This is a genomic window from Aureibaculum sp. 2308TA14-22 (assembly GCF_040538665.1).
Taxonomy (GTDB): domain Bacteria; phylum Bacteroidota; class Bacteroidia; order Flavobacteriales; family Flavobacteriaceae; genus Aureibaculum.
On sequence record NZ_JBEWXT010000001.1, the window covers coordinates 3,024,020 to 3,485,392 of the forward strand.

394 protein-coding genes, 3 tRNA genes, 1 other RNA gene and 1 pseudogene (2 of these 399 only partly in view) are annotated in these 461,373 nt (G+C 33.5%); 196 read left to right on the forward strand and 203 right to left on the reverse strand.

The features are described 5' to 3' along the window. Both U5A88_RS13560 and rlmN read left to right on the forward strand, forming a co-directional pair. Nucleotides 1-1,689, forward strand: partial view of a T9SS type A sorting domain-containing protein gene (locus U5A88_RS13560; RefSeq protein ID WP_354207302.1) — the 3' portion only. It extends 6 nt beyond the left edge of the window; the window shows 1,689 of its 1,695 coding nt (coding positions 7-1,695); its start codon lies off the left edge, out of view; the stop codon is at nt 1,687-1,689. Beyond that, nucleotides 1,686-2,723 carry a 23S rRNA (adenine(2503)-C(2))-methyltransferase RlmN gene (gene rlmN, locus U5A88_RS13565; RefSeq protein ID WP_354207304.1) on the forward strand — a complete coding sequence of 346 codons (1,038 nt, stop codon included), beginning with the start codon at nt 1,686-1,688 and terminating at the stop codon, nt 2,721-2,723. The genes U5A88_RS13560 and rlmN overlap by 4 nt, the downstream gene beginning before the upstream one ends. Before the next feature lie 115 nt (nt 2,724-2,838). On the opposite strand, the gene U5A88_RS13570 is transcribed toward rlmN, so the two are convergent. After that, the gene (locus U5A88_RS13570) at nt 2,839-5,271 is read right to left on the reverse strand and encodes a TonB-dependent receptor (protein WP_354207305.1); all 2,433 of its coding nucleotides are present in this window, start codon (nt 5,269-5,271) and stop codon (nt 2,839-2,841) included. A gap of 552 nt (nt 5,272-5,823) precedes the next feature. Here U5A88_RS13570 and U5A88_RS13575 point away from each other — a divergent pair. From U5A88_RS13575 to U5A88_RS13590, 4 genes are all read left to right on the forward strand, one after another. After that, nucleotides 5,824-8,367, forward strand: coding sequence for a TonB-dependent receptor (locus tag U5A88_RS13575; protein ID WP_354207307.1), 2,544 nt, complete (start codon nt 5,824-5,826; stop codon nt 8,365-8,367). An 11-nt stretch (nt 8,368-8,378) separates the two neighbouring features. Then, nucleotides 8,379-9,446 carry a hypothetical protein gene (locus tag U5A88_RS13580; RefSeq protein ID WP_354207309.1) on the forward strand — a complete coding sequence of 356 codons (1,068 nt, stop codon included), beginning with the start codon at nt 8,379-8,381 and terminating at the stop codon, nt 9,444-9,446. 69 nt (nt 9,447-9,515) lie between these two features. Continuing rightward, the gene (locus tag U5A88_RS13585) at nt 9,516-10,865 is read left to right on the forward strand and encodes an endonuclease (protein WP_354207311.1); all 1,350 of its coding nucleotides are present in this window, start codon (nt 9,516-9,518) and stop codon (nt 10,863-10,865) included. Between the two features lie 40 nt (nt 10,866-10,905). After that, the gene (locus tag U5A88_RS13590) at nt 10,906-11,334 is read left to right on the forward strand and encodes a hypothetical protein (RefSeq protein ID WP_354208192.1); all 429 of its coding nucleotides are present in this window, start codon (nt 10,906-10,908) and stop codon (nt 11,332-11,334) included. Here the strand turns inward: U5A88_RS13590 and U5A88_RS13595 are convergent. Genes U5A88_RS13595 through U5A88_RS13605 form a run of 3 tightly spaced genes read right to left on the reverse strand, consistent with a single transcriptional unit; the run spans nt 11,331 to nt 13,851 of the window. Beyond that, nucleotides 11,331-12,113 (reverse strand): amidohydrolase, encoded by a 783-nt coding sequence (locus tag U5A88_RS13595; RefSeq protein ID WP_354207313.1) that lies wholly within the window; start codon nt 12,111-12,113, stop codon nt 11,331-11,333. The two genes, U5A88_RS13590 and U5A88_RS13595, sit on opposite strands and share 4 nt — an antisense overlap. A 13-nt stretch (nt 12,114-12,126) precedes the next feature. Continuing rightward, complete coding sequence (locus tag U5A88_RS13600) at nt 12,127-12,654, reverse strand: hypothetical protein (RefSeq protein WP_354207314.1); 528 nt, start codon at nt 12,652-12,654, stop codon at nt 12,127-12,129. A 54-nt stretch (nt 12,655-12,708) separates the two neighbouring features. Further along, on the reverse strand, nt 12,709-13,851 hold the full coding sequence (locus U5A88_RS13605; protein ID WP_354207316.1) for a methionine aminotransferase: 1,143 nt from the start codon (nt 13,849-13,851) through the stop codon (nt 12,709-12,711). 130 nt (nt 13,852-13,981) lie between these two features. Between U5A88_RS13605 and U5A88_RS13610 the strand changes: the two genes are divergently transcribed. Further along, nucleotides 13,982-15,106, forward strand: a complete 1,125-nt coding sequence (locus U5A88_RS13610) for a leucine-rich repeat domain-containing protein (protein WP_354207318.1) — start codon at nt 13,982-13,984, stop codon at nt 15,104-15,106. Here the strand turns inward: U5A88_RS13610 and U5A88_RS13615 are convergent, their stop codons facing one another. Genes U5A88_RS13615 through U5A88_RS13630 form a run of 4 tightly spaced genes read right to left on the reverse strand, consistent with a single transcriptional unit; the run spans nt 15,107 to nt 19,509 of the window. Continuing rightward, nucleotides 15,107-16,054: a M28 family peptidase gene (locus tag U5A88_RS13615; RefSeq protein WP_354207320.1), complete on the reverse strand. Its 948-nt coding sequence runs from the start codon at nt 16,052-16,054 to the stop codon at nt 15,107-15,109. It lies immediately after the preceding gene. Between the two features lie 4 nt (nt 16,055-16,058). Further along, nucleotides 16,059-16,805 carry a succinate dehydrogenase/fumarate reductase iron-sulfur subunit gene (locus U5A88_RS13620; RefSeq protein ID WP_354207322.1) on the reverse strand — a complete coding sequence of 249 codons (747 nt, stop codon included), beginning with the start codon at nt 16,803-16,805 and terminating at the stop codon, nt 16,059-16,061. Between the two features lie 8 nt (nt 16,806-16,813). Further along, nucleotides 16,814-18,817 carry a fumarate reductase/succinate dehydrogenase flavoprotein subunit gene (locus U5A88_RS13625; protein WP_354207324.1) on the reverse strand — a complete coding sequence of 668 codons (2,004 nt, stop codon included), beginning with the start codon at nt 18,815-18,817 and terminating at the stop codon, nt 16,814-16,816. 14 nt (nt 18,818-18,831) lie between these two features. Next, nucleotides 18,832-19,509 (reverse strand): succinate dehydrogenase cytochrome b subunit, encoded by a 678-nt coding sequence (locus U5A88_RS13630; protein ID WP_354207326.1) that lies wholly within the window; start codon nt 19,507-19,509, stop codon nt 18,832-18,834. Nucleotides 19,510-19,657: 148 nt separating this feature from the next. On the opposite strand from U5A88_RS13630, the gene U5A88_RS13635 reads away from it, so the two are divergent. The 6 genes from U5A88_RS13635 to U5A88_RS13660 all read left to right on the forward strand — a co-directional run bounded on the left by U5A88_RS13635 (nt 19,658) and on the right by U5A88_RS13660 (nt 24,309). Then, nucleotides 19,658-20,866 carry a bifunctional alpha/beta hydrolase/OsmC family protein gene (locus U5A88_RS13635; RefSeq protein WP_354207328.1) on the forward strand — a complete coding sequence of 403 codons (1,209 nt, stop codon included), beginning with the start codon at nt 19,658-19,660 and terminating at the stop codon, nt 20,864-20,866. A gap of 9 nt (nt 20,867-20,875) precedes the next feature. Continuing rightward, entirely contained in the window at nt 20,876-21,790 is a 915-nt protein-coding gene (locus tag U5A88_RS13640; protein WP_354207330.1) for a RimK family alpha-L-glutamate ligase, read from the forward strand. Then, on the forward strand, nt 21,744-22,706 hold the full coding sequence (locus tag U5A88_RS13645; RefSeq protein ID WP_354207332.1) for a succinylglutamate desuccinylase/aspartoacylase family protein: 963 nt from the start codon (nt 21,744-21,746) through the stop codon (nt 22,704-22,706). Before U5A88_RS13640 ends, U5A88_RS13645 begins: the two co-directional genes overlap by 47 nt. 29 nt (nt 22,707-22,735) lie before the next feature. Next, nucleotides 22,736-23,305 (forward strand): sigma-70 family RNA polymerase sigma factor, encoded by a 570-nt coding sequence (locus U5A88_RS13650; RefSeq protein ID WP_354207333.1) that lies wholly within the window; start codon nt 22,736-22,738, stop codon nt 23,303-23,305. Between the two features lie 6 nt (nt 23,306-23,311). Beyond that, complete coding sequence (locus U5A88_RS13655; protein WP_354207335.1) at nt 23,312-23,581, forward strand: hypothetical protein; 270 nt, start codon at nt 23,312-23,314, stop codon at nt 23,579-23,581. Between the two features lie 86 nt (nt 23,582-23,667). Continuing rightward, on the forward strand, nt 23,668-24,309 hold the full coding sequence (locus U5A88_RS13660) for an O-methyltransferase (RefSeq protein ID WP_354207337.1): 642 nt from the start codon (nt 23,668-23,670) through the stop codon (nt 24,307-24,309). 1 nt (nt 24,310) lies between these two features. Here U5A88_RS13660 and U5A88_RS13665 read toward each other — a convergent pair whose 3' ends face one another. After that, the gene (locus tag U5A88_RS13665; protein WP_354207338.1) at nt 24,311-24,874 is read right to left on the reverse strand and encodes a phosphatase PAP2 family protein; all 564 of its coding nucleotides are present in this window, start codon (nt 24,872-24,874) and stop codon (nt 24,311-24,313) included. 10 nt (nt 24,875-24,884) lie between these two features. Continuing rightward, complete coding sequence (locus U5A88_RS13670; RefSeq protein WP_354207340.1) at nt 24,885-25,172, reverse strand: Sec-independent protein translocase subunit TatA/TatB; 288 nt, start codon at nt 25,170-25,172, stop codon at nt 24,885-24,887. Between the two features lie 87 nt (nt 25,173-25,259). Between U5A88_RS13670 and U5A88_RS13675 the strand changes: the two genes are divergently transcribed. After that, a complete protein-coding gene (locus tag U5A88_RS13675; RefSeq protein WP_354207342.1) occupies nt 25,260-25,715 on the forward strand; it encodes a GNAT family N-acetyltransferase in 456 nt (151 codons plus the stop codon). Between the two features lie 327 nt (nt 25,716-26,042). Here the strand turns inward: U5A88_RS13675 and mutS are convergent, their stop codons facing one another. Continuing rightward, nucleotides 26,043-28,649, reverse strand: coding sequence for a DNA mismatch repair protein MutS (mutS, locus tag U5A88_RS13680; protein ID WP_354207344.1), 2,607 nt, complete (start codon nt 28,647-28,649; stop codon nt 26,043-26,045). 62 nt (nt 28,650-28,711) lie between these two features. Here mutS and U5A88_RS13685 point away from each other — a divergent pair, with 62 nt between their 5' ends. Continuing rightward, nucleotides 28,712-29,236, forward strand: a complete 525-nt coding sequence (locus U5A88_RS13685; protein WP_354207345.1) for an RNA methyltransferase — start codon at nt 28,712-28,714, stop codon at nt 29,234-29,236. Between the two features lie 11 nt (nt 29,237-29,247). On the opposite strand, the gene U5A88_RS13690 is transcribed toward U5A88_RS13685, so the two are convergent. Continuing rightward, entirely contained in the window at nt 29,248-31,821 is a 2,574-nt protein-coding gene (locus U5A88_RS13690; protein WP_354207347.1) for a carboxylesterase family protein, read from the reverse strand. 183 nt (nt 31,822-32,004) lie between these two features. Between U5A88_RS13690 and aspS the strand changes: the two genes are divergently transcribed. Both aspS and U5A88_RS13700 read left to right on the forward strand, forming a co-directional pair. After that, nucleotides 32,005-33,753 (forward strand): aspartate--tRNA ligase, encoded by a 1,749-nt coding sequence (aspS, locus tag U5A88_RS13695; RefSeq protein ID WP_354207349.1) that lies wholly within the window; start codon nt 32,005-32,007, stop codon nt 33,751-33,753. 27 nt (nt 33,754-33,780) lie between these two features. Continuing rightward, on the forward strand, nt 33,781-35,586 hold the full coding sequence (locus U5A88_RS13700) for a chloride channel protein (RefSeq protein ID WP_354207351.1): 1,806 nt from the start codon (nt 33,781-33,783) through the stop codon (nt 35,584-35,586). Nucleotides 35,587-35,655: 69 nt separating this feature from the next. On the opposite strand, the gene U5A88_RS13705 is transcribed toward U5A88_RS13700, so the two are convergent. Together U5A88_RS13705 and U5A88_RS13710 are read right to left on the reverse strand one after the other, a co-directional pair. Further along, nucleotides 35,656-37,788 (reverse strand): carboxy terminal-processing peptidase, encoded by a 2,133-nt coding sequence (locus U5A88_RS13705; protein ID WP_354207353.1) that lies wholly within the window; start codon nt 37,786-37,788, stop codon nt 35,656-35,658. Between the two features lie 40 nt (nt 37,789-37,828). After that, the gene (locus U5A88_RS13710) at nt 37,829-38,356 is read right to left on the reverse strand and encodes a hypothetical protein (protein ID WP_354207355.1); all 528 of its coding nucleotides are present in this window, start codon (nt 38,354-38,356) and stop codon (nt 37,829-37,831) included. Nucleotides 38,357-38,487: 131 nt separating this feature from the next. Here U5A88_RS13710 and surE point away from each other — a divergent pair, with 131 nt between their 5' ends. Beyond that, nucleotides 38,488-39,258 (forward strand): 5'/3'-nucleotidase SurE, encoded by a 771-nt coding sequence (surE, locus tag U5A88_RS13715; protein ID WP_354207356.1) that lies wholly within the window; start codon nt 38,488-38,490, stop codon nt 39,256-39,258. 90 nt (nt 39,259-39,348) lie between these two features. Next, the gene (locus U5A88_RS13720) at nt 39,349-39,627 is read left to right on the forward strand and encodes a hypothetical protein (RefSeq protein ID WP_354207358.1); all 279 of its coding nucleotides are present in this window, start codon (nt 39,349-39,351) and stop codon (nt 39,625-39,627) included. Between the two features lie 113 nt (nt 39,628-39,740). Here U5A88_RS13720 and U5A88_RS13725 read toward each other — a convergent pair whose 3' ends face one another. The 6 genes from U5A88_RS13725 to U5A88_RS13750 form a co-directional block, all read right to left on the reverse strand. Next, on the reverse strand, nt 39,741-41,624 hold the full coding sequence (locus tag U5A88_RS13725) for a hypothetical protein (RefSeq protein WP_354207360.1): 1,884 nt from the start codon (nt 41,622-41,624) through the stop codon (nt 39,741-39,743). A 104-nt stretch (nt 41,625-41,728) separates the two neighbouring features. Continuing rightward, nucleotides 41,729-42,133: an alternative ribosome rescue aminoacyl-tRNA hydrolase ArfB gene (arfB, locus tag U5A88_RS13730; protein WP_354207361.1), complete on the reverse strand. Its 405-nt coding sequence runs from the start codon at nt 42,131-42,133 to the stop codon at nt 41,729-41,731. Between the two features lie 73 nt (nt 42,134-42,206). Further along, a complete protein-coding gene (locus U5A88_RS13735) occupies nt 42,207-42,866 on the reverse strand; it encodes an ATP-binding protein (protein ID WP_354207362.1) in 660 nt (219 codons plus the stop codon). Next, nucleotides 42,824-43,534 (reverse strand): nicotinamide riboside transporter PnuC, encoded by a 711-nt coding sequence (pnuC, locus tag U5A88_RS13740; RefSeq protein WP_354207363.1) that lies wholly within the window; start codon nt 43,532-43,534, stop codon nt 42,824-42,826. Before pnuC ends, U5A88_RS13735 begins: the two co-directional genes overlap by 43 nt. 3 nt (nt 43,535-43,537) lie before the next feature. After that, nucleotides 43,538-44,251 carry a geranylgeranylglyceryl/heptaprenylglyceryl phosphate synthase gene (locus U5A88_RS13745; protein ID WP_354207364.1) on the reverse strand — a complete coding sequence of 238 codons (714 nt, stop codon included), beginning with the start codon at nt 44,249-44,251 and terminating at the stop codon, nt 43,538-43,540. A gap of 36 nt (nt 44,252-44,287) precedes the next feature. Then, nucleotides 44,288-44,935, reverse strand: a complete 648-nt coding sequence (locus U5A88_RS13750) for a 4'-phosphopantetheinyl transferase family protein (protein ID WP_354207365.1) — start codon at nt 44,933-44,935, stop codon at nt 44,288-44,290. A 66-nt stretch (nt 44,936-45,001) separates the two neighbouring features. Between U5A88_RS13750 and ahcY the strand changes: the two genes are divergently transcribed. From ahcY to pckA, 5 genes are all read left to right on the forward strand, one after another. Then, nucleotides 45,002-46,318 (forward strand): adenosylhomocysteinase, encoded by a 1,317-nt coding sequence (ahcY, locus tag U5A88_RS13755; protein WP_354207366.1) that lies wholly within the window; start codon nt 45,002-45,004, stop codon nt 46,316-46,318. A gap of 45 nt (nt 46,319-46,363) precedes the next feature. After that, entirely contained in the window at nt 46,364-47,149 is a 786-nt protein-coding gene (locus U5A88_RS13760; protein WP_354207367.1) for a universal stress protein, read from the forward strand. 8 nt (nt 47,150-47,157) lie between these two features. Next, a tRNA-Ala gene (locus U5A88_RS13765) sits at nt 47,158-47,231 on the forward strand. A gap of 407 nt (nt 47,232-47,638) precedes the next feature. Then, a complete protein-coding gene (locus tag U5A88_RS13770; RefSeq protein ID WP_354207368.1) occupies nt 47,639-48,352 on the forward strand; it encodes an SDR family oxidoreductase in 714 nt (237 codons plus the stop codon). A 198-nt stretch (nt 48,353-48,550) separates the two neighbouring features. Next, entirely contained in the window at nt 48,551-50,149 is a 1,599-nt protein-coding gene (pckA, locus tag U5A88_RS13775) for a phosphoenolpyruvate carboxykinase (ATP) (RefSeq protein WP_354207369.1), read from the forward strand. Between the two features lie 188 nt (nt 50,150-50,337). Here the strand turns inward: pckA and U5A88_RS13780 are convergent, their stop codons facing one another. The 12 genes from U5A88_RS13780 to U5A88_RS13835 form a co-directional block, all read right to left on the reverse strand. Beyond that, nucleotides 50,338-52,227, reverse strand: a complete 1,890-nt coding sequence (locus U5A88_RS13780; protein ID WP_354207370.1) for an SLC13 family permease — start codon at nt 52,225-52,227, stop codon at nt 50,338-50,340. Between the two features lie 77 nt (nt 52,228-52,304). Next, on the reverse strand, nt 52,305-53,147 hold the full coding sequence (locus U5A88_RS13785) for an alpha/beta hydrolase family protein (protein ID WP_354207371.1): 843 nt from the start codon (nt 53,145-53,147) through the stop codon (nt 52,305-52,307). Then, nucleotides 53,144-55,876, reverse strand: a complete 2,733-nt coding sequence (locus U5A88_RS13790; protein WP_354207372.1) for a PD-(D/E)XK nuclease family protein — start codon at nt 55,874-55,876, stop codon at nt 53,144-53,146. Before U5A88_RS13790 ends, U5A88_RS13785 begins: the two co-directional genes overlap by 4 nt. Before the next feature lie 92 nt (nt 55,877-55,968). After that, nucleotides 55,969-57,327, reverse strand: a complete 1,359-nt coding sequence (locus U5A88_RS13795) for an OmpA family protein (RefSeq protein WP_354207373.1) — start codon at nt 57,325-57,327, stop codon at nt 55,969-55,971. 137 nt (nt 57,328-57,464) lie between these two features. Beyond that, complete coding sequence (locus tag U5A88_RS13800; RefSeq protein WP_354207374.1) at nt 57,465-59,603, reverse strand: peptidylprolyl isomerase; 2,139 nt, start codon at nt 59,601-59,603, stop codon at nt 57,465-57,467. Nucleotides 59,604-59,756: 153 nt separating this feature from the next. Next, the gene (locus U5A88_RS13805; protein ID WP_354207376.1) at nt 59,757-61,016 is read right to left on the reverse strand and encodes a hemolysin family protein; all 1,260 of its coding nucleotides are present in this window, start codon (nt 61,014-61,016) and stop codon (nt 59,757-59,759) included. Between the two features lie 8 nt (nt 61,017-61,024). Next, nucleotides 61,025-62,353, reverse strand: coding sequence for a M24 family metallopeptidase (locus tag U5A88_RS13810; RefSeq protein ID WP_354207378.1), 1,329 nt, complete (start codon nt 62,351-62,353; stop codon nt 61,025-61,027). Then, nucleotides 62,346-62,570, reverse strand: a complete 225-nt coding sequence (locus U5A88_RS13815; RefSeq protein ID WP_354207380.1) for a hypothetical protein — start codon at nt 62,568-62,570, stop codon at nt 62,346-62,348. Before U5A88_RS13815 ends, U5A88_RS13810 begins: the two co-directional genes overlap by 8 nt. Nucleotides 62,571-62,572: 2 nt before the next feature. After that, nucleotides 62,573-63,169, reverse strand: coding sequence for an LPS export ABC transporter periplasmic protein LptC (lptC, locus tag U5A88_RS13820; RefSeq protein ID WP_354207382.1), 597 nt, complete (start codon nt 63,167-63,169; stop codon nt 62,573-62,575). Between the two features lie 9 nt (nt 63,170-63,178). Next, nucleotides 63,179-64,543 (reverse strand): hypothetical protein, encoded by a 1,365-nt coding sequence (locus U5A88_RS13825; RefSeq protein WP_354207384.1) that lies wholly within the window; start codon nt 64,541-64,543, stop codon nt 63,179-63,181. 45 nt (nt 64,544-64,588) lie between these two features. Next, nucleotides 64,589-65,857 (reverse strand): hypothetical protein, encoded by a 1,269-nt coding sequence (locus U5A88_RS13830; RefSeq protein WP_354207386.1) that lies wholly within the window; start codon nt 65,855-65,857, stop codon nt 64,589-64,591. After that, a complete protein-coding gene (locus U5A88_RS13835) occupies nt 65,854-66,573 on the reverse strand; it encodes a type III pantothenate kinase (RefSeq protein ID WP_354207388.1) in 720 nt (239 codons plus the stop codon). Before U5A88_RS13835 ends, U5A88_RS13830 begins: the two co-directional genes overlap by 4 nt. A gap of 102 nt (nt 66,574-66,675) precedes the next feature. Here U5A88_RS13835 and U5A88_RS13840 point away from each other — a divergent pair. Together U5A88_RS13840 and U5A88_RS13845 are read left to right on the forward strand one after the other, a co-directional pair. Further along, nucleotides 66,676-66,748, forward strand: a tRNA-Phe gene (locus U5A88_RS13840). 145 nt (nt 66,749-66,893) lie between these two features. Next, nucleotides 66,894-68,231 (forward strand): deoxyguanosinetriphosphate triphosphohydrolase, encoded by a 1,338-nt coding sequence (locus U5A88_RS13845; RefSeq protein ID WP_354207390.1) that lies wholly within the window; start codon nt 66,894-66,896, stop codon nt 68,229-68,231. A gap of 120 nt (nt 68,232-68,351) precedes the next feature. Here the strand turns inward: U5A88_RS13845 and U5A88_RS13850 are convergent, their stop codons facing one another. Continuing rightward, nucleotides 68,352-69,731: a DUF3078 domain-containing protein gene (locus U5A88_RS13850; protein WP_354207392.1), complete on the reverse strand. Its 1,380-nt coding sequence runs from the start codon at nt 69,729-69,731 to the stop codon at nt 68,352-68,354. Nucleotides 69,732-69,778: 47 nt separating this feature from the next. Beyond that, nucleotides 69,779-71,554: a 1-deoxy-D-xylulose-5-phosphate synthase gene (locus U5A88_RS13855; RefSeq protein ID WP_354207394.1), complete on the reverse strand. Its 1,776-nt coding sequence runs from the start codon at nt 71,552-71,554 to the stop codon at nt 69,779-69,781. Nucleotides 71,555-71,632: 78 nt separating this feature from the next. Here U5A88_RS13855 and U5A88_RS13860 point away from each other — a divergent pair, with 78 nt between their 5' ends. Continuing rightward, on the forward strand, nt 71,633-72,082 hold the full coding sequence (locus U5A88_RS13860) for a nucleoside deaminase (RefSeq protein ID WP_354207395.1): 450 nt from the start codon (nt 71,633-71,635) through the stop codon (nt 72,080-72,082). A 50-nt stretch (nt 72,083-72,132) separates the two neighbouring features. Here U5A88_RS13860 and U5A88_RS13865 read toward each other — a convergent pair whose 3' ends face one another. Genes U5A88_RS13865 through U5A88_RS13880 form a run of 4 tightly spaced genes read right to left on the reverse strand, consistent with a single transcriptional unit; the run spans nt 72,133 to nt 76,152 of the window. Further along, nucleotides 72,133-72,378 carry a hypothetical protein gene (locus tag U5A88_RS13865; RefSeq protein ID WP_354207397.1) on the reverse strand — a complete coding sequence of 82 codons (246 nt, stop codon included), beginning with the start codon at nt 72,376-72,378 and terminating at the stop codon, nt 72,133-72,135. Nucleotides 72,379-72,402: 24 nt separating this feature from the next. Continuing rightward, the gene (locus tag U5A88_RS13870) at nt 72,403-73,017 is read right to left on the reverse strand and encodes a deoxynucleoside kinase (protein WP_354207399.1); all 615 of its coding nucleotides are present in this window, start codon (nt 73,015-73,017) and stop codon (nt 72,403-72,405) included. 40 nt (nt 73,018-73,057) lie between these two features. Then, nucleotides 73,058-73,852 (reverse strand): hypothetical protein, encoded by a 795-nt coding sequence (locus U5A88_RS13875; protein ID WP_354207400.1) that lies wholly within the window; start codon nt 73,850-73,852, stop codon nt 73,058-73,060. A gap of 44 nt (nt 73,853-73,896) precedes the next feature. Continuing rightward, nucleotides 73,897-76,152: a SulP family inorganic anion transporter gene (locus U5A88_RS13880; RefSeq protein ID WP_354207402.1), complete on the reverse strand. Its 2,256-nt coding sequence runs from the start codon at nt 76,150-76,152 to the stop codon at nt 73,897-73,899. Between the two features lie 141 nt (nt 76,153-76,293). Here U5A88_RS13880 and U5A88_RS13885 point away from each other — a divergent pair, with 141 nt between their 5' ends. Continuing rightward, the gene (locus U5A88_RS13885; protein WP_354207404.1) at nt 76,294-78,117 is read left to right on the forward strand and encodes a cation:proton antiporter; all 1,824 of its coding nucleotides are present in this window, start codon (nt 76,294-76,296) and stop codon (nt 78,115-78,117) included. A gap of 9 nt (nt 78,118-78,126) precedes the next feature. On the opposite strand, the gene U5A88_RS13890 is transcribed toward U5A88_RS13885, so the two are convergent. The 6 genes from U5A88_RS13890 to U5A88_RS13915 form a co-directional block, all read right to left on the reverse strand. Then, the gene (locus tag U5A88_RS13890) at nt 78,127-78,477 is read right to left on the reverse strand and encodes a 2Fe-2S iron-sulfur cluster-binding protein (RefSeq protein ID WP_354207406.1); all 351 of its coding nucleotides are present in this window, start codon (nt 78,475-78,477) and stop codon (nt 78,127-78,129) included. Between the two features lie 80 nt (nt 78,478-78,557). Next, the gene (locus U5A88_RS13895) at nt 78,558-79,613 is read right to left on the reverse strand and encodes an NAD(P)/FAD-dependent oxidoreductase (protein ID WP_354207408.1); all 1,056 of its coding nucleotides are present in this window, start codon (nt 79,611-79,613) and stop codon (nt 78,558-78,560) included. 79 nt (nt 79,614-79,692) lie between these two features. Continuing rightward, nucleotides 79,693-82,095: a glycoside hydrolase family 31 protein gene (locus U5A88_RS13900; protein WP_354207410.1), complete on the reverse strand. Its 2,403-nt coding sequence runs from the start codon at nt 82,093-82,095 to the stop codon at nt 79,693-79,695. Between the two features lie 163 nt (nt 82,096-82,258). Further along, complete coding sequence (gene glgB / locus U5A88_RS13905) at nt 82,259-84,166, reverse strand: 1,4-alpha-glucan branching protein GlgB (RefSeq protein WP_354207411.1); 1,908 nt, start codon at nt 84,164-84,166, stop codon at nt 82,259-82,261. Between the two features lie 52 nt (nt 84,167-84,218). Further along, nucleotides 84,219-85,487: a glucose-1-phosphate adenylyltransferase gene (locus U5A88_RS13910; protein ID WP_354207413.1), complete on the reverse strand. Its 1,269-nt coding sequence runs from the start codon at nt 85,485-85,487 to the stop codon at nt 84,219-84,221. 2 nt (nt 85,488-85,489) lie between these two features. After that, complete coding sequence (locus U5A88_RS13915; RefSeq protein ID WP_354207415.1) at nt 85,490-86,896, reverse strand: glycogen synthase; 1,407 nt, start codon at nt 86,894-86,896, stop codon at nt 85,490-85,492. A 133-nt stretch (nt 86,897-87,029) separates the two neighbouring features. Between U5A88_RS13915 and U5A88_RS13920 the strand changes: the two genes are divergently transcribed. Beyond that, entirely contained in the window at nt 87,030-89,534 is a 2,505-nt protein-coding gene (locus U5A88_RS13920) for a T9SS type B sorting domain-containing protein (protein WP_354207417.1), read from the forward strand. 1 nt (nt 89,535) lies between these two features. On the opposite strand, the gene U5A88_RS13925 is transcribed toward U5A88_RS13920, so the two are convergent. Both U5A88_RS13925 and U5A88_RS13930 read right to left on the reverse strand, forming a co-directional pair. Further along, on the reverse strand, nt 89,536-90,108 hold the full coding sequence (locus U5A88_RS13925) for a uracil-DNA glycosylase family protein (protein ID WP_354207418.1): 573 nt from the start codon (nt 90,106-90,108) through the stop codon (nt 89,536-89,538). A 1-nt stretch (nt 90,109) separates the two neighbouring features. Continuing rightward, the gene (locus U5A88_RS13930) at nt 90,110-91,234 is read right to left on the reverse strand and encodes a DUF819 family protein (protein WP_354207420.1); all 1,125 of its coding nucleotides are present in this window, start codon (nt 91,232-91,234) and stop codon (nt 90,110-90,112) included. A 363-nt stretch (nt 91,235-91,597) separates the two neighbouring features. On the opposite strand from U5A88_RS13930, the gene U5A88_RS13935 reads away from it, so the two are divergent. Continuing rightward, nucleotides 91,598-91,789 carry a hypothetical protein gene (locus U5A88_RS13935; protein WP_354207421.1) on the forward strand — a complete coding sequence of 64 codons (192 nt, stop codon included), beginning with the start codon at nt 91,598-91,600 and terminating at the stop codon, nt 91,787-91,789. Between the two features lie 39 nt (nt 91,790-91,828). On the opposite strand, the gene U5A88_RS13940 is transcribed toward U5A88_RS13935, so the two are convergent. Together U5A88_RS13940 and rsmI are read right to left on the reverse strand one after the other, a co-directional pair. Continuing rightward, nucleotides 91,829-92,854 carry a peptide-N-glycosidase F-related protein gene (locus U5A88_RS13940; RefSeq protein WP_354207423.1) on the reverse strand — a complete coding sequence of 342 codons (1,026 nt, stop codon included), beginning with the start codon at nt 92,852-92,854 and terminating at the stop codon, nt 91,829-91,831. Nucleotides 92,855-92,864: 10 nt separating this feature from the next. Then, on the reverse strand, nt 92,865-93,542 hold the full coding sequence (rsmI, locus tag U5A88_RS13945; protein WP_354208194.1) for a 16S rRNA (cytidine(1402)-2'-O)-methyltransferase: 678 nt from the start codon (nt 93,540-93,542) through the stop codon (nt 92,865-92,867). A gap of 85 nt (nt 93,543-93,627) precedes the next feature. On the opposite strand from rsmI, the gene U5A88_RS13950 reads away from it, so the two are divergent. The 3 genes from U5A88_RS13950 to U5A88_RS13960 all read left to right on the forward strand — a co-directional run bounded on the left by U5A88_RS13950 (nt 93,628) and on the right by U5A88_RS13960 (nt 96,288). After that, the gene (locus U5A88_RS13950) at nt 93,628-94,209 is read left to right on the forward strand and encodes a HupE/UreJ family protein (RefSeq protein ID WP_354207424.1); all 582 of its coding nucleotides are present in this window, start codon (nt 93,628-93,630) and stop codon (nt 94,207-94,209) included. Between the two features lie 64 nt (nt 94,210-94,273). Beyond that, entirely contained in the window at nt 94,274-94,693 is a 420-nt protein-coding gene (locus U5A88_RS13955; RefSeq protein WP_354207426.1) for a deoxycytidylate deaminase, read from the forward strand. Between the two features lie 5 nt (nt 94,694-94,698). After that, the gene (locus U5A88_RS13960; protein ID WP_354207428.1) at nt 94,699-96,288 is read left to right on the forward strand and encodes a S41 family peptidase; all 1,590 of its coding nucleotides are present in this window, start codon (nt 94,699-94,701) and stop codon (nt 96,286-96,288) included. Between the two features lie 31 nt (nt 96,289-96,319). On the opposite strand, the gene U5A88_RS13965 is transcribed toward U5A88_RS13960, so the two are convergent. Both U5A88_RS13965 and U5A88_RS13970 read right to left on the reverse strand, forming a co-directional pair. Next, complete coding sequence (locus tag U5A88_RS13965) at nt 96,320-96,931, reverse strand: FAD-dependent oxidoreductase (protein WP_354207430.1); 612 nt, start codon at nt 96,929-96,931, stop codon at nt 96,320-96,322. Nucleotides 96,932-96,935: 4 nt separating this feature from the next. Continuing rightward, on the reverse strand, nt 96,936-97,514 hold the full coding sequence (locus tag U5A88_RS13970) for a MarC family protein (RefSeq protein ID WP_354207432.1): 579 nt from the start codon (nt 97,512-97,514) through the stop codon (nt 96,936-96,938). 108 nt (nt 97,515-97,622) lie between these two features. Here U5A88_RS13970 and U5A88_RS13975 point away from each other — a divergent pair, with 108 nt between their 5' ends. From U5A88_RS13975 to U5A88_RS13995, 5 genes are all read left to right on the forward strand, one after another. Beyond that, complete coding sequence (locus tag U5A88_RS13975; protein ID WP_354207433.1) at nt 97,623-98,192, forward strand: DUF3109 family protein; 570 nt, start codon at nt 97,623-97,625, stop codon at nt 98,190-98,192. Nucleotides 98,193-98,275: 83 nt separating this feature from the next. After that, nucleotides 98,276-98,791, forward strand: coding sequence for an outer membrane beta-barrel protein (locus tag U5A88_RS13980; RefSeq protein WP_354207435.1), 516 nt, complete (start codon nt 98,276-98,278; stop codon nt 98,789-98,791). 316 nt (nt 98,792-99,107) lie between these two features. Further along, nucleotides 99,108-100,079 carry a ribonucleotide-diphosphate reductase subunit beta gene (locus U5A88_RS13985; RefSeq protein ID WP_354207437.1) on the forward strand — a complete coding sequence of 324 codons (972 nt, stop codon included), beginning with the start codon at nt 99,108-99,110 and terminating at the stop codon, nt 100,077-100,079. Nucleotides 100,080-100,124: 45 nt separating this feature from the next. Beyond that, complete coding sequence (locus U5A88_RS13990) at nt 100,125-102,587, forward strand: ribonucleoside-diphosphate reductase subunit alpha (protein ID WP_354207439.1); 2,463 nt, start codon at nt 100,125-100,127, stop codon at nt 102,585-102,587. 270 nt (nt 102,588-102,857) lie between these two features. Continuing rightward, entirely contained in the window at nt 102,858-104,621 is a 1,764-nt protein-coding gene (locus tag U5A88_RS13995) for a Na/Pi cotransporter family protein (RefSeq protein WP_354207440.1), read from the forward strand. A 42-nt stretch (nt 104,622-104,663) separates the two neighbouring features. Here U5A88_RS13995 and U5A88_RS14000 read toward each other — a convergent pair whose 3' ends face one another. The 18 genes from U5A88_RS14000 to U5A88_RS14085 all read right to left on the reverse strand — a co-directional run bounded on the left by U5A88_RS14000 (nt 104,664) and on the right by U5A88_RS14085 (nt 129,909). Continuing rightward, nucleotides 104,664-106,979, reverse strand: a complete 2,316-nt coding sequence (locus tag U5A88_RS14000) for an inorganic phosphate transporter (protein ID WP_354207441.1) — start codon at nt 106,977-106,979, stop codon at nt 104,664-104,666. A gap of 150 nt (nt 106,980-107,129) precedes the next feature. Next, on the reverse strand, nt 107,130-107,795 hold the full coding sequence (gene phoU, locus U5A88_RS14005) for a phosphate signaling complex protein PhoU (protein WP_354207443.1): 666 nt from the start codon (nt 107,793-107,795) through the stop codon (nt 107,130-107,132). 12 nt (nt 107,796-107,807) lie between these two features. After that, nucleotides 107,808-108,650, reverse strand: coding sequence for a phosphate ABC transporter ATP-binding protein PstB (gene pstB / locus U5A88_RS14010; RefSeq protein WP_354207444.1), 843 nt, complete (start codon nt 108,648-108,650; stop codon nt 107,808-107,810). After that, the gene (gene pstA, locus U5A88_RS14015) at nt 108,629-109,483 is read right to left on the reverse strand and encodes a phosphate ABC transporter permease PstA (protein ID WP_354207446.1); all 855 of its coding nucleotides are present in this window, start codon (nt 109,481-109,483) and stop codon (nt 108,629-108,631) included. The genes pstB and pstA overlap by 22 nt, the downstream gene beginning before the upstream one ends. Next, entirely contained in the window at nt 109,476-110,354 is an 879-nt protein-coding gene (gene pstC, locus U5A88_RS14020) for a phosphate ABC transporter permease subunit PstC (protein ID WP_354207448.1), read from the reverse strand. Before pstC ends, pstA begins: the two co-directional genes overlap by 8 nt. A 65-nt stretch (nt 110,355-110,419) precedes the next feature. Continuing rightward, a complete protein-coding gene (locus U5A88_RS14025; protein ID WP_354207450.1) occupies nt 110,420-111,373 on the reverse strand; it encodes a PstS family phosphate ABC transporter substrate-binding protein in 954 nt (317 codons plus the stop codon). A gap of 226 nt (nt 111,374-111,599) precedes the next feature. Further along, the gene (locus U5A88_RS14030) at nt 111,600-112,805 is read right to left on the reverse strand and encodes a porin (RefSeq protein ID WP_354207452.1); all 1,206 of its coding nucleotides are present in this window, start codon (nt 112,803-112,805) and stop codon (nt 111,600-111,602) included. A gap of 177 nt (nt 112,806-112,982) precedes the next feature. Beyond that, on the reverse strand, nt 112,983-114,551 hold the full coding sequence (gene pgi / locus U5A88_RS14035) for a glucose-6-phosphate isomerase (RefSeq protein ID WP_354207453.1): 1,569 nt from the start codon (nt 114,549-114,551) through the stop codon (nt 112,983-112,985). A 111-nt stretch (nt 114,552-114,662) separates the two neighbouring features. Beyond that, a complete protein-coding gene (locus U5A88_RS14040; RefSeq protein WP_354207455.1) occupies nt 114,663-115,892 on the reverse strand; it encodes a M23 family metallopeptidase in 1,230 nt (409 codons plus the stop codon). Between the two features lie 106 nt (nt 115,893-115,998). Further along, nucleotides 115,999-116,775: a DUF3108 domain-containing protein gene (locus tag U5A88_RS14045; protein ID WP_354207456.1), complete on the reverse strand. Its 777-nt coding sequence runs from the start codon at nt 116,773-116,775 to the stop codon at nt 115,999-116,001. An 85-nt stretch (nt 116,776-116,860) separates the two neighbouring features. After that, a complete protein-coding gene (locus tag U5A88_RS14050; RefSeq protein ID WP_354207458.1) occupies nt 116,861-117,802 on the reverse strand; it encodes a tryptophan 2,3-dioxygenase family protein in 942 nt (313 codons plus the stop codon). A gap of 34 nt (nt 117,803-117,836) precedes the next feature. After that, nucleotides 117,837-119,159: a tRNA lysidine(34) synthetase TilS gene (tilS, locus tag U5A88_RS14055; protein ID WP_354207460.1), complete on the reverse strand. Its 1,323-nt coding sequence runs from the start codon at nt 119,157-119,159 to the stop codon at nt 117,837-117,839. An 80-nt stretch (nt 119,160-119,239) separates the two neighbouring features. After that, entirely contained in the window at nt 119,240-121,603 is a 2,364-nt protein-coding gene (locus U5A88_RS14060; protein WP_354207462.1) for a sodium-translocating pyrophosphatase, read from the reverse strand. 452 nt (nt 121,604-122,055) lie between these two features. Continuing rightward, the gene (locus U5A88_RS14065; protein ID WP_354207463.1) at nt 122,056-122,583 is read right to left on the reverse strand and encodes an inorganic diphosphatase; all 528 of its coding nucleotides are present in this window, start codon (nt 122,581-122,583) and stop codon (nt 122,056-122,058) included. A 70-nt stretch (nt 122,584-122,653) separates the two neighbouring features. Then, on the reverse strand, nt 122,654-123,892 hold the full coding sequence (locus tag U5A88_RS14070) for a T9SS type A sorting domain-containing protein (RefSeq protein WP_354207465.1): 1,239 nt from the start codon (nt 123,890-123,892) through the stop codon (nt 122,654-122,656). A 69-nt stretch (nt 123,893-123,961) separates the two neighbouring features. Continuing rightward, nucleotides 123,962-125,377 carry a SusD/RagB family nutrient-binding outer membrane lipoprotein gene (locus U5A88_RS14075; protein WP_354207467.1) on the reverse strand — a complete coding sequence of 472 codons (1,416 nt, stop codon included), beginning with the start codon at nt 125,375-125,377 and terminating at the stop codon, nt 123,962-123,964. Nucleotides 125,378-125,397: 20 nt separating this feature from the next. Continuing rightward, a complete protein-coding gene (locus U5A88_RS14080; RefSeq protein WP_354207469.1) occupies nt 125,398-128,634 on the reverse strand; it encodes a SusC/RagA family TonB-linked outer membrane protein in 3,237 nt (1,078 codons plus the stop codon). A 45-nt stretch (nt 128,635-128,679) separates the two neighbouring features. Then, entirely contained in the window at nt 128,680-129,909 is a 1,230-nt protein-coding gene (locus U5A88_RS14085; protein ID WP_354207471.1) for a M14 family metallopeptidase, read from the reverse strand. Nucleotides 129,910-130,170: 261 nt separating this feature from the next. Between U5A88_RS14085 and U5A88_RS14090 the strand changes: the two genes are divergently transcribed. Together U5A88_RS14090 and U5A88_RS14095 are read left to right on the forward strand one after the other, a co-directional pair. Continuing rightward, on the forward strand, nt 130,171-132,666 hold the full coding sequence (locus tag U5A88_RS14090) for a glycoside hydrolase family 9 protein (RefSeq protein WP_354207472.1): 2,496 nt from the start codon (nt 130,171-130,173) through the stop codon (nt 132,664-132,666). A gap of 6 nt (nt 132,667-132,672) precedes the next feature. Beyond that, nucleotides 132,673-133,863, forward strand: coding sequence for a DUF5009 domain-containing protein (locus U5A88_RS14095; protein ID WP_354207474.1), 1,191 nt, complete (start codon nt 132,673-132,675; stop codon nt 133,861-133,863). A 2-nt stretch (nt 133,864-133,865) separates the two neighbouring features. Here the strand turns inward: U5A88_RS14095 and U5A88_RS14100 are convergent, their stop codons facing one another. Further along, on the reverse strand, nt 133,866-135,488 hold the full coding sequence (locus U5A88_RS14100) for an N-acyl-D-amino-acid deacylase family protein (RefSeq protein WP_354207476.1): 1,623 nt from the start codon (nt 135,486-135,488) through the stop codon (nt 133,866-133,868). A gap of 105 nt (nt 135,489-135,593) precedes the next feature. Between U5A88_RS14100 and U5A88_RS14105 the strand changes: the two genes are divergently transcribed. From U5A88_RS14105 to pth, 4 genes are all read left to right on the forward strand, one after another. Then, nucleotides 135,594-135,675, forward strand: a tRNA-Leu gene (locus tag U5A88_RS14105). Between the two features lie 41 nt (nt 135,676-135,716). Further along, the gene (locus U5A88_RS14110) at nt 135,717-136,658 is read left to right on the forward strand and encodes a ribose-phosphate pyrophosphokinase (protein ID WP_354207478.1); all 942 of its coding nucleotides are present in this window, start codon (nt 135,717-135,719) and stop codon (nt 136,656-136,658) included. Nucleotides 136,659-136,695: 37 nt separating this feature from the next. Continuing rightward, nucleotides 136,696-137,367, forward strand: a complete 672-nt coding sequence (locus tag U5A88_RS14115) for a 50S ribosomal protein L25/general stress protein Ctc (RefSeq protein ID WP_354207479.1) — start codon at nt 136,696-136,698, stop codon at nt 137,365-137,367. A gap of 136 nt (nt 137,368-137,503) precedes the next feature. Continuing rightward, nucleotides 137,504-138,070: an aminoacyl-tRNA hydrolase gene (gene pth, locus U5A88_RS14120; RefSeq protein WP_354207481.1), complete on the forward strand. Its 567-nt coding sequence runs from the start codon at nt 137,504-137,506 to the stop codon at nt 138,068-138,070. Between the two features lie 57 nt (nt 138,071-138,127). Here pth and glmS read toward each other — a convergent pair whose 3' ends face one another. From glmS to U5A88_RS14135, 3 genes are read right to left on the reverse strand one after another with little or no spacing between them, the layout of a single operon-like run. Further along, on the reverse strand, nt 138,128-139,972 hold the full coding sequence (gene glmS / locus U5A88_RS14125; RefSeq protein WP_354207483.1) for a glutamine--fructose-6-phosphate transaminase (isomerizing): 1,845 nt from the start codon (nt 139,970-139,972) through the stop codon (nt 138,128-138,130). 14 nt (nt 139,973-139,986) lie between these two features. Continuing rightward, nucleotides 139,987-141,564, reverse strand: coding sequence for a DUF4270 domain-containing protein (locus U5A88_RS14130; protein WP_354207484.1), 1,578 nt, complete (start codon nt 141,562-141,564; stop codon nt 139,987-139,989). A gap of 30 nt (nt 141,565-141,594) precedes the next feature. Next, the gene (locus U5A88_RS14135; RefSeq protein WP_354207486.1) at nt 141,595-142,401 is read right to left on the reverse strand and encodes a glycogen/starch synthase; all 807 of its coding nucleotides are present in this window, start codon (nt 142,399-142,401) and stop codon (nt 141,595-141,597) included. 196 nt (nt 142,402-142,597) lie between these two features. Between U5A88_RS14135 and panC the strand changes: the two genes are divergently transcribed. From panC to U5A88_RS14160, 5 genes are read left to right on the forward strand one after another with little or no spacing between them, the layout of a single operon-like run. Then, the gene (panC, locus tag U5A88_RS14140) at nt 142,598-143,437 is read left to right on the forward strand and encodes a pantoate--beta-alanine ligase (RefSeq protein ID WP_354207488.1); all 840 of its coding nucleotides are present in this window, start codon (nt 142,598-142,600) and stop codon (nt 143,435-143,437) included. 47 nt (nt 143,438-143,484) lie between these two features. Beyond that, nucleotides 143,485-143,838 (forward strand): aspartate 1-decarboxylase, encoded by a 354-nt coding sequence (gene panD, locus U5A88_RS14145; protein WP_354207489.1) that lies wholly within the window; start codon nt 143,485-143,487, stop codon nt 143,836-143,838. 10 nt (nt 143,839-143,848) lie between these two features. Continuing rightward, the gene (locus tag U5A88_RS14150; RefSeq protein WP_354207491.1) at nt 143,849-144,817 is read left to right on the forward strand and encodes a lysylphosphatidylglycerol synthase transmembrane domain-containing protein; all 969 of its coding nucleotides are present in this window, start codon (nt 143,849-143,851) and stop codon (nt 144,815-144,817) included. Next, entirely contained in the window at nt 144,817-145,746 is a 930-nt protein-coding gene (locus tag U5A88_RS14155) for a GYDIA family GHMP kinase (RefSeq protein ID WP_354207493.1), read from the forward strand. The genes U5A88_RS14150 and U5A88_RS14155 overlap by 1 nt, the downstream gene beginning before the upstream one ends. Next, nucleotides 145,743-146,966, forward strand: coding sequence for a BaiN/RdsA family NAD(P)/FAD-dependent oxidoreductase (locus tag U5A88_RS14160; protein ID WP_354207495.1), 1,224 nt, complete (start codon nt 145,743-145,745; stop codon nt 146,964-146,966). Before U5A88_RS14155 ends, U5A88_RS14160 begins: the two co-directional genes overlap by 4 nt. Here the strand turns inward: U5A88_RS14160 and U5A88_RS14165 are convergent. From U5A88_RS14165 to U5A88_RS14185, 5 genes are all read right to left on the reverse strand, one after another. Then, the gene (locus tag U5A88_RS14165) at nt 146,953-147,522 is read right to left on the reverse strand and encodes a hypothetical protein (protein ID WP_354207497.1); all 570 of its coding nucleotides are present in this window, start codon (nt 147,520-147,522) and stop codon (nt 146,953-146,955) included. The genes U5A88_RS14160 and U5A88_RS14165 overlap by 14 nt on opposite strands. Nucleotides 147,523-147,694: 172 nt before the next feature. After that, nucleotides 147,695-148,330 (reverse strand): low molecular weight phosphatase family protein, encoded by a 636-nt coding sequence (locus U5A88_RS14170; RefSeq protein ID WP_354207499.1) that lies wholly within the window; start codon nt 148,328-148,330, stop codon nt 147,695-147,697. Nucleotides 148,331-148,346: 16 nt separating this feature from the next. After that, a complete protein-coding gene (locus U5A88_RS14175) occupies nt 148,347-148,838 on the reverse strand; it encodes a DUF6428 family protein (RefSeq protein ID WP_354207501.1) in 492 nt (163 codons plus the stop codon). 12 nt (nt 148,839-148,850) lie between these two features. After that, the gene (locus U5A88_RS14180) at nt 148,851-149,366 is read right to left on the reverse strand and encodes a GNAT family N-acetyltransferase (protein ID WP_354207503.1); all 516 of its coding nucleotides are present in this window, start codon (nt 149,364-149,366) and stop codon (nt 148,851-148,853) included. Further along, a complete protein-coding gene (locus tag U5A88_RS14185) occupies nt 149,357-149,689 on the reverse strand; it encodes an ArsR/SmtB family transcription factor (protein ID WP_354207505.1) in 333 nt (110 codons plus the stop codon). The genes U5A88_RS14180 and U5A88_RS14185 overlap by 10 nt, the downstream gene beginning before the upstream one ends. Nucleotides 149,690-149,765: 76 nt before the next feature. Between U5A88_RS14185 and U5A88_RS14190 the strand changes: the two genes are divergently transcribed. Continuing rightward, the gene (locus tag U5A88_RS14190) at nt 149,766-150,374 is read left to right on the forward strand and encodes an alpha-ketoglutarate-dependent dioxygenase AlkB family protein (protein ID WP_354207507.1); all 609 of its coding nucleotides are present in this window, start codon (nt 149,766-149,768) and stop codon (nt 150,372-150,374) included. Between the two features lie 46 nt (nt 150,375-150,420). Here the strand turns inward: U5A88_RS14190 and U5A88_RS14195 are convergent, their stop codons facing one another. From U5A88_RS14195 to U5A88_RS14205, 3 genes are read right to left on the reverse strand one after another with little or no spacing between them, the layout of a single operon-like run. Next, nucleotides 150,421-150,657: a hypothetical protein gene (locus U5A88_RS14195; protein ID WP_354207509.1), complete on the reverse strand. Its 237-nt coding sequence runs from the start codon at nt 150,655-150,657 to the stop codon at nt 150,421-150,423. 30 nt (nt 150,658-150,687) lie between these two features. Continuing rightward, nucleotides 150,688-152,007, reverse strand: a complete 1,320-nt coding sequence (locus tag U5A88_RS14200; RefSeq protein WP_354207511.1) for a serine hydrolase domain-containing protein — start codon at nt 152,005-152,007, stop codon at nt 150,688-150,690. 3 nt (nt 152,008-152,010) lie between these two features. Next, nucleotides 152,011-152,355: a MotA/TolQ/ExbB proton channel family protein gene (locus tag U5A88_RS14205; RefSeq protein ID WP_354207513.1), complete on the reverse strand. Its 345-nt coding sequence runs from the start codon at nt 152,353-152,355 to the stop codon at nt 152,011-152,013. Nucleotides 152,356-152,579: 224 nt separating this feature from the next. On the opposite strand from U5A88_RS14205, the gene U5A88_RS14210 reads away from it, so the two are divergent. The 10 genes from U5A88_RS14210 (at nt 152,580) to lpxB (ending at nt 162,292) form a co-directional block, all read left to right on the forward strand. Then, the gene (locus tag U5A88_RS14210) at nt 152,580-153,635 is read left to right on the forward strand and encodes a sensor histidine kinase (RefSeq protein WP_354207515.1); all 1,056 of its coding nucleotides are present in this window, start codon (nt 152,580-152,582) and stop codon (nt 153,633-153,635) included. Further along, entirely contained in the window at nt 153,632-154,336 is a 705-nt protein-coding gene (locus U5A88_RS14215) for a LytR/AlgR family response regulator transcription factor (RefSeq protein WP_354207517.1), read from the forward strand. Before U5A88_RS14210 ends, U5A88_RS14215 begins: the two co-directional genes overlap by 4 nt. A gap of 70 nt (nt 154,337-154,406) precedes the next feature. Beyond that, nucleotides 154,407-155,324: a DMT family transporter gene (locus U5A88_RS14220; protein WP_354207519.1), complete on the forward strand. Its 918-nt coding sequence runs from the start codon at nt 154,407-154,409 to the stop codon at nt 155,322-155,324. A gap of 11 nt (nt 155,325-155,335) precedes the next feature. After that, a complete protein-coding gene (locus tag U5A88_RS14225) occupies nt 155,336-156,499 on the forward strand; it encodes a diphosphomevalonate/mevalonate 3,5-bisphosphate decarboxylase family protein (RefSeq protein ID WP_354207521.1) in 1,164 nt (387 codons plus the stop codon). A gap of 154 nt (nt 156,500-156,653) precedes the next feature. Beyond that, nucleotides 156,654-157,226 carry a toxin-antitoxin system YwqK family antitoxin gene (locus U5A88_RS14230; RefSeq protein ID WP_354207522.1) on the forward strand — a complete coding sequence of 191 codons (573 nt, stop codon included), beginning with the start codon at nt 156,654-156,656 and terminating at the stop codon, nt 157,224-157,226. A gap of 103 nt (nt 157,227-157,329) precedes the next feature. Continuing rightward, on the forward strand, nt 157,330-158,256 hold the full coding sequence (locus tag U5A88_RS14235; protein ID WP_354207524.1) for a mevalonate kinase family protein: 927 nt from the start codon (nt 157,330-157,332) through the stop codon (nt 158,254-158,256). Nucleotides 158,257-158,265: 9 nt separating this feature from the next. Further along, a complete protein-coding gene (locus tag U5A88_RS14240; RefSeq protein WP_354207526.1) occupies nt 158,266-159,204 on the forward strand; it encodes a geranylgeranylglycerol-phosphate geranylgeranyltransferase in 939 nt (312 codons plus the stop codon). Then, the gene (locus U5A88_RS14245; RefSeq protein WP_354207528.1) at nt 159,201-160,154 is read left to right on the forward strand and encodes a carbon-nitrogen hydrolase family protein; all 954 of its coding nucleotides are present in this window, start codon (nt 159,201-159,203) and stop codon (nt 160,152-160,154) included. The genes U5A88_RS14240 and U5A88_RS14245 overlap by 4 nt, the downstream gene beginning before the upstream one ends. Nucleotides 160,155-160,226: 72 nt before the next feature. Beyond that, nucleotides 160,227-161,117 (forward strand): pseudouridine synthase, encoded by an 891-nt coding sequence (locus U5A88_RS14250; RefSeq protein ID WP_354207530.1) that lies wholly within the window; start codon nt 160,227-160,229, stop codon nt 161,115-161,117. A 65-nt stretch (nt 161,118-161,182) separates the two neighbouring features. Beyond that, nucleotides 161,183-162,292: a lipid-A-disaccharide synthase gene (lpxB, locus tag U5A88_RS14255; protein WP_354207532.1), complete on the forward strand. Its 1,110-nt coding sequence runs from the start codon at nt 161,183-161,185 to the stop codon at nt 162,290-162,292. On the opposite strand, the gene U5A88_RS14260 is transcribed toward lpxB, so the two are convergent. Further along, nucleotides 162,282-163,619: an MATE family efflux transporter gene (locus U5A88_RS14260; protein ID WP_354207533.1), complete on the reverse strand. Its 1,338-nt coding sequence runs from the start codon at nt 163,617-163,619 to the stop codon at nt 162,282-162,284. The two genes, lpxB and U5A88_RS14260, sit on opposite strands and share 11 nt — an antisense overlap. Before the next feature lie 366 nt (nt 163,620-163,985). Between U5A88_RS14260 and U5A88_RS14265 the strand changes: the two genes are divergently transcribed. The 5 genes from U5A88_RS14265 to U5A88_RS14285 all read left to right on the forward strand — a co-directional run bounded on the left by U5A88_RS14265 (nt 163,986) and on the right by U5A88_RS14285 (nt 170,129). After that, nucleotides 163,986-166,013: a ComEC/Rec2 family competence protein gene (locus U5A88_RS14265; RefSeq protein ID WP_354207535.1), complete on the forward strand. Its 2,028-nt coding sequence runs from the start codon at nt 163,986-163,988 to the stop codon at nt 166,011-166,013. A gap of 46 nt (nt 166,014-166,059) precedes the next feature. Beyond that, entirely contained in the window at nt 166,060-167,067 is a 1,008-nt protein-coding gene (locus U5A88_RS14270; protein WP_354207537.1) for a sugar phosphate nucleotidyltransferase, read from the forward strand. Between the two features lie 44 nt (nt 167,068-167,111). Next, on the forward strand, nt 167,112-168,071 hold the full coding sequence (locus U5A88_RS14275; RefSeq protein WP_354207538.1) for a tetratricopeptide repeat protein: 960 nt from the start codon (nt 167,112-167,114) through the stop codon (nt 168,069-168,071). A 1-nt stretch (nt 168,072) separates the two neighbouring features. Continuing rightward, nucleotides 168,073-168,846: a DUF4292 domain-containing protein gene (locus U5A88_RS14280; RefSeq protein WP_354207540.1), complete on the forward strand. Its 774-nt coding sequence runs from the start codon at nt 168,073-168,075 to the stop codon at nt 168,844-168,846. 71 nt (nt 168,847-168,917) lie between these two features. Further along, nucleotides 168,918-170,129 (forward strand): murein hydrolase activator EnvC family protein, encoded by a 1,212-nt coding sequence (locus U5A88_RS14285; RefSeq protein ID WP_354207542.1) that lies wholly within the window; start codon nt 168,918-168,920, stop codon nt 170,127-170,129. A gap of 3 nt (nt 170,130-170,132) precedes the next feature. Here U5A88_RS14285 and U5A88_RS14290 read toward each other — a convergent pair whose 3' ends face one another. From U5A88_RS14290 to U5A88_RS14300, 3 genes and pseudogenes are all read right to left on the reverse strand, one after another. After that, a complete protein-coding gene (locus tag U5A88_RS14290; protein WP_354207543.1) occupies nt 170,133-170,645 on the reverse strand; it encodes an acyl-CoA thioesterase in 513 nt (170 codons plus the stop codon). Nucleotides 170,646-170,756: 111 nt separating this feature from the next. Continuing rightward, complete coding sequence (locus U5A88_RS14295) at nt 170,757-171,512, reverse strand: SPOR domain-containing protein (protein ID WP_354207545.1); 756 nt, start codon at nt 171,510-171,512, stop codon at nt 170,757-170,759. A gap of 18 nt (nt 171,513-171,530) precedes the next feature. After that, a pseudogene (locus tag U5A88_RS14300) lies at nt 171,531-171,692 on the reverse strand (HU domain-containing protein); the annotation flags it as partial. Nucleotides 171,693-171,816: 124 nt separating this feature from the next. Between U5A88_RS14300 and dprA the strand changes: the two are divergent. Beyond that, a complete protein-coding gene (gene dprA / locus U5A88_RS14305) occupies nt 171,817-172,920 on the forward strand; it encodes a DNA-processing protein DprA (RefSeq protein ID WP_354207547.1) in 1,104 nt (367 codons plus the stop codon). 11 nt (nt 172,921-172,931) lie between these two features. On the opposite strand, the gene U5A88_RS14310 is transcribed toward dprA, so the two are convergent. The 7 genes from U5A88_RS14310 to U5A88_RS14340 all read right to left on the reverse strand — a co-directional run bounded on the left by U5A88_RS14310 (nt 172,932) and on the right by U5A88_RS14340 (nt 178,454). Next, complete coding sequence (locus tag U5A88_RS14310) at nt 172,932-173,285, reverse strand: hypothetical protein (RefSeq protein WP_354207549.1); 354 nt, start codon at nt 173,283-173,285, stop codon at nt 172,932-172,934. Nucleotides 173,286-173,358: 73 nt separating this feature from the next. Beyond that, a complete protein-coding gene (locus U5A88_RS14315) occupies nt 173,359-175,233 on the reverse strand; it encodes a SulP family inorganic anion transporter (RefSeq protein ID WP_354207551.1) in 1,875 nt (624 codons plus the stop codon). Nucleotides 175,234-175,319: 86 nt separating this feature from the next. After that, nucleotides 175,320-175,949, reverse strand: coding sequence for a carbonic anhydrase family protein (locus U5A88_RS14320; RefSeq protein ID WP_354207553.1), 630 nt, complete (start codon nt 175,947-175,949; stop codon nt 175,320-175,322). 134 nt (nt 175,950-176,083) lie between these two features. Next, entirely contained in the window at nt 176,084-176,377 is a 294-nt protein-coding gene (locus tag U5A88_RS14325) for a hypothetical protein (protein WP_354207555.1), read from the reverse strand. A gap of 178 nt (nt 176,378-176,555) precedes the next feature. Next, on the reverse strand, nt 176,556-177,302 hold the full coding sequence (locus tag U5A88_RS14330) for a carbonic anhydrase family protein (protein WP_354207557.1): 747 nt from the start codon (nt 177,300-177,302) through the stop codon (nt 176,556-176,558). Between the two features lie 11 nt (nt 177,303-177,313). Further along, nucleotides 177,314-177,970, reverse strand: a complete 657-nt coding sequence (locus tag U5A88_RS14335) for a DUF2490 domain-containing protein (protein WP_354207558.1) — start codon at nt 177,968-177,970, stop codon at nt 177,314-177,316. A gap of 187 nt (nt 177,971-178,157) precedes the next feature. Continuing rightward, nucleotides 178,158-178,454: a hypothetical protein gene (locus U5A88_RS14340; RefSeq protein WP_354207560.1), complete on the reverse strand. Its 297-nt coding sequence runs from the start codon at nt 178,452-178,454 to the stop codon at nt 178,158-178,160. A gap of 128 nt (nt 178,455-178,582) precedes the next feature. Here U5A88_RS14340 and kbl point away from each other — a divergent pair, with 128 nt between their 5' ends. From kbl to radA, 4 genes are read left to right on the forward strand one after another with little or no spacing between them, the layout of a single operon-like run. Beyond that, on the forward strand, nt 178,583-179,776 hold the full coding sequence (kbl, locus tag U5A88_RS14345) for a glycine C-acetyltransferase (protein ID WP_354207562.1): 1,194 nt from the start codon (nt 178,583-178,585) through the stop codon (nt 179,774-179,776). A 17-nt stretch (nt 179,777-179,793) separates the two neighbouring features. Further along, the gene (locus U5A88_RS14350; protein ID WP_354207564.1) at nt 179,794-180,246 is read left to right on the forward strand and encodes a 6-pyruvoyl trahydropterin synthase family protein; all 453 of its coding nucleotides are present in this window, start codon (nt 179,794-179,796) and stop codon (nt 180,244-180,246) included. 60 nt (nt 180,247-180,306) lie between these two features. Then, nucleotides 180,307-181,071 carry a UDP-2,3-diacylglucosamine diphosphatase gene (locus U5A88_RS14355; protein ID WP_354207566.1) on the forward strand — a complete coding sequence of 255 codons (765 nt, stop codon included), beginning with the start codon at nt 180,307-180,309 and terminating at the stop codon, nt 181,069-181,071. After that, the gene (gene radA / locus U5A88_RS14360; RefSeq protein WP_354207568.1) at nt 181,071-182,426 is read left to right on the forward strand and encodes a DNA repair protein RadA; all 1,356 of its coding nucleotides are present in this window, start codon (nt 181,071-181,073) and stop codon (nt 182,424-182,426) included. Before U5A88_RS14355 ends, radA begins: the two co-directional genes overlap by 1 nt. 134 nt (nt 182,427-182,560) lie before the next feature. Here radA and U5A88_RS14365 read toward each other — a convergent pair whose 3' ends face one another. Continuing rightward, nucleotides 182,561-183,370 (reverse strand): DUF695 domain-containing protein, encoded by an 810-nt coding sequence (locus U5A88_RS14365; RefSeq protein WP_354207570.1) that lies wholly within the window; start codon nt 183,368-183,370, stop codon nt 182,561-182,563. A 112-nt stretch (nt 183,371-183,482) separates the two neighbouring features. Further along, nucleotides 183,483-184,400: a DUF6845 domain-containing protein gene (locus tag U5A88_RS14370; protein ID WP_354207572.1), complete on the reverse strand. Its 918-nt coding sequence runs from the start codon at nt 184,398-184,400 to the stop codon at nt 183,483-183,485. Between the two features lie 131 nt (nt 184,401-184,531). Between U5A88_RS14370 and U5A88_RS14375 the strand changes: the two genes are divergently transcribed. From U5A88_RS14375 to U5A88_RS14390, 4 genes are all read left to right on the forward strand, one after another. Continuing rightward, a complete protein-coding gene (locus U5A88_RS14375; RefSeq protein WP_354207574.1) occupies nt 184,532-187,264 on the forward strand; it encodes a TonB-dependent receptor in 2,733 nt (910 codons plus the stop codon). Continuing rightward, nucleotides 187,251-189,257 (forward strand): DUF5689 domain-containing protein, encoded by a 2,007-nt coding sequence (locus U5A88_RS14380; RefSeq protein ID WP_354207576.1) that lies wholly within the window; start codon nt 187,251-187,253, stop codon nt 189,255-189,257. The genes U5A88_RS14375 and U5A88_RS14380 overlap by 14 nt, the downstream gene beginning before the upstream one ends. Nucleotides 189,258-189,372: 115 nt before the next feature. Further along, nucleotides 189,373-189,858, forward strand: a complete 486-nt coding sequence (locus tag U5A88_RS14385; RefSeq protein WP_354207578.1) for a GyrI-like domain-containing protein — start codon at nt 189,373-189,375, stop codon at nt 189,856-189,858. Beyond that, the gene (locus U5A88_RS14390) at nt 189,858-192,023 is read left to right on the forward strand and encodes a sulfatase-like hydrolase/transferase (protein WP_354207579.1); all 2,166 of its coding nucleotides are present in this window, start codon (nt 189,858-189,860) and stop codon (nt 192,021-192,023) included. The genes U5A88_RS14385 and U5A88_RS14390 overlap by 1 nt, the downstream gene beginning before the upstream one ends. Here U5A88_RS14390 and U5A88_RS14395 read toward each other — a convergent pair. Further along, on the reverse strand, nt 192,017-192,970 hold the full coding sequence (locus U5A88_RS14395) for an endonuclease/exonuclease/phosphatase family protein (protein ID WP_354207581.1): 954 nt from the start codon (nt 192,968-192,970) through the stop codon (nt 192,017-192,019). The two genes, U5A88_RS14390 and U5A88_RS14395, sit on opposite strands and share 7 nt — an antisense overlap. A gap of 72 nt (nt 192,971-193,042) precedes the next feature. Here U5A88_RS14395 and hflX point away from each other — a divergent pair, with 72 nt between their 5' ends. Then, a complete protein-coding gene (gene hflX, locus U5A88_RS14400; protein WP_354207583.1) occupies nt 193,043-194,254 on the forward strand; it encodes a GTPase HflX in 1,212 nt (403 codons plus the stop codon). On the opposite strand, the gene U5A88_RS14405 is transcribed toward hflX, so the two are convergent. The 5 genes from U5A88_RS14405 to U5A88_RS14425 form a co-directional block, all read right to left on the reverse strand. Continuing rightward, nucleotides 194,251-195,324, reverse strand: a complete 1,074-nt coding sequence (locus U5A88_RS14405) for a hemolysin family protein (protein ID WP_354207585.1) — start codon at nt 195,322-195,324, stop codon at nt 194,251-194,253. The genes hflX and U5A88_RS14405 overlap by 4 nt on opposite strands. A gap of 103 nt (nt 195,325-195,427) precedes the next feature. Then, entirely contained in the window at nt 195,428-196,366 is a 939-nt protein-coding gene (locus tag U5A88_RS14410) for a DUF3078 domain-containing protein (RefSeq protein ID WP_354207587.1), read from the reverse strand. An 84-nt stretch (nt 196,367-196,450) separates the two neighbouring features. Next, on the reverse strand, nt 196,451-196,960 hold the full coding sequence (locus U5A88_RS14415; RefSeq protein ID WP_354207589.1) for a DUF2480 family protein: 510 nt from the start codon (nt 196,958-196,960) through the stop codon (nt 196,451-196,453). Then, nucleotides 196,961-197,281, reverse strand: coding sequence for an iron-sulfur cluster assembly protein (locus U5A88_RS14420; RefSeq protein WP_354207591.1), 321 nt, complete (start codon nt 197,279-197,281; stop codon nt 196,961-196,963). Nucleotides 197,282-197,313: 32 nt separating this feature from the next. Beyond that, the gene (locus U5A88_RS14425; protein WP_354207593.1) at nt 197,314-197,739 is read right to left on the reverse strand and encodes a SufE family protein; all 426 of its coding nucleotides are present in this window, start codon (nt 197,737-197,739) and stop codon (nt 197,314-197,316) included. Between the two features lie 96 nt (nt 197,740-197,835). Between U5A88_RS14425 and U5A88_RS14430 the strand changes: the two genes are divergently transcribed. From U5A88_RS14430 to U5A88_RS14450, 5 genes are all read left to right on the forward strand, one after another. Beyond that, nucleotides 197,836-198,762, forward strand: coding sequence for a PfkB family carbohydrate kinase (locus U5A88_RS14430; RefSeq protein WP_354207595.1), 927 nt, complete (start codon nt 197,836-197,838; stop codon nt 198,760-198,762). A 45-nt stretch (nt 198,763-198,807) separates the two neighbouring features. Then, nucleotides 198,808-200,706 carry an amidophosphoribosyltransferase gene (locus U5A88_RS14435; RefSeq protein WP_354207596.1) on the forward strand — a complete coding sequence of 633 codons (1,899 nt, stop codon included), beginning with the start codon at nt 198,808-198,810 and terminating at the stop codon, nt 200,704-200,706. Between the two features lie 51 nt (nt 200,707-200,757). Further along, the gene (locus tag U5A88_RS14440; RefSeq protein WP_354207598.1) at nt 200,758-201,240 is read left to right on the forward strand and encodes a hypothetical protein; all 483 of its coding nucleotides are present in this window, start codon (nt 200,758-200,760) and stop codon (nt 201,238-201,240) included. A gap of 147 nt (nt 201,241-201,387) precedes the next feature. Next, on the forward strand, nt 201,388-202,308 hold the full coding sequence (locus U5A88_RS14445) for a hypothetical protein (RefSeq protein WP_354207600.1): 921 nt from the start codon (nt 201,388-201,390) through the stop codon (nt 202,306-202,308). A 197-nt stretch (nt 202,309-202,505) separates the two neighbouring features. Further along, nucleotides 202,506-203,642 carry an ATP-binding protein gene (locus U5A88_RS14450; RefSeq protein WP_354207602.1) on the forward strand — a complete coding sequence of 379 codons (1,137 nt, stop codon included), beginning with the start codon at nt 202,506-202,508 and terminating at the stop codon, nt 203,640-203,642. A 6-nt stretch (nt 203,643-203,648) separates the two neighbouring features. Here U5A88_RS14450 and U5A88_RS14455 read toward each other — a convergent pair whose 3' ends face one another. Further along, complete coding sequence (locus U5A88_RS14455) at nt 203,649-204,047, reverse strand: c-type cytochrome (protein ID WP_354207603.1); 399 nt, start codon at nt 204,045-204,047, stop codon at nt 203,649-203,651. 249 nt (nt 204,048-204,296) lie between these two features. On the opposite strand from U5A88_RS14455, the gene U5A88_RS14460 reads away from it, so the two are divergent. The 6 genes from U5A88_RS14460 (at nt 204,297) to U5A88_RS14485 (ending at nt 208,941) form a co-directional block, all read left to right on the forward strand. After that, entirely contained in the window at nt 204,297-205,052 is a 756-nt protein-coding gene (locus tag U5A88_RS14460) for an SDR family NAD(P)-dependent oxidoreductase (RefSeq protein ID WP_354207604.1), read from the forward strand. A 54-nt stretch (nt 205,053-205,106) separates the two neighbouring features. After that, nucleotides 205,107-205,781: a hypothetical protein gene (locus tag U5A88_RS14465; protein ID WP_354207606.1), complete on the forward strand. Its 675-nt coding sequence runs from the start codon at nt 205,107-205,109 to the stop codon at nt 205,779-205,781. 359 nt (nt 205,782-206,140) lie between these two features. Next, a complete protein-coding gene (locus tag U5A88_RS14470; RefSeq protein WP_354207607.1) occupies nt 206,141-206,689 on the forward strand; it encodes an RNA polymerase sigma factor in 549 nt (182 codons plus the stop codon). Continuing rightward, the gene (locus U5A88_RS14475; RefSeq protein WP_354207609.1) at nt 206,673-207,206 is read left to right on the forward strand and encodes a hypothetical protein; all 534 of its coding nucleotides are present in this window, start codon (nt 206,673-206,675) and stop codon (nt 207,204-207,206) included. Before U5A88_RS14470 ends, U5A88_RS14475 begins: the two co-directional genes overlap by 17 nt. Then, on the forward strand, nt 207,187-208,320 hold the full coding sequence (locus U5A88_RS14480) for a hypothetical protein (RefSeq protein ID WP_354207611.1): 1,134 nt from the start codon (nt 207,187-207,189) through the stop codon (nt 208,318-208,320). Before U5A88_RS14475 ends, U5A88_RS14480 begins: the two co-directional genes overlap by 20 nt. Nucleotides 208,321-208,326: 6 nt before the next feature. After that, entirely contained in the window at nt 208,327-208,941 is a 615-nt protein-coding gene (locus tag U5A88_RS14485) for a hypothetical protein (RefSeq protein ID WP_354207613.1), read from the forward strand. A 43-nt stretch (nt 208,942-208,984) separates the two neighbouring features. Here the strand turns inward: U5A88_RS14485 and amaB are convergent, their stop codons facing one another. From amaB to U5A88_RS14505, 4 genes are all read right to left on the reverse strand, one after another. Further along, entirely contained in the window at nt 208,985-210,538 is a 1,554-nt protein-coding gene (gene amaB, locus U5A88_RS14490) for an L-piperidine-6-carboxylate dehydrogenase (protein ID WP_354207615.1), read from the reverse strand. 112 nt (nt 210,539-210,650) lie between these two features. Continuing rightward, entirely contained in the window at nt 210,651-212,060 is a 1,410-nt protein-coding gene (locus U5A88_RS14495; RefSeq protein ID WP_354207617.1) for a hypothetical protein, read from the reverse strand. 2 nt (nt 212,061-212,062) lie between these two features. After that, the gene (locus tag U5A88_RS14500; protein ID WP_354207618.1) at nt 212,063-212,605 is read right to left on the reverse strand and encodes an RNA polymerase sigma factor; all 543 of its coding nucleotides are present in this window, start codon (nt 212,603-212,605) and stop codon (nt 212,063-212,065) included. 14 nt (nt 212,606-212,619) lie between these two features. After that, on the reverse strand, nt 212,620-213,033 hold the full coding sequence (locus U5A88_RS14505; RefSeq protein ID WP_354207620.1) for a hypothetical protein: 414 nt from the start codon (nt 213,031-213,033) through the stop codon (nt 212,620-212,622). Nucleotides 213,034-213,124: 91 nt separating this feature from the next. On the opposite strand from U5A88_RS14505, the gene U5A88_RS14510 reads away from it, so the two are divergent. Continuing rightward, on the forward strand, nt 213,125-214,105 hold the full coding sequence (locus tag U5A88_RS14510) for a LuxE/PaaK family acyltransferase (protein WP_354207621.1): 981 nt from the start codon (nt 213,125-213,127) through the stop codon (nt 214,103-214,105). 96 nt (nt 214,106-214,201) lie between these two features. On the opposite strand, the gene U5A88_RS14515 is transcribed toward U5A88_RS14510, so the two are convergent. Beyond that, nucleotides 214,202-214,852: a TetR/AcrR family transcriptional regulator gene (locus U5A88_RS14515; protein WP_354207623.1), complete on the reverse strand. Its 651-nt coding sequence runs from the start codon at nt 214,850-214,852 to the stop codon at nt 214,202-214,204. 262 nt (nt 214,853-215,114) lie between these two features. Between U5A88_RS14515 and U5A88_RS14520 the strand changes: the two genes are divergently transcribed. The 3 genes from U5A88_RS14520 to U5A88_RS14530 all read left to right on the forward strand — a co-directional run bounded on the left by U5A88_RS14520 (nt 215,115) and on the right by U5A88_RS14530 (nt 217,722). After that, on the forward strand, nt 215,115-216,689 hold the full coding sequence (locus U5A88_RS14520; protein ID WP_354207625.1) for a serine hydrolase: 1,575 nt from the start codon (nt 215,115-215,117) through the stop codon (nt 216,687-216,689). Between the two features lie 72 nt (nt 216,690-216,761). Continuing rightward, nucleotides 216,762-217,202 (forward strand): hypothetical protein, encoded by a 441-nt coding sequence (locus U5A88_RS14525; RefSeq protein WP_354207626.1) that lies wholly within the window; start codon nt 216,762-216,764, stop codon nt 217,200-217,202. A gap of 55 nt (nt 217,203-217,257) precedes the next feature. Continuing rightward, the gene (locus tag U5A88_RS14530; protein WP_354207628.1) at nt 217,258-217,722 is read left to right on the forward strand and encodes a hypothetical protein; all 465 of its coding nucleotides are present in this window, start codon (nt 217,258-217,260) and stop codon (nt 217,720-217,722) included. Between the two features lie 14 nt (nt 217,723-217,736). Here U5A88_RS14530 and tyrS read toward each other — a convergent pair whose 3' ends face one another. Next, complete coding sequence (tyrS, locus tag U5A88_RS14535; RefSeq protein WP_354207630.1) at nt 217,737-219,032, reverse strand: tyrosine--tRNA ligase; 1,296 nt, start codon at nt 219,030-219,032, stop codon at nt 217,737-217,739. A 212-nt stretch (nt 219,033-219,244) separates the two neighbouring features. On the opposite strand from tyrS, the gene U5A88_RS14540 reads away from it, so the two are divergent. After that, on the forward strand, nt 219,245-220,258 hold the full coding sequence (locus U5A88_RS14540) for an NAD-dependent epimerase/dehydratase family protein (RefSeq protein ID WP_354207632.1): 1,014 nt from the start codon (nt 219,245-219,247) through the stop codon (nt 220,256-220,258). Between the two features lie 9 nt (nt 220,259-220,267). Here the strand turns inward: U5A88_RS14540 and U5A88_RS14545 are convergent, their stop codons facing one another. From U5A88_RS14545 to U5A88_RS14555, 3 genes are read right to left on the reverse strand one after another with little or no spacing between them, the layout of a single operon-like run. Further along, on the reverse strand, nt 220,268-220,660 hold the full coding sequence (locus U5A88_RS14545) for a DUF4296 domain-containing protein (RefSeq protein ID WP_354207634.1): 393 nt from the start codon (nt 220,658-220,660) through the stop codon (nt 220,268-220,270). Continuing rightward, nucleotides 220,661-221,998: a dihydroorotase gene (locus U5A88_RS14550; protein ID WP_354207636.1), complete on the reverse strand. Its 1,338-nt coding sequence runs from the start codon at nt 221,996-221,998 to the stop codon at nt 220,661-220,663. Then, a complete protein-coding gene (locus U5A88_RS14555) occupies nt 221,995-222,717 on the reverse strand; it encodes a polyprenol monophosphomannose synthase (protein ID WP_354207638.1) in 723 nt (240 codons plus the stop codon). Before U5A88_RS14555 ends, U5A88_RS14550 begins: the two co-directional genes overlap by 4 nt. Before the next feature lie 76 nt (nt 222,718-222,793). Here U5A88_RS14555 and U5A88_RS14560 point away from each other — a divergent pair, with 76 nt between their 5' ends. Then, nucleotides 222,794-223,450 (forward strand): DUF4271 domain-containing protein, encoded by a 657-nt coding sequence (locus tag U5A88_RS14560; protein WP_354207639.1) that lies wholly within the window; start codon nt 222,794-222,796, stop codon nt 223,448-223,450. Nucleotides 223,451-223,564: 114 nt separating this feature from the next. Beyond that, nucleotides 223,565-224,308, forward strand: a complete 744-nt coding sequence (locus tag U5A88_RS14565) for a uroporphyrinogen-III synthase (RefSeq protein ID WP_354207641.1) — start codon at nt 223,565-223,567, stop codon at nt 224,306-224,308. A gap of 112 nt (nt 224,309-224,420) precedes the next feature. Here U5A88_RS14565 and recA read toward each other — a convergent pair whose 3' ends face one another. Further along, nucleotides 224,421-225,425 carry a recombinase RecA gene (gene recA / locus U5A88_RS14570; protein WP_354207642.1) on the reverse strand — a complete coding sequence of 335 codons (1,005 nt, stop codon included), beginning with the start codon at nt 225,423-225,425 and terminating at the stop codon, nt 224,421-224,423. Between the two features lie 106 nt (nt 225,426-225,531). On the opposite strand from recA, the gene U5A88_RS14575 reads away from it, so the two are divergent. Further along, complete coding sequence (locus tag U5A88_RS14575) at nt 225,532-227,049, forward strand: M20/M25/M40 family metallo-hydrolase (protein WP_354207644.1); 1,518 nt, start codon at nt 225,532-225,534, stop codon at nt 227,047-227,049. 13 nt (nt 227,050-227,062) lie between these two features. On the opposite strand, the gene U5A88_RS14580 is transcribed toward U5A88_RS14575, so the two are convergent. Genes U5A88_RS14580 through rpiB form a run of 3 tightly spaced genes read right to left on the reverse strand, consistent with a single transcriptional unit; the run spans nt 227,063 to nt 228,520 of the window. Beyond that, nucleotides 227,063-227,647 carry an NUDIX domain-containing protein gene (locus U5A88_RS14580; RefSeq protein ID WP_354207646.1) on the reverse strand — a complete coding sequence of 195 codons (585 nt, stop codon included), beginning with the start codon at nt 227,645-227,647 and terminating at the stop codon, nt 227,063-227,065. After that, the gene (locus tag U5A88_RS14585; RefSeq protein WP_354207648.1) at nt 227,644-228,087 is read right to left on the reverse strand and encodes a GNAT family N-acetyltransferase; all 444 of its coding nucleotides are present in this window, start codon (nt 228,085-228,087) and stop codon (nt 227,644-227,646) included. The genes U5A88_RS14580 and U5A88_RS14585 overlap by 4 nt, the downstream gene beginning before the upstream one ends. A gap of 1 nt (nt 228,088) precedes the next feature. Continuing rightward, complete coding sequence (gene rpiB, locus U5A88_RS14590) at nt 228,089-228,520, reverse strand: ribose 5-phosphate isomerase B (RefSeq protein WP_354207650.1); 432 nt, start codon at nt 228,518-228,520, stop codon at nt 228,089-228,091. A gap of 695 nt (nt 228,521-229,215) precedes the next feature. On the opposite strand from rpiB, the gene U5A88_RS14595 reads away from it, so the two are divergent. The 3 genes from U5A88_RS14595 (at nt 229,216) to tatA (ending at nt 233,070) form a co-directional block, all read left to right on the forward strand. Further along, nucleotides 229,216-230,517: an NHL domain-containing protein gene (locus U5A88_RS14595; protein WP_354207652.1), complete on the forward strand. Its 1,302-nt coding sequence runs from the start codon at nt 229,216-229,218 to the stop codon at nt 230,515-230,517. A gap of 77 nt (nt 230,518-230,594) precedes the next feature. Next, the gene (gene rnr / locus U5A88_RS14600) at nt 230,595-232,802 is read left to right on the forward strand and encodes a ribonuclease R (protein WP_354207654.1); all 2,208 of its coding nucleotides are present in this window, start codon (nt 230,595-230,597) and stop codon (nt 232,800-232,802) included. Nucleotides 232,803-232,875: 73 nt separating this feature from the next. Further along, complete coding sequence (gene tatA, locus U5A88_RS14605) at nt 232,876-233,070, forward strand: twin-arginine translocase TatA/TatE family subunit (protein ID WP_354207655.1); 195 nt, start codon at nt 232,876-232,878, stop codon at nt 233,068-233,070. Nucleotides 233,071-233,136: 66 nt separating this feature from the next. On the opposite strand, the gene U5A88_RS14610 is transcribed toward tatA, so the two are convergent. Further along, nucleotides 233,137-234,084: an SPFH domain-containing protein gene (locus tag U5A88_RS14610; protein WP_354207657.1), complete on the reverse strand. Its 948-nt coding sequence runs from the start codon at nt 234,082-234,084 to the stop codon at nt 233,137-233,139. A 111-nt stretch (nt 234,085-234,195) separates the two neighbouring features. On the opposite strand from U5A88_RS14610, the gene U5A88_RS14615 reads away from it, so the two are divergent. Beyond that, nucleotides 234,196-235,419 (forward strand): cytochrome-c peroxidase, encoded by a 1,224-nt coding sequence (locus U5A88_RS14615; RefSeq protein ID WP_354207659.1) that lies wholly within the window; start codon nt 234,196-234,198, stop codon nt 235,417-235,419. Nucleotides 235,420-235,460: 41 nt separating this feature from the next. After that, the gene (locus U5A88_RS14620; RefSeq protein ID WP_354207661.1) at nt 235,461-235,814 is read left to right on the forward strand and encodes a 6-phosphogluconate dehydrogenase; all 354 of its coding nucleotides are present in this window, start codon (nt 235,461-235,463) and stop codon (nt 235,812-235,814) included. Between the two features lie 7 nt (nt 235,815-235,821). Here U5A88_RS14620 and U5A88_RS14625 read toward each other — a convergent pair whose 3' ends face one another. Together U5A88_RS14625 and gltX are read right to left on the reverse strand one after the other, a co-directional pair. Then, the gene (locus U5A88_RS14625) at nt 235,822-236,727 is read right to left on the reverse strand and encodes a spondin domain-containing protein (RefSeq protein WP_354207663.1); all 906 of its coding nucleotides are present in this window, start codon (nt 236,725-236,727) and stop codon (nt 235,822-235,824) included. A 134-nt stretch (nt 236,728-236,861) separates the two neighbouring features. Next, the gene (gene gltX, locus U5A88_RS14630; protein ID WP_354207665.1) at nt 236,862-238,421 is read right to left on the reverse strand and encodes a glutamate--tRNA ligase; all 1,560 of its coding nucleotides are present in this window, start codon (nt 238,419-238,421) and stop codon (nt 236,862-236,864) included. An 87-nt stretch (nt 238,422-238,508) separates the two neighbouring features. On the opposite strand from gltX, the gene U5A88_RS14635 reads away from it, so the two are divergent. The 7 genes from U5A88_RS14635 (at nt 238,509) to U5A88_RS14665 (ending at nt 249,433) form a co-directional block, all read left to right on the forward strand. Further along, nucleotides 238,509-241,856: a DUF4175 family protein gene (locus U5A88_RS14635; RefSeq protein WP_354207667.1), complete on the forward strand. Its 3,348-nt coding sequence runs from the start codon at nt 238,509-238,511 to the stop codon at nt 241,854-241,856. Next, entirely contained in the window at nt 241,853-242,266 is a 414-nt protein-coding gene (gene ybeY, locus U5A88_RS14640; protein ID WP_354207669.1) for an rRNA maturation RNase YbeY, read from the forward strand. Before U5A88_RS14635 ends, ybeY begins: the two co-directional genes overlap by 4 nt. 109 nt (nt 242,267-242,375) lie before the next feature. Further along, nucleotides 242,376-244,247, forward strand: a complete 1,872-nt coding sequence (gene mnmG, locus U5A88_RS14645; protein WP_354208196.1) for a tRNA uridine-5-carboxymethylaminomethyl(34) synthesis enzyme MnmG — start codon at nt 242,376-242,378, stop codon at nt 244,245-244,247. 30 nt (nt 244,248-244,277) lie between these two features. Continuing rightward, entirely contained in the window at nt 244,278-244,754 is a 477-nt protein-coding gene (locus U5A88_RS14650; RefSeq protein WP_354207671.1) for a hypothetical protein, read from the forward strand. 6 nt (nt 244,755-244,760) lie between these two features. Next, on the forward strand, nt 244,761-245,645 hold the full coding sequence (locus U5A88_RS14655; RefSeq protein ID WP_354207672.1) for a class I SAM-dependent methyltransferase: 885 nt from the start codon (nt 244,761-244,763) through the stop codon (nt 245,643-245,645). A 223-nt stretch (nt 245,646-245,868) separates the two neighbouring features. Then, nucleotides 245,869-246,390 (forward strand): OmpH family outer membrane protein, encoded by a 522-nt coding sequence (locus tag U5A88_RS14660; protein WP_354207673.1) that lies wholly within the window; start codon nt 245,869-245,871, stop codon nt 246,388-246,390. A 142-nt stretch (nt 246,391-246,532) separates the two neighbouring features. Beyond that, nucleotides 246,533-249,433, forward strand: coding sequence for an OmpA family protein (locus U5A88_RS14665; protein WP_354207675.1), 2,901 nt, complete (start codon nt 246,533-246,535; stop codon nt 249,431-249,433). On the opposite strand, the gene U5A88_RS14670 is transcribed toward U5A88_RS14665, so the two are convergent. Further along, entirely contained in the window at nt 249,425-249,832 is a 408-nt protein-coding gene (locus tag U5A88_RS14670; RefSeq protein ID WP_354207677.1) for a DoxX family protein, read from the reverse strand. The two genes, U5A88_RS14665 and U5A88_RS14670, sit on opposite strands and share 9 nt — an antisense overlap. Before the next feature lie 187 nt (nt 249,833-250,019). On the opposite strand from U5A88_RS14670, the gene U5A88_RS14675 reads away from it, so the two are divergent. The 13 genes from U5A88_RS14675 (at nt 250,020) to U5A88_RS14735 (ending at nt 272,366) form a co-directional block, all read left to right on the forward strand. Beyond that, nucleotides 250,020-251,435: a hypothetical protein gene (locus tag U5A88_RS14675; protein ID WP_354207679.1), complete on the forward strand. Its 1,416-nt coding sequence runs from the start codon at nt 250,020-250,022 to the stop codon at nt 251,433-251,435. A 1-nt stretch (nt 251,436) separates the two neighbouring features. Further along, nucleotides 251,437-251,874, forward strand: coding sequence for a hypothetical protein (locus U5A88_RS14680; RefSeq protein WP_354207681.1), 438 nt, complete (start codon nt 251,437-251,439; stop codon nt 251,872-251,874). Nucleotides 251,875-251,954: 80 nt separating this feature from the next. After that, nucleotides 251,955-252,179, forward strand: a complete 225-nt coding sequence (locus tag U5A88_RS14685; protein ID WP_354207683.1) for a hypothetical protein — start codon at nt 251,955-251,957, stop codon at nt 252,177-252,179. Nucleotides 252,180-252,751: 572 nt separating this feature from the next. Then, on the forward strand, nt 252,752-253,387 hold the full coding sequence (locus U5A88_RS14690; RefSeq protein WP_354207685.1) for a hypothetical protein: 636 nt from the start codon (nt 252,752-252,754) through the stop codon (nt 253,385-253,387). 159 nt (nt 253,388-253,546) lie between these two features. Beyond that, nucleotides 253,547-259,123 carry an MG2 domain-containing protein gene (locus U5A88_RS14695; protein WP_354207687.1) on the forward strand — a complete coding sequence of 1,859 codons (5,577 nt, stop codon included), beginning with the start codon at nt 253,547-253,549 and terminating at the stop codon, nt 259,121-259,123. 50 nt (nt 259,124-259,173) lie between these two features. Continuing rightward, nucleotides 259,174-261,525 (forward strand): penicillin-binding protein 1C, encoded by a 2,352-nt coding sequence (gene pbpC, locus U5A88_RS14700; RefSeq protein WP_354207689.1) that lies wholly within the window; start codon nt 259,174-259,176, stop codon nt 261,523-261,525. 65 nt (nt 261,526-261,590) lie between these two features. Next, nucleotides 261,591-262,322, forward strand: a complete 732-nt coding sequence (locus U5A88_RS14705; RefSeq protein WP_354207690.1) for a LytR/AlgR family response regulator transcription factor — start codon at nt 261,591-261,593, stop codon at nt 262,320-262,322. Between the two features lie 54 nt (nt 262,323-262,376). Then, on the forward strand, nt 262,377-263,711 hold the full coding sequence (locus tag U5A88_RS14710; protein WP_354207692.1) for a sensor histidine kinase: 1,335 nt from the start codon (nt 262,377-262,379) through the stop codon (nt 263,709-263,711). Nucleotides 263,712-263,882: 171 nt separating this feature from the next. Then, nucleotides 263,883-264,143 (forward strand): hypothetical protein, encoded by a 261-nt coding sequence (locus U5A88_RS14715; RefSeq protein WP_354207694.1) that lies wholly within the window; start codon nt 263,883-263,885, stop codon nt 264,141-264,143. A 172-nt stretch (nt 264,144-264,315) separates the two neighbouring features. Further along, nucleotides 264,316-266,652 carry a type IX secretion system anionic LPS delivery protein PorZ gene (gene porZ, locus U5A88_RS14720; protein WP_354207695.1) on the forward strand — a complete coding sequence of 779 codons (2,337 nt, stop codon included), beginning with the start codon at nt 264,316-264,318 and terminating at the stop codon, nt 266,650-266,652. 1 nt (nt 266,653) lies between these two features. Further along, complete coding sequence (gene recO, locus U5A88_RS14725; RefSeq protein WP_354207697.1) at nt 266,654-267,367, forward strand: DNA repair protein RecO; 714 nt, start codon at nt 266,654-266,656, stop codon at nt 267,365-267,367. A gap of 72 nt (nt 267,368-267,439) precedes the next feature. Further along, nucleotides 267,440-269,887: a TonB-dependent receptor gene (locus U5A88_RS14730; protein WP_354207699.1), complete on the forward strand. Its 2,448-nt coding sequence runs from the start codon at nt 267,440-267,442 to the stop codon at nt 269,885-269,887. A 4-nt stretch (nt 269,888-269,891) separates the two neighbouring features. Further along, entirely contained in the window at nt 269,892-272,366 is a 2,475-nt protein-coding gene (locus U5A88_RS14735; protein ID WP_354207701.1) for a TonB-dependent receptor plug domain-containing protein, read from the forward strand. A gap of 150 nt (nt 272,367-272,516) precedes the next feature. Here the strand turns inward: U5A88_RS14735 and U5A88_RS14740 are convergent, their stop codons facing one another. Together U5A88_RS14740 and U5A88_RS14745 are read right to left on the reverse strand one after the other, a co-directional pair. Next, nucleotides 272,517-274,253 carry a TonB-dependent receptor gene (locus U5A88_RS14740; protein ID WP_354207703.1) on the reverse strand — a complete coding sequence of 579 codons (1,737 nt, stop codon included), beginning with the start codon at nt 274,251-274,253 and terminating at the stop codon, nt 272,517-272,519. Between the two features lie 24 nt (nt 274,254-274,277). Further along, nucleotides 274,278-277,301, reverse strand: a complete 3,024-nt coding sequence (locus U5A88_RS14745; protein ID WP_354207705.1) for a tetratricopeptide repeat protein — start codon at nt 277,299-277,301, stop codon at nt 274,278-274,280. 280 nt (nt 277,302-277,581) lie between these two features. Between U5A88_RS14745 and U5A88_RS14750 the strand changes: the two genes are divergently transcribed. Next, on the forward strand, nt 277,582-278,259 hold the full coding sequence (locus tag U5A88_RS14750; RefSeq protein WP_354207707.1) for a cell division ATP-binding protein FtsE: 678 nt from the start codon (nt 277,582-277,584) through the stop codon (nt 278,257-278,259). 48 nt (nt 278,260-278,307) lie between these two features. Beyond that, the gene (locus tag U5A88_RS14755) at nt 278,308-279,030 is read left to right on the forward strand and encodes a glycosyltransferase family 2 protein (RefSeq protein ID WP_354208198.1); all 723 of its coding nucleotides are present in this window, start codon (nt 278,308-278,310) and stop codon (nt 279,028-279,030) included. 2 nt (nt 279,031-279,032) lie between these two features. Here U5A88_RS14755 and U5A88_RS14760 read toward each other — a convergent pair whose 3' ends face one another. The 3 genes from U5A88_RS14760 to U5A88_RS14770 all read right to left on the reverse strand — a co-directional run bounded on the left by U5A88_RS14760 (nt 279,033) and on the right by U5A88_RS14770 (nt 281,634). Then, a complete protein-coding gene (locus U5A88_RS14760) occupies nt 279,033-280,145 on the reverse strand; it encodes a glycosyltransferase (RefSeq protein ID WP_354207709.1) in 1,113 nt (370 codons plus the stop codon). A gap of 129 nt (nt 280,146-280,274) precedes the next feature. Next, the gene (locus tag U5A88_RS14765; protein WP_354207711.1) at nt 280,275-280,802 is read right to left on the reverse strand and encodes an MORN repeat-containing protein; all 528 of its coding nucleotides are present in this window, start codon (nt 280,800-280,802) and stop codon (nt 280,275-280,277) included. Nucleotides 280,803-280,878: 76 nt separating this feature from the next. Beyond that, nucleotides 280,879-281,634: a DeoR/GlpR family DNA-binding transcription regulator gene (locus tag U5A88_RS14770; protein WP_354207713.1), complete on the reverse strand. Its 756-nt coding sequence runs from the start codon at nt 281,632-281,634 to the stop codon at nt 280,879-280,881. 186 nt (nt 281,635-281,820) lie between these two features. On the opposite strand from U5A88_RS14770, the gene U5A88_RS14775 reads away from it, so the two are divergent. The 8 genes from U5A88_RS14775 (at nt 281,821) to U5A88_RS14810 (ending at nt 294,618) form a co-directional block, all read left to right on the forward strand. Then, entirely contained in the window at nt 281,821-283,431 is a 1,611-nt protein-coding gene (locus U5A88_RS14775) for a glycerol-3-phosphate dehydrogenase/oxidase (RefSeq protein WP_354207714.1), read from the forward strand. A gap of 18 nt (nt 283,432-283,449) precedes the next feature. Beyond that, complete coding sequence (gene glpK / locus U5A88_RS14780; protein ID WP_354207716.1) at nt 283,450-284,943, forward strand: glycerol kinase GlpK; 1,494 nt, start codon at nt 283,450-283,452, stop codon at nt 284,941-284,943. 18 nt (nt 284,944-284,961) lie between these two features. Continuing rightward, nucleotides 284,962-285,702, forward strand: a complete 741-nt coding sequence (locus U5A88_RS14785; RefSeq protein ID WP_354207718.1) for an MIP/aquaporin family protein — start codon at nt 284,962-284,964, stop codon at nt 285,700-285,702. Nucleotides 285,703-285,866: 164 nt separating this feature from the next. After that, nucleotides 285,867-288,917: a SusC/RagA family TonB-linked outer membrane protein gene (locus tag U5A88_RS14790; RefSeq protein WP_354207720.1), complete on the forward strand. Its 3,051-nt coding sequence runs from the start codon at nt 285,867-285,869 to the stop codon at nt 288,915-288,917. Between the two features lie 14 nt (nt 288,918-288,931). Further along, nucleotides 288,932-290,563: a RagB/SusD family nutrient uptake outer membrane protein gene (locus tag U5A88_RS14795; protein WP_354207722.1), complete on the forward strand. Its 1,632-nt coding sequence runs from the start codon at nt 288,932-288,934 to the stop codon at nt 290,561-290,563. Nucleotides 290,564-290,705: 142 nt separating this feature from the next. Continuing rightward, on the forward strand, nt 290,706-292,286 hold the full coding sequence (locus U5A88_RS14800; RefSeq protein ID WP_354207724.1) for a glycerophosphodiester phosphodiesterase family protein: 1,581 nt from the start codon (nt 290,706-290,708) through the stop codon (nt 292,284-292,286). A 10-nt stretch (nt 292,287-292,296) separates the two neighbouring features. Continuing rightward, nucleotides 292,297-293,130, forward strand: coding sequence for an endonuclease/exonuclease/phosphatase family protein (locus U5A88_RS14805; protein WP_354207726.1), 834 nt, complete (start codon nt 292,297-292,299; stop codon nt 293,128-293,130). A gap of 6 nt (nt 293,131-293,136) precedes the next feature. Then, complete coding sequence (locus tag U5A88_RS14810) at nt 293,137-294,618, forward strand: sulfatase family protein (RefSeq protein WP_354207728.1); 1,482 nt, start codon at nt 293,137-293,139, stop codon at nt 294,616-294,618. Between the two features lie 146 nt (nt 294,619-294,764). On the opposite strand, the gene ssrA is transcribed toward U5A88_RS14810, so the two are convergent. Then, nucleotides 294,765-295,174, reverse strand: a transfer-messenger RNA (tmRNA) gene (gene ssrA, locus U5A88_RS14815). Between the two features lie 107 nt (nt 295,175-295,281). Between ssrA and U5A88_RS14820 the strand changes: the two genes are divergently transcribed. The 3 genes from U5A88_RS14820 (at nt 295,282) to U5A88_RS14830 (ending at nt 297,296) form a co-directional block, all read left to right on the forward strand. Continuing rightward, nucleotides 295,282-296,487, forward strand: a complete 1,206-nt coding sequence (locus U5A88_RS14820) for an NAD(P)-dependent oxidoreductase (protein WP_354207730.1) — start codon at nt 295,282-295,284, stop codon at nt 296,485-296,487. Nucleotides 296,488-296,613: 126 nt separating this feature from the next. After that, complete coding sequence (locus U5A88_RS14825; protein ID WP_354207732.1) at nt 296,614-296,835, forward strand: DUF3820 family protein; 222 nt, start codon at nt 296,614-296,616, stop codon at nt 296,833-296,835. 98 nt (nt 296,836-296,933) lie between these two features. Then, the gene (locus U5A88_RS14830) at nt 296,934-297,296 is read left to right on the forward strand and encodes a nuclear transport factor 2 family protein (protein WP_354207733.1); all 363 of its coding nucleotides are present in this window, start codon (nt 296,934-296,936) and stop codon (nt 297,294-297,296) included. A gap of 37 nt (nt 297,297-297,333) precedes the next feature. Here U5A88_RS14830 and U5A88_RS14835 read toward each other — a convergent pair whose 3' ends face one another. From U5A88_RS14835 to U5A88_RS14855, 5 genes are read right to left on the reverse strand one after another with little or no spacing between them, the layout of a single operon-like run. Then, the gene (locus U5A88_RS14835; RefSeq protein ID WP_354207735.1) at nt 297,334-298,002 is read right to left on the reverse strand and encodes a DUF1361 domain-containing protein; all 669 of its coding nucleotides are present in this window, start codon (nt 298,000-298,002) and stop codon (nt 297,334-297,336) included. Continuing rightward, nucleotides 297,999-298,388: a hypothetical protein gene (locus tag U5A88_RS14840; RefSeq protein WP_354207736.1), complete on the reverse strand. Its 390-nt coding sequence runs from the start codon at nt 298,386-298,388 to the stop codon at nt 297,999-298,001. The genes U5A88_RS14835 and U5A88_RS14840 overlap by 4 nt, the downstream gene beginning before the upstream one ends. Further along, entirely contained in the window at nt 298,385-299,782 is a 1,398-nt protein-coding gene (locus U5A88_RS14845; protein WP_354207738.1) for a DUF4153 domain-containing protein, read from the reverse strand. Before U5A88_RS14845 ends, U5A88_RS14840 begins: the two co-directional genes overlap by 4 nt. A 51-nt stretch (nt 299,783-299,833) precedes the next feature. Next, complete coding sequence (locus U5A88_RS14850; RefSeq protein ID WP_354207740.1) at nt 299,834-300,133, reverse strand: winged helix-turn-helix domain-containing protein; 300 nt, start codon at nt 300,131-300,133, stop codon at nt 299,834-299,836. Nucleotides 300,134-300,141: 8 nt separating this feature from the next. Next, nucleotides 300,142-300,780 carry a hypothetical protein gene (locus tag U5A88_RS14855; protein WP_354207742.1) on the reverse strand — a complete coding sequence of 213 codons (639 nt, stop codon included), beginning with the start codon at nt 300,778-300,780 and terminating at the stop codon, nt 300,142-300,144. A gap of 114 nt (nt 300,781-300,894) precedes the next feature. Here U5A88_RS14855 and U5A88_RS14860 point away from each other — a divergent pair, with 114 nt between their 5' ends. Next, nucleotides 300,895-301,260, forward strand: coding sequence for a DUF1801 domain-containing protein (locus tag U5A88_RS14860; RefSeq protein ID WP_354207744.1), 366 nt, complete (start codon nt 300,895-300,897; stop codon nt 301,258-301,260). Between the two features lie 173 nt (nt 301,261-301,433). Next, complete coding sequence (locus U5A88_RS14865; protein WP_354207746.1) at nt 301,434-303,986, forward strand: adenosylcobalamin-dependent ribonucleoside-diphosphate reductase; 2,553 nt, start codon at nt 301,434-301,436, stop codon at nt 303,984-303,986. 32 nt (nt 303,987-304,018) lie between these two features. Here the strand turns inward: U5A88_RS14865 and U5A88_RS14870 are convergent, their stop codons facing one another. Then, a complete protein-coding gene (locus tag U5A88_RS14870; RefSeq protein WP_354207748.1) occupies nt 304,019-305,056 on the reverse strand; it encodes a transglutaminase domain-containing protein in 1,038 nt (345 codons plus the stop codon). A gap of 158 nt (nt 305,057-305,214) precedes the next feature. On the opposite strand from U5A88_RS14870, the gene U5A88_RS14875 reads away from it, so the two are divergent. After that, nucleotides 305,215-307,836 (forward strand): AsmA-like C-terminal region-containing protein, encoded by a 2,622-nt coding sequence (locus tag U5A88_RS14875; RefSeq protein ID WP_354207750.1) that lies wholly within the window; start codon nt 305,215-305,217, stop codon nt 307,834-307,836. Between the two features lie 44 nt (nt 307,837-307,880). Here U5A88_RS14875 and gldA read toward each other — a convergent pair whose 3' ends face one another. Next, on the reverse strand, nt 307,881-308,774 hold the full coding sequence (gene gldA / locus U5A88_RS14880; protein WP_354207752.1) for a gliding motility-associated ABC transporter ATP-binding subunit GldA: 894 nt from the start codon (nt 308,772-308,774) through the stop codon (nt 307,881-307,883). Nucleotides 308,775-308,847: 73 nt separating this feature from the next. Further along, nucleotides 308,848-310,374 carry a ComEC/Rec2 family competence protein gene (locus tag U5A88_RS14885; RefSeq protein WP_354207754.1) on the reverse strand — a complete coding sequence of 509 codons (1,527 nt, stop codon included), beginning with the start codon at nt 310,372-310,374 and terminating at the stop codon, nt 308,848-308,850. Nucleotides 310,375-310,537: 163 nt separating this feature from the next. On the opposite strand from U5A88_RS14885, the gene U5A88_RS14890 reads away from it, so the two are divergent. Continuing rightward, nucleotides 310,538-312,277: an ABC transporter ATP-binding protein gene (locus tag U5A88_RS14890; protein ID WP_354207755.1), complete on the forward strand. Its 1,740-nt coding sequence runs from the start codon at nt 310,538-310,540 to the stop codon at nt 312,275-312,277. Between the two features lie 50 nt (nt 312,278-312,327). On the opposite strand, the gene U5A88_RS14895 is transcribed toward U5A88_RS14890, so the two are convergent. The 12 genes from U5A88_RS14895 to U5A88_RS14950 form a co-directional block, all read right to left on the reverse strand. Further along, nucleotides 312,328-313,761, reverse strand: a complete 1,434-nt coding sequence (locus U5A88_RS14895; RefSeq protein WP_354207757.1) for an MFS transporter — start codon at nt 313,759-313,761, stop codon at nt 312,328-312,330. Between the two features lie 16 nt (nt 313,762-313,777). Continuing rightward, entirely contained in the window at nt 313,778-315,268 is a 1,491-nt protein-coding gene (locus U5A88_RS14900; RefSeq protein ID WP_354207759.1) for a glycoside hydrolase family 30 protein, read from the reverse strand. A gap of 10 nt (nt 315,269-315,278) precedes the next feature. Next, nucleotides 315,279-316,295 (reverse strand): glycoside hydrolase family 2 TIM barrel-domain containing protein, encoded by a 1,017-nt coding sequence (locus U5A88_RS14905; RefSeq protein ID WP_354207761.1) that lies wholly within the window; start codon nt 316,293-316,295, stop codon nt 315,279-315,281. A 20-nt stretch (nt 316,296-316,315) separates the two neighbouring features. Further along, nucleotides 316,316-317,605, reverse strand: a complete 1,290-nt coding sequence (locus U5A88_RS14910) for a glycoside hydrolase family 17 protein (RefSeq protein WP_354207763.1) — start codon at nt 317,603-317,605, stop codon at nt 316,316-316,318. Between the two features lies 1 nt (nt 317,606). Further along, nucleotides 317,607-321,068: a hypothetical protein gene (locus tag U5A88_RS14915; RefSeq protein ID WP_354207765.1), complete on the reverse strand. Its 3,462-nt coding sequence runs from the start codon at nt 321,066-321,068 to the stop codon at nt 317,607-317,609. 90 nt (nt 321,069-321,158) lie between these two features. After that, complete coding sequence (locus tag U5A88_RS14920; protein WP_354207767.1) at nt 321,159-322,232, reverse strand: glycoside hydrolase family 16 protein; 1,074 nt, start codon at nt 322,230-322,232, stop codon at nt 321,159-321,161. A gap of 82 nt (nt 322,233-322,314) precedes the next feature. Continuing rightward, nucleotides 322,315-323,196: a glucan endo-1,3-beta-D-glucosidase gene (locus U5A88_RS14925; RefSeq protein ID WP_354207768.1), complete on the reverse strand. Its 882-nt coding sequence runs from the start codon at nt 323,194-323,196 to the stop codon at nt 322,315-322,317. Nucleotides 323,197-323,213: 17 nt separating this feature from the next. Continuing rightward, complete coding sequence (locus U5A88_RS14930; RefSeq protein ID WP_354207770.1) at nt 323,214-325,226, reverse strand: hypothetical protein; 2,013 nt, start codon at nt 325,224-325,226, stop codon at nt 323,214-323,216. Between the two features lie 11 nt (nt 325,227-325,237). Continuing rightward, nucleotides 325,238-326,701, reverse strand: coding sequence for a RagB/SusD family nutrient uptake outer membrane protein (locus tag U5A88_RS14935; protein ID WP_354207772.1), 1,464 nt, complete (start codon nt 326,699-326,701; stop codon nt 325,238-325,240). Nucleotides 326,702-326,705: 4 nt separating this feature from the next. Further along, nucleotides 326,706-329,714, reverse strand: a complete 3,009-nt coding sequence (locus U5A88_RS14940; protein WP_354207774.1) for a SusC/RagA family TonB-linked outer membrane protein — start codon at nt 329,712-329,714, stop codon at nt 326,706-326,708. A 275-nt stretch (nt 329,715-329,989) separates the two neighbouring features. Beyond that, complete coding sequence (locus U5A88_RS14945) at nt 329,990-332,779, reverse strand: triple tyrosine motif-containing protein (protein WP_354207775.1); 2,790 nt, start codon at nt 332,777-332,779, stop codon at nt 329,990-329,992. Nucleotides 332,780-332,847: 68 nt separating this feature from the next. After that, a complete protein-coding gene (locus U5A88_RS14950) occupies nt 332,848-335,268 on the reverse strand; it encodes an alpha/beta hydrolase family protein (RefSeq protein ID WP_354207777.1) in 2,421 nt (806 codons plus the stop codon). A gap of 216 nt (nt 335,269-335,484) precedes the next feature. On the opposite strand from U5A88_RS14950, the gene U5A88_RS14955 reads away from it, so the two are divergent. From U5A88_RS14955 to U5A88_RS14965, 3 genes are all read left to right on the forward strand, one after another. Continuing rightward, on the forward strand, nt 335,485-338,736 hold the full coding sequence (locus tag U5A88_RS14955; RefSeq protein WP_354207779.1) for a SusC/RagA family TonB-linked outer membrane protein: 3,252 nt from the start codon (nt 335,485-335,487) through the stop codon (nt 338,734-338,736). Nucleotides 338,737-338,747: 11 nt separating this feature from the next. Further along, a complete protein-coding gene (locus U5A88_RS14960; RefSeq protein WP_354207781.1) occupies nt 338,748-340,241 on the forward strand; it encodes a RagB/SusD family nutrient uptake outer membrane protein in 1,494 nt (497 codons plus the stop codon). Between the two features lie 120 nt (nt 340,242-340,361). Further along, on the forward strand, nt 340,362-341,300 hold the full coding sequence (locus U5A88_RS14965; RefSeq protein ID WP_354207783.1) for a dihydrodipicolinate synthase family protein: 939 nt from the start codon (nt 340,362-340,364) through the stop codon (nt 341,298-341,300). 33 nt (nt 341,301-341,333) lie between these two features. Here U5A88_RS14965 and U5A88_RS14970 read toward each other — a convergent pair whose 3' ends face one another. Next, nucleotides 341,334-342,062, reverse strand: coding sequence for a FadR/GntR family transcriptional regulator (locus U5A88_RS14970; protein ID WP_354207785.1), 729 nt, complete (start codon nt 342,060-342,062; stop codon nt 341,334-341,336). 88 nt (nt 342,063-342,150) lie between these two features. Here U5A88_RS14970 and U5A88_RS14975 point away from each other — a divergent pair, with 88 nt between their 5' ends. The 6 genes from U5A88_RS14975 to U5A88_RS15000 are packed head-to-tail and all read left to right on the forward strand — an operon-like array spanning nt 342,151 to nt 350,850. After that, the gene (locus tag U5A88_RS14975; protein WP_354207787.1) at nt 342,151-343,317 is read left to right on the forward strand and encodes an AGE family epimerase/isomerase; all 1,167 of its coding nucleotides are present in this window, start codon (nt 342,151-342,153) and stop codon (nt 343,315-343,317) included. A 5-nt stretch (nt 343,318-343,322) separates the two neighbouring features. Continuing rightward, entirely contained in the window at nt 343,323-344,096 is a 774-nt protein-coding gene (locus tag U5A88_RS14980; protein ID WP_354207789.1) for a creatininase family protein, read from the forward strand. Nucleotides 344,097-344,106: 10 nt separating this feature from the next. Then, entirely contained in the window at nt 344,107-344,985 is an 879-nt protein-coding gene (locus tag U5A88_RS14985) for a phytanoyl-CoA dioxygenase family protein (RefSeq protein WP_354207791.1), read from the forward strand. An 11-nt stretch (nt 344,986-344,996) separates the two neighbouring features. After that, the gene (locus U5A88_RS14990; RefSeq protein WP_354207792.1) at nt 344,997-347,075 is read left to right on the forward strand and encodes a GDSL-type esterase/lipase family protein; all 2,079 of its coding nucleotides are present in this window, start codon (nt 344,997-344,999) and stop codon (nt 347,073-347,075) included. Further along, the gene (locus U5A88_RS14995) at nt 347,075-349,699 is read left to right on the forward strand and encodes a family 20 glycosylhydrolase (protein ID WP_354207793.1); all 2,625 of its coding nucleotides are present in this window, start codon (nt 347,075-347,077) and stop codon (nt 349,697-349,699) included. The genes U5A88_RS14990 and U5A88_RS14995 overlap by 1 nt, the downstream gene beginning before the upstream one ends. 11 nt (nt 349,700-349,710) lie before the next feature. After that, nucleotides 349,711-350,850: a sialidase family protein gene (locus U5A88_RS15000; RefSeq protein WP_354207794.1), complete on the forward strand. Its 1,140-nt coding sequence runs from the start codon at nt 349,711-349,713 to the stop codon at nt 350,848-350,850. A gap of 97 nt (nt 350,851-350,947) precedes the next feature. On the opposite strand, the gene U5A88_RS15005 is transcribed toward U5A88_RS15000, so the two are convergent. Both U5A88_RS15005 and U5A88_RS15010 read right to left on the reverse strand, forming a co-directional pair. After that, nucleotides 350,948-353,545: a sodium:solute symporter family transporter gene (locus U5A88_RS15005; protein WP_354207796.1), complete on the reverse strand. Its 2,598-nt coding sequence runs from the start codon at nt 353,543-353,545 to the stop codon at nt 350,948-350,950. A 106-nt stretch (nt 353,546-353,651) separates the two neighbouring features. Next, a complete protein-coding gene (locus U5A88_RS15010; RefSeq protein ID WP_354207798.1) occupies nt 353,652-355,250 on the reverse strand; it encodes a sulfatase family protein in 1,599 nt (532 codons plus the stop codon). Between the two features lie 298 nt (nt 355,251-355,548). On the opposite strand from U5A88_RS15010, the gene U5A88_RS15015 reads away from it, so the two are divergent. The 8 genes from U5A88_RS15015 to U5A88_RS15050 all read left to right on the forward strand — a co-directional run bounded on the left by U5A88_RS15015 (nt 355,549) and on the right by U5A88_RS15050 (nt 363,117). Beyond that, nucleotides 355,549-356,385 carry a prephenate dehydratase gene (locus tag U5A88_RS15015; RefSeq protein WP_354207800.1) on the forward strand — a complete coding sequence of 279 codons (837 nt, stop codon included), beginning with the start codon at nt 355,549-355,551 and terminating at the stop codon, nt 356,383-356,385. Continuing rightward, nucleotides 356,375-357,532 carry a pyridoxal phosphate-dependent aminotransferase gene (locus tag U5A88_RS15020; RefSeq protein WP_354207802.1) on the forward strand — a complete coding sequence of 386 codons (1,158 nt, stop codon included), beginning with the start codon at nt 356,375-356,377 and terminating at the stop codon, nt 357,530-357,532. Before U5A88_RS15015 ends, U5A88_RS15020 begins: the two co-directional genes overlap by 11 nt. Beyond that, nucleotides 357,532-358,383 carry a prephenate dehydrogenase gene (locus U5A88_RS15025; RefSeq protein ID WP_354207803.1) on the forward strand — a complete coding sequence of 284 codons (852 nt, stop codon included), beginning with the start codon at nt 357,532-357,534 and terminating at the stop codon, nt 358,381-358,383. Before U5A88_RS15020 ends, U5A88_RS15025 begins: the two co-directional genes overlap by 1 nt. 83 nt (nt 358,384-358,466) lie before the next feature. Continuing rightward, on the forward strand, nt 358,467-359,546 hold the full coding sequence (locus U5A88_RS15030; protein ID WP_354207805.1) for a bifunctional 3-deoxy-7-phosphoheptulonate synthase/chorismate mutase type II: 1,080 nt from the start codon (nt 358,467-358,469) through the stop codon (nt 359,544-359,546). A 167-nt stretch (nt 359,547-359,713) separates the two neighbouring features. Continuing rightward, nucleotides 359,714-360,568: a DUF4846 domain-containing protein gene (locus U5A88_RS15035; protein ID WP_354207807.1), complete on the forward strand. Its 855-nt coding sequence runs from the start codon at nt 359,714-359,716 to the stop codon at nt 360,566-360,568. A 77-nt stretch (nt 360,569-360,645) separates the two neighbouring features. Further along, nucleotides 360,646-361,209, forward strand: a complete 564-nt coding sequence (locus U5A88_RS15040; protein WP_354207808.1) for an RNA polymerase sigma factor — start codon at nt 360,646-360,648, stop codon at nt 361,207-361,209. Next, nucleotides 361,196-361,957 carry a hypothetical protein gene (locus U5A88_RS15045; protein ID WP_354207810.1) on the forward strand — a complete coding sequence of 254 codons (762 nt, stop codon included), beginning with the start codon at nt 361,196-361,198 and terminating at the stop codon, nt 361,955-361,957. The genes U5A88_RS15040 and U5A88_RS15045 overlap by 14 nt, the downstream gene beginning before the upstream one ends. A gap of 77 nt (nt 361,958-362,034) precedes the next feature. Beyond that, nucleotides 362,035-363,117, forward strand: a complete 1,083-nt coding sequence (locus U5A88_RS15050; RefSeq protein ID WP_354207811.1) for a coiled-coil domain-containing protein — start codon at nt 362,035-362,037, stop codon at nt 363,115-363,117. A 63-nt stretch (nt 363,118-363,180) separates the two neighbouring features. Here U5A88_RS15050 and lysM read toward each other — a convergent pair whose 3' ends face one another. Next, nucleotides 363,181-363,666 (reverse strand): peptidoglycan-binding protein LysM, encoded by a 486-nt coding sequence (lysM, locus tag U5A88_RS15055; protein WP_354207813.1) that lies wholly within the window; start codon nt 363,664-363,666, stop codon nt 363,181-363,183. 130 nt (nt 363,667-363,796) lie between these two features. On the opposite strand from lysM, the gene upp reads away from it, so the two are divergent. Continuing rightward, entirely contained in the window at nt 363,797-364,450 is a 654-nt protein-coding gene (gene upp / locus U5A88_RS15060) for a uracil phosphoribosyltransferase (RefSeq protein ID WP_354207815.1), read from the forward strand. On the opposite strand, the gene U5A88_RS15065 is transcribed toward upp, so the two are convergent. Further along, nucleotides 364,445-365,362 (reverse strand): DUF6427 family protein, encoded by a 918-nt coding sequence (locus tag U5A88_RS15065; protein ID WP_354207817.1) that lies wholly within the window; start codon nt 365,360-365,362, stop codon nt 364,445-364,447. The two genes, upp and U5A88_RS15065, sit on opposite strands and share 6 nt — an antisense overlap. A gap of 42 nt (nt 365,363-365,404) precedes the next feature. On the opposite strand from U5A88_RS15065, the gene U5A88_RS15070 reads away from it, so the two are divergent. From U5A88_RS15070 to U5A88_RS15085, 4 genes are all read left to right on the forward strand, one after another. Then, a complete protein-coding gene (locus U5A88_RS15070) occupies nt 365,405-365,602 on the forward strand; it encodes a DUF6341 family protein (protein WP_354207819.1) in 198 nt (65 codons plus the stop codon). Between the two features lie 12 nt (nt 365,603-365,614). Beyond that, on the forward strand, nt 365,615-366,286 hold the full coding sequence (gene trmB / locus U5A88_RS15075; RefSeq protein WP_354207821.1) for a tRNA (guanosine(46)-N7)-methyltransferase TrmB: 672 nt from the start codon (nt 365,615-365,617) through the stop codon (nt 366,284-366,286). 32 nt (nt 366,287-366,318) lie between these two features. Beyond that, the gene (locus U5A88_RS15080; RefSeq protein ID WP_354207822.1) at nt 366,319-366,639 is read left to right on the forward strand and encodes an MGMT family protein; all 321 of its coding nucleotides are present in this window, start codon (nt 366,319-366,321) and stop codon (nt 366,637-366,639) included. Between the two features lie 106 nt (nt 366,640-366,745). After that, nucleotides 366,746-367,543, forward strand: a complete 798-nt coding sequence (locus U5A88_RS15085) for a THC0290_0291 family protein (protein ID WP_354207824.1) — start codon at nt 366,746-366,748, stop codon at nt 367,541-367,543. Here U5A88_RS15085 and U5A88_RS15090 read toward each other — a convergent pair. Both U5A88_RS15090 and U5A88_RS15095 read right to left on the reverse strand, forming a co-directional pair. Next, nucleotides 367,540-368,685 (reverse strand): cystathionine gamma-synthase, encoded by a 1,146-nt coding sequence (locus U5A88_RS15090; protein WP_354207825.1) that lies wholly within the window; start codon nt 368,683-368,685, stop codon nt 367,540-367,542. The genes U5A88_RS15085 and U5A88_RS15090 overlap by 4 nt on opposite strands. A gap of 43 nt (nt 368,686-368,728) precedes the next feature. After that, nucleotides 368,729-369,184, reverse strand: a complete 456-nt coding sequence (locus U5A88_RS15095; RefSeq protein WP_354207827.1) for a DinB family protein — start codon at nt 369,182-369,184, stop codon at nt 368,729-368,731. Nucleotides 369,185-369,235: 51 nt separating this feature from the next. Between U5A88_RS15095 and U5A88_RS15100 the strand changes: the two genes are divergently transcribed. Then, entirely contained in the window at nt 369,236-369,583 is a 348-nt protein-coding gene (locus U5A88_RS15100) for an arsenate reductase family protein (RefSeq protein ID WP_354207829.1), read from the forward strand. A gap of 26 nt (nt 369,584-369,609) precedes the next feature. Here the strand turns inward: U5A88_RS15100 and U5A88_RS15105 are convergent, their stop codons facing one another. Further along, nucleotides 369,610-370,317: a hypothetical protein gene (locus U5A88_RS15105; protein ID WP_354207830.1), complete on the reverse strand. Its 708-nt coding sequence runs from the start codon at nt 370,315-370,317 to the stop codon at nt 369,610-369,612. Nucleotides 370,318-370,421: 104 nt separating this feature from the next. Between U5A88_RS15105 and U5A88_RS15110 the strand changes: the two genes are divergently transcribed. Genes U5A88_RS15110 through mscL form a run of 3 tightly spaced genes read left to right on the forward strand, consistent with a single transcriptional unit; the run spans nt 370,422 to nt 372,613 of the window. After that, complete coding sequence (locus tag U5A88_RS15110) at nt 370,422-371,057, forward strand: thymidine kinase (RefSeq protein ID WP_354207831.1); 636 nt, start codon at nt 370,422-370,424, stop codon at nt 371,055-371,057. Between the two features lie 3 nt (nt 371,058-371,060). Further along, nucleotides 371,061-372,164 carry an alanine racemase gene (gene alr / locus U5A88_RS15115; RefSeq protein ID WP_354207832.1) on the forward strand — a complete coding sequence of 368 codons (1,104 nt, stop codon included), beginning with the start codon at nt 371,061-371,063 and terminating at the stop codon, nt 372,162-372,164. A 50-nt stretch (nt 372,165-372,214) separates the two neighbouring features. Next, entirely contained in the window at nt 372,215-372,613 is a 399-nt protein-coding gene (gene mscL, locus U5A88_RS15120) for a large conductance mechanosensitive channel protein MscL (protein WP_354207833.1), read from the forward strand. A gap of 68 nt (nt 372,614-372,681) precedes the next feature. Here mscL and U5A88_RS15125 read toward each other — a convergent pair whose 3' ends face one another. From U5A88_RS15125 to U5A88_RS15170, 10 genes are all read right to left on the reverse strand, one after another. Beyond that, nucleotides 372,682-372,903: a hypothetical protein gene (locus U5A88_RS15125; protein ID WP_354207835.1), complete on the reverse strand. Its 222-nt coding sequence runs from the start codon at nt 372,901-372,903 to the stop codon at nt 372,682-372,684. A gap of 59 nt (nt 372,904-372,962) precedes the next feature. Beyond that, nucleotides 372,963-373,508 carry an MOSC domain-containing protein gene (locus tag U5A88_RS15130; protein WP_354207837.1) on the reverse strand — a complete coding sequence of 182 codons (546 nt, stop codon included), beginning with the start codon at nt 373,506-373,508 and terminating at the stop codon, nt 372,963-372,965. Continuing rightward, the gene (locus U5A88_RS15135) at nt 373,505-375,001 is read right to left on the reverse strand and encodes a GH3 auxin-responsive promoter family protein (RefSeq protein ID WP_354208200.1); all 1,497 of its coding nucleotides are present in this window, start codon (nt 374,999-375,001) and stop codon (nt 373,505-373,507) included. Before U5A88_RS15135 ends, U5A88_RS15130 begins: the two co-directional genes overlap by 4 nt. Continuing rightward, nucleotides 375,001-375,870, reverse strand: coding sequence for a M23 family metallopeptidase (locus U5A88_RS15140; protein WP_354207839.1), 870 nt, complete (start codon nt 375,868-375,870; stop codon nt 375,001-375,003). The genes U5A88_RS15135 and U5A88_RS15140 overlap by 1 nt, the downstream gene beginning before the upstream one ends. Before the next feature lie 76 nt (nt 375,871-375,946). Next, nucleotides 375,947-376,528: a nicotinate (nicotinamide) nucleotide adenylyltransferase gene (nadD, locus tag U5A88_RS15145; protein ID WP_354207841.1), complete on the reverse strand. Its 582-nt coding sequence runs from the start codon at nt 376,526-376,528 to the stop codon at nt 375,947-375,949. Then, entirely contained in the window at nt 376,525-377,136 is a 612-nt protein-coding gene (gene gmk / locus U5A88_RS15150) for a guanylate kinase (RefSeq protein ID WP_354207843.1), read from the reverse strand. Before gmk ends, nadD begins: the two co-directional genes overlap by 4 nt. 126 nt (nt 377,137-377,262) lie before the next feature. Continuing rightward, a complete protein-coding gene (locus tag U5A88_RS15155) occupies nt 377,263-378,120 on the reverse strand; it encodes a YicC/YloC family endoribonuclease (protein WP_354207845.1) in 858 nt (285 codons plus the stop codon). Nucleotides 378,121-378,157: 37 nt separating this feature from the next. Continuing rightward, a complete protein-coding gene (locus U5A88_RS15160; RefSeq protein WP_354207847.1) occupies nt 378,158-379,054 on the reverse strand; it encodes a DMT family transporter in 897 nt (298 codons plus the stop codon). 103 nt (nt 379,055-379,157) lie between these two features. Further along, nucleotides 379,158-379,766, reverse strand: coding sequence for a superoxide dismutase (locus U5A88_RS15165; protein WP_354207849.1), 609 nt, complete (start codon nt 379,764-379,766; stop codon nt 379,158-379,160). 123 nt (nt 379,767-379,889) lie between these two features. Next, the gene (locus U5A88_RS15170; protein WP_354207851.1) at nt 379,890-381,158 is read right to left on the reverse strand and encodes a hydroxymethylglutaryl-CoA reductase, degradative; all 1,269 of its coding nucleotides are present in this window, start codon (nt 381,156-381,158) and stop codon (nt 379,890-379,892) included. Between the two features lie 151 nt (nt 381,159-381,309). Between U5A88_RS15170 and U5A88_RS15175 the strand changes: the two genes are divergently transcribed. The 3 genes from U5A88_RS15175 (at nt 381,310) to U5A88_RS15185 (ending at nt 385,430) form a co-directional block, all read left to right on the forward strand. Beyond that, nucleotides 381,310-382,815 (forward strand): peptide MFS transporter, encoded by a 1,506-nt coding sequence (locus U5A88_RS15175; RefSeq protein WP_354207853.1) that lies wholly within the window; start codon nt 381,310-381,312, stop codon nt 382,813-382,815. A 126-nt stretch (nt 382,816-382,941) separates the two neighbouring features. After that, nucleotides 382,942-383,496 carry a thioredoxin family protein gene (locus U5A88_RS15180; RefSeq protein ID WP_354207855.1) on the forward strand — a complete coding sequence of 185 codons (555 nt, stop codon included), beginning with the start codon at nt 382,942-382,944 and terminating at the stop codon, nt 383,494-383,496. A gap of 68 nt (nt 383,497-383,564) precedes the next feature. Further along, on the forward strand, nt 383,565-385,430 hold the full coding sequence (locus U5A88_RS15185) for an ABC-F family ATP-binding cassette domain-containing protein (protein ID WP_354207857.1): 1,866 nt from the start codon (nt 383,565-383,567) through the stop codon (nt 385,428-385,430). Here U5A88_RS15185 and U5A88_RS15190 read toward each other — a convergent pair. Next, nucleotides 385,414-386,136 carry a 3'-5' exonuclease gene (locus tag U5A88_RS15190; protein WP_354207859.1) on the reverse strand — a complete coding sequence of 241 codons (723 nt, stop codon included), beginning with the start codon at nt 386,134-386,136 and terminating at the stop codon, nt 385,414-385,416. The genes U5A88_RS15185 and U5A88_RS15190 overlap by 17 nt on opposite strands. Before the next feature lie 99 nt (nt 386,137-386,235). Then, on the reverse strand, nt 386,236-386,577 hold the full coding sequence (locus U5A88_RS15195) for a T9SS type A sorting domain-containing protein (protein ID WP_354207860.1): 342 nt from the start codon (nt 386,575-386,577) through the stop codon (nt 386,236-386,238). 284 nt (nt 386,578-386,861) lie between these two features. Here U5A88_RS15195 and U5A88_RS15200 point away from each other — a divergent pair, with 284 nt between their 5' ends. Continuing rightward, nucleotides 386,862-387,551 carry a response regulator transcription factor gene (locus U5A88_RS15200; RefSeq protein WP_354207862.1) on the forward strand — a complete coding sequence of 230 codons (690 nt, stop codon included), beginning with the start codon at nt 386,862-386,864 and terminating at the stop codon, nt 387,549-387,551. Next, entirely contained in the window at nt 387,548-388,588 is a 1,041-nt protein-coding gene (locus U5A88_RS15205) for a sensor histidine kinase (protein ID WP_354207864.1), read from the forward strand. Before U5A88_RS15200 ends, U5A88_RS15205 begins: the two co-directional genes overlap by 4 nt. Here the strand turns inward: U5A88_RS15205 and U5A88_RS15210 are convergent. The 14 genes from U5A88_RS15210 to rnpA all read right to left on the reverse strand — a co-directional run bounded on the left by U5A88_RS15210 (nt 388,571) and on the right by rnpA (nt 404,598). Further along, a complete protein-coding gene (locus tag U5A88_RS15210; protein WP_354207866.1) occupies nt 388,571-389,620 on the reverse strand; it encodes a glycosyltransferase in 1,050 nt (349 codons plus the stop codon). The two genes, U5A88_RS15205 and U5A88_RS15210, sit on opposite strands and share 18 nt — an antisense overlap. 47 nt (nt 389,621-389,667) lie before the next feature. Further along, nucleotides 389,668-390,942, reverse strand: coding sequence for a phosphoribosylamine--glycine ligase (gene purD / locus U5A88_RS15215; RefSeq protein WP_354207867.1), 1,275 nt, complete (start codon nt 390,940-390,942; stop codon nt 389,668-389,670). Continuing rightward, nucleotides 390,939-391,733 (reverse strand): glycosyltransferase family 2 protein, encoded by a 795-nt coding sequence (locus U5A88_RS15220; protein WP_354207869.1) that lies wholly within the window; start codon nt 391,731-391,733, stop codon nt 390,939-390,941. Before U5A88_RS15220 ends, purD begins: the two co-directional genes overlap by 4 nt. A 10-nt stretch (nt 391,734-391,743) precedes the next feature. Then, entirely contained in the window at nt 391,744-393,102 is a 1,359-nt protein-coding gene (locus tag U5A88_RS15225; RefSeq protein WP_354207871.1) for an undecaprenyl-phosphate glucose phosphotransferase, read from the reverse strand. A gap of 4 nt (nt 393,103-393,106) precedes the next feature. Next, nucleotides 393,107-394,345: an O-antigen ligase family protein gene (locus U5A88_RS15230; protein WP_354207873.1), complete on the reverse strand. Its 1,239-nt coding sequence runs from the start codon at nt 394,343-394,345 to the stop codon at nt 393,107-393,109. Next, nucleotides 394,346-395,572: a WcaI family glycosyltransferase gene (locus U5A88_RS15235; protein WP_354207875.1), complete on the reverse strand. Its 1,227-nt coding sequence runs from the start codon at nt 395,570-395,572 to the stop codon at nt 394,346-394,348. Then, on the reverse strand, nt 395,565-396,107 hold the full coding sequence (locus U5A88_RS15240) for a putative colanic acid biosynthesis acetyltransferase (protein WP_354207876.1): 543 nt from the start codon (nt 396,105-396,107) through the stop codon (nt 395,565-395,567). The genes U5A88_RS15235 and U5A88_RS15240 overlap by 8 nt, the downstream gene beginning before the upstream one ends. A 5-nt stretch (nt 396,108-396,112) precedes the next feature. Beyond that, complete coding sequence (locus U5A88_RS15245; RefSeq protein ID WP_354207878.1) at nt 396,113-397,201, reverse strand: glycosyltransferase family 4 protein; 1,089 nt, start codon at nt 397,199-397,201, stop codon at nt 396,113-396,115. Then, nucleotides 397,194-398,450 carry a hypothetical protein gene (locus U5A88_RS15250; protein WP_354207880.1) on the reverse strand — a complete coding sequence of 419 codons (1,257 nt, stop codon included), beginning with the start codon at nt 398,448-398,450 and terminating at the stop codon, nt 397,194-397,196. Before U5A88_RS15250 ends, U5A88_RS15245 begins: the two co-directional genes overlap by 8 nt. A gap of 6 nt (nt 398,451-398,456) precedes the next feature. After that, nucleotides 398,457-399,719, reverse strand: a complete 1,263-nt coding sequence (locus U5A88_RS15255; RefSeq protein WP_354207882.1) for an oligosaccharide flippase family protein — start codon at nt 399,717-399,719, stop codon at nt 398,457-398,459. 82 nt (nt 399,720-399,801) lie between these two features. Further along, nucleotides 399,802-400,845 carry a hypothetical protein gene (locus U5A88_RS15260; protein ID WP_354207883.1) on the reverse strand — a complete coding sequence of 348 codons (1,044 nt, stop codon included), beginning with the start codon at nt 400,843-400,845 and terminating at the stop codon, nt 399,802-399,804. Between the two features lie 11 nt (nt 400,846-400,856). Next, nucleotides 400,857-402,542, reverse strand: coding sequence for a DUF6909 family protein (locus U5A88_RS15265; protein ID WP_354207884.1), 1,686 nt, complete (start codon nt 402,540-402,542; stop codon nt 400,857-400,859). A gap of 42 nt (nt 402,543-402,584) precedes the next feature. Further along, nucleotides 402,585-404,219 (reverse strand): S41 family peptidase, encoded by a 1,635-nt coding sequence (locus U5A88_RS15270; RefSeq protein ID WP_354207886.1) that lies wholly within the window; start codon nt 404,217-404,219, stop codon nt 402,585-402,587. Between the two features lie 4 nt (nt 404,220-404,223). After that, nucleotides 404,224-404,598 carry a ribonuclease P protein component gene (gene rnpA, locus U5A88_RS15275; protein WP_354207888.1) on the reverse strand — a complete coding sequence of 125 codons (375 nt, stop codon included), beginning with the start codon at nt 404,596-404,598 and terminating at the stop codon, nt 404,224-404,226. Nucleotides 404,599-404,685: 87 nt separating this feature from the next. Between rnpA and U5A88_RS15280 the strand changes: the two genes are divergently transcribed. Together U5A88_RS15280 and U5A88_RS15285 are read left to right on the forward strand one after the other, a co-directional pair. After that, nucleotides 404,686-405,864 carry an acyl-CoA dehydrogenase family protein gene (locus U5A88_RS15280; RefSeq protein ID WP_354207890.1) on the forward strand — a complete coding sequence of 393 codons (1,179 nt, stop codon included), beginning with the start codon at nt 404,686-404,688 and terminating at the stop codon, nt 405,862-405,864. Between the two features lie 20 nt (nt 405,865-405,884). Beyond that, nucleotides 405,885-406,268 (forward strand): hypothetical protein, encoded by a 384-nt coding sequence (locus tag U5A88_RS15285; RefSeq protein WP_354207892.1) that lies wholly within the window; start codon nt 405,885-405,887, stop codon nt 406,266-406,268. A 12-nt stretch (nt 406,269-406,280) separates the two neighbouring features. Here U5A88_RS15285 and rfbB read toward each other — a convergent pair whose 3' ends face one another. The 4 genes from rfbB to U5A88_RS15305 are packed head-to-tail and all read right to left on the reverse strand — an operon-like array spanning nt 406,281 to nt 410,844. Then, a complete protein-coding gene (gene rfbB / locus U5A88_RS15290; RefSeq protein WP_354207894.1) occupies nt 406,281-407,327 on the reverse strand; it encodes a dTDP-glucose 4,6-dehydratase in 1,047 nt (348 codons plus the stop codon). Between the two features lie 48 nt (nt 407,328-407,375). Continuing rightward, entirely contained in the window at nt 407,376-408,389 is a 1,014-nt protein-coding gene (gene galE / locus U5A88_RS15295; protein ID WP_354207896.1) for a UDP-glucose 4-epimerase GalE, read from the reverse strand. Between the two features lie 8 nt (nt 408,390-408,397). Continuing rightward, entirely contained in the window at nt 408,398-409,711 is a 1,314-nt protein-coding gene (locus U5A88_RS15300) for a UDP-glucose dehydrogenase family protein (RefSeq protein WP_354207898.1), read from the reverse strand. Nucleotides 409,712-409,713: 2 nt separating this feature from the next. Then, nucleotides 409,714-410,844, reverse strand: coding sequence for a DegT/DnrJ/EryC1/StrS family aminotransferase (locus tag U5A88_RS15305; protein WP_354207900.1), 1,131 nt, complete (start codon nt 410,842-410,844; stop codon nt 409,714-409,716). 335 nt (nt 410,845-411,179) lie between these two features. Here U5A88_RS15305 and U5A88_RS15310 point away from each other — a divergent pair, with 335 nt between their 5' ends. From U5A88_RS15310 to U5A88_RS15370, 13 genes are all read left to right on the forward strand, one after another. Beyond that, entirely contained in the window at nt 411,180-412,088 is a 909-nt protein-coding gene (locus U5A88_RS15310; RefSeq protein ID WP_354207902.1) for an ATP-grasp fold amidoligase family protein, read from the forward strand. A 43-nt stretch (nt 412,089-412,131) separates the two neighbouring features. Next, nucleotides 412,132-413,091: a stealth family protein gene (locus U5A88_RS15315; RefSeq protein WP_354207904.1), complete on the forward strand. Its 960-nt coding sequence runs from the start codon at nt 412,132-412,134 to the stop codon at nt 413,089-413,091. Between the two features lie 82 nt (nt 413,092-413,173). Next, a complete protein-coding gene (locus tag U5A88_RS15320; protein ID WP_354207906.1) occupies nt 413,174-414,166 on the forward strand; it encodes a Stealth CR1 domain-containing protein in 993 nt (330 codons plus the stop codon). Nucleotides 414,167-414,302: 136 nt separating this feature from the next. Beyond that, on the forward strand, nt 414,303-414,950 hold the full coding sequence (locus U5A88_RS15325; protein ID WP_354207908.1) for a Crp/Fnr family transcriptional regulator: 648 nt from the start codon (nt 414,303-414,305) through the stop codon (nt 414,948-414,950). Nucleotides 414,951-414,955: 5 nt separating this feature from the next. Continuing rightward, the gene (locus U5A88_RS15330; RefSeq protein WP_354208201.1) at nt 414,956-415,513 is read left to right on the forward strand and encodes a YeeE/YedE family protein; all 558 of its coding nucleotides are present in this window, start codon (nt 414,956-414,958) and stop codon (nt 415,511-415,513) included. A gap of 92 nt (nt 415,514-415,605) precedes the next feature. Then, the gene (locus U5A88_RS15335) at nt 415,606-416,019 is read left to right on the forward strand and encodes a DUF6691 family protein (RefSeq protein WP_354207909.1); all 414 of its coding nucleotides are present in this window, start codon (nt 415,606-415,608) and stop codon (nt 416,017-416,019) included. Between the two features lie 47 nt (nt 416,020-416,066). Then, entirely contained in the window at nt 416,067-417,050 is a 984-nt protein-coding gene (gene moaA, locus U5A88_RS15340; RefSeq protein ID WP_354207911.1) for a GTP 3',8-cyclase MoaA, read from the forward strand. 5 nt (nt 417,051-417,055) lie between these two features. Continuing rightward, complete coding sequence (locus U5A88_RS15345) at nt 417,056-418,297, forward strand: molybdopterin molybdotransferase MoeA (protein ID WP_354207913.1); 1,242 nt, start codon at nt 417,056-417,058, stop codon at nt 418,295-418,297. Nucleotides 418,298-418,720: 423 nt separating this feature from the next. Further along, on the forward strand, nt 418,721-419,197 hold the full coding sequence (moaC, locus tag U5A88_RS15350) for a cyclic pyranopterin monophosphate synthase MoaC (RefSeq protein ID WP_354207915.1): 477 nt from the start codon (nt 418,721-418,723) through the stop codon (nt 419,195-419,197). Nucleotides 419,198-419,201: 4 nt separating this feature from the next. Next, nucleotides 419,202-420,317: an NTP transferase domain-containing protein gene (locus U5A88_RS15355; RefSeq protein ID WP_354207917.1), complete on the forward strand. Its 1,116-nt coding sequence runs from the start codon at nt 419,202-419,204 to the stop codon at nt 420,315-420,317. After that, nucleotides 420,310-421,146 carry a DUF1835 domain-containing protein gene (locus U5A88_RS15360; protein ID WP_354207918.1) on the forward strand — a complete coding sequence of 279 codons (837 nt, stop codon included), beginning with the start codon at nt 420,310-420,312 and terminating at the stop codon, nt 421,144-421,146. The genes U5A88_RS15355 and U5A88_RS15360 overlap by 8 nt, the downstream gene beginning before the upstream one ends. Before the next feature lie 138 nt (nt 421,147-421,284). Then, entirely contained in the window at nt 421,285-422,397 is a 1,113-nt protein-coding gene (locus U5A88_RS15365; RefSeq protein WP_354207920.1) for a HesA/MoeB/ThiF family protein, read from the forward strand. Beyond that, the gene (locus U5A88_RS15370) at nt 422,398-424,167 is read left to right on the forward strand and encodes a MutS-related protein (protein WP_354207922.1); all 1,770 of its coding nucleotides are present in this window, start codon (nt 422,398-422,400) and stop codon (nt 424,165-424,167) included. A gap of 29 nt (nt 424,168-424,196) precedes the next feature. On the opposite strand, the gene U5A88_RS15375 is transcribed toward U5A88_RS15370, so the two are convergent. Together U5A88_RS15375 and U5A88_RS15380 are read right to left on the reverse strand one after the other, a co-directional pair. Further along, nucleotides 424,197-424,835, reverse strand: coding sequence for a murein L,D-transpeptidase catalytic domain-containing protein (locus U5A88_RS15375; RefSeq protein WP_354207924.1), 639 nt, complete (start codon nt 424,833-424,835; stop codon nt 424,197-424,199). Between the two features lie 137 nt (nt 424,836-424,972). Next, the gene (locus U5A88_RS15380) at nt 424,973-425,395 is read right to left on the reverse strand and encodes a molybdenum cofactor biosynthesis protein MoaE (protein ID WP_354207927.1); all 423 of its coding nucleotides are present in this window, start codon (nt 425,393-425,395) and stop codon (nt 424,973-424,975) included. A 67-nt stretch (nt 425,396-425,462) separates the two neighbouring features. On the opposite strand from U5A88_RS15380, the gene U5A88_RS15385 reads away from it, so the two are divergent. Then, nucleotides 425,463-425,744 (forward strand): DUF3817 domain-containing protein, encoded by a 282-nt coding sequence (locus U5A88_RS15385; RefSeq protein ID WP_354207929.1) that lies wholly within the window; start codon nt 425,463-425,465, stop codon nt 425,742-425,744. Between the two features lie 89 nt (nt 425,745-425,833). Here U5A88_RS15385 and U5A88_RS15390 read toward each other — a convergent pair whose 3' ends face one another. Further along, nucleotides 425,834-426,076 (reverse strand): MoaD/ThiS family protein, encoded by a 243-nt coding sequence (locus U5A88_RS15390; RefSeq protein ID WP_354207931.1) that lies wholly within the window; start codon nt 426,074-426,076, stop codon nt 425,834-425,836. A gap of 52 nt (nt 426,077-426,128) precedes the next feature. Here U5A88_RS15390 and U5A88_RS15395 point away from each other — a divergent pair, with 52 nt between their 5' ends. From U5A88_RS15395 to U5A88_RS15425, 7 genes are all read left to right on the forward strand, one after another. Continuing rightward, entirely contained in the window at nt 426,129-427,856 is a 1,728-nt protein-coding gene (locus tag U5A88_RS15395; RefSeq protein ID WP_354207932.1) for a SulP family inorganic anion transporter, read from the forward strand. Nucleotides 427,857-427,961: 105 nt separating this feature from the next. Further along, the gene (locus U5A88_RS15400) at nt 427,962-428,339 is read left to right on the forward strand and encodes a VOC family protein (RefSeq protein WP_354207934.1); all 378 of its coding nucleotides are present in this window, start codon (nt 427,962-427,964) and stop codon (nt 428,337-428,339) included. Between the two features lie 124 nt (nt 428,340-428,463). Then, on the forward strand, nt 428,464-429,153 hold the full coding sequence (locus tag U5A88_RS15405) for a helix-turn-helix transcriptional regulator (protein ID WP_354207936.1): 690 nt from the start codon (nt 428,464-428,466) through the stop codon (nt 429,151-429,153). Between the two features lie 147 nt (nt 429,154-429,300). Continuing rightward, a complete protein-coding gene (locus tag U5A88_RS15410; RefSeq protein ID WP_354207937.1) occupies nt 429,301-430,707 on the forward strand; it encodes an MBL fold metallo-hydrolase in 1,407 nt (468 codons plus the stop codon). Between the two features lie 13 nt (nt 430,708-430,720). Continuing rightward, the gene (locus tag U5A88_RS15415; protein WP_354207938.1) at nt 430,721-431,170 is read left to right on the forward strand and encodes a rhodanese-like domain-containing protein; all 450 of its coding nucleotides are present in this window, start codon (nt 430,721-430,723) and stop codon (nt 431,168-431,170) included. Nucleotides 431,171-431,178: 8 nt separating this feature from the next. Then, nucleotides 431,179-431,451, forward strand: coding sequence for a heavy-metal-associated domain-containing protein (locus U5A88_RS15420; RefSeq protein ID WP_354207939.1), 273 nt, complete (start codon nt 431,179-431,181; stop codon nt 431,449-431,451). A gap of 46 nt (nt 431,452-431,497) precedes the next feature. Then, complete coding sequence (locus U5A88_RS15425) at nt 431,498-431,704, forward strand: YgaP family membrane protein (protein ID WP_354207940.1); 207 nt, start codon at nt 431,498-431,500, stop codon at nt 431,702-431,704. Nucleotides 431,705-431,740: 36 nt separating this feature from the next. Here U5A88_RS15425 and U5A88_RS15430 read toward each other — a convergent pair whose 3' ends face one another. From U5A88_RS15430 to U5A88_RS15460, 7 genes are all read right to left on the reverse strand, one after another. Beyond that, nucleotides 431,741-432,409: an ATP-binding cassette domain-containing protein gene (locus U5A88_RS15430; protein ID WP_354207941.1), complete on the reverse strand. Its 669-nt coding sequence runs from the start codon at nt 432,407-432,409 to the stop codon at nt 431,741-431,743. A gap of 283 nt (nt 432,410-432,692) precedes the next feature. Next, complete coding sequence (locus U5A88_RS15435) at nt 432,693-433,643, reverse strand: OmpA/MotB family protein (RefSeq protein WP_354207942.1); 951 nt, start codon at nt 433,641-433,643, stop codon at nt 432,693-432,695. A 134-nt stretch (nt 433,644-433,777) separates the two neighbouring features. Further along, a complete protein-coding gene (locus U5A88_RS15440; RefSeq protein ID WP_354207943.1) occupies nt 433,778-434,536 on the reverse strand; it encodes an exodeoxyribonuclease III in 759 nt (252 codons plus the stop codon). Nucleotides 434,537-434,597: 61 nt separating this feature from the next. Continuing rightward, on the reverse strand, nt 434,598-436,409 hold the full coding sequence (locus U5A88_RS15445; RefSeq protein ID WP_354207944.1) for an AMP-binding protein: 1,812 nt from the start codon (nt 436,407-436,409) through the stop codon (nt 434,598-434,600). An 11-nt stretch (nt 436,410-436,420) separates the two neighbouring features. Continuing rightward, a complete protein-coding gene (locus tag U5A88_RS15450) occupies nt 436,421-438,718 on the reverse strand; it encodes a transglycosylase domain-containing protein (RefSeq protein ID WP_354207945.1) in 2,298 nt (765 codons plus the stop codon). After that, entirely contained in the window at nt 438,711-439,202 is a 492-nt protein-coding gene (locus U5A88_RS15455) for a gliding motility lipoprotein GldH (protein WP_354207947.1), read from the reverse strand. Before U5A88_RS15455 ends, U5A88_RS15450 begins: the two co-directional genes overlap by 8 nt. Next, nucleotides 439,195-440,367 carry a PSP1 domain-containing protein gene (locus tag U5A88_RS15460; protein WP_354207949.1) on the reverse strand — a complete coding sequence of 391 codons (1,173 nt, stop codon included), beginning with the start codon at nt 440,365-440,367 and terminating at the stop codon, nt 439,195-439,197. Before U5A88_RS15460 ends, U5A88_RS15455 begins: the two co-directional genes overlap by 8 nt. 199 nt (nt 440,368-440,566) lie before the next feature. On the opposite strand from U5A88_RS15460, the gene U5A88_RS15465 reads away from it, so the two are divergent. Next, a complete protein-coding gene (locus tag U5A88_RS15465) occupies nt 440,567-441,943 on the forward strand; it encodes a peptidoglycan DD-metalloendopeptidase family protein (RefSeq protein ID WP_354207950.1) in 1,377 nt (458 codons plus the stop codon). After that, nucleotides 441,944-443,101: a DNA polymerase III subunit gene (locus U5A88_RS15470; RefSeq protein WP_354207952.1), complete on the forward strand. Its 1,158-nt coding sequence runs from the start codon at nt 441,944-441,946 to the stop codon at nt 443,099-443,101. A 74-nt stretch (nt 443,102-443,175) separates the two neighbouring features. On the opposite strand, the gene trhA is transcribed toward U5A88_RS15470, so the two are convergent. Beyond that, on the reverse strand, nt 443,176-443,823 hold the full coding sequence (trhA, locus tag U5A88_RS15475) for a PAQR family membrane homeostasis protein TrhA (protein ID WP_354207954.1): 648 nt from the start codon (nt 443,821-443,823) through the stop codon (nt 443,176-443,178). Further along, entirely contained in the window at nt 443,813-444,559 is a 747-nt protein-coding gene (locus U5A88_RS15480) for a lysophospholipid acyltransferase family protein (protein WP_354207955.1), read from the reverse strand. Before U5A88_RS15480 ends, trhA begins: the two co-directional genes overlap by 11 nt. A gap of 203 nt (nt 444,560-444,762) precedes the next feature. Between U5A88_RS15480 and trpS the strand changes: the two genes are divergently transcribed. Further along, nucleotides 444,763-445,731, forward strand: coding sequence for a tryptophan--tRNA ligase (trpS, locus tag U5A88_RS15485; protein WP_354207957.1), 969 nt, complete (start codon nt 444,763-444,765; stop codon nt 445,729-445,731). A gap of 94 nt (nt 445,732-445,825) precedes the next feature. On the opposite strand, the gene U5A88_RS15490 is transcribed toward trpS, so the two are convergent. The 4 genes from U5A88_RS15490 to U5A88_RS15505 form a co-directional block, all read right to left on the reverse strand. Next, on the reverse strand, nt 445,826-446,866 hold the full coding sequence (locus U5A88_RS15490) for an NADP(H)-dependent aldo-keto reductase (protein WP_354207959.1): 1,041 nt from the start codon (nt 446,864-446,866) through the stop codon (nt 445,826-445,828). Continuing rightward, complete coding sequence (locus U5A88_RS15495) at nt 446,863-447,657, reverse strand: DUF4349 domain-containing protein (RefSeq protein ID WP_354207961.1); 795 nt, start codon at nt 447,655-447,657, stop codon at nt 446,863-446,865. Before U5A88_RS15495 ends, U5A88_RS15490 begins: the two co-directional genes overlap by 4 nt. A 133-nt stretch (nt 447,658-447,790) precedes the next feature. Further along, complete coding sequence (locus tag U5A88_RS15500) at nt 447,791-448,972, reverse strand: phosphoglycerate kinase (protein WP_354207963.1); 1,182 nt, start codon at nt 448,970-448,972, stop codon at nt 447,791-447,793. Between the two features lie 51 nt (nt 448,973-449,023). After that, nucleotides 449,024-451,327, reverse strand: coding sequence for a M28 family peptidase (locus tag U5A88_RS15505; protein WP_354207965.1), 2,304 nt, complete (start codon nt 451,325-451,327; stop codon nt 449,024-449,026). A gap of 96 nt (nt 451,328-451,423) precedes the next feature. Here U5A88_RS15505 and U5A88_RS15510 point away from each other — a divergent pair, with 96 nt between their 5' ends. Next, on the forward strand, nt 451,424-451,888 hold the full coding sequence (locus tag U5A88_RS15510) for a CBS domain-containing protein (RefSeq protein ID WP_354207967.1): 465 nt from the start codon (nt 451,424-451,426) through the stop codon (nt 451,886-451,888). Nucleotides 451,889-452,674: 786 nt separating this feature from the next. Here the strand turns inward: U5A88_RS15510 and U5A88_RS15515 are convergent. The 5 genes from U5A88_RS15515 to U5A88_RS15535 all read right to left on the reverse strand — a co-directional run bounded on the left by U5A88_RS15515 (nt 452,675) and on the right by U5A88_RS15535 (nt 456,948). Then, on the reverse strand, nt 452,675-453,022 hold the full coding sequence (locus U5A88_RS15515) for a hypothetical protein (protein WP_354207969.1): 348 nt from the start codon (nt 453,020-453,022) through the stop codon (nt 452,675-452,677). 53 nt (nt 453,023-453,075) lie between these two features. Next, complete coding sequence (locus U5A88_RS15520; RefSeq protein WP_354207971.1) at nt 453,076-453,714, reverse strand: spermidine synthase; 639 nt, start codon at nt 453,712-453,714, stop codon at nt 453,076-453,078. Nucleotides 453,715-453,784: 70 nt separating this feature from the next. Further along, nucleotides 453,785-454,234 (reverse strand): DoxX family membrane protein, encoded by a 450-nt coding sequence (locus tag U5A88_RS15525; RefSeq protein WP_354207972.1) that lies wholly within the window; start codon nt 454,232-454,234, stop codon nt 453,785-453,787. A gap of 1 nt (nt 454,235) precedes the next feature. Next, nucleotides 454,236-454,844, reverse strand: a complete 609-nt coding sequence (locus U5A88_RS15530; protein ID WP_354207974.1) for an HmuY family protein — start codon at nt 454,842-454,844, stop codon at nt 454,236-454,238. Between the two features lie 19 nt (nt 454,845-454,863). After that, the gene (locus U5A88_RS15535; RefSeq protein WP_354207976.1) at nt 454,864-456,948 is read right to left on the reverse strand and encodes a TonB-dependent receptor plug domain-containing protein; all 2,085 of its coding nucleotides are present in this window, start codon (nt 456,946-456,948) and stop codon (nt 454,864-454,866) included. Nucleotides 456,949-457,051: 103 nt separating this feature from the next. Between U5A88_RS15535 and U5A88_RS15540 the strand changes: the two genes are divergently transcribed. Further along, entirely contained in the window at nt 457,052-457,960 is a 909-nt protein-coding gene (locus U5A88_RS15540; protein ID WP_354207978.1) for a DUF6607 family protein, read from the forward strand. 508 nt (nt 457,961-458,468) lie between these two features. Further along, nucleotides 458,469-461,051, forward strand: coding sequence for a phosphoenolpyruvate carboxylase (locus tag U5A88_RS15545; protein WP_354207980.1), 2,583 nt, complete (start codon nt 458,469-458,471; stop codon nt 461,049-461,051). 1 nt (nt 461,052) lies between these two features. Here U5A88_RS15545 and U5A88_RS15550 read toward each other — a convergent pair whose 3' ends face one another. Next, nucleotides 461,053-461,373: the final stretch of a Tex family protein gene (locus U5A88_RS15550; RefSeq protein ID WP_354207983.1), read on the reverse strand. 1,797 nt of this gene lie beyond the right edge of the window; only the last 321 of its 2,118 coding nucleotides appear in the window; its start codon lies beyond the right edge, outside the window; the stop codon is at nt 461,053-461,055.

Sequence of the window (461,373 nt, forward strand, 5' to 3'; positions counted from 1 at the left end):
AAAAAATTACTTTTTATTTTTCTAATTTCCCCATTGTTAATAGCTGCTCAGGTTACTAATGAAGGGCAACCTTTAAGTTGGGGCTTAACCAATACCAAAGCAGTCATAAAACCCATACTTTTGTCTCAATCTAACCTAAAACAACTCAGGACTGAAGATGTTAAAAGTGATAAAACAAAAACTAAACCCTACAGAATCGGTGTTTCTAAAAAAGTTAATTATGGATTGCAAAATGCTGGTTTTTGGACAGATTTATCTAACGGTGACCGTATTTGGAGAATTTCATTTGTGTCAACAGACGCTCTTCATTTAAGTGTTAACTTTAATAATTTTTATCTGCCTGAGGGTAGTAACATTTATTTGTATAATAATGAAAAAACGGACTTGTTAGGTGCAATTACGTCTGCGGCCAATAATGAGAAAAATGAGTTAGGTACTTGGTTTGTAAAAGGAGATAGAATATGGATAGAATATTATGAGCCTTCAGCAGTAAAGGGTCAAGGTAAATTAAATATTGGTTCGGTTATTCATGGTTATAGACTTGGAAACACTACTCAAAAAGGATATGATGATAAATCAATTTTAAAAATAAATAACTCGGGTGATTGTAATCATGATGTTGATTGTGCTATAGGAGCTGATTTTGAAGCCAATAGAGACGAATTAAAAAAATCTGTTGCTTTTTTAAATATGGGAGATGGTTTTATTTGCTCAGGAGCTTTAATAAACAACACTGCTCAAGATAAAAAACCTTACTTTTTATCGGCTGAACATTGTTTAGAAAGAGATTCTGGAAATCCGGCAGCAAATCCTTCAATTTTTTCCATGCGTTTTAATTGGATTAGTCCAAATCCAGTTTGTGCTGCAATTAATGGTAGTACTGATTCTCCTGAAGAGTTTACAATGATGGGGTCTTCTATAAAAGCTCAATATTCTGATGCCGATATGCTATTGTTAGAGTTAAACAACCCTATTCCTAATGATTGGGATGTTACTTTTGCAGGATGGGACAGAACGGATTTTGATCCAACTTTTGAGGTTAGTATTCATCATCCTGAAGGCGATATTATGAAAATTAGTCGAGATGATACTGGAGCCAAAAAAGCAACTTCAGATGGGAAGCAAATCTGGTTAATTGGTGGTTTAAATGATGGTATTGGTGATGGAAATGGATGGGAACTCGGTGTAACCGAAGGTGGCTCTTCAGGTTCGCCTTTATTTAATCAGAATGGGCACATTATAGGGCAATTATATGGCGGAAATGCTCTTTGTACAGGCACATCAGATAACGACGATTTTGATTTGTACGGTCGTTTTGCAATAGCATGGAACAGCGGATCAACGTCAGCTACGAGATTAAGAGATTGGTTAGATCCTCAATCAAATAATGTAAGTACTCTAGACGCTTTGTCAAATACACTAAAAGTAGATGATGGTCATTTTGGGAATAATATCACGTTGTACCCAAATCCTTCAAAAGGAATTGTTAAAATAAAATTGCATGAAATGACAAATGATTTAACTTACGAAGTATATAATTTACTGGGGCAAACTTTAGTTCGTAACACTCCTATTGACAATAATACTATTGACTTAAATAATTTTTCTGATAACATTTACTTTATAAGAATAACCGAAATCGGAACTGGAAATAGTTTGGTTAAAAAGATTATTTTAGGTAAAAAATGACAAAAAAACAAGATATTAGAGCCTTAACGAAAGAGCAACTACGCGACTTTTTTGCTGAAAATAATGATAAAGCTTTTCGTGGTAACCAAGTTTATGAATGGTTATGGAGTAAGGCTACCTATTCTTTTGATGATATGACCAATATCTCAAAAGAAACAAGAACAATGTTGGAGAATAATTTTGTAATTAACCACATAGAAGTTGACCAAATGCAACGTTCTAATGATGGCACTATAAAAAATGCCATAAAGTTGCATGATAATATGATCGTCGAGTCCGTTTTAATTCCAACTGAAACCAGAACAACTGCCTGTGTTTCAAGTCAAGTTGGGTGTAGTTTAGATTGTAATTTTTGTGCTACTGCTCGCTTAAAGCGAATGCGTAATCTTAATCCTGACGAAATTTACGATCAAGTTGTAGCCATTGACAAACAAAGCCGTCTGTACCACAACCGTAAGCTATCGAATATTGTTTTTATGGGTATGGGCGAACCATTGTTAAATTATAAAAATGTATTGGCCTCAATTGAAAAAATTACGTCTGATGAGGGCCTGGGCATGTCACCAAAACGGATTACACTATCTACCGTTGGTATTCCGAAAATGATAAAAAAATTAGCAGATGATGCCGTTAAATTCAATTTAGCAGTTTCTTTACACTCAGCTATTGACGAAGTTCGGTCTAAAATGATGCCCATTAACGAAAAAAGTAATTTAGCAGAATTGTTGGAATCACTTCAATATTGGTATGCCAAAACCAAACAAAAAATAACTTTTGAATACGTAGTTTGGAAAGGTATTAACGACACCCAAAAAGATGCCAATGCCTTGGTAGATTATTGTAAAAAAGTGCCTTCAAAAGTAAATTTGATAGAATATAATGCCATTGACGATGGTGAATTTCAACAAGCCGATGATGATGCTATTGATATGTATGTAAAAATTTTAGAAGCTAACCGTATTGTTGTAAATGTTCGCCGAAGTCGAGGAAAAGATATTGATGCTGCTTGTGGACAGTTAGCTAACAAAACGTAAAAAAGTCTTCAGTCATCAGTAGGCAGTCAGTCTTACCGAGTTGAATTTTACAGATTAACCATTTCATTCCAGTTGTATCCTCTTCTCTCTGGGAAGGTTTAGGGATGGGCTTCTTTTAAAATTTCAAGGTCAATCCCACCAAAAAATTTGTTGTTGCCTGCGGATAGTATCCTGCCCCTTCAATAGTTGTTGTTTGATTTGGTACTGACCATGTATCGTCATAGGTATAATAATATCCGTTAGAAATATACTTTTTATTAAAGATATTATTTACCAAAGCTGAAACAACAATAGATTTGAATATGCTTTTAGGTTTAATCTCATAAAATAGGTTGAAATCACTCACAAAATAGGCCTCAAGTTTTGATCGTTCAGAATCTGTATTGCCCATAAATTGTTCGCCTACGTATTTACTCAAAAAAGAAAATTGCAAATTAGTAATAGGTCTATAGACTATAGCATTTGAAGCCACAATTTCTGGTGAAAAAGAAATATTGGTTTTTCCTAAATTAACCAATTGTCCATCTAATTGAGTTTTATACGCTATATTTTTATTAGAACTAAATGCAATTGCAGGTTGTATTGCAAATTGATTGTTTAGTTGTAATTGAGCATCTAACTCTAATCCTAATCGGTAACTTTCACCGCTGTTAGCTCTAATCGGCGAACCGACATCGTCTAATGCTCCGGTTAAAACTAATTGCTCATTATAGAGCATATAGTACAAATTGCTGTTAATCTTTAGGTTTCCATTACTGTATCGCCAGCCCAGTTCAAAATCGTTCAATTGTTCTGGTTTTACGTCGGCATTGGCCTCAAAATCATCTTTATTTGGTTCTCTGTTGGCTCTAGCATAAGAAAAATACAAATTATTGTTTGGGTTTAATGTATAAGTAATTCCAGCTTTTGGATTAAAAAAACTATATTTTTTGTCAAGTATTAAAGGTGTTCTATCCGAGTTTATCCCTGTGGTTTTATAGTTGAGTAATCGCAATTGCAGATCACCAAAAAGGCTAATCTTATCATTCAATTTATAAGTAGCCTTCGAAAAAAAACTTAAATCTGTTTTTTTACCATTACCATCATAATAACGTTCTCTGATGTTGTTATTTCCAGAAAACTGAGCCCAAATTATTTCTCCGAAATGATCACCATCATAATTACTATAAGATACCCCCGTGTTACTGTTAAGCCTATTGTCCTTGTAATTTACCGAGGCGTTGGCAACATAAAAATCATTATCAAGCCACTTTCGTCGTATTAAGTCGGTTTCATTTATAACAGTATTATCAATCGTGATTTCCGCTAAACCATAATCACTAAAGTTTTCATCCTCCTTGTATTGCTCGTAATAACCACGGCCTTGTGTATAATTAAGTCCAATATTTGTTGACCAATTGTTGGTTATTTGCTCGTTCCAATGCAATTGATAATGATCTTGTTTATAGTTATCAATTTCATTATCGTAAAATTGGGTTTCTCCATCAGCATCGGTATATTCTCCTGACGGATTATACGTTCTGTTGTTTTCCAAAATATCTAAATCCTCAATGCCGTTCCAAGCCAAATAGGTGTTTTCATGACCACCAAATACTACCGCTTTTATTAAAGTATTATCATCTTTGTATGCCCCTTGTAAAAAATAGGATTTAAGGTTCGCTCTGGCTCTATCCACATATCCGTCTGATTTTATCTGAGATAACCGCCCCGCTATTTCTATATGATCGTTCAACAGCCCAGTACTGAATTTTAGTGTATGCTTACGGGTATTAAAACTGCCAAAGGAATTTGAAATTTCGCCAAAGGCAGTATCCGAAACCGCGTCCGTCAGTACATTAATACTAGCCCCGAAAGCACCGGAACCGTTGGTAGATGTACCCACGCCACGTTGTAATTGCAAATTTTCTACAGACGAAGAAAAATCAGGCAAATTAACCCAAAATGTTCCCAATGATTCTTGATCGTTAAACGGAATTCCGTTGATAGTAATGTTGGTAGATTGGGCACTGACTCCTCTAACTCTAATACCCGTATAACCGATACCTGCACCAGCATCACTGGTGGTTACAACTGATGGCATGTAATTCATTAAAATAGGAATATCCTGACCTAAATTGCGTTTTGTGATTTCTTCCTTTTCAAGATTAGAATGGGTAATAGGTGATGTAGCTTCAACTCTTACTGCTTTTACTAAAACCTCGTCTAATAATTCTGGTTCTTGTCCAATTTGTATGTTCAATGTTTTGTCTGCATAGAGAAAAAATGTTCTTTCAATCGGTTGCCCCATAAAACTGAATACCAAGGTGTATTGTCCTCTTTCTAGTCTTAACTGATAAAATCCGTTAAAATCTGTTGTTGTCCCTTTTTCTGTTCCTTTAATTAAAACTGTTGTCCCTGGCATGGGCTGACTGTTTTCATCAAGAACTTTACCTGAAACCGTAAATTCTTGAGCAAAAGTAAAAAATGAAGCAAAAAGTAAAAGTAGAGCTAAACGATTATGAAGTCTTCGCAAATGGTGATATGGCAAATAATTGAATAAAATTTTCATACGATTAAGTATAGTTTTTAACTAATTAATCGAATAAAAAGAGGTAATTATTCTTTGTTATGGTAAAAATGTTATGGCAGTAAAGATTTATGTTTTTGCCACCTCGCCATCTGACACCTTCGCTAAATATGTCCACCGGACATATTTTAACGCTCGGTTCCCTAAACAGCATTACCTGTTCTAGGTTCAATGGGTATAATCTCAGCCGATATTTTGGCACCCCTTTATTGAGATGCTGCAAAGATATAATAGAATTACGAATTACAACTAGTGTTTTAAAGTTTTTTAATTAAACGTTAAAGAAATATAAATGAATTAAAAAATTATTGAATAAAAAATTAATTGATTAGTCTTAAATATATTAACCATTTATGAGAATAATACAATTATTAAACCTCTGAATATTATAATTCCAATAAATATTAACCTCTTGTTAGACATTTATCAACATAACCCTAAAAACAGTTAAAAAGTTAATGTTATCTTAAAGATATAATAATTTTTAAATTATTACTTTTGCGTGGTAAAATTTTAAACTAATTCAATTTACACATGAAAAAAATTACTCAATTATGTTTGGTGGTATTATTTTTTGTAATATCATCAGCAATGTATGCACAAACCATTACGGGTACAATTAATGATGAATCAGGACCATTACCTGGAGCCAATATTTTGGAAAAAGGCACCACAAATGGTACTACTACAGATTTTGACGGAAAGTTTTCGTTAAACGTTAATGCTGGTTCAGGTTCAATTGTTGTGTCATTTATTGGTTTTACCAATAAAACGGTAAGTTTTACTGTAGCCTCTGGCGAAACAAAAGATTTAGGAACAATTACATTGGCTTCTGACAACACATTAGATGAGATTGTGGTTACCGCTGTTTCTTTTGCAGTAGACAGAGAAACTCCTGTTGCAGTTTCAACTATTAAAGCTCAAGAGATTGAAGCAAAACTAGGTACACAAGAATTTCCTGAAATTTTAAAATCTACTCCAGGGGTATATGCTACCAAGTCTGGTGGTGGTTTTGGTGATGGTAGATTAAACTTAAGAGGTTTTAATTCTGAGAATGTTGCCGTAATGATTAACGGAGTTCCTGTTAATGACATGGAAAATGGCAGAGTATATTGGTCTAACTGGGCCGGTCTAGCTGATGTTACAAGTGCTATGCAAGTTCAAAGAGGTTTAGGTGCTTCTAAAGTAGCTGTTCCTTCAATTGGTGGTACAGTTAATATCTTATCGAAAACCACGGACGTAGAAACTGGAGGAAGTATTGGTGTAGGTGTTGGTAATGATGGGTATCAAAAATACGGAGCTACTATTTCTACTGGATTATTAGATAGTGGATGGGCTGTTACCGTTTCTGGTGCAAAAACAAAAGGTAACGGTTATATTGACGGTACTGAATTTGAAGGATACAATTACTTTTTAAATGTTTCTAAGCAATTAAATGATAATCACAAAATCTCATTGACTTCTTTTGGTGCACCTCAACGTCACGGACAAAGACAAAACAGAAGTACTATTGCTACCTATAGAAATGCTGAAAGTGGTACTCGATTTAACCCAGATTGGGGTTTAAGAGGTGGTAAAGTTGTACATATTGAAGATAATTTTTATCACAAATCTCAAACATCTTTAAACCATTATTGGACTATGGGTGAAAAATCTAGTTTATCAACAGCATTCTATGCCTCTTGGGGTACTGGTGGTGGTGGTGGTACTGCTGGTTCTAATACAGATTTATTCAATACTAGATTAGGAGGTAGTGACCAGCCCGTTGATATCGATAACATTATAGAAATTAATAGAGCTAATGGTTTACAAGGCTTAGGTTCTGAAGCTTTTTTAAGAGCGTCTAGAAACGACCATAGCTGGTATGGAGTACTATCAACATTTAAAACTGACTTAAGTGATAATTTGGCATTTGTAGCTGGTCTTGATTTACGAACCTATACTGGTAAACATTTTAGGGAGGTTACCGATTTATTAGGAGGTTCTTATGCATTTGATGATAGTGATGCTAATAATCCTAATAGAGCATTAACTGTTGGAGATAAGTTTTCTTACAATAACGATGGTGAAGTAGGTTGGCAAGGGCTGTTTACACAATTAGAATATAATAATGATGTAATTGCAGGGTTTGTTTCTATTACAGCTTCAAACACATCTTATAGAAGAATAGATTATTTTAATTATCTTGACAATGACCCTTTGCAAGAAACTGATAAATACAATTTTGGAGGTTATGGTATAAAAGGTGGTGCTAACTATAATTTAAATGAAAATCACAACATTTTTGTTAATGTAGGTTATTTTGAAAAAGCACCAATATTTGATGCCGTTTTCTTAAACTTTAATAACGAAACAATTAATGAAGAAGCTGATAATGAAAAAATACTTTCTTTTGAACTAGGATATGGATTTAGAGGTGAAAAATTTGCAGCCAACTTGAATGTATATCATACAAAATGGAATGATAGATCATATACGGATAGATTCCAAGAAAATGGAGAACAGTTTTTTGTAAACCTTTTGGGTGTAAATGCTATTCATCAAGGTATAGAATTTGATTTTAACTATAGACCTTCAACTAAATTAACATTGACAGGTATGTTATCTTTAGGAGATTGGAAATGGGACAATGATGTTTTAGGTGTGCAAGTTTTTGATGAAGAGAACAATCCAGTAGGAGATCCAATAGATTTATATATCGAAGGTTTAAAAGTATCTGATGCCGCACAAACAACTGCTGCTTTAGGTTTAAATTGGGAAATAATGGATAAAACTTATTTTTCAGTTGATTATAACTATTTTGGTAATTATTACGCAGATTATGATCCTAACGATAGAACATCTCAAGGCATACCACAATCATGGAAAGCACCAGATTACAGTACTTTTGATGCTAGTGTGAGGTATGGTTTTGATTTTGGTCCTTTCGACGCTACTTTAACTGCAAGAATGAACAACGTTTTTGACACAGAATATATTGCTGATGCAATAGATGGAACAAACCATGATGCAGCTTCAGCTTTGGTATGGTACGGTTTTGGTAGAACTTTTAACTTTAGTGCAAAACTTAATTTTTAAACAAAAAAATAATGAAAAAAATATTTTATTTAGTGCTAATTGTAGGTGTAGCTTTAACAAGTTGCGACCCTATGGACGACATTCATACTGAGATTGATGCTCAGCAAAAAGTAATAACAGGTGAAATTGATTATACATTATCTGATGATGATTATGATGATTTAGATTTAAACTTTGGCAACTTCAATTCAATTGATGATGCAAAATCAATGATTCCTGGATTGTTAATTGATAAATATCCTGTTTGGGGAGATGGTTCTTTAGCTACTGTTACTTTTAAATGGTATAATAAAAAGGAAACCTATAGCAAAAATATTTATGAATTATCTAGTGCAGAGCATAACGAAGTAACAGGTAATACTTATGGGAATTTTGACAGAGATTACCATGCAACTAATTTTTTAGAGGATAAATATCCTGATGCTGAAGATGGAGATTTCCACTCACTAAGATATAAGTTTTATAACGGTGGCGAAACCGAATTAACCGATGGTTTTTACTTCATGGATGGTGAATGGAATAAAATTGCAGGTTTCACTCCTGATCAATATAATGCTATGGGAGAAGGTTTTCCTAATTTCTCAAGTCATGACGAAGCTGAAGCTAAAACACCAATAGCCTTGTTGGATGTTTATAAATACAATCCTAAAAGTGCAGGTGATATTGTAGCCACTATGTATGAGTTATATAAAGGTGGTGGCATTACCAAAAGTTACACAGCTAACTATGTATTTGATGGTTCAGCATGGTCCAAGTATAACAATGTTGCTAACGAAACCATAAAATTCGGTCATGATGGTACTACATGGGTGCCAGATAATACAATCAAATATACCTTAACGGGAGCTGATTACACTTTAGTTGGTAATGGTCAATACGGGAATTTTGATGTTAGAGCTGGTAAAGCCGAAGAGTCTGAAGAAGCTAGGTTAGCAAAAATAAACACTATTTTATTAAATAACTTCCCTAATATGGCAGAAGGACAAAAATTTGCTGTTACTTATAATATCTATAATGGAGCAAATGGAATTTGGGAAATGAAAGTGATATTACAAGGAGGCGTTTACGTACTTCAATAAATAATAAATTTAACTTTTTAAAACCTCTTATGCGATAATTGTATAAGAGGTTTTTTTATATTTGTAACTATGAGAAAGTCCTTTTATTTAATACTATTTATTCTACTTTTTTCAAACTGTGGAAGCGATAGTGGTGGTACTGTTAAACCGCCTGAACCAGAAATAAAAAAACCCGTTGCAATAAATGATGCTTTTAATGCTGTTGAAGATGAAGCTTTAATTATTTCAACTTTATTATCAAACGATAAAGATTTGGGTAATGCAAGGATAACTACTTTTGATGCTACAAGCACTAACGGTGGTACTATTGAAGATAACAGAAATGGGAATTATACATATGTTCCAGCTAAAAGTTATGTGGGCACTGATACTTTTAAATATACTATTTGTGATTCTAGAACTCCAAAAAATTGTTCCACGGCAACGGTGACAATAACTATTTCTGACGAAGGAACTCCCATTGCTGTTGATGATAATTACAACAGCACAAAGAACACCTCAAGAACATTTGCAGATATTTTAGATAATGATGATTTGGCAGATGATGCCACTATAAATTCGGTTGATAATTCAAATTCAACTGGGACGGTTACATTAAATGACGATGGAAGTATAACTTATGTGCCTCAAACTGATTTTACCGGTGAAGACACTTTTACCTATTCTATTTGTGATGATGATACACCAACGGCTGCATGTGCAACAGCTACAGTTAAAGTTACCATACTAGAGTCAATAGCATTTAATATTCCAACAGATTTAGTTGCTTATTATGAAAACCTAGGCTTAACATCTGATGCTGAATTGAACAAGACTTTGCTAAGTGATTTTACAACAACCCAACATACTACAATTCTATCGTATGGGCAGCGACATAATTTTCTATACAATGCTGATGAAGATGATGCTAATAAAGATAACGTAATTTTGATGTATTCTGGAGAAAGTCGTTATTGGGAAGAATATACCTCTGGCACAAATTCTTATAGTCCACAAACATTTAATACGGAGCATGTCTATCCACAATCTTTATTAGATGCTAACGATGCAGTAACCGATTTACATCATTTAAGATCATGTGATGCATCTGTTAACTCCGATAGAAGCAATCATCCTTTTATGGATGGCAGCGGAAGTTATAAGTCTGAAAACAACAAATGGTTTCCTGGTGATGATTGGCGAGGTGATGTAGCTAGAATGATAATGTATTTGAATATCCGCTATGGTGAAACTTTTGAAAAAGTGGGTACATTGGAGCTGTTTTTAGAATGGAACATTGCCGATCCTGTTTCAGATTTTGAAATTCAGAGAAACAATATTATTGAAAGTGCACAAGGAAATAGAAACCCCTTTATTGACAATCCTTATATAGCTACGCTTATTTGGGGAGGCAATGCTGCTGAAAACAAATGGCAATAATTTTAGTACTTTTGTTTAAAATCAAAATCTATACATTATGATGAAAATGATACATTCCTATTGGGCTTATTTAGTTTTGGCACTATTGATAATCGCCACCATAAATTCTATTATCGGCTTAACGCAAAGTAAAGAATTCAAGGACAAAGACCTTCGAATTTCTTTATTTACGCTTATCGTTACACATATACAATTATTAATCGGATTGGGCTGGTATTTTATGTCTCCATCGTATAAAGCATTAAAGGAAGTAGGTATGGGTGAAGCTATGGGCAATTCTGGCTTACGTTTATTAAGCGTAGAACATCCTTTAATGATGTTAATTGCTATTATTTTTATTACCATTGGTTGGTCCAAACACAAAAAGAAAACTACAGATAAAGGCAAATTTAAAGCTATTGCTGTTTTTTATGGATTAGGATTATTATTTGTTCTGAGTAGAATTCCTTGGGGGCAGTGGTTTTCTTAAAGGTTAAGAGTAAAGTTATCTCTATCTTCTAAAAACTTGAATTTTTCTCGGATTTTTTTTAGGTTTTCTTTTGAAAGGGTTATTATTTCAGTAGCATCTTGATAGGGTTGTATGTCGGAAATCTGTCTCCCTAACCCATCAAACGCAATGGAATTACCGGTAAATTCATAGCCATTTTTGTCTGAACCTATTCGGTTTACACCAACACAATATGACATGTTTTCTATTGCCCTAGCTTTTAGTAATGTATGCCAAGCCTCAATTCTAAGCTTAGGCCAGTTAGCTACGTAAATCAAAAAATCATAATCTTCAGTATTCCTTGACCAAACAGGAAACCGAAGATCGTAACACACCATTGGACAAATTTTCCAACCCTTAAAATTTACTATTACTTTTTTAGTACCAGATGTGTATAGTTTGTTCTCGCCAGCTAAGGTGAAGGTGTGTCGCTTATCGTAGTTTTCTATTTTACCATTAGGAAAAATAAACACAAAACGATTGTAATAATTATCATTTTCTTCAATAACTAAACTCCCTGCAATAGCTGTCTTTTTTTTAGCAGCCAATTCTTTAAGCCAATAGATAGATGTTCCATCCATTTTTTCGGCAACATTTTTAGGTTGCATAGTAAAACCTGTAGTAAACATTTCAGGCAAAATGATTAAATCAACATCAGCTGAAATGTTTTCAATTTTTTTCGAAAAATTTCTCCGATTTTCTTCAGGATTTTCCCAAACCAAGTCAGTTTGGATAATAGCTATTTTCAGCTTGTTTTGCATCAGTTTAAAAAGCTTACATTCTTCTTAGCTTTTTCTCCGCTTTTTCAATTTTCTCTCTTTGCTTTTCTAACTTTTTAAGCCATTTTTCCTCATCTTCTGGAGATAATTTTCCCTTTGCCTTTAACTTTTCATATTTTGTAGTATCCTTTTTATATTTTTTTTGACTCTTTTCAAAGTTACTTTGGGCTTTTTCCCTTTTTTTAACTTCTTTTTCAGCCTTTTTTTGCTTTTTCTCCGCTTGCTTCTGCTTTTTCTCCGCTTTTTTCTGTTCTTTTTCAGCTTTTTCTAAAGCTATTTGACGCTTTAATGCATCTTTTATAGCTGTCTGTTCAGATACAGTTAAATTTGGAGTAACATCAACACCATCTAAAAAAATCAAATCTTTTTTTACTTTATACTCTTTTCCTTGATATTCTACTTTTTGTGCTTGCACTAGTATTGTTGCTAATAACAACACCATTGAGGCCAATAGTTTTATATTTTTACTCACAAAACCTCTATTTTTTTTATCGTGTTCGTGATTTTTCTTTGAAAAATTCATAATCTTAGTTTTTAAATTTTAGTTTAAACAAAGTTAATTAAAATAGTAATGCATTTAAATTTTATTTAAGATGTTAGCGGCTTCTATTAATGTTTCATCTTTTTTAGCAAAACAAAACCGAACTATCTTTTGGTCAAGATTATTGGTGTTAAAAACAGAAACTGGTATTGCAGCTATTTTATATTCTTCAACTAATCTTTTAGCAAAATCAATATCGTTTTCATCGCTTATATTGCTGTAATCTAGCAATTGGAAATAAGTACCATTTGAAGGTATAAATTTAAATCTAGAACCTTTAACAGCATCCAAAAAAAGATCACGCTTTTTCTGATAAAACAAATTCAATTTCAAATAACTATTTTCTTCCTTTAAATATTTAGCAAAAGCTATTTGCATGGGATGGTTAACACAAAACACATTAAACTGGTGTACTTTTCTAAATTCATGCATCAATTCTGCAGGTGCTGCACAATATCCCATTTTCCAACCTGTATTGTGAAATGTTTTACCAAATGATGCTACAACAAAACTTCGTTCTTTTAAATGTGGAAACAAACATACACTTTGGTGCTGCAAACCATCAAAAACAATATGTTCGTAAACCTCATCGCTCAGCACCATAATATTGGTGTCTTTTACCAAACCTTCAAGTGCTAACATATCTTCTTTACTCCAAATCGTTCCACATGGATTATGTGGTGTATTAATGATAATCATCTTGGTTTCAGTGGTAATTTTTTCTTTTACCTCTTGCCAATTTACTTTATATTTTGGAGCTTCTAATTGGATAAAAACAGGTTTCCCTTTATTTAATTGTATTGCGGGTTCATAACAATCGTATGCAGGTTTGAAGATAATTACTTCATCGTTCTTTTTTATAAACGTACTTATAATGGTAAAAATAGCTTGAGTTGCACCTGAAGTAATTGTTATTTCAGATTCAGGATGATAATCAACATCATATAAATTATTAAATTTATTGGCAATTTGTTCTCTTAATGCTAAAACTCCAGGCATGGGAGCATATTGATTATAGCCATTATGCATGGCTTTGGTAACCAATTCAATTAGTTTTGAATCAGAATCAAAATCAGGAAAACCTTGTGAAAGATTAATAGCATTGTTTTCTTTTGCCAACCTGTTCATTATCGTAAAAATAGTGGTTTTAATAGTCGGCAACTTAGAATGAATCTGCATATCATTTATTTTAAGGCATAATATAGTAAAATGACTAATTAATAACCCTCTTTTTTTTATCTTTGAAAGAAATAAAAAAATTGATTAAAGTAAGGTTCTTAAACCACTAAAAATTACCAACAAATAAAAGATGACGCTTACCAAAGTAACAAAACTATCTACAATTGTATTTCTTTTGGTTGCGTTTCATTCTTTTGCTCAAACAACAAATATACCTGATAGTAATTTTGAACAAGCCTTAATAGATTTAAACTATGATACGGGCATTGTAGATGGTACTGTACCAACGATAAATATTGCTAATGTTACTACTTTGAACATTGCTAACAAGGAGATTTTAGACTTAACAGGTATTGAAGATTTTGCAGCCCTTGAAACTCTTATATGTCACTCTAACAAATTGACCAATTTAGATTTAAGTCAAAACATTAATTTAATAAGCCTGTTCTGTCACCAGAATAGACTTGTGAATTTAAATGTAAGTCAGAATGTTCTTTTGACAACATTACAATGTTACAGGAATCAATTGACAAGTCTTGATGTAAGCCAAAATACTGCATTGGTAATTTTATTTTGTGCCAACAATAAACTTGCAAATTTAGATGTGAGCAACAATATTGCTCTGAGAAATTTATATTGCTATTACAATCAATTAACCACCTTAGATGTAAGTCAGAATACTGCACTTATACGATTAGATTGTTTTAGAAATGAACTCACTGAGTTAGATGTAAGTCAAAACTTAAATTTAGAGCATTTATATTGTTATAACAATCAACTTACAGGTTTAGATTTAACTGAAAATACAGCCTTAAGAATGTTTAATTGTTCGAATAATGAACTAACAATTTTAAATCTCAATAATGGAAATAATGGAAATATTGATCGTTTCTTTGCCAGAAACAATGCTGATTTAACTTGTATTACCGTTGACGACCCTAGTTATTCCATTTCTAATTGGACCAATGTTGACGCTCATGCAACTTTTAGTTTAGATTGCAACCCGTTAAGTACCGATGAATTTGAAGTGAACGGATTGTCCATATACCCTAATCCGTTTCAAAATGAGTTAAATATTACAATATTAGATGATGCATATTATAGATTGTTTAACGCAAAGGGGCAAATTGTTTCTAGTGGAACTTTAGAGATCGGTGACACCAAAGTAAATCTTTCTAGATTAACAGGTGGGCTCTACTATCTTATTATAAAAACAGAAACAGGAGAAGTTTCAAAAAAAGTAATAAAGTACTAATTACTTTAAACTTCCATCCAAGCCTTCAAAAACAGAAATAATAACACTAACCGCTTTAGCATAAAATTCAGGATGAATATTTTCAAATTCATCTGTTTCTTTGTGATAATCTTTATGGTCTTCTACACCAAAATATAAAAAAGGAATCTGTTTTTTATGAAACGACCCATGGTCAGATGAGTTTGTCCAATTCTGCTTGTCATCAGAACCATCGTGGCCAATTAATAATCCAAAGTTTTCTGGAAGTTTAACAGCAGTAATTACTGGTTTTAAATGTTCATAAAACCGAGTTCCAACAACATAAAGTTCATTTTTATCGCTTCTACTAATCATATCCATATTAAGGTTTACTAAAATGTTCTCCTTTCCTATTATCGGATTATCTACATAATATTTTGACCCTTGCAACCCCATTTCTTCAGCATCAAAAGCAGCTAAAACAACCGAATGCTTAGGTGGGTTTTTCTTGAAATATTCAGCAAAACTAAATAATGCACTAGTTCCTGAGGCATCATCATCAGCACCATTATAAATAGCACCATCTTTAACCCCTAAATGATCATAATGTGCAGAAATAACAATGTACTTATCTGGATTTTGTGTTCCCTTAATAACGCCTAAAACGTTTATTCCGTTATAGTTTTTCTTATCCCTTCTGCCTGTAAAAGAAAAAGGTTGATGATATGTTTTTGACAAAGGTAAAACGCCAAATTGTTTAAACTTTGAGGTAATATAATTTCTTGCTTTCAGAGAGCCTTCGGTTCCTGTTCTACGTCCTTCAAATGCATCAGAAGATAAAACTTTTATATGATGTAATAATGAATCTTTAGAAAACCCAATTGATGATACATAACTATTCTCTGAATTATCAGAGGTTGTTGATTGCGTTTTGCATCCGGATAAAATAAGTAGAAATATTACTACATAAATAAAATTGCCTCCCTTCATAAACTTATCCTTTTAAACTAGCAGCTAAATACTCTCTATTCATTCTAGCAATATTTTCCAACGAAATTCCCTTAGGGCATTCCACTTCACAAGCTCCAGTATTTGTACAATTACCAAAACCTTCTTCGTCCATTTGTTTAACCATATTTAAAACGCGTTCAGTTGCTTCTACTCTCCCCTGTGGTAACAAAGCAAATTGAGATACCTTTGCTCCAACAAACAACATAGCACTAGAATTTTTACAACTAGCTACACATGCACCGCAACCAATACAAGCTGCAGCATCCATAGATAAATCAGCATCATGTTTAGGAATAGGAATGCTATTGGCATCTTGCGTATTACCCGATGTATTTACGGAAATATATCCTCCCGCTTGCTGAATACGCTCAAAAGCGGTTCTATCAACTACCAAATCTTTAATTACTGGAAAAGCTTTTGCTCTCCAAGGTTCAATGGTAATGGTTTCTCCATCCTTGAACATACGCATATGCAACTGGCACGTGGTAATACCTCTATCTGGTCCGTGAGCTTCTCCGTTAATATGTAAAGAACACATACCACAGATACCTTCACGACAATCGTGATCAAAAGCTATAGGTTCTTCGTTTTTATTTACAAGTTGCTCGTTCAATACATCCATCATTTCTAAAAACGACATATGTTCTGAAATATCGGTAACTTTGTATTCGACCATTTGACCCTTAGTTTTTGAGTCTTTTTGTCTCCAGATTTTTAACGTTAAATTCATAATGTATTTTATTTGTATGACCTCGTCTTCAATTCAATATCCTTAAATTCTAATTCTTCTTTATGCAAAATTGCCTCACTTGGCTTCCCAGTATACTCCCAAGTGGATACATAGGCAAAATTCTTGTCATCACGTAAGGCCTCACCATCTTCGGTTACATATTCTTCACGGAAATGTCCTCCACATGATTCGTTTCTTTCCAAGGCATCTTTAGCAAATAATTCTCCTAATTCCAAAAAGTCCGCAACTCTTCCTGCCTTTTCTAATTCTTGATTAAATTCTTCGTTTTTGCCTGGTACTTTTACATTTTTCCAAAAATCCTCTCTAATTTCTTGAATTTCCTTAATGGCTTCTTTTAGACCTTTTTCATTACGTGCCATACCTACTTTGTTCCACATTACCAATCCTAATTTTTTATGATAATAGTCAACAGAATGTGTTCCCTCATTATTGATAAAGAAATCTATTTTATCTTTTACTTCTTTTTCTGCAGCATCAAATTCTGGTGTGTCCGTTGGAATTTCTCCTGTACGGATGTCATCAGCTAAATAATCACCAATAGTATATGGTAATACAAAATAACCATCTGCTAAACCTTGCATTAAAGCAGAAGCTCCTAGACGGTTAGCCCCGTGGTCGGAAAAATTGGCTTCTCCGATACAGTACAATCCCGGAACGGTAGTCATCAAGTTGTAATCCACCCAAACACCGCCCATGGTGTAGTGGGTTGCAGGATAGATCATCATTGGTGTTTTATACGGGTTTTCATCTATTATTTTCTCATACATTTGAAAAAGGTTTCCGTATTTCGCTTCTATTATACCCTCACCTAATTCAATAATTCTTTCTTTTGATGGATTATGAACACCATGAATTTTAGCTTGTTCTGAACCATAACGCTCAATGGCAGCTGCAAAATCCAGATATACGGCTTCTCCGGTAGCGTTTACGCCAAAACCAGCATCACATCTTTCTTTGGCTGCTCTTGACGCTACATCACGTGGTACCAAGTTACCAAATGCAGGGTAACGTCTTTCTAAAAAGTAATCCCTGTTTTCTTCGGCAATCTGCGTTGGTTTTAGTTTGCCTTCTTGTATAGCTTTGGCATCTTCAATGTTTTTTGGCACCCAAATTCTACCATCGTTACGCAACGATTCCGACATCAAGGTCAATTTTGATTGGTAATCGCCCGAACGTGGAATACAAGTTGGATGAATTTGTGTAAAGCAAGGATTTGCAAAATAAGCTCCTTTTTTATGGATTTTCCAAGCTGCAGTTGCATTGGAACCCATGGCATTCGTCGATAAAAAATAAACATTTCCATAACCGCCAGAAGCTATAACTACTGCATGTGCTGAATGGCGTTCTATCTCACCATTAACAAGGTTACGTGTAATAATGCCTCTTGCTTTTCCGTCAACTTTTACAACATCCAACATTTCATGACGGTTGTACATTTCAATTTTACCACGAGCAATTTGACGGTTCATTGCCGAATAAGCACCCAATAATAATTGTTGCCCTGTTTGTCCTTTGGCATAAAAAGTTCTAGAAACCAAAACGCCCCCAAAAGAACGGTTGTCCAATAACCCGCCATATTCACGGGCAAAAGGTACCCCTTGGGCCACACATTGGTCAATGATATTTCCTGAAACTTCTGCCAGACGATATACGTTTGCTTCACGCGAACGGTAATCTCCACCCTTAACGGTATCATAGAACAAGCGGTAATTGGAATCACCATCGCCTTGATAATTTTTAGCGGCATTTATCCCGCCCTGAGCGGCAATGGAATGTGCCCTACGCGGTGAATCTTGGTAACAAAACGCTTTTACGTTATAGCCAAGCTCGGCCAAAGTAGCTGCAGCAGAACCACCAGCAAGTCCGGTTCCTACAACAATAACGTCTATATTTCGTTTATTGGCCGGGTTTACCAGATCAATATTATCTTTATAATTCGTCCATTTATCTTTTATTGGACCTTTGGGCACTTTTGAATTTAAAGTCGTCATAATACAGTATAAGATTAATGGTTAAAATGATGGAACAGAGCAATGAAAATAAATCCGGCCGGAATCAGAATGGAATACCATTTCCCGGCAGCTTTCACAAAACTGTTGTATTTATTGTTAAAGCCGATAGATTGAAAAGCCGATTGAAAACCGTGCAATAAATGTAACGCTAACAAAACAAATGAAACAACATATGCACCAACTCGCAACGGACTCACAAACTTATGCTGCAATTCTTCAAAGTAACGGTATCCTTCGCCATCAGCCAGCAAACCGGACATATCCCCTTTAATATATTTGGTATTTATTTCCGGAATCCAAAAATCAATAAAATGCAATACAAAAAATGCCAGCACTACAAGCCCGCTATAGATCATGTTTCTACTCATCCATGTAGAGTTGGCAGATCCTTTAAAATTATAATACTTAACATTTCTAGCACTTTTATTCTTTAATTCCAAGACAAAACCCATTACAAAATGAAATACAACACCAAAAATCAACACGGGTTGTAAAGCAAATTGAACCAATGGGTTTGTACCCATAAAATGGGACAGTTCGTTAAATAAATTCTCACTGAATACCGAGGTAATATTAACGGCCAAATGAATAATCAGGAAAAAAATAAGAAAGAGTGCGGACAGTGCCATGGCAAACTTTCGAGCAATTGATGAAGATAAAAATCCGCTCATTTTGATTAGTTTTTCGTATGTAACACAAAGATACTATTTACATTGTTTTAAAGCCAATTACTTTATGTGTTTTTTTCTTATTTAGAATGATTATAAAAACATTATATTTAGCTGTTCTAATTTAGCATTTCAATACGATATAAAGTTTATGTACTCCAAAAATGTCCAATTTAAAAACAAACAAGGTATAATACTTGATGGCAATATTGATTTCCCAATTGATAAAAAACCTTTGAGCTATGCTTTATTTGCTCACTTTTTTACGGGTTCTAAAAATTTTACCGCTGTCAGAAACATTTCAAAAGCCTTAACGCATAACAGAATAGCCGTAATGCGTTTTGACTTTACTGGGCTAGGTAATAGTGAAGGTAAATTCGAAGATTCCAATTTTTCTACCAATATTGACGACCTAATTTCGGCAGCAACATATTTAAAAGAGAATTATAAATCTCCTAAAATAATTATAGGTCATTCTTTAGGTGGTGCAGCTGGGGTTTTTGCCGCCAATGAAATCGATTCCATCCAAGCCATAGTTACCATTGGGGCACCTTCTAACCCATCACACGTTGAGCATTTATTTGAAGATCATATAGAAGATATTAATCTAGAAGGCGAAGCTACTTTTGAGATTTCAGGGCGTTCGTTTACCATAAAAAAACATTTTTTAGAAGATTTAAGTTCTAAAAACATGACTAAATTATTACAAAAATCCAGAAAGCCTATTTTAGTACTACATTCACCACAAGATAAAATTGTCGAAATTGCTAATGCCAAAGAGATTTATAATGCCGCTCATCATCCTAAAAGTTTCGTCTCGCTTGATGGTGCCAATCATTTATTGACCAACAAGGCAGATTCTTTCTATGTGGGCGAGGTATTAGCTAGTTGGGCAAAACGTTATGTTTTATTTAATGAAGAACCTGAACTGAATACCGATAAACAAACAGTAGTTAGAATTGGTAAAACAAAGTACAGTACAGAAATTGTAGCAAGAAACCATTCCATATTAGCAGATGAGCCAAAGAAATTCGGCGGTAAAGATTCTGGGCTAACACCTTATGAACTTTTGCTGGCAAGTTTGGGCTCTTGTACCGCCATTACCTTGCGAATGTACGCAGACAGAAAAAAATGGGATTTAGATGAGGTTTTGGTTCACTTAGAACATTTTAAACAACATGCTGAAGACTGTAATTCTTGTGAAGATCCTTCGTCCAAAATTGACAAATTTATACGAACTGTTGAGTTAGTGGGCGACCTTACTTTTGATCAACGAAAAAGATTGTTGCAGATTGCCAACAGATGCCCTGTCCATAAAACATTAGAAAATAAAATAGAAATAGAAACCGTTTTACGCTAAATTATAATAATGAACATATTTATACTTTCCGTTGGCGAAACTATCTACTCTACGCAAAGATTGGTGCAGGAAGCTGAAAATTTAGGACATACGGTTCGAGTTATTAATCATACACAATGTTCGGTTAAACTAGGCAAGGGCAAACCTCAGATTATTTTTGAAGGTGAAAATATTATTGATGTACCTAATGTAATTATTCCCAGAATAGGTGCATCTGTAAGTAGGCATGGTGCCGCTATTGTTAAAGAATTTGAAATGAATGGTGTGTTCAGCACTGCACGTTCTTTAGGCATTTTAAGGGCTCAAAATAAAGTGCGTACCTTACAGATAATGAACAGGAAAAATATTCCTATTCCGCAAACGGTTTTTTCCATAAATCCTAAAAATATTGATGAACAAATTGAATTATTAGGTGGTCCGCCCGTAATTATTAAATTACAAGAAGGCACTCAAGGTATGGGTGTTATTTTAGCAGAATCCAAAAAATCGGCAAAGTCCATTATGGATACTTTTTACAACATGAAGACCAGTTTTTTATTACAAGAATTTATTGAAGAATCTAATGGAGAAGATATTAGAACAATTGTAGTGGGCAATAAAGTTGTAGCTTCTATGAAACGAAAAGGTGAAGTGGGCGAGTTTAGATCAAACATCCATAGGGGTGGTACTGGTGAGATAGCTCAATTGACAAATGTAGAAAGAAAAATGGCTTTACGAGCCACCAAATATTTAAGTTTGCCTGTGGCCGGAGTAGATATAATCAGATCTAAAAAAGGCTCGTTGTTATTAGAAGTAAATGCCTCGCCTGGTTTACAAGGAATTGAAGCCTATACACAAATAAACGTAGCTTATCATATCATAAAATATTTAGAAAATAATGTTCGACAAAAATTTCAAAAACGAACCCATAGAAATAAAAGGTGAAAAGGTCGATTTAGGAGAGCACAAACTCATTAAATTCGAAATTGACAGATTGGCCACTGGAACAAAAATTGAGATTCCAACTTATGTCTTTAACGGAAAAAAGCCTGGGCCAACGGTTTTAATTCAGGCGGGGCTGCACGGTGATGAGTTAAATGGAGTTGAAATAATACGTAAAATGCTCACCAAAAATTATTTTAATGTGGAAAGAGGATGTGCTATTGTAGTTCCATTATTAAATGTTTTTGGATTTTTACATTTTTCTAGAGATGTTAATGATAAAGATGTAAACCGAAGTTTCCCAGGGTCAAAAACAGGGTCGTTGGCAAGTAGAATTGCGTACTTTCACCTTAGAGAAATAACCAAAAATGTTGATTTTGGTATTGATATTCACACTGGTGGTAAACAACGCAATAATTACCCTCAAATTAGATATACTCCTAGTTCTGAAGAGGGTAAACGGTTGGCATCTATTTTTAATGCACCTTATCAATTTGGGTCAAATCTGATAGCTAAATCGTTTAGAAAAGCTGCTCATAATCATAATATTCCAATAATTGTATATGAAGGTGGTGAGTCTTTACGGTTCGACAAGTTTGCCATACGAAAAGGTAAAGAAGGCATCCTAAACATTTTAGAACATTTTGAGATGATTCCGAAAACTAAGAGTAAAAAGAATGAACCAACTATAGAAATATCAAGTCGAAAATGGATAAGAGCCAAAATTGCTGGCATGTTAAATTTACGGATTAAAAATGGTGAACATGTTACTAACGGGCAAACATTGGGTTATATAACAGATACCTATGGGGAGTCGATTATAAGCATAAAAGCACCTTACAGCGGATATATTATTGCTGTTAATAATTTTCCTGTAGTTAATAGAGGAGATGCGATTTTTCATATTGGAAAAAAATAAAATATTATATTTACTTTTTTAAAATTTTAATGTCAACTTCAACCAAACATAGTTTAGAACCAAATAACTGGGTAAAAGAATATTCAGATTATTTGTACAACTATACCATTACACGAATTGATAATCATGAGCAGGCTAAAGACATTGTTCAAGAAACTTTTTTCTCAGCATTAAAAGCAGCTAAAAATTATAGAGGTCAGGCCTCTGAACGCACTTGGTTAATAGCTATCCTTAAACGTAAAATAATAGATTATTACAGGAAAATAAACTCTCGTAAAGGGAAAGCTGAAATAAGAGTAAACTTTTACGAAGATGGTGATAAAAAAGGAAGTTGGTTAGAAGAACGTGTGCCACAATTATGGGATAATGGGGCTGAAAAAGAAATTGAAAATGCCGAACTTAAAAATGTACTGGATGGTTGTATAGATCATTTGCCCGAAAAATATAGATTGGTATTTAACTTGAAAAACGTTGAGCATTACGAAACGGAAGAAATATGTAATGAACTAGGTATCACGCCGTCTAACCTGTGGGTTATCATCCATAGGGCCAGACATCAGCTAAGAAAGTGTTTAGAAGATAATTGGTTTGCAAAATAGTATTTTATGAGTATGAAAATTTTTATTAGCTGTGATGAAGCTACAACCATTTGTAACAAGAGCCAATACAAAGAAGCTTCTTTTTGGGAGATAATAAAGTTAAAAATTCATGTTTTTAGCTGTAAAATATGTGGACGCTATTCTAAACAAAATGCGACATTAACTAAAGTTTGTGACAAGCATTTGAACAAAACCGAAAGCGAACGCAAACTCTGTGAAGAAGAAAAAGAAGCAATTCAAACAGAGGTAGTAAAAAAAATAAATTCTAATCCTTAAATAACTAATAGATTTCAATATTAAAACTCCAAATTTCAAAGCTAGTTTTTGAAATTTGGAGTTTTAAATTTGATTAATTTTGTACTATGGATTTCCTACCTCAAAAAATTGAAGATTACGTAAACGCCCATACCGAAGATGAACCTGAATTATTACAACAACTTAATCGGGAAACTTGGCAAAAAGTATTGGTCCCGAGAATGTTAAGCGGCCATTTTCAAGGACGAGTTTTAGCTATGTTATCAAAATTATTACGACCTAAATCAATTTTAGAGATTGGCACATATACGGGTTATTCTGCATTATGTCTGGCTGAAGGATTAACACAAAATGGGACACTGCATACTATTGACCATAATGAAGAGTTATTGTCTTTACAAAAAAAGTACTTCGATAAATCTGATTATAAGGACCAAATTAAGCAATACACAGGTAATGCTTTGGAAGTAATTCCTACTATAGCTTCAACTTTCGATTTAACTTTTATTGATGCCGATAAAAGCAATTACAGCAACTATTTTAATCTGATTATTGATAAAATGAACAAAGGCGGTGTCATCTTATCGGATAATGTACTATGGAGCGGAAAAGTAACCGAAAAACCAGACCCAAAAGATGAAGATACAAAAGCTCTTATTGCCTATAATAAATTGCTTAAACAAGACAAACGGGTTGAAACAGTATTGCTACCTATTAGAGATGGCCTAACCATTACAAGAGTAAAATAGTTTATTTTACTTTCTTTAAAAAAAACAAACTCAGTTTGTAAAAAAGGAAGCCAATTACAATACCCACCAACATACCCATAAAAATATCAATCGGGAAATGTACTCCAACATATATTCTACTGTATGCAAATAATATAGGCCAAATTAATAGTAAAAAAGTGTATTTGTAATACTTTTTTAAGGTTAATATCATATAAGTTGTTACTGCAAAAGATGTGGTGGAGTGACCCGAGACAAAGCTAAAGTCTTTTGAGCGTTTTAAAATCCTTATAATTTTATTTATCGTTGGATCGTTATTGGGGCGTAAGCGTTCAAAAGTATCTTTTATAAAATTAACAAACTGATCTGAAAAAGTAACTAATGCCGCGGCCACTAAAACCAAAACCAATCCTTTCTTCCAGCCATAGGCTTTAAAAATAAAGTAAAAAAGCAATAAAAATAAAGGGATCCAACTGAATTGATTGGTGACGAACACCCAAAAATTATCCCAAGGTTCTGATCCAAAACTATTTAAAAAAATAAATAATTCTTTATCGTATTCAATAATTTGATCTAAAAAATCCAATTGAACTGATTTACAAATTACGTTTTATTGGACCTGTAACATCGTCAATATTACTCTTGACATTATCCTTTATGGACTTTACATCATTTTTTAGCTCTTTGGCCAAATCAGTATCTATACCTTGTTTTTCAGCAGTTTCGGTAATCTCTCTTTTAATATCGTTTGTGGCATCTTTTAATTGACGCATACCTTTACCCAGCCCCTTGGCAATACCCGGAATTTTATCCGCTCCAAAAAGCATCAGTACAATAACAAGTACTACAAGAATTTCGCCACCACTAATAAATAAAAAGTTCATAGTCTCGATTAATTGATGCAAAGATAAGGGAATTTATATACCTTTAATAATATTATTTATTTTAGCATTTCCTCAAAAAATTTAAAAATGAATTTCAGAATAGCGACAAAAAATGACGTTCCTTGTATTATAAAAATGATTGCGAACGATAAGTTAGGTAAATTAAGAGAGAATTACCAAGATCCTTTACCCGATAGCTACTATAATGCTTTTGAAAATATTGATGCTGACCCAAATCAGGAATTAATGGTTATTGAAAATGATACTTCTGAAGTTATTGGTACATTGCAATTAAGTTTTATTCAGTATTTAACCTATAAAGGTGGCACAAGGGCTCAGATTGAGGCTGTACGCATTAGAGAAGATTTTAGAGGAAAAGGTATTGGAAAACTGATGTTTGAATGGGCCATTAATAGAGCCAAAGAACGTAACGCTCATGTTTTGCAGCTTACCACTGATAAAAAACGACCTGATGCACTTGCTTTTTATAAAAGTTTAGGGTTTGTAAATAGTCATGAAGGGATGAAGTTGCATTTAAATTGAAATATTTTAGGATTAATCATGATAAGAAAGTTTTCTCGTTCAGATAAAAAGAAAAAAAATTCAATTATTATCTTAGTTCTTGTTATCCTCTGGTTTGTAATAGCTAAGACAACTTCACCATTCAGGTATTCAAATTTTAGATGGATTTATTTATCTGGAGTAGTTATTATTTATTTAATTGCTTTAATAACAATTTTCCTTTCGTTTTTTAATTCAATAAGCTTTTTCTTAAATTATAAAACATTAACTTTTAAAGATATTTTTTGGATAATCCTAAGTATGTTTCCATTTCTGTTTTTTTTCTACAATATTATTAAATGAATGAAATTATTTCTTTACCAACATCCGCTTAATCTCATTCAATTTCATTAATGCTTCAATAGGGGTTAATGCATCAATATTAGTAGACAGAATTTCTTCTTTTATATCTTCAAGTAAAGGGTCATCCAATTTAAAAAAGCTAAGTTGCACATCTTCATCTACTACTTGTTTGAGCTTGTCTTTTATATCTTCAGAGCTATGGCTTGTTTCTAATTTTTTAAGCATTTTATTGGCTCTGTGAATTACGGAAGTGGGCATTCCAGCTAATTTGGCTACATGAATTCCGAAGCTGTGCTCACTACCGCCTGGCACCAATTTTCTAAGAAAAATAACATTGTCTTTGAGTTCTTTTATAGAAACGTTGAAGTTCTTTACACGTTCAAAAGTTTCAGTCATGTCATTTAATTCGTGATAGTGTGTGGCGAATAATGTTTTTGCTTTTGAAGGATGTTCATGCAAATATTCCGCTATTGCCCAGGCGATTGAAATTCCGTCATAAGTACTTGTGCCACGTCCAATTTCGTCTAACAAGACTAAACTACGTTCTGAAATATTATTGAGAATATTGGCGGTTTCATTCATTTCTACCATAAACGTAGATTCTCCCATAGAAATATTATCGCTAGCTCCTACTCTCGTAAATATTTTATCAACTACACCAATTCTTGCCTGTTGTGCAGGTACATAACTACCCATTTGAGCTAGTAAAACAATCAAAGCTGTTTGTCGTAAAATAGCGGACTTACCACTCATATTTGGCCCTGTAATCATGATAATCTGTTGCTGATTTCGGTTCAGCACCACATCATTAGCAATATATTCTTCACCAATGGGCAATTGTTTTTCAATTACAGGATGGCGGCCATTTTTAATTTCCAAATCGGTGCTTTCATCCAATTGCGGACGCACATAATTATGGTCTTTAGCGGTCTTGGCAAACGAGCATAAGCAATCTAATTTTGCAATGCATTGAGCATTTTCTTGTACTTGTTGAATATGAACCGTCATAAATTGCAGTAAATCAGCAAAAATTTGTTGTTCTAAAATGGCAATTTTTTCCTCTGCACCTAAAATTTTAGTCTCGTATTCTTTAAGTTCTTCGGTAATGTAACGCTCTGCATTTACCAAGGTTTGTTTTCTGATCCACTCTTCGGGCACTTTATCTTTGTGTGTGTTTCTGACCTCAATGTAGTATCCAAAAACATTATTGGAGGCAATTTTTAAACTGGGAATATTGGTGCGTTCCGTTTCACGTGCCAGCATATCGTCAAGATACGTTTTGGCATTGGTGGAAATCCCACGTAATTCGTCCAATTCTTTTGAGACATCACTCGCAATAGTGTTTCCTTTATTTATATTTACAGGAGCATCATCTCTTATGGTATTTGAGATATTTTCAATTAAATCCGTGCAGTTGTGCAATTGTTTACCCAACTGCTTCAAAGCCTTGTTTTTACTCTTTTCAGCATTTGTTTTTATCGGTAAAATGGCTTTTAGTGAATCCTTTAACAGCACTACTTCACGTGGATTTATCTTCCCCGTAGCTACTTTAGAGATTAACCTTTCAATGTCAGAAATTTGTTTGATTTGATATGTAATTCCATTGTAAAACTCATCATTATCGATAAGATATTTTACAATTTCGTGACGTTGTTGAATTTGTTTTAAATCCTTCAATGGCAATGCCAACCAACGCTTTAAAAGTCTCCCACCCATCGGCGAAATGGTCCTATCGATAACATCCAATAATGTAACTGCTTCAGGTTGATTTGAAAAGTATAACTCTAAATTTCGAACTGTAAATCGATCCATCCAAACATAATGGTCTTCTTCCACTCGTTTAATTGTTGATATATGCTCCAGCTTTTTATGCTGGGTTTCTGACAAATAATATAAAATAGCACCAGCGGAAACAATACCGTGCTGTAAATCGTCAATTCCGAAACCTTTGAGTGATTTTATCTTAAAATGTTCTGTTAGTTGTTCGTTAGCATAATCGTCTTGAAAAATCCAATCGTCTAAATAGAACGTATAATAACGCTCACCAAAAACTTCTTTGAACTTGATTTTGTGCTGTTTTTGCACCAAAACCTCGCTCGGACTAAAATTTTGAAGCAGTTTATCAATATATTCATCATTGCCTTCAGCCACTAAAAACTCGCCTGTAGAAATATCTAAAAATGATATTCCCAATTTTCTTTTACCAAAATGGATTGCCGCCAAAAAGTTGTTGGCTTTAGATTGCAACACCTCGTCATTTAACGCCACACCAGGTGTGATCAACTCTGTTACACCACGTTTTACAATGGTTTTGGTCATTTTTGGGTCTTCCAACTGATCACAAATAGCAACTCGCATTCCCGCTTTTACCAATTTTGGCAAATAGGTATTTAAGGAATGATGTGGGAAACCCGCCAAGGCAGTTTCGCTTTCACTACCTGCACCACGTTTGGTCAAAACAATGCCTAAAACACCTGCAGCCTTAACAGCATCTTCTCCAAATGTTTCGTAAAAATCGCCCACACGGAACAACAACATTGCATCAGGATATTTCACCTTAATAGCATTGTATTGTTTCATTAAAGGAGTGACTTTTTTTGTTTTGGCAGCCAATTATTACAATTTTGAATTAGTTTTGCGAAGTTAATTATTCAAAACGAAAGATAGGAAATTTTATGAGGAAATTGAAAAACAGTGAACTGGATAGATTGAATACCGATGAATTTAAATCCGCTAAAAAAACACCTTTGATTGTTATTTTAGACAATATAAGGAGTTTGAATAATATTGGCTCGGTTTTTAGAACATCTGATGCTTTTCTAATTGAAAAAATTTACCTCTGTGGAATTACAGCACAACCACCACATAAGGACATCCATAAAACTGCTTTAGGAGCCACCGAAACCGTGGATTGGGGGTATATGGAAGACACACTAACACTCGTTGAAAAGTTAAAAACAGAAAATATAGAAATAGCTTCCATTGAGCAAACTGAAAACAGTATTGAACTCCAAAATTTTAAGCCCGCAAAAGGTAAAAAGTTAGCTGTTATATTCGGCAATGAGGTAAAAGGCGTACAACAAAACGTTGTTTCGGCTTCCAATTACTGCATTGAAATTCCACAATACGGTACTAAGCATTCCTTAAATATTTCAGTAAGCTGCGGAGTTGTTTTGTGGGATTTGTTTAATAAAATTTAATCTATTAGATTTTACCTCCACTCAAAATCTCCATTTTTAACAGACCAATCGTTACCAAAAAAACCTGCACATTTTACGGCGTCCGTACCTTGGTTTAAAATTTCACTATCAAAAAGTACAACATCAGGAAAAGTGGTGCCATTGACCATATAATGATTTGCATAAGCAGCTTTCATTCCTTCAGTTCCAGTGGCAGTGACCACACCAACACTTGCAATATCACTATCTTTTCTGGCTATTGTAAAATACATTCCCCATTGGTTTCCTGAGAGTTTTTTACCATCAAAATCAACTTCATTATTCTTAACCTGAATAGAGCTGTCTTTTAGTAATAATTTCCAAGCGGCATTATTGTCTTTGTTTCCATAGATAATAACATTTCTATCCGCATACTTTTTCAGCGAGAAATCCGTGTCTTTTATCATCTCAACATTTCCGTTGGCACGATAATAAAACTTTTCCGCATCAAAAAGAGCTTTATGGTAATACCATCCATTTTCTTCAGTAGATCCTTTCGTAGCATATACAAAAACCATATTGTTACGGAAAGCATCTTTGAATCCGCCATTTCTGTGAGGTCCTTTTTCGCTTAATGATGGTTTTGATGTTATTGCCCATTTGTCGTTATCCTTTTTAAAGAACAACTTGTTTTTAGCGGTAATATCTAACTTCGTATCATCAAGAGTAATTGAATTGATAGTATCAGGCAACTTTGAAAAATCAACTTCCAGCACGGCAACATTATCCGTCGTGATATTAAAACCGTTTTCCATGGAAAAATCAAAAGAACTAACCTCAAAAGATTTTTCTTGCTGATGGATGGTCATAAAATGCGATTTTGCAGAAACCCCAGGAGAACCCGTAAAAAATTCTAACTTTTTAACTTCCTCATTCTTTTTGATTGTGCGTTGTTTAAAAAAATCGAAAATTGGAGGCCAGTCCACACTATGGTTTCCGTACCAATGTGTACCATCAGGATATTCGTAGTAGGTAAAATCGTTATGGAATTTACCTAAACGTTCTCGCATTTGCCTCGCAATAGCAGTAGGTACCACATTGTCCTTTTCGCCATGTAGCACATAAACACCACTTTGCAAATAGTTACGTTCTAATTTTAAGGTTCTGCTTGGAGTACCCGCTCTTTCAATGATGTTCTCCAATGGTGTATTTACGGATTGTAGCTTCATGCGTTCTAAAACTTTTGGCGACATTCCAAAACGCTTCAACTGTTCAGGCGTCATTTCTAACATTCGTTTCATAAAACCATCTCTATAACTCAACAAATCAGGGTAACCCGCGGCCGGGGCAATTGCCGCAAATTTATCAGGGTATGTTGCTCCGAGATACCAAGTGCCATGCCCACCCATGGAATGACCAGTTAAATAAATTTTGCTTGGATCTGGTTTGTAAATATTTTTAGCATCAGCCAAAACCTCCAACGCATCTAATCTGCCCCAATCTTCCCAAGCAAATCCGAATGGACGGCGGTTGGTGGGAGCTACCAAAGTCCCCCAATCTTTTTGTTTGTAGGCATTAGCTTGATTTACCGCTTCAACTGATGCACCGTGTACCGATAAAAACAACGCTTGTGAATCATCTTTGGAGGTAGACGGAGCAACACTGTAATATTGTACACTTTTGTCTATGTTACTTAGAAAAGTCTTTTTATGGTGCTTGTATTTTGATTTTACTTGCAAGGGAACTTCTTGTTTATCCAAAAGAACACCTCTATCACTCTTTAGTTGCAGCTCCAATTTCACATTCTCTTTTGACGCATCAACTGAATTTGAGCTGAATGAAAAGGGTACTTTTTGAACCGATAATGGTGGAACAGCGGAAATACTATTTATGGCAATATTACCTGCTAAATTCGCGTCAATTTTTGCATATTTTATCCAATTATCAGTAGCATTTACAATCCTGATTGCTCCATTATATTCCATGTTTTCTTCTTGTTGAATATCGGGCATGGTCATATCTCTGGTTGTAAATTGTACTCCTTTAGAAGGTGAAATTAGTCTTGCTCTAATCCTTGGAAAACGTCCTACTTTTAATACAAAAGTATTCTCTCCTTTTTTTAATTTAATAGGGATTAAGCTATAGCCAAAATCGTAATGATCGCCCTCATGCGGAAAACCGTTTATCAAACCAACGGTATGCCCGGAAGCTTCAAAAAGTACAATTCTTTCTGTGTTGGACTTATACGTTAAATACACATAGGCGGATCGTAGACTACGATCTGAAAAACTACTGGTACTATCAGTTTTAATAGTTTTCCATTGCATCGGTTTACCTAAAAAGTCAATATCAAAAGTTGAACCTTTAACTGCTTCGTAACTTTTATCCATCAAGAACCGTTCAAAAACAGGGTCGTTCGGAAAAGAAGAAGATTCAAAACCAAAACGTGGCATTTGTAGTGCCAATCCTGTTTTGAAAATATGTAAGACGTTGCCTTCACTAACTTCATTAACTTTCTCCTTACCAAAGTATTCAACAATGTTACCTGTTTTTTGGGCATAAGAAGCACTTAGTGCAAAAGTGAAAATTAAAATAACAACTAATTTTATATAACGTAACGTTTTCATTTTTATATGGATTAATTTCAAAACCCTAAATTATGAATAATTTTAATCTTATTATTCTATTTTAGACCAAAGACAGCTTATCTAGGTTAAAAGAAATTTTTAATTAAGCTCAGCTTAAAAAAAATTAGAAATCCTTTAAACCCAATAGTAAATCACTAAATTTGCACATCAATTTTTTTTACAATGTATAGAAGCCATAATTGCGGTGAATTAAACGCATCTAGTATAAATAATGAAGTAATCCTTTCGGGATGGGTACAAAAAGTTCGTGATAAAGGGTTTATGATTTGGATAGACTTACGTGATAGATATGGAATTACCCAACTTATTTTTGATGAAGAGCGTACTTCAAAAGATATTTTGGAACAAGCCCAAAAATTGGGTCGTGAATTTGTTATCCAAGTAAAAGGGAAAGTAATTGAGCGGACATCTAAAAACCCAAATATTCCAACAGGAGAAATTGAAGTATTAGTGTCTGAATTGACAATTTTGAATGAAGCTTTATTACCCCCGTTTACGATAGAAGATGAAACTGATGGAGGTGAAGAACTGCGAATGAAATACCGTTATTTGGACATTAGAAGAAATCCGGTAAAAGAGAATTTAATATTCCGTTCCAAAGTAACGCAAGAGGTTAGAAACTATTTATCTAATCATGATTTTATTGAAGTGGAAACGCCATATTTGATTAAATCGACACCAGAAGGTGCCCGTGATTTTGTAGTGCCTTCTAGGATGAACGAAGGTCAATTTTATGCACTACCACAGAGTCCACAAACATTTAAGCAATTGTTGATGGTGGGTGGTTTGGATAAATATTTTCAAATCGTAAAATGCTTTCGCGATGAAGATCTACGTGCGGATAGACAGCCAGAGTTTACTCAAATAGACTGCGAAATGGCATTTGTGGAGCAAGAAGACATTTTAGATGCTTTTGAAGGCTTAACACGACATTTACTAAAAGAAATTAATGGCGTTGAGGTGGAAAAATTCCCAAGAATGACTTTCGCTGAAGCCATAAAAAAATATGGTAATGACAAACCCGATATTCGTTTTGGAATGGAGTTTGGTGAATTGAACGAGGTTGCCCAACATAAAGATTTTAATGTTTTTAATCAAGCAGAACTGGTGGTAGGAATTGCCGTTCCTGGAGGAAACACTCATACTAGAAAAGAAATTGATAAACTAACCGATTGGGTTAAACGTCCTCAAGTTGGTGCATTGGGAATGGTTTACGTCCGTTGTAATGACGATGGCACTTATAAATCATCTGTAGATAAGTTTTATGACCAAGAAGATTTAGCAAAATGGGCAGACAAAACTGGAGCGAAGCCGGGAGATTTAATTTGTGTCCTTTCTGGACAAACCAATAAAGTGAGAGCTCAATTGAGTGCCTTAAGAATGGAATTGGCTGAACGTTTAGGTCTACGAAATCCAAACGAATTTGCACCCTTATGGGTTGTTGATTTTCCTTTGTTGGAATGGGATGAAGAAACAGAACGCTTCCATGCCATGCACCATCCATTTACATCACCAAAGCCAGAAGATGTAAAGTTATTGAATTCTGACCCAGCAAAAGTGAGAGCCAATGCTTATGATTTAGTTTTAAATGGTAACGAGATTGGAGGTGGTTCTATTAGAATACACGATAAAAGCACTCAATCCTTAATGTTTGACCATTTAGGATTCACTAAAGAGGAAGCCAAAGCACAATTCGGGTTTTTAATGAATGCTTTTGAATACGGTGCACCTCCTCATGGTGGTATTGCTTTTGGGTTGGATAGATTAGTCGCCATTTTAGGTGGACAAGAAACCATCAGGGACTTTATTGCCTTCCCAAAAAACAATTCGGGCAGGGATGTAATGATTGATGCCCCCGCCGCAATAGATGAAGATCAATTGAAAGAGCTACATTTGAAAGTAACTTTGTAACACGCAACAATACCTCATGATTTAACCATGTCCTATTATAAAACCATAATTCGGAAGGTAAACATATGGAGGTATAAATATCTTTCTCAAAAAAAGTTTATTATCTCGGCAAGTGCTACAGTTGGTTTTTTGACGGGCTTGGCTGCTGTTACCTTAAAAAACATAACTTTTACCATTGAAAAGGTATTGGAACAAGGTATTGTATTTTCTCAAAATCAGCTTTATTTTATTTTACCAGTAATTGGGTTACTTTTGGTGTATTTATTAAGAAAATACATCTTCAAAAAACGTGTATTCCCACAAACGCCAGTATATATTAAAAGAGCAATTCCTTCAGTTTTATATGCACTTTTAAGGCAAAATGGACGCATATCTCATAAACGGATTTATTTTAATTTGTTTGCGGCTCCATTGACCGTTGGGTTTGGGGGCTCTGTTGGGTTATTAGGGCCAACAATTACAGTAGGTTCTGCAATTAGTTCAACTTTTAGTAGAATACTTTTAATTGATAAAAAAACACGAACCTTATTAATTGCCTGTGCAACTTCTGGTGCAGTAGCTACTATTTTTAAATCGCCCATAGCGGCCTTGGTTTTTGCTATTGAAATATTTAGTTTAGACCTTACGTTTACGGCTTTAGTCCCGCTATTAATAGCATCAATTTCTTCCGTACTAACCTCATACTTTTTCATGGGTCAAGAAGTGCTCTTCAACTTTGACGTTGTGGATAAGTTTTCCTTACGAGACACTCCTTTTTACATTGTTTTGGGTATTGGTACAGGTGTGGCATCCTTATATTTTACTAAGATTTATTTTGCCATTTATGCCTTTTTTGATCGGTTTAACAGTCGTTTTGTAAAGCTATTAGTAGGTGGTTTTATTATTGGTATTTTGTTATACTTTATTCCGCCGTTATATGGTGAGGGGCTAGAGTTTACCAACAATTTATTACATGGTGAAACACTGGCTGCAATAGGTACAACCCCTTTTGATAGTTTTTTAGATAACATTTGGATAGTTATTGGTCTTTTAATTGGAATAACTATTTTTAAAGCCGTTGCCATGACCATTACTTTTGCGGCTGGTGGTGTTGGTGGTGTTATTATTCCTTCTTTGGTGATGGGCAGTACATTGGGCAATGTGGTAGCCAAAATTATCAATAATCTAGGATTAGGCTTTAACGTTTCCGAAGCCAATTTTACGTTAATTGGTATGGCAGGATTAATTGCAGGTGTTATCCAAGCACCGTTAACCGCTATTTTTCTAATTGCGGAAATTACTGGTGGTTATGAGCTATTTATTCCGCTGATGATTGCAGTTGCAATTTCTTATATGATTACAAAAAAATATATGGGTCATACTATATATACTAAAGAACTAGCGGAACGAGGTGATTTAGTAACACACGATAGGGATCAAAATGTATTGATTTCAATGAAAATGGATGAAGTGATTGAGCAGGATTTTATAATATTAAATCCAAATATGACATTGGGTGAAATGTTGCACAATGGGGTTTCAAAATCAACACGGAATTTGTTTCCAGTGGTAAATAAAAACAAAACGCTAGTTGGTGTAGTATTGGTTGATGACATTAGAGAATGTATGTTTAATCAAACCCTTTACGATACTACAACGGTACGCGATTATATGCACCAATCTCCAGACCAAATTATCTATGATAAAGACTCTATGCAAGTAGTTATGGAAAAGTTCCAAAAAACAGGGGCTTGGAATTTACCTGTTATAAAAAATGATAACTACCTTGGTTTTATATCTAAATCTAAACTCTTAACGGCTTATAGAAGTAAACTCATAGAGGAAACTGCATAAAACAAAATTCCTCTGAACAACAATTGTGTCCAGTGGAATTATAACTTTTCTAATAAATAGGTTGGAGTATTAGTTTTTAACCAACGTTTTTTCCTTATTGATTTTTAACTCAGCAACAATATTTAAAGCTTCTTCGACATAAATATCTCTACTTAAATTTTTATGCCAAATTTCACGTTTTTTGGCCAAAATAGAATCTTGCTCTAAAAGCGGTAGTTCGTACTTAGGCGATGTAAAACTTAGCTCGTTTTTATATTCATAAAGTGCCTTATACTTTTCACCTTCTTCCTCTCTACTTTTCAAATCTTCTTTATATTTATCGTAATTCAGATAAACTGTGGTGTCGTCTTGACCTTTCTTTAACCATTTGGCATGATCATCAATCAACCTAAACTGTTCATTGGTTGCAACACGTTTTTTACTATTATTTACCACGTTATCAAAATTTGAATAACCTTTCCAAACTTTATAGTTGGCACTTTCAATTTTATCCCATTGTAATGAATTTTCCTCATCACGTTCCCCAATATTCATATAAGCATATCTATCTGGAAGAGCAACATCGGAAACCACGCCTTTAAGCTGGGTTGATCCACCATTTATCCTATAAAATTTTTGAATCGTTAATTTTAGAGCTCCTAAGTCTTTCTTATAATCAAAATACCTATTCAGTGCCATATAATTTTGTACAGTCCCTTTGCCGTACGTTTGTTTGCTACCAATAACTACAGCTCTATTATAGTCTTGCATAGCAGCAGCAAAAATCTCAGAAGCGGAAGCTGATATTTCATTAACAATAATTACCAAAGGTTTATTCCACTGAATTTTAAAATCTTTATCAGAGCGTATTTTTGGTTTACCATCTTTATATTTTACCTGTACAACTGGACCTTCCTCTATAAACAATCCAGCAATATCTATCGCCGTATCTAAAGAACCTCCGCCATTATTACGTAAATCAATAACTAAACCTTCAACATTCTCTTTTTTTAATCTTTCAACTTCTAGAGCCATATCTGAAGCGGAATTTCTAAAATTTCTCTCGCTAAAATCTATATAAAACTTAGGCAAATCAATAACTCCAAATTTTCTGTCATCTTTTTTTACGATACTGGTTTTAGCAAACGTTTCTTCAATTTCTACAACGTCTCTAACAATAGGAATTACCTCGGTAGAACCGTCCAGTTTCTTTACGGTTAGTCTTACTTCTGTACCTTTTTTACCTTTAATAAATTCAATGGCGTCATCTAAACGCATACCAACAATATCTAAAGGTTCACCATCCGCTTGAGCCACTTTTGTAATAATGTCGCCCACTTCTAGGTTTCCGTCTCTCCAAGCTGGTCCACCTGAAATAAGCTCATCAACCCGAGTATATTCTCCTTTTCGTTGCAATCTGGCACCAATACCTTCAATTTTACCCGTCATGTCAATATCAAATTTCTTTTTTGTTCTTGGTGCAAAGTAGGTTGTATGCGGATCGAACTCCGTAGAAATACTATTGATAAAAATAGAATACCAATCTTCATCATCTTCATCATCTTTATAATCAAAAAATTCTTCCATACTTTTCAACGTAGCCTCTCTTGCCTCAACTTCAAGCTCAGCAAAAGTTTTTACTTCAGCATTAGCATCCTCTTTTTGCTTATCTTCTTGTGCTTGAATTTTACTGTGCAAACGTGATAAGGTTGTTAATTTGAACTGTTTTTGCCAATTAATAATTAGTTCCACTTCATTTTTAGGAAACTCTTTTTCTTCATAATCTACGTCAAAAACTTCATCTTTATTGAAGTCAAAAGGATGTTTTAAAATTTCTCTATAAAAGCCTTTAGCTTCTTGAACGCGTTGCAAGTATTTTGATGTTACTAAGCGGTAAAAAGACAGGTTTTCCGCTTTAATTTGGTCATCTATTTGTAGTTTGTATTTTTGAAATTCTTTCAGGTCTTCTTGAGTAAAAAAGCGTTTAGCAGGGTCTAGACCTTCAATAAAATTAGTGTAAACCGCAGTTGAAAATTCATCATCAATTTGGTGTGGTTGATAATGCCCTTGAGTCAATGCAGATCTTATTAATCCTAATAATATTTTCTCTTTTTCTGGGTCTGGGTTTTGCTTAATATTAAAACTTAATAATATTACAGCCAATAAAATTATTGGGAGTATAATTTTATAATTCGATTTCATAAATGTTATTATTTTTTTCATTTAATATGTACAACTAATCTACTAAAATAGTGCCAATAATTCAATTTTTAAAGGTTTTAACAGATTTTTTGTATTTGCCTCTAAACAATTCTTTGGTCTTTATCCCTTTTTCATTAAAAACATCCCAAATTTGAGTTACTGTTCCATCATCATTTTTAACCCATGTAATCTGGTTATAAAAATTACCATTTTCACTTTTTTGCAACTCACTTTTTAGAATCATTTTTCCGTCCGAATAATTCCCTTTTAACACTAATGTAAACCCTGAGTTATCTATCCAAACTTGATTCCAGCTACTATCATTTTTATCGTAATAATTATAACTAGTACCTCTATTATTAGTCGATGAATTCCATTTTTCTTGCAAAACACAACCATCGTATAGTTTATCTATAGTATTGGTTCCAATTACTTTATCGTTTACATCATATACTGTCCAATTTCCTATCCAAAAATCGAATAATTTGTACGACTCACTACAACATGGACAATTTTCTGATTGTGGGTTTTGTGAAATTATATTTTGTGTAAAAAATATCGCTACTAAAAGGATGATTATTTTTTTCATTGTTTTGAGTTTATGTCAAATCAATATTAAAAATAATAATCTGGTTCCATCATAATAAAATGTTAAACAATTATTCAACTTCTTAACGTAAAAAAATGGTAGTTTTGTATAAAACAGAATAACAAATATTTATGAGTGAAAAACCTTTAATTTTAGTTTGTAATGACGATGGTATTACAGCACCAGGTATAAGAACCTTAATTTCTGTACTAAATGAAATAGGAGATGTGGTAGTTGTTGCACCCGACAATCCGCAAAGCGGTATGGGACACGCAATAACCGTAAATACTACATTACGATGCAATCCGATAACTGTTGATGATGGTCCTCAATTAGAGTACAGTTGTTCTGGTACGCCAGCAGATTGTGTTAAAATGGCAGTTAATGAAATTTTAAATAAAAAACCAGACATTTGTGTTTCTGGAATTAATCATGGCTCTAATGCTTCTTTAAATGTAATTTATTCGGGTACTATGAGTGCCGCCGTAGAAGCAGGCATAGAAGGGATTCCCGCTGTTGGATTTTCATTAATGGATTACAATTGGGACGCAAATTTTGATGCTTGCAAAACTTTTGTAAAAACAATAACTGAAAACATTTTGGAAAATGGTTTGCCTGAAGGTGTAGTGCTTAATGTGAATATTCCAGATTTGAAAAAGGAAGAAATTAAAGGAATTAAAGTTTGCCGACAAGCCCATGGTAATTGGAAAGAGGTCTTTGAAAAACGTGTCAGCCCTCAGGGTGAAGATTATTATTGGTTAACAGGAGAGTTTGTAAACCTAGACAAAGGTGAAGATACCGACATGTGGGCACTAGAAAATGGTTATGTTTCTCTGGTACCTGTTCAGTTTGATATGACGGCTCATCACTATATTAAAAATTTGAACACATGGGAACTATGAAAGCCCATAATGGGCATTTGACAAATAATGCCAACGCCAATAAAAGCAATTAAATTAACGACAAACAGTTTACTACATAAATTATTATAAATGAAAAAGGAAATATTAATTGGTTTTTTGGTTGGTATTGCCGCTACAGCCGCAGGATTTTATCTCTATGTTGAATATGCCTTAGAAGGCACATTTGAAGAGTCACTGGCTGTATTAAAAGAGAATAGCCTGTACGGGCAGGTATTAAGTATAGCAGCAATACCAAATCTTATTGCCTTTTTTATTTTTATAAAAAAGAAACAAGATTATAGAGCAAGAGGTGTGCTAATTGCTACTTTAGTAATTGCTTTTTTGATATTGATTGCTCAGTTTGTTTAACTCCTCCGCCTCCCCTTTAACAAGGGTAGGAACTCCGATTTTCTATTCAATTCACTTAACCTAAGAAATGAATATTGATGTATTGAGGCGACAATATAAAATGGTTCTATTTTCTAATCATTACAATTTTCGCAATAGGTTTTTCTTAAATACTCATCTTCCAGCAGCTGAAAAGTTACACCTCCATCGCTTATTGGATTAAACAATTTGCAAAATCGTTGCTGATTCATATTAATGGCATTAAGCATAATGGTTCTGTAATTGGAAGATGCCGTTATATAAGGTTTTATTAAGGTTAAATTTAGATAATAAAACAGTAAATCTTCATCAACCGTAACACTTCTTACTTTTTCGTCTAATAGATCGACCGCTTTATCATGATTAGAGTAATATGTTAAAAACTGGGCAAGGCTTAAATAATCATAATCTGAAAGTGGAAATTTTTTGTAGTTTTTTTCAATATAAGCTACTGATTTATCCTTGTTGGCATAATCCCTTTTACGCATATATTTTTCTGCTTTTATTATGTGAAAATTCACCATCATCCTATCAATTAAAATTTGTTTAATACCATAGTTTTTTAGTTGATAGATTTGTCTTTTAAATTTTTCAGGATCAACAGGTTGGGCATTATGTCTATACATTACCATTTTTAAGGCTGCCAAATTATATTTTACTTCTTTATCTCTGGGTACCAATTTTTCAAGTTTTAACAGTTCGTTATAGCCAATTAGCAAATAACTTTGTTTTAGCAAAAACTTGTTTACACTGTTTTTATTGATAAAACGTGCATATTTTTTCTGCTGTGGCACGTTCATTTTATTAAGAATGTCTGGCGAAGATTGACTTTCCTTTAGTTTTTCAAAAATAGAATTTTGTATGTCATTTGCAATTTCTACATCATTGGCTTCCAAAACCTGATTAAATAAGGTAATCAATTGCTCTAAAGATTTCTCTTTATAAAGATCTTTCTTTTCCAGTTCTAACGTAATTACCGCTTTTCGATGGTTTTTTAAATAGGGTTCTAATTCTTTGGCAAGATTGCCGACCAATTTACTTTTTATAGCCGTTTTACTTAAACTTTTCAAATTCGCGTGTTTTGTATTGGAAACATCATTTAAAAATTCGACCCAATTTTCAGAAGAATTTACCTCAGTTGTTATGGTAGGTTCTTGAAAAGTCTGCAAAGCTTCAGCAATACTATTAGCACGCTGTTCCTGTAATTCAATATTGCGTTCTAAACTGCCTTCAACAGAAGAATATGCCCTGATATTAATTGTCTTAATGTTAAAGTCAGTTAGGCGTAACGAATCGTACATGGGTTTTATATCTTCTTTTGAATAGGTAGCCTTATTCTTTTCAAAAGGAACTTCAAACTTAAACGTCTTATATTTTGTTACAAAACTCTCTTTATCTGCTGGTTTTATTTTTTTAGTTTGGTACGTCAAAGAATCAAGGTACATGCCCATATCCAATAAATCCCAAGGATAACGTTCAATGTCATAAGTACTTTGATACCTACACATATTTTTGTTATTGAGAAAGAGCATGTTAAACTCTAATTCGTCCGAAATCAATGCTTCAGGCAATGTACCCACCAATACCCTGAATTTACCGTTTCCAAAGGGTTTTAAGCCCTGTTTCAATTTTTGCATATACACAGGCTTCAATAACATTCCCCTAATTTGGGTTTTCGGAACTTCTGTCTCCGCACAATCATATAAGCTTTTTGGCACAACATCTATAGCAATGCCATCGCCTACTTTTTTAAAAAGCTGCTGAAAGAATTGTTTATCATTAATCTGAAAATAAAGTTTTTCCTTTTCTTGTTGTACTGAGAAACCAACTTCTTTTGGCTTTTGATTAAACAACTGGTTATAATATTGACATTTTTGCTCTCTATCCGCTTGTGGGAAAACAATATCGTAAGTGTTTTGGCTAAAAATTGTAGGTGTATAGAAAAGCAATAACAGGATTGTTAGGTAATATTTTTTCATAGATTGGCTGCTTAGCGTTTTTTAATTTTTGTAGTAAAGTGTAAAATTAAAAAAAAATTGTTTAAAAAGTGATTCAATTTTTGATTGAAATTTGAAAAAAAATGTCACTCCAAATCAGGCTTCTGTCGATTTACTTTCTTTTCAGAAAGTTTCTTTTTAGTTTTTAATCGTTTTCTAATGGCAGCTTTAGAGGGTTTTGTTTTTTTTCTGAGTTTGGGCTTTTTAAGTCCATTTTTTATGAGTTCTAAAAAACGCTTAATGGCGATTTCTTTGTTTTTATGTTGACTTCGACTTTCATCACAAAAAAGTATGAATACCTTCTCTTTAGTTAATCTATTAGCTAAATTTTTTAACAGTAATTGTTTCTGCTCATCAGTAAGTTCGTTAGAGTTTTCCAAGTCAAAAGTCAATTCAATTTTAGAGGAAACTTTATTAACATGCTGACCACCAGCACCACTACTTCTAATAGCTTTAAAGGAAAGTTCTTTTACTAAATTTTCGGTATTCATTATCTTTTATTGTCTGGTCGAGCGGAGTCGAGACCTTGATAAACCTCTCGACTCCGCTCGAGGAGACAATCATTTACAGGTTATAATTAGTACTTGTATCGCTATTCTGATGCAAAAAATGCATATCTAAATCTTCTAAATTTTTTGAAAAACTATCTAAGTTAGTCCGTTCTTCCAAAATACTGTCAATTGCTTTTGTAGCAGTTTTAAGTCGAGTCTGTTTGTTTCCTTTTAACAAAAGATATGGCCTATCATATTTTTTTAAAGCATTTTCAAAGGCATTAAACATTTCTAATCTTAAATCGGGTTTGTCACGTAAATCATCAGCTTCCCAAGGTGTGTCAATGTAAGTTAATAAGTATAAATCATACCTATTTGCAATTGCAGCTTTGTCTAATTTCGGATTTACAAATCCACCATAATATTCTTCTGAATACACTTTCGTTTCCAACAAGTCGGTATCACAAATCAAAACTTTATCGGCTTTTTTGGCCAATTTGTTTTCTAATTTCATCTGGCCTTGAGCAATTGGTAATAAATCAGAATTTTCACAGGTTTTACGGGTATTGTTCCATTTATCTTGAAGGTACTCACGGGCATATTCTGGCACCCAAACCGTATTGTAATATCGTGCCAATTGTTCTGAAAGCGTTGTTTTTCCTGTAGATTCAGGACCGAACAATACTACCTTTACAATATTTGCGTCTGTGGTTTGTCTAAGCTTTTTTTCCATGCTATATACCCTTGAAATGCTAAAATTAAGAAAATTGTATATTGAATACCAGTAAAACCATACCCTTTTATAAAATAAAGTGGAATGGAAACAATGTTTCCTGCAATCCAAAAAGTCCAATTCTCTATTTTCTTATTGGCCATTAACCACATGGCAGCAAAAAATATTCCAGTGGTAAACGTATCCAAAAAAGGTGTTATTTTTCTAAAATCTTCCAAATTCCCTGAGGTCATATTTGATATTGCATAATTACAGCTTTCGGTAAACCCCAAATTATTGGGCATCACATTATAATAGCGATAGACTACAATAACAAAAACCGATGTAAACAAAAAGATACCCAACGTTTTTAATTTATCCTTTTCATTAGTTCTGGAAATGGTAATATGTTCGTTCGTTTTTGTAATTCTAGACCACATGAACCATCCATAAATACTCATCAAGGTATAGTAAATATTTATGATTAAGTCGCCATATAAATTCCATTGAGACAATAAATACACATAAATAGCAGTACTTATTATGCCTGTTGGAAAAACTAGAATATTTTCTTTTTTAGCGTAAAAAACACTTATCACTCCAAATAAAGCAGCAATAAACTCCAAGATTATATTTAGGGTTGTAGCTTCTTGATATGGTTCTAAAAAAAAATCAAATAGTGTTTCCATTCATTAAATAGTATCAAACCATAAATTATTCTCCTCAAAAGCTGTACCAACAACCACTAAATCAGCACCAGAATCATAAGCATTTTTTAATTGCTGTTGGGTACGGATACCGCCACCAACGATAAGCGGGATTCTCAACTCCTTTTTTACCTTTTTGATAATTGCGGGGTTTACACTGTTTTCTGCCCCAGATCCCGCTTCAAGATAAATAAGTTTTTTTCCCGCATATTGTCCTGCTAAAGCTGTATCGACTATTTTTCTAGTATCGTTTTGGGAAATTGGAGTGGTTTTGCTCACTTTTTGAACTGAAGTTTCAACGCCACCGTCAATTAAAATATACCCTGTCGGAATTATTTCTAGCGATGAATTTTTAAGTTTTGATACAGATTTAACTTGTTGATAAATTAAGTATTCAGGGTTGTCACCAGAAAGCAAAGACAAAAATAAAATGGCATCTGCTTTATCGGTAATTTGGGTGTAATCACCCGGAAAAATTACAATTGGCAATTGTGTATGTTTTTTTAATGCCTCGACCAGTTTTTCCGTTGCCCCTACATTAACAGTACTTCCACCAACAAATATAAAATCGGCTTTTTCATTAATCTTTTCTGAAATTAATGCAATGTTTTGCAATTGTATTTTATCAGGGTCCAATAAAATTGCCAGCAATTTTTTACTTTGATAAATGGAATCAGTTATGTGTTCGAGTATGTTCAAGTGATGTTATAAGACTTCAAATATACGTATAGAAATTTAGCTGTCAGTGATTACTTCATCTAATGCATAAGTACACATAAAACCCTCAAATTCTAAAAAGTAAATACGATAGGTGCTCTTTTTCTTTTCATACGTAATAGTTGCCGTAGTTTCAGTATCGGTAAGTGCAAAATCATCTACATAAATATGTTGTAAAAAACTCAGTCCCTCTTGTTCGTAAATTTTATACAGCGATTCTTTGGCACCCCATACTATGGTTAGTTTCCTTACCAGTTCATGTTCTGTTTTTATGTTTTTATAATCATCTACAGTAGTAAATTTATGGGCTATTCTAACAATTTTATCACGCTGTTTTTCAATATCAATACCTACTTGTTTTGTTTTACTTAAAATTATTCCTGTAAAGGTAAAAGAGTGCGTTATGGAAATAAAGTTCCCGTCCTTTAAGTGCGGTTTCCCTAGATCATCATAATACAAATCGGCATCAACATAATCTAATTCTGCCAACAAATGTCTTATGCTCATAAAACCTCTTTTGTGCAGTTCGGATTTCATCCCATCCACACGGCGTTGGCATTTTTTGGTCAGGGTAATTCCCTCATTTAAGGTTTCAAGTGACTCATCAATTTTCCAAATTAATACTTTGGTATTTTCATTAACCTTTAGAGTTTTGTAAAGCGGCATATACTTATGAAGTTATTTTGTAACTTTGCAGTCCGAAATTTTAATTATAAAAAAATTACTAAAAATATGAGTACTAAAACAGCAACATATACACCTTACAAAGTTAAGGATATTTCTTTAGCAGATTGGGGTAGAAAAGAAATTGAATTGGCAGAAGCAGAAATGCCTGGGTTGATGAGCTTACGCGAAGAATATAAAGATGAACAGCCCCTAAAGGGAGCTCGTATTGCTGGCTGTTTACACATGACCATTCAAACAGCTGTGCTTATTGAAACATTAACTGCTTTAGGTGCAGAAGTTACTTGGAGTTCTTGTAATATTTTTTCTACGCAAGATCAAGCCGCCGCCGCCATTGCCGCAACGGGAGTACAAGTTTATGCATGGAAAGGCATGACTGAGGAGGAATTCAATTGGTGCATCGAACAAACCTTATTTTTCGGTGAAGATAAAAAACCATTGAATATGATTTTAGATGATGGTGGGGATTTAACCAATATGGTGTTGGATGAGCACCCTGAATTAGTTGCTGAAATTAAAGGGTTGTCTGAAGAAACTACCACTGGTGTTCATAGGTTATATGATAGAATGAAAGAAGGCACATTAACAATGCCGGCTATAAATGTAAATGATTCGGTTACTAAATCTAAATTTGATAATAAATACGGATGTAGAGAAAGTGCCGTAGATGCCATAAGAAGGGCTACAGATGTTATGCTAGCTGGTAAGAGAGTGGTTGTTTGTGGTTACGGTGATGTGGGTAAAGGTACCGCAGCTTCTTTTAAGGGAGCCGGTTCTATTGTTACGATAACTGAAATAGATCCTATTTGTGCATTACAAGCAGCTATGGATGGTTTTGAAGTTAAAAAATTAGAAACGGTTGTAGAAAAAGCAGATATTGTTATTACCACTACTGGTAATAAGGATATTGTTACGGGAGAGCATTTCTCGAAAATGAAAGATAAGACTATTGTTTGTAATATTGGTCATTTTGATAATGAAATTGCCGTAGAATGGCTGAACACCAATTATGGAAACACTAAAGTAGAAATCAAACCACAAGTTGATAAATATACCATTGACGGTAAAGACATTATATTATTAGCTGAAGGCCGTTTGGTAAATTTAGGTTGTGCAACAGGTCACCCTAGTTTTGTGATGAGTAATTCATTTACCAACCAAACGTTGGCTCAAATAGAATTGTGGAAAAACCACGATAATTACGAAAACAAAGTGTACATGCTACCTAAATACTTAGACGAAAAAGTAGCACGTTTACATTTAGAAAAAATTGGTGTTGAGCTAGAAACATTGAGAGAAGATCAAGCAAAATATATAGGTGTAGAAGTAGAAGGTCCTTATAAGCCAGATTATTACAGATATTAATGTAATTATAAGATTTTTAATTAGCCATACCAAAAACACAACATTATGAATACGATTTTAGTTCCCGTAGGTTCGCCCAGAAAGGCTTTGAACACCTTACAGTATGCAATAGACCTTGTTGAAGGTACACAGGCAAAAATTTATTTAGTGAAAGCTTATGGTGTTACTAAAGTGGCAGGGAGTTTAAAGAATATGGACGATTTTTTAGAAACCGAAGCAAATCTAGATTTGGAGAATGTTGTCAGTCATGTTAATAAAAAGGGGATAGAAGTTATTTCTAAATCTATTAGTGGAAATGCGAAGGATATAATTAAGCGTACAGCAAAACAATTAAAAATTGATCTAATAGTAGCTGGGTCTAGAAGTGATAGTAAGGTATTCATTAACAAAACACCAGGCTATCTAATCAAAAATACAGATTTACCAGTTTTGTTTGTCCCCAGAAATTACCGATTTGAAAAAGTAAATAAGGTTTTACTGGCAATTAAATCGGGCGTTATATCTTCGCCAGACGTTCTAATTCCTTTGGAAAAGGTGTTAAATAAATTTAATGCTCGATTAAATATTTTGCGAGTTGTAACCCCTGATGTCCAAGAAGGAGATGACGTTATTAGCAAAGAATTAACATCATTGGAACACAATTTTATAACTTCTGAAAATACAACGGTTTTTAAAGGTCTTTTGGAGAATATAGGGAACATAAACCCAGATTTATTATGTGTTATCAGGAGAAAAAGAGGTTTTTTTAAACGGCTTTGGGAAAAAGATAAGGTTTATAAAAAGGACTTTGAAAGTAATTTGCCTTTATTGGTTTTAAAAGGTTCTGAGTAAGCAATTTTGGGGCATTAGCTCAGTTGGCTAGAGCACTACGCTGGCAGCGTAGGGGTCATCGGTTCGAATCCGATATGCTCCACAAATAAAACCTTAAAAAGGTAAACTTTGTGAAGAGAGAAAATAACAAGCTCGCTTGATTATTTTTGATTGAACGAAGTTTTTTTAAGGTTTTTCAGAATGGGATTTTTGAGGAAAAAGCGTAAGCTAATCCGATATGCTCCACATCAAGCAGAAAAGCCACACGACAGTGTGGTTTTTTGTTTTATGAGAAATTAAGAAAGCTTGCTTTTTTTAATTTTGAGTGAAACAAAAATCATCATCCGACAGGATGGTGGCTTTTTCTATTTGCAAATGCGGAGTTGTTTCGAATCAACGAAGTTAATCCAAAATATTTCATGCCTTAAAATAGAGATTGTTAACTATAACCGCTTTTGTTTTTTTCCATTATCTTTCCTATATTAAAATTCATTTTTATATAAACAAACAATGAACGCACTCAACAACAAAGTAGCATACATAACAGGAGGTACAAAAGGAATAGGATATGGCGTAGCAAAATGCTTATTAAATGCAGGAATGAGAGTTGCCATTAGTGGACGGAATTTAGCATCGGCAGAAAAAGCCGCTGCTGCATTAGGCAACAAAGACCAAGTATTGGCACTGAAATCCGATGTGACCAACTTAGAAAACGAAAAAGAGGCTATCACTAAAATAATCGAAAAGTGGGGACAATTAAATCTTGTATTGGCTAATGCAGGTATCGGTAAATTTGCCCCGATTGACGAACTTTCTCCATCAGATTGGAACGCTATGATAGACACTAACCTTACTGGTGTTTTTCATACCTTAAAGGGTTCAGTTGAAGCCTTAAAAAAATCAAAAGGGTATTTTATTACCCTAGCAAGTTTGGCAGGCACCAATTTCTTTGGTCAAGGTGCTGGATATAACGCCTCCAAATTCGGATTAGTGGGATTTACACAAGCGACAATGCTGGATTTACGGCCTTATGACATTAAAGTATCTACAATAATGCCAGGTTCTGTAGCTACATATTTTAATGATAATAAACCTGATGAAAGCGATGCATGGAAAATACAGCCTGAAGACATCGGCAAACTGGTATTGGATTTATTGACCATGCATCCACGAACGTTGCCAAGTAAAATTGAGGTTAGACCTACAAGACCAGATTTGAAATAAATTACTAATAAAAGAACAAAATTGAGCTATTATTTTTAAAATATAAATAGGTTCAACAGTCACATTATCAACAATATATAATCTTGAAAACGTTATAGTAGATAATTAGATTAACTGATAAATGTCATAATATTTTATTGCCTATTATGATAAATTTGTACAGAGATTAAAGTTAAGTATTAAACTAAAATTATAAAGATGAAGAATATCAAAGTTATTCAGGAGTTACACGATCTAGGAATTACGGGATACCATGAGGTTGTTTACAATCCTACTTATCAGGAATTGTACGACGCAGAAGTGTCTTATGCAAGAAAGGGTTTTGAAAAAGGGGCAGATACTTCTACGGGTGCTGTTGCCGTTAAGACTGGAGTTTTTACAGGACGCTCTCCTAAAGATAGATATATAGTAAAAGACGATATTACTAAAGATACTATTGACTGGAATAAGGTTAATGTACCAACTTCTAATGAAATATATCAGGATTTAAAAGGACTGGTTTTAGAACAACTTTCAACATCACCTAAATTGTATGTAGTAGATGCATTTTGTGGTACCAACGTTGACACACGATTAAAAGTGCGTTTTGTGATGGAGGTAGCATGGCAAGCACATTTTGTTACTAACATGTTTATTAGACCTTCAATTTACGAATTAGAAAATTTTGGTGAACCAGATTTTGTTGTGATGAATGGTTCAAAAACTGTGAACCCTAACTGGAAAGAACAAGGATTAAATTCTGAGAACTTTGTAGTGTTTAATTTGACAGAAAAAATCCAAATTATTGGTGGTACATGGTACGGAGGTGAAATGAAAAAAGGAATGTTCGCCATGATGAATTATTACTTACCATTGAAAGGAATGGCTTCAATGCACTGTTCCGCTAATGTTGGAGAAGACGGTGATGTAGCAGTATTTTTTGGTTTATCGGGAACTGGTAAAACTACCCTATCTGCAGATCCAAAACGTTACTTAATTGGTGATGACGAACATGGATGGGATGACAATGGTGTATTTAACTTTGAAGGTGGTTGTTATGCAAAAGTTATTGACTTAAGCGAAAAAAACGAACCAGATATTTGGAGGGCTATTAAAAGAGATGCACTATTAGAAAACGTTGTTGTTGATGAATATGGAGAAGTAGATTACTACGATCATTCAATTACACAAAATTCAAGAGTTTCATACCCAATTTACAATATCAATAAAATTGTATTGCCATCAAAAGCGGGTCATGCTAGTAAAATCATTTATCTATCTGCTGATGCATTTGGGGTATTACCTCCAGTTTCAGTTTTAGATGATGCACAAGCTCAGTACCATTTCTTATGTGGGTTTACATCTAAATTAGCGGGAACAGAAAGAGGAATTACAGAACCTCAACCATCATTCTCCCCTGCATTTGGTGAAGCATTTTTAACGTTGAAACCAACAATGTATTCTTCTACATTGGTTGCTAAAATGAAAGAACACAACGCAAAAGCGTATTTAGTAAATACGGGTTGGAACGGAACTGGAAAGAGAATATCGTTAAAAGATACACGTGCAATTATTGATGCCATATTAGATGGTTCAATTGATAAAGCTGAAACTGTTGACATTCCTTTCTTAAACTTAACAGCTCCAAAAGAATTACCAGGAGTAAGTGATATTTTAGATCCAAGGGATACCTATAAAGATGTTTCTGAATGGGAAGTGAAAGCTAAAAAATTAGCTGGTCTTTACATCAAAAACTTTGAAAAATATTGTGATACTGAAGAAGGGCGTGCTTTAGTAAAAGCTGGACCACAGTTATAAGAAGATTCATTTTTTAATTGTATTAAGGTTAGAACTTTAATCTTATTTTAATAAAAGAGCCTCATTTTAAAAATGAGGCTCTTTTTTGGTTTACTTAGTTGGTAATAAGTAGTAATTTTTCAAGGATAGGTTATCATATCAACTCATTTAACGCGATAATCCATTTTCCCTAATCTTCTAATTTTGTTTTAAAAAGGCCATATAACAGGCACAAGTAGCAAGGTTATTATAAAAAATAGTAAGAGTAATGGAGCACCTACTTTTAAATAGTCTATAAATTTATAACCCCCAGCAGTCATAACCATTGCATTTGTTGTTGTACCTACTGGTGTTAAAAAGGCAGTTGAGGCACTAATTGCAACTGCTATCATAAAAGGTTCTGGTGATATTTGTAAAGAGCCGGCTGCTAAAATTGCAATCGGTGCCATTAATACGGCAGTTGCACTGTTATTAATTACTTGACTGAAGGTTGTGGTGAGTAAAAAAATGCCTCCTAACAATAATATCGGGTGAACTGAACCCAAATAAGTAACCAAATTACTTGCTATTAGTTGTGCTGTACCTGTTTTTTGCAAAGCGATACCCATAGGAATCATTGCAGCGATCATTACCACGCTTGTCCAACTAATACCTTTATAAGCTTTTGAAATAGGTACACATCCTGTAAGCATTACAACACCTGCACTAATTAAGGCAGCAATAGATCCAGGTACTATCTTAAAAACTAGTAAAACAACCATTAAGACTAAAGCCCCTAAGGCTATATAAGATTTGAAAGTTAAGTTGTCTATATTCTTTGCCATTCTTTCTGGACTGCCACAAATTACTATATTTTCGTGCTGTTGCTTTAAAGCTTCAATATCTTCCCATGCACCTCTTATTAAAAAGGCATCACCAGCTTTTACAACATTTTCTTTATCTATAATTGGTTTGCTATTACGAGAACCTGCAAGTAATTGTATGTTAAATCGTTGAAAATATTGACCTAATTTGCGTTTTCCAACCAAAATTGATTGTGGTGTTACAATAATTTCTGTCATACCAACTTCTTGGTTTAATAGGTTATTTTTTAGTTCCTCTTTAATAGATTCTAGCGGTAGCAACCCCAATCTAAATTTTATCATTAAATTATTGATGGCTTCAGTATCACCTTTTACTGTTAGGATATCGTGATATCTCATTTCTGTATCAGGTGTAGGAAATTCAATAAAAGGCTCTACTCTTTTTAATACACTTGGATGTCTTCTTTTTAATCGGATAATAGAAATATGAAAATCATTTCCGAAATTCCAATCCTCAATTTTAGTATTTATTAGTGGTGAAACAGATCGTATCCGTAACCTATAATAATCACCTTCAATTTTATAAGACTCTATCCATTTGTGTAAAGTTGACTCAATATTTACAGGTTTGTTATTTGTTTTATTTTTAGGCAACAATTTATAGCCTATATATCTAAAATAAAGTATTGCAATAATCAGTAAGGGCAAACCAATCAAAGCAAATTCAAAAAAAGAAAACCCCTCAAAACCAGCTTCGATAAGAGCATTGCTCGTTATAATATTTGGTGGTGTACCTGTTAATGTCAACAACCCACCAGTATTGGATCCAAAAGCAACGGGCATTAGTATTTTTGATGGCATTGTACCTATGCTCCAAGCCGAAGAAATAGTCATTGGCATTAATGTTGCCACGGTACCAGTATTGCTGACAAAGCCAGACAAAACACCACCTCCCAGTGTTACCAAGACAAGTAATTTAGGTGCACTTTTACCAGCCCACTCTACAAACTTTTTACCCGCCAATGCAGTCCAACCAGTTTGCGAAAGTCCCTCTCCTATTATAAAAAGAGCTGCAATCATTATAACGGTAGGATTACTAAAACCGCTTAATGTTTCAGTAGCATCTAATATACCTGTTAAAAACAGGCTTATCATGGAGATTAACGCTACAATATCTGGTGGAAATTTACCCCAAACAAATAAGGCAATAGTGATAGTTAAAATGGTCAACATTAAATAAATCATAACTCTAATTATAGTTAATACTTTTTTATCAACAGCTTCTAATAAAACCATTAATTTCGGCAACAAATGTATAATGATAGCTCATAAAGAAGTATGATAAATATCATGGGTTGAACATCTGTTATATGCTAAAACCCTACAAAAACGCCTGATTTTTCAACGATTTCGAAAAGGTGCGGTGGTAACTTTTTTTCTTCCCAAGGATGTTTCCCTCCAAAAGTGTGATTTGCATTTTTTATGGTATAAAGTTCACTGCTTTTAGACCAAAAATGCAAATTTTTTGCTTCATTCAATTTCACAGTTTCATCATCTGTACCATGAATTATCAAATAGGGAATTTTCAAGTTTTCTACGGCAGTTTTAATATGCAATCTGTTCTTATTTGCTACAAAATTTTCATAGAACTGATAATAATGTGGTAGTTGTTGCTTGGTTCTGGAATTCTCAATATACGAAACACCATGTTTTTTCCACAATTTCAAAATTTCACCTTGTGGGAATCTAGCTCCATAATCAGAAACACCAGCCCAGGTAATAACTTTACTTATGCGGTTGTCTTCGCTGGCTTTGATAGTAACAATGCCTCCACCTCTAGAATGACCTATTAAGGTAATGTTTGTTGAGTCAACTTCATTTTTATATTCGCTTCCTTCCGAAATCCAATCAATAATAGCTTCTAAATCATCAAGTTCTTTTATAAAATTATTTTGTCCAAAAGCTTCCAAATCGGGAAAATCAATCGGTTGTTTTACAGTACCTCCATTATGCGAAAAATTAAACTTGATAAAGAAAATACCATTTTTGGCGAAATTTTCTGCCACCAAATCCCAACAGCCCCAATCTTTAAAACCTTTATAACCGTGTGCAAAAATTACAACAGGTTTGGGTTGGTTATTTTCAATATAAAACACATCTGTTAAAATGGGTTTTTGGTGTTTCCCTTGTAGTTGAATGTTTCGTTTAATTATCATGTTGTAAATGGTGATTCTTTTTCTAGTATTGGAATAGTTGGGTCAAATATTTCTACTAATAATTGTTTTAATTCGGTCTTAAAAAAGTCAATATCTTCTTGAGTTACTGTAGCTTTATTTATTTTTAAAAACCCTACTTTTAAATTTTTGAATGATACAATTCCGCTTTCTAAAGGTTGTTTATCTATGTTTAACCCTAATGATTCTGAAAACAACAGAGCATAAAAAAGCACTTGAAAACTTTTATTGTGCTTTTTATAATCTTTTGTTATTAAAGACCAATCTTTAATATTCAATTCTTTTTGCTCCACTTTTCCTGTTTTGTAATCTATGATTCTGGTTGTTCCGTTAAGTTCGTCAATCCTATCTGCTTCACCAACCAGTTGAACTGGAAAGTTTAAACTCTCAACTTTAATTTTTAAAGTTAATTTCTTTTCTAAAGCTAAAATTTTCAAGACATTCCCATCTTTAATCAATCTTAATTCTTGATTTAAAAAATTAGTTACAAATTGTTGTGCCACATTATACACCAATAAGTTTTTACCTTTAGAAATATTACCGCTGTTATACACTTCTTTAAACCATTTGCGAACCTCTGAAGAAACTTTAGACTTCATTTGAAGCAATGTGTCTTCGGTTAAAATTTCATTAATATAAGGCTCGTAGAGAGCTTCTAATGTTTTATGAATAATAGTTCCCAATGTATTTGCAGCTATAGTCTCTTCAACCTCTTCAATTTCTCTGATTTTAAGAATTTTTTGGTTGTAGAATTCTAATGGATTTAGAATATATTTAGTAAGTGTTGATGCTGAAAATCCTTTTTCAGCCAAGCCTTTTAATTCTTTATCGACAAATTCTTTTTTTGAAATTTCTTTAAAATCAATATTGGTTTTAACCACATTTGGGCTTACCACAATCTTTTCAACTTCATTTTTTTTTAAGATTTCCAATTGTGTTAAAAAGCGGCTTTGCTCACCCGAACCATAACTATCTGCTTCAGTGTTATAAATAACATATATATTTTCCGCACGTTGAATCAATCTAAAAAAGTGATAGGCAAAAATGGCGTCTTTTTCTTTGTAAGTAGGCAATCCCACCTCTCTTTTAATATCAAAAGGAATAAAAGAATTATCTGATTTCCCAGCAGGTAAAATCCCTTCGTTTACTGATGTGATGATTATATTTTTAAAATCAAGTACACGGGTTTCCAACACTCCCATAATTTGCAAACCTGATAAAGGTTCTCCTTTAAAGGATAATTTTTCCATTTTAAGCATCTGGTTATAAAACACACTAAGCGTTTTAATATCTGTAATATGTCCAAACTTTTGGTTAAGGTTTAGCAATTGCTGAAAAATGGTGTAAAAACGAAACAGGTATTCTCTTTCAAGTTTGTTAAGATTTCTTTTTTTCTTTACAAGTTCAATATATTTAATGCAGTTTTTTATAGCAGTATTAGCGTTATTTTCCCAGTTGTCGAATAAAAAAGAAAGCTTGTTGAACTCTGAATTATTATCAGCCAACCTTATTAAACTCGATTTGGTTAGGTAAGTAAAATTATTAGCAGCAATTTTATATAGTAAATCATCAATAATTGCTGGGTTATTAAAAAAAGATTTTACCTGCGGATGATTTAATAATGCCAATACTTCTTTATAATAAAATGCTCCTTTTTTATGATGCATTTGAAGTTTAAGCAGATACTCAAAAACAGTACTCAAAGGAATATTTTTAAGCTCATACCCCATGGTAATATTAACACGCTCTACATCTGTTGGTAATGAATTTAAAGAAGCTCCGAGCATGGACTCTTCTGCCAAAACCAAAGCTGTATCTGAAAAATTAGTAGTTGTATTGGCAATTTCTTTTAAAATTTCGCCAGCATATTTTATTTGCGAAATATCTTTTGGCGTGCCAATAATCTTAATCTTCTTTTTTGATGTAAACTCATCAGAAAACCAGTTGAAACCGTTTGTTATAAAATAATTCCATTTGGTCTTATATTTATCTATAAAATTAGAGACTTGCGGGTTATTTTCTACAAAAAACTTATCTATGTCCCAATAGATTGTAGCTAAGTTATTATCTAGTAAACTCTTGAAAATGGTTTCTTCGGCTTTATTTAAAGCATTAAAACCAACCAAAACTATCTTATCGGGTGTGTTGTTAATGTACCATTCTATGTTTTCAACAGCTTCTCTGTATTGTAAGCCTTGATATCCTACCTTTTTTTCGAGTAAATAACCATAAAGTGTATTATAATAGCTTTCAAAATTTTCGTAAAACTTTACTTGATTTAAAATTAAATCTGTCTTTTGCTCTCCTTTTAATAATGTTTCTAATCTTTTAATGTCCGTGAGGTAAGAGAATAGATAATTAGCGTCAACTAAATGTCTATCAATCTCATTAAAATCTTGAAGTAATAATGGAGCCCATTTGACAAAGTTTTCAAAGCTTTCAGCTTTGTCCTTTTCTATTACTTTTTTATAAATAGTATAAAATTCAAATAACAAGTTTGTGTTGTCAATTGAATTAACTCTAGACAGCTCCTCAATAAACTCCTCAATACTTATTATTTTCGGCAGTATTGTAGTTTTTTTTAATTTAGATTTTAGCGTGTTTTTTAAAAATATTCCCGCTCTTTTACTGGGCAATACAAAAGTAAGTTCTGTACTGTTGCTATTCTTAGAAAGTACATCGGTTACAACCCGATTTAAAAAGCTTTGCATTAGCTGAATATTTAATAACAAATTTACAAAATGAGTTCAATAAAAAAAGCCACGCTTAAAAGCGTGGCTTTAACATTTATTATTTAATTAACTTAGTTCTTCAAGTTAATTTCAACTCTTCTGTTTTGAGCTCTACCTTTGCTTGTTCTGTTGTTAGCAATAGGATTAGCTTCACCAAAACCTTTAGAACTTAATCTTGTAGAAGATATACCTTTTCCTACTAAGTAGTCTAATACCGCTTTTGCTCTTTCTTCAGATAATTTTTGGTTTATTTTATCAGAACCTGAGCTATCAGTATGACCGTCAACGCTGAAGTCAGAATCTTTGAATTCTTTCATAATATCAGCAATTAAATCTAATTTTTCAGCAACACCAGGTCTGAAAGAAGATTTTCCTGTGTTAAAGTAGATAGCTTTTGCAAACTCATCTAATTTAGCTTTAGCTTCAACAGTAATAACTTTTTCAGGACAACCTTGGTTAGAAGCAGGACCTGCTTCGTTTACACAGTTATCATCTTTATCAAATACACCATCACCGTCAGTATCTGGCCAAGGACAACCTTTGTTTTCTTTTGGACCAGCTACATCTTTACACTCATCGTCTTTGTCATATACGCCATCACCGTCTGCATCTGGACAACCATTGTTTGCAGCAGTACCAGCATCATTTGGACATTGATCGTCTTTATCAGCAACACCATCACCATCAGCATCTGGACAACCGTTTAAAGCGGCTAAACCAGCAACTTCTGGACAAGCATCATCGGCATCCTTAATACCATCTCCATCTGTATCTGGACAACCATTGAAAGCTTCTAAACCAAATACTTCTGGACACTCATCATCCTTGTCATAAACACCATCACCATCAGTATCTTTTCCGCCAAATCTAATAGTTAAACCAGCAGCATGTTGGAAATGAGGTGCTACGTTATCTTCATCAAATGAATGTTTATAAGCGGTTTGTATATTAAGACCGATAAAGTCATTAAACCAAAAATTAGCACCAAGACCACCGTTAACAGTACCTGCACTGTTATCATCTATGAACTGGTAACCACCACCGATATGAACATAAGGGTCAAACCATTTGCCATTGACAAATGCATATCTAATGTCTAAATCTGCACCAATGTAAGATAAATCGTTCGCAGACATATCTCCCATTTTTTCAATTTTGTTTAACGAACCTGCTAAACCTAAAGAAAAACCATTACCTAAATATCTACCAACTCTAAGTCTAGAAATAGATGGAATGATGTTGTAATGATCATCAACATTAATAAAATCGCTAAACCATCCTCCTGTTCCTGGTAAACCAGAGTTTGTAGGATAAAAATCTACCGCGTTAGCACCAAAGTCAATAGACCAAGGGTTGTTTTCGTCTTGTGCATTCATGCTGAAACCAGCAAAAAGTGCAACTACGAATAAAACTTTTCTTAAGTGTTTCATTTTAATTAATTTAAATTATAGTTTCTGTTTTTAAATTTGTTGCAAATATACGAAATATAGTATATATCTAACTTTTTCTTGTTGTTTTTTTAATAATTGAGATATGTAACGTTAACTATTTGCTAATATTGTAACGCTTAGTAAAAAGTGGCTCTATTGTCTTCTATATCTGCAAACTTCTTTAAAATACTGTAAACTTTAGTACTTTTAGCTCTGTTAGCATTTTTAACAGCTGTAATTGATCCTGCATAATTTTCTAACGGTTGCGGACTGTCTTTTTTTGTGATTTTAGCCGCAAAAACACCATTTTTGGTATCAATATCGGTATAAAGTATGTTTTCTTTTAGTACTACTAACGTTGACACAATCTCCTCTGCTCTTCCAATTCCTGGTAATGTTGGGCTACCCAATGATACTGCTTTAGAAGATTGAACATTGGTATTAAATGTTTTTGCAATATCTTGTAGATTATCGCCTTTCATTTGTTCTTTTATCAAATTGCTCTTTTTTTCATTAAGTAATTTGGTTCTAAGTGTTGCTTTAGCAGCACCAATATTTAATCCTTTTTTATGCTTTGTAGTTAATTTAGCTACTACATAACCACCTTCAACATCAAAACGTTTTATTTCATTAACTTCACTTTCTGGATCAAAAGCCCAAGTAATAATTTGTCTTTGATTATTCAGGTTTGAAACCCTCTCATCCATAGCTTTTAAACCAACAACTGGTTGCACGGCCAAACCTTGTTCTTTAGCTAACTCTTCCATGTCTTTTCCGTCTGTTACAGCCGAAGCAAAAGTTTCCGCCTTTTGGTACACTGCACTTTCCGTTTCGTCAGAAGCAAGAATCTCTCTAGCAAATGTTGCTAGTTTTACATTTTTTTGAAGGTTTTTTTGTTCTTGAATTTCAATAATATGAAAACCATATTGCGATTTTACCACACCCATTTCTCCAACATTATTTTCAAAAGTAAAATCTCTAAACACTGGTACCATAGTTTGATATACAAACCAATCTAAATCGCCACCTTTTGCTCCACTAACTTTGTCAGAAGATAATGTTTTGGCCAAGTCTGCAAATTTAGACTTATCTCTTTTAACAATAGTCAATAAACTATCAGCAGTTGCTTTGGCCTGAGCTTCAGTCTCGGTAATAGCCGGATCATTAGTAGCACCAACAAAAGGAATTAAAATATGACGTGCTCTAACCGAATCTGGCATTTGTTTTACTGCTACTAATTTGGTTACTTTAAAAAAGTTACCATCTTTATAAGGACCGTAAACATCACCAATGTTCAATTTAAAAACAGTATCTTTTAAAACTGGAGGAACTTTAGTTTTGGTATAAAAATTATTATCCAATGGAATATCAGAAGAGTTATTTCTAAAAAACTCTTCTACATTTTGGGTAGTAGCTAAACCTTCAATTTTCACATTCGTTTTAGCCGCTGAGCTATATTCCTCTCTGTCATTAATTATTTTTTCAACCTCAGCCTTAACCGCAGCTTCGTCTTCTGCCGAAGGTTTTGTGTCAAATTTTACAAAACTAATATCGCGAGAAGCTTCAGCCTTATAATCATTAGGGTGATTTTTTACATATTGCTCTATTTCATTATCCGTAACCGTAACCGCACTATCGGCAATATAAGTATAGGGCACATATACATATTCTAAATCAAGCTTAGTATTGTTAGCCATGTAGTGACGTTCGCCTTCTTTAAAAGTAGCACCTAATCCAGCAGAAACTAGGTTATTATATGTTCTTAACTCTAAATTATTCTTAATATTTCTTTCATAATCTAACCAACTTAACCAAGCTTGTCTGCTCTGTGCATCATCGTCTTTAGCATCGTTTAAGGTAGCAATGTGTTCTTTGAATTTGTCTTCGTCAAAAAGTCCTGCCTCATTTTTAAATTGAGGGCCATCTTTAACCCAAGACTGTTTTAATATTTCATCCCAAACATCTTTTTCACCAACAGCAACACCAGATTTTTCTAATTGGGCTTTGTAAATTTTTTCACGAATCAAACCTTCCCAAGCCATATTCACATTCTGCATATTGCTGCCTCTTCCGCCAGATAACGCTTTTTGTTGCTCAACCATTTGAGCAAATTCTTCCCTGCTAATATTTTCTCCGTTTATTTCTCCTATTGAGTTTGACTGAGCTCCAAAGCCTCCTCTGGTAAATACATCACCAATCACAAAGGAAAATAATGCTAATGCAATAATGATAATTAAGAATAATGAACGCTCTCTAATTTTAGATAAAATTGCCATGTTAATTATGTATATATTTTATTTACTATTTTTATTACTTAAAGTGCTGAATTTAAAAGAACAAAGCTTAGTTTAAATTCAGTCCGCGAAAATACAAAAAAATTAAAAGATTGGAGAAGTAAAAAGCTAAATTATTTAGTGTAAGTAAGATCACTAATCTTCTTTAGAGAGCACCTTAAGGTAAACTTGTTCTATTTTAGACGAAGAAACCTCAAGAATAGTGAATTGAAAATTATCAATTGCTATAATTTCCTCTTTCTGTGGAATATTTTCTGTCGCATCGACAATTAAGCCACCAAGGGTTTCGTAGGCATCTCCTTCAGGCAAGGTCAAATTATATGTTTCGTTTACGTAATCCACCTCTAAACGAGCCGAAAGCTCAAACTCCCTATCGTTAATTTTTTCCTCTAAAAGTTCTACAGAATCATGTTCGTCTTCAATATCGCCAAAAAGTTCTTCAATAATATCTTCAATGGTTATCAGCCCAGAAGTACCACCATATTCATCTAAAACAATAGCTACACTTTTTTGCTTTTTGGTAAGATCGTTAAGAATATCGTTTATCATCATTGTTTCGGGCATAGTTTCTATGGGAAGCAATAATGAACGTATCGTTTTTGGGTTTTTAAACAATTCAAAAGCATGTATATAGCCAATAACATCATCTAAAGATTCCTTATAAACAATTATTTTTGATAATCCTGTTTCTACAAAAAGGGTTTTTAAATTTTTAACGGTATCGGTTACATCAATGGCAATTATATCCGTTCTAGGTATCATTGCATCTCTAGCTCTTACATTATGAAAATCTAAGGCATTCTGAAAAATCTGTATTTCAGAATCTACCTCTTCATCAGAAATTTCCAGCTGTTCATTAATATAGTCACCCAGTTCAGATTTTGTAAATGCCAATTGCACATCATCCTCTTTAGTGTTGAAGAATATACGAAGTACAAAATCAGAAATAATCATTATAAAACTAGATATAAAATAAAATAGCAAAAAGAAAATATAAGTCGGTATGGCAAATATTTTTAGTGTTTCGTTGGAATAAACCCTAAAAATGGCTTTTGGCAAAAACTCTGCCGTGACCAATATAATTAGTGTTGAAATTAGGGTTTGAACCAGTAAAATTACAAAGGCATTGTATAAATAAGGTTCTAAATAAGGCATTAACAGTTCGCCCATAAAATACCCATAAACTACTAGGGCAATGTTGTTGCCCACCAACATGGTAGTAATAAATTTTGAAGGGTTTTCAGTTAATTTTGTCAACACCCTTGAAAGAAAGGTGTCTTTCTTTTTTTCTAACTCAATATGCATTTTATTGGCAGAAACAAAGGCAATTTCCATCCCTGAAAAGAAAGCTGATAATAAAATTGAAATAATTATTATGATAATTTGTCCTTCCAAATTTTAATTTAGTTAGTGTTAATGATATGAATGCTTTCTTGTCTAGGGTCTATATATCTAAATCCGTCTTTACCAAAAAACCCAGGTTCTTCAAGCATAATTCTTACATCTCTAGCCCATTCCTTAATATAAACCGTAGTGTTCAATTCTATGGCAAAGGCAGTATTTTCAAATAACGGGTAATCTCCCTTAACAGGAACTCCTCCTTGTGCATCCCACATGCCTATTGTTGGACCAGCCGAATGTCCATAAGTCCCTAACGGATGGGTATAAATGGAAGGACGCAAACCTACTTCTTTTGCTTCTTTTAAGGATTTTAATAATATTTCGTTACCTGTTTTGCCAGCAATAAAATTAGTAGTAAAAATATCCTGTAATTGATTCCCTTTTTTAAAAGCATTAACTAAAAAATATGGAACTTCAGTTTCATCATCTTCTAAAACATAAGCATGTTGTTGGCAGTCGGTATTTAATCTTAAATAGGTAATACCAAAATCACAGTGCAGCAAATCTCCTTTTTGAATGGTATTTTCAGAAGGGCGTTTAGAAAAAGAAGTAATATGACTACCCAACTTTTCGTTATTGCGTTGAATATCTACTGTAGGGTGAAACCAAGTTTTTAAGCCTAAATCATTTACTTTTTGACGTAAGAACCAAACCACATCATCCGTTGTGGTTTTGCCTGGAGTAATTACTTTGGACGAAAACGTCTCAGCAATAACATCATGCGTAAGTTTAGATAAAAACTCAAACACTTTCATTTCTTTTTTGGTACGTATTTCTATCCAAGCAATAGCCAATTTTTCTGCCGAAACAATTTTTTCCTTATATGTTTTAGGTAATGCTTTTGTAAACCAATCGTAATCCGTTTTAACCAAGCCATCTGCAATTCCAAAATGAGTTGACATGTTTAAACCGATTTTAGCTGGGTTTCTATCTTTTATAAGTTGAAAAAGGGCTTTCCATTGATCTGGCTGTTCTTCTTTATTCCAGGCCGATTTAATATTTTCGCCAACATTATAACGTGCAACTGCCAATTTTTCAATGGTGTTTTTTTCTTTATCGCGATAAAAAACCAGTACTGTTCTCCTTCTGGCATTTAACCAAGTAGAAGGCAGCATGGTTCGCATTACAGGGTCTTCGTTATATTCTCTTGAAATGAGAATCCACATATCAATTCCCGTTTTATCCATTAACGAAGGCAACAAATTATCAAACCTATCTTTTAAAATTTCATCTACTGCATTGGCTCTATCGCGTAAAGGCAAAATTTGAGCTTCTGAAGTACATAAAAAACTCAGATTAATAAACAGAAACATTACAATTATTCTATTCATTGGTTTCATTTTTATTTTTTTTATAATGACCCGCTTCAATCTTTCTTCTAAAATGCCGTTTGAAAAAATACATAAACACGGCTAACACAGCAAATGCCAATAAAAAATAGGAATTATTGCGTTCTCCCGGCTGATTGAACCTATAAATACCATCTACTAATAAAATGACCCCAATGACCAAATATCCATATTCAAAAAAGCGTCTTAAATTTTTCATTTTTATTTTTTTATCGTATCTGTTTTTATCTCATTATCTTCCTTTACATAAACAACCCCGCTTGGATTGCTAGTAATAACTTTAGTTAAATCTTCATTTGATTCAAAGCCCGAACCCTTTAAAGTATCTAACTTTCTGTACAATCTAAAGGCTTTTTCTGTATAAATATAGTGTGTATTCTGATCCCAAAAAAGCTGATCGGTATATAATCTACTTTTGTCTTTATGATTTATCACAACCACATCTCCTTTTACTTCTGATATTTTAGTTTTGGTATAGGTTTTTGCATAATTGCCCATCAACGTAACAGAATCTCCTAATTGATCGTAATTAGTAACTTCTATACCTTCTGGAAATTCTTGATAGGGATGTTCGGTTCTGTTGCCAAAATCGTACATTAAAGGTGTTATCAATTTTGTTTTTACCCGCCCGGAATCGGTATGAATTAAATATACATCATTGGCTACACCAATAGGCAAGTTTTTTTCGGCCAAAAAATCTTGTACCTCTTTAATATCGTTACCGCACGAAAAAAGTAGTGCTGCTAAAAAAATAGCAGCACTAAAAATTTTAATTTTATGAAAATCTGATTTTAACATCAGTAAAATTTACGGAATTCTAACCGTAGTCCCAATCCAGCAACCAACCCTATGAGAGTCTCCAGATTTTTTACCTTCATTAAAAATCAATTTTTTTGAAGGGGCGTTTTTTAAATAAGACCTGATTGATCTACTCGCTTTAGTGGCAATTCCAGGATCAACTGCTTTTGCTTTAGATGCCATGTTTGCAGCGGCTACATAAACCATTCTTTTTTCAAATTCCGATTGTCCACAGCTATTAGCACTACTACTGTACAGACTTGCAATCAATAAATAAGCGTTACCCAAACTTGGTCTTACTTTTAAAGCTCTATACGCATAGTCTCTGGCAGTAGATTTACTCCTATTTCTATATTGATAAGCTATACCTAACAAATAATTTGCTTTTTTAAACGGATCTGTTTCCAGATCTATAGCCTTATTCTTATATTCTAAAGACTTTTTTGTCTCGCCACGCTCCTCTAAAATACCTGCATAAAATATATATGCTTTAGAAGATGGCTCTATTGTTACCCAAGCTTCAACCATTTTAGGATATAAATCATCTTCTGTACATTCTTTAGCAAACATTCTAGATACTGCTCTTTTTAACCATTTAGGATCTGTCTTGTTTGCGTCAAAACTCTTCTTGTATAAAGGTATTAACCTGTCGCAGGTTGCAACTTCACCAAGAGTTTGATCTAATATTGGCTCTACTTGACCTAATCCTCTTAAATTAATAGCGTTATTTTTTTGCTTTAATTTTTCTTTCTTTGTTAAGTTACTTGTTAAAGAATCTTTTAAGTTCAACTTGTCCAACTCTTCAGTTAGTTTATCCATTTTATCGTTAACACCATCTAAAACATCATCATAGGTATCAAACACTTTTTGAGCATCGGTATCCTTGTTTCGTTCAGTTACCATTTTAAAATATTCCGCTATGTTTTTAATGCTCATCTCGGTTGGGTCTTCCTTAAAGGCAGCCTCCAATTTTTCAAATATTGCGTCTTCGGATGCGTTGCGTTCTTTTAACGAAATGGCCCAATCACTATATACTTTACCTAAATTTTTAGGAAAGATCTTAATACGCTTTGCATAAATTTCATCAATTAATTTACTTGCAGCACTTTTATCCGAACCGTTTTTATACATGTTTTCGGCTATCTTTAAGCCATCTGCATAAATGTACTGAGAAGCTTTTGGACAGTTATCGTAACACCATTTCCAGTTTTCATAAGCTCCGTCATAATTGCCCGCCTTAACACTTTCATGAAATAGCGATAAATTTTGTTTACATTTATCGGGTTCAGCCCCATACTTATCTTGTCCATAAACATTGCTTACCCCTGTTACCAGTAATAAACCTAAAACCAAATTTGTAATTATTCTTTTCATTTTAAAAGGTATTAATTAATCTTACATTCCACTTTAAGGCTTTAACTATTGTATAGTTCTCTTAACAAACCATCTATCATTTAGTGTTAAACCGAGGCGAAAGTTAAAATAATTTTCTTTAATAAGCGAATTTTTTGTTTCTCCTCTTTTACCAAACTCAAAACCGAGGTTTAAATTTGACAATTGTTTGCCTATGGGTAATCCTACTCCAAAAGACATGCCAAGATCGTTAACCTTATCATTATTTACCATTAAACCAGTTTGTTTGTAACTAAAACCAGCTCTGTAAGTAATTCGTTGCCAGTAACTTGAAATAGAGTTTATTTTAGGAATATAAAAACCGCCAACCGATACTCTATTTGTTTTGTCGTAGCTTACTCTTGTGTTATTTGCCAACACACCATCGGTAAAATCAATTGCGTTTTGAAAACTATATTCTAAACCAGCATACCACCTGTTTTCTTCACCCAGACCAACACTTAAAATAGTATTTAAGGGTTTTTTTACCTCACCGCTAAAAGATTTATTAACCAATGTGTCTCTAGGGCTAATTGATCCATTGTTTGTATTTACTAATGTAAACAAGACTTCATCACCATCATTAGAGAGGCTGTTTTTTAAATGAAAAACTGCTCCGCTTTTTAACATCAGTTTGTCTGAAACTTTAGTATTGTACTGTAACCCCGCTTTAGCCGTAAACCCATTTAACCTAGAATTCGATTTATGCATTGTTGCTAATTGTACGCCATCCCTTCTGTTGAGCAATGTATTCTCGATACTTCCGAAAACATAAGCCGCTTCTAAACCAAGGCTGAAATTTTTATGTAAACTGTAACCAAACCCCAGAAAAACCCTGTTTGTACCGCCTTTACCGTTAAAAGCATTTATCTCGGTTAATTCACCTTCAGCATCTTTAAATTCTTCAGTTAACGAATAGCCAACGGTAGTATTTGGCTGTAAACCAAAAGAAAAACCTGCTTTGGTTCCAAGGGGTATACCCAATGCAAAATAAGACAACGATGCCGTTGATGCCGAACCTTTATTTGTACCATCGTTTATTTGAATTGACTTGTTTTGTCCTGCAATAGTGTAGTTAGTTAATTGTAAATACGCCAATGCTGCAGGGTTAGTAAAGGTCAATTGGTAATAACTATTAAACGCTGCACCAATTTGCCCCATACTCATTTCTTCAACAGTTTTTTGAGCATTTTCTTCTCCAATACCAAAAAAAGAATAAGGTGAAGCATTGTTTTTTTGAGCAAAGCCCTGAATAGATAAAAGGACAAGTAATAATCCTATAAGTTTCTTAATCATTCGTCTAGATTGTAAATCAATATGCTGTTAAGTCCTTCCAATAAAAAATTTGGAGTGGCAAATATGCTACTTTTTAGCTTTTTAGCCAAGAAATTTGTGTCTCCTCCTGTTAAAACTACTGTTAAATTTGAGTATTTACGGTTATATTGCTCTATAACTCCATCTATTTCTTGAATAAATCCATTCAAAACCCCAGAATGAATGGAGCTTTCTGTATCATTCCCGATTAATTCATAATCAGCTTGTTTTAACAATGGTAAATTAGCAGTAAATTCATTGAGTGATTTGTACCTTATATTTATCCCTGGCGAAATTGCACCGCCTAAATATTCATTTTTAGCATTTATAAAATCGTAAGTGATACAGGTGCCAGCATCTATTATTAAAACATTTTTTTTAGGATATTGGTAAGCTGCTGCACTTGCTAATGCAATTCGGTCCACACCTAAAGTTTTGGGTGTTTTGTATTTATTTATAAATGGAACTTTGGTTTGATAGTTTAATTCAACATAGGTGTCAAACTTATTAAGATCTAAGTCTAACAACGTATTGGATACAGAAGCATTAATAACATTTTTTATTGGATATTCCTTTACTAATTTTTTAATGTTGGAGTTTATATTGTTATACTCTGAAATTAAACTCCGCACCCTATTATCTCCATCAAAAACAGCTATTTTAGTTCTGGTATTGCCTATATCGATTATTAAATTCATATCTTATTATAAAGGCTTGTAAAAGTACGAATAGATTTTTTACGATTTTGTTTTGATTAGTAATAAATTAAAATTTATATTTGCAACCGCTTTAAAAGCAATGGTGCCTTAGCTCAGTTGGTAGAGCAATGGACTGAAAATCCATGTGTCCCTGGTTCGATCCCTGGAGGCACCACAAAAAACCCGAACTTAGTTCGGGTTTTTTGTTTTTAAGACTTTTGACCGTTTAATTAAAATATATCATCCTGTATTCTTATCAAAAAGATTCAATTAGACTTAAAAAATGTAACTTGCACAACATATAAATCAGATATAATAATATGAATTGGGAACAACTACTCTCATTAAAAAAATATGGCGATACAAAGCCACGAGAACGCAAAACACAGAACGAAACCAGAATAGGTTTTGAGGTTGATTACGATCGTATTATTTTCTCTGATTCTTTCCGAAGTTTACAGGATAAAACACAAGTAATACCCCTTTCTAAAACCGATTTTGTACATACTCGATTAACACATAGTTTAGAAGTTTCGGTTGTTGGGCGTTCTTTAGGGAGAATAGTTGGCAAGGCTCTATTGGAAAAATATCCAAACTTAAAAGCACTAGGCTATCAAATAAACGATTTTGGAGCCATTGTGGCAAGTGCTTGTTTGGCACACGACATTGGCAACCCGCCTTTTGGGCATAGTGGCGAAAAAGCAATTGGGGAGTATTTTAAATCTGGTAACGGTTTAAAATATAAAAGCGAACTATCCGACAAAGAATGGCAAGATTTGATTGATTTTGAAGGCAATGCCAATGGTTTCAAAATCTTAACAGAGTCAAGAAAAGGTGTTGAGGGAGGTTTGCGATTATCATATGCTACGCTAGGTGCTTTTATGAAATACCCCAAAGAATCGCTGCCAAAAAAACCTACAACCAATATTGTGGATAAAAAATATGGCTTTTTTCAATCAGATAGAGCTACTTTTTTAGATGTTGTAAAAAGTCTAAACTTAAAACAAAACAGAAAGGAAGACATTTCTTATTTAAGACATCCTTTGGCTTTTTTAGTTGAAGCTGCTGATGATATTTGTTATACAATTATTGATTTTGAAGACGGCATCAATTTAGGGTGGATAGAAGAAGAGTTTGCTCTAGAGTATTTGATAAAATTGGTAAAAGATACCATTAATACCGAAAAATATCACCAATTAACTACAAAACAAGACAGAATAAGTTATTTACGTGCGTTGACGATTGGCAATTTAATCAATGAAGCTGCTACTGTTTTTTTAGAGAATGAAGCGGAAATACTCGCAGGAGAGTATCAAATTTCTTTACTAGAAAAATGTAAGTACCAGGCTCAAATCAATGATATTATTAACATTAGTGTAAAAAATGTATATCAACGTAAAGAAGTTATTGAAAAAGAGATTTCTGGCTATAAAGTATTGGCAGACTTATTAGATGTTTTTATTACTGCCATAAACAACTCTTTTAATCAACAACCAAGCAGTTATGATAAGTTGATACTAAATTTAGTACCTGAAAAGCATCAAAGCACTAACAACAATACTTATGATAGAATACTTTCTGTTTGTGGCTTTATTGCGGGCATGTCAGATGGGGCTGCTATTTTATTACATAAAAAAATAAAAGGTGTGGAAATATAAAAAAGCCCATCCTAACCTTCCCAAAGGGAAGGAATATTGGGTCGCACATTGGATATTAAAAAGCAAATGATCTTATTCTTTTTGTAGCATTAATCCTCGCTCCTTCAGGGAAGGGCTTCCTTAAAACCTATACATAACACCAATGCCTAAAAACTGTTTAAGTTGCACTCTGGCACCCAACGTTTCTAGTGTACCGTCATTATTTATATCTTCTTTATATTTTACATCATCATCATAAATTAAATGACCGCCAATACTAGCCCTCATGTATTTGTTGATTCTTAACGCAAAGTTAAGCTCCCAATCAACATCAATATTCCCAAACTTATTCAAATAATCGGAGTATAAGCTCAATTTATTGGTCATCAACACATTTTTAACAATCTCTTTGTTCCATAAACTTTCAACTAAAAACCCAAACTCATTTCTTGATCGTTGCCCAGGAGTAACACCAAAAGCTCCGCTATCAGATAAGTCTTTATCGAAAACCAAAGTAGATTTTAAAGTTATAGGCGATAAGTATAGCGAGAATTTTTGCTGCTTGATCTCATAATGCGATCCTGCTCCCAAAAACACATATGCAGGGGCAAACATTCTAGAAATAGGATTATCGGTATTAGGATATTTATATCCGTTGGTGAATTGTGTTTTAAAGTTAAATTTCATGGAATAAAACCAATTGGAAACCGTGTCTCTTCTATATCCAAAAATAGATTTAAACTCAAATCTATCTTCAGTTTTTCTTAATTCTCTATCTTCTTGTGAGTTAAGCCCGTAACGCATGTACAATTCATTGTTCCAAAGTAAGTGTACTTTTTTATAAAGTCTAACCAAATCAACCTTGAGTAGTCCAGAAACCGAATTGTTACCACCTGCATTCCAATTGACAAAGGCAGCTTCATTTAAATCTAAACCAATACTGTTACGCCTCTCCCACCAAACGGGTTCATCTGCATATTTGGTAGTGTCAATTTCTGCTATTTTTATTGGATTTATAACCTTTAATGTGTCAATTACTAAGTTTTTTATTGGAGCAATATAACTTTTCTCTTTGGGTAGGGGAATGTAAGTAGTATCGCTGGTAAGTTCGTTTATGGTCATTCTATAACGTTCACTAAAGGTATATTCATTACTTAATGAATCATATTCTATGGTATAAAATGGCTTCAGTAGCGATTCCATTTTAATCTTTAATGAATCCATTTTTGTTAACCTTCTAACCGAATCTATTTTTATATAATTACCTACTGAATCCAATTGAATAACAACATCTAATGTATCGTTTAGCTGAAATCTTTTTATGGTATCTCTAGGTTTTACGGGGCTTATGGTGTCAGACATAAACATGTCTAGTACTTTTTTTACAGTACCAGAGTTTCGCAAAGAATCGGTGTTGCTAATGGTTTCTATTACATTAACCTTTGTACTATCAATTGTTTGAGCGAAAGCACTTGTAGCGAAGAGAAATACAATTATTGAGAAGATAACCTTATTTTTCACTGTTCTAATTTTATATGATAAAATTATTTGGTTTAGTTGAATGAAAATTAAGTCCGCAAATATAGTGCTTTTTTTATAGTTGCCACAGTCAAGCCGATACTGTTAAATAATTCTTCTGTTTTACCATGCTCAATAAATTTATCAGGAATGCCCAGAATTTCAATGTTTTTATTTTTATATCCTTGTTGTTGAGCAAATTCTAATATTGCAGTCCCAAAACCACCTACAATCGTACCGTCCTCAACAGTAATAATGGTATCGAATTTTTTAAGAATAGTATGCAGTAGCTTCTCGTCCAATGGCTTTACAAAACGCATATTATAATAGGCAATTTCATCTTTATTGGGAATATGAGTATATGCCTCTATAACCCTATTCCCGATAGTTCCAATGCTCAACACAGCAATTTTAGAACCTTCTTTTAGTATTTGTCCCTTACCGATTTCTAATTTGGAAAATGGTTGTTTCCAATCTAACATCGTGCCTCTTCCTCTTGGGTATCTGATGGCAATCGGGGCATCAAGACCCAATTGTGCAGTAAACATAATGTTTCTTAATTCTAGTTCGTTTAAAGGAGCAAATACTATTAAATTAGGGATACAACGTAAATATGCCAAATCAAAAACTCCATGATGGGTAGCACCATCCTCACCAACCAACCCAGCTCTATCTAAACAAAAAATAACTGGCAATTTTTGCAAAGCAACATCGTGTATTACCTGATCGTAAGCACGTTGTAAAAATGTGGAGTAAATATTACAAAAAGGTATTAACCCTTGTGTTGCCATACCAGCCGCTAAGGTTACCGCATGCTGTTCAGCAATACCAACATCAAAAGCCCTTTCGGGAATTTCATCTAACATAAATTTAAGTGAACTCCCTGTTGGCATCGCTGGTGTTATACCTACTATTTTCTCATTCTTTTTGGCTAATTCAACTAAAGTCAATCCAAAAACATCTTGATATTTTGGAAGTTCTTTTAAGTCCGTTTTGGCAACTAGTTCTCCAGTTTTAGCATCGAATTTTCCAGGAGCATGGTATTTTACTTGGTTTTCTTCCGCTTGTTGTAAACCTTTCCCTTTGGTAGTGATTATATGTAAAAACTTAGGGCCTTTTACGGTTTTTAAACGCTCTAGTTCTGACAATAATTTAGGTAAGTTATGACCGTCAATTGGGCCTGAATAGTCGATATTAAAAGCTTCAATAATATTGTGTTTTCTATCTCTTTTGTTGTTTTTAATATTGGTCAAATAATTTTTTAAAGCACCAACACTTGGGTCAATACCCATTGCATTATCATTTAAAATAATTAAAATATTTGCTTTACTAACACCGACATGGTTTAGTGCTTCAAACGCCATACCACTTGCAATACTGGCATCACCAATAACCGCAATATGTTGTTTACTTATTTCTCCTTTTAATTGAGAAGCGATTGCCATTCCCAAAACTGCAGAAATAGATGTAGAAGAATGGCCTACACCAAAAGCATCATATTCACTTTCACTTCTTTTAGGGAAGCCAGAAATGCCTCCTAATTGCCTGTTGGTTTCAAATACTTCCTTTCTACCTGTTAAAATTTTATGTCCGTATGCCTGATGGCCGACATCCCAAACCAATAAATCGTTTGGTGTATCAAAAACATAATGTAAGGCAATCGTTAACTCTGTTACACCTAAGCTGGCTCCCAAATGCCCTTCTTTTGTAGCTACAATATTGATGATAAACTCACGTAGCTCTTTTGCCAATTGAGGTAGTTCTTCTTTGGGCAATTTGCGTAAATCTTTGGGGTTTATAATATGTTGTAACAAGTCATTTGACATAATACAAATGTACGAGTTGCTTTTGATATTAAAATATTTACGATATGAAATTGTATTTTTACCAAAATATTTAAATCAATGCTCAATCCTTTTGACGATACGTATTTTATGAAACGTGCTTTACAAGAAGCCGAAACTGCTTTTGATAAGAACGAAGTACCTATTGGAGCGGTTATTGTAATTAAAAACCAAATTATAGCAAGAGCACACAATTTAACGGAAACACTAAACGATGTTACTGCACATGCCGAAATGCAGGCCTTTACCGCCGCAGCTGATTATTTGGGTGGAAAATATTTAAAAGATTGTACGTTGTATGTTACTTTAGAACCTTGCCAAATGTGTGCGGGTGCAAGCTATTGGACTCAAATAGGTAAAATAGTGTATGGTGCAAAAGATGAGCAACGCGGTTTTGAACATTACAATACACAACTGCATCCTAAAACAAAAGTAATTGGAGGCATCTTAGAAACTGAATGTAGCGACCTAATTAAACGGTTTTTTATTGAAAAGCGTAATTTGAATTGACGCTAGCCTCACTTTGTTCTTGCTGTTATCGGGATTATTTCAGTGTATTATTATTCCTTTAAATCTTCTTTATCAATCTTAAAAGGGTTCTTACTATTAGGATCTAATACATATTTTTTATACTTGCCATTTCTAAAACGATAAAAAATAAATAAAGGCATTAAAATAAAAGATAAAAATAAAATGGATAATCCAATAACTACTTCTCCTTTTGGGTGGTTCTGGTATTTTAAATAGCCACCAATAATCATAGACATCAGAAAAATAATAAAGAAAATTTTTAAAAGGAGCCTCATTAATCTAAAATTTCAAGTCCACATCTAAAACAATCCGTGCAGTTGAGCATCAATTTTATCTACAATAACACCTAAATCTTCAGGTTTATCGACAATATTTAAATTGTCAATATCTACGATCAATAATTTACCTTTAGTATATGTGCTAATCCAAGCTTCATAACGTTCGTTCAATCGACTTAAATAATCAATGCTTATGGAGTTTTCATATTCTCTACCGCGATTATGAATCTGTCCGACTAAGGTCTGAATGCTTGCTCGTAAGTAAATTAATAAATCTGGTGGAGATACTAATTTTTCCATCAATTGAAACAGTGTGGAATAATTAGTAAAGTCGCGATTGGTCATTAAGCCCATAGCGTGCAAGTTCGGGGCAAAAATATGGGCATCTTCGTAAATAGTTCTGTCCTGAATAATATTTTTTCCACTTTCGTGAATTTCTAATATTTGACTGAATCTGCTGTTCAAAAAGTAAATTTGCAAGTTAAAAGACCATCTTTCCATTTCAGAGTAAAAATCATCTAAATAGGGATTCTCTTCTACCGATTCAAAATGTGGTGTCCATTTGTAATGTTTTGCTAATAATTTGGTAAGTGTTGTTTTTCCTGCTCCTATATTTCCTGCAATGGCAACGTGCATGCTGTTGGTTTTAGTTTAATAAAAAAGTGCTTAAAGATACTTAAATTTTTAAGAATGAAAACACAAAAATAGTTGTACCATCAAAGATATATATCTCATTCTTATTTATATAAAAACTTTCGATAGAAATTTCTTTTTCTAATGCAATGGATGTAACTTTATCATTATTCAGTCTGTGTAAATTATTATCTTTTAAATAAATAAGGTTCTCCTTAAATAATTTAACATCTATAACATCAGAAACCTCTATCTCGTTCAAAGAAGTACCATACTCATTAAATTGTAGGATACTATTTTTTCCAATTAGCCAACAATTTTTATAGGAACTCACTAATTTTTTAGCCTTAAAATCTGCTGTACTGAATGAAAGTGACTGACTGGTAAACGTAACTTTTTTAGTATTATAATTATAGGTTTGTAGCGTATTATCATCTAAACTATAAATCCATAAATTATTATTGGATGAACCTGCTACCAATGAAATATTTTTAGAAAGTAGAGCTTCGTTAAAATCAATTCGATTTGATAATTCGTTTAACTTATTGTCCAGTAAAATAACGGTATTAAAATCGTTATAAAAAAGTATAATTTTTAAAGGGTTTTTAATGTCAATCGATGTTATTTTGCCTAATTGGGTATTGCTGTAAGATAAAGTCTTTTTATCATCCTTTTTATAGAATGTATTGTTCTTTATATAATAGATATTATCAAATTCATCAACACCTATAAACTCATCTGCAGTAAGTTCAAACTGATTCATGAACTTTATTTCTATTTCTTGTGCATAAACAAAAAATAAATTAAAAAGTAAAAAACCAGAAATCAAATATTTCATAGATAACAAAAGTAATAAATATAAATTTTCAATTATTCTTTAATCTATTTTCTAATTGGTATTTTTAGGAAATGCCTTTTTAAATTCATATGCTTCAATAAATTGTGCGAAAAGGTTAACATATTCTGTACTTCATCAGTACGGGCAATATGAAGGTATTTAAATATCATCAAAGCCTCTCCATTACTTTCTATATGGTGAGTTTCGTTTTGTTCTAAGAAACTTATAAGGTCGTCTGTAAAAAAAGCTCTGATCGCCTCTTCATCTTCTCCGCTTAATTGAAATTTACCCGAAAAACCTGCGTACTTAACAAAATTAATATCTCCTCTTGCACCAGAAAAAACTTTTACCCGATCAAAAATTTTATCAAAAAGGCCTTCCTTATCAATTATAAATCTCGGAATTGGGGAAGGCAATCGAACAATCTGTACTGTAGTTTGATATACCTCCAAAGCTAGCAATGCTCCTTCGTCAAAAACAATATCAGCAATTTCCCATTGGGCATTATTCTCAACATCTAAACCCTGTAAAGAATTACTCTTCATTTCTATTGGGCGAGAATCGAAGAAATGAAAATTTCTAAGATAAGAAGTGTTCCAATCAACTTCACGCTGAAAAGACCAACCATTTCTATTAGCCACTTTTTGTAAACGAATTTGACGTTTGGTAATTCGTTTTTTAACACGACCTGTTATAATTTTCAATGCTCTATTATGGCTCGTAGAGGCAACATGATTATCTAACCCGATGAGTTTAACGTCTCCACCATTGTTATCATGAATTCGCTTAAAATCAATTAAATTTTCCATTATTGTAAGATCTACGAGGCGTGTTTGAGCCATGTCAATCCGTACAGTTGATCCTTCAGGAATTTCTTCTAACAATTTATCCAATTGCAGAGCATATAAAAAATTTGCTACTCCTTTTAACTTAACATCATAAGAACCATTTTCTAATTTGTAAACTTTTGAGCCTGATTTATAAATCTTTTTAAAGAATGATATAAAGCCAACTTTAGCCAATAATATGTGCAAAATTAATGTAACTAGAATACCACCGATAATTCCATAAAGTAAGTCGGTAAATAAAGTAATTATAAGTGTAGAAGATAGAAATAACAACTGTTCAACACCCTGGTCATAAGCGTGCTTGAATACTTTTGGTGAGGCTAATTTAAAACCTGTATGCACTAAGATTGCCGCTAGAGCCGCCAAGGGTACACTTCTTAAAACTGGTGCTAAGATTAGCACAAAAAGTATGAGAAAAATGCCATGATAAAAATTAGACCATTTAGTTTTGGCATTACTATTTACATTAACCGTACTACGAACAATTACATTTATTATTGGAAGTCCGCCCAATGCCCCTGATACCATCGTACTTAAACCTACACCTATTAAGTCTTTGTTAAGGTTTGTCGTTCTCTTGTAAGGATCTAATTTATCTACCGCTCTAGCACTTGCCAAGGTAATCACCGACGCAATTGTGGTTATAGATGAAACAGTGAGCCAAAAAGCAAATGTGCCTATCATTGCAAAATCGGGATGCATAATACTGTCTAAGGGATTATCAGGAATATCAATTAATAAATTGGGACCCACAGTATATGTTTTTCCTAAAAAGGGTATGCTATGTTCAGTAAAAAAATCAAACCCAAATACTATCGGTAATGCTAATAGTAAAACCCACATCGGAGCTGGTATTGCACGAATAAATTTATTATTAATGTTTTTATAAAAAACGAGTACCAAAATACCTACTAATGCAATCGAAAAAACAAAAGGGTTTATTTCAGGAATTTTGTGGAAAGCGTCAGTTAGCGTACCTATTATATTTTTAGCATCGGAGGTGGTTCCTAAAGCAAAATGAATTTGTTTTGCAAAAATAATAACTCCAATTGCCGCTAAAATACCATGTAATACTGAAGATGGTAACAATTTTGCAAACCTTCCCATTTTTAAGAACCCCAATAAAGCTTGAATAGCTCCAGATACCACAATTGCCGCCAAAACGTAATTGATATTACCATCTAAAACAGCTAGACCTCCTAAAACAGCGGCAATTAAGCCCGCCCCGGGGCCATTAATTGTTAAATTGCCTCCTCGAAAAAAGGTAGTAACTACTCCTGCAATAATTGAAGATAGTACACCCGACATTGGAGATACATTAGATGCTACTGCAATCCCTAATGCTAAAGGTAATGCCACTAATGATACCGTTAATGCTGCTGAAACATCATTCCTCCAATTCTCTCTAAGTCCTTTAAACCCTTTTGAAGGAACTATGTTACTCGTATTCATTAATTTAAAAAGGTTAATTATTTTAAGGTTAAGTCAAAACGTGAAAGATACTTCTTTTTAAGCAGACTCAAAATGCTTTTCTCTACCTAAAAAATAATTGCTAAAACTATTTTATTTAGTATTTTCACAAAAAATTAACCAATGATTGAATTAGCAGGAATAATAATTTTAGGTATACTGGCACAATGGGTGGCTTGGAAATTTAAAATACCTGCTATTTTACCTTTAATTTTAATTGGTCTATTAGTTGGGCCAATTGCGGCAGAATTTTTGTCAGATGACGGTACAAAATGGATAGAACCCATTTGGAATGGTGAAAAAGGTTTATTTCCAGGTGAAGGTTTGTACTACTTTGTTTCGTTAGCCATCAGTATTATTTTATTTGAGGGTGGGTTAACACTAAAAAGAAACGAGATTAAATCCGTGGGTCCTGCAATTACTAAATTAATTACATTAGGAGCGGCTATAACTTTTTTTGGGGCGGCCATTGTGGCTCATTATCTCTTTAACTTGAGTTGGGAATTATGTTTTTTGTTTTCGGGCTTAATCATTGTTACTGGACCTACTGTAATAACACCGATTCTAAGGAATATTCCACTAAAAAAAGACGTTTCTACAGTATTAAAATGGGAAGGGATTTTAATTGACCCTATAGGAGCTTTAGTTGCTGTATTGGTTTTTGAATTCATCAGTGTAGGCGGTGATAGTGGTTTTACAAAAACAGCATTGTTAGAGTTTGGCAAAATTCTACTTTTCGGAACTACTTTTGGATTTACTTTTGCCCATGCTCTAGCATTTGCTATTAATAAAAACTTAATACCTCATTATTTATTAAATGTAGTTTCACTCTCAACGGTACTTTTGGTGTACGTAGAGTCCGACCTTTTTGCACATGAATCTGGGTTATTAGCAGTTGTTGTAATGGGAATGGTTTTAGGTAACAATAAGTTAGATAATATTAAAGAACTGTTATATTTTAAGGAATCTTTAAGTGTACTGCTCATCTCAATACTATTTATTTTGCTGGCAGCTAACATGAATATTGACGACCTTATGCTGCTCTATAACTGGAACACCCTAATTTTATTTCTAATTGTAGTGTTTTTAATTAGGCCATTAGGTGTGTTTTTAAGTACAACTGGCTCCAAGTTAAAATTTAATGAAAAGTTATTTATAAGTTGGGTTGGGCCACGTGGTATAGTAGCTGCAGGTATTGCCTCATTATTTGGTAGCAAACTTTTAAGAAATGGTGTGGAAGGGGCTGAATATATTACGCCCTTGGTATTTATGATTGTATTAGGTACCGTATTGTTCAATGCCACCACAGCAAGGATGTTTGCAAAAGTTGTAGGTGTGTTTTTAACAAAATCAGAAGGAATTGTAATTGTTGGTGCATCGAAAATATCTCGCTTAATTGGTCAGTATTTATTGAACAATGGAAGGCATATAGTTCTAATTGATAGTAATCAATCTAATCTTGATAATGCCAAAGAATTAGGTTTAGAAACTATGAATGCAAATGTTTATTCTGATACGTTGACCGATAATATAGAATTAAATGATGTAGGTTATCTAATGGCATTAACCGCTAATTCTGACATTAATAAGTACGTAATTAATAAATTCAAAGATTCCTTTGGTGAAAATGGAACATTTAGATTAGTAACTACTACCGAAATGAACGATGCTCAAAACAATCCAAAAGAAGGGTTATTCTCACATACCGATGATTTTTATTCATTAAATGAAGTTGCTCGTAATCATCCTAATATACATGAGATTGATTTAGATTCTAAAGAGCATTATAATCAGTTAATTGAAATTACCGAAAAGGACAATGATATTGTTCCTATTTTTATCAAAAACAAAACAGGTATTTTAGAGATTATACCGGCATATAATAAGAATGTTAAAATAGAAGAGGGTTCACAACTAGTGTATCTAGGTAAGGAAATTAAAAAATAATATTTTTATTTATTCACTTATTTCAGATTCTGGTGCCAATTCAACTTTTAATCCATCCAATTCATCTTTTAAATAAATTTGACAACCCAAGCGACTATTCTCTTTAACATAAAAAGCTTGATCGAGCATATCTTCTTCTTCCATGCTCATCTCAGGCAGTTCCAGTTCCGGTGTTTCCACATAACATTGACAAGAAGCACACATAGCCATACCGCCACAAATACCAATAGTTCCTTCGGGAGCAAGTTCATAAGCCCTGACCAGTTCCATAACGTTCATATTCATATCCGTAGGGGCATCCAGTTTATGGGTTTTACCTTCACGGTCAGTAATGGTAACTTTTATTGTGTTTTCTTTCATATTTAATGAAAAACTTAATTGCTCAATTAGTTCTCGATATACCACGCAAAAAGGCGTAGCACTTGAACTGACAAAGTTTATTAAATCTTTGTCGTAACCGCTTTTTGCTGTTCTTTCTTTACACCATCAAAACCTGTAATACCCGAAACTGTCGTGTACTTCATAACCAATTTTTTGGCATCAGGATTGATAATTTTGTAAGCCGATTGCACCATAATCGTAGCCTCATGAAATCCGCAAAGAATCAATTTCAGCTTTCCAGGATAGGTATTTACATCACCAATGGCAAAAATACCTGGAATATTGGTGCTATAATCAGTAGCGTTATCAACAACTATGGCATTTTTCTCTATTTCCAGCCCCCAATTGGCAATTGGTCCCAATTTTGGTGATAGCCCAAAAAGTGGAATAAAATGGTCTACTTCAAGGGTTTTGTTACCTTCTTGGGTATGCTTTATTGTAACGGATTCTACTTTGTCCTGTCCGTGTATTTCAACAACTTCCGATTCTGTCAATAAGTTTATCTTTCCCTTCTTTACCAGTTCCTTTACTTTCTCTACCGAGTCCAAAGCACCTCTAAATTCCGTTCTTCGATGAACCAAGGTTACTTCTTTGGCAATACTGGTCAAAAAAATAGACCAGTCCAAGGCAGAATCTCCTCCCCCGGCAATAATTATTTTTTTGTCTTTGTAGAAATTCGGTTCTCTAATAATATACTCAACACCTTTGTCTTCGTAATCCACAATTTCCTTAATAGGTGGTTTTCTGGGTTCAAACGAGCCTAAGCCTCCAGCAATGGCAACAACTGGAGCGTGGTGTTCAGTACCTTTATTAGTAGTAACCACAAAACTACCATCATCTAATTTTTTTATTGTTTCTGCACGTTCGCCTAAGGTATATGTAGGTTGAAACGGTGCAATTTGCTCTTCCAAATTCGTAATGAGTTCTCCTGCCAAAACGGACGGATAACCAGGAATATCGTAAATCGGTTTTTTGGGATAAATTTCGGCCAATTGTCCACCGGGAATGGGCAGAGCATCAATCAAATGACAGCGTAACTTCAATAATCCCGCCTCAAATACCGTAAAAAGCCCTACAGGACCTGCACCAATTATAAGTATATCCGTTTTAATCATTATATTTTTGATTTTATGCAAAAATAGAAACTAAATTTATATAGAAATGTAATAATTATCACATTAAATCCTTGTGCTTTTAACCAATTATATGCAATTCATTAAAGTCTTTATCGACTTTAAGTATATTGTCACCGTTCGGTTTTACTTTTTTCAGGTCTATTTCTTCATTATCTACCTCTATTTTTGAAATTTTGAACGGTAATCCGTGCAAATGAATCTTAAACGTTTTGTACTCGGCATCAAATCTACCCGATTTGTGCTGTTGAAGAATCAGTTGTTTTTCTTTACCACTTAGTTTAAATGTTCTAAAACTATACTTTCCTTTTCTATAATCATTTCCATCATGCGAATCATCAAACAAGAAAGATTTTTCTTTACCTAATTTATAGTACAGGTCTAATTTAATCTGATCCATCTGCTTTTCATCTACGTACTGTTGTATAGGATACTTAGGGATGATAGCCCCAGCTTTTATAAATATTGGCATGGTGTCCATATCACTGTTTACCCAAAGTTCTTTGCCTCCGGTAATCAGTTCATCGTTCCAAAAATTGTACCAATCGCCTTTAGGGATGTACATTCTTCTCCCTTTGGAGTTAGGCTCGAGGATGGGACAGACCAGCATTTTATCACCAAAGATAAATTCATCGGTTCTAAAATGCGTTTGAATATCCGCTTGATCAAACATTACCAATGACTTTAAGATAGGCGTTCCGTCTGAGTAATACTTCCAAAAGGCAGTATAAAGGTATGGTAACAACTGATATCGCATTTCTATGAATTTTCTTACGATATCCGTTACCTCGTCACCAAAGGCCCAAGGTTCTTGGTCACCATGATCTCCTGAGGAATGTACACGGCAAAACGGGTGAAAAATACCTAGTTGAATCCATCTTGCAAACAATTCACCATCAGGCTGTTCAGCAAACCCACCGATATCGCTTCCTGCAAAGGAAAATCCGGACATAGACATACGTTGGGCTTGTATATTAGCTATCCAAAGATGTTCCCAAGTAGCTACATTATCCCCTGTCCAAGAACTTGTATAGCGTTGAGTACCAGAATACGCAGATCGGGTAATAACGAACGGCCTTTTTGGGTAGGCAAACTTTTTTAAGCCTTTATACGTGGCACGTGCCATTTGCATTCCGTAAATGTTGTGTGCTTTGCGGTGGCTACAAGGATTACCGTCATAATCGTGACGTACATCGTCTGGAAAGGTCTTGTTAGGTACTTCCATTACAGCGGGTTCGTTCATATCGTTCCAAACACCTCGTACACCAATATCCTCAATCAGCTCTTTGAACAAGCCTGACCACCATTCCCTAACCTCGGGATTGGTATAATCCGGAAAATAACATTGCCCAGGCCACACTTTACCTTTCATATAAGGCCCATCGGCACGTTTACAGAAATAATCGTTCTCCAGACCTTCCTTAAAGACATCGTACTCCATATCTATTTTAATGCCCGGATCTATAATTGCCACGGTTTTGAATCCATCATCCGAGAGTTCTTTTACCATCCGCTTCGGATCTGGGAAATACTCCTTGTTCCAAGTAAAACATCTAAATCCTTCCATATAATCGATATCTAAGTAAATAGCATCACAGGGAATTTGTAGTTTTCTAAACGTAGAGGTTACCTCTTTTACCTTACTTTCAGGGTAGTAGCTCCATTTACATTGATGAAAACCCAAAGACCACATAGGTGGCATTTGGTGCGGCTTACCCGTAAGATCGGTATAATTGGCAATAACATCATTCATTTCAGGACCATAGATGAAATAGTAGTTCATCTCGCCACCTTGAGCCCAAAAGCTCATTACATCTTTACGTTCTTGAGCAAAATCAAAATAAGATCTAAAGGTGTTGTCAAAGAAAATACCGTAGGATTTTCCGTTGCTCAGTCCTGTAAAAAACGGGATAGCCTTGTATATAGGGTCAGTATCCTTTCCATAAGCGTACGAATCGGTTACCCAATTTTGAAAACGCTTACCCTTAAGATTCAGATGCGTAGGTTTATCGCCCAAGCCATAGTAGCTTTCGCCCTTTACAGATACCTTGCTCATTTTCACAATGTTACCACCGTGTTGATAGCTTTCTTCCCAATGGAAACCGATTTCGTCTTTATTGATAAGTGCCTTGTCGTTGGCATCGTACAGAGCAACTTTTGCATCGGCTTTGTTGATGCAGCATATTAATTTTTCGGTTGTAATACGATATTCCGTTTTGGTTTCCTCAATGTCTAGAATGTCATATCCTTTGTTGGCATACTTGGTTATGGCATAAGAAAAGTCCTTGTCAAAAACGCCAGTAGTGGTATATCTAAAACGAATAACGCTATCACGGATTACCGTTACCTGGAGAGTTACACCATTGGCTGTAAAAAAATGAAAGGTATCTACATTTTTTTCGTATGCGATTATATTTGATGGAAACTGATTCCCTTTAATTTCTAGTTCCGTATTTGTAATCATAAATTGGGTATTGTAAAACAGTTGGCAAAAGTACTAAATTTTGCCACTATAAGGCCTGTCAAATAACTAAAAAATAGAGTGGAATATTGTAAATAAGGTAAAAATAAAAAACCTCAACACGTTTTAATATACGTTGAGGTTTTAAAAATTAGATAAAACTTCCTTACATCATCTTAAACACAATTACCCCTAATGGTGGAATTTTAATCGTTGCTGAATAAGGCTTATTATGTAGTTTTTTCTTTTTTGCAGTAATTTGTCGGGTGTTTGAAAGTCCGCTACCACCATATTTTTTGGCGTCGCTATTAAATATCTCTTTAATCTTGACCTTTCGTGGTAAGCCAATATCATATTTTTCAATAGTTTTGGGCGTAAAGTTACAGACCACAACTCTATCGTTTTCTTTATCATGTCCTTTTCGGATGTAGGCTAAAATGGAATTTTTGCTATCATCTAAACTTATCCATTCAAAACCTTCGTGACTGAACGCTTTTTCATATAAAGCTGGTGTATCACGATAAAATTGATTGAGATCCTTAAAAAATGTTTGTGTATTCTTGTGCAGTTCAAATTCCAACAAGTTCCATTGTAAGCTGGTTTTAAAATTCCATTCATCGTATTGCCCAAACTCACCACCCATAAAAACCAGATTAGTACCTGGATGTGTAAACATATAGCCGTAAAGCAATCTCAAATTGGCAAAGCGTTGCCATTCATCGCCAGGCATTCGTCCTAAAATAGATCTTTTCCCATACACCACTTCGTCGTGCGATAGAGGCAACATAAAATGCTCCGAAAAAGCATAGGCCAAACTGAACGTAATATCATTTTGATGATGCTGTCTGTAAATGGGGTCTTTACCAAAATAATCTAAGGTATCATGCATCCAACCCATCATCCATTTCATACCGAATCCCAATCCGTCATGTTCAACCGCACGAGTAACACCTGGAAAAGCAGTAGATTCCTCGGCAATGGTGATTACACCCTCAAAATTATCCTGAACAGCCTGATTGAATTCTTTTAATAATGAAACAGCGGCCAAATTTTCTCTTTCACCATAAATATTTGGTTCCCATTCACCATCATCACGTGAATAATCCAAGTATAGCATTGACGCTACGGCATCTACACGCAGGCAATCTATATTGTACTTTTCTAACCAAAATAAGGCGTTACTAATCAGAAAAGAACGTACTTCGTTTCTGTCATAATTAAAAATAAGGCTTTTCCAATCTTGATGATAGCCTTTCCTGCGGTCGGGATGTTCATATAAATGCGAACCATCAAAAAAGCCCAATCCGTGATCGTCCGACGGAAAATGTGACGGCACCCAATCTAAAATTACACCAATATCATTTTGGTGAAACTGATCTACCAAATACATAAAATCTTGAGGTGTTCCAAAACGTGAAGTAGGAGCAAAGTAGCCTGTTAACTGATAACCCCAAGAAGGATCATAGGGGTATTCCATAATGGGCATCAACTCAATATGGGTAAAGTTCATTTCCTTAACGTACTGGACCAATTTTTTTGCCAATTGCTTATAGGTCAATCGCTCATTGGCATCGGTTTTCATCCATGAATCCAGATGTACTTCGTAAACGGAATAGGGTTTATCCAGTCCGTTTTTATCCTTTCTATAGCCCATCCATTTTTTGTCCTTCCATTTATAATCATCAATATCCCAGACAATGGAGGCCGTTTTAGGCGGATGTTCGCACCGTCTCGCATATGGATCTGCTTTTTCGGTAATTACGTCGTTATGGTTGCTATGGATTTTGTATTTATACAAACTGCCTTTCCCTACATCGGGAATAAAACCTTCCCAGATTCCAGAGGCGTCCCAACGCACATTTAATGGATGGTTGTGTGCTGACCAGTGGTTAAAATCACCAATGACGGAAACCAGTTTTGCCGAAGGTGCCCAAACGGCAAAATAGGTGCCTTTGATACCATCTACTGTGGTGATATGCGAACCGAATTTTTCGTACAGTTTAAAATGTTTGCCTGATTTGAAAAGGTCAATGTCAAAATCAGTAAATAGGCTATAAGTTGTAACTTTGGTCATAAATTATGGTACGGGGTAATATAAAACAATAGTGAAATAAACAGTTTAAGCATTAAATAACATATCCTTTGGGAATTATAGCGTTCTTTTTAATAACTACAATACCGTCTTTAATTACATAATCATCAGTTTCTTTATCTTTTAAATGTTTCCCTCCATTAATTCTTACATCATCACCAATTCTACAATTTTTATCAATGATGGCATTTTTTATAAAACATCTTTCTCCAATTCCCATTAAAATCGGTGTTTTCTTTCTGTTTATTTCTTCCAAAGATTCGTAATAATCACATCCCATCATGTAGGTGTTAATTACAGTTGATTCTTTTCCTATTCTTGATCTAATACCAATAACTGAGGTTTCAATTTTTGCTGCTTGGACTATACAACCTTCCGCAATTACAGCTTTATCTAAAACCGTTCCTGATACTTTTGAGGTTGGTAATATTCTTGCTCTGGTATAAACTCTTTGATCCTTATCATAAAGATTGAACTTCGGAATATTATCGGTTAAGCCCAAGTTGGCTTCAAAGAAAGAATCTATATTACCAATATCAGTCCAATATCCTTCAAACTGATAACTCAGCGTTTTGTGATCTTTTATAGCATGCGGAATAATTTCTTTACCAAAATCATTAGTATCTGGATTGCTCATTAAATCAATTAACAGCTGTCTGTTAAAAATATAAATACCCATTGAAGCTAAGTAATTTCTACCTTCTTTTTTCATGTCTTTACTAACTTCAGATGTCCAATCTGGTAATAACTCAGCATCAGGCTTTTCAACGAAAGAAGTTATCACATTGTCCTCATCTGCTTTTAAAATACCGAATGAAGTTGCGTCTTTAGCATTAACTGGAATAGTGGCAATAGATATTTCAGCATCTTTTTTAATATGTTCTTGCAACATCAAATCATAATCCATTTGATATAATTGATCTCCAGATAAAATTAGAGCATATTTAAAATCGTGACGTAAAAAATGATGCATACTTTGCCTTACAGCATCAGCCGTCCCCTGAAACCAAGACTGACTATGAATTGTCTGTTCAGCAGCTAAAACATCTACAAAAGCAGAGCTGAAAAAACTAAAGTGATACGTATTTTTAATATGCCTGTTTAATGATGCAGAATTAAACTGTGTTAATACATAAATCCTTTTAATATCACTATTAATACAATTAGAGATAGGAATATCAACCAACCTATATTTACCAGCAATAGGTACAGCCGGTTTAGATCTTGATTCTGTTAATGGGTAAAGTCTTGATCCTTGCCCTCCTCCTAATATAATAGATAATACATCATTGGTAATATTCATAATTATTTTTTTAAAGATTTATATAAATTAATATACGCTTGTGCCGAAGAATCCCACGAATGGTCAATTTCCATGATTAAATTACGGATTTTTTTGAACTTTTTCAAATCTTTGTACAATAGCGTTGCTCTTTGCATTGTATTTACCACTTCTTCGACCGAAAGTTGGTGGTGCACAAAACCAAATCCGCCGCTTTCAACATCAATAACCGTATCTTTTAGTCCACCAATACTATTTACTATTGGTATGGTGCCGTAACGCAGAGCGTACATCTGGTTGAGGCCACAGGGTTCTACCCGCGATGGCATCAACAGAAAATCTGCACCAGCGTAGATAATATGTGCCAGTTTTTCGTCGTAGCCGATGTAGGCATTGTAATTGTCCTTATGCTTATAAGTAAGTACTTGTAGGGCATTCTCAATATCTTTTTGCCCTGAGCCTAACAATAAAATATTAATGTCCAAATGAGTTAGGGCAGCATCAAAAATTTGCGGAAAAAGATCAGCTCCTTTCTCTCCTACTAATCTACCTATAAATGAAAATAAGGGTTTCTTCGGGTCTAGCCCAAACTCTTTACAGAGAAACTCCTTATTGACTTTTCTTCCGCCATTAACTGTTTTTTGCGTGTACTTTTTTACAATATAACTGTCCGTACGCGGATTCCACACATTGGCATCTATTCCATTTAAAATACCTACACACTTGCCGCTTTCATGATTAAGAAGATTCTCCAGTCCGTTGGCATTGTTTTTTAGTTCTTCCATGTAACTTGGTGATACCGTAGTCACTTTCCATGCACTTTTAATGGCAGCAGCCAAGGGGTTTATCATTTGGTCCCAATCAATCAAACCTACTTGATCAAAATCAAATTCGGGGATCATATATACCTTATCATGCGAAAACCATCCTTGGTATTGGGCATTATGAATAGTAACAATAGTTGGAATACTATTAAGTTGCTGGTATTTATACGATTGTCCCATCATAAAAGGGATTAGCCCTGTATGATGATCGTGGCAATGCACCACATTTGGCTTTTTCTTTCTTAGCATAACCCAATCTAATACAGCTATCTGAAATGCTAAAAAACGTTCCGTATCTTCTGAAGAATACACGTAGTTTTTATATAATAAGGTAGGAATATCTACAAAATAAAGGTCGTAGCCTAAATCATTGTCCTCCAAGGTCAATATGTTGACGTCAAGGTCAAAAACCCCTAACTTTACTTTAGAGCTAGCTATTGTGTTAAAAGTATGTGATTGCGTAAAAGCATTATCATAGAAAGGCATAATTGCCTCACTGGTTACACCCAGTTTATTTTGATACTTAGGCAATGAACCAACTACATCTGCCAAACCGCCAACCTTGGCAATAGGGTAACACTCCGCACTGACATGTAAAATATTCATTTAGGTAAGGTTTGAGAAAATTAAATTTACAAAATGTTTTTATAATACTACTAAAAAATCATCTTTTTTCTTTAAAATTTAGGTTAATAGAATTGACTACTTTTACCTAATTAAAATTGATTCATTAGTTGTTTTGAAAAAACCCTTACTTTATTTTTGTGCTTCTTTCCTATTATTTTTCAACTTTAGTTGGTCTCAAAATAACATCCCTCCGACAATTAATGCCGTTGGAAATGAAATATATTGTCCATTATCTGAAATTAATATTGTTGCCCATTTTGATATTGTAGACCCTGACGATACCACAATTAAAGCATTATATATTCAAATTTCTGAAGGGTATGTTAATAGTGACGATTTATTAAAGTTGGATAACGCTTCAAATCATCCAAATATAGCTACTGAATGGAGTTTGCCGGAAGGAAAGCTGACTTTGCAAAGTACAAATGCTACAGAAGTCAATTATACAGATTTAATTGCTGCGGTTAAAGATGTTATTTTTACAAATAGTTCAACAACCGTTTCAGGGACTCGTTCTTTTTCATTTAACATAGGTTCTGCTAACTATTTACCCTCAACAGATCATTATTACGAGTATGTTTCGGATATTGGAATTACTTGGACAGCTGCCAAAGCAGCAGCAGCAAGCAGAACTTATTTTGGCCTACAAGGCTATTTGGTTACCTTAACTTCCGCAGAAGAGGCAAAATTAGCAGGAGAACAAGCCAAAGGTACAGGCTGGATTGGCGGTAGCGATGCCGAAAAAGAAGGAGAATGGAAATGGGAAACCGGACCAGAAAAAGGTACTGTCTTTTGGAATGGACTTGCTAATGGCACTACACCAAATTTTGCTTTTTGGAACACCAATGAACCTAACGATTTAAACGGAGAGGACTATGCACATATTACTGCTCCAACTATTGGAATTTCTGGTTCTTGGAACGATTTAAGTAATACCGGAAATACTTCTGGTAATTATCAACCCAAAGGTTACATTGTTGAATATGGTGGCATGCCGGGCGATCCTATTGTTAATATTTCAGCAAGTACTAATATGTACATTCCTGCAATCACTTCAACAGTCCCAGCAACTAGATGTGGGCCTGGTGAAGTTACGCTAATTGCAACATCAGATGTTGGAAATGTGGTTTGGCATGATACTCCAACTGGAGGAACTACATTATTCATTGGCGAAAATTTCACACCTAACGTTGCAAACAGCACCACTTTTTATGCTTCCGTTGTAGGAGCAGGATGCGATGAAAGTATTAGAATACCCATAGTAGCTACCGTTAAAGAATTGCCAGATATTAAATCGGTATTAAGCTTTAAAAATTGTGATGTTGATGGGGTTGTCGATGGGTTTACTGATTTCAACCTAAATGAAGCAACTGAAATTATTACAAAAGGCAATAGCGAATTGGCCGTAAGTTATCATTTATCATCTGATGATGCCGAGGATAAAATCAATATTATTGATTCCAATTCCTTTAATAATCAAAATGCAACTACTATTTACGCCAGAGTAGAAAACCCCAATGCCTGTTTTTTGATTTCTACGTTAAATTTAGAAGTTTCAACTACAACTTTTCCTGAAAATTATACTTACAATTTAGAAACTTGTGATTATTTAGATACCAACGATGGGATTGCAAATTTTGACCTTACACTAGCGTATAATCACATGATTGACCAATTTCCAACGGGTCAAAATTTAAAGGTGACTTATTTCAAAAACCTTAACGACGCACAACTGGAAAGAAATGAAATAACCAATCAGATAAATTATATTAATGAAACGCCTTACGCCGAAACACTTTTTGTTCGTGTAGAAAGTGCTGATAATGGGGCTTGTTTTGGTATTGGCCCAAATTTAGTGTTAACTGTGAATCCAAGTCCTGAGTTTGAAGTAAATTCAGATGCTGCTTTATGTTTAAATATTGGTACGCTAACGTTGGAAACTTATAACGCAAATGGCAATTATAGTTATGAATGGAAGAATGAAAATAACGAAATAATCAGTACTGAACCCACAACAACTGTAACTTCTAAAGGCATTTATACGGTTACGGCAACATCCAACTTAAACTGTACTTCTACTCCAAAAACAATTACCGTAAAAGAATCCGATTTAGCCAATATTACTTTAGCCGATATACTTATTAAGGATGATTCAGAAAATAATACCATAACTATAAATACCGTAAACCTTGGTATTGGTGATTATGAATTTGTGTTGGATGATGAGTATGGTGTTTATCAAACAGAGCCTTTTCTCCAAAATGTAGCTGCCGGAATTCACACATTATATATTAGAGAGCAAAATAATTGCGGAATTATAAGTATTGAAGTTTTTGTTATTGGATTTCCCAAATTCTTTACACCAAACAACGACGGGTTTAATGATTATTGGCAAATTAAAGGAATTAACGTAGACACTTACCAAATGTCAACCATTTATATTTATGACAGATATGGGAAACTATTAGCTAAAAAAGATGTGAATGATTTAGGTTGGGATGGCAATTTCAAAGGTAAACCAATGCCTGCCAATGATTATTGGTTTAAAGTACAACTTAGAGATAAAAATGGAAATGTACGAAACAGAAAAGGGCATTTTAGTTTGATAAGGAGATAAATTAGGATAAAACTTCGCTCACTTTCTCTTTTAAAACAGGCAACACATCTTGCTCAAACCACAGGTTTTTTGTCAACCAAAAACGATTTCTAGGTGAAGGGTGCGGCAATACAAAATAGTTGGGTAAGTATTCGTGATAGTTTTTAACAGTTTCAGTCAATGTTGTTTTAGCTTTATCCTTTAAATAATACTTTTGAGCATACATTCCAATTAGAATAATCAGTTCAACATTCGGCATTTTTTCTAAAATTTGTTGATGCCATAACGGTGCACATTCGGGTCTTGGAGGTAAATCACCTGACTTCCCTTTGCCAGGATAGCAAAAGCCCATCGGTATTATGGCATTTTTCCTTACATCATAAAAAGTTTCGTCAGAAATAGCTAGCCATTTTCGCAATTGTTTTCCGCTTGGGTCATCCCAAGGTATTCCTGTTTTATGGACTTTTGTTCCTGGGGCTTGACCGATAATTATAATCTTAGATTCAATACTCGCCCTAAAAACCGGTCTCGGCCCTAAAGCTAAATGTGATTTGCAGACCTCACACTTTCTGATATCGCTTAATAAATCTTTCATGCTATACAACAAGCCATTTAAACAAATAGATAGTTAACATTCCCCAAAAAGTACCTGTTGCCATGCTTAAAATAGCCAAAATAATGGCATGTGGCATCCATTTTTTTTCATATGCAGCAGTAACAGCTGGTGCAGTTGCAATGCCTCCGACATTGGCCATACTGGCAATTGGTACCCAGGCTGTATTTATATTTAAAACTTTAGCGACAATCAACATAATTATAAAATGGCTTACCAACCAAATAATTAAAAACCCTAAGAAACCCCATTCAAATTGAACCAAACTAAATTTTAGTTTTAAACCTAGAACAGCCATTACAATTAGAATTAAAATTCCACCTAGTTTTAGCACAAACTTAAAATTCCATTTGGGAATGAAATTGCTGAATAATAATCCTAATATGGATAATACAATAATTTTTACCACGAAACTTTCCACAAACATATTGGTTGCCAATACCGTAAAAAGCAATAATATAAAACACAAAACGGGTTTGATAAATTCCGTATTTAGGCTTTTGATTTCATCAGGCATTGCCAAATTAGTTATCTTAAGTTTTCTGTTTAGAAATCCACTTTTTTTAATCGTTTGGAACATTAAAATTGTCCAAATATTGACCAAAATATTGTCCAATACCAAAACAGTCAGAAATATGTTTTCTGGACATTCCACTAATTCTTTTAAAACGAGTTGGCTTGTGCTACCGCCAATCCAGCTACCAACTATTGGCGGAATTCCTTTCCAATACTCTTGATTTACAAAAGTTTGAGTTATCAGTTCTGTATCTAAGAAAATATAAGCTAAGGTTACAGGAAAAATAGCGATCCACATAGAGCCCAGAGCGAACAATAAAATAGGTTTCCATCCAATAGCTTTTAATTGACCTATGGACAAACTACTCATTACGGCAACAATAGCAAGTGGAATAAAATAGGTTTTACTGTAATCGTGAATGCCATCCGCAGAAAAGTCTTGCCCTAATAATGCAGAAATTCCAGCAGGTATTAAATAGGCCAACAAAATAGCAGGCACCCAATCAAATAAAGATTTAATGTGTTTATTTTCCCATTTATCGAGATAAAAAACAGCTACAACTGTAAAAATTGTGATAAGCCAAGGGGTCATGGGTTAGTTGTTGAGAATTATACTGTTGAAAGATACTCTTTTTTAAATATCTAATTTCTTTATTTTGAAACGTGGCGAAATGGCAAGGTTTTTTGTTTTAAACTTGATTACATGAACACATCACTTGGAACGAAAGCGATCAAATACACCAAAAAGTACCATACTAAACAAACTTAAATCCTACAAATAAGTTAAAACAAACTCATTTTTGCTGATAATTGAGTTTGCAAAAATAAGTTTTGATACGATTACTGTACATAAAACTATTCTTGATATCATCAAGTTATGTCCTTTTTTTCTAGAATAAAAAACACATTTTTACAAACATAGAGAAGAAATCTCCTTTTATTTAAAAAAAGTATTATGAAATTATATTTAATATTGGTTGGTATAGCATTAATTTTCAACTCATTAAGCTTAGGCAAGCTCTTTAGGTTAATCTTACTCAGAATTTTATACCCAAAAGCGACTATTAAGCAAATAGAAAGTTTTGAAAAAAATACAAAAAAGCATGATTTTACAAATTGGTTTAAAAAGGGTGCTAAAAGTGATTGATTATTACCTTCATAACTACTACAAACTCATCTTCTCATTTCAATTCACAACTGGTTTTTCAATCGGTGTATCGCTTTCAACAACCAAATATGTTGAAATTGAATAATAGGCTTTACCATTACCATCATCATTTGACCAATCTTCAAAACTATAATCAAAATTTAGAGTTTGTCCTGACAATGCCGTTGGCAATTCATTTATTCGCAAAGGAACTTCTTGACCAGGACACCAACCTGCTCTATCACCTTGCCAATTACCGTTTTGCGGACTTACAGGGTTTGAGGCACATCCTATTGGGTCTAGGCTATATTTAATATCATTTTCTCCGATAGCCAAAGTGTGTATTCTAAAGCACCATTCCGCACAACCTCTTCCACCATTGTCATTTGGTGTTGCATGTCCCCAACCAGAAACAATAGTTCTTAATTTTGTGTTTGAGGCATTTTCTGGAATTACCACATTACCTTTTAGCTTAATGGTCGCAAGCAATTCTTCACCATAGGGAATCTGTTGAGAATTGGCAGTATAATCAACCAAAGGCACAATGGCCGAGTATTTATATTTTGGCTTTCCTTCTTTAACTTTAAAATCAACGGTTAACAACCAGCCTTCTTTAGTCCACACTTCAACAAACGATTTGAGTTGTACAGCTCCTTTTAAAATGGACTTAAAATCAGTAACATCAAAGACAAAGCCTAGAGTTCGTTGTGAATTATCTACACCATAAGGGGTAATATATCTGCCCAGTTCATACCAAATATTTGTTTTTGAATCTTTTACCTTAATATTGGCAAATACATCCCAAGCACCGCAGCCACCTGTTGGACAATCTAATTTAACATACATTAAAATTTCTTCAACATTATCACTGTTTTCGGGAAAATCAAATGTTTGTTCTACACTTTGTTTTAAATCAGCACTGAAACCTAAATGCGTCTTGTTAAACGTATTGACTGTAATTGTTTCAAACACTTCTTCTTCAGGATCTGAATCACTTTTGCATCCAATAGCTACAACTATTAGTAGTATTAAACAGCAAAGTTTTGATATTTTACTTGTTATCATTTCTTGTTATTTATTTTTTATTATTTCCTGCTACAATTAATACAAACTCTCCTTTCGGCGGTTTATTCTCAAAATGTATGAGCACTTCTTTCAATGTTCCTCTAATAGTTTCTTCATAAAGCTTGGTCAACTCCCGCGAAACGGAAATTCTTCTATCCTCACCAAAGTATTTAGCAAATTGTGTCAATGTTTTTATCAATTTGTGGGGCGACTCATAAAAAATCATAGTTCTAGATTCTTCAGCTAAGATTTCCAATCGGGTTTGCCTTCCCTTTTTTATAGGTAAAAACCCTTCAAACACAAATTTATCATTAGGTAATCCACTATTAACTAAAGCAGGAACAAAAGCAGTTGCACCTGGTAAACATTCTACTTCAATATTATTTTCTATACAAGCTCGGGCTAATAAAAATCCAGGATCAGAAATTGCCGGTGTGCCTGCATCAGAAATTAAGGCAATTGATTCTCCTGATTTTAAACGTTCAACAAGTCGCGTAACCATTTTATGCTCGTTATGCATATGATGACTTTGCATGGGTGTACCGATATCAAAATGTTTTAATAATTTGCCTGAAGTACGAGTGTCTTCTGCCAAAATAGTATCTACTTCTTTCAAAACCTTTATAGCCCTAAAAGTCATATCTTCTAAATTACCTATTGGAGTAGGTACAATATATAGTTTTGAAATCACTTTAAAAATTTGGAGTGCAATTTAACAAAGTTTGTGTTAATAGTATTTCTATTTTCTTTTTAAGAATTTGTATTTTTATCCCATGGAAGATTTTATCTTATACTTGAAATTAGGCTTATACCATGTGTTGGATTGGGAGGCTTACGATCATATATGGTTTTTGGTGGCCTTAGCGGTAATCTACAATTTTAATAATTTGAAAAAAGTAATTTGGCTAGTAACGCTTTTTACCATTGGCCACACGCTTACATTAGCCTTGGCGGCTTACAAAGTGATAAGCATAGATATTGCCATTGTTGAGTTTTTAATTCCCGTAACTATTTTTATTACAGCGGTTGTTAATATTCTTACCGTTAAAAAAGAATTGCAAAAAAGTTCTAATATAAATTTGGTTTTCGCCTTAGTCTTTGGATTAATACACGGGCTAGGCTTTTCTAATTATTTTAGAATGCTTATGGACGAAAGCGAGGCCAAATTAGTGCCTTTACTGGAATTTGCCCTAGGTATAGAAATTGCCCAAGTAATTATAGTAATGGCAATTTTAACATCGGGTTATGTGGCACAGTACTTTTTCAAGGTTTCAAAAAGAGATTGGGTACTGGTACTCTCTTCTATAGTTATTGGTGTAGTAATACCTATGCTATCAGAACGTATATTTTGGTAAAAATTTAACAAAAAACCCATTATTTTATCAGTACTTTGCCGACTAATATTTCGTTATATTTAGAATGACACCCGAAAAACAACTCAAATACGATGTTGCCTATTTAAAAATGGCAAAAGAATGGGCAAAATTATCTTACTGCAAACGCCGTCAAGTGGGTGCGTTAATCGTTAAAGGTAAAATGATAATTTCTGACGGTTATAACGGCACACCAACTGGTTTTGAAAATGTATGTGAAGATGACGAAAATTATACCAAATGGTACGTGCTACACGCCGAGGCCAATGCCATTTTAAAAGTAGCTTCATCAACACAAAGTTGCAAAGGTGCTACACTTTATATAACCATGTCGCCCTGCAAAGAATGTAGCAAACTAATCCATCAATCAGGTATAAAAAGGGTGGTTTATGCCGATGCTTATAAAGATGATTCAGGATTGAAATTTTTGGAAAAAGCGGGTGTAGAATTAGTTTATATTAATTAGAAGTAATGAAAAACAACAAAATATATTATCCTCTGTTTTTAGCTATGGCAGTAGCCTTAGGTATTTTTATTGGCAGTATGTTAGATTATCCTCAAAAAAATGCTGCGTTACTATTTAATACCAATCCTCAAGAAGCAAAAATTAAGCGATTAATAAATTATATTCAATACGATTACGTCGACAAAATAAATACCGATAGTTTATTAGACGGTACCATCAGAAATATCTTGGATAAATTAGATCCGCATTCGGTATATATTCCAGCTAGCGAACATGATGCTATTGCCGATGAAATGAACGGAGAATTTGTAGGTGTGGGCATTCGCTTTTTTATGTATAACGATTCTTTAACCGTTACCAATGTGGTAAAAGACGGGCCAAGTGATAAAGCAGGTATTGAAGCAGGAGATAGAATTTTAATTGCCGATAATGATACTTTGTTTGGAAAACAGTTAAACAGTAGTTATATAATTAAAAAACTTAAAGGCGAACCCAAAACAAAAGTTAAGGTAAAAGTATACAGAAAATATAAAGATACTTTGTTAAATTTTACCTTAAAAAGGGGTACAATTCCGTTAGAGAGTGTACCAAGTTATTATATGCTAACCGATACTTTGGGTTATATAAAAATAGACAAATTTGCCAATACTACTTACGATGAGTTTAAAACTGCTTTAAACACATTGCAGAAAAAAAACATGAAACGTTTGGTTTTGGATTTAAGAGGAAACCCTGGAGGGTATTTAGAAATTGCAAATCAAATTATTGACGAATTTTTGGAAGACGATAAATTGATTGTTTTTACAAAAAACAAAGGTGGTAAAATTGAAAAAAGTTTTGCCACTTCAAAAGGCGATTTCGAGAACGGTCAAATATATGTGCTTATTGATGAGGTTTCGGCTTCTGCCAGTGAAATTGTAGCGGGTGCCCTGCAAGATAATGACAAAGGTGTTATTGTAGGCCGTCGCTCTTTTGGAAAAGGTTTGGTACAACAAGAAATGGAATTGGGCGATGGTTCGGCCGTAAGGTTAACCGTTTCGCGGTATTATACTCCAACCGGTAGATCTATCCAAAAACCCTATAATACAGAAAGTGGAGAAAGTTATTATAATGACAGATTAGCTAGATATCATAATGGAGAACTGACTAATGGCGATAGTATTAAGGTCGTCGATTCCTTAAAGTTTGTTACACCAAAAGGTAAAAGCGTTTACGGTGGTGGCGGTATTGTTCCAGACGTTTTTGTGAGTATAGATACCACTGCTTATTTTGGCAGGTTTCATTTTAGAGCCATTCAAGATTTTGTTTTTAATTATATGGATAATCATCGTGAAACAATGAATAAATGGGAAATTACTGACTTTAAACAAAACTTTGATAGTGATGATGAAATTTTAAAAGAATATCTTTCTGGTTTTGATGACCAAAGTAAAATTGCCGCTCAAAGTATGCCCTACATAAAGCGTTACTTAAAAGCACTTTTTGCAAGAAATTTATATGGTGAGAACATTTTTTATCAAGTATTAAATCAAAATGATGAAATGCTAAAAAAAGTAAAGGAGCTAGAAATGCAGATAGATTATATTAAGCATTAAATTTATTTTATTGTTTTATTATGATGTCAACTTACTTTATCTTATCATGCACTTTGGTATTCTCTCCATTATTCCATTTAGTTAAAATATCCGTAGCTACGGATGCTCCACTACCGCAAGCAATAGCAAATTGACTTCGCCATCCTGCCAAAGTACCAGCAACGTAAATTCCATTGTCAACCAAATGATCGTTGTTTTTTAGTTGAATCCTGTTCTTTTCAGGCTTTGTTTTTTGATGAGGTTCTACAAATTGTTCTAATCCTTTTATAAAGAAAGTATTAGTATAGCCAACGGCAATTACAATTTCTTTGGCGTTGTAGACAGACTTGTTAGTATAGACAGCATAACCATTGTCTAAATGCATAACCTCAATTACTTTTTCCTTTTCAATTTGCTCAATATGTGGATATAACGCTGAGAGTTGATTTTTCCCATTTTCAAGAATATGACGACCAGTAGTACCTGCGTCTAACCCCAACACATTATTAAACAAGGCATCTTGCAGATGAGAAGCCTTTTGATGAGTTACTATTCCCACGTTTTTGTCCTTAACAAAATCCTTTTCTTTCGCTGAACCTAAAATTAATGCACAAGACATTCCCGCTGCACCACCTCCAATTATTAAAACATCAAAATTTTTCATTTATCTAATGATTAAACAAGTCTTGAATATTAGCTGCAAATAACTTTACGGCAATGGCCAGTAAAATTACACCAAATATTTTTCTAACTACGTCTATCCCTCCTTTACCCAATAAACGTTCAATTTTTTTAGATGACTTTAATACTACATATACAAAAACAATATTAATTACAATGGCAATAATAACACTAATTAGTTGAAATTCAGCACGTAAAGAAAGTATGGTGGTCATAGTACCCGCACCTGCAATTAAAGGGAATGCCAATGGCACAACACTAGCGGTTTCTGGGGCATCATGTTTGTACAACTCTATACCTAATACCATTTCTAATGCTAAAAAGAAGATTACAAATGCACCCGCCACAGCAAATGAATTGACATCAACTCCTATTAGTTTTAAAATTTCTTCTCCAACAAACAGAAAAGCAATCATAAGTATAACCGCAACAATTGATGCTTTTTCTGATTGAATATGTCCTACTTTTTGACGTAAATCTATTATTATAGGTATGCTACCCACTATATCTATAACAGCAAATAAGACCATAGTTGCCGTCAATATTTCTCTAAAATCTAACTGCATTTTCTTTGTTTTTACAATTTTCGGCAAAAGTATAAATCTAAACGGATTAAACTAATAAAAAGCAAAGATTTTTTATGTGTATTTTTGTCCTGAAAATTTAGAAGAAAAATGTTTCAATTAGGTAAAACCATCGTTTCTGAAGAAATTATTGAAAACGACTTTGTTTGTAATCTTTTTGCTTGTAAAGGAACATGTTGTGTGGATGGTGAAGCCGGGGCACCACTTGAGGAAGAAGAGTTAAAAACATTGATGGATATTTATCCAAAAGTAAAATCTTATTTAACGAAAGAAGGTATTGATGCCATTGAAAATCAGGGGTTATTTATTACTGTTGACGGAGAATATGAAACGCCATTAATACCCAGTGACGACAGTTGTGCTTTTATCAATTATGACGACAAAGGCATTGCTCAATGCGGCATCGAAGAGGCCTATAACCAAGGAGAAATTGATTTTAAAAAGCCTATTTCTTGTCATTTGTACCCTGTTAGAGTAAGTAATTATTCAGAATTTGCAGCAGTTAATTACCATAAATGGGAAATTTGTGATGATGCTTGCACACTAGGCAAGGAGCTACAAGTTCCGGTGTACAAATTTGTAAAACAAGCATTGATTAGAAAGTTTGGAGAAGATTGGTATATGGAGTTGGAGAAAGTTGCACTAAAAATAAAAAAGTAGCTGTAATCTTTTTATCAATTTTTTAAGACCCTTACTAAGGTAAATTTATATATTTGCAATACAAAACAGTTAAATTTTAAACTATGAAAATTATTAAAAAATTAGTGTTTGCAATTGTTTTAATTGCTAGTGCATCTTCAATTAATGCTCAATTCGCTATTGGTGGAGGTTTAGGTTATAATGATAAAATTAATGCTCCAGGTCTAGTTGTTAAAGCTGAATTTGAAATTATGGAAAATATTGCCATTTCACCGAGTGTATCCTATTTTTCAGGATCAGAAGCTAGGTTAGTAGATAATACTTACAAAAATAACTTATTTGCGGTGGATGTTAACGGACATTATAAAATTGAAGTGATGATGGATGAATTGGATGTTTACCCTCTAGCAGGCTTAAATTATTCTAGTTATAAGAATGGAGGATTTAGATTTGGAGATGATGGAATAAGACAAAATGAAGGAAATGCCTTAGGGCTGAATCTTGGTGGCGGAGGTAGATGGTCTTTTTCTGATAATTTAAGTGCTTTTGCCGAAGTAAAATATACGATTAGTGATTTTAGCCAAGTTGTAATTGCTGCTGGAGTCTTATTTGAGTTGTAATTCAAGTAAATCAATTTTATTGAAAAAAGAGCCAAATAAAATTGGCTCTTTTTTTGTTTTTAAGCAGAACTTCGCAACCCTAGTAAACGTAATGGTTCACTAAATAAACCTATTTTTATTCTACTGATAACCAGTACTTTATTCTTATTTATTTTTCTAAGTAATAAACAATTTTTAACGTGTTTGTTAAAAACTTCACGTGTTTTGTGAATAATTATGGCTTTGATTCTTCGCCAAAAAAATCAATCTTTGTGAACTCGGTTTTATCAAAAAATCCAGCAACTATTTTTTCTAACTTTTTTAAACTAATTGTAATATGTCGCAAGTAGAGCCAATTTTACAGCCCAATGATAACAGATTCGTAATTTTCCCTATCCAACATCCAGATTTATGGGAATGGTATAAATTACAACAAGCTAGTATTTGGACCGCTGAAGAAATTGATTTAGAAAAAGATGTTACGGATTGGAATAACAAATTAACTGACGACGAAAAATACTTTATAAAACACGTACTAGCATTTTTCGCAGCTTCTGACGGCATTGTTAATGAAAATTTAGCAGAGAATTTTGTGTCAGAAGTACAATATACTGAGGCGAAGTTCTTTTACGGGTTTCAGATTATGATGGAAAACATTCACTCTGAAGTATATTCTTTACTCATAGATACTTATGTAAAGGACGAAAAGGAAAAAGACCAGCTATTTAGAGCCATTGAGGTTTTTCCTGCTATTAGAGACAAAGCACAATGGGCATTAAAATGGATTGATAGCCCTAGTTTTGCAGAACGTCTGATTGCTTTTGCTGCCGTTGAAGGTATTTTCTTTTCTGGAAGTTTCTGCTCTATATTTTGGCTAAAGAAAAGAGGCCTTTTACCTGGACTTACATTCTCAAATGAGTTAATTTCTAGAGACGAAGGCATGCACTGCGATTTTGCCGTGCACCTACATAACAATCACATGGTAAATAAGGTGCCGAAGGCTCGAATTACAGAAATACTTTGTGATGCCCTTGATATAGAAAGAAGTTTTATAACAGAATCGCTTCCTGTCAGTCTTATTGGCATGAATGCCAAATTAATGACTGAATACTTAGAGTTTGTAACTGACAGGCTTTTAGTAGAATTTGGCTGCGAAAAAGTATATAATTCAGCCAACCCTTTCGACTTTATGGAAATGATTTCTTTAGAAGGTAAAACTAATTTCTTTGAGAAAAAAGTTTCTGAATACCAAAAAGCTGGTGTAAAATCTGGTGGGACAGGTAGCATTAGTTTTGATGCTGATTTTTAAAATACCCTAACTAAACTTTAATAACTTTAATAACCAACAATAACTATGTATGTACTAAAAAGAGACGGAAAGAGAGAGCCAGTAATGTTTGACAAAATTACCTCTAGGGTAAGAAAAATGTGTTACGGATTAAACAAACTGGTCGATCCTGTAAAAGTTGCCATGCGTGTTATTGAAGGGCTTTACGATGGTGTTTCAACTTCTGAATTGGATAGTTTAGCTGCTGAGATTGCCGCTACTATGACCGTTCAACATCCTGATTATGCTAAATTAGCTGCTAGGATTGCCGTTTCTAACTTACATAAAAACACCAAAAAATCATTCTCAGATACAATGACGGACTTGTACCAATACGTAAATCCACGTACTGGTAAAAAAGGACCAATGATTGCTGATGATGTTTATAAAATTATTCAAAAGAATGCTGAAAAATTAGATTCTACCATAATTTATAATCGTGATTTTAATTATGACTTTTTTGGCTTTAAAACTTTAGAACGATCATATTTATTAAGAATAAACGGAAACATAGTTGAGCGTCCTCAACATATGTTAATGCGTGTGTCTATCGGTATTCATTTAGATGATATTGATGCGGCAATTGAGACATATGAGTTAATGAGTAAAAAATATTTTACTCATGCCACTCCTACTTTGTTTAATGCAGGTACACCAAAACCACAAATGTCATCTTGTTTTTTATTGCAAATGCAAGAAGATAGTATAGATGGTATTTACGATACGCTAAAACAAACCGCAAGAATTTCTCAATCTGCTGGCGGTATTGGCTTGTCTTTGCATAATATTAGGGCTACAGGTTCATACATTAGAGGTACTAATGGTACTTCAAACGGTATTGTACCTATGTTACGTGTTTTTAACGATACTGCACGTTATGTAGATCAAGGTGGTGGTAAACGTAAAGGTTCTTTTGCTATGTATTTAGAGCCTTGGCATGCTGATATTTTCGACTTTTTAGATTTAAAAAAGAATCACGGTAAAGAAGAAATGCGTGCTCGCGATTTATTTTATGCCATGTGGATTCCTGATTTATTTATGAAACGCGTACAAGAAGACGGTGAATGGACGTTGATGTGCCCTAACGAGTGTCCGCATTTATTTGATACCTATGGTGACGAATTTGAAAAATTATATGAAGGTTATGAAAAAGTAGGAAAAGGAAGAAAAACCATCCAAGCTCGTGAGTTATGGGAGAAAATATTAGAATCTCAAATTGAAACGGGTACACCTTACATGTTGTATAAAGATTCGGTAAACAGAAAATCGAATCAGAAGAATTTAGGTACAATCCGTTCTTCAAATTTATGTACCGAAATTATGGAATATACGGCAAAAGACGAAGTTGCTGTATGTAATCTGGCTTCTATTGCAATGCCTATGTTTATTAGTGAAGATGCTGAAGGTAAAAAATATTTTAACCATAAAAAGTTGTTTGACGTTACAAAAAAAGCAACTCGTAATTTAGACACGGTAATTGATAGAAATTATTATCCTGTAAAAGAAGCTGAAAATTCTAATTTCCGTCATAGACCAATTGGGTTAGGTATTCAAGGACTAGCAGACGCATTTATTATGTTACGTTTACCGTTTACCTCTGACGAAGCCAAAAAACTAAATCAAGATATTTTTGAAACACTTTATTTTGCTGCAGTAACCTCGTCTATGGAAATTGCTAAAGCAAAAGGAGCCTATTCTACATTTAAAGGTTCTCCAATGTCAGAAGGCGAATTCCAATTTAATATGTGGAATGTTTCTGAAGATGATCTTAGTGGAAATTGGGACTGGAAAAAATTGCGTAAAAATGTAATGAAACATGGTGTGCGTAATTCGTTATTAGTTGCACCAATGCCAACAGCATCTACTTCTCAGATTTTAGGAAACAACGAAGCTTTTGAGCCTTATACTTCAAATATTTATACTCGAAGAGTACTTTCGGGAGAGTTTATTGTGGTTAACAAGCATTTGTTAGAAGATTTAGTAGAGCTTAATCTTTGGGACAATACAATGAAAGAAAGTATTATGCGTGCAAATGGTTCTATTCAACATATCGAGGAAATTCCACAAGAATTAAAAGACTTGTATAAAACAGTTTGGGAATTGAGCATGAAAGATATCATAGATATGGCTCGTCAAAGAGGATATTTTATCGATCAATCTCAGTCGTTGAACTTATTCTTAAAAGATCCTGATTATGGTAAACTGACTTCAATGCATTATTACGCTTGGAAATCTGGCTTAAAAACTGGTATGTATTATCTAAGAACTAAATCAGCAGTAAATGCTACTCAATTTACCTTAACTAACACAAAGAAAGAAGAAATTAAGAAGCCAGAAGCTGTGGCACTTGAAACACAAGTGAATGTTGAAAAATCTTCAACTCCCGTAATTTCAGATGATACTTCAATGACACCAGAAGAGTATAAAGCAATGATTGCCTTGGCTAAAGAAAGTCAAGGTGATGATGATTGTTTAATGTGTGGATCTTAGTTTAGATTCAAAAAAAATTAGTTCTGTTTAATTTAAAAAATCTCGAAGCTAAATTGGTTTCGAGATTTTTTATTTTTCAAAACAATAAATATTACTCTTCATTTTAATTCTGAACATTGTTTGAAATATAATAGATTGAAGTATTAAACTATATAAATTTTGGGATAGTTTCTAAATTCTAAATAGAATTAATAATCTTAATTATTTATATTTACATTCAGTTAACGTTAATTTTACATTAAATTAACATTGTAATAACTGAACTATAACATGATTAGAAAAGCATTCTTTTTTGTTCTATTAGTTGTTTTGGGTATTATTTTATACTTCAGTCCAAACTTTAAAACTATAGCAGCTGGTGTTGCCATATTGCTTTTTGGCATGATAATGCTTGAGGAAGGCTTCAAAGTATTTACCAAGGGGCCATTACAAAATATCTTAAAAAAAGCTACCGATAGGCTTTATAAAAGTATAAGCCTAGGAGCATTAGTAACAGCATTTATTCAATCAAGCTCTTTAGTTTCAGTAATTACCATTTCATTCATTAGTGCTGGGCTAATTAGTTTAGCAGGAGGCATAGGGTTAATTTTTGGAGCCAATATTGGAACTACAGCTACAGCTTGGCTAGTGGCTGGTTTTGGTCTAAAAATTAAAATATCTGCATTAGCTATGCCTATGTTGGTTTTTGGAATTATATTTTCTCTCCAAAAAAAGATTTCATTAAAAGGTATAGGAAACGTATTAGCAGGATTAGGGTTTTTCTTTCTTGGTATTCACTATATGAAAGAAGGGTTTGATGTATTTAAGGAGTATATAGATTTAACTCAATATGCCGTTTCTGGGGTTTTAGGAGTTATTATTTATACCGGATTGGGCATTGTTATTACTACCATATTACAATCTAGCAGTGCAACATTGGCATTAATTTTAACAGCGTTGGCTGCTGGACAAATTGAATATGAAAATGCTTTAGCATTGGCTATAGGAGCCAATATAGGAACTACCATTACTGCAGTTTTAGGCTCTTTAAGTTCAAATATTGCTGGTAAAAGACTAGCAGGAGCCCACTTAATTTTTAATGTAGTTACTGGCATTGTAGCTTTAGCATTGATTTTCCCTTTGGCCAATTTGGTAGATTATTTATCTGAAGCTTTTGGTATCTCAGCGACTGATTACACTTTAAAATTAGCTCTATTTCATACTATATTTAATATTTTAGGAGTCCTTTTAATGATTCCTTTTATTAAAAGATTAGAACGATTTTTATTACGGTTTTTTAAAGAAAAAACAGATAAAGATATTGACGAACCTAAATACTTAAATGAAGCCGTTTTAGAGTTTCCTGGCTCAGCTATATCTGCTTTAATTAATGAATCTAAGTATTTATATAAAAATGCCATTTTTGAAATTGTTGCACATGGTTTGAATATACACAGAGGGGATATTAAATCAAACGAAAAGCCTAAAGATATCGTTAAAAAGACTGTAGAAGTTATGGAGGTTGATGTAGAAGAATTATACTATAAAAAAGTAAAATCTATTTATGGTGAAATAATTAGATATGCTTCAACTGCACAAAACAACTTAAAACTAAACCAAAGACAAACTGAAAAAATAAATGAGATTAAAATTGCCAATCGTAAAATGGTCGAAATCATTAAAGATGTGCGGGAATTAAATAAAAATATAAATTTTTCTGCCAATATTGATAATAAGCATTTACAAGATGAATATGACTATTTCAGAAAAAAAATAATAAAAGTATTACGAGTTATTTATTTGTTTAGAAAGGCGGATAATCCTGAAGAATATGCTGAAAAATTAACTCGATTAAAGAAGGATGCCAAAGAAAATAATAGAAAAAGTCATAAATCTATTGACAAGTTAATTAGAAAGAATTTGATTACTCCTGAAATGGCATCTTCATTATTTAATGATTATAGCAACGTAAATGATACTATAAAGAAACTGATTGAAGTAGCAGAGCTTCTTTATGGTGGTAAGGATTCGTTGTTAGAAAATGGTGATACTTGATTTAAAAAACACCTCATTAATGAGGTGTTTTTTAAATTTATTCTATTCCTCAACCTCAATATCTAAAATCTCATTTGATCTACGGTGCTCATCATAATACAAATTTAAAATGTTCATATTTGCCTTAATTAAATCTTGAGTTTCTAATAAAATACTGAAATATAATGTAGTGTTTTTAGGGCTAGATTCTTCTGTTCTAGTCCGTTCAACTTGTTTTTGTATTGATTGTTGAACATCATCTAATAAGATTTGTTTTTGCTCTATGATACCTGGAACTATTTCATCAAACTTTCTTGAATCAAATACTCCCCGAATTTGATCAAAAAGGTGTATTAATTTCCTATCTATATTAAGCAACTCTTCGGCTTGTTTTTTCTTTAGCGATTTGTGATTATTATTGACATGTTTGTGGCTAACTTTTGCAATTAAACTAGATGACTGTGCTACATCTTGTATACTCCCAATAACATCAATATAAAATTTACTGGCACCTAAATAAGAATCATCCAAATCCTTTATAAAATAAAAAATGTCATTTTGAAGATTCTCAATTTCAGATTCTAATTTTAAAACCGTATTCTTTGCCTTTTTCAGAGCAGTCAAATCTTGATTAATTAAACCATCAATTGTTATATGGTTAATTTTGCTTACTCTTTTTAAAGCCTTGGAAATATTATCTGCACTTTCTTCAATTACCCCATGAATGGAATTGCTTTCGGCTTTGTTTAAGCTATCTTCAACTTTAATCTCTCTATTCTTTTTTACATGACCTACATAATTTCTAGCTAATAACAAAATGGCCAGTAATAATAATACTGCAATCATTGTTGGTCCACCTAAATGGATAAGATAAGCAACAGTACCAGCTGCAATAAAAGCAATTAAAGCTGTACCAAACCATCCGCCAATAACATTAAGTACACCTGCAACTCTATAAACGGCACTTTCACTGCCCCAAGCTCTATCGGCCAATGAAGTACCCATTGCTACCATAAATGTAACATAAGTTGTTGATAGTGGTAATTTATAAGAAGTAGCAATAGATATTAACACTCCAGCAACCATTAAGTTAACAGCAGCCCTAACCATATCAAAAGCTGGTAGTTCGTGGTCTTTACCTTTTGTTAGCTTAATAACAGGCTTTTTAAACTGTTTTTCTATATGATTTTGAACTGAATTTGGTACTACTGATGCCGTATATTTGCTAATTAACATTGAAGCTCTTACCAAGCTCCTAGATATAAAATTAGGATTAAAACGTTCTTGAGTTTCTCCTTGACTAGAAAGGTCTATAGACGTCTTTAAAACACTTTTTGCCTTACTAGAAAACCATAAGGTCAATACCATTATCATTCCTGCAACAAACAACAATAATGTTGGCGTTGGAACTTTCTTACCTAAAATACCCATTGCAAATTCATTTGCAGCTAATCCGTCAACATTAACTAACGGATCCATAAATGCCTGATACGATTGCCAGGCAGCAATTGGCACACCAATAAAGTTTACTAAATCATTCCCAGCAAAAGCCAATGCTAAAGCAAAAGTGCCTACTATAATGATTAACTTATAAATATTAGTTTTTAAATAGGCAACAAATACATAAGAGAGTAGTGACCAAATAATAAAGCTAACTGAAATGATAGGCAATACATTGTTTTCTAAAAAATCCTTAATAGTAGCACCGCCAATTATATCAAAACTCTGATTAGCAATATCTGCACCCTTAATCCCTTTCATTAATATAAAATAAACCATTGCCGTTAATGCCACCCCACCAAATAATGCACCTACCCATTTTGCTTTCTTCTCAAAATCAAAAGATAATAATAGACGAGAAATATATTGAACAAGAGCACCTACAGAAAATGCAATTACAACAGAACCTAAAATTCCAAGTATTATTTCCGTAGCCTTAGCTGTATTAATATAATTAGTTAGCTCAGAAAAGGAACCACTATCAGCACTAATTTTAATGAGAGCCATTGCAACCGCTGCACCAAGTAATTCAAATACAATCGATACGGTAGTTGAAGTTGGCATCCCTAAGGTATTAAAAAAATCGAGTAATAAAATATCGGTTATCATAACCGCCATGAAGATAATCATGATTTCATTAAAGTAGAATTCACCTGGCACAAAAATACCTTTACGGGCAACCTCCATCATACCACTAGAAAAAACAGCTCCACAAGCTATTCCCAAACTGGCAACTATCATAATGGTTTTAAAGGATACTGCTTTTGAACCTACTGCGGAGTTTAAAAAATTAACGGCATCATTACTAACGCCAACTACTAGGTCTGCAATTGCGAGGATAGCAAGTGCAACCACCATCAAAATGTAAATATTTTCCATAAACTTTAGGTTGAAAGTAACAGTGCAAACGTAATTTAAAAAAAAACATCTAATGTTAACATAGTGTTAACAATTAACATAATAAAGATAAATGTATTTACCCTTTGGTTACTTTCTCCAAAGTATAAGGCAGGCATAATGTTATAAAATCTATTTTTTCTTTTTGTGCTTTACAACCTCGGCATCTACATAAAATATTATTTCTTCAGCAATATTTTTAATAAGATCGCCAATGCGTTCTAACTTCTTAACCACAGAAAGTAGTAATAATCCTTGATGTATAATAGTATTGTTTTTCTTTATTTCTTCTTCAAGAGTTTTAAAAGAGTTACTATTTATTTTGTCTAAAATCTTGTCTTTTTTAAAGACTTTCCTTGCAATTTTCACATCATTCTCAGTATAGGCGAAAGTAATATAATCCATCATAGAGTCTATGGTTTCGTACATCTTCTCAAATTCCAATACTTTCAATAAATGAGGTGCAACTTTTTTATCTTCTTCTACAACATATTTTGAGATATTATAGGCGTGGTCTGCTATCCGCTCTAATTCATAATTAATTTTAAGAACTGCCATGATAAATCTTAAATCCGATGCCACAGGATTATACAAAGCCAAAAATCGTTCACAATCTTTGACAATTTTCAAATCTAAAGAGTTAACACGTTTTTCGGTATTAATTACTTCTTCTGCCAGATCAGTATCGTTATTAACTAGGGCTTCTCTTGCCTTTGCTAATTGTGATTTGCATAAGATCAGCATTTCATAACCCGTTTCATTTAGTGCTACACGATGTTGTTCTGCATTTTCTACCATAATAATATTGTTTTATCCGAAACGTCCTGTTATGTAATTTTCGGTTTGTTGTTTTTGAGGGTTGGTAAATATTTTTTTTGTTTTATCGTACTCAATTAAATCACCCATATAGAAAAAAGCCGTGTAATCGCTAATTCTACTTGCTTGTTGCATATTGTGCGTCACAATTATAATGGTATATTTTTCCTTTAGATTAAAAATAAGATCCTCAATTTTAGAAGTTGAAATAGGGTCAAGCGAAGCTGTAGGTTCATCCATCAAAATGATGGAAGGTTCAACCGCTAGTGTCCTGGCTATGCACAAACGTTGTTGCTGTCCTCCTGATAAAGCTAGAGCTGATTTTTTCAAATTATCTTTAACCTCTTCCCAGAGATCCGCTTGCCTCAATGATTTTTCTACTCTTTCGTTGATAAATTTTTTATCTTTTATTCCCTGTATTTTAAGCCCATATGCAACATTTTCAAAAATGGATTTAGGAAACGGATTCGGCTTTTGAAAAACCATGCCAATTTCTTTACGTAACTCCTCTACATTTACTTTTTTCTTGTAAATATTATCCCCATTTATTTTTATTTTTCCCGACATTTTAAACACATCAATATAATCGTTCATGCGATTAAAAAGTCTTAAAAATGTAGATTTACCGCAACCTGATGGCCCTATGAATGCAGTTACGGTATTGGGTTTAATACTAATGGTTACGCCTTTTATGGCCTCAAAATCACCATACCAAACTTTAACATCTTTAGCTTCAATTCTTGACCTTGACGCTGTTTGGTCAGTTAAATCTTTATTTTTATCTTTTTTTGTATTTAATACTATTTCTTCCATAGTTATTTTAATTTCTTTTGCCATTTATTTCTAAAATATACAGCTATGCCATTCATAATAAAAGTAATTAACAATAATATGATAATGGCAGCGGCGGCATTCTCGATAAACCCATGTTGCGGTCTGGAAATCCAGTTGAATATTTGAATTGGCAAAACAGAAAATTCATCCATCGGATTTTGCGGTGCAAAAGGTACATAAGCTAAAGCCCCAACTACGATTAACGGAGCGGTTTCTCCAACGGCTCTTGATAATGCCAGAATGACTCCTGTTAAAATCCCTCCTACTGATGCAGGTAATGTTTGATGCCAAATGGTTTGCCATCTTGAAGCTCCTAAAGCATAAGACGCATCTTTTATAGAAGAAGGAACAGCTTTTATTGCTTCTCTGGTTGCAACAATAATGATAGGTAATATTAAGAGCGATAATGTTAAACTACCGGCTAGTACACTTGCACCCAAACCCATAATTCTAACAAAAACTTCTAGTCCCAATAATCCATAAATTATAGAAGGAACTCCCGCCAGGTTAGAAATATTGACTTCCAATAATCCTGCAAATCTATTTTTATGTCCATACTCCTCTAAATAAATACCAGCTGCCACACCTAGAGGAAAGGCTATGAGAGTCGTTAAAATCAGAATCCATATACTTCCCATTAAAGCCGTGAAAATGCCTGACTTTTCTGCTTTTCTAGAAGGCAAATTAGTTATAAAAGACCAATCTATCCTGCCTAATCCGTCAATTAAAATATCTCCAATAAATACGGTAAGCAATATCAGACCAATTAAAGTGCAAAATATACCCCAAAACTTAAAAAGTTTGTCTTTTATCTTATTCTTTTGAAGGTTATTCATACTTTTCATGATATTTTTTTCTTATTCTATAACTAATACTATTTAATAAGAAAGTAAAAACAAATAGTGTAATACCAGCAGCAAAAATTGTTCTGTATTCTATAGAGTTATGTTGCACATCTCCTAAGCTAACTTGCACTATATAAGCCGTAATGGTTTCTACTGGAACAGTTGGGTCTAGAGTTAATCTTGGTTGTTGTCCCGCAGCAATAGCAACGATCATTGTCTCACCTATAGCTCTTGAAACTGCTAATATTACTGAAACTACTATACCTGATGAAGCAGCTGGCACAACAACTTTAAAAGCTGTTTGTAATTTTGTAGCTCCCATACCATATGAGGCTTCTCTAAGTGAGCTTGGAACCGCATACAAGGCATCCTCACTTAAAGAAGATACAAAAGGAATAATCATTATGCCCATTACAATACCCGCAGATAACGAGTTAAATCCAGACAAATCAGGGTAAATTTGCTGTAAAAATGGAGTTACAACTACTAGAGCAAAAAAACCATAAACTACAGTTGGAACTGCAGCCAGTAATTCTAATAATGGTTTTATAGTCTTTCTAAAACTTCTTGGGGCATATTCGCTTAAGTAAATGCTAATAGACAAACCTACAGGTAATGCAACGGCAATAGCAATAAAAGAGGTTAATAACGTTCCCGACAGTAGTGCTGAAATTCCATAATGTTTGTCAGTAAATAAGGGAGTCCATTGCGTATCAGTAAAAAAGTCAATAATAGAAACTTCGCTAAAAAATTGAAAAGCTTCAAAAGCTAAAACTAAAACAATACCAACAGTAACAGCAATAGTAATTAAAGCACTTGAAAACAAGGATTTTTCAATAATTAATTCCTTTATTTTACGCATATACTATTTATTTAATATAAGAAATCAGGTGACAGAAGCACCTGATTCCTCAGTAAAACCTCTGTTTATTTGTTACTTTCAACAAAAGTTTTGAAATTTTCAGTTTGCTTAATATAATTTTCTATAGGTAGTGGAATATAACCGACATCCTTAGACAAATTTCCTGCATTATCTATATAAAAATTAACAAATTCTACCACTTCAGGCTGCTTTATTGAAGTACTGTTTACATAAATAAATAAAGGTCTTGATAATGGTCTATAGCTACCATTACTAACTGTTTCTAATGTTGGCTTTACAACCTCAGTCCCATTATGTACTCCAATTAATTTCAATTTATCTTTATTTTCAGTATAGTAGGCTAGTCCGAAAAATCCCAACGAATATTTATCTCCAGCAATACCTTTTACCAATACGTGGTCATCCTCACTTGCGGTAAAGTCTCCACGACTAGAACCGCTTTTACCAACAATTGCTTCAGTAAAATAGTCATATGTACCAGAAGCAACACCTGGTCCAAATAGATGAATTTCTTCATTTGGCCATTCAGGACGAATTTGATTCCATTTCATGATTTTACCTTGAGCTGCAGGTTCCCAAATTTTCTTCAGCTCTTCAACATTAAAACTATCAACCCAATCATTTTCAGGATGTACCAAAACCGCTAAGCCATCATAAGCTACCTCAAGCTCTAAATAATTGATGTTGTTTTCAGCACATGCCGCTTTTTCTTTGTCTTTAATTGGACGTGAAGCATTAGAAATGTTTGTTTCTCCTCTTGAGAATTTTTTAAAGCCTCCTCCTGTACCCGAGACACCAATGGTGACTTTTACCTTTGGTTGTTCAGATCTGAATTCTTCGGCAACAGCTTCCGTAACCGGAAATACGGTGCTTGAACCATCCACTTTAATAGTTCCAGCTAATTCCTTAGTTCCGTTTTGACTATTTACTTTTTCTTTTTTCTCGCCACAAGCACCCATTAATAATGCTAAGGACAATACAATTACTAATTTCTTCATCTTTTAGTTTTAGTTGTTTTATTATACAAAGAAACAATGCAAATATTAAGTAAAGGTTAAGGGAAAATCAAAAAAGTGTTATGGTTAAGTTATCTTAATGTTATAAGAATTAATCTAAAAAAGGTCTTGAAGATAATAAGGTCAAAAAAAGAGGGCCGCAGCCCTCTTTTAATCAGTAAAACATAATCGTCAAGTAAATTCCTAAACTAACTAGTTTATAAATTTCCTAAAAATGTATATCAAATTGCAGTCTGTACATTAATTCGTTGTTACTACCATCTATTGATAGGTAACTGATATCAGATTGTAATTTTAACTTATGTCCAACTATATATTTAGAAATACCCAAAGTGTATTGGGTTTCTGGGTTTTTTCCCGTTATATTTTTATCTAATTCAATATTTGTATAGCGACCAGAAAGTTCCCAATTACTTTTAAATAAATAACCAGCTTGGAAATTTAAACCTTTACCAACCTGCACTTCGTCACCAGTTAAGGTACCATCAGAATTTTTGGCAAGAGGATCATCAGCATCTCTATCTGCATATTCAGCCATTAGTGAAAATCCATTATATTTAAACATGGCATCAATAAATAATGTATTGATGTTAGTCTGGTAAAAACCATCGTCTGTAACCATATAAGACCCTTGATTGCTTCGGTTTTTAACTGCATTATTATTGTGGTCATAAGTTACAGCAAGCATTAATTTTGGTTTTTCTTCACGTTTTAAATCACTGCCAGAATAATCTCCCTTACTTTTGAACTCGCCCATTGGAAGGAACTCCAAACGTCCTGTGTACTGATGACCACCTAGGTTACCAGAAGTTATGTTTCGTCCCTCACCTTGAGCTATAGAGAATTTTTCTCTCATAACAAACGTTTTAGACAACTTAGTTTTGTGACGCAGTTGTATTCCCAAATCACGGTCAATATTAAAGCGACTGTTTAATAGTGAACGATCAACTTGCTGCAAATTACCTGAAGAAATTACACGTTCTATGTTACCTGGTAATTTCGTTTGACCAAACCATAATTCAAAATTTTCGTAAAAATTCCATTTTATTAAGGCGTCCAATATATATCTCGGGGCATTGCTTGTGAACTGAGAAGCCCCTGAAATATCTCTATTTGACAAACCCAGTTCAATCTTATATTTTAATCTAGGACTAAAAGCAAAACCATCAAATTTTAAACGGGCACGTCTAACTAAAAAGTTACTTTCTGGATTGATATAACTACCATCTTCGCGTTCCCAATTAGCAATAGCTAAAAACTGCATACGGGTGGCAATTTTCATTGACCACGTACTGTCTTGTCCGACTAAATTAAAAAGTCCTTTCCCAAATTTCGGAGCATTGGTGTCTTGGGCAAAAGACACAGTAAAAGTCAATAGTAGTGCAATTGATAGAATGTTTTTTAAATTTTTCATTTTTTTTAAGATTGAATGATAATGCAAATAAACAAAGGTATAGGCAACCAAATGTTAAGATAATGTTATCTAATAAATAATTTATTGATAGCATAATCCGTATTTTGATGTTCAATCCATTAAAAAATAAGTTTTAAAACCTATCTTAATTATTTGAAAACATTAAGAATTTAAAAATTAGGTTAAAAACTTTTTTGCCAATTCTTTTCCTAATTCTACACCAAACTGATCAAAACTATAGATGTTCCAAATATAGCCTTGCACAAAAGTCTTGTGCTCATAAGTTGCTATGAGTTTACCTAAGTTTTTTGGAGTAAGCTTATCCATCAACAAGGTATTAGAAGGTCTGTTACCTTGAAATACTTTAAACGGCAGTAACTTGGTTATTTGATCTTGTTTACCGGCTGTTTTTAATTCTAGATGGACATCCTCTTTTGTTTTACCTAAATACAAAGCTTCGGCTTGGGCGTAAAAATTGGCCATCAGCTTATTATGATGGTCAGAATTTCCGTATAACGATTCTGAAAACCCGATAAAGTCAACCGGAATTAATTTTGTGCCCTGATGCACCAATTGCATAAAAGCATGTTGCACGTTTGTTCCTGTATTTCCCCAAATAATATTACCTGTTTGATAATCGATAGGGTTACCATTACGGTCAACCGATTTGCCATTACTTTCCATAGACCCTTGTTGCAGATAGGGTACAAACTGTGTCAAATATTGAGAATAAGGAATAACTACTTCTGAATCTGTCTTGAAAAAATTATTGTACCATATGCTAATTAGTGCCAATGTTACAGGAATATTTTTATCAAATGGAGCTGTCTTAAAATGCTCATCCATTTCATTAGCACCGGTCAATAATTGGTCAAAGTTATTATAACCTAAAGCAAGGCTAATAGACAATCCTACGGCACTCCACAATGAATATCGACCGCCAACCCAATCCCACATGGTAAAAATATTATCCGTTGCGATACCAAAATCTGAGACTTTTTCCAAATTGGTAGAAACCGCTACAAAATTATGCTGTATATCGAATTGTGTTGCTCCTTTTGATAAAAACCATTTTTTGACAGTCTCTGCATTAGTCAGTGTTTCTTGAGTAGTAAAGGTTTTGGAAACAATTACAAAAAGTGTCGTCTCAGGGTTCAGTTCCTTGATGGTTTCCATAACATGATCACCATCTATATTGGATATAAAATGTGTCTTTAAATGATTTTTATAGTATTGCAACGCATCAACGACCATTCTTGGCCCAAGATCTGAACCACCTATGCCGATATTCACCACATCGGTTATAGCCTTGCCGGTATATCCTTTGTGTTTGCCAGAGATTACGCTTTTAGAAAATGCTTTTATCTTTTTTAAGGTAGCGTTTACTTCACGCATTACATTTTTACCGTCAACGGTAACGGCACCGCCCGATTTGTTCCGTAAAGCGGTGTGCAGTACAGCTCTGTTTTCGGTTTCATTGATAACATCTCCTGCAAACATTTTATCGATTCCATCTTGTAAATCAACCTCATTAGCCAAAGCAACCAAAGATGTTAAAACATTGTCATTGATTCTATTTTTTGAAAAATCAACGGTAAAACCGTCGTGTTTCAAGGTGTATTTTTCTTTTCTATCCACATCTTGTAAAAAGAATTTTTTCATATCAATATCCTTAATCTCTTGATATGATTCTTGTAAACTCTTCCAAGCAATGGTTTTAGTTGGGTTTTGATTTTTTAACGCCATTTTAAATCTTTATTTGAATAACTACAAATTTAATGAAATAACAAATGTACCTAGATACAAATTATATTAATTATTCGATTATAAATAACGGCGGATTAAGTATTTCGAAATTTAATCGAGAATTAAACCGTCAAGTTGCTGTCTGTAGGGTTGTATAAAGCTTAAGTAATTTACTTTTAGACTATCTGCAATAGGTTCAGCCGATGGCAATTTTTGTTTTAGAGGGTCTACCTGTACACCATTTTTCCAAAAACGATAACAAACATGTGGACCTGAAGTGTTTCCGGTCATTCCAACATAACCAATTATATCGCCCTGTTTAACAAAATCTCCTCTTTTTACTGCACGCTTACTCATATGCAAATATTGTGTGGAGTACACTGAATTGTGCTTAATTTTAACGTAATTTCCATTCCCTCCTCTACGCCTAGATTCAGTTACTGTACCATTTGCCGTACTCATAATTGGAGTACCAACGCCCGCGGCAAAATCGGTACCTCTATGTGGTTTTACCCTACCATAATATCTTATAAACCGTTTTAAATTGTATCGAGAAGATATTCTACTAAACTTTAAAGGTGCTTTTAAAAATTGCCTTCGTAATGAATTGGCTGATTCATCATAATAATCGGAAACATTTTTGGTTGAATCTGTGGTAAAGTTAAAAGCATAAAAAGGTTGGTTTTTATGCTCAAAATATGCTGCTTTTATTTCTCCTAACCCTGCATAAATGGTGTCCTCAATAAATTTCTCTTCGTAAATAACTTTAAACTTATCTCCTTTTTGAAGATGGAAAAAATCAACTGTCCAAGCATAAATATCTGCCATTTCATTTACCAAAGCATAATCCAAACCTTTATCTTGCATAACCAAAGAAAGGGCATAGAGGCTGTCAGTAATAGCTCCTGAGGCCTCTTTAACAACTGTTTTTATTTCTTTTTTATGGAATTCGTAAAAAATAGAATCTGTAAAATCTATAACCACATATTCAGTAATTCTAGGTTGATATACAAATACTTGAGCTTTTTCCGTAGTATCCTTTTTTGCCAGAATAACATAAGGTTTGCCAACCTGTAATTTAGCAACGTTAAAAGAATCTTTGACTGATTCTACTATATTATAAACTTCGGTGTGATTTACATGATGTCTATCTAATATTTCTCCAAAACTATCACCGTTTCTGATAGTGTCTTCAACAACTTTATAATCATTTAAAGTATAACCAAATTTTTGAATCAGTTCGGGAATTTCAATTTTTGAGGAGATCGGTTCTTCATCAATTTTATCACTTTTACAGGAAAAGAGGAATACTATTATGAGGAGAAAAATAACTTTTTTCACTTTATTTTGAAGGTCTTTTTTAAAGAATAGCACAAAACTACTATTTTAAAGACAATCCATAAAGTTAAAGTTATTAAATTTTGTTTACACTTTTTAATGTGTTTCCCTAATCAAAAATCATAGGAAACGGGTTTGCCAGCCCTTTATATACGTCTAAATCGGCTCTCAACGAACCCACAGCTAAATCAGCCTTAATACGAAGTGGAATTTTATTGTCATCATTACTAACCCAAACTGTAATGCTCTCCTTAGCTTTAAAAACACGGCCAGCTTGTACTAAAGGTCTGAATTTGGCACTAGCTACTTTACCAAATTTTGTTTTAATGGTCTCATGCCCTAGAAAACGCAGCTTGAAAGGATAATTTTTTTCATCAAAAAACATAGTTAACGTAACTTCGTCACCAGCTTTCATTTTAGAAATGTCCTGACTTCTTAAATAATACAAGGTTGAAAGCATATCATGTACATTACTATGGGTACTATACATTTTCTCTGTATTCTTTTCATGGTCTTTTACGGTTGCCTTATTACTATTTTGATGAAAATGTATTTCTTTATCTTTAGTATAACCGCCCTCATCAATTTTTCTTATAAATTTATAGGGAAGCAAATTGTTTTTGTAAAAATAGGTTTGGTAATCATCCCTTACCTTAAAAAACCAACTTGTTACACCAGTGGTTTTTCCTTTACCCACAATATGAAAAGAAGCCTTACCATTATTTGAGCTTTCCTTTATTTCCAACGTAGCATTACCTGCATTAAACCAATTGCTGTAACTGATTCGGTATTTTAAAAGCTCGCCTTTTTTAAACGCAGGCTTAGTCTTTTGTGCTTGTATAACAAAAGAAGAAAAAAGAAGAAAAAATAGTATCTTTTTATACATGTTTAATTGATTTGTAAGGTAAAATACAAATACTGTTCCAAAAAAAATATAACATCATTATTCTGATAATTATCAAACGATAAAATCAAGTCAATATTTTGTAATTTTCTAAATTGGTTATCCCCCAATTTTCAAACTCTTCCTTAGTCCATAAGTCTGGGAAAAAGATGCGTTTTTGATATTTTGGGTGCATGTATTTACGCCATTCACTACCTCCAGTAGCTTCATCTTCTGAACCGATATATTTTCCTGCCGTGTTATAATGCGACATTACCCATTGTATATTAATAGTGTAATCTAAATGTCGCATAGCATTAACCAAATCAATATCTTCTTGATCTTTTTTGGGCAACGATTTAAACTTAGACCATAGGTTAATAGTGTTATATTCTTTCATAACATCAAGAAATTCTTTCTTATACTTTTCTTCAAATTGGTCAAGTAAAAATGATTTTTCTCCAGTTTTATAATCTTTTCCCGCTGCTTGCCAGTATAAATGTTCAAAAGCATGCTCAAAGGGTGTGTCTCTGTTAATTTTAGCTCTAAATCTATAATCAATCAAGTTGATTAGTTCAGTACTCCCGAATTCTATTAACCTGTACTGGGCACTTTGAAAACCGCTTGCAGGAGTTAAAGTGTCTCTAAATTTTGCATACTGCTCACGTTCCATTCCATCTCCCATAATATCAAAAGAGGCGGTAAGCATATCAAAATAACGGCTAATACGCATTAACCTGTCTGTAAAAAATTTAGTTGTTAAATTATTATGATGAGCAATTTGGTCTATTTCCCAACGTATCATTTTAAAAATAAGCTCATTAATCTGGTGGTACATAATAAATACCATTTCGTCTTTAAAACCGGTACGCTGTATTTGTAAATTCAATAGGGCATCGGTCTGGATATAATCCCAGTAGGTAATGGGCTTGCTGTACAATAAGCCATCCAGTTGCGTTTCTAGGTCTTGATCGATGGCGTTGTACTTCTCTTTTAAAAGTTGTATTCTCTTTTCAATATTATTGTCCATTTCTCTCTCCATTTTATGATACAAATATAACTTTTTAACAAGGTTTATATTCAAATTTTAAGATTGATTTTGTGTTATCCGTCACTCTAAATCTATTATCTAGTCTGCTATTAATTACCCATACAGTTTTATCCTCCGAAATTAATACCCAAGTATTTTCTTTGTCCAGTAATGAGTGTTTTTCGTCTTTAAAATACTTGCTTAATTTCTTCTTGCCTTGCATTCCGAATGGGTAAAAATAATCACCTTGTTGCCATTTTCTGATAGTTAGTGGGAATTTAATCTTGTCCGCATCTACAAAAGCAAAATTTGAATGTATTATAGGATAGTATTGATTTGCTTTCGAAATTTCTAATTCAAATGATTCTGTGTGGATACTATTTTGAAAATTGTCTATAGTATAGATTTCATTTTTTGATTCGGATTCAATTGACGATACAATTAAAACATCTCTATCCTTTAATACACGATGCGTATTGCTCAGTACAAATTTACCTGATTGTGCTTCTAATAAATCATAAATATCGTTCCAAGCGGTGAAATCATAATCCTTAAGCAGTTCATAAAGGTATGCTTTTGTGTGTTTTAATTTTTGAAGTTTTTTTATATCCAATTTAATAATCCCATCTTCATTAAAATGGATCACTTTTTGCCTAGCACTTCCTATCGTCTCTTCAACAAGTTGCTGTGTTTCTTTTAAGTGCTGAATTGTTTTAGAAAAAGATTCTAAAAACTGTGGATTAGTATTTTTTAAAGCCGGAACTACCTCATGTCTCAACTTATTTCTGAGATATTTAGTTTCTGCATTAGAAGCATCTTCACACCAATCTAAATTATGCTCTTGGACATATTGCATAATTTGCTTTCTGCTAAAAGGCAATAAAGGCCTGATTATATTTTCGTTTTGTTCAGGGATACCCGTTAATCCATCTAAACCTGTACCTCTGCTTAAATTAATTAAAAAAGTTTCTAGATTATCATCGGCATGGTGGGCAGTTAAAATATAATCTAAGCTGTATTCCTTTATGAGTGTGTAGAACCAGTCATATCTTAATTCTCTAGCCGCCACCTGAATGGATAGCTTTTCATTTTTGGCATAGGCCTTTGTATCGAATTTTTTTGTAAAAACCGAAACACCCAATCTGTTTGCTAAGGCGTTGACAAAAATCTCATCTTGATCTGAATCTATATCACGTAGTTGAAAATTACAATGAGCTAAAGAGATATTATATTCTAATTTGTGCAAAAGTTCAGTTAGCACTACACTGTCCAATCCACCAGAAATGGCAATGAGCAGACTTTTATCCTTTAACTCAGGAAAATTTGTGGCGATATGTTCAGAAAATTGTGCAAGCAAAACGGTGTAAAGATAATAGTTCTAAAACAAAAAAACCGCCTCAGAACTGAGGCGGTTTTACAAAATTATTTATCGAATTTTTATTCTTCGTGGTTTGCTACTAACAAATCAACTTCATCACCTTCAACAGTTTTAACGGTTACTTCTTTTTTACCGTCAACTTCGGTTGTTGTAATTACAGTAGCATTTTTCTCACCATTTTCTTTTTTTACCAATACTTTCATCTCCTTATTTTCATCATCAGCTACAACTACTGTTTCTTGTTGAGCTGGATTGTTTTCGTTGTTATATGCGGAAACCATATCTGAATCTATATAAATACTTGGTGCAATAACCAATGCCACAACTGACATTAACTTTAACAAGATGTTCAATGAAGGTCCAGAAGTATCTTTAAAAGGGTCACCAACGGTATCACCAACAACAGCAGCTTTATGAGCATCTGTTCCTTTGCGTCCCTCTTCTTCTATTGTTTTCTTAGCATTATCCCAAGCACCACCAGCGTTTGATTGGAAAATTGCCATCAAAACACCACAAGTAGTTACACCAGCCAATAATCCCCCAAGCATTTCAGCACCTCCAATAAAACCAACCGCAACAGGTACAGCTATAGCTAATAAACCTGGAAGTACCATTTCTTTTAAAGAAGCTTTTGTAGAGATATCTATACACTTGCTATAATCAGCTACACCGTCAGCAGCATCGAATATTTTTCTATCTGCTTCAGAAGCTTTTGACATATCGGAATCGTACTTACGCATAATGCCCAATGCCGCTTTTAGTTCCGGAATATCTTTAAACTGACGTCGGACTTCTTCGATCATTGCCATAGCTGCACGACCTACAGCATTCATAGATAGTGCAGAGAATACAAATGGTAACATACCACCAATTAATAATCCCGCCATGATATCTGGTCTAGATACATCAATAGAAGTAACATTTGCAGTTTTCATAAACGCGGCAAATAGAGCCAATGCCGTTAGAGCGGCAGAAGCAATTGCAAAGCCTTTACCGATAGCGGCAGTTGTATTACCAACGGCATCTAATTTATCTGTACGTTCGCGAACTTCGCTTGGTAATTCTGCCATTTCAGCAATTCCACCAGCGTTATCACAAATAGGGCCATAAGCATCAACCGCTAATTGGATTCCCGTATTTGCTAACATACCAACGGCAGCAATTGCAATACCGTAAAGACCCGCTTGGCTATGTGAAACTATAATCGCCGCAGCAATCAATAAAATCGGAATAGCTGTTGACATCATACCCACACCTAAACCTGCAATAATATTTGTAGCCGAGCCTGTTTCAGATTGCTTAACGATTGACAATACCGGTTTTTTACCTGTTGCCGTATAATATTCTGTTACTTTACCTACTAACAATCCGGCTACCAAACCTGCAATCGTTGCTAAGAAAACTCCCATGGAAGTATAAGTTCTACCATCGGCCACCCAAGATTCAGGCAACATTTGATTGATTATAAAATAAGAAGCCACCAACATTAAACCTGCTGAACCAAATTCACCAATATTTAATGCCGTTTGTGGGTTTCCACCATCCCTAACACGAACAAAGAATGTACCTAGAATAGACATTATAATACCAACAGCAGCAAGTACCAATGGTAAATAAACCGCTCCTAATCCGTCAAATGCTCCTTGAAATTCAGGTAATGTTGCATAAATAGCACCCAATACCATTGTACCTATAATTGAACCAACATACGATTCGAATAAATCTGCACCCATACCTGCAACGTCACCAACATTATCACCAACATTATCTGCAATTGTAGCAGGGTTTAATGGATGATCTTCTGGAATACCAGCTTCTACTTTTCCAACAAGGTCAGCACCAACATCAGCAGCTTTAGTATAAATACCTCCACCAACACGAGCAAAAAGTGCAATTGAAGATGCACCTAATGAAAACCCTGATAATACATTTAAAACTTCACCTAATTCCCATCCTTGACCACTATATATCATAAAAAGTCCACTAAGACCTAAAACACCTAAGCCAACAACACCTAAGCCCATTACAGCACCACCAGCAAAGGCAACTTCCAATGCTTTCCCCAAAGATGTTCTAGCGGCTTGCGTAGTTCTAACATTTGCTTTGGTAGCTACACGCATACCGATAAAGCCTGCTAAGGCAGAACAGATAGCACCTACTATAAACGATACCGCTACCATACCGTTAGAACCAACTTCGTTGTTTCCTTTAAAGAACAATAATACGGCTACTGCGGCAACAAAAACAGCCAATACTTTATATTCAGCTTTTAAAAACGACATTGCACCAACAGCAATATTTTTAGCGATTTTAGTCATTTTTGCATCACCAGCATCTTGTTTTGATACCCACACATTTTTAATGAGCACGAACAATAACGCCAAAACACCAAAAGCTGGTAAATAATTTACAATATATTCCATAGAATTTAAAATTAGGTTAGTTTATATTTCAAACGTTTGCAAAAGTAATAAAAAATATCTTGAAATAGACCAACTTTTATACAGACTGAAAAGGAACATTACTTATATCAAGATTGGGCTACTGATTGCAGTCTGAAATTTTTTATTTTGCCTTACCCAGAACTGTTTTAATTTAAACTGTATATATATAAAAAACTACGTTATAAAATAACGTAGTTTAATGAAAAAGACCTCTCCCTGACCACAATGTCATTTAGTTAAGGTCGAAACTGTCCATTCGAGCGGAGTCGAGAATTTTCTATTCGTATGAATCAATAGGTTCGACTAAGCCTGTCTTGAGCCTGACGAAAGGCTCAACCTGACATCCCTGATGAAATAATCTCTTAACTAAATGACATTGCCCCTAGCCTTTCCGAAGGAGGGAAATAATTGGGTTGCTTTTAACCTATTTTTTAAATAGTAAAAGTTCTATTTTTTTTATGATCGCTTTTTTCGTACCGCTCTACACATTTGTGATAAATTTCAACCGCCTTTTCGGCATTTCCCCAACCGCCTACATCTACTTTTTTCTTTTCTAGGTCTTTATATACTTGGAAAAAGTGTTCAATCTCCTTTAGTCTATGTGGAGTTAAATCGAAAATATCGGTGCTATCATTCCATAAAGGGTCAGAAACTGGAACACAAATCAATTTTTCATCAGGACCCTTTTCATCTGTCATATGAAAAACGCCAATGGGTCTTACTTCCATAACCACCATTGGATAAGTAGGTTCTGTACCTAAAACCAAAACATCTAACGGATCTTTGTCTAACGCCAAAGTTTCTGGAATAAAACCATAATCACCAGGATACATCATTGAGGAGAATAACATTCTATCAAATCGTATTTTATTTAATACAAAATCGTATTCGTATTTATTTCTACTTCCTTTGGGTATTTCTATCAATACATCAAATGTGATGTTCTTTTTTGAACTCATTTTTTCTTTTTTTAAAATTTCGGGCAAAAGTAAGAAAATTGCCTCGCCCTACCTCAAAAAAAATTAAAGATTATAAATAGATTATTTTTTTTGAAGCTATACCAGAAGTTGAATTAATTTTTAGGTGATAAATGCCTTTTGAAAATGGCTTTAAATCAATTTTTAATGTTGGGGCATTGGAAGAATTTTTTAAAAGTTCAATCTGCTGCCCTAACGTGTTATAAATTTCTATAGAATTAATATCCGTTCCTTTGATAGTAATACCACTTTTAGTTGGGTTGGGGTATACAGAAATTTGATGATCTAAATTATAGTTGTCAGTACTTAAGGTTGATTCAAATACAGATGCCAGAGCGTTGCTCATTTTATTCCAGCCCGCTTCATTATTCCTTAGTTTAGATTTTTCTTGTTCAATATGGACAAATCTCCCCGAAGTTGTTGAGGCAGAAGTTAAGCAGAAATCTGCTGAATTGTTAATGAGTCTTCCTTGGGTATTTGTAAACCCAATTAAGCGTGTCCAATCTGTATCTATATGAGCTAATTTAAAAGTTAAAGAACTGTCTTCAACCAACAGGGCATCTTTAATTTGAGTTGCATAATCCGTTGCAGGTGTTTCTCGGGTTCCATTACTCATAATAACATAAGGATCTGTAGTTTTTTTACCAAAACCATGTAATTGTATAAAAACAGAATTAGAAATTGCAATAAATAAATTTTCTGTAGTTTTTTGAAAAACCGAATGTACATTATGAGCCAAATCCGATTTTCGATACGAATCGCTACTACCACAAACACTTGTAGTACCCGAACATGAGGAAAAATCATCACTATTACAACGGTGTGTACCATTTATGAATAAAGCCTTTGCAACAGTGTTTTTAAAACAATAAACTGCCTGTTTACCCGTATTGGTATCATATTTTGAATGTGGTGCTTGGATAATTAAATTGTTACGGGTTGAGGTTTTACTAAATACATAGGTGCCCCAATACTTTGATTGCGGAGATTTCTCTTCCAAAACATAAAAAACTTGATTTGGAGTAATAGAGGTGTCCGTAAATTCTGTTATCTGATAATTAAGTCCATTTACTGTAGATCTCGCACTAGTTAAATTATCCGTTAGTAAATAGTCGATGGTAGTATTCCAAGTAGTCAATTGCGATAAACTTGGTTCTGAATAATCATCACCTAAATTACCAGGGGCATTGTCAATAATAGCACCGATGTAATCTTCTATATCTCCATTAGTAGTCTGAGCAATTAAATGCGAGGCAAATAATAAAAGTAATATTATGAGTTTAAGCTTCATAAGTTAAAATAAAAGAGCTTGTTCAAAAGGTTTAGAACAAGCTCTTTTTTCATTGAAAAAATTAGATTTTTATTGATTTACAGGTGTTGGGGTAAATATATCTGGTATTGGATTAGGAATATTCTCATTACCATTAATTTCATCCTGCGGATATAAAAGTCTTTGTGGGTTCTGTGTTGCAGAAGCCGTGTTTAAAGGAAAAGGTACAATTACATCACTATCTGATGCTCGCAATCTACGCACATCATTAAAGGGCATAAATGTTGTGAAACCTGTAACATAACGTTCTTCAATAATTTCTCTTAATACCGCTCTATCAACATCAATACCGTCAGTATTTTCCATACCTCCATTTTCAAAATCAGCCATTTCATATGCCTCATACTTGTAAGTATCAGTTGCATTAATAATATTAAAAGCGTTACCAGAATTTAAGTGTGCTCTTAGCTCATTTAATTTATCAATAGCATCTTGCGTATTACCACCTCTTAATAAACATTCTGCCCAAATTAGTAAATTTTCTTCGTAACTTACCAATTTCATTGGCGTTGTAGGATCATCGATACCGCCTGCTTGTTCTCCATCACCATTAACGTAAGAGTACTGTCTGCGAGCGGTCTCATCTGTCTTAGCATTATTTCTGCCGTTAGCATTGGCTGGGTCAATTAAATCTCTATAAAAAGAACCTTCTCCGGTCATATCTCCAGCACGACTACTATTAACAAAGTTGTAAAGTATGTTACTGTTGCCATCAACTTCTCCTATTGGATTGTAAGCCATTGTACCTGAAGCACTATTTATACCATCAGCCACATAATTTAATGCTTGTGCATACTGTTTGGTTTGTAAATAGTAGCGGGCTTTTAACGTATTTGCTGCAGCTCTCCATTTAGATTTACTTCCATTAAAATAGTTATCCTCATCGCCTACTGATGTAGTAGAATTATCTATTTTAGTTATCGCATTATCCAATAAAGTCTGCATAGCAGCATAAACATCTGCTTGTGCATCAAAAGTCGGGTCAGGTGAATTCAAACTTGGATCATCGGGTACAGCTGTAGAATAAGGCACATCTCCAAACAATGAAGCAGCAGTACCTACTGCCAATGCCTCATTAATATCTATTATTGCCATAAGCATATCTAGATTAGGAGAAACTCTTCTTATTTCTTTGTTTTGAACTAAAATACCATTATAAATATGTCCCCAAGTTCCGTTAGTATCTCCTGGAGTATAGTCATAATTATAAATAGTTTGTTGCACTAAATTTAAGCCGATTAAGCCTCCTGTGTAATAACCTGACACTCTGGATAAATGACCTTGCTGTACTTGAGCATTTGCCAGTAAAGTTCCTTTTAATAGAAGCGTACCTGTAGGCACTTCTACTAACTGATTTGGATTATCATTTACATCTAAATAATCATCGCATGCGGTTGCGGAGAATAGAAAAACAAATGATAATAAAATTCTATATGTTGTCTTCATGATTTCTTTTTTAAATTTTATTAATAGTTAAACTTAATACCGAACGCATAAGTTCTGGCACCTGGATTAGAGAAATAATCTAATCCTTTTCCTCTACCTACACCAAATTGGTTAACGTCAGGATCTATACCTACCACATCTGTCCAAATTACTAAATTTCTACCAGAAGCAGTGAACTCAATAGATTGGAAACCTGTTGCTTTTTTAAAGCTCTCAGAATTTAACGTATAAGACAAAGAAAGTTCTCTAAAACGTGTCCAACTAGCATCATCAACAGCAAATTCATTTAATTTACCATCCCCAAAACCATAGAGCGTCCTGTAATAGTTCTCGTCCAATAGTACATTACCACCACCAAAATTACCTACATTACCCCTAACAGTAGTTCCAGCTGTGACTATGTCACCATCATGATTTACTAAATCTTCAGTTAGCGTAATTGTATTCCCAACATCGGCATGTGTACCAAAATATGATGTAATAAATCGAGTACGTTGTGCCATGTCATTACCTTGACTGGTATCAAATAAAGCAGATAAACTTATATTTTTGTATGACAAGTCAAATTGTATGCCGCCTCTCCAATCAGGGTTTGGATCACCAACTATAAGGTCACCACTTGTATCAACTTGAGGGAAACCATTGGCATCTAAAATCATATCTCCATTGGCATCACGAAGAGCACCTTGAGTCATTAAAATTCCTAATGGCTCTCCTTCTTTAGCTACTGAAATTATTGAACTTCCTGATGTGAAGTTGATAACGCCACCACCCTCTAGTTTGGAAACAACATTTTCATTTGTACTAAAATTTGCACTAATTGATGCATTCCAATCTTCATTTTTTAAGAAGTTATACCTTGCCTCTACTTCAAAACCTTTATTTTCTATAGTTGCACCATTACCATAAATATTATCAAAACCTAAAGAAGGCGGAATTGCTATAGTCAATAAAACATCTTCAGTCTTATTTGTGTAATAAGTGGTTGATAATGATACTCTATTTTTGAACAAACGGAAATCAAGACCAACTTCATATTCTGTTTTAATTTCGGGTTTTAAATTTGCATTACCCAAACGTTCATCAAACTGAAATCCTCCTCCAAAATCTTCTAGGGCAATCCCGTCAGAAAATGTAGAAAAAGAACCTACTTCAAAAACTGTTTGCTCTCTGTGTGCAATAGGTACATTTGCTACTTGTCCGTAAGCTAAACGCAACTTACCAAACGAAAGAGCGTCAGACTTTCCTATTGCATTGCTAAAGGTCCAGCCCAATTCAGCACTAGGATAAAAGAATCCGTTATTATCTTTTGGTAATGTAGAATGCTTTTCAAAAGCTCCACCTAATTGTAAAATCAATTGATTTGCATAATCAAAATTAGCTGTTCCGTAAAAACGAATGTTTCTTCTTAATGTTCTTGTCGTTTCTGAAGAAATATTTTCTTTAGGAGCAATTTCTGCAGGATCTAAAGGGCTTCTAAAATTAGCAATAAAATTATCTGCAGTAGAATAGTTACGCTTACGTCTTCTATCGTTTAAACCAAAACCTAATACAATATTTGTATTTAACTTTTCTGTCAATTCATAATTAAAATTGGTCAATAAGTCACCATTAAATTCTTGATTGTTGATAGTTTCATCGTCAATTAATCCATATCTACGGGCAGAACCTGCTGTGTACCATGGAAAGAAATATACCCTGCTATCTACATAAAAATCTACACCTCCTCTTAAAATAGTAGTGATATTATCGTTCCATTGATATTTCATCTCTCCTGTACCCACTAGTCTATTTACGTTTGCTGAACTTTCCTGTTCATTTATGGTCCAAAGCGGATTATTATAAATAGCGTTATCACTATTTCCTAAATATCTTCTATAAGAACGATGACGGAAAGGAGTAACGGAACCTGAACTACTCACATAATTACCTTTATAATCCGTTATATCAAAGTCAGGAGCCGTTCTCAATAACCCTAAATACAAACCTGCAGTATTAGAGCCTTGTTGTGTTCTATTTGAGCCTGTATGGATATAGTTTGCCTTAATATTGGTCGTTAACTTTTTAGTTAAATTTGAAGTAGCATTTACAGTAAAGTTTGTCTTTTTATAATAACTACTTTTCACAATACCTTCTTGGCTTACATGTCCACCACTTAAAAAGAAAGTTCCTTTTTCATTACCACTACTCACCGTAAATCGGTTATCATAAGTTATTCCTTGTTGAAATACTTTATCAAAGTTTCTATCGGTATAAACCTCTGTTGAATTTTTATCATCAATAGGATAAATAATATTGTCGGTAACCAAAGATTCAAAGTATTGACCACCTGTATCTACAACATCAGCTGCTCCACTTCTATCCGCAATCCTATCACCCCAAGAAAATGCTGAAGTTGGGCTATAATTTCCGTTTGTACCTTGCCCAAACGTTTTTTGTAACGGATGCTTATAAGCAATTTCATCAATAGAAATACCTGAAGAAAAAGTTACGTTTAAGCGACCTGCCTTACCTTTTTTGGTAGTAATTACAATTACACCATTTAAGGCTCTTGAACCATATAATGCTCCGGCAGAAGCTCCTTTAAATACTTGAAAAGACTCAATATCATCTGGGTTTAAGTCATTTAAACGTGATTGTTGCGAAACTCCCGCAGAAGCATCACTATCACCAGAACCTGAAATATTATCATTATTTAACGGTACACCATCAACAACAATTAAAGGTTGACTTGATCCGCCTAAAGAGCTAGTACCTCTAATTTGAATGTTAGATCCAGCACCTGGGTCACCAGAAGTTGCATTAATACTTACACCTGCAGCTTTACCAGCAATACCATCAATAATTTTATTTTCGACGGGTTGTACTAATTTATCTGCTTCAATTTTAGAATACGTAGAAGCCATTTTATCTCGTTGTTCTACGAAACCAAGGGCAGTAACTACTACTTCATCCAAAGCTTGTGAATCTTCTTCCAATGTTACTGTAATAGAAGATTGATTGGCACTTACTGCAACTTCCTTTGTAACATACCCTAGAAAGCTAATTACTAGTGTAGCATTACCTTCAGGCACATCAACAGAAAAGTTTCCGTCAAAGTCAGTTGTAGTTCCGGTGGTTGTACCTTTAATAATAACGCTAGCACCTGGCAACGGGCCAGAAGCATCGTTTACGGTACCCGTTACGGTACGCTGTGCATACACAAAACTACTAGTTATCAGTATGGCAAACACAGAAAAAATCAATTTACGAATCATGTTTAATCGAGTTTAGTTAATAATTATTTTTGTTAGTTGTTTTATTTACTTTTTGTTAATTAATATTTTCATCATTTCTTTGGCTGAAACTTTACCTTTCATTTCAATAAATTTTCTTGGAGTATCATCTCCTATTTCATAAGTTATCCCTACTGCATTTTGTCCATTTAAAAACCATCCTTTTGAAGTTGGTCTGTTGCTGTTAGCAGATGCTTCATTTACTTTATAGTTAGGTATTTTTTCTTCTAAAGCACTAAACCACTTTTCTTCAAAATTTGGAAGATTGGTACTCTCCCTTATAGTGTTAGTGTAAAAAACATCATACCAAGTAGAGTGGAAATCTAACCCTAATATTAATTTTGATTTATTCTTTTTAAGCGTTTTATTAATATGACTTACTACTTGTTTTATTTCGGGCTGATTATAAACGCCCCAATCCCTGTTCAAGTCAACACCACCCATATTATGCCTCCAATGCCCCATGTCCACACCATCAGGATTCATAATTGGAAAGGCTAAAATATGATATTTATTTAAAAACTCTTCAGACAGCTCATTTTTTTCTAAAAGTGTCGTCAAAAAACTTTGAAAAGCTAAATAACCTGTAACTTCAGGCGGATGTTGTCTGGTAATCAACACAATAAGATCTTTATTCTTGGTTTCTCCTTTTGAAATTTCCAATACGGGTAAATTTCTATTTAGTCTTGATTTTCCTGCACTTTTAACCCTTACAAAATCTTCCTTCCCTTTCACAAGGTTAGTGTACCAATTTTTTACATCTGTAGAGGTATTGATTTCTTGAGCTGCAACTATCACAGGGCTTGTGGTTAAATTTAATTTTATAGTTATTATAGTGTCTTGTTTAAAAACAGCAGTAGAATCTATAATATCCCAAGTATTATTTATTTTTAATTTAGGAATATACCTGTGTTTATATCCTTTTGGGTATTTAAATTTAAAATAGAAAGGTTTAGAAGTAGTTGACCATGTTTTAAACGCATAATATGCACTATTATTTATAGGAGCGTTTTCAGGATGGATAATAACCAAAGCTGTACTATCATTTTCCTGTTCAAAACCATTTAATCTAGCTCCATCAAATTCGTTGCTAGCATAAACATCAACATTAACTAATTTATAGGTTTTCTTAGTTTGATTAGCAATAGGTCTAGTCGTAGTATCAACAGGGTTAGAAAATTTAACTTTTTTAACACTGCTACAGCCTATAAATAGAAACAATAATGCAACACCAATTACAGCTTTATTCGCAATCATTTTAATATTAAATGAGTTAATTAATAAATAAATGTAGTATAAATTGTGTTAACATTAAGAAACAATGTTAATTTTTAACAATTTTAACAATTTTAACTTATCCTCTAATCCCTAAATTAAACTTACAAATTCGTAAATTTTTATACTCCATTTCCTCATCTAAAATAACAATTCAGTAAATCAGGGAAAATAAGTATTACATTTAAATGTACTATATTTATTGGTTCAAAAACAAAGAATTTAAACCATCTTTTCAAACTAATGAGGAAAACAATAGTTGGTATTTTTATATCGTTTCTTCTTTTGAGTTTTGCTCTGAAAAAAGAAACCTCATGGATTAGGATAAACCAATTGGGCTATTTACCACAATCCGTTAAAGTAGCGGTATTGGGCTCTAAAGGAACTATTGAAGTAAAAACTTTTTCATTGGTTGATGCAAAAACCGATAAAACCATTTTTATATCTGATAAAATTACGGCCAAAGAAGCATTTGGACCGTTCACAACTTCGTTCCGCTTGAATTTTTCCGACTTAAAGGCAAAAGGGGAATATTACATTCTTGCAGGAAACGTCAAATCGCCCATATTTAAAATTGATGATAATGTCTATGATGGTACGGCAGATTTCCTATTAAAATACATGAGGCAACAGCGTTGTGGCTATAATCCGTATTTAACGGATTCCTGTCATTTAGATGATGGTTATATTGTTTACAATCCCGGTAAAAACGGTCAACGAATTGATGTTACCGGTGGTTGGCACGATGCCTCGGATTATTTGCAATACACGGCAACCTCAGCCAATGCGGTATTTCAATTGCTTATGTCGTATCGTGAAAACCCTAAGTCTTTTACCGATGCACATCAAGCCAATGGTTTGCCAGGACCAAATGGCATTCCCGATATTATTGATGAAGCTAAATTTGGTATGGATTGGCTGTTGAAAATGAATCCATCACCAACCGAATTTTACAATCAAATTGCAGATGATAGGGACCATGCAGGATACAGATTACCTAATCATGATAGTGTGGTTTATCATCCTGAATTAAAAGGTCGCCCCGTTTATTTGGCCTCATCTAAACCGCAAGGCTATAAAAAATATAAAAACCGCTCAACGGGCTTGGCTTCTACAACGGGTAAATATGCCTCGGCTTTTGCCTTAGGTGCGAATATATTAAAGCCTTTTTTTCCTGATTATGTAAAAAAATTACCCAATAGAGCCGTGGATGCCTTTAAATACGGTCAAAAATATCCCGGCGTAAGCCAAACCGCTCCTGGCGGTGCTCCCTATTTTTATGAAGAAGAAAACTGGCATGATGATATGGAACTTGCAGCGGCCTCATTATATAAACTTACGGGTAAAGACAATTATAAAAAAAACGCCCTGAATTATGCCACAAAAGAAAAAATATCTCCATGGATCGGTAAGGATACCGCCAGGCATTATCAATACTATCCTTTTTTAAATGCTGGGCATTTTGAATTGGCAACAGCAATCGAAAATAACGAAAAAGAAATCGTGGTCAATTATTACAAAAAAGGATTGGAATTGCTTCAAGAGCGAGGTGAAAACAATCCGTTTTTAGTGGGTACACCTTTTATTTGGTGCTCCAACAATTTTGTAACCGCTGCGGTTACGCAATGTAAATTGTATAGAGAATTGACGAATGACAACCAGTATTTAGAAATGGAAGCTGCTTTACGCGATTGGCTTTTTGGCTGTAACCCATGGGGCACAAGTATGATTGTTGGATTGCCCGAAGATGGCGACAATCCCGAAGACCCGCATTCTTCGTTAAACCACTTGTATAATTACCAAACTGATGGTGGATTGGTAGATGGTCCTGTTTATGGCTCAATTTTTAATAACCTAATCGGATTAAAGTTGCACAATGTGGATGCCCATGCCGAATTCCAATCGGATTATGTGGTTTATCACGATGATGTAGGCGATTATTCCACCAACGAACCCACCATGGACGGTACTGCAAGTTTAGTGTATTATCTATCCAGTATGGAAAATGAAAGTAGAAGAATCGGTCATAAAAAAAGTGAACTCGTTTATGATAAAACCAGGGCAATTATCCGTGGCGATGTTAATACTAAAAATATAAACTTGGTTTTTACAGGCCATGAATTTGCAGATGGGGCCGAGAATATTTTAAATACGTTAAAAAAACACAATATTAAAGCCTCGTTTTTCTTGACCGGCGATTTTTATAGAAACCCCAACTTTAAAGGTTTTATAAAACAAGCCGTAGCTGATGGACATTATCTCGGAGCTCATTCCGACAAGCATTTGTTGTATAACGATTGGACAAAGGAAAAAAAGCGTTTAGTTACTTACAAGGAATTTAAAAATGACTTGAATGCAAACTATCAAGAAATGGAAAAGTTCGGTGTAAAAAAGGAAGATACGCCCTACTTTTTGCCTCCTTATGAATGGAATGATGAATATATAACCCAATGGGCACACAGGCAAAAATTAACACTGATAAATTATACGCCTGGTACACTTTCACATGCTGATTATACTACACCGGATGATAAAAATTATAAAGATACCCGAGTAATTTATAATTCGATTCTAAATCATGAAGCAGATAAAAACCTCAACGGATTTATGCTCTTGAGCCATATTGGTACAGATACTAAAAGGACTGATAAATTCTATTTAAAATTGGAAACGTTAATTCAAGAATTAGATAAAAGAGGTTATGATTTTGTTTCATTAAAAACCTTGCTAGAAAAATAAGGAAACATGGCCGCCACTACAATATCAAAAAACAGAATCCTTAGCATTGATATTATCAGGGCATTAACTATGTTTTTTATGATTTTTGTAAACGATTTATGGTCCATAACCCATGTTCCTAAATGGTTATTACACACCAAAACAAATGAAGATGGCATGGGTTTTTCCGACGTTATTTTTCCATTATTTCTATTTATTGTTGGGTTATCCATCCCTCTAGCTATTAATATAAGAAAAAAGAAAAACGACAATACTTTTCAAATTTTCAAACACATCTTAGAAAGAACTATTGCCTTGCTTGTTATGGGATTTTTTATGGTCAATTACGAGTATATTAATAATGATGCTTTACCCTTTTCAAAATATATTTGGCAACTCTTAATGGCAACGGCCATACTGCTCATTTGGTTGCATTATAAACCTATAAAAAAAATAAAAAAGCATCATACTATAGCTTTAAAATCACTTGGAGCTTTAATCTTAATCTATCTGGCTTTTATCTATAAAGGTGGGACTTTAGAAGAACTCACTTGGATGAAACCACATTGGTGGGGTATTTTAGGATTAATTGGTTGGGCCTATTTTTTAAATGTAATAGTGTATTTAGCATTGGGTAGAAATTTAACAGTTCTTGGATCCATCTTTTTATTATTTAACTTTTTGAATGTTCAAGAGTTTGGCTTTTTTGAAAGCTTGCCCGCTTTTAAAATTGTAATTAGTGCTTCAAACTATGCACTAGTTATGGCGGGTGTTTTTTGTACTTCTTTGTTTCTAAAATTTAAAGAAAAGGGTAAAATAGACCAATTCTTGGTGATAATAAGTATTTTAGGGCTACTACTTATTAGCTATGGTTTTTTAATAAGACCCTCATTTATCATATCGAAAAACCTTGCCACACCATCATGGACAAGCATTTGCATAGGTATTGGCTATTTAACGTATGTGGTCTTATTTATTATTATCGATAAGTTGGGGTATTATAAATGGGCTAAACTCATTAAGCCTGCGGGTACCAGTACGCTAACCTGTTACTTAATGCCTTATTTTATTTATCCATTAATAGCTCTAACGGCATTTAAATTGCCTGAATTTTTTACCGCTGGAAGTATTGGTATTGTAAAGTCATTACTTTTTTCTTTATTAATTATTCTTTTTGTTGGTTGGTTAGAGAAGTATAAGGTTAGGTTGAAAATATGAGATCATTTTTTATAACCCATTCCCCTTAATACCTTACCACCTCTATTTTCTGTAAGCATGGCGTCGTTAATTGTCAATACTCCATTAACAAATACATATTTTATCCCTTCGGAATAATGATGCGGATCAGTATAAATAGACTTATCAATAACAGTTTCAGAATCAAAAATAGTAATGTCAGCATAATTACCGACTTTTAGTCTTCCTCTTTTGGATAATCCGAGTCTATCGGCAGGCATGGAAGTCATTTTTTTGATGGCGGTTGGTAAGTCCAACACATTTAATTCGCGTACATAATGTCCCAAAACCCTAGGAAAAGTACCGTACCAACGTGGGTGCGGCCAACCTTCATCATCGGTATAGGTTAATCGGCCATCGGAGCCGATCATAGTTTGCGGGTGCTGCATAATACGTTGAATGTCTTTTTCGTCCATAGCATGATAAATAGCCGTTCCGCCACCTGTTAATTGAGCTTTCAGCACCAATAATGCTCCGTTTTTGGCATTGGGTTCTAGATTTTCGCGTTCTGCCCAGAATTTTAGTGTTTTTCCTGAAAGGGTTTCGTCCCATGGGGTTTTTGCCAATTGAACTCTGTTTAAATCGCCTCCACCTCTGTCGTTCAGAATATTGAATTCTATTCCCGCCAAAATGCTGTCTTTCAGCTTCTTGTTTTCGGTTCTTTTAATGAATTCTTTTTGACCTCCCGCCCTGGCCCAAGCGGGAATCAATACCGAAATGGACGTATAACTGGCGTTGTACGGATATTGATCTATCATTACGTCAATGCCCAATGCTCTGGCGGAATCTACCATTTTTAAGGTTTTTTTGCTAAAGCCCCAAACGGGTTTTCCTATGGCTTTATGATGTGTTAAAATTATTGGGATGTTCGCTTTTTCGCCAATTTGAATAGCTTCGGATACGCCTTCCAACAATCCCAGCCCTTCTTCACGCAAATGCGAAGTATAAATGCCTCCCTTTTCGGATGCCGATTTGGACATCTCAATAACCTCATCAACTTTTGAAAATGCTCCGGGCAGGTATTTTAATCCCGTTGAAATTCCAAAAGCACCATCGTTCATGGCTTGAGATACCATTGTTTTCATTTTTGATAGTTCTTCAACGGTTGGCTCTCTGTTGTCCATTTGCATTACCGCTTTTCGTATCTGGTTATGGCCAACCAAGTAGGCAACATTCATACCCAAAGGTAACTCTGCAATGGAATCTAAGCGGCTCCCAAATGGCCAAAAGCCACCACCGTCTGGACCACCCAAAGAAGTTGTGATACCTTGTGTAAGGGCACTTTTAGCATCAGGGTGTTTAAAAATAGGGTCTAAATGGGCGTGCATATCGATAAATCCGGGAGCAACAATCAATCCAGAGACATCAATAACGGAATCGGCATTTTTAGGGTCTATGTTGCCGATAAAAGCGATGGTGTCCGCATTGATGCCTATATCCATAATCTTAGAAGGTGTTCCGTCTCCAACATTTACGTTACCGTTCTTTAGGACAATTTGATAATGTTCAGAATTATTTTTAGTACAAGATACGGTGAACATTATAACAAAAAACAAGCTTAAAAAGGAGAGTTTTGTACCGGAAAAATTAGAAGGTAGTATTTTCATAATCAGGATAATTGGTTTAAAAAATAAATATAACAATTTAATGTTTAGGGAATCAAAATATTTTTTACTTTTGCACCCTCATATCCAAGAAGATATGTATGTACTGCCTTGGTGGTGGAACTGGTAGACACGCTGGATTCAAAATCCAGTTCTTTCGGGAGTGTGGGTTCGATTCCCACCCAAGGTACTAAAATAGTTAGAAATTCAATATCTAACATTACATTCAAAATGAAACAAAAAATACCTAAACCTAAACTTTTTGCCTGTTCTCAATCCGTTGAGTTAGCCAAAGAAATTGCTCAAGCCTATGGGTGTGAGCTTGGTAAATCTAAGAAAAATGTTTTTAGTGATGGGGAGTTTCAAGTTTCTTTTGAAGAGTCTATCAGAGGGCGTCGTATTTTTATCATCGGTTCTACTTTCCCAAATTCTGATAACTTGATGGAAATGTTATTAATGATTGATGCTGCCAAAAGAGCTTCAGCAAGGCACATAACTGCTGTTATTCCTTATTTTGGTTGGGCAAGACAAGATAGAAAAGACCAGCCTAGAGTTCCTATAGCTGCTAAATTAGTAGCTAAATTGTTAGAAGCTGCCGGTGCCACCCGTTTGATTACGATGGATTTGCATGCTGACCAAATTCAAGGTTTTTTCGAAAAGCCTGTTGACCATTTGTTTGCTTCTACTATATTTTTGCCAGCTATTAAAGAATTGAATTTAGACAATATTACAGTAGCTTCACCAGACATGGGTGGATCTAAAAGAGCCTATGCCTATTCCAAGTTTTTAAAGAGCGAAGTGGTAATCTGTTACAAACAACGTAAAAAAGCCAATGTAATTTCACACATGGAGCTGATTGGTAATGTTGAAGGTAGAAATGTTATTCTAGTTGATGATATGATTGATACCGCAGGAACACTAACAAAAGCAGCCGATTTAATGATGGAAAAAGGAGCTAAAAGTGTACGTGCTATATGTACTCACCCCGTTTTATCAGGAGAGGCTTATCAGCGTATTGAGAATTCAAAACTAGAAGAACTTTTAATCACAAATACAATACCGCTAAAAAAACATATTGATAAGATAAAAGTAGTATCTTGTGCCCCTTTATTTGCTGATGTAATGCACAAAGTTCAGAGTAATAAATCCATCAGCGGACAGTTTTTAATGTAACATAAAAACAATTAAATATTAATAAATAAACAATTAAATGAAATCGATTACAATCAAAGGATCCAAAAGAGAAAGCGTGGGCAAGGTAGCAACCAAAGCCTTACGTAATGCTGGAAAGGTGCCTTGCGTATTATACGGAGGAGAAAAACCTGTTCACTTTTCAGCAGAAGAATTAGCGTTCAGACACTTGGTTTACACTCCAAATGTATATACTGCAACGATTGAATTAGAAGGTGGTGAAAAATTGAACGCTATTGTTCAAGATATTCAATTCCATCCTGTTACAGATAGAATTTTACATATTGATTTTTATCAATTATTTGATGATAAGGCAGTATCATTAAACATTCCTGTAAAATTAGAAGGTAACGCTCCTGGTGTTATTAATGGTGGTGTATTGCGTTTCCCTAATCGTAGATTAAGAGTAAGGGCAATTCCTGCTAACTTACCTGATTTTATAAATATTGATATTTCTACACTTAAAATTGGAGATAAGGTATTTGTTGAATCTGTAATGAGTGAGGATTTTGAAATTTTACATCCAGAAGACATGGTAGTTGTGCAAGTTAGAACTGCAAGAGCTGCTATTGTTGATGAGGTTGAAGATGAAGAAGGTGAAGAAGGCGAAGAAGGAACAACTGCTGAAGGTGAAACTGCCGAAGGCGGAGAGGCTGCTGCACCTGCTGCTGAAGGAGAAGCTAAAGAATAGTATTTTCTATATATTTTTAAAAAGAGCCTCGCATTCGCGGGGCTTTTTTTATTTTTACGCTATAAAAGTATTTAAAATGGGGTTAATTGCCTTTCTAAAATCATTATTTGGTACCACAAAAAATATAGAACCCGATATGAAAAAATTCTTAATTGTTGGACTAGGCAATATTGGTTCAGAATACGATAATACACGTCATAATATTGGTTTTAAAATTCTAGACGAACTAGCGGCAAAGGAAGATATAAGCTTTGAAAGCAAAAAATTAGGAGCTGTAACTCAATTCAGGTTCAAAGGCAGAACATTTATTTTGTTGAAACCTTCAACTTTTATGAATTTAACTGGCAAAGCAGTAAAATACTGGATGACCAAAGAAAAAATTGCCTTGGAAAATGTACTAGTTATTTGTGATGATTTAAATATTTCTTTCGGTACGATTCGATTAAAAGGCAAAGGGAGTGCCGGAGGTCATAACGGGTTAAAAGACATCAATGCTCAATTAAATACCCAAAATTATCCACGGTTTCGATTTGGTGTAGGTGCTGAGTTTAGTAAAGGAAGACAAGTAGATTATGTGCTGGGCAAATGGAACGCCGAAGAGGAAGCTAAGCTACTCGAAAGACTGGATAAATCTTGCCAGCTTATAAAATCTTTTGGTACGGCTGGTTTGAATAACACGATGAGTGATTTTAATGGTAAGTAAAAACAAAAACTCCAAAAGAACAAATATTCTATTGGAGTTTTTAAGTTATTTTATTTTTTATTCCACCGTAACCGACTTCGCTAAATTCCGTGGTTGATCTACATTACAATTACGCATTACCGCAATATGATATGATAACAATTGTAACGGGATTGTAGTCAATAATGGCGAAAATGCTTCTTCAGAATCTGGTATTTCAATCACATGATCTGCAATTTCTTTTACCGTAGTATCACCTTCAGTAACCACAGCAATAATTTTACCACTACGGGATTTTATTTCTTGAATGTTACTTACAACTTTTTCGTAGTGTCCTTTGCTCGTAGCAATTACAATTACGGGCATTCTATCGTCAATCAAAGCAATAGGTCCGTGTTTCATCTCTGCCGCAGGGTAACCTTCTGCATGTATGTAAGAGATTTCTTTTAATTTTAATGCTCCTTCTAAGGCAACTGGAAAGTTGTAACCTCTACCTAAATATAAACAGTTAGTAGATAGTAAATATTCTTTGGCTATTTCTTTTACATAGTCATCTACCTGTAATAATCGTTCTACTTTATCTGGAATCAATTCCAGCTCTTGTAAATACAGTCTAAAATCTGAGCTAGACATGGTTCCTTTTGCTCTTGCCAATCGCAAGGCAATTAAGGTCAATACTGTAATTTGTGTGGTAAATGCTTTCGTTGAAGCAACTCCAATTTCTGGACCTGCATGAGTATAAGCACCAGCATGAGTTTCTCTAGCAATTGAAGATCCCACAACATTACAAACACCAAAGACAAAAGCTCCTTTTTCTTTAGCCAGTTTAATTGCCGCCAACGTATCAGCTGTTTCACCAGATTGTGAAATGGCTATCAATACATCTTTTTCAGATATTACCGGATTTCTATATCTGAATTCCGATGCGTACTCTACCTCAACAGGAATTCTAGCAAATTCTTCAAAAATATACTCGGCTACCAAACCTGCATGCCAAGATGTTCCACAAGCTACTATAATAATACGATTAGCATTTAAGAACTTTTTCATATTATCTTCTACACCAGCCATTTTAATAATAGCTTCTTCTCTTAATAAACGTCCTCTATAGGTATCTGTTATTGCTCTAGGTTGTTCATAAATTTCTTTTAACATAAAATGCTCATAGCCACCTTTTTCTATTTGCTCAAGATTCATTTGTAATTCTTGAACATCCGCATCTACTAAAGAATCATCATGTATTTTTCTAATTTTTACATCCTTGCCTACTCTTATAATCGCCATTTCTTCATCATCCAAATAAATAGCATCTTTAGTATATTCTATAAAAGGTGATGCATCTGAAGCAATAAAAAATTCTTCTTTATCCTTTCCAACACCAATAGCTATTGGGCTACCTAAACGGGCTACAACAATTTCATTTGGTTTTCTTTTATCAAAAACGGCAATGGCATAAGCTCCAACCACTTCATTTAAAGCAATTTGCACTGCTTTACCGAGCATTACGTCGTTTGTTTGCTGTACTTCTTCAATTAGATTAACCAACACTTCGGTATCAGTATCACTATGAAAAGAGTAACCTCTGTTAATTAACTCTTTTTTAATAGTGTCATAGTTTTCTATTATTCCATTATGTACAATAACTAAATTGCCTGATTTAGAAGTGTGAGGGTGAGAGTTTACATCATTAGGTACACCATGGGTCGCCCAACGTGTATGCCCAATGCCTAATTGACCTTCTTTAGAAGTAACTTTTTCAATTAGGTCACTAACTTTACCTTTGGTTTTTGCCAAATTTATCTGATTACCGTCATAGAGTACAAGTCCTGCACTATCGTAACCTCTATATTCCAAACGTTGTAAACCATTAATGATAATAGGATAAGCATCTCTGTACCCTATATAACCAGTAATTCCACACATTATTAGTAACTGTTTTAATTAGTATTAGTAACTGTGTAAAATATTTCAAGTTTTAATCGTTCTGGATCATTAGCATTTAACAGTTTGTTCCCCTTTACAATTACACCCCTAGCATCCCAACTATAATCTTTAATAATAGTATCGTTTTCTGCAGTAGGAGGATCGTTAAAATGAGCAACCTTGATTGCCAATTTTTTTAGACTTAAATGATCATCCGATTTTAAAACTTCTGAAATATAATCCGTAATAATAAACTCATATTTTAATGGTTTATTGTCATCGTCTCTTCTTAGTACTCCATCAAATTCTCTTAATGGTGCTTCGGTCATAGCGTCAAGAATTTGCGTATTGTCTTCATAATTATATAAAAAGAGTTTTTGCGGAATAATGGTGTCTAAAGGATTTTCAACAAATAAAGTCAATTTGGCATCGTTAATCAACCAATTTTCATCCCTAATTTCTTCTAATTGTGTTTGGTCAATTCCTTTAAACAAATCTATTAGTGCTATTGAACCTGCTGCACCTTGTATGTATAACTTATCCTCGCCATTATCGGTATCAGGACTTGTTAATTTAGTATTAATATCACTACTTGCTTCAGCATAATCTCTAAAATATGTTCCCGTTTTTAGACCGCTAAAATTAAAAGCAGCCGTTTGTTTCGTTTTTACGGGTACATCCGTATCATTTGTGTCTCCGTCGCCATTTAGGTCACCTGTAGTTGAAGTCTCATCTGTTAAAACAATATTACTATAATAAAAAGTCATTTTGGCATTAGACATTTGCAACGCCATTAAAGAACCATCTGTACCATTTGCCTCAATAATTAAACCTCTGAAATAGTTTATAAAATTATCATTAGAATCAAATGCACCAGAGTTTTGTTGATCTATAAAGTTTGTCCTAAAAAAAGTAGTATCTAAAGGTATTTTTATTGATGGTGTTACTGTTTCTGTCTTTATGGTATCTCTATCGTCAACAGTTGAAGGGTTTCCGTCTAAAAACCTTCTGTCCACGTAAAAAACAGTATCATTTTTATTTGGTTTAAACTGACCTGAATATAGTTGTGCCTTTTTAATAAACGTTTCATCAGAATAATATTTTCTCTTCTGCGTTGGATCTAGTGGATCTAAACTGTTTAGATAGGTTCCATTTTCATAAACCGTTAAGTTAAACTCAATGTTTTGATTACCTAGAATAGAATCTAATTCATAGTTAGGTGTATTATCACTATTGTCTTCTAATTTTGTTGCATAATAGGGTATGTCTAAAACCACGGCATCAATAGACATGTTTTCTGTAAATTTTATAGTACCTAAACCCAACTGACTTATAACTGATGCTTTTATAAGCCCAAATTTTTCATCTTTTGTAACTCCCAATAAATGTGGATTAGCATTAGCAATCTCAGAATTAGAAACATTGTGATTATATGCAACCACCTCAAAAGTAGCCTGTTTCGGAGTGAATAAATTGTTATCTACTAAACCAACACCTACATTTTGAAAATCTTTTTCGCAAGCTATTACGCCCATTAATACAATAGAAAATATAATTATATATTTAATGTTGTTCACAATTTTTGTAGTCATAAACAAAAAAATTATTTTATTAAGATTGTTTTATAAAACTTCGGTAAGGTAAAAGTTGGAGTAAATGTCCGTTAATTCGTCGCCAGACTGATGTTCTAGCAGAGGAATGTTTTTTTGATTTATAAACTCAGTTATTTCTTCAGGAATGTTTTCGCTCCCTTTAATAACAGCATCGGAGTTTTCAATGGCAATTTTTACAAGGTTATTATGTGTAGTTGTAGAAATGGATTGCAATTTTTCGTCATTTATACCATCAAATCTAATTTTATCAATCAATTTATCTCCGATAGTATCTTTATAGCCACCATCATAAACAGAAGTAACTATTTTACTGTTGCTGTACAATGGGTCGTTTTTGTAGTACTCTCTTAAATACAAGGGTAACAAAGAAGCCATCCACCCGTGCACATGAATGATATCCGGTGTCCAGTTTAATTTTTTTACAGTCTCAATTACTCCCTTTGCAAAAAATATGGCTCTTTCGTCATTATCTTCAAACAACTTTCCATCTTCGTCAGAATAAACAGCTTTACGTTTAAAATACTCATCATTATCAATAAAATATACTTGCATTCTTTCTTTTGGGATTGATGCTACTTTAATTATTAGTGGCATATCCATATCATTGATAATCAGATTCATACCTGATAATCGTATTACTTCATGTAATTGATGTCTTCGTTCGTTAATAACACCAAACCTAGGCATAAAAATTCTAATTTGTGCTCCTTTTCCATGCATTAATCTTGCCAACTCAAAGGAAGTGCTTGCTGTATCCGTTTCTGGCAAATAAGGTATTACCTCTGAAGATACATACAATATTCTCTTATCTTTCATGTGTCAATATCTATTGTTTTTCAACGGTCACATGCTATTCGCAAATAATCATCCCCTTGGGTAATGAAATTTTCAACATGCTCGTTTCATAAAATCCGTCTGTAATTAAGAATATGCAAAATTACGAAAATTTGATTAGATTTATACTTAAAATGTTAAGTTTACCCCCTTTTAACACTAATTAACAGTAAAATTAATGAAGGTTTTTTATAAAAAAGAAACACTTGAGTCACATTTAAATACGCTAAACAAGAATGTTTCTGTTGGATTTGTACCTACTATGGGTGCTTTACACGAAGGGCACTTATCTTTAATTGAAAGGGCTAAATCAGAAAATGATATCGTTGTGGTAAGTATTTTCGTTAATCCAACACAGTTTGACAATAAAAGAGATTTGAAAAAATATCCTAAAGACTTAAAAAAAGATATTAATTTTTTAAAAAATGTGAAATGTGATGTAGTGTTTTCACCAGATGCCGATGAGATATACGATAGGAAAATTAAGGCAGAAGCGTTTGATTTTGATGGATTGGAAAATGAAATGGAAGGTAAGCACAGAAAAGGCCATTTTGATGGTGTTGGTACCATCGTTAAAAAATTACTTGAAATTGTGATGCCCGATACTGCATATTTTGGCGAAAAGGACTTTCAACAACTACAAATAGTAAAAAAATTAGTAGAAAAATATCACTTGCCCGTCAAAATTGAAGGTTGTACTATTTTTAGGGAACTAGACGGTCTGGCTATGAGCTCTAGAAATATTCGATTAACAAAAAACCAAAGAGAAGAAGCTCCTATTATCTACAAAACGTTAAACAGAGCAAAAGAAAAATTTAAGACCGAATCTATTAATATGGTTACAAATTGGGTTAAAAACCAATTTAAAAACAATACTATTCTAGACTTAGAATATTTTGAAATTGCTAATGAAACGACTTTAAAATCTGCAAAGCACAAGAGGAAGGGCAATAATTACAGAGCATTTATTGCTGTTTTTGTAGGTGAGATTAGATTAATTGATAATATGGCTTTATAAAAGACTTTAAAATTAATTACCTTTGCCCCAAATCTTAAAAAGAGCTTGTGAAAATAGTAGCATTAAAATCAAAAATACATCGAGTTACCGTAACTGGAGCTGATCTTAATTATATAGGTAGCATAACCATTGATGAAAATTTAATGGATGCCGCTAATATGATTCAAGGAGAAAAAGTTCAAATCGTTAACGTTAATAATGGCGAAAGAATCGAAACTTACATTATTAAAGGGGAAAGAGGTAAAGGTGAAATAGTATTAAACGGACCTGCAGCCAGAAGAGTTGCCAAAGGAGATATTGTTATAATAATAGCTTATGGAATTATGGATTTTGAAGACGCAAAAACTTTTGAACCCATAGTTATATTTCCTGACGAAAAAACCAATACTTTATTAAGTTAAGCCAAGCTTGTTGAATAAAAAATTCCGAAAATCATTACTTTTAATACTCCCAATTGCCTTGGGAGTTTTTTTGGTCTGGTATTTTTTATCAAAATTAACCCAAGAAGATAAAACCGCCATAATAACTTCTTTCAAGTCGGCTAATTATTGGTGGGTATTGCTTTCTTTGGTTTTAGGAGCTTTAAGTCATTTATCCAGAGCATACAGATGGGAATTTATGTTAAAACCAATGGGTTACAAACCAAGGTTTGCTAATAGTGTAATGACGGTTTTTATAGCTTATTTGGTCAATTTAGGCATACCGCGTGCCGGGGAAATTGCCCGTGCAACGGGAATCTCCAAATATGAGAATATTCCTTTCGAAAAGGCGTTTGGCACCATCGTGGCCGAACGTATTGCCGATGCTATTGTACTTTTGTCCATTGTAGGAATTGCATTTTTTCTTCAAGCTGATCTACTTTCTGAAGACCTCTTCAAAAATAGTGATAACAGTATGCAAAAATACCTGTTGATAGCTGTATTTACAATATTGGCGATTATATTTTACTTCGTTGTAAAAAAATCTAAACACCCGTTTTTTATCAAAATAAAAACCTTTATAAATGGTTTAATAGAAGGAGCAATAAGTATTTTTAAAATGGACAACAAATGGTGGTTCATTTTTCACACGCTGTTCATTTGGACTATGTACGTACTTATGTTTTACGTGGTTACCTTTGCATTACCAGAAACTTCCAACTTACCTTTCGAGGCTATTATTGTAGGTTTTGTGGTAGGTGGTATAAGTATGGCAGTAACCAATGGTGGATTAGGTACTTACCCTATAGCAGTAGCAAGTGTACTCATATTGTATGCCGTACCCGATAATCCTGCACGGGCATTTGCTTGGATTATGTGGACCGCACAAACACTTATGGTATTGTTATTTGGCGGACTGTCTTTCTTACTTTTGCCCATTTATAACAGAAATAGAACCTGATGGAGTCTTTTTACAGTAACGGAAAATTACTGCTTACTTCCGAATACCTTGTGCTAGACGGAGCTAAAGCTCTTGCCTTGCCCACTACTTACGGACAAAGCCTTGCTGTAAAAAAAATTAATGAAGAGAAATTAGTCTGGGAAAGTTACACTCTCCAAGACGAGCTTTGGCTACAAGTAGAATTTGACTTGCCCCGATTGCGGATAATCTCAGCAACTTTTGATTCCTCTAAAGATGGCGGTGGAGATTTATTAGCTGAAAAACTGCGAGAAATATTGTTATCTGCTAAAAAATCTAACCCTAAATTTTTATCTGACGGTCACGGTGTTTATGTGAGAACAAAGCTAGATTTTCCAAGAAATTGGGGATTGGGAACTTCCTCAACCTTAATCAATAATATTGCCCAATGGGCTGGTGTTGATGCTTTTCAATTGCAGTTTTCTAATTTTGGAGGTAGTGGTTATGATATCGCCTGTGCACAAAAAGATGTACCAATTTTATATCAATTATTAGATGGAAAGCCACAAATTGATAATATAGTTTTTAATCCAACTTTTAAAGATCAACTCTATTTTGTGCATCTCAATAAAAAACAAAATAGCCGTGAAGGAATTGCAAAATATAGAAATTTTAAAGGAACTATAAACACCTTGGTGGATGAAATTTCGGGATTAACCAATCAATTTATTAAAAGTAAAACTTTAGCTGATTTTGAAATATTAATTGCTGAACATGAAAGAATAATTTCAAAAATAATTGACCAAAAACCCATTCAACAACATTTCTTTTCTGATTATTTTGGACAAACAAAAAGCCTAGGTGCTTGGGGAGGTGATTTTATCCTGGCTACTGGAAACAATGATACGCCTGCTTATTTCAAGCAAAAGGGTTTTGAAACTGTAATCTCATATTCCGATATGATTTTATGAAACAAAGCATTGTAATCATAGGTGGAGGAGCAGCAGGGTTTTTTGCAGCAATTACTTGTGCTGAAAATAATCCAAAAGCCAAAATTACAATACTTGAACGAGGGAAAGATGTGCTTCAAAAAGTAAAAATATCTGGTGGTGGAAGATGCAACGTTACCCATGCCTGTTTTGATCCAAAGGAACTTTGTGAATTTTACCCCAGAGGTAAAAAAGAATTGTTAGGGCCCTTCCATCAATTTATGACTGGAGATACCATGCAATGGTTTGAAAACCGTGGCGTTGAATTAAAAATAGAAGCTGACAATCGTGTTTTCCCAGTTTCCAATTCTTCACAAAGTATTATTGATGTGTTGACAAATACAACCGAAAAGTTAGGAATACAAGTTAAATTAAATCATCGTGTTGAAGCGTTTGAAAAGCAAGAAGAGCTCTGGAAAATTTTAACAAGCAAAGGTAATTTTATAGCCGATAAACTATTGGTTGCTACTGGCAGTAATACCAAAATTTGGGAGCTATTGAGTAACTTAGGGCATACAATAGTTCCACCCGTTCCTTCATTATTTACTTTTAAAATAAACGACAAACGGATTAAAGAAATTCCCGGGGTTACAGTTGCAAATGCAACGGTTTCTATTGTAAATTCGCAATTTGAATCTAATGGGCCACTATTGATTACACACTGGGGTATGAGCGGTCCCGCCGTTTTAAAATTATCAGCTTTTGGGGCTCGTTTTTTGGCTGAAAAAAACTATCAATATAATGTTAAGGTTAACTGGCTTTCACAATCTAAACAGCAGGTTTTCGACAGCTTAAAAACCTTCAGAAAAGAACATCAAAAAAAACAGGTAATAGTAAAGTCTGTTTTCGAAGAAATACCTAAACGCTTATGGATAAACTTAGTTTTAGCCTCTGAAATTAAAAGTGATTCCAATTGGGCGGATGTTTCAAACAAACAACTAGAAAATTTAACCAATCAATTAACCACAAGTATTTTTAATGCCAATGGTAAATCTACTTTTAAAGAAGAGTTTGTCACCGCGGGCGGAGTCGACTTAAAAGAAATAAACTTTAAACGCTTCGAAAGCAAGTTGAATAGTAATCTATTCTTTGCTGGTGAAGTATTAAATATTGATGCCATTACGGGCGGGTTTAACTTCCAAAATGCCTGGACAGGCGGTTATATTGTGGGTAATACTATGACGAAATCTAACAACAAGTAATCCTCGTTCGATATTTATTCCATACCAATTTACCTTTTGGAAATAGTACTAGTATATGAAGTACGGCTAGTAAAATAGCACCAGGTATAGTATTTTCAGCAACAAAAATCATTAATGTGCCTCCCGTTGTTTCATTTAAATTTTGTATAGCTATAGGGTCAAGTCCCATTATGTTCATTTTAATACCAATAATTAAAGCTATGGCCGCAAAATGAAATCCGTTGGCAAATAGGTGTATAATATATTCCCATCGAGGCAAACCACCCATAAATTTTCTGCTATCGCCTTCGGCATAAGCATCTATTCCCAAAACAATAATATCGAGCAATACTAAAATTACGCCTATCCAAAAACCGATTTGGGAGTTACTCAAAAACAAAAACCAAACAATTAGCGGAAATAATATTGCTCTAACGGTATGTGTTTTGTGTTCAAAAACACTTTCTTTTTGGTTAAACAACCCGTACTTCCAAATGTGTAAGTAAAATCCATCATAGGTTGCCAACGCCATAAAAAGTAGTAGACAAAAACTACTTAAATAAAATAGTATTTCCATATTAATTTTGTTTTAGTTGTTATTGAACTGGTTTAAACTTTTTCCATTTGCTAAAAAATTGTACTTTTTCACTCATTTTTTGTCTTTTCATCCTTCCTTAGCTCTGCTAGGCAAATCAAAAAAGCCTTCAAATAAGCAAAAAATGACTAATTTTCGCTTAAACGCGAAAAGTTTAAACCAGTTCATTTATTTTTGAAAAAACATAAAATAATTCTGTCGCAATTTGCAGGCTTCTTTCATTATATTTTGCTAATTGCTCGGGCGTATTATCAAACTTCTTAGGGTCTTCAAAAGTAATCGGAATTCGTTTTTCGGCTCCAGCTATAAATGGGCAATTTTCATCTGCGTGTGAGCAAGTCATGATTGCTGCATAACCTGAATTTGGGTTGAAGGTGTCATCAAAAGTCTTTGAAAATCCAATTACGGGATGCTCATTTTCAGAATACTTAATAGCATATACCGGATTTTTCCCTTCGGATAACTTCTTAATTTTAAAACCTGTATTTTGCAACGTCTCTACTACTTTTGAAAAAAGTGCAGTGGCTTCGGTACCTCCAGAATAGCAAAATACGTTATTAATGTTATAATATGAAGCTGCTGTTTTAGCCCAAATTTGGGATAGGTGACTCCTTCTGGAGTTATGTGTGCAAATAAAATTTAATAGTATTGGCTGTTTAGCATTTACCTTTGACTGAATATACTCGATTAAAGGTTGCAACATGTTTTTACGTTCATCCAAAATGCTTTTTGCACTGAATGTTTGTATTGCGTTTTCTATTTCAGCAAAAAGCTTACTATTTGAATTCATAATTTGATTTCGAATTTTAACAACAACCGCTATTCGGATTGCAACAAGATTCAGATGAAACTTGTAACTCTTTTTCTGGCACTACACATAACTCAGGTGCTTTACATTCTGTTTTAACAGCAAACAGCTTTACAATTAATTTGTTGTCATTAGATTGAACCTTATCAATGGATAGTACGGAAGTATGAAAATCAGCATTGCCATATTCAACTTTTACTTCAGTATCTAGCCATAAAGGTCTAATGGAATTAACGCGATTTAAAATAGAAAGTGCCTTATCCGTTGTTAAGTAATCTTCTTTTCCTATTTCTGAGGGGCTCTCCCATAATTGAATATGTGTCTCTTTCCAATCATTTGTTGTTCCACCACAATCAACGGTTTCAAATGTTACGTTTTTAACTTCGGTTAAATGATAATTTGCCAAGGCAAATTTACCTTCTGCATACTCAAACAAAAGCTCTTTCTGTTTGTTGGCTTCTAATATTTCCAATAATTTTTTAGTATTCATAATTAAACTATTTTAATGTATTCCTATAATTTTGCTTCTTCTTTCCATAATAATATTATCGTGCCATATTCCATCTCGCTTTGCCACTTTTTCTCTGTAGCCAATTTCTCTAAATCCAATTTTTTTATGAAGGTTGATACTGGCTATGTTTCCACGGAAAATACCGGCTTGCAACGTCCAAATACCATTGTTTTCACTTTCAACAATTAGTTTTTCCAATAATTGAATTCCTATTCCTTGATGAGCGTAATCTGTGTGTACATAAACACTAACCTCTGCTACACCTTTATAAACTTCTCTACTTGAAACGATTGAAAGTGCTGCCCAGCCCATTATTTTGTTTTCAGACCAAGCCGCCAAACGCGGGTGTTTTAAAAACTTAATATCCCATTTTTCCCAACTGGGAACCTCGGTTTCAAACGTGGCAATACCCGTTTCAATACCAAGCATGTAAATTTCTGAAACTGCACTCCAATCTTCAATAGCTATATGTTTTATTTCAATTTTCAAACCGCAGCTTAACAACATGTAATGGTTTTAAAGTCCAGTTTAAAAAGTGTTGAGAAAAGTGTTGTAGCCTTTTTCCAATTCTTTTGGTGGATACAATATTTAATTTTTGGAGGATTTATTTCCCCCTCGATCAATCCCGCGTCTTTCAGTTCTTTTAAATGTTGTGATATAGTGGATTGTGCCAATGGTAACATTTCGACCAAATCTCCAGTATAGCAACAGCTCTGGTTACTCAGGTATTTTAAAATAATAAGCCGTGTAGGATGCCCCAATGCTTTGGCAAATTTTGCCAAGACTTCCGCTTCTTCACTAAATTCTATATGTCGTAATGTTTTATTCATAGTTAATCGCAAATGTACGATTAATATTTGAATTGCAAAATTTTATTAATACTTTTGATGAAATTCTCTATTAGGTATGTACCTCTTCGATAATCTTGTTGACTCAACTAAAAACCTATTACCCAAAGAAGGTACGGTAAATTATTATGGAAGATTATTAAGCCAACAGGAAGCAACAGGTTACTATGACAGTTTATTAAAGAACATTGAATGGAAAAACGATATTGCCATTATCTTTGGTAAACGCATAGAAACCAAACGCAAAGTAGCTTGGTATGCCGAAAAGCCTTTTGAATATACCTATTCCAACAATACAAAATTGGCGTTACCATGGACAAAAGAACTATTAGAATTAAAACAAATAGTAGAGGCAAAAACGGGAGAAACATTTAACTCATGCCTGTTGAACCTCTACCACAATGGTTCGGAAGGTATGGCCTGGCATAGTGATGGTGAAAAGGATTTAAAAAAGAACGGTGCAATTGCCTCCTTAAGTTTTGGAGCAGAACGTAAATTCGCTTTTAAACATAAAGAAAGCAAAGAAGTAGTTTCTCTAGTCTTAGAACACGGAAGTCTTTTGGTAATGAAAGATGAAACTCAAACACATTGGCTGCACAGATTGCCACCAACTAAAAAATTCTTTAAACCGAGGGTGAATTTGACTTTTAGAACTATTGAAAAATAAATTCCAAACCCCAAGTCGTTGAAATTTGTTAGTTACTAAGCGGAGCTTAGTTAGCTACTTCTGCCCTATGCGGTTTTAAAGCATCACGATACGTAATCATGTCTTTTTCATCAACTGCAATAAAAGCGGTTGCATTATATTCAGAAAATTCTGCTACCTCAACCTCATGGTAAGTCAAGTTTTCCTTTACCGCAAACTCTTTTAAATGTATAGCATGATGTTTAGCCGTAGGCAAAGCTTCAGGCCCTCTAAAGTCCCAAATGAGTTTTATTTTTCTGTTCAATTTTAATCTTTTAAAGAGCAAAAATAAACTTTATTCCTTTTGCAGTTTATGTTCTTTCCCTCCAAAATTGAGAATCATAGAATTATCCGAAAGATTAAAGCTAAATTTTATTCCCATTGAGTCGTAACTGAAGGTGTCTTTTTTTGTAGCAATTAATTTAAAAGCAGGTTGACCCGTTGCTTGAGCAATTAGTGTATTTCCTTCTTTAGTAAAAGTTACTTTTGCAGGAAATGTTGAGCCGCTATAAACTCCCAAATACACATCTAAATCTTCACTTTTTAATTCAATATTAGATTTACTTTCAAGTTTTGGGTCATTACTGAAATAGGTTTCTAATATGGATATTAAAGTTGGTACTACTGAAGTATTTGAAGCATTAAAACAAAATGCAATTGAAACATTTTTACTGGGAATGTATGCAGCCATAGCTCTGAAACCATCAATTCCGCCATCGTGTCCATATACCTTCATCCCTTTAAAAACCAATTGAGACATTCCTATTCCCATATTCTCGTTTACGGTTTTCATTTTTTTCAAAGCTGTTTTTGAAGTTAAGTTACCTGAAAAGAGATTGTCATAAAATATGTTCAGTTCTCTAGGGGTCGCTACAATTGCCCCTGCTCCCATTGGTCCGGTTAAATCGGTTTCCAATGTTATTGGTTTCCATTCAGGATCTTCCTGATAATAAGATAATGCCTCATTTTTCTCTGGGCTTATTTTCTTACCATATAGAGTTCTTGTCAAATTAAGTGGTTCTATAATTCGAGTATTCAAAATCTCAGAAAACAGCTTTTTATCAATGTCTTCAGCAATATAAGAGAGTAAAATATAATTGGTATTTGAATATGATGTTTTTGTATTAGGTTCAAAATCTACTCCATTTTTAATAGCTTTTTCAAGCATTTCTTTTCTACTTCTCGGCTTACTTATCCAAAGCATAAACCCTTCTTCAGAAGTTATATTATATAAACCACTTCTATGATATAACAAATTTTCAATAGTTATTTTTTCTGCATTTTTAATTTCAGGAAAGTAAGTGCTTAGCTTAGTATTCAAACTCAACTTTTCCTCATCAATCAATTGCATTATAATTGTGGCCGTAAACGTTTTGGTGATGGAGCCAATTCTATATTTAGTAAATGCATCGGCTTTAGTTTTTGAATTAAGATTTGAAAAACCTATGGATTTTTGATAAACTTCCTCTCCGTCTTTAAAAATGGAAACCGTGCCCATTGCCATATTACTTTCTTCAATGCTATTTAATAAACTATCAAGTTTAGTTTTGTTAATAGTTTGAGATTGTAAGTAAGAGCAAAATAAAAGTGCCGCTATTATAATAAATCGTATCATTCTTTATTTTTTTAACCATGTTAACACAATAATCCCTAATCTGCCTATTAAAAACACAACCATACCAAAAACAGGAGATAGCATACTTATTTTTATACCGCTAGCCAAAACTGCAGGTGAAATATTATCAATAGACTCTATCGCATCAAATCCACCAATCATACCAATAAGCTGGCCTAAAAAACCCCAAACCAAAGCAAATAATGTTATGGAGCTTATAAGTTTAATGGTTTTACTAGAAGATTCTTTTTTTAGCAAACCTTGAACAATTAAAATAATAACCAGAATTAAAATTAGAAGTAACGGATACATAAAAAATGGGCCTCCTTCACTAAGTCTATCAAACATAATATTTAGATTTTAAAATTAATAATAGCCAAATGTATCTATTACTCTCCATACATTTTTAAATTAGCGATAAAACAACAAATAAGTACGACAAATAACCTTTTTAGCCTTCTTTGTATATTTTTTGTGCAAAAAACAAGCTTAAATTGGTAATTCGCCTATGAAATTACGCACATTGAAATAAATTAAGCAACTTGCATCATTAAAAGCTGTAAATAGTAATAATGAATATAAACCTACTTCATAAAAGTAAATTTATACCCGTGCATTTTATACTATGGGTAGGTGTATGGTTTTTCTTTGTTTATTTTTTTAGTTATAACTCTAACAACACAAAATATGTAACTTGGTTTTCAAGTCTTCTCTTACCCATAACCATGGCTACTACCTACTTTATGGTGTATTATTTAATCCCCAACTACTTATTAGTCAAAAAGTATTTTCTCTTTGTTCTTTATGGTTTATATACTGCTGTTTTTTCTACTTATTTGATTGTCCTCGCTATTTTTGGAAGTTTTATTTTCCTGTCGAATATGGAAATAAAAAAAATGCCACCAATGAGTCGGAATTTTGTATTTATTCTAATTCTAGTGTATTTAATAGTTGCTATTTTTAGTTTTATAAGTTTGCTAAATCATAATTTTAAAACCATTTCTAAAAATAAAGCGTTAGAGAACAAAATTTTGGATGCCCAATTGCAAATCAAAAGTCAAGAATTGCAATACCTAAAAAAACAGATACACCCACATTTTTTGTTCAATACATTAAATACTATTTATGGTTTTGCCCTAAAACAGTCTAAAGATACACCCGAAATTATTTTAAAATTGTCCAATTTACTGGACTATATACTATACCAAGTGGGCAAACCGAAGGTTAGCTTAAAAAAAGAGGTTTACCATATTAAAGAATATATCGAATTGGAAAAAATCAGGTTTCAAGATTCTTTAAAAGTGGAATTTACATCTGATGAAATACCCGAAACTGTTCAGATTGCACCAATGGTTTTAATTCCATTTGTGGAAAATGCGTTTAAGCATGGAAGTATTATCGACGGATTTTTAAGAATCGAGATTGTGATTGAATTTTCCAATAATACGCTGATTTTTAGCATCAATAATACGGCCTTACAGGGTGGAACGATTCAAAAAAACAAGGGTATCGGACTGAAAAACATCAAGAAAAGATTGACTATTTTGTATCCCGAAAATCATAGTTTATCCATTTTTGAGAAAAAAAATAGATACAATGTAACGCTTAAAATTTTAGATCTAAAATGATAAACTGCATTATTGTCGATGATGAACATATAGCCCGCGAAATTTTAGAGACGCATTTGCAAAAAATAGACTTCATTACTGTTTCCGGTTTGTGCAAAAATGCAGCTGAAGCCTTTAATGTTATAAGTTCAGAAAAAATAGACTTGGTTTTTTTGGACATTAATATGCCCGAAATTTCAGGTTTGGCATTTGCAAAATCAATCAATAAAAATATCAAAGTAATTTTTACCACAGCTTACCGTGAATATGCCATTGACGGATTCGACTTGCAAGCTGTTGACTATTTACTTAAACCTATTTCCTTTGAACGCTTACTACAAGCGGTTAATAAATTTACAAATGAAAACGTTCAAATAGCATCGGAACCTATAACCGAAATTCCTGAAAAGAGTGATTTTATCTTTGTCCGTGCAGACAGAAAAATGGTAAAAATTAATTTTTCTGAAATACTATATATTGAAAGTTTAAGTGATTATATCCAAATCCACTTTAAGGATAAAACCGTTACAACCCGAGAAACCATTAGCAACATTGAGGCAAAACTACCGCAACAACAGTTTTTAAGGGTTCACCGCTCATTTATAGTTTCCATTGCTAAAATAGAATTGTTTACCAATGAGTTTGTAGAAATAAATAATAAAGCTATCCCAATTAGTAGAACTTATAAAAATGATGTTTTAAAACAATTGGAAAATCTTTAAGTTTACATTGAACATTGTAATTTAAAAGTATTCCTTTCACTTAGAAAATCGCATTCCAATACATTTACAAATGCTTTTTTCAAAACTAAAAAACTCGGCGGTATTTATTGCGGTGCTGGGTATTGTGCTGTTTTCCGCCAAGGCCATAATGGTTAAATTGGCGTATCGATACAATGTGAGCTCGTTACATTTATTATTGTTCCGTATGTTGTTTTCTTTGCCTTTTTATGTGCTGATTTTGTATTTTATAAAACCTTCGGCATCATATAATGTTAAAAAACAAGATTACATTTGGCTGATACTTTTTGGTTTTTTAGGCTATTATTTGGCAAGTTATTTCGACTTTTTAGGCTTGCAATACATCAAAGCGGGTTTGGAACGCATCATTCTTTTTGTGTATCCCACTTTGGTATTAATTATCGGTAGGATTTTCCTAAAAGAGAAAATTTCCACAAAACAGATTATTGCCATTTTGATAACTTATTTTGGCGTAATCGTAACCTTCAGTGGCGAACTGCAATACAACGGTGACCACGTTTTGCTCGGCGGCTTCCTTATCTTTTTAAGTGCGTTGACGTATGCGAGCTACCTTGTGGGTAGTGGATGGCTGATTCCTAAATTTGGGGTGCTACGGTTTACCTCTTACGCTATGATTGTCTCCTCAATTTGTGTGATAATCCATTATTTGATTGTTGATCGAACCAGTATTTTTGGTTATGCCTATCAAGTGTATCTTCTCGGGTTTCTAATGGCGGTTCTTTCTACATTAATTCCTTCATTTTTGGTGTCGTTAGCTATCAAGAAAATAGGAGCTTCCAACTTTTCTATTATTGGGAGTATTGGGCCAATTTCAACTATTGTTTTGGCATATATTTTTCTTGATGAAAGGTTAACACTCATACAATTATTGGGTGCGGTTATTGTCATTATCGGTATTACCCTTGTTACCTTGAATAAATCTAAAAAAAGAGCGAAAGTAAACGCTTAACTTTTATCTTTGTGCAAAATCTCAAAATTTTGGAACTTAACGACCTTATTTACGAGCCAACGAATTCAAAAATTTTAGAAGATGGCTCTTTCACTTGGAAAGCACCCAGTAATATTGCTTTGGTAAAATATTGGGGAAAACGTAAAGATCAAATTCCCGAAAATCCTTCTATTAGTTTTACGTTATCGAATTGCTTTACGGAAACTACGTTGGAGTTTAGAAAAAGTGAGAGTGTTGAGGAAGTTTTAGAACCAAATGAAGATGATGAACTTTCTTCTAGAGTTAGAAGTAAAACTTTTAAAGTTGAGGTGTTTTTGGACGGCGAAAAAAAACCAGAATTTAAAGAGAAAATTCAAATTTTTCTAAAAAGAACGATTAATCTTATTTCTTTTATTTCTGATTACGATTTAATAATCAAAACCCACAACTCTTTTCCTCACAGTAGCGGTATAGCTTCTTCTGCAAGTGGCATGTCGGCGTTGGCTTTGTGTATTATGAGCATGGAAAAGGCGTTAAATCCCGATTTATCGGATGAATTGTTTTGCAAAAAAGCCTCTTTTTTGGCCCGTTTAGGCTCTGGAAGTGCGGCCAGAAGCATAGAAGGCCCACTTGTGGTCTGGGGAGCACATGACAAAATCAATGACAGTTCAGATTTCTTTGGTGTAAAATTTTCTGAGCCTATCCACCAAAATTTCAAAAACTACCAAGACACCATTTTATTGGTGGACAAAGGCGAAAAACAAGTCTCCAGTACTGTTGGGCACAATTTAATGAACGGTCATCCTTTTGCCCAGCAACGTTTTGTTCAAGCCAATGAAAATATGATTAAAATTTCGGAAGCTCTTACATCTGGTGATTTAAAATCCTTTATTAGTATTGTTGAAAGTGAAGCTCTTACACTTCATTCTATGATGATGACTAGCCATCCTTATTTTATCTTAATGAAACCTAATACACTGCAAATCATCAATAAAATATGGGCTTATAGAAAAAGAACAAACTCAAACATTTGTTTCACACTAGATGCTGGTGCTAATGTTCACGTATTATTTCCTGAAAAGGAAAAAGAAACAGCTAACAAATTTATTGTGAGCGAATTACTTCCATTTTGTCAAAATAATCACTATATTAGCGACAGCGTCGGTCTTGGAGCAACGCAGATTGACGCCAAATAATTCAACCCTTTATGTCCGCTCCATTGATAAAATGATTATAAAGATAATGTAAGACATAATAAACCAAGACTAGAGAAACAGAACCATACATACTATCGGTCAAAAAACCGAGTATGGAATTTTGTGGTCTTATTATTAATTAAAATCTCTAGTCATGAAAAACTTAACTACACTTAGTTGCCTCGTTGCAATACTCATTTCCAGCTCATTATTTGCCCAAAAAGATACGTTATGGTACGATGCCAATTGGGGAGAAACGGAACGTGCTCACGCTTCATATTATAGACCTGCACCTGAAAAAAAAGATAACGGATATTGGTGGGAAGATTATTATATTGATGGTACCAAACAGATGGAAGCTTTATCTCTAAAAGAAAACGAAGAAATTTTTGATGGAAAAGTAACATGGTTTCACCCCAACGGTAAAGTGATGCAGACTGTGCATTATAAAAATAATGTTCCACACGGATTACGTAAAAATTATTACCTCAGCGGCCCTCTAAAAAGCCAATATTCTTATACTGATGGTAAAGTCGATGGTGATTATGTAGCGTATCACGAAAATGCTCAAAAATCAGAAGAAGGTATTTACAAAAATGGCGACAGAATTGGTGCGTGGAAAGAATATCATAAGAATGGTAAGCTAAAAGCCGAAGGCAAATATAACAATGGAAAAAAAACAGGAACTTGGCAAGTTTATTATTATGATGGAATGGAAGAAAACTAAATAATAAACCGTTAATAGCAGCGTTTTAGCCTAATACACATACATAATTTGATAAGATTATAGTATATTTGCATTAAACTGCTACGTTAATAAACCAAAATTAATGAAAGGACCTCTGTTTTATGCTAAGATTTTGCTCTTTGGTGAGTATGGAATTATAAAAGATTCAAAAGGCTTAGCTATACCTTATAATTCGTTTCAAGGAGCTTTAAAATCATCAAATGAATTAACGGATACTGCGAAAAATTCTAATGAAAATTTATTCAAATTCTATCAATACTTAACTAATATTGACAAGAGTATTGTACATTTTAGATTAGATGAGCTTAAACGCGATATCGAAAACGGTATGTATTTCGATTCTAGTATTCCGCAAGGATACGGTGTAGGAAGTTCTGGTGCATTGGTAGCAGCTATTTACGATAAGTACGCCGATGATAAAATTACTGTACTAGAAAATTTAACCAGAGACAAGTTATTAAAATTGAAAGGTATATTTTCATTGATGGAATCTTTCTTTCATGGTAAAAGTTCAGGTTTAGATCCTTTGAATAGTTATTTGAGTTTGCCAATTCTTATAAATTCCAAAGACAATTTAGAGCCCACTGGCATTCCATCACAAAAAGAAGGTAAAGGAGCGGTGTTTTTATTAGATTCTGAACAAATGGGTGAAACCGAACCAATGGTTAGCCTTTTTATGAACAAGATGAAAAATGAAGGTTTTAGAAGAATGATTAATGAAGATTTTGCCAAATATACTGATGCCTGTATTGATGATTTTTTACGCGGTAATGCAAAATCTCTTTTTGGTAATGTTAAGCAACTTTCTAAGGTTGTATTGGCAAATTTTAAACCAATGATTCCCAAGGCTTTTCACAACCTTTGGCAGCAAGGCATAGATACCAATGCTTACTACCTGAAATTATGCGGATCCGGTGGGGGTGGTTATATCTTAGGTTTTACCAAAGACTACGCTAAAGCTCAAGAAATATTAAAAAATTATAAATTAGAATTGGTTTACAGATTTTAATTATGGCTTATGGACTTACTTAAAGCCGCAGAAGAAAACACTCCAAAGAAACCAAAAAAATATCCTTTTTACTATAAATTTTTCAGCCTACTTTCCGTAGTTAGGGGTTATAATATTGTAATTATTGTAATAGCACAATATTTGGCTTCTATATTTATTTTTGCCCCTGAAAAATCATTGCGTGGTGTTTTACTCGATCTTGATTTGTATTTAATTGTTTTAGCCACAATATGTGTAATTGCCTCTGGGTACATTATCAATAATTTTTACGATGTAGATAAAGACAAAATAAACAAGCCTCAAAAGACAAAACTGGACAGCATCGTAACACAACAAACTAAGCTTTATATTTATTTTACACTAAATTTTTTAGGTTTTGTTTTTGCATTTTTTGTATCGTGGAAAGCCGCCCTGTTTTTTGCTGTTTATATTTTCTTAATCTGGCTGTATTCGCACAAATTAAGGCATTATCCATTAGTGAAATTATTTTCCGCAGCTACTTTAGCTTTGTTGCCATTTTTTGTAATTTTTGTCTATTACAGAAACTTCTCAACTGTAATTTTTACTCATGCTTGTTTTTTGTTTTTTATTTTATTGATTAGAGAACTGATTAAAGATTTAGAATCTTTACAAGGAGATATTGTTTCAAATTACCTTACTTTACCTATTAAATATGGCGAACGATTTACCAAAATGTTAATTACATTAATTGTATTTTTAACAATACCGCCTATTTATTTTTTGTTACGATATCCTGAAATTGGGTTGATGCGATACTATTTCTATTTTTCAGGATTAGTATTGCTTATTTTTCTTATTTTGCTTTGGCAATCAAACAGTAAAAAAAACTATATGTTGCTGCACACAATACTTAAATTATTGATTATTGCCGGTGTGTTCAGTTTGGCATTTATAGATACTTCTGTGATATTAAAAAAATTATTATGAGTTCGCATTTATTAAAAGTCGGTTTGGCACAAATTGCACCTTTATGGTTAGATAAAGAAAAAACTATTGAAAAAATAGTTGCTACCGTAAAAGATGCAGCCAAAGAGAAAAGTGAATTGGTTGTTTTTGGAGAAGCTTTATTACCTGGCTATCCCTTTTGGTTGGCATTGACTGGTGGTGCAGAGTGGAATACAAAAATAAACAAAGAGCTTCATGCTCACTACGCAAACAATGCAATTCAAATAGAAGCTGGTGAACTCGATAACATTTGCCAATTGGCTAAAGTAAATAAGATAGCAATCTATTTAGGTATCATTGAACGGGCAAAAAATAGGGGTGGGCACAGCTTATATTGTTCTCTAGTATATATCAATCAACAAGGAAAAATACAATCGGTACATAGAAAGTTACAGCCTACTTACGACGAGCGTTTAACATGGGCTCCTGGCGATGGTAATGGATTGCAAGTGCATCCGCTTAAAAAATTTACCGTTGGCGGGTTAAATTGTTGGGAAAATTGGATGCCTTTACCCAGAACGGCATTGTACGGAATGGGAGAAGACTTACATATTGCGGTTTGGCCCGGAAGCGATCATAACACCAAAGACATTACTCGGTTTATAGCAAGGGAGTCACGCTCTTATGTTATTTCGGTATCAAGTTTAATGACAAAAAACAACTTCCCTAAAAACACACCGCATTTAGATAAAATATTAAAAAAAGCACCTGAAACATTGGCCAATGGAGGTTCGTGTATTGCTGGACCGGACGGGGAATGGTTATTAGAACCTGTACTGCATAAAGAGGGGTTATTAGTTGAAACGTTAGATTTTAACCGTGTACTGGAAGAACGTCAAAATTTTGATCCCGTAGGGCATTATTCTAGACCCGATGTTACCAAGCTTATTGTAAACAGAGAACGGCAGCAAATAATTGATATTAAAGATTAGTTTAACTTCATTAAAAGCATTAATTTTGCCACATAAACTCTTCATATAATAGGGGTTTTAAATTCATAAAAAATGGCAAAACAAAACTCGTCGAGAGGACGACACGCCAAAGCGTCTTCTTCAGATTCAAAAAAGAAATCTACAACAGTCAAAAAATCATTTGACAAAAGCAAAAAATTTGGAGGTAAAAGTAAACCAAACCCTTATAGAAAGGATATCCGAAAAGATACTCCTAAACAACGTTTGGAAGAGCCTACTGAAATCAGATTAAACAAATACATTTCCAACTCTGGAATCTGCTCGCGTAGAGAGGCTGATGTATTTATTAAAGCGGGTAGTGCAACCGTTAACGGAAAAGTAATTACCGAAATGGGCTACAAAGTAAAACCAACTGACGATGTTCGTTTTGACGGTGCACTTATAAACCCTGAAGCAAAACGCTATGTTTTACTGAATAAACCTAAGAATTATATTACCACAATGGATGATGAACGTGGCAGGAAAACGGTTATGGAATTGGTAGGCAGAGCAACGAAAGAACGTATCTATCCCGTAGGTAGGCTAGATAGAAACACTACTGGTTTATTGCTGTTTACCAATGATGGCGAAATGGCAAAAAAACTAACACACCCCAAGCACAATGTAAAAAAATTATACCATGCTTCTTTAGATAAAAAATTAGCATTGAGCGATTTACAAAAAATATCTGAAAATTTTGTACTAGAAGGTAAAATGGTTTTTGTGGATGCTATTTCGTATATAGATAATCAGCCCAAAACGGAAGTTGGTATAGAAATCCACTCAGGTAGAAACCGAATTGTGAGAAAAATATTTGAACATTTTGATTATAAAGTAATCAAATTAGACCGTGTTATTTTTGCAGGAATGACCAAGAAAAATCTACCTAGAGGACATTGGAGACACTTAACACAACAAGAAGTAAATAATTTAAAGATAATATAATTAGCAGAAACTATTCCCTTCACAAAGGGAAGGGTTAAGGATGGGAATTTATTAAAAATCACTAAGTGAAATATTATATCCTTGTCGGCGAAGCCTCTGGCGATCTACACGCTTCAAACCTAATGAAAGCATTGCAAAAAAAAGATGCCAATGCAGAATTTAGGTTTTGGGGTGGCGACTTGATGGAATCCGTTGGCGGGACATTGGTAAAGCATTACAAAGAAAGGGCTTTTATGGGTTTTGCGGAAGTACTGATGAATCTTCGTAAAATTTTAGGGCTGATTTCTTTCTGTAAAAAAGATATTGCGGAATACCAACCTGACCATATTATTTTTGTGGACAATTCCGGATTTAACCTACGTATTGCTAAATGGGCAAAAAAAGAAGGTTTTAGAACTAACTATTATATCTCACCACAAGTTTGGGCATCACGAGCAAGTCGTGTTGAAGCGATAAAACGTGATATTGATGCCATGTACGTTATTTTACCTTTTGAAGAAACTTTTTACAAAACATACAATTATAAAGTACATTTTATAGGCCATCCACTTATTGATGCCATTGCGGACAGAACTCAAGTTCGCGAAAAGGAATTTAGAAAAGCACATAATATAGGTGAGAAACCAATTATAGCCCTGTTGCCTGGAAGTCGGAAACAAGAAATTACAAAAATGTTATCGGTAATGTTGAGTATGGTGGATAGGTTCAAAGATTATCAATTTGTTATTGCGGGTGCACCAAGTCAGGATTATGAGTTCTATAAGTCGTTTATCAAAGATTCCAATGTGCAATTTATACCCAATAAAACTTATGATTTACTTTCACTTTCGTATGCCGCATTGGTAACTTCTGGTACCGCAACGTTGGAAGCCGCCCTGTTTAAAGTACCGCAGGTAGTGTGCTATAAAGCTAGTAATATCTCCTATCAAATTGCAAAGCGAATTATTACGTTAAAATTTATTTCGCTTGTGAATTTAATTATGGATTGCGAAGTGGTTACAGAACTTATCCAGTACGATTTTAACACTAAAAACCTAGAAAAAGAACTGACTAAAATTCTAGACACCAAATACCGCGAACAACTCTTTTTAGACTATTTTGAATTGGAGAAAAAACTGGGTGGTAAAGGGGCGAGTGAAAAAGCTGCAGAGTTGATTTATAACTCTAAATCTTAGTATTTACTAAATACTTCCTCCTAAAAACTACTACTAGAATTATCATCCGTAAAAACATCCAAACGGTAAAGGCTATCCATATAGCGTAAAGTTTTAATCCAAAATAATCACCTATTAATAACACGGGGATAAATCCTAAAAAAGTGGCGATTAATAGCGTATTCCGTAAGGTTACAGCTTCTGCCAAACCTTTAAACAAACCGTCAAAAACAAAAGCAATTGCATTTAAGGGTTGCATTAACAACACAATCCAAAAAACAGCATAAAAAGTATCTAAAACCTGACTTTCATTAGAAAAAGCATTTCCAATAGGGATATAAAACACAAAACAAATTATAGCTAATATAAAAGCAATGATAATGGCATATTTACTAAGGTCTATACTTAAATTCCATAAACTTTTATAATCCTTTTCGCCCAAAAGCCTTCCAGAGACAATATTGGCCACACTAGAATAACCATCAATAAAAAAAGCAAAAAACAGCCATATTTGAAAAGCAATGGTTTGTGCCGCTATATAATTATTACCATAAGCAGTTGCATAAGAATTGGCAAAATAAATAGCAATATTTAAGGACAATGCTCTGACAAATAAATTCACACTCAACAATAATAATCGTTTTATTTCTTTATTAAATGGCCATTGAAATTTAAAACGAAACGGTGTTTTTTTAAGGAATAGCACTAAGGCCATTATCGCCATAACCACTTGAGCAATTACACTTGCATAAGCCGCTCCCTCGATATGCATGGCAGGTATAAAACCTTCAATACCAAACACTAAAATAAAATCTAAACCAATATTCAATAACATCCCTGTAATACTAATTATCATTGGCCAGAATGTGTTTTGCAAGCCCCTAAAAACGCCAAAAATAGAAAAAACAAAGAGTGTTAATGGTAGCCCAATAGCTCTTATTTTATAATAAGAAACGGTATAATTTAAAATCAAACCTTCTGCATTATATAATTTAAAGATAAACTCGACAAAAGCTATTGATATAATATATAATAAAGCACTTAACCCTAAATTAATTGCAATAATTTGGGTGGGTAAAGATTGTATTTCATCTAGTCGGTTTGCCCCAAAATATTGGGCAATAATTGCGGAAATTGCCGAACGTGTTTGAGCTAAAATCCAAATTAAAGCTGACAAAAATGAACCTGCTATACCAACAGCTGCTAAGGCTTCAGTAGCATTAACATCAATGTTGCCTACTATCGCTGTATCTGTTATAGAAAGTAACGGCTCTGCAATGCCAGCTATCAATGCTGGTAAAGCCAATTTATTAATATATTTAAAAGTTATTTTAGGTTTGGATTGCACTATAATATAATTTATTCCAATTTACCTCTCCTTGGGAGAGGTTATTTTAAAAAATGCAAAGTTCGGAAAATAATTATCAAAATGAGGAATAGAAAAATGTAAATAAAAGGTAGTTTTTTAAATGGGAAAAGCCCCAAGTGACATGAGATGCAAATGAGGCTTTTAATTAAATAACTCTAAATTTAATTTCTTTTAATAGTAATTTTGACTATTAGCAATTTTTTATATTGGGTATTTACTTACCTCAAATATAGTATAGAAAAGTGTTCATTTAAAGTAAATTAAACGTAAGTGTTATTTTTCTTAACAAATGGTATAGATTTAACAACAAATGGTAAATTGAAATTTATTTAAGATTGTAAAAATTTGAAAATACTAAAATACATACCCGCACAACTTGTCTTTTTTCTGGTCATTGGAATCATTTTGGGGTATTATTTAAAACTCGGCCTTCAGCCAATAAATACTCTTCTGATAATTGCGTTACTGTCATTAGCAACATCATATTTTGTCTCAAGAAAAAAGGGGGCTCATTATTATTTTACATTTAGTACTTATGCTGTTTTTATATTGATTGGTATAGCTTCAATTACATTTAAGAATCCTCGGCTTAAGGAAAAAAACTATAGTAAATATGTGTCCAAAAATATTAACGAAACGGTTTTAGTTATTGATCAAATTCTAAAATCTAATTCTTATTATGACAATTTTATAGCAAAAGTTGTAGCCGTTAACAATAACAAATCACAAGGTAAAATAAAGCTAAATTTTGCAAAAGATTCCACAGGCAATCAATTCGCAGTTGATGACAAAATCCTTGTTTTTGAAAATTTTAAGGAAATAGATAAACCCAAAAATCCTTACCAGTTTAATTATAAAAACTATTTAGCAAGACAACAGGTTTACCATCAAATGACTATTTATGATAACTCATTCATATATTTAAACAAGAATAGGACATCATTAAAGGGATTAGCACATACTTTTAGGCAAAAGATAAATACAGCACTTATAAAAAATGGATTCAAAGGTGATGAACTAGCAATCATCAATGCATTATTGTTAGGGCAACGTCAAGAAATTTCAAAAGAAATCATAGAAAACTATCAAAATGCAGGTGCCATACATATTCTGGCAGTTTCTGGTTTACATGTTGGTATTATTTTATTACTACTCAACTTTTTGTTTAAACCAATAGAACAGTTCAAAAATGGAAAAGTTATTAAACTGATTCTAATAGTATTATTTCTATGGGCATTTGCTTTTATTGCTGGTTTATCAGCATCAGTAATTAGGGCAGTAACTATGTTTACCGCTGTGGCAATAGCCATGGCAACAAAAAAAGAAGTCAGCACTTACAAAACATTGTTGATTTCAATCTTTTTCTTATTGTTGTTTAATCCTTATTATCTTTTTGAGGTCGGATTCCAACTGAGTTACTTGGCCGTATTTTTTATTGTTTGGATACAACCGCAATTGTATAATCTTTGGCAACCAAAATATAAGGTTGTTGATTATCCGTGGCAATTATTTACGGTTTCCGTGGCCGCTCAATTGGGTGTTTTACCTTTGAGTTTGTATTATTTTCATCAATTTCCAGGATTGTTCTTTGTGGCTAACCTTTTGATTATTCCATTTTTGGGGCTCATTTTAGGATTGGGCATATTGGTAATTATACTTTCTCTTTTTGATATATTACCAAGTTTTTTAGCCTCTATTTATGAATATATTATTAACCTATTAAACACTACTGTAGGTTGGATTGGCAAACAAGAATCTTTTCTTTTTAAAGATATTTCTTTTACAATTATCTCAGCTGTATTGAGCTATTTTGTAATTATTATCTTTTTTAAATGGTTTGAAACTAAAAAACAACCACTATTAAAATATGTATTGATAGCTGTTATTCTGTTTCAATCAAATTTAATTTTAGAAAAATACAAAACCAAAACCTCTTCTGAATTTATCGTTTTTAATAAACCGAGACATTCTGTACTCGCAAAAAGGATAGGCGATAACATTACCATCAATCATAATTTGGACAGCATTTCAACTAATAATGCAATAAAAGATTATTTTATAGGTACAAATTCCAACATTAACTCAATAAAAAACACAATAGGAAATGTACATCAAATCAATTCGCAAAAGTTATTAGTTATAGATAGTTTAGGTATTTACGAAGGACTTGATTTTAAACCTGAGATTATTTGGTTAAGAAACTCTCCAAAAATTAATTTACAACGGTTAATTGACCAAATCAAACCTAAAAAAATTGTTGCCGACGCATCCAATTACAAAAGCCATATAACACATTGGCAAAAAACTAGTAAAAACAACAATATTAGCTTCCATTACACCGTTAAAGATGGTGCATTTATAGAAGAATTATAGGCTCTATATAATTAGTTATATTTGCAACTTTAAAATAAAGATTCTTATGAAGATTATAGTCCCCATGGCAGGTATAGGTTCTCGTTTGAGACCTCATACGTTAACTATTCCCAAACCATTAACATTAATAGCAGGAAAACCCATCGTGCAGAGACTAGTAGAAGATATTGCTACAGTTTTAAAACAAGATGTCGAAGAAATCGCTTTTATTATTGGTTCCACTTTTCCTGGTGATACCGAAAATAAACTATTAGCCATTGCCAAAGATTTAGGTGCAAAAGGCGTGGTTACAGTTCAAGAAACCGCTCTGGGTACGGCTCATGCCATACAATGTGCAAAAGAATCTTTAGAAGGGCCTTGCGTGGTCGCTTTTGCAGATACACTTTTTAAAGCTGATTTTACGTTGAATGCCGATGCCGATGGTGCAATTTGGGTCAAAAAGGTTGAAAACCCGAGTGCATATGGGGTTATAAAAATACAAGATGGAATTATTACCGATTTTGTTGAAAAGCCTGAGACCTATGTATCTGATTTGGCAATTATCGGAATTTATTACTTTAAGAAAGGAGAAATATTACGTGACGAAATTCAGTATTTATTAGATAATAACATTAAAGAACATGGAGAATATCAATTGACCAATGCTCTAGAAAACATGAAGCAAAAAGGTATGAAATTTGTTCCTGGTCAAGTAGATGAGTGGATGGATTGTGGTAATAAAGAAATTACCGTAGAAACCAATGGTAGAGTACTAAAATTTGCACAACAAGATGGGCAAAATTTGGTGTCAGAATCTGTTGTGTTGGAAAACTCAGAAATCATTCAACCATGTTATATTGGCGATAATGTCAAGTTAATTAATGCTAAAATAGGGCCAAATGTATCTCTTGGCACAAGTAGTGTTGTAGAAAACTCGACAATTAGTAATTCTTTAATCCAGACCAATACCTCAATTAAAAATGCAACGCTAGAAAATGCCATGATAGGCAATAACGTTGAATATAATGGTAATTTTACCTCAATTAGCATAGGAGATTATTCTAATTTGGTTTAAGTTTAATGAGTAAGTGGATCAAACATATTATAATTTTACTAGTGATGAGTTTTTCTTTTATTGGGTTTGCTCAGACTGATTCATTGGCTCAAGTTTTTTTAGCCAAAAAAAATGTAGAAGAACTTAAAAAAGAACAAAATAATCTTGATTTTGAAAAACACTTTTTTGAAGCCTTACAACAAAAAGCTATCGGTAATTTTGATAAAGCTATTATGGCATTAGAAAAATGTCAAGATATTAAAAAAGATGATAAAGCCCTAAATTTTGAGTTTGGTAAAAATTATTTTGAACTTGAAAAATATACTGAAGCTGAAGCGTTTACGATAAAAGCTTTAAAAAAAGATGCCAATAATTTATTTATACAACTATTACTGAGAGACATTTACAACAGGCAAAATAATTATAAAGCCGCTTTAGAAATTCAAAAGAAAATTGCAGAAAAGCATGACAATTCTGAGTTAGATTTGGTTATTCTTTATATTAAAAACAATCAAATTGAAGAGGCCAAAAAAATGTTGATAGCTTTGGAAAAAAAAGGAACTTTAGATGAAAATTTACTTCCTTTTAAAGAATCTATTCTAAGTGGTAGTATTTCAACACCTAACAAAGCGTCTACAGATAAATCTATTGAAAAGCAATCTATAGATGAGTTAAAGATAACTTATAAATCAGAAAAATCGTTCCGTGTTTTAAAACAGCTGTTAATTAAGCTAAATAATAAAAAGAAATACTTAGAACTGGAAAAAGAAAGTGGAGATGGATTAGAACTTTTCCCTGCTCAACCCTTCGTTTATTTAATGAGTGCTACCGCTTTAAATAATACAAAAAAATATGATCAGGCTCTACTAAAGTTACAAATTGGTTTAGATTTTATAGTTGACGACGCCAATCTTGAGGCTGATTTTTATGACCAAATAGGACTAAGCTACAAAGGGTTAAAAAACAATGTTGAAGCTTCCAAAAATTACAACAAAGCCACGGCCTTAAGACAAAAAAAATCATAATATGTTTAAAAAAACTTTTTTTATAGTGGTGATTATGTTTTCTGTTTTGGCTTGCAAAACAACTAAAGTTACAAGTACATCCGAAAATATGGGTTTGTCATCTAAAAAAGTAATAAAGAATCATTACACTAATTCTTTTGATAAAAAAACAATTAACGCCAAGTTAAAAATCAAATACAAAGGAAAAAGTAGTTTACCTAGTGTTACTGGCTCATTAAGGCTTCAAAAAGATGAAACGATTTGGATTAGCTTAACCAAACTAGGTTTTCCGATAGGTAAAGTATTAATCACCCCGAATAAAGTTAGTTTTTACGAAAAAATAAATAGAACCTATTTTGATGGAGATTTTGCCTTATTAAGTAATTTCTTAGGGACAGAGTTAAACTTTCAAAAAGTACAAGATTTACTACTTGGTCAGAGTTTATTAGATTTAAAAAAAGAATCTTTTGAATTATCTGTTCAAGAAAAAAATTACCTGCTAAAACCAAAAGTTGGTAATCCCTTATTTGACATTTTATTTTTGATAAATCCTATTAATTTTAAGATCAACAGTCAACAGTTAAATCAAAAAGACGAAAATAATACCTTAGTTATCAATTATGATAATTATGAAACTATTGAAGATGAGTTTTTTCCGAGAGAGATCCTTATCATAGCCTCAGATGAAAAAAATACCTCAACTATAGATGTTGATTACAAATCTGTTGAATTTAATAAAACAGTTAGTTTTCCCTTTAAAATTCCAAAAAATTACGAAAAAATAGAATTAAAATAATCAGAATAACTTTGTTGAAATATTTTTACATTCTAAAATGTTGTTTCCCTAAAAAAGGATAGTTTTGTACCATGAACTCAAGAGTTGTCTTTTTTATTACTATCTCCTTATTCTTTTCTTTGTCTTGTTTAGGGCAATCTAAATCGCAATTAGAAAAAAAGAGAAAACAGATTCAAAAAGAAATAAGAGAAGCCCAAAACTTGTTGATTAAATCTAAAAAAGAAGCGGAAACCTTGCTTTCTGAACTCGACGATTTGAATAAAATAATCAGCATCCGCTCTCGCTTAATCAGAACCATTGACGAAGAGGCTGAAGTGCTTTCTGAAGCTATTGCAAAAAACGAAAAAGAGATTAACGCATTAGAGAAAAATCTGAACGCTTTAAAAAAAGAGTACGCAAATATGGTGGTAAGCTCTTACAAAAGTAGAAACAAGCAAAGCAGATTACTATTTTTATTGTCTTCAGAAAGTTTTGCACAGGCCTACAAGCGTTTGCAGTACATAAAACAATATGCCAATTACAGAAAAGAGCAAGGAGAACAAATTCAGGTTTCAGCCAATGAACTCAGTGTTTTAACAGATTCCTTACGAGATAGAGAAGATGAAAAAAGATTGCTTATTGCGTTACATACCAAACAAAAAGACAGTATTGACCGCGAAAAGAACTCACAGGTAAAACTTGTGGGCAAAGTAAAGGCTAAAGAAAGAAAGTATATATCACAAATAAAAAAGAAACAGGCCGAAGAACGTAAAATAGACCGACAAATAGACAAGCTTATTGCTGCTGCTATTGCAAAATCTAAAAAAGGAACTGGCAAAAAGGCTTCATCTGTTTTTCACTTAACACCTGAAGAGAAAAACCTAGCAGGTAATTTTGCGGCCAATAAAGGTAAGTTATACTGGCCTGTTAAAAAAGGACTAGTAGTACGGAAATTTGGAACACAGCCCCACCCAACATTAGCAGGAATAACAATGCAAAGTAGCGGTATTCATATTGCTACTGAAAAAGGAGCTAAGGCTAGAGCTATTTTTAAAGGAAAAGTGATGTCTATTCAATTGCAGGCAGGTAGAAAAAAGCTCGTATTGATTCAACATGGAAATTACATCACTGCCTATAAAAACTTAGATGATGTTATGGTTAAATTGGGCGATACCGTAAGCACGGGTGATGAAATAGGAACCATTCATACCGATGCAGTTAACGGCAAAACAGTACTAATATTTAGTTTGTTTAAAGAGACTAAAAAGCTAAACCCTCAACCTTGGATTGGTAAAATAACCTAACTACTATGATTTAAAAAGAGCCTGTAATTCTTTGGCCTCTTTAGGTTTCATTTTTCCCGACAAGACTAGGCTTAATTGCTTTCTACGTAGTGCTCCATCAAAACGTTCTTTTTCCAATACGGTTTCAGGTTCAATGGCCGGTACTTTTACAGGAGAACCCGTAACATCAACCGCCACAAAAGTATAAATACCCTCGTTTACCTTTGTTTTTTGTCCGCTTTCACGATCTTCAGTCCAAACATCAGCATATACTTCCATTGAAGAATTAAATGCCCTAGAAACCTTGGCTTCAACAATAACCACACTACCTACTGGTACTGCTTTATTAAATGCAACGTGGTTTACGGAAGCCGTAACTACAATTCGCTTTGAATGGCGTTGGGCCGCAATACTACAGGCCCTGTCCATCCTTGCCAATAGTTCGCCGCCAAAAAGGTTGTTAAGGGAATTAGATTCACCAGGTAATACCATATCTGTTAAAATGGTTAACGATTCCTTTGGAGTTTTAGCTTTCATTGTAAAAAAGTTAATTGTTATTTGGTGGGCAAAGATAAAACGGTAACTCTAAATAAAAAGTATAATGGAAAATTATTATTGTTTTTGAGGTAAGAGGTTAGAATAAACTTATTACAAGTCCTGAATTAATAACCAAGCTTCGTCATCAGATTCTGTTTCCCTAATACGGTATAAATTGTTAATAGCATCATTTTTTTCGGAATAGCTTTCGTAAGAAACTTGAGTCAATCCCCATTTGTTTACCCCTAAAATTCTGGCCTTATATCCGTTGGCAGTTAATTTATTGACCAGACGTTGGGCGTTTTCAGGGTAGCGAAATGCTCCTGCTATAACGTGATAAGGTTTTTTATCTAATGTAACTTCTACACTAAGTTTAGGTAACGCTTCGGAAACGATAAAAGTAGCTTTTTCAATTTTGGTTTGAACTTCTTGTTGCTGTTGTTGAGTTGCAATAATTTGCTGCTCTGCATTATATTTCTGATAAATGGAATTGGCAGCAACTCCCAACAAAGAAAGCCCTATCACAAAAATAGCAGCATATTTTAAGAAAGCATTAGATTCTTTTTTTCTTTTAGTATCTAATTGAACTGGTCTTTCTACAATTGCAGGCGTTTCTTTTAATAGCGTTTCTCTTTCCACCTCTGGTAATACAAAGGATGATAAACCAAAAGCTTCTGTTAAATAATTAATTTCAGTTTGTGGTTCAAAAAGTATAGTGTCATTCGTATCTAAAGAAAATTTACCGATAGATTCTAAGGTCAAATCTGTTTGCTTGATAATATCATACCACTGCCCCACTTCAAATTTTATAAAATTCAACGCATGCTCATAAGGCACTTGGTCTAATGCTGCAATATAATTAGCCAATAAACCATCATTATTTTTTAAATGACTATTAAATGTGATAAGCTTATGTGGTGGATAAAAAGTCTTAGAATACGGACTGATAATTGCAGATTTTGTATTGGTTACAAACCCTCCAAACCCAGGAACAATTACACATTCGTAACGATATAATAAATCACTTATGTAATTGCAAAGTCTCAGTTGCGTAAAATTTAGGGGTTATAAGTCTAGTCCAACAAAAGTAAAAAAAACTTTAGTTTAATTGAGCGTTAGTTCGCTTTTTTATTAACAAAGTTTGTATCTTCAAATTTTTTAAAATCAAAGTTTGAAACAAGAAGAATTACTCCATTTATTGGCTTTAATAAACGCAGATGGTATAGGCGATGTAGTGGCAAAAAAACTAATATCGCATTGTGGTAGTGCTATTGCGATTTTTAAAGAAAAAAAGCAAAGTTTAGAAAAAATACAAGGAATAGGCACTTCCATTACCTATGCTTTAAAAGATAAAACTACTTTTGAAAGGGCAGCTAAGGAGATTGAGTTTATAACTAAAAACAATATTGAGTATTCTTACTTTCAGGATGATGATTATCCAAATTTTCTAAAACATTGTTTTGATTCACCCGTGCTCTTTTTTAAAAAAGGAACTATTGATGTCAATAATTTTAAAACCATCAGTATTGTTGGCACTAGACAAATGACCAGTTATGGAAAGTCTGTTTTAGAAGACTTAATTCTAAAGCTAAAAGAATACAATCCTGTTATTATAAGTGGTTTGGCCTATGGTGTAGATGTTCATGCACATAAACTGGCTTTAGATCACAAATTACAAACTGTTGCTGTATTGGCTCATGGTTTGGATAGAATATACCCCGCAGTGCATAAAAAATATGCCGATGAAATGCTTAAAAACGGAGGTTTGATTACTGATTTTTGGTCAGGGTCGAGACCTGATAAAGAAAACTTTGTAAAACGTAACAGAATTGTGGCAGGGCTTTCACAAGCCACTATTGTTATTGAATCTGCTGAAAAAGGTGGCTCGTTAATCACAGCCGATATTGCTAATTCTTACAATAGAGATGTCTTTGCCATACCTGGAAGAATTACAGATGCTTACAGCAGAGGTTGCAATCAATTGATTAAAACTAATAAAGCAGCGGCACTAACTTCTGCTAATGATATTGCCTATATTTTAGGTTGGGAAAAAGATGACGAAAAAAAGAAAACCGTTCAGAAACAATTATTCGTTGAACTTAACGATACGGAAAAACAAGTTTACAGCTATCTGCTAAAAGAAGGGAAACAACAGTTAGATGTGATTGCCTTGCATTGCAATTTACCTATTTTCAAGATTGCTACCTTATTACTAAACCTGGAATTAAAAGGGGTGATAAAGCCTTTACCAGGAAAAATTTTTGAAGCAATATAGTAGCCCAAAAATTAAATTACTCCTTTTTCAATAAAATATTGCACAACAGCTTCTTTCATTAAAACGGATTGTTCACCAGCTTTTAAAAAGGGCAGCTCTTCTTTAACTCTATAATGTGGCCAACCATCATCATCAAAAAAGTCAAATTCATAATAGCCTAAAGGTTCTAATAATCTGCAAATGGCAATGTGCATCAAATTGACTTTTTCGTCTTTTTTAAACTTTCTATAACCTTGTCCCAGTTCCTGAACACCGATTAAATAAATAATGGCATCTAAATCTACCGCTTCGCCATCCGCAAATTGTGCTGCAATTCTAGTCTTTAAAACTTCCCATTTTTCTTTTAATTCTAAATCTCTTGACATTATATTTTTATAATTAAAGACCTACCAAGTTATGGAAACTTTGTAGGTCTTTAAAAATTGATAAATTTTTCAGTTATTCTAAAGCTGAAGTGTCTTTAACGTTCGCCTTTATCCAAACCAAACATTCTTTAAAAGTAGGAAAAATATTTTCCTTTGGTATTAAATCCGGAATAATATCAATCCGCTCCATTAAGTAATAAGGTTGTTCTAAAACATCTACTAGTAAAACATCTTTGCCTTGTTGTTTTAAATCGATAAAAACATCTTCTAAGGCATACAATCCTGATTGATCTAAATATTGCATCCTGTCCATACGCATAACTACCGCTGTCGCAGTATCAGGTATCTGCTTTGCCAGATCCTGAAATTCACTTGTCGTACCGAAAAACAATGGTCCTTTTATATGTTTGATAAAAACTTCTTGTCTTAGTCGTTCTGGCATTTCCATTTCATCATCCCAATATTTTTCCTCAGCCAATGATTTTACATCTGATCGTTTTGCCGATAAATCACCAATTTTTTTCATAAACATCAATGAGGCAATTACCAAACCAATACCTACGGCGTAAACTAAATTCCAAAAAGTTGAAAGGAATAATACAACCAACATAATCAATACCTCCATACTAAACTTTAAAGGTCCAATTTTTACATCTTTCGGAAGGTTTGGAATTGCTCTTAATCCTTTATAATCCATTACTCCAATGCCTACGGTTATTAAAATTCCTGCTAATACAGCAGCTGGAATTTTAGAAGCTACTGGGCCTAGAGCCAATAAGATGATAAATAGCAATACTCCTGCTATCATACCTGAGAGTCTTGTCTTACCTCCTGAATTAATGTTTACAACGGTTCTAATAGTGGCTCCCGCCCCAGGAATACCTCCAAAAATTGATCCAATGCTATTACCAATTCCCTGACCTATAAGTTCCTTATTGGGCTTATGCTTGGTTTTTGTCATATTATCGGCAACAACACTCGTTAACAATGAGTCAATCGCTCCTAATAAAGCCAAAGTTAGTGCGGTAAAGAAATACGGTGTGAGCGTACTTAAACTAAATTCAGTAAAAATTTCCCACTTAGGTATCGGCAATCCACTTGGAATTTGCTCAATTGGCCTATAATCCAAACCAAAGCCAACTGCAACTCCTGATACCACAAGCAATGCCACTAATGCACTTGGAATAGTAGTTGTAATTCGTTTAAAACCATAAATAATTACTATCGTTGCCAATGCCAAAATTAATTCTAACCAGTTTATATTTGACAACGCTCTACCTATTACTTTGAAAGTACCCAATACGCCCGAAGCTTCTTTACCAGCTAATGTTTGTGACTCTTTAAGAATATCCTCTTGTGTAATTAATTTGGCTCTCTTGATAGTTTCTTCAAAATCTTCTAAAACCAAAATACCTTCACCCGCTTCCTCTTTTAGAATATTATCTAATATAATTTCCTCGGCTTGTGGTTTAAATTGTTCCACATAAGTGGCGTCTTCTTTTGGGTAATAACCTACTGCGGGTAAAATTTGGGTTACTAAAATAATTACCCCAATAGCCGTCATAAAGCCTGAAACCACCGGGTATGGTATATATTTTATATACTTACCAAGCCCTAGAATACCAAGCCCTATTTGCATTAGTCCCGCCAATAAAAAAACTGCTAAAATTATTGGTAGTGCTTTATTTACATCTCCATCATAAGCAGCAACTAATCCTGCAATTATTACCATACTTACTGCGGTCATTGGTGCTGTAGGACCAGATATTTGCGTATTGGTACCACCGAAAAGTGCAGCAAAAAAACTGATAAAGATAGCCCCGTATAAACCCGCAGTTGGGCCTAACCCTGAAGATACACCAAATGCTAAAGCTAAAGGTAGAGCCACAATTCCGGCAGTTATACCACCAAACATGTCTCCTCTAAAATTTGAAAATAATTTTTTCATTTGTAATATTTTATTGATTTAGTTAATTGATATACCCCAAAATGGGGCATATCAAAAGTTTGATTAAACTTGATTGAATTCAGAGACTATTCATAAAATGCAACTGCCCCAGAATTAACATCATACATCGCCCCTATTATTTTTATTTCGCCATTTTTTTCCATCTCGGCAAGCACTGGGCTATCTTTTCTGATATTATCCATAGTTAAGTTTACATTTTTCTCGGCCACATTGTTTACAAATTCAATGTTGCTCGAATTTCGTTGTGACGGATCTTTAGGTTCTGTTACAGCATCTACTGCTGGTTTTATTTTAGATAATAATGCAGTTAAATTGCCCATTTTTGCATCATCGCATGCTCCTTTTACAGCTCCACAACTTGTATGGCCTAAGACCACGATAAGTCTTGTTCCTGCCAATTTACAGGCAAACTCCATGCTTCCCAAAATGTCTTCGTTTACAAAATTTCCTGCGACACGAGCACTAAAAATATCTCCAACTCCTTGGTCAAAAATAAGTTCAGCTGAAACTCTTGAGTCTATACAACTCAAAATAGTCGCAAACGGAAATTGTCCACTGCCAGTATCATTAACCTGTTCTAATAAGTTTCTTGTTACTTCCGAATTATTTAGAAACCTTGAATTGCCATCTTTCAAAGCTTGTAAAGATCTTTCAGGAGTCATTGTTGCTTGTGTTTCTTTTGTATGTGCTTTCATTTTTTTATGTTTTAATAGTGTTGATTATTTTAAGAATCTAAATCATATCGCTTCAAATTCTTCAAAATTTGATAATTATTATAGTAAATACCTGTGTTGCCAACAAAACTCTGTCAGCCTAAAAAAGTAAAATTTTAAGAAAACTCTGGAGGTGGTAAATGCAACTTTAAATAATGCTTGGAATAATTTTCATTACAAAGCTTAATTATTTTAACTGAAACTTCCATAAATGAACTGAATGGATTTTCAATGTGAAGTAATTTTATTTCTGTATCTTTTTCAGATTCCTTTTCTTTCTTTTCCTCTTCGTTTAGGCTAAATACCATAGAAACATCAATATCATTATCCGTCATAGAAATAATACTAGGTGCCACTATAAAATTAGCAAATACTAATAATAATATAATTGAAAGTATATTCTTTAGCATTAACATCTTAAATTTAAGGAACGCAAATATAATATTTTTTAAATTAACATCTAAATATGTGTTTTAGCTCATCTTTTTTACTACTGAAAATTGAAATATATATATGAATCTGGAGAATAAAAATGCGTAATGCATTAAAACCATACATTACGCATATACTATTTAAAGATATATAGAATTAATCCATAAATGTCACTTTACCATTGTCCATATCATATACTGCACCAACTATTTTGATTTCTCCATTATCTTCCATTTCTTTTAAAATAGGGCTGTTTGAGCGAATATTATTAATGGTATTCTTAATATTACTTTCACACGCCATATGCACAAACTCTTCGTTTTTCGAATCTCTTTGTCCATCATAAACAACAGATTCTACAGCGGGTCTTATTTTAGATAACATCGGCGTAATATTTCCTAATTTAACATCATCAACTGCTGCTTTTACAGCTCCACAATGCTCATGCCCCATTACCAAAACAAGTTTTGAACCAGAAACCTTGCATGCGAACTCCATACTACCTAAAATATCTTCGTTAACAAAGTTTCCTGCAACACGTGCAACAAAAACATCTCCAATACCCCTATCAAAAACATCTTCTACAGGCACCCTACTATCTACACAAGAAAGGACAATTGCTTTTGGATATTGTGCAGAAGTGCTTTTTCTAATTTGTTCAGAGTGATTCCTTGCTGTAAGGTCATTTCTCATAAAACGCTCATTGCCTTCCTTAAAAGATTGTATTACCATGTCTGGAGTTAAAGCGTCTTGTTGTTCTTTAGTAAGAACCTCTTCCACTACTCCGACAATCTCTTTTTCTTTTTCCTTAGGTTCGATTTCTACTTTTTTTTCTGCTTCCTTACAGGAAATTAATAGTATTGATACAAAAAGAACTAATGATATTTTAATTATATTTTTCATGATAATTATTTTTAAAAGTTTATAAATGTTATTACGTTTAACTGATCTCTACTTCCGTTATTAAAAAACTGATTCATATAGCCTAACTCAAATCGGACATTTTGGTTTAGTTTATAACCTACTCCGCCATAAAGTCTATTTCTGTCAAATACATTGTTTTTTGTATTCAAGAAAATTTCGTTATAAGCTGACAAATAAGCAGTTTTATTTACCATTTCTTTATTGTTTAACGGAATACTTAATGCCAAAAAATACCTGAACCTCATTTTAAAATCATCTCCTGCCCACCTTTGTTCAAAACGATAACGATGCTGAAGGTTGACCAATCCTAAACTTTGACGGGTAATGAATTGCTGGTAAATTCGGTGCTCATCAACTTTTGCCTTTTCATCAGTATCATTAATATAATTCTGACTATGAATAAATCCGTAACCTAATAAAAGGTTATTATTATTCTCAGTTAGGTTATAGCCAATTCCCGTTCGTAACAGTAATTGTTCTAAATCTCCAATGGCATTATAATTACGGTATTGCACTTCGTGGTGCCAATTCCAATTTTTATCTATTTTCTTATTCCCGAAATAAAGCCACCAATTTCCAAGATCGCTGCTTTGCGAAAAGGATAAGGTTGGAATTAAAATCAGCAGTGTACATATAGCATTTTTCATTATTAAATGATTTTAAATTGTGATAAATAAATTACCAACTATGGCAATAAAATATTTGTTTTGATTTTCTTTCTTTAGCTGAAAGAATAAATAAGCCTAGTAGAATACATTAGATAATACTGTAAAAACATTACCAAAAAGGTGTTGCTTATAAAAAATAGCTTGTGAAACGTATTTTAGGCTTTAACTAAACTGTTAGGTGTTCAGGAGGTGGTAATGGTAATTGGATACTAAGGGAATCGTAATTTTTTAAAAAATATTCAGAAATACTTTCCTTTCCCATATCACAATTAATGATTTCTTTGTCAGTATCGTTGGTAATTTCTATTTCTTGAACTTCTAAAGACTCTTTCTTTTCTTCTTCACCCAAGTCAAAAACTTGAGAAATATTAACAGTGTTTTCCACTAAAGAAATAGCGGTTGGTACCACTATAAAATTAGTAAAAACTACTAATAAAATAATTGAAAGAATATTCTTTAGCATAAACGTCCAAAATTTTAGGAAGGCAAATATAATAATTTTTTAATTAATTTCTATACGTGTTTTTTAGCACATTTTTTAAAAGAATACTTAGAATTCAACTATTTTTGTGCAACAAATTAAAACAACTTATGTACGGAACTATCAAACAACATTTACAAAAAGAATTGCAGCAAATAAAAGATGCTGGGCTATATAAAAGCGAACGGATTATTACCTCAGCACAAGATGCAGTAATTAAAATTTCTACGGGAGAAGAGGTTATTAACTTCTGTGCCAATAACTATTTAGGGTTATCTAACCATCCTGAGGTTATCCAAGCGGCTAAAGATACCATGGATACACACGGCTATGGAATGTCTTCGGTACGTTTTATTTGCGGTACTCAAGATATTCATAAAGAACTTGAACAACGTATTGCCAATTTTTATGGTTTTGAAGATACTATTTTATATGCTGCAGCTTTTGATGCCAACGGTGGTGTTTTTGAACCACTATTAACTAAAGAAGATGCTATAATTTCCGATTCTTTGAATCATGCCTCCATTATTGATGGTGTCCGTTTGTGTAAAGCAGCTCGTTATCGTTATGAAAATAACAACATGGAAGAGTTGGAAACTCGATTAAAAGAAGCCAATGAAGCGGGGGCACGATTTAAAATTATTGTAACGGATGGCGTTTTTTCAATGGATGGTATTGTTGCAAGTCTAGATAAAATATGCGATTTGGCAGATAAATATGATGCTATGGTAATGGTAGACGAATGCCATGCTACAGGATTCATCGGGAAAACCGGAAAAGGTACGTTGGAGCTTAAAAATGTACTTGACCGCGTAGATATTGTTACAGGAACACTAGGAAAAGCAATGGGTGGAGCAATGGGTGGATACACAACTGCCAAAAAAGAAATCATTGAAATATTAAGACAACGCTCTAGACCGTATTTATTCTCAAATTCTTTAGCTCCTGCCATTGTCGGTGCTTCGTTAAAAGTATTTGATTTATTAGAAAACGATACTTCTTTACGAGATAAATTGGAATGGAACACCAATTATTTCCGTAAAGGGATGGAAGCTGCAGGTTTTGACCTCGTAGGTGCAGATGCCGCAATTGTTCCAGTAATGTTATACGATGCAAAATTATCGCAAGATATGGCAAATGCTTTATTGGAAGAAGGTATTTACGTCATCGGGTTCTTTTTCCCAGTAGTGCCCAAAGAAAAAGCAAGGATAAGAGTACAACTCTCTGCGGCACATAAACAAGAACATTTAGATAAAGCCATTGCAGCCTTTACCAAGGTTGGTAAACAACTAAATGTAATTTAATTCAATAACTTTGCCTCATGAGCATTATTAGAATTACCAAACATTTCGATTTTGAAACCGCACATGCCCTCTACGGTTACGATGGTAAGTGCAAAAACATTCACGGGCACAGCTATCAATTATTTGTTACGGTTATCGGCACACCAATTAACGATGCAAACCATGTAAAAAACGGAATGGTGATTGATTTTGGGGATCTTAAAAAAATTGTAAAATCCGAAATTGTTGATGTTTTTGACCATGCCACGGTATTAAACGCCAATTCGCCTCATAAAGAATTAGCAGATAAAATCGAAAGTCATTCATCAAGAGTAATTTTAGTGGATTATCAACCCACAAGTGAAAATATGGTTATTGATTTTGCAGATAAAATCAGTAAAAAATTACCCAAATCGGTTCAATTACATTCCTTAAAACTTTACGAAACCAACAATTCTTATGCGGAGTGGTTTGCGACTGACCAATCTTAAAGAAACTTTATAAAACCACTTGGTAAAAAATTTCCTTATTTTTGAATTCAAATAGTCTTGATGAACATCACCATCCCAAAAAACAAAAAAATTTACTTTGCCTCTGACCAGCATTTGGGATTACCCAATCACAAAGAAAGTCTAGAACGTGAAAAGATTTTTATAAAATGGTTAGACAAGGTTAAACAAGACGCCGAAGCAATTTTTTTATTGGGTGATTTATTCGATTTTTGGTTTGAATACAGAAAAGTGGTTCCCAAAGGATTTGTGCGTGTATTGGGCAAATTAGCCGAAATTAGAGATAGTGGAATTTCTATTTACTTCTTTGTTGGCAATCATGATTTATGGATGGACGGTTATTTCGAAAAAGAATTGAATATTCCCGTGTATCACAACCCTAAAGAATATATCATAAATAACAAAACCTTTTTAATTGGTCATGGTGACGGATTGGGCCCTGGAGACAAAGGCTATAAACGTATGAAAAAAGTGTTTACCAATCCCGTTTCTAAATGGTTGTACCGTTGGCTGCACCCTGATATTGGTATGCGTTTGGGCGTGTATCTTTCTACTAAAAATAAAATGATTTCTGGTGATGAAGATGCCAAGTTTTTAGGAGAAGAAAACGAATGGCTGGCACAATATTGCAAACGTAAACTGGAAACCAAACATTACGATTATTTCCTTTTTGGCCACCGCCACTTGCCTATGGAAATTGAGGTAGGTGAAAATAGCAAATACATCAATTTAGGCGACTGGATTAACCATTTTACTTATGGAGTTTTTGATGGGGAGGTGATGACTTTAAATTATTTAGAACCGTAATGGCTAAAACCAAAACAACATTTTTCTGTCAAAATTGCGGTACGCAACACGCCAAATGGGTGGGCAAATGCAATGCTTGTAACGAATGGAATACCATTGTTGAAGAAGTAATTCAAAAAGAAGAAAAAAGGGAGTGGAAACAATCTTCGCCTACAAAGAAAATGGCAAAACCCTTAAAAATCAACGAAATTGCCATTAATGAAGAAGACAGAATTGATACTCAAAACAATGAGCTCAACAGAGTCTTAGGTGGTGGACTGGTAAAAGGTTCAATGACATTATTGGGCGGTGAACCCGGTATCGGTAAATCGACCTTGATTTTACAAGTGGCATTAACAATTGACAAAAAAGTACTGTATGTTTCTGGTGAAGAGAGTCAATCGCAAATTAAAATGCGTGCCGAACGGTTAAAAAGCACCAATACCGATTGTTTAATATTAACCGAGACCAAAACCCAAAACATCTTTAAAAGTATAGAAGAAACCCAACCAGACATAGTAGTTATAGATTCTATACAAACGTTGCACACCGATTCTATAGAAGCCTCGCCGGGGAGTATTTCGCAAATACGCGAAACCACCGCAGAACTTATAAAATTTGCCAAAGAAACGGCAACGCCCGTTCTTTTAATCGGTCATATTACCAAAGAGGGCACTATTGCCGGCCCAAAAATATTAGAGCATATGGTAGATGTAGTCTTACAGTTTGAAGGTGACAGAAACCATACCTATCGAATTTTAAGAGCTCAAAAAAACCGTTTTGGTTCTACCGCCGAACTTGGTATTTACGAAATGCAGGGCTCAGGATTGCGAGAAGTAGAAAACCCTTCCGAAATATTAATTTCAGAAAAGGATGATAGTTTAAGCGGAACAGCTATTGGGGCTACGTTAGAAGGTATGCGGCCTTTAATGATTGAAGTACAAGCCCTAGTTAGTACAGCAGTTTACGGAACTCCTCAGCGTTCCACCACGGGTTATAATACCAAAAGACTGAATATGATTCTGGCCGTACTGGAAAAAAGAGCAGGATTCCGTCTTGGTGCCAAAGATGTATTTTTAAATATTGCCGGCGGTATTTCTGTTGACGATCCTGCAATTGATTTGGCTGTTGTGGCTTCTATTTTATCTTCAAATGAAGACGACGCCATTCCACAGGATTACTGTTTTGCCGCCGAAGTTGGATTGGCAGGTGAAATTAGACCTGTAAATAGAATTGACCAACGTATTTTAGAAGCTGAAAAGCTCGGTTTTCAAAAAATAATGGTCTCAAAATTCAATAAAATTCCTCAAAAAAAATATAACATACAAGTTGTGCTGGTTTCTAAGATTGAGGATGTCTATCAGCAGTTGTTTTAGACACAAATTACACTAATTTTTAAGGGAAATTCTGCTAAATAAATATACTTGGTAGTATTTTTTATGAATTTATAACTCCCTAACGTATTGATTATCAACGTTAATTAAAAAAATTAAGAATGCCAAAAAACAAACTAGTTAGTATTTTCTGGTTCAATACCCCAACCATCGTAATACCCTTTATTAGATAAAGCATACACCTTCAATACTTTAGTTAATTCAGCCATAAAAGTGGGATATAATTTATCTTCACGACTCATTTGTAATTCGTAAGGGTAATCTTTGTCCTTTTTAATATTGAGAGAGTCCACTTTAAATTTAACAGATTTAATATTCTCTAAAAATTTCTCTCTGTTCTTCTCTTTTTTAAAATACAAATAATGATTTACCTTCCTTTTTTGAGTAAGATCTACGCCTTCAAAAAACAATTGATTTAACAAGTCTTGACTCATAAAAAAATCTTCTGAAACATCTTTAGGATATAAAACATCTTTATAATATCCCCATTTTTTATCCCTTTTAATAACTAGGTATTTCTTTGAATTGGGAAAATCCTTTTGGTAAAGCGAATCTATTTTATTTCTTAGGTTTATGGTGTCTTTAGTATAATAAACGTCAAAACCTGTGCATTGATAGGTAAGTATACCTACTAACCTATTCTTTTTAGTTGATTTGATGATAACCTCAGCAACTGCATCAGAAAAATCATAAATTTCTTCAAGTCCATCGGTATTGGGTACCCCGTTTTTAAAGCATTTACTCGTTCTTTTACCTACAAGCACCAAATTTTTATAGTTGGGTTTACCCAACATATACTTGTAATTGACCGTAACAGCCATAATGCCTTTTTCTTTTTCAATTACATAATTGCCCCAATCATCTTGAGCATTAGAAAGGGTAAAACACAGTAAAAATAAAATATGCAGAGTAATTGTCTTATTCATAGAGTAAAGGTCTGTAAAACAATTCAATTATCAAAAATGATGCCTTTTTTAACTGAAAATCCTGCAAAGTTTAAAACTTTGCAGGATTTTCAGTAGTAATATAGTTTTCAGTTTATACGAACCTATTATAATACCCTACAAGGTTCTTATAATCTCTAGCAATACCTTCAGCCTCACGGTCAGTTATTTTACCATCTCTCTTACATTTTCTTACTTCGCCTAAAAATTCTTCAATTTCTTCATAAAAACTATTGTAATATGAGTCTTTTCTTTGCTCTTTTAACAAATCTGCTGTTAAGTCTTTATGCTTTGCATAATTCGCTTCTAATTCATCATATTTCGCAGCTAAAACAGTCATATCAATTTGTTCAGCATAAACAATATCTCTAATTTCTGCAGCCAAGCCTAAATCTGTTTTTGATGCGATTATACTTTCCTTTAAAGGGTGGTCTTTTAATAGTTCTATTTCTGCAGCATCAGCTATCGGTTTTAAAATCTTGTAAGAATTTGATTGACCTTCATAAAAAGCCGTTATGTTTTTTTCAACAATATCTACATATTCTTTCCCCTTTGCCCAATCATCGTCTTTATAATCTTCATTATTAAGGTAGTCTTTAAATTTCTTATAAGCATCATGCGTGTTTTCAAACGCTTCTGATGTTGCTTTAACGCTTTTGGTCAATTCTTCTTTAACTTCTGAAGGTAAATTATCCCCTTTCAATAAAGAAACGCCATCAATTTTTCTATTAGCATCTGGGATTGAACCTATAAAAGCCATACCCATAAACATTCTTGGTTTCTGTTTTTTTGCCACCATTGTACTCATCTTTTCATAATCTTCACTGGCTTTATTAATTTTACCAGTAGCATCGTTCATATAATTAACCATAGCATTATTATAAGCAATAATGTTATTTGCACCATCAGAGTCTAGATCACTTACTGCTTCTAATGCACTACTGGCTTTATCGCCTAATTTCCCACAGCTAACAATCAAAGCTACAGCTATAAACAAAATTTTAAATTTCATAATTCTCTTTTTTGGTTTAGTAGTTTAGAGTAAAATTATATAAAAATAACGTCTTTACTACCTAATAATTGCTCACTTTTTAACATAGTGTTAAAAAAGTTGTAAATTAGGGAATCTTTAGGGGGAAGAAAATGAGTAAAATCACGCTAGCACTTAATCTATTCTTATTATTTACGCTATTTAATTACGCTCAAAGTACAGGAGCGTTAAAGGGTGCTTTATTAGATTACAATACTCAAAAACCGCTTGAGAACGTTATCGTTAAAATTATTGACACCCATATTTCTGAACTTACTAATACCGAAGGAAAGTTTTTAATATTAAATATTCCTCTTGGGGATAACATCGTTGAAATTAGTCTCAAAGGATATGAAACACAGCGATATCCTATTTACGTTTCGGAAAATCAAACCCTTGATTTAGGTATTATTTATCTTTATACCGAAGATGCCACTTTTGATGATTCTGACCAATTGGTTTGGAACGATGATAACCCTTACGAAAACAACCAATCTCAATATTCCAACTCAAAAGATGTGTTTTTAAAGAGGGTTGGTTTTGACTTTAGTCCTACTTTTTTCAGCTTTCGCGGATATGATGCCAGTCAATCAAAAATACTGTTAAATAGTATTGACATTACCAACCAATACAACAACAGACCTTTATGGAATACGTTTAGCGGCTTAAATGATATTGCCCGTAACCGTCAATCTACCATCGGACTTTCGTATTCAAAGCAAAATTTTGGCGGACTTTCTGGGACAACATTTATAAAGGCTATTGCCTCAGAAATGCGTCCAGGATTACGGATTTCCAGTTCATTTTCTAATAAAAATTATGTGGGCAGTACCATGGCTACCTACAATTCAGGTTTGCAAGAAAACGGATTGGCATACAGTATTTCTGCATCAAGACGTTGGGGAAACGAAGGTTTTGTGGATGCCACCTTGTATGATGCTTTCAGTCTTTTTGGGGCAATTTCTTATAAAATTAACGATAAAAATAACATTAATGCTACCGCCATTTATGCACCAAGTCGAAAAGGGCAAACCACTGCCATTACCGAACGTGTTTTTAACGAATTTGGAAGTAGCTACAATCCATATTGGGGATGGCAAGAAGACGAAAAACGGAATTCAAGTATTTCAGAGTTCAAAGCACCGATCTTTATGCTCGGACATCGTTTTACAACTAAAAAATCGACTATCTCGACCAATATTTCTTACCAATCGGTAAATCAAAAAAACAGCCGATTGGACTATACCGATGCTCCAAATCCCTATCCTAATTATTGGAAATACCTGCCCGATATTGCCGAGAACCCACAAATTAGTTGGCTTAATATTTACGAAACCAACTTAAATGCTACCAATATTCCAGACGGCGGTTCTGCCCGATATTTATTGTATAATCTCGTTAAAAACGATAATATTTTTACAGTTAATTCTGTATTAAATCAAATTATAAATGAGAATCAAAACTTTGATTTTGGTATTAGCTTTAAAAATAGTAAATCAGAAAATTTTGCTACACCAAAAGACCTGTTGGGAGCAGTTTTTTTCATTGATGTAAACCCGTTTACGCTCATTGATGGAAAACCATCAAAAAATGATATGTTGGGTAAAGAAAATAAAGGGTTGGGTGATAAAATCAAGTATAATTTTGATTTGAACGCTCGCCAACTTTCAAGTTTTGCCCAAATGCAATTTCAGTATGATAAAACCAATGCATTTATCTCGGTAAATTATACAAACACTGCATTTCAACGCAATGGTAAATTTCTAACCCAATCTTATGAAAATAATTCGCTGGGTAAAAGTGAGAAATTAGCTTTTAATGATTTTGCTATAAAAGCAGGAATGAATTATCAATTGTTACCAAATCATAGCTTTCAATTGAATACGGCTTACATTACAAAAGCCCCTATGATACAAAATTCATTTGTAAACATTCGAGAAAACAATGCAATTGTTCCGAATCTGGTTTCCGAAAAAATTATTTCTGCGGATGCTTCCTACCTTATCAATACCCCAAAACTACAATCGCGTTTAACAGGATATTTTACCGATTTTAGAGATGGCACTAAGGTTAATTCCTTTTTTGCGGAAATAGGCTCGGGTGCCGATTTTTTTCAGGAGGTTATCACCAATATCGATAAAAGGCATATTGGTTTAGAGTTTGGGCTAGAATATGAAATCATCCCAAACCTAACTGGTTCCGCCGTTGTGGCTTTTGGACAACATACCTATACCAAAAATGCCAATGTTGGGGTCAACTTTGACACCGCTGGATTTAGTGAAGACCTAATCAATAATACAGGTTTTATAGACCTTGGCGAAACGTACCTAAAAAATTATAAAGTTGCCAATGGCCCACAACAAGCCTATTCTATTGGGTTGTTTTATAAAAACCCCAAAGATTGGTGGATCAACGCATCATGTAATTATTTTTCAAACGGCTATTTGGATATTTCGGCAATTACCCGAACTGAAAGTTTTTTTAATAATCCCAACGATTATGGACAGCCTTTTAACAATATTGACTTTGATTTGGCAAGAAAGTTATTGCGGCAAGAAAAATTTGATAATTACAGCATTATCAATCTTTCTGCCGGTAAATCTTGGAAATTCAAAACCATAAATCTAAAACTAGTCGGCAGTATTCACAATCTATTTGATGTTAATTATAAATCTGGTGGATATGAACAATCACGCACCGCAAATTATGGTGCTTTGGTTGCCGATACCGAAAACGGTGCAGACCAACGTAATTTTGGTCCAAAATATTGGTACGGTTTCGGGCGGACTTATTTTATAAATCTGGCATTAAGCTTCAAAAAATACAAACGTTATGAAGACAATTAAAACATTTTTATTTTTCATCTTTCTTGCCATAATTTCTTGTGTACAAGATGATGAGTACAGCATTCCGAAAATTAGTGAGTGCAACGAAACAGTTTTACCGCCTACAAAAACCGTTAAAGATATTTACAATTCCACAACCAGCATCGTCACAAAATATACAGAACCCGATGTTATTGAAGCCTACGTAACTTCAAACGATCAATCGGGGAATTTCTTTAAAATATTACATTTACAGACCTTGGACGGAAGTCGCGGATTTAGCATTCCTGTTGATGTAGCTGATTTATATACGATTTTCAATCCCGGAAGGAAAGTTTCTATCAACCTTCAAAACACCTATACGCAATTGCATTTTGAAGGTTTGGAAATCGGCAATTTAATGGTCGATGAGCGTACCAAAGAAGAATTTATCGGTAAAATAACCGCTACCAATTTTAAAAATATTTTGGTAAAAACCTGCGATGCGGTTGATGAGGAAGAACTGGTACAAAAAATTACATTGAACGAAATTACCGATGCCCATCTCAATACGTTAATTGAGCTAAAGGACGTACAATTTGAAGATGCAGCATTGGGCAAAACCCTGTACGATACCAATACCGACAGCGGCGGAGGTACCAATTATCTGATAGAAGATATTTCAGAATCGTCCATTGCCTTTCGGACAAGTGCTTTTGCAGACTTTGGAACTACGGAAGTCCCAAACGGTAACGGTACCATCAGAGGCGTATTGACAAAATTCAGCAATACCTATCAAATTTTGATCAGAAGTATTGAAGATGTTCAATTGAACAACGAAAGAAAACGAATCGGTTTTGCGGAAAATATCAGCGGAACAAAGGTAAATATTGCCGATATCAGGGCCTTATTTTCGGGAAGGGATACCAAAATTACCGATGATGTTTACATCGAGGGCGTCATTACCATGTCCGGTATCGATGAAAACAATATGAGCGACCGTAATGCCTTTATTCAAGATGAATCCGGTGCTATTGCCTTGCGGATGTCTTCGGCAACATCGTTACGTAGAGGTTATCAGGTAAAAATCAACCTAAAAGATGTGGTACTGGGCAGTTTACGCGGATTGTTGCAGGCCAATATTACCCAGTATAAACAGGTGCTTTTTGTAGCAGATAATGTGGCCTTGCCCGAACCAAAACCACTATCCATAGCAGAAATCAATACCGGAGATTATGAGGCTCAACTGGTCAGTATTGATGATGTGCAGTTTGAAACCGAAGATGGTACTTACAAGGGCAATCAGCCCATAACAGATTGTAAAGATTTAATTGATGTACTAACCATTACCAAAGCTTCTTTTGCCGAGGAAAATTATCCTAATGGCAATGGTAAAATAATTGGAATTGCCTCTACCTACACAAATTCAGTATTATTAATACGCGATTTAGACGATACTATGAATATGACCGGAACTAGGTGTGTACCTACTGGCGATATTACTAATAAAGTGTTCATTTCCGAAATAGCAGACCCTGATAATAATACCAAGGCTCGTTTTATAGAACTTTATAATGCCGATACCAAACCAATCGATCTTACCGCATGGACATTGAATAGATATACCAATGCTAATACAACGGTCTCGTCTTCTATTGATCTTACGGGAATTACATTAGAGGTTGGACAAGTATTTGTCATAGCTGTTGATGCCACAGAGTTTGAAGCGGTTTATGGCTTTGCACCTGATATGGATGGTACAAGTACAGGCCCAGCAGGTTCCAATGGTGATGATAATATCACGTTGGTCGATCCGAACGGAACACTTATAGACATCTTTGGCGTTATTGGCGAAGATGGTTCGGGTACCAATCATGAATTTGAAGACGGTAGAGCATTACGTAATGCTTCCGTTATGCAAGGAAATCCTGTTTATACCTTTAGTGAATGGCAAATTTGGAATGATACTGGTAATGGAGGTACAACAAAATTACCTCAAAATGCACCAGATGATTTTACGCCTGGCATTAGGTAATGTAAGACCTCACAGGTTTTGAAAACTTGTGAGGTCTATTACATTTTATAAATGTTAACCACATTCTGTTACAAAATAACCTTATTTTTACTCTAAATTTCTATTATTATAAATAATGCAACAATCAAAAATTATAAACATAGAAGACAGAAAACTTGTTGGTTTATCTATACAAACTTGTTTAGCTGAAAACAAAACCCGTGAGTTGTGGCAAACGTTTAGACCTTTAGTAAAAGAAGTATCAAACACGGTAAATACAGATTTTTACTCCTTACAAGTTTATGATAATGATTTTGGTATAAAACCATTTACACCTCAAACCGAATTTGAAAAATGGGCGGCGGTTGAAGTTTCAAATTTTGATAATATTCCCAAAAATTTAAAATCATTTATACTTGCCGGTGGAGATTATGCTGTTTTTATTCATAAAGGCACACCTCAACAGTTTCACAAAACAGCTTCGTATATATACGGAGAATGGTTGCCAAAATCCAACTATCAATTAGATAACCGACCACATTTTGAAATTATACCAGAAAATAATAAACTTGATGATCCAAGTGCAGAAGAAGAAGTTTGGATACCCATAAAATTAAAATAATGGATTTTAAAAAGTTGTTCATTTTAGGATTTGCATTGGTTTTTACGACGAAGCTGTTCGCACAAAAACCAAATATAATCATCATAATGACTGACGACCAAGGTTGGTATGATGTCGGGTTTAACGGCAATACCATAGTAAAAACACCAAATCTTGATTTATTGGCTTCCGAAGGAATCATTTTAGACCGGTTTTATTCTGGTGGCCCGGTATGTTCACCTACCAGAGCTAGTTTGTTGACAGGTAGAAATCCCGTAAGGATGGGAATTTCCGATGCTAATACCGGTCATCTGCTAACAGAGGAAATTACCTTGCCGGAAATTCTAAAGGAGTATGGTTATGCAACAGCACATTTTGGTAAATGGCACCTAGGCACTTTTACCCAAACAGAGCTAGATGCCAATAGAGGTGGAAAACCCGAGTTCGCAGAACATTACAGTATTCCTACAATGCATGGCCATGACGAATTTTTTGCTACAGAATCAAAAGTTCCAACTTTTGATCCTATGTTTTTTCCTGACTCATTTGCCAAAGAAGAAAGCAAGCGTTTTGGATGGAAAGCAATCAAAAAAAACAAGAAAATACCTTATGGAACGGCATATTGGAAGACAAATGGAGAAAAAGAAACTAAAAATTTAGAAGGCAGCAATTCAAAAATTATTATAGACAGAGTGTTGCCATTTATAGAAAAGTCTAAAGAAAAAAACGAACCTTTCTTTACTACTATTTGGTTGCATACACCGCATTTACCTGTGGTGGCTGATAGTGTCCACCGTTCTCAATATAACAAGCTAAGTCTACAAGAACAATTGTATTACGGATCAATTTCTGCAATGGACGAGCAAATAGGTCGGTTATGGTCACAGTTAAAAGCAATGAAACTCGACGAAAATACATTGATCTGGTTTTGTAGCGATAACGGCCCAGAAGTAAAAACACCGGGAAGTGCGTTCAAATTTAGGGGCAAAAAACGCGATCTGTACGAAGGTGGGTTAAGGGTTCCGGCATTTATCATGTACAAAAACAAATTGGAAAAAGGCAAAAGACTCCATTTTCCATCTGTAACCAGCGATATATTACCTACGGTTTTAGATGTATTGAATATCAACTACCCCTATAATCGACCCATAGACGGTGAAAGTATATTGCCTTTACTGAAAAATAGAAAGTCAGAAAGAAAGAATCCTATTGGTTTTATTTATAGGAATAATGAAAAAGTATCGTGGGTTACTAACCAATATAAAATTATAAGCAATGATAACGGTAAAAACTTTGAAATGTATGATTTGTTGGTTGACAAAAGTGAGACCAAAAATATAGCAGCCAAGGATTCGGATACGTTCAGTCAGTTAAAAAAAGAGTTAGAGCAATGGTTAGTTTCAGTAAAAAACAGTAAAAATGGAGCAGATTATAAACGTGATTATATCCACATCCAAAAAGAAAACAAGCCCAAAAAGGATTGGAAAGTAATTTGGCAAGATAATTTTACCGATAAAAAATTGGACACTACAAAATGGAGCAAAATTCCACCAAACAATGCCGATTGGGGCAATTATATGACCGATGACCCGAGGTGTTATGATTTTAAAGATGGAAAATTGTATTTAAAAGGCATTAAAAACACAGATACCATAAAAGACCCCAGACCTTATTTGACGGGCGGTATTTATACCAAAGGGAAGTTTGCCTATCAGTACGGAAAAATAGAAATCCACGCCAAATTAGAGTCAGCTCAAGGAGCTTGGCCCGCCATGTGGATGTTATCTGAAACCAACAAGAATGGTAAATATCCCAGAAATGGGGAAATTGATATCATGGAACACCTCAATTTTGAAGATCAAATCTATCAAACCACTCATTCTTATTATACCTTAGAGTTAAAGCAAAAAGACAATCCGCCATATTACACCACCACTAAAGTAGATGTGTCAAAATTCAACACTTATGGTATGGAATGGTATCCTGATAAACTAGTCTATACACTCAATGGAAAACCTACAATAACTTACCCTAAATTAGATAGTGTGGATAAAAGTCAATGGCCTTTTGACCAGCCGTTTTATCTATTAATTGACCAACAATTAGGTGGGTCTTGGGTAGGCAAAGTAAATCCAGATGATTTGCCCGTAAATATGATTGTAGATTGGGTTAAGGTATATCAGTAGGTCAAATTAACTGTAACATACACCGGAAAATGATCACTATAACCTCCTTGAAACCAAGGGCCTATATAGGTTCTAAAAGGCCTGCCTTTGTGCTTACCTTTCCATTCTTTTAAAAATTCGGGATTAAAAATATAGGCATCTTTAAAGGTGAAGTCCGTTGCATTTATAAGATTTTTACTCAATATTATTTGATCAAAAAGGTGCCATTGCCTTCTGTATGTTAAGGTTCCAAACCCTTTGTCGTAAATAGATTCGTAAGGGTTGTAAAAATCTTTAGTAACCAAATGCTGTTTTATACTTGTGTTGGTGGGGTCATCATTAAAATCGCCCATAATTATCATATTCGGGTCAGGGGTTTCCGCCTTAATTTTCTCAATAGTTTGATGTACCAACTGTGCTGCTATTACTCTTTTGTATTCGGTATCTCCATCCTCTCTTCTCGAAGGCCAATGGTTTACAAAAAAATAAATCAGTTTACCTTTCAACTTTCCTTTAATCAATAAAATATCACGTGTTTGATCTCTAACACCTTCAAAATTATCTATAAAAAGCGTAATAGGTTCAGCATTTATCAGCTCAAAAACACTTTTTCTGTATAAAAATGCTACATCTACGCCACGTTCATCGGGAGAATCAAAATGAACAATTTCATATCCTTTGCCCTTTAATTCGTCTTTGCTCAACAAATCATTAATTACTTGTCTATTTTCAACCTCAGCAATACCAATAATTGCTGGTGAAAACCCTGTTTCTTTTTCACCAATTTGGGCAATGGCCCTGCTTAACTGTTTTAATTTTCTAAAGTATCTTTTTTTATTCCATTTGTTTTTACCTGTGGGCGTAAAATGACTATCTAAAACGTCGTCTGTATCAGAGATGTCAAATAAATTTTCCAAATTGTAAAACGCGATGGTATATAAATTGTGATTTTCAGTTGCCTCTGTCAAAGTATAAAATTAGAATTATTCGAAAGTACAAAATAAAATTTTTAGGCTGAATATTCTTCTTACCTTTGTGTTATGATCGAAGAAAAGAGTTTAGAGCTTGAAAGGGCGGTACTTATAGGTATCATAAATCAGGAACAAAATGTTGAAAAGTCAGAAGAATATTTGGACGAACTTGAGTTTTTGACCTATACGGCCGGTGGTGAAGCCGTAAAACGCTTTACTCAAAAAGTGGATATGCCAAACCCAAAGACCTTTATTGGATCTGGTAAAATGGAAGAGGTTAAAGACTATGTAGTTGCCAACGATATTGGTTCGGTAATTTTTGACGATGAGCTTTCGGCCGCACAGCAACGCAACATTGAAAAAATATTGAAGTGCAAAATTTTAGATAGAACAGGATTAATACTCGATATTTTTGCACAGCGGGCTAAGACCAGTTATGCACGGACCCAAGTGGAGCTGGCTCAATATGAGTATTTATTACCGCGTTTAACAGGCTTATGGACGCACCTTGAACGACAGCGTGGAGGTATTGGTATGCGTGGTCCTGGTGAAACCGAAATTGAGACGGATAGACGTATTGTGCGTGACAGGATTTCTTTGTTGAAGAAAAAATTGGTCACTATTGACAAACAAATGGCCGTACAACGTGGCAATCGTGGCAAATTGGTGCGTGTGGCTTTGGTGGGTTATACCAACGTAGGAAAATCGACCTTGATGAATTTAATAAGCAAAAGCAAAGTTTTTGCCGAAAACAAACTGTTTGCCACCTTGGATACCACAGTTAGAAAAGTGGTTATTAAAAATATTCCTTTTTTAATGACCGATACGGTTGGGTTTATCAGAAAACTACCTACGCAATTGGTAGAATCATTTAAATCGACTTTAGATGAAGTCCGTGAGGCTGATTTACTATTACATGTTGTAGATATTTCTCACCCTAATTTTGAAGAGCATATTGATTCTGTAAATAAAATATTAGACGAAATAGAAAGTGCAGACAAACCTACATTAATGGTTTTTAACAAAATTGATAATTATACTTATAATACCATTGATGATGACGATTTGGTTACCGAGAAAACCAAAGATCACTACACTTTAGACGATTGGAAAAAAACCTGGATGTCCAAATTGGACGAGAACTGTATCTTTATTTCAGCCCTTAACAAAGAAAATATTGATGACTTTAAGGACAAAGTGTTCGAGGCCGTAAAGAAAATACATATTGCCCGTTTTCCGTATAATGATTTTTTGTATCAGGAATATACAGAGGGCAATTAAATTTCACTGTCCTCTTCAATAATTCCCAAGCGTTTAGCACGTTTTTTCCAGTTTTTTCGAGCTAGTTGTTGCATATCAGAATCTGTATCGCTTTCGTCCATAATTTCAAGACCCAATAGCGTTTCTATAACGTCTTCCATTGTTACCAACCCGCTAACGGAGCCATATTCGTCAATTACCAAGGCCATGTGGTTTCTGTTTTCGACCAATTGTTCGAACAATTGCGGAATGGGCATATTCCGTTCCACAACAATAATATCCCTTTTGATATCGGATAGTTTTTTACTGCCGTTCTCCAATGCCATTTCACGAAAAACCTCATCCTTTAATACCAACCCTGTAATATTATCAGATTTCCCGGTATAAACAGGTATTCTGGAGAAACGTAAGTTAGGGTGTTCCGTAAAAAATTCTTCAACGGTTTTCTCTTCATCATAGGTAATCATAACCGTTCTCGGGGTCATAATGTTTTTTGCCACCACCTCGTTGAACGTTATCAGGTTTTTGATTACAGTGCTTTCCGATGCCTCAAATACACCTTCCTCTTCGGCAATATCCGCCATGGCGTGAAAATCCTCGCGACTCAATATACTTCCATGATGTCCTTTACCGCCTACCATTCTTGTAAATAACTGAAGTATCCATAAAATTCCGGTATATTTCAACAAAACCACCATAATTTTTAAGGTCTTGGCTGTAAAATTGGCCAATTGTTTCCAATAAGTGGCTCCAATGGTTTTGGGTATAATTTCAGAAAGCACTAAAATTAAAAACGTCATTACGGCAGATACGATTCCCACCATATTATTACCCGATCCAAATGCTTTTTCTGCCTGTACACCCACTAATATTGCACCAACCGTATGGGCAATGGTATTCAAAGTAAGTATAGCAATTAGGGGCTTGTCAACATCTTTTTTTAGCGTTTCCAATGTAGTAGCGTAAGCTTTGCCCTCTTTCAGTTTTACATTAATAAACGTACGGGTAACACTCAACAACACCGCCTCTAAAATAGAACATAAAAATGAAAAAAAGATAGAAACTACAGCATAAAGTATTAGTAAGGTCATTTGACTTATAATTTATGGCTAAAATAATATAAAATAATGGGTAATAAAAAAGCACTCAACCAGAAAACTAGAGAGTGCTTTTAATTTATCTTTTATTATCTATTTAGAAAGCGTAGCTTAAGCCTAACATCCAATAGGTTTGCAGTTTATTGTCAACGCTATCAAAAGTGGCATCAGGGTCGTAACCTGAAATGTTATCTCTAGTAGTGATGGCATTTAAAGCCTCTTGTTTGTTTTTTCTTAAGCCTAAGTCAAAACCTACACCAATTTTCTTCCAAAGTGTATAACCAAAAGAGTTGGTCCATGTCCAATTGGAGTAATCAGCACTTTTATAACTATTAAATGCCGAAAGGTTTGTTTTAAAGCTTACTGCACCTAATTGTTTCGTGTAATCAACAACTATTTTAGCACCTAAAGAAGATTCAAAAACGCTTTCACCTTTACTAAATACAAAGTTGTAATTCAACGGGTGTATTACCACAACCATATCAGTAATTGGTGTCCAAGTGGCACCCGCACCAAGGTCTAAATAGCCCGGATCATTAAAATTACTTAAAATTGTAGTTCTGTATTCTCCTAAAGCAGAAATAGCAAATTTATCACTTAGTTTATAACCATAAAGCGAAGTTAAGCTAAACACATCATTAGCTTCTTCAAATTTTTTACTGTCAGTAGACACATCTTTATCGTCTAATTTTACCCATGATAGGTTTATATTTCCTGAATTTTTCCAGAAAAACTTTGGTTGATCTAAATTAGCAAAAGCATTTACCGTAAATCCGATATTACCATTAGATGAATTTGCTGAAGCTTTAGAGTACCAATTGCTAAAGTCAGAAAAACTACCACCAATGGTACCAAAAGCACCAGTTTTCCACCCAGGAAAAGCATCAATTTGACCTTGTAAGGCATCAACTCTTCCTTGAATAGCGGCAATAGAATCTTTTTTAGCTGCTTGTTCAGCTTTTAATTCCTCTCGTGTTTGTGCATAAGTGCTTGTTATTGCAAACATTACCCCCAATACGAATACAATTTTTCTCATGATTTTAAATTTTAGTTTTTATTTTGTGCGGCAAAAATACATAATTTTAGGTATATGTTTAAAAAACACTTTTTATTGTAGAATTTACCTTGGCTTTTTAAAAAGAGGAACAGTAGAACAGGCCTCGCCAAACATAATGGTTTTGGCAACAGGCAAGAGTCTTTCAACCAACTGTACAGAAGCTGTTTCTGGGATATATTTCTCAGCACAACCTTTTATTATTATAGGCTTGTCTTTATATTCAGAAATATCTAAAGTATTGATAATGTCTTGAAAAATAGCTGTTTCAAGCAGTTCTAAATCACCAACAACTACCTTTTTTGCAAATGGACTTGAATAGGTTGTAATCAATAAATATGCCCATGAAGGAATAATAGCATCTGTTTTGCAGGATAATGCTATATATGTGTCTTTATATTGAGACCAATCATAACTTTTGACGCTTTCTCTAAAATCTTTTTCTCGCAAAATTAAACCTTCGTAAAGCCACATAGAAATATCGAAAAGAATTCTTTCACCATCAGGATAAAATTCTTCTAGATCAATAGTAATCAATTTACTATTGGCAACTCTATTTACAATTTCATTTGCCATTTATAAAAACCCTAGTTCCAATCTTGCTTCTTCACTCATCATATCTTGTGTCCAAGTTGGGTCAAAAGTTATTTCTACTTCAGCATCCTTAACTTCTTCTAAGACCTTTACCTTTTCTTCAACCTCTACAGGCAACGTTTCTGCAACGGGACAATTTGGAGAAGTAAGTGTCATTAATATTTTAACCTCACTATTTTCATTTACAAAAACATCATAAATTAATCCCAGTTCATAGATATCTACTGGAATCTCAGGATCGTAAATTGTCTTTAAGACCGTAACCACCTTATCTCCCAACGCCTGTACTTCTGTTTCTGTCATAATTCATACATTTTAGATTACAAAGATACTATTTATTGGCTCATTTTTGACTGAAAAGCCACGGCATACAGTTTCAATTGTTTAATCATAGAAACCAAACCGTTAGCTCTTGTTGGAGATAAATGTTCTTTTAATCCTATTTCATCAATAAAATCAGTATCAGCATCTAGTATTTCCTGAGGTGTATGATCAGAAAAAACACGTAATAACAGAGCAATAATACCTTTAGTCAAAATAGCATCACTATCCGCGGTAAATAGAATTTTGTCGTCTTTGACATCTGCATTTAACCAAACTTTTGATTGACAGCCTTTTATAATATTGTCATCAGTCTTGTATTGCTCATCAATCAGCGGAATAGACCTGCCTAATTCTATAATATATTCGTATCGCTGCATCCAATCATCAAACATGGAAAATTCATCGATAATTTCTTCTTGTATTTCTTTTATAGTCATTTTTAAAAGTTATTTTTGCAAAGATAGGGAAAAGACCGAAGTCTAAAAGCCAGAAGACCGAAGTGCATTACCCAAATTTTGAACTTTTAGGATATTATGAGTAAACTTTTAATTGTAGGTACAGTAGCTTTTGATAAAATAGAAACACCTTTTGGCAAAACAGATAAAATTTTAGGCGGTGCAGCAACATTTATTGGTCTATCTGCATCTCAATTTAACATTGATTGCGGTATTGTTTCAGTAGTTGGTGATGACTTTCCTGAAGGGTATTTAAACGTTTTAAACAGCAAAAATATAGATACCACAGGAATCGAAATTGTAAAAGGCGGTAAAACCTTTTTTTGGAGCGGTAAATATCATAACGATATGAATACTCGCGATACTTTAGTAACCGAACTCAATACCTTGGCAAACTTCAACCCTATTGTACCCGAAAATTTTAAGGACACCGATTTTTTGATGTTGGGCAATTTACACCCTTCAGTTCAGCTCTCTGTAATTAAACAGATACCTAACCGACCAAAGCTAACTGTATTAGATACTATGAATTTTTGGATGGACAATGCTTGGGACGAACTACTTGAAGTAATTAAAAAAGTAGATGTAATTACGATTAACGACGAGGAAGCTAGACAATTAAGCGGTCAATATTCTCTGGTTAAAGCAGCACAAAAAATTTCAACTATGGGTCCTAAATATGTTGTAATTAAAAAAGGAGAACATGGTGCGTTATTATTCCATGAAGATAATATCTTTTTTGCTCCGGCATTACCTCTAGAAGAGGTTTTTGACCCAACAGGTGCTGGTGACACGTTTGCTGGTGGTTTTATAGGTTATATGGCAGAAACTAAGGATGTCTCTTTTGAAAATATGAAGAATGCGGTAATATATGGCTCTAATATGGCTTCTTTTAGTGTTGAAAAATTTGGTACAAGGAGAATGGAAGGGCTAACCAAGAATGAAATTCAAAAACGTTTAAGAAGGTTTAAAGAACTAACACAATTTGAAATAGAATTAAGTTAATTATATTCCGCATTTTTATGCGGATTTTTTATTAAATATCAAATAATGAGTGACGCCATTAAACACGAATGTGGAATTGCAATGGTAAGGTTGTTAAAACCGCTATCTTACTACAAAAAAAAATACGGTACTTCTTTTTATGCCATCAACAAAATGTACCTTTTAATGGAAAAACAGCACAATCGCGGTCAAGATGGTGCTGGTTTTGCAAGTATAAAGTTTGATGTTGATCCAGGCACTCGCTTTATGAGCCGTGTACGTTCAAATCAGTCAACACCAATTCAAGATATTTTTGCCCAAATAAATAATCGTCTAAATAAAGAACTGGAGAAAAGACCTGAAAAGAAAGACGATGTGCAATGGCAAATAGAGAATATACCTTATGTTGGCAACGTTTTTTTAGGCCATGTACGTTATGGTACTTTTGGCAGGAACAGCATTGAGAGCGTTCATCCATTTTTGCGTCAAAACAACTGGAAACATAAAAACCTGATTGTAGCGGGTAATTTTAACATGACCAACTCTAGAGAGTTACTTGAAGAGTTGATAGAACTCGGTCAACATCCTAAAGAAAATACGGACACGGTTACCGTTATGGAAAAAATTGGGCATTTTTTGGATGATGAGATTCAAAAAATATATGAAGAGTGCAAGGAAAAAAACATAAGCAAAAGAAATGCCTCTGAGGTAATTGAAAAAGAACTGGACATACAGCGTATTTTACAACGGGCCGCTAAAAGTTGGGATGGTGGTTATGCAATGGCTGGTTTATTGGGTCATGGAGATGCTTTTGTGCTGAGAGATCCTTCGGGCATAAGACCTGCATATTATTATAAAGATGATGAGGTAGTGGTTGTGGCCTCAGAAAGACCAGTTATACAAACTGCTTTTAATGCTGCTTTTGACGAAGTAAAGGAATTGGACAGAGGCCATGCCCTAATTATTAAAAAAAGCGGAGATATTTCTGTAGATCCTATTTTAGAACAACGTGAAAAAAAATCGTGTTCTTTTGAGCGTATCTACTTCTCTAGGGGAAGTGATGCAGAAATTTACAATGAGCGTAAAAATTTAGGTAAACTGATTTTTCCTACCATTTTAAAGCATATTGATAGTGATATTAATAATACAGTATTCTCATATATACCCAATACAGCTGAAACTTCATTTTTTGGTATCTCTGAAGCAGCAGAAGACTATCTGAATAAGTATAAATTAAAACGGATATTAAAAGGGCAACGTGATTTATCCTTGAAAAAAGTAACAGAAATTTTATCTGAAAGACCACGCATTGAAAAAATTGCCATAAAGGATGCCAAATTACGAACTTTTATTGCAGATGATAACAGTCGTGACGATTTAGTGGCTCACGTTTACGATGTTACTTATGGCGTTGTAAAACCAACTGACAATCTAGTAGTTATTGACGATAGTATAGTGCGCGGCACAACGTTAAAAAAGAGTATTATCAAAATTTTAGATAGGTTAAACCCAAAAAAAATAGTAATTGTGTCTTCTGCTCCTCAAATTAGATATCCTGACTGTTACGGTATAGATATGGCAAAATTAGAGGAATTTATAGCTTTTAAAGCCACTTTAGAGCTATTAAAAGAAACCAATCAGTACGAAATAGTGGAGAGCGTTTATAAAAAGTGTAAACAGCAAAACAAGCTTAAAGAAAATGAAGTTGAAAATTATGTCAAAGAAATTTACAATCCGTTTACGGCCGAACAAATTTCAGATAAAATTGCTCAAATGCTGAAAACAGAAACTATAAATGCTGAGATAAAAGTTATTTTTCAACCTCTAAAAAATCTACATAAAGCCTGTCCTAAAAATGCTGGCGATTGGTATTTTAGCGGAGATTACCCTACTGTTGGTGGCACAAAAGTGGTCAATAGAGCTTTTATCAACTTTTATGAGGGTAACAACAAGAGAGCTTACTAATTGTTAATACTTTGGCATTTAAATTGCAATTCTTATTCCAAAAATAATATTATGAAAACTTCTACAATAATAACAAGTATTCTAATACTCACATTATTTACCAATTGTGCCAGTAGTCAATTTGATAAAAAACCACCTTTTACGGTGGCAAAAGCTAAATATCAAGAATGGATTGGTGGTAAATCAGGCTCAAAAGGAACTATGGTTACAATAGAGTTTGCTGAAAAATTTGGAAATAATATTACGTTTGACTCTATCTATTTTAATGATAAAACTACTAACTTAAGTGTTTCTTCTTTTAATGAAAAGACAGTGATTTCAGGTAATTTTAGTAATTCTGATTTTACTGATAAAATGATTATTATAGATAAAGATCCTAAAAAAGAATTTGGTAATAAGGCACCTAAACCTGCAATTAAAATTCCTTTTGAACTGTCTAAAAACGAGTGTGTAATAAGCTATACCGTTAATGATAAAAAGCGTTATTTTAAGCTGGATACATTACAAAAAGGGAAGACAATAATCTATCCTTAGATTTTTTTGGCACAACTTTTGGATTACACTAAGTATATTTAAAAACACCCAATTATGAAATGCCATAGAGGTTTTTTAAATTCTAATCTAAAAGATAATAGTTTAGACATACCAACTGACCTGTTATAAACAATAAAAAACGAACAGATGAAAGCTTTAAAATTACTTAGCATATTTTTTCTAACCACCGTTCTATTTACGTCATGTGTAATTAATGATGATCCATATGATGATTCTATTTCCTTAGAACAATTAGTAACATCATATGATTTATGGTATATAGACTATAATAGAACCACAGGTAGTGTTGATGTGCCATTTTTATCTAAAGCATTTACGGTGTCATTTCAAAACGGAAACTTAATTGCCAATAATAATATGGTTGGTTTAGGAACTGTAGGTAATGGTTATGGAGATCAAATTGGATATTATGAAACTATTAATGGAGTCTTAGAAGTTGATCATAACGAAGACGGGTTTATTGATTTAGAAGTAACTCAATTAGCTGGCGATGAAATTAAAATAAGAGATAGTTATACGAATACGAGCTATTATCTAATTGGATATCAAAAAAGTAATTTTGATTATGATTTCGTTTTTTATGATAATATAGAATACTTTTTACAAGAATATGTTGCATGGGAAAAAACTGTCACTAGTCAGCAAGGTGCTTTAAACGAGTTTGATAACGAGAATTACTTACAGTTTACACCTGAGCAGAACACTACTTTTAGATCATCTCAAGATGACTTTGGCACGAATGTTGAATATATCAATTGGGATTATGTAGGAGGGTATGAAGTCTTTGATGTAGAGGGTTATGACGATCTAAAAATTTTAACATTAGATTATGATTCGTCAGACAATGAAGAGTTTGAAATGACCGTTATTAATGATGGTGAAGTAGATTTGTATCATGTGGCATCAGAAACTACATATACATTTGAAGGTAGAAATAATATTGTCTTTAAGAATGCAAAAGCAAAAGGACAAATCCCTGAAACAAGAAAACGATTTAAAACATATCGTAAATCAAAAAAGAGAAATATAAAAGCCGTAAAAAGCTAAAGTATAAAGATAAGGTTTGGTTAGTTGATTTTGGTTGATTAAGTTCAACCATCCCCGCCCCGATAACTCGGGGCGGTTTTTGTTTATAAAAACATGAGATTTTTGAGAATAACATTATTCCCTAATTTTTTATTTATCTTTCCTCACTTGAATTCATTTGTCTAAAATCTAATAGCTCACGTCTCACATATACTTTAATGCTTAACAAACGTCTTTTAATTAAAAACTTACTCGCTTATAACGACGAGAATAGTTTTTATGATAAGAAAATTCAATTAAACTTAGATTCAAAAGAGGGTAAGGGTAAGTTTTTAAAGCATGTTTGTGCATTGTCCAATTCTAATCCTCAAAATAATTCTTATATAGTTATAGGTATTGAAGATGAAAGCAATAAAATTATAGGTGTCGATTTTTTTGATGATAGTAAAATTCAAAACCTAGTTAATGCCTATTTTGATAATCCCCCAAAAATACAATATGAAAATATTGCATTCCCCAGGTTACCGCGTTATAAAGTTGTTGGATTAGTTACTATAAACCCAATTGAGAAAATAACTTCCCTTCAAAAAGGAATTTGGAAATATTCTAAAAACAGTATTTTTCTGAGACAAGGAAGTAACTCAATTGCTGTAAAAAAAGTAGCTTTAAAAAATACTAATAAGGCGGTTGTTGAGGCCATCGAAAAAAATGCCATTAACAATATAAAATTGACTTTAAATGGTGTTTTTGACTTTATCAACGACCATCAACATGAGCTAAATCCCAACTATATTGTTTTTAAAGATCATTTTGTACTATGTTGGGCCGGTATAAAAAAAGAAATAAACGGTAAAACGCTTTATTCTAGAGTTGATATAGAGCTTGTAAATGAACAGATTCGACTATTTTATTCTACGTTTGACGAAGTGGAAATTGATTTTAATCAACAATCATTCATAATTACAGAATATATTCAATTGGGTTTTGATAATGACCAAACTTATTATCCGTTAGAAAAAACGATTATAAACTTTAAAGAAAATGGAACTTATGATATTGCTAGTGAGTTGCTTTTTAATCCCCCAACATTTGATTCGGTAGTTTTAAGGCATATTTACAATAATAATAATGCCATATTAGATAAGTTACAAAAAGGTATTCCTTTGTCAAAAAATAATAAAGCAGATTTAAAACAAATCCCAACCACCTATTTAATTTGCTCGATAAACGGATTTAAAGACGCTAAAGACAGACTAGAGTTAGCAAAACCCTATTTACAAGAATTGTCAGACAAAACTGCCTATATAAAATTAAAAGATGCTTTAAGAATTTTACGTAAATTGAGGTATAATTAGTAATTTCTATTTCAAGGTCCTTACATAATTCACAACATCCCAACGTTGATCTTCTGTAAGTATTGGACCCCATTTAATCATATCGTTTCTACCATTGGTAACCTTCCAAAAAATTTCTCCATCCGCTTGAGATTGTACCATACCAGAAGTTAAATTTTGCGGTTTTGGACTCAATGCTTTACCGCCAATTCCATCCCCTTTGCCGGATGTACCATGACAAATCATACAACGTGTTTTAAAAATTTTTGCTCCGCGTTGAGCAGATTGAGACTTGTCAGCCGAACTAATAGGGTTTTTCAAATCTTTTGCGCCCTCAGGGGCTTTCCATCGGTCTTCTTGTAGTGTAAAGCTCATAAAACCTACTAAGACCGTTAAACCTAATATATATAGTAATTGTTTTTTCATCTGTTGTTTTTTATTGTTTTTAATCGTCATATGGAATTCGCATAATAATCTTTTTGTTTGTTATTCAAATTTAAGCTATGCTCATTTCATAATTAATGTATTAACTAGTTGATTTTTATTGTTTTATCATACTACCTATGACAAATTCCGTACCAAAACGGACATTAAATGTATAAAACCGCATCCATATAAAAACGATTTTTAGCAACAAATATTCTAAAGTTGTTCTTATTTGGCTATTTTTAAAGTATGAAAAAAACAGCATTTGTCACGGGGGCAACAAGTGGAATAGGCTTGGCAACTGCCCATGAATTAGCCAAAAACAATATTAAATTAATTCTTTGTGGAAGACGAAAAGAGCGATTAGCTTCCATAAAAAAGGAATTGGAACAAAAAACGAAGATTTATACCTTGAATTTTGATGTCGCTGACAAAAATGCAGTTTTTAATGCCATTAATTCGCTACCGGATAACTTTAAACAAATTGATATTCTTATTAACAATGCTGGCAATGCTCACGGCTTAGACCCTATTCACGAGGGTAGTTTAGACGATTGGGATGCCATGATGGATAGTAATGTAAAAGGTTTGCTTTATGTTAGTAAAGCTATTATTCCACAAATGGTAGCCCGAAAAACGGGTCATATCATCAATATTGGCTCATCAGCGGGTAAAGAAGTATATCCTAATGGGAATGTCTATTGTGGTAGTAAACATGCTGTTTTAGCTATTACAGAAGGTATGCGAATTGACCTGAATCCTTACGGAATAAAAGTTGGGGCAATAAACCCTGGTCTGGTGGAAACGGAATTTTCTCAAGTTCGCTTTAAAGGTGATACCATAGCAGATAACGTTTATAAAGGCTATAAAGCATTACAAGCAGAAGATATAGCCGAAATTATTTATTTTGCTATATCAAGACCTCCACATGTAAATATTGCAGATTTGTTGGTGTTTTGTACAGCACAAGCAAGTAGTACTCTAGTTAAAAAAAGTGATTTTTAAAATAAATGCCTCAACCATCCGTTTATTGAGTTCAACCTTTTTAAAAAATTTCTAATGATGAACTCCTTAAAAAACTTTAAGCTAACTAAAATTTTTGCACTTGCATTAATCTTCCTAGTATTTTCATGTAGTAGTGATGATCCGATTTCTGAACCAACCATAGCAATAGCTAATACCAATCTTACAACTTCTTTTTTTACCGAAGGTGAAGTGGAAACTCCTACGGTACAATGGAATGGGGATAATGGAACATTTAGTCTCGGCTCTAATATTACAGGAACTTCCATTGATGCCAATACTGGTGTAATTTCGTGGGATAAATCACTTCCTATTGGAACCAATACCATTGAAATAATAGCCACTAATTCGGCTGGGCAAACTTCAATAAATGTAATTGTTGAAAATGAATTTTCAGGAAACTTTGAGGGTGGCTATAACTCTAACCCAAATTCAACAGAAATGAATAATGATTTTGAAATGAATTTTAATGCCGATGGAACCATGAATGTATTGGATGGTGGTTCTTCTGAGGGAATTGGAACTTGGACAGCGTCAGGTGATATAATAACTAGCGTATATTCTTACAATGGTGGTTCAAGCTATTTTACCGTAGTTACAGATTTAGTATATTCTGAAACAGAAGCAGACATCACCGGTTTCTGGAGTAGTGGAGAAACATTAGCCGATCCAGCAAGCGGATATATAAAATTGTCTATTGAAGATCAATAAATTAACTATTTTTTATCGTGTTGAAAAAACGGTAATCCTTAATCAATTGTAAAAAAACCTTGATTCTACTAAAGATTAAAGTAGAATCAAGGTTTTTTTTATTACAGAAAAATACCAATTATTATCTTTTTTAAAAACAAAAAAAGGAAAAAACCCCTTTAAAATCTAGGGTTTCTCCCCTTGATTAGTAGTTATTAATGAACGAAGTTTGTATCACTATTTTCCAATTTGAGATAGGCCTTGTTTCTCCCGAAAAAATTCGGCATTGAAGCAAGGCTTTTTTTATTTTTACATAAATTCCACTTTTTTGAAACTCTAAGATATTTTCTTCGTTTTTAATATTGAACTAACGCCTTTAAATGCCATCAAGTCAACAAGAATTAATTGAACAATGTAAAAATGGAGATCAAAGATCTCAATTAGAACTTTATGACAACTATTGCCATGCCATGTTCAATATTGCTTGTAGATATTTAAAAAATGAGGAGGAAGCCAAAGATATAATGCAGGAAAGCTTTTTAAAGGCATTTTCAAAATTAGATTCTTTTGTAGAAAAAGTAAGTTTTGGTGCATGGTTAAAAAGAATTGTTATAAATCAGTGTATAGATACTCTAAAGAAGAAAAAATTAGAAACGATTTCCTTTGAAAATATTCCGTTGGAAATTACAGATGATGATGACTGGAGTTTCGACATAACAATTACCAAAAGACAAATTATTGATGCAATTGAAAATACTCCTAAAAAATATAGTTTGGTTCTAATGCTCTATTTAATTGAAGGATATGATCACACTGAAATTTCGGAGATATTAAATATTGCAGTCAAAACTTCAAGAACGCAATTACGAAGAGGAAAACTGATGTTAAAGGAAAAACTTAAAACTAAAAGATATGAAAAGAGATATTAGAGAATTATTTAGAGGTGAAGACCTTGATAGTAAAAAATTACCTCCAAATCATAGAATAGAATTTACGGAAAAATTAAAATTTTCAAAAACAGAAAAACCTAAAAAAGGTAATCTAGGTATATTTTTAAAATTTGCCGCTTCTTTTGTTTTGATAATAGCTGCTGGGTATTACATTATGAATCAAAAGTCCTCAAAAATAAAGGGCCCAACGCCATTAGAATTGCAAGTACAACAAATTGAACAAGACTATTTACGGGAAATTGATAACGAATGGCAAAATTTCGTAAAAATAGCTTACGATCAAAAACTTATTGATAGGTACAAAGAAAAGTTAAACAACTTAGACAATAATTATAAGGAGATTTCAAAAAGTTTTAACGAAAGTCCAAATAACATAACTGTTTTAGAAGGTTTAATTGGCAATCTTCAAACTCGGTTGCAATTACTAAAAAACATTCAGAATCATATTAAAATACTTAACGAAAAGCAAAGAACAAATGAGACCATTATTTTATAAGTTTCTAGTACTTTTTTTATTTTTTACTGGGTCTTTTTTTGCACAAAAGCAGTCTGTTTTAAAAGAAAGTATTGACATTGGAACTGCTAAGTTTTTACAAATAGACATAGAGAACGTTCCATTAACTATTTTACCATCATCGGATAATAGAATTCATATTGACTTCTCTATGGAGTTTAAAGGGTTTTCTGAAAAAGAAATAAAAAACAACTTGTCTAAGGTGAAGTTTAACAAAAATATTACTTTAGATAAAATTGTTTTAAGTATAAAAAGCAAAACGACAATCTCACCTGCTGAATTTATATCTGATGCTCCTCTAATCATTTCCTCAGCTACTAGTTCAAAGAGTTTAGATAACAAAAAAAGGGTTAAAAAAACCAAAAAGGATATACTTGAAAGTATAAAATCTACCTCATCAAAAGAAGGAAACTTCATGTCCTCAATTCTGAAACAAATTGAAAATGATGAAAATGCACAAGTTAAAAAATCTCATTTCTTTTTATATATTCCTGATTATCTGTCTTTAAAAATTATCGCCCAAAGGGCAAGAATTACTTCTAGCATGCCAAAATCTGAAAATTTAAATTTAGACATGAATGGCAGTTTTTTTAAGGCTAGAACACTCATTATGTCTAACCTGTTATTGAAAAATGCTTCGTTACTAGTGGAAGAAATTGAAGGTGGAAATTATACATTAAACAACTCTTCTAATAGTTTTATAGGTAGCGTTAAAAATGCAATTCTAACTTTAGACTTATCTAAATTAGAGGTAGGTGAAATTCAAGAAAATGTAGAAATAAAGGATTTTAACAGTGAACTGTTTTTCTATAATTTTTCTAATAATTTCAAAACCTTTAAACTAAATGCTGAATATTCAAAGATTCATTTTTATCATCCTGAAAGTGATTTCTCATATTTAGCAATAGGCAATAATACCGTAAGTTATTTTGATAATATCACAATCAATATGCAGCCAAATAAAACAGGTAAAAAAGAAAAAATGGTAGCCAGAAAGAAAAAAGGAATTGGTAAATATGCTGGTCATATATATTTCGATATTATTCATGGCGTAATTTATTCTCATAGTGAAACATACAAACCAGTTAAAAAATAATTTAAAATGAAAACAAAATTAATCTTTAGCATAGTATTACTAAGCTTTCTTATTTCACCAGCACAAAAAAGAATTGAGCTAACAACTGATTATGGATCCAAAAATAAGGATATATATGAGGCCTTACGATTTCAAGGTGTTGAAGTTATTAATCTTAAATTTTCTGGGGAAAATTTAAAAAATAAAGGTTATACTTTATTGTTAAAGGAGTTTAATAATGGGGCTCTATCGAATATTGATACTTTAATTAGTACCAAAAAAGATCCGTATTTGCAGCTTATTGGTTCTGATACTTTTAAATTTAATTTCTACGTAAAAACACAATTAGATAATACAATTAAAATGTCGGCCATATTCGATCGTTTTTCGGTTACAAAAAAATATCAAATTAAGAAACCCAAAGATGATTATGCTTTGCACGATTTTCTTGATGGAAGCAAACGATTACAAATTGAGGAAGGAAAACCTACTTACATTTTAGGGTATTTCTTACCATACATAGATAAAAAAACAGGATGGAAAAAATATTGTGATGTAGCGGGAAGTAAGCATAAACCCGACGAATGGGGAAAAGTATTCAATATTCCTAACTATTTTTTAATTGATATCCTATTTCATTAAAATAAAAAACCGCTTTTTAATTGAGCGGTTTTTTATTTTTATATTACAAATCAAATTTTATTCCCTGAGCCAATGGTAAATCTTCAGTATAGTTAATGGTATTGGTTTGACGCCTCATATAGATTTTCCAAGCATCAGAACCTGATTCGCGTCCGCCACCAGTTTCTTTTTCACCCCCAAAAGCACCGCCTATTTCCGCACCGGAAGTTCCGATATTTACATTGGCAATACCACAATCAGAACCCGCATGAGATAAAAACCGTTCTGCTTCACGCAAATTATTGGTCATTATTGCGGAAGACAAGCCCTGAGCTACTTCATTTTGAATATCTATGGCATTTTCAATACCTCCTGAATATTTTAATAAATATAAAACTGGTGCAAATGTTTCATGCTGTACAATTTCAAATTGAGGTTCAGCTTCCGCAATGGCAGGTTTTACATAACAACCGCTTTCATAACCTTCACCTGATAGTACACCACCTTCAACTACAATATTTCCACCTTCATCAACAACCCTTTCAAGAGCTTGTTGATACATTTTAACTGCGTCTTTATCAATTAATGGCCCTACATGATTGCTTTCATCTAACGGATTACCAATTCGAATCTGCTTGTAAGCATCTACAATAGCATTTTTTACCTTATCGTACACACTTTCATGGATAATAAGGCGTCTTGTGGATGTACAACGTTGTCCACAGGTACCCACAGCACCAAATACCGCACCGATAACCGTCATTTTAATATCTGCATCTGGTGTAATAATGATTGCATTATTACCACCCAGTTCCAATAAAGACCTTCCTAATCGTCCTGCTACTTCTTGAGCTACAATTTTTCCCATTCTGGTAGAACCTGTTGCTGAAATTAACGGAACACGCTTATCTTTGGTTATAAATTCGCCAACTTTATAATCGCCGTTAATTAGGTTAGAGATACCTTCAGGTAAATCATTGGCTTTAAAAACCTCAGCTGCAATATTTTGACATGCAATTCCGCACAAAGGAGCTTTTTCAGAAGGTTTCCAAACACAAACATCACCACAAATCCATGCCAAAGCTGTGTTCCAAGCCCAAACTGCCACGGGAAAGTTAAATGCAGAAATAATGCCTACAACACCTAATGGATGATACTGCTCGTACATTCTATGTCCAGGACGCTCACTGTGCATGGTAAAACCATGTAATTGACGTGATAAGCCTACTGCAAAATCGCATATATCTATCATTTCTTGTACTTCACCTAATCCTTCTTGATAACTTTTACCCATTTCATAAGAAACCAATTTGCCTAAAGCTTCTTTTTTCTCTCGCAGCTTTTCACCAAACTGTCTAACAATCTCACCACGTTGCGGAGCTGGCATTATTCGCCAAGTTTTAAAGGCTGAAGTTGCTGCTTCCATCACTTTTTCATAGTCATCTGCAGTTGTTGTTTTTACTTTACCGATTAATTGGCCATCAACTGGCGAATGTGATTCAATATAACCTCCTCCTGAAAAGTTATTACTACCAGTTGAAGTCCCGTCATTTATATCATTTACACCTAACTGTTCTAAGGCTTTTTTTATACCAAAATCTTTTGCTGTTGCTATCATCTTGTTTTCATTTATTTGAAGGCAAATTTACGAAATATAAATAACAAAAAAGCCACGCATAATGCGTGGCTTTCTAGCTATATTTGGCAACCAACCAAATATAATTAACCAACTAAAACCTAAAATTTAAACCGCCATAAACACCAAAGAAATAAGGTTTAAACCCTCCTGAGTTTTCAGAAAATGTATTCAATTGATATTTAAGCATAGGTGATGCGTTTATATATAAATTGGGAGTCAGATTATAATTTACATCTAGCCCTAAGTTTCCACTAAAATTTAAATCGTTAAGATTAGAAGCTTCTCCCAATGAACTTTTTTTGCCAAATGAGGTAATAGAGACATCGTTATCATATAAAAAATATGTACTAAAGCCGCCTACAACGTTTACGCCCAATTTTTTCTGTACTATAGCATATTTTGCCTCCAAGGGTACTTCAACATAGCTATAAGATTGATCTAAGCTTCCATTACTATCAAATGGAGATCTCTGACTAAATGTTTCTGAATGTTGGAATTCTGTAGATGAAGCTTCTAAAGTGGCACCAACATCAGAATTAATATTTGTTTTAGACTGATCTAACAACGAGGAAGAAGCTATTACTGAAACATTTTGAGTAGAATAACCTAAATCAACATTCTGAATACCCGATTGCAAGCTAAATCTGTCAGAAATTTTATAATTTACTTTTAATCCATAAGAAATTGAATTATTACTGGTTTTAGTATTATTAGCTAAAGAAGGGTCAATTGGTGAGCCTTTGCTTGAGGAATTTAAATACACGGGACCAATTGTAGATCCTATGGACCACTTTTTATCATTTACATCAGCTATAGTTTCTAATGTATTTTGCTTATCTATTTCTTCTAGAAGGTCGGTTTTTTCACCTTTTTCTACATCATTTTCCTTATTTTCCAGAATTGCAACTTTAGTATCTTGGATATCCTCTTGTTGTTCAAGAACTTTAAGTTGATTGGTAGTTTTACTTTTTAGTTCTTCAGCTTTTTTCTCCTGAGATGCTACTACTCCATCATTGCTATTAGCAATTTTGTTGGTCGTTATATCTTCTTTAACCGTTTTACCTTCTTTATCGGCCGTATTTGCTTGTTCAGCTTTTTGAGTTGTGGTAATTAACCTGTCCTCATCCTCAGTCTGCCCCGAAAGCTTTCGAGATTGCTTCAAGTTATCAATACTTGTCTCTTCTTCTGGATTGATTTTATCAGTACTGTTAAAATCGTTCTCTTTTAACAAATTGTCATTTTTATCTGTGTCAGTAATGATATTTGTATCTGGAACTTTAGGTTTCGTATCTGTATTATTATAAAACTGATATCCTACGGGAATTAACAGCAACAGAATTGCCGCTGCACCAGCTAAACGCAACCACAGCGGTATAATTCTCCTCTTCTTCTTTTTCGTAAGTTCGTTCTCAATGCCCTTCCAGACATGAGGTTCAGGAAAAACTTCATAATCCTTGAATTTTTCTTGAAATAATCTGTCAATATTTTTATTATCACTCATTGTTAAAGTGCTTCGTTTTTTGTTAGTTGATTGGCCTCTATCTTATTTCTTAAAATTACCCTAGCCCTAGATAAGTTCGATTTTGATGTGCCCTCAGAAATATTCAACATTTTGGCAATTTCTTTATGCGGATAACCATCCAATACGTATAAATTAAAAACTAGTTGATATCGCTCGGGTAACTCTTGTATCAATTTGAGTAAAAAATCAAGTTTAATGTCTTCGTCATTTATTTCTACTTCAACTTCAACATCTGGTATTTCTTCATTTACCAAGCTTAAAACATTTTTTTTTCTATATGTTTGTAATGCTGTATTTACAATTATTCTTTTTAACCACCCTTCAAAAGAACCCTTATACTCATATTGCCCAATTTTATCAAAAATGGTTATAAAACCATTGTGTAGATTGTCTTGAGCTTCTTCGTAATTTTTTGAATATTTTAGGCATAGCCCAAACAATTTACCAGCATAGAGCTGGTAAATTTGAGATTGGGCTTTTATATCATTTTGCTTACAGCTGTTTATGAGCTCTTTTAAACTCATAGGTTTATAGTGTGTTAATTATTTACCGGTACAATAACATCTTCAAAAATATCATTACCGTTATTATCTTCTCCTTTCCAAAACCTGAAAGTATAATCTCTTGTTTGTGCTACGTTTACAACAAATTCATGTTCCTTTGGTATAATAGCTTCCGTACATGCTGCTTGTGTATCTACCAATGCGGTAATAGCAACAATTCGAGAAGCATCTTCTTGTTTATAATATAAATCATAAAAAGCATGACATCCGTCCGGCAGATCATATTCAACTTTTATGGTATATGACAAACCAAATTCAAACTCCGCTGGCACAACATAGTCTCTTACTGGTAATGTTTTGAGCACCAAGTTAGTATCATTATCATCGCCTAAACTACATGAAACAAATGTAACAGTAACAAAAAAAGCTACTAAAATTTTTTTAATCATATTTCTTTTTTTTATTTAAGTATTATTTAGATACCAAAAAGGTATTGGGGTTGCGTATATATAATTTACTTTTGTTGTAATTACAGTTGCAATGTTTAAAAATAATCTTTATTCTATAAAAGCAGAAGCCCATTTTAACGAAATGGCACTACAAATTTTTAACTATCAGTTTAAAAATAATAAAGTATATCGTTCTTTTTGTTCGCTGTTAAATGTTTACCCTAGTGATATTAACAATATTGAGGAAATTCCGTTTTTGCCTATTCAGTTTTTTAAATTGCATACCATAGTTTCCACAACGGATGCGGTTCAACAGGTTTTTACCAGTTCCGGGACAACTGGAGCAACAACAAGTAAACATTATGTAACGGATATTTCAGTGTACGAAAAAAGCTACCGCAAGTCCTTCGAACATTTTTATGGCTCTATTGAGGGTTATACCGTGTTGGCACTACTTCCCTCCTATTTGGAACGCGATGGTTCTTCATTGATTTACATGGTCAATGATTTGATAATCCGCTCGAAAAAACCTGAAAGTGGATTTTACCTAAACAATTTATCTGATCTAAAAGAAAAGTTAACCTCCTTAGACAAAGAGGGCGAAAAAGTATTGCTTATCGGTGTTTCTTTTGCCTTATTGGATTTAGTCGAAAGCTATACTTTCAGCCTGAAAAATACGATTATCATGGAAACAGGTGGCATGAAAGGTCGTCGTAAAGAATTGATTAGGAGCGAACTGCACAAAATTCTAAAAAAAGGGTTTGGTGTTAACCAAATCCACTCTGAATATGGAATGACGGAATTGTTAAGTCAGGCTTATTCAAAAGGAAATGGGATTTTTAAAGCACCTCCTTGGATGAAGGTTTTGATTAGAGATACCGAAGACCCGTTACGGGTTCTATCTAATGAAAAAACGGGCGGAATCAACATAATAGACTTAGCCAATATCAATTCTTGTTCGTTTATAGCTACCCAAGATTTAGGGAAAACATTTAAAGACGGTAGTTTTGAGGTTTTGGGGCGTTTTGACCATTCGGACATTAGGGGGTGTAATCTGCTTGCCCGTCCCTAACCCTTCCAAAAAGGAAGGGACCTAATTAGTTGAAAATAGTGGGGATTTAGTTTTCTGCGTTATAATTTCATCTTCTTCGAGGAGGCTAGGAGGAGCTTAACCCACCAACTGATAACGTTTTACACCACTATCCTCATCAGCAACTTTTAAAGTGTCTAAATAGTTTTTAAACTGCTCAATATAATTGTAAAAAATACTTTTATCATTCGTAATTTTTTTCATAGTTCTTACGCCCTCTAACGAATGAATTATAAATTCGGCTGCAGGTTCGGTGTTAATATGTCTGTTTAAATAACCATCATCTATACCACGGTATAAAAAATTAATTAAAGCCACTTTCCATTCGTTCATAATATCTTTTAACTGCAATTGTAGGTCGTAATCGTTTGCCTCGTGGCTTAAATCAACTACAAAGTTAATTAACGGACTACCTAAGTTTCGTTCTAAAGACTTATCGTTTATCAATTTGTCCTGCAATAAATCGCCCAATACAAATATTGGGTTTCCTCTTTCAGATAAAGGTTCTATAAAATCACTATGAATTTCTTTACTAATACGTTCTTGAATAATAGCCTCCACAAAATGATGTTTATTTTCAAAATGATAATAAAAAGCACCTTTGGTCAGGTCAACTTCTTTAATAATATTATCGATACTAATAGAATGATAGCCATAGGTATTGATTAATTCGTATCCTTTGTCAATTAACTTCTGTCTGGTTAACTTACGTTTTATTTCTTGTGTCATTTTCCACTTATTTTAAATTCTTATTACGTCTATAAAACAATTTTGGGTTAAAAACTCCTACCTTAATAGAGAATAGTGTTCTTAATGATGATAAATCCTAAATAGTTTGTTTTGTCTCACTCTTTACAGATAAAAGCCTGTAAATATTGGTGTTTTAGAACTTTTAAAAACCAATTGGCATGTTTTAGTCAGGACTTTTTCGTGTGAACTTTAATGGGTTTTCGGATAATTTCGCCTTATATTTGATAATAAATCTACCATCATGAAAAACCGATACTTCCTTATCGTCATAATTACTTATTTAGCTGTCTATCAACCGCTATTTAGCCAAGCCTATACTTCAACACAAATAGACTCAATTGTCAACAAAGCAATGTCAGTAATGCCAAATGCTGGAATTGCCGTAGCTGTTATAAAAGACAATAAAATAGTTCATATGAAAGGTTATGGGGTTACTTCTGCCAACGATAAGCAAAAAGTGAACGAGAATACCTTATTTGCCATTGCATCCAACTCAAAAGCGTTTACAACGGCCGCATTGGCCATGTTGGTCGATGAGGGAAAGCTCAATTGGTTAGATAAGGTGGTGGATTATATTCCCGAATTTAAAATGTACGATCCTTATGTCACGGAAAACTTCAATATTCAGGATTTACTAACGCACCGAAGCGGTCTTGGCCTGGGTGCGGGCGATTTAATGTTTTTTCCCGATGGATCCGATTTTACCGTAAAAGACGTGCTCAACAGCTTTCAATATCAAAAGCCCGTTTCTGCATTTAGAACCAAATACGACTACGATAATTTGCTATATATTGTTGCAGGGGAAGTTGTGGCTAGGGCAAGTGGAATACCTTGGGCAGAATTTGTAGAAACCAGAATTATGAGACCATTGGGCATGGAAAACTCGGTGGGTGTATATCAACGGCTAAAGAACAACAACAATGTGGCTTTTCCGCATGCGGTAGAAAATGGAAAACTCAAACGGCTTGAACATTATATAAAAAATGACGAATCTTTAGGAGCCGCTGGTGGTATCTATGCAAGTGTTAACGATTTAAGTAAATGGTTAATCATGCACTTGAACCGAGGAACATACGGTACGGACGGTAAAACACAGCTAATTTCCAAAGAAAACCACGCCGAACTCTGGAAACCACATACCAATATTAGCTTTAATGTGGTTCCGGAACCACCGTACAAAACCCATTTTACCGCCTACGGATTGGGTTGGCGATTGAGCGACAAAGCCGGGTATGTTACCGTTGAACATACAGGTAGTTTGCCCGGAATGCTTTCCAGAACCATCCTTATTCCCGAATTGAACGTGGGCATTGTTACGCTTACCAATACCGATCCCGGAGGGCGTAGTTTTTGGACAATACCCAATACGATTATGGATGGGTATTTAGGCGTTGAAAAAAAAGACTGGATATTGGATGCGGAAAAAAGACTACAAAAAACCACTACCGAAAGCAATTCCGCTACCGAAGCCGTTTGGAAAACCGTAGCTAAAGCAAATTCAGATCATATTAATAATTCCGATTTTATAGGTACGTACCAAGATAATTGGTTTGGCAAGGTGAAAATTTACGAGAAAGACCAAGAACTTTGGTTTACGGCGTTACGATCACCTAAACTAACCGGAAAAATGTCTTTCTACAAAGAAAATACTTTTGCCATTAAATGGAATGACCTAGACCCATCCATTGATGTTTTCGCGATGTTTACCTTAAATAAAAACGGAAAGGCCGTACGAATAAAAATGAAAGGTATTTCACCAAATATAGATTTTAGTTATGACTTTCACGATTTGGATTTGAAGAGGGTTGAAGAGTGAGTTGATGGGTATTGAGTTTGTTTTTTGGTAAAATAATAGGTATATTTATATCTAGTTAAATAAACAAAAGTTATGAAAAAATTTATATTCTTTGTATTAGCAACTTGCACAATACTATCTTGTTCAACAGATGAACCAGAAGATGATAAAGTTTTTGATGCGGACAAATATCCTCAAAAATGGAAGCTTGTCAAAATAACAGGGAGTTGGACTAATATTGAGACTACTGGAGAAAATATGGAATGGCAGGAAAATTACATCCTAAACGATGATGGTACGTTCACTAAGCATAGAGAACAAGGTAAAGAATCTTTTAATGTTCCCGGGACTTTCTCTATTGTTGAACACAACGGTGAAAAGTTTCTTGAATTGGTTCATGAAGTGGATACCAACTTAATCGTCAATTGCTATTCAAATCAAACGGAAAGCCTTTGGTTAAAATCGGATATCAACCTAATTAATACTGCGGGTGCTTGTGACTGGCCAAAGTTAGAGTATAAACAAGTGGAATAATTTGTTTGAAGGTTTTTCGCTTAAATGATTAACTTTCTTACATTGGTTAGTGCCTATGCAAAATCTACTTAAATTATTATACTTTATTTTTTATTTTAAACTTCCTTGGTTTATTATTAAACATTTAATTATAAAAGGTAAAATTAAAACGCTAGAAGTCATTGCTAAAAAAGGGCATTACAAAAATAGAATTCAACTTACCCAAAACATACATCATCTGAGTATTAAAAATCAATGGAAATTACTTCTAATACTCTTAGATGATAAAATTGAAAAAATATCAAAAGATATTATTAAACAATACGAAAATAAATACCTGCCTTCCGATTTGAAATCAGCTCTTTTCGATAAAAGAAAATATTGGAAAGAAAAGCATGAGATTGACTTAAAGAAGAAAGAAAGAATGGCAGCATTATTTAAGAATAATACTAATTATAAAAGGAAGTTTGGTGACGGAGAATCGTTAAAGAACGTTAAAGAAATGCTGAAAAAACCAATGAATATTGGAAAATGGTTTTAAAATTTACCCAATATCTACACCACCCTCAACAAAAAGTAATTCTTCTTCCCTCGCTGCAATAACACAAACTTATCTGCAATTAAATCACTTAAAGAGAGCATATAATCATCGGAAACCTTTTCTTTATTGATAGAAATAGAGTTTTCTTTTAACGCCCGTCTTGCCTCACTGTTCGATTTTAAAAAACCTGATTTTTCATTCAATGCTGAAACAATATCAATACCATTTTCAAGGTCGGTTTTGGCAATTTCAGCTTGTGGTACGCCTTCAAATACATCTAAAAAGGTTTTTTCATTCAAACTTTTTAAATCTGCCGAAGTAGATTTTCCAAAAAGGATATTCGATGCTTTTATGGCATTTTCCAATGCTTCTTCGGAATGCACCATAGTGGTTACTTCCTTAGCAATGGTTTTTTGTAACAAACGCATATCTGGTTGTTCTTTATGTTTTTTTATTAAACTTTCAATAGTTGTTTTGTCTAAAAAAGTAAATATTTTAATATACTTTTCAGCATCTTCATCAGAAGTATTTAACCAATATTGGTAAAATTTATAGGGCGAAGTTCGTTCCGCATCCAGCCAAACATTTCCGCCTTCTGATTTTCCGAATTTTGTCCCATCGGCCTTGGTTATCAGCGTACACGTAATCGCATAGGCCTTACCTTGTACCTTACGGCGTATCAGTTCCGTACCTGTGGTAATATTTCCCCATTGGTCCGAACCGCCCATTTGCAGCAAACAGTTCTTTTCTTTGTATAAATGCAAAAAGTCATAGCCTTGTATCAATTGATAAGTAAATTCCGTAAAGCTCATACCTTCTTTAGCTTCGGGGTTCAATCTGTTTTTGACGGAATCTTTAGCCATCATATAATTTACGGTAATGTGTTTACCAATATCTCTGGCAAAATCTAAAAAGGATAACTGTTTCATCCAATCGTAATTATTAACCAATTCTGCTGCATTGTCTGCACCTGAAGAAAAGTCTAAAAACTTTGCCAATTGGGTTTTGATTCCGTTTATATTTTTGGTTAATGTAGCTTCATCTAACAAATTCCGCTCATTCGACTTTCCCGAAGGGTCACCTATCATTCCCGTAGCACCGCCAACTAAGGCAATGGGTTTATGATCAAATAATTGAAAATGTTTTAAAATAATTACAGGCACTAATCCGCCGATATGTAAAGAGTCCGCCGTAGGGTCGAACCCAATATAAGCTGTAGTCGTTTCCTTGTTCAACTGTTCTTCCGTACCAGGCATGGCATCGTGTAATAAACCTCTCCATCGTAATTCCTCAACAAAATTATTGGTCATAAGTAGTAAAATTTTGGCAAAGATATGTTTAATCGTAAAAAGGGTAAAGTAAATAAGTAAAATTTAGTCAATTGATAGTTAAACCTCTCCACCTTTGATGAGTGTATTAAACATAAAAAGGCGTTTGGTTACCTCTCCTTGAAAAGAAGGGAGGAGCTTTGCTTTTTACTCAAAAGAGAGATTATATACATATTATTAACTAATTTAGACGCATGGTTTTAGTTACGGGCGGTACGGGATTGGTTGGTTCGCATTTGTTGTACCAATTGGCTCAAAAAGGCAAGAAAGTTGTGGCAATCCGCAGAAAAAATAGTGATTTAGAGGCCGTAAAAAAGGTGTTTTCCTATTATTCTTCTGATTTTGAGCGGCTTTTCGAATACATTAATTGGGTAACGGCAGATATTAACGATATTCCCGCCCTGAGTGATGCCTTTAAAGGCATCACTAAAGTGTATCATAGTGCGGCTCTGATTTCTTTTAGTAGTTCAGATTACAAAAAAATGCGAAAAATCAATATTGAGGGTACTGCCAATATTGTGAATTTATGTATTGAAAATCAAATTGAAAAATTGTGTTTTGTAAGTTCGGTTGCAGCTGTTGGAAAACCGCTTACTGGCAAAAATATTAACGAAGATAACGAATGGAACGTAGCGGACAATAATTATGGTTACGCCATTACCAAATACGGTGCAGAACTTGAGGTTTGGCGTGCTGGACAAGAGAATATTGATGTTGTTATCGTTAATCCTGGTGTAATTTTAGGGTCAGGGTTTTGGGAAAATGGTTCTGGTAAACTATTTGATAAAACCTATAACGGATTTCCGTTTTATACAGAAGGTATAACTGGTTTTGTGGATGTTATGGACGTAGCAACCATAATGATTGAGTTGATGAATAGTACCATTAAAAACGAGCGATATCTTTTGGTCAGCGAAAATGAATCTTTTAAAACTGTTTTTTTCGCTATTGCCGATGCTTTCGGTAAAAAAAGACCGTCAATTAAAGTTACCAAATTAATTAGCGGTATGGGTTGGCGTGTAAATTGGTTGCTGAGTAAATTCTCTGGAAAAACACCGATGATTACCAAGCAGTCGGCACAATCATCACATAATAGTTATTATTATTCCAATAAAAAGATAAAAAAAGCTCTTAACTACGAGTTCGTTCCTTTGGAAAAAACGATTAAAAATATATGTGAAAATTATTTAAAAAATACTAAGGTTTAAAGTTTAGATTTATTCTTCCAACCTGTGCTCTAATATTCCATCTTGAATAATTGAATCTATTTCAGAGTTGGGTTGGTAAATTTTCTTTTTTTCTTCTAATCTTCTATTAATCTCTTCGAACATTTTTTGATAATCGTCAATTTTTGAAGTGTAATAGAAGTTACTTTCGCTAAATTGAGCACTATCAATTTTGTGTTTTTTAAAAACCAAAGGCAGATAATTGATATTTTTTCTCAACTCTTTAGTTTTAACCGACTTTGCTCCTCTGGCAATATAAATATCGGTCCAAATGTCGATCATCCTTTCTTTTTCAATCAGGTTGTGGGGTTTCTTATAGATGGTCTTACTAGTGCAGGATACTAAAAAAGTTAACGTCAACAATATGTATAGTAACTGTTTCATTTATCTTGTAAATGTTAATTGCATCCCTCTATTATCATCATCAAATTCACCTTGGTTATACACTAAGTTGCCGTTAACAAAAGTATGCGTAACTTCTGAATTAAAGGTTGTGCCTTCAAATGGAGACCAACCACATTTATACAAAATTCCTTCTTTTGTGATAGTTTGGGGTGATTCTAAATCAACCAAAACCAAATCAGCATAATACCCTTTCCTAATAAATCCTCTTTTTTCAATTTGGAATAAAATAGCTGGATTATGGCACATTTTTTCGACCATTTTTTCTAAGGATAATATACCATGACGAGTGGATTCCAGCATGGCCAATAACCCATGTTGTACTAATGGCCCTCCACTTGGGGCTTTAGTGTAAACTTGAGCTTTTTCTTCAAGCGTATGCGGAGCGTGGTCCGTAGCAATTACATCAATTTTATCAGTTAATAATGCTTTCCAAAGCCCTTTTTTATCTTCTTTGGTTTTAATAGCAGGATTCCATTTAATAAAAGTGCCTTTTGTTTTGTAATATGAATCGTCAAACCAGAGGTGATGCACACAAACCTCAGCGGTAATTTTCTTTTCCTCTAAGGGAATATCGTTTCTGAATAAAACGGTTTCACGAGCTGTTGAAAGATGAAAAACATGCAATCTCGCTCCCGTTTTTTGGGCTAAAGCCACTGCTTTTGAAGAAGAAATATAACAGGCCTCTTCACTACGTATTTTCGGATGGAAGTCCATTGGGATATTGTCTCCATACATGGTTTTTGCACTTGCTAAATTGTCTTGGATAGTGGTTTCATCTTCACAATGTACGGCAATCAGCATTTTGGTCGATGAAAATATTTTTTCCAGTACTTTTTCGTCATCAACCAACATATTACCTGTTGATGAGCCTAAAAAAAGTTTAATAGCGGCAACTTTATTAGGGTCTGTTTTTAACAATTCTTCTAAATTGTCGTTGGTGCCACCAAACATAAAAGAATAATTGGCATAAGATGTTTTAGCAGCAATGTCAAATTTATCTTGTAATAAGGCTTGTGTTGTTGCTTGTGGTACGGTATTGGGCATTTCAATAAAAGAAGTAATACCTCCAGCCACAGCTGCTTTACTTTCCGTAGCAATGTTGGCTTTATGTGTCAAACCTGGTTCTCTAAAATGTACTTGATCGTCAATTACACCGGGCATAACATACTTGCCTAGTCCATCTATTATTTGAGTATCTGCCGTAGCATTGTCTATTGAGCCAATTTTAGCAATCAATTGATTTTCAATCAAAATATCACCAACGGTAATTTCGCCCTCATTTATAATCTTAACGTTCTTTATAAGCGTTTTTTTCATCGTTTTGGTAGTCCTTTTAATTTCATTTTAATTACGCCAAAAATAGCTTCGCCAATTATAGAGCTGTCCATTTTAGATTTACCTAATGCCCTATCTGTAAAAATTACCGAAACTTCTTTAATATTAAATCCGTGCTTCCAAGCCTTAAATTTCATTTCTATTTGAAAAGCGTAACCGACAAATTTAATTTTATTCAAATTTATAGTTTCCAACACTTTACGTTTATAACAAACAAAACCGGCTGTAGTGTCATGTATGGGTATTCTAGTGATAAATCGTACATATTTTGTGGCAAAATAGGACATTAACACTCTATTCATTGGCCAATTAACGACATTTACACCTTTAGAATAACGAGAACCTATAGATACATCTGCACCATAATCATTGCATGCTCTGTAAAGCCTTATCAAATCTTTAGGATTGTGCGAAAAATCAGCATCCATTTCTATAATGTAATCATATTTTTTTGCCAAAGCCCATTTAAAGCCATGAATATATGCCGTACCTAAACCTGTTTTGTCTTTTCTTTCTTCTAAAAATAGCCTATCTACAAACTTAATTTGCAGGCTTTTAACAATTTTTGCCGTAGCATCGGGAGAACTGTCATCTACTACTAGTATGTCAAATTCTTTTGGAAGGGAGAATATAGCTTTTATAATGTTTTCGATATTCTCTTTTTCGTTATATGTGGGTATAATTACTAGGGCGTCTGACATCAATAAGCTTTAATCGACAAAGGTAGAACAAAGTTAAAATAAAATATTACTAATTTTGTGTTAATAATTTTAAACAATGTTAGAAGCTACAGAACGTATTGTTGTATCAAAAGATTGGATTACAATAATGCTTTTAATTGCTGTTACTTTATTGATTTTAAACCGATTAAAGTCAAGTGACAGGTATTATAAACTAAAGTACTTGTTGGTAAACAATACTTATATTAATAGTTATTCAAAGGCAAACCCTCTGCTTTTTAACTCATTTAGTATTATCTTTCTTGCTGTTTATGTTATCGTTATTTCTTTCTTGTTGTTTATAGCTATTTACTTATTTGAACCTAAAATAGCTGCATTTGATTTTCTTTTTTTCCTTAAAATTGCTCTTATCATTTGCTTTTTCATTGGCTTAAGGATTATATTAGGTACACTATTGGGTGTTTTATTTGAAAAAGAAAGAACACAAAAATATTTTACGTTCTTAAAGGCTAGTTATTTGAGCAACTATAGTTTGATTATGCTCCCTTTGGTTGCTGTTAATTTCTATTTCAATTCTACTTTTTATTCTTATTTTTTGCTTATTGTAGCCGTGTTATTGTTTCTCTATTATTATGTATTATTAATAAAAAACAATCAATCTTTAGTTTTTGGAAAATCGTTTTATTTTATTTTGTATCTTTGCACGCTCGAAATCGCTCCTTTAGTAATAATTACCAAAGTTCTTATTGTTTAAGGATCATGAAGAGCAAAGTATTTATGTAACGCCTTGTTAGGTTTGAGTTTAGACTGAAACTAAAGGCATCCCTCCTGATTGTTCGGGACGGTCAATAAAAACTAAAAAATCCAGATGAAAGTAAAAACTATTTTAGTTTCTCAACCCGCTCCAAGCACAAAGCAATCTCCTTATTTTGATTTATCAGACAAACAAAAGGTGAAAATTGATTTTAGATCTTTTATTCATGTTGAAGGAGTTGAAGCCAGAGATGTAAGAAATCAGAAAATTGATTTTTCCAAGTTTACAGCGGTTATATTTACCAGTAGAAATGCTATCAATAACTATTTTAGATTAGCTGAAGAAATGCGTTTTACGGTTCCTGATGATATGAAATATTTTTGTCAGTCTGAAGCTGTAGCTTACTATCTACAAAAATATGTAGTATATAGAAAACGTAAAATATATGTTGGACAGCGTACTTTTCAAGATTTATTAAAACAAATTAAAAAACATAAAACGGAATCGTTTTTACTACCTTCTTCCGATAAGCTAAAGCCGATAGTTCCAGAATTATTAAACGAACTTGACGTTAAGTGGGAAAGAGCCATATTATACAAAACCGTTACTAGCGATTTATCCGATTTAAAAAATGTGTATTACGATGTATTGGTGTTTTTCAGCCCGTCGGGTATAGAATCATTGTTCCGTAATTTTCCAGATTTTGAACAAAATAATACTAGAATTGCAGTTTTTGGTAACACTACGATTAAAGCAGCTGAAGAAGCTGGTTTGCGTATAGATATCACTGCTCCAAGTAAAGAAACTCCTTCCATGACTATGGCGTTGGAGCATTATATAAAGAATGTAAATAAGTAAAAAAACTCCTTTTAATTCCTCCAAAGAGGGAAAATATTGAGGTATAAATCACATAAAAAAAGCGTACAATAAATCTGTACGCTTTTTTTATGTTTTATATCAAAGAGAAACCTTATTCTTTATTTATTTCTGCTAAAATTTTTTCTTCAAGTTCTTCTGCCAACTCAGGGTTGTCTTTAATTAAAGACTTTACAGCATCTCTACCCTGGCCTAATTTAGTATCGCCATAGCTAAACCAAGAACCACTTTTCTTAACAATACCTAACTCAACACCTATATCAAGTATTTCACCAACTTTAGATATTCCTTCTCCGTACATAATATCAAACTCTGCCAATTGGAAAGGTGGGGCAACTTTATTTTTAACCACTTTTACTTTAGTGCTATTACCTACTACTCTATCACCATCTTTAATTTGTGTTCTACGTCTAATATCCAGTCGTACGGAAGCGTAAAATTTTAAAGCATTACCACCTGTAGTAGTTTCAGGGTTACCAAACATAACTCCAATTTTTTCACGCAATTGGTTAATGAATATTACAGTACATTTCGTTTTGCTGATGGTTCCAGTAAGTTTACGGAGGGCTTGAGACATTAAACGGGCATGTAACCCCATTTTAGAGTCACCCATTTCTCCTTCAATTTCGCTTTTAGGAGTAAGTGCGGCAACAGAGTCAATTACAACAATATCTATAGCACCTGAACGGATTAAGTTATCGGCAATTTCTAAAGCTTGCTCTCCATGATCTGGTTGAGAGATAATTAAATTATCAATATCTACTCCTAAGTTTTGAGCATAATATCTATCAAAAGCGTGTTCTGCATCAATAAAAGCTGCAATACCACCAGCCTTTTGGGCTTCAGCAATTGCATGAATAGTTAAGGTTGTTTTACCTGAAGATTCTGGTCCGTAAATTTCTATTACCCTTCCTCTTGGGTAACCTCCAACACCTAAAGCTATATCTAATCCTAAAGAACCTGATGGAATAGCGTCAACATCCTCTGTAACGTCATCACCTAAACGCATAACAGATCCTTTACCATAGGTTTTATCCAATTTGTCCAATGTTAATTGTAACGATTTTAATTTTGCTGCTTTTTCTTTGTCTTCTGCCATAATAGTGCTTAAAAATGTTTTTAAAATAAGTGTGGCTAAAGTACAAAAAAGAATTGTTTATATTTACTTAATTAGTATTAACAATTTATTTTCAATCTCATTAATTATGAAAAATTGGTTTCTTTCAATTTTGATGCTCTTTGGGTGTTTTTCTTTTGGACAAACGCTTTCAAAAACGGAAATAAAAAAAGCAGCTCATCATAAATTTCCCGAAGCTTTAAACAGATTAAAATCTTTTTTAAAAATTCCCAATGACGGTCATTTTCCAGAACAAATTCATGCAAATTTGTCGTACTGTAATACTGTTTTTAAAAAATTAGATTTTTCCACAAAAACAATAACAACCAACGGTGTTCCTGTATTATTTGCTGAAAAAAAATTCTATAAAAAGGCAAAAACGATATTGTTTTACTTGCAAATTGACGGCCAGCCTGTAGATACCTCAGCTTGGCATCAAGAAAACCCGTTTAAACCAGTACTCAAAGAAAAAGTTGGACTAAACAAATGGAAAATAATAGATTTTCCTTCGCAAAAAGATAAAATAGATTTTGATTGGCGAATTTTTGCCCGATCCGCATCAGATTCTAAAGGGCCAGCAATGTCGTTCATTTCCGCATTGGAAATTTTGCATTCAAAAAAGATAAAACCAAGGTTTAATGTAAAAGTTATTATGGATTTCCAGGAAGAAATGGGTTCTCCAACACTACCTAAAACAGTAACCGACAATGAGCAACTTCTTAAGGCTGATATGGTGCTGATAATCGACGGAACACGCCATGTGAGCAATTTACCCACATTAACTTTTGGTGCTAGAGGTATTGCCACAGCAAAATTAAAAGTATTTGGACCTAGATATGCCTTGCATAGCGGACAATATGGAAATTTTGCCCCAAACCCCGTTTTTGAAACCGCAAAATTATTGGGCGGATTAAAAGATGAAAACGGACGTGTTACCTTATCTGGATTTTATGATGGGATACATTTGAGCGACAAGGAAAAACAATCCATAAATAACGTACCTGAACATTTAGATAGCATCAAAAAAAGAATAGGCGTTGCTAAAGCCGATGCGGTTGGAAATACCTATCAAGAAGCATTGCAATATCCTTCCTTGAATATCCGTGGAATTCAATCCGGTTGGACAGGTAGTAAAGTCAGAACAATTATACCTGAACATGTAATGGTAGAAATTGATATGCGTTTAGTGCCAGAATCTGACGGGACAAAACTCATGGAGTCACTTAAAAGTTATATTCAAGAAAACGGTTATCATTTGGTAGATTCCATTCCAACAGAAAAAGAACGTCAAACCTATCCAAAATTAGCAAGTTTTACTTACAAGTTAGGTTCAAAGCCGTTTAGAACCGAAATGGACAGTAATATTGGTGACTTTTTAAGTAATGCTTTGACGCGATTGTATGGAAAAAAATTTGTAAAAATGAGGACAACTGGTGGTTCGCAACCTATGGCGTCATTTATAAAAACATTAGGTGTACCTGCGGTTTCCGTGCGTATTCCTAATCCAGATAATAATATCCATAGTCCGAATGAAAATTTTCGGCTAGGTAATTTTTTAGAAGGAATTGAAATGTGTTTGGTAATTTTAGATCAACCAATTAAATAAGCTCCTGTAAAGGTTAATCAAATAATTTTTCAATAACCGCATATTGTAATAATATTACGGTTTTAGCATCATTAATTTCACCTATTTTTACCATTTGTAGAGCTGTATTAAAATCATATTCTAACACTTCAATTTCTTCAGTTTCTGAGGCTAATCCACCACCTTCATCAATTTTAAAAGATTCATCATATTCTCCAATAAAATAATAAATCTTTTCAGTGACAGCTCCTGGAGTAGAGTAGATTTCAAACACCTTTTTTACTTTATCTATCCGATAACCTGTTTCTTCTTCAGCTTCTTTTTTTATACAGGTAACAGGATCATCACCATCTAACAAACCTGCACAAACTTCAATAGACATACCATCTCCATTATCGTTTAAATAACTGGGCATTCTAAATTGTTTGGTTAAAATAATGGTCTTTGAATTTGGGTTAAATAATAAAATACACGCACCGTTACCTCTATCATAACTCTCTCTATTCTGATTTTCCCAAGTACCATCTTTTAATTGATAATCAAAATTTACCTTATCCAATTTATACCAATCATCAGATAAATTGGTTATTTTTTTTATGTTTACTTTTGGATTGTTCATTTTTTTAATATCATATAAACATGCGGAATCCCATCTTCTAAATACTCGGCTCCCACTTGTTTAAAACCAAAAGATTCATAGAATTTTTTAAGATAGGTTTGTCCACCTATTTTTATTGAAACTTTTCCAAATAATTTGTACGTCTCTTCAATGGTTTTCTTTATTAATTTTTTACCTAATTTTTGTTTTCTAAAATCTTGATGTACCGCTACTCTGCCAAAAGCTGCTTCATAATAATAATCGTTAGGTTTAAAAATTCTAGTATAAGCAATAACCTTATTATTTTCTTTACAAAAAAAGTGATATGATATTTGATCTTTATTATCCAATTCAGGATAAGGGCAATTTTGTTCTACTACAAAAACATCAATACGTAATTTTATAATAGAATGAAACTCATCTAAAGTTAATTCATTAAATGTTTTTAAAAACCATTGCATTTTAAGAACAAGCTATTTTTTCTACTCTATTTTGGTGGCGTCCACCCTCAAAATCCGTACTTAAAAAAACATTAACAAAATTTATTGCTTGGTACACCGAAACAAACCGAGCAGGAATACTTAACACGTTAGCATTATTATGTTGTCTTGCAAGAGCTACAAGTTCATTGTTCCAACATAAAGCCGCTCTAATATTTTGATGTTTATTAGCTGCCATTTGGGCTCCATTTCCACTTCCACAGATAGTAATACCTAAGTCAACCTCATTATTTTCAACTGCTTTTGCTACCGGGTGAATAAAATCAGGATAATCAACACTATCATTTGTATCCGTCCCAAAATTTACAACAGTATGTCCTTTTTTTTCTAAATATTTAACGATTGCTTTTTTATATTCGGGGCCAGCGTGATCGTTTCCTATTGCTATTTTCATTAGAGTGGTTTTTATTTTAAAATTCAAATTTAACACTAATAAACTTTTATGAACATTAAAATTTTGAAATGTTAATAGTTTTTTTTAATAATTTAAGGATTAGACCTTTAAATAGATATCCAATTGTTAATGATATATCAACTAAATCTAATAAAAATAATTTGCATTCTCTTTAAAAAAAAGTAAGAGAAATTTTAATAGTACAATCCTAAAATAGTTGTTAGAATTTAGTACTTATTTATCAACATATAAAATAATGGTTTTCAACTAAAATTAAAATAATTCTATTAAAAAAAACGGTTAATAAAACTTGTTAACAAGTTGTGTTTAGTAGTTATTAATATTTTGATTGTAAGTTATTTATTATTCTAAAAATAGCTTAAAAGTTGTTTATCTTTATTTAAGAACTTAATATCAAAATAAAAATACCTTTTTTTATTCTATCTATTAACAACATATAACATTAACCATTTTCTTTTTAAAATTTCTAAAACAAAAACTATTTAATATATAAATGTTGATAAGTAAAAATTCAAACAAGAACAATTAATTTTAAATTTTAAATGTAAAGCTAAATTACTCTTGCTAATTACTGTAAACATTACGTTTTTTATGATTTTATTATTATATTATCTAAAATATTGTAAATTAGCAGACTAAACTATGAATTAAGAAAACTTAAACACCCCTATGTTATGAGAAAAAATTACATTATTTTATTAGTATTAACCTTTGTGTATAGTGCACAAAGTCAAACTATTACTACCGTTGCTGGTACCGGATCTTCTGGATTTGGAGGTGATGGTGGCCCAGCTACTACGGCTAAATTAAATTTACCATTTAATTTAACTTTTGATAAATCTGACAATATATATATTGCAGATACTTACAATAACAGTATTAGAAGAATAGATAGCGAATCTGGTATAATAACAACTGTTGTTGGCACAGCGGATAAAAAACAAGTTAGCGAATTAAAAACTCCAACAGGATTAACATTTGATAACTACAACAACTTATACGTTGCTGACTTAGCTAATTTACGTATCAGAAAAGTAAATTTAGACACAGGTAGTTCTATTACTTTAGTTGGAAAAAAATCTGAAACAGAATTTCCTAATATTAACGAGTCTTTAGGTGGTCCTTTTAATGTTGTTTTTGATAAAAAAGGAAATCTTTATGTTTCTGTTAATGGAGATAGTAATGTTAAAAAAGTAGATTTTTCTACTGGTAAGGTAACAGTTGTTGCAGGAACTGGTGAAGTAGGATTTTCAGGTGATGGAGGTCAAGCTACTGCTGCTAAATTAGCTAATCCAACAGGATTAGCTTTAGACGGTAAAGGAAATATATTTATTTCAGATACTGGAAATGAAAGAATTAGAAAGGTAAATTTATCTACAGGTATTATTACTACTATCGCTGGAACTGGAGAAACTGGATTTGTAGGTGAGGATACTGACGCAACAAAAGCTCAATTAGCTAATCCTTTAGGTTTAGCGATAGATAGTGCAGGAGACTTATTTGTAGTTGACAGAGGTAATAATATGATAAGAAAGATAGATATGTCTAGCGGAACAATCAGTACTGTTGCAGGAACTGGTGAAGCAGGTTATTCTGGTGATGGTGAATTAGCAACAAATGCTCAACTAGCTAATCCGACAGGTTTAGCTTTTAATAATGCTGGCGAGTTATTTGTGGTTGATAGAGGTAATAACAGAATTAGAAAAATTTCTGGATTAGCAACTACTGAATCAGAAGATGTTGCTTTAGAGACCAGTATTAAAGTATATCCTAACCCAAGTACAGATAAGATAAATATAGAGCTAAATAACAATGTTGAACTTAATAACGTAACTATGTTTAATGCTAACGGAGGTCAAGTAAAAGTGCAATTAAGTAATAAAACGCTCAATGTAGCTAAACTACCAAGAGGTATTTATGTTTTAAGAATAGCTACTTCCGAAGGATCTATAGAGCAAAAAGTAGTATTAGAATAAAAAATAACAAATAAATAATATAAAGCCTCGATTACTGTCGGGGCTTTTTTATTATATTTCGACGAGAATAAATAAATATGTCAAAAAAGAGATTTAAGTACAAGAAGAAGGGTAATGTAGTGAAGGATTTATCTGCAAAAATTTTAAAAACATTAAATAAAAATTCCAAACAATCTTTCAATTACAAACAGATTGCAGCGAAATTAGATATTACAGATGCTAACGGAAGACAACAAATTATACAAAAATTAGAAAGTTTAAAGCATAAAGAACGTATAAAAGAAACGGCTAAAGGTAAATATCAAATTATACAAAACGAACATTATCATATTGGTATTTTAGATGTTACTTCCAATAAAAATGCTTATTTTATTTCTGATACTTTAGAGTATGATGCTTTTATTCCAACCATAAATCTAAATAGAGGTTTGGATGGTGATACCGTAAAAGTTTATGTGTATAAAAGAAGAAATAATGATCGTTACGAAGGTGAAGTTATCGAAATTATAGAACGTGCAAAAACAGAGTTTGTTGGGGTTTTACAGATGAGTAAAAACTTTGGATTTGTAGTACCTGATAACAATAAAATGTATGCTGATATTTTTATATCAAAAAATAATATTGATGGTGCGGAAAACGGAGATAAAGTATTAGCAAAACTTACAGATTGGCCTGATAATTCTAAAAATCCATTTGGTAAAATTTTAAATGTTTTAGGTAAGCCCGGAGAACATGATACAGAAATACATTCCATTTTATTAGAATATGGTTTACCTTATCAATTTCCTGAAAAGGTTGAGAATGATGCTAGTAAGTTGGTTACGAAGGTCAATGAAAAAGATGTTTCGGAACGCAGAGACATGCGTAAAACCTTAACTTTTACTATAGACCCAAAGGACGCTAAAGATTTTGATGATGCTTTATCTTTTAAAGTATTAGAAAACGGTAATTATGAAATAGGTATCCATATTGCAGATGTATCCCACTATGTACATCCTAATACTATATTAGATGATGAAGCTTACAGCAGGGCAACTTCCGTTTATTTAGTAGATAGAGTAGTACCAATGTTACCAGAAATATTGTCAAATGGCGTATGTTCTTTACGTCCTAATGAAGAAAAATTAACCTTTTCGGCAGTTTTTGAAATGGATGAAAAGGCTCATATTATCAATCAATGGTTTGGTAGAACAGTTACCTATTCCGACCAACGGTTTGCATATGAAGAAGCACAACATATTATAGAAAGTGGTGAAGATACAATTCCTAAAGAAATTTCTATAACAGGTAATAGCTATTCAGTAGATAATGAAATAGTAAATGCTACTTTAAAACTAGATGAACTTGCAAAAAAATTAAGAAAAAGACGTTTGCAACAAGGGGCAATTACTTTTGATAGAGTAGAAGTAAAATTTAATTTAAATAAAAATGCAGAACCTGTTGGAGTTTATTTTAAAGAATCTAAAGATGCAAATAAACTCATTGAAGAATTTATGCTCTTAGCTAATAGAAAAGTAGCTGAATTTATAGGTAAAAAGAAAAACGGAACTCCAACAAAAAACACTTTTATTTATAGAATACACGATGAACCGGACACCGAAAAACTAGCAGGACTTCAGCAAATTATAAACAAGTTTGGGTATAAAATAAATACTCAGACCAAAGAAACTACTTCTGATTCCTTAAATAAATTATTGAATGATGTTAATGGTAAACCTGAATCTAATATGATTGAAACCTTAACCATTCGGGCTATGAGTAAAGCTGTTTATACTACAGATAATATTGGGCACTACGGATTGGCATTTGACTATTACAGTCATTTTACGTCGCCAATTAGACGTTATCCTGATGTTATGACGCATCGATTACTCCAACATTATTTAGACGGTGGAAAATCGCCTGACGCTAAAATTTATGAGAAAAAATGCGAACATTCATCAGAACGAGAAATGTTAGCTGCCAAGGCAGAGCGTGATTCTACCAAATACATGCAGGTAAAATATATGCAAGATCACCAAGACGAAGAATTTTTGGGTGTAATATCTGGTGTCACCGAATGGGGAATTTATATTGAAATCATAGCAAATAAATGTGAGGGAATGGTACGCATCAGAGATATTAAAGACGATTATTACATCTATGATGAAAAACAATATGCTTTAGTTGGGCAAGCAACCAAAAACTTATATCAATTAGGAGATGAAGTTACCGTAAAAGTAAAAAATACCGATTTAGAGCGTAAGCACTTGGATTTTTATTTAATTAACGGAAATGGCGACTAAAAACTGCCTTTTAACAAATAATTATTCAGAATTCGCGTTTAATTGTTACCTTTGTTTTATAAATTATTAAAAAATGATAGCAGCAACAATATTTTTAGGATGGTTAGGGGGACAAGAAGTTATTATTATTGCCATAATAGTTCTATTGCTTTTTGGAGGCAGAAAAATACCTGAACTAATGAAAGGTCTTGGTGGCGGAATTAAAGAATTTAAAAAAGCCAGTAAAGACGAAGAGGACGAAAAAAATAAAGAAAAAATTACAGATTAAATTACAATCTGAAGCATAAAAAAAGACGCTATTTTGCGTCTTTTTTTATGCTGTATTGTTAAGTTTTTATTCTTTTAATCGCTTTCCTTTATTCTTTTCTGCTTCTTGCTTTTTCATAGCCTCACCAATTTGGTTACTTGCGGTAAAAGACGCCACCATATTGTTCAACATATCACTACCCGCTTGAGGTGAATTAGGCAATAAAATTAAATTAGAATTCACGTGCTCACCAATAGATTGTAATGTATCATAATGCTGTGTAACTACAATTAAGGCTGATGCTTCCTGAGAATTAATTCCTACTTTATTAAGAACTTCAACAGATTCTTCCAAGCCACGTGCAATTTCTCTACGTTGGTCAGCAATACCTTGACCCTGTAAACGCTTACTTTCCGCTTCCGCTTTAGCTTTTTCAACAATTAAAATCCTTGCGGCATCACCTTCGTATTGTGCGGCTACCTTTTCACGTTCAGATGCGTTAATTCGGTTCATGGCTTCTTTTACTTGTGCATCTGGATCAATATCTGTCACTAAGGTTTTAATAATATCAAAACCATAATCTAACATAGCATCTTGTAACTCGGTCTTAACAGCAATAGCAATATCGTCTTTTTTAACAAAAACGTCATCTAACTTCATTTTAGGCACTTCGGCACGTACTACATCAAAAACATAACTAGTAATCTGGTCATGCGGGTATTCTAATTTATAAAAAGCTTCATATACTTTATCTCTAATAATAACATACTGTACAGAAACTTTTAATTTTACAAATACATCATCTAAAGTTTTAGTTTCTACAATAACATCTAATTGTTGAATTTTTAAACTGACCTTTCCGGCAATTCTATCAATAAATGGAATTTTTAGTTGAAACCCTGAATGTCTTATGCTTTGAAACTTACCAAAACGCTCGATAATTGCCGCGGTTTGTTGTTTTACAATGAATATTGAGGCAAAGAAAATTAATAATCCGATAAAAATGTAGGGGACGTACCCAATATATGCTTCCATAGTTTTTAGTATTTAGTTAAAAGAAATTAAGACCATAAAGTTAATGATAATTCCAGATATTACGTACTTTTGGGAATATAAATCGTCATATTTATAAGTTAAAACATATAAATGTATTCAACTGTTAAAATAAATAGATTCCAAAAGCACATTTACTTTTTTTTAGTGGTAGGTTTATTTATAAGTTGCAATAATTCTTCTAAAAAGAAACTTTCACCTGACAACCTCATAAATACTAAAAAATTAAAAACTACACGAACTCCAAAAGTAGATGCTTTGCCATTGGAGGTACTATTCCCAAAAGATAATTCATTCACCAAAGAAAAAGCAAATTTAGGTAAGCTTTTGTTTTATGACCCGATTCTATCGGGTAATAAAGATGTTGCTTGTGCTAGTTGCCATCACCCAAGTAATGGGTATGCAGAGTTTTTAGATCTTTCAATAGGACCCAATGCACACGGTTTAAGTTCCAATCGTAAATTTATAGAACCAAACGACATCCCTTTTGTTAAAAGAAATGCTCAAACAATTTTGAATACTGCATTTAATGGCATGGATGAGAACAATAAGTATGACCCAAAGTCAGCATCAATGTTTTGGGATGAAAGAATAAAGAGCCTTGAGAATCAATCTTTAGAACCCATTAAGGCACTAGAAGAAATGAGGGGTAAAAACTATACTGAAGATGAAATTTTGCAAAAGGTTATAGCTAGGCTAAAAAACATACCAGAATATCAAACCCTTTTTAAATCTGTTTTTAAAGAAGACAACCCAATTACAATAGATAATCTTGCTAAGGCCATTGCTACTTTTGAAAGAACTTTAGTAACTAATAATTCGCGTTTTGATAAATACATGAGAGGAGATAACAACGCTATATCAATATCGGAGAAAGATGGTTTTGAACTCTTTAAAAAGGTTGGTTGTATTAATTGCCATAACGGACCAATGTTTTCTGATTATAAACCCCACGTTTTAGGAGTTCCTAGAAACGATAAATTACCAGAAGCGGATAAAGGAATAAAAGACACATTTGCCTTTAGAACACCTACGTTACGCAATTTAAGATTTACAGCACCTTATATGCACAATGGCAGTTTCAATGAGCTAAGAAGGGTTTTAGAGTTTTATGAAGACATTTCAAATGGGGTTGTTAGAAATGAATTGGTACCTAAGGAAAAATATGATCCTTTTGTTAAAAGTCTGAATCTAAGAGTTAAGGATATGTCATTAATAATTTCTTTTTTAAACACATTAAATGATGAAAGTTTTGATAAGGAAGTTCCAGAGAAAGTTCCAAGTGGTCTAGCAGTTGGAGGCAATATTCAGTTATAATCGATATTAATTTAGTAATTTTGGAATACTAAAATCAGATAATGAGAAAAGTTGTAGGAATTATTGTTGCCATAACAGGTGTTTTACTTATTGGGTACTTTCTATTTGTTTATTATGCCACATTTAGTAATGGATATAGATCAGGAGAGCTGATAAAAATTACGCATAAAGGGGTGATCTTTAAAACTTGGGAAGGCGAAATTAGTCAAGGTGTATCCGAATCGCAACACTTCAGCTTTTCTGTTGAAAGCTCGGAAAAAGAGGTAATCCAACAACTCAAAGATCTACAAGGACAGCATGTAAGGCTAACTTACAAAGAACGCTTTGCCACTTTTCCATGGTTGGGCGATACTAAATATTTTATCACAGAAGTTGAAAAAGCAAAGCAAGAATGACATTTTGCTAATTCACAATTATTTTCTTGACAGTACTTCCCTTATCTGATTGCAATCTTAAAAAATACATTCCTCTTTTTAGCGAAGTAATATTTAAGTTATTGTTGTTGCTTATTTGATTAAACGCTTTCACTTTTTGTCCGCTTACGCTAAATATTTCGGCTTTTTCTAAGTTTTGAGTACCGTTATTCTTGATAAACAAATTATCGTTACTAGGGTTTGGATAGACAGAAACAGCCCTTTGAAGTTCGTTATCATTAACAGATAACACTTTTTGAAAGGTAAATTTAAAAGTGCCAACAATTTGACTGGAAAAAGGAGCAGTATTTTGCAAACTGAACATATCTACAGCTGGGTTTGTGTCGCTATTATCTGAACCATAAGTTGTTCCATTATCAGTGCCAGCATCAGAAGCATAAACATCGATGGAAAGCTCAGATACCCAATCATTACTATTATCTATAAGTTTTACACTATCTATTTGTGCTACCCAATCTGGACTTGGGGCAATCATGGTAATCAAACTCACTAATGGAAAATCCATATCAATTTCAACATCGTTAATGGTAATAGTTCCCGGACCAGTACTTAAACCCGTACCTTTAATTTGTTTAAAAGCCGTTCCGTTAGAAATAGCCGAACTTATTTCACTTTCAAAAGTAGATGTACCACCAGTTTCGGCGACCTGTTCAACGCCGCTCGTTGCCAATTTACCAATACCGAAAAAAGATACGTTCTCGTTATGGCTCGCTCCAATTAACGGAGACCAGTGAGCTGAACCAGAAGGGTATTGATTGGGGTGCGTTGAAGCACTCCAGTTACTGATAAATTCAATTTTATAAGAAGCTTTTTGAGCGTTAAGAGGGGCTAAAAAAAGAAAAAAAAGACCGAAAAGAAGTAGTTTTTGTATCATAATATGAGGAGTTAAAACGATTATTTTATAATAGACGCACTAATATTCAATTGCTTACAAATAAAAAAGACCTGACAGGTTTTTAAAACCTGTCAGGTCTATGTTGAGCTCCAAGTTCCCCTTCCTTGGATGAGCTAAAGGAAGCTTGTCACTGCTTTTTCAATCCTATCAACAGTCTCATTCTTGCCGATTAACTCCATAATATCAAAAATATGAGGTCCTTGCATGGCACCTACCAAACTTAATCGTAATGGCTGCATCACTTTTCCAAACCCAATTTCTTTATTGGTAATCCACGTTTTTACAATAGATTCTACATTTTCCGATGAAAAATTATCAATCGGTTTTAAGATTGAAACGAGCTCATTCATTAATTCGGTCGCACCTTCTTTCCAAGCTTTTTTGGCCGCTTTTTCGTCATAGGAAGTTGGAGCGATAAAAAAGAAACTACCTAATTTCAATAAATCCGAGACAAAGGTTGCCCGCTCTTTTATTAAAGCAATCACTTTTTTGATATAAGCTTTATCGTCTAAATGCTTAGCATTTTCGTTTAACGAAGCCATTACGGAAGGATTAGTTTTCATGGCAAGCACATGAACAGCGAACAACTCCGCCAATTCATCATCACTTTTTGCCTGTAAATACTGTTGATTGAACCATTTAGTCTTGTCCGGATTAAATTTTGCACCCGATTTGCTCACATGTTCCAAACTAAAAGCCTCGATAAGTTCTTGTAAAGAATAAATTTCTTTTTCTGTGCCCTCGCCCTCGTTCCAGCCCAATAAAGCTAGCATATTGACCACCACTTCAGGAAAATAACCATCCTCACGATAACCACGGGAAACTTCGCCGTCTTTTCTCCATTCCAACGGAAAAACGGGGAAACCGAGTTTGTCGCCATCGCGTTTGCTCAATTTTCCTTTGCCCTCGGGCTTTAAGATCAAGGGCAAGTGGGCAAATTTAGGTGCATCCCAACCAAAAGCACGGTACAATAAAACGTGTAAGGCCAATGAAGGCAACCACTCTTCGCCACGGATAACATGACTGATTTCCATCAAATGGTCGTCAACGATATTTGCGAGATGATAGGTGGGCATACCGTCCGATTTAAATAAAATTTTATCGTCCAACACATTGGTATCAATGGTGATTTCACCTCTGACAATGTCGTTCAACACCAATGTCTCATTTTCGGGAGATTTAAACCGAATCACATATTTTTCACCTGAATTAATGCGTTGTTGCACTTCATCTTTACTTAAACTTAACGAATTATCCAATTTTAAACGATTATGCCAATTGTAAATAAAGGTTTTGCCCTTGGCTTTATGGTCTTTTCGGTGAAAATCGAGTTTTTCGGTCGTATCAAAAGCGTAATACGCATTACCAGAAGCTATTAATCTATCAATATATTTTTTATAAATGTCTTTTCGGTCCGATTGACGGTACGGACCTAGATCGCCACCGATTTCAGGGCCTTCATCAAATGGAATGTTCAACCAATTTAAAGAGTTAACAATATAGTTTTCAGCTCCTTCCACATAACGGGTTTGATCGGTATCTTCTATTCGTAGAATAAAAGTGCCATTGTGTTTTTTAGCAAATAAATAGTTGAATAATGCTGTTCTAACACCACCAATATGTAATGGCCCAGTTGGGCTGGGAGCAAACCGCACTCTAGTTTTGTTAATCATTTCGTTAAAATTAGGTTGCAAAGATAGTATTTGACAATGAAAATGCTATTTTTGAGTTTAAAATATAAAGAGAGCGGCATCTAAAATTTGACAAGTTTCAACAACATACAACAAAAACTACAACAGTTCATTAAAAAGTATTATACCAATGAGCTGTTAAAAGGACTGATTTTATTTGTGTCCTTTGGCTTGTTATATTTCTTGATTACGGTTTTTATCGAGTATTTTTTATGGTTACCGCCTGTAGCTAGGAGTGTACTTTTCTTTGTGTTTATTGCTGTTGAACTTGGTTTGCTGGTAAAGTTTATTGCCATTCCTTTAGCAAAACTGTTTGGTCTGCAAAAAGGCATTAGCTTATCGGAGGCATCTAAATTGATTGGCAAGCATTTTCCTGAAGTGGACGATAAATTGCTGAACGTATTACAATTGAACGAAAGCAAGTCTCAATCCGAACTGTTATTGGCAAGCATCGAGCAGAAATCGGCCAGTTTAAAACCTATTCCATTTAAAAACGCCATTAATTTTAAGGGGAATGTAAAATATTTAAAATACCTGAGCATCCCATTATTAATTTGGGCATTTACGGCTCTTACGGGAAATAATTCCATTTTTAACGAAAGTTTTAATCGTGTGGTCGATTATAAAACCGCTTACGAACCACCCGCACCGTTCGCTTTTATTGTTTTAAATGATAATTTACAAAATATTGAAGGGCAACCTTTCGAATTGATTGTTGCTACTGAAGGCAACGTTGTTCCCGAAAACGTAACCGTCAATTTTAACAACGAAAGTTATCTATTAAAGGATGTAAACGGTAACTTTTCGCATCAGTTCAACAACTTAAAAGAGCCTGTTGAGTTTTATTTGGAAGCAAATGGTGTACGTTCTAAACCTTATATATTGGATGTTCTGAAAACTCCCAATGTAACTGGTTTTGAAATGGTTATGAACTATCCCGGATATACCGGAAAAAGGGACGAACGTATTAAAAATACGGGCAATGCTGTAATCCCCGAAGGAACTACCATTACATGGAATATCACCACAAAAGCTACGGATTCAATGAAGTTTGTTTCCGCAAATAGCAATGTGTTTTCGTTAAAATCGGATAACAATTTTTCCATTTCAAAACGTGTTCGTAATGATTTGAATTATCAGATAACAACATCAAATACCCATTTAAAAAATTACGAAAAACTTGATTATTCAATACAGGTTATCAAAGACGAGCATCCCAAAATAGAGGTAAGGTCCGATATTGATTCTGTTAGCCGAGGTCCAGTACAGTTTGTGGGTCAATTAAGCGATGATTACGGATTAAAAAAACTACACCTGGTCTACTATGACAAGAATAATAAAGAAGCTGCACAGGAAATACCAATTGACATCAATAAATCTACATTTGAGGAGTTTTATTACATTTTTTCGCCCGAAATCCTAAAAATTGACGAAGGAAAAGCCTATGAAATGTATTTTGAGGTGTTTGATAACGACGGCTCAAATGGCAGTAAACGCACAAAAAGCAAGGTTTTTAGCTATTACAACAAAACCAAACAAGAAATTACGGACGATTTACTCAAAGAGCAAAAACAAAACTTAGAAGAATTAAATAAGACCAATAAAGATTCCGAGAAACTCAATAAGGATTTGGATGAGTTTTCTAAAAAATTACGTAAAAAGCCAGATTTAAACTGGAACGATAAAAAGGAATTTGACCAATTTTTAAAACGTCAGGAGCAATACAAGCAAATGCAAGAAAAGCATACCGAAAACTTGAAAGAAAATCTGGATGAGCAAGAACTGAACAATGAAGACCCGACCATAAAAGAAAAGAAGGAGCAGCTAAAAAAACGCATTGAGGAAACCCAAGAACTACAAGAGAAAAATGACCTGTTAGAACAGCTTAAAAAAATGTCTGAAAAGCTCCAAAAAGAAGATATGCTTGATAAATTGGATAAGCTGACCCAGCAAAACAAGCAAGAAAAGAAAACTTTAGAGCGGTTGCTCGAACTATCCAAGCGTTTTTTTGTAGAGAAAAAGGCGGCACAGATTACCAAAAAATTAGATTCTCTATCTAAGAAGCAGGAAAAAGAATCAGAGAAAACAGACAGCAAGGCAGAAGATCAAGAAAAATTAAATAAAGATTTTGAAGATATTAAAAAGGATTTTGACGAGTTGCGAAAACAAAATAAGAATTTGGCTCAACCGATGAAATTTCCAGATACAAATAAAGATGAGGAAGTTATTGATGAGCTTATGAAGAGAGCAGAGGAAAATTTAGATGATAAAGAGGCTGGAGAAGAAAATGAAAACAAAACTGACAAAAAAGACCAAAACAATAAGAATGCAAAAACGAATCAGAAAGCTGCGTCTAAGAAGCAAAAAGAATTGAGTAAAAAAATGGGTGGTGCCATGATGCAAATGCAAGGTGAAGCTTTAGACGAAAATATTGAAGATTTAAAAGCGATTTTAGAAAACTTATTGACTTTTTCCTTCGACCAAGAACAATTATTAATGGCTTTTGACGGAGTAGACGCCAGTAATGCCGAGTTTCCCAAACTCTTAAAGAAACAACAAATTATCAAAGAGAATTTTGAACACATAGATGATAGTTTATATATGCTTTCTATGAGGGTTCCACAATTGACATCAAAAATTCAAGAAGATTTAACCAATGCTCATTATAATTTAGATAAATCACTGGAACATATTGCGGAAAATCAAGTCCAGCCTGGTCGTTCTAATCAACAATACACCATGACCGCTGCCAACAACCTAGCCGATATGTTAAGTGATATGTTAAATAGCCTTCAAAACCCTAGTATGGGTCAAGGTCAGGGTAAAGGAAAAAGTGGACAGCCTGAGTTTAGTTTACCAGATATTATCAAAAAGCAAGGTGAATTAAGTAAAAAAATGCAGGAAGGTATGAAAAAAGGTGATGGAAAACCAAAAGGCGGTGAGGATGGTCAGAAGGGCAAGGACGGAAACCCTAAGGATGGTGAAGGAGGTTCTGAACAGATGACAGGCGAGCAATATGAAATTTACAAGCAACAGAATGCATTAAAAGAAGCTCTTAAAGAATTAATGGGTAAAGCGGGCAAAAATGGTGCAAAAGGACATAAGGCGATAAAACAAATGGAAGCGTTGGAAAAGCAACTGTTAGATAAGGGGTTTGATAAAGGTGTGATACAACGCATGCAACAATTAGAACATGAGTTGTTAAAGCTTGAAGATGCTCAATTAGAACAAGGCAAAGATAACAAACGAAAGTCTGAAACTAACAACAACACATTTGAAAAGCGAACGATTCCTAAAATAAAGGGAGATAAGCTCTTTTTTAATAAGGATGAAATTCTAAACCGTGAACCCTTGCCCTTACGGAACAACTACAAAAAGAAGGTTCAACAGTATTTTAAAGAACCAGTAAAAGAATGATTGAGTTTAATTATCAAATTGACTTTCAGCTTGAACATAAGAGTAATTTAACTAACTGGTTATCAGATGTTATAACTTCAGAAAATTATTCTCTCGATCATGTTAATTATGTGTTTTGTGATGATAGTTATCTATCTGATATTAATGTTAAGTACTTAAAACACAACACATTAACAGACATAATCACTTTTAATTACAACTTGGGTAAGACTATCTGTTCAGATATATATATTTCCGTTGATCGTGTGCGTGAAAACGCCAAGACTTTTAAGGTCTCTTTCCAAAACGAACTTCATCGTGTAATGGTTCACGGTATACTTCACTTATGCGGATATAACGATGAAAAGGAAACCGAAAAATTACAAATGCGAAAAAAAGAGGATTATTACCTATCTTTGCGGCCGTTATAAATCAACAACTTTAAGTTTTTTGTTATTTGAATCTAACTAAGTTCCACGTGGAACATATTTTCAAATGATCTTTATTTAGAACTAAGAAGTACAGCATATAAGAATGAGTATTTTTCAAGACATATACGATGTGATAGTGGTAGGCGGTGGTCACGCTGGTAGTGAGGCTGCAGCTGCAAGTGCCAACATGGGTGCTAAAACTTTACTAATAACCATGAATTTGCAGAACATCGCACAAATGAGTTGTAATCCCGCTATGGGAGGAATTGCAAAAGGACAGATTGTACGAGAGATTGATGCTTTAGGCGGGTATAGTGGTATTGTTTCGGATAAGTCGGCCATTCAGTTTAAAATGCTCAATAAATCTAAAGGGCCTGCAATGTGGAGTCCCAGAGTGCAAAGTGATCGAATGCGGTTTGCAGAGGAGTGGAGAAATATATTGGAACAAACAGAAAATTTAGATTTTTTTCAAGACATGGTTAATGGACTGGTTATTGAAAATGGAAAAACCACAGGCGTAAAAACAGGGTTGGGTTTGACTATAAAATCCAAATCTGTAATCCTTACAGCAGGAACTTTTTTAAATGGATTAATTCATATTGGTGATAAAAACTTTGGTGGCGGTAGAGCTGGAGAAAAAGCATCAGTGGGCATAACTGAAGATTTGATAAAATTGGGTTTTGAATCAGGCAGAATGAAAACTGGTACACCACCAAGAGTAGATGGAAGATCTTTGGATTATTCCAAAATGATTGAACAGCCGGGTGATGAAAAGCCAGAAAAGTTCTCATATACAAACCTTACAAAACCATTGACTAAACAACGTTCATGCCACATGACCTATACGAGTCAAGAAGTTCATGATTTGTTGCGTACAGGTTTTGACAGATCACCTATGTTTAACGGAAGGATAAAAAGTATTGGGCCGCGATACTGCCCATCTATTGAAGATAAAATTGACAGGTTTGCAACAAAGGATAGGCATCAAATGTTTATTGAGCCAGAAGGATGGAATACGGTTGAGGTATATGTGAATGGGTTTTCAACTTCCTTACCAGAAGATGTTCAAGCAAGGGCATTGCGAAAAGTTGCAGGATTTGAAAATGTAAAGTTTTTCCGTTTTGGCTATGCTATAGAGTATGATTATTTCCCTCCAACGCAGTTAAAACACACATTAGAGACTAAATTAGTGGAGAACTTATATTTCGCAGGTCAAATAAACGGAACGACTGGATATGAAGAAGCAGGATCACAAGGGTTAATGGCAGGTATTAACGCGGCATTAAAAATACAAGAAAGAGAATCTTTCGTGTTAAAAAGAAGCGAAGCTTATATAGGTGTTTTAATTGATGATTTGATTACAAAAGGCACAGAAGAACCTTACAGAATGTTTACCTCAAGAGCTGAATACAGAACGCTATTAAGACAAGATAATGCTGATTTGCGGTTAACGCCAATGTCTCATGCGTTAGGATTAGCTTCTAAAGAACGCTTGGAACGCGTTCATGAGAAACAAGAAAAAACTGATGTGTTTGTATCTTATTTAAAAGAAACGAGTATTAAACCAAATGATGTGAACCCAATTTTAGAAGCCAAAAACACGGCTACTGTCAATCAATCTATGAAGATGATTAAATTAGCATCTCGCCCACAATTGGACTTTGATGATGTGCGTCAATTTCCTGGTGTAAACGACTTTATAATTGACAACAATATTGACAATGAGATTGTAGAGCAGACAGAAATCCATGTAAAGTATGCAGGATACATTGAGAAAGAAAAGAACAATGCAGACAAACTAAATAGATTAGAAAATATAACAATTCCTTCTAACTTTGATTATCATAAACTAAAATCATTGTCTTTTGAAGCTCGCGAAAAGTTATCAAAAATTCAACCTACTAGTATTTCTCAGGCAAGCCGAATTTCAGGTGTAAAGCCTAGTGACGTTTCAGTATTGTTGGTTTATATGGGTAGATAAAAGTACTTACTTAAAAAAAGATAGTTCCACGTGAAACAAGAGCAAGTTATTTTAGAGCAATCAATTCCAAAATTCAGCTTGTTTATAGTGTTTTTACCAGTACTTCTGCTAGTTGGAATACTTTCTGTTTTTAAAATTTATTATATTTTTTTATTATTATTTCTGCTCCCTTTTTTTTGGTTAAGCTATGAGTATTGCATTCAAAGGAATTTTGAAAACTTTGTATATATAAAAATATTTGGTACGGCAATTTATCAAAAAAAGAAGGTGTTTATTGTTCCTGATTATATTAGTTTAAACCATCAAGGTTATAAAGAAGGTGGCACATGGATGTGGTATCCTACCATTTTTGGAGATGCCCGATACAAACTCTATGCTATTAAATTTTTTAAAGGAAATAAAAACCAAACAGTTTTTAAAACACCTTACAAAGAAGAGGCAAGGCTAAAAGCGGAACAGCTTTCAACATTGTTAGATATCAGAATTCATAACACATTAAAAACATAGTTTCACGTGAAACAAATAGTAAAATCCCCAATTAACAATTACGAATTAGAGCCTTATATTTCCTGTAAGGATTATACCGTTTCACGTGAGGCCTTTTCGATTCTTATCGATAAGAAAAGCGAATTACTGTTGACTTCGCCAAGACCAAATGATTCCGATTTGGGAAACTATTACGAGAGCGAAGAATACATTTCGCATTCAGACACAAAGAAATCACTAATTGATAAGATGTACCATTGGGTACGTAATTACACCATAAAGAAAAAGGTAAAGCTTATTAATTCTTTTAATTCCGAAGAAAAAACAATTTTAGATATTGGTGCAGGCACTGGAGATTTTTTAGCAGCATGTGCAACTAATGGTTGGAAAATAACAGGAATTGAACCGAATGAGAATGCACGGGCTTTAGCAAATTCCAAGATATTAAATTCCAAATTCCAAATTCATAATGATTTGGAAGAATTGAATTCAGAGACTTTTGATATTATAACCATGTGGCATGTACTGGAGCATGTTCCCGATTTGAATGATTATGTTAAAAAATTAAAATCACTTTTAAAACCTAATGGAACATTAATTGTAGCTGTTCCAAATTTTAAAAGTTATGATGCAAATTATTACCAAGAATTTTGGGCAGCTTATGACGTCCCAAGACATTTATGGCATTTTTCCAGAAAATCCATTTCAGAATTATTTGCCCAAGAAAACATGAAAGTTGAAAAAATACTACCTATGAAATTTGACGCTTATTATGTCAGCTTGCTTTCTGAAAAATATAAAACGGGTAAATCAAATATGCTCAAAGCATTTTGGGTGGGTTTAAAATCAAATATTAAGGCAAAATCATCAAAAGAGTATTCTTCACATATTTATATCATAAAAAATAGATGATTTCATGTTTTAAGCTAATTTAAAGGCTTTTTAACCTTATAACTAGTGTTAGCCCCACTATACCGAGGTAAACTCTTTTAAAACCTTTTTAAATAAATGGTTTTCTATAAATGAATCCTATAGACAGGTAAATAGCAATCAACTATACTTATAACAACATTTTAAGATATAGAGCACCATTATTTTTATATATTTGCCAAAATTTAAAATTAAATTAAAGCGAATGAAAAATTTAGTAATTGTAGTTATAGTTGCATTGGGTTTGTTCTCTTGTCAGGAACCAGTAAAAATTGCCTATGTAGATGTTGAAGAAATTATGAAAGAGTATAAAGGCACCAAAGATACTGAAGCTACTATGAAGGGAAAATCAGACAAGTTAAAATCAGAGTTGGATAGTTTAATTGCCAATTGGCAAAATAAAGCAAAGGCGTACCAAGATAATGCTCAGAAAATGTCAGCAAAAGCTAGACAAGATAGAGAGCAAGTGCTTATGCAAGAACAACAACAAATAAATCAACGTCAACAAACTATTCAACAACAAGTACAAGCTGAAGGTCAAGAGAGTTTAGAGACACTGTCTAAAGAAATTAATGATTTTGTTAAAAATTATGCCAAAGAGAAAGGTTACAATTTTGTACTGGGAACTACAGGTAGTAACGGTACTGTTATGTATGGCGAAGAAAGTGCTGATGTAACGGATGATGTTTTAGTTCAATTAAATAAGTCGTACAAGAGTAAGGAATAATACTTTAAAGTTACTAATAATCAATAAGTTAAGTCCGATTCTAATTAGAGTCGGACTTTTTTATGTTAATAAGTTGTTGATAACAAATACTTAAATAAAAAAACTATCGTTATGATTAAGCTAACGGAACTTAGATTTAGTAATGAGGAAATTTTTAGTATTAACAATAGTATGGTGTTTTTCTATGTCGGTTTTTTCGCAAACCGCAGAAAGTAAATACCTAATAAAATACTTAGAGACGAATACAGCACAGCCAGATTATGGCGTTACGTTTCTAAGCGATAATCAATTTATCTACAAATCCCCCAACACAGAAAAAATAAGCACAAACAGTAATAAACTATCAGAGTCTAATTTATTTTTAGCCACTGTGGGTAGTGAAGGCGACATTATAGATAAGAAACAGATTCAAGGTTTACCTACCGATAAGATTACAAAAACGGGAGCAGCGTACAGTCCTAATTTAAAAACGGTTTATTTTTCTGCAAAAAAGTACAGAAAAAGCCCAAGAAAAAAAGATAAGGAACAGTTGTACAGTGCAGATGTTGACGAAAATGGAGGCTGGATCAATGTTGTAAAACTACCTTTTTCCGATGACAGATATTCTTTTGGTGAGCCTTCTCTAAGTGCAACAGGAAAAGAATTGTACTTTACATCAGATATGCCTTCTACTTTGGGAGGTGCTGATATTTTTATGGTTGCCATAAATGCTGATGGTAGCTTTGGCAAACCTGTAAACTTAGGAAATAGAATAAATACTTCGGGTAATGAGGTTACACCTTACATAACAAAAGACTTGAAATTGTATTTTTCTTCAGATAACCATAAAGGCGGTCTGGGTAATTTAGATGTGTATTGCATCGATCTTAAAAATCCAACAGCTACACCTAACCATTTAGACGCCCCAATTAATAGTGTAAATGACGATTTTGCCTTTATTATTAATAAAAGTGATGATAGAGGTTATTTTTCTTCAAACAGACTGCAAGGTCAAAATAATCATGATATTTATTCATTTTTAGTTGAAAAAGTAAAAGAAGATGGACCATGCGTTCAAGAAATTACTGGCGTAGTAAAAGATAATGGTACTAAGGAAATAATTAAAGATGCCATAATTACATTGTTTGATGAAGAAAACAAGGAGTTAGAACAAATTAAAACAGACGTTGATGGTAAATACGCTTTAACTTTAGATTGTAATAAAACGTATACGCTAAAAGCTGGAGCTGAAAATTACAATACTGAAGATCATATTGTAAATACCGCAAATTATTTAGAAGCACCTACTTTAGAAGCTAATAAATTCTTAATAAAGAAATCTGAAGAAGAAATTGAAAACGACAAGCTAATTACTGAAAATGAAGGTATAAAAGAGGGAATAGAAAATGTTTCAGAAAATGAAGTAACAGTTGAAGAAACATCAGGTGCTAATCTTAATGACGAAGAGAAGGAGGAGAAAAAAGCAGTTGCTGAGTCAATTGATAATACTTCAACAATCAAAGAAGATGAAGCCGCTATTAAACCAGTGTATTTTGGTTTTGACAGATCCAGTATTACTACAAAATCTGCTAGAGAATTGGATAAATTAGCTAAAATTTTAAAGAATAATAAGAACATTCATGTAGAGTTATCATCTTATACAGACTCAAGAGGTAGTAGTGCTTATAACTTAAAATTATCTGAACGCAGGGCACAAGCCTCAGCAGATTATCTGGTATCTCAAGGTATTGATAGAAGCAGAATCAAAGCAAGAGGATATGGAGAAAGCAAAATGGTTAATAAATGTATAGACGGCATTGAATGTAGTGAAGCTGCACATGAAAAGAATAGAAGAACAGAATTTGCATTCGTTAACCCACAGGCTTCAATAGTAAGGCCACGTAATAACCCGTCAAATAAATTAACAGAAATAACTAAAGTAAAAGAAAAGCCTGTTAAAGAAGTTGTTAAATCGGCTAGTTATTCAGAAACAATTGAACCAAAAAGTACAATTGATAAAGGAGTTGAAAAAACTGAATCAAAACAAGCAGAAATTGTAGCAGTTAATGAAACTCAGGATGAAAATTTAGCAAACAACGCTGATGTAACGCTTACAAAAACTGACAATTCAAATACGCCTTCAGAAGAAAAATCATCTAATGTTGATGAAACAAAAAGAGAGGTAGCAGTTGTGACTGAATCTATCAAAAGGGCAACTGATAAATCAAACCAAAAAGCAACTATTGAGGTCGATTTAAATGAATCAAATAAAGAAGAGGAAACATTAAGTGATGAAGCCAAGTGGTTAAATAAAGAATTAGAAAAAAGTAACGAAGAATATAACAAAGCTCAAAATGAAAAAACTGAGAAAGTAAAACCTCAGTTAATTGAGCCAATGACTGAAACAAAGCAGAAAGCGGAAGCCCAAAAAGAAAAAATAAACAAAGAATATGACAATTTGGTTGCGAAGGCAGAAGCAGAAGAAAAGGTAACCGAAAAGTTTAATTTTGAGAAACAAAAGGAAGAGACAAATAAAAAGAATAATAATACTGATCCAAACCAATTATTGGCAGATATAAAAGCTAAAGGAGCCACTGACCAAACTGGCAGTAGTGATCAATTAGAAAAAAAGCCAGCAGATAAAAATAAAAACAAACCAACTGTTAAAAAAGAAGCAGTACTCAACGCAAGCCAAGTTAGTGTAAAGGCCATGCAGAGTAAAAGAGGTAAGTATATTGAAACGAACAACCCAAAGAAAATACATGCTTTACGTGTAATTTTTAGAATACAACCTAATATGAATGCTGTCAAAGGTTACAAAGATGCTTACGTGGTAATAAAATCACCCACAGGTAAGGTTGTTAACGAAAAGGGAGTATTTCCGTTAGCGGATGGTAAAAATCAAGCATATACAGATGAAACCACATTATACTATAATAAGCAAAGTATAAAAGCAGTGATGTTTATTGACAAAATAGTACACAAGTTTTCTAAAGGTACCTATACGGTAAATATTTTTATTGATGGTGTAGCCGTGGGAGAGAATATTCTGACATTATCTTAAAATATATACGCCAAAAACAGTGACCATAAAATACACTACAATTGTCATTGCCCCAGCATAATCTTTAGCAACTCTCTGACCGAACAATAGCATCAATAATATTTTTGAGGCTATAACAGCTGCCAAAAAACCTAAAAAAGTACTTTCAGACACATATATCTGAATTATCCCTATTATACTCAGAAACCCTACAATTACTTCACCAATAAGGATGATAAGTAGTAATAGAGGCACACTATTTCTTAAAAATGTTTTACCAAAATGTTCTTTTAAAAAAGATACATTTCCTTGCCAATCCGTTATTTTATCGACTCCAGACTGTAAAAAAGTAATGGCAATAAAAACAAGAATTAACAATTGCGGAGCAAATTTAATTCCTGTGTTATATAGGTTTTCCATGGTTATGGGTTTTATTCAAATATAGTTAAAACTATACAGACTTTGTATTTTAGAATAATTGCTTAAATATTTTTCACTATCTTAGAGGCAACTAAATCTGGGGAGATGGAGTTTCATTTTGTAATCCTTAATTATATTTCTTTCCATTTTTGTTTTAATCTATTCTATTAACGCTAAACCAATTGCCATGAAAAAAACAATTTTTACACTACTAATTTTAACATTATTTACCTTAACGTTTGTCACTTGTGAGAAGAACGAAGTTCCCTTTTTACCTGAAAGTACATCACAAATTAACATTGACCAAGTAAAGCATATTTACGAGAACTCCTTTAAAAAAGAAGCTTTTACAAGCTTAAGAAGGCCTCCCTTATGGGAAGAAGCAGAGAACTATACCTTAAATGGCAAAGCCGTTATTGAAGTTCCCTTTTATAACTTAAAAGCATATGACTTGGCAGAAAGCACAGCCTTTTCTTATGATAAGTTAGTAGCCTCTGTTGATTCGGATAATAACCTGTCTGTTAACATTGTTCATTTTTATTCAAGAGATGTAGAAAAAGCATTATCTACAACTATATCTTATTCTGAACCCAACAATTTTAATGGATTTATAACAGTTTTTGATTTTGACAAAACCCCTTTAGAAGTAAATAGGTATTTAAATGGTGTTAAATCAGAAAAGCAATATGAGTTTAAAAGTAGAAAGTATAACGAAGGGGAAACCATCTTAAAAAGAGTTAATGAAGATTGCGAAATAGTAGAAGAAATGATTTATACTAGAACTTGCTGGTATTGGATATATGATGATAATTCAACAGAAGTTATTAGTTGTAGCGATTGGGTTCCTGATTTTAACACTTATCAGGATTGTAGTGGAGATGGTGGTCATGATAACACAGAGACTGGCGGAGTTACACATAGAACAGAAGAAGAAGAAATACAAATATTAGACAGTCTAACTGGTAAAGCCAAATGCATTTATGACAAGCTAAATAATTCTAGCACGAAATTTGCAGATGCTATTAAAAAGTTTGATGGGGACTTTCCTGTTAGTCATTTAAGTTTAAAGATTGACAACACTCTTGCTGAGGGAAATTATGGAAGAACACATCCTCCGGAAAATTTTAATATTGTAATTGAGTTTAGCAACACTCAACTATCCAATATTTCTGACGTAGGTAGTGCGGTTGCATTTGCCCACGAGGTAATACATGCAGAAATTTTTAGAAAAATGTTATCAGCAGCAAAAAAAGGAGATTTAAATCAAAGTGAATATACTACAGAAGAAAGGGTTAATTATGTTAATTCTTTACGAAATAATTTTCCAGGGCTTTATGATTACTATTGGGATAGGTTTCGTTCGACTTGGAATCATAACTTAATGGCCCAACACTATCGAACAACTATTGCAGACATAGCTCAGCAGTTTGACGATAATAAATTCTCACGACAAGTTTATGAAGATATAGCTTGGGCAGGCTTAAGAATACTAGAAGATATGAACAATTCCGTGGCATGGGATAATTTGAGTACTTCAGAAAAACAAAGAGTGTTGGATAACTTAAAAAATATATTTCAAAATGGAACATCAGATTGTAATTAAGATGAAAAGAGTTTTCGCTATTACATTAGTACTTATATCTAATTTTGCTTTTGCACAAAATAAGCATTATTATTCCTTAGAAAAAGGAGGAAAAGAATATCCTAAAATAATTCGATTTGTTGAATTAGGTGGTGGAGAAAAGTTTTTAGACGATTCAAAAAATATAGTATTTAATATTGACAATCAAAGGTTTAAATATTTTGATAAAAAACATAAAATAGATACGTGTTCTAATTTTTCATTACAAAAACATAAAATAATTACAATTAAGCAATTGATTAAAGATGAGTATGAGGAACATTTAAACAAGACAAAAAAAGAAGGAATAAAAATGCCTCCTCCGTTGAATCATTATAATTCAAGAGTTTTTGTTATTGAGAAAATCAATGAAGAGAAATACATTAAATACGAGGTAGAATGGATTTATTCTATACCCTAAAAATTAATTTTTCTAGTTAAAATAATCTCCCCGGTATATATGATTATTATAGACGACATAAAAATTGGCAACATCAGCAAATGGCAACACATTACATAGAAACTATGGGAGATATGCTAAACGAATTTGATAATTCACAACATTCAGACCAGTTTTATGAAGACATAGCTTGGGAAGGGTTAATGTATGAAAATGGTAGTAATGCAATTTATACTTGGACCAGCAAGACTGAAGAAGAAAAAGATAGAATTAGACAGGTTATAACTGACTATGTAAATGATAACAAAAATGAAAACTGTCAATAATGAAACATTTAATTATAATAATATTATTTCTTAGCTCTCTTATGAGTTTTTCACAAACCAAAAAAGAAACTATTTATATAATGTTTAATAAAACAAGTAAAGAAACCTATAAAATTTAAGACGGTTCAGGTAATGTGGTATCTATCAAAAAATATAGAAAATAACTTAAGGACAAAGGTGTTAACTTTTATATAGGAGAAGAATTATTTCGTTGGAATAAAACAAATGGAAAAATAGATACATGTGCTGTTAGGTATTTGAAAAAAATAGACTTAAAAAATGTAAACTACATTAATACTGAAAGAAGCAAACTCAAATCAACTAATTTTTCTAAGAATAGCATATTTGAAAATATATATCTTATTGAACCATATGAAAAGTACATAATTAAATATAAAGTCTTTTGGGCAACTGATTTAGTTGAAAAACAATAGCCATATATCTTTTTCTACAACAATGAAATGGTCTAAAATAATATTTTTCTTATTGAGTTTTCAGTTGAATTCTCAAAATACCATCATCGATCCAGTATTTGTAATGTTAGAAGAAATGGTCTGAAAATTATTAAACTCTTGAAAAACAATTTTATTTTTTTAGTGCTCCTTTTAACATTTTCTTGTAATAGTGAAAATGGCAATAAGGGAAAAAACAACTATCAGGTTATTTCATTGATTTATAACAAATTGGCTAAACCCATCGAGCCAGTATTTCCCCTTCCCCCTCCTGATAGTCTAAATTATGTTTTTACCTCAAAAGATTCAGCAAGAATTGACTCTCTCATCAACCAAATAAAAAAAGAAACAGCTAAAAGAAGATTTATTGTAGCTATTGATTCTCTGAATAAGCCGTACCCAAATGTTTCTCTAAATAATATTGATAAAAATTGCAGTGATTATATAGATATACTATCAAAATTACAGCAACAAAAAGATACTTTAAAATTTGACATTTCAAAAATTGAAAATACAAGAAATGACTCAATAATTTATTTTAATAAAGAACTACTAACTAAAGGCAATCGTGATTTTTTTAAGTTTGACATACTACTTTCATTTTCAAGAATTGCATTTAACAAAGATTATACTAAAGCTGTATTACAAGTTTCTGAATCTCGAAGTAAATTAGCTGGTAATTCATCACTTTATTTCTTGGAAAAAATAAGCGGAAAGTGGCAAGTAAAGTGTACAAAAGAGCTTTCGATTTCATAAAATGAGCCTCAAATAGCTTCAAACACTTTCAAACCCCATTTTTCAGGGATACGACATTCCCTTTTTTTAGGCTATAAGATTGAGCAATAATCATTTAAATTTGTGGTTATATAATAATATTGTTATGCCAATACAGTGCTGTAACCTAACCCATTTAAAATGAAGACCTTCAATCGATTTTTTACCCTAGTTGTATTGATAATTGTAATTATTTCCTGTAAAAAGAAAAACCCACAAGAAGATACAGATAACCTTTTTAAATTTAAAGATTATATTTATTATACAACCTCGGGTGTAGTATCTGTAAAAGATCCAATTCAGGTTGGTTTAGCTAAAGAAGTGGAAGGTTGGGAACCCGATTCAGAAATTTCGGAAGATGTGCTTTCTATTTCTCCATCAGTAAAGGGAAAATTGACTGCTATAAATTCACGAACCTTTGTTTTTAAACCAGAAGAAAGCTTAGAAGCTGACACAGAATATACGGTTACTGTAAATCTTTCCGAACTGTATTTGAACGTACCATCTGAATTCAAATCTTATACTTTTAAATTCAAAACCATACAACCTAATTTTACGTTAAACACTCATAATTTACAATCGTACAGCAAAGAATGGCAATATATCGAAGGCGTTTTACGCTCGGCAGATGTAATACCATTGGAAACTGTAGAAAAATTGGTTTCTGTTTCCCAAAATGGTAAACCATTGACCGTAAAATGGTTGCCTGTTTCACAAAATTCATCGGTTTATCAATTTAAAATTGATAGTATTCATCGGTTAAAGGACGATTCTGAAATCGAGATAAAATGGTCGGGAAAAAAGTTTGGAATAGACAATGAAGGTGAGGCAAAAAGAACCATTCCTGGCATCAGTAATTTTTCCATAGTAAACGTTGATGTAGTGCAATCGCCTGAGCAACATTTGGCTATAAACTTTTCAGATCCCATTAAAAAACAACAGAATTTTAAAGGATTGGTAACCATTGGCGGTACTCAAAATCTTAAATATGTAGTTGATGGTAATGTGCTAAAAGTATATCCTGAAACCCGACTAAAAGGGAATGTACAGGTTGATGTTTTTTCAGGTATTACCAATATTGACGGTTATAAATTCAAGAAAAAGTTCTCTGAACAAATTGCTTTTGAGGAGTTAAAACCTGCGGTTAGGTTAATCAGCAATGGTGTTATACTTCCAGATTCAAAAAATTTACGATTGAATTTTGAAGCCGTTAATTTAAAAGCGGTCGATGTTCGCGTTATCAAAATTTTTGAGAACAATGTGCTACAATTTTTACAAGAGGAAAATCTTAACGGAATTAATAGTTACAGTATTAGGCGAGTAGGCCGCCGAGTAGCTAAAAAGACGATGAGATTGATAAATTCAGACATTGAAAATGATGGAAAATGGAAAACCTATGCAGTTGATTTATCTAAAATGCTAAAAGCAGATCCCGGAGCTATATATAGAATAGAATTGAGCTTTACTCAAGAATATGCTTTAAATACTTGTGATGGAAGCCAGTTAGTTACCAACGTAGAAACAGAGGACTACGAAGAATATTTTCAAGAAGAAAGCTATGATGATACTAGCCTTGCAGAAGAAGAGTTGGAAGAACGAGAAGAACAATATTGGGATAACCTGATTTATAATTACAGAAATCACAGATATTACAATTGGGAGGATAGAGAAAACCCATGTAAAGAAGCCTATTATTTTAACGAAAAAAATATTGCCACGACCAATATTATGGCGACGAATTTGGGCGTAATTGCAAAAAAAGGAGAAAACAAATCGTATCACTTTGCGGTAACCGATATTCTAACAACTAACCCAATTTCAGGGGTAAAAATCAAATTGTTCAATTATCAACAGCAAGAACTTGGCACTATAAATACGGACAGCCAAGGTTTTGCGTTGTACAAATCAGATAAAAATGCACATTTTGCGGTTGTTTCCCATTCAGGACAAAAAACCTATCTCAAATTAAATGATGGGTATTCGTTATCGTTAAGTAAGTTTGATGTTTCTGGTAAGCAGCTTCAAAAAGGCTTAAAAGGATATATTTATGGCGAACGTGGTGTTTGGAGGCCTGGAGATAGTATTCACCTGACTTTTGTGTTGAACGATAATGCAAATCCGCTTCCCAAAAATCACCCTGTAAAGCTTGAAATTACTGATTCTCGTGGAAAGCTAACGCACAAATTAATTAATGCCGAAGGCAAGAATGGTTTTTATAAATTCACTGTTGTAACGGATGAATCCTCTCCCACAGGCAATTGGAACGCCAAAGTAAACGTTGGCGGAGCCAATTTTTATAAAGGACTAAAAGTAGAAACAGTCAAACCGAACCGCTTAAAAATAGCCATAGATTTTGAAGATGAAATCTTAACGTCAAATAAGCCTCTTGATGGAAAACTATCCGTAAAATGGTTGCATGGTGCTGATGCTAAAAAACTAAGGGCGGAGGTAAAAGCAAAATTCACAAGTACTTCAACAGCTTTTAAAAAGTATCCAAATTATGTGTTTTCTGACCCGACTCGAAAATTTACACCTGAAGAAATAATCGTATTTGACGGTAAATTAGATGTCGAAGGAAACGCCAACTTAACCAAAAAATTAAATTTTAACAACAAAGCTCCGGGTATGCTAAAAGCCTCGTTTTTAACCAGAGCGTTTGAAAACGGTGGCGATTTCTCCATAGATGTTATTTCCAAAAACTTTGCACCTTACGATGCTTTTGTGGGTTTACAATCACCCGAAGCTAAGGCTTATGGCTCTTATTTTACGGATGAAGACGTTGAATTTGATGTGGTTACTGTAAATAATCAGGGAAACCCGATAGCCAAAAAAGGCATTGAGGTAAAAGTATATAAAGTAGAATGGCGTTGGTGGTGGAACTCGTCCTATGACGATTTGGCCTCGTACGTGGGTAGTCAATACCACAAACCAATATTGTCTCAAGTTTTGAATACATCATTGAGCGGTAAAGGCACGTTTATTGTAAATGTACCTGACGAAGAGGGTGGAAGATATTTAATCCGTATTTACGATCCTGAAAGTGGTCATGCCACGGGTAGAACCGCCTATTTTTATAAAGATTGGTGGAAACGTCCCGCTGGTAGCGATGCTTCGGGAGCAACCATGCTGGTTTTTTCATCCGACAAGGAAGAATATAACGTGGGCGATAAAGCCAAAATCACTTTCCCGTCAGGAACGGTTGGTAGAGCATTAATCAGCATAGAAAATGGAACAGAAGTCCTTAATCAACGTTGGATTAAAACCCAAAAAGGCGAAACCACCACGGAAATCGCCATCACTAAAGAAATGGCACCCAATGTGTTTGTAAACATTTCGTTATTGCAACCGCACGCTTCCACGGCAAACGACTTACCGATACGTATGTATGGAGTAATTCCGTTGATGGTCAAGGACCCGAATACCGTTCTAGAACCACAAATTTCAATGCCAAAAGTATTGAAACCTGAAGAGCAATTTACCGTAAAAGTAATTGAAAAACAAGGCAAACCGATGACCTATACAGTGGCAGTGGTTGATGATGGTTTATTGGATTTAACGCGATTCAAAACCCCAAATGCTTGGGATGAATTTTACAGCAAAGAAGCCCTTGGCGTAAAAACCTGGGATATTTTTGACTACGTAATTGGTGCTTATGGTGGAACAATTGCACAAATATTTGCCATTGGTGGCGACGAAGATGCGGGTTCTAAAAAACCAAAAAAAGCAAACAGATTTAAACCTGTAGTAACGTATTTAGGGCCATTTACCTTGGATAAAGGAAAAACGGCATCGCATAAAATTCTAATGCCAAAATACATCGGCTCTGTCCGAACTATGGTCATAGCTGGAGATAACAACAAACAAGCGTACGGAAGTGTAAGTGAAACCACACCTGTTCGTAAACCGTTGATGGTGTTATCTTCCTTACCACGAAAACTTAGTCCGGGTGAGAAGGTAACACTTCCCGTTACCGTTTTTGCCATGGAAAACAAGGTAAAAAATGCAAACATCAGTTTAAAATTAAGTAAAGGAATCTCAATTATCGGTCAACAGACCCAATCGGTTTCTTTTGCTAAACCTGATGAAAAAATGGTCTATTTTGAGTTGGATGTTAGCAAAGCACAAGGAATAAGTACTATTGAAGTTTTGGCTTCCGGTAACGGAGAAAAATCATCTTACAATGTGGAGATTGATGTTATTAATCCCAATCCTGTAAGTTCAAAATCAACGCAAGTAATTCTAGAACCAAATGCTTCTCAAACTATTGATTTTACAACGTTTGGAGTTCTGGGAACAAGTTTTGCACAAGTAGAATTTTCTACCTTGCCACCAATGGATTTTACAGGCAGATTGGGTTATTTAATCCGATATCCGCATGGGTGTGTAGAGCAAGTTACGTCAAGTGCTTTCCCACAATTGTATTTGACAGATATCTTGGATTTGACCTTTGATAAAAAACAAGAAATCGATAAGAATATTAAGAAAACAGTTGAAAAACTAGGTCAATATCAAACACCAAGTGGAGGATTAAGTTATTGGAGAGGTCAAAATACGGCTAATGACTGGGGTACAAGTTATGCAGGCCATTTTATGCTCGAAGCTCAGAAAAAAGGCTATGTAATGCCATTAACTTTTATGAACAATTGGTTAAAATACCAACAAGAAACGGCACGGAACTGGAGAGCAAGCTATAAACGTTACAATACAGATTTAGCTCAAGCATACCGATTATACACATTAGCTTTAGCAGGTCATGCAGATCTGGCCTCAATGAACAGATTGAGAGAATTTAACGAGCTTTCTAACAATGCCAAATGGAGATTAGCTGCTGCTTATGCTTTGGCAGGACAGAAAGAAGTAGCTAAAAAAATAGCGAATATTGCCAATATTCATTTTAAACCTAAAAATTACGATTATTATACCTATGGCTCAACCACCAGAAATAGGGCTATGGCAATGGAAACCATGTTATTGACCGACAATCCGAAATCACGTGAAATGGCGGAGTATTTGGCAAAAGAATTATCTTCTAGTAAATGGATGAGCACACAAACCACAGCGTATAGTCTATTGGCGATGGCAAAAATGGTTGAACTTGGCGGTGGTAAAGATTTGAGCATAGAGTTCAGCAACAACGGCGGTAAAGCTGAAGCCATCAACACTAAAAAATCTATTGCTCAACGAAAATTAACCATTTTTGACGGTGCAAATAGCTTAAAAGTGACGAATAAAAAAATGAATACGGTTTATGTTACGGTACTGAATTCAGGTATTTTGCCTTTAGGTGAAGAGCTAGTAGAAAAACGGAATTTAAGTGTACAGATGGTATATAAAGACACTAACGGAAAACGAATAGATGTTACTAAATTAGCACAGGGCACTGATTTTTCAGCAACAGTAACGGTAAGTAATTTAAAACATGAACGTGTTGAGAATGTTGCGTTAACTGAAATTTTCCCATCAGGATGGGAAATTCTGAGCACACGTTTTACCGATTATGGTGGTTCAACTACAAGCCAGGCCAATTTTATGGATATCAGGGACGATAGGGTTAATTTCTATTTTGATTTAGGAAAGCAACAATCCAAAACATTTACGGTTCAGTTAAATGCATCGTATTTAGGCAAGTATTATTTACCGGGTATACAAGCAGAAGCTATGTATGATAATGATTATTTTGTAAGAGATAAAGGCAAATGGATTGAGGTTGTGAAATAATTCTAATCGATTTAATAACCTGCAAGGTTCTACTTTTTTGAAAATGGATAATGAACAAAATTATATCCTTAATAAAAACCCACAAAAAAAAGAGTATTGTGATAACAATACTTTTGATTTGGTATTATTTTTCGCTACCTAAAACCCTATTTTCAGAACCGACTTCTACTGTAATAGAAAGTGCTGACGGACAATTATTAGGGGCACAAATAGCCAAAGATGGACAATGGCGTTTCCCACATACTGATAGTATTCCCGTTAAATTTTCTAAATCCATTATTGCTTTTGAAGACGCATATTTTTATAAACATCCTGGGTTTAACCCTATTTCCATCGGTAAGGCTTTTTGGCAGAACATGAAGTCAGGAAGTATAAAACGCGGCGGAAGTACACTTACACAGCAGGTAATTCGTTTATCTCGCAAAGGCAAAGGCAGAACTTATTTTGAAAAACTCATAGAACTTATTTTGGCAACGCGGTTGGAATTTCGCCACAGTAAGGAAGAAATATTAGGTTTTTACGCTGCAAATGCCCCATTTGGAGGGAATGTAGTGGGGTTAGATGTTGCATCTTGGCGATATTTTGGTAGAAATCCGCATGATTTATCATGGGCAGAAAGTGCAACCTTAGCAGTACTGCCCAATACACCAAGTTTGATTTACCCTGGAAAAAACCAAGAAAAACTCTTCAAAAAACGGAACAGATTGCTAAAAAAACTCCATGAAGAGCACATTATTGACGAACTGACCTACGAATTGGCCATACAAGAAGAACTGCCAAAAAAACCGTATCCGCTACCGCAGATTGCTCCTCATTTACTACAAAAGGTAAACAAAGAACACACAGGCAAAAGAATTATAACATCTGTAAACAAAGCTTTGCAACAACGAGTAAATACTATTGTAAAGAACAATTACAATACGTTGCAACAAAATCAGATTTATAATATTGGCGTATTGGTGTTAGATGTAAAAACCAGAAAAGTTAGAGCGTATGTTGGCAATTCGCCTACGGGTGCAGAACATCAAAAAGATGTTGATGTAATCGATAAACCACGTAGTACGGGCAGTATATTAAAACCGTTTTTATATGCTGCTATGTTGGATGCTGGTGAAATTTTACCGAATACTTTGGTGGCCGATGTGCCTACGCAAATAGCAAGTTATAATCCCAAAAATTTTAATTTGGAATATGACGGTGCCGTCCCTGCAAGCAGGGCTTTGTCAAGGTCGTTAAACGTACCAGCTGTTAGGATGTTACAGCAATTTGGTTTGGACAGGTTCCATCATTATGTTAAGGAACTAGGCTTAACGGACATTAAATACAATGCCAACCACTATGGCTTATCGTTGATTTTAGGTGGTGCGGAAAGTAATTTATGGGATCTGTGCAAAAGTTATGCAGCAATGTCTTCCACTATCAATCATTATGATGAAACAGGCGGGAAATACTATTCTAATGAGTTTGTAAACCCTACTTTTTTGGAAGGTACAGAAGTTGATTTCGGAAAATTTTCTACTGAAAAAACCATTTTTGATGCAGGCTCGATTTATATGACCTACCAATCCTTAAAGGAGGTTAACAGACCCGAGGGCGAAGAAAACTGGGAATTTTTTGATTCTTCAAAAGAAATTGCTTGGAAAACTGGTACCAGTTTTGGTTTTAGAGATGCTTGGGCCATTGGTTCCACCAAAGATTATGTGGTCGGTGTTTGGGTAGGCAATGCGGATGGTGAAGGAAGACCAGGGTTAGTGGGCGTTTCAACTGCGGCACCCATTTTGTTCGAAGTATTTGATGTACTACCGAAAAGTAAATGGTTTTCAGAACCGTTTGATGAGCTAGAAAAGATTCCTGTTTGTTCAAAAAGCGGCTATCGTGCGTCTGAAATCTGTGAGCAAAAAGATTCGGTTTTTGTGCAACGTACGGGGTTAAAAACCAAGGCTTGTCCCTATCATTTATGGGTGCATTTGGACGAGAACGGGCAACATCAGGTAAACTCTTCATGTTACCCTATTAATAAAATGAAGCATACCTCTTGGTTTGTTTTACCACCTTTAGAAGCTTTTTATTATCAGCGTAAAAACCCTTCCTATAAGAATTTGCCTCCCTTTTCCCAAGGGTGTATGTCTGCTGGTAAAGCGGTAATGGACTTTATTTACCCAAAAGAATCCGTTAAGGTTTTTCTGCCCAAAGATTTTGATGAAAATACCAATCAGTTGGTTTTTAGGTTGGCACATAGCATTCCAGATATTAAAGTTTTTTGGTATTTAGATGCCAATTATATGGGCACAACACATACTTTTCATGAATTGGCTTTAAATCCTAAATCAGGAAAACATATAGTTACTGTTGTTGACGAATTAGGGAATGAAATTAAACGAAGTATTGAAATTACAGATTAACTTCTATGTAAAATACTGAAAATGTAGTATCTTGCTCCTTAATAACTCTAATGCAACCCCTAACCATGTTAAAGACAGTACTTGTTGATGACGAAATCAATGCACTTGAGGCTTTAGAATGGAAATTGAACCGTTATATTGATGAGATAGAAATTATCAAGTGCAATGACCCTAAGGAAGCCATAAACACAATTGAAAAAGAAAAACCCGATTTGGTTTTTTTAGATATTGAAATGCCAAAGATGGACGGGTTTTCACTCTTACAAGAATTATCCTACACTAATTTTGATCTTATTTTTACTACTGCCCATGACGAATTTGCTTTAAAAGCTATTAAAGTCTCTGCAATTGATTACCTTTTAAAGCCTGTAGATAAAGATGAACTGATTACTGCCGTTAAAAAAGTAAAAGCTTCTAGAAAAGAAAATGTAATAGAAGATAAAATACAATCTCTATTTAAAAATTTGGGAGGTGTAAACGATAAAATCAGTATTGCAGCTGATGGAAAAATTTCATTATTTGAAAGAGATGATATTGTAATGTTAAGAGCTGATAAAAGTTATACAACAGTTCATTTAAAAGACAAAAGAACATTATTGGTCACTAAAACGTTGAAAGAAGTTGAAAAAAAATTTAACTATCCTGAGTTTTTCAGGGTACATGCTTCATATTTAGTAAACATGAATCACGTAAAAGAATTTTCTAAAAAAAACGGAGATATTTTAACGCTAATTAACGATTTAGAAGCTTCTGTCAGCAGAAACAAGAAAAACGAATTATTAGAAAGATTTTTTTAAATTTTTTTACAATAATTCAAACTTTGTATGTGACATTTAATAAACAATTCTTTTATGCTATTAGACTTTAGCTCTGAAATATACGCTTGGATAAGAGGAGCATTATTATTTGTAGCGACGTATAGCTTAATACTATACTTTTTCAATAAAAGAAGTCAGTATCTTTATTACAGCCTATTTTTATATTGCTTTTTTTTATATTTCTTAAAAAACATTAGCCACGGACTTTTAGAGTCCTCATATGAATACATTAACTTTTCACTGTTATTTTTTGGTCTTGCCGCTTATATAGCATTTAGTAGAGATGTACTTGAAACAAAGAAAAAAATTCCTGAGTGGGATCAACTTCTTGTATTGTCCATGCGATTTATTTTCGTTTTTGCTTTTGTTTTTATAGCCATTCAAATCTTATTAGGGTACAGCTACCAAGAAAAGCTCTTTATATTTTTAATGCCAATTATTGCCGTATTTACTATACTTACCTACATAGTGCTTACCAAAATTGAGGGTAAACATGTTACGTTTTTTATTATTGGATCCTTATCGTATTTATTACTTGCATTTACGAGTTACTTACTAAAACAAGTTTTAGAGGAAAACTATTTAGAAAGTATGGGAATTCAACCAAAGTTTTTAATGTATGTTGGAGCAATAGTAGAAATTATTATGACTGCTTTTTTATTAGGGAATAAGTTAAAGTTATTCGAGCAAAATAAAATTAAGGCTGAATTGGAATTGGCTTCAAAAACCAAAGAAATGGCTGATTTAAAAATGACGGTACTACAAACACAGATGGACCCTCATTTTTTATATAATTCCTTAAACTCTATTAACAATTTCGTGCTGCAACACGATAAAGAAAAAGCTTCTGATTATATAACAAAATTTTCTAGGTTAATTAGAGAAGTGTTAAAAAATTCCGCCAACTTGACTATCTCATTAGAAGATGACCTAGGTACTTTGGGATTATATATAAAATTGGAACAAATGCGTATGACAGATGGTTTTGACTATATTGTAACTATAGATGAAAGTATAAACTTAAGAGAAATTCAAGTCCCTCCTTTATTTATGCAACCCTATATTGAAAATGCTATTTGGCATGGATTTAACAACAAAAAAGACTATAAAAAAATTAGCCTTTCCATTTATGATGAAGAAGACAATATACGTTGCGAGATTATTGATAATGGTGTGGGCATTAAAGAATCCGAAGCTAAAGCAGCTAAATATAAGTCAGACAGAAAGCCTTTTGGATTAAAGGCATCTGAAGATAGAATTAAACTATTGCACGAAAATCAAAAAGTATATGTAATTATTGAAGACATTTCTGATTTTAAGGAAACGGGTACTAAGGTTACCATAAAATTTCCCAAAAAGATACTCTAATAAAATACCTATTTCCAGGAGTTTTTTTATGATTTGCTCTAAGTTTAAATACCATTTATTGGCAAAACTCTACCATTTATTAAACTTTTCTGGACAATTATTTATTTTAATTCAACTCAACAAAAACAAAATGTAACTTTGAGTAGTGTTTTTACCATCGAAGTAACCCAAATGTCAATTACATCATTTTCTAAACCATCAGATGTTGATGTGTTGCAAAAAATCGAAACTAATGGTGAGTTTTTAGAATTTGTAGGCAAAGGAATTTCTCTACAGAATGAAAATGAAACTCGATATGTACGAACGGTAAGAATTAAATATAACCAAGAAGAAATTGTTCAAAGTGTGGTTTTTGTAAAATCTGGAATAGATTGGTTATATAAAAAAACGGAAACAATTGCAATTGACTCAATAAAAAATGAAAATTACTAATTCGAATTCGGGAAAATTACTATGAAAAGGAATAAATTAGAGTTATTTCCTTAAACCTCAAAAATTGCTATCTATTTTGAGGTTTTTTTATGCTCATTTTTAAAATTTTACTTCCTAAAATTTGTATTTGCTTTAGTTATTATTGAATATATTTGACAGAAATCTATTTTTAATGATAAAGAGATTATTTTTCTTGATAATAATGTTATTGAGCCTATTAAGTTGGTCACAAACTGACTTTAGCCCCAGCTGGGAAGATTTTTATTCCTATAATAACGTAAAAGATTTTATTAAAGTCGAATCAAAAATTTATGCAGTTACTGATAATGCCGTTTTTATTTATGATGAAATCAGTCAAGAAACTGAAAAACTATCTTCGATACATGGATTGTCAGGAGAAACCACTTCAAGCATCTATTTTAGCGATAAACATAAAAAACTGGTTATAGGTTATCAAAATGGGTTATTAGAAATTGTAGATGAAAAAGGAAAAATCACATTGGCCACGGACATTCAACGGTTGAGTATTACCGGAGAAAAGGCTATTAAACACATAACTGAACACGATAATAAACTTTATTTTTCTACCCCGTTTGCAATTGTTGTTTACGACATTGAAAAGCTGGAATATAGAGACACCTATTTCATCGGCAATAATTCTTCAACCGTAAACATTAATCAAATAACTATTTTTAACGATATTATATATGCCGCCACGGGAAACGGTATTTATACTGCTGATGTTAATAGCACAGGTTTAATTGATTTTAACAATTGGCAACAACCACAAGGTGATTTTATAGGTGATTTTAAAACCCTAACTGTTTTTAATGACCAACTTTTTACCTCAAAATTCAGTGGACTCTACACTATAAACGGTAATAGTTTACAATTTATCAATTTTTTGGCCGATAATATTTTGCAATTGAAAGTATCAGAAAATTACCTTACAGCAACTACTCAAAAATCAGCATATATTTATAATAATAACTTATCTCAACAAGTAATTACTACCACTACTCAAGAGTATGATTATTTTTTACAATCTGCTTATGCGGAAAGTAATACAATTTATTTAGGTACTACAGAATTCGGAATTTTACAAAGAAGCTTTTCAAATCCACAAAGCCATACTGAAATACATCCGGAAGGCCCTATTTCTAATGATATATTTTCTATAACTACAGAAAATAATCATATTTGGGTAGTTTATGGTGGTTATGATGCTGCTTTTACACCTTTACAAAGTGAACGAGCGGTTAGCCATTTTAATGGTACGGATTGGATAAACATACCCTATACAGACATAAACCCTGTAAGAGACTTAGTGCATATAACCCTAGATCCTGACAATCCAGAAAAAGCTTATATAAGCTCGTTTGGGCAAAACGATACTAATAACCCTAATGCTTCAGGAGGTATGTTAATAATTGAAAATGATGAGGTTACTACTTTTTGGAACCATACCAATAGTGGCTTAGAAGATTTAGCCCCAAATGACCCCAATTATAACAGTGTCAGAATTAATGGTTCAGCTTTTGATAACAGGGGCAATTTTTGGATAAGCAATTCATGGGTCAATAAAAAGCTGAAAAAACTAAGCTCTAATGGATCATGGAGTGAATTTGATTTGAGTTCTTTGCAGACCAATAATGCTTTGGGTTTGACAGAATTGGTTATTGACAGAACAGGAAGTGTTTGGATTGGCACTAGAAGGAACGGTGTATACATCTACAATGAAAGTGGAGATAGAAAAAGAGCCTTGGTAACTGAAACTACAAAAGGATCTCTGCCAGACCCTAATGTAAGGACGTTGGCCGTTGACAGAAATAATAGAATTTGGATCGGTACTAAAAAAGGATTGGTAGTGTTTTCTAATGCTGGAGGCATTTTTGATGATGCCATTTACGATGCTTCCCCTGTAATTATTAACGATGATGGAATTGCGAAAAAATTGTTGGGTGACCAGCCAGTAAGCTCTATTGCCATAGATGGAGCTGATAATAAATGGTTTGGTTCAGAGACTGGTGGCGTATTAGCCACGAATCCTTCTGGGCAGGAAACATTATTTAATTTTAACAAAACAAATTCTCCTTTGCCATCCAATAAGATTATAAAGATTAAAGTTGATAACAGCAATGGTAAAGTATTTTTTGCAACGGACAAAGGTATTGTTGCTTTTAATAATAATGTTGCCCCTTTTGGGGATGAATTGGGCGAGGTTTACGCCTATCCAAATCCTGTAAAAAAAGAACATTCCTTTGTAACTATAGATGGTAGAAATGGCAAGCACTTGCCACGGGGTACTAACGTAAAAATTTTAGACGCTTCTGGGCGGCTAGTACATGAAACCAATGTTGTAGAAGGTCAAGAACTGAAAGGCGGAAAGGTAATTTGGAATAAAACCAATTTAGCTGGCAGAAAAGTAGCTTCTGGGGTTTATGTTGTGTTGTTGACAATTCCCGATAGGTCAGAGACTGCAATTACCAAAATAGCCATAATCAACTAAAATGCTAATTACAAGCAAAGCTATTGTACTGAACGCTATTAAATATGGCGATTACGACCTTATTGTAAAATGTTACACAGAGCAAGGCTTGCGTTCCTATTTAATTAAACGGATTTTTAAAGCCACAAAGGGAAAACTTTCTCCAGCTTTTTTTCAACCGCTTACTCAATTAGAAATTACAGCTAATTATAATAATAACAGGTCGTTACATTTTATTAAGGAGGCCAAGATCAGTACACCATATACTACGGTACACAAAAATGTTGTTAAACAGACAATGATGGTATTTTTATCGGAAATACTATCACATGCATTAAAGGAGGAAGAAGAGAATGAGCAATTGTTTAGCTATTTAGAAACCGCTTTTCAATGGTTGGACAATCATAACGAAACACCTAATTTCCACTTGGTTTTCCTGATGAATTTAACCAAATATTTAGGGTTTTATCCTGAAAAAGGTGATAATTTTTTGTATTTTGATCTTATTGAAGGAAAATTTTCCAATCACATCCTGTCAAACCTATACGTTTCCGGTATAAATTTAGATGGCTTTAAAACCCTGCTCGGCACAAATTTTGATAGATTGAATGCGTTAAAATTGAACAAAACGAACCGACGGGATTTGTTGGAAATTGTAATCCAATATTTTGAATTACATTTGCCCGGATTTAAAAAACCCAAGTCGTTGGAAGTTTTAAAAGCTGTGTTTAACTAAGTCGATTTAACATTTTTAACCAACCAAAACTTAATCCAAAAAAAACGCCAAGGATTGCAAAAACCAATGAAGATGAAGCGTGTTTTAATACTTATTTTAACCTTTGTAAGTTTCTCATCAATTGCCCAAACTATAACTATTTTAGATGATGAAAGCAAGTTTCCTATTGCCAATGTCGCAGTTTTTAACGAGGATAAGACTAAGAGCGTTGTCTCCGGAAAAAATGGTAAAGTAGATATATCCAAATTTAAGTACAACGATATTCTGTCCTTTAAACATGTTACCTATATCGAGTACGAAGTGTTAAAAAGGCAAATTACTACTGACACCATTTTTTTAAGAAGTACTTCGCATCATTTGGAAGAGGTTTTTCTGTCCACATCCAAAAGTATAGAATCGCGAAAGCGAATTGCCGAGCAGATTGATGTATTTTCCATTAAGGATATTCAACGTGTCGCACCGCAAACTTCCGCAGATATGCTGGCCGAAATGCCTGGCATAAAAGTGCAGAAATCGCAATTTGGTGGCGGAAGCCCTGTGTTGCGGGGCATGGAAGCCAATCGGGTATTATTGGTGGTAGATGGCGTTCGGATGAACAATGCAATTTATAGAAAAGGTCATTTGCAAAATTCGATAACAGTTTCGCCAAATATGTTGGATAGGGTCGAAGTCATTTTTGGGCCATCTTCAGTTATTTACGGTTCCGATGCTTTGGGAGGTGTAATCCATTACTATACCAGAAAACCGAAAACCAGTGAAGAAACGGACTTTGATGCTAATTTTTTAACGCGGTACAGTACGGTAAACCGCGAAGTAACCGCACAAGGTGGTGTGGAACTTTCCTTTGAAAAATTTGCAACGTTTACAAGTGTTTCACGTAGTAATTTTGGCGATCTGCGTATGGGCAAAAACCGTAATCACAATTTTGAAGATTGGGGAAAGGTCTTTGAATATTCCAATAATACGGACGATTATTACAACGAAAATCCAGTTGTAAATTCCAACCCCAATTTGCAAAAGAATACGGGCTACGATCAAACCGATATATTGCAAAAATTCTTTGTGCCGCTTTCCGAAAAAACCGACTTGAACATTAATTTTCAGTACAGCACATCTTCTGATATACCACGTTTTGATCGGTTAACAGAAACTAGAGATGGTGAGTTGCGTTTTGCAGAGTGGTATTACGGACCACAACAACGTTTTTTAGCATCTGCTCAATTAGAAATTAACCCAGAAAAATCTTGGGTTGACAATGGAAGCATAACCTTAGCGTATCAAAACATAAAAGAATCTAGGGTTAACAGAAAATTTGGAAGTTTAGACCGAACGATAAGAAAAGAAAATGTAGATGTTTTAAGTATAAATGCTGATTTTTCTGTACCATTAACTAAAGCTAAAGATAGAATTTTATCCTACGGAGCAGAACTTACGCATAACAATGTTTCATCCAATCCCGAAGGGAGAACATTAGAAGTTAGCGGCAATCAAATAATGGGATTTTCTGATACTTTCGCCGTGCAGTCTAGATATGCAGACGGTGGCAGTACCTATACCACAAGTGCCGCGTATGTAAATTACCGTCAAGATATTAGTAAAAAATCAACCTTAAACTCTGGTATTCGTTTTACAAATGCACATTTAACTGCCAAATGGATAGATGAAACTTTTTTTACGCTACCAGATAATGATATTACCGTAAATAATGCTTCAGTTTCAGCTACTTTAGGCTATGTTTTTAAACCAACTGAAAGTTGGCAATTGAATAGCGTAATCTCAACAGGGTTTAGATCTCCCAATTTGGATGATTTAGGAAAAGTACGAGAAAAAAGCGGAAATGTAACGGTTCCCAATATCGATTTAGGACCAGAATACGCCTATAATGCAGAACTAGGTGTTTTAAAACATTTTAACGAAAAAAAATTCTACATTGGAACAACAGTTTATTATACTTTATTAGACAATTATATTACTAGAGAAGCCTTTAACTTAAATGGAAAAACCACCATGATGTACGATGGTGAAGAAGCCAATATTGTTGCCAATGTAAATAAAAAAAATGCCTATATTTTTGGTGGTACTTTAGATGTAAAAGGTCAGCTTAGCAATCATTTGAGCACAAGAGCTTCCATAACTTATACCAAAGGAAAAGCCTATGATACCGATGAGCCATTATCTTCCATACCACCTTTATTCGGATTGGTTGAGTTTATGCATGAAAAGGGCAGATTGAGCTTAGGACTGGATATAAAATTTAATGGCAGAAAAAGACCTGAAGATTATAATATTACCGAGGGCATTGATCGTTATGAAGACACACCTTATCTTACAGAAACCGATACTCATTACGGTACACCTTCATGGACAACGTTGAATTTTAATTCAAAATACAAACTGACTAAGAATATAGATGCTTTAGTAAATATAGATAACATTTTTGATATCCATTATAGAGAATTTGCCTCTGGGATCAGTGCACCTGGACGAAATTTTTCTTTTACCTTGTTAGGAAATTTTTAATTAAGTGAAAAAAATTATACCCATTAAAATCGGCTTGACAAAACAAAAACTGTTTAGCTTTTTGTTATTTTTCTCATACGTTATTTTATGCTCCTATTCACAGACTAAAACTATAAATACGACCAAAGAAAAAATTTACCTCCATATAGATAAATCTGAATATTATGCAGGAGAAGATGTTTGGTTCAAAGCCTATTTAGTAAATGGTAATACGCATAGTTCGGAAGCATTAAGCAAAGTTGTTTATGTTGAATTGATTGCTCCTAACGATTCCATTTTAGCAAGAAAAACGATAAAAATTGTAGATAGTGGAGGTTATGGGGACTTTAAGCTTTCAACAAAGCTAGAAAAGGGTGCTTACACCATAAGGGCATATACCAATTATATGCGGAATTTTGATCAGGCTTATTTTTTCAGAAAGAGTATTTTTATCAAATCTTTAACATCAGAGACTTCTGAAGTTATTGTTGAGACAGCTTCTAAGCCAGATGTCCAGTTTTTCCCAGAAGGCGGTTACTTAGTTAATGATTTTCTGAATCAAATAGGTTTTAAAGCAATTGACAGCAATGGAAATGGTATTGATATCAAAGGAACTTTAATTGATAACTTAGGTAACAGAATCTCAAATTTTGAAAGCTCGCATTTAGGCATGGGTGCTTTTCATTTTATACCTAAAAAGGGTCTAAATTACAAAGCTAAAATAAGATATAACCAAGAGGAATTAGTTTATGATTTACCAAAATCTACACCAACAGGAGTAATTATAAAAGTAGTAGAACGTGAAGATGATTATGTAATTAATTTAAAATCTTCATTAGACAATGAGCTTCAGAACTTTACCCTTTTAGGGACACAGCGGAATGGTGTAGTGTTCAATTCAAAAATAGAAAGTAAAGAGAAGCAAGCGGTTGTTAAAGTACCTAAAAGTATTTTAAAAGAAGGGATTGTTCAATTTACATTATTGAACAATAATAAACCAATTTTAGAGCGATTGGCATTTTTTGAAATACAAGAAAGAGAAGCTCAGTTAAGAATTACACCCTCACAGAAAGCATATGGTTTAAGAGAATTAGTTGAATTAGAAGTTTCTTTGGATACTATTATTAAATCTAATTTGTCAATAGCTGTTACCGACTCGTCAACGGTAAAACCTAATAAGTATGACCTAGACATAAAATCACAATTATTACTAAATTCAGAACTAAAAGGAGCAATTGAACAACCGGGATATTATTTTTATTCAGACCATCCGAAAAGAAAAGAGCATTTAGATATTTTAATGATGACACAAGGTTGGCGGCAGTTTATTGGGAATGATGTTCTAGATGGTAACGAACAAAGCACAAAATATCCTATTGAACAAGGGTTTAGTTTCAAAGGTAAAGTAAAAAAATATTCAAATCGTAATAAGGCAGAATCAGCAACGGTATCACTTATGATTAGAAATAAGGGTGGGTTTCATATGAAAAATATGTTATCCGACACCAATGGTTATTTTGAGTTTGGTGATTATGATATTACCGATAGCACTTCAATTGTTATTCAAGCACAAAGCCTTAAGCCTAAAAAGACAACTTCAAAAAATGTATTAAAAAACTTGAAAACCAATTATTTTATAGAACTAGATACTTTTTCTTCAGCTGTTGTAATCAACAATATTAATTCAAAGAAGTCCAATTCTAAAAACAACAGCAATCAACATTTCGTCAAGCTAAAAAATCATTTAGTTAAATCAAACGCGGCCTTTGATAAAGAGAACGATAGAATAAAACTAGATGAAGTTGCTTTGAAGGCCGACGTAGGATTGAAAAAATACGATACGTATATAAAAAATAAACAGCTATATAGAGAACCATCACAACGTGTAGATTTTGCAGAATTAGGCAATCTACTATCGGGAAACATATTACAAAATTTAGAGGGTAGAATTGCTGGTTTTTCTACAAAATATATGGAAGAATCGGGCGATGGAAGAACTATCAACGGAATCGTGGCATATTCTACTAGAACGGGAGGACTCCCGCTGCATTTATTAGATGGAATACCTGTTGATGCTGGAGCAATAATGATGATTCCAACAACGGAAGTTTTGTTTGTCGATGTTTTAAGAGGTACAAAAGCTACAATTTATGGTCCTGAAGCAGCACATGGTGTCATTGCAATATATACCAGAGATGGTTCAGAGGATAAAAGGTTAAAAAGTAAAAAAAGAAAAGGTATAATTAATTTTATTCATCCAGGCTATAGCCAAGCTAGAAAGTTTTACGAGCCAGTTTATAAAACTAAAAAAGGTGAAGGCCTTGAATTTGATTATCGGTCAACTATATATTGGAATCCTATTCTCAAAATTTATGAAAGAGGTAAAGTAAAAGTGACTTTTTATACTGCTGATTTTGAAACTACTTACAGGATTGATATTCAAGGAATTACGGCAGAAGGACAAATTTTAAAAGCAGAAATGTTTGTTAATGTTGAATAATAAAAACCCAAAACAAGTAGCATTAAGTAAAAAAGGGAATTGGGGAAAACTTAACGCTACTAATAATGGGTAATACTTTTAAATCTGTTCTTTTTAACTTTGGAACAAACGTTAATAAGATCCTGAAACAAGTTCAGGATTCGATTTTTTTCAAAAATCGAACTTATATGTTAATCCACCAAAAACCTGTAATCCCTGTACATAGTAATTGGTATATTTTTGATAATCGCTACTCAATAAATTATTAACCTTAGCAAATACGGTCAATTTCTCGCCGAATTTATAGCCTCCGTTAAGATTCAAATCCACATAATCGCCAACAGTAACCACAACCGCTGGGTTAATAGGTGTGGATATTTCATCTTTACGGCTACCTACATAAAATATATTGGCACCTGCAAACCAATTTTCATTATTATAATCAGCAAAGGCACTAACCTTTAAAGCAGGTAAGTTCCATGCTTTGGCCTCGTTCTTGGTATCGTATTGGTTAAACTCCGCATTACCACCTAATTTTAACTGCTTGGAAAAATCTATAGTTACTTCTGCAAAACCGCTAATGGTTTTAATGGTGTCATACACAACCCCAAAGGAGTTACCAGCTTCATAACCGGCTCCTAATAAATCAATTGTAGTTCCACTAGTTTTAGAAGCATTTAGTTTATATAAAGGTTTATCACGTTCATTGCTATATGAGGCTTTAAAGTTATAGCCAATATTTGAAGCCAATTTTCCTTTTAAACCAAAAAATCCATTGTATTGTTCATCTATACGTTTCATAGTTAGCGTAGGCGATACAAACGGGTTTTCATCTGCAAAGCCTTTAAAGGTGTTTTGATGTAAATCTCCAGTAACACCACCATAAAGTGTCAAAACTTCATCTATAAGCTTGTAAGAGGCCGTTACATTAGGATAATAATACCCTTGGTTTTCGTTACCACTACCTGAACCTGAGCTGTACAATAATTTAACTCCTAAGTTCACCGTAAGGTTATTACGTAAAATTTCTAAACTAGGATTAAAACCGATATTAAAAAAGGAGTATTTTAATTCGTCAGTGTCTTCATAATTTCTAAGAAATTTACCTCTTAAAAACTCCAATCGCACATCGGCATTTATGTATTCAGAAGCTATTGGGAATTCTATTTTTGGTTTAGCCAAAAAGTGAATTTCAGCACTACCAGCATCATCCGTAAAACGATTGGATTCTACCGTACCTCCTTGAAAAAAAGAATCCTTATAATCCATTTTACCGCCAACATAAATTTCAGTATATTTTTGCTGCTCATCTATGGCATCAATAACAGTTTGATTAAAAACAATTTGTTCAGGCAAACCATACCAATTGTACTTTTGCATTCTTGCACCTGCATTCAATTGCCAATTAAAATCGCGTTCTTCTTGTTTGTAAAAAAGGTCTAAACGTGTATCAAAATAGTCATCATCTAACACAACATTGTTAATGCCGCCTTTAGAAGAAATAAAGTTAAAAAACGCTCCAAAATTATTGTATCTGTTACTATTACCATGAATGAATAATTCAACACCAGGTGTGGAAAAATTTCCAAACCCAGCAGAAATATAATTGTCATATACCTGTGGACTAGGGTTTACTTTTAACACTTTTGCCTTTCCTTTATTGGGTGTAAATGTTGATGCTACGGGAATGGAAAAAATACTGTAGCTAATGGGTTTTTTAATATTAATATCGTTGGTATCAATTTCTGGAGATGATTTTATTTTAAAAGCATCTGAAACCGTTGGAGTATATGATTTTACTACATTAATAACTTCTGTACCGATGGTATCTTTTTTTCGTTCTTGGGCCCCGATGGCTATCGGGGTTGTTACCAAAAGTATTGTCAATATTGAAATGTATTTTTTCATGTTTTACTAGATCTTTTTTCTCAATTAATTATTGGGATTTACAGATTCGTTAGTTTCTGCTTCTTTCCTTTTAATTTTTGTAAGTTCAGTTTTGGCCTCATCAGTAACATCTTTATAATCCGCAAAGTTTTTAATTACACTTTCTAAAATATAAGTAGCTTGATAAGCATCTTTCAGTTCGTAAAAGTTTTTTGCCATAACAATTAAGCCTTTGGCTCCGAAATATTTATATGCGGAATAATCTGCTACTAATTTTTGAACAATTGTGTTGGATACTTTATAACTTCCTTCTTGATGTTTAAAATAAGCGTCGTAATACAACGACTCTGCTTTTAATTCTCCTTTTGCAATTTTGCCAACCTCTTCATAAGCATCTTTAGCTTTACGTTCATCACCAGTTTTAAAAGCCGAACGAGCAATTATTATTTTAGCATCAGATTTTACTCTGTTTTCTAGTTTAGGCCTCAACAATACCTTTTCAGCATAAGCAACGGCAGCATCGTAGTTTTCCAGTTCGTAATGGCCTTTCATCAAATTACTCTGAGCGAACGTAATGTTCTGTGGGAAATCTGCTTGTTCTTCCAATCGTTCTAAAACAGGCATTGCTTTTGACCAATTATTGGCTTCTAAATAGGCTTGAGACAATCTAGACAATGCTTGTTCAGTAAATTCGTTACGTTCTTGATCAGTTACGTAATTGTAGTGTGTAATGGAAGCTGACTGTTGTTTTTCGTTAAACAAAGCTTCAGCCAAATAGAAATTAGCTTGTAAGGCGTGTGCTCCATTCGGGAAGTCTTTCAAGTAGCTTCTAAAAGCAGAAATCGCTTTTTTACGGTTGTTCAACAGATATTGTTTTTCAGCAGATTCGTACATATCACTCTCAAGTTCAGAATCTGTAACTGTTACAAAGTCCAATCCTTTGACCCAACTGGCATATTCATCAACACGACCCAAATCTACATAAATCTGTCTGGCATTAGCCACTGCTTGTTTAGCCTCGTCTGTATTGGGAAATTCTTTTACCACACGTCTGTACTTATCCAACGCTTCATTGTCTCTTTCAATATTGTAGTAGATCAGCCCCTGTTTTAACAAAGCTTTTGGCACATAAGAGCTACGTCTGTATTCGCTTAATAAACTATTGTAGGCAGCTAAAGCATCATCGTTATTTTCAGCGATTATGTAAGAATTACCCAATTCGTAATAGGCATCATCACGCAAAGTAGATTTCGGATAAGTCTTCAGAAAAGTATTGAAATCATCAATTTTTGAGCTGTTTCTTCGGATAAAACCATAGCTCATCGCACGTTGAAAGTGTGCATAGTCTCTATCAATCCCTTTATTATTAATTACGTTATTATAAGCCGTTATGGCTTTATTATAATTACTAGAAACGTAAAATGCATCACCCAAACGTAAATAAGCGTCATTCAGTTTATTTTCATCACCTGGAGTGCTATTGATAAATGATTGAAACTCATCACCAGCACGGTTATAATCTTTTAACTTAAAATAGGAGTAAGCAATATTATAATCAATAAATTTATTTTCTGCCAATCCAGATGCATTCATGTTTTTAAACTGTTGAAATCCAGTTAACGCCTCTTGATAATTATTAGATAAGTAATCGGCTTCAGCTTTCCAAAAAATGGCACGAGCGGTAATTGAACTTTCTCTAGGATTATCAACCGCAATATTAAAATGTTCAACAGCATCTTCATAATCACCTTCATTGAACAGTTGAATCCCTCTAAACAATGCCACTTTTTGATACAGATCCTTGTGATGAGCTTCGTTTTTACCTTTTAAGGCTTTTAATGCACCTTCATAATCTTTAGATGTAATGTAAGCACTGATTAACAGTTCGCCAATTTCATCCTTGGCAGAGGATTTAGGATAAAGGTCTAAATACTCTTGTAGCACATCCGGAACACTTTTATAGGGGTTACCGATTTCATAACTCAACTTGGCATAATTTAACCAGGCATCTTTTTTAATGTCTTCGCTATATTCCATTTGAGAAGCATTTCTAAAAGCATTCAATGCCTCGGTTTTTAGATCCGTTTTTAAATAACATTCTGCCAGATGATAATACGCATTTTGTGATACCGCATTATTTCCTCCAATTATTTTATTAAAATTGGCAATAGCATTTTCGTAGTCATTTTGTTTATAATAAGCGTAACCTAATAAATAATAATCAGTATTGTTCCATTTACGACGTTTACCTTTATAATTTTTTAGATGAGGTATCGCCTCTGCATATTGATTCAAATTAAAATAACTTTCACCAATAATTTTTGAAATTTCAGAATGTTCGTTTCTATCTGCTTTGGCAAGGAAAGGTTCTGCCACATCAATAGCCTCTTGAAACTGCCCCGTTTTAAATTTAATATTTGCCATATAATAAGGCACATCATCACCTAATTCTTTATCGTCAGCAACTTCACCTAAATAACGATCGGCATTATCATAATCATCATCTTGATAGGCAATAAATCCGTAGTAATATTTTGCTTGTGAGCCATATTCTTGAGATGTTAAGAGTTTTTGAAAAATACCTTTGGCCTGCTCATAACTTCTTACAGCAAATAAGCCGTAGCCGTATTTAAAATTAAAATCTTCTTCTTGTTTTATGGATAGATTTCGCGTCTCCACACGTTTGTACCATTTGAGGGCATAAGGATAATTGGCATTTTTAAAATAATAATCGCCTACTTCTAAAAAGGCGGTGTTTTGTTTGGTACTTGTAGGATATCGCTCCACAAAACTTTGCATCATTTTATCACCTTCTCTATCGCCAATTTGTATAGCACTGAATGCCTCGTAATAGGCACAGTTAGCCTTATATTCTGAAATATCGTCAAAGTCAGACTTTAAGGCGTTAAATTGATGTTTGGCAGCTACAAAGTCTCTGTTATTATATAAATCAACCGCGTGATTGTAGGCAGTTAAATCGTGCGTATAAATTTCGGTTTTTTGAGCAAAACCAACTGCAGAACAAATTAAAATTAGGGAGGCTAAAAACCAACTAGGGCGATGTTTCATTGTAAAAGATAATTTGTTAAATTAAAATCAAAAATAACACACTCTAAATTAAACAACGTGCAATTCATTCTAAATTGTATAATTGTTAATTAATATAACATTTTGTTAACTAAATGTGTTAAAATTTACTAACATGAGACAAATATTGAGCCAAAGTAGATGCGATTTAATGGTTTTTAATTTCTCTACTTAGGGATTAAAGTATTTTTAAGGTTATAATTTCTATCTTCAATCATTCAATTTTATTCCTTAAATTTGTCGGGTAAATAATTACCATTCCATGTCCGAACAAAAACCTGTATTGCACTTAAAAAATGCCTCTATTTTTCAGCAAGAAAACTTAATTCTCTCTGATATTAGTCTAGATATTTACAAAGGCGATTTTATGTATTTAATTGGGAAAACGGGTAGTGGGAAAAGTAGTTTAATGAAGACCCTGTATGGAGATTTACCTCTGCTTGAAGGAGAAGGGCACATTGTTGATTATGACTTAACTAAACTAAAAGAAAAGGAAATTCCTTTTTTGAGAAGAAAGTTAGGCGTTGTTTTTCAAGATTTCAGATTACTTAATGATAGAAACGTACATGACAATTTATTGTTCGTTTTAAAAGCAACAGGATGGAAAGATAGTTCAAAAAGCAAAGCGAAAATTGATGAGGTATTGGAAAAAGTAGGTATGAAAACCAAAGGTTTTAAAATGCCGTTTCAACTCTCAGGTGGCGAACAACAACGTGTGGCTATTGCCAGAGCTTTGTTAAATGATCCTGAGTTGATTTTAGCCGATGAACCTACAGGCAACTTAGACCCTAAAACGTCTTTAGAAGTAATGAGTGTTTTGGAAGAAATTAATAAAGAAGGCAGAACCATATTGATGGCCACACATGATTATGCCCTCATATTAAAATACCCTCATAAAACGGTTAAATGTGATGGGGAAAAGATTTTTGAAGTAGTATAAACACACTCTATTTAATACACTCTTATTAGCGATTTAATATCCATAATAATCCCTTCTTTCAACAATCTAAGCAACCTCAAAGATTGTGTTTTAAGCATTGAAAATCAAGCATATAAAAATATCGAAGTCTGGATTATAGATGGAGATTCTACTGATGGAACACAATCGTATTTAAAATCTTTAAAAGTTACATTCAACTGGGTTAGCGAAAAAGACAAAGGTATTTATGATGCCATGAACAAGGGCATTTCATTGTCAAAAGGGAAGTGGCTACTGTTCTTAGGTGCAGATGACAAATTATATTCGAAGGAGACTTTAAATAACATTTTTAACAAACCAATTGATAATAGCACGGAATTAATTTTAGGTAAGATTAAATTTGATTGGAAAAAGAATGACACTTATTTTATAAAAAAAAATAATGGTGTGATAACACCTTCTTGGTCAGATCAAATCTGGATTAAAAACACATTGCCACATCAAGGGATTTTTTATAATAGGAACGTTTTTGAAGATGTTGACTATTCTTTAAATTACGGTATTTTGGCTGATTATGCCTTGAATTTGAAACTTTACAAGGAGAAGTTAAAAGTCAAAGTTATTGACACAGTTATTTCTATTTGTGCAACAAACGGAATCTCAAAAAAGTATAGCTGGAAACTTTATAAAGAAGAAATAAAGCTGAAAACAGAAGCCAGTTCAATAGTATTAAAACCATTTTTTTTGTTTATTTCAGGAGTAAAATATATAGTTAAAAGGCTAGGGTTCTAATTTTACTTTAAATTTTTAAAAATGTCTTTCAGATTTTCTGCCTCATTTTCCCAATAGTATTTTTCTGAAGCTTGTTTTAGATTTTTCTTTTTAATTGCATATTCATTATCATCAGTTAAAATATGTTTCACCTTTTCCGCTAGTTTTTTAGGTTCAACAGCCTCAATTACCCAACCTATATCATTTTCTTGTACTATACCTGCCACTTCTTTTCTATCGGAAACCAATAAAGGCGTCCCGGCCTGTATATAATCAAAAACTTTATTAGGTAGGCTGAACTCGTAGTTTAGGTTGGTGTTTTTGTCCAATGATAAACCCAAATCCGCTATTTTGGTGTATTCCATCAGCTCTTCATAAGGCATTTTGTCTTTAATAATAACCTTTTCACCTAATTTTAAAGATGCTGCTAAACCTTTCAACTCCTCAAAAATATCACCACCTCCAATAATATAAAGAATAGTGTCATCCAAATACTGCATCATTTGTATTGCCTCTTCCGCACCACGATCAGGATTTATCCCAGAGCCTTGTAAAATCAGCATGTTTTTATCCCCTTTTATTTTTTTTGCAAATGCACGGTTAATGGATTTGTTTTCTAGTTTTGGAGCAATATTTCTTACAACCTTTACATCATTGCCATACTTTTTATGGTAAAAGCTGGTAATACTTTGGTTTACGGTATATACATTTTTGAGTTTTGGAAAAATAAAACGTTCAATAGACAACCATACTTTTTGTATCATTGGTCTGTGAATGAGTTCGCCTACTTCTGTGAACAGTTCGTGGCTATCATACACCAATTTTTTACCAAAAAATTTACTGATTAAAAAATTGGGAAGTAAGGTGTCTAGGTCGTTAGAAAGCAAAACATCCTTTTTTAGAAAGAGCAGTCTAAAAAATAGGCGAATATTATATTCTGCATAAAACCAAACCTTCTTTTTAAAAAACAGATTCATCCTAATGATTCGGTAGCTTCTAATTATTGGTAAACTTCTAGGTAATTTTCTTCCAATAAGGATTACTTCATAGTTCATATCGACCAAAGTGGTACAAACTTTATGTACACGTTGGTCTGTAACCAAATCGTTAGTAACAGAAACTATAATTCTTTGCAACAGGATTATTTTTAAGACGAAAGTAAAAAAAATCCCGCTTTTAACTTCTTAAAAACGGGAAATTGCTATGAAAAGAGGTGACACGTCACCTTATTATTATGTCGTAATGCGTAGGCACACCTTACAGAACTATTGTGCAGGTTTAAAATTATAGCTATCCTGATTAATACCGGTACCGCTAACGTATTCGTTGTTTATGTATTTACCACCAATATTTACACTTTCTTTGTAGTAAAAATTAGCTATGCCGTGTTTTAAGTTATTTTGCCACGTACCTTCGTATATTGTCCCATTTGTGTAGTAATAAATTCCGTATCCGCTACGAATACCATGACTGTAGTTCCCTTTATATTTTGAGCCATCGTTCCAGACATAAGTACCCATACCATGTCTTTTATCCTGCATCCATTGGCCTTCGTAAACATCACCGTTGGCCCATGTATATTTGCCCTCGCCATCGCGAAGCCCAGATTTCCAATACCCCTCGTAAACTCCGGTTTGGTATTGCATTGTACCTTTTCCGTTGGCACAGTTACCAGCGATACACTCTTCAATTATCACTTTATTTTCTTGCTTTTCGGCTGTTGGTTTTGTATCTTCGGTTTGAGCGGTGATATACAAAGGAACCAATAAAAATAAATAGATTAGCTTTTTCATGAAAAAGGTTTTATGTTATAAAATATGAATCATAACGTAAATATTTAAATTATAGTATGATGGCGTACATAAAGGGTTATGAAACTATATTAACTACAATACCGCTTTCCTCTAATTTTTTAATTATTGATTTTGAAATACCATCATCAGTAATAATCTGATCTACTTCTTCTAATCCACATATTTTGGCAAAACTTTTTTTACCAAATTTTGAGGAATCGGCTAGCACAACAGTTTTTTGTGCAGAAGCCAACATTTTTTTATTAAGCTGGGCTTCTTCTAAACTGGTGGTTGACAAACCATAATCCAAATCAATACCATCAACACCCAAAAATAATTTACTGAACGAAACATTTTCTAAAATTTGTGTGGCATAATTGCCGACAACCGAGGCCGAACTGTGCCTAACATAGCCGCCCAATTGTAAAATTTCCGTATTTTTATGATTGATTAGGTGAAGCACAACATTTAAGGAAGATGTAATTACCGTCAACTTGTTTTTTGGTTCTATAAATTTTGCCAACGCCTGTACTGTTGTGCCCGAAGCAATTAAAATAGAGTCGTTTTCATCAATTAATTTTGCCGCAGCTTGTGCAATTCCGTTTTTTTCTTCGACCGAAATTTTTTCTTTTTCATTAACAGCCTTTTCATTGATGTAAGGATTTTCCAGTGACGCACCGCCATGTGTTCTGAATAAAAGCCCTTTTTCTTCTAAAAGTTTTAAGTCTTTTCTTATGGTAACGGCCGATACGTCCAATAGCTTACATAAATCAAGTACTTCAAGGTATTTTTCCTTGTTTAAAATATCTAAGATTATTTGATGTCGTTTCATGATAGAGGTTCTATTTTTAGCATCAGTATTCACAAATGTAACTAAAATGAAAGTAATTGAAAAACGGATAAGGTATTTGTCTTAAATATTAGGTGGTATCCAATTAAAAATAATATTTCGTTTTCTTTCGTTTTCTTACAAAATGTGTATATTTGAAACCTAAGAACTAAAATTTTAGAATAAAAAGTGAATTTATTCCAGAGAGATAGGTTGGTTGAACAATTGCAATCCAATAAAAATTGGGATGTCATTATTATTGGAGGAGGTGCTACCGGTTTGGGAATTGCTTTAGACAGTGCTACACGCGGCTATAAAACACTTTTATTGGAGCAAATCGATTTTGCCAAGGGAACTTCGAGCCGAAGTACCAAATTAGTTCATGGCGGAGTACGATACTTGGCCCAGGGCAATATTGATCTGGTCAGGGAAGCGTTATACGAAAGAGGCCTGATGCTCAAGAATGCACCTCATCTGGTCAGTAATCAGACTTTTGTAATTCCCAATTACCACTGGTGGGAAACCCTTAAATATACGGTTGGGTTAAAAATATACGATTTTCTTTCAGGGAAATTGAGCTTTGGAAAATCTGTTCGTATAAATAAAAAGAAAACATCTTTAAGACTGTCAACAATAAAACCTGACAAATTAAAGGGCGGGGTGGTTTATCATGACGGACAATTTGATGATGCCAGATTAGCCGTTAATATTGCCCAAACTTGTATAGAAAAAGGAGCTACTCTATTAAATTATTGTAAGGTTGTCGGATTGCTAAAAGACGATAAAGATAAGGTAACCGGTGTCATAGCCTTTGATAGCGAAGCGGATGAACGATATGAATTAAATGCCAAATTGGTCATCAACGCCACTGGCGTTTTTACGGATGAAGTCCTAAAAATGGATAATAAAAATGCCCGTGATTTCGTCCGTCCAAGCCAAGGAATCCACTTGGTACTGGACAAGTCGTTTTTGCCCGGAGATGATGCCATTATGATACCCAAAACTGATGACGGCAGGGTGCTTTTCCTTGTACCTTGGCACGATAAAGTGGTAGTTGGCACTACCGATACGGTGCTGGATAGTCATAGCCTCGAGCCCAAACCGCTTTCTGAGGAAGTCGATTTTATTCTCGAAACGACAAATCGATACCTAACCAAAAAAGTAAGTCAAAAAGATGTGCAGAGCATCTTTGCGGGATTAAGACCTTTGGCCGCTCCAAAGGACGATTCCGAAAAAACAAAAGAAATATCACGAAGCCATAAAATAATCGTATCGGACTCGGGTCTTTTAACTATAACCGGGGGAAAATGGACTACTTATAGGAGAATGGCACAAGATACCGTCAATAAAGCAATTGTTATGGGTAAGTTGCCAAATAAACAATGTAAAACTAAAAACCAATCCATACATGGGGCAATAGAAAATATAGATAGAACAAATCATCTATATATTTATGGTACAGATCAAAAAAATATTGAACAATTAATGAAAAATGAACCTGAACTGAGCGAAAGATTGCATCCTAAATCGGATTTTACCAAGGCCGAAGTTGTTTGGGCAATTAGAAATGAAATGGCAAGAACCATTGAAGATGTGTTGGCAAGACGTGTACGAATGTTGTTTTTGGATGCAAGAGCTGCAATTATTTCAGCTCCAATTGTTGCTGAACTTCTGGCACAAGAATTAGGAAAGGATAAGGTTTGGGAGCGTCAGGAAATTGATAATTTCACAAAAATAGCAAAGCAATATGTACTCAATTTAAACGGAATGCTTACTTTTAAGGACCTTGTTCATCAATAACAAATAAAAAATTAAATTATGGGAAAATACATTTTAGCATTAGATCAGGGAACAACAAGCTCTCGAGCCATTGTTTTTGATAAAAAAGGAAGTATTATCTCTGTAGCTCAAAAAGAGTTTACACAACATTTTCCTAAACCAGGATGGGTAGAACACGACCCTACCGAAATATGGTCAACGCAAGCAGGGGTGGCTGCAGAAGCAATTGCCAAAAAAGGGCTTAACGTTGAAAATATTGCCGCTATCGGTATCACCAACCAACGTGAAACGGTTGTGGTTTGGGATAAAAATACAGGACAACCAATTTATAATGCCATTGTTTGGCAGGACAAACGGACCTCTAATTATTGTGATGAACTAAAAGAGCAGGGCAAAGCGGATATGATCCGTCAAAAAACCGGCTTGGTAATAGATTCCTATTTCTCCGGAACAAAAGTAAAATGGATATTGGACAATGTTGATGGTGCGAGAGAAAAAGCTGAAAATGGTGATTTGATTATGGGTACTATTGACACTTGGTTAATATGGAATTTTACCAAAGGCAACCAACACGTTACCGATGTTTCCAACGCTTCGCGAACATTATTGTTCAATCTAAACACCATGGAATGGGATGATGAATTGCTTGAGATGTTGACCATTCCGAAAAGTATGTTGCCCGAAGTAAAACAATCTAGCGAAATTTATGGGCATACTCAATCCACTTTTTACGACACCAAAATTCCTATTTCCGGTATTGCTGGTGATCAGCAAGCGGCTTTGTTTGGACAAATGTGTACTAAGCCCGGAATGGTTAAAAACACTTATGGAACGGGTTGTTTTATGTTGATGAACATTGGCGAAAAACCAACGGTTTCCAAAAATAATCTATTGACAACAGTTGCTTGGAAAATAAACGGCAAAACGAGTTATGCGTTGGAGGGAAGTATATTTATTGCCGGAGCCGTGGTGCAATGGTTACGCGATAGTTTAAAGATAATTCGAAATTCCGGCGATGTTGAAAAATTAGCGGAATCAGTAGAGAGTTCGGACGGCGTATATTTTGTTCCAGCTTTTGCGGGCTTGGGGGCACCACATTGGAACCAGCATGCACAAGGTACAATTTTCGGATTAACAAGAGGAAGTACAGATGCCCATATTGCACGAGCTGCGTTGGAGTCTATTGCGTACCAAACAATGGATATTCTAAAAGCTATGGAAGCCGACTCAGGTATTTCTATAAAAGAATTACGTGTAGATGGAGGGGCAACGGTAAACAATATGCTGATGCAATTCCAAGCTGATGTTTTAAATACAATAACGGTCAGGCCAAAAGTAGTGGAAACCACAGCAATGGGAGCGGCTTTTTTGGCGGGATTAGCTGTAGGTTACTGGGAAAACTCAGAAGAAATTCAAGAAATTTGGCAGACAGATAAACATTTTAGTCCTAAAACTGAAAGAAAAGAAATTGAAAAAGACATTAAAGGTTGGTATAGGGCAATTGATGCTTTAGAATATTGGACCAAGAACTAATCATAAAAAACTACTATCATGACACCATTTATTGCAGAAATTATCGGAACTTTTTTTCTTATTCTTTTAGGGGCTGGCGTTGTAGCTAATGTCATTTTGGAAAAAACAAAATCAAACGACCAAGGTTGGATGGTAATTACCACCGCATGGGGTTTTGCTGTTTTTGTTGGCGTAGTGGTGGCAGGACCTTATAGTGGAGCTCATTTAAATCCCGCTGTAAGCATTGGGTTGGCCGTTGCGGGGAAATTCGATTGGGCATTGGTGCCAAGCTATACTTTAGCACAGTTCATCGGTGCTATGTTGGGCTCATTAGGTGCATGGTTAATATATAAAGATCATTTTCGCATTACTGAAGACGGTGAAACTAAAAGAGCTGTTTTTTGTACTGCACCAGCAATAAGAAATTGGTCTTCAAACATTTTTTCCGAGATAATAGGAACTTTTACATTAGTATTTGTCGTACTTTATTTTACAAACCCTGCCCTAACAGATGTTGCTACAAATGCTGAAACTCCTATTGGTCTTGGTTCACTAGGTGCTTTGCCCGTGGCAATATTGGTCTGGGTAATTGGTCTGTCTTTGGGTGGCACTACTGGTTATGCTATTAACCCTGCTCGTGATTTAGGACCGCGAATTATGCATGCTATACTTCCAATAAAAAATAAGGCTTCTAACGATTGGGGCTATGCTTGGATTCCAGTTATTGGACCAATAATTGGGGCTTCTTTAGCGGGACTTCTTATGTTGATGCTTTCGTAACGAAAACAAATAAGTTTCGTTTAATTATTTTTTATTTCGCTTAACTTTGTTTTTATAAAAAAAATACGTATTATTGCCTTTAAATATAATAACGTGAAATAAAAGTTAAACAAAAAGAGATATTCGTTTCGCTTTTAAAGAAAAATAATTCAATTCAAATAATTATGAAACTCAAATTATTAATTAAAGAAAAATTGAAGTACTTTCCAATTTTGTTGCTAATGATGAGCTTTACAATTGTTACAGCTCAAAAAACAATAACAGGTACGGTACTAGATGAAACAGGGACACCATTACCCGGTGCTTCTGTTGTAGTAAAGAATACGACAAACGGAACATCTACCGATTTTGATGGTAATTTTTCGTTGAACGTAAACGACAATGCTACTACTTTGGTTATCTCCTTTGTTGGATACACTACTAAAGAAGTTGCAATTTCAGATACTATTTCAGATACTATTTCTGTTACATTGGAACCAGATGCAAGTATTTTAGATGAAGTGGTTGTGGTTGGTTACGGTACGCAAAGGAAAAGTGATTTAGTAAGTGCTGTTGCCAAAACAGATATGGCAAAAGCAGTTGCAACACCAACTTCCGATGTAACCGAAATGCTTAGAGGTAGAATATCAGGTTTAAAAGTTGACGTAGGAGGCGGTACTTTAAGACCGGGTGGAACTTCTGAAATTATTTTTAGAGGGCGTGGTTCTATTGAAGGTAACGTAAGTGGTATTTATGTGGTTGATGGAGTTGTTAGAGATGGCGGTATAGAAGACATAAATCCAGACGACATAGAGTCGATCGAATTTCTTAAAGATGCCTCTGCACAAGCTATTTACGGATCTAGAGCGGTTAATGGTGTAGTATTGGTCACCACTAAAAGAGGTAAAACGGATAAAGTGAGTGTTTCTTATCATGGTTTTGTAACCACAAAATCAATTGAAAGAAATTTTGACGTTTACAGTGGACAAGAGTTTGCACAATTAAAAAGAGAAGCCGTACGTGCTACAAATGCCAATGACGAATATTCTGACGATACTGATGTGTTTTCGGCCATTGAGTTAGAGAATATAAATAATAATAACTTTGTAGATTGGGAGGATGAGCTTGTAAAAAATGGATTTGTGAATAGTCATTCTATTGGTGTTTCTGGAGGTACTGAATTGACCAAGGTGTATGGTAGTCTAAGCTATTTTAAAGAGAACGGAATTATACCAACTTCAAGTTACGCGAGAAAAAACTTGCGTTTGAATGTAGATCAAAAAATTAGCAATAAGTTTTCCGCAACGTTTGACCTTAACTTGTTAAATGATGACACGGAAAGAGCGGCAAATGTAAATGTGATAACTGTTTCACCTTTAGGAAATGCATACAATCCAGATGGTAGTGTTACAAGATACCCTAGTGGAGAGGAGTTATCAGCAACCAATCCGTTATGGAATTTACGCGAACAGGATCATGATGAAAAAGGAAATGATTTTGTTGTAACGGTTATCCCGAAATATCAAATTACAGAAAATTTGCAATACCAATTAAAAGCTTCTATGACAAGAAAAAATTCTGAGAGAGGTCAGTACCAATCTTCGTTGAGTTCCGCAGGTAATACAGATAGGGGGATCGCAAGAATTGATAATCAATTAAGAGAAGCATTTTTAATTGAAAATATTTTAACTTACGATTGGGATATAAACGATAATAACAAATTTAATATAACCTTGGTACAAGCGGCAGATGAAAATAAATACTCAAGAACATTTACCGAGGGTAGAGGATTCCCAAATGAGAGCTTAGGGTATGATGGAATTACAAATGCCATAGGAAATGTTTCTGTAGAGCGTGATAAGACAAAAATAAGAACGGCTTCTTTTATGGGTAGAGCACGTTACAATTTACTGAACAAATATTTGTTTACCGCAACCTACAGAGCTGATGGGTCATCGGTTAACGCTGCTGATTTTAAATGGACGTACAACCCAGCAGCAGCATTTGCTTGGAAATTACATAACGAAAGCTTTTTAGAAGATGCGGGTGCTATACAGGAGTTAAAATTGAGAGTGAGTTACGGTTCGTTGGCAAATGCACTAAAAAGACCTTATACTTCACTGTTTACCGCAGACGGACAGAATTATATTTTTGATGGCGAATCCGCATCTGGATATTCTCCCTCTGTAGTATTGCCAAACACAAATTTAAAGCACGAAACCATTACAACACTTAACTTTGGTTTAGACTTTTCTATTTTTAAAAGATTTTTGACAGGTAGTGTTGAGTATTACGACTCTAAAACCAAAGATTTATTGTTGAGAAGAGGAGTCCCGTCTATTACAGGATATCAATTTACCTACTTTAATGCTGGAGAGTTGCAAAATAAAGGTATTGAATTGAGCTTAACAGCAAATCTTTTCAATACTGAAGATTTTAGTTGGTCAGTATCTACTAATTGGTCAAACAACAAAAATAAGTTGACTGAGCTTTACAATGATGGTTCGGGCCAACCAGTTCTTGAAGATGATGCTTACAACTACTATGTTGGTCAACCCATAGGTGTTATTAGACAATATAAATTTGATGGTATTTGGCAAGCAGGTGATGATTTTGCTAATGCTCCACAAGCAAATCCTGAATCTACAGTTACACAAGACAATCTTAGACCAGGCGATATAAGAATCAGTGATGTTAATGGTGATGGAAAAATAACTCAAGAAGATGATCGTGTATTTATTGACCCAAATCCAGATTGGTTCGGTTCATTGTCCACAAACATCTCTTACAAAGGATTTGATTTGTTAGTTGATTTTTATGCAGTGGAAGGAGCTACAAAACGTAATCCATTTTTATCAGATTTTAACAATGGGGGTACGTTACAAGGGAAAAATAATGGTGTAAAAGTACCATACTATACACCAGAAAATCCTTCTACAACTTTTCCTAGACCAAACTTTGATGCACCACCTCAATACATAGGAGCCTTAGCAGTAAAAGATGCCTCATATATCAGGCTTAGAACAATAAGTTTAGGGTATAACTTACCAGAGTCATTGACCTCTAAATTGAATATGAATCAAATTCGTTTTTATGTTACAGGTACTAACCTATTTACCGAAACGGATTATATCGGTTATAGTCCAGAAGTAAATATTAGAAACACCTTCTCTAATGCAGATACAGGTTATCCAGACGCTACTAGTTATACGTTTGGGGTAAAAGTTAATTTATAACAAAAAAAGATATTATGAACACAAAATATTTTTATAAAAAAGTAAAAGGTAGTTTGCTAATTGTAATGGCAATCTTTTTCGCAACATCATGCGAAGAATACCTGCAAGAGCAACCAGGTACGCTCATCGATTCGAATTATATATACACTACCGAAGAAGGGTTAAAATCTGGAGTAGTAAGTTTATATGAATTCAATAGATATCGTTACGATACTAATGTTCAAGATTGGATGGGAGGCGTAGTAATACCCTCTAGAAGTGATTTGACATTTGCTAGAACGGGTTATACAGGCTTGATCGGCAGATACGAAAGAGCTGTATCACCAATAGATTTAGGGTCTAATTTTATTTCAAGATTATTCTGGAAGAACTTCTATAGAATTACAAATAAAGCAACGGACATTATTAACGCAGCTGAGGTTGCTGAAGGTATAGATGAAGAAGCTAGAAATCAAATTATAGCTGAGGCTAAGTTCTTTAGAGCTAACTCTTACTTTTACTTATACAGAATGTACAATAACATTTATGTAACCACAAAATCAGTAACTGTTGATAATGCTTTTGATGTTATTCAAGACAAATCATCTAAAGAGGAAATTTTCGCATTATTAAATAGTGATTTAAACTTTGCTATAGAACATCTAAACTGGACAGATAAATTTGGACGTGTTACTAAAGGTACTGCAAAGCATGTTAAGGCTAAAGTAGCTATGTGGGAAGGTAATTGGGAAGAGGCAAAAACACAGGCGTTAGGTGTAATTGAAGACCCAGAAAGCCCGCACAGTTTGCTTGCATCAACAGCAGATGTGTTTAAAGGAGATAGAAACCATTCAGAACAATTATTTGTGGTTCAATCTCAAGATGATGTATTAGGTGGGGGAAGTGGAACTATGCTCAACGCGAATTTTACAACGCAGTATTTTCAAATATCAGGAATCGTAGCAGATGTTGAGCAAGGCGGTAGAGGTTTTTCTCGTGTTTTACCGAATAGATATTTATTAGATCTTTTAGCTGAAGATGAAAATGATACAAGAGATGACAATACGTATTTTAGATTACACTATTTTTATAATGATGTTGATAAAGTACCAGCAGGTAAAAATGTAGGTGATACCATTGAAATTTACAAACCTATAACTGAGGAAAATCCCAATGGTGTTCAATACAAAAATTATTACAAAAGATTGCACCCATCTACATTAAAATATGCCCAAGAAGATGACGACCCTAACTCTTATATACAGCGTAGCAATATTTTAGTATATAGATTGGCGGAAACGTATCTTATCGCTGCAGAAGCCATAATGAGGTCAGGAAATGGCGATCCTTTACCTTATATTAATGCTATTAGACAAAGAGCAGGTGCTGCTGATTTAGAAAGTGTAGATGAGCAGGCAATTTTAGATGAACGTGCACGCGAATTAGCTTTTGAAGGCCAACGTTGGTTTACCTTAAAAAGAATGGGGCAAGATGTAATTAACCGTCAAATGAGAAGTTATGCTGGTGATGGCGAATATTACCCTGCGTTTTTCGGAGGAGCAAAAGATTCACGTGAAAATTGGAAAGATCATTATATCAATTTTGCAATTTTTCAGAATGATTTAGATTTATTTGGTCCAAATTATCCTCAAAATGATGGTTATTAATTATACTATAAAATATTTTCATAATTAAGTTTTAGAGTTTAAGTTAGTAAGTTAAAAATCTAAGGGTAATGAATCAGCCCTTAGATTTTTTTGTTAATTTTAATCATCATTAAATTCGTGTAATTATCAAACACTTAACAAGATGCGGTTATTATTTATTATATTAGTTCTTACAAGTCTAATAGCGTGTAACAATAATTTGAAAGATAGCATTGAATTTTCGGATAATGTTGTAGTTGCCCATCGAGGTGCGTTTAAAGCCAAAGAGCTTCCAGAAAACTCAATCGCCGCCTTAAAACACGCTATCGAACTGGGCTGTACGGGTTCAGAGTTTGATGTGCACATGACCGCTGATAGTGTTCCCGTGGTTTATCACGATGCCGATTACAACGGTTTTATCATCAAAGAATCTACTTACGAAGCCTTATCTAAATTTAAACTATCCAATGGAGAAGTTTTACCAACGTTAAGAGATTATCTACTTGCGGGAATGGAAAACAATACTACCACAGGTTTGGTTCTTGAAATTAAACCAACAAAAGATAAAGAGCACAATATTAAAATGACTGAGAAAGTACTGGCATTGGTTAAACAACTTAATGCTGAACCTTACCTGCACTCTTATATTAGTTTTGGTTATGACATTCTAAAAAAAATCGTGGAGCTAAATCCGACTGCTAAAACACAATATTTAAATGGTTCTAAATCGCCACAGGAATTAAAGAATGATGGAATAAGCGGATTGGACTATCATTTTAATGTCTTTAAAAAGAATCCACATTGGATAAACGAAGCCAAAGAATTAGGATTAACACTTAATGCTTGGACAGTAAATAAACAAGAAGACTTAGATTGGTTATTGGCCAATGAGTTTGACTATATTACCACCAACGAGCCAGAATTGCTATTTGAAAGAATCAAAGAGAGTCCAACCAATTACAGTTATAGTTTAGTTTGGAGCGATGAGTTTAACTATAAAGGGAAGCCCGATAGCACAAAATGGGGTTATGCTTATGGTTTTATTGCCAACCAAGAGGAACAGTATTATACCGATAGTTTAAAAAACGCGAGGGTAGAAAACGGAAATTTGATAATAGAAACCCATAAAGAAACAATTGCCAACAAAGATTATAACAACCCTGAACTTTTAAAGAAAAGCTGGATGAAGTATGCTGCCGAGCGTAAAACGGCCAATTATACCTCAGCCAGATTAACAACCAGAGAACGTGCATCATGGAAATATGGTCGTATTGAAGTGCGGGCAAAATTACCAAAAGGTGTGGGTATGTGGCCCGCCATTTGGATGTTAGGTGAAAATAAGGAAGAAGTCGGCTGGCCGGAATCTGGTGAAATTGACATTATGGAACACGTTGGTTTTGATAGTGATTCCATTTTTGGAACAGTACATACCCTTGCTTACAATCACAATAAAAATACGGAACAGGGCAAAAGTACTTTTATTGACAAACCCTATGACAAATTCCACATATTTGCATTGGAATGGACACCTGAAAAAATGGATTTTATTCTAAATGATGAGGTTTACAATACCTTTAAAAATGAAAACAAAACCACTGCCGAATGGCCTTTTGATCAGAAGTTTTACTTGATTTTAAATGTCGCTGTGGGAGGCATGTTAGGGGGTCAACAGGGAATAGATGACAGTATTTTTCCACAGCAAATGGTAGTGGATTATGTAAGAGTGTTTCAACAAAAAAAATAAATTTGAGAACATGAAAAAAATTCTTTCTTCATTAATAGTACTACTATTCTTTTCTTCAGTTTACGGTCAAAACTTAAAAGTGATGACTTATAACATTCGGTTAGATGTAGCCTCTGACGGTGAAAACGCCTGGGAGCATAGAAAAGAGTTTCTAACAAATCAGGTTTTGTTTTTTAATCCTGACGTTATGGGAATTCAAGAAGGGTTACCTACTCAAGTAAAATATATAAAAGAGAAATGGACCGATTACAAAATGATTGGTCATGGTCGAGATGGCGGAGACAATGGAGAATATTCAGCTATTTTTTATAATACAAATAAAGTAAAAGTAGAAAAAGACAGTACGTTTTGGTTATCAGAAACACCAGAAAAGCACTCAAAAAGTTGGGATGCTGCCATAGAAAGAATTTGTACTTATGGATTGTTTACTGATTTAGAGTCGTTGGAGAAAGTATGGATTGTAAACACACATTTAGATCATGTTGGGCAACAATCTAGAGTTAATAGTATGAAGCTCATAGAAGAACATATTAAGATAATAAATTCCGAAAATTATCCGGTTATTATTATGGGAGACCTCAATGTGGAACCGGATAATGAATTAATATCCAATTTAAAACAAGATTATGTTGATACAAAAGCAGCAAGCAAACTTAAATTTGGTCCAACAGGTACGTTTAACGGTTTTAATTTTAATAAAGCTGTAAAAAGAAGAATCGATTATATTTTTGTGTCTAAATCTCCTGAAATCAAAGTCAAAAAATATGCAGTCTTAAGCGATTCCAAAGACTTAAAATATCCATCCGACCATTTGCCTGTTTTTGTACAGCTAAGATTAAAATGATCAATTATGAAAAAAATAGCCTTTTTATTAATTATACTAACGAGCGTATTTGCTTGTAAAAAAGCTGATAAAGAAGTTCAAGTAGAGCAAAAACCCAATGTACTGTTAATTGTTGTTGACGACCAAGGTTATGCTGATTTTGAACCTTTTGAAAATCACGATGCGGCTATTAGTACTCCAAATATGAAAAGACTGGCAGAATCAGGCACCATTTTTACCCAAGCCTATACTACTGCACCAGTTTGTAGTCCTTCTAGGGTAGGTATGTTAACAGGTAAAAATCAATTTAGATGGGATAAACCCGCAAGTTGGGGTCCTGGTTTGCCCGATTCGGTAAAAACCATAGCCGAATATTTAAAAGGTGCAGGCTATGCAACGGCTAGAATTGGTAAAAACGACCTCGGAAGAAACTTTCACAGAAATGATGTTAGGGAATACCCTTTAAAACATGGTTATGATGAATTTTTAGGTTTTAGTGCTCACGCACATGATTATTGGCTGCTTTCTAAGGACATTAAAGATAGAACACCAGACCCAAGCGGCACAAGTGCAGTATTAGGGCCTTTAATGCACAACAACGGAGAAAAAAGTTATGATGAAGGCTATTTAACGGATATTTTAACGGATGAAGCAATAAACTACATCAGTAAACGAAAAGAAAATCCGTTTTTTCTTACACTTTCTTACAGTGCAGTACATCATTTAATACATGAAGTGCCTCAAAAATATTTAGATAAATATGATGTAAGACCCATCCCTAATTACGATCCTGATAGTTTATTGGAATACGGAAAGCACAAACCGGGATCGTATTCAGCATATTATGATAAATATTCGCGGTTGGGAGCCATTCAGGATGAAGATTTACGCAAGTATTATTTAGCAAACCTTAATAGTTTAGACGATAATATTGGTAAGGTATTAGACGCATTAAAAGCAGAGAATTTAGAAAAGGAAACTATCGTAATTTTTATTTCTGACAATGGAGGTTCGCCGTTAACAGGTGCTAATAACAGTCCGCTTACCGGAGGTAAATACTCGCTTTGGGAAGGAGGCATCCGCGTACCAATGGCTATTCGGTTTCCTGGAAAAATTGAGGCTAACGCAAAAGAAACTCAATATGTATCTGCGTTGGACATTATGCCGACGGTATTAAATTATATTGGCGTAAAAACAAATGACAATACCATAGACGGTATAAACTTGATGAAACCACAAAAAGACCGTTTATTGGTGTGGAAATGGCAGAAAACTTGGGCGGTTAGAAAAGGAGACTGGAAGTTGACCAATTCTAACGAAAACCATTGGAAAAGTAGACCTTACAACCAATATATTAAACCCATAGCTAATAATTTTGAACTAAAACTTTTTAACATCACTAACGACCCTGGAGAACGTATTAACCTAGCTGAAAAACACCCTGAAATGGTTAAAGAATTAGAAAAAGAGTATCAAGATTGGTGTGCTAATAATATTGGTAAATTTTAGGATTGGCTTTCGCCCGCCCCTATTAATTCCAGTTCTGCAATTATAACTGCCCGCCTTTGCAAGCCAGATGTCTTAAAATAACAAAACCTGCTCAAGTAAACTTGGCAGGTTTTTTATCTTCTAACCCACAACGCAGTTGTGAGTGATCGTGGAGATGGAGGGACTCGAACCCTCGTCCAAACAAGCAACTAAAGTGCTTTCTACATGTATAGTTTCCGATTGGTTTTCGACTAAAAGCTGACCGAAAACAGCCTACTTTTAGCTTAGCTTCTTTAATTTCGAAATACTACCGAAGCCTAGTATTTCTATGTCAATTTTTACGATGTCTCAATCCCGATAGCTATCGAGGAGAACGCCATTAACAAAGGCTTTCAGGAGACATAAAGCTTCTCTACCTTGTAGAGACGAGGCTAAATCCTACTATAATTCAGATTATGCAGCTAAAGCGTAGTTATTCTCGCCGTTTAAAGTGTTGAAATTGAGTTTTACGAGTGCTATTTCATTGCTCGACATGCTTACAGTTTAACTGACCTTGCTGTCAAAACCAGTCATCCCCATTATTTTAAAGAACTTTGCAAAGGTACATAATATTTTAAAATCAAAACTTGTTAAATACCTTATTTCATAATACCTTGCAACAAATTTTATACCAAAACCCTATTTATGAAATTTGCCCTGATTAAAGAACGTAAAAACCCACCAGACCGCCGTGTAGTATTGTCGCCAAATGCCTGTCAAAAGTTAGTAGAAGAGTTCTCAAATGCTGAGTTAACCGTTGAATCTTCAGCTATTAGAGTTTTTAAAGACGAAGAGTATAAGGATTTTGGGATTGAAGTAACAGAAGATATTTCGGATTGTGATGTGCTGTTGGGCGTAAAAGAAGTTCCTATTGACAGTTTAATAGCTAATAAATCCTATTTTTTCTTTTCGCATACCATTAAAAAGCAACCTTACAACAGAGATTTATTAAGAGCGATGCTCGATAAGAATATCACGTTTTATGACCATGAAACCATTACCAATAGTAACGGTAATAGATTAATAGGTTTTGGCTATTATGCTGGTGTTGTAGGGGCTTACAATGCTTTTAGAGCCTACGGATTAAAATTTGGCGGTATGGACTTGCCCAAAGCCAATGATTTAAAGAACGGTATAGAATTAGAGAAAGAACTGAACAAAATTAAGGTACCAGCAATTAAAATTGTAGTAACAGGTAAGGGTAAGGTAGGTACTGGAGTTCGGGAAATTTTAGAGATATTAAAGATTAGAGAAGTCTCGGTCAATGATTATTTAAAAAAAGAATTTGACGAACCCGTTTACGTTCAATTAGATGTATTAGATTATAATAAGCGAAAAGATGGAAAACAACTTGACAAGTATGATTTTTTCGAAAATGCATCAGAATACAAGTCAACCTTTATGCGTTTCGCCAAGGTAAGTGATGTCTATATTGCTGCACATTTTTACGGAGAAGGAGCACCTTTTATCATCACCCATAGAAACACAAAATCAGTTAATTTTAATATTAAAGTAATTGCAGATATTAGTTGCGATATTGATGGGCCGGTAGCACCAACGATAAGACCCTCTACAATTGCCAACCCTGTTTATGGCTATAATCCGGAAACCAGTCAAGAAATAGATTTTAAAGACGATAAAGCCATTGTGGTTATGGCAGTTGATAATTTGCCCTGCGAGTTGCCCGATAACGCTAGTCGAGGATTTGGATCTATGTTTCTAAAAGATGTGATTCCCGCATTCTATAATAATGATAAGGATGGCGTTTTACAACGAGCTAAAATTACAGAGGGAGGTAAACTGACCAAAAATTTCAAATATTTGCAAGATTATGTGGATGGTAAGGAGTAAGAAAGTTAAATATTTATAAATGTGTCACCTCGAGCGGAGTCGAGAGGTTATTACTTTGACGCTTAATTAGGTCTCGACTCCGCTCGACCTGACATCCTCTTTGCACAAAGTTATCTCGAAATTAATATGCAAGACAAACAATTTCTCATAGACTTAGCCCATACCAAAATGCCCTATGGTAAATTTAAAGGCAGAGATCTTATCGATTTACCAGAAAATTATATCGTATGGTACCATACTAAAGGCTTCCCAAAAGGTAAACTGGGCATGATGTTGGGCTTGGTGTATGAACTAAAACTAAACGGTTTGGAGCATTTGGTTAGAGAGATTAAAAGACGAGAAGAATAATGTTAATAGCATTAAATTTTTGTTAAATCACTGTAATTCTTAAAATTAAAGCCTAAAAGTTTTACCTTTAGAAGATAATAAAACTAAATCTTAAAACTATGAGTACACAAAAAGTAGCCAATAGATTGGTCGAGCTAATGCGACAGGGCGATGGTATGACCGCGATTAACGAACTTTATGCCGATAACATCGTAAGCAAAGAAATGCCTGGTTTTCCAGGAGAAGTAACTTCAGGTAAAGAAGCCGTTACCCAAAAAAGTATGGAGTGGTTTAACAATGTACAAGAATTTCATAAAGGTGAAATTTCCGATCCGCAAGTGGCAGGAAACCATTTTTCATGCACAATGAATTTTGATGTTACTTTTAAAGATAAAGGCAGACAGCAAATGGAAGAAATTTGTGTTTACGAAGTTAATGATGGCAAAATTGTTAATGAACAATTTTTTTATGCCATGCCTTAGCTTAGGCTGTGATACAATAAAAAAGCAATGATTGAATTCATTGCTTTTTTATTATATCAACTTCTTTATTATCTGCTCGTATTAATTTTAACAATAAAAATCCGAATAAAAATAGTATTCCATATCCAAACGTTACGCCCCATGTGGCGGGATGTGATAGCGGGTTAACGATTCTATCAATAATATCTATTAACAGTAATTTTGGGTTTGAAATAATGTCCCAGCTATTCCATCTTAAAAACCTACCCAAATAAATGCCAAATCCCGAAAGTAATAGTGTGGAAATAGTTATAAACCAAGTCAATTTTAAGGAGACCTTAGTTAAAAGATGTTTATGCATATCATAAACAGATAGGTAGAACAGCAATAAACCATTTAACGCAAAAGAAAATATTAACAATAGGTCAAACCATATTGGCACATTTGCTCGTTGCTTCAGGTGAAAAATATCAGTAATAATATAAGAGGCATTTGGTAAAAACAACAGCCAAACTATAAAGACTAGTACAAAGCTGATTGTTTTTAATTTTACCTTTTTAATTGTGTTAGTAATACAATAAGGGATATAGGCCAAAATCAAATTCCACACTAAGAATAGATAAAAGTAGGATGACGTAAACCATCCACGAAAGATTACTAGAGCTAGGCAATAACCTGAGAATAGCAACAGCAACAGTTGTAATTTTTTATGAGAACTAGTTTTCATTTTTGTTCAGGTTTAAAAAACCATGTCCAAGCAAACATGGCGGTTATATAGGCAATACCAAATAGTAAGGAGCCAATTATAAAATCAGTCATTAGGATTACGATAATGCAAATAGTAAAAAAAGAGATTGAATAAAACGGAAAGTATTTTCTGAATTTTACGATCAACGCCTCTTTAGGGGGTATATAGTAGAACGGTAAAACAGTTAGGAGAATAGCAAGTATGCTTACAATAAATGTAATTATGGAAACAATCAAAAAAGCGGGTAAAATTTCCACAATTATTATTGGGGTCTCTTCCAGAGTAAATATTCCAAATACAAATAATGCAGAGGCCAATATGGCTGATTTAAACGCCGTTGTAAGTATTTTTGAAAGCACATTCATTTCTTATATTTTAGATTATCAAAAACTAATTCTTGCCAATTATTACTTTCCAATTTTTTACAGTATTGATCGTACTTGTTTTTAATTTTATTCTGAGCGGTTAAGGAGGGTTTATCCTGAGCGTTTTCAACAATGTTTTTAAGCAGAAAAGTATTATTATCAGAAAGATTTGCCAAATAATCATAATCAGTATTATGAGCGTATTTGGTGTTGTATTTAGTGATTAATTTATCCCAATTAATTGTAGTTGAAATCAGTAGTATGACAAAGCCTATGCTGACATTTCTTCGGCATAAAAACCAGAAATTTAATGTGGCATATACTTTAATAAAGGTGGTTATTAAACCGATCAGCGACAATAATAAATACACAAAAACACCGATTCTTTTATACGTTAAACCGTGGAAGCTAACATAAATGAAGTTTTTATAGGTCGTAACAAGAATGAGAATTATGTTTAAGACAATCCAAAGTACCGTTAGTACTTTTAAGTTTTTATTTTCCTTATAAAAATTAAGATTGCTTCTAAAGAAATAGAGTATGATTATTATAGCAAATACAATTGATGTAATTAATGCATAAATACCTTCATGTACCGTTTTAGAAAGTTCTGGAGCGTTTAAATCCGTCAATCTTGATAAATAGATAACGTCGGTTATCAAGAAAAACACGAGTAGCACATTCAATAGCACGATCAGGACCGTTCCCAATTGGTTTTCTTGTTTTAGAATTTCATCGGACTGAGGTTTTAACCGCTCTTTAATGAGTTTGTTGCCTATTTTCAGGTCGAATTCTGTAACATTTTCAATGACAATAGGATTTGAGATATTTAGCAGCAAAAAATACCCCATTATTGTAAATAGTACCCATTGTAAATTGATAAAGCTGAAATCGATTTTATTGATAATTTCATTAAAATATGGATTGGCACTACGGTATAAAATCACAAATATTAAAAGTACAATTATCGGAATTCCAACCATTTTCAACCAATAAATATAATTGATGGTTTTCTTTTTTACCGCCTTGGTTTCTAGAGATAATCGTTCATAGTACAATGTAAAACCAGATGCAATTGAAGAGAAAAAGCCATTTAGCAATTGAATATAAACTGAAGATTTATGTTCACTAATTATTCCCAAAAGGTAAAAGAATGCAATAACGGCAGTAAAAATACTCAGTGTTGAATTGTAAATAAACACGAATAGAGCCATGATTAAGTATAAAAACCCGGCTAAGAGCACTTTTTTATTTTTGAACCTTTTGGCATTAAAAAGGCCAAGTAATGTAATTGTAGTTAGAGAAAACAGCAAAAAATTTAGTCCGACATCTTGTTTAAAAAACAATAGACTAAAAATTAAAGAACCAAGGAGTAATAAAATGTTTTTGTTCATGATTTGAATATTTAAAAGCACTTTGTATTTCAAAGTAATGATATAAAAAAATTAGGATTTATTATTAATAATACGCTCTAAAGCGGTTAAATGTTTTTTAAATTCTAATGTTCCTAAATGGGTGGCATTATATTTAGTGTTCGTTTTTTTACCTATAAACGATTTTCTTATTTTAATATAATTTGCTTTCTCTAAAGCCTTAATATGACTCGCCAAATTACCATCAGTAACTTCTAGCAACTCTTTTAAGGAATTAAAATCCAATGTTTCGTTAACCATTAAAGCAGACATTATACCAAGCCTAACCCTATGGTCAAAAAGTTTGTTTATATTTTTTATAAGACCTTTCACGTATTATATTACTTTCTCTCCATTTTAAAATACATCAATCCGCCATAAATTATATGTAAAAAGCCAAAACCTAAAACCCAAAATAATAATCCATTACCAAAAAACACTAAGGCCAATAATCCTAATAAGATTTCCAATAGCCCCAAATATTTTACTTGACTCAAAGTATATTTGCTTGCATTAATAATTGCTAATCCATAAAATATTAAAGCGGCAGGAGCTGCAATTCCGTAAATTCCTTTTTGTACTAGAAGAAAAATAAATACTCCACCTGTAATCATAGGTATTGCAAAACTGCCCATTAGTTGACGTGATGCAGGATCCCATATTTTTTCATTGTTCTTTTTTGCTTTTTGTTTGGTTAAGAAATACGCTGATACAACTGATAAAAAGGCAACAGCCAAAGCTACACCTATTAATGTGTTTTTTAAAGAGGAAATTGTTATATAATTACTTCTTAAAGTTTCTTCATTATAATTGAAGGTATAATTGTATTCTCCCAATAGTTTATAAGCTACAAACGCTCCAATTAAAGCATAGCATCCAGCTAAAATACCTGATAGACCGCTTAGAGAAAGAAACCGTGTTGATCGGTTCATTATATCTTTAATCTCCGAAATATCTTTTAAATAATCTTTTTCGCTCATAATAAAAGTACTTTGAATTGCAAAGTTAAACTAAAACTTGAATTGTGCAAGATATTTTAGTAATTTTAAAATCATATAACTATTTTCTCACGCTATCAACCTCACATTACAGTTATGAATCCAGCTGAAAAATATATTTTAGATCAACCTGAACCTTACCGTTCTGTGTTATTGCATTTACAAGTGATTATTGAGAATACCATTACTAACGTTGATTTAAAGTATAAGTACAGAATCCCTTTTTACTATATAGGTAACCGTCCGTTTTGTTATTTGAACGTTAACATTAAAGAGCAATTTGTAGATCTTGGTTTTTGGAATGCTGCTCACTTGACTGTCAATTTAGAGTATTTAACCACTGCAAAACGGAAGACAATGAAATCTTTACGTTATAAAAACCTTGAAGAAATTGATGAGACTATTTTAATTGAAATACTTAAGGATGCATACACCGTAAAGGATAAAAAATTTTATAAATAATACGTTTTTCACTAAAAAAACAGTCTTAAAATTTATCAAAACTAAATCAAATTAAAAAATACTAATGAAAAAAAGTTTTCAACTTATCATTGTTATTAAAAATTAAAATTTATTCTAAAAGAAGTTATTTTCTGTATTAATTTTGAGAATTCAAATTATCAAATTAAAAGAAAATGTCTGTCGAAACTATCAAAACCAACCCCAAAATTTATGATTATCAAGAAGTTTTAGAGACTTCGTTAGCTTATTTTAATGGTGACGAACTCGCTGCTACCACTTGGATAAATAAGTATTGTTTAAAAGATAAAAACGGTAATTATTTAGAGAAATCGCCTGATGAGATGCACAAAAGAATGGCTGAAGAGTTTGGTAAAATTGAAGAAAAATATATCCCTACAGATAAAATAACAGACAATTTATCTACTTACGGAAAAACCAGAAAACCATTAACTACAGAGAAAATCTATCAGCTTTTTAAAGATTTTAACTATGTAATTCCACAGGGTAGTGTAATGTACGGTTTGGGCAATAAAGAGGTCATCGCTTCACTTTCAAATTGTATTGTTGTACCATCTGTTTTAGATTCTTATGGCGGTGTTTGTTATACTGATCAGCAATTAGCTCAATTGTTTAAGAGACGTTGTGGTGTAGGAGTTGACTTGTCAGAATTACGCCCTAAGGATGCACTGGTATCCAATGCAGCGGGAACCACAACAGGTGCTGTTTCTTTTATGAACCGCTTTTCAAATACCACTCGCGAAGTGGCACAGAATGGTCGCCGTGGTGCATTGATGTTGACAATGGACATTGCTCACCCCGATATTGAAGATTTTATAACCATAAAACAGGATTTGACAAAAGTTACAGGAGCAAATATTTCTATTAGATTGTCGGATGCCTTTATGAATGCGGTTTTAAACGAAGAGAAATTCACGTTACAATGGCCAATTGAGAGTACAGAACCCAAATACACCAAAGAAATTGATGCCAAAGATTTATGGGAAAAAATTATAAAATGTGCCCATAATACAGCTGAGCCTGGACTTATTTTCTGGGATAGACAACATCATTATTCAACTTCATCGGTGTATCCTGAATTTAAAAATAGTTCTACTAACCCATGTTCTGAAATTGCCATGCAAGGGGGCGACAGCTGTCGTTTAATTGCTGTGAATCTATACAGTTTTGTTGAGCATCCTTATACTAAAAAAGCAAAATTTAATTATAAAAAATTCTATGAAGTTGTTTATGAATCACAACGCTTAATGGACGATTTAGTGGATTTGGAATTGGAAGCTGCCGATAAAATTTTGGCAAAAATCGATGCCGATCCAGAACCAGATCATATCAAACGTACCGAAAGGGAAATTTGGCAACTGCTTTCCGAAACTGGTAAAAAAGGAAGAAGAACAGGGCTTGGATTTACCGCTTTGGCAGATGCTATTGCCGCATTGGGAGTTAAATTTGATACCGAAGAGGCGTTAACGGTAGTGGACAAAATCATGAAGAAAAAATTTACTGCTGAATTTGACAGTAGTATTGATATGGCCATCAACAGAGGGCAGTTTGAAGTGTTTAATAGAAATATTGAAGATACTTCAGAATTTGTGCAAATGATGAGCAGTGAATTCCCTGATTTATATGCACGAATGATGGAAAACGGACGAAGAAATATTTCTATAAGCACTGTGGCACCAACAGGCTCGCTGAGTATGTTAGCACAGGTTTCATCAGGTATTGAACCCGTATTTTTATTGTCGTATAAGCGTCGTAGAAAAGTAAATACCGGAGATGAAAATGCCAAAGTCGATTTTGTTGATGATCTGGGTGATGCTTTTGAAGAGTTTACAGTATATCACAAAAAACTAGAAACTTGGATGAATACAACGGGTAAAACCGATGTAAAAGAGAGTCCTTACGCTGGGGCTACCGCACCTGAAATCGATTGGAACAAGCGTGTTGAAATGCAGGCTTTGGTTCAAAAATACACTACACATTCCATAAGTTCTACCATAAACCTGGCTTCTGATGTTACGGTTGATAAAGTTGGTGATATTTACATTGAATCTTGGAAACAAGGCTTAAAAGGTATTACTGTATATAGAGATGGCTCAAGGAGCGGTATTCTGGTAAAAGCAGATGAACAGACCGAAAAGGAAGAAGTTTATACGGAAGAAACCTTAGTAGCCAAAAGACCTGAAAAAATTGAAGCGGAAATTATCCGATTCCATAATGAATCTGAAAAATGGTTGGCCGTAATCGGGTTGATAGACGGTAAACCTTACGAGATTTTTACAGGTAAAATGAAAGATGCTTTTAACCTTCCTCAATGGGTAGAAAAAGGTTGGGTGATAAAAAACAGGGATGAAGATGGTGTTGCCAGATACGATTTCCAATATATTGATAGTGATGGTTATAAAACCACTATTGAAGGATTGTCTAGATCATTTAACAAAGAATTCTGGAATTATGCCAAACTAATTTCTGGAGTGTTACGCCATGGAATGCCAATGCCTTATGTGGTTGATTTGATTCAGAACCTGAATTTATACGACGATCATATCAATACTTGGAAAAACGGTGTTGCAAGAGCCTTAAAACGTTTTATTCCTAAAGATGCTGAGGTAAAGGATAAAAAATGTGGTGATTGCGGCGACCCAGAAGGACTGGTTTTTGAAGAGGGTTGTTTAAAGTGTAAAAGCTGCGGGATGTCTAAGTGTGGTTGATAAAAACGAATGATACTTTAAAGACAAAATTCTTATTTTTTCTTTACATAAAACTCCAAAATTGGCCGTCTATTAGCAAAAATATACAGCTCGGCATCCCTGTTTTTAGTAAAAGGAATGTTGAATGTACATTGCTTGCTGTTACAGTTCAATTCAATTTTTTGGCTGTATTTATCACCTTTAAAGGCATAATATAAATTAATGTTTTCGGGTATTTTTCCCATTAAAAAAGTGATATCATAATTTGTTGAAGCCCTTATTACCCCTAATTTTGGTGAAATCAAATTAAGTTTATTGGTAAAAAACGATTTTTTATAAATAGGTTTACTGTAAAACTGTTTTATGGTAAGATTGGTATTGGTCAGTAACCATTCCTTTTCACTAGGGTAATGAGTTAAAGCAAATTCATCGGGATTGGTAAAAAAATAGAAATCATCAAATTCTGCTTTCCATCTATTGCCATTAGTGTAGCCTGCACCCCAAGTAGCATCAACCAAATACCATTTTTTATTAATTTTTACAGCATTCCAAGCATGATTTTCTTGATCAGGAATGTTGTCAATATCACTAATATCTCCTTTAGCATAACCACCAATTAATTTGCACGGTATACCCAAATATTCAGAAACTCGCTTAAACGTTTGGGCATAACCTTCACAAACTGCTTTTTTGGTTCGAAGCGTTTTGTTGACTATACTATTGTTTATGGCCTTCATTTTTCTATTAAAATCGGCTTGAGAAGTGTAGCTAAAACCAATTTCGGTTTGACCGCTGTTAAGTGCTGCCATATCATAACGGATATTTAAACAAAGCCAAGTATATAAAGCTCTAATCCTTTCTTTTTCTGTTTTAAAATCTTTGAGTATCCGCTCAGCTAAAGCTTCTGAATTTTTATAATTTGAACTGTAGCTCCTTACTTTTGTATCAACAGCATCATATACGTTACCAGCTTTTTTTGCGGAATTAAAAGCAGAACGTGAATTATTTAATTGCCCAGCAATTTCAAATTGCTGGCCATTTATTTCTAATATAAACAGAAATAACAATAAATATACAGTTAATGTTTTCACAGTTACTATATAACATTGAATTGATTGAAAAATTGTATTTTATGTGCGTCAGTCCGCAAGGATTTTTACTAATTATTAACGTTAACGATAAAATCTAATGCGTTAAACAACGTTAATTAAGTATTGTAAATTTGTACTAAATTTCATATAAAACATTTATGAAGAAATTATTTAAAATACTTGGAATAGCTTTAGTTGTTATTGTTGTAGCCATTATTGCCATTCCTATTGTATTTGAGGGAAAAATTATTGAGCTGATAAAGAAAACAGCAAATAATAATCTGAATGCAACTTTAGATTTTGAAGATGCGGATTTAAGTATTTGGAGTAGTTTTCCAAATGCTGAGGTTTCTTTAAATAATACTTCTTTGATAAACAATGCCCTTTTTGAAGGTGACACTTTGCTTAAAGCCAAAAACATTGATTTAAAATTACCAATTGGTCAACTTTTTAAAAGCAATGCCGATATAAATATTACCACATTTACCATAGATGAAGCCGATTTGAAAATAAAAATTGATAAAGATGGAAATGCCAACTACGATATTGTTAAGAAAAGCGAAGCGGAGACTACCTCTTCAGAATCTGAACCAATACATTTAAATTTGATTGGTTATGCCATTACTAATAGTAAAATATCATATCAAGATGTGTCGAGTGAAATCGTATTTTTACTAGATAAATTCAACCATAACGGAGAAGGCAATTTATCTTCGGCAACTTCTGAATTAAATACAAAAACAAATGGATTTATTTCATTTGAAATGGATAGTGTAGCGTATTTAAATAATAATACCGTTGATTTAGAGGCTGTAATTGGTATTGATTTGAATGAAAACAAGTATAGTTTTTTAGAAAACAAAGCCTTGGTTAATCAATTGCCCTTAGTATTTGACGGATTTGTAAAAGTTAATGAGAATAACAAAAAAGTAAATATTAATTTTAAAACGCCATCATCCGATTTCAAGAATTTTTTGGCTCTTATTCCTGAAGTATATTCAAAGAATATTGAAGGAGTTACTACTACGGGTAATTTTGATGTAAAAGGTAAATTTGAGGGTGTGGTAGATGAAACCCATATCCCAAAATTTGATATTGTTATCAATTCAGAAAATGCTTCGTTTAAATATCCCGATTTACCAAAATCGTTAGAAAACATCAATATCAATACAAAAATTGCCAATGAGACGGGACTCGCAAAAGATACGTATGTACATATTGATACGCTATCGTTCCGTTTGGATAAGGAAGTTTTTAATGCATCGGCTAAACTAACCGAAGTTACAGAAAACATGAAGGTTAATGCTCATTTAGCAGGTAACATCAACTTGGCAAACTTGGAACAAGTTTATCCCGCGGAAGCCGTAAAAGATTTAAAAGGAAATCTTTCCGTAAATGCAAATACTGCATTTGACATGAATTCTATTGAGAACAAAAAGTATGAAAATACACGTACTTCGGGTACTTTTACCTTAAAGAATTTTGAATATGTTTCTGATGAATTGAGCGATAAGTTAATTATTGATAACACATCGTTGTCATTAAGCCCTAAAACCGTTAAACTGAATAGTTTTGATGCCAAACTAGGGCAAACGGATATTCAAGCTACAGGCAGTATAAGCAACTTAATTGGTTTTCTGTTCAATAAAGAAGATATTGAGGGTAAATTTTCTTTGAATTCCAATACATTTTCGGTAAACGATTTTATGGTTGCCCAAACCGAACAGAAAGAAGGAGGAGAAACAGTAAAAACTGAAGCAGAGAGTATTCAAATACCATCGTTTTTAAATTGTACCATCGATGCAAAAGCAACTACAGTATTGTATGATAATATTACCTTAAAAAATGTGTCGGGTACGTTGTTGGTAAAAGATCAAACCGCAACCTTAAAAAACATGAAATCGAATGTATTTAATGGACAGATTGGTTTTGACGGAAGCGTATCCACTAAAACAGATACTCCAACATTTGCCATGAATTTGGATATGAACAGCCTAAATATTGACGAATCATTTAAACAATTGAATTTGTTGGAAGCGTTAGCACCTATAGCCAAAGTAATTCAAGGAAAGTTAAACACAAACATTAGTCTTTCGGGTAATTTGAATACTGATTTTACTCCAAACTTGAATACATTATCCGGTAAGGCCATTGCGGAACTGGTAAGCTCTAAACTTTCATCAGAAAAGTCTCCTTTAATTCAGAAGTTAGAGGAACAGCTTAAGTTTTTGGACACTAAAAAACTGAATTTAAATGATTTAAAAACAGCTTTAACTTTTAAAGATGGTAAAGTGCAGGTGAATCCATTTTCTTTAAGTTATGAGGATATAAAAATTGATGTAAGTGGAGGTCATGGTTTTGATAATACCTTAGGCTATGAAGCTGTAGTGAATGTCCCGGCAAAGTATTTAGGAAGTGATGTAACAAAGTTAATAGCACAATTAGGCGAACAAGAAGAGGGAAACATTAAAATACCTGTAAATACAATGATAACTGGTAAGTTTAGCAATCCTGAAATAAAAACGGACTTAAAATCAGCTGTTGCTGATTTAACGAAACAATTAGTTGCCAAACAAAAAGAAAAGCTGATTGAAAAAGGAAAGGATAAGGTAGAAGATGCCCTAAAAGATATCCTTGTCGGGAAAGACAAGCCCAAGGATACGGTTGATATTACTCAAGATTCAATTAAGAAACCAAAGCCCAAACCAACAGTAGAAGAAGCTGCAAAGGATGCGTTAAAAGATATTTTTGGCAAAAAAAAGAAAGATACTATTAAGTAGCTTTTTTTTAAGTTGAGGTTAGTCCCGATAATTATCGGGAGGACTTACTTTGTCAAATTTCTAAACAAGCTTTCCAAATCTTGATTTTTTACGGAAGATTGTAATAATTTTAGTCCATTATCATGGGCAAAATCGAAAATCGCAGGACGCATATCTTTAGATGTGGTAAAGGTCAGTTGCCAAACATTATCATGAATGTTTTCTACGTTTTTTAGTTTCGGAATTTGATTGAGTAGTTGAGGTTCAACACGTAAATCGAATTCAACTTCAATAACCTGTTCTTTATCGCCTTTAAGCTCGTTCAATTTTTTGTCAATTACAATTTGTCCTTTATTGATAATGATTACCCGATCACATACCGCCTCAACCTCTTGCATAATATGTGTAGAAAATAATACTGTTTTAGTCTTGCCTATTTCTTTTATCAAACCTCTTATTTCCACCAATTGATTTGGGTCTAAACCTGTGGTCGGCTCGTCTAAAATCAGTACTTCAGGGTCATGCAATAATGCTGCCGCCAAACCGACACGTTGTCGATACCCCTTGGACAATTGTCCAATTTTTTTATGAGCTTCAGGTGTAAGGCCTACTTCCTCGATTACTTCTAAAATCCGTTCTTTTGAAACTTTATGTACCGAGGCATTAAATTGAATATACTCTTTTACATACATATCTAAATACAAAGGATTGTGCTCTGGTAAATATCCAACGGACCGTTTGACCATCATTGGTTCCGCAGCAACATTATGTCCGTTTACCATGACAACGCCATCAGAAGCATTGATGTAAGTAGTTATAATCTTCATCATGGTAGATTTGCCTGCACCGTTTGGCCCTAAGAAACCAACAATTTCGCCTGAGTTTATTTTAAAACTAATATTATCTAAGGCTTTTTGTGTTCCGTAAGTTTTGCTAATTTGTTGTACTTCTATTGACATGATGATAGTTTGGTTTACAAAGTAACAAAAGTTTGATGAAATAATTATTTTTAATTTATAAACTGAAAATATATTACGCTATCTCTTCAAACCTTGAGTTAAAAGTTTTATAATCCCATTTATGACCTTTTTCACTCAATACAGCAATGAGAATTTTATTACCATCAGTTCGTACATTTACAAGGCCGTAAATAATTCCGTCGACAACAGTTAAACGATCTAAGGTACGTAGTTTTTTTGCTGCTTTTAAATCCCCAGCATTTGTACGTTTATAGTTTACCCATATTTCGCTCAGATTATTAATGACTAAGTTATTAGCTATATTATTGTCTTTGGGATGGTTAATATTGGCAGATAAAGGTGTACCAATTCGCATACTACGTGCAATTTCGGTAGCATAAATAAGCGGGGTTTTAAGACTATCACCATAGGTGGTTTTAAAACCAGTAATGGCTGCCATAGCCATTAAGTTAGGTGTTGGATGTGCGTGAGATTCATTATCTCCACTGGAAATAATTGTAGCGGCCGCATTTACATGTTCTAAAAACTTATAAGAAACTTTTTCGCTACCATGATGGCAAGCTTTTGCTACATCACTAGCGAATTCTTTTTTATCGTGGTATTGGCTTAATAAATCCTGACTGGGTTTATTTAAGTCACCAGTTAATAATAATTTGAACTGTTTGTATTTTAAACTTAGCACAATACTATTACCATTAGTATTTTTAGAATGACTACCCAAATCAAATAATTCAATATCATCATTATTGTTTTTATCTTGAATAGGACCAAGTACTTTTATATGAACATCAGATTCATTTGGAGCATAGTTGGGCATATATTGATCTCCTCCAATTGTGCTATCGTAACCCAAAATATTAATATTTTCGGCAGCATCGCTATCAATAAGTTCTTCTATAAAACTGCCCCATTCACCTTGTAGTTGTGGGTATTTATTTTTATCAAGTGCATTTACAAAACTTTGTTTATCTGTAAAAATAGTTTTCAATTTACCACCTTGCTCTATACCTAAAGAACGGTCTTTAGGTTTTTTTCTTACCCATGAAATACCGGCATGATAGAAATTTTTCACCTTTACTTCGTCTGTATCTAAATCATCTTTGGCTTCTGGAGAAGTACTTATCAAATCCCACAATCCACCATAATGATCAGCATCGCAGTGCGAAATAATCATATCATCTAATTCAATTTTATCGGCACCATATTCTTTACTGAATTTCCAATCCACAAAATCTGCAGCATTTTTAAAAGTAGGTTGTTTTTCACGCAAATAACCACCATCAATCATTATATGACGTCCTAATTTGGATTTGTTTGGGTCAGGACATTTAATCAACATACCATCACCCTGGCCAACATCAATTACATAAACTTCCAGTAAAGATTCATCGCCATAAGAATTAGGCTCAATAAATCCACTATTTCCACGAGCTTTGCATTTTATATATCCATCAGCATTTAAAACATTTTCATCTATTTTAATCCGATCTCCCCAAAGGAGTTCAGCTTTTATAACTTTTCTGTTATAGCCTGATCTTACAAATTTTGCAGTATTTTTAGAGACATACTTAGTTTTCATAATATAAAGAGCGTTAGCGTTATTAATATGCAAACAATTTACAATGAAACAATTACATTATCAAGGGGATTTTTCCCCTTTTTTTCCAATGGAGCTAATAACGTATCTTTATGCCTAATTGTCAGCCAATAGAATTTGGCTTGGTTTTAGCCAATAGTGTATAATGAGCAAAAAACAGAAAGTATCGTTTGCATGGGCATTTAAAGAATTTATTTGGCCAAGAAAAAACATCGTATTATTAGGGTTATTTTTAATTATTCTGAGGAGTTTATCAGGCTTGGTATTGCCTTACGCCAGTAAAAATCTCATTGACGAGGTAATTCCCTCAAAAGACATGCAAGCTTTAACAATGTTGTTGATTTTTGTGTGCTCGGCCATTTTAATTCAGGCTATAACTTCATTTTCCTTGACTCGATTGTTGAGTGTAGAGGCACAACACCTTATCTCATTGTTAAGAGCCAAAGTGCAAAAGAAGTTATTGACTTTGCCCATCAGTTTTTTTGATAACAACAAGTCGGGAGCCTTGGTTTCGCGTGTGATGACAGATGTAGAAGGCGTAAGAAATTTAGTAGGTACAGGTTTGGTTCAATTGATTGGCGGAACAATTACCGCTATTATTTCCTTAGTAATCTTAATCAACTTAAATGCTACAATGACCTTTTTTGTGCTGGTGCCTGTAGCCATTTTTGCATTTATCGCCTTAAAAGCGTTTGGATATATCCGCCCCATTTTTAGGGAACGGGGAAAAATAAATGCTGAAGTAACAGGTAGATTGACTGAAACTCTCAACGGAGTTAGGGTAATAAAGGGTTTTAATGCAGAGGCTCAGGAAAATAAAACTTTTGAAGATGGTGTTGAACGTTTGTATTTAAATGTAAAAAAGAGTTTGACCGCAACTGCGTTGATGACAAGTTCTTCCACATTTTTGTTAGGCTTGGCTTCTGCCGGAATTATGGGTATTGGCGGTTATTTTATTATGGACAACACTATGACGTATGGTGAGTTTGTTTCGTTTACGCTGTTTTTAGGCTTTATGATTGCCCCGATTGTACAAATGAGTAATATAGGAAGTCAACTTACCGAGGCCATGGCAGGATTAGACCGTACACAAGAGCTAATGAATATGACCGAAGAGGATAATCCTGAAAAAAGAACGGTATTGTTAGATGGCATTAAAGGCGATATTATTTTTGATAATGTATCGTTCAGTTATGAAGAAAACAAAGAGGTATTGCACAATATTTCGTTAAAAGCACCTTCGGGTAGTGTAACTGCTTTAGTTGGTTCTTCAGGCTCAGGCAAGTCAACCATTGCAGGATTGGCAGCTACTTTTTTGAATCCAATAGAAGGTAAAGTTACCCTTGACGGGATAGATCTAGCCACAGTTAATCTGAGCAGTTTTAGAAATAACCTCGCCGTTGTATTACAGGATGATTTTTTATATGAAGGTACTATCCGTGAAAACATTCTATTTGCAAATGCCGATGCTTCTGAAGAGGAATTGCTGGCGGCGGTCAATGGAGCATATGTCAACGAATTTACCGATAGGTTCGATGATGGGTTGGACACCGTAATTGGCGAAAGGGGCGTAAAGCTGTCAGGCGGTCAACGTCAGCGTATTTCAATTGCTAGAGCTATTTTGGCAAATCCAAAAATTATCATTTTAGACGAAGCAACCTCGAACTTAGATACCGAAAGCGAATCGTATATCCAAAAAAGTTTGGGGATGTTAATGCAAAACCGAACTACTTTTGTAATTGCTCACAGGCTAAGTACCATCCAAAAAGCGGATCAAATTTTAGTTGTTGAAGATGGCAATATTGTTGAACAAGGCAAACACGATGAACTCATTGCCAAAAAGGGTAGGTATTACGATTTATATACTTATCAGAGTAGGATATAGTTTATTTTTATTTAAATCAAATAATACGGTTTATTATTTATAGAGATACACTATTTTTTTAATGATATACTTTTACGTTTATCCAATTCAGCACGTATTTCATTAGCACGCTCTTCGGTGACACTATAATTACGCATCACGAACATCGCAATAAGTGTTCCTATTATAGGAATTCCAGAGAAAGCTAATCGTAACCCATCAACAGCCCCTTCAGGCTGAACGGCTTCGCCTGAATCAAAACCTACAAAACTCATAATAACACCACTCAACCCCCCTGCAATGGCAAAACCAAATTTTACCATCAACCAATAAATAGCCCCAAAAGTACCTTCTCTTCTTAGACCTGTATTGAGTTCATCTAGATCAATAACATCGGCAGTCATAGACATCATCAATAAAAATAGACTTCCAATACCAAAGGAGAAGAAAGGGAGTGCAAAAATGAACATATAGGGTTTACCCGGAATGAATAAGAACCAAAGCATCAAATATCCCAATATAGAAATTGCTTGTGATATCAAAAAGGCTTTCTTTTTCCCCATCGCTTTAGACATCTTAGCCACAATAGGAATGACAAAAAAGGTAGTTCCCAAAGCTCCTAAACATCCAAAAAGTGTAGGCCATATACCTGCTGCACCAGCATCACCATTAAAAAGACGATATACAATAATAAAGAATGAAAAGGATGCAATAGTCATAAACGCATTATACACCAAGAAAGTTGCGATACATAGTTTTCTAAATGGTTTCATTTTAAAAGCACTTACAAAACCTGATCCTATTTCTTTCAAGCTATTCCCTATACTTTTTAAATTGAGCGGGGAATAATCTTCGTTTAAAGTCGATTTACTTTTAATAAATATTCCTGGTACAATAGCACAAATTGCAAAAATTACACCTACCCAAACTGCAAGTGTTCGGGTAGCAACTTCTGCAGATTCAAACCACGATGGATCATACATAATCACCCAAAACCAAGGAGCGATAACCCACGCCCATTGCCCAATCCACTGTGCAACAGCCATAATGTCCGTTCGTTCATGAAAATCATCACTCATCTCATAGCCCATAGCGACATAAGGAACACTAAAAATGGTAATTCCTAAGTAAAAGATAAATGACCAAATCATAAAATAGGTGAAATTATAATCAATTCCTGCATCCTTATAAAGTTGCCACATAGCAATAAAAGAAATGCACAAAATGATACCACCAAGAATCACGTAGGGTCGTCGTCTTCCCCATCGAGATTTGGTATTATCTGATATATACCCCATAATAGGGTCTGTAAATGAATCAAAGAGTCTTGGAAAAAAATAAATGATTCCCCACATCCAACCTGGAAAGCCTAGATCTTGAACTAGAACTACCATAAAAATACCCAATGCGGCCGGAAACATTTGATTAGCGAGCATACCGACTCCGAAAGCTACTTTTTGGCCAAACGGCACTTTATTTGTTACGGTAGTTTGTTGATTTGACATGTTGCAATAGTTTTAGTTATGATTTTGGAATCACAATGGTTTGAATTGCTTGTCCATTAATTGATATATCAATACTTTTATTATTTAAGTTTAAATTTATATTTTTCGCTACATTACCTTCATTAAATAAAACTGTTACGATAGATCCGTCAGAATTTTGTGCTGAGGTAACCATTAAATCCTTGTCAGAATTCTCCAAACCAATTACTGTTGCTCCTGGTCTAATATATTTGCTAAAATGAGCCAATGTATAATATAGAGGTGTAAAATATACTTCATCTTTTTCTGGGTCAACAATTACTGGAGCAACACACCAGTTTTTAAACCAATTTGGACCACCTTGAGTATCTAAAACCATATTCCAATCTACCCAACCATCTACCCAGTTGTTCAAGCAACCAATTATGTCTCTTGCATAGCGATTTACTGGTGCATATTTTGGATGTAAGTGTTTATCTTTTTCTGGAGCCCAATCCCAACCCCAATCTGTTGCTTCTTTTTTCCAATACCAAGCATCATCCTTCCATTTTGGAATTTCAGAATCTACACAAGCTTCCGATTGAATTATATGTTTATTTGGTGCTTTTGCATGTGCATATTGCAGCTCTTCTGGGAAATAATCATAAGTGCTAGCATACCAATGTACAGCAGTACCATCAAAATACTTAGAAGTTTCTTCATTTTTAAATTGAGAATCTACCCATTCTTTTAAATGTTCTCTGTTTTGATCGTATCCTAGAATTTTAACATTGTGCTTATCGGCTTCTAATTTTGGGCCTAAATAATTTTGAACAAAATTTGTCATTTCATCTGGAGAATAGTGCATGCTTTCCCAGTTATTTCCATTTCCAAGAGGTTCATTTTCTACTGTAAATCCCCAAATATCTATTCCTTCTTCTTTATAAGCTGTTACATATTTAGAGAAAAACAATGCCCAAGTATCATAATATTTTGGTAATAATTTACCACCAACCCATTTGTTATTATCTTTCATCCAAGGTGATGCTGTCCAAGGTGATGATAAGATTTTAAATCCTTCTTTTGATATCGACATTGCATCCTTAATCATAGGAATGATATCATCTTTATCTTCATCTATAGAAAAATGGTTTAATTCTATATCGTCTGCAACAGGTGAATACGAATAATTACTAATCGAAAAGTCGCACGAATTCATGTGTGTTCTGGTTAAAGAATACTTTGCACCACTTTCTCCAAAATAAGCTTCTAAAATAAGGTTTCTGTTTTTCTTACTTAACTTGTTTAACAAATACGCTGAAGATTCTGTAAACGAACCACCAAATCCAGTAATTGTTTGAAATTCTTCTTCTGGATTTAGTTTTATGATTGATACATTATCTCCTGTTTTAAATTCTTTGATTCTTGTTAGGTTATTACCTGCAGCTGACGTTTCATAAACTTCAACATTTAATGATTCTTTTTTTTTAGTACAACCAATCACTATAAAAGCGAAAAAAATGGGTAAAAAATACCTGACTATCTTCATATCTATTCGTTCAATTATCTTTTTTATTAAGGTTTATATACTTCTCTTTTACAATGGTAAATACTTTTTTCTTTGTTCTATCTAAATTTACAATTCCCCAATATTCTTCATTTGGTGTGCCATCATAGGGAACACCAGTACTGTTAGGAGCCCAACCTCCAATATCTTGGGCTTTATTATTACCTGCTTTCCACCATCCATCGGTAAAAGAGAACAGTGTAACACCAGAACATATTTCCTGACTTTCAAATATTGAATTTAGAATTTTTGTCGTTCCATCTGCTTGTGCCTTTTCATTATCTCCTTTTTCATATCCATCTTTTGAAATAGTCATATAACTATCTCCACCAGCTTCAGATAAATACATTGGTTTTTCACTTATAATTTCCCATTGCTTAAAAATTGGTTTGGGGTTATCCCATCTGTAAACATTCATACCCCAAACATCTATATTTGGACTCATAGATAGTGCTAATGCATCTGGCAATTCACCATGTGCGGTTGAAGTTGGATGAGTAGAGTCATTTTTATGAATTAAATCAGCAGCAGCATTCATTACCTGATACCAATTTTTAATATTATTTTCAAACCATTCAGGATGATAATTATATTCATTACCTAGTTCCCAAAGTAATATTGCTTTATGGTTTTTAAATTTGTTTACATAATTAATAAATGACCCTGAACGAATATCGTATTTTCCTTTTTGATTGTATCCAAAACCAATGATTACTTTTATACCAGACTCATGAATTTCATCAAGAACCTCAATTTCTTCAATGGGTTCATAAACTCTTATTGTATTTATACCAGCCTCGACCATTAAGGCTAAATCTTGAGTTAATGCACTAAAATCTCTTTTATTACTGCCTTTTGGTACAGGATGATAACAAATACCTTTAATGAGATATGGTTTTTCATTTACTAATATTTGGCGATTATATACAGATACAACATCCTCTTTTGACTTGTTTGCACATGAAATTAAAACACACAAAATAATATTTATAAACAAAAATACTCTCATCTTAATATTTTAGAATTCTTCTATTTTTCATAATTGGTATTTGGCACCATTACGTCTTTCATTAGTTCGTCTAAATTTCCATTATACGTTTTGGTAATGATTTTTCCGTTTCTTTTTAACCTCTCAAAAATGCCCTTATCAACCATATCCCATAGTGGGTATTTTGCTTCTCCTTTTAAGTTGATTAATCCAAAATGATTTTCTGAACCTAAGGCGTTTTTGGCATCTTTCCATTGTTCATCAAACGCTTCAAAATAAAAACAAGAAATACCTGTTTTATTTGTCCATTCACGCAAATGATTATAATACAACCCTTGCTTGTACTCATCTGTTGCTCTTGAGCCTTCTGGCCCGTAAAAACCACTAGAAATTGTTGACCATCCCGTTTCTCCGATATGGATTGATTTTGTTGAATCAATACTTTTAACAAATTCGGAAACATTTTTATATTGTTTTTTCGCAAATTCTAAACTACGTAACATCGCAGCATCGACTTTTTCCATATCAGATAAGTTCTCTTCATTTTCTGGAACTTTCCAAAACTCTGAATTGTAATGCGAATTATGATACGGATAGGTATGCATTGATATATAATCTACTGCTTTAATTAATTTTTCTAAATCATCTGTATGATAACTTGAATCACCTCCGCCCCAAGACGAAAAATCATCTGAACTTGTAATCCATAAATCTGAAGGTAATTTCCCCGATTTTTTCAGGTCTTGTAAATGATTTACCCATTTTAAAATAACATTAGGTTGCACATAGTAAGAAGCAGCCCACCTAACCATGGCCTCGTTACCAACAGCTATCACTTTTACAATATCTGGATATTTATTTGCCAAACTTACCGCTCTGGCAATTTCACCTTCATTTTGAGGACTTTCTAAATCATGGTTTGGAGCTTTATCTGTCCAAGCGTTTAAACAATCTATCCAGGCTCCCAGCATTACATACATTTCAAAATTTGTATCTTCTTTTTTTAATTGGTCAATGGCCTCTAATACATTAGATGCGTGCGGTAGATTTGGCTGTACATTGTAAGTTCTCAACATCTTTATACCCAAAGCTGAAAGAATTTTCATGTCATCTTTCAATTCTTCTATAGTAGGTTGAATATCTCTAGTTCTTTCTCTATAACCACCATAAGAAATTGCTAAATAGTTCTGATTTCCTAAAATTTCAGCTGCTGTAATTTGTTTTTTCTCAACAGTACTTTTTACTTTTTCTTCTTTCTTTTTATTATTTCCACAACCCATTGCCAATATTAAAATTGGAATTACGAATAGCTTTATTAGTTTGGATTCCATTTTATATATTTAGAAATATCATAATTTGTTTAATCTCACCGGTTCTTTCAAAAACCATTGCACTAGTTTTAGCATCCAATTTCAAATGGTCAAATTCTAAAGTGTTTTGGTCGTAAAAAATTACTTTTAAACCTACTTTCTCTGATAATTTATAAATAACAGGGATTTGACAATATGTAAAGCAAAGTGAATCTTTTTCCAATACTATTTTATGAAAGGTTTTATGAATATCGTTATAAGCGAAAGTTTTCGTTTCAGTTAAAAACTCAGCTTTTCTTAATAGTATCGGATTAAACTGTAGCTTTCCTTCTTCTACAAAAACACCTAATTCACCAAATCTACTTAAGATATCTTCTTTAACCTGACCTGTCATTCCAGGTTGTTGAGCACCTTTACCTGCAGGAGTATGTGAATATGGATCTGTTGGAAAGGCACCATATAATTTTGGAGATTTATGAACGCCAATACCTTCATTGATTTCATAATAATGTTCTAACAGCCGGCCTTTGATTTCTTCGCTTTCCTCATTATAAATGGCCAATAAACAATTTTCCTGTACTGCCAATAATAACTTTGAAACCATATGCCAGTAAATTGAACCTAAACCTTCATAACCAAAAAATGTTCCTGATCTCCCCGTAAATGATTTATGATCAAAGATGTCTTCAAAAATATTAAGCAGTAATTTTTCTTCGCCCTTAATTAATGATTGATATTTTTCACTGGACAAGTCGTTTAAAGCATTTTTTAAACTAGTTGCATTATTGAAGTTGCCATTAAAATGATATTGACCTAAAATATCTTTTTCTATAATCTGGGTGTTTCTATCAGCGACAAGTTGTTTCAATAATTTCGATTTATTAACTGCATCTTCGGGAATATTATTCTTATTTACGAACCTTGGTAATTCTTTATTTGGATATAAAATGTAACTATATTGGTCTTCCCTAAATAAAGCACTTGCCTTTAAAGCATCTAATAATTCCAAAGCTTCTTTTGGCGATAAATATCCTGAACTTAATACAGCCACTTGACCTTCTAACATCTCTGATAAATAAGAAATAGAAACTTCTTGTTGATTTTCTATTGTCATTAAGTTATAAGAATGGTATAAATTATCTTGACGCTTATTTGCTTCAATGGTATGCTCTGTATACTTTTTTATGATGTTAAAAAACTCCAAAAGCTCTTTTTTTGAGATTTGAGATTTTTTGTTTTTGAATCCGTTTTTATAGACAGACCATCTAAAATTGCTACCTGCTTGTCCAACTCCATCTAAAACTGTTTTTCTATTTTTATCAGCTATTTTTCCTGACAGCATTGTTTGATTTGCTTTTAAAGTAGCTACTACTGATTCAAAGAAGGTTACCAGTTCAACTGAAATTTCGACAGTATCAATATCAGATTTTAAAACTACTCGTTCAAAAAAGTTTAGAAAACGTTGTAAATAGCAAAGTGTTACCATAGAAACCCCGTTACCCACTAATGCATTATTTGCATCGTTCCATTCGGGTCTTTGTGTATTTAACCAAATACCTCCTTCTGGAATAAAATTAGATACTTTTGCCAACACTGTTGCCAATAATTTCTCCATCATATTTACTCGGTAAATCGAATCGTTTGCATCTCTTAACAAAGCTCCATCGGCACCTATTCGGTCTCTTAAACTATTTATCTTGTAATCTAATTTATCGTCAAAATCAATTGTGTCTTTTGGATTTAACAAGGTTTCCTGATAACTTTTTATCTTATAAGGAACATTTGCATACACAAATACATCATCTGTAAAACTATTTGACAATCTGCCGGGGTAGTAGTTTTCTATAAACTCTAAAAACTTTAATAAATAAATAATTTGATGATCTCCCCAATAACCAATATAAGACCAGGGATCTTCAGGTTCAATAGTTTCCCAATCAAAACCATCTTTGGTGACTCTGTAAGGATTATATCCATCAAAAGTAGTTGCGTTTAAGAACTTATGAATCATACCTTCTATAAATTCAGGGTATGAATGTGCTAAGGCTTCCCAATTTTGGAAAATATCTCTCCAGTTTCCTTCGTAATCTAAAATTTTTGAACCATCGATTTCACTTCTTGTATTGATAGAAAAACGATTCCAAGGCCTACTTGGATCTCCATGCCTTCTGCTAAATTTAAGTGGTAAATATTCAAAACAAAGCCTTTTAAAATCTTTATCGCTATCTTTTTCAGCTAGGGCTTTTATAAAGTTTGAGTTAAATAACTCAGGAAGTTGAGCTAACGTTCTTTCTTTCCTCTCAGATAATTCTTTATTTGCTTTTTCAATAAATTTTAGAAAATCTGCTTTTTCAATTTGATAATTATCATCAAAAATTCCGCCCCTCATTATATTGAAAAGCGTATTTGCAAAGTGTCTGGTATTTCTTAATTGATCATTGCCCAGTTGTAATCCATCTGCCGCTCCTGTAAGCTCCAATAGGTTTTTTGTTCCAGCTTCAATATCCTGTTGAACCAATGCTGATAAATTGGGTTCATTTTTTATTTTTTCAGAAATTTGATTTATAGAACTTATTGTTTGGTTTACATTGGCGACTAACATCCAATTGACAATTTTATTAGGCTCTAGAGTCAACTCCTGCACCGTAAAATAAGCACCTTTCGTAGCTTTTAAATCTGTTTCTTGACGAATATTCTCTCCATTTCTAAACCTGTCTAACTGCAAAGAGGATATTAAATAGGTGGGATTGTCTATACCCAAAGACCAAACAATATTAGACTTTAATGCTTCACTGGGCTCTGCCTTATCCACTATTATAGCACTTAGAGCATATAAACCAATTCCAGTTTCAGTCTCTAATTCACATTTTTTGTATGCATCAACTAGATTGCTATAGCTGTTTTGCAATTCTGAACCAATACCGTAAGGGATTATGTTTTGAACGCCGTCTAAAACTGCTGCATTAATTCTAGAATTTGTATTATTTATTAATGTTGACTTCCTTATAAAACCATAGGTGTCACTTGTACACCACTGATATCTAAAAGAAACACCTAACTCTTCATTGACCTCTTCAAAAACAAGCTTATTTCCATAATTATTTTTGTATAAATTTCTTTTTGTTTTATAAATACCTTCATACTTATTTGAAAAAGGTTCCCATAACAGCGTTTTATCGTCTACCTGAACTTGAATAATGGTTTTACTTCCTGTAGTTTCGGCAGATTCGTTTATTTTATCATCTGTATAATATGGAAATAAAGCGTATTCTGCATTTTTTCTACCAGCCGTTAGACCTCCATTGCTAGAAATAAACATCCAGTGGTTAGAGTTACTTACAAGGCTCATAAAAAAAGGTCTCATACCATCACTATTGGATATTTTGTAATAAACTTCGTTATCAAAATTTATTTCTTCACCTTTTACATCCAATGATATATTCTGAACTTTATTTTTGCCTATAAAAATAGTGTTCTTAGCCATTTTTTATAATAATTAATGAAATAACCTACGAATTATGATAAAAGGTCGAATGGTTACTTTATCCGACCTTTTAATAACTAACTCAAAAATTTATTGATAAATCCTCACATATTCTATTTCAAGGGTATCTTCGGTAAACCCTGGATCTATATCACCTCCTAATGTACCACCCATTGCTACATTAAGAATGATAAAAAAATCCTTATTAAAAGGTAAACTACCCAAATTATCAAACTCGTAAAAAACTACGTCATCTAGCATTATGAATACCTTGTTCTCTCTCCATTCTAATGCGTAGTCATGAAATTCAGAATCAGCATTTGCAATACTTGTTTTACTTCCGGCACTTGCATTAGAACCATTATGGTTCCAATGTAAAGTTCCTAAAACTTCATTTTTAGCATTTCCAGTTTGCTCCATAATGTCAATTTCTCCGCAAGTAGGCCAACCAACGGTGTCAAAATTTGCACCAAGCATCCAAATAGCTGGCCAAGTACCTTGTGTAGAAGGTAACTTTGCTCTCACCTCTACTCTTCCAAAAGTAAACTCTTGCAAGTTTTCAGTTTTTAATCTAGAGGATGTATAACCACCATTACCATCTGATTTAGCAGTTATTTTTAGAGAACCACCTTCGACAATTACATTTTCGGAATTATGGGTATAGGTTTGGTCCTCATTATTACCCCAACCATTATTCCCTGTTCCTAAATCGTAGGTCCATTTGGCAGAATCGGGAGCTCCATCAGTATCAAATTCATCTGACCATACTAACTTTAAGCTTTTACCAGAGAAAAACACTTTAGCGCTTTTCAAAATGTTAATAGAGTTATTGGTTTCCGAATAGGCAATAGCAGTTATTGAATGTTCATTTATTCCGCCTTCATCAAAAGTAAAGTCTATTTTACCGTCTGTACTTTTTTGTTCAACGCCATTATTAAATTTGAATCCATATTTTACAGCATTTGTTGCGGTGGCAGTACACTTAATTTGTCCTAAACCATCACCATATGGGATGTTTTGATTTGCTCCAACAATTTCTATATTTAAGGTCAGGTTTGAAGGAATTACCTCTTGATTAGGCATATCTTTTGAATCACCTCCACAAGAATATAATACTCCCAACAATAATATAATGGCTATTGAGCCGAACTTCAATTTACCCATGATTTTAGTAATAATATTAGTGCAATAATTTAAGTAGAAGAGAAGGAACAAATTTGTTCCTTCTCATTTTATTTTATAGAGCCTACTCTGCTATTAAAACAAACCACCAATCAAATTCTCCATTACCATCAGTAGTTCTTAATGTCATTTCATTAGCTGAACGGTCAAATATTTCGTATTTATGATTCCCTCCAGTATAGTAGCCCATAAAGCCTAGACCTGTTAAACTAATTGTTTCAACGCCACCAGGTGCACTTAATGACCAGCTTTCGGTATAATCAGCATAAGTATAATTCAATATGTCTGCACCATCAGCAGTTCCATCGCCTGGCCCTCCTATTTCATTTATTAGATTTTCTCGTCCAAAAACAGTACCACCCGTTGCATGTGTAAAGGTTCCATTTTCATCAAATGTATATCTATCATCATACATTCCAGTACCAGCTTTACTATCAGCTCCTGCAGAAAACCATTCTGCAAATATTCCTCCTCCAACAGGTCCTAAACCAAAGTGTGCACTTTCAGATTTTATTCTCCAAATTTTTGAACCACTGCCAACCAACATCTCTAATAAATCAGCTGGTGGCTCGTACAATGCTAATACTTCTAATTGTACTGTTTTACTTGAAGAGTTTCCTCCTGTCCCATATGCAATTACCGTTACTGTATACGTATGTAAACCTGTAATGGCAAAGTCATAGGTCATTTCTCCTTGTGGAGCTAACCTCGTTTCTCCGTTATAAACGAAATGATATGCCAAGGCATTATCCGCATTAACTTTAAAATTAACAGTTCCACTGCCATCTCCATTAGGATTATTGGCGTCAGCACCAACAATTTCAGCAGTTATAGTGACATTTGAAGGGGCTGTAATGTCTCCCACATCCACTGTATCGTCTTGACAACTGCTAAATAATAGCAACGTAAAACATAAAAGGCCTATGATATATTTATAATTTTTCATAATTGTTATTTTAAATTTTAATTAGTTAGAGCAAATTCATCATAATAGTAAACTGAATCATCTCCAGCATTTCCAAAGTCAAAGAAAATAACTACCCTAACATAGTCTGCTGGTGGAGCGTCACTGAAGTCATAAACAAGCTCTTCCCATGCATTGGCTACGGAAGAATTTAAATCAACTTCATGGGTTACACTCGCATCTGCATTTTCAAGTTTCAGTTTAACGACAACACCATTTTTAGGAGACCAAGTTTTTACACTTATTTTATTATAAGTATTAAAATCTAGAGGATTGACCTCAAAGAATGTACCCGCCCAAACTTCTGAACCAGCAGTTTTTGTTAATTGGGCCACATTGCCAGTTGTGTTTGTACCTGTAGCGTCTGGATTTGCAATTACTTGAATATCGGCAATATTGCCAAATACGGTGAATACAGGTGCAGCACCTTCAAAATCTTGAAAAACTTGAGGAGGAATGCCTCCTTCATTTATCAATTCAATTTCATCATAATAATAAACCGAATCATCTCCAGCATTTCCAAAGTCAAAGAATATAACTATCCTAATATAATCTGCTGGTGGTGCTCCACTAAAGTCGTAAATTAATTCTTCCCATGCATTTGCTACAGATGTATTTAAATCTACCTCATGTGTAATACTAGCATCAGCATTTTCAAGCTTTAATTTAACAACTGCTCCACTTTTAGGAGACCAAGTTTTTACACTTATTTTACTATATGTATTAAGGTCTAGAGGACTAACTTCAAAGAATGTACCCGCCCAAACTTCTGCTCCAGCAGATTTAGTTAATTGAGCCACATTTGCCGTTGTATTAGCTCCAGTAGCGTCTGGGTTAGCAACCACTTCTGTAGCTGCAATATTACCAAACACAGTGAATGTAGGTGAAGCACCTTCAAAGTCTTGAATAGGCAGTTTTGACACTCCAACAGACGGTACTGCCTGCTTTATGTCATCGATATAAAATGTCCAATCATCTCCACCTGAGCCAACAGTTCCAAAATCAAAGAACAGAACTACTTTTTGATACTCTTTAGAAGTATCAATATCACTTAAATCGAATGTTACTTCTTCCCAGGCACTATTACCAACTGTAGTTGCTTCTTTTTCAAAGAAAATTCCGCCATCAGCAAGGTTTTCAAGTTTTAATAATACCTTACCACCAGCACGAGGAGACCAAACATTCATTTTAATAAGTTTTTTATTACTAAAATCAATAGGTGACGATGTTGTAATGACTGTACCTGCCCAAATTTCTGGGGTACCTTTCACAATTTTTCCAACCTTGGCAGAACTATTACCATCTGTATCTGGATTATCTATTACCTCTGCTGAGGCTCCCCCAAAGCCGATAAATGTACTTGCATCGAAAATTTCAAAATCAATTGGCAACTCAGTTGGTGCAGATACGGTAACAACAGTAGTTGTTTCTGTAGTTTCTGCTCCACCACTCAAGGCTACAACTCTTATCGTATAATCGCCTACTGCTGGATATTCAAAACTAACTTCACCATCTAAAGTAAGCGGCGTTGGATCTTCATCAGGATTATTTGTATCAAAAAACACATTAAACGAAGCTGCGTAGTCAGCCGTAGCAGAAACATTTATTTTGAATGGGTTTGATGAATCAACATTAGCCGTAACTTCTAAATTTTCAGGAGCTCTAAAAGAAACCATCAATTCCTGAGTTGCTTCGCTAATTAAGCCTGTAATACCTTTAGCTATTATTTTTATAGTATAATTGCCTTCAGGATAAATATTCTGAACATTTTCACCTTCTTTTACAGTTACTATCTCAGAACCATCTCCTAAATCAATATTATAAGACACTGCTCCTTCACCATTAGGAGTAATTGTTACCAAACCCGTATTGTTTTGGGTAATAGTATATGCTGCTGAAACATTAGTTGGAGCAGTTACTTCGTCTAAGAAGCCGAAGTTATCTTCTTCTTCACATCCTGTAAAGGAAACTAAGAAAATTAATAAACCGATTGTATATTTTATTGTTTTCATAATTTATAGTATTAATATCCTGGGTTTTGAGACCAGATATTACCGGCCAATTCAATTTCTATAGATGGTATTGGAAAAACTTCATGTTTACCAGCAACAAATCCATCAATCTCTTGTGCAGCTCTTCCAGTTCTAACCAAGTCAAAGAAGTGGTGTCCTTCACCAACCAATTCAACTCTACGTTCGTGATAAATAGCATCAATTAAATTTGTCCCGCTACTATTTATATCAGGTAAACCAGCACGAGTTCTAACTCTATTTAGATAACCTCTAGCGGTTTCGTCTCCTAATCCACCACGAGCATAGGCTTCAGCTCCCATAAGTAACACATCGGCAAAACGAATGGCTCTATAATTATTTGGATTTGTTAGATTTTGATCTCCAGTATTGGCATCACCTTGACGGGAAATATATTTTCTATTATAATAACCTGTATGTTCGAATCCGGTAACAAAAGTAGCTCCTGTTGAAGTGGCCCAAGCATCTATATCTAAAATGGCTGTTTCAAACCTTCCGTCTCCATCTTCAAACTCATCAACTACTTCTTGTGTAGGGACATTAAAACTAAAACCAGACTCAAATGTAGGCCCACTGTAATTGCGTATACCATTAAAGCCAACAGCTACATTACCTTCACTACATTGTAAACAACCAAATCCGGCACCTTCTTCATCTGTATATTGAATTTCAAAAACTGATTCAATATTATTCTCATTATCATTTTCAAACATTGTAGTATAATCATCAAGTAAATCATAAGGCCCTGAAATAGCTTGGTCAAGTACAGTTGCTGCTTCGGAAAATTTATCTTGAAATAAAAATACTTTACCCAATAAAGATTGAGCTGCTCCTTTAGTAACTCTACCTGCCTGTGTTTGTGTAGCTGGTAAATTATCAGCAGCAAATTGCAGATCAGATTCTATCTGTACATAAATTTGAGCTTTTGGTGTTCTGTCAAGGCTTGTCTCATCACCGAATAATATTCTTTTATCAACTGCCAAAGGCACATCACCAAACCATTTTACCAATTCAAAATAATAATAGGCTCTTAAGAACCGAGTTTGTGCTAAAATTTCATTTTTGCCGGCAAAATCAATATTATTTTGAAATTCCATTATAAAATTTGTTCTATTAACTCCTCCATACATCCAACTCCAAATATCTCTCAGTTGAGCATTTACAGGTGTATGAATCATATCATCTATTTCTTGGATACCAGGAACATCAGTTGCACTTTCGCCGCCAGCCAGTGTATTGTCAGATGCTATTTCACCCAGCATTACGTTTAAGTATGTTGATTGCAATGGATCATAAGCTGCAAGCAATGCACGCTCATAATCTTCAGTTGAATTAAAAAAGTTCTCAGAATTTTCACTTTCTGGCTTAACATCAACAAAGTCATCACCACATGAAAATGACACAAGCATTAATGCTATAAGACTTATATAGTTTATAATTTCTTTTTTGATTTTCATAATCTTAAAATTTAATATTTATACCAAACAAATATGTTCTAGGAACTGGATAGAATCCAAAATCTATACCACCACCTATTGGTGCTCCTGATGATGCTGAGGGATCAAAACCTCGATATTCAGTAAATGTATATAAATTATTTACGGAAGCGTAAATTCTTACATTGTCTATTTTAGTGGCTTCTTTAAACTTATCACCAAAGGTATAACCCAATTGTACATTTTGAATTCTCACATAAGAACCATCTTCTACATAAAAGTCTGAGAAGAGACTATTTGAGTTTGCCCCATTAGTAACCCTATGAAAAGAGTTTGTACTTCCCTCGCCAGTCCATCTATTTAAAAACTGAATTCCTTTGTTGGTTTGATTTTGCTGACGTTCGTAGTTACGAACAATATCATTACCAACCGAAGCATAGGTATATGTACTAAAGTCAAAATTCTTATAATTAAACCCAATGTTTAAACCCATAGTAACATCTGGTATTGGGTTACCAATATCTGTTCTGTCATCTGAATCTATAGCTCCGTCTCCATTAATATCTACATATTTTAAATCACCAGGTGCCGCATTTGCTTGATTGGCATGTGCATCCACCTCTGCTTGATTTTGAAATACTCCATTTGTTTGAAGTCCATAAAAATAACCTATTGGAAAACCAACTTCCATTCTTGAAGGCGGCTCTTGTCCTACACCAAATTGTCCACCAGTTAAAAAGTCTGTATTACTACTAACCGCTAAAACTTCATTTTTAAGCGTTGTAAAATTATAGCTTATATTAAAATCGAAATTTTCTGACAACCTGTCTTTATAGGCTATTGAGAATTCAATACCTTTATTTTCTACAGTTCCAGCATTAATTGTCGGTGCTGAGGCACCAGGAGCAGCAACTCCCAATATTCCAGATACAGAAGGTACTAACAATAAATCTTCCGTCTCTCTACTAAAATAATCCAACGTAACGTCAATTTTATTGTTTGCAAATTTAGCGTCAAGTCCAATGTCTAAGGTCTTTTGCTTTTCCCATTTAATTTCAGGATTTGATAAAGCACCGGCTGCCGCACCAAACGCCCTAGTTTCGTTAAAAACATATACACCTTCTCCATTTAATAAAGAGACGTATCTAAAATCACCTATTCTGTCATTACCTATAACACCATAACTACCTCTAAGTTTTAAGAAGTTAACAGCATCACCGTTATCAATTAAGATAGCCCCTATTGATGCAGATGGAAAATAACCGAATCTATTATTTGGAGCAAATCTTGTTGACCCATCACGTCTTATAACACCTGAGAATAAAATTCTACCTTTATAGTCATATTGTACCCTAGCAAAATAGGATAATAATCTTTGATCAAACTTTTTGGGCTGTTGAAACAAAACATCTTCTACATCTGTAGCATTTTCAATAGTAGCATTTTCAAAGGCATTATCTGGTATATCAAAACCTTTAAAATTAGAAAATGTTCCCGTGGTTTTGAAAACCGACATACCTAATAAAGCCTTTACATTATGATTTTCAGCAATTGTATTTTGATAGGTTATAAAGCTATCCCAAGTATAATCAGTATAGGTGCTTCTTATCTTTTGAACCTCACTTCTGTCCTTATTAAATACTTTACCAGAACCATAGAATGCCTGAGGAGAAAATACTTTAGTATTTACTAAGGCATGATTGAACTGGTAACGCGTTTCAGCAGTAAAATTTTTAAAGAAATTATAGCTGAGTCCTGCAACAAAACTTATTTTGTCGGTTTTATCTTTGTCATACGTATTTTCTATTTGTGCTAAAGGGTTTATAACTTCATTTCCTAAGCCTTCTGCTAATGTATAATCACCATTTTCGTCATAAACAGTTAGCGTAGGATCCATATTTAATGCATTAAACAAAATTGAACCTAATGCATTTTCAGATAATTTATTTTTATTAGCATCTGTATATATAGTAGAAAAATTAAATTTAAAATTCTTTAAGAAATCCAAATTATAATTGAAACGTGTTGAGAAACGATTGAAGTTTGATTTATCTCCCCCCACAATACCATCTTGCGTTAAAAAATTGGCTCCATAACTATAAGAAGAATTTTCGCCACCTCCATTTAGGCTTATACTATAATTAGAAATAGGTGCAGTTTCAAAAACTTCATCTTGCCAATTGGTTCCTGATCCTAAATTGGAAATATCAGTAAACCTAGGCGTCATACCCCCAGCCGCAAATGCTTCATTATTAATGACAGCATATTCAGTAGCATTTAAAACGGGAATCTTTCGCGTAGTTTCTTGAAAACCAACATAAGAGGAGAATTCAAATTTTGGTGACATGCTCTTTCTACCTGTTTTAGTAGTAATTAAGATTACACCGTTCGCAGCTCTTACACCATAAATACCAGCGGTAGCATCTTTTAATACATTAATGCTTTTTATATCACCAGGGTTTATAGTACTTAAATCCTCAATGACGTTTCCATCAACCATTATTAAAGGTCTACTATCACCATTAGTCGAAATACCCCTAATATTAATAGTAGCACCACTACCCGGAGAACCTGATTGTGATGTTATGTTAACACCAGGTACTTGACCTTGTAGGGCCTGCTCTACTCGAGTCGGTTTTAAATTCTCTATAGTTTCAGCACTAACAACGGTTACAGCTCCAGTAACTTCTTTTTTACGTTGTGTACCATATCCAACGACAACAACTTCATCTAAAGATTGAGCATCCTCTTGAAGTTGAATTGTTAAAAAGTCACTACCAGTTATAGTAACCTCTTGATCGGTAAACCCAATAAACGAGAAAACTAAGATGTCTCCAATCGTTCTCTTGGTAATAACAAAATTTCCATCGAAATCTGTAGTAACTCCGGTGGTAGTATTCTTTACAATTACATTTACACCGGGTAAGGGTGAATTAGTAGCTGCCTCAAATACGGTTCCTTTTATTTCTAAATCTTGGCCAAAGACCAACATTGAAAAAAATAAAAAAATGATAAGCGATAAATTTGATTTCATATGTTTATTATTTGATGTGTTAAAACTACATACAAACATTGTTCAAACAAAAAAAATCACCTCAACAAAAAATATACAGCATTATATATGATGTAATGTTAATATAGTAAAGAAATGGGTTAATTTAAAACATTTTATAGTGTTCATAGGTATTACAACTCCATTTTAAGCTAGGATTAAGACATTTGGAAAATCTTAAAAAGTATAAAATAAAATTATAAAGATATGTTAATGTTGAGGTAATGTTGAGGTAATAATGCCAAATGATGTAGTGTCTAGATCTCTAAAATGTAGTTAATTAAGCTATCTTCATGAGATAAGTTTAATTTTTTGCGTAAACGGTACCTTTTAATTTCTACACTTCTTACCGAAATATTAAGTAATGGAGCTATTTCTTTAGAGGATAAATTCAGCCTTAAATAGGCACAAAATCTTAAGTCATTTGGAGTTAAATCGGGATGAATATTTTTTATTTTTTTTAAGAAATCTTTGTCTGCATTGTTAAATGCTTCTTCTAAAAATTCCCAATCTTTATTATTATTGATGTTCTTATTGATAATCTTTATAACTTCGGTCTTTGCTTTTTCGGAATTTTTAATTAGTAATTCCTTTTTAATGCTACTTAATATTTCATTCTTTTTAATAATACTCATAGTCGAAATGGCCAATTCTTTATTTTTAAAGTCAATATCTTTTTGCAATTGCTCTTTTTCGATATTCATTAGTTGCTCTTTGGCTTTTAGTTCTTTTAAGGCTAAAACACGCTTGTTGCGTTCTAACAATAATTGACGTTGCCTCTTGTAATACCGTTTATAATTTAAGTGAACAAAAAAGCCCAAAAACAATATTGATAGAGCATAAATTACATAGGCCATCGCTGAACGATACCATGGTTTATCAATTCTAAAAGTAAATGTCGCAATATTGTTTGATTCCATTTCTCCTACTTTAGCTCTTACTTCAAAAGTATAATCTCCGTCAGGTAAATTTTGATAAACGGTTTTATGATCTGCTGACCAATCCGACCAATTATCTCCTCTCCCTAATAAACGGGTTTGGTAAAGAACAGGATACATAGCGTTGTAAAATGGTGCAGCATAATTGATTTCAAAGCCGTTGGTATTGTATTTAAATACTTGGTCTTCGCTGTGTGCAATTTTTGAAATAAAATCATTCTGAATATTATAATTTTCAATTTCATTAATTATGACCTCGAATTCCTGATTATTTTCATGATTTACATCAATTAATGTAAACCCATTAGATGATCCCACCAAGTAATTATTAGCATCAATTTTGGTCAATTTTTGAAATCCTTTCATAGAAGAAAAAAGTGTCATCGGAAATGGTACCTTTTTAAGTTCTAATTGATTGCTGAGTTGACCTTGCTTTAAATTTATGAGATTGTCCTTACCAAAGAGCCAAATTCCGTCCTCATTTACGGTCATTCTACCCGAAACAAAATCATCGTTTATAAATTTAGAAATAGAATCATTTCTTATAAATTCCATGGTTTCAGTATTATATTTAAAAAAGCCATGTTTACTTGTATAAAAGATTTGATCTTTATATTTACTTAATCCCGAATTTTGATATGAAATAAGGCTATCAAATTTTTTGATGTTTGTAAACTCAGTAAAATTTGAGTTAAACTTAAGTTCAAATACACCTTTATATTCATGGTTTACAATAATTTTATTATCCGCAAATTCAAAATATTGACTTGAAAAATCGAATCCTTTTAATTTATGTTGATATACCCAATTGCCGTCAATTCTTTTGAGAACATGAATTCCATCATAATTGCCCTGTAACAACAATTCAGGATGATTAGGTACTTTCCTAAAAAGCCAACTTCCCAAAACATCTGCAATTTTAATGGCTTTACTGTCTTTTATAATAAACGTGCCCGAATTATGACCACAAAATAATGTTCCATTATATTCAAATAGAGTCCAAACTTGTCCAGAAGTATTTGGAATAATTTCGTATTCATCTAAACTATTATCACTCTTATAAAACAACCCCTGATTACTACCTAAATAAATATACTGATTGTACTTAATAGCATCATAAACAGTACCTATTTTACCCCTCCTATCGTTAAAAATTTTTAAGGAAGTATTTACATTAATGTAGTTGATACCATAATCTGTACCTAGCCATATTGTATTGCTACTGTCTTGAAATAGAGAAAGTATCGTATTATTGGTTAATCCATTTTCTTGCTTTATATGATCTGTTATATTACCGTCAGAATCTACGATCATTAGTCCATTAGAAACTGTTCCAAGAGCCATACGTCCATCATTTAATTGAATTGCTGAGTAAATCGTCGTATTTTCGAAAATACTATTTAGTTGCTCGTTAAGCGGTTTATTATCATTTTTACCAATTTTAAAAATACCATTATCGGTAACAGCAACTAAATTATTTTGAAGCTTAAATAAGTTGATTACGCTTTTACTATTAATCAAAGCGTCAGATATGACTAACTTTTCTTGCCCTTCTTGTAGGGTATAAATACCTTCCCTCGATACATGAAAATAAACTTGATTATCAAAAACGGACAGGCTATTAAGTGAATTATTTACGGTCTGGTATCTATACTTTTTACTTTTTAGATTATAAAAATAAATTCGCCGTCTTGATCTGAATAATATCCAATCTTTATAATGTTCTATTTGCCAAAATTCTTCATCTTCAATGATGTCATTTTGAATTGTTTCACTGAGTTTTGTAAATTCAAGCTCTCCAAGTTCATTTTTCTCATAATATCCAAACTCCATATAAGAACCTACATATATTCGATTATTAATTACTTTTACCGAACGCATCGCAGAGGCATTTGGCGTATTATATAACTTCCATGATGCACCGTTATAGGTTAATAAACCCGCACTATTTGCAACATAAATTATTCCTGATTTATCTTGAGATATAGACCAGTTTTGATTATCTGCTAAATAATCACTAGGTAAAAAGGATTTAAGCGGAGGTATTTCTTGTGCAATAATTGACTGAGCAATACATAAAGAAAATATAAATGCGATCAATCTAATCATGGTATGGAATATGCAATAATTCTTGCTCCTATTTTTGAAATTCTAAACTTGTACCTTTTTATCTCGACTTACTCTGCCTTATTCTTCACGTATTTCTCCAACCATTGGTCTTGTTCCCAAAGCAAGTGCAAAATACTTTCTTTAGCTCTATAACCATGACTTTCTTTAGGTAACATTACCAATCTTACTGTTGCTCCTAGACCTTTTAATGCGTTGAAATAGCGTTCGCTTTGTAGTGGATAAGTTCCTGAATTGTTATCTGCAGCACCATGAGTTAACAATAAAGGCGTTTTCATTTTTTCCGCATGCATAAACGGCGACATGGTGTAATAAACATCAGGAGCTTCCCAATAATTACGTTCTTCACTTTGAAACCCGAACGGTGTTAACGTACGGTTATATGCACCACTTCTTGCAATTCCTGCGGCGAATAGATCGCTATGAGATAATAAATTGGCAACCATAAAAGCTCCATAACTATGTCCGCCTACACCAACACGATTTCTATCAATATACCCTAACTTGTCAACAGCATCAATGGCAGCTTTGGCATTTGCCACCAATTGTTTTCTAAAAGTATCATTAGGTTGTTCATCACCTTCACCTACAATCGGAAAAGCGGCATCGTCCAACACCACATAACCCTTATTTACCCAATAAATTGGCGAACCCCAATAGGGTGCAATAAACCCGTTGGGGTTACTGGTGTTTTGTGAAGCACTACTTTTATCTTTAAATTCTCTAGGGTAAGCCCATAGAATCATCGGCATTTTATCTTTTTTCTCTTTGTCATATCCTACTGGTAAATATAACGTACCTGAAAGCTCCAGTCCATCATCACGCTTATAGGTAATCACTTCTTTGTGTACATCTTGAATAGCTTTAAACGGATTTTCAAAAGAGGTTAATTGTGTTAATTTTTTATTTCTGACACTTCTGAAATAATAATTTGGGTATTCACTTGGGGATTCTATCCTAACTAATAATTGGTTTTTATCCACGTCATAATCGTTCAAATTTTCCAATTTATTGGTATATTTAGACTGATATAAACGTTGTTTGGTTTTACTTTTTAAATTCATTCTATCCACAAAAGGAAACTGTCCTTTTTCAGAAAACCCCCTCCCAATTAAATAAGCATTATTTCTCTTATCTAGAGCCAGTACATAACTGCCCATGTCGTTTCTTTTAGTAATAAAAGAGCCTGGATTTGCATAAACATCTTGGTAATTCCTATCATTAATAACAATAGGTTTTTGACTGGCATCAGACGGATTAAATGTATATGTTTTGGTGTTTCTGGTATTCCACCAATAATCGTAAGCTATAGCCATATTGTCATTTGCCCATTGTATGCCAGAATACCTATTTATTGTTTTTAAAATGGATTGCCCATCTCCTTTAAACGGAGCTTCCAGCTGAAAGACCTCGTCTCTAAAATCGACTTTATTTTCTGGGTCTCCACCATCCAATGCTTTGGCATAAATGAGTGTTGCCGGTTTATCGGTACGCCAACTCAAGTTTCTTCTACCTTTTTCGGTTGCCATAAAACCTTGGGGCAAGTCTTCCAATAAGGGAGATTCCAACACTATAGCTATTTCCATCCCATTTTTGGCATAAATCTTAGTTTTAGAGGGAAAACGACGATAGGTTACTATATATGAAAAGGGTTTTTCAATAGTATTTACCATAACATAATTACCGTCAGGAGAAAAAGTTATGGATCCGTACATTGCCGTTTCCAACCATTTTAGTGAAGTTCCATTTAAAGAAACTTTATGCAATTCCGACAACGCTAACTGTTCAAAATTATGTTCATCATTCGGGTTTTTTAATAAATCTTGATAGGTTCTGTTTTGTGCTTTTTTACCATCATTTACAGAAACTGTGGGTCCATCAGGTACTGCTTCAGCTGTATTTATTAAGTCCTTTCTATCTTCTGATAGCATTTTTACCAAGATATGCTCACTGTCCTCGAACCAGTTTATAACATCTCGCATATTGGCATTGATATTAGCGTCTGTTAATTTTTTGGCACTCGCATTTAAGATATCAATTACCCATAATTCAACGCCTTCTGGAGAAGTTTGTGTAAAGGCCATCTTTTTTTGATCTGGACTCCAACTTAAATTCGCTATTCTTGGATTTTCAGGTAAACCAGATACTTGCATCAATTCTGCTTTTTTACTGCCCAAACTTTTCATTTTAATATTGTTATAATAGTTAGTTCTACTACCAATATTGGTTTTTGGGTTTATACGCAATCCGCCCAAACGCATTTCATCTTCAGAAAGCTCAGCAATAGTTTTAAAAGCATCTCTATAAAGAAAAATCATAACAGTTTTTTTATCGTCCATTCTAACGGATGGAGCCAATGGCACATCAACCAAATCTAAAATTTCTTTAGATGGTTTTTGATAGGTAACATTTACTTGGGCGTTTGTACTTAGAATAAAAAGGAATAGGAAAGCATAAATTATTGATTTCATGGCGACAGTATTAGTGATTAGATATAAAAGTGAATAATGTTCAGCAATTTAGGAAGAATTAATCAATTTTTAAACTATGGGATGCTGATTTTATTTAATCATGTTTTAAAAATATCTCTCATAAAGATGGCTAAATAAAAAATATTTTATAATATTGCATTATGTTATACATAATATATAATACAAATTTCACTAACTCAATTAAATTTTATTAGTATGAGAAACAAAAACTATTATATCATTTCGATGATATTGCTATTGTTTTTATGTCTGCCCTTAAGTACTTATGGACAAACAAAAACAATTACTGGAACTGTAACTTCGGCAAGCGACAGTCAACCACTACCAGGGGCAACTGTGCAGATTAAAGGGACAAGTACAGGTGAAACAACTGATTTTGATGGTAATTACTCCATTGAAGCGAATACAGGTGATATTCTTGTATTTAGTTTTGTTGGATATACCACACAAGAAGCAACTGTTGGAGCTGAGAATGTAATCAGCGTAGCATTGGCAGAAGATGTTAATGTGTTAACTGAAGTAGTTATTACTGGTTATGGTAAGCAAACAAGAGCTACCTTAACTACTTCTATTTCAAAATTGGACACAAGAATTTTAGAAACTTCAACCCGATCAAACGTTGGTTCTGCCCTTCAAGGAACGGTTGCTGGTCTAAGGGTTACCAATACTACGGGTCAACCAGGTTCTACACCGCAAATTATTTTGCGTGGTGGTACCAATTTTGGAAATGACGCACCGTTAATTTTAGTAGATGGTATTCCAAGTTCATTTTATGGATTAAATTCTGATGATATCGAATCTATTGAGGTTTTAAAAGATGCGGCAGCAACCGCTATTTATGGTGCAAGATCTGCTAATGGTGTTATTTTAGTGACCACCAAAACGGGTAAAGTAGGTAAAAGCTCAGTAAACTATAAATTCAGATATAGTTCAAACAAAGAAAGGGACGATCAAAAATATATTGGTGCTGAAGACCATATCAATTACAATAGACAATCTATAGCATGGTTTAGAGAGGTCACGAACAATCCCGGTGCATTTGGTGCTTTTTTAAATGGAAACCATAGTGCGGCAACGGGCAACAATACAACCAATGACCCTTTTACTACGCAATTGCTAACTCCTGACAATCAATATTTATTGAATCAACCCGGTTGGAAATCGATTCCCGATATTTTAGATCCGAGTCAAGAAATTTTGTTTTTTGATAATAAAGATGTCGGAGATCGAATTTACCAAGAAAGCTTATCAAAAGATCACTATATATCATTTGACGGCGGTAATGAAAAAGGTACGTATTATTTAGGTTTAGGAGCTTTGGATAATGACGGACTCATTTTAGGTTCAGGTTTTAAACGTTACTCAGGTAAGTTTAGTGGTTCTTACAATATCAAAGAGAATTTTAAAGTAAATTCAACTATTCTATATACTCACTCTAACTTAAGTAGAAGTCCTTTAGGTAGTGATAATACCGTGTTTAGAAGGTTTCAGGGGCAAGCATCTACTGCTAGAACGTATGATAGTAATGAAGACGGTACTTTTTCAGATGTTTATGCTGTTGGGCAAAACCAAGGTTTTGGTAACCCATTATATTATCAAGATAAATTTATCAGAAAGAATTTAGAACAACGCTTATCTGCTACTGTTGGTATTGAATGGAATATTCTTGATGATTTAACCTTTGCGTTAACGGGAAGCCATTTTACAATTAATAACCATAACGAGAACTTTAACAAAGCATATAGAGTAGGAAGTACCACGGGACCTTTAAGAACTGCTCGTCAGGCAAGCGTTGATCTCAATAGAACGTTAAGAAATCAATTAACAGGAACCTTAAATTATATTAAAAAGTTCGGAGATCATAATGTAAATGTTTTGATAGGTGCTGAATATTACAAGAATAACGGCTTCTTTTCTTCCGCAGGGACAAGAAATTCCCCAACGGATTTAATACAGACCTTAAATGCTGCACCAGAGGCAGATGGTGTTCCTACAAGTTCTGAATCGGAATATGTAATAACTTCTACTTTTGGTAGGTTACTATATGATTTTAACGATAGATACCTAGTCAGTCTTACCTACAGATATGATGGTTCATCAAGATTAGGGAATAACAAATTCGGCTTCTTCCCAGGAGTTTCTTTTGGATGGAATGCACATAACGAAAAATTCTTTGAAAATTCATCCTTAAGCAATACCATTTCCAAACTAAAACCAAGAATAAGTTATGGTGTTAACGGTAATCAAGATGTATTGAGTAACTATGGTGTTTTTGGTTCTTACGGAAGTAGAGGAGTCTATAACGGACAAACAGGTTATGGTAATACAAGCTTACCTACCTTAGACCTTAAATGGGAAAAAGCGACTACGTTAAACTTTGGTTTAGACCTATCTTTATTTAATGATAGATTGAGTTTTATAGCAGATGTTTATTCAAGGGATATAAAGGATAAATTAGCCACGCTAACACTTCCGTTTTATACAGGTTTTAGTGGAATATTGACCAATAACGGTACCTATAGAAACAAAGGTTTTGAATTAGAGATAAATGGTGATGTTATTAAAACCGACGATTTGAACTGGAATGTAGGGGCAACATTTACACAAAACAGAAATTATGTGGTAAAACTACCAGAGAATGATAATGATTTTAACCGTCAAGGTGGTAACCTTATTTGGAACTCTGAAACGGGACAGGACGAATGGGTAGGCGGTCTACAAGAAGGCAAACGTTACGGTGGTGACTTGATTGTCGCCTTCATTCAAGAGGATATTTACGATACCCAAGCTCAAGCCGATGCCGACAATGGAATTACCGATGAATTGATGCCTGGATTTAGTCGAAATCAACGATGGGCAGGAGATGTAAAATGGAAAGATGTAAATAACGATGGTATTATTAATGGTTCAGACAGAGAAGTGATTGGTAGAACAACACCAGACTTCGTTGGTGGTTTGTTTACCAACCTAAACTATAAAAGATTCAATTTATTCGTTAAAACGGATTTTGCTACGGGTCATTTGGTGTGGAACCATATTAAGAACAAGGGATATGGACAAACTCAGGGTAATTTGGCTCAACCTATTGAAGTGTTAGATTCATGGACACCTACCAATACAGATGCAGACCTACCACGTTTTGTATTTGTAAATGGTGCTAAAAATGTTTGGAGAGGTAGTGAAGGTAGAGGAAGTCTACAAGCAGCCGGTAACAACAAGTTCTGGGAAAAAGGAGACTATCTAGCGTTAAGAGAGGTAACCTTGAGCTACGATTTGCCAACTAATATTTTTAAAGACAAAATACAGAATCTAAGTGTTTATTTAACAGGTACTAATTTACACTATTTTAAAGGCTTTTCTGGAGATTCTCCAGAAGAGGGTGGAGTACAATATGGAACTTTTCCGGTACCAAAGACTTATACTGTTGGACTTAACTTAACATTTTAAATTTTAAGAAAATGAAAAAATATATTTACATAATTACAGCTTTAGTATTATTCAGTTCATGCGAAAGTGAATTGGATTTAACAAGCCCTAGTTCGTTAACTGCATCAGGATTTTGGGACACTGAAACTGGTGCAAGAACTGCACATACAGGCTTGTACGGAGATTTAAGAGGGTCATATGGTGCCTTTTGGCTATTAGGAGAAATGAGAAGTGATATTTGGGGTGGTCGCACCTATGAATCACCAGCAAACGAGTCGCTGATAGAATCTAATATAACAGTTTCAACAGCCCCTTTTTCAGGTTGGGCTGGACTGTATTCAAATATTCATAGAGTAAATGATTTCTTAATAAACGTACCCAATGTTACATTTGTAAACGAAGATGATAAGAGTCACATGTTAGGTCAAGCCTATGGCATAAGAGCGTTATATTATTACACTTTGTTAAAGACTTGGGGAGATGTACCCATTATTTTAGAACCATTGACTGATGTTGACCCCTCTTCTTTAAGTAAACCAAGGTCTCCGCAAAGTGAAGTAATTACATTGATAAAATCTGATATAGAAGCTTCTTTAAATGCTTTTGGAACAAATGAAGGTTTTTTTGATGGAGGTAATGTTTTTTGGTCTAAAGCGGCAACATTGGCGTTAAAAGGAGATGTTTTTATTTGGTCCGGTAACATGATGGGCGGTGGAGCAGCCGATTTTACCACTGCAAAAACGGCATTGGAGCAAATAGGAGGATTAGGTTTTGAACTAGCACCGACATTTAATGACCTTTGGGGTGCATCCAATGAGGGCAATAGCGAGTTTATTTTTGCTTTGGATTATGCACAAGATGAGGCCTCAAACCTTTACAACAGCTTAACAGGAAGAAGTACGGAAATTAACCCTCAGTTTGATGAGGACGGTAATTCAATGTCAGATTTTATTATAGCCGGTGCTAACCGTTACGGACAATCTGAAAAGACTATTTTATTACTAGATGATAATGACGATAGCCGAAAAGATGCAACCTTTATAAGGTTATATACTGATGGCAATGGTTACCCTACCTATAACGAACCTACCTATTTTGGTTCTATTTTTAATAAGTTCTTAGGTCGTGTTGATGGTTCTGAGCGAATATTTGATAGTAATACACCTATTTATAGATATGCGGATGTATTGTTAATGATTGCCGAAGCAAAAAATTTGTTGGGCGAAGATCCTTCAGGTGAAATTAATGCTGTTAGAATGAGAGCCTATGGTGCAAATTACGTAGTGGCAACGCATGAATATACTAATGGTTCTCAAACCGCCAATGCCAATGCTATTTTGAACGAGCGTTATAAAGAATTTATTGGTGAGGGCAAACGCTGGTGGGATTTACGTAGAGCAGGCAACGGATTTGTGATTGACGAAGTGCCATTTTTAAATGCGGGTGATGAGTTTAAATTGTTGTTGCCAATTTCTAATACTATGATAGGTAGAAACCCTTCATTAGATCAAACAACAGGGTGGTAAATGAGTAAATTTTTTATATAATATAATTTGAGTTAGTTTTGCAACTGTATTTTTTAATATACAGTTTATAAAAGAGAGTTGTCGCCACAACAACTCTCTTTTAAATTTAACCTAATTTTTATGCAAATCAAAAATCTTATAGCGGCAACGTATGCTCCTATGAACAAAGACCAATCGCTAAATTTAGAGGTTATCGCTTCTTATAAGGCGTTTTTAAAAAACAACAGCATAGCTGGTGCTTTTGTAAATGGTTCTACTGGCGATTTTGTATCATTAACCGTTCAAGAAAGGAAACTGATTGTCGAAGAATGGTCAAAATACCGTTCTGATGATTTTACATTGATTAATCATGTAGGCCATACTAGTTTAAAGGTTGCAAAGGAACTGACAGAACACTCATCAGATAAAGTAGATGCCATTGCCGCACTTGCACCATTTTACTTTAAACCAAAGACACTACAAAGTTTAGTCTTTTACTGTGAAGAAATAGCGAAGGAAGCTCCTCATTTGCCATTTTATTATTATCATATTCCAGTATTGACCGGAGTTGATTTTGATATGGTTGAGTTTTTACAACTGGTAGAAAAATTGATACCGAATTTCGCCGGCATCAAATTTACTGAGGATAATCTCCAAGCCTACCAAAACTGTGCTAATTATAACAATGGCAAATACAACATCCTTTTTGGGGTTGATGAAAAGAACTACGAAAGTAGAGCGTTCGAAGCCAAAGGATGGGTAGGTAGTACCTATAACCACCTTGCTCCGCTGTATTACAAAATTTCGGAACTTGTAGCGAGCAACAAACACTCTAAAGCAAAAGAGTTGCAGAAAAAAGCTGTTCGATTTGTTACCCTTTTGGACAGTTATGGCGGATTTAACGGTGTGGCCAAAGGTTTTATGAAAACGCTGGGCATCGATTGTGGCCCAAGCAGGTACCCTCATACTACTTTAACAGATACTGATTATGTCGGAATTCAAAAGGAGTTGGACGCGATTGGATTTGATGATCTTTTTAGCAAAAACTCCGAACTCATTACTCCAAATTCGAAAATTTGATTCACTAAGATTTGTAAAAAAACTCCAAACTCATCAACCAGAACTCCGAACTACATTCAGTACCCTCTCAAAATGTGGCTCTAAATGTTGTCGCATTGCAATTCTAAAAGTTTCGGGCGTACCTTTAATCAGTTCGTTTAAGATATCTCTATGGGTTATAAATTTACCTGAAGAATATTGAAAATTCCCTGCATTCTGTAACATATTTTCGTGCACGTAACGGAAAACCGGCAACAAAAGATCCTGAAAGCGTTTTAAGGTAGAATTTCCCGAAATCTCATAAAGCTTTCCATGAAAAGCAATTTCCAGATCTAACGTAAAAATAGTGGAATCACGCTGAAGCCCTTCTTCATTTGATACTATTTTTTCCAATTTTTCAATATCCTTTTCCGTTTTACGGGCAAACAGCAAATCTGCCATCCCCATCTCCAATATAAGTCGTAACTCAAAAATATCTTTTAGTGTTTCCTCGCCCAACAAATTCGATTTTATGGCTTTTTCGAAGTTTCCTATAATATCAGGCTGGGTTAACACCATGCCTTTATGCTTTTTAGAATCTATAATACCAATGGTTCTCAATCTTAATAAAGCCTCTCTTACCACAGTTCTGCTCACACCTAATGCCGCAGCAAATTCTAATTCTTTGGGAATGGAGTCACCGCTTTTTAACTTATTCTCTTTTATAAATTGCATTACACGAATCTCAACTTCATCAACCAAAGACATATTTTTTATTGGTGCAATTTTTAATTTTGTATTCATATAAAGTGATTATGGGTTAAATGTATAAAAAATATTCAAAAAATTAGCTTGTTTTTCGTATTTTCGTATTATGTAATACATATAAAAAATGAATCATAGTCTCTTATATAAAGACACTTTGTTGAACGATGTTATCCCTTTTTGGGAGAAACATTCCATTGACCAATTATACGGTGGTTATTTCACTTGTTTGGACAGAACGGGTAATGTTTATGATACCGATAAATTTGTGTGGCTGCAAGGGCGTCAGGCGTGGACATTCTCAATGTTGTACAATAATGTTGAGAAGAATGAAAATTGGCTCAACATTGCCAAAAACGGTATTGATTTTTTAAGAAAATACGGAATAGATGCCAAAGGCGATTTCTATTTTTCAACTACTCAAGACGGTAAACCTTTGGTCAAAGCCTATAATATTTTTTCAGATTGTTTTGCTGCAATGGCTTTTAGTCAGTATGCATTGGCCTCTGGTGATGATGAGGTCAAACAATTGGCGATAAAAACCTATTACAATATTCTGAAAAGGAAAGACAATCCCAAAGGACAGTATGAAAAAACTACAGACGCAAGACCTCTAAAAGGGTTTTCATTACCGATGATATTGTCCAATTTAGTGTTGGAGCTGGAAGCAGTTTTGCCGAAAGAAGAAGTTGAAAAAACCATCGATTTCAGTATTAAAGAGGTTATGGAAGTGTTTCTTGATAAGGATTCTGGGCTTATTTATGAATTTGTTCGTTCTGATGGTTCACATGAAGACAGTTTTAATGGTAGGTTATTAAATCCAGGTCATGGAATTGAAGCAATGTGGTTTATGATGGATATAGCGATTCGTAGAAATGATAAGAACTTAATAGAAATAGCTACACAGGTAATTCTGAATATTTTGGAATATAGTTGGGACAAAAAATACGGTGGTATTTTTTACTTTTTGGATGCTAAAGGCCATCCGCCGCAGCAATTGGAATGGGATCAAAAATTATGGTGGGTACATTTGGAGAGTTTGGTGGCTCTGTCTAAAGCCTATCAACTTACCAAAAACCCTGAAATAAAAAAATGGTACAACAAGGTGCACGAGTACTCTTGGGCCCGTTTTTCCGATCCGAAAAACGGGGAATGGTTCGGTTACCTGAACCGACAAGGTGAAGTTTTATTAGATTTAAAAGGAGGAAAATGGAAGGGTTGTTTTCATATACCTCGTGCCATGTATCAGTGTTGGAAAATTTTTGAACAAATAGAATTAGATAAAAATAATTAATTTTTATGGTTAATGAACCAAGACCTTATGTGCTAGCAGAAACCAATTGGAAAACGGTCAAGAAAGAGGCCTATTCTATAGCGGTATTACCTTGGGGAGCAACAGAAGCACACAATTATCATTTACCTTATGCTACCGACAATATTTTAGCAGAAAACGTTGCTATTGAGGCTACAAAGTTGGCTTGGGAAAGAGAGGTAAAGAGCATTGTTTTGCCAACAATTCCTTTTGGAGTAAATACTGGGCAACTAGATGTTCCGCTTTGTATAAACATGAATCCAAGTACGCAATATGCTGTTTTAAAGGATATTGTACAGGTTCTGAACAAACATGAAATTTTTAAATTGGTTATAGTTAATGCTCATGGAGGAAATCATTTTAAGCAAATGATACGGGAATTAAGTCTAGAATTCCCAAAGGTATTTATTTGTTCAATTAACTGGTGGCAAACTGCCGATGCCAACTCCTATTTTGATGAACCTGGAGACCATGCAGGTGAGCTGGAGACTTCTGCAATGCTATTTTTAAAACCTGAATTAGTGTTGCCATTAAGTGAAGCTGGTGATGGAAACGCCAAAAGATTCAAACTAAAAGGGCTACAAGAAGGTTGGGTCTCCGCTCAAAGACAATGGACAGCAGTAACTGAAGACACAGGTGTTGGAAATCCAAAACTATCCACAAAAGAAAAAGGAGAAACTTTTTTTAAAGTGACGACACAAGCAATAGGGGATTTTTTTGAAGAATTGCACCACGCAGATTTAGGAAATATGTATCAATAACAAATAAATTATGCCCACAATCAAAGATTTAGCAGATTATCATCAGTTACTTACTGATTTATTCAAACAGCCCCAATCACACGAAGATTGGGAACAATTCCGCTTAAGTGATGAGCAAGTTGCTCATTTTCATGAATATGGTTATGTGTCGGGAATTAAATTACTGGATGAAAATCAGGTTGATTTTTTAAATGAACAATTGGTTGAGGTCATGAACCCCAATCATCCAGCACATCATTTATTTTATGAATATCATAGTAATGAATCTAATGATCCTAATTCGGTTTTATTTCATTCTTTGGGGCATTGGCGTATTGCTAAAGGTTTTCATGATGTATTATGGAATCCTGCCTTTGTTATGGCTGCTCACCAATTACTTGAAAATAAACCCGTTCGCTTTTGGCACGATCAACTATTTTGTAAACCAGCAAAACACGGAGGTGTAGTGGCTTGGCATCAAGATTATTCATACTGGACACGCACCATTGCCATGCAGCATTTAACATGTTGGACTGGACTGGATGATGCAACTGTTGATAATGGATGTCTTCATTACATTCCTAAAAGTCATAAATGGGGATTATTGAAGGCCCCTGAACTTGCTGGAGACATGGAGGGACTTTTAAAATATCTAACAGAAGAACAAAAACAAGAGTTTGAACCTGTGCCTATTGAATTAAAAAGAGGATATGCTACCTTTCATCACCCTTTGATGGTTCATGGTTCCTATGAAAACAAGTCCGAAATAAGTAGAAGAGCTTTTGTTTTAAATGTCTTTGCAGATGGAACTATTAGTAATACCAATGATGAACTTTTACAGGGAGTACCGATAATACCAAAAGGCAAAAAAATGGAAGGTAAATTTTTCCCATTACTATATAGTTCTTAGACATAATTTTAATGAAGATTAACAGTAAATTACGTTTTTTCATCCTATTTGTTGCTACACAAATAGTTATGTCTAATGCCCAAACGATAAAAGTGGCTTGCATAGGCAATAGCGTTACTTATGGTGCGGGAATTGAAAATCGTGAACAAAATTCATATCCCGCTCAATTACAACAACTACTTGGGGAAACCTATCAAGTTGAAAATTTCGGTTTTAACGGTGCTACCATGCTCAAAAACGGACATAAACCCTATTGGGATAAAGAAGTTTTTCAAGAATCACAAGCGTTTTTGCCCAATATTGTCATAATTCATTTAGGATTAAACGATCAGGGAAATAACAACTGGCCAGAGCATAAAGATGAATTTGTAGCAGATTATTTGGAGATGATTACCATTTATCAAAACCTAGCATCAAAACCCAAAGTAATTATTTGTAAAATGACACCCACTTTTTCTGGGCATCATTGGTTTGAAGAAGGCATGCGTGAGAGTTTTAAGGAAATTCAAGCTAAAATCGAAAAAATAGCCGATTCCGCCAATGTACAGTTAATTGATTTGCATGAAAAATTGTACCTATTTCCAGAATATTTTCCAGACAATTTACATCCTACAAAAAAAGGAGCAGCAATTATTGCCCAACAGGCCTACAGTGCCATTACTGGCAATTTTGGCGGCCTACAATTACCCCTTTTATTTGGAGAAAAGATGGTTTTACAACGAAATAAACCGGTTAAAATTTCAGGAATTTCAAACGCTAATGATGACTTAAAAATAACGTTTAACGGACATAAAAAGTTAGTTCAAGTTCCTGATAACGGCAAATGGCAAGCTATTTTTCCTGTTATGAAAGCAGGAGGGCCGCATAAATTATCGATACAATCAAAATTATCTGAAGACATTACCATAAACGAAGTGTATATCGGTGAAGTTTGGTTGGCTTCGGGACAATCGAATATGGATTGGAGAGTCAATCAATCCAAACACGCTAAAACGGTGTTAATAGATTCGTTAAATGAGCGACTATTCCTGTTTTCCTTAGATCCGAAAGTACTAAAAGCAGGAAAATTAACACATGAAGAATTGAGTTTAATTAATGCTCAAGATTATTTTAAATCAATGGGTTGGTCAAACACAAATACAGAAATTATTGAGAATTTTTCGGCGGTTGCCTATGCTTTTGGGTATAATCTACAAAAAGAGTTAAACATACCAATCGGTATTGTTTGTAACGCAGTTGGCGGTGCTCCAACACAAAGCTATATAAGCAGAAGTACCATGGAACAAGACCATCAGAGCATTGATTTACTAAATGATACATGGTTAAATACCATGTCGGATGTTTGGGTGGCAAATAGAATGGTTGAAAATATTGCAGATAAGAACAAAAAAGGAGTTAGACACCCTTACGAACCGACTATTTTATTTGATGCAGGGATTGAACCTATAAAAAATTATCCTTTTAAAGGTGTAATTTGGTATCAAGGAGAATCAAATGCCGAACAAATCATGTTACACGAAAAACTCTTTAAAATGTTGGTTGAAGATTGGCGGAAACAGTTTAACAATCCTGAATTGCCTTTTTATTATGTGCAATTGAGCAGTATGGAAAGATTGGGCTGGGGAGCTTTTCGAGATTCACAACGCAGATTGTTGTCCATTCCTAATACAGGAATGGCAGTAAGTTCAGATGTTGGGCACAGAACAGACGTGCATCCTACGCAAAAATGGGTGGTTGGTAAAAGATTATCAAACATTGCTTTAGCCAAAACTTATGGTAAAAACATCGCCTTTTCTGGGCCATTATTGGATTATGTTAACGTACTTGGCGATAAACTTGAAGTTCATTTTCAATTTGGTGAAGGTCTAAAAACAAAGGATAACAAACCAGTTAAGGATATTGAAATTGCTGGTACAGATAGAGTTTTTAAGTCAGCTAAAAGCACAATAAAACATGATATTTTAGAAGTTTGGCATCCTCAAATAAAGAATCCAAGATATGTAAGGTATGGTTATAAACCATTTACAGAAGCTAATTTAGCTAATAAAAGTGGATTGCCAGCATCCACTTTTTCAAATTTGGTCGAGTAATGAATAAAAAACAGCTGTTTTACATATTATTTCTTGTTGGATTAATAAAAAGTTATGCTTTTCAGGTGGACTATGATTCGTTGGAAGCTAAATACCCTATAATTCCCACACCACAACAGATAGAATATGGCAGTTCAGAAACTCATTTTACAGCTTTTGCCATTGAAAATGGTGATTTTGATGTTGAAAGTGAATTGTTAAAATCCTTTTTAACGGTAAAAGGATTATCGCAAGATAGCGAAGGAATAAAAATAAAATTTATCCACAAAGAAATTGCAGAAAACACTAGCGATGAAGCCTATACATTAAGTATTGATGAGGGCATCACAATAACTGCAAAGACAAGCAAAGGAGCGTTTTATGCGGTTCAAACGCTAAAACAAGTTTTTAGACAAGGCAATGGTCATGGAATATTCCCACGCCTTACCATTACCGATTGGTCTGCCTTTAAAATAAGAGGATTAATGCACGATACAGGCAGAAATTTTCAATCCATCGCTCAATTGAAAGAACAAATTGAAGTTTTGGCCGTGTACAAATACAATATTTTTCATTGGCATTTAACAGACAATCCCGCTTGGCGATTGGCAAGTAAAATCTATCCTCAATTACAAAACGAGTCTACTTTTACACGCGGAAAAGGCGATTTTTATACACAAGAAGATTTTAAAGAACTCGTAACTTTTGCGGCAGCGAAACATATCACTATAATTCCCGAATTTGATATTCCCGGCCATACTGATGCATTTAGAACTGCTTTTGGTTTTGAAACCATGCGAGATAAAAAAGTAGAACCCGTACTTTTGGATTTATTTAAAGAATTGTTGAGCTTGACCGATGCTACAACTACACCGTATATTCACATTGGTACGGACGAGGTCAGAAACAGCTACGAATATGTTGATAATGAGCTGATTTTAAACATAATGGCTTTGCTCAAAAAACACGACAGGGAAGTTATTGTTTGGGAAGAAGGTATCAGAATAAAAGAAGATACTACATCCATTGGGCAATTATGGGCACAACATCCGCCAAGAAAAGGGCATCGTTTTATTGATTCTAGAGCTAATTACGTAAATCACCTTGATCCTTTTGCGGGAATGAGCCGTTTATTTTTTCAACAACCTACAAGACAAAAAACAGGTGATGACGAGGCATTAGGGGGCATTTTATGCGTTTGGCCTGATGATAAAGTAAGTGAGGAGAGAAATATTTTAAAGCACAATCCTGTGTATCCGGCCATCGTTTTTTATGCGGATGCTATTTGGAAAGGAAGAGACAAGGATTATCCTGAATATTGGGCAAAATTACCGCCAGTTGATAGCAAAGAATTTAAAAATTTTGCTGATTTTGAAAGTAAAGTTATTGCCCATAGAGACTTATTTTTTAAGGATAAGGAATTCCAATATGTTAAGCAAACAGATATCCAATGGAAAGTCATTGGCCCTTTTGACCATCGAGGAGATTTAGAATGGATGTTCCCTGTCGAAGATGGAATTAAAAATTCATATAAAATTGGGGATAAACTTTACAAGTGGTCCCAAAATATTGCGGGTGCAACCATTCATTTCAAACACTTTTTCGGTTTTCCTGCTTTGACGGATAAAATAAGTGGGACGTATTATGCCTATACCAACATCTATTCTTCAGAGCATAAAACACAAGATTTTTGGATAGGATTTCAAGGATGGTCACGTTCTGGAGGCAGAAGAGGAGGTCCTTTTCCCGATCAAGGGCAATGGCATACCACCAATCCAAAAATTTGGGTAAATGATGAAGAAATAGGACCACCCGTTTGGAAACAACCAGGTTTGGGAACAAACACCCATGAAATACCCTTTATTGATGAGGATTATTTTTATCGTGAACCTACAAAAATAGATCTAAAAAAAGGATGGAATAAGGTCTTAATAAAAATTCCGCATGGTGGCACTTCGTGGAAATGGATGTTTACCTGTGTTCCAGTAAATATTGATGTTAACGGAAATGTAAATGAAGTTCTGGACTTAAAATTTGACCCTACTTTAAGAACTTACTCAGACTATTATTACAATAAAAAAGAAGAGTTTGAAACTGAAAAAGATACTGAAGATGAAATCATATTTTTAGGAAATAGCATTACCGATGGCGGTAAATGGAAAGAGCTATTTCCAACTATTAATGCCATCAATCAAGGCATTAGCGGTGACGTAACAGATGGGATTTTGAATCGTATAGAAGCGGTAACGAAACTAAAACCCAAAAAGGTTTTTTTATTGATTGGTACGAACGATTTAGCGAGAGGAAAAACGGTAAATTATGTTGCCGAAAAAATTAGAGAAATAATTGAAGAAATACAAGTGCAATCACCGAGTACAATCATTTATGTGCAAACCATATTACCTGTAAACCTCGATGTTGGCAATAAGTTTAATGGTCATAAGAGTAATGGTGACAAAATTATACAACTAAACGAAAAATTAAAAATTATAACATCTAAAACAAATATCAATTACTTAAACATTCACAAGCCATTTTCAGATAAAAATGGCAATTTAAAAGCAAAATACACACATGACGGACTTCATTTGAATGAAAAAGGGTATTCGTTTTGGAAGAAAAGGTTAAAAAATCACATCAATTAAATTAATAAATTATGAAGAAAACACTCCTATTTGCCGTATTGATTACAAGTACAAGTCTTATTTCTTGTAATGCTCAAAAAGAAGCAACGAATCAAGAACCTAAAAAACTTAGTAAAGAATTAGTTTTTTCGGATTTATTTAACACCTCAATGGCGGATAGCGTAAATTGCTATCGTATTCCTGCCTTAGTTACCGCTCCAAATGGCGATTTAATCGCCGCTATTGATGAACGTGTGCCTTCTTGTGGTGATTTAAAATGGAGTAAAGAAATTAACATTGTTATTAGGCGCAGTACAGACAATGGTAAAACATGGTCAGGTATTGAACGCGTAATCGATTTTCCTTATGGGCAATCAGCTTCTGATCCTTCAATGATTGTAGATAATATAACCAATGAAATTTTTATGTTCTATAATTTTATGGACTTAGATAAAGAACTCAATGTTTATTATTTACATGTTACAAAAAGTTCAGATAATGGAAAAACATGGAGCGAACCCGAAGACATTACTTTACAAATTGCCAAACCAGAATGGCATAATGATTTTAAATTTATTACTTCTGGTCGAGGTATTCAAACCAAAGATGGACGATTATTACATTGCATGGTAAATTTAGACAGTGGTATGCATGTTTTTGGTAGTGACGACCATGGCAAAACTTGGTTCTTCATTGACAGTCCATTAAAACCTGCAAATGAATCAAAAATAATAGAATTGGTCGATGGTACTTTAATGGTAAATGCTAGAGTTAATAATAAGGAAGGGATGCGATATGTACACACCTCAACTGATAATGGAAACACTTGGACGACCAGAGCACAAACAGATTTGATTGATCCAGCATGTAATGCTAGCATTATCCGCTATACTTCAATTGAAGACGGTTATAAGAAAAATAGATTGTTGTTTTCAAATGCCAGTAGCAAAGACAAACGTGAAAACATGACCGTAAAAATAAGTTATGACGAAGGAAAAACTTGGTCAAAAGGAAAAACTATTTATCCTGGAAGTTCTGCATATTCAACGTTAACCGTGCTTAAAAATGGGGATATAGGGTTGTTGTTTGAAAAGGATAATCATACAGAAAACCCTTTTGTTAGCTTTTCGTTAGAATGGTTAACGGATGGAGAGGATAAGTTGGAAAAATAAGCAATTTGTACTTAAAATTTTTAGATTCTTCGCTTCGCTCTGAATGACAGTTTCAAATTTGTCATTCCGAGGTACGAGGAATCTGTTTGATTGTAATTTACTTCTCTTTAAACATCAAACTAAACACATACCCAAACACAAAACAGGAAGTCAACCCAAAAAAGGCATACATTAAGAAGTTAATGTCAGTATAATTGCTGATGTAGAAAATGGTAATTGCACTTAAAACCAGACCTATCATTGTCCCTTTGGCATTGGCTTTTTTGGTAAGCATGCCTAACAGAAACATTCCACCTAGTCCACCTGTAAAGAGTCCGAGGAATTTATAGAACTGATCCCAAAGTGATTTAATGTCGGAACTTGCCATCCACAATGCTAAAATCATTCCTATTATACCTGTGGATATGGTTGCGATTCTTGCGATTTTTAATAATTGTTTATCAGCTACTTTTGGTCTAAAATGCTTATGAAAATCATTACAATAAGCAGTTGAAACGGAGTTAAGACTACTACTGATACTGGACATGGCTGCTGAGAAAATTCCAGCAACTAATAATCCTGAAACGCCAATGGGTAATTCTCTTACAATATACCATGGAAAAATAGAATCATTATTTGAAATAGCAGGAGAAAGTTTATTTGGCATTTCAGTGTAAAAAATAAATAGTAGGGTGCCTATTCCAAAAAAGATAATGGATGCTGGTAAGGTCAGCACTGCATTTGTATATAACGTTTTTTGAGAATCTTTTACATCTGTACTTGTCAAATAGCGTTGCACTATAGTTTGATCGGTACCTTGGGTAACCAAAGCAGAAGCCAATCCACCAATGAGGACGACCCAAAAGGTGGTATCCGTAAAGTTAAAATCAAAATTGTCCATATTGAACTTGTTATTCTCAGAAGCAAAAGTCACCATTTCGCTAAAGGGCATTTCGGTGTGCGTTAATATCCATATTACGGCTAAAACACTTCCACCAAGTAGTACAATTACTTGTAACACATCTGTCCAAATTACGGCTTCTATCCCACCAAAAGTGGTATAGAGAATACACAAAACACCCATTATCATGATACTGGTATCCACGGGAATACCGGTTACGATTGAAATGGCCAATGAGGGTAATAATAGTACGATTCCGATTCTACCTAATTGAAATAAAATAAACGATAAACTACCAAAAGCTCTGGCGGCATAATTAAAACGGTCTTCAAGATATTCGTAAGCAGTTTGAATTTTCAATTTATTAAAAAACGGAATAAATACAAGGGCGATAACTGGAGTTATCAAAATAGCAGACATATTTAACATAAAATAAGACCAATCTGTTAAAAATGCCTTTGCCGGAATAGCCATAAACGTAATGGCACTCAATAAAGTCCCAAAAACACTAAGCCCTGCGGCCCACCATGGGATACGGCCGCCACCCACAAAATAATCATCCGTTGATTTTTGCTTACTTGCAAAATAAACACCAATTAATAAAGAAATTAAAAGATAAGCTGCCAAAACGATATAATTTACCAAACCAAAAGGTTCTGCAGCATCGGCAACGATGTATTGTTGCACTTTAGGAGTTCTCATACCCGGAGCAACCTCTCCCGAGACTATGGTAAAACCGTCTTTGGTTGAAAACGCAAGAGCGGTTACGGGTATCTTGGATTCTAGAGTTTCATCGACAAACCATTGTTTAGTTACTGTGTTATAGGCTAAAATATCTTTTGAAAACCCAGGATGATTATTTAGGGTTTCGTTTCTCTCTGTAATGATTTTATTTGCGATAGAATCATGGGGCTTAGAGGCTAATTGTAACCCATAATTTTCTAATTTGTCAAACAAAACTTCGTCTGACCCACCATAAACCAGAATATGCATAGAACCTAAAGCTTCCGTTGAAGCACCCATCAATACACTGGGTTTGCCATCAATTAAAATATCACCTTCTTCTTGCCAAGTTTGTTTGTTAAGGTCGTACGAAATATAAGAACTCAGTGCTTCAGATTTCTTACCAGCAGTCTCATTTCTACCTCCAAGTACGAATATTTTTTTAGAATCTCCTGTATTTTGAACAATTGAAGTATGTACCGCCCGGGCCGGGCCGGGAAAATTGTCTAATTTTTCCCAATTTTTGGGGTTTTTCAAGTCCAAACGGTAAAACGAGTTGGTACTTTTTTTAGGATTTCTACCACCAATAACATAGACATAATCTTCAAAAATTTCGGCAGTTGCAAAAGCAAGTGGTTGCGGTAAAAATGGGTATTCTGTAATGTTTACTTTTTTACTCTCTTTGTCATAAGAAAGTAATAACACGTTATCGGTATTTCCTGATTCGTTATTACCACCAATGCTTAAAATGCCTTTTTCAGTAGATACTGAAGCGGAATAACCTAATGGAATAGGCAATTTAGTATCGGAAAGTTGCCATTTCCCATCATCAAGAACATAAATATTCTTGGTCCAAACTTTTTTACCGCCTTTCCATGGTAATGCCTCGGGAAAGTTAGCACCTCCAGCAGCAATAATAACATCATTTTGCAAACCACCCAACATACCTGCATAACCCAAAGAGACATCACTGCCTTGCTCTGCTGGTAAATCTTGTAAATCGGTTATTGTAATTTTAGGAAGTTCTTGCCCAGAAACCAAAACAACGAACAAAAAAGAAAGAATTATTGCTGCTATTTTTTTTAGTCTCATGTTTTGCAGGTTAAAGGAGATGCGAAGATACTAAAATTTGTATTATGTACTACATATCACATCTTTTTTGGAAGGATATAATTTTTTAAAAATCAAAAAGGTAAAATCACTTTCTATTTTTATACAGATTGATATAATGATTATCCAATGTTTCAGAATCTTTATACTTGGTTCTTGTGTCTTTCAATTTTTGTTTCATTTCTGCAATTTCATCAGCATACTCTTTATTATTGATAAGGTTATTCATTTCTTGTGGGTCTTTTTTACGGTCGTAAAATTCCCAAACATCTATATCGTGGTAAAAGTGAATGATTTTGTATTCCTTGGTCGCTATTCCGTAATGTCGTTTTACCGTATGCTCACCAGGATATTCGTAATAATGGTAGTACACAGCATCTCTATCCCATTTTTCTTTTTCTCCTGTCAACAATGGGACAAGACTTTTACCCTGCATATCTTTGGGGGCATTTACACCAGCAATTTCAAGGAAAGTTTGAGCAAAATCTAAGTTTTGTACCATTTCCTCTTCGGTTGTGCCTGCAGTAATTTTGTTTGGCCACTTAATCAATAAAGGTGTTTTAAACGATTCGTTGTACATAAACCGCTTATCAAACCATCCGTGTTCACCTAAATAAAAACCTTGATCGGAAGTATAAACAACAATGGTGTTTTCAGCTAATTTTTCTTTATCTAAATAATCCAATACTCTCCCCACATTATCATCAACGGAGGCAATGGTACCCAAATAATCTTGCAGGTAACGTTGGTATTTCCACTCCATTAATTGTTTATCATCCATAGTAGGATAACGTTTTTCAAACTCATCAATAATAGGGTTGTAAACACTATCCCAATTTTCCCTTTGTTCTGGTGTCATTCGTCTAGTTTCTGACCTTGCCAAGCCCTTGAAGATCCCCATTCTTTTTAAAACTTCCTTATCTACCTTATTGTCGTAAGATAAATGCATGTGCTTTAAAATGCTCATTTCTGCGGTGCTTGCAGCAACTCTGTCTGCATAATCATCAAAAAGTGTTTCTGGTAATGGAAAGGTTTTTTTGGTAAACTCTTTATAGTGTTTTTCATCAGGATACCATGCTCTGTGTGGTGCTTTATGCAAATACATTAAGAGAAAAGGTTTGTCTTTTACTCTCCTGTTTTGTAACCAATCTAAGGCTAAGTCAGTGGTAATATCAGTAACGTAGCCAGTTATTGTAGTATCACCTTGTTGAGTAATAAACCTTGGGTTGTAATAACTACCCTGCCCAGGCAAGATTTTAAACTCATCAAAGCCCTTGGGATTGTTACCAAAATGCAATTTACCGAACATTACTGTCTGATAGCCTGCATTTTGAAGCAGTTGCGGAAAAGTTACATTGGTAGTATCAAATTTGCTGATATTATCAATTTTACCGTTCAAATGACTGTGTTTTCCCGTAAGGATGACCGCTCGTGAAGGTGCACAGATGGAATTGGTAACGGTGGCATTGTTAAAAAGTATACCTTCATTGGCAATTCGATCTATATTCGGGGTCTGTATCAATTTATCAGAATATGCACTTATGGCCTGATAAGCGTGATCATCAGACATGATAAAGACAATATTTGGCTTGGGCTGTTCATCTGTTTTTGGTTTATTGTTTTTCTGCTGTTTGCTACAGGAAGAAACAAAAAGAATTAAAATTAAAATGAATATTACTTTTCTCATGAGATAAATTTAACTTTAAAAATATAAGATTTCCTTAAATAATCATATAAGTATTTGTAAAATCTGCAAAAAACAAGACAAATCACTAAAAAAATTTGTTTTTTTAAATTTTAAGTATAGCTTTGTCTTTTCAATTTGTAAAAAATGAAATTAAATAACACTTGGCAAGCTTATTTTTACTTCTTTTATTTTTATAAGATGAAGCGAGGCTTTGTAAGTGTTTTTAAACAATAATATGTAAACACAATCATATAGAAGCCTCGTTAATTCGAGGCTTTTTTTATGAACTGATTTAAAAATGAATATAGCAATTCAAGGTATAATGGGTTCGTTCCACCATATTGTGGCACATCAGTATTTTGGTGAGAACATTACTTTAAAGGAATGTCTGTCTTTTGATGAAATGCCACAAATGCTCAATGACAACAGGGTAGATGGTGCAGTAATGGCGATTGAAAATACCTTAGCAGGGTCAATTTTATCTAATTATGCATTGATTAACGAATTCGATTTAAAAATTCAAGGCGAGGTTCATTTGCCTATTCATCATAATTTAATGGGGTTGAAAGGTCAGTCTTTACAGGATATAAAAGAAGTTTGGTCGCATCCAATGGCAATATTGCAGTGTAGAAAATTCTTTAGAGCTTACCCGCACATAAAATTAGTAGAAGAAACAGATACTGCAGAAGTTGCCAAACAAATTAATGATAAAAAACTGAAAGGAATTGCTGCCATTGCTAGCAAAAAGGCAGCAGAAATTTATAATTTAAATATTATAGAAAGCGAAATACAAACCAGAAAGCAGAACTATACCCGATTTTTTATTTTGAAGAAAAGTAACGGAAATATTACAAGACCGAGTAAAGTGAACAAAGCCTCATTGCGTTTTATAACACACCATGAAACAGGAAGTTTATCAGACGTTTTACGTATTTTTGCGGACTTCAATATGAATTTATCCAAAATACAGTCACTACCTATTATTGATAACCCTTGGAATTATGCCTTTTTTGCAGATGTGGTATTTGATGATTATGATCAGTTTCAAAAAGCAATTGAAACGGTAAATGGAAAAGTAAGTGAGTTAAAAATTTTAGGAGAATACGAACAAAGTAAACGTAAACATGCCAACTAAAGCTAATAGATTAAATAGCGTTCAAGAGTATTACTTCTCTAAAAAATTAAGAGAGGTTCGTCAGCTAAAAGCAGAAGGAAAGCCTATAATCAATATTGGTATTGGCAGTCCGGATTTAGATCCGCCAATTACGGTGAGCAGGGCTATGCAAAATGCTTTGGAGCAAAATAATATACATGGTTACCAGAGTTACCAAGGTTTACCTGAATTTAGGACTTCAATTGCTGATTTTTATAATAAATATTACGGTGTTGAAATAAATCCTGAAAATGAAATTTTGCCTTTAATGGGTTCAAAAGAAGGAATAATGCATATTTCAATGGCTTTTTTAAATGCTGGGGATCAAGTTTTGATTCCCAATCCTGGTTATCCTACTTACACCTCCGTAACTAATTTGTTGGAGGCTGAACCTGTTTATTATGATTTGAATGATGATACCAATTGGTATCCAGATACAGCGGAATTAGAAAAACACGACTTGTCAAAAGTAAAATTAATGTGGGTTAATTATCCACATATGCCAACGGGTAAAAATCCAACTAAAAAGTTATATGAAGATTTAGTAGCTTTTGCTGAGAAACATGGTATTTTATTAATTAATGATAATCCATATAGTTTTGTTTTAAATGATAATCCGCTAAGTATTTTAAGCGTAAAAGGGGCTAAAAAAGTTGCCTTAGAACTAAATTCATTGAGCAAAACCTTTAATATGGCAGGGTGGCGAGTGGGAATGTTATTAGGATCTGCTGAAAATATTACTACAGTTTTGCAAGTAAAAAGCAATATGGATTCTGGCATGTTTTACGGAATTCAGCAAGGAGCTATTGCAGCCTTGCAATCTGATCAAAGTTGGTTTGCTAACTTAAATTTGATTTATGAAAAACGTCGAAACGTAGCTTGGCAGATTGCAGATGCTCTAGGTTGTACTTATGATAAAAATGCTTCCGGGTTATTTGTTTGGGCTAAATTACCTATTGGATTAACAGCAGAGCAAACGGCAGATGATTTATTATATACATATGACGTGTTTTTAGCACCGGGAACAATTTTTGGCTCTAATGGTGAAGGTTATATTAGATTGTCACTTTGTGTATCGGAAGAAATACTAACTCAAGTTTTACAACGAATTTTAACTAAAAGCGTATAATGGAAAAAATAGTTGTAATCGGTTTAGGGTTAATTGGAGGTTCAATGGCAATTGACTTAAAGAAAAAAGGCAATCGACATATTATTGGCATAGATAAGAATGAGAATCACACCCAAAAAGCATTAGAATTGGGTATTATTGATGTTATTGGAACTGAAAATGATATTGCTACAGCCGATATTGTTATTGTTGCCGTTCCTGCGGATGCTATTCCAACAGTAACCAAATCAGTTTTGGACGGAATTAATGAAAATACATTGGTTTTTGATGTTGGCTCGGTAAAGGAACAAGTTTGTAATCAGACAAAAAACCATCCTAATCGAAAAAATTATGTAGCCGTTCATCCTATAGCAGGTACGGAATTTTCAGGACCTGAAGCTGCTTTTAGCGGTTTGTTTACCAAAAAAATCAATATTATTTGTGATAAAGAAGCCTCCGACAAGAAAACATTAGATAAAGCATTACAAATCTTTGATGAATTACAAATGCGAATTACTTTTATGAATGCCGATGAACACGACAAACATATTGCTTATGTTTCGCATTTATCACATATCAGTGCTTTTATGCTTGGGAAAACGGTCTTAGAAATTGAGCCTAACGAAAAAAATATTTTTAATATGGCAGGTAGTGGATTTAGATCTACTGTACGTTTGGCAAAAAGTTCTCCAGCAATGTGGACACCTATTTTTCTGCAGAACAAAGAAAACGTACTAAAATCTCTAAATGAGTATATAAAGAACCTAGAAACCTTTAAAAATAAGATTGAAAAAGGCTCAAATGAAGAAGTTTATACTATTATGGAGAATACCAACAGGATAAAAAACATACTAGATGGTATTGTTAAGTAGATAAGTATTTAATAATCAATAGATAATAAAAATAAATAATAACAATAGAATACATATTAGTATTTAATAGCAAATAGAAAAAAATGGAAACAACAGACTTTTCAACATGGTTAAAAAAGATGGAATTGAGCCATCCTTTAGTAATTGCCGGTCCATGTAGTGCAGAAACTGAAGAACAAGTGCTAAAAATAGCACATCAATTAAAAGAAACAGATGCCACAGTTTTTAGAGCAGGTATCTGGAAACCCAGAACAAGGCCTGGAAATTTTGAAGGTAATGGTGTAAAAGCATTACCTTGGATATCCAAGGTTAAAGAGGAAACAGGAATGTTAACTACTGTTGAGGTTGCCAATGCTGAACATGCCAAATTAGCATTAGAATTTGATATTGATATTATTTGGATTGGAGCCAGAACTACTGTTAACCCATTTGCGGTTCAAGAGATTGCTGATGCTTTACAGGGTACTGACAAAATTGTGTTGGTAAAAAACCCAATTAACCCTGATTTGGCCTTATGGATTGGTGCTATTGAGCGTTTACATGCTATGGGCATTAAAAATTTAGGAGCCATCCATCGTGGTTTCTCATCTTTTAAAAAGACTAAGTATAGAAACATTCCACAATGGCAAATTCCAATTGATTTAAAAAATAGATTCCCAACATTACCTATTATTTGTGATCCTTCACATATTTGTGGTGAACGTGACGGTATTTTTGATGTATGCCAGAAGGCTTTAGATTTAAAATTTGAAGGATTAATGATTGAAACGCATTACGATCCTGACAATGCTTGGAGCGATGCGAAACAACAAATTACGCCAAACAGATTAAAGCAGATTACTGAAGATCTTAAGGTGCGAAAAGATAGAGTTGTAGAAAAGGACTCGCTAAAAAAATTAACTGGACTGCGTGAAGAGATTACCTCATTAGACAAACAACTAATTACTTTATTATCAGAAAGAATGGACGTTGTAGAGAATATTGGGAAAGTAAAAAAAGAGAGTAATGTTGCTATTTTGCAAAGAACCAGATGGCAAGAAGTTATTCAAGGGATGCTAAAAGAAGGAGAACAACACGGATTAAGTGAAGGTTTTGTAGAAAAAATATTCAAATCTATTCATCAGGAATCAATAGCTCATCAAGAAAAAATTGTGAATAGCTAGTATTCAATTTTTGAAATATAATTAACGGATTAAGTCCTATTTTGTTTTCAAAACAAAGTAGGACTTTTTTAATAGTAGCTCTTTTAGTAATTTCATTCAAAGTTTATGAATCGAAAATTACAAATATCAATCTTTTCAATGGTACAATTTTTGATAATTCAAAACCTATGAAATTATACATTCCTCTTTTAATACTTCTGCTGTTGTCTTGCAAAAAAAAGAACACCAATAAAACCCCTTTGGTTTCAGCTATTTCGATTTCTTTACAAGAAAATCTGATAAATCCTGAAGGGAAAACCCTAAAAACTAGATTCAATCCGCCAAAAGGTTATAAAAGGTATTCGCTAGGAAAAAACTCATTTGGGTATTTTCTGCAAAACTATCCATTAAAGGAACACGGTAAAAAAGTGCATCTATTTAATGGAAATTTAAAAAACCGCCAAGATGTACATATTGCTATTTTAGATATGAGCGTAGGTAAACGCGATTTGCAACAATGTGCTGATGCAGCCATGCGTTTGCGAGCAGATTATTTATACGAACAAAAAAAATATGACAGCATCCGTTTCAATTTCACTAACGGATTTGATGCCAAATACAGCAAATGGAGAAACGGACAGCGGATTTCAGTAAAAGGGAACAAAGTAAGCTGGTATAATGGTAATACCAAAACTGACTCTAGAGCTAATTTTGATAAATATTTAACTATGGTCTTTAGTTATGCAGGTACGCTATCATTAGAAAAAGAAATGAAAAAAGTTGCTGTTGAAGAGATGCAGATAGGTGATGTTTTTATACAGGGCGGAAGCCCGGGCCATGCGGTAATTATAGTTGATATAGCTAAAAATGATAAGGGAGAAAAAGTATTTTTATTGGCACAAAGCTATATGCCAGCACAGGAAATCCATGTGCTGAAGAATTTTAATAACACCGATATTTCCCCTTGGTACAATGCTAAAAATCTGGAGCAACTAAAGACTCCAGAGTGGAATTTCAGCAAAAATAATTTGAGGAGGTTTTAACCGCTACAAAAATTTATTTTCCTTTCAGGCAACTATTTCTAAATTCAATACGTCTATATTTATAGAAAACAAAATCATTGAAGATTATTCCATTTTATACCAACGAAAAGCAATTGATTACAAAGGCTGCCTCATCAGATAGGCAAGCACAACAAGCTTTGTATGAAAAGTACGCACCTAAAATGTTGAGTATTTGCAGGCAATATATTAAAGATATGCACTTTGCGGAAGATGTTATGATTAATGGATTTGTAAAAGTTTTTAAGCATTTAAGTTCTTTTAGACATGAAGGTAGTTTTGAAGGTTGGGTACGAAAAATAATGATTAGAGAATCGATATCCTATCTAAGAAAACAACAATTTGTGGTTTACGATGATGACGTTTTTGAACGGAATAATGAATTAAATATATCACAATCTTCTGAACTAGATGTTGCTCACATACAACTGTTAATTGATGCCCTACCTACTGGATATAAAGCTGTTTTTATACTTTATACAGTTGAAGGATACAAGCATCAAGAAATTGCTAAAATGCTTGATATTACAGAAAGCACATCAAAATCGCAATTGTTTAGAGCACGAAAAATGCTTCAAGAAAAATTAAAGCAACAGAAAATTATAGGCTATGGCACCAAATAAATTTGAACAACATATAAAAGATGCACTAGAGAAGCGGGAAATTAAACCTAATCTCACTGCTTGGGATAAAATTTCCGAAAAACTGGATACACCGCAAAAATCTAAAAAAAACAACTATTTATGGTTAGGAATTGCCGCTTGTTTTGCGGGACTGCTTATTATTTCTACAATTTACTTCAATTATGATAAAACTGATACTAATGCTACTGATACTATTGTTGACACTAATAAAGATAGTACAGAAATAAAAAATGACGAGGCTACTCCATTGCTAGAAAATATAGAGGAGGTACAAATTGTTAATACAACTAGAGATAAACAAGAAAAAATAGAAGTATCGGATAAGCCCGCACAAATAAAGCCTGAAAAATTAAACAATTACCCTCAAAAAGATGAAATTATAGAAGTTGCTACGGTTATTCCGAAATTGGAGGTAGAGTTGCAAAAAGAGAAGGTCAGTACGGAAAAAATAATCCAACAAAAAATTGCTGAGGTAATTGCCAAAGTAAATAAACTAGAACAAAATGATGAAGATGTAACAGATTCAGAGGTTGATTCATTAATTATAAAAGCTCAACAAGAACTATTGCAAAATAAAATATTCCGTCAAAACCAATCAATTGATGCTCTTACTTTACTTTACGAAGTGGAAGACGAATTAAATAAACCACTAAAAGATCAACTTTTCGACTTACTTAAAAAAGGAATATTTGAAACCAAAAATGCTATTGCCGCTAAAGACAATTAAGCCTCAAATATTTTATTAATCATTAAAAAATACCTATTCGCCACAAAAGGTGGTTATAACAAATAAATCAATTTATTATGAAAATTATGATACATGTATTAGTAGCTCTTATCTTATTGAGCGTACAAAGTTTAACTGCTCAAGAAGATTATCAAAAAACTAAAATAGAAGCCTTAAAAGAGCAGAAAGAGCAAGTGATTTTACAAGAAAAAGAGGCATTGAAAATAGAAGTTAAGGCTATCAATAATAAGTTAGAAAAAAAAGAAATAACTGAAGATGAAGCTCAAAGTTTAAAAGAAGAAGTTGCTAAAAAAAGAGCCCTTAATATTGAAAACAGGATAGCTATTATTGACAATAAAATTGCTCTATTAGAAAGAAATGCTGGTAAAGTATTAGTGTTAAGTAAAAGAGATTCTTTACCTCCTGTAAGCGTAGAAATTGGTATTGGAGCAAAAAGCAGAGATAATGATTATGTCTTTGGAATGTTAGTACAAGACAAAAGACCTAAAAAAATAAAATATGATCGTAGAACAAACTCAGACCTGATAATCGCTTTTGGCTTAAATAACGCTTTAATTGATAATCAGTCCTTGGATGAATCTCCATACAAAATAGGTGGAAGCCGTTTTTTTGAAATAGGATGGCAATGGCGGACAAGAGTATTTCAGAACACCAATTTTTTAAGATTTAATTACGGAGTTTCCTTTCAATTTAATGGTTTAAAACCTAAAGACAATAACTATTTTGTAGTAGAAAATGGTCAAACTGAATTACAAGAATTTCAGTATGATTTAAAAAAGGCTAAACTACGAATGGATAATTTGGTTTTCCCTGTTCATTTTGAAATAGGTTCTTCAAAAATTAGAAAAACAGAGCAAAGCATTAGGTATTACACGCACAATAGATTCAAGTTTGGTTTTGGTGGTTATGCAGGGTTTAATTTAGGTACACGACAAAAACTGAAGTATACTGTGGATGGTAATAAGGTAAAAGACAAAATAAAAAGAGAGTACAATACTCCTAATTTTGTTTATGGATTAAGTACATATGCTGGTTTTGGAGATACTATGCTCTATTTGAAATATGATTTAAACCCAATTTTTAAAGATGCTTTAGTAGAGCAGCATAACATATCATTAGGACTTCGTTTTCATTTATAGAATTAATTTGAAATTAAAAAACCTCCAATAAGGAGGTTTTTTTACTTTTTATGTTGCGATATTTTAGTCCTCAGCAGGAATACGCAATACTTGACCTGGATAAATTTTATCAGGATGCGTTAACATTGGTTTGTTAGCTTCAAATATTACAGGGTACTTCATAGCGTTTCCGTAATACGTTTTTGCTATTTTACTCAAAGAATCACCACTAACTACAGTATGAAACTGAGCTTCAGGTTCTTGAACTGCAGTTGTCATTCTATCGTCAACACTTGCAATACCTTCTGTGTTACCAACAACTAATACTACTTTTTCTCGCGTAGCTTGATTTTCAGCTTCACCATAAATTGTCGCTAAATCACCATCAACAGTAATGTCTAAGTCAGTTACTCCAAAGCCTAAAGCTTCAACAGCATTAACAAGTTTGCCCGCTTTTGCCCGACCAAGTTCAGCAGCTTTTGCTGCATCTTCAGCGGCTTCTTCTTCGGTAGTTTTACCAATGCCAAAAATTTTTGCACCAGCGTTTTTAATAAATGAAAATAATCCCATAATTTAATTTTGTTTTAATCGATTAATAATTTGTATTCAGTGCGTCAATATACAATATTTTTAAAAATTGTATTGGTTTTTGGAATTAAAAATTCTGTGGAAAATTGTATTTTTGTATAAAGTAATTTTTATGATAATTCACAACCTTGAAGAGAGTAACTCCATTTTAAATCAATTTATAGCAGAGATAAGAGATACTACTATTCAAAAGGATTCTATGAGATTTAGAAGAAATATTGAACGAATTGGGGAGGTTTTATCATATGAATTGAGCAAAACACTAGACTTTCAGACTAAAAACGTACAGACCCCATTAGGTGTGAAAGAGGCTGCTGTATTGCAAGATAAATTGGTGTTGTGTTCAATATTACGAGCTGGTTTTCCACTGCATCAAGGCCTGTTAAATTATTTTGATAATGCAGAAAATGCTTTTGTTTCTGCTTACAGACACCATCCAGATGGTAGCGATGATTTTCAAGTTATTGTAAATTATTTAGCTTCTCCATCTATTGAAAATAAAACTTTATTATTGGCGGACCCCATGTTGGCCACGGGTAAAACATTAGAAAATGTGCTAAAAGCTCTCAAAAATCATGGCGTACCTAAACAGATTCATATAGTTTCAGTAATAGGCTCTATAGAGGGTGTAAATTATATTAAAAAGGTTTTTCCTGAAAACTCACATTTGTGGATTGCCGCAATTGATGATGAGTTGAACTCTAAGGGTTATATTTTACCAGGTCTGGGTGATGCCGGAGACCTTTCCTATGGAGAAAAATTATAAGAAATATCCTATAATTGCTATTATTGAAAATAAATACAAAAACACCTCTTTAAACCATTTTTCTTTAATAATTTGTAGATAATTTGTAAAAATTATTGCCAAAGGAAAAAATAGATATAAAAACTCTGAACCATCCTTTATTGGTGATAGCACTACAATTAAAATACTTAGAATTAAGTGAGCCATTAGAACATACCAAGAGTTTTTAAGTTCACTTTTAAAGGTTATAATTTTAATTGTAGTTGGTATTAGTACCCAAATTAAAAAACCTAGCAATAGGGCTAAAGGTATTAATAGTTGTGGTGAATTATAATTGGTATATAAAAAGCTATACGTAAAATCTAAGTTAAAATTTTCAAACCCATCAATTAAAATTAAGTAGGTGCCATAAATAATAAAAGGCGTAATAAGTCCCACTAAAGGTATTATTACATTTCTTACAGTACGTTTATTAAAATTAACAATTGCTATATAAGGTAAAATTATGTAAAATATACACCAAGGATATATTAAAGTTGCAATGCCAATGTAAAAAGAGCTATCAAACAATTTTTCTTTGGGGTTCTTAATCGTTCTTAAGCTGTAAATTCTTCTAAAAGCTAATAACAAAATAAAATGAGATATTATTAAAGTATAATCAGTAGTCACTTTTGGAAACATAGCAATAAGGACTACCATTAAAAACAAATCGAAAGCATTGTCTTTTATTAAACCATTTTTCTTGGTAATAAACTGAACTAAAAAAAGAGTCAGTAAGAGCAATACTAGAATACCCAATCTTTCAAAAAAAAATAAAAGAGTAAAATCAACGGTTGGTAATGAAAAAGTAGTCACTAAAATTACCAACAATAACAAAATAAAAATAGAAAAAGTAGTTATTGGTGTTGATTTATTAAAAAAATTGGCAATCATTGGTAATTATTCATATTTTTGCCCTGTAAATATACTTAAGTTATGATTGCAAACAATATTTTTAGAGCTTTAGGCGATTTTTTCACTAATGTTTTATTTGTTCCTTATGATTTTTTCAGATCTATAGATGGTTGGTGGGCATCTAATATATTTAATACTATAGTTGTACTTATAAGTTTTATTGCAACTTTTTATTGGTTGGGTAAAATGGTTAAGCATCAAAGAGAAAATAGTCTTTAACAAAAACATGTTTTGGGCAGCAAAAATAAATTAAAACGCTTTCGCGAGAATGAAACGTTTGCAAATGTATTACAGCCCACTAGAAAAGAAATTTTTGATGGCTTTCATCTAAAATCTAAATGGCACACTTTTTTTAAAAACACCAATCCTATTATTTTGGAACTTGGTTGTGGTAAAGGAGAATATACAGTTGCTCTAGCCAAGCAAAATCCACAAATAAATTACATAGGCATTGATATAAAAGGTGCACGTTTTTGGCGTGGAGCTAAAACGGCATTAGAAGATAACCTTACTAATGTAGCTTTTATGCGTACTCAAATTGAGTTGATAGATTTGTGTTTTGGAATTGATGAAATTAGTGAAATTTGGATAACCTTTCCTGATCCTCAAATTAAGTTTAAACGGATGAAACATCGTTTAACAAATCCAGATTTTTTAAAAAAATACCAACAGATACTTAAAGACAAGGGTGTGGTTCACCTAAAAACAGATAGCGAATTTTTGCACGGATACACATTGGGATTATTACAAGAAGGGAACCATGAGGTTTTATATGCCCATCATAATATCTATAATAATCCGCACAGTCCGCTAGAAGTTACTCAGGTTCAAACCTTTTATGAAAAACAATTTTTAGAACAAGAAAAAGCTATTACTTACATTAAATTTAGTACATGCTATTAAAATATTTTTTAAATTAGTATTTTGTCTACCATATGTCTGAAGATAATTTTTTTGAAAGAGTATACAAAGTTGCCAGAAAGATTCCTTACGGTAGAGTTACTTCATACGGAGCTATAGCCAAACATTTAGGAGCTGCAAAATCTGCAAGAATGGTAGGATGGGCAATGAATGCGAGTGGCCTTGATGATACCATTCCGGCACATAGAGTAGTAAATAGAAATGGGGTACTAACAGGTAAGCACCATTTTAATGGAATTAATCTAATGCAGCAGTTATTAGAAAATGAGGGGATTAAAGTTAAAGACGCTAAAATTTTGAATTTTGAGTCGGTTTTCTGGAATCCAAAAGATTAATTGTTAAAAAACAAGCAATATTTTTAATAAAATTAAGTTTTAATAGTGTTTTTAAATAAAAGCATTGCATTATTTTTACTAAATTGCGACCCAAAAGGGAGAGTACATGAAACGATCTTATAAATTACTTACATTAATAATGTTTTTTTCTTTGACTGGTGCTTTTGCTCAAGTTGAATTTAGTCATGAGTTTGGCATCACTACAGGACCAGTTACCATGCAAACGGATTATGGTGAAAGACATCATTTACCAAGTAGTACTGCAACTAGCTTTGGAGCTGCCGTTGTCCATTACCTCAGTTTTTACGGAAGTAATTATAATTGGAGAAATGGGGCCAGTTATTTTTCTGATCATTTTAAACTAAAAACAGAAGTTTCATACTATTTCAACAATAGTTTAGAACACAAAGGGCGTTATGTAGCTGATGGATCTAACAATGCTGAACTTGCAGAATTAAGAGCCATGAAAGGGAAAACAAAATCAATTAATTTTGGTACGGCTTTAGAATATTATTTTAAAAATCTAGAAGATTACGGACTTTTGTTTAATGATGATGATAGGTTTGCTCCTTATATAAGTGCTGGGATTCAATTCAATATGTTTACTCCCGAACTGACATCTGACTTAGGTGACTGGATGACAAACCCCTCTGTACTGCCTCAAAAATGGCAAGACGAAGTCTATGTTGGTAAGCAAAATGCTCTTTCTATGACTTTGAGTGCTGGAACCCGTTATAAATTAAATAATTTTGACTTAGTCTTAGATGCCCGTTGGCAATATTTCTTTACCGATAAATTTGATGGTTTAGACGCAAAGGATACATCAAGTAAATTTAACGATACCTTAATTTATTTTAGTGTTGGAGTGGTTTTTGACATGGAAACTTTTGCAAGAAAATACTAATCTAAAACATTTTTTAGATCCTTTATAAGATCATCAATATCTTCAATACCTACGCTTAATCTTATTAAATTGGTTGTTATGCCTATTTTTTCTCTTTCCTTTTCAGGAATAGAAGCATGTGTCATCGTTTCAGGATGATTCACTAAACTTTCTACTCCGCCTAAAGATTCAGCCAAAGTAAACACCTTAAAACTTTCCAATATCTTAAACGTACTCTCTTGGCTTTCATCCTTTAGTTTAAACGAAACCATTCCACCAAAATTTTTCATTTGCTTTTTAGCGATACTATAATTTTTGCTGTTTTCTAATCCAGGATAAAAAACTTCACTTACTTTTGGGTGTGAATATAAGTACTGTGCAATTGCCAATCCATTTTCACTATGCCGTTGCACTCTTAAATGTAGGGTTTTTATACCTCTTAAAGCCAAAAAACAATCTTGTGGTCCAGCTACGGCACCTCCGGCAAATTGTATAAAATGGATTTGTTCTGCTAATTTTTCGTCCTTGACCATCAATGCACCCATAACCAAATCCGAATGGCCACCAAGATACTTTGTAGCAGAATGCATCACGATATCAGCTCCTAAATCTAAAGGTTGTTGTAAATAAGGAGTGGCAAATGTATTATCAACCGCTATAAGAATATTTTTATCAATAGCTTTAACATTTTTTGAAATTTCCTCAATATCAGCTATTTTCATCAAAGGGTTTGTAGGAGTTTCTAACCAAATCAGTTTTGTTTTTTCATTTATATATTTTTCGACATTACTAGCATCTTCCATATTTACAAAGTGGAATATCAATCCGTATTTTTCAAATAATTTAGTAAACATTCTATATGAACCTCCATATAAATCATCTCCAGCAATTATTTCATCCCCAGGGCTTAATAACTTTAATACACAATCGGTTGCTGCTAAGCCTGAAGAAAAAGCAAAACCGTGAGAGCCGTTTTCAATGGCTGCAAAATTGTTTTCTAACGCTGTGCGTGTTGGGTTTGCAGCCCTAGAATATTCATACCCTTTGTGCTTGCCCGGGCTACTTTGAGCATATGTAGATGTTTGATATATAGGAGGCATTACTGCTCCAGTTGATGGGTCATTTTGCTGACCTCCATGTATGGTTTTTGTGTTAAATTTCATGTTCTGTTTTATTGATAAGATATAATTTACAAATGTAACATTATTAAACCATCTTTTTTAAAGCTAAAATATAACCTAAATGAATCCCTTCATGGAAATTATTAAATTCAATGGCATCAGATATTGAATTTAATGTAACATTTGCACTTGTGGTATAAGATTGGTATGATTTAAAAATATTTTTCCCATAATCGTCCTCAAATTGATCTACCAAATTGAGCAGAAACTTTTTTGTGTCATTCAATTCCTGTTGGGTTATATCTATTTTAGGAGCTGTTCCTTTTTTGTATTTCTCTACCATTTTGTCAGAAACATATAATGGCAGCCCAGAGAATTTATAACATAACAATTGCTGAGTAACCACCAAATGAGCAATGTTCCAAGCGATGTTATTTTTAAACCCTTCAGGTATTTTATTGAGTTGTTCTAGAGAATAATTATCAATTATTTTTAGAATTAAAAGTCTATTTGCCCTTAAAATATCAAATTGTTTGTCCATATTTTTTAATTTAGCGTGAAAATAAAGTATTAATTTTTAAATCCAAATAGAATGAAAAAAATATATTTTTTAAAAACTTGTGATACTTGTCGAAGGATTTTAAAAGAAATTAATACTCAAGGATTTATACTACAAGAAATAAAATCCGAACCCATTACTGTTAAGCAATTAGAAGAAATGTATGCCATAACCAATAGTTATGAAGCACTGTTTAGTAAACGTTCTAAGAAATATGCAGCAATGGATTTAAAAAACCAATCCTTAACAGAAAAAGACTACAAGCAGTTAATTTTAGAGGAATACACGTTTTTAAAACGACCAGTTATTATCATTGAAAACGACATTTTTGTTGGAAATGCAAAGAAAACCATCGAAGCGTTAAAAAATCACCTTAAATAATCATTTTTTTTATTACAGTATTGGGTTTAAGAAAATTTTCTTTCAATTATAGTAATTAACCTCGCTTCATATTCTTCTTTTCCTGTCCAATCATAGTCAGGTTTTATCTGATTGTATATAAAATCCTTGGCCTCTTTTTCAGTTTTTAAAGTATTTAGTTGTGATAAAACTCTATTGAAATCAGCTTGACTGAAGTTAAACAGATTTTTCACAAATGCAATTCTATCATTTAAGCCAATTTGGATAGTTTGATTGAACATTTTATCGTTCAATGTTTTTTTCTCGTTTGGTTTGTCATCATCAAAAAGGGTAGATGTTTTATCAGCAGAAACAGAATCTCGAAACTCCTCTTTAGAACTTATTTGATTCGCCTTTAGGCCTTTGATGTCAATTTTAACCTTATCAAAAGTAGGCTCAAATAAATTTTTCTCTTCAACTTCTTTTTTAGGAGCTTTTGATTTGGTTTCTATTTTTTTTAGGAGGTCAACTTTTTTCTCAATTGGAGCGACAACAGTTTTTTTCTCAATTTTTGTCTGGACTTCTTCAATAAGTTCTTCTTTGGTTTTTTGAAGATTTGGTGTAGTTGCCACGTAATCATCTACAAAAGCAAGTAAAGAAAGCTTTTCATAAAGCAATCTTGCTTTCTCTTTTAAAGCAGGAGCTTCATCCTTGTTTTTCATTTGTAAAATGCTATGAGCTAGACTTACTAGCTCGGCTTCCAATTTTTTGTGCATAAAATGATAATTTTATATCTATTGTAGGACTAATTTTTAATAGATTTGTTAAGATTCTATAATCAAAAATAAGTCTATAATATATCAACGCTTAAAATTACAAAATGTTTCTCGAAAATACGGTAAATCAGGCAGAACAATTTGGTTGGATTGAGGTAATCTGTGGTTCTATGTTTTCGGGTAAAACGGAAGAATTAATACGCAGATTAAAAAGAGCACAGTTTGCTAAACAAAAAGTTGAGATTTTTAAACCAGAAGTAGATAAGCGTTATGATGATGATAATGTGGTCTCGCACGATGCCAACGAAATCCGTTCAACACCTGTGCCCGCAGCTGCAAATATCAGGATTTTGGCTAATGATGTTGACGTAGTTGGTATAGATGAAGCACAGTTCTTTGATGATGAGATCGTAGCCGTTTGTAACGATTTAGCCAATAGGGGTGTTAGGGTTATTATTGCTGGTTTAGATATGGATTTTAAAGGAAATCCTTTTGGACCTATGCCGGCACTTATGGCTACAGCTGAGTATGTTACCAAAGTACATGCGGTATGCACTAAAACAGGTAATTTAGCCCATTATAGTCATAGAAAGGTAAAAAATGATAAGGTTGTATTTCTTGGGGAAACAGAAGAATATGAGCCTTTGAGCAGAGCTGCTTATTATAAAGAAATGATTCAGGAGAAAGTAAAGCATATAGAAGTAAAAGATGCAGAAAAAATTACACCTAAATCAAAATAGCAGATGGCTCAAGTTCAAGAAACTGTTTTAGAAATTGATTTAAATGCTCTTCAGCATAATTTTGAATACCTAAAGTCAAAGCTTAAAGAGAAAACAAAGACTCTAGCAGTTGTTAAGGCTTTTGGTTACGGTACTGATGCCTGTATCGTTGCCAAACATTTAGAAAAGCTAAATGTAGATTATTTTGCTGTAGCTTACGTTAATGAAGGTGTTGCTTTACGAGAGGCTGGAATAAAAACTCCCATTCTAGTCTTACACCCACAAGTTGTAAATTTTAAAACGCTTATAAATTACTGTTTAGAGCCCAACTTATACTGCAAACAGGTGTTAGAAGCTTTTGAAGAAATAGCTAAAACTGAGAATCAAAAAGATTATCCTATACATATCAAATTCAATTCAGGTTTAAATAGATTAGGGTTTTCTGAAGATGACACTAATGATGTTATTGATATATTAAATGAAACAAATGCTATAAAAGTAGCCTCAATCTTCTCGCATTTGGCAGCCAGTGAAGATTTGAAGGAAAAAGAATTTTCTGAACGTCAAATTGAGGTCTTTGAAGAAATTATTGAAAAATTTAAATCAAATCTAAATTATCAACCACTGTCTCATATGGCGAACACTTCAGGAATTTTAAATTATCCTGAAACTCATTTTGATATGGTCAGAATGGGAATTGGTTTATACGGTTTTGCCAATGATGAAGAATTTACCAAACAGTTTAGGAATGTAGCTTCTTTAAAATCGATTATTTCTCAGATTCATACCATAAAAAAAGGGCAATCTGTTGGATATAACAGAGCTTATAAAGCTGAAAAAAAAATAAAAACTGCAACAATACCAATAGGCCATGCCGATGGAATTCATAGAGCATTTGGGAATGGTAAAGGATATGTTCACATTAACGGGGTCAAAGCTCCAATCGTTGGTAATGTTTGTATGGATATGCTTATGGTAAATGTGAGTAACATAAATTGTGAAGAAGGAGATGAAGTGATAATTTTTGACAATCAGGAAACCGTAAACGATTTAAGTATAAGCATAAATACTATTCCGTACGAGATTTTGACCGCAATTTCCCGAAGGGTGAGAAGAATTGTTAAGTAAATGTTAATTTTTGTATATTTGTCGTTATTAACCTATTAAACAAAACTAAAATGTTAAAAGAGTTCAAGAATTTTATTATGACCGGCAACGTTATTGATTTTGCCGTTGCTGTTATTTTAGCAGGTGCTGTTGGCCTTGTGGTTAACGGATTTGTAAATGACATTATTATGCCTATTGTTGGTCATTTTGCCGGCGGAATGGATTTTGCCGCTATGAAACATGTTTTATCTCCGGCGGAATTAGCTGCAGATGGTACGGTAGTTAAGGCTGAAAATACCATAAGATATGGTGCATGGATCAACACAATTATCAATTTAATTATTGTTGGCTTTGTAATGTTTATGATGGTAAAGGCATACAATAAGACGAAAGCCCCAGTAGAAGAAGCTCCTGCAGGTCCATCTCAAGAAGATCTTTTGGCAGAAATCAGAGATTTATTGAAAAAATAATAATATTCGTAATAACCAAAATCAATTACCCTTAAGACCCGAGTTGAAAAGCTCGGGTTTTTTGTTTTTTATAATTTTACATAAACATAACCTTTTCTGGTTTTTCTATAATGTTTACCACCCCAAGCGTAATATCTTTTTCCTTTTACATAAACCACTTTATGATATTTCGGTGCTTTTTTAATAAAAACGGTTTTTGTACGCACATGTGTTGGTCTAACAGTAGTTACACAAGATGTACTAAATAGTAGTAAGGAAACTCCTAGTAGAATTGTAAATAAATTTTTCATAATCATAGTTTTTGGTATTTAAACTATTTGACTAGATGATTATAAAAAGGTTTAAATTACTAAGGTTTTTTACTGTGATATGCTTCAGCTATAGTGGGATTATCGTTGGCTGTTTCTAGCAAAATCAATTCATCACCAATAGTTACATTGCCACTTTGGAGAACTTTAAAATAAACACCGCATTTGGTGGAATTCCAAAACTGTTTTACAATGGATTGGTCATTAAATCGAATACCTAGTTTAAAACAGGGTTGCCTTGACTTGCTTACTTGTATTTTAGCTCGGCCTAGTTGATAAATTTCACCAATATGAATTTCAGTTTCTTCTAAATTACTGAATGTTATGTTTTCGCCAAAAATACCATATTGCCAATCTAAATTGGGGTGTAGCTCTTTAAAATAATGGTAGTGGTTCTCTCCATAGGCATAAACGGCTTTTTCAACACCGCCATGGCTTTTTCTGTTTACAATAGTATCGTTCTTTACATTTTCAGTATCTAAAAAAATGGCTTCTTGCACAGGGTATTTAAAAATGCCGGTTTCAAAAGTTTTATTTCGCCATTGAATAGTCTTTTTTTTGCCTATATTTACAGATACAATTTTCAAGGTTTTTTATTTTTAATTAAAACATTCGCAATTTTCCTATCGTTGGACAATCTAGGTATTTTGTTTTGCCCTCCTAATTTACCAATAGATTTCATATAATTTTGAAAACCACCTTTTTTTATTTTAATAACCTTTAAAGTTTGCAAAATGTTTCCTACAATTAAATCATAGTAATAAGAATTTTGTTGTTGCATACTGGAATCTACTTTTGCAATAAAATCAAGCATATCCTTTGGTTCTTTTTCAAACTCTATAAACCATTCGTGATAAGGTAATCCGTTTTCTGGATTAGTTTGCGGTGCTACTGTAAATTCATTTACGGCTATATCCGTTCCTGTAGTAGCGTCTTGTAAAGCCTGTTCTACTTCTTTTGCGATGACGTGTTCACCAAAAGCAGAAATAAAATGTTTTATCCTGCCCGAAACAATAACTCTGTGTGGTTTTAAGGTAGTAAATTGAACGGTATCGCCAATATTGTAAGCCCAAAGCCCTGCATTGGTAGAAATTAGTATTACGTAATTTACACCTAATTCTACATCGGCTACGGTAATCCTTTCGGGATTTTCATCAAAAAATTCATCCGCTTTAATAAATTCGTAAAAAATGCCGCTCTTTAGGAGCAGTAACATTCCCTTTTCGTCTTGTTTGTCTTGATAAGCAAAAAACCCTTCAGAAGCGGGGAACAGTTCAATGGAATCCACTTTTTTACCGATCATTTTTTCAAACTTATTCCGGTACGGTTCATAATTAACACCGCCATAAACGAATAAATTGAAATTAGGAAAAATCTCGCTGATATTTTTTCCGGTTTTGGCCATCAATTTTTCAAAATACATCTGTACCCAAGAAGGAATACCACTAATGAGCGTCATATCTTCTTGTAAGGTTTCTTCAACAATGGCATCCACTTTGGTCTCCCAATCTTCGATACAATTGGTTTCCCAGCTGGGCATTCTGTTTTTTTGTAAATAGTTAGGCACATAATGAGCCACAATACCCGAAAGTCGTCCAGTTTTGATGCTATTTTTTTCATCAATAATGGGGCTTCCTTGTAAAAATATCATTTTGCCATTTACAAAGTCGGCATTGCCTGTTTCTGCAATGTACATTAACAATGCATTCCTTGCTGCTTTAATATGAAACGGCATGGATTCCTTAGTAAGTGGAATATATTTGGCACCTGAAGTAGTTCCAGAAGTTTTTGCAAAATAGAGAGGTTTACCCTGCCAAAGTACATCAGGTTTACCCTGCAAAATCTGTTCAATGTAAGGTTTTAAATCCTCGTAATCTCTAACAGGAACTTGTTGTTTAAAATCTTGGTACGAATTGATGTTACCAAAGTTGTGATCCTTGCCAAATGAAGTATTTTTAGCATGAGCGATTAATTTTTTAAAGACTTTGTTTTGTGTTTTCTCGGGTTCATTTGCCCATTTATAGATTCGTTTTTGAATACGTTTAGCAATAGGTTTCGCTAAAATAGATTTAATCTTCATCATTCAAAATCTATAAAATTTACTGGATTTACAGGAAAACCATCGTTCCAGAGTTCAAAGTGCAAATGTGGTCCGGTAGAGAGTTCGCCCGTAGAACCTGCATTGGCAATGGCTTCTCCGGATTTTACAATATCCCCTTGTTCTTTATGTAAGGAGGAATTGTGTTTGTAAACCGACAAAAACCCTTTTTGATGTTCTAAGATTATCACAAATCCAGTTTCTGCGGTAAACCCGGTAAAAATAACCGTACCGTCGGCCACAGCCTTTACTGGAGAATCTTTTTCAACGGCAATATCAATGGCATAATGTTTTTCTTCAGGATTATATACATCGGTAATTTTGCCCGAGATAGGGGCAAAGAAAACCAAATCCGTTTTTTTAGTAGCTTTTTCAAAAACACTAAACCGATCTTCACGTTCCACTTCTTCTCTAAAGGCAGAATCAACGGGAGAAATGGTATTGTCTAAACTTACGTCTTCAATACGCAACTGTTCTTCAATGGAATCTCTATTTATGGCAATGTCTTTTACCTTGCCCGAAAGCACTTGTTGAATGTTTTGCAGGTACACGTCGTTAACCGCTAATTTTTGTTCCAGGGAGTCTACTTTGTAAACTAAATCGGTTGCTTTTTTCTTTAAGGCTGTAGATGAATAACCAGGAACATATTCTTTTAATGGCGTAAAAGCAATTAAAAAAATAGTTGACCCTACCAGCAAAACAGAAAATAAAGAACTTAAAATAAGTACGTTAAGCCTATTGAGCTTAAAAGAAAAACGTTCTTCAAATGTATCTTCGTTTAACACCACAAAGCGGTATTTAAACGTTAGCTTTTCTTTGATTTTTGCCTTATTTACTTTTTGTTTAGCCATACGCAAGAAACAAATATACGACTGTTTTTTGAGTTTGGAACGGTTAAGAAAATTTCAAGTCAATAGAATTAATCAACTATCTATAAAAATTCATTTCATCCACATATTTCCAAACTTTACAAGGTAATAAGGGTTGTATGTTCTTTTTATCGGCAATGGCTTTTCGGATAAACGTAGCCGAAATTTCCATAATCGGGGCGTCAACGATATGGATTTTAGGATGGTTGTCAAATCGGGTTTCTGGTTTTTTGTCTTTATAAATTCGAGGATAAACGTAGATATTGTAATCTTCTAAAATAACCTCATAATTTTTCCATTTATGGAACGAGGCCAAATTGTCCTCGCCCATAATCAAGTTAAACTTGTGTTGAGGATATTTTTCAGCTAAATGAACAAGTGTGTTTATAGTATAGTTGGGTTGAGGTAAATCAAACTCAATGGTAGAGGGTTTTAGTTTTGGATAGTCTTCAGTTGCAATTTGTACCAACTGGTATCGATGATTGTCCGTCAATAAAGTAGATTTCTTTTTAAATGGGGAGTGTGGGGTAATGACAAACCAAACCTCGTCTAGCTCTGAAAATTCTGCCATATGATTGGCAATGGCTAAATGTCCAATATGAATAGGGTTGAAAGTCCCAAAATACAAGCCGACTTTCATTTTTTTTTCTTTTTTACACCCACAAAATCAGCTACCAACTCTTCAGCTTCTTTTTGGGCCACATCCAAATCGTAATTTTTTATAACCTTATCAAATTGTGGTGCGGTTGCCAGTTCTACCGAAGCTTTGGCAATTCGCATATTAATGCGGTCGTCACTTTCAGTCTTACGTTTTTTAAGCCTTATTTTAAGTTCATCAATACTGGGCGGTTTAACAAAAACGGCTAAGGTTTCTTCAGGGAACTTCTTTTTTATACGTAAACCACCAGCTACATCAATATCAAAAATTACATGTTTACCTAATGCCCAAATCCGCTCTACTTCTTTTTTAAGTGTGCCGTAAAAATTATCCCTGTACACTTCTTCCCATTCTAAAAAATCATCATTCTTAATATGATTTTTGAATTTTTTTGCGCTTATAAAATAATAGTCTTTGCCATCAATTTCTTTGCCTCGAGGTTCACGAGAAGTGGCAGAAATAGAGAATTCTAAGTTTAAATTTTCTAGACCTAATAAATGCTTTACAATGGTAGTTTTACCCGAACCAGAAGGAGCGGAAAACACAATAAGTTTACCTTTTTTCTGCTTAGAATTTTTATTTGAAGGCATAAATTGCTTTTTCTTTTATAAATACTGTTTGGTGTTTTAACAATTGCTGTAATTCTAATCTTACACTGACTATCAAATAATTATAAAAAACAAATACTAATTAGTATGTTTTTTTATAAATATCGTTTATAAAACATTTAGTAATTGTTCCTTAATTTTCTCTAATTCATCTTTCATTTGTACTACTACCTTTTGCATTGGAGCAAAATTAGATTTTGAACCCGTAGTATTAATTTCCCTACCAATTTCTTGACAGATAAAACCTAGTTTTTTCCCATTGGAATCTTTACTCAGCAAAGCTTCTAAAAAATAATCTAAATGATTATTCAAACGCACTTTTTCTTCTGTAATATCTAACTTTTCTAAATAATAAATGAGCTCTTGCTCAAATCTGTTTTCATCAACATTTTGCTTTAAATCTAATACCGCTTTTTCTAAACGTTCTCGGACTTGAGCTATACGTTGTTCATCTAATGTACTAACCTCTTTGGACAATTGTTGAATATTTTTGATACGTGTAGTAAAATCGAGTGCTAAAACAGCACCTTCGTCAGCTCTAAATCCTTGCACTTCGTCTATAGCTTCATCAATTGTTTTCTCAATTTCAGACCATTCAGTTTCATCAAATTCTTCACGCTGCGTTTTTAAAACATCAGGCAAACGCATTGCAATTTCTAATAAACTTTCAGATGAGACCTCGGTAACACTTCTTAATTGATCTATATAATTATTAACCACCTCTTGGTTAATGGTTGAAGTGGTTTCGCTTCCAGTACTTTCAATATAAATTGTAAAATCTACTTTTCCTCTAAATAATTGTTGTGATAATTTGCTTCTAATTTCTAACTCTTTTTCTCGATACATTGAAGGCACCCTAACATTCAAGTCTAAATTTTTACTGTTTAGCGTTTTAATTTCTACAGTTACTTTTTTTTGAGATAGTTCAGTTACGGCTTTACCGTAGCCTGTCATAGATTGTATCATATAATATCAGGGTAAGATTTACGCAAATTTACGCAAATTATGTTATTTGTTTAGGTTGACTAACGATAGTTACCATATAAACTCCAGTAAAAATTAACAACGTAGCTAAAATTTTAACAATACTTAGGGTGTCACTGTTTGTTAACAAAGCATAAATACTAGCAATTACAGGCTGCAAATAGATAAAAATACTAAGTGTAGTAGGTTTTAATTTTGTTAAGGCAAACAAATTGAAGAGATAAGTAAAGAAGGTAGTAAAAACAATTATAAACCCCGTTTTTAATAAAATATCCGTTGACATAGATTCCCATTGTATTTCTTGCAGCTCGGAAAGACCAAAGGGTATTACCATTAATAACCCAAATGTGTAAATCCATTTTACAAAGGTCAAAGGATGGTATTTATCAGTTAAGCGTTTTACGATAATCAAATAAAAACTATATAACGAAGCATTTATAAATACTAAAAAATTTCCCAACAGTGGATTTTCACCACTATTTATGCTCTGACCATAGACTATCAAAATAAACGCTCCGCACAACCCTATAGCTATGCCTATAATTTTTTTAAGATTTACTTTTTCCTTTAAAATAATTGTAGAAAGCAGTAACACAACAATGGGCACGGTAAGCATAATTACCGAAGCATTAATTGGGCTTGTTAAGCTTAATCCCTTAAAAAAAGTAAGCATATTGAATGCCACTCCGAAAATGGCGGCTAAAAAAATTCTGATATAATCTTGGCGTTCAATTTTTTCTTTTTTTGCAAAGAAGCTTATTGCCCAAAATAGAACGGTTGCTCCCAAAACCCTCAATATAATAAAGGCATAAGGTTTTACATATATGGGCATTACATCCTTGGCCACAGTATAACTAACACCGTAAATCAATGCTGCCAGAAAGGCAAGTAGTAAGGCGGCATTTCTAGGGTTCATTTGTGGTTAGTCGATTTTTGACAAATTTACTGAAAACAAAAAAGTAATGACTTGACATAATCAAATCATTACTTTATAAATAATATTCGGAATTTATTGCTAATTATTTGGCAGCATCATAACGTCTTTCAACCTCGTTCCAATTGATAACGTTAAAAAAAGCATTGATATAATCAGGTCTTCTATTTTGATAGTTTAGGTAATATGCATGTTCCCAAACATCAAGACCTAAAATTGGTGTACCACCACAACTTACGCCTGGCATTAATGGATTATCTTGGTTAGGTGTAGAGCAGATTTCAACTTTTCCGCCTTTATGAACACAAAGCCACGCCCAACCAGAACCAAAACGTGTTGCTGCTGCCTTAGAAAAAGCATCTTTAAATTCGTCAAAAGAACCGTATGCAGCTTCAATAGCATCTTTTAAAGGACCAGATAAACGGCCTTTATCTTCAGGACTCATAATTTCCCAAAATAAACTGTGGTTGTAAAATCCGCCACCATTATTTCTAACACCACCATTATCCATATCTAAATTGGCTAGAATATCTTCTATAGATTTTCCTTCAAGGTTAGTGCCTTCAATGGCTGCATTTAATTTATTGGTATATCCTGCATGATGTTTAGAATGATGTATTTCCATTGTTCTTGCATCGATATGTGGTTCTAACGCGTCATAAGCGTAAGATAATTTTGGTAATTCAAAAGCCATAATTTTATGATTTTAGATGTTAAACTTCTTTAGTTTTAATTGAATTCAAATATAAATATTTTGAATCTAAAAGTCTATCGATTCAGATAGAATGTTTTTATTAGGTAATAGATTAACGTTATTTTAATTTCTTAATTGATGTAATGCTTTGCTGACCGAGTTGTAGGTAATTTGTCTACCGTTCAATTCTTTAATTAATGTTGTTTTCTCTTCCTTAGACGCCTCAAGCTGATTTAAAATATTGTTTAAATGCATTTTCATGTGACCTTGTTGTATACCTGTTGTAGTCAAGGCTCTTAAAGCAGCAAAATTTTGAGCTAACCCAGCAACCGCAACAATTTGCATTAATTCCTTTGCGGATGGGTTTTGCAATAAGTTTAAGGATAGTTTTGACAAAGGGTGTAAAGAGGTTAGACCTCCTACAGTACCTAAAGCTAATGGAATCTCTATCCAAAAGTTAAAAACACCGTCATCAATAGAACAATCACTTAGGCTTTTATAAGTTCCACTTTTTGAAGCGTATGCATGCACCCCAGCTTCAACAGCCCTAAAATCATTTCCAGTAGCTATAACAACCGCGTCAATACCATTCATAATACCTTTGTTATGGGTAACTGCTCTATGAGGCTCTACTTTTGCAATTTGAACCGCTTGATAAAATTTTTGTGCAAATTCTAATCCATTTTCACCTAGATCTTCTATGTTACAAGAAACTTCAGCTTTAACTAAACAATCGGGTATGTAATTAGATAAAATACTCATTACAATCTCAATACTGTCCTTTCTAAAAGTTTTGGCGATAGTCTCTAAACAAGAATTTATAAAATTAGCCCCCATACTATTTTTGGTCTCAAAAGTAACATGGAGTTGATAGTAATTTTTTAAATCGGCAGTTTTATTTCTAAGTTCTATATCTAAAATCCCACCACCACGTTTTCGCATATTTTTAGTTATGGATTCAGTAGCTTCTATTAATTTTGGTTTTACAGAATTGAAATAGTTTTGCAATTCTTCAAAATTTTCATCACACATAAAATGTACCTGACCAATTTTGGTAGTAGAAATTACCTCAGCTTTAAAGCCACCTCTTTTGCTCCAAAATTTCGCAACTAATGAAGCAGCAGCTACAACCGAGCTTTCCTCAATTGCCATAGGTATAGCATAAGGTTTGCCGTTAATTATAAAATTAGGGGCAACGGCAAAAGGTATATAGAAATTGGAAATGGTGTTCTCTATAAACTCGTCATGAAGTTGTTGTATTTTAATATCAGGGTTGAGATATTGATTTAAAACCGAGTGCGACTCTGGACAATCTATTAAAAAATTATCCACCAGCCATGCTATTTTTTCTTTTTTATCAAGTTTAGAAAATCCACTTATAGTTTTAGACATATATCAAATTGCATTTAATTCTGTTGTAAAGATACCATTCAAACTCAAATTATCTATATTTTAAGCCAATTTTTGCTGAAATTTCCGTAAACTTGAAACACTTTTAAAAAATGACTATTTTTAACAAAATTTAATGTAAACCCATCAACTTATGTCAGAAATTTCCAATCAACCCCAAGAAAAACAAATGTTTGGACACCCTGTAGGACTATTTTATCTGTTTTTTGCTGAATTATGGGAGCGTTTTAGTTTCTATGGAATGAGAGCGTTGCTAACGCTTTATATGGTTGAACATATTTTCAAAGCAATTGTTGAGCGTGATACAGCAACTGCTGTTGTATATGCTTCTTACGGTTCTTTGGTCTATGCATCAACTGTAATTGGTGGTCAAATTTCTGATAAAATTTTAGGAATGAGAGCGTCTATTTTCTTAGGAGGGATTTTAATGGCTTTAGGTCATTTTGTGTTGGCTATAGAAAATGATATTGCTTTCTTTTTGGCATTAGCTTTTATTGTGGTAGGTAATGGGTTCTTTAAGCCAAACATATCAGCTTTTGTTGGTACATTATATAAAGATGGAGATGTAAGAAAAGATTCTGGTTTCACCATTTTCTATATGGGAATTAATATTGGAGGCATGGTTGCTCCTTTTTTATGTGGATTGTTAGCTCTAAGATATGGTTATCATTATGGGTTTGGTTTGGCAGGAATTGGAATGTTAACTGGTTTAATTTTCTTTTGGAGTGGCATAAAGAAGAATGTTTTTGGAGATAAGGGCATGCCGCCAAGCCAAGAAGTTTATGAAAAGAAAGTCCTAGGGATGCCTCAAAAAACTCTAATTCCAATCATTGCATTTTTATCTGCTCCTGGAATAGCATGGTTATTAGCTTCGTGGAAAGACAATTATGTCTCTGGAATATTTATATTTATTGGAATTGCTGTTTTGGTTTATCTTGCCTATATAATTTATAATTTAAAAGACAATGTTGCCCGAAAAAAATTGGTAATGGCGGTCTTAATTACTTTCTTTATGACATGTTTTTGGGGTTTTCATGAGTTATCAGGTAGTGTAATTACGTTATTTGCTTCCAGAAATGTGGCTTTAGATGGTATTATGACTGCAAGTCAAACTAACGGACTAAACTCTATGTTTATTATCATTTTGGCGATTCCTATTTCTCTATTATGGGGGTATTTAACTAAAAAGAAATTAAACCCAAGAACACCTTTTAAGTTTGGTTTAGGGTTAGTATTTGCAGGTTTAAGTTTTTATATTCTTTCAATAAGCGGTGGGAGTGCTAATGAAAATGGAATGGTCCCATTTTATTATTTATTTATAATGTATTTTATCATTTCAATTGGGGAGCTATTTATGTCACCAGTAGGATTGTCAAAAATTACAGATTTATCACCAAAAAACATTGTATCGTTTATGATGGGTGTTTGGTTTTTATCATCTGCTTTTGCTTTTCAAATCGTAGGATTTATTGGTAAGCAACTTGCAATTGAAAGTACCGATGTAAATGTTGGTGGGTTGGAAACATTAGGAATTTATACCGATGGTTTTGGGCTTATTGCAAATTATGCACTTGGTGCAGGTTTAATTGTATTGCTATTCTCACCCTTAATGAAGAAATTAATGGGGAATGTACATTAGACAATTTAAAATAAACAATAGAATACATCGTTTTGTAATTTAGGCATATTATTTGCGTCGTATGTTATAGAATAAATAATTAGAAGTAAAACTTAAAAGATACTCCGCTCTGGGCGGAGGATAACAATGAAAAAATTTATAATATTTATTGCAATACTAGGATATTCTTTTAACGGGATAGCACAAGAAAAAGGGGAAATCAACTGGATAACGGTTGAGGAAGCTATTGCTGCTCAAGAGAAAGAGCCCCGTAAAATAATGATAGATATGTACACTACATGGTGTGGTCCTTGCAAACTATTGGATAGAAACACTTTTCAGAATAAAGATGTTGCCGATTACGTCAACGAAAATTATTACGCCGTAAAATTTAATGCTGAAGGTGGTGGGACAGTCAATTTTAAAGATAAAGAATACGGAAACCCAAACTATGATGCCTCTAAAAAAGGAAGAAATTCTCAACATCAGTTTGCCCAATATTTGAGGGTACAAGCTTATCCAACTATAGTTTTTTTAGATGAGAAAGCTGACTTGTTGGCTCCAGTAACGGGATACCATGCTCCTAATCAGCTAGAAATTTTCTTAAAATTATTCGCCACTGACAAACATAAAGAAGTTACTACAAAAGAACAATGGGAGACCTATCAAAAAGAGTTTAAGGCAGAGTTCAAGGCCGATTAACTTTTATTTACTTAAACCCAAAAGGGTTACAAAACTTTCCTTACTTTGCAACACTTTAAAAACTTGTTGTGAACTACCTATCTGTTGAAAATATTTCTAAATCCTATGGAGAGCGTATACTCTTCGAAGATATTTCTTTTGGCATCAATAAAGACCAAAAAATTGCTTTTATAGCTAAAAACGGTACTGGTAAAACTTCCATATTAAATATAATAACAAACAACGATAGTCCCGATAATGGGCAGGTAGTCTCAAGAAAGGATTTACGAATTGCTTATTTGTCTCAAACCGATGAACTAAATGCTGAGCAAACAATTGAGGAAGCTATTTTTAGTTCTGAAAACCCTATTTTGAAAGTAATACATCAATATGAAAATGCGATAAAAAACCCCGATGATTCTGAAACCTATCAGAAAGCATTTGATTTGATGGACCAACATCAGGCTTGGGATTTTGAAACACAGTACAGTCAAATCTTATACAGGCTAAAATTAGAAGACTTGAGTCTAAAAGTGGGTAATCTTTCGGGTGGGCAGCGAAAACGGCTTTCTCTAGCAATAATTCTAATCAGTAAACCTGATTTATTGATTTTAGACGAGCCGACCAATCATTTAGATTTGGAAATGATAGAATGGTTGGAAAACTACTTTAAAAAAGAGAAAATTACACTGTTTATGGTTACACACGATCGGTATTTTCTGGAACGTGTCTGTAATGAGATTATTGAATTAGATGGAGGTAAATTATATACCTATAAAGGTAATTATTCCTATTATTTAGAGAAAAAAGAAGAACGCATAGCTATTGAGCAAACGACTATCGGTAAAGCTAAAAACCTATTTAAAAAGGAATTAGATTGGATGCGTCGCCAACCAAAGGCAAGAACAACAAAATCCAAATCGAGAATAGACGATTTTTATCAAATAAAGGAGAAAGCAAGTCAACGCAGAAAAAACCATGAGGTACAGTTGGAAATCAATATGGAACGTTTGGGAAGTAAGATTCTTGAACTGCACAACATTTCCAAATCCTATGGAGATAAAAAGGTGCTTGACAAATTTGATTACGTCTTTAAACGTGGTGAACGTATTGGTATTATTGGTAAAAACGGAACAGGTAAATCTACTTTCTTGAATATCATAACGGGTAATACTCCCGTAGATTCTGGTAAGGTGGTTATTGGTGAGACTATTAAATTTGGATATTATACGCAATCTGGAATTGAGGTAAAGCAGGGTCAAAAGGTTATTGAGGTCATTAAGGAATTTGGTGAGTACATTCCCTTGACTAAAGGGCAAAAAATATCAGCGGGCGGCTTGTTAGAGCGTTTCTTGTTCGACAGGAAAAAACAGTACGACTATGTTGAAAAATTGTCTGGAGGTGAGCTAAAACGCCTTTATTTATGTACGGTTTTAATCCAAAACCCTAATTTTTTGATATTGGATGAGCCTACCAACGATTTGGATGTTTTAACCCTAAATGTATTAGAAAATTTCCTGTTAGACTATCCCGGTAACCTATTGGTAGTTTCACACGATAGGTACTTTATGGATAAAATCGTGGATCATTTGTTTGTATTTGAAGCAGAAGGTCAGATAATGGATTTTCCTGGTAATTATTCCGATTACCGCGTTTATGAAGATTCACAACCTTCAGGTACTAAAAATGATTTACCAGAAACGCCCGAAATCCTTGTAACTGATGAAAAACACCAAAAACAAAAATTATCTTACAACGAAAAACAAGAATTCCGCCAATTAGAAAAGGATATTGCCAAACTGGAAAAACAAAAAGCTACTATAGAAAAACAATTTGCAAATAATGAAATTGAAAATGAGAAAATTGATGAAACTTCTCAGCAATTACAACAACTAATTGATAGTATTTCTAATAAAGAAGAACGGTGGTTAGAAATTTCTATGAAGATGGAATAGTAACAATTTCATTTTCTCGCAACAAATCTAAATTATTAAAACGTAATAATAATTGTGCTACGGCAATGGTATCTCGTTCACAATAGCTGACAATTCTTTCCAAATCATTTTCATCATAAAACACCTTGGCTACTTGACTACCATCAATATCTTGCTTTGGTGATGGAATTCCTAAAATATTGGTCAATAAATTTAAAGAGGTATAGTGCTTATAATCACCAAACTTCCATAACTCTAGCGTATCTAAGTGGGCAACTTCCCAAGGTTTTTTACCAAATAAGTTTAATTTTGGAGGCAAAGTTATGTTGTTGATAATCATTCTGCGAGCGATATATGGAAAGTCAAACTCTTTACCGTTATGGGCACATAATAACTGATTACTTTTATTAAAATGAATCTCTAACAAATTTTTAAAATTGACTAAAATTTGTTTTTCACCTCCAGAAAAAGAGGCGATTCTAAAACTTCTATCATTTTCAAAATCAACAAAATAACCAACAGAAATACAGATTATTTTACCAAATTCCGCCCATATTCCAGCACGTTCATAAAAATCTTCTGGAGAAATTTCACCTTTACGCTGGTATTCAGTTTTCTTAGCAAATAACTCTTTTTTTAAATCAGAAAGTTCATCAAAAGTAGCTACTTCTGGTACAGTTTCAATATCTAAAAATAAGATATTTTCCAATTTAATTTTATTGAGCATTTTATTTGTATTTACATAAAGTGATTATAAATATAGTAAATTATAACAAAAAAAGTGAGCTAATTAAAGTTCACTTTTGTAAATCGGGTTGGGGTTGTGTTATTTTACAACCAATTTGCGAATGGAAGTATTTCCCTTTTCATAAACTTTTAGAATATAAACGCCTGAATCAAATTTGGAAACGTTTAATTCCTTACCTCTTAAAGTAATATTCAGCACTTCTTTACCTAATAAATTGTAGAGCTGTACTCTCTTGTCTGCATTGTAAAAAGTATGTATATAGATTTTGCCATTAACCACAGGATTAGGATAAACTTTAAAATTTTTTATTTCAGTAGACTTTTGAACTGAACTGTTTTTGCTGGAATCAATATCGGTGTTTTGCCCGTAAAAACAAGTAGTTGCAAGCAATAATAATAAAAAAAAGTAATTTTTTTTCATGCTTATAGATTTAATTCGGCAAAAATGGTTGATTGACTCTTAGTCGGTTAGTTGAACAAATTTAGACAAATATTGTGCTCAATTGTGTTAATTACTCTAATTGTGAATAACTTTAGCAATTGTTGAAAAGCTTTTTTAGTCTTAACTTACATTTAGCAGATACTTAACCTTCAATAAATCAGTACATTAAAAATAATTTAGAACTTAATGTTAACTTAATATTGGCAAGTTAAAATAATGTTAAGTTTATAAAATTATTACTTTTGATGAATTTATAGTTTAAAATGAAGAAAAAAAACATAAAAATATTGTTGGTAGATGATGAACCAGATGTCCTAGAAATAGTTGGTTATAATTTAATAAACGAAGGCTATCAAATTTTTACAGCTAATAATGGATTAGAAGCTATCGATAAAGCTAAAGAGGTAATCCCACATTTAATTCTTTTAGATGTAATGATGCCTAAAATGGATGGTGTTGAGGCTTGCGAAAAAATTAGAAAAATTGATAAACTGAGAGATGTTATTGTAGCCTTTTTCACTGCTAGAGGTGAGGATTATTCTCAATTGGCTGGTTTTGATGCAGGTGCTGATGATTATATAACCAAACCTGTAAAACCCAAAGTGCTGGTAAGTAAAGTTAACTCATTGTTAAGACGTGTAAGGCAAAATGAAGAAGAGATAAAGACTATCATAACCATCGGAGATATTACTATTAATAGGGAAGAGTATTTTGTCCAAAAAAACAAAACAAAGATAATTTTGCCTCGTAAAGAGTTTGAATTAATGGCTTTGTTGGCTTCCAAACCAAATAAGGTTTTTGAACGCGATGTTATTTTACATAGCGTTTGGGGCAATGATGTTGTAGTTGGTGGCAGAACTATAGACGTTCATATTAGAAAACTTAGAGAAAAAATAGGTGACAACTATTTTAAAACAGTTAAAGGGGTTGGTTATAAATTTACTACTAAGTGAAGCCAAAACAAACATATAAATTTGCATTTAAGTCCTCTTTATACATTGCATTTTTCTCATTTCTTGTCGCCTTAGGGTTAGCATATTTTTTAACTCAAAAGATTAATTTACTTGTTAATGTACTTGCCGCATTTGCTATTTTCATTTTTTCATTTCTTGTTATACAATATAGAGTAGAGCATTTTATTTATAAAAGAGTAAAGAAAATATATGAAGATGTTTCTATGTCTAAAATGGACAACCTAGACAAGAAAAATATTACAACCGATATGGAAACATTATCTAAAAGAGTAAAGAAATTTGCCGAAGATAAACACTTAGAAATAGAAATGTTACAACTAAGAGAGGAGTATAGAAGAGAGTTTTTAGGAAATGTTTCGCATGAGCTAAAAACACCGTTATTCACTGTTCAAGGGTATTTGTTAACCTTGTCAGATGGGGCTATTAATGATAAATTAATTAGGGACAAATACTTAAAAAGAGCTAATATTGGTTTGGAAAGGTTGGTTAGTATAGTTGAAGATTTAGATATGATTAATCAATTAGAATCTGGAAACCTAAACTTGTCAATTAAGCAGTTTGATATTGTTAAGCTAATTAAAAATGTATTTGAATTGTTAGAATTCAAGGCTAAAAAACGAAATATTTCATTGCAACTTGATAAGATATATAACACACCCATTTTAGTTAAAGCTGATAGAAAACGTATTGAACAAGTAGTTACAAATTTAATTGAGAATTCAATTAAATATGGTAAAATTGAGAGTAAAAACACCGTAAGTATTAAAAACTATTCAGATTCTCAAATTATAATTGACATTAACGATGAAGGTGATGGTATACCTGAGCACAATCTTCCAAGAATATTTGAGCGTTTTTATAGAGTAGAACAAAGCAGATCTAGAGAGCAGGGCGGTTCAGGATTAGGTTTGTCTATTGTAAAACATATTATTGAAGCACATCAGCAAAAGGTATTTGCTAAAAGTGAATTGGGCAAAGGCTCTACATTTTCGTTTACTTTAGAAAAGTTTAAATAAATCAGAATTAAATTTGTCTTCTTTTGCTTTGGAGTTTGCAGGTTTAAAACCTTTATACTCATCTACCAAATTAAGCATTTCAATTTTAAAATCATCTTGCTTTGCGTAAGGGGCAATATTCAAATTAGATATCCTATCAGCTAAATATTCCTGTTCATATTGTCCTGGAGTAGGTATAAAAAATGCCTTTTTACCCAACTTAGCTAAATCCAACAATGTTGAATAACCAGATCTTGCTAAAACGACTTCACTTTCATTAATGGTTTGTTCCAATTCTTGACTTAACATATAGTCGACTATGGTAACGTTACCGTTAATTTCAGAGATTTTTTTATCGGTAAACAAACCTCTAACCAATATTATTTTTTTAGGATAGTTTTCAAGTTGGGCTATAAGTAATTCTTCTAAAAAACTACGTTGAGGTTCTGGACCGGACAGGACAACAGCCAAATCGTATTTTTTGGAAATTTTCCTTTTTTCAAATCTACTTATAGCACCAACATATTTAATATTCAACTTATCATTTTTTGTTAAGGATAATTTTCCTGTAAGTTGCAAATCATCAATGTCAGGAATCCAACACTGATCAAATTTTTCAATGATTTTTTGATGTATTTTTGAAGTAACCGCAGTTGTATTGCCTGACAGCACGTTAATTTGATGTGTAATATAGACCGATGGGACTTCAGACAGTCGCACTCCGAACCTATTATCAGAAATAATGCCCGAAAGCTTTTCATTTTTGTGTATATCACCAACTATTTTTTGCTCTTTGATACTTGCTTTAATAATAGTTGGACCACCCAAAAGTAACTGCAATTTTTGTGAGTTTCCCTTGCTGTAGCTGATATTGTAACTTGGGAGTTTGTACGATTTTAATTCTGGAAATTCTTTTTGAAGAAAGGTTAATGCAGCACCATCACTTGCCATAATAGGGGTGAAGTTGTTTTTAACTAAGGCCTTAATAATAGGTATGCAACGACTTGCATGGCCTAAGCCCCAATTTAAAGGTGCAACCAGTATTTTTTTCATTTTTTATGTAAGAACTTAGAAGGAGTTTCTGCCTCCTTCTGGGTATGCTATATTAAATCAAAGCCAATATCCTTTCGGTAATTCATGCTATCCCAATGGATATGGTCAATACTATCATAAGATTTTTTGAGGGCTTCTTCAATGGTATTACCAAAAGAGGTTATGGCCATGACACGACCGCCGTTGGTTACTATTTTATCATCTTTTGTCGTTGTCCCAGCATGAAAAACGGTTGAATTCTTTACCTTTTCCAACCCTAATATTTCTTTTCCTTTTTCATAACTTTCAGGATAACCTCCAGCAACTAACATTACGGTTGTAGCTGTTTGTGGATTAACCAAAAATGACTTTTCATGCAAGTTTTGATTGGCTACACCTTCAAATAATTCTAAAAGATCAGATTCTATTCTCGGTAACACCACTTCGGTTTCGGGATCGCCCATCCTTACGTTGTATTCCACTACAAAAGGGTCTCCTTTTATATTCATCAATCCAATAAAGATAAATCCACGGTAATCAATACCGTCTTTTTGTAAGCCGTTTATTGTAGGTTTAATTACACGTTCTTCAACTTTATGTAGGAAGTTTTCATCCGCAAACGGAACGGGAGATATAGCTCCCATGCCACCTGTATTTAATCCGGTATCACCTTCGCCAATTCGTTTATAATCTTTTGCCGATGGTAGAATTTTGTAACTCTTTCCATCAGTCAATACAAAAACGGAGAGTTCAATGCCATCCAAAAATTCCTCTATGACCACTTTGCTTGAAGCTTGGCCAAATTTTTGATTTGTAAGCATGTCGGTGAGTTCTGTTTTTGCCTCTTTAAGTGAATTTAAGATCAAAACGCCTTTTCCTCCAGCTAAACCGTCCGCTTTCAGTACATATGGAGGGTTTAAATTATCTAAGAAATTTTTGCCACCTTCCAAGGTCTCCTTGGTAAAAGATTTATATTTTGCTGTAGGAATACAGTGTTTTTCCATAAAGATTTTGGAAAAATCCTTACTACCCTCTAAGGTTGCTCCGTCTCTTTTAGGACCGATAACCGGAATATTTTGCAATTGCCCATCCTCCAAGAAAAAATCGTGTACACCAGCTACTAATGGTGCCTCAGGTCCAACAACAACCATATTTATTTTTTCGGAAATTACCAACTGCTTAACGGCATGGAAATCCGTTGAATCCAAGGCAATGTTTTTAGCAATTGACGCTGTACCTGCATTACCAGGAGCTACAAAAAGTTGGTTTATTTTTTTACTTTCTGAAAGTTTAGCAGCAAAAGCGTGTTCTCTTCCTCCAGAACCTAAAATCAAAATGTTCATTTTTTTCGTTTTTTAATATTCCATTTGTAAAAATACTGAAATACAGAAATGGTATGATAGGTAAATAATTTTAAATTTTTTAATGATCGCTTTTTAAGTACATGGACAATTTCCACATCGGGAAAATACAGTTTTTTAAATCCATGCTCATCCATTTTTTTACAAATATCGACATCTTCCATGTATAAAAAATACCTTTCGTCAAATCCTTTTAGTTTAATAAATACTTCCGTTTTAAATAACAGAAAACATCCATGTAAAAAATCAGGTTCAAAGGGCTGAGATAAATCGCTATCTCTATACTCACCTTCTTTAATAATTGAAGGGAAAACACTATTTAAAAAAGAAATTCTTCTTATAATTAATTCAGATAACGTTGGATATTTTCTACTTGTATATTGATGGTCTCCATTAGGAAATAATACCCTTGGGGATATCATTGCCGTTTTTTTATTTTCTTTAATTTTATCAATTAAGTTGGGAATTACATGAGGTTGAAAAGTAACATCAGGGTTTAAAACCAAATGATAATTAGAAAGATTTTTTATAGTATTAATTACTTTGTTGTGGGCTGCACCAAAACCAATGTTTTTGCCTATAAAGATGTAATCAATATCAGGGTGTATGAATTTTTCTTTTAACACATTCGTGGGTGAATTATCTACCAAAAATAATTTTTTAGACTGGGTAATACCCATAAAACTATCAATTGTCTTTGAAAGTTCAGCTACATTCTCATTGTATAAAACAATTGTAGCGGTTATAGTTTTATTTTTAGTGCTTTTGGCCATTAGTAGTTGCTTAATACGCTCTTTCTTCTAATTTAAAAAGGTTTAAGATGGTTTGAAATATAATTTTTAAATCTAAAAAAAATGACCAATTTTCAATATAATAAATATCTAAGCGTATCCTGTTTTCCATGTCTTTTTTATTTTGTATTTCACCTCTATATCCTCTTGCTTGTGCCAAACCAGTAATACCAGGTTTTACAAAATGCCTAACCATATATTTATCAATTTCTTTAGAATATTTTTTAGTATGTATTAGCATATGCGGTCTAGGACCAACCACACTCATATCACCAATAAGAACGTTAAAAAATTGTGGAAGCTCATCAATACTGGTTTTTCGAATAAACCTGCCCACTTTGGTAATTCGCCGGTCTTCTTTTTGTACTTGGACAATGTTAGCTTCTCGATTCATCTTCATGGAACGAAATTTATAACAATAAAAAACATTACCGTCTAACCCATCTCTTTCTTGCTTAAAAAATAAAGGGCCTTTTGATTCTAGTTTAATAATTATAAATAATATAGGTATAAGCCAAGTCATTACAAATATGATTATAAACAATGCAAAAACAATGTCAAAAATTCGTTTAATATATCTGATAATGGGCTTGTCAAATGGCAATTTTCTCAATGAAAGAACAGGGGTGTAATCAAAATACTCCAAGAACATTTCTTTACTAAATACATCTGTTACATCAGGAATCAATTTGAAAATTATCAGATTGTTTTCAGCAAAGTCAATAAATTTTTTAATTTGTTTTTGGCTCAATTCTGTGGTAGAACAATAAAGCTCATGTATCCCTTCACTTTTAATATAGTCAAAAGCATCGTTTATTTGACCTAAGTAGTTCTTTTGATTAGAGTTTTTATCTGAAAAATACCCCAATAATCTATAACCATATTCTGATCGTTCATTCAAAAAGCTAATAATTTTTTTTACATTTTCATTTTCACCAATAACAACTACTTTTCTATAATTACCTCCACCAACTCTATATTTTTTTAGAGCAAATAAAAACAACGTTCTAAAAAATGCAATTAAAATATATACAATAAGTAATATTTTAAGGTGATAAACAGTAACGCCAATTGTGTTAAAAACATTAATAAAGGCAAAATATGCCAAAGAAAAAATAATAATTTGACTAAAAAAACGAGTAATTACTTTTGGAGCTTTTAAAAGACGATGAAAGTTGTAAAATTTAGTAAAATAGCTAATACACAACCAACTGAAATTTATATAAAGAAGATGATAAAATTCAATTTTTTCTCTAAAAAAATAATACAGAATACCATTTATTATGATTAAATGGGCTAATGCTGATATGGGTTTTATAAATTTAGAGTATCTTTTTTTTTGTAACGGCATTAGTTCAGTTTAGCTCGTCAAAATTAAAGCTATTTTTATGATTTTTAATGTTGATAAAGGCAAAAAAGTTGATAATTAAGGAAAATAAGATTACACCTGACTGTTGTTCTAGAATGTTATCAAATAGCATAAGTATACTAAAGAATGATAATAGACTGAAGAAAAGTATGTTTTTTTGACCTAATGCTAGTTTAAAATTAACAAAAAGAAATAGGAAAAAGATGATAAGTCCAATTATTCCACAATCCAACCAAACACCAAGATATTGATTATGAGAATGATAAGATTTTTCCAATAATACATCTGAAGTTTGTGCGTAACAGTTGGCCAATTCATTTCTTACATCACCAATGCCATGACCAAATATGGGTTTTTCTTTTATCTTTTCGATGGCACATTTATAAATGCCAAAACGGATACTTGTAGAATTTGTATTTTCAATCTGGTTATAACTACGAGCAATAAAAACTTCTTTAAATCTTTTTTGAGTTACTGGTGCAACTAAAATCATTAACCCAACTGCTACTAGCCCAATCAGTACATATTTTTTCTGTTTTAGGCTTTTCACCCGATATACCATATAAACTACTGATGCTAAAACTAAAGCCAATAAAACCCCTTTTCTTGATAGGAATAAAAGCATGGAAAACAATAGGAATATCCCAACGAGTATCCCCATTTTATGCAATTTTCTTTTTAAAGTAAAAAGTAATTCTATCCCAAATAAAACTGAAATTGAAATAAACAAAGATGCATATATAGGGTGCTGACTTATGCCCCACATTTCGTGATTAAGGTGCGAATAATATAAATTAATATTCGTGTTTTGAGTTAGAAACCCAAGTTGATAAAAAAACAGTAGAATTAGATAGCAGTAAATAATTGAAACAACAAAATAGGTTGTTAAAAACAATCGGATTTGTTTAGGTGTAATATAAATCTTTGTAGTTGAAACCAAACCAAAAAGTATTGGAAAAATCAAAATAGAAAGCCTAGTTGTTAGGGTTTTATCAATATCTACAAAATTGTCAGTAAAAAATAGGCTTAGAATATAAAGTATGTACAAAGAGGCATAAAAAATAACTTTTTTAAAATTAAACGCTTGCTTTTTATTAGTAATAAAAGTGAAAAGAGCAATTGCAAAAAGTAAAATTACAGGCAATCCTTTTAGCCTATTGGGTGTTATGGGGAAAAAGGCAAAAAGTAGCAATCCATACAAAAAGAGGTTCTTTACTTTTTTCATTTAATTTGAACTTTCAATAACTTTATCAAAACTCACCTTAAAATCACTTAATATTTTTTGGCTAGAAAAATGAGTAGTAACATATTCTCTTGCATTTACACCCAATTCAGTTCCAAGTGCTGTATTATACATTAATTTTTCAATTGTAAATAAAACACCTTTTAAGTCATCTGATTTAAAATAATATCCGCCTTTGGATTCTTGTATTACTTCAGCAACCTCTGATTCTAGATTCCCAGTTATTATAGATGGTTTTTGACTAGCCATCATGGCTAAAATTTTAGAGGGCATAACTGTGTCAATACTATTTTCTTTTTGAAATAAGATATGAACGTCTGCACTACATAATAAATCAGAAAGTTCTCGATAAGAAACAGGATCATAGCATTTTACATGATTAAGCTTATGTAATTCTAAAATTAGCTTATCTTTTTTGGCACCATCTCCAACTACTACAAGTTCAACATTATTAAATCTTTTAAGCTCTTCGGCAAATTTTAAAAAGAAGTCCCAATCTTGTTTTTCACCTATATTGCCAGAATATAAAATTTTAAATTTATCGGATGACAAATATTTATGTTTCTGGTTTTTTTCAGGACCAATAAAATCAATATCTACCCAGTTTGGTAATAAATGGGTAGAAATATTTTTTGATTTTCTTTTAACTTTATTATACATGGCATTACTAATGGTGCTAATGGCATCTGCACGATTCAAGAGAAACCTTTCTATTTTGAACAATATTTTTAAAAAGAGATTGTTTTTCTTGATTAGATTTGATTCAATTGCGGCGTCTAACTCAAAATCTTGAATGTGAACCCACAATTTAGCTCTTTTTAATTTAGACAATAGTTTAGCAGGAATAATAGTGCTTGTAAATGGTATGATACATAGCACTAAATCAGTTTTCTTAATTTTTAAGATATTTATTAAACTTCCTAAAGTAAAATCAATTAAATGCAGAACTCTTTTAAAAAATGTGGGATTATTGGGGACATATTGTTTATATCGATAAACTTTAATGTTATTTATTGTTTCTTTAATAAACCTACTCTTTTTTAGATAATTTTTATTTATTTCCCATGCAGGATAATAGGGAAAACCAGTAATTATATTAACTTCAAATCCATTTTCAGATAAGTATTCTGCCAACTGTGTTGTGTATAAACCTATGGCAGTATCTTCAGGGTAGTAATTGACACCAATAATTGTGATCGTTTTATTCAAGCCGTTTTTTTATTGGTTTTGAAGGGTTTCCATAACAAACCCAGCCTTCAGGCATATCTTCAAAAACGTTACTTCTTGCTCCAATAACACATTGCTTATTAACTTTTACACCTGGAGCAACAAAGACGTCAGTAGCTAACCAACATTCATCAGATATCTCAATTCTTTCTTCAAAAATTGGAAAATCGACTTTTGTATAATCGTGTGATGCTGCACATAAATAAGATTTTTGAGAAATAACGGTATTTGAACCTATGATTATTTCGCCAAGGCTATATAATACAACATTATCTCCAATCCAGCTATAATCTCCAATTTGTATTTTCCACGGATAGGTTATTGTTGCAGATGGCCTTATAATAACTTTTTTCCCAATTTTAGCTCCAAATAACCTCAATAAAAATCTACGCCAACCATACAAAAATTGTGGTGATAGTTTGAAAAACAATGCATTGACAAACCTCCATAACTGCACGGTAAGAATACTTTTACCCCTGAAATTAGATGGGAGTTTGAAAAGATTTAGGTTCTGCATTATATTTAGTCTTCAAAGATATTTATTAGTGATTGTAAGAATACTTTTTCTGTAAAATTATTTTTAATATAATTAAAGTTATTAATCATAAGAGGTTCAAATTTAATCAAATTATCAGACACTATTTTTAATTTGTCTGCTATGTCTTCGGGTGAGTTTTTCTTTATATAAAAACCGTTTTTGTCGGAAAAAAAATCGGAAATTCCAGCGTGATTGGTTGTTAAGATTAGGTTTCCTGTTGCCATTGCCTCTAACAATGATATGGGTTGACCTTCCATTTTATAATAGGTTGGGAAGACAAACACATTAGATTCCAACAATAGTTTTTTCTTGTTTTCTCCCTTAACTACTCCTAAATAATCACAATTTTTAATTTTTGAAATTCTATTTAAAATTTCATCTTTTGTATTGTTAGCTATATTTCCAGCAAATTGAGCTGTAAATTTTATTTTTCTTTGTTGTAATATTTCCAAAGCATTCAACAAATCGAAAACACCTTTCTCGGTCATTAAATTACTAAGATAAACTATTCTTAACTCATCTTTGTATTTATTAAAAATGTTTTCATTGGTATTTTCAAGTAAATAATTATCGACATAATTATTTAAAATAGATATTTTCTGATTTGGTAAAAAAGGAGTGAGATTATCTTTTAATTTTTCTGACAAAACAATGCCTTTATCGGCTTTTTTTAAAATATTATAAAATATCTTTTTCTTAAGCCCTGATAGTAAATCGTATTGCGTCTTTAAATAATTACCATGTATATGAACAATAACTTTTTTATTTAAAAGTTTTGCAAAATAGATAAACGGTGCATATTTTAAAACACCATAAAAAGTTTGCCCAATAGTTAAATAAACGATATCAACTTTTATTATTTTATATAAGTAAAAGTAATTTATTAATTGACTAATTATTTTTGTAAAAGAAAATTTTCCAACTTTTTCAGTAAAAATGTTCCCTGAAGTGTTTAAATATGTAACGTTAATATTATACTTTACAGGTAATTCGTTAATAATTTTATCATTACAAATACTAACACCAGTTATGGGAGGTGATAAAGGGCCAATTAATAATAATGTTTTACTCATATAATACATTTTGATTTCTTTTCATAGCCATAGTTACCCAAAAGAGTGCTGAAGTCCAAAGAAATGAAGCCGCAGGAATTGAATATATGAAGATTAATACAAAGAGTATATTCCAAAAATTATGAATAGTGCTTGAGCCATAACGGATACTTTTTTTTATTGAGTTAAAGAAATCTACAATCAATAAAATCATAATAATTAGACCTAAAAATCCATATTTATGAATAAAAGCAAATGGCAATAGATGTATATTATGGATGGATTTTTCTCCCAACAAGGCTGAGCTAATAACAGCATTGTCTATAAAATATTTTCCATCAATTACCCCACCCAAGCCTGAGCCAAAAATAAAAGAAAATATATTTTCTGTCCATAAAGAAATTACTATCTGAGCCTCAATTAAGCGTTGAGATACAGATATATGGTAAGGGCTGGAATAATCTATACCTTCATTAATAATATCTAGCATTTGGCTTAGCCTAAAATAGATTTCAGAATTTTCAGAGAAAAAATTTAGAGAAAGAGTTATGATTTCTTGATAAGTCGTCAGTATTAAGATTAAAATTAAAGTGATAATAATGATACGATCCAATTTTTTAAAATATATAGATAATCTGTAAATAAAATATAATAATAGCATTGCCATAAAAACCAATAGCAAAGCTCTATTTGAATTAGATACTTCTAAAAAAAAAGGAATTAGGGCTATGATGGATTTCAAATATTTTTTTTCAATCAAATAAAAATAAGACAAGCTTATTAAAACTATAAATAAAATAGACGGGACTGTTAAGTCAAAAAGTATTACCAGATAACTTAAAATAATAATTACAGTTGCATACCAGTTAATTGTGTCAAAATCTAACTTTTTTTTAAATTTTAACATATTGGAAATTATAATGTATATCAATATTCCAAATGCAATATATACAAAATCAGCTATTAAATAAACTAATGGGTTTGCCAGCAAAATACCGTATAACAGCTCTATACAAGTAAATCCGAACCATAAAGATACAATTATGTCCTCAATAAACATGACACTTGTATTCTTTAAAGTCAATTTTTTTAAAAGAATTTCAGTAAGAAAATAGAAAAAAGTAAAAATAATATTCGACAGTCTATAATAGGGAATTGCCGCAAAACCTGATATACCAAATAGATCAAAAACCTGTATGGCTATTATTTGAAAAATAAATAATGAAACTATATAATTAAATATCTTATTATTTATTTTTTTTACTTTCAAAAGCACTTATTTTATTGAATTAGTAAATATTTTACGCTTAAAAGTATAATATAACCTGATGCTAACTAGGGCAAAATCAGAAATAATCCTTAAATAGACTAAATTCCAGAAAGTAACTTTGTCTAACACTGTTAAAATTGCCACAAAGGCAATATACAAAATGGACGATAGAATTAAAGAATAATTGAATTCTTTATGGAAATCAAATGCAACAAGCGTACAAGTGCCCAACATAAAAGTAACGGCAACCATTGGGGTAATTAAAGCCAAAGCCCTTAAAACATCTGCATATTTTGTCATTTCCTGCCCACCGAACAGACCCAACAATTGTTCAGAAAACTGATAGAGAACTGCCATAAAAATAAGCCCTAATACAAAACTGCCCCAAATTAATTTTTTTAATACATTTTTATTTTTATTTCGCGATATGGTAGGAAATACGGCCTGTTGCAACATATCAAACGGAATAATGGATACTAGCACTATTTTTAGTGCTACATCAAAACCCGTAACATAATCCATTGTAAAATAAATTCCGATTAAAAAAATGGTGGCAAAGTTAAAGGTAAGTGATAAAAATCGACCTAAAAAGAACATATAAGCCTCTTGGACAAATTGTCTTAACACCTCAAATTTGACCCGTATAAATTTAAAATTATACTTTTTTAACAGGGTAACATAACCCAAAAAACCCATAATACTATTGGAAATGACAATTAGTATGACATGAAGTATTAGATCACTACTCGATTTAACCAATAAAATAGTACCTATTATCAACAATACCCTTGAAAACACTACGATAAATGTGGCGGGTTTTAACTTTTCAATGCCCTGAAAATACCATATTGGAAAAAACACTTCGCCAATACCCATTAACAACATCAAAAATAAAATACTTTTATGTAGGGCGAAAGGATTAAAAAAAGAGAGTATAAAAAGGGTTGTGAAACTTAAAATCAGTAATAAAAGTTTTATGGTAAAAATGGAAGATGTAATTTGATTTATTTTTTCGTTATTATCCTTGTTTTCAACAATATACTTAGCCGCATAAATGTTAAATCCAAAATTGACAAACATTATAAAATATTGTATAACGGCATCCGACCAAGTTAAGATACCATAGCTGAATTCGCCTAACACACGAACCAAGTAGGCAACCAACAGAAATTTTATACCAATATTAAAAACTCTTAAAAAAGTTAAATAGGAAAGGTTTTTTAGAATAATGGAATTATCAGGCGATATTGATTTAATTTTTTTAATCACAGAACTTATGCTTCAAAATAGTTTTAAAAACCAGATGAGAATCATTCCAAGTATAAGTTCTAACATAAAGGAATTGAGATTATCATTTGCTCTCAACGAAATTCTTTAAATACTTATTCCATTGCCTAAACAAAATAAACAACAACATCAGTAAACCAAACCCAACTCCTAGTAAAAAAGTATATTTTTTTAAAAGATCTCTTTCTTTCACGCCTACTTTACTAAAAGCTGAAACCACATTTAAAATATCTGTAGTTTCAGCTTTGGCCTTATTGTTACTGATTAAGTCTTTATTAAGCTCTAAACTTTCATTAAATAACTCTAGCTCGTTTGTTTTTTTAGCACCTTGAGCTAAGGTTATATTAGTTCCCGTTTCTGATTTTTTAGCTTCAGTGATTAAAACCTCATTGTAAATATTTCTCAACGTATCAACTTCACTTAAAGATTTGATTAAAACATTTTCATTTTGCTGTAAGTTTTGATCGTTAATCTTTTTTTGATTTTTAAAATAAGGATTACTCTCAACAGAGTTTATGATAGGCACACTCAATTTTTCAAAAATACCATTGTTTAAAGATTTAACTTTAATCTGATGATATTTATAATCAAAATCCGTAAATCCTTTTTTAAATTCCTTAAAATCTACTCTACTAACAGTGGCTGTATCTACCTCATCAATAAATTTATCGAAAAGCTCATATTTTTCATTTTCGTTTCTAATAGGTTTGATGTAGAAGCCCTTCAATTTAGCTGCTTCACTTACAGAAATATTCAAAGCTTCTGCCAATAAAACAGAATCTTTTTGTTTTACTAATTCATGATAGAATTCAATGTTTTTATACAATTGCTGTGCACTATTAAAATTGTGTTCAACAATCATGGTAGAGGAGTATTTTTGGGGCTGAGTCAAGTCTAAAGCCAAACCTGCAATAGCACCGATTAAAATAGCTGCTCCTAATTTTACAGCATTATTTCTTATAAATACCAAAGCTAAAATCAGTAAATTAAAAATACTAATAAAGAATCTGCCTATAGCGTTAAAAAGATTTTGAAACCCTTTCCCAATTACTTTAAATAGACTCCCTAAATCTACTTCTTCATCCTTTTGTATATTTTGCTTGCTCATTTTTACTAAATTTAAGCTGAAAAAATTTGTTCTAATATTTTTTGGGTAATTGCGTATGTTGGTCTTACTCCGCTAGTTCCTAGTCCCCCAGAGGCTAATGTACTTCCAGTTTCCAAAGGATTGTCCGAAGCGTAGTATGCGTATCTTACTTTTACGTTTTCAGATATATTTCCCCTAATTTTTGACGCAGATTGTATTGCTTTCTGATAATGAGCCCCTTCCATTTCCAAACCAATAGCCCGCCAAGTAGAGTTGTGAAAAAATTCTAGTAAGTCTTTATTTTGCAAGGAAGTTCCCAGTACGGTAACCATTGATCCCTCATAAACATTTACACCAAAACCTTCTAAATCTTGTTTTTTAAGCTCGTTGGTAAACGGATAATTATCTGCAGTACCTTCAAAAATATGTGCGGACGGAATCATAATGTCACCTTTTCCACCTTTTAAGATGCCGGCTTTACCCATTATGGAAACAGACTCTATATTTAAATGATGTAATTTACCTTTCTCACAACTGTATGGTTTTAACAATTCGTCCATAGTTTCAAAAGCCTGTTCGCCAAAAGCATAATCCATTACAATAAGAATAGGTTTATTGTTTTTAGTTAAATTTTTGGGAAAAGAATACCCTGAGTTTTTAAAATCAATTTTTGCAGTATCTATAATCTGAACATTAATATTGGTACCAGAAGTGTCTTTTACATAAATCAACCCTTTTTTAGAGGCTTGTTCTTTTACTTTTTTTTGTAACTCTGAATTTACCTCATTGCTCAAAAGCTCAAACAAAGCTACGTCTTTATGTTCTTTAGCTTCTTTGGCTAGTATAATGGGTGCGTAAATGGAATTCATAACACTATGCATATTAGCACTAATAATATGAATGGGTCTGTCCAATAATGCGTTTTTATCCAATACCTTTTTAATATTCTGTGCCCATTTATCACCATAGATATGATGTCCTATGCGTTCTCTCAAAAAGGAACTAAATATAATCGTTCTTTTTTTGTTTAATAGTGTTTCGTTCAGTGCCAATTTGCCCATCCAAAAAATACAATTGAAAAATTTATTAGGGTTTTTGGTTGTTGAAAAACTGTCGGCTATTTTTTTTACCTCTTTAAAGGTTCTTCCTAAAATGTTGGCTAAATGTGTAATCAGTACTTCCCTTTCATTGTCAGATAGCTTTTTATTATTGATAACGACATTTTCCAAATGTTCCCATTCTCTAATAGTAATGCCTTCTTCATCAATAAGAATATTATTTTTTATTTTATGCGATTCAATAAAAAGAAAGGTCAAATGTGTCAAAACATCGTAAATATCAGAACGCCCTCGGGTAATTTCGATATTCATTTGGTCTTTATCAATTCTGTAGCAATTTCTACGTCTTTTTTTTGGTATTATAGGTGTAAAATGTGAATTTTTATAACCTTCATCAGAAGTTAGGTTTATAAACTGACACTCTTCAATACCTTCAGGTAGCCTTTCAATTACATATAATAAACCGTCTAGCTCTATATTTACATCGGCAACTGAACCATATATTTCTGGTCTTAATAGAAGTAACGACTCACGCAAGGTTTGCCCAGAAATGCCCATAGGTTTGTAAAAACCGCGATTGAACAAGTGCCGCATAGCAGTGTACATGCGTTCAATGGCATTAGAAGATTCTTGTGATTTGGTTGGTTTTAAGGTAGTCATTCAAAATATTTGAACAAAGATACCAAAATACTTACTAAAAAATTATTTTAATATGTTTTGATATTTGCTTTCATCCTTTAAGATTTGCAAGGCCTCAATAATTGCCTTGTCATGAGTTGCTTTATGGATATATTCTCCTTTTTTATAATAATATCGTCTTACAATTTCGTTGGTTAAAGCATCTTTAATTTCAGATTTATTTTGTGATAATTCTTTAATTTTTTCACTATTAATTTTTGAAATTAGGTTTTGATATTCTTTGTTTATACTAGTGCTATAGCCCTCCTTTTCAGCAGTTTTTATAACATCTGCTAGCTTACCATCAGTAGCCGTTTTGAAAACATCCTTATTCTCGGACAAGAAGTCAATAAAATTTTGATAATCAGAATCTTTAAGGATAAATTCTTCGGTACTTTCAATAGTTTTATTTTCGTTTGCAAAAATAGTAGCAAATTTAAAAATAGCATCAGATTTTAATAGAGCATCAGTAGCATTGGTCCTTTTCATTTTAGCTAATTTAATGTCGGGTTCTATACCTCCACCATCGTAAACTGTTCTGCCATTTTGAGTTTTAAAAGCATTCCGCTTAATTTCTGAAAATTTAGGAACTTCTCCATTTTCATTTTTATGTGTATAATCTAATTCTTGAATACACCTTCCACTAGGAGTATAATATTTTGATATAGTCAATTTTAATTGCGTTCCATAAGTTAGTTTTCTATATCGTTGCACTAACCCTTTTCCAAAAGAACGCTCACCAATGATTACGGCTCTGTCTAAATCTTGCAATGAGCCTGCAACAATTTCTGAAGCGGAAGCAGAATAACGGTCAATTAAAACTGCAATAGGAATTTCTAAATCTATTGGTTCTCTTTTAGTTTTATAGGTATCACTCCATTTTTTTACTTTGGCTTTAGTAGTTACAACAACTTCATTCTTTGGCACAAAAAAGTTAGTAATTTCAACTGCTTCGTTTAATAGCCCCCCTAGGTTTCCTCTAATGTCCAACACCAATTTGGTCATACCCTGTGTTTTTAAATCTTCAAATGCTGCTTTAACACTAGAAGATGCCTTGGTGTTAAATTTAATAAACGAAATATAACCTACTTGATCATCTAGCATTCTATAGTGAGGTACGGGGTCAAATTCATTTGCTTCTCTTGTAATAGTCGCTGTAACAGTTTTGTCTTGCCTTTTTAATTGTAAGGTAACTTTAGAATTGGGATTTCCGTTAAGCATAGATATGGCATCTATTGCAGGGACTTTACTCAAAGCAAGTTCGTTAATCTTTATAATTTCATCACCAGCTTTTAAACCCGCTTTGTCGGCTGCGGCACCTTCATAGGGTTCAGCAATATATAATTTATCATCTATTATTTTAGTACTAGCACCAATGCCGCCATTATCAGATGCTGCATTTATTCTTGCCTTTTCCACGCCTTGTTCATCATAGAACCGAGTATAAGGATCTAGCTCCTTTAACATATTGTCAATAGCTGTTTCTGTCAACTCCGCAGGATTGGTTTCGTCTATATAATACATGTTCAATTCTTTGAACAATGTGGTGTAGATTTCAATTTGTTTGGCGACTTCAAAAAAGTCGGATTTATATCCTACCGAAACTGTTAAAACAGTAATCAGTATGGCGATAATTCCTAGTTGTTTAATCTTCTTCATGTTATCAAGACTTGATTTTTTCTAAAAACTTTTTTAATAAAAATATTAATTTTTCTTCTATTTCAACGTATTTTAACTCGTTTTCGTCTGTATAGGTAAACATAATGATATGCTTTTCTTCAATGCCATTGTGCAATAGGTGCTTATTTTTGCGATATGCTTCTCTCATCAAGCGTTTTATTCTGTTTCTGTCAACTGCTTTTTTAAACTTGCGTTTTGGAGCAGAAAACGCAACTTGAATTGGGTAGTTTGAAGAATGTTCCATTTGCAGATAAACCAACCGTAACGGAAATTTTGACAAGGATTTTCCTTCTTCAAATAATGTTTCGATTAACCTTTTATTTTTAAGCTTTTCTTCTTTTTTTAGTGTATGTCTCACATAAACAAAAGTAGTCAATAAACAATTTAGAAAAAAACTTAATAAAATGACTTAAATCGTTACTTTTGAATATTAAAATTTAAGCCAATGTCACAAGATTTATTTCAAGCTCCCGATTATTACCAATTGGACGATTTATTAGAAGATGAGCATAAATTAGTAAGAGATGCTGCTAGGGAATGGGTAAAACGAGAGGTTTCTCCGATTATTGAAGAATATGCACAAAAAGCTGAATTCCCAGAACAAATTATTAATGGATTGGCAGAAATAGGTGCTTTTGGCCCTTATATTCCCGAAGAATACGGAGGTGCAGGCTTAGATCAGATCTCTTATGGACTAATAATGCAAGAAATTGAACGAGGTGATTCTGGAGTACGTTCTACCGCGTCGGTACAATCATCATTAGTGATGTACCCTATCTGGAAATATGGCACTGAAGAACAATGCAAAAAATACCTACCAAAATTAGCTTCAGGTGAATTTATGGGTTGTTTTGGACTGACCGAGCCTGATCATGGCTCAAACCCATCAGGAATGGTAACCAATTTTAAAGATAAAGGAGATCATTATCTATTAAACGGTGCTAAAATGTGGATTTCCAATGCTCCATTTGCAGGTATAGCAGTAGTTTGGGCTAAAGATGAAACGGGAAGAATTCATGGACTTATTGTTGAGCGTGGCATGGAAGGCTTCACAACACCAGAAACACATAATAAATGGTCACTACGAGCTTCAGCAACGGGCGAATTGATTTTTGATAACGTGAAAGTGCCAAAAGAAAATATATTGCCAAAAAAATCGGGCCTTGGTGCTCCTTTAGGGTGTCTAGATTCTGCTAGATATGGTATTGCTTGGGGAGCTATAGGTGCAGCTATGGATTGTTATGATACTGCTTTAAGATATTCAAAAGAACGTATGCAGTTTGGTAAACCTATTGGTGCATTTCAATTACAACAAAAAAAATTGGCCGAAATGATTACCGAAATTACCAAAGCACAATTATTGGCTTGGCGACTGGGTGTATTGCGTAATGAAGGTAAAGCCACATCTGCCCAAATATCTATGGCAAAACGGAATAATGTTCATATGGCTTTGAAAATTACCAGACAAGCAAGACAAATGTTGGGCGGTATGGGCATTACTGGAGAATATTCTATTATGCGGCATATGATGAATCTGGAATCGGTAATAACCTATGAAGGCACACATGATATCCATTTACTTATTACCGGTCTGGATGTAACAGGATTGAATGCTTTCAAATAATTTTGTTATATATTTGATAAGTGAAGTATATTATCATTTCAACCGTATTCTTTCTAAGTTATCAACTAAATGCTCAACCCCTTTTTTCCGAGAATGGACATCCAGAACACGTTATTGTCGGAGCAATAATAGGGGGAGGTACTTCCTATTTAGTTTACAGAAAAACAAACAACAAATTTAAAGCTTGGTTAATAGGGGCAGCAACTGCTGCTACAATAGGTTATATAAAAGAGGCTGTTGACCCTAAATGGTTTAACGGTGTTAGAAGTAAAAAAGATTTTCAGTACAGTGTATTAGGTGGTGTAATCGGTGCAAGTATAGTTATACCGTTAAAACGCAGAAAGCCGAAAAAAACGCCAAATATAGATGCGGCTTTTAATCAAGAAAAACCAGTTTTTGATTAAAGGTTAGGTTAGTTACTCATACATTTTTTTGTAATAATCTTTATAAGCACCTGAAGTAACATTATTTAACCACTCTTCATTTTCTAAATACCAATCAATAGTTTTAGACAAACCTTCTTCAAAAGTAACCGAAGGTTTCCACCCTAATTCTTTATTAAGTTTTGATGCATCAATAGCGTAGCGTTTATCGTGCCCAGCTCTATCTTTTACAAAAGTAATCAATTTTGCGGCAGTGCCTTCTGGTTGATTCAATTTTGTGTCCATTTGCTCACATAAAACCTTAATTAAGTTGAGGTTTGTCCACTCGTTAAACCCACCGATATTATAGGTGTCACCCAATTTACCTTTATGAAAAATTAAATCTATCGCTTTTGCATGATCTTCTACAAAAAGCCAATCTCTGATATAATTCCCATCTCCATAAACGGGCAAATTTTTACCTGTTTTAATATTGTGAATAAATAAAGGAATTAACTTCTCGGGAAATTGGTTTGCCCCATAATTATTAGAGCAATTGCTTATTACATAAGGTAGTTTGTAGGTGTTACCAAAAGATCTAACCACATGGTCTGAAGCCGCTTTTGATGCAGCATACGGTGATTGTGGATCATAAGGTGTAGTTTCTGTAAACAATCCTGTTTGTCCTAACGAACCGTAAACTTCATCCGTGGAAACGTGATAAAACAGCTTACCTTTAAAATTGTCTTTCCACAAATCGCGAAAAGCGTTTAACAAATTAGCCGTACCCAACACATTTGTTTCAATAAAATCGTTAGGATTTGTAATAGATCTATCCACATGACTTTCGGCCGCCAAGTGAATTACACTGTCAAACTTATGTTCTCTAAACAGATTATTAATAAAATCAATATCTTTAATATTGCCTTTAACAAAATTATAATTTGGGGCATCAGAAATATCGGCAATATTCTCTAAATTTCCAGCATAGGTTAGTGCATCTAAATTGAAGACGTGATAGTTAGGATAATTTTTTACAAATAATCGAACAACGTGTGCCCCAATAAAACCAGCACCACCTGTAATTAATATATTTTTCATATTCTTTACTTGTCATTATTCCTATGCAAAATAGGAATCTTTTTTATTTTACTTTAACGTTTGCTGCCATTTCCAAGCAGAAGCTAAGGCATCTTCCAAACTAAGTTCAGCTTTCCATTTTAGCTCGTTTTGAGCAAAGGTAGTATCGGCATAAGCTTCAGTAATATCACCTTCACGACGGTCAACAATTTTATATTTTAATTTTTGATTTGATACTTTTTCAAAAGCCTGAATAACTTCTAATACAGTACTTCCTTTACCTGTACCAATATTAAACACTTCAAAACTAGATTTATTATCTTCATTTAAGAGTCTTTTCATGGCTACAGTATGGGCTTTCGCCAAATCGACCACATGAATATAATCTCTAACAGCCGTGCCGTCTGGTGTGGGATAATCTCCGCCAAAAACAGAAAGTTCTTGTCTTATGCCAGCTGCGGTTTGGGTAACATAGGGAATTAAATTTTGTGGCACACCAATAGGCAATTCACCGATTTTAGCAGTTTCATGAGCACCAATAGGGTTAAAATAACGCAATGCAATAGCTTTTAAATCGGAAACTTTTGAACTATCCGAGATTATTTCTTCGCCAATTTGTTTGGTGTTTCCGTAGGGAGATTCGGCTGTTTTAAAAGGAGCACTTTCTGTAATCGGCATAACATCCGCTTGACCGTAAACAGTGCAAGAAGAACTGAAAATAAAGTTATTAACCTTGTGGACAGTCATTTCTTCCAATAAATAAATAAGTGTAGAAATATTATTGTGATAATACTTTAAAGGCTCTTCAACACTTTCCCCAACTGCTTTAGAAGCTGCAAAATGTATAACTCCTCTAATATTCTCATGTTTCGCAAAAAATTGTTGAATTGAGGCCTTGTCTTTCAAGTCTAACTTTTCAAACAAAGGTTTTTTTCCAGTTATTGAAGTTATTTTATCTAAAACCTCAATGGTAGTGTTAGAAAGGTCATCAATAATGACCACTTCAAAACCTTCATTTTGAAGTTCTACAACCGTGTGTGATCCTATATAACCTAAACCTCCTGTAACTAAAATTTTACTCATATTAACAATTATAATTCCACTATTTTTCTTCCAACAGACTCATAATGAAAACCGTTATGTTTCATTGCTTCCAAATCAAACATATTTCTGCCATCAAAAATTATAGGATTTTTTAAAAGGGTCTTCATTCTATTGAAACTTGGTTGTGTAAATTCACTCCACTCAGTACAAATTAACAAACACTCTGCATCTTCTAAAATGTCATAAGCGTTTTTACCATACTTGATTTTATCACCATAGATGCGTTTGATATTTGACATCGCTTCCGGATCATACGCTGTAATTTCAACATCTTGCAATAATAATTCGTTAATAACATCAATAGCAGGTGCTTCTCTTATGTCATCTGTATTGGGTTTAAATGCCAATCCCCATATGGCCATTTTTTTGCCCTTTAGATAGTTATTGAAATAACGGGATACTTTGGGTACTAAAGATTTTTTTTGTTTTACATTAATATCTAAAACTGATTTTAATATTTTAAAATCGTAATTAGCTTCATCACTCGATTTTACTAATGCATTTACATCTTTTGGAAAGCAAGAACCACCATAACCGATACCAGGATACAAAAAACGATTTCCAATTCTAGAATCTGAACCCATACCAATTCTAACCATGTCTACATCAGAACCTATGATTTCGCAAAGATTGGCAACTTCGTTCATAAATGTAATTTTAGTCGCTAAAAAACAATTGGAAGCATATTTGGTAAGTTCGGACGAACGCTCGTCCATAAAGATAATAGGACGTTTAGTATTGATAAATGGTTTGTAGAGTTTAGATAAAATTGATTTTGCTTTTTCACTTTTTGAACCGATAATAATTCGTTCTGGTTCCATAAAATCCTTTACGGCGTAGCCTTCACGTAAAAATTCTGGATTTGAAACCACATCAAATTCAACATTGGTATGACTAGAAATAATATCTTTTACTATATCTGAAGTACCTACTGGCACCGTACTTTTATTGATTATGATTTTATAATCTTTAATCATTTTACCCAAATCATGGGCTACAGCTTCTACATAAGACAAATCTGCAGAACCGTCTTCATCTTGTGGGGTAGGCAACGCCAAGAATATCACGGTAGAGTTTTGAATTGCTTCTTCTAAATTGGTTGTAAAATGCAATCTGTTCCCCGCTATGTTTTTATGAAAAAGTTCTTCCAAATTAGGCTCATAAATAGGAACCTTACCATTCTTCATGGTTCTTACTTTTTCTTCATTTATATCAACACAAGTGACATTATTACCCATATCTGAAAGGCAGGTTCCTGTTACCAAACCTACATAACCTGTACCTATTACTGTTAAATTCATGCTTATTTATTTATAAAATTCAATATTGTTCTAGTGATAAACTCTTGCTGTTCTTCTTCCAACTCAGTGTGCATCGGTAAAGAAATCACTGATTTTACCAACTGATTGGTTATGGGGAAATCCGATTCGTTATAGCGTTTATCAACATATGCTTTTTGACTGTGCAACGGAACGGGATAATAAATTGCACATGGTATGTTGTTGTCAATTAAATGTTTGTGCAGTGCATCTCTGTCAACATCAATTAGCCTCAATGTATATTGATGGAATACATGTGTGGTAAAACTACTTGTAATTGGGGTTATGATCTTATCGGATTTGGATAGGGCTTCATTATAATATTCAGCAGCTTTTCTTCTGGCGTTACAATAGGCATCTAAATGAGGAAGTTTTGCACTTAATACAACTGCTTGAAGACTATCCAATCTTGAATTCACACCAACCTCATCATGATAATAGCGTTTGTACATTCCGTGATTGACGATTCCTCGTAATTTATGTGCTAAACCATCATCATTAGTAAAAATTGCTCCACCATCTCCATAACAACCTAAATTTTTTGAAGGAAAAAAAGATGTTGTACCAACATTACCTATTGTTCCAGCTTTTTTTGATGTACCATTTGCAAAAGTATAATCTGCACCAATAGCTTGTGCATTGTCCTCAATAACATAAAGGTTGTGCTCCTTAGCAACCTCCAAAACAGCCTCCATATTAGCACATTGTCCAAATAAATGTACAGGTATAATAGCTTTAGTTTTTGGAGTAATAGCATTCTTCAATGCTTCAATATCTATATTAAACGTATCCGCTTCAACATCAACCAACACAGGTGTAAGTTTCAACAAGGCAATTACTTCAACGGTGGCTGCAAAAGTAAAGTCGGCCGTAATAACTTCGTCACCTTGCTCAAGTCCTAAACCCATCATGGCAATTTGCAAAGCATCGGTACCGTTGCCACACGGAATTACATGCTTAACGTCTAAATAATTTTCTAAGTCTTTTTGGAATTGTTTTACTTGAGGACCGTTGATAAAAGATGTGTTATCAATTACATTTTGAATGGATGAATCAATTTCACCTTTTATTTTTTGATATTGACTCTTTAAGTCAACCATTTGAATTGGTTTCATTTAATCTGGTTTTTTTACAATAAACGCACAAAATTACAAATTATTTAACGGCTAGTCATACAAATTCATATTTTAGCAAACTCTTTTGTATTTTCTATATAGCAGAGAGGTATATGTTGCAGTTTTTTTTGTTAAAATTATTGCGATTTTTAGTAAAGAAATGACTCTTTTTACTGAAGATTATTAGAGGTGTTTTTGCTAAATTAAGAGCTACTATTAATTTAGAAATTTAAGCCATTTGGCTTCATTTTATTTGCTTTAGTGAGTTTGAACAAGTAAGACAACTTATTGCAAAAGACCAAAAAACATATTTTGTAAAACTGAAAATTATGTCAATGAAAATGCGTAAATTCTTTCTAAGAATTCTAAAAGAAATGAATTTTTTACCACCAAAAAAATATGTTCATTACTTATATGAATATAAAACAGGTAAAAAACTAAATTTAAAGAATCCAATAGAGTTTAATGAAAAGATTCAATGGTATAAAGTTTTTTACCATCCTAAAATTTTGAATCAGTTAGTTGATAAATATGCTGTTAGAACTTATGTTGAAGATAAAATTGGATCACAATTTTTGAATGAGATTTATGGTGTTTATAATTCTGCTGATGAAGTTGATTTTGATGAACTTCCAAACCAATTTGTAATAAAAGCTGTTCATTCAAGTGGCGATAATTTAATTTGTGAAGATAAATCAAAACTCAATGTAAAAAAATGCCGTAAACTTTTTAAAAAATGGTTAAATAAAAATCAATATTATAGAACAGGTCAAGAATGGGCATATAAGGATGTAAAACCTAGATTGATGGCAGAGAAATTCATGAAGGATGGAGATAGAAGTTCTTTGTTGGATTACAAGTTTTATTGTTTTAACGGAAAAGCAAAGTTTGTTGAAATTCATTTAGATAGAGAGCTTAACCATAAAAGAGCTTTTTTTGACTTGGACTTTAAAAAATTACCATATAGATATGTGGCTGTTGAAGAAGTAATAACAGAAAAGATTGAAAAACCGAGTAATTTTGATGAAATGATTTTATTAGCTGAAGACCTCTCAAATAAACTTCCTTTTGTTAGGGTTGACTTTTATTCAATTCATGGGAAAACTATATTTGGTGAGATGACTTTTTACCCATCGGACGGGAGAAAAGATTTTTACCCTGATGAGTATAATAAAATTATTGGTGATATGTTTGTGTTGCCTGAAATACCTAAAGGTCAAAAATATATTACTGAAGTAATATAGGTTTATATAGTCTAGTTTTGAATATTCTTTAAGCAAACTATTAGTGGTAAATAATTTAAAAAATAACTTTCCAATTGATGCTGTCATTGCTTGGGTTGATGGAAATGATAAAGCTCATCAAGAGAAAATGTTACCTTTTGTTGAAAAAAGGCAATTAAATTTAAAAGAATTTAGAATAAGATTTAATCAAGTTGATGAGATAAAATTTACATTAGATTCAATACTAAAATTTGCACCATTTATTAGACATATATATATAGTAACAGATAATCAAACTCCATCATTTCTAAAATTTGAAAGTAATCAATCAAAATATTCAAATATTTCAATAGTAGATCATAAAATTATTTTTTCTGGAGTGGAAGAGTATTTGCCTACTTTTAATAGCAGATCGATAGAAACCCGTCTATATAAAATACCTGACTTATCAGAGTATTTTATTTATTTTAATGATGATATGTTTTTAATAAATCCAGTAACACCAACTGACTTTTTTATTGATGGTTTTCCTGTTTTAAGAGGAAAATGGAAGAAGCTTGATGAAGATAAAAAGTTTAAAACATTTAAGGAAAAGTATTTAAAGAAAACAAAGCAAGGTAATCACAGAAAGGCACAACAAAAAGGAGCTAAAATTGCAGGTTTTAAAAAATATTATAAATTTCATCACACTCCAAAACCACTTAGAAAATCAACCTTCGAAAGGTTTTTTGAATCTAACAAAGATATTGAAACTGAAAATATTAGATATAAATTTAGAAACTTACACCAATTTACACCTCAAGGCTTAGTTAATCATATAGAAATTAAGAATAAAACATGTGTATTAAGCGACAATCTTCAACTTATTTATATGAAGCCGTTTAGATATTTTTTATGGCAACTTAAATATAAGTTGAATAATTCTGATAATAAATTATTCTTATGTTTACAAAGTTTAGATCGGTGCAAACCGAAAAAATTAGAGTACATCTTAAACTGGCTTGCCGTTTTAGTTAAGAAATAATTTTAATTTGTAAATCAATAGAATTATTTAATAGTTTTTAAAACCATATTTTTGCCTAAAATCATTTTTTAACAATTAAACAATGGAAATAGATTTTGTAGTTTCATGGGTTGATATGGACGATCCTAAGTGGAAAGAAGAGTTTTATAAATATTCTGGGAAAATTGACAATACTGTTAATGAAATGTCAGAAGCTCGTTTTAGAGATTACGGGTTTTTAAAATACTGGTTTAGAGGTGTTGATAAATTTGCTCCTTGGGTTAGAAAAATTCACTTTGTTACTTGTGGTCAAAAACCAGAATGGCTTGATGATACCAACCCTAAAATAAATCTAGTTAATCATTCTGACTACATTCCAAACAAATATCTACCTATATTTAATTCCTCTTTAATTGAAATACATTTGCATCGTATTCCAGATCTTGCTGAGCATTTTGTTTATTTTAATGATGATTTTTATATTATAAATAAATTAAAACCTGAAAGATTTTTCACGAACGGATTGCCTAATGATATTGCTGCTTTTAGACACAATTTAGGACTTAGCCTTTGGAATAAGTGTTTAAAAAATAATATTAGGGTAATTAATAGTAAATTTAACAAAAAGGAAGTATTCAAAAGAGATGCCGAAAAATGGTATCATCCAAGTTATGGTAGTAGAGGTAGATTAGCTAAGTTGTTAAAATGGTATCCAAAATTTATTACACTTCGCACACCCCATAATGCACAACCTTATTTAAAAGAAACATTTAAAGAAGTTTGGGAGTATGCAGGTGATAAATTATGGGAGGTTTCTAAAAATAGGTTTAGAAATAAAAAAGATTTTACGCAAGAGTTATTCAGAACTTGGCAAATTTGTCAATCTAATTTCATGCCATATAACACTTATAAAGACACCAAAATGTTTCCTTTATTAATTAAATCTAAACAAGCTATTAAAGCTGTTAAAGATCAATCATATTCACTTGTGTGTTTAAATGATAACTCAAATGTGCGAAATTATGAACAGGTTATAAAAGAACTTGATAATTCATTTAAAACAATATTACCTGAAAAATCATCTTTTGAGTTATAAAATATAAATCTAAAGCAATAATTTTTTTTCAAATTCGGCTTTTGTAGGAATTGGAGATTATCAGTTGTCAATTGTAAAAACTGCATTTAAGGAGTTTGATTTAACCATTTTGGGCGTTGTAATATTTAAATTAATTATGAAGAATATACTTTTACGAGAAAAGTTAACATCCTATTTCAACGTAGTTTTTGAAGAAGAATTGATTGACGAAATAATCCGTGTAGGTATATATAAAAAAGTTAAGAAAAATGAACTATTGTTGGATTTAGGTGATAAATTCGATAAGATTCCACTTATTCTTTCTGGAGCCATAAAAATTAGTCGTGAAGATGATAATGGTGATGAAATTGTATTGTATTATTTAGAACATGGCGACACTTGCACCATTACATTTGGTAGTGGCTTGCATGGTGCAAAAAGCGAGGTACGAGGAGTAGCCGAAATGGATTCTGAAATTATTTTTATACCCGTTGCCAAGATGGACGAATGGTTGGCTAACTATAAATCATGGCGAACTTTTGTAATTGATAGCTACAATACACGTCTGTCTGAAATGATTGAAGCGATTGACACTCTAGCGTTTCTAAAAATGGACGAACGCTTGTTTAAGTATTTATCTGATAAGGTAAAGGTAATGGGAGATACTATTTTAAAGACTACACATCAAGAAATTGCACAAGATTTAAATACATCAAGAGTAGTAGTTTCAAGATTATTAAAACAACTTGAAAACGAACAAAAAATTAAACTTTTTAGGAATAGAATAGAAGTATTAGAGTATTAACTATGATAGATTATATTTTACAACCTTGGCAATGGTATGTTGCCGGCCCAGCAATTGCCTTAGTAATGCTGTTGCTGTTTTATTTTGGAAAAACCTTTGGAGTTTCCTCAAATTTAGAAAGTATATGCACCATAGCAGGTGCGGGCAAGTTCAATAGCTATTTTAAGTCTGATTGGACCAAAAACACTTGGAATCTCGTGTTTATTGTTGGAGCCATACTTGGTGGATTTATAACCTACCAATGGCTTTCTCCAAACGAAGTAATTGCTATAAACCCGCAAACAGTTCAAGATTTGTCAGAAATTGGATTTCAGAATGCGGGTCAAACCTATTTGCCACAAGAACTATTTTCGCTAGATTCAATCTTATCATTTAAAGGGATAGTTATTTTGCTACTTGGCGGATTTCTAGTCGGTTTCGGGGCACGATACGCTGGCGGTTGTACGTCAGGCCATGCCATTGTGGGTTTGAGCAATTTAGAAATTCCGTCGTTAATAGCGGTAATCGGATTTTTTATTGGCGGTTTGGTAATGACATGGTTATTAATTCCTTTAATTTTTTAAAAAATGAAACGCCCGTTAACAATTTTTAAATCAACTAAAATGATAAATATGGGCATTCCATATGACCCATTAAAATCAATATAAAAGAGCATATGAAATTTGTAAAGTTTTTTATAGTTGGCATTCTGTTCGGTATTGTACTTAGCAAGGCCGAAGTTATTTCGTGGTACAGAATTTACGAAATGTTTAAATTTCAATCTTTTCACATGTATGGCATTATCGGCTCTGCCGTAATTATCGGCATAGTACTTGTGCAATTGTTTAAAAAAGGGACAATCAAAAACAAAGACGGAGTGGAAATTATCATTCCCCCTAAAAAGAATGCTTTTAAGGCCAATTTGTTCGGTGGTATTATCTTCGGATTAGGCTGGGCATTGGTAGGTGCTTGTCCAGGGCCCATGTTTATTTTATTGGGTAGAGGTGCTGTGGCAATTGCCATTGTGATTTTAGGAGCTCTGTTGGGTGCTTTTGTGTATCACGGTGTTAAGAACAAATTACCCAATTAAGCCCGTATTTCTTTTGTATCTTTACCGTTAGCTTAAAATATTAAAACATGTTAACCGATACTTTTGGCAGACAAATTACCTATTTACGATTGGCGGTAACCGATCGTTGTAACCTGCGTTGCCAATACTGTATGCCCGCACATGGTATTGATATTGTTGATAGAAAAGAGCTGCTTACTTTTAAAGAAATGTATCGTATCACAAGAGTATTGAGTGAGCTGGGCGTCAATAAAGTCCGCCTTACAGGTGGCGAACCTTTTGTCCGAAAAGATTTTGTGAAATTTTTAGAAATGCTTTCTTTTAATGATTTATTAGAAGAAGTAAACATTACTACAAACGGTGTGTTGATTGCGAGTCACATTAAGGAACTAGAAGCTTTAAAAGTCAAAACCATAAACCTGAGTATTGATAGCTTAGACAAAGAAAATTTTGCCAAAATTACTAGGCGTGATGTCTTTGAAGATGTTTTTAAAACCTTGGAAGCTTTAGAAGATAGTTCCCTAAAATTAAAACTGAATTGCGTGGTACAATCAGGTGTTAATACGCATGAAATTATAGACTTTATCGAGTTGAGCAAAAATAAAAATATTGCGATACGCTTTATCGAGGAAATGCCTTTTAACGGAACTGGGCAAAGAACAACCCAAGAAGTTTGGAACTATAACAAAATTCTAGACAAGATTAAATCAAATTATAAAGAGATTATTCCTGTAAAATCGGGTAAATCCTCAACATCGCAGAATTTTAAAGTGCCAGATTATTCAGGTACATTTGGTATAATTCCCGCCTTTACCAGAACTATTTGTGGCGATTGTAATCGCATTAGAATTACCTCAACGGGAATGTTTAAAAATTGCTTGTTCGATAACGGTGTATTTAACGTTCGAGATTTTATACGACAAGGAGCAAGTAATGACGATCTAAAACAACTTTTTTTAAAAATTGTAAAAGAAAAACCAGAAAACGGTTTTGTTGCGGAAGCAAATCGTAAAAAAGATGTTTCTGAAAGCATGTCAACTATTGGAGGGTAGAATCTATGATAACATCAGAAAAGGCATTAGAAATAATACTATCCCAAACCCAAGATTTTGGCATTGAAGAAGTCCCATTTTTGGAATCTTTAGATCGTGTTTTAAAAGAGGATATTGTTGCCGATAGGGATTTTCCGCCGTTCGACCGTGTGAGTATGGACGGAATTGCCATCAATTTTGAGACTTTTGATAAAGGTCAGAATGAATTTTCAATTGAAAATGTCCAAGCCGCTGGAGCGGAACAGTTAACACTAAATAACTCTCAAAACTGTCTTGAAGTGATGACCGGAGCAGTGTTGCCAAAAAATACTGATACGGTAATTCCCTACGAATTGACAGAAATCCGGAGCGGAAAGGTGACTATAGTTACAGAAAAGGTAAAACAAGGTCAAAACGTGCATCCCCAAGGCTTTGATCGTAAACAAAACGACGTTTTGGTTAAAAAAAATACGGTAATTTCATCCGCTGAAATAGGTGTGTTGGCAACGGTTGGCAAAGCAACTGTAAAAGTGACCAAAAACCCTTCGGTAATCATTATTTCCACGGGCGATGAGCTAGTTGAAGTGGATTCAGAACCTTTAAATCACCAAATCAGGAAAAGCAATGTTTATACCTTGGTTGCATTGTTGCAGCAATTAAAAATTGAAGCAAAAACGGCTCATGTCGATGATAATAAAACCATTTTAAAACAGAAAATAGCAGATTTTTTAAAAGAATATGATGTGCTTATGTTCAGCGGAGCGGTAAGCAAAGGTAAATTCGATTTTTTACCTGAAATATTGGAAGAGCTAGGTGTTAAAAAACATTTCCATAAAGTAAAACAACGCCCAGGAAGACCCTTTTGGTTCGGGGTCAAAGACCCTTTTAGCATGAGTGATTCGGGTGAGGAAACTGGCATGTCAAATAAAACAACAATATTCGCTTTTCCCGGAAATCCTGTTTCCACGTTTGTGGGCTGTTTAAACTATTTTAATCCGTGGTTTCAAAAATCTATTGGAATTTCTCATAAGAATGAGCATAAGGCCATCCTGTCAGAAGATTTTATTTTTAAACCAGAATTAACCTATTTTTTACAAGTGAGCCTTAAAAATGAAAATGGAAAACTAATCGCCACACCAAAAAAAGGCAAAGGTTCAGGAGATTTGGCTAATTTAGCGGATGCAGATGGTTTTTTAGAATTGCCCGCTGATATAACCGAGTTTAAAAAAGGAGGAGTTTTTCCTTTGATTGGGTATAGAAAAAAATAGTAAGCACCTGACCTGACAGGTTTTTTTTAACCTGTAAGGTCTTTTTAGAGGAAATCTTAAAATGAAGATTATCGAGTTATATTTTATATGTTTTTCAAAACTATATGTAAAATTCTCAAATCAAAAGAACGATTGGTTTTATTTACCGCTGTTGATTATAAGTTTTATCATAAACATGAATATACTTACAATCTTATTGTTGTTCTGGGATACAAACCCATTATATCATATTGCCCTAGTTTTTATTTTTTTCTTCGTTTTAATATATTTTTTTAGTAAAAAAAGATACATTGACAAGGAATATGTAAGACAATTTAAACTGAAGAAGAACGTCTTATTATATCTGATAATTGGTTTATTGTTGGATTTTATAGTCATTTTTAAGATTTTGAATTACGCCCGAGAAACAAATATTTAGAAAAAATGAAAAAGCAATTCTCACATATCAATAAAAAAAACCAACCTAAAATGGTAAACGTTGGTGATAAATCCGTTACCAAACGTAAGGCTATCGCCAAAGCAATTATGTTTTTAGGTAAGGAGATAGTTTCCCATTTTAACACTAACGATATTACTACTAAAAAAGGACCAGTTTTTCAAACGGCTATTGTCGCCGGAATACAAGCGGTTAAAAAGACATCGGATTTAATACCGATGTGCCACCCGTTGGCTATAAATGGGGTAGATATTAATATTGAAATCACTGATGATGAGCATGCCCAAGTTTTATGTTCGGTAGAAGTAGATGGCAAGACAGGAGTTGAAATGGAGGCTTTAACAGGAGCTTCTGTTACGGCTTTGACTATTTACGATATGTGTAAAAGTATTTCCCAAGAAATGATTATTAAGGAAGTAAAGTTGTTGGAGAAAACAGGCGGAAAGTCAGATTTTAAAAGTTGAGAAAATGGAAACTAAACACCAAAAACATACAAAATTAAAAAGGCGTGAAAACGAGAATTTTGCTCCTAATGAAATAGCCATTTTAGGCACAAAATGCTCAATTATTGCTGATTTTGTTCAAAAAATGAGCAAAAAACTCGAAAAAAGAGCGAGAATTGGCTATTTAGACGCTTCGCATAGTGATTCGGTTTTTCAACCGGATTACGATAGTTTTGTAACTCATCATTCGGGAATTTTAAATACAACGGTGAGGACGGATTTAAACGAATACAACGAGCGGATCCGTTTTTCTCAATACGATCTGGTTTTTATCAATGGTAATCATTTTCAAGGTGAAAAACAGATTTTGATTTTGGACAATGAGAAAGAAGCATCGCTCAAAAAACGCTTAGACCAATTAACTCGAATTCAATTTGTCATCAAACTAAATGACGATTCAAAGTATTTCGATTTTTTAATTGAGAAATTCCCGCATATAAAGAATATTAAATGTTACTCAATAAATGATGAAGATGCTATTTCGAGGCATCTCAATAATTTAATACAAGAAAAAATCGCTCCCGTTCAAGGATTGGTGCTTGCGGGCGGTAAAAGCACCCGAATGGGCAAAGACAAAACGGAATTGGAATACCACGGCAAACCACAACGCGACTATGCTATTCAATTACTTGAAAAGAATTTGTTGAACACCTATGTTTCCGTTGCTGAAAGTCAGGAGGATGATTTTAAAACGATTTCTGACAAATTTGTAAATTTAGGAGCGTTCGGAGCCATTTGTTCGGCCTTTCAGCACAATCCTAACAAGGCGTGGTTAGTATTGGCAACAGATTTACCTTTTGTAAATGACGATATTATCCAGTTGTTGTTAAAAAACAGAAATCCCAAGAAAATAGCCACAGCAATAAAAGGAAAAGGCAAGGCTTTTGTAGAACCTTTAATTACTATTTACGAGCCAAAGGCATATCCCATTTTATTAAGTTATTTGGCACAGGGCTATTCTTGTCCGCGTAAAGTATTGATTAATTCAGAGGTTGAAATTGTTGAGGTTAATGATGATTTAATACGAAATATCAATACGCCCGAAGAATATCAACAAGCCATAAAGGAAATTAATGGCTAAGGTATTACACATATTAAATGGTGATAGCACGGCTGAAATTTTAAAAAAAACTTCAATTGAAGGTGATATTGTTGTCTGGCGGGAAATGCTTTGCGAAGGCCCGGTTTGTAATGAAGTTGGGAGTGATGAATTTTGGTTGCAACGATATGACTATTTTGAAAATGAATTAGGAGTTGACAAATTAGAATACTACGACAAAACCATAAAAGAAATTATTAAGTTAGAAGAAGTGTCTAACTATGATGAAGTTGTGCTATGGTATGAATATGACTTGTTTTGTCAGATAAATTTAATGGCATTATGTACCTATTTACTGCAGCATTACAGCAAATCGGTAACCTATTATTTAGTTTGTACAGGTAAACAAAAGGACAAACAACAATTACAGACCTTAGGGGATTACAGTCCTGATTTGTATCCCAAATTATTGGAAGACAAGATAAAATTAAGTCGGAATAACCTTGTGTTCGCCAAGCAATGTTGGGAAATGTACGTCGAAAACAATCCTGAAAAGTTAAAAAGTTTTGATTTTGCCCAACAGCCCAAATTCGCTTATTTTAAAATAGCTATCGATCAACATTTAAAACGTTTTCCAAAAGCAAACGGACTGAACCAAATCCAACAAAAATTATTGGAACTAATTGATCCTGGAAATTTTACAAAAAACCAAATCATCAGAGAACTATTGCTGTGGCAAAGAAACGAAACTGTTTATGGTTTTGGCGATTTACAATATGCCCTATATTTGGATAAATTGAAAGATTATTATTCGATTAATGGCGAAATTTACCAGTTGAACGAGAAAGGTAAAAAGATAGTTGATTTTTAGTGAAATTATGAAATTAACGTCATGCTGTACTCGTTTCAGCATCTCATTACCTCAACAGTAAAAACATCCTAACGTGTAATTTTTTTAAAGTTAAATGACAGAAATATTATGCTAAATTGCTAGCTATTAAAAATACAAATGAAACCATCACCAAAACAGCTCTTCCTCCGTCAAACCACTTTACCAGAAGTAGGCAAAAGCGGACAACAAAAACTACAACAAACCACTGTGTTGATTGTAGGTTGTGGCGGTTTAGGAAATACAGTTGCTACTTCCTTAGCTGGAAGTGGAATTGGCACTATCCATTTGGTGGATTTTGATGTCGTCGATGTCTCCAATTTGCATCGGCAATTGTTTTTTACACCTGACGATATTGGTAAACCAAAAGTCTTCATTTTAGGGAAATACTTAACCAAAATTGCCCCTTTTACGCAAGTTATTGAACATAATTTGGTCATTACCAAAGAGAATGTATTTGATCTAATTACCAAAGTTGATTATGTGCTGGATTGCACTGACAGTTTACCCACAAAATATTTATTGAGCGACGCTTGCGTATTGAGAAATAAGCCATTTATCTACGGTTCGCTCTATAAATACGACGGTTATGTGGCAAGTTTTAATATTCCGCAGGACGATGGAAGCACAACGGCCAATTTACGAGATGCTTTTCCCGAAATATCCAAAGATGCCATACCAAATTGCTCTGAGATAGGTACGCTCAATACTATTGTAGGAATTATTGGGCTAATGCAGGCCAACGAAGTGCTAAAGTTGGTGTGCGGTATTGGCAAACCGCTTATTAACCAACTGCTCATTTACAATAGTTTAGAGAATTCGCGATTTAAAATGAAGTTAAAAATGACTGATACTTGTCATTCAGAGCGTATACGAAGAATCTCACAACTATTTGAAAACGAAACTTATTTTGATGCCAATTGTGAACTGCAAGATAAAAGCTTGCTGATTTCTGCAAAAACCTTACGTAAAAAACTATCGCACGGTGAGGCATCTTTGGGGCTAACCATTATTTCTGTCATTGAAGATCTTGACATAAAATTACCGTTTAGTGTTCATAAAAAAATACCTTTGTCGCGGTTAAAAGTAGAAGAGCTCAATTTGCAAGAGAACAAAGAATATGTTATCGTATGTATGAGAGGTATTTCTAGCTATATTGCCACTCAAAAAATTAAAGAAACGTCTCCGAAAATTAACGTTTTAAGCTTAACAAACGGCATAAGTAATTACTAAATGCAACAACCACTAGAATTTTACAAGTCTGAAAAGGCAAAATACGAACTAGAACTCAAGTCATTAAAAAACAAGTTAGCTACATCTAGCACCATTAGATTGCTTCTTTTCGTAGCAATAGCATTGGGAGTTTATTTCTTTTTTGGGAACTTTAAACTCGTAGCGGGAATTGTAATGTTGGGAATCGCTATGTTTTTATATTTGGTGCTAAGACATGGGCACCTGCAATATAAACGTGACTTTGTGAAGCAACTAATTTCCATTAACACCACTGAAATTGAAGTGCTTTATGGCAATTATCTCGATTTGGATGAAGGTTTAACTTATGAAAACCCCAAACATTTTTACAGTTACGATATTGATCTTTTTGGAAAAGGGTCGTTCTTTCAATACGTCAACCGAACGGTAACCAAAGAAGGCGAAAAGGAGTTTGCAAACCAATTGACACTAAATGCTATTGATGTCATTGAGCAAAAGCAAAATGGTATTAAAGAATTAGCAAAAATGCCCAAATGGCGACAAGAATTTTCGGCCATTGCCAGTTTGGTCAATGTGCAACATCCGGCAAAGCATATCATAAAATGGATTCACAATTATCAATCGGTTTTGCCAAAATTTATGGCAGTTTTACCAAGAATATTTTCTGTTATTTCATTGATTTTAATGGTTTTAACAAGTTTGGAGGTGATTACCTATCACCTTTTACTACTTTGGTTTTTTATTGGATTGGGCGTAGCTGGAGCCTATCTAAAAAAAGTAAATGCTATTTATGAAGATGCGGGAAAAGCAAAGGATACGTTTAAACAGTATCACAAACTGTTAGATAAGATCGAAACCACCACTTTTTCATCAGAAATATTGATTGCACAACAAAATGCCATCAAAACCGAAAGTGAAAAAGCCTCTGTTATTTTTAAGAAATTCTCAAAAATATTAGATGCTCTGGACCAACGTAATAATATGATAATGGCGGTAGTGGGTAACGGGTTTCTGTTGTGGGATGTATACCAAGCTTTTAAAATTGAAAACTGGATAACTACTTACAAAGACAAGGTTGAAAATTGGTTTAAAGTCATTGCTTTTTTTGACGCCCAGAACAGTCTAGCTAATTTTGCTTTTAATCATCAAAATTATGTGTATCCTAAATTAAATGTAGAGAAAAACGTAATTCATGCAGAGCAACTGGGGCATCCATTATTGAAAACTACTAATCGTGTGGATAACGATTTTACTATTGAAAATCAGCAATTTTTTATTATTACCGGAGCGAATATGGCCGGTAAAAGTACTTTTTTACGTACCGTTTCTTTGGCAATTGTCATGGCAAATATAGGATTACCTGTTTGTGCCAAGTCATTTACATATTCTCCGATAAAATTAATTACCAGTATGCGGACATCCGATTCATTGGCCGATGATGAATCCTACTTCTTTTCGGAATTAAAACGTTTAAAGTTCATTGTAGAAGAAATAAAAAACGACAATTATTTTATTATTCTCGATGAAATTTTAAAGGGTACTAACAGCACCGATAAAGCCATTGGCTCTAAAAAGTTTGTGCAGAAATTAGTTGCTTCTAATTCCACCGGAATTATCGCCACACATGACCTTAGTCTTTGCGAAATAGAAAAAGAACTCACTGCTATCAAAAACTACTACTTTGATGCCGAAATTATCAACGACGAGCTTCATTTTGATTACCAACTCAAAACAGGGGTCTGTAAAAATATGAACGCGTCGTTTCTGTTAAAGAAGATGGAGATAGTTTAAAGTTAGATGTGAGGTCTGAAAACGTTGAATTATTCTTTAAACGAATAAAACAACACTTTTTCGTTCTTTTTTAGAATAGCATCCAGTTGATCTAAAAAGTCAATGGTTACAGTTGGGCAGCCCCAACTTGTGGCTATTGGTTTTGGATAGGTTTCTTTTTCAGGCATTTCTTTCCAGCCATGTAAAACCACAATTCTTTTTCTCATATTGCTGTTGGTTTCTTCAAGTCCATCTATCCAATATTTGTAGTTTTTACCCCAACGGCTATATGCCCTTTTGCCCATTACTGCCATTCCTAATGAAGAACAATGGCTTTCACTTACATTGCTAAAAACCGTAGGAATTGCTTTGGTGTTTTTTCCTTTTCCGCTACCATGACAGACCAATGCTTTTTTGATAATGCTGTCCTTTTTTAAATCGACCACAAAAAGCCTGTTTTTACCGCTGTGCAAGCCGTAATTAATCATTATTGCAAATTTTTGGTTGTAATCGCCTTTCTTGGCAAAGCTTTTAATATGTTCAATTTCTTTTGCGTAATCCAATTCTTTAGGTTCAGTATTTACTGTTTCTTCAACCAAATTCTGTTTTAGGTTAATTAAACCTTGTTTTTCTTTTTTGCAAGAGCAAAAAGATAGGATTAGTACTAAAATTGTAAACTTGTTAATCATATTTGTTAGTTGTAATAATACCCCTCAAAGGGATAATTCCAACGATTATTCACATTTGGATAATGATTTTACGCATTCCAATTTACGCATAGCAACGTTCCCTTCCCTTAGGGAAGGGCTAGGGATGGGCTTTTTTCTTACGGATGTGCGTTTACCCAAACCTCGCCATCCACAAAATGTTCTTTTTTCCAAATAGGTACGGTTTCTTTTAACGTATCAATGGCAAATTGACAAGCTGCAAACGCTGCTTTTCTATGTGCTGCCGAAATTGCAATAATTACCGGAATAGCACCAATTTTCAATTCGCCTTCTGCATGGTGAATGGCAATTCTTAAAATGTCAAAATTCGCTAGAGCGGTGTCAGCTATTTTTTGCATTTCCTTTATAGCCATGGGTTTGTAAGTGGAAAAATCTAACAAGGTAACTTCCTTATCTTGAGTTTGGTTTCTAACAGTGCCGACAAATAATGCAATTCCACCACAAGAAGGATCCTGAACAAAATCATAACACGCTTGGATGTTGAGTTTATCAGCCGTTATTTTAATGGAACTATTAGACATTTATTTTGTTTGAATTACTACAAATTTAATGAATCAAAGCGTATTTTTGCATTCAAATTTTAAACACATGAAAACCACCTTTAGAGTTGTATCCATATTAGAAGGGTTATCGTATTTAATATTACTATTTATTGCTGTGCCCATAAAGTATTTGGGCAATGACGAATCTTGGGTAAAAATGTTCGGTATGCCACATGGTTTGTTGTTTGTGGCTTATATTGTATTGGCTTATCTTATAAAATCCGAAATGAAATGGGGCACCAAAACCTTTTTAATAGTATTGGTAGCCTCAGTAATTCCGTTTGGAACATTTTATATTGATAGGAAATACTTGAGAAGCCCATCCTAAATCCTTCCCGGAGGGAAGGATTTTCATTTTGACAGAAAATTACGCGTAGCCATATTCCCTTCCCTTTGGGAAGAGCTAGGGTTGGGTTTCTATCCTCCACTAACTGGTGGAATTAAAGCCACAACATCATTTTCTTTTAGTTGATGATTGTCATCAACATATGCTTCATTTACTGCAATAGAAAAGCTTTTGTAAGCTGCTAGTTTAGGGTATTCCTCAAGTAAAAAAGCTCTAAAATTTACTATTGTTGTATTTTCTAGGGTTTGTAATTGCATCGAACTTTTTCCAATAACATCTTTAACAATCCCAAAAAGCAATAGTTCTATTTGCATATCGTTTTATTTAATTACATTACTTTTGTTAAAAGTAAAGATAATAAATATCTTGAGTAAAATCTTTCCAATATTAGACTGGCTTCCCAATTATAAAACATCTTTTTTAAGAGGAGATATTTTTGCTGGGTTAACTATTGGTATTATTTTGATTCCACAAGGTATTGCTTACGCCATAATTGCTGGTTTGCCACCTATTTATGGTTTGTACACAGCGTTAATTCCACAATTAATCTATACTGTTTTTGGTACATCAAGGCAACTTTCGACAGGACCAACGGCGTTAGACTCCTTAATAATAGCTTCGGGTGTATCAACATTAGCCGTTTTGGGATCGGATAATTATGTAACCATTGTTTTGCTCTTAACATTAATGGTGGGTTGTGTGCAATTTATTGTAGGGACATTTAGATTAGGTTTTATCGTTAATTTTATATCAAGGCCAGTCTTAACAGGTTTTGTAACCGCAGCTGCATTAATAATTGCCTTAAGTCAGTTTAAAGATTTATTGGGCTTGGATGTTTCACGTAGTAATCACATTCAAACTATCGTTTCAAATCTTTTTGAAAAAATAAACGAAATAAATTTTAATACTTTAATAGTAGGCTTAGTTTCCATTCTAATAATTTATGGATTAAGAGCAATTCACAAAAAAATACCAGGTCATTTATTAATTGTTATTATTGGCATTTTAATAATGAAATGGTTTGGTAATTATTTTACAGATGTAGAAATTGTAAAGGAAATCCCGAAAGGGTTTCCGCCATTTGCTATTCATGATTTTGACATTACATTAATTCAAAAATTAATGCCTATTGCGTTAACGTTGGCCTTTACTGGATTTTTACAAGGAATATCAATAGCTAAGGCCTTGGACGAAGATGCTATTGAATCTAGCTTAAAGCCTAATAAAGAACTAATTGCATTAGGTCTAGGAAATGTTGTAGGTTCTTTTTTTGGGTCATATACATTTACAGGAAGTTTTTCAAGATCTGCCATTAACAAAGAAGCTGGTGCCAATACTGCTATGGCTAATATAGTAGCAGCATTGTTTATCCTAGTAACCATTTTGTTTTTAACTCCCGTTTTTTATTATTTACCAAAAACAGTTTTAGCTGCAATAATAATCACAGCTGTGTTAGGGATGATAAAAATAAAAGACATCAAATTTTTATGGAAAACCAATAAGAAAGATTTTATAATGATGTTGGTTACTTTAATTATTACACTTACTATTGGTATAAAAGAGGGAATTATGGTCGGTGTAATGGTTTCCATTTTTGCAGTAATTTTTGAAACTTCAAGACCTCATATGGCGGTTTTAGGCAAAGTACCTAACACCACGCATTTTTATAGAAATAAAGAGCGTTTTAATGATGTAGAAATACATAACGAATTTCTAATTATCAGGTTCGATTCACAATTGTATTTTGCCAATACCAACTATTTTAAAGAAAAACTAGATGAATTTGTATTGGAAAAAGGTGATGATTTAAAATTAATTATTATTGATGCCGAGGTAATTAATAATATTGATAGTAGTGGTATTGCTGCACTAAATGACCTTTTAAGAAAGTATAATGGTAGAGGTATTAAAATATACTTTACCAGTATTAAAGGGCCCGTACGAGACGCCTTTACCAAAAGTGGATTGGTGAACAGAATTGGTGCAGAAAATTGTTTTATGAGCATTCAAGAAGCGGTCGATTGTTATCTTAATAAAGATAATACAGAACGGCAAAGAAAATATACCCAATATATAGATCAAGCAAATAAATAAAATACACTTTTTTAAACCCCTGACGTAATCTGTCAAAATCACCACTACATTTGCACTATGTTTAACCAAACTTGTTACTATAACAAGCTATAAAAATTTACAATTATGAAAAGTGCAGTTAGTTGGTTTGAAATTCCAGTAACGGATTTTAACAGAGCAAAAAAGTTTTACACTACAGTATTGGGTATTGGAATTAAAGACCACCCAATGCCAGACCCTACAATGGAATATGGTGTGTTTGACTACAAACCTGAAGAAGATGGAATTAGTGGAGCCATTTTTAAGGGCGAAGGGCAACATCCATCAATGGACGGTACAACCGTGTATTTGAATGGAGGCAATGATTTAAACCTTCCATTAAGTAGAGTGGAACGTGCTGGTGGTAAAGTTTTAATGCCCAAAACGGATATCGGCGAAAATGGCTTCTTTGCTTTATTGGCGGATACTGAAGGCAATAAAGTAGCATTGCACTCTATGTCTTAATTAAAAAAGACACAAGCCTTATAGAATCAAGAGTCAAGACAAAAAGCTTTAAAAAATAAAGTCTTGGTTCTTGATTCTAACCGTCCTGATTTTTGCCTCTTTTCTTTTACTACCTTTGCAAAGCATGCAACAACTATCACGACTAATAGCTATATTAACGCTGTTAAAATCAAAGCGAATTTTAACCGCAACTGAACTTTCTAAAAAGTTTGAAGTTAGTGTTAGAACCATTTATAGAGATATTAGAAAATTGGAAGTTGCGGGAGTTCCTATTATAACTTTAGAAGGTCGGGGATATAGTTTAATGGATGGTTATGTTGTTGCACCCGTTCAGTTTACCGAAAAACAAGCCAATGCGTTAATCACGGCTCAACATATTGTAAACAAGTCTAACGATGCTTCTTTTGTAAATGATTTTGAAGAAGCCATGACTAAAATAAAGTCGGTATTTAGAACCTCTATCCAGCAAAAAAGCGAATTGCTACACAGTAAAATTCACGTTTTTAACTTTAAACAGGAAAAGGTGCCCAGCAATGCCCTTTCCGAATTGCAATTGGCAATAACCAATTTTAATTTAACTGAAATTAATTATCGCAAAGCTGATCAAATAGATACTACTTTTAGGGTTATTGAACCTTGTGCTATCTTTGCTACGGATAACAAATGGATCTTAATTGCTTGGTGTCATTTAAGAAAAGATTACAGGGCTTTTAGAGTAGATCGTATTCAGCATTTTAAGATACTACCGACGCAATTTGAAGATAGAAAATTTGATTTGCAAACTTTTTATAAGTCAAGACCTTATAATCCTTAACCCAGATTATGCATTGGAGATTTGTTATGAGGGTTTGGAGTCGCAATAGATTTTTTAATACATAATCTGTGTTTAACATTTCTTTGTAATTATTGTTACCTAAGTTTCTTATATTAGTCAGTATCTTTGTAATCTAAATTTTGAATTATGAACATTGAACAGATTTATACAGGATGCTTAGCTCAGGGGGCTTATTATATAGAAAGTAATGGCGAAGTAGCTATTATAGATCCATTACGTGAGGTACAACCTTATATAGATAGAGCGATTAAAGACGAGGCAAAAATCAAATATATTTTTGAAACTCATTTTCATGCCGATTTTGTAAGTGGTCATGTTACCTTGGCGGATAAAACTGGTGCAAAAATCGTTTTTGGACCGACTGCGGAAACCAATTTCGATTCGCACATCGCTATGGACGGTGAGGTTTTTGAATTAGGTGATATTACCATCACCGCTTTACACACGCCAGGGCATACTATGGAGAGTACAACCTATCTGTTAAAGGATAAAAACGGAAAAGACCATGCTATTTTTAGTGGTGATACGTTGTTTTTGGGCGATGTTGGTCGTCCTGATTTAGCTCAAAAAGCTGCTAATATGACCCAAGACGAGCTAGCAGGCTTATTATATGATAGTTTACGGACAAAGGTAATGACCTTGGCGGATGATGTGATTGTATATCCTGCACACGGAGCAGGTTCGGCTTGTGGTAAAAATTTGAGCAAAGAAACCGTTGGGACTATTGGCGATCAGAAAAAAACAAATTATGCTCTTAGAGCGAATATGACCAAAGAAGAATTTGTAAAAGAAGTAACCGATGGTTTGCTACCTCCGCCACAATATTTCCCTTTGAACGTAAAGTTGAACAAAGAGGGTTATGAAAGTATTGATGCTGTATTAGATAAAGGTACTAAAGCCTTATCAGCTGATGAGTTTGAAAAAATTGCTAATGATACTGATGCTTTAATTTTAGATGTAAGACATCAATCAGAATTTATAAAAGGTTTTATTCCCAGATCAATTTTTATTGGACTAGATGGTGGATTTGCACCTTGGGTAGGAGCTTTGATACAAGACATTAAACAACCAATTTTATTAGTGACACCGGAAGGTAAGGAAGAAGAAACTGTTACCAGATTATCTAGAGTGGGTTTTGATAATACCTTAGGCTACCTTGACGGAAGTTTTAAAACTTGGTTAGCATCAGGTAAAGAAATTGACACGTTGGAATCGGTATCTGCTGAAACATTAGAAAGTAAAATGGCTGTAGAAATGGCTATTTTTGATGTTAGAAAGCCTAGTGAATATGCTAGTGAGCATATCGTTGATGTACCCAATACACCTTTGGATTTTATTAATGACCATATTTCTGAGTTCCCAAAAGATAAGGATTTTTATGTACATTGTGCTGGTGGTTATCGCTCGGTTATTGCTGCTTCCATTTTAAAAGCAAGAGGCTATCATAATGTTATTGATATAGCAGGTGGCTACGGAGCAATTAAAAAGACTGATATTAAAAAAACAGATTATGTCTGTCCAACTGCACTATAAAGAATTTATACTTATGAAAAATTCAAAAATAATTATGTTCTTATTAGGATTACTTCTAGTGTCTTGTCAAGAAAAAACGAAGCAAGAGAAAATAGATGAAACTACGGATTCTGAGAAAATAGTTGAAGTACAAAAAGAACCAATCGTGAAGGTGATTTCTCCAGAAGATTTTAAAAACAAAGTAGATAAAAAAACTGTGCAATTAATTGATGTACGCAGACCAAAGGAATTTGCGGAAGGACATTTAAAAAATTCAAAAAACATTAACGTTTTAGGAGCAGATTTTGTAAAAAACATGGAAAATGCTTTTGACAAAAACAAACCAATTTATGTTTATTGTAAAGGCGGTACTAGAAGTGCCAGAGCTTCAACAGCTTTAAAAGAAGCTGGTTTTACGGAAATATATGATTTAAAAGGTGGTTTTTTAGCATGGTCTAAAAAAAATTTAGAAATAGAAAAATAGAACAAAAAATGGCAACAATAGAAATACTGAACCTTAAATGCGGAGGTTGTGGAAATACTATAAAAAAAGGAATACTATCTGTTGATGGTGTTTCAGAAGTAAATATAGATTTAGAAACTTCAAAAGTTACTGTTAATTCGGAAAATGAATCCATTCTAAAATCCGTTAAGGAGAAACTCTCTAAAATGGGTTACCCAGAAGCCGGTGATGCCAATACCTTAATTCATAAAGCAAAGTCATTTGTAAGTTGTGCAACGGGTAGAATGGGGGAGAAGGTATAAATTATATTGCTTCTTAAAAATAAGCTTTTAACTAAAACTCATAATCATGAAAAAAAATGTAGGAAGTATCGATAAAATAGTTAGAATTATAATTGCTGTAGTTGCCGCTTATTTTGCATATCAAGGTAATTTTGGAGCTACAATAAGTTACGTTCTGTATGCGGTTGCTGGCATTATGTTATTAACATCTTTTATGGGTTCATGTCCAATCTATTCTGTATTAGGACAAAGCACTTGCAAAGTAAAAGAATAGTTCAAATCTTTTAAAGAGAACTCTGAAAGTTGTTAATCACAACATTCCTTCGTTCAAATAACCGTACTGGATTAACTCCTTTTCGTTTTTTAGTTTTTTCGTGGAACAGTCTTTTATAAGATAGATTTGAGTTGAAATCTTTAATACGTTAATGTAATTGTGGTCGGTAAGTATGATTCCTTTATGTTTTGCACGTTCTACGATAAGTTTGTTCGTTATATTTATCATTACAGGAGATAATCCATTGTAAGGTTCGTCCAACAATGCAAATTTTGAATCTGAACAAAGAATCAGCTTAATTTCTAAGTATCTCAATTCACCGCCTGAAAGGTTTTTTACTTTTTGGTTTTTAATACTTTCAATATAAGAATCATCATAAAACTCTGATAATTTATCTTTTGATAAAAACAAGCTGATAGCCTTTGAAACGTTAAAATGTTTAGGTATGAAGTTATCTTGTGGCAAATAAGAGATTTCGTTTGCATATTTATAAGCCTTATGCCTAAGTTGATAATCAATTCTTACAAATTTATGTTCAGCAGAAATAACACCATAAATAATTTTAAGTAAGGTAGATTTACCACATCCATTCCTGCCTAAAATTCCGATAATATCGCCAGTTTCACATTTTAAATAAACATCAGATAAAATGGTGTTATGACCATACGATTTTTCTATACTGTCGGCTTCTAATACACTTTTCATCTAAATAATATTAGTAAGATGAACGTAATAATTAGATTTAACAATAGACTAAAACCATAAAGTTGTACTTTGGTTATGCCACAATTCAAATAAAACAGATAGTCTTTGTATTTATTGGTTTCTTTTAAAAATAGGACTAATGAAAGACCAAACACACTTCCCAAAACAAAGGCTATGATGGGATTAGAAAAAGTCAAAAACAAGATAAAAAAACTTAAACTAAAAACTAAAGTGCTTTTATAAAATTCAAATACTACTTTTATCTTCCGTAGACTAAACATTTCTACTCCTCCAACAGACTATTAATAGCATCTAAATTAGGTGCTAAAATAATTTCAATACGTCTGTTTTTAGCTTTTCCTGTTGATGTAGCATTACTAGCTACTGGCATAAATTCACCACGGCCCGCGGCAGTAACTTGTTTTTGGGGCACGTTGTTATTTACCAAAATACGTACAATGGCAGTGGCACGTTTAGTAGATAAATCCCAGTTATCAATGAGTACTCCTTTTCCGCCGTAAGGTACATTATCAGTATGGCCTTCGATGAGTACATCAATATCAGGATTTTGAGTTAAGACTTCTGCCAAATTGTTAACTGCTCTCTGGCCCTCACTATTTACCGCCCAGCTACCAGAGCTGAACAATAACTTGTTTTCCATGGAAACATATACTTTACCATTTTTTCGTTCTACAGTTAACCCTTTGCCTTCAAAACCTTGTAGGGCAGCTGAAACCGCATCTTTTAAACGCTGCATAGCAGCTTCTTTGGCGGCAATTAAGCCTTCTAATTGATCTACTCTGGCAGAACGTTCGCTAAGTTCACTTTGCAATTCGGCCAAACGATCACTTTCTGCTGCCAATTTAGCTTCCTTTTCTTGTAACTGTACCAATAATTTTCTGTTTTCTTCGGCTTTTGCTGAAAGTTGCTGTTCACTATCATTCGCAAGATTTTCATACTCAGCCTCTAATTTATTCTTTTTAGCTTCCAATTGATTTACCGCATTGGTAATTCGCTCTTTTTCTTCTGCCAAATTATCCAATTCAGATTGCAATTTTAACCTAGCTTCTTCTAACTCCTTTTTTTGGTCAATTAGGTCCTGATTTTCACTAAATAAAGCTTCGTTATTACCACGTAACTTATCGTACTTTTCTTCAAGTTCAGTATATACTTTCTTTGAAACGCATGAACTCACCAAGGTTATAGTTAAGATTAATAATGTTACTTTTTTCATAATTTCTATTTTTAATGTATTTTAAAACACCCCTAATGTCCACTCAAGGGGACAATCTATAAAGTGCTAATTTTTAATTCCTTTTTTACTCCCTTCCCTTTGTGAAGGGCTAGTCCCGATAGCTATTGGGAGGGCTATTCAATTTCTACACCAATCGGACAATGATCAGAATGTCTGGCTTCTGGTAAAATATAAGCTCTTTTTAACCTTCTTTTTAAAGGTTCTGAAGCCATACAATAATCAATCCGCCATCCTTTATTATTATTTCTCGCATTTGCTCTATAACTCCACCAACTATAATTATGCGGCTCTTTGTTAAAATGCCTAAAAGTATCTATAAAACCACTATCAATAAACTTGCCAATCCACATGCGTTCCACAGGTAAAAATCCTGAAACTCCTTTCATTTTAGGGTTATGAATATCAATTTCTTTATGACAAATATTATAATCTCCGCAAATAATCAAATTTGGGATCTCTTTTTTAAGCTGATTGACATATTCTTGAAATTCAGCCATATAATTCAACTTAAAGTTTAGCCTCGCATCATTGGTGCCCGAAGGTAAATACAAACTCATAACGGAAACCGTATCAAAATCCAATCGTAAGTTTCTACCTTCAAAATCCATGGTTTCGATACCTGTTCCGTATTCAACATGGTTTGGTTTTATTTTTGACAACACGGCAACACTACTATACCCCTTCTTTTGGGCAGAAAACCAATAGTGATAAGGGTAACCTGCCTGTTCAAAAATTTCCAGATCCAACTGTTCTTTATGGGCTTTGGTCTCTTGAATACAAATTACATCGGGGTTGGCAGCCTGCAACCATGTCATAAATCCTTTTTTTAAGGCGGCTCGTATGCCGTTAACATTGTAAGAAATTATATTCACCTTGTTGATTTTTTAGTAATAGTTTAAAGCTCAAAAATAATTAATTATCAATAGCTATTTGTTAATCATTTCCTAAATACAGACCCCTCAATTTCCGCCGCATCACTTTTCCAGAAGCTGTTCTTGGTAATGTATCAATTTTTATAAGCTCCTTAGCTCTAAAAAGAGGATTTAGTTCCGATTTTATCAATGAATTCGTAATTCCGAGATACGAATCATCTACATTATCACTAGTATTATTTTCAACATAATAAATAACCAACACGCTAGGCCCACCATCTTCTGGAGAAACAGCAATAGCCGCTGATTCCTTAATAAAATCTAATCGATTTACTACAGCTTCTATTTGGACGGAACTTACTTTTATTCCGCCTAAATTCATAGCATCGTCAACACGACCCAGAGCTTTGTAATAGCCATTTTCTAGTCTAACCAACTGATCACCATGACGACGTAATTTCTGCCCTTTAAAAGATGGAGTATTCTTAAAATAAACCTCGTGATGGTTTCTGTTCAATAGTTTTTCAGATAATCCCATTATGGGCGGAATCAAAAACAGCTCTCCTTTATCGGTTGGTTTATTTTCATCATCTAGTAACACAAATTCACCACCTAAAGCTTGGGTAGAAAACGTACTGGGAATATTTTCCTGAACCATCGTACTCGTAACATAACCTCCACCGATTTCCGTTCCGCCACAATATTCGATAACTGGTTTATTATTGGCCAAATGCATTAAATATTCCATCTCTTTCGGATTGGAAGCTTCCCCCGTTGAACTAAAGCATTTAATACTACTCCAATTTAAATTTTCGTTGCATTTGGTTTTAATCCAATGTTTTACAATACTTGGCACTAGACCCAGCATGGTTACGTTAGCATTTTGCACAAATTCGCCAAAATTACGATCAATAGGTGCTCCGTAATACAATGCAATACTTGCTTTGTTGATGAGTGCGGCAAAAATGAGCCACGGCCCCATCATCCATCCTAAATTTGTAGGCCAACAAACCACATCGTTTTTTTGGATGTTATGATGGTAATACCCATCTGAGGCTCCTTTTATCGGAGTAGTGTGTGTCCATGGAATTGCTTTAGGCTCTCCGGTTGTACCCGAAGAAAATAAAATGGTCATCACATCCTCAGGATTTTGAATTATACTTTCAAAAACGGTATCATCCAATAAAAAATCATCCCAAAAAATATCATACTCTCGTAAATTTATATTGTCTTTCGTTGCTTTGATTACAATAGCTTTTGGAGCGTCCGCTTCCAATACTTTTTTATATAGTGGGAATTTTTTTCCTGCTCGCAACAAAAAATCTTGCGTAAAAATCAATTTGGGTTTGGTAATTTTTAACCGAACTGCAATTTCGTTTGAGGTAAAACTATCCGCAACCGTTGCAACCAGAATACCAGCTTTAATGCTGGCTAGATAAATGGCTACTGCCTCCAATGTCATTGGCATATCAATGGCAATAACATCACCTTTTACCAATCCAGAACTGTATAAACTATTAGCAATTCTGTTGACTAGTTTTTCTAATTTTTGCTGTGATATTTTTTGAAGTTGCCCATTTTCTTCTTGATAGATTATAGCTGTAGCGTCATCATCATTTTGAAAACAACTATCAACAATATTTAATTTGGCACCTTTTAGCCATTGCGGATTTTCAATTGCTGTACTATCAAATAATGTAGAAAATGGTTTTGAAAGTTTAATACCTAGATTAGAAATAGTTTCTGACCAAAATGCCGTTTTATTGGAAACCGACCATTGCCAAAACTTTTCATAATCCGTAAAATGATGTTGTTGCATCATTTTATGAATATTACTTTCTTTGATTATCTCTTCACTAGGTTTCCAAGACATTTAGAGTAGATTTAAAATTCAGGATCTTCAATTAAACCATTATTAGTGCTGTCTTGTACTTTTTTGTATTTCTCACAATCCAATTCAATGTCTAAGTTAGCAGGTTTCTTAAAAGCTTTATCACTAATATTAAGTTCCGTGTTGGTATAGCACTTTTTCATATATAACGCCCAGATAGGTAGTGCCATTGATGCCCCTTGACCTCTGCCTATGTCTGCAAAATGGATTGACCTTTCTTCGCCCCCAACCCATACACCTGTAGTTAAGTTAGGCACAAAACCCATAAACCATCCATCAGATTGGTTTTGCGTAGTACCTGTTTTTCCTGCAATAGGATTTGTAAATTTATACGGGTAGCCAGATACAATACTATCGGGATACTTACTCCAAGATGAACGCAAACGAGCACCAGAGCCAAACTGTGTTACACCTTCCAATAAATTAACAACGGTATAGGCAGATTCTTCACTCATAGCCTCCTTGGTTTCTGGCGTAAAGTTGTCTATAACAGTTCCATTTTTATCTTCTATACGTAAAATCATCATTGGTTTTACGTACATACCTTTATTGGGGAACGTATTATATGCTCCAGTCATTTCGAATAATGAAAGATCTACAGTACCTAATGCAATTGAAGGGACTTCTAGAATCTCACTTTCAATACCTAAATTTTTAGCCAATTTAACCACATTTTGAGGTGTAGTTTTATCTATTAATTGTGCAGTAACAACGTTTGTAGAGGTTGCCAAAGCATTTTTTAAGGTTTTAAATCCTCCATATTTAAGGTCAGAATTTTTAGGAGCCCAATCCTTATCCAATCCGTATTTTCCTTTCGGGATAGTCCAAATTGTATTTGACAGTTCTTCGCAAGGCGATAATTGTAATTGATTAATGGCTGTAGCATATACAAATGGTTTAAAAGTAGAGCCTATTTGACGCTTACCTTGTTTTACCATATCGTATTGAAAATGCTTATAATTGATACCACCTACCCAAGCTTTTACATGTCCGGTCTGTGGCTCCATAGACATTAGTCCAGCACGCATAAAATGTTTGTAATATTTAATGGAATCCATCGGGGTCATTACCGTGTCTATTTCACCTTTCCAAGAAAACACACGCATTTCGGTTTTTTCAGTAAAGGACTTTTTTATATCCGCCTCAGAAACACCTGCCTTTTTCATGCGTTTGTATCGGTTAGAACGTTTGATGGAAGATTCCATATTACGTTCTATTTGCTTTTTGGTCAAATCGTAATAAGGGGCATTTTTATTCTTTTTTTGCTGCTTGTTAAATACACGTTGTAAGTTTGCCATATGTTCTTCCATAGCTTCCTCGGCATAGTGCTGCATGCGAGAATCTAAGGTCACATAAATTTTTAATCCGTCACGGTAAATATTATATTCCGTACCGTCAGGTTTTTTATTGTCTTTTACCCAGTCTTTTAAAAACCCTCGTAAATATTCTCTGAAATAAGTAGCTACACCATAGCCAGTATCTTCAGGAGTAAAATCGAGCACCATGGGTAATTTTTGTAAAGAATCTTTTTGTGCAAGCGTAATTACATCATTTTTCTCCATTTGCATCAGCACTACATTTCTTCTTTGTAATGATTTTGCTTTGGATATCTCCCTGTGCGGATTGTATTGACGTGGGTTCTTAAGCATAGCTACCAAAACTGCAGCTTCTTCAATTTTTAAGTCTTTAGGTTCTTTACCAAAATAAATACGAGCAGCAGAACGCAAACCAACAGCATTAAACAAGAAACCTTGTTTGTTAAAATACATGGCTATGATTTCTTCTTTGGTATATTGACGTTCTAGTCTAAGAGCGATAATCCATTCTTTTACTTTTTGCAAAAGCCGCTCTGGAAGACTTTTTGACCCTTCACCATGAAATAACAATTTAGCCAATTGTTGGGTAACGGTACTAGCCCCACCATCTTTACCCAATTTTATAAAAGCCCTAGCGGTTCCATAAAAATCGATACCAGAGTGTTCGTAAAAACGTACATCTTCGGTAGCAATTAAAGCTTTAACTATATTATCAGGAATGTCTTTATACTTTATGGGAGTTCTATTTTCATTAAAATATTTACCCAATGTTTTATTGTCAATAGAAATTACTTCAGTGGCCAAATTACTTTCAGGATTTTCCAGTTCTTCAAAAGTGGGCAAAGGGCCAAAAACACCTAATGAGCCCAGAAAAAATAACAAAGCTATAACTCCGAAACCACTTAGAAAAAGTATCCAAAGCCATTTGGTGTATTTTTTAAATGCTGCTGTATTATCTGATTTTTTCTTATTCATTCTTATTCATTTTTTCAATTTGTATGCCCACATCTGTAACTCCTTTTAGGCTGGTTATACCATCGGTTTCGCCACTTTTACGCATAGCTTGTTCAATAGAAATGGTATAAGTTCCAGTAGTTGGAAAAATTACATTGGTTTTAAATTCCAATACATTTTCTTTGAGATCGGTCAAACCTTCTCCTAAAAATTTACCTTCTGCATCAGCCATTTCATATTCTAGCGTATCAACAACTTTATAGTTGTTAGGAAAGTCTATGCCTACAATCAAAAATAAATTACTGTAAGCATAAGCATCATTGTTCCTAAGATTTATATAAACGTTATTTCTAGAAACAGTATCTATAGGATTAAATTGAAATTTAACAATTGAGTCTTTATGCCATTCAGCACTAGGCATAGATTTAAACTGGTTAAAAACGGAATTATTATTACACGAAACCAGTACTACTATAACGACAATGAAACCTAAAATATTACGCATTTTTGCGGGATGATTTTCTTCTTTTATTATTTCTGTTTTTTCTCCTTTTGTTGCTCTTTTTTCCTTTGTTTTTATCAAATCTGGTTAAACTATCTTGGCCAACAACATTGGTAAAAACCTTTTCATCAATAGGAGCTAGATTAGTTTTTGCAGCGTAAATTTCTAAACTAGCTACTTTTTTACCTTCTTTGTTTAGTTCGATAATTTCGTTTACTTTTTCCACTTCCATATCCACCCATTGCATGGGGTTATCTTTGTAAGCATACCAAAGTAAACCCTTAAAAATATCCATTTTTTGAAAAACCGCTGTTCCTTTTTCGGTTTTTAACCAAGTGTCCGTTTTTGGGAAGTTTTTTAAGGCATCTAAATAAGAATCCAATTCGTAATTTAGGCAGCATTTTAATTTACCGCATTGCCCTGCCAATTTTTGAGGGTTTAAGGATAATTGTTGGTACCTTGCTGCCGATGTGCTGACTGATCTAAAATCGGTCAACCAAGTAGAACAGCACAATTCTCTACCACAAGAACCTATTCCGCCTAATCGTGCAGCTTCTTGGCGTAAACCGACCTGTTTCATTTCAACCCTGATTTTAAAAGTAGAGGCCAGTTCTTTAATTAACATTCTAAAATCTACTCTATCATCAGCGGTATAGTAAAATGTAGCTTTATTACCGTCACCTTGAAATTCAATATCAGAAAGTTTCATTTTTAGACCTAATCGTGTAACGATCAATCTAGATTTGCGTTGTACTTCTTGTTCTTTATCTCTAGCGGACTGCCAAACATCAATATCGCGTTGCGAAGCTTTTCTATAAATTTGTTTTACCTCTTCACTATCAAAACCAACATCTTTTTTTCGCATTTGAATTTTAACAAGTTCGCCAGTTAACGAAACCGTTCCTATATCATGCCCTGGAGAAGATTCAACGGCAACAATATCACCAATTGCAATAGGTAAGTTTTTGGTGTTTTTGTAAAAATGTTTTCTACCATTTTTAAAACGGACTTCCGCTATGTTAAAAGTAGATTGCCCATTGGGCAAATTCATATTAGAGAGCCAATCAAAAACCGTTAATTTATCACAACTCCCTGTACCACAATTTCCATTACTTTTGCACCCTTTAGGGACGCCATTTGTATCTGTAGAGCAACTATTACAGCTCATAGTTTTATGTTATATTTAAAATTATACTTACTAAATAAGCATAATGTAAATTCATATTCAATCAAAAAACAAAAGATATTCTATACCTATAGTTTAGAGGTTTATTCAATTTGTAAATATAAAGATATTTCATAACATTAAAAGTTAATAAAATTATATTTAAAAATTCGGTACATTTGTTCTTGAAACTAAGTTAAACGTGAAGAAATTATTGATTGTAATACTATTGTTACCGATTACTTGTTTTTCGCAAATAATTGGTGAAGCTAAGGGTGGAGAATTCAAATTTAATCAAGAAAATATACCCTGTATTACAGAAGAGGCAAAGGCAAAAATCAATGCCGAAGTTGAGGTTAATGTTGCCAATTTAATCAAACAGGGAAAATTATCGATAAAAAAATCAGGTTTGGCTCCACCCACTTTTATTTGGCCTGTTCAAAAATCTGCTGCAACGGAATTTAACGATGTTTGGGCCATTTCTAATTATGTAGATCATGATGCTGCATTTCCTAATAAATTGCAAGACTATAACTGTGGCACCAAAACATACGATACCAATTCGGGTTACAATCATCAGGGAACAGACATATTTACATGGCCTTTTTCTTGGTATCAACAAGAAAATGATATCGCTGAGGTAGTTGCCGCGGCTTCTGGAAAAATAGTTTATAAAAACGATGGCCAATTTGATATGAGTTGCGATTTCAATAATAATAATTGGAACGCTGTTTATTTAGAGCACAGTGATGGTAGCAGAACTTGGTACGGACATTTAAAAAAGAATAGTTTAACTACAAAAAATGTTGGAGACAATGTTGTTGCGGGTGAATATTTAGGTGTTGTAGGCAGTTCGGGCAATTCAACCGGACCTCATTTACATTTAGAAGTGTATGACAGTACTAATAAATTAGTTGATCCATTTAGTGGCAATTGTAATGATATAAGTACATGGTGGCAAAACCAACCAGGTTATTCAGACCCTAATATCAATGCTGTGTTAACACATAATATTGCACCAAATTTTGATAACCCTTGCCCTCAAGTAGAGAATACAAATTTGGCCAATAAGTTTTTACCAAATACAGAGGTTTTTTTGGCTGGTTATTTTAAAGACCAACAGGTTGGCACTACAGTTTTTTTAAGATTGTACTATCCTAACGGAAGTAATATTCAGTGGTCTCAAGCTATGGCAAGTAATTTTACCACTTCTTACTGGTATTGGAGCGTTAACAATCTTTCTGCTTTAGGCACTTATAAATTTGAGGTAAACTATCAGGGGCAAACGGTTAGCCATGAGTTTGAAGTAGCTTCCACTTTAAGTGTTGAAGACGAAAAACTAGCGAAAATTTCAATAGCCCCAAACCCCTTTGACGGACAGTTAAAAATTTCAGGATTTACTTTTGATGCTGCAGATTATTACATTTCCGTATATAATCAATTGGGTCAAAAAGTGGTTGAAAAGGATAGTTTTTCTGAACAATTAGACTTACAATTTTTAGCTAAAGGAATGTACTTTTTGAATTTAGACGATAAAACCACGGGAAGTTCAAAAACATTTAAAATCGTAAAAAAATAAATGCTTTTTTCGGACATCATAGGTCAAGAAACGGTCAAGAAACAGCTTATTTATAGTGTTGAAAGTGGTCGGATTCCTCACGCTCAATTATTTGTTGCTTCAAAAGGGACTGGTGCTTTACCATTGGCCATTGCCTATGCCCAATATATTTTATGTAGTAATACTGATAGCGAAAACAATACGGGTAACCAAGCTTGTAATATTAAAGTTAACAATTTAAGTCACCCCGATTTACATTTTGCCTTTCCCGTAGCTACTAACGATAAGGTAAAGCGACATCCAGTAAGCGATTTGTTTTTAGAAGAGTGGCGTCAGTTTTTAAAAGACAATCCTTATGGCGACCTATTAAGTTGGTATGCCCATTTAGGGATTGAAAACAAACAAGGTCAAATGGGTGTTGACGAAGCCGAGTCCATAGTAAAAAAATTGATTTTAAAATCGTATGAAGGCGGTTATAAAGTAATGTTGATTTGGATGGCAGAAAAATTGAATACCGCTGCAGCCAACAAATTACTAAAGCTTATAGAAGAACCACCAAAGGATACTATTTTAATTTTGATAACCGAAAATCAAGAACAAATTATAGGTACAATTTTGTCGCGTTGTCAAGTAATAAAACTAAATCCATTAAGCGAGAATGACATAAAAGAAGCGTTAATAGTTCGTGAAATAGTTACAGAAAACGAAGCCATAAAAATTGCACATCAAGCAGATGGAAATTGGAACAATGCTTTGCACATACTCAACAATTCTACTAAAGACGAACAATTTGAACAATGGTTTATTACTTGGGTACGTACCGCTTTTAAAGCGAAGGGGAATGCTACTGTAATTCAGGATTTAATAGCTTGGAGCGATGCTATTGCTTCTAATGGTAGAGAAGTTCAAAAAAGTTTTTTAAACTATTGTTTACAATTTTTTAGACAAGCCATGCTTCGCAATTATGCTGCTGATTCGTTGGTATTTTTAGAACCATATACCGAAAATTTTGACTTGGATAAATTTGCACCATTTGTACATAGTGGTAATATTATGGAAATCTCAAACGAATTGAACGATGCTATTTATCATATTGAACGTAACGGTAACGCTAAAATTATTTTGTTGGATTTATCCATTAAATTAACACGATTGTTACATCAAAAAGAGATTGTTTAGAAGACCTCACAGGTTTTTAAAACATGTGAGGTCTAGGTTTGTTTGGTATCTAAAGAACCCCTTCTTATTTGTCCTTACTCCAAGACATAAAAATACACCGCCATAAAATGTGAAAAACTCCCCAACAATACAAATACATGGAAAATAGTATGGTTGTATTTTATACGGGGAATACTGTATAAAATGGCACCAACAGTGTAGAATATTCCGCCGACCAATATCCAATACAAGCCGTTTATATGTAAATTTTCCAGTAGTGGTTTTACGGCAACAATAATAATCCAACCCATAGCAACATAGGCTGCAGTTGAAATTTTATCAAACCTGCCTGTATAAAATAACTTAAAGAAAATGCCAACAAGAGCAATTCCCCATGTAATGCCGAAAATAGTCCAACCCAAAGCTCCTTTTAATGTAACTAAAGTAAAGGGCGTATAAGTACCTGCAATAAGGACGTAAATGGCAGCGTGGTCTAGAATATTTAATTTCTTACGTAGTTTGGGTTGTTGAGCGTAGTGATAGAAAGTTGATGCGGAATACAACAGTATTAAACTAGCCCCAAAAATGGTGAAACTTACGATATGTCTAGCCGTTCCATGCTTATTAGCATGAATAATCAAAAGTACCAACGCAACAATACTCAAAACTAAACCGATAGCATGGGTAATTACGTTAAGTTTTTCTTCTTTAGAATTGTAATAGGTTAGGTGTTCATTTTTCATCACCGTTATCATTAATCAACTCATTATAAATAGTGTCAAAAGCCTGTTGCTTTACGGTTTCCATATCATCCAAAGTCAAGCCTTCGGTTTGTATAAATTTATGGATTTTCACTCGTAATTTTCCGGGCCATCCGCTAAAAAATGTCCATGAAAAACGCTTTTTAACATCGTAAAAGGTCATCGGCACAATCGGTATTTGATGTTCAATGGCCAAGCGGAACGCCCCATTTTTAAATGGAGCTAAGGTTACGCTTTCTTCCGGAACTAATCCTTCGGGGAAAATGGCAATACTTAACCCTTGGTTTAATTTTTTTTGTGCCAAAATATATACTTTTTTTCGGCTTTCGGCACTGCTTCTATCCACCCAAATACTTGTTTTTCTAAATACATAACCAAATAGCGGTAGTTTTACTAATTCTTTTTTGCCAACAAAAACTGCAGGGTTTTTCATCACCGAAAGCATCAACATCACGTCAATTAATGAGGCATGATTGGCAATAAACAAATAGCTTTTACCTGGCAAAATTTCTTCTTCCGTTTCAACAACAGGCTTAAATCCCATCACAAATAGTATCGTTTTACCCCAAGCCGTGGCAATTTTAAAAAATGCTGGGTAAAAACGGTCAAATGAAATTACGATAATTAAAACGGGTAAAGCAAAAAGTATGGAAAAAAATACCCAGCCATAAAACCAAGCACGCCAAAAAAGCCGGAAAATGTTTTTTAGAAGATTCATTGACGGTAAATGTAGGAAATCTAAATAAATTCCAATGCTCAAATTCCAAATTCCAACTTTTAAAATGAATAGATTTTTTACTGCGACTGCTTACCCGTCCGCAGCTTTAGCGAAGGCGGGAATACTGCCAACTTTTTTATTTGTGTTTTGGAATTTGTTTTTTCTAGTTTGCGATTTGTATTTTTGTGCAACAAAAATAGTTTATGTCTAGAATACTAACAGGAGTACAAAGTACTGGGACGCCGCATTTGGGCAATTTATTGGGTGCGATTATACCGGCAATACAAATGTCCAACGACCCTACAAATGAGTCATTTCTCTTTATTGCCGATATGCACACGCTTACGCAGATAAAGGATGGCAATACCATAAAACAAAATACTTACAGTACAGCCGCTACATGGCTGGCTTTTGGGTTAAATATTGACAAAACCGTTTTTTATCGCCAAAGTGATGTGCCTGAAGTCACGGAGCTTTCTTGGTACTTAAGTTGTTTTTACCCTTACCAACGCTTGACATTAGCTCACAGTTTTAAGGATAAGGCCGACCGTTTAGAAGATGTAAATGCAGGTTTGTTTACTTACCCTATGCTGATGGCCGCAGATATTTTGCTGTACGATGCTGAGGTTGTTCCTGTTGGAAAAGACCAATTGCAGCATTTGGAAATGAGTAGGGACGTTGCCAACCGTTTTAACCATAAAATGGGAGATACCTTGGTGCCGCCCGAAGCTAAAATTCAAGAAAATGTAATGATAGTGCCGGGCATTGATGGTCAAAAGATGAGCAAATCACGTAATAACGAGATCAATTTATTTTTGGAAGACAAAAAATTACGTAAGGTAATTATGAAAATCCAAACGGATAGCACCCCGTTGGAAGAACCCAAAGACCCTGATACATGTAATTTGTTTGCTTTGTATAAATTGATAGCTGATGAAAACCAAATTGCCGAGATGCGGGCCAATTATTTAGGTGGAAATTATGGTTATGGACATGCCAAACAAGCCTTTTTCGAATTGCTGATTACCAAATTTGCCAAAGAACGCGAGTTATATCATCATTATATGAACAATTTGCAAGAAATAGACGATGCTTTAGCTATTGGAGCTGAAAAAGCGAGAAAAGTAGCGAGTGAAGTGTTGGGAAGAGTTAGGAAGAAATTAGGTTATTAAACCTCCCGTCACCCTGTCCCAAAAGCTTTCGGGATTGATTCAGGGTCTCATATTGTGGTGCGATGCTGAAACGAGTTCAGCATGACGCATCTATTTAAGCCGCTGGATTCGGTATTTTACCATGCACGGCATTAATCTCATCAATAATTTCAGCAGACAGCTCTACATTTATGCTATCAATATTCTCTTTGAGCTGTGTCATTTTTGTAGCTCCTATAATATTAGTGGTAACAAACGGCAATTGATTTACAAAAGCAAGTGATAACTGTGTTAAGCTTAAACCGTGTTTTTTGGCAATTTCTAAATAATTACTAACTGCCATTTCAGAACCTTCGTTTCTATAGCGAGCGATAAATCTTGGATAAAGTGTACCTCTTGCTCCTTCAGGTTGATTTCCTTGTAAATATTTACCAGAAAGTACACCTTGAGCTAATGGAGAATAGACAAGTAGTCCAATATTTTCACGGAGCGAAACCTCAGACATTCCATACTCATAAGAACGATGAATTAATGAATACGAATTTTGAATAGTTATCATTCTAGGTAAACTAAGTTGTTTGGCAGTTTGTAAATATTTCATAGTACCCCAAGGCGTCTCATTTGAAAGACCAATATGTTTAATCTTACCTTGTTTTATAAATCCATTGAGAGTTTCTAAAGTTTCAGCGAAATTATCTTTCCATTCAGTTTTCGTAGCATAAGGAAAATCTCTAACTCCAAAAGAATTTACAGGTCTTCCCGGCCAATGTAATTGATATAAATCTATATAATCTGTTTGTAAACGCTTTAAACTATTCTCAATAGCTTCGCTAATCGCTCTTTTGCTAAATCCATCTTTTCTAATGTGAGCAGTATAGTCACCTCCACCAGCAATTTTAGTTGCTAAAACAATTTTATCCCTATTTCCTGTCTTATTGAACCAAGTACCTATAATTTCTTCGGTTCGGCCATAAGTTTCTTTACGTGCCGGAACAGGGTAAAGTTCCGCCACATCAAAAAAGTTGACCCCTTGTTCAAGGGCATAATCCATTTGTTCATGTCCTTCGGCTTCAGTATTCTGTTCTCCCCAAGTCATGGTACCAAGACAGATTTTACTTACTTTTATATCGGTATGTGGTAATGTAGTGTATTTCATTGTTGTTTTTTTCTCTTTCTTAAGTATTTAATAAGAAAAATAATTGCTATAAATAATATTATAAAAGGCCAAATGTTAGTAAGAAAAACAAAAAACCAAATTAAATTGTCCCACCCATTTTTAAAACCGTCTTTAAATTTTCTGCCAAATTCATTTCCTAATGTTGTGGTCTCATAAAAGGTCAAGGTCAAAGTTGATAAGGACACCTGATTTTTTAAATAATTAAGCCTACCTTCAATAGATTCAATATCGGTACGTAGTTGCCCAATTTCTTTTTCAACTTCCAATACTTCATTTACGGTATTTGCTTTTTTTAATAATTCTAGATACCTAGTTTCAAGCTCTTTTTTAGTTTTTAATCTAGCTTCTACATCTAAAAACTCTTCGGTAACATCTTTGACACGAATTTCCTTATTATCAAATTGTGTTACTCCTTTGGTAATTTCATTTAACAACGTATCAAAATTATCAGCAGGGACTCTTATGATTATAGTATTGCTTAATTCAGTGGTTGACTTATATTCTTGGTCCGAAGAGACATAAGCATTATATTTTTGAACCACAGCTAAAGTATTTGCTTTTGTGGCTTTTAAATCATCCGTTTCAAACCTAACATTTCCCTCTTTTATGAGCTTTCTTTGAACTTGAATAGGTTGATCGTTTTTGACCGACACTTCTTCAGCTGTATCGTACTTCCCCTGAATTTCAAAAGATTCACTGCTTTCATCTGATTTACAACCAACCAATAAACCAATAAAAAACAGAAATGTGGGGATGTATTTTAACTTCATATGATTTGGTTTAATAGTTTACAGTACTTTTTGTTATTTATCCATCTCGGATTCACAAAAGTAATTTCTGCCTGTACTTAGTTTCTTCCCCGAGCCCGTGCTGAGCGAAGTCGAGGTAGGGATACAGAGAGGCTTATATCGCCGCTATCCCCGGTAATTCTTTACCTTCCAACATTTCTAGCATAGCACCGCCTCCTGTAGAGACATAACTTACTTTATCTTCAAACCCAAATTGTTTTACCGCAGCTACGGAATCGCCTCCGCCAACAAGTGAAAACGCTCCATCAGCAGTTGCATCTGCTATGGCATTGCCCAACTCAATAGTGCCATTGGCAAATTTTGGCATTTCAAAAACTCCGACAGGTCCGTTCCATAAAATGGTTTTAGATTGGGCGATTACAAAAGAAAATCCAACATTGGTCTTTGGCCCAGCATCAACACCTTGCCAACCATCGGGGATTTGGTTAATGTCAACTACCTGCGTGTTTGCATCGTTACTAAAAGCATCAGCGGCTACAACATCAACGGGTAAATGTACTTTTACACCTTTTGCTTTGGCCTGTTCTAAAATTTCCAATGCCAGTTCTTGTTTGTCATCCTCACAAATGGAATCGCCTATTTGACCACCTTGTGCTTTTATAAACGTAAAGCTCATCCCGCCACCGATGATTAGATGGTCAACTTTGTCCAATATATTTTCTATTACCGTAATTTTAGAGGACACTTTTGCACCGCCTAAAATTGCCGTAACGGGTTTTTCACTATCTTTAAAAACTTTGTTGATACTGGTAATTTCTTTTGCCAGCAAGTCGCCAAAACATCTTTTACCCTCAAAAAATTGAGCAACAACCGTAGTTGACGCATGTGCTCTATGAGCAGTTCCAAAAGCATCGTTGACATAAATATCACCTAGTTTGGAAAGTTTTTCTGCAAAAGCAACGTCTCCGGCTTTTTCTTCATTGTGAAAACGCAGATTTTCCAATAACAAAACTTCTCCAGCTTCTAGTTCAGCGGCAGCTTTTTCTACGTTATCCCCAACGCAGTCATCAACAAACTTTACTTGAACCCCAATAATTTCACTGACGGTATCCACAATATGCGATAACGAAAATTCAGGGCTAACCCCTTTTGGGCGGCCCAGATGCGACATTAAAACACAGCTTCCGCCATCTTCCAGCACTTTTATAATGGTTGGTTTTGCCGCTTCTATTCTTGTGGTGTCCGTAACCTTGTATTCTTCGTTCAGAGGTACGTTAAAATCTACACGTATTAACGCTTTTTTATTTTCGAAATTAAAATCGTTGATTGTTATCATTGCTTAATAAATTTAGACCGTAAAAGTAACGTTTCTGATGCTTTTTATCAATTATAACGCAAGTTGTTTTTTAATAATTATGGCATCGTTAATGACAAAGGGCATGGGCATCATGGTTTCGCTTCGTGGCGTAATGTTAAAATACATACTTTCAAAAAGATCGTAAGACGTTTCATAAATAATGAACGAAGGCTTTTGTTCTTTAGGAATGGAGAATTCAAGATTCAAATATTCATCAACTGTTGAAAAGTAATAGCTTAACACCTGATTTTTGGTTTGGAAAACAAATTCAGAATCATCAGGTCTACGGAGCTTTTCTCCGTTTACGGAAAAGGTTTTAAAGGAAATAGAGTCTTTTGAAAGGATTTCTACCCTATTGATTTTCCGCTGAGGTATAATTTTTAGATTAATATGCCTAAAACCATCAACCAAGGTGTCTTTTAGAATTTTTAATTGTGGTTCAATTATTCTTTTTACTTCTGCTTTTTTATGCAGTTTAATCTTTGTGCCGTATTTACTTGCCGTGGTGGAATTATCAAAACCTCCTTTGGTAGGGCTGTCTCCTAAAAACTGTGCTGTAAACTCATCGGTTGTGTTGTTATAACTTGCCCAAAAAGCTTCGTTTTTATCGGCATCCAATACGTAATTTATACTGTTGGGCTGTTTTCTATCCATAGTGTAGCCCGATTTGAAAGTAGCAGCGATGAACAGCAACAACGAAAGGGCTAAAAATAAGTTGCCCATTTTTTTTATGTTTTTATATGATGAAAAAACAGGCACTAGCAATCCGAAAAGCAACACGATAAAAATACTGCTTACGGCTAACATTTTTAAACCCAACCCAACAGGAAACATTTGCACCAAAGGAGCGAAAATGAACAGTACGGGAATGGACAATACACTTAATAAAACGGATTGATTTTCTTTTTTTGAAAACAACAATAAGGTTAATGCTACCAACCCATAAACTACAGCTATGATAAAATACCCGGCACCTTTCAGATAAACGGCAATTCCGATATTGATAAGTATCCATATAAAAAGCGGTGCAATAATTAAATTTACCGCTTTGATCGTTTTAAAGTACTTTTTAAAGATAATGATACAAATAGCCAAAGTTAATGCAGAGAAAGCGGCAATATACCAATGGCCATTATAGGTAAATCCGTGCAGAATATCTTGATACTGCGGATGGATTTGCTGTAATAATTTCCATCCGAAAAAGGAAATTAAACCACTGATAATTAGCGAAAGTAAAAACGGAATGAAACTTTTGAACAATCCCCAAAGGCTAATTTTTTGCTTAAACACCCCCAAAATGACAAGCCCAAAAAATACAATTGCCAAAATTATTGTCAGCGGAAGAACCCAAGAAAAAGGGTAATATACTATCCCTATATAAGGTAAATTAAAATAGACATTATCCTTGTCTGAATTGAGATTTGTCAAATCAGCGTCGGAATAATAATTGAGCAAGGGCATTAAATAACTCGCTTGGTGTTCAAGCGTATTTCTATCCAATCTTTCATAACTATCTTGTTCAGTATGATAATCGAAATGGCCATCGATAAACGCAAAATTATAGCCTTGAATGTCGCCGTCTTCTCGGAATACTGTTAAATCAGTATCGTTAGGCAGCATTTTATAAATGCTGTACATTAAAGAGCTGGCGACTGGGTATTTTGGATTTGCCTCAGCAAATTGTTCAATCAACTTTTTATTACCGCCATCGGTTTCCATGAGCATATAGCTCGGGCCACCGCTACCTCTAGCTTCAAAATTTAACACCAAACCAATATTTTTTGCCCATGGGTGATGATTTACAAAAGCATTTGCACCTAAAAGACCCAGTTCTTCAGCATCGGAGATAAGAATGATAATATCATTTTTCGGAGTTTTATTATTCGCTAAAAACGTTCGTACTCCCTCTAAAATAGTCACAACACCACTGCCTGCGTCGCTTGCTCCAAGGGAAGAGTGTACGGCACTATCGTAATGTGTTAACAACAATAGTGCTTTTGAACTGGACGTGCCTTTAATTTTAGAAATTATATTTTGAGCAGTGGTTCCTGCACGCCATTTTTTATTTAGGGCTACTTGTTGTTGAATTTGAGTTGTTAGACCTAATTTTTCAAGTTCACTAATTATATATTGTTGTACTTTTTTATGCTCATCGGTACCTACAAAGTGAGGTTTTTTGGTTATTTTTTTCAAATGAACTAAAGCTCTTTCGTTCGAAAATTCTGTAAGCGGAGTGTCAGTACTAGTTATTTTCTGAGGCATTAAACTGCTGAATGACAAATAAATAGCTAGAATTAATATTAAAAAGGATATAGCTGAGGCGTATTTTTTCATTTAAATTTGGCTCTTGATTGCTAGTTGAATTTTGACTAAATTAAGTATTTTTAAAGAATTTATTATATATTTATACAAACCTAAAAAAATAAAGTTATGGCAGTCAAAAGTTTTCAAGGCAAAAGATCTCAACCGCAAAAAGATGAATTAAAACCAGCTTTAGTATCTGATTATATGACTACAAAGTTGATTACTTTTAGACCGGAACAACCTGTATCTGAAGTAGTGGAGTCATTAATTAAGAATAGAATATCTGGTGGGCCAGTAGTTGATGAAAATAACGAATTACTCGGTATTATTTCTGAAGGAGATTGTATAAAACATATTTCAGAAAGCAGATATTACAATATGCCAATGAATAATAATACTGTCGATAAGCACATGGTTAAAAATGTAGATACAATTGATGGTAATCTGAATATTTTTGAAGCTGCGGATATGTTTTTAAAAGCCAAGCACAGACGTTTTCCTATTGTTGAAAATGGCAAGTTAGTAGGTCAAATAAGTCAAAAAGACATTCTAATTGCTGCGTTAAAGCAAAAAGGGCAAAACTGGAAGTAATTCTACAAAAATCTACATAAAAAAAGCCCCGCTCTTCAGCGGGGCAATTTTCTCTAACTAAACTATCAACTTAAACTAATTCTTATTATTTTTTATGATTAAAATTTCTCTTAATCCCTCTAATGAGGATTCCTTAATTTGGGGAGAAAGGAGATAAAGTTTTAATGGTATTAACTTTTCATTTTTATAATTAAATTTCCACTTATTACGACTGAAGTAATGTTTGTTTCGCTACTTCAATTATAAAACAATTTGCTAGATAAAGTTCCCCCTAAAAAAGATAAATTTTTTCAATAAATTTTTTAAAATACTGATTATCAATTAAATATATTTTAAAATAATTTTATAACTGAAGTGTATTATGTAGTATAGATTATTTTTTGAGGGTTAAAATAGAAACCAAAGAAAGATAAATGGAGCTGAATATATTCTTAACTTAATTATTAAGTAATAGTAAGAAAAATGATTTTTTAGAATTAGATATTTTAAATCTTTTTTTAAACAAAAAAAGTCCTGCTTTTCGGCAGGACATTTTTCTCTAACTAAACTATCAACTTAAACTAATTCTGTCTTTTTTCTGGGGAGAAAGGAGATCAGATTTTAACGGTATGATTGTTTTCTTTTTTCATAGCAATTTTCCCGTTTTCGACTGAAGCATTGTTTGTAATTGTGCTTCGAATATGAAACAATTTGCTATGAAAAACTCCCCCTAAAAAAGTAAAGTATTTATTAAATTATTTATAGATAACTGATAATCAAAATTTTAACAAGGAATTAAATTTAAAATTATTCATTTTTAACTAATAAGTAAAAATCATTATCAAGAGGAAGATAACCTTGATCGTAAACGTAATAATAAGTATTACCTGTTTTTGTAGTATAAATAGAAGTAAAGAAATTAAAATCAAAATTATGGTCTAACAATTTGGCTCGCGTCACTTTTGTTTTTCCGGTGGTGTTAAGGTCTGATAATGTTTTATAATTTCTGCGTAAGCGATTATTGGTGTTTCTAATTAGGTTTTTACTATCTCTGTTCACTTTGTTGTTAAAAGCGTTACGGCAGTAATCAGAACAGAACTTTTTATCTTGTCTCCCTATTATTTTTGCTCCACATTCAGGGCATAGTTTTTCCATGAAAAAATATTATTTATGCAATATACAAATTATCCGTTTACATTCGGATAAGACTAATCAGAAGTCTTAGCAATCAATAAATTATTTGTACCATTTACTTTGTCATAATTTTCTACATTAAAATTATTCTTTTTTAAAAACTGACGGATGTTTTTAAGTTTATTATCATTATTCAATTCTAATGAGGCATTGCATAAAATAACTTGGGTGGCATTTATAAGGTTTTGCCAAAAAGGAGTTTCTAAAAAAGGACTTGGCACTTTGGTATCAATATACAGATCAACAATAATCAAATCGAATTTTTTGGTATTTACTTGCATAAAGAGCTGAGCATCATCGCAAATAACATTAAGTTTTTCATTTGACCTAACACCAAACTCCTCGTCTGCAATTTTAATGATAACGGAATCAATTTCTACCGCAGTAATATGCTTCTGAAATTTAAAATCGTTTCGCAAGGTTTTGATTACACTACCACCGCCCATACCTAAAATCAGGATTTTTTGACAATCTGTAAGGTCAATTTTTTGCAATCCTATTTTTAATATTTTTTGTAAAGAACCGTATGAATAATTAGCATTTTTCGAATTGAGGTGTTTTTTGCCATTATACCAAGTAATTTCCAACTCGCCGTTATATTTAGAAGTAATTTTTTTAGTAACTGGATAAATATAACTGAAGAATTTTTTCATACGGGTAAATTTAAGGTTATTAAAAAGAAAACCAGATGTTTTTAATATCTGGTTTTCTAAAACTCAAAAATTATAGTGGTTTTATCCAAAGTAAATGTTTCCATTTTTCCTTTTCCCTTAGTACTAGGGCAATATTTATAGCAAACAACCCGCCAGTTTTTATAAGTTCGCCAACCTCGTCGGCTTCTAAAAACAAGTGGAAAAGGAAAATGTGCAGCGTTATAGGAAGTAGAAATAAAGCTGCGATAAATCCAGTTCCTTGAATAATTAAAAGTAAACCGAATAGCAATTCACAAATACCCAGCACTTGCCAAAAGTATCCCGTTTGTTTGGACCCGCTTATATACAATATTTTTTGCAACGTATTTTCCTTTTCAGGAGAATTGAACTTATTAGCTTTTTCTACAACTTCAATAGGTGTTGGGATAGGTTTTTGAAATTTTTGAATACCTCCATAAATCATAAAACCACCTAAAAAAAGACGAAAAACAATAAAGATTATGTTGATTGATTTTTTCATCTTAAAAACTGGTTACGCCATTATTAGGTTGATATACATAGTCAAAAGTGTAATAAGGGGTTTCATCTTCAAAAGCGTTTGGCTCAGCTGGAGCGTCTTTGTAATAGCTCAAAATTTCCAGTTTTGCATAATTTCCAGTTCGTGTTTTAACCACCAATATTTTTCCTGGTGTCGGATTAATTAAATGGGTAGGCTCACCTGCATAGGTGTACCAGTCACTTAAAACATAACCACTATCAGAATCTTGTTTTAATTCTGCCGTGTTAACTTCTTTTAAAGAAGCCATTGTGCCATTAGCAATGTATGCCCCGACTTCCTTGGTTCTTGCCGGCTCATCTTGCGTACCCATAGAAGCACCACCGTTTACGATGATAGAAGTACCTCTAAAAGCAATATCCCATTCGGTTTCACTTGTTGTGGTTGTACCTGTTGCAAAATCAAATTTGATAAATGCACCAGAAACAGGCTCACCTCTACCGCCCAGCTGCGGAGCATGTAAATTGGTTACAGATTCAGATTTGACTTCTAGTAATGGCTTTGGGTTATCATCATCACATGAGGTAAATCCTATAAATAATGCGAGTACTGTTAAAAATTTAATTGTGTTCATTTTGATTTATATTTAAGTATTAAAATTGAATATTAAGTTTTGCGTATAGTATTCTTCCAGCTATATTGCTGATGTTTTGAGGGTCGGTAAAATCGAAGACATTGTCCATACCCACACCCAGTTGATAGTTTTTATAGAAGGTTTTATTAACGGCAACATCTATGATGGCGTAGCCATCCACAAAGTAGTCATAGCTGTCTAAATAATCATTGCCGTTGGTATCGAATAGACCATATTTGCTTCGGTAAGTACCTCTAATATTGGTATCTAAATTCCACTCGGGAATAGAATAAAATACTTTTAGATTGGCCATGTGGCGAGATCGGTTATACAACCCAAAGTAATCGTCTTTTTGCAGTTGAAAGGAGGGAGAACTAGCACTTTCTCTTGCAAATACTTCCCCATTTTTAAAAGCTTTTTCAACATCTTTGTCCTTAGCAAACAGCAATTGGTAACCTCCTGAAATTTTCAACTGGTTATCTGGTTTCCAAACGGTATTGAATTCTAAGCCCTGCGTATAAACCTTATTGACATTAAAATAACTGAACACGCTCTGTCCGTTTGTTCTTGTTGCAATAGCTCGAGTATCTATAAGGTCGTTTATATTATTCCTAAAAAAGTTGAGGTCAAGCTTAAGGCTAGTAGTAACATCGTAATCAAACCCTAAGTCTATACTGATGGAATTTTCTGGTTTTAATTCACTATTGAATTCGGTATTGGGAATAATGATATTCGAAATCTCCCCATTGTCTTCCAATGTTTTAATAGCATCTGGTACGGCATTATATCCTAAAATAGTATAACCAACGGAATTGTTGGTAAAATCGAAATACAGTTGTCTAAAATCCGGGGCTTTAAACCCATAACCAACAGAGCCTTTTATGGCCAATTTGTCATTGAGCGTATATCGTAATGCCGCTTTAGGACTAAATTGTGATTTGTATTTATTATGGCTATCAAATCTAGCTCCCAAAATTATATTTAGTTTTTCCGTGGGATTGCCATCGTATTGTAAATAGATGTATGGCGAGTTATAAATTGGCTTTTCAGTAAAATCCGTTCTGTCCAAAGTTTCATGGTTAAAACCGGCACCACCGATAAACGAAGCTTTTTCGTTAGGATTGTAAGTTGCTCTAACTTCAGGGCGAATCAATAATTGTTTGTAATAGGCATCGCTAACCGAAACTGCATTTTCATCATCCAAATTTTCATTGGCGTTGTATTGGGTCGTATAGAACTCAAAATAACTGCTCCATTTTTTACTGTAAGTATGGTTTAATTTTATGTGCGTGTTCCAATCGTCTATCTCGGTCTCACCTTTTAAAAGAGAAGACGCTATATTATCTTGCTTTTGATTGTAATATTTCCCTGAAATAAGCATATCGGTATCCTCCGAAAAATCATAGGTAACTTTTGCATTAACATTATAATTGCGAAAAGGATCTACGGTATTTAAATCGGTATTTTCCGTCAAATCATAACCATCGCTACTGTACCTGTTAAAAAAAGTACTGATGCTCAATTTTTCTTTTTTATAACTAAGTGTAGTACTTAAATCGTGTGTGTTAAAAGACCCTAATCTGTAATTTATATCTCCCTTAAACCCATTTTTAGGAGTTGCTGTAATAATATTGATAACACCGCCCAAGGCTTCACTACCGTATAAACTAGAAGAAGCACCCCTAACTACCTCAATTTGTTTAATATTTCCCACGGTAATTCTGCTAATGTCCAATGTACCCGCTAAACGTCCAACCAGAGGAACACCATCCACTAAAATCAATGTGTATTCAGCATCTAAACCTTGCATTTGAATACCTTCTCCGCCACCAAAGTCGGGTACGGTAATCAACCCCGTTTGTTCATTCAAAATCTCATTTAACCTGACGGAATTAGAACGCTTTATATCTTTTTGTGAAATAATTTGAGCAGGTAAGGGTAAAGATGATAGTTGTCTTATGGTTCTTGTAGCTGTAACAATTACTTCATCTAAATTTTGAACTTTTACAGAATCCTTTGTAACCGCTTTGTTTTCTTGAGAAAAAGCGATGATACTAAAAAAAACAAAAAAATAAACGTAAAAATATTTGTTATTTAGAACCATTCTTAATTAAATTTGCTGCAAATATATAAGTTATTTTTATTTAATCTAAATAAGAATAATTAAATTTTAATTTTTTTAAAGAACAAAAAACAAATCATTAAAAATGAAACAAGTAGCACTTTTATTAGTATCAATTTTAACATTTTCATTCAATGTAAATGCACAAAACAAAAAAGAACAGGATCAAAAAGCCATAAAAGATATGTGCGGCTGTTATGAGGTTAGCTTTAATTTTGCTGAAACTTTTCAGTATTCCGAAGACAGCACTTATGTTCCTTCAAAGGTAAAACATGACAAAGGTCTAGAGTGGGTAGAGCTAGTTGAGGATAGCAACGATAAAATCGTAATGCAACATTTATTATTGGTGGGCAGACCATCAAGCCCTAAAATAATTAAGCATTGGCGTCAAGATTGGTTGTACGAAAACACAGATCTTTATACTTACAACGGCGACAATGAATGGAATTACGTTAGCCTTCCAAAAAATGAAGTAAAAGGGCAATGGACGCAAAAAGTTTTTCAAGTTGATGATAGTCCACGTTACGAAGGCTCAGCAACTTGGGTGCATGTGGATGGAAAAAGTACTTGGGAAAATACTACTGATGCACCATTACCAAGAAGAGAATACACGAAGCGTAATGATTATAATATAACTATCCGTACCAACAAACATGCTATTACGAAAGAGGGCTGGATACACGATCAGGATAATGATAAAGTAATTCGAAAAGAAGGTGAAAAAGATATACTGTTAGCTCAAGAAAAAGGATTGAACACCTATAAGAAAGTTGATGATAGCAAATGCAAAGCAGCAAAAGAGTGGTGGAAAGAGAATTACAAGGCTTGGTCTTTAGTTAGGGCCAAATGGGATGATGTATTTGCCAGAAATAAGAATCTTAAATTGAAAGATAAGGCAGATGGAAAACATTTATATGAACACTTATTTTCTGAAGACTTCTCTAATACTAAAGAAGATATTAATAAAACCATACAATCGTTTGTAGCTGAATAAATTTTTAGCAAGATAAATGCTATTGTAAAAAATATATTTCCGTAATAAGCGTTATAATGCTACAAAATGCTAGAGGCGGAAAATCGCTTTGAGCGAGAAAAAGTGAAAGATCGTCTGAAAAGGCGGTCTTTTTAGTTTTAACAATATAAAATTACTACTTAACTTTGTAACAAAGTTTTTTTGAATCATGGCTACGTCCAATTTTTGGCTTTACTTTATAATGGTAATTGTAATTCTACATTTTGCGGTTGGTTTTGGCTATATAATTTATAAATTATCTCCAAGAAAAAACGATAAAAAGAAAAAGGAAACTTCCGAATCAGAAAATAATTAGTCTTAATTATTTTTTTATTAAATACCTATATTATATATTCCATTGTTATTGTTCATTTATCTAATGAAAATACAATTTCAATTTTAATAAATTAAAGATTCCGTAAAAATTATCATTGCACTTTTGCTTTCGCCAAGGCTTTAGTATTTTTACGAAAATAACTTAAACTATTTTATGTCTGTACAGCCAAGATTACAACGATTTAACCAAAATGTATTGTCTAAATACCAGATTTACAACAGTATTTTTATGACCCTGCCTTTTGATTCAATCACCAAGACAGGAGTATTGCTACCATTATTCCATGAAACCTGTAAAAAGGGCTTTAAAAATGGAGATGACCCAACCACAATAGTTGAAACTTTCTTTAAAAAATATCAAGCAAGGCGAAATCAACAAAGTCAATTTAATTTATTGTTTCGTTTTATTCAATATATTGAAAGACAAGTAGTTTTGTTTGATGCCATTGAAGATGCTGCTTTTCCCGTAGTAAATAATATGGATGGTATCGGTACTATGCGAAGCCTAAAAGAATCAGCTACTTCAGATAATAAGTTGGAGGTATTGAGACAATATTTGGAGGAGTTTAAGGTGCGGATTGTACTAACCGCACATCCAACCCAGTTTTATCCAGGTAGTGTGCTGGGAATTATTACCGATTTAACAAAAGCCATTAGAGAAAATAACCTATTAGAGATTAATCAGTTATTGGCACAACTAGGTAAAACACCTTTTTTTAAAAAGAATAAACCAACACCTTATGATGAAGCAGTGAGTTTAGTTTGGTATTTAGAAAATGTATTTTACTACTCTTTTGGTTCAATTTTCGATTATATCCAGCAGAATATTTTTGATAATAAAGACATTGACAACAACATCATTAATGTTGGTTTTTGGCCTGGAGGTGATAGAGATGGAAACCCTTTTGTTACTCCAGAAATTACATTTAAAGTTGCTAATAAATTAAAACAAGCTATTCTAAAAAATTATTATAGAGATGTTAGACGATTAAAAAGAAAATTAACTTTTAACGGATTAGAAGAACGAGTAGGAAAACTAGAAAGTCAACTGTATAGAAGTTTTATTGATGAAGGTGATGTTCCTGTAATTAGTTTGCAAGATTTTGAAACAGAACTAAAAGCAATTAGAAGTCTGGTCATTAAAGAACATCAATCGCTGTATTTAACGGAAATTAATAGTTTGTTAAATAAAATATGTTTGTTTGGGTATCACTTTGCCATTTTAGATATAAGGCAAGATAGTCGTGTGCACGAAAGCGTTTTTAACAGTCTTGCTGAAGAATTGATAACATCTAAAAACGGTATTTTCCCTGATAACTACTTTGAATTATCAGCAAAAGAGCAGGTAAAACTTCTATCAGAAGTAAAAGGCAAGGTTGACTTATCATTATTAAAAGATGAAGAGTTGTTAAAAACCTTTAAAACTATCAAAACGGTGAAGCAAATTCAACAAAATAATGGAGAAAGAGCTTGCCATAGATATATTATTAGCAATACGCAAAGCACCTTGCATGTCATGCAACTGTTTGCCATGTTAAAGTTGGCCGCTTTTCAAGATGATTTAACCATAGACATAGGCCCTTTATTTGAAACGGTTCCAGATTTAGAAGTTGCTCATATTGTTATGGAGGAATTATACACGAACCCTGCCTATGCAAAACACCTAAAAAAGCGTCAGAACAAACAACTTATTATGCTCGGTTTTTCTGATGGAACTAAAGATGGTGGTTATTTAATGGCAAATTGGGCCATTTTTAAAGCTAAAGAGCGATTGACTGAAGTTTCTAGAAAATATAATGTTGATGTTATTTTCTTTGATGGTAGAGGCGGGCCTCCTGCCAGAGGTGGTGGGAAAACACATCAGTTTTACGCATCCTTAGGGCCAACTATTGAAGCAAAACAAGTGCAATTGACTATACAAGGGCAGACAATAAGCTCAAATTTTGGCACATTGGATTCATCCCAATATAATCTAGAACAATTAATTAGTTCGGGAATTTACAATAAACTAGAAATGAATTCACCAATGACAGATGCAGAACGTGAAGTGATGGAAGGCTTGGCAAACATAAGTTATAAAACCTATTCTGATTTTAAAAACCATCCTATGTTTGTGCCGTATTTAGAACGTATGAGTACCTTAAAATACTATGCAAAAACAAATATTGGTAGTCGGCCAAGTAAAAGGGGTAAATCGGACAGTTTAAAATTTGAAGATTTAAGAGCCATTCCATTTGTAGGGTCCTGGAGTTTGTTAAAACAAAATGTACCAGGATTTTATGGAGTAGGTACAGCCCTTAAACAATATGAAGACAGAGGAGAATTTGATAAAGTAGAAGCACTTTATAAAAACTCAAAGTTCTTTAAAACTCTGGTTGGTAATAGTATGATGTCGTTGTCAAAATCCTTCTTTGATTTGACAAAGTATATGTCAGAAGATGCTGAATTTGGTCCGTTTTGGGATATTATTCACAATGAGTATCAAATTACAAAAACGCTACTGTTGAAGCTGACAGGTTTTAGTACATTAATGGAAAACCACCCAGCCAGTAAGGCCTCTGTTGATATTAGAGAAACCATAGTATTGCCTTTATTAACTATACAACAATATGCTTTGAAGAAGATCCAGCAACTGGAAAAAGAGCAACCAAAAGATGAAGAATTGATAAAAATTTATGAAAAGTTAGTGACCCGTTCTTTATTTGGCAATATTAATGCAAGTAGAAATTCGGCGTAAACTATTGGTGCAGTTTTAATTGAATTCGTTTTCTTACCACATCAACTTCCAATACTTTTACAATGATTTGTTTGTGAAGATTTACATGTTCACTTACATCTTTTACAAAAGTATCAGATAAGTTGGAAACGTGTATTAAACCACTTTCTTTGATGCCAATATCTACAAAACATCCAAAATTGGTAATGTTATTTACAATTCCGGGCAGTAATTGACCAGCTTTTACATCGTTAATCGTTTTTATATTTTGATTGAATGTGAAAACTTTGGCTTTTTCACGAGGATCTAATCCAGGCTTCTCCAGTTCGGAAATAATGTGGGT

What these genes read in the sequence shown, in the direction of transcription:
- U5A88_RS14100 (WP_354207476.1), bottom strand. Translation starts at nt 135,488, where the DNA reads ATGAAAATACTACCTTCTAATTTTTCCGGTACAAAACTCTCCTTTTTA.
- U5A88_RS15170 (WP_354207851.1), bottom strand. Translation starts at nt 381,158, where the DNA reads ATGTCTAAAACTATAAGTGGATTTTCTAAACTTGATAAAAAAGAAAAA.
- U5A88_RS13620 (WP_354207322.1), bottom strand. Translation starts at nt 16,805, where the DNA reads ATGAATTTAACGTTAAAAATCTGGAGACAAAAAGACTCAAAAACTAAG.
- U5A88_RS13605 (WP_354207316.1), bottom strand. Translation starts at nt 13,851, where the DNA reads ATGCAGATTCATTCTAAGTTGCCGACTATTAAAACCACTATTTTTACG.
- U5A88_RS14795 (WP_354207722.1), top strand. Translation starts at nt 288,932, where the DNA reads ATGAACACAAAATATTTTTATAAAAAAGTAAAAGGTAGTTTGCTAATT.
- arfB (WP_354207361.1), bottom strand. Translation starts at nt 42,133, where the DNA reads ATGAATACCGAAAATTTAGTAAAAGAACTTTCCTTTAAAGCTATTAGA.
- U5A88_RS14270 (WP_354207537.1), top strand. Translation starts at nt 166,060, where the DNA reads ATGAAGATTATAGTCCCCATGGCAGGTATAGGTTCTCGTTTGAGACCT.
- U5A88_RS13585 (WP_354207311.1), top strand. Translation starts at nt 9,516, where the DNA reads ATGAGAAAGTCCTTTTATTTAATACTATTTATTCTACTTTTTTCAAAC.
- U5A88_RS14165 (WP_354207497.1), bottom strand. Translation starts at nt 147,522, where the DNA reads ATGGAAATACTATTTTATTTAAGTAGTTTTTGTCTACTACTTTTTATG.
- U5A88_RS15030 (WP_354207805.1), top strand. Translation starts at nt 358,467, where the DNA reads ATGGAAACAACAGACTTTTCAACATGGTTAAAAAAGATGGAATTGAGC.
- U5A88_RS15450 (WP_354207945.1), bottom strand. Translation starts at nt 438,718, where the DNA reads ATGAATAAGAAAAAATCAGATAATACAGCAGCATTTAAAAAATACACC.
- U5A88_RS15400 (WP_354207934.1), top strand. Translation starts at nt 427,962, where the DNA reads ATGAAAAGTGCAGTTAGTTGGTTTGAAATTCCAGTAACGGATTTTAAC.
- U5A88_RS15280 (WP_354207890.1), top strand. Translation starts at nt 404,686, where the DNA reads ATGTCACAAGATTTATTTCAAGCTCCCGATTATTACCAATTGGACGAT.
- U5A88_RS13790 (WP_354207372.1), bottom strand. Translation starts at nt 55,876, where the DNA reads ATGCAAAGCTTTTTAAATCGGGTTGTAACCGATGTACTTTCTAAGAAT.
- U5A88_RS13720 (WP_354207358.1), top strand. Translation starts at nt 39,349, where the DNA reads ATGAAAAAGGAAATATTAATTGGTTTTTTGGTTGGTATTGCCGCTACA.
- alr (WP_354207832.1), top strand. Translation starts at nt 371,061, where the DNA reads ATGGCTCAAGTTCAAGAAACTGTTTTAGAAATTGATTTAAATGCTCTT.
- trpS (WP_354207957.1), top strand. Translation starts at nt 444,763, where the DNA reads ATGTCTAGAATACTAACAGGAGTACAAAGTACTGGGACGCCGCATTTG.
- U5A88_RS14445 (WP_354207600.1), top strand. Translation starts at nt 201,388, where the DNA reads ATGAAAGCTTTAAAATTACTTAGCATATTTTTTCTAACCACCGTTCTA.
- U5A88_RS14495 (WP_354207617.1), bottom strand. Translation starts at nt 212,060, where the DNA reads ATGAGTGATAATAAAAATATTGACAGATTATTTCAAGAAAAATTCAAG.
- gldA (WP_354207752.1), bottom strand. Translation starts at nt 308,774, where the DNA reads ATGTCAATAGAAGTACAACAAATTAGCAAAACTTACGGAACACAAAAA.
- mscL (WP_354207833.1), top strand. Translation starts at nt 372,215, where the DNA reads ATGTTAAAAGAGTTCAAGAATTTTATTATGACCGGCAACGTTATTGAT.
- U5A88_RS14245 (WP_354207528.1), top strand. Translation starts at nt 159,201, where the DNA reads ATGAGTTCGCATTTATTAAAAGTCGGTTTGGCACAAATTGCACCTTTA.
- U5A88_RS14025 (WP_354207450.1), bottom strand. Translation starts at nt 111,373, where the DNA reads ATGAAGAAATTAGTAATTGTATTGTCCTTAGCATTATTAATGGGTGCT.
- ybeY (WP_354207669.1), top strand. Translation starts at nt 241,853, where the DNA reads ATGATTGAGTTTAATTATCAAATTGACTTTCAGCTTGAACATAAGAGT.
- U5A88_RS13900 (WP_354207410.1), bottom strand. Translation starts at nt 82,095, where the DNA reads ATGATTACAAATACGGAACTAGAAATTAAAGGGAATCAGTTTCCATCA.
- U5A88_RS14940 (WP_354207774.1), bottom strand. Translation starts at nt 329,714, where the DNA reads ATGAAATCAAATTTATCGCTTATCATTTTTTTATTTTTTTCAATGTTG.
- U5A88_RS14000 (WP_354207441.1), bottom strand. Translation starts at nt 106,979, where the DNA reads ATGGAAAATATTTACATTTTGATGGTGGTTGCACTTGCTATCCTCGCA.
- U5A88_RS14710 (WP_354207692.1), top strand. Translation starts at nt 262,377, where the DNA reads ATGCTATTAGACTTTAGCTCTGAAATATACGCTTGGATAAGAGGAGCA.
- gmk (WP_354207843.1), bottom strand. Translation starts at nt 377,136, where the DNA reads ATGCCTTCAAATAAAAATTCTAAGCAGAAAAAAGGTAAACTTATTGTG.
- U5A88_RS13595 (WP_354207313.1), bottom strand. Translation starts at nt 12,113, where the DNA reads ATGCAAAACAAGCTGAAAATAGCTATTATCCAAACTGACTTGGTTTGG.
- U5A88_RS14090 (WP_354207472.1), top strand. Translation starts at nt 130,171, where the DNA reads ATGAGGAAAACAATAGTTGGTATTTTTATATCGTTTCTTCTTTTGAGT.
- U5A88_RS13575 (WP_354207307.1), top strand. Translation starts at nt 5,824, where the DNA reads ATGAAAAAAATTACTCAATTATGTTTGGTGGTATTATTTTTTGTAATA.
- U5A88_RS15265 (WP_354207884.1), bottom strand. Translation starts at nt 402,542, where the DNA reads ATGACTACCTTAAAACCAACCAAATCACAAGAATCTTCTAATGCCATT.
- U5A88_RS15490 (WP_354207959.1), bottom strand. Translation starts at nt 446,866, where the DNA reads ATGAAATACACTACATTACCACATACCGATATAAAAGTAAGTAAAATC.
- U5A88_RS14080 (WP_354207469.1), bottom strand. Translation starts at nt 128,634, where the DNA reads ATGATTCGTAAATTGATTTTTTCTGTGTTTGCCATACTGATAACTAGT.
- U5A88_RS14095 (WP_354207474.1), top strand. Translation starts at nt 132,673, where the DNA reads ATGGCCGCCACTACAATATCAAAAAACAGAATCCTTAGCATTGATATT.
- U5A88_RS15515 (WP_354207969.1), bottom strand. Translation starts at nt 453,022, where the DNA reads ATGGAAAAACTATGCCCTGAATGTGGAGCAAAAATAATAGGGAGACAA.
- U5A88_RS15110 (WP_354207831.1), top strand. Translation starts at nt 370,422, where the DNA reads ATGTTTCTCGAAAATACGGTAAATCAGGCAGAACAATTTGGTTGGATT.
- recA (WP_354207642.1), bottom strand. Translation starts at nt 225,425, where the DNA reads ATGGCAGAAGACAAAGAAAAAGCAGCAAAATTAAAATCGTTACAATTA.
- U5A88_RS13880 (WP_354207402.1), bottom strand. Translation starts at nt 76,152, where the DNA reads ATGAATACGAGTAACATAGTTCCTTCAAAAGGGTTTAAAGGACTTAGA.
- U5A88_RS14045 (WP_354207456.1), bottom strand. Translation starts at nt 116,775, where the DNA reads ATGTATAAAAAGATACTATTTTTTCTTCTTTTTTCTTCTTTTGTTATA.
- U5A88_RS14960 (WP_354207781.1), top strand. Translation starts at nt 338,748, where the DNA reads ATGAAAAAATATATTTACATAATTACAGCTTTAGTATTATTCAGTTCA.
- U5A88_RS14480 (WP_354207611.1), top strand. Translation starts at nt 207,187, where the DNA reads ATGAGACCATTATTTTATAAGTTTCTAGTACTTTTTTTATTTTTTACT.
- U5A88_RS14430 (WP_354207595.1), top strand. Translation starts at nt 197,836, where the DNA reads ATGAGTAAACTTTTAATTGTAGGTACAGTAGCTTTTGATAAAATAGAA.
- U5A88_RS15360 (WP_354207918.1), top strand. Translation starts at nt 420,310, where the DNA reads ATGGCTAAGGTATTACACATATTAAATGGTGATAGCACGGCTGAAATT.
- U5A88_RS14840 (WP_354207736.1), bottom strand. Translation starts at nt 298,388, where the DNA reads ATGAATGTGCTTTCAAAAATACTTACAACGGCGTTTAAATCAGCCATA.
- purD (WP_354207867.1), bottom strand. Translation starts at nt 390,942, where the DNA reads ATGAACATTTTGATTTTAGGTTCTGGAGGAAGAGAACACGCTTTTGCT.
- U5A88_RS14050 (WP_354207458.1), bottom strand. Translation starts at nt 117,802, where the DNA reads ATGGACAATAATATTGAAAAGAGAATACAACTTTTAAAAGAGAAGTAC.
- U5A88_RS14435 (WP_354207596.1), top strand. Translation starts at nt 198,808, where the DNA reads ATGAGTGACGCCATTAAACACGAATGTGGAATTGCAATGGTAAGGTTG.
- U5A88_RS15125 (WP_354207835.1), bottom strand. Translation starts at nt 372,903, where the DNA reads ATGAAAAATTTATTTACAATTCTACTAGGAGTTTCCTTACTACTATTT.
- U5A88_RS14175 (WP_354207501.1), bottom strand. Translation starts at nt 148,838, where the DNA reads ATGAATACTAAAAAATTATTGGAAATATTAGAAGCCAACAAACAGAAA.
- U5A88_RS15210 (WP_354207866.1), bottom strand. Translation starts at nt 389,620, where the DNA reads ATGAAAAAAATACTGGTTGCACCTTTAAATTGGGGCTTAGGCCATGCA.
- U5A88_RS15500 (WP_354207963.1), bottom strand. Translation starts at nt 448,972, where the DNA reads ATGATAACAATCAACGATTTTAATTTCGAAAATAAAAAAGCGTTAATA.
- U5A88_RS13940 (WP_354207423.1), bottom strand. Translation starts at nt 92,854, where the DNA reads ATGATAACAAGTAAAATATCAAAACTTTGCTGTTTAATACTACTAATA.
- U5A88_RS14205 (WP_354207513.1), bottom strand. Translation starts at nt 152,355, where the DNA reads ATGTTTGATAGACTTAGTGAAGGAGGCCCATTTTTTATGTATCCGTTA.
- U5A88_RS14440 (WP_354207598.1), top strand. Translation starts at nt 200,758, where the DNA reads ATGAAAACTTCTACAATAATAACAAGTATTCTAATACTCACATTATTT.
- U5A88_RS14950 (WP_354207777.1), bottom strand. Translation starts at nt 335,268, where the DNA reads ATGAAATCAATAATTTATGCTTTCCTATTCCTTTTTATTCTAAGTACA.
- U5A88_RS15535 (WP_354207976.1), bottom strand. Translation starts at nt 456,948, where the DNA reads ATGGTTCTAAATAACAAATATTTTTACGTTTATTTTTTTGTTTTTTTT.
- U5A88_RS14290 (WP_354207543.1), bottom strand. Translation starts at nt 170,645, where the DNA reads ATGAAAGCTAAAACTCCAAAGGAATCGTTAACCATTTTAACAGATATG.
- U5A88_RS14905 (WP_354207761.1), bottom strand. Translation starts at nt 316,295, where the DNA reads ATGAGAGTATTTTTGTTTATAAATATTATTTTGTGTGTTTTAATTTCA.
- U5A88_RS14330 (WP_354207557.1), bottom strand. Translation starts at nt 177,302, where the DNA reads ATGAAAAATATAATTAAAATATCATTAGTTCTTTTTGTATCAATACTA.
- U5A88_RS14470 (WP_354207607.1), top strand. Translation starts at nt 206,141, where the DNA reads ATGCCATCAAGTCAACAAGAATTAATTGAACAATGTAAAAATGGAGAT.
- U5A88_RS13935 (WP_354207421.1), top strand. Translation starts at nt 91,598, where the DNA reads ATGAAATTATATTTAATATTGGTTGGTATAGCATTAATTTTCAACTCA.
- U5A88_RS14965 (WP_354207783.1), top strand. Translation starts at nt 340,362, where the DNA reads ATGCAAATCAAAAATCTTATAGCGGCAACGTATGCTCCTATGAACAAA.
- pbpC (WP_354207689.1), top strand. Translation starts at nt 259,174, where the DNA reads ATGAACAAAATTATATCCTTAATAAAAACCCACAAAAAAAAGAGTATT.
- U5A88_RS14610 (WP_354207657.1), bottom strand. Translation starts at nt 234,084, where the DNA reads ATGGAAGCATATATTGGGTACGTCCCCTACATTTTTATCGGATTATTA.
- U5A88_RS14745 (WP_354207705.1), bottom strand. Translation starts at nt 277,301, where the DNA reads ATGAAACATCGCCCTAGTTGGTTTTTAGCCTCCCTAATTTTAATTTGT.
- U5A88_RS14545 (WP_354207634.1), bottom strand. Translation starts at nt 220,660, where the DNA reads ATGAAACAGTTACTATACATATTGTTGACGTTAACTTTTTTAGTATCC.
- U5A88_RS15310 (WP_354207902.1), top strand. Translation starts at nt 411,180, where the DNA reads ATGAAAATGCGTAAATTCTTTCTAAGAATTCTAAAAGAAATGAATTTT.
- U5A88_RS14945 (WP_354207775.1), bottom strand. Translation starts at nt 332,779, where the DNA reads ATGATTAGATTGATCGCATTTATATTTTCTTTATGTATTGCTCAGTCA.
- U5A88_RS14210 (WP_354207515.1), top strand. Translation starts at nt 152,580, where the DNA reads ATGAATATAAACCTACTTCATAAAAGTAAATTTATACCCGTGCATTTT.
- U5A88_RS13570 (WP_354207305.1), bottom strand. Translation starts at nt 5,271, where the DNA reads ATGAAAATTTTATTCAATTATTTGCCATATCACCATTTGCGAAGACTT.
- U5A88_RS15410 (WP_354207937.1), top strand. Translation starts at nt 429,301, where the DNA reads ATGAACATTGAACAGATTTATACAGGATGCTTAGCTCAGGGGGCTTAT.
- U5A88_RS15470 (WP_354207952.1), top strand. Translation starts at nt 441,944, where the DNA reads ATGCTTTTTTCGGACATCATAGGTCAAGAAACGGTCAAGAAACAGCTT.
- U5A88_RS14475 (WP_354207609.1), top strand. Translation starts at nt 206,673, where the DNA reads ATGAAAAGAGATATTAGAGAATTATTTAGAGGTGAAGACCTTGATAGT.
- U5A88_RS15220 (WP_354207869.1), bottom strand. Translation starts at nt 391,733, where the DNA reads ATGGCCAAAAGCACTAAAAATAAAACTATAACCGCTACAATTGTTTTA.
- U5A88_RS14405 (WP_354207585.1), bottom strand. Translation starts at nt 195,324, where the DNA reads ATGACCTTACTAATACTTTATGCTGTAGTTTCTATCTTTTTTTCATTT.
- U5A88_RS15180 (WP_354207855.1), top strand. Translation starts at nt 382,942, where the DNA reads ATGAAAAAATTTATAATATTTATTGCAATACTAGGATATTCTTTTAAC.
- trhA (WP_354207954.1), bottom strand. Translation starts at nt 443,823, where the DNA reads ATGAAAAATGAACACCTAACCTATTACAATTCTAAAGAAGAAAAACTT.
- U5A88_RS15455 (WP_354207947.1), bottom strand. Translation starts at nt 439,202, where the DNA reads ATGCGTAATATTTTAGGTTTCATTGTCGTTATAGTAGTACTGGTTTCG.
- U5A88_RS13690 (WP_354207347.1), bottom strand. Translation starts at nt 31,821, where the DNA reads ATGAAAACGTTACGTTATATAAAATTAGTTGTTATTTTAATTTTCACT.
- U5A88_RS14465 (WP_354207606.1), top strand. Translation starts at nt 205,107, where the DNA reads ATGATGAACTCCTTAAAAAACTTTAAGCTAACTAAAATTTTTGCACTT.
- U5A88_RS13795 (WP_354207373.1), bottom strand. Translation starts at nt 57,327, where the DNA reads ATGAAACACTTAAGAAAAGTTTTATTCGTAGTTGCACTTTTTGCTGGT.
- U5A88_RS15325 (WP_354207908.1), top strand. Translation starts at nt 414,303, where the DNA reads ATGAAGAATATACTTTTACGAGAAAAGTTAACATCCTATTTCAACGTA.
- U5A88_RS13780 (WP_354207370.1), bottom strand. Translation starts at nt 52,227, where the DNA reads ATGGTTTTATTAGAAGCTGTTGATAAAAAAGTATTAACTATAATTAGA.
- pckA (WP_354207369.1), top strand. Translation starts at nt 48,551, where the DNA reads ATGAAGAATATCAAAGTTATTCAGGAGTTACACGATCTAGGAATTACG.
- U5A88_RS13630 (WP_354207326.1), bottom strand. Translation starts at nt 19,509, where the DNA reads ATGAGCGGATTTTTATCTTCATCAATTGCTCGAAAGTTTGCCATGGCA.
- U5A88_RS14455 (WP_354207603.1), bottom strand. Translation starts at nt 204,047, where the DNA reads ATGAAAAAACAATTACTATATATATTAGGTTTAACGGTCTTAGTAGGT.
- U5A88_RS15530 (WP_354207974.1), bottom strand. Translation starts at nt 454,844, where the DNA reads ATGAACACAATTAAATTTTTAACAGTACTCGCATTATTTATAGGATTT.
- U5A88_RS15020 (WP_354207802.1), top strand. Translation starts at nt 356,375, where the DNA reads ATGCCAACTAAAGCTAATAGATTAAATAGCGTTCAAGAGTATTACTTC.
- U5A88_RS14595 (WP_354207652.1), top strand. Translation starts at nt 229,216, where the DNA reads ATGAGAAAAAATTACATTATTTTATTAGTATTAACCTTTGTGTATAGT.
- U5A88_RS13705 (WP_354207353.1), bottom strand. Translation starts at nt 37,788, where the DNA reads ATGAAAAAAATAATAACATTTATGAAATCGAATTATAAAATTATACTC.
- U5A88_RS14925 (WP_354207768.1), bottom strand. Translation starts at nt 323,196, where the DNA reads ATGAAAAATTATAAATATATCATAGGCCTTTTATGTTTTACGTTGCTA.
- U5A88_RS15175 (WP_354207853.1), top strand. Translation starts at nt 381,310, where the DNA reads ATGTCAGAAATTTCCAATCAACCCCAAGAAAAACAAATGTTTGGACAC.
- U5A88_RS14385 (WP_354207578.1), top strand. Translation starts at nt 189,373, where the DNA reads ATGCAACAATCAAAAATTATAAACATAGAAGACAGAAAACTTGTTGGT.
- U5A88_RS15520 (WP_354207971.1), bottom strand. Translation starts at nt 453,714, where the DNA reads ATGAAAAAATTCTTCAGTTATATTTATCCAGTTACTAAAAAAATTACT.
- U5A88_RS15160 (WP_354207847.1), bottom strand. Translation starts at nt 379,054, where the DNA reads ATGAACCCTAGAAATGCCGCCTTACTACTTGCCTTTCTGGCAGCATTG.
- U5A88_RS14715 (WP_354207694.1), top strand. Translation starts at nt 263,883, where the DNA reads ATGTCAATTACATCATTTTCTAAACCATCAGATGTTGATGTGTTGCAA.
- recO (WP_354207697.1), top strand. Translation starts at nt 266,654, where the DNA reads ATGCTAATTACAAGCAAAGCTATTGTACTGAACGCTATTAAATATGGC.
- U5A88_RS14895 (WP_354207757.1), bottom strand. Translation starts at nt 313,761, where the DNA reads ATGTCAAATCAACAAACTACCGTAACAAATAAAGTGCCGTTTGGCCAA.
- panC (WP_354207488.1), top strand. Translation starts at nt 142,598, where the DNA reads ATGAAGGTTTTTTATAAAAAAGAAACACTTGAGTCACATTTAAATACG.
- U5A88_RS14675 (WP_354207679.1), top strand. Translation starts at nt 250,020, where the DNA reads ATGAAAAAAACAATTTTTACACTACTAATTTTAACATTATTTACCTTA.
- U5A88_RS14415 (WP_354207589.1), bottom strand. Translation starts at nt 196,960, where the DNA reads ATGGCAAATGAAATTGTAAATAGAGTTGCCAATAGTAAATTGATTACT.
- U5A88_RS14340 (WP_354207560.1), bottom strand. Translation starts at nt 178,454, where the DNA reads ATGCTAAAGAATATTCTTTCAATTATTTTATTAGTAGTTTTTACTAAT.
- U5A88_RS15525 (WP_354207972.1), bottom strand. Translation starts at nt 454,234, where the DNA reads ATGAAAAAATCAATCAACATAATCTTTATTGTTTTTCGTCTTTTTTTA.
- U5A88_RS15405 (WP_354207936.1), top strand. Translation starts at nt 428,464, where the DNA reads ATGCAACAACTATCACGACTAATAGCTATATTAACGCTGTTAAAATCA.
- glgB (WP_354207411.1), bottom strand. Translation starts at nt 84,166, where the DNA reads ATGACCAAAGTTACAACTTATAGCCTATTTACTGATTTTGACATTGAC.
- U5A88_RS15240 (WP_354207876.1), bottom strand. Translation starts at nt 396,107, where the DNA reads ATGCAGAACCTAAATCTTTTCAAACTCCCATCTAATTTCAGGGGTAAA.
- U5A88_RS13870 (WP_354207399.1), bottom strand. Translation starts at nt 73,017, where the DNA reads ATGCACGTTGCCATTGCAGGAAATATAGGAGCAGGAAAAACAACACTT.
- U5A88_RS14280 (WP_354207540.1), top strand. Translation starts at nt 168,073, where the DNA reads ATGTTTAAAAAAACTTTTTTTATAGTGGTGATTATGTTTTCTGTTTTG.
- U5A88_RS13830 (WP_354207386.1), bottom strand. Translation starts at nt 65,857, where the DNA reads ATGATTAAGAAACTTATAGGATTATTACTTGTCCTTTTATCTATTCAG.
- U5A88_RS15095 (WP_354207827.1), bottom strand. Translation starts at nt 369,184, where the DNA reads ATGGACAAACAATTTGATATTTTAAGGGCAAATAGACTTTTAATTCTA.
- U5A88_RS15335 (WP_354207909.1), top strand. Translation starts at nt 415,606, where the DNA reads ATGAAATTTGTAAAGTTTTTTATAGTTGGCATTCTGTTCGGTATTGTA.
- U5A88_RS15355 (WP_354207917.1), top strand. Translation starts at nt 419,202, where the DNA reads ATGGAAACTAAACACCAAAAACATACAAAATTAAAAAGGCGTGAAAAC.
- U5A88_RS13960 (WP_354207428.1), top strand. Translation starts at nt 94,699, where the DNA reads ATGAAAAACAACAAAATATATTATCCTCTGTTTTTAGCTATGGCAGTA.
- U5A88_RS14990 (WP_354207792.1), top strand. Translation starts at nt 344,997, where the DNA reads ATGAAGATTAACAGTAAATTACGTTTTTTCATCCTATTTGTTGCTACA.
- U5A88_RS13580 (WP_354207309.1), top strand. Translation starts at nt 8,379, where the DNA reads ATGAAAAAAATATTTTATTTAGTGCTAATTGTAGGTGTAGCTTTAACA.
- U5A88_RS14800 (WP_354207724.1), top strand. Translation starts at nt 290,706, where the DNA reads ATGCGGTTATTATTTATTATATTAGTTCTTACAAGTCTAATAGCGTGT.
- U5A88_RS14695 (WP_354207687.1), top strand. Translation starts at nt 253,547, where the DNA reads ATGAAGACCTTCAATCGATTTTTTACCCTAGTTGTATTGATAATTGTA.
- U5A88_RS13895 (WP_354207408.1), bottom strand. Translation starts at nt 79,613, where the DNA reads ATGATTAAAACGGATATACTTATAATTGGTGCAGGTCCTGTAGGGCTT.
- U5A88_RS14890 (WP_354207755.1), top strand. Translation starts at nt 310,538, where the DNA reads ATGAGCAAAAAACAGAAAGTATCGTTTGCATGGGCATTTAAAGAATTT.
- U5A88_RS14705 (WP_354207690.1), top strand. Translation starts at nt 261,591, where the DNA reads ATGTTAAAGACAGTACTTGTTGATGACGAAATCAATGCACTTGAGGCT.
- galE (WP_354207896.1), bottom strand. Translation starts at nt 408,389, where the DNA reads ATGAGTAAAATTTTAGTTACAGGAGGTTTAGGTTATATAGGATCACAC.
- U5A88_RS15445 (WP_354207944.1), bottom strand. Translation starts at nt 436,409, where the DNA reads ATGTCTTGGAAACCTAGTGAAGAGATAATCAAAGAAAGTAATATTCAT.
- U5A88_RS15430 (WP_354207941.1), bottom strand. Translation starts at nt 432,409, where the DNA reads ATGAAAAGTGTATTAGAAGCCGACAGTATAGAAAAATCGTATGGTCAT.
- U5A88_RS14075 (WP_354207467.1), bottom strand. Translation starts at nt 125,377, where the DNA reads ATGAAGACAACATATAGAATTTTATTATCATTTGTTTTTCTATTCTCC.
- U5A88_RS13600 (WP_354207314.1), bottom strand. Translation starts at nt 12,654, where the DNA reads ATGAATTTTTCAAAGAAAAATCACGAACACGATAAAAAAAATAGAGGT.
- U5A88_RS14540 (WP_354207632.1), top strand. Translation starts at nt 219,245, where the DNA reads ATGGTTTTAGTTACGGGCGGTACGGGATTGGTTGGTTCGCATTTGTTG.
- U5A88_RS15420 (WP_354207939.1), top strand. Translation starts at nt 431,179, where the DNA reads ATGGCAACAATAGAAATACTGAACCTTAAATGCGGAGGTTGTGGAAAT.
- U5A88_RS15540 (WP_354207978.1), top strand. Translation starts at nt 457,052, where the DNA reads ATGAAACAAGTAGCACTTTTATTAGTATCAATTTTAACATTTTCATTC.
- lysM (WP_354207813.1), bottom strand. Translation starts at nt 363,666, where the DNA reads ATGGGATTATTTTCATTTATTAAAAACGCTGGTGCAAAAATTTTTGGC.
- U5A88_RS15165 (WP_354207849.1), bottom strand. Translation starts at nt 379,766, where the DNA reads ATGGCTTTTGAATTACCAAAATTATCTTACGCTTATGACGCGTTAGAA.
- U5A88_RS14060 (WP_354207462.1), bottom strand. Translation starts at nt 121,603, where the DNA reads ATGGAATATATTGTAAATTATTTACCAGCTTTTGGTGTTTTGGCGTTA.
- U5A88_RS14505 (WP_354207620.1), bottom strand. Translation starts at nt 213,033, where the DNA reads ATGATTAAAAAAATTTTAGTAGCTTTTTTTGTTACTGTTACATTTGTT.
- U5A88_RS15050 (WP_354207811.1), top strand. Translation starts at nt 362,035, where the DNA reads ATGAAAATTATGATACATGTATTAGTAGCTCTTATCTTATTGAGCGTA.
- U5A88_RS14810 (WP_354207728.1), top strand. Translation starts at nt 293,137, where the DNA reads ATGAAAAAAATAGCCTTTTTATTAATTATACTAACGAGCGTATTTGCT.
- U5A88_RS13615 (WP_354207320.1), bottom strand. Translation starts at nt 16,054, where the DNA reads ATGAAGGGAGGCAATTTTATTTATGTAGTAATATTTCTACTTATTTTA.
- U5A88_RS15345 (WP_354207913.1), top strand. Translation starts at nt 417,056, where the DNA reads ATGATAACATCAGAAAAGGCATTAGAAATAATACTATCCCAAACCCAA.
- upp (WP_354207815.1), top strand. Translation starts at nt 363,797, where the DNA reads ATGATAATTCACAACCTTGAAGAGAGTAACTCCATTTTAAATCAATTT.
- U5A88_RS13610 (WP_354207318.1), top strand. Translation starts at nt 13,982, where the DNA reads ATGACGCTTACCAAAGTAACAAAACTATCTACAATTGTATTTCTTTTG.
- U5A88_RS13725 (WP_354207360.1), bottom strand. Translation starts at nt 41,624, where the DNA reads ATGAAAAAATATTACCTAACAATCCTGTTATTGCTTTTCTATACACCT.
- U5A88_RS14410 (WP_354207587.1), bottom strand. Translation starts at nt 196,366, where the DNA reads ATGAGAAAAATTGTATTCGTATTGGGGGTAATGTTTGCAATAACAAGC.
- U5A88_RS14250 (WP_354207530.1), top strand. Translation starts at nt 160,227, where the DNA reads ATGGCAAAACAAAACTCGTCGAGAGGACGACACGCCAAAGCGTCTTCT.
- U5A88_RS13810 (WP_354207378.1), bottom strand. Translation starts at nt 62,353, where the DNA reads ATGAATAGAATAATTGTAATGTTTCTGTTTATTAATCTGAGTTTTTTA.
- U5A88_RS13955 (WP_354207426.1), top strand. Translation starts at nt 94,274, where the DNA reads ATGACACCCGAAAAACAACTCAAATACGATGTTGCCTATTTAAAAATG.
- nadD (WP_354207841.1), bottom strand. Translation starts at nt 376,528, where the DNA reads ATGAAAGTCGGCTTGTATTTTGGGACTTTCAACCCTATTCATATTGGA.
- U5A88_RS14190 (WP_354207507.1), top strand. Translation starts at nt 149,766, where the DNA reads ATGTACCTCTTCGATAATCTTGTTGACTCAACTAAAAACCTATTACCC.
- glmS (WP_354207483.1), bottom strand. Translation starts at nt 139,972, where the DNA reads ATGTGTGGAATTACTGGTTATATAGGGTACAGAGATGCTTATCCTATT.
- U5A88_RS15065 (WP_354207817.1), bottom strand. Translation starts at nt 365,362, where the DNA reads ATGATTGCCAATTTTTTTAATAAATCAACACCAATAACTACTTTTTCT.
- U5A88_RS14615 (WP_354207659.1), top strand. Translation starts at nt 234,196, where the DNA reads ATGTATTCAACTGTTAAAATAAATAGATTCCAAAAGCACATTTACTTT.
- rlmN (WP_354207304.1), top strand. Translation starts at nt 1,686, where the DNA reads ATGACAAAAAAACAAGATATTAGAGCCTTAACGAAAGAGCAACTACGC.
- U5A88_RS13700 (WP_354207351.1), top strand. Translation starts at nt 33,781, where the DNA reads ATGTCCTATTATAAAACCATAATTCGGAAGGTAAACATATGGAGGTAT.
- U5A88_RS14875 (WP_354207750.1), top strand. Translation starts at nt 305,215, where the DNA reads ATGAAGAAATTATTTAAAATACTTGGAATAGCTTTAGTTGTTATTGTT.
- U5A88_RS14935 (WP_354207772.1), bottom strand. Translation starts at nt 326,701, where the DNA reads ATGAAAATCAAAAAAGAAATTATAAACTATATAAGTCTTATAGCATTA.
- U5A88_RS14110 (WP_354207478.1), top strand. Translation starts at nt 135,717, where the DNA reads ATGAAACAAAAAATACCTAAACCTAAACTTTTTGCCTGTTCTCAATCC.
- U5A88_RS14550 (WP_354207636.1), bottom strand. Translation starts at nt 221,998, where the DNA reads ATGAAAAAAACGCTTATAAAGAACGTTAAGATTATAAATGAGGGCGAA.
- U5A88_RS13950 (WP_354207424.1), top strand. Translation starts at nt 93,628, where the DNA reads ATGGAAGATTTTATCTTATACTTGAAATTAGGCTTATACCATGTGTTG.
- U5A88_RS14845 (WP_354207738.1), bottom strand. Translation starts at nt 299,782, where the DNA reads ATGAACAAAAACATTTTATTACTCCTTGGTTCTTTAATTTTTAGTCTA.
- U5A88_RS14390 (WP_354207579.1), top strand. Translation starts at nt 189,858, where the DNA reads ATGGATTTTAAAAAGTTGTTCATTTTAGGATTTGCATTGGTTTTTACG.
- U5A88_RS13930 (WP_354207420.1), bottom strand. Translation starts at nt 91,234, where the DNA reads ATGACCCCTTGGCTTATCACAATTTTTACAGTTGTAGCTGTTTTTTAT.
- moaC (WP_354207915.1), top strand. Translation starts at nt 418,721, where the DNA reads ATGAAAAAGCAATTCTCACATATCAATAAAAAAAACCAACCTAAAATG.
- U5A88_RS14530 (WP_354207628.1), top strand. Translation starts at nt 217,258, where the DNA reads ATGCAAAATCTACTTAAATTATTATACTTTATTTTTTATTTTAAACTT.
- U5A88_RS14310 (WP_354207549.1), bottom strand. Translation starts at nt 173,285, where the DNA reads ATGTCAAGAGATTTAGAATTAAAAGAAAAATGGGAAGTTTTAAAGACT.
- U5A88_RS15300 (WP_354207898.1), bottom strand. Translation starts at nt 409,711, where the DNA reads ATGAATTTAACAGTAATAGGTACAGGTTATGTAGGTTTGGTAACAGGA.
- U5A88_RS14365 (WP_354207570.1), bottom strand. Translation starts at nt 183,370, where the DNA reads ATGAATAAGACAATTACTCTGCATATTTTATTTTTACTGTGTTTTACC.
- pnuC (WP_354207363.1), bottom strand. Translation starts at nt 43,534, where the DNA reads ATGGAAACACTATTTGATTTTTTTTTAGAACCATATCAAGAAGCTACA.
- tyrS (WP_354207630.1), bottom strand. Translation starts at nt 219,032, where the DNA reads ATGACCAATAATTTTGTTGAGGAATTACGATGGAGAGGTTTATTACAC.
- U5A88_RS14325 (WP_354207555.1), bottom strand. Translation starts at nt 176,377, where the DNA reads ATGCTAAAGAATATACTTTCAATTATATTATTATTAGTATTTGCTAAT.
- lptC (WP_354207382.1), bottom strand. Translation starts at nt 63,169, where the DNA reads ATGTTAAAATCAGATTTTCATAAAATTAAAATTTTTAGTGCTGCTATT.
- U5A88_RS15080 (WP_354207822.1), top strand. Translation starts at nt 366,319, where the DNA reads ATGTCTGAAGATAATTTTTTTGAAAGAGTATACAAAGTTGCCAGAAAG.
- pth (WP_354207481.1), top strand. Translation starts at nt 137,504, where the DNA reads ATGAAAAAATTCTTAATTGTTGGACTAGGCAATATTGGTTCAGAATAC.
- U5A88_RS14580 (WP_354207646.1), bottom strand. Translation starts at nt 227,647, where the DNA reads ATGAACAATCCAAAAGTAAACATAAAAAAAATAACCAATTTATCTGAT.
- phoU (WP_354207443.1), bottom strand. Translation starts at nt 107,795, where the DNA reads ATGGTAGAAAATGCAGAACAACATCGTGTAGCACTAAATGAAACGGGT.
- U5A88_RS14785 (WP_354207718.1), top strand. Translation starts at nt 284,962, where the DNA reads ATGACACCATTTATTGCAGAAATTATCGGAACTTTTTTTCTTATTCTT.
- U5A88_RS14420 (WP_354207591.1), bottom strand. Translation starts at nt 197,281, where the DNA reads ATGACAGAAACAGAAGTACAGGCGTTGGGAGATAAGGTGGTTACGGTC.
- U5A88_RS15000 (WP_354207794.1), top strand. Translation starts at nt 349,711, where the DNA reads ATGAAGAAAACACTCCTATTTGCCGTATTGATTACAAGTACAAGTCTT.
- U5A88_RS14425 (WP_354207593.1), bottom strand. Translation starts at nt 197,739, where the DNA reads ATGACTATAAAAGAAATACAAGAAGAAATTATCGATGAATTTTCCATG.
- U5A88_RS15005 (WP_354207796.1), bottom strand. Translation starts at nt 353,545, where the DNA reads ATGAGACTAAAAAAAATAGCAGCAATAATTCTTTCTTTTTTGTTCGTT.
- U5A88_RS14970 (WP_354207785.1), bottom strand. Translation starts at nt 342,062, where the DNA reads ATGAATACAAAATTAAAAATTGCACCAATAAAAAATATGTCTTTGGTT.
- pstA (WP_354207446.1), bottom strand. Translation starts at nt 109,483, where the DNA reads ATGAATAACCTTCAAAAGAATAAGATAAAAGACAAACTTTTTAAGTTT.
- U5A88_RS15015 (WP_354207800.1), top strand. Translation starts at nt 355,549, where the DNA reads ATGAATATAGCAATTCAAGGTATAATGGGTTCGTTCCACCATATTGTG.
- U5A88_RS15135 (WP_354208200.1), bottom strand. Translation starts at nt 375,001, where the DNA reads ATGAAGATTAAATCTATTTTAGCGAAACCTATTGCTAAACGTATTCAA.
- U5A88_RS14180 (WP_354207503.1), bottom strand. Translation starts at nt 149,366, where the DNA reads ATGTTGTTAAGCTGCGGTTTGAAAATTGAAATAAAACATATAGCTATT.
- U5A88_RS14380 (WP_354207576.1), top strand. Translation starts at nt 187,251, where the DNA reads ATGAAGACAATTAAAACATTTTTATTTTTCATCTTTCTTGCCATAATT.
- U5A88_RS13875 (WP_354207400.1), bottom strand. Translation starts at nt 73,852, where the DNA reads ATGAAATATTTGATTTCTGGTTTTTTACTTTTTAATTTATTTTTTGTT.
- U5A88_RS15140 (WP_354207839.1), bottom strand. Translation starts at nt 375,870, where the DNA reads ATGGCTAAACAAAAAGTAAATAAGGCAAAAATCAAAGAAAAGCTAACG.
- ahcY (WP_354207366.1), top strand. Translation starts at nt 45,002, where the DNA reads ATGAGTACTAAAACAGCAACATATACACCTTACAAAGTTAAGGATATT.
- U5A88_RS13845 (WP_354207390.1), top strand. Translation starts at nt 66,894, where the DNA reads ATGAATTGGGAACAACTACTCTCATTAAAAAAATATGGCGATACAAAG.
- U5A88_RS14510 (WP_354207621.1), top strand. Translation starts at nt 213,125, where the DNA reads ATGTTTAAAAATAATCTTTATTCTATAAAAGCAGAAGCCCATTTTAAC.
- tatA (WP_354207655.1), top strand. Translation starts at nt 232,876, where the DNA reads ATGATAGCAGCAACAATATTTTTAGGATGGTTAGGGGGACAAGAAGTT.
- U5A88_RS15010 (WP_354207798.1), bottom strand. Translation starts at nt 355,250, where the DNA reads ATGAGAAAAGTAATATTCATTTTAATTTTAATTCTTTTTGTTTCTTCC.
- U5A88_RS14665 (WP_354207675.1), top strand. Translation starts at nt 246,533, where the DNA reads ATGAGGAAATTTTTAGTATTAACAATAGTATGGTGTTTTTCTATGTCG.
- U5A88_RS14820 (WP_354207730.1), top strand. Translation starts at nt 295,282, where the DNA reads ATGAAATTTGCCCTGATTAAAGAACGTAAAAACCCACCAGACCGCCGT.
- U5A88_RS14930 (WP_354207770.1), bottom strand. Translation starts at nt 325,226, where the DNA reads ATGAAAACAATAAAATATACAATCGGTTTATTAATTTTCTTAGTTTCC.
- U5A88_RS14230 (WP_354207522.1), top strand. Translation starts at nt 156,654, where the DNA reads ATGAAAAACTTAACTACACTTAGTTGCCTCGTTGCAATACTCATTTCC.
- U5A88_RS14170 (WP_354207499.1), bottom strand. Translation starts at nt 148,330, where the DNA reads ATGAATTCAAATAGTAAGCTTTTTGCTGAAATAGAAAACGCAATACAA.
- kbl (WP_354207562.1), top strand. Translation starts at nt 178,583, where the DNA reads ATGTACGGAACTATCAAACAACATTTACAAAAAGAATTGCAGCAAATA.
- U5A88_RS14885 (WP_354207754.1), bottom strand. Translation starts at nt 310,374, where the DNA reads ATGAAAACTAAGTATGTCTCTAAAAATACTGCAAAATTTGTAAGATCA.
- U5A88_RS14860 (WP_354207744.1), top strand. Translation starts at nt 300,895, where the DNA reads ATGAATCCAGCTGAAAAATATATTTTAGATCAACCTGAACCTTACCGT.
- rfbB (WP_354207894.1), bottom strand. Translation starts at nt 407,327, where the DNA reads ATGAAAAATATATTAATTACAGGTGGTGCTGGTTTTATTGGGGCACAC.
- U5A88_RS14730 (WP_354207699.1), top strand. Translation starts at nt 267,440, where the DNA reads ATGAAGCGTGTTTTAATACTTATTTTAACCTTTGTAAGTTTCTCATCA.
- U5A88_RS13910 (WP_354207413.1), bottom strand. Translation starts at nt 85,487, where the DNA reads ATGAATATTACCAATGATGTATTATCTATTATATTAGGAGGAGGGCAA.
- U5A88_RS14130 (WP_354207484.1), bottom strand. Translation starts at nt 141,564, where the DNA reads ATGACTACAAAAATTGTGAACAACATTAAATATATAATTATATTTTCT.
- U5A88_RS13710 (WP_354207355.1), bottom strand. Translation starts at nt 38,356, where the DNA reads ATGAAAAAAATAATCATCCTTTTAGTAGCGATATTTTTTACACAAAAT.
- U5A88_RS15155 (WP_354207845.1), bottom strand. Translation starts at nt 378,120, where the DNA reads ATGATACAATCTATGACAGGCTACGGTAAAGCCGTAACTGAACTATCT.
- U5A88_RS13660 (WP_354207337.1), top strand. Translation starts at nt 23,668, where the DNA reads ATGGATTTCCTACCTCAAAAAATTGAAGATTACGTAAACGCCCATACC.
- U5A88_RS14620 (WP_354207661.1), top strand. Translation starts at nt 235,461, where the DNA reads ATGAGAAAAGTTGTAGGAATTATTGTTGCCATAACAGGTGTTTTACTT.
- U5A88_RS13970 (WP_354207432.1), bottom strand. Translation starts at nt 97,514, where the DNA reads ATGCAGTTAGATTTTAGAGAAATATTGACGGCAACTATGGTCTTATTT.
- rpiB (WP_354207650.1), bottom strand. Translation starts at nt 228,520, where the DNA reads ATGAAAATAGCAATAGGAAACGATCACGCTGGCCCCGAATATAAAAAA.
- U5A88_RS15380 (WP_354207927.1), bottom strand. Translation starts at nt 425,395, where the DNA reads ATGTCTAATAGTTCCATTAAAATAACGGCTGATAAACTCAACATCCAA.
- U5A88_RS14220 (WP_354207519.1), top strand. Translation starts at nt 154,407, where the DNA reads ATGCTTTTTTCAAAACTAAAAAACTCGGCGGTATTTATTGCGGTGCTG.
- U5A88_RS15370 (WP_354207922.1), top strand. Translation starts at nt 422,398, where the DNA reads ATGCAACAACCACTAGAATTTTACAAGTCTGAAAAGGCAAAATACGAA.
- U5A88_RS14560 (WP_354207639.1), top strand. Translation starts at nt 222,794, where the DNA reads ATGTTAGAAGCTACAGAACGTATTGTTGTATCAAAAGATTGGATTACA.
- U5A88_RS15385 (WP_354207929.1), top strand. Translation starts at nt 425,463, where the DNA reads ATGAAAACCACCTTTAGAGTTGTATCCATATTAGAAGGGTTATCGTAT.
- U5A88_RS15245 (WP_354207878.1), bottom strand. Translation starts at nt 397,201, where the DNA reads ATGAGTAAAACATTATTATTAATTGGCCCTTTATCACCTCCCATAACT.
- U5A88_RS13925 (WP_354207418.1), bottom strand. Translation starts at nt 90,108, where the DNA reads ATGAAAGATTTATTAAGCGATATCAGAAAGTGTGAGGTCTGCAAATCA.
- U5A88_RS14955 (WP_354207779.1), top strand. Translation starts at nt 335,485, where the DNA reads ATGAGAAACAAAAACTATTATATCATTTCGATGATATTGCTATTGTTT.
- U5A88_RS13645 (WP_354207332.1), top strand. Translation starts at nt 21,744, where the DNA reads ATGTTCGACAAAAATTTCAAAAACGAACCCATAGAAATAAAAGGTGAA.
- U5A88_RS14460 (WP_354207604.1), top strand. Translation starts at nt 204,297, where the DNA reads ATGAAAAAAACAGCATTTGTCACGGGGGCAACAAGTGGAATAGGCTTG.
- U5A88_RS14980 (WP_354207789.1), top strand. Translation starts at nt 343,323, where the DNA reads ATGGTTAATGAACCAAGACCTTATGTGCTAGCAGAAACCAATTGGAAA.
- U5A88_RS15025 (WP_354207803.1), top strand. Translation starts at nt 357,532, where the DNA reads ATGGAAAAAATAGTTGTAATCGGTTTAGGGTTAATTGGAGGTTCAATG.
- U5A88_RS15045 (WP_354207810.1), top strand. Translation starts at nt 361,196, where the DNA reads ATGGCACCAAATAAATTTGAACAACATATAAAAGATGCACTAGAGAAG.
- U5A88_RS14680 (WP_354207681.1), top strand. Translation starts at nt 251,437, where the DNA reads ATGAAAAGAGTTTTCGCTATTACATTAGTACTTATATCTAATTTTGCT.
- U5A88_RS14370 (WP_354207572.1), bottom strand. Translation starts at nt 184,400, where the DNA reads ATGAAATTTAAAATTTTGTTTATAGCTGTAGCTTTGATTGTTAGCTGT.
- U5A88_RS14555 (WP_354207638.1), bottom strand. Translation starts at nt 222,717, where the DNA reads ATGTCAGACGCCCTAGTAATTATACCCACATATAACGAAAAAGAGAAT.
- U5A88_RS15505 (WP_354207965.1), bottom strand. Translation starts at nt 451,327, where the DNA reads ATGAAAAAATACGCCTCAGCTATATCCTTTTTAATATTAATTCTAGCT.
- U5A88_RS14985 (WP_354207791.1), top strand. Translation starts at nt 344,107, where the DNA reads ATGCCCACAATCAAAGATTTAGCAGATTATCATCAGTTACTTACTGAT.
- U5A88_RS15545 (WP_354207980.1), top strand. Translation starts at nt 458,469, where the DNA reads ATGTCTGTACAGCCAAGATTACAACGATTTAACCAAAATGTATTGTCT.
- U5A88_RS14975 (WP_354207787.1), top strand. Translation starts at nt 342,151, where the DNA reads ATGAATCATAGTCTCTTATATAAAGACACTTTGTTGAACGATGTTATC.
- pstB (WP_354207444.1), bottom strand. Translation starts at nt 108,650, where the DNA reads ATGGCAAAAGAAATTAAAATAACTATGGAAGAAATAGTATTAAATACA.
- U5A88_RS14215 (WP_354207517.1), top strand. Translation starts at nt 153,632, where the DNA reads ATGATAAACTGCATTATTGTCGATGATGAACATATAGCCCGCGAAATT.
- amaB (WP_354207615.1), bottom strand. Translation starts at nt 210,538, where the DNA reads ATGATAGCAACAGCAAAAGATTTTGGTATAAAAAAAGCCTTAGAACAG.
- U5A88_RS14235 (WP_354207524.1), top strand. Translation starts at nt 157,330, where the DNA reads ATGAAAGGACCTCTGTTTTATGCTAAGATTTTGCTCTTTGGTGAGTAT.
- U5A88_RS13855 (WP_354207394.1), bottom strand. Translation starts at nt 71,554, where the DNA reads ATGTCAAATGACTTGTTACAACATATTATAAACCCCAAAGATTTACGC.
- U5A88_RS14855 (WP_354207742.1), bottom strand. Translation starts at nt 300,780, where the DNA reads ATGAGCGAAAAAGATTATTTAAAAGATATTTCGGAGATTAAAGATATA.
- U5A88_RS13655 (WP_354207335.1), top strand. Translation starts at nt 23,312, where the DNA reads ATGAGTATGAAAATTTTTATTAGCTGTGATGAAGCTACAACCATTTGT.
- rnr (WP_354207654.1), top strand. Translation starts at nt 230,595, where the DNA reads ATGTCAAAAAAGAGATTTAAGTACAAGAAGAAGGGTAATGTAGTGAAG.
- U5A88_RS14515 (WP_354207623.1), bottom strand. Translation starts at nt 214,852, where the DNA reads ATGACACAAGAAATAAAACGTAAGTTAACCAGACAGAAGTTAATTGAC.
- gltX (WP_354207665.1), bottom strand. Translation starts at nt 238,421, where the DNA reads ATGATTAACAAAACTAGAGTGCGGTTTGCTCCCAGCCCAACTGGGCCA.
- U5A88_RS13675 (WP_354207342.1), top strand. Translation starts at nt 25,260, where the DNA reads ATGAATTTCAGAATAGCGACAAAAAATGACGTTCCTTGTATTATAAAA.
- U5A88_RS13625 (WP_354207324.1), bottom strand. Translation starts at nt 18,817, where the DNA reads ATGACGACTTTAAATTCAAAAGTGCCCAAAGGTCCAATAAAAGATAAA.
- U5A88_RS14765 (WP_354207711.1), bottom strand. Translation starts at nt 280,802, where the DNA reads ATGAAAAAGCTAATCTATTTATTTTTATTGGTTCCTTTGTATATCACC.
- U5A88_RS14660 (WP_354207673.1), top strand. Translation starts at nt 245,869, where the DNA reads ATGAAAAATTTAGTAATTGTAGTTATAGTTGCATTGGGTTTGTTCTCT.
- U5A88_RS14185 (WP_354207505.1), bottom strand. Translation starts at nt 149,689, where the DNA reads ATGAATAAAACATTACGACATATAGAATTTAGTGAAGAAGCGGAAGTC.
- pstC (WP_354207448.1), bottom strand. Translation starts at nt 110,354, where the DNA reads ATGCGTAAAATAAAGGAATTAATTATTGAAAAATCCTTGTTTTCAAGT.
- U5A88_RS14565 (WP_354207641.1), top strand. Translation starts at nt 223,565, where the DNA reads ATGAAAGTAAAAACTATTTTAGTTTCTCAACCCGCTCCAAGCACAAAG.
- U5A88_RS15415 (WP_354207938.1), top strand. Translation starts at nt 430,721, where the DNA reads ATGAAAAATTCAAAAATAATTATGTTCTTATTAGGATTACTTCTAGTG.
- U5A88_RS14915 (WP_354207765.1), bottom strand. Translation starts at nt 321,068, where the DNA reads ATGGCTAAGAACACTATTTTTATAGGCAAAAATAAAGTTCAGAATATA.
- porZ (WP_354207695.1), top strand. Translation starts at nt 264,316, where the DNA reads ATGATAAAGAGATTATTTTTCTTGATAATAATGTTATTGAGCCTATTA.
- U5A88_RS13915 (WP_354207415.1), bottom strand. Translation starts at nt 86,896, where the DNA reads ATGAATATTTTACATGTCAGTGCGGAGTGTTACCCTATTGCCAAGGTT.
- U5A88_RS15035 (WP_354207807.1), top strand. Translation starts at nt 359,714, where the DNA reads ATGAAATTATACATTCCTCTTTTAATACTTCTGCTGTTGTCTTGCAAA.
- U5A88_RS14285 (WP_354207542.1), top strand. Translation starts at nt 168,918, where the DNA reads ATGAACTCAAGAGTTGTCTTTTTTATTACTATCTCCTTATTCTTTTCT.
- U5A88_RS14585 (WP_354207648.1), bottom strand. Translation starts at nt 228,087, where the DNA reads ATGCAATGGTTTTTAAAAACATTTAATGAATTAACTTTAGATGAGTTT.
- U5A88_RS14575 (WP_354207644.1), top strand. Translation starts at nt 225,532, where the DNA reads ATGAAAAATTGGTTTCTTTCAATTTTGATGCTCTTTGGGTGTTTTTCT.
- U5A88_RS15480 (WP_354207955.1), bottom strand. Translation starts at nt 444,559, where the DNA reads ATGAATCTTCTAAAAAACATTTTCCGGCTTTTTTGGCGTGCTTGGTTT.
- U5A88_RS13985 (WP_354207437.1), top strand. Translation starts at nt 99,108, where the DNA reads ATGTCGCAAGTAGAGCCAATTTTACAGCCCAATGATAACAGATTCGTA.
- U5A88_RS14450 (WP_354207602.1), top strand. Translation starts at nt 202,506, where the DNA reads ATGCTTAACAAACGTCTTTTAATTAAAAACTTACTCGCTTATAACGAC.
- U5A88_RS14375 (WP_354207574.1), top strand. Translation starts at nt 184,532, where the DNA reads ATGAGTAAAATCACGCTAGCACTTAATCTATTCTTATTATTTACGCTA.
- U5A88_RS15390 (WP_354207931.1), bottom strand. Translation starts at nt 426,076, where the DNA reads ATGCAAATAGAACTATTGCTTTTTGGGATTGTTAAAGATGTTATTGGA.
- U5A88_RS13995 (WP_354207440.1), top strand. Translation starts at nt 102,858, where the DNA reads ATGATTAGAAAAGCATTCTTTTTTGTTCTATTAGTTGTTTTGGGTATT.
- U5A88_RS15510 (WP_354207967.1), top strand. Translation starts at nt 451,424, where the DNA reads ATGGCAGTCAAAAGTTTTCAAGGCAAAAGATCTCAACCGCAAAAAGAT.
- aspS (WP_354207349.1), top strand. Translation starts at nt 32,005, where the DNA reads ATGTATAGAAGCCATAATTGCGGTGAATTAAACGCATCTAGTATAAAT.
- U5A88_RS14065 (WP_354207463.1), bottom strand. Translation starts at nt 122,583, where the DNA reads ATGAGTTCAAAAAAGAACATCACATTTGATGTATTGATAGAAATACCC.
- U5A88_RS14670 (WP_354207677.1), bottom strand. Translation starts at nt 249,832, where the DNA reads ATGGAAAACCTATATAACACAGGAATTAAATTTGCTCCGCAATTGTTA.
- moaA (WP_354207911.1), top strand. Translation starts at nt 416,067, where the DNA reads ATGTTAACCGATACTTTTGGCAGACAAATTACCTATTTACGATTGGCG.
- U5A88_RS13670 (WP_354207340.1), bottom strand. Translation starts at nt 25,172, where the DNA reads ATGAACTTTTTATTTATTAGTGGTGGCGAAATTCTTGTAGTACTTGTT.
- U5A88_RS15260 (WP_354207883.1), bottom strand. Translation starts at nt 400,845, where the DNA reads ATGAGCAAGCAAAATATACAAAAGGATGAAGAAGTAGATTTAGGGAGT.
- U5A88_RS14830 (WP_354207733.1), top strand. Translation starts at nt 296,934, where the DNA reads ATGAGTACACAAAAAGTAGCCAATAGATTGGTCGAGCTAATGCGACAG.
- U5A88_RS13980 (WP_354207435.1), top strand. Translation starts at nt 98,276, where the DNA reads ATGAAAATTATTAAAAAATTAGTGTTTGCAATTGTTTTAATTGCTAGT.
- U5A88_RS14155 (WP_354207493.1), top strand. Translation starts at nt 144,817, where the DNA reads ATGGAGTCTTTTTACAGTAACGGAAAATTACTGCTTACTTCCGAATAC.
- U5A88_RS15105 (WP_354207830.1), bottom strand. Translation starts at nt 370,317, where the DNA reads ATGCACAAAAAATTGGAAGCCGAGCTAGTAAGTCTAGCTCATAGCATT.
- U5A88_RS15200 (WP_354207862.1), top strand. Translation starts at nt 386,862, where the DNA reads ATGAAGAAAAAAAACATAAAAATATTGTTGGTAGATGATGAACCAGAT.
- U5A88_RS15460 (WP_354207949.1), bottom strand. Translation starts at nt 440,367, where the DNA reads ATGAGCTGTAATAGTTGCTCTACAGATACAAATGGCGTCCCTAAAGGG.
- U5A88_RS14115 (WP_354207479.1), top strand. Translation starts at nt 136,696, where the DNA reads ATGAAATCGATTACAATCAAAGGATCCAAAAGAGAAAGCGTGGGCAAG.
- U5A88_RS13685 (WP_354207345.1), top strand. Translation starts at nt 28,712, where the DNA reads ATGAGGAAATTGAAAAACAGTGAACTGGATAGATTGAATACCGATGAA.
- U5A88_RS14625 (WP_354207663.1), bottom strand. Translation starts at nt 236,727, where the DNA reads ATGATACAAAAACTACTTCTTTTCGGTCTTTTTTTTCTTTTTTTAGCC.
- U5A88_RS14835 (WP_354207735.1), bottom strand. Translation starts at nt 298,002, where the DNA reads ATGAAAACTAGTTCTCATAAAAAATTACAACTGTTGCTGTTGCTATTC.
- U5A88_RS13990 (WP_354207439.1), top strand. Translation starts at nt 100,125, where the DNA reads ATGTATGTACTAAAAAGAGACGGAAAGAGAGAGCCAGTAATGTTTGAC.
- U5A88_RS13785 (WP_354207371.1), bottom strand. Translation starts at nt 53,147, where the DNA reads ATGATAATTAAACGAAACATTCAACTACAAGGGAAACACCAAAAACCC.
- U5A88_RS15070 (WP_354207819.1), top strand. Translation starts at nt 365,405, where the DNA reads ATGATTGCAAACAATATTTTTAGAGCTTTAGGCGATTTTTTCACTAAT.
- U5A88_RS15190 (WP_354207859.1), bottom strand. Translation starts at nt 386,136, where the DNA reads ATGCTCAATAAAATTAAATTGGAAAATATCTTATTTTTAGATATTGAA.
- U5A88_RS14085 (WP_354207471.1), bottom strand. Translation starts at nt 129,909, where the DNA reads ATGATTGCGAATAAAGCTGTAATTGGTGTTGCATTATTGTTTCTATTT.
- U5A88_RS15435 (WP_354207942.1), bottom strand. Translation starts at nt 433,643, where the DNA reads ATGAAAAAAGTAACATTATTAATCTTAACTATAACCTTGGTGAGTTCA.
- U5A88_RS14750 (WP_354207707.1), top strand. Translation starts at nt 277,582, where the DNA reads ATGTCCGAACAAAAACCTGTATTGCACTTAAAAAATGCCTCTATTTTT.
- U5A88_RS15085 (WP_354207824.1), top strand. Translation starts at nt 366,746, where the DNA reads ATGAAACGATCTTATAAATTACTTACATTAATAATGTTTTTTTCTTTG.
- U5A88_RS13885 (WP_354207404.1), top strand. Translation starts at nt 76,294, where the DNA reads ATGATTGAATTAGCAGGAATAATAATTTTAGGTATACTGGCACAATGG.
- U5A88_RS15270 (WP_354207886.1), bottom strand. Translation starts at nt 404,219, where the DNA reads ATGAAGAAGATTAAACAACTAGGAATTATCGCCATACTGATTACTGTT.
- U5A88_RS13815 (WP_354207380.1), bottom strand. Translation starts at nt 62,570, where the DNA reads ATGAAAAATTTAAGACGCTTTTTTGAATATGGATATTTGGTCATTGGG.
- U5A88_RS14355 (WP_354207566.1), top strand. Translation starts at nt 180,307, where the DNA reads ATGAACATCACCATCCCAAAAAACAAAAAAATTTACTTTGCCTCTGAC.
- U5A88_RS15425 (WP_354207940.1), top strand. Translation starts at nt 431,498, where the DNA reads ATGAAAAAAAATGTAGGAAGTATCGATAAAATAGTTAGAATTATAATT.
- U5A88_RS14240 (WP_354207526.1), top strand. Translation starts at nt 158,266, where the DNA reads ATGGACTTACTTAAAGCCGCAGAAGAAAACACTCCAAAGAAACCAAAA.
- U5A88_RS13800 (WP_354207374.1), bottom strand. Translation starts at nt 59,603, where the DNA reads ATGGCAATTTTATCTAAAATTAGAGAGCGTTCATTATTCTTAATTATC.
- U5A88_RS13640 (WP_354207330.1), top strand. Translation starts at nt 20,876, where the DNA reads ATGAACATATTTATACTTTCCGTTGGCGAAACTATCTACTCTACGCAA.
- U5A88_RS13590 (WP_354208192.1), top strand. Translation starts at nt 10,906, where the DNA reads ATGAAAATGATACATTCCTATTGGGCTTATTTAGTTTTGGCACTATTG.
- U5A88_RS14335 (WP_354207558.1), bottom strand. Translation starts at nt 177,970, where the DNA reads ATGAAAAATGCTATATGTACACTGCTGATTTTAATTCCAACCTTATCC.
- U5A88_RS14485 (WP_354207613.1), top strand. Translation starts at nt 208,327, where the DNA reads ATGAAAACAAAATTAATCTTTAGCATAGTATTACTAAGCTTTCTTATT.
- U5A88_RS14790 (WP_354207720.1), top strand. Translation starts at nt 285,867, where the DNA reads ATGAAACTCAAATTATTAATTAAAGAAAAATTGAAGTACTTTCCAATT.
- U5A88_RS14525 (WP_354207626.1), top strand. Translation starts at nt 216,762, where the DNA reads ATGAAAAAATTTATATTCTTTGTATTAGCAACTTGCACAATACTATCT.
- hflX (WP_354207583.1), top strand. Translation starts at nt 193,043, where the DNA reads ATGATCGAAGAAAAGAGTTTAGAGCTTGAAAGGGCGGTACTTATAGGT.
- U5A88_RS15365 (WP_354207920.1), top strand. Translation starts at nt 421,285, where the DNA reads ATGAAACCATCACCAAAACAGCTCTTCCTCCGTCAAACCACTTTACCA.
- U5A88_RS14350 (WP_354207564.1), top strand. Translation starts at nt 179,794, where the DNA reads ATGAGCATTATTAGAATTACCAAACATTTCGATTTTGAAACCGCACAT.
- U5A88_RS14500 (WP_354207618.1), bottom strand. Translation starts at nt 212,605, where the DNA reads ATGAGTTTAAAAGAGCTCATAAACAGCTGTAAGCAAAATGATATAAAA.
- U5A88_RS14685 (WP_354207683.1), top strand. Translation starts at nt 251,955, where the DNA reads ATGGCAACACATTACATAGAAACTATGGGAGATATGCTAAACGAATTT.
- U5A88_RS14995 (WP_354207793.1), top strand. Translation starts at nt 347,075, where the DNA reads ATGAATAAAAAACAGCTGTTTTACATATTATTTCTTGTTGGATTAATA.
- U5A88_RS13865 (WP_354207397.1), bottom strand. Translation starts at nt 72,378, where the DNA reads ATGAGGCTCCTTTTAAAAATTTTCTTTATTATTTTTCTGATGTCTATG.
- pgi (WP_354207453.1), bottom strand. Translation starts at nt 114,551, where the DNA reads ATGGCGTTAAAAAATCAAAACCCAACTAAAACCATTGCTTGGAAGAGT.
- U5A88_RS14520 (WP_354207625.1), top strand. Translation starts at nt 215,115, where the DNA reads ATGAAAAACCGATACTTCCTTATCGTCATAATTACTTATTTAGCTGTC.
- U5A88_RS13750 (WP_354207365.1), bottom strand. Translation starts at nt 44,935, where the DNA reads ATGCCGCTTTACAAAACTCTAAAGGTTAATGAAAATACCAAAGTATTA.
- U5A88_RS14315 (WP_354207551.1), bottom strand. Translation starts at nt 175,233, where the DNA reads ATGAAAAAATTATTTTCAAATTTTAGAGGAGACATGTTTGGTGGTATA.
- glpK (WP_354207716.1), top strand. Translation starts at nt 283,450, where the DNA reads ATGGGAAAATACATTTTAGCATTAGATCAGGGAACAACAAGCTCTCGA.
- U5A88_RS14740 (WP_354207703.1), bottom strand. Translation starts at nt 274,253, where the DNA reads ATGAAAAAATACATTTCAATATTGACAATACTTTTGGTAACAACCCCG.
- U5A88_RS14070 (WP_354207465.1), bottom strand. Translation starts at nt 123,892, where the DNA reads ATGAAGCTTAAACTCATAATATTACTTTTATTATTTGCCTCGCATTTA.
- U5A88_RS13890 (WP_354207406.1), bottom strand. Translation starts at nt 78,477, where the DNA reads ATGAAAGAAAACACAATAAAAGTTACCATTACTGACCGTGAAGGTAAA.
- U5A88_RS13860 (WP_354207395.1), top strand. Translation starts at nt 71,633, where the DNA reads ATGCTCAATCCTTTTGACGATACGTATTTTATGAAACGTGCTTTACAA.
- radA (WP_354207568.1), top strand. Translation starts at nt 181,071, where the DNA reads ATGGCTAAAACCAAAACAACATTTTTCTGTCAAAATTGCGGTACGCAA.
- U5A88_RS14910 (WP_354207763.1), bottom strand. Translation starts at nt 317,605, where the DNA reads ATGGAATCCAAACTAATAAAGCTATTCGTAATTCCAATTTTAATATTG.
- U5A88_RS13635 (WP_354207328.1), top strand. Translation starts at nt 19,658, where the DNA reads ATGTACTCCAAAAATGTCCAATTTAAAAACAAACAAGGTATAATACTT.
- U5A88_RS13965 (WP_354207430.1), bottom strand. Translation starts at nt 96,931, where the DNA reads ATGAAAAATTTTGATGTTTTAATAATTGGAGGTGGTGCAGCGGGAATG.
- U5A88_RS15090 (WP_354207825.1), bottom strand. Translation starts at nt 368,685, where the DNA reads ATGAAATTTAACACAAAAACCATACATGGAGGTCAGCAAAATGACCCA.
- U5A88_RS15195 (WP_354207860.1), bottom strand. Translation starts at nt 386,577, where the DNA reads ATGAAAAAAAATTACTTTTTTTTATTATTATTGCTTGCAACTACTTGT.
- U5A88_RS14200 (WP_354207511.1), bottom strand. Translation starts at nt 152,007, where the DNA reads ATGATACGATTTATTATAATAGCGGCACTTTTATTTTGCTCTTACTTA.
- U5A88_RS13835 (WP_354207388.1), bottom strand. Translation starts at nt 66,573, where the DNA reads ATGAATTTAATAATCGATATAGGCAATACCAGAACTAAAATAGCTGTT.
- U5A88_RS13770 (WP_354207368.1), top strand. Translation starts at nt 47,639, where the DNA reads ATGAACGCACTCAACAACAAAGTAGCATACATAACAGGAGGTACAAAA.
- U5A88_RS14865 (WP_354207746.1), top strand. Translation starts at nt 301,434, where the DNA reads ATGTCTGTCGAAACTATCAAAACCAACCCCAAAATTTATGATTATCAA.
- U5A88_RS14805 (WP_354207726.1), top strand. Translation starts at nt 292,297, where the DNA reads ATGAAAAAAATTCTTTCTTCATTAATAGTACTACTATTCTTTTCTTCA.
- U5A88_RS14900 (WP_354207759.1), bottom strand. Translation starts at nt 315,268, where the DNA reads ATGAAGATAGTCAGGTATTTTTTACCCATTTTTTTCGCTTTTATAGTG.
- U5A88_RS15305 (WP_354207900.1), bottom strand. Translation starts at nt 410,844, where the DNA reads ATGAAACCAATTCAAATGGTTGACTTAAAGAGTCAATATCAAAAAATA.
- U5A88_RS14275 (WP_354207538.1), top strand. Translation starts at nt 167,112, where the DNA reads ATGAGTTTTTCTTTTATTGGGTTTGCTCAGACTGATTCATTGGCTCAA.
- U5A88_RS13825 (WP_354207384.1), bottom strand. Translation starts at nt 64,543, where the DNA reads ATGAAAAGAATAATTACAAATTTGGTTTTAGGTTTATTACTGGTAACA.
- U5A88_RS13735 (WP_354207362.1), bottom strand. Translation starts at nt 42,866, where the DNA reads ATGGAAAAAAAGCTTAGACAAACCACAGACGCAAATATTGTAAAGGTA.
- U5A88_RS14160 (WP_354207495.1), top strand. Translation starts at nt 145,743, where the DNA reads ATGAAACAAAGCATTGTAATCATAGGTGGAGGAGCAGCAGGGTTTTTT.
- U5A88_RS14320 (WP_354207553.1), bottom strand. Translation starts at nt 175,949, where the DNA reads ATGAAAGCACATACAAAAGAAACACAAGCAACAATGACTCCTGAAAGA.
- U5A88_RS15375 (WP_354207924.1), bottom strand. Translation starts at nt 424,835, where the DNA reads ATGATTAACAAGTTTACAATTTTAGTACTAATCCTATCTTTTTGCTCT.
- U5A88_RS15225 (WP_354207871.1), bottom strand. Translation starts at nt 393,102, where the DNA reads ATGCCGTTACAAAAAAAAAGATACTCTAAATTTATAAAACCCATATCA.
- U5A88_RS13650 (WP_354207333.1), top strand. Translation starts at nt 22,736, where the DNA reads ATGTCAACTTCAACCAAACATAGTTTAGAACCAAATAACTGGGTAAAA.
- U5A88_RS15230 (WP_354207873.1), bottom strand. Translation starts at nt 394,345, where the DNA reads ATGAAAAAAGTAAAGAACCTCTTTTTGTATGGATTGCTACTTTTTGCC.
- surE (WP_354207356.1), top strand. Translation starts at nt 38,488, where the DNA reads ATGAGTGAAAAACCTTTAATTTTAGTTTGTAATGACGATGGTATTACA.
- U5A88_RS14825 (WP_354207732.1), top strand. Translation starts at nt 296,614, where the DNA reads ATGCAAGACAAACAATTTCTCATAGACTTAGCCCATACCAAAATGCCC.
- U5A88_RS14030 (WP_354207452.1), bottom strand. Translation starts at nt 112,805, where the DNA reads ATGAAAAATTTAAAAAACATTCTATCAATTGCACTACTATTGACTTTT.
- U5A88_RS13760 (WP_354207367.1), top strand. Translation starts at nt 46,364, where the DNA reads ATGAATACGATTTTAGTTCCCGTAGGTTCGCCCAGAAAGGCTTTGAAC.
- U5A88_RS15320 (WP_354207906.1), top strand. Translation starts at nt 413,174, where the DNA reads ATGGAAATAGATTTTGTAGTTTCATGGGTTGATATGGACGATCCTAAG.
- U5A88_RS14920 (WP_354207767.1), bottom strand. Translation starts at nt 322,232, where the DNA reads ATGGGTAAATTGAAGTTCGGCTCAATAGCCATTATATTATTGTTGGGA.
- U5A88_RS13975 (WP_354207433.1), top strand. Translation starts at nt 97,623, where the DNA reads ATGTTTCAATTAGGTAAAACCATCGTTTCTGAAGAAATTATTGAAAAC.
- U5A88_RS14135 (WP_354207486.1), bottom strand. Translation starts at nt 142,401, where the DNA reads ATGAAAGATAAGAGAATATTGTATGTATCTTCAGAGGTAATACCTTAT.
- U5A88_RS15495 (WP_354207961.1), bottom strand. Translation starts at nt 447,657, where the DNA reads ATGAAGTTAAAATACATCCCCACATTTCTGTTTTTTATTGGTTTATTG.
- U5A88_RS15100 (WP_354207829.1), top strand. Translation starts at nt 369,236, where the DNA reads ATGAAAAAAATATATTTTTTAAAAACTTGTGATACTTGTCGAAGGATT.
- U5A88_RS14770 (WP_354207713.1), bottom strand. Translation starts at nt 281,634, where the DNA reads ATGAAACGACATCAAATAATCTTAGATATTTTAAACAAGGAAAAATAC.